Source organism: Streptomyces sp. NPDC002176, from assembly GCF_044903645.1.
In the GTDB taxonomy this organism is placed as follows: Bacteria; Actinomycetota; Actinomycetes; order Streptomycetales; family Streptomycetaceae; genus Streptomyces.
In genome coordinates, this window is the sequence record NZ_JBJDQW010000004.1 from 1 (window position 1) to 452,469 (window position 452,469).

The following is a 452,469-nucleotide window of genomic DNA, read 5'->3' on the forward strand; positions in this document are numbered from 1 at the left end:
GCAGACCGGAGTATTCGATCAGCTGCTCGACCGCCCGGTGACACCGGCCCACCGGGTGCGGCTGCTGGCCGTGAGTGAGCCCGTCCCGGACAGCTGTGTCTGGGAAGAGTGGATCAGCTGCCGTAGGGAGTCTTCTCCCGGGCGTCCCGCAGCGCGTTACCCCACCAGACGAGCTGGTTGAACAGGGCCTTCGCGGCGACTGAAGCACCTTCGTTCGTCATCTGTCCGTCCTCGTCGAACTGCTCCCACGCCATGTTGAGACCGACGACGTCGCGCACGGTCACCGCGTGCAGCTCGGCGAAGACCGGACGAAGGTGCTCCACCGCACGGGACCCGCCCGCCTGACCGCCATAGGACACGAATCCGACCGGCTTCGCCTGCCACTGCGTGTAGTGCCAGTCGATCAGCGTCTTGAGAGAGGCGGGGTAGCTGTGGTTGTACTCCGGCGTGACCACCACGAACGCGTCGGCCTCATCGAGGCGGGGGGTCACCTCGGACAGCGCCTTCAGCACGTCCTGCGACGGCGTCGCGGTGAGCCTGGAGGGCAGGTCGTGGTCCGCAAGGTCGATCACGTCCACGGACAGGTCGTCGCGCTCTTCGGCGAGCCCGGCGATCCAAGAGGCGACGGTGCCGCCGAAGCGGCCTTCGCGCGTGCTGCCGACGATCACGGCGAGACGGAGGGGGGCAGGAAAAGACATCTCGTACTCCTGGAAACAGAGGGAAACGGGAAGGGGGAAGAGCGGAGGAGAAGGGAACTGGCGGGCTGGAAGCGCTGGTTCAGTCGGCGACCGGCGACACGATCTGTCCGAGCGCTTCCAAGAACGCGTCGGTCGACCGGGCCCCCGAAAGCGCGGCGCCACCGTCGAAGATGAACAGCGGAACGGAGGTGACACCGGCCTCGTGAACCCGATCGAGGCGCTCACGCAGCACTTCGGCGCTCACACCGCCGGGGCGGACGCCGACCTCCTCGGACAGTGTCCGCAACGTCTCGGCGTCGGCGATGTTCAGACCGTCCGAGAAGTAGGCACGGAACAGGCGCTCGGCCATGCGCTCACCCTTGCCCTGTTCCGCCGCTGCGGCCACCAGCCGGTGCGCATCGAACGTATTGGTGAACACGGCACGGTCGAAGGACACGTCGAGTCCGTCTTGCGCACCGAAGGACCGGTCCTGGGAAATGGTCCTCGCCATTTCCTCCCCGAAGCCCTCCCGGTGCACCTCGAACAGTGGGCGGCCGGTGGCCGGCTCATTCGGGACGAGTTGGAAGGGACGGAAGACCACGTCGACCTCTGCGCCCGTCTTCCGGTACTGCTCCAGGGCCCGCGAGAGCCGGGTGAACCCGAGATAGGAATGGACGCAGACGAGGTCGTAGAAGAACTCGACACGGTGCTTTGCTGTTCTGTTCGTCTCCATGCGTCCACGATCCAACTTAAACCATGGTTCAAGTCAAGCTATCCTCGACAGCATGTCTGCACTCCCCGCACAGCCGCCCCAACTCACCATCGGAGAGCTCTCGGCACGCAGCGGTGTTCCCACGTCGGCACTGCGCTTCTACGAGCGCCAGGGCCTGATCCACAGCGGCCGCACGACCGGCAACCAGCGCCGCTACAGCCGCAACGTCCTGCGGAGAGTCGCCTTCATCCGGGTGTCGCAGCGCGTGGGCATCTCCTTGGCCGCCATCCGTTACGCCCTGGAGCTGCTCCCCAACGACCATGCTCCGACCGCCACGGACTGGGCCTGCATCTCCCAGTACTGGCAGGCGGATCTCAACGACCGCATCCAGAAGCTGGAGAACCTCCGGGACCGGCTCAGTGAGTGCATCGGGTGCGGATGCATGTCCCTCAGCAAGTGCGCCCTGGCAAATCCGGACGATATTCTCGCTCAGGAGGGTCCCGGGGCGCCTCGGCTTTGAGAGACCGCGCCGGTCAGCCTGCGACGGTCCAGGTGTCGCCGCCGGTGAGGAGTGCGACGAGGTCGCCCTTGCCGTTGTGTTCGATGGCGGTGTCGAGTTGGTCGGACATCAAGGTGTCGTAGACGGGGCGCTGGATGTCGCGCAGGACGCCGATGGGGGTGTGGTGCAGGGTGTCGGGGTCGGCGAGGCGGGAGAGGGCGAAGGCCAGGTTCGGTGAGGCCGCGTGGGCGTCGTGGAACAGGATCTGGGACTCATTCTCCGGCGTGACCGGGACGACTTTGAGGTCCCCGCTCTGTGCGTCGCGGATGACGCCCTTGGTGCCATCAGCGCCGAAGCGGATGGGCTGTCCGTGCTCCAGGCGGATCACCGCCTCCTCGGCCCGCCGCTTGTCCTTGAGGACCTCGAAGGCACCGTCGTTGAAGATATTGCAGTTCTGGTAGATCTCCACCAGCGCCGTGCCGGGGTGCTCGGCGGCCTGGCGCAGCACAGAGGTGAGGTGCTTGCGGTCGGAGTCCACTGTCCGTGCCACGAAGGAGGCTTCGGCGCCGATGGCGAGGGAGACCGGGTTGAAGGGTGCGTCCAGGGAGCCCATCGACGTCGACTTGGTGATCTTGCCGAGTTCGGAGGTCGGAGAATACTGGCCCTTGGTCAGGCCGTATATGCGGTTGCTGAAGAGCAGGATCTTCAGGTTCACGTTGCGGCGCAGGGCGTGGATGAGGTGGTTGCCGCCGATCGACAGGGCGTCCCTGTCACCGGTGACCACCCACACCGACAGGTCCCGCCGCGAGGACGCGAGCCCGGTGGCGATCGCCGGGGCGCGGCCGTGGATGGAGTGCATCCCGTAGGTGTTCATGTAGTACGGGAAACGGGACGAGCAGCCGATGCCCGAGACGAAGACGATGTTCTCCCGCGCCAGCCCCAGCTCCGGCATGAACCCCTGCACGGCCGCGAGGATCGCGTAGTCCCCGCAGCCCGGGCACCAGCGGACCTCCTGGTCGGACTTGAAGTCCTTCATCGACTGCTTGCCCTCGGCCTTGGGCACCAGCTGGAGCAGCTCGCGTGCCGAGTCAGTCATCGATGGCCTCCTTGAGCGCGGTGGCCAGCTGCTCTGCCTTGAACGGCATGCCGTTGACCTGGGTGTACAAGACCGCGTCCGCGAGGTATCTGGCCCTGATGAGGGTGGCAAGCTGACCCAGGTTCATCTCTGGGATCACCACCCGCTCGTACGAACGCAGCACCTCGCCCAGATTGGAGGGGAAGGGGTTGAGGTGGCGCGGCCGCGTCGTCGACCTCCAGGTCGGGGACCTCGATGCCGTCGATCTTGGCCTGGCGGGTGCGGACCATGAAGTCGTGGTTGGCCGGGTCGTAGGAGATGTTGCCCGTGCCGTCCTGCTTCTCGATCCCGCCGATACGGTGCTCAAGGCCAGGTGTGCTGGGGATCGCCCACGGCCGCGCCAACGTCTGCGGGTCGCGCTTGTAGGGCCAGAACACCTCGGTGCCGTCGTCCTGGGTGTGATTGAAACCGGAGGCGAACTGCACCCGCAGATCGGGAAGTTCATCGACCTCGGGGATGCGCCACGGTTCGGAGCCGTTGGCCAGATAGCCGTCGCTCAGCAGGAACACCGGCGTGCGGTAGGTGACCGCGATCCGCGTCGCCTCGATCGCCGCGTCGAAGCAGTCCGCCGGCGTCCTCGGCGCCACGATCGCCACCGGCGCCTCACCGTTACGCCCGTACATCGCCTGGAGCAGGTCCGCCTGCTCGGTCTTGGTCGGCAAGCCCGTCGAGGGCCCGCCGCGCTGGATGTCCACCACCAGCAGCGGCAGCTCCAGCGACACCGCGAGCCCGATCGTCTCCGACTTCAGCGCCACCCCCGGCCCCGAGGTCGTCGTCACCGCCAGCGAGCCGCCGAACGCCGCGCCCAGCGCCGCACCGATCCCCGCGATCTCGTCCTCGGCCTGGAAGGTCCGCACCCCGAAGTTCTTGTGCTTCGACAGCTCGTGCAGGATGTCCGAGGCCGGGGTAATGGGATACGAGCCCAGATACAGCGGCAGATCCGCCTGCCGGCCCGCCGCGATCAGCCCGTACGACAGGGCCAGGTTGCCGGAGATGCTGCGGTAGGTGCCTGTCGGGAAGGCCTGCGCGGCCGGAGCCACCTCATAGGAGACCGCGAAATCCTCCGTCGTCTCCCCGAAATTCCAGCCCGCGTGGAAGGCCGCGATGTTCGCCTCGGCGATGTCCGGCTTCTTCGCGAACTTCGCCCGCAGGAACCTCTCCGTGCCCTCGGTGGGCCGGTGATACATCCAGGAGAGCAGCCCCAGGGCGAACATGTTCTTGCTGCGCCCGGCGTCCTTGCGCGAGAGGTCGAACTCCGTCAGCGCCTCCACCGTCAGCGTCGTCAGCGGCACCGGATGCACGCTGTAGCCGTCCAGCGAACCGTCCTCCAGCGGCGACACCTCGTAGCCGACCTTCTGCATCGCCCGCTTGGAGAACTCATCCGTGTTCACGATGATCTCCGCACCCCGCGGCACATCGGCGATGTTCGCCTTCAGCGCGGCCGGGTTCATCGCGACCAGCACGTTCGGCGCGTCCCCCGGCGTGAGGATGTCGTGGTCGGCGAAGTGCAGCTGAAAGGAGGAGACGCCCGGCAGGGTCCCGGCGGGAGCACGGATCTCGGCGGGGAAGTTCGGCAGCGTCGACAGGTCGTTCCCGAACGACGCCGTCTCCGAAGTGAACCGGTCACCGGTGAGCTGCATGCCGTCACCCGAGTCACCCGCGAAGCGAATGATCACCCGGTCCAGACGACGAATCTCGTTCTGCTGCACGTCGGTCGCCCTTTCCGAGGCGCTATGGATGTGACTCGATACCCCGGACGGCGGCCCGGGGCGTGCGAAGGGTCAGGCGGGCCCGACCGTGGCCGGGGCCGGCTCCTGCTCCTCGTCCGAGCCGGCGCTCAACGGGATCTCCTTGAGCAGGCAGGCGGCGAGAAACGTGAGCAGAGCAAGACCCGCGGTGACGAGAAATACGAGGCCGGTGCCATCCGCGACCGCGTCCTGATACCCCTGGGTGCCCTTGCCGCCGGCGGGAAGACGACTGGCGTAGAGCACGCCCATCACGGAGATTCCGACGGAACCCCCGATCGTGCGGGCGAGGGTGGACGTGGCGGAGCCGACACCGAGGTCCTTCTGCTCGACGCTCTGCATGGTGACCAGAATGGCCGTCTGCATCAGGCAGGACGTGCCGACGCCGAGAATGACCGTGGCGCTCCACAGGTAGGCCAGGGACGAGCCCGGGGTCAACTGGCTGAGCATGGCGACGCCAACGGTGCACAGGGCGGCGCCCCCGGTGATGAAGATCTTGTAGCGGCCGGTCTTGGTGATGATGCGGCCGACGGTCATGTTGGTGAGCAGCGAGGCCGCCGAGTTCGGCAGGAGCAGCACCGAGGCGCGGCTCGCGCTGAAGCCCTGGCCGTCCTGCATGAAGATCGGCAGGAAGGTCATCACCGTGAACAGGACGGCGCCGAGCACGACACCGATGCCGGTGATCAGGGAGAAGTTGAGGTTGCGGAAGAGCCAGGGCGGAAGCACCGGCGCCGCGACGCGGTGCTCGACGAAGTAGAAGCCGACGCCGGCGGCCACGCCCAGGGCGCTGAGCCCGAGGATGGTGCCCGACGTCCAGTCGTATTCGGTGCCGCCCCATGCGGTGACCAGGACCACCGAGGTGATGGCGAGGGCCAGGAGCGCCACGCCCGCGTAGTCGATGCGGGCCTCGGACCGCTGCCTGGGGAGCTTCAGGCCGAAGGCGATCGCGACCAGCGCGAGCAGGCCGAGCGGCATGTTGACGTAGAAGCACCAGCGCCAGCCGAGGTTGTCGGTGATGAAACCGCCGACCAACGGTCCCGCGACCATCGTCACGCCCATGACGGCGGCGATGAAGCCCTGGTAGCGGCCCTGCTCACGCAGCGGGACCGCGGTGCCGATGACGGAGAGGGCGCCCACCATGAGCCCGCCGCCGCCCAGGCCCTGGAGGGCCCGGAACGCGATCAGCTGATCCATCGACTGGGCCATACCGGCGAACATCGATCCGGCCAGGAAGATCACGATGGCCGTCATGAAGGTGCCCTTGCGGCCGTACATGTCGCCGATCTTGCCCCAGACCGGGGTGGAGACGGCGGTGGCAAGGGCGTAGGCGGTGATCACCCAGGAAAGGTGGTCCACTCCGCCGATGTCGGCGACGATGGTGGGCATCGCCGTGCCGAGGACCAAGGTGTCCAGGGTGCCCAGCACCATCGCGAGCACGACCGCGAGAACAACGACGTACACACTGCGGCTGGTGTGCTCTTCGGAAGGTGTTGCCTCGGGCGCGACGGCGGCGGGGTCCGTCATGGGTGTCACTGATCCCTTCGGGGGCTGGGAAGCGGCTGTCGTGCGCTGCCTGTTCATACGACAAGGCAACAACTTGAACAGCGGTTCAGGTCAAGCCGTGAGCTGCGCGACGTACGCCGTGCAGCAGTTCCGCCTGGCGCAGGCACACGGTGTCGGGCGCGGCGCGGGCCCGGACGCCGTCGACGAACGCGGCGACCGTACGGGCGACCTGATCAGCGGGCTCGGTCTTGATCACCTCGGTGCCACCGCGCCGCTCGAGGAGGATCTCCGGCACGAGATCCGCGGGCGGGGTGAAGGCGCGCTCCACGGTGATAAGGCCTTCACTGCCCCACAGTTCGTAGGACGACCGGTAGGCATGGTCCAGTCCGAAGACGAGCCGGGCACCGACTCCGCCAGACGTGCTCAACAGGGCTTGTCCCGCGGTGTCCACTTCCCGTCCGGGGCCGTTGTCGAGCAGGGCGCCGCGCACGGCGAGCGAATCGTCCAGGAAGTGCAAGGCGGCGCGGACGGGGTACACACCGGTGTCCCACAGGGCACCGCCGCCCAGGTCCGCCCGGTGCCTGATGTCGTCGTCCGGTTGGCGGGGAATGGCGAACACGGCCTGAAAAGCGCGAAGTTCCCCGATGGCACCATCAGCGACGAGCTTGCGCACCGCCTCGTGCCGCGGGTGCTGACGGAGGGGCGGCCGGGTGTGGCGGGGTGCTGCTTTGGAGGGTCGACGGGGTGAAGGCGGGGGCGTGGTCGAGGAGGTCTGGGGGGAACATGGGGACGGTCGTAGTTCGACGAGGAATGCGGTCAGGGAGCCGTTGTAGGTGAACCAGGGTGCGCGCACGGCCTCGTTGACGGCGACGGTCCACTGGTCGGGGGTTTCGGCGGGCTGGGTGACCCAGAAGAGGTAGCCCCCGTTGCCAGTGACTCCCATGGCGAACAGGTTTCGGGAGGGTGCGGCAGTGGCCAGGGGTGTCGGGCGGCCCGCCGGACTTCCTCGTTCTGCGCGCGCAGACGCGCCGGCACGGGGCCGGTGAGATCGGCCCATTCGCTGGGGGCGTGTGGCTGGTAGTGGGTGATGAATTCGCAGAACTGGCCTGGTCCGTAGGTGGTGATGAGGTCCTTGTAGTCCTGGGGCAGGGGCAGGCCCGTGCCCAGTGTGTCCTGGACCTGTGACCAGTCGGGGGCGGACGGCGGCAGGGGGTGGGCACAGTGCGGTCAGCGTGGTGAGGGGGGCATCGGTTTCCTCGGTGGTCAGAGGCGGTGTGGTGGGCGGGGCTCGAGGAGGGGGCGGAATTGTCGAAGAAGGTTCCCTCGTCGAACAGAAGGTCTCCATTACGTCCTCTGCACGAGGCTGGCCGCAGGTTCACGCTCTGGCGCAAGGAATTACCGGCGCTGGTGGAGACGGTGTCGGTAGGTTGGGATATTCGGGCGTGCGGAACAGGGCAACGCTGTCCGTGTCTTCGGCTCGACCGAGACGCGGTACGGCGGGATGCACGGGACCGGGGTCTGCCGTCCCTGGGGCTCCTGGGTAGCGTCCCTCTGGTGAATTTGAACCTCTTCGACGATGTGCCCGACGGCCTGACGTGCCGAGCTCGATCGTTTGTCCAAGCGCACGGTGTCAGAGTCGATGTCAGGCACGTCGAAGAGCACAGGCAGTGGTGGCTTGAGCGAGACATCCCGGCGGCGGTCATCGACAGGATGGCGGCTTACGAGAAGCGCTGGGGCGGTCTGGTTCTACCGCCCGCCTCTCAGTACGACGGCGGTCCGAGGTATCTCGAAGCGGACTCCCCTGAAGGCTCCGCATCCGAAGGTTGGTGGTTCGAGGCTGGGATGCAGCGGGCCGCGGTCCCATACGCGTTCGCGATCGGTCCGTCTGGCGAGTTCGACATTCACTCAGGTCAATGGGTGCCTCTCCATGCCACCATCGAAGGCTGGGTGGAGTCGCTCGCGCTGACCCACCACGCGTCCATGTGGGCGAAGCAGATCACCAAGGTCACCGGCAACGATGTCGATGGCATCGTGCTGGACGAGTTCGAGCCGGTGCGCGAAGTCATGGGTCTGGCCGACACCTGGTGGCGAGGAGCCGACTCACTGGTGGCGATCTATAAAGGTGAGGCCGAGGACCTCTCTTCGCTGGGCCGCACTGCGTTGATCTACTCCGGCTTGGATGAGTGGGGCCTGCGGGGAGGCGTCAAGGACAGGGCCAGTTGACGACATTGTGAGTGATCCAGAGTCTCGCTGACGTGCGGCGCCGCGCACGCAGTGCAGCCCTCGGGGTGGGCCCGGGCCTGCTCGAGGGCTTCATCGACGCGGCCGCAGACGGCCATCAACCGCAGCCGTACCCAGAACAGGTCCCACTCCTCCTCCCCGCCCCGGCGGGCGGCCAGGGCATCGAGGTGGGCCAGGCCGTCCTCGGGGCGGTTCTGGTCCAGGCACAGGGTGCTCCACGTATGAAGGATCCAGTCGTCGCCGCTGTGGGCTTCGGACAGCGCGCGCATGACACCGACCGCCTCGCCGCCCCGGCCCTGCCGCGCCAGCAACTGGGCGACGAGCACCATCGTGCCGGGCCGGTGCGCAGCAGCCGCTTCGCCGCTCTGCCGGTACACCGCGACCGCGCCGTCCACGTCACCGCGCTCCTCCAGCAGCTCCGCGAGTCTCCGCGCGGCGTGCCCGAAGTCGTCGACCGCAGCGTAGGCACGCAGTTCGGCGATCCGCCCGTGCCGGGCGAGGAGGTCGGCGAGCTGGTCACGGTCATTGAGCGGGCTGCTGCCACGGGTGGCCAGCAGGGCGATCGCCTCATCGACGTGACCTTGGCGCTCGCGGACCGTGGCGAGCAGGCCGGTCGCCAGGTCAGGGTCCAGGGCGCGGCAGCACCACGGGGAATCGCACCGGTGTCCGGCCGGGACCCGGGCGGCGAGCAGGGCGTGGGCCTCTTCGTCGCGGCCCGCGGCTGCGGACACATCGACCAGGGCCCTGGCGAGCGACCAGTCGTCGATGTGTGGCCGCAGCAGGGTGAACGCCTCGTCGGCGCGGCCGTGGCGGGCGAGCAGCCGGGCATAGAACTCCAGCGCCGCCGGATGCCCCGCCTCCATTCGGACGCCGCTCAGCGCGATCGCCTCCCCGGCCCGGCCCCACTCCTCCAACAGCTCGACGGTGGCCTCGACCGCCGGCCACCAGCCGGTCGTGAGATACGGGCCGAGCAGCGCCAGCGCCTCGGACCGCCGGCCGCGCTCCCCGAGCAGCCGCGCCCACTCCCGCGCACAGAACCACTCACCACGCCCCGCCCAGCACTCCACCACCCCGGCATGACCGAGCTCGAGCAACCGGATCACCAGGTGCGGAGGAATACAGTCTGTCTGCGTCCGGACCCGGTAATCAAGATCAGCGACATCCACGGGAACGCACCCTAACCCCGAACACGCGACATGCAGCAACGACCACAAATGCGATGCCCGCCGAACGCAGCCGCGCAGCATGGTGCCAGGGCGCACCGGCGTAGCGGGCGTGCCAGAGTGTGCGGGGGTGCAGCGGGTGCACGTCAGAGAGCCGTTTGACGGCATGCCAGGCCGTACCGAGCTGACACCCTGCCACGCGGCACCCGTCTCGGGCGGATGAAGCCGGGCGCGCAGACGCAGCAGGTGCGCGTCAGCGCAGCGGGTGCACCGGGGCGCGGCAGGTGAAGCTGGGGCGCATAGACGTTCAAGGGGCCGCGCCTAGCTGGCGGACGCCGTGGCCGGGACGTCGCTGCGACTGGTTGGCGAGGACGGGCAGAGCACCTCGGTACTCGCCTCCCTCCTGTTCGCCGACCCGACGTTCGCGGGTGTGCACTCCCCTGCCACCGCCGTACCGGCATGGAGGGGACGTCGGCGTAGCGGGTGTACCGGGGCGGGCGTTCAGGGCTGCGGGGTCCAGGCTGCCACCAGGGACAGCAGGCCGGGGAAGCGGGTGTTGAGGTCGTCGACGCGTACGTGGCTGCGGCGTTCCAGGCCGTACTGGCGCTGGCGTGTGATGCCCGCTTCGCGCAGTGCCTTGAAGTGGTGGGTGAGTGAGGACTTGGGCCGGTCCAGGCCGAACCAGCCGCAGGTGTGGTCGAACTCCTCCGACTCCAGGAGGAGTTTACGGACGATCGTCAGGCGCAGCGGGTCACTCAGCGCGCCGAGCACGGTCTCCAGGCGGAGGTCGTCCAGGGCCGGTTCCGGCAGCGGGTCGGGCAGTCCGGGCGGTTCGGGGCATGCGATGAAGGCGGGCACGGGGGGTGGCGTGGCGGGCATGGACGGCTCCTCATCACACGAGTCTCTTGTACGACTTCAATCGTACTGCATGCTAAGTTCGAATCGACTCGTACTAATGGAGTTCCCGAAAACCAGACCGGGAGGAACCGTCATGCCCCAGACCAGGACCGCCGCCAAACAGCGGCAATCGGCAGATGCCGGGAGGGGCGCCGCTCCCCTGTGGCGGGTGTGGCTCGCCGCGTGGCCGGTCATGGCCGTCTTCATGCTCTCCAACGCCGCGACACCGCTGTATGCGCTGTGGCAGCACGACATCGACTTCTCCGCCGGCACCCTGACCGTGGTGTTCGCGTTCTACATTGTCGGTCTGACCGGCTCGCTGCTCGTGTGCGGCGTGGCCTCCGACCGGCTCGGCCGCAAACCCGTCCTGCTGCCCGCCCTGGCGCTCGCGCTGGCCGCCTGCCTGGTCTTCGCGACCGCCACCACCGTGGCCGCGCTCATCGTGGCCCGTCTGTGCACCGGCATCGCGGTCGGCGCCGCCGTCTCGGCCGGGATGGCCGCCGTCACCGACATCGCCGGGTCCGGGCGCAGGCGGACCGCCGCCCTGCTCGCCTCCTGCGCGATGGTCTTCGGCGCCGGACTCGGCCCGCTCCTGGCCGGGGTGCTCTCCCAAACGGCACCCGCGCCGACCGGCACCGTCTTCGTCGTCGAGGCCGTGCTGCTGGCCACCGCCGTGCTCGCTGTGTTGCGCATGCCGCTGCGCCGTCCCGAGGCGCCCGCCGGGGGCGCCTGGGTCCGGGTGCCGGGCGTCCCGCGCGGAAACAGCCGTCAACTCGTGCTGGGCATAGCGGTGTTCGCCCCCGGCATCACCGCCACGTCCTTCGTGCTCTCCCTCGGCCCCTCGCTGCTGTCCGGTCTGCTCCACACCACCAGCCGCACCCTCGCCGGAGCCATCGCCTTCGCGATGTTCCTCACCGCCACCGGCGTGCAGTTCGCGGTCCAGCGACTTCCCCGGCGCACCATCCTCACGGCCGGAGCAGCCGCCACCACCCTGAGCATGATCACGCTGATCGTCGCCCTGCACACCTCCTCCGCCCCGTCGCTGGCCATCTCCGCACTACTGGCCGGTGCGGGCCAGGGCATGGGTCAGCTCGGCGGCCTGTCACTGCTCAACTCCAGCGTTCCGCCGCGGCGCCTCGCCGAGGCCAATGCCGCGCTCAACGTGGGCGGTTACCTCCCGGCCGGCATCCTGCCCGTCTGTGCGGGCTATCTCAGCGACATGGTCGGTCTGACCAGCGGCGCCACCGTCTTCGCCACCGCTCTGGCGGCCCTCGCACTCGCCGGTGGCCTCACCATCCACGCCAGCAAGCGCCAGACGACCGACCCCGCCTGAGGAGGCCGCGGAAACTCCGACCGGGCTCACCGTTCCTGGACGACCGCCTTGCGCTCGCCCTCGGTGAGTGGAGCACCGGTCAGGAAAGGCCGCCCCGGGCCGAAGAGCATCGGGAGGAGCATGGCGGGAGAGAACAGACGGGTGGCGGGCCGGGACAGGCTCATCACGTCCAGGAGCGCGGCCAAGGCGCGGGGGTTCCGGGCGCCGGTGGCGACGGCGCGGTCGACGAACGCGGCCAGTGCGCGTTCGACACGGGTGGGGGGCTGGTCGCTGGCGCCGGGGTAGAAGATGTCCTGGCCGATGGCCAGGTCCCAGGCCGCCGCGACCGGGCGGGTCACCGCCTTCTGGAGGCGGCGTGCGCTGCCCGGCCGGGTGACACCGGTGGTGGCGGCGTGCTCGCGCAGGGCGAGGGCGCTCTGCGCGGCAACGGTGATGCCGTGGCCGTAGACGGGGTTGTACCCGGCGACGGCGTCACCGATGACGGTGAAGCCGTCCGGCCAGTGGCGCAGCTTCTCGAAGTGGCGGCGGCGGTTGGCGGTGCTTCGGGTGGTGACGACCTCGGTGAGGGGTTCGGCGTCCCGTATCAGCTCGCCGATGACCGGGTCGCCCAGACCGAGTGCGAAGTCGGTGAACGCGTCCGGATCGTCGGTGGGTTCGCCGCCCCGGGTGCCGGAGAGGGTGACGATCCAGCGGCCGTTCTCGACGGGCAGGATGATGCCGCCCCGGCCGGGCGGCACGGCGGGGTTGGCCTGCACGTTGACCAGGGGGAAGTCCTCGGCCGGGGCCCGGTAGACACGGGTGGCGTAGGCGACGCCCGCGTCCACCTCACGCTCGGACACGGCGGGGAGACCGAGCGCCTTCAGCCAGGCCGGTGCGCGGGAGCCCCGGCCCGTGGCGTCGATGACGAGGTCGGCGGCGAGGTGTTCGTCCGCCGTGTCCGGGGTGCGGATGTGGAGGCCGGTGACGCGTGCGGCGTCTCCCGCGAGGCGGTCGGCGGTCGTGTTCTGGCGGAGGGTGATGCGGGGGTCGGCGAGGACGCGTGCCCGGGTCACGGCGTCGAGCAGGTCGCGGGAGCACACCAGATTGCGGTGCGGGGTAGATGTGAAGCGGCGGAACCAGATCTCGTTCGGGGCCCGCGAAACCATGTCACCCATGATGTGCACGAGACGCGCCCCACGAGAGACAAGATCCTCGATCAGCCCCGGCAACAACACACCCAGCGCCGTCACACCCCCCGTCCACACCAAGTGGGCATGACGGGCCTGAGGAACACCACGGCGCGGCTCCGGACCGGCGGGAAGGGTGTCGCGCTCGATCAGCGTGACGTCGGCGTGATCGACGAGAGCCGCCGCGGCGAGCAGGCCGCTCATACCGGCGCCGATCACGATCACGGTGGGACGGGCAACGTCGTCAGACATGAGCTCGCGTTTCTGGAGGAGCCACCCGTACACGGATGGACTCGACAACCCGCGCCCGGTGCAGTGCGCGGGAAATGGCTTCGATATCGCCCTCGTCGGAGCCGATGCGCCGAAGAGCGTCCGCCCCGGTCGAGACGGCCTGACCCCCGTGAGAGGGCCATGCCGCGAGCGCGGCCCGTACAGTGACCGCACCCGCGATCCCACGGGCCGTGAGCTCCGCGTACCCGGCCGCACGGGCAGCGTCGAACGCACGCAGCCACACGGCGGCATCCAGCACCGGCGCAAGACGCAGCAGGCCGTCGTGGATGCGCTGCTGACGCTGAAGCAGCCGCAGATCCAGCGGCGCGAAGACACCGACACGGGCATCCGCCACGGAAGGACCCACCCCCCGCAGCACCTGCTCCAAACGGCGCAAACGCCGGAAGCTGATCTGGTCGCCAACCCACTTCTGCAGGAAAGGCCCGCCCTGGGGAAGGATGAAGCCGACGGCCACGAGGCTGGCGTCGAGGATCGCGAAGGGCGGGGCCACGGTGGTGGACAGCCAATCGAGGTTCCGGCCGCTCCAGCGGGCGCCGATGGCGGTGAACTTGGCGATGTCGAAGACGAGTCCGAAGGCGTATCCGGCCTGGAGGAAGACCAGTCCCGCCTTCAGCCAGGCGCTGCGGACCTTCGAGATCCAGGTCCAGATCAGGTAGGCAGCGACGAGGGCGGAGACCATGTGCGCGGTGAGGTAGAGCAGGATGTGCTCGCGCATCCAGGGCTCGGTGGCGTAGTAGGTGTCCAGGTCGTAGATGCGCTCGTCGGGGACGTCGGCGAGGAGGAACGTGGCCCACAGGGCGGCGATGATGCCGCTGTAGAGCAGCCAGATGCGGCGGATCACGCGGGAACGCCGAGGTGAGGGCCTCTCCCGCCAGGTGACGACCATCGCCAGGCAGGAACCGCAGAACGCGGTGAGCAGGGAGTACACCCAGGCCCCCGCCAGGTTGGGCACCCCGGTCACCGTGTTGACGCGGTGGATGACGGCAGGCGGGACCGACACGAACACGGCGGCCGCGAGGAGCAGCAGCAGGGTCGTCGCCCGTACGTCGCTGTCCTGCCATGCCCGCAGGAACGTCGGGGCCTTCAGTGCGAGCGCCACCGTCAGGAGCAGGGCGGGCAAGAGGTAGGGGATGTGCAGGCTGGTCAGGTTCATCGGGCCGGTCCCCCGCCCCGGTTGAGCAGGGAGAGCTGGATGCGGCCTTCCAGTGTCGCGGGGTCGACGGGGCCCTGGGCGTGCCGCCCGGGAATCCATCGGCGGGCCTCGCGGCCGAAGAGCAGGCCGAACGTCTCGGCGTCCTGCTCATGCTGGTCCGGGGAGTCGGCCCGCGCGGCGACGGCGAGCAGCGTCTCGCGGGGGACGTCACGCCGGGTGAGGATCTCCTCGGCCGCCCGCCGTACGGCGTCGGCCGGGTGCGTCGGGCCGAGGGCACGGGCGGCGGCCGCGGGGAGGCCGGGAACGTGGTGGCCGCACTCCCCCTGCTCCTCGTGCCAGAGCTCGTGGCCCAGGATGACCAACTGCGACTCGGGCGGCGTGCGTTCCTCGACCACGATGATCGAGCGGTCCCCGCAGTCCAGCCGCATGCCGGAGACCGGGATGTCTTCGGGGAAGGCGCGGAGGACGAGGTCGATCCGGCGGCCGCGGTGCTCGCTCATCGCGTGGCAGAACGCGTCCATGACCACGCGCGGTGCGGCCGGAGGTTCCAGGTGCCGCGCCACGGAGGCCCCTAATCTCCCCAGCAGCGACTTCATGGCCCTGCTCACCGCTTCTCGCTCCTGTCCTCGGTTTCGGGCACGACCGACCGGAAGACGCCCTCGAGTAGGCGCTCCAGCTGGCGGCGCGGCACTGAGCCGTGCATCCGCAGGTCAGTGGACCGGACGCCGTACTGGTCCATCAGCGCGACCACCGGGTCGTTCTCGATGTCGCCGAGGATCTTCCGCAGTTCCCGGCTGAGCGTTTCGTCGGCCGGGAGGGTGAAGAACGCCTCCCCGTCCACGCCGAAGAACCGCACGAGGGCGTGCAGCAGTTCGACGTTCGGCACCTTCTTGCCGTCACACACCGAGCGTGCCCACATCTCCGACACGCCGAGTTCGTCGTGCAGTTCGGCGGCGAGGTCCGCCATGCGCCGCTTCGTGGCTGCCAGGCGGGCCGCGGCGAGAGTGCTGACACGGGCCCGCACCCGATCGTTGACGGTCTCGTCCGCGGGCTTCCCGCCCGCGAGGAGGGACCGGACCGTCTCCGCCGGGAGAGCCGTTCTGCGCGCGAGCTCCTCAGGATCGAGGAGCTCGTCCCGGTCGAGCCCGTGCTTGCCGATCAGCGCGTCGAGCCGGGCGAGCGACTCGGCCAGTGGGACTGGTTCCACCGATGTGCTCCAGGGGTGTGTGATCCACATGTCTGTGGTGCACATGCCACCCTACTCGGCACCCACCCACCACTCAACGATCGTTTATTAACTCCAACTCTTCGTTGACACGCGGTGGTTGCCCGTAGCACCATCAGGAACAGCGGGAGCGGTCGGTTTTGCCAGAGGCGATCGCCACCAGTCCGTTCGGCGCGCAGTGGCGCTGTGTCCGCGGCTGTCGTCGCGGCCGGACCGGACCCGGAGACCGCCTCCGCCGCGCCCGGACCACGGTCCACGGGCCCGGCCGGAGGCACAGGCGGAGGTCGGCCGCGCGCCCCGAACGCGCGGTCGGCCTCCGCTGATGACTGGCGGGCCGAGCCCGCCCGGGCCGCCGTCTGAAGGAACCTTCTCGCCCCTACGAATCCCCCGGGACGGAACCATGTTCACGAGCGAAGACGCACTGCGCACTGTCGCGCGGCCGACGCGGGGGCTGGTCACGTGAACGCACCCTCGACCATGGCGCACCATGTTCTGGCGGGCGACTGGGACCGGTGGTTCACCGCAGGCAGCCAGCCCGTCGTCGGTCAGGACGAAGCCGACTGCTTCTTAAAGGCGGTCGGTTCGACGGACGGCATGAGGGGTGCCGATCTGGCCTGCGGGACGGGACAGTGGACGCGACAGCTCGCGGCCTGGGGAATCCGGGTCACGGGCTACGACTTCAGCGCCGAGGCCCTGAGACAGGCCAAGGCCGCGGGCACGCGGGACGGCCTCTCGTACCGCCGGTGCGACTTGGTCGCCGACGCGATTCCGTATGAACTCGCCCCGCACAGCCTCGACATCGTGACGTGCCGACACGCTCTCGCCTATCTGGAGCCGGCCCGGCTGCTCACCGACGTCGGCCGGTGGCTCAAGCCCAGCGGCGTCTTCTTCGGCGTCCTCTGCGTGAGTGAGCGGGAAAAACGACCGGACGGTTTCGACCGGGCCCTCACGGAGCAGCAGTTCGCCGGTCTCGGCACCGGCTGGCAGCGGCGCGAGGTCCGTCAACTCGACCGCGAGCACCGAGCGATCGTGCTGAGCGGATACGGCCAGGCGGCGACCGCACGGGTGGCCTGGGCAACGGCCCCCTGACCGAGGCCCGCGACCGGCTGCCCAGTCCCGGCCTGGGCGGTACGGCGGCCCTCGGTAGGCTGGGGGCATGGACACGTGGGGGCGCAAAGTCAGATTCACAGCGGTGTCGGCGGTGGTCGTGTTGACCCTGACCGGGTTCACGTCGGGCCGTCATGGGAGCGGCGGCCATCACGGTGGCGGCGGGGGCGGGTGCAGCAACTCCAGCCAGGATCACGACAGTTCGTCGGGGTCGGACTCATCGGTGTCCGACATCGACGGCTCGTCCGGCGACGACTCGTACGACGATGCGTACGGCGGCGGTCCGTACGGTGATTCGCCCAGCAGCGCCTACAGCCTCGGGGCCAGCACCGACGGCAGCGACAGCGGTACGTACCGCTCGCGGCCCGGTCGGCGTTCCACCCCCACGGCGTCCCCCGGCGGGACCAGCCGGTCCCTGAAGGACGGCGCCGCCGTGCTCGTGCGGTGCGCGACCACGGACGTTCCGTACGCGACCGTCGAGGTCAGTAATCCGAACGGACGCGAGGGCGTGTTCACCGTGCGGATGAAGTTCCAGGACGACCATGGCCGCACCGTGAGCGACGGCTCCGACGAGGTGTCGGTGCCCGCGCAGGACAAGGTGACGGCCATGGTGCTCGTCAACCATATGGACCGCGTGCGCGAGATCGATCACTGCGAGGTGGACCCGAAGGCCACACCCGACCGGTGACCGACTGCGCGGCCGTCATGGCAGCGGCGCGGCTCAGGCGGCCGGGTGGACCGGGGGGCCGTCCGCCGGACGGGCGGCGGTGGGTGCCGGGTCGCCGCCTTGAAGGGCGTCCCGCATGGTGCGGAGGCGGTGGGTCTGGCGGTTGCTGTTCCAGATCATCCACCCCAGGAAGACCACGCCGAACACGGCCAGGCCGACGGTCCGCCAGGGACTGGCCGTGAACCCGGTCAGCACGGTGATCCCGGCGAAGAGGAGCGCGAGGAAGACGAGCGCCGGAACGCGGTTGCGGGTCTGGTGCAGACGACGTTCGACGATCTCCCGCATGATCCGGCGGTCCTCGGGGTCGGAGGGCGTCTCGCCCGCGCGCAGCCGCTGTTCCACGCGGACCAGCCGGTCCATCGACCCGCCGGCGGCCCTCTTCTCCTTGCGACGCCTGGCCAGCATGAAGCCGAGACCGGCCACGGAGTACAGACAGACCCGCACCACGGTCGCCACGGGATTCCCCCCGAATAGCACCCACGTCACCACGCTCGCCACGACCACACCCAGGACGATCGGCGCCCACACGTGTCTGATGAAGAAGTCGTTGATCCGCCCCATGCCCAGCCTCCTTGGCCCCTTCCCCTCCGCAGCCCGGCGCTTCCCGTCTCCGGCCGCTGCGGCTGAGCCTCCCCCATACCCCCGCGATGCGGAAACAGACAGCAACTTCCTTTTCGGCAGCGGGAATTCAGCCCATCAGGCGTCCGAGTGGGGTCGAGAAGCGGTCCGGCATGGCAGTATGCGCTGGCATGTCACCGTCAGGCGCATCGCTGCTCGTATCGCTGTCATGCTCCGGCCGTCGTCTGTTCGTCGTGCTGATGGTGCTGCTCGCGACGGTCGGCACTGGGGAGCGACGTGCCGACGCGTCGGCCGGGCCGGGGACGTCCCGTGCCGCCGCGACACCCGATCGCGCTCGCTACGACGTGAGCCTGCGCTCCGACGCCGACGGCAGCCACTGGAGCGGACGGCAGCGGGTGTCGTTCCGGAACGCGTCCGGTCAGCCCCTGCGCGAGGTGTACCTGCGGCTGTGGGGCAATGGCGAGGACAAGTGCGGCACGCCTGGCACCCCCTCCCCCGTCGTCGTGTCGCACGTGCGCGGTGGCACACCGGATGGTCCGACCGTCGACTGCACGGCTCTGCGCATCGCCCTGCCCAAACCGCTCGGGCGGGGTGAGCGGACGTCCGTCTCCTTCGACGTCTCCCTCGCCGTGCCCGGCCGCAACGCCCGCTTCGGCCGCGAGAACGCGTACCGCTTCCTCGGCAACGCGTTGCCGGTGCTGGCCGTGCTCGACGCCAAGGGGTGGCACCTCGACCCGTACGTGGCGCTCGGCGAGAGCTTCTACTCACTGGCGGGTGACTTCCGCGTACGTCTCGACCACCCCTCCGCGCTGCGCGTCCCCGCCACAGGTCACACCCGGACTCACCCCGGCGGCCCCCACCGTACGGTCACGGTCAGCGTCGCGGAGCAGGTGCGGGACTTCGCCTGGGCGGCGGGCCCGTTCCGGACGGCCACGGACACCACACCCGAGGGTGTTCGGGTGAGGTCGTACTGGTCGGCGGACACCCCGGCCGCGGGCGTGCGCCTCAACCGTACGGACGCCGTCGCCGCGATCGAGCGGTTCGGCCGGGAGTTCGGCCGCTACCCGTACGGCGAGATCGACCTCGTGATGACCAGCGGGTTCGGCGGCGGCATGGAGTACCCCGGCCTCGTCCTCCTCGGCACCACGGAGGAGGGCGGCGCCGCCGTCCATGAGGTGGCGCACCAGTGGTGGTACGGCATCGTCGGCAACGACGAGTACGCCTCACCGTGGCTGGACGAGAGCTTCGCCCAGTACGCCAACGCCCGCTTCTACGGCTGGGACACCCGCGACTGCTGGTCCGACGTGTACTGGCCGGACGACAGCGCCGCGCTCACCGGCTCGATGGCCTACTGGTCGCAGCACCCCGGTCAGTACCACCTCGTCTACACGGCCGGACCCTGCGCCCTCGCCGACCTGCAGCGCAGCCTCGGCGACGACACCATGGCCCGGCTCCTCAAGCGCTATGCCCGCGACCATTGGTACGGCGTGTCCACCACCGACGACTTCAAGAGGCTCGCCCAATCCATGACGGACGACGACCTCGGGGTTTTCTGGGAGAGCCATCGCATCAGCTGACCGGTCAGCCGGAGCTGTCGTGACCGTCGGACGGCAGCCACGTTCTCAGCGTGGTGAGGAGACCGTCGAGGTCGACGGGCTTGGTGAGGTAGGCAGAGGCACCCGCCGCGTGAGCCCGTGCCCGGTCCTGGTCCATCGCACGCGCGGTCAGCATGATCACGGGGATGTCGGCCAGTGCCGGGGAGGCCCGGATCGCCGCGGTGGCCGCGTAGCCGTCCATCTCAGGCATCATGATGTCCATCAGCACTGCGGCCACGTCGTCGTGCTCCTCCAGGACCTGAAGGCCCTCGCGGCCATTCTCCGCATACAGCACCGCCAGGCCGTACTGTTCGAGGATGCTGGTCAGCGCGAAGCCACTGCTGACGTCGTCGTCGACGACCAGTACCTTCTCGCCGTCGAATCGGATATCGGGTCGTTCCGGCGGTTCGTGCGGCTCCTCCGGCGTCCACACCTCCGGGTTGCCGTTCGTCGCGGACCGGGTCGAACTGATCGGCCGTTCAGCGGCTTTCGCCGACAGCCCGAAGTCGGGCACCGCCAGGTCGCCGCGGTGTAGTGGCAGGTAGAGGGTGAAGGTAGAGCCGACCCCCGGCCTGCTCCGTGCGTGGATCTCGCCGCCGAGCAGCTGCGCGATCTCCCGCGAGATGGACAGGCCCAGGCCGGTCCCCCCGTACTTGCGGCTGGTCGTGCCGTCGGCCTGCTTGAACGCCTCGAAGATGACCCTCATGTTGCCGGCCGAGATACCGATGCCGGTGTCGGTCACCGAAAAGGCGATCAAGTCGGTGCCCGCATCGCGCAGCGTTCCGTGCTCCCCGAGCCGCGCCGGCACGTCCGGGGCGGCGGGGTGGATGGCCAGTTCGACAGACCCGGCGTCAGTGAACTTCACAGCGTTCGACAACAGGTTGCGCAGAACCTGGAGAAGCCGCTGATCGTCGGTGACGATCACCTTCGGCAGCGCGGGTGAGACACGCACCGTCAGCTGCAGGCCCTTCTCATCGGTCAGGGGCCGGAAAGTCGCCACCACGTAGTCAACGAGAAAGGCGAGTTCGATACGGTCCGGTGACACCTCCATCCTGCCCGCCTCGACCTTCGTCAGGTCGAGGATGTCATTGATCAGCTGGAGCAGATCGGAGCCCGCTCCATGGATCGTCTCGGCGAACTCGACCTGCCTGGGCGTCAGATTCGCTTCCGGGTTGTCGGCGAGGAGCTTGGCAAGGATCAGCGAGACGTTGAGCGGCGTTCGCAGCTCGTGCGACACGTTGGCGAGGAACTCGTTCTTGTAGCGCATGGAGACGGCGAGTTGCTCGGCACGTTCTTCCAGGACTTGCCGAGCGTCCTCGATCTCGATGTTCCTCGCCTCGAGGTCACGACTCTGCTGGGCCAACAGCGCCGCCTGCGCTTCCAGTTCCTCGGTCCGCAGGCGCAACTGCCGCGTCAGCTCCTGCGACTGGGCGAGGAGCTCCTTCGTATGCTGCTGTTGCCGGAGCAGCACCTCGCTGCTGTGTTCGATGAAGGTCGTGACGTCCGAAGGGATGTCGGCCCTCCGTTCGCCCAGCCAGCTCTGTGCTTCTGCCACGCGGGGCGCGGAGAGCAGGTCCTTCTCCCGGGCGCGTTCCTCCATGACGCTCAGCCACTGCTGGAAGGCGGCGTCCTCCTGGACCCAGTCGGAGAGCCGGTCCCATTCCCGGATCAGGGCCTCGTGAGCGATTTCCGCCGTGCCGGGTCCCGCGGGCCCCAGAACCACGATGCGGTGCTCCGGTTCGGCGAGGAGTCGGGCCACATTCCAGTCGTCCCCCAAATGTGCGCGATGTGCCGTGACGCGTACGGCGTTGGCGCTTCCGTCCCTTGCCCGCACCATGGCCAGCAGGACGCGGCGGATCCGGTGTTCCCCGAGACCCATGTGCTCGCGCAGCCAGTGGTACACGTTCTCCGCATGTCGGTTGAGCGCTCCCGACACACCACCCAGGCCGTGGTAGCTGTCGAAGTTGATCTGCCGCTCCTGCTGCAACGGCCACAGTTCCGTGAGCGTGAATTCCAGCAGGGGCAGGCTTCCCGGCGCTCTGCTCGCCTCAGCCGCGATCCGCTCAGGCAGCCCGGGGCTGAAGGTGACTTCGGAGAAGCGGGCGGGCTCGACGATGACGCGCGTCAGCGCCGACTCGTCCATGGGCGAAACATTCAGTTGTCTGTCCTGGATACGGCTACCGATGTCGGGTAGGGCCAGCAGATCGGGGAGGAAGTCCGCGCGCAGCGTGCAGACCAGTCGCACCCGCGCATCGGGAGCGCTGTCCGCGGAGGGAAGCAGGCTGTGTAGGAAGGTGAGGGGATCGGCGCCGGTGCCGCTCCCGAACGTCTCCTCGAACTGATCTCCCACGAGCGCCAGCCGCTGTCCGGTAAGAATCGCGATCTTCGATGCCACGGGCCAGAACCCGTTCAGCCGCAGGACGTCGGCCCGGTGTTCCAGCTCCTCGAGCGAGTGCTGTGCCCCCGGCCGTTCGGCGTCGAGCAGGGCCCGGGCGACCGCCTCGAACGGTGACGTGCCCGGGCGGAAGGTGGCTACCCGCCACCCCTCGCTCTCAAGCTCAGGCCGCAGTCCGGCGGCGACCAGCGAGGACTTGCCCACTCCTGACGGGCCGGTGACCATGACGAGCGGCTTGGCTCTCACCATGTTCCTCAGCAGCTCGACCTCCGCTTCACGGCCGACGAACACGCCGCTCTTGCCGTCCTGGGCGGTGAACGCATCCAGGCCGCGGTAGGGGCAGGGAGGGAGCAGGGAGCGCCCCAGCAGGTCGGGCCAGGCGGCCGCCACCTCTGACAGGGGGATGGCGTAGGCGTCCTGGGCGAGACCGTCCCGACCGGCGATCGCGAGCATCCCGACCACGAAATCGCCCCAGCGGTCCGTGGCGATGACCGGGGCGCCGCTGTAGCCCGGCTGGGCGCGCAGAGCGGCCTCCGCGCGCACGTCGAGTTGGATGAGACCTCCGCCGACAGATCCCCTCAGGGCACAGGTGCTCCAGGCCCCGTTGGCCTTGCGCGGTGGTGTGCCCGCGAAGCCGAACACGGCCACGGGTGAATCCTTGGCCAGCCCTGGTGACGCGTCCAGCAGTCGCGCGGCACCAGCGTGCGCGGGCAGGGTGTCACCGACGATGATCAACCCGGCGACGTCCCGCCCTGAGCCATGGGAACCCGGTGGCGGGTCCCAGGCGACGACACGACACACCCGCAGCGGCGCGCCTTCCCCGTCGCCGAGCAGAACGAACTCGACCTGGATCCGGGCGTCGACCGGTGGACGTTCCTGATGGCGCTTGTCCAGGCCCAGGGCCGCGTTGACGACGTGCGCACAGGTGACAATGTGGCGTCCGCCGACCACGAATCCGACACCCACGGGAGTGTCCGAAGACCGCGATCGGATCTTGACGACGAAGCCCTCCCGCTGCGTCTGCACGACCGTCAGTCCCGCTTCCACAGCACACGGACGGCGAAGTTCACCTCGGCCGTGCCCTTGGCGACGACAACCCCGCTCTCGCCTCCGATCTTGAGACCGAACTGGATCTCCGCCTCGTCCGGTCGCATGGCTCTCACGGTCTCCGACACCTGCACCAGAGCGGGCCGCACCCGCGCGAGAGCGTCGCGCAGTGAGGTCTCGGCACGCCTCACCACACCGTCATCGGCCGCAAGTTCGAGATCCGGGGCGGCAAGGTCGGTCTCGGCCTCAAAGACAACGCTGCCTTCGTCGTCCGTGACAGTCATCATGACCAGGTCCGCCATGGCAATCCCCCGCGTGTTCAGCCGTGAAAAGGCAGTCACCATCCTGGGGCATCAGGGGATGTTCGGGTGGCGAGTTGATTCAGTTTCCGTTCCGGTAGCGGTGAACGACTTCTCCGGCCCCAGCTGAACACCCCTGCGGGCCACAGAGATTGATCACCGCAGGGCGAACGACGCCCGCTGCTGCCACCTGGTGCCGTCGTGGACCAGCAGCTCGACCGACGACACCCGGGCAGTGACGGGAAGCCGGGCGCGGAGGTCGGCCTCGGCTTCCTTCAGCACGGCATCGTCCTGTCCCTGGGCGATGGTCAGGTGGGGGACGACCTCGTCGAACTGGCCGCCGAAGGGTGGGGTCTCCTGCCAGCGTTTGGCGATTGCCTCGGTCAGCCGACGGAAGGGGGCGTCCGGGTCGGGCGCTAGGTACAAGATCCCCGGGAATCGCCCGCAGCGCTCGAACCGGGCCTCGAAGGGGTGGTGACGTCCAATCACTTCTCGGATGGCCGCGTGGGTGCCGTCGTCGATGCGGCTCTCGTGGAGGAACGGGAAGAGGATGGTGACATGAGCCGGAACACCCGCACGGGCTGAGGGGTCCAGACGGTCACGCCATGCTCGGACGGCGGGTTCTGCCTCGGGGACCCTGACGACGAGCCCCGACTGCCCTGCCTGAAACTCACCGGAGCCGTTGCCTGCCATCGCGCATATGTATCACCGGGCCCGGAGCGGCAGCCACCCGGTACTCGCAGCCGAGCTGTGGATTACGCCGATCGGGCTTTCTTCGAAGAACGGTGCAACCATCCGGATGCGTCGCTAGTCACACCAGACAGGAGCAACGAGCTTCTACCGCCACAAGGGGGAAATATGCGATCAAACCGTACTGCCCTCACCGTCGGTGCGCTGGCCGCGCTCGCGCTCGGGGCCACCACCGCGATGGCCGCGCCCGCGTCCGCCGCGCCCAACACCACCCCGCAGAAGGTCTGCGGGAGCAGCTACCGCACCGTCAACTCCGCGGCCGTCGGCTCGCTCGGGACCGTCTACCTGACCTACAACGCGTCCAACGGCAAGAACTGTGTGACCACCATCCGCAACAGCCCCGGCACCGCGGTCGCCATGTCGGCGTGGCTCTACGTCGCCGACACCGACCAGGGCGACGACGACTACGGCAACTTCACCTCGTACGCCGGTCCGACCTACGTCTACGGCAAGGGGCACTGCGTCGACTGGGGTGGCCAGATCAAGAACGTGTACGTGCAGATCTCCGGCTCCAACTGCGCGTCCCTGAAGGAGAAGCGGGTCACCTACACCCGCTGATCCCGGCAACGCACGACGACGACTCGCTCTGGCGGAGGCTCCACGCTCCCGCCAGAGCGAGTCGTCATGTGGTCGCCGTCAGCACTTCTCGCGCAGGGAGTGCAGGTACGCGCTCGATCGGCGGGCGAAGCTCAGGGAGTCCGGGGGGCTGTCGTGCTCGGTCTGCCAGTGGTGGGCCAGGCGTTGGCCGCGTAGGTGGGTGACGGTGGAGATGAAGCGCTGGTAGTCGATGTCACCGTCGCCGACGTCCGTCATTCGGTAGCCGAACTCGTTCGTGGGGTCGCTCACGCCGTCCTTGACGTGGAAGAGGGGGTAGCGGTGGGGGTGGGCGAGGACGTAGTCCAGCGGGTCGAAGGGGGCCGGGGTGCCGTCGGGGCGCTTGGAGAAGCGGAACTGACCCGCGTAGGCCCAGTAGATGTCCATTTCGAGGTGGACGAGGTCGGGGTCGGTCTCCGCCAGGAGGACGTCGTAGAGGCGGACCTTGGGGTCGTCGGCGGCGAAGGCGAACTCGTCGGAGTGGTTGTGCTGGTAGAACTTCATGCCGCGCGCCTTGGCCGCCGCGCCGTAGGTGTTGAACTCCTGCGCGGCGCGCTTCCAGGCGTCGACGGTCGAGCCGTAGCGGAACGGGCCGGAGGCGGTGCCGATGTGCTTGAGGCCGAGGGCCTGGGCGTCGTCGAGGACCTTCTCGAGGTTCTGGGCGAAGGTGTAGGCGTTCGGGTTGTCGGAGTAGTAGCCGACGTGGCTGCCGATCGGGGTCAGGCCGTGGTCCCTGGCGAGGCGCCGGAGGGCGGCGAGGGTGATGGGTCCCGCGGAGCCCTGGGTGTATCCGGCGAACTCGATCTCGTCGTAGCCGTACTTCTCCAGCTCGGCGAAGACGGGGGCGAAGCCGAGGGTGCCGACCTTGTCGCGCAGGCTGTAGAGCTGGATGCCCAGGCGGCCGGGGGGCAGGACGGGACGGCCCCGGCCGACGGCGGGCGCGGGGGCGGTGGTCGCGGCCGAGGCGGGGCCTGCCGCGCCCAGCAGGGCGGCGGCCGTGGCGCCCGCGGCGACGCCCAGCATGCCCCTTCTGGTCAGTCGATGGGTCAGTTCGGGGTGATTGCGCGAAATGCGGCTCATGCGGGAACTCCGGGGTGTGGGAGGGCGTTGTCAGTGGTGAGTGCTTCACTGGGGACCAGGCACACGAGACGGGTGTCATGAGGGCTCGTCAGGTGAGTCCGGCGAGTCGGAGCAGGAGTGATTTCACATCGGTGGCCTGGACACGGTCGCCGACGGCACGGGGGGTGGAGCAGATGAGGAGCGGACCTTCGTCGTCGCTCGCGGGAAGGCGGCCGTGGCTGCCCCGAATAGGTGACGGGTCCAGGGGTACGACCGCCATGCGGTAGCGCAGGCCGAGCTTCTTGCGGGCCAGCGCGGCCGCCGCCTTGACCTTGACGTAGGGGTCGAGGGGGTCCATGAAGAGTTCGACCGGGTCGTAGCCGGGTTTGCGGTGGATCTCCACGAGCCGGGCGAAGTCCGGCGCGCGGGCATCGTCGAGCCAGTAGTAGTACGTGAACCAGGCGTCCGGTTCCGCCACGGCGACCAGTTCGCCCGAGCGCGGGTGGTCGAGGTGGTGGTGCTTCTTGCCCTCGTCGTCCAGGAGTTGGGCGATGCCGGGCAGGCAGGTGAGGGCGGCGCGGGTGGCGTCGAGGTCTTCGGGGCGGCGCACGTAGACATGGGCGATCTGGTGGTCGGCTACCGCGAAGGCCCGTGAGGCCATCGGGTCGAGGTACTCCATGCCGTCCTGCTCGTGCACCTCCAGCAGCCCGGCTCGGCGCAGGGCGCGGTTGATGTCGACGGGACGGTCCGCGCGGGTGATGCCGTACTCGGACAGGGCGACGACGGTGCGGCCTTCGGCGTGGGCGTCGTCCAGGAGCGGTGCGATCGCGGCGTCCAGGTCGGCGGCCGCGGTGAGGGAGCGTGGGTCGTCGGGGCCGTAGCGCTGGAGGTCGTAGTCGAGGTGGGGGAGGTAGCAGAGGGTCAGGTCGGGGCGGCGGGTGCGCTGGATGTGGCGGGTGGCGTCGATGATCCAGCGGCTGGAGGCGAGACCGGCGCCCGGTCCCCAGAACTGGAAGAGGGGGAACGTGCCGAATTTCGCCGTGAGTTCGTCGTGCAGGTCGGAAGGGCGGGTGTAGCAGTCGGGTTCCTTGCGGCCGTCGGCGTAGTAGACGGGACGGGGGGTGACGGTGAAGTCGGTGTCGGCGCCCATGGCGTACCACCAGCAGATGTTGGCCACGGTGTAGCCGGGGTGGGCGCGACGGGCGGCGTCCCAGAGCTTGTCTCCGGCGACGAGGCCGTTGTGCTGGCGCCACAGCAGGACGTCGCCGAGTTCGCGGAAGTACCAGCCGTTGCCGACGATGCCGTGCTCGGCGGGCGTGGTGCCGGTCAGGAAAGTGGACTGGGCGGCGCAGGTGACGGCGGGCAGGACGGTGCCGAGATGGGCGCGGGAGCCCTGGTCCGCGAGGGCGCGCAGGTGGGGCATGTGAGCGAGGAGGCGGGGGGTGAGGCCGACGACGTCCAAGACGAGTAGCGGGGTGGGGCGGCCGGGTGCGGCCGCGGGTCGGCCGGTCATGGCAGCTCCTTCAGGCCGAGGTCGGTGAGGAGGTCGCGGGCGAGGGCGAGTTCGGCGGCGATGCCGTCGGTGAGCTGGGCGCGGGTGCGGGGCCTCAGCTCGGCGGGGAGGGCGTGCCAGGTGTAGGTCTCGACCTCGAGGTGGCGGGTGAGGGGGTGCGGTCCACCGACGAGACGGGTCAGGGCGGTGGCGAGAACGGGGAGGGTGGAGGTGAGGGGCGCGGCGGGGGCCGCGTGCAGGGGGACGTGGACGTGGGTGCGCCAGGGCGCGCTGTCGGGCAGGGCGCCGTCCTGGAGGGCCTCGTCGAGGTCGTCGGTGCCGTGTCGTCCGGTGGCGGTGAGGGTGCGGGTCTGGTGCAGGAACCGGGGCTCGGCGAACGCGGCGAGGGCCTGGCGGACGTCGGGGCGGTGGGGGTGTTCGGCGTGGAGGGCCGCGGAGAGCTGGGACTTGACGATGGGGACGCCGGATCGGACAAGGGCGTCCAGGGCGGTGTGCGGATCTTCGAAGGAGGTGGCGAGATGGCAGGTGTCGACGCAGATGCCGATGCGGGGATGGGCGATGTCGGTGAGGGGGGTGAGGGCGTCGGCGGTGGTCTCGATGACGCAGCCGGGTTCGGGTTCCAGGCCGACGCGCAGGGAGCGGCCGGTGAGTTCCGCGAGGGCGTCGAGGCGTTCGCCGAGGGTGCGCAGGGCGGTGCGGGCCGTCTCCAGGCGGTCGGGGGTGGCGGCGGTGCGCCAGGCGAGCGGCAGGGTGGAGATGCTGCCCTCGAGGATGTCGTCGGGGAGGAGGCCGGCCAGAATGCGGGCGAGCGCGGTGGTGTGGCGCAGCCGTTCGGGATCGGCCCAGTCCGGCTTGTAGACGCGGTACTTGACCTGCTGCGAGCCGAAGCCCTCATAGGGGAAGCCGTTGAGGGTGACGACCTCCAGGCCGCGCCGGTCGAGTTCGGCGCGGAGGGCGGCGAGGGCGCAGGGGTCGTTCTCCAGGGCGAGGGCGGCATCCTTGGCGAGCCAGAGGCCGATGCCGAGGCGGTCACGGCCCAGGCGACGCCGGACGGGTTCACAGTGGTCGCGGAGCTGGGCGACGACTGCGTCGAGGGTTTCGGCGGGGTGGACGTTGGTGCAGTAGGCGAGGTGGACGAGGGAGCCGTCGGGGTGGCGGAAGCGCACGGGTCACTCCCCTCCGGCGGGCACGGCGGCGGGGGTGTCGTCGGGCGCCGTGTCCTTGGGGGCGCCGCGGAGGATGGTGTTGCCCTCGTGGGTGGCGTCGGTCGCGGCGACGTCCAGGTCGAGCCGTCCGCTGAGCCCGTAGAAGGCGACGGGGTTGCGCCACAGGACGCGGTCGACGTCGTCCTCGGTGAAGCCTTCCGCCAGCATCAGGTCGGCCACCTTGCGGGTCTTGAGCGGGTCGCTTCTCCCCCAGTCGGCGGCGGAGTTGACCAGGACCTGTTCGGGGCCGTAGGAGCGCAGGACGGCGACCATGCGTGCTTCGTCCATCTTGGTGTCGGGGTAGACGGAGAAGCCGAGCCAGCAGCCGCTGTCCTTGGCCTCCTTAACGGTGGTCTCGTTGAGGTGGTCGAGCAGGACGCGTTCCGGGGCGAGCGCGGACTCCCGTACGGCGTCCAGGGTGCGGCGCAGGCCGGTGGCCTTGTCCCGGTGGGGGGTGTGGACGAGGGCGGGCAGTCCGTGGTCGGCGGCGAGCTGGAGCTGGGCGGCGAGCGCGGCGTCCTCGGCCGGGGTCATCGAGTCGTAGCCGATCTCCCCGACGGCGACGACGCGGTCCTTGACGAGATAGCGGGGCAGTTCGTCGAGGACGGGGGTGCAGCGGGGGTCGTTGGCCTCTTTGGGGTTGAGGGCGATCGTGCAGTGGTGGGCGATGCCGTACTGGGCGGCGCGGAACGGCTCCCAGCCCAGGAGGGAGTCGAAGTAGTCGAGGAAGGAGGCGGTGGAGGTGCGGGGCTGGCCGAGCCAGAAGGCGGGTTCCACCACGGCGCGGACACCTGCGTCACGCATGGCCTCGTAGTCGTCGGTGGTGCGCGAGGTCATGTGGATGTGGGGGTCGAAGATGCGCATCAGGACTCCTTGCCGTGGGGGGTGCCACCGTGGGTGGCGTGCGGCGGGGCTGCGGGGTCGGTCAGGGCCAGGACGTGGCGCAGGTCCTCGGGGACGGGGCGGCCCGCGGCGGTGCGTTCGGCGGCGAAGTCGGCCAGCATGCGGACGAGTTCGGCGTCGCCGTGGGCGCGGGTGGCGAGCTGGGCGACCCGGGCGACGGGCACTCCGGTGAACAGGCACTTCAGGACCGCGTGGCGCCACGGGTGCGGCGTCAGATGGCGGGCGGCGTAGGGGCCGACGGCGGCCTCGAGGAGCCGGGTGTCGTTGGTGCGCAGGGCGTCCTCGACGAGAGGGAGGGATTCGGGGCCCGGTACGAGGTGGGGCAGGGCGTGCAGCACGGCGCGGCGTTCGTCGGCGGTGCCCTGCTGGTAGACGCGGGCGAGGTCGGCCGGGGCGGGGCGGGCGGCGCGCAGGATGAGGACGCGGGCGGCGTCGGCGTGCGCGGGGCCGCAGCGGCGGCGGGCCTCGGCCAGACGTAGCTCCCAGGCGGGGGCGGGGCGGGTGGCGGCTTCGGTGAGGGCGAGGTCCAGCCAGTCTCGGGCTGGGGGTGTGAGGTGGGCGCGTAGGTCGTCCGGGAGGGATGAGGGGCTTGCTGCTTCGGAGGAGATGCGGGTGCGGTCGGGGGTGGGGTGGGGGTGCGTCATGCGGGGGTCCCTTCCGTGGGGGCGGAGGTCCCGGTGCTGAGCACGGGGTGGAGAGAGGCCGCGGGGGTGACCGCCGGGCTGCGTGGGGGTCGGGCGTCGTCCTGGTTCGCGATCGGCGGCGAGGCGGGACGGGGAGCGACGGCCGACGGGCTGACGGGGCTGACCCCCGAGGTGAGCGGCAGTCGGGCGGCGGCCTTGAGGAAGGGCAGGGAGGTTTCGGCGAAGTGGGGGCCCGCGTGGGAATGGCGGGGCAGTTCGACCACGGTGAGGCCCTGGTAGCCGGTGGCGGCCAGGGCCGCGAGGACGGCGGGGAAGTCGATCTCGCCGTCTCCGAACGGCAGGTGCTCGTGTCGGCCGCGGCGCATGTCCTCGATCTGGACGTGCCGCAGCCAGGGTGCGGCGGCGCTGACGCAGTCGGCGGGAGGGAGCGGTTCGAGGCACTGGCAGTGGCCGATGTCAAGGGTGAGCCCGAGGTGGGCGGGGTCGCCGAGGGCGTGACGGAGGTGGTGGAAGTCCGCGAGGGTGGCGAGGAGATGGCCCGGCTCGGGTTCGACGGCGAGGGGGATGTCGGCGGCGGTGGCGGCTGCCAGGACCGGGGTGAGGGTGTCGGCCAGCCGGTCCCACGCCGTCTTCTCGTCCGTGCCGGGCGGGAGGGTGCCGCTGAAGCAGTGCACGGCGTGGGCGCCGAGTTCGGCCGCGATCCGCACGGCCCGGATCAGCAGATCGGCGCGGCGGGCCCGGTCGGCGGGGTCAGGGTCGAGGAGGGAGGGTCCGTGTTTGCGGCGCGGGTCGAGGACGTAGCGGGCGCCGGTCTCCACGGTGACCTCCAGGCCGAGCGCGGCCAGACGGCGGGCCACCTGCCGGGTGCGGGCGGCGACGTCGGGGGCCAACGGGTCGAGGTGCATGTGGTCGAGGGTGAGGCCCACACCGTCGTAGCCGAGGTCGGCGAGCAGGGCGAGGGCGTCGTCGAGGCGGAGGTCGGCCAGGCCGTTGGTGCCGTAGCCGAAGCGGAGGGCGGTCGGGGCGGCAGGCACCTGGGGGGTGGAGGGCTCGGGCGTCATGTCACGCTCACCTTCTTGGCGAACCGGGCGGCCAACGGGGCCAGCGCCGCGGTGATCAGCGCGCTGACCGGGGCGGCGGAGCGGGCCGAGAGCGCGGCCTGGAGCGGGATGGTGGCGCGGATGCCGCCGCCGACGGCCTTCTGGGTGAGCGGGGGCGACGGGTTGAGGGCGGCGTGGAAGTAGGGGCGGGCGGCGGTGGCGGCGTAGGCGAGGGCGCAGGCCACGCGGAGGGCGTGCGTGCCGGGGGTAGCTGAAGGGGTGTCCGATCCGGCGGGGCTCGTCCGGGCCGTGTGCAGCGGGGTTCGCGGGGGGCGTCGGGTCAGGAGGTGCGTCAGGGCGCCGGTGGTGGCGAGTGCGGTCAGGGGGGTGAGGGGGGAGCCGCCCTGGGTCTCGTTGCGGGAGACCGTGGTGAGGGCGAGGGTGTGGGTGCCGAGCAGGGCGGCGGAGGGGAGCGCGGGGCCGACGCGTCCCGAGGTGGCGGCGGCGCCGAGCAGGAGGTCGAGTGCGCGGGCCGCCGCCATCGCGAGGGGGCCCGCCGGGGTCCGTTTGAGGCCCAGGTCGTACGCCCACACGGTCGCGGCCAGGGGCGCGGCGACGGCGAGCGCGGGTCGGCCAGCGCGTGCGGCGAATGCCAGGCCGGTGGCGGTCAGGGCGCAGGCCGCGGTGAGCGCGGCGGCGGGGCGGACGCGGCCCGAGGGCAGCGGGCGGTGGGGGCGTTCGGCGGCGTCCTCTGCGCGGTCGGCCCAGTCGTTGAGCGCCATGCCCGCCTCGTACAGGCAGAGGGAGGAGCCGATGGCCCACGCGGTACGACGGTCTGGGCGGCCGGAGACCGTGGCCGCCCCGGCCAGGACGTCACCGGGGACGGTGAACAGGGCCGGTAGTCGCAGGAGTTCGGCCCAGGCGGCCGATCGGCTGGGCCTGCCCCGGTCAGGGACAGCGGGACGCCCCTCCCCCGTCACCGGGCCTCCCCCGCGCGAAGCCGGGCCGCGAGCCGGGTGAGGGCCGTGTACTGGTCGCTCAGGGCCGACGGGCCGTCGCCCACCGGGTCCTTGAAGTAGAAGCCCAGGTCGGTCAGCGGTCCGGACAGGCCCGCCTCTCGGGCGCGGAGGGTGAGGCGGGCCAGGTCGAGGACCAGCGGGGCGGCCAGGGAGGAGTCGCAGCCCTGCCAGATGGTCTGCAGGATCATGCGGGTGCCGAGGAAGCCGTCGAAAGCGATGTGGTCCCAGGCGGTCTTCCAGTCGCCGAGGGCGGGCACGTCGTCGATGTGCACCTCGCCCTGTACCGGGGTGCCGAGGGTGTCGGTCAGGACCCGTTCCTTGCCCGCGTTCTTCGCCGCCGCGGCCGCCGGGTCGGCCAGGGCGGCGCCGTCGCCGCCGCCGAGCAGGTTGGTGCCGGACCAGGCCCGTACCGCGAGGGCGCGTTGGGCGAACATGGGGCCCAGCACCGAGCGCAGGAGGGTCTGGCCGGTCTTGCCGTCCCGCCCCGCGTACGGCAGGCCGCTGTCGGCCGAGGCGGCGGCCAGGGACGGGTGGTGCAGGCCGGTGGACGGGGTGAAGTTGACGTAGGGGCAGCCCGCGCGCAGGGCCGCCGCAGCGTAGAGCGAGCTGGGTGGGAGGGTGTCGCCGTCGGGGGCGGGCTCGGTGGAGGCCACGTTGACGACCACCGTCCCGGCCGGGGCGCGGCGGGCGGTGAAGTCGCGGATGTCGGCGGCGAACGCCTCGATCAGCGCCTGCTCGTCACGGTCGTCGTCGGGGAGCGGGCCCCCGGGGGCGATCTCGTCGTCGGCGGCGGTGAGTTCGGCCGCGACGGCCGCGGGCAGGCCGGGTGGCAGGACGCCTCCGGCGGCGAGTTCCTCGGCGCGTTTGGGCAGGGGGCAGTCCAGCGTGTCGTGGCCGCCGAAGACCAGGGAGGACAGTCCGGGCAGGCCGCAGTCGGCGAACAGGGCGGTCTCCGTGAGCATGCCGGTGGGCGGGTGCAGACCGGCGGACATCGCGGCGCAGCCCGCGACGACGGTGGTCGCCACCGAGCCTCGGGTGCCGATGAGCCACACGCCGGCGGGACGGGACACGGACATGATCGGCCTCCTGGTGGACGGGCTCGGCACGGACGGGACACGGCGGACAGGAGACGGCGGGCGGGAGTACGGCGTCTCCCGCCCGCCGCCGCTTCAGCGGCCCCCTGCGGGCAGTTCCTTGATCCGGATGTCGCGGAACGCCACCTGGTCGTCGGCCCCGTGGTTCTGGATGCCGAGGTGGCCGTCGCGCAGGCTGCGGGCCGGGTCGGTGTTGGTGAAGTCGTTGATCGGGGTGCCGTTGAGCCAGATGCGGAGGTGTTCGCCCTCCACCCGGATCTCGTAGGTGTTCCACTCCCCCGGCGGGTTCAGCGCGCGGTCCCGCGCGGCGAGGTCGGCGGACTGGAAGCCGTACACCGAGCCGGTGGTCTTCTCGGGGACGTCGGTGGCGTCGATCTGGACCTCGTAGCCGTTGTCGACGGCGGACCAGGGGTCGTCCGAGGGCGGGAAGCCCACGAACACGCCCGAGTTGCCGTCCCCGGTGATCTTCCAGTCGAGCTTGAGGGAGTACGAGGAGAAGCCCGAGGCGGCGTACCAGAGCAGGCCCATGCCGCCGGACGAGGTGAGCGTGCCGTCGTCGGCCAGGGTGAAGGAGCCGGGCCCCGCCTGCCGCCAGTCCTCCAGCGAGGCGGCGGTGCCGTCGAAGAGGGGGTGGTAGCCGTTCTCCGGGCGGCAGTCGGCCTGGGCCGCGCCGGTCGCCCAGCGCAGGCCGCCGAGCAGGTGGGCGCGGAAGGCGGGGTCGGCGTAGGACTCGCGGGTGTGGCCGCCGCCGGTGTAGAAGGCGCGGCCGCCCTGGTAGGTCTGGCACCAGGCGATCGGATGGTCGCCGTTCATGGTGCCGCCGCTGTAGGAGGACTCGTCGAGCGAGGCGAGGACGTGGGCGCGTTCGCGGGGGTTGGAGCGGTAGTTGTACCACTCGTCGGTGCGTTCCCACCGGCCGGGCAGCTGGGCGGTGGCGGGGTGGGCGTGGTCCTCGACCACGACGGTGGCGGGCTGGATCGCCGGGTGCGAGTCGAACCAGGCCCCGGCGAGGCCGCCGTAGAACGGCCAGTCGTACTCGGTGTCGGCGGCCGCGTGGACGCCGACGTAGCCGCCGCCCTGGCGGATGTAGCCCTCGAAGGCCCGCTGCTGGGCGGCGTTGAGGACGTCGCCGGTAGTGGAAAGGAAGACGACGGCGTCGTAGCGGCGCAGGTTGCGGGCGGTGAAGGCGGTGGCGTCCTCGGTGGCGTCGACCGTGAGGCCGTCCGTGGCGCCGAGCTGCTGTACGGCGGCCACGCCGTCCAGGATGGAGTCGTGGCGGAAGCCGGTGGTCTTGGAGAAGACCAGGACCCGGCCGGTCTCGGTGGGCCGCGCGGCGGCCGGGCCGGTGACGCAGCCGAGCAGCAGTGCGGCTCCGAGGGCGGTGGTGGTGAGCAGGCGTGTGGTGCGCATGGGGGTGACCTCCGTTCAGCCGGTGGTGAAGGTGAAGTCGTCCACGTCGAAGAGGGCGCCGGTGCCGCCCTTGAAGACCAGGAAGAGCGTGGTCGTGGCCTTCGGGGCGCGGGTCAGGTCGGCGCTCACGTCCTGGAAGGTCTCCCAGCCGCCGGTCACCGGCACGGTTGCCTTGCCCAGCAGGGTGCCCGTGGCCGATCCGGCGCGGATCTCCAGGGTGCCGCCGACGCCTCCGGAGGAGATCCGGGCGGTGATCTTCTTGGCGTTGCCGAGCGCGTAGGGGCTGAAGGAGATCCAGTCGCCGTCGTGGATGTCGCCTACGGTCTTGCCGCCGTGGGCGGTGTCCTTGGACTGGAGGGTGACGCCGGAGGAGCCGGTGTAGTGCTCGGCCTGGCGGTGGCGGGGCTGGGTGACGTTCTGGTCGTGGGAGGTGAGCGGGGCCTGGCCGCCGCCTCCGGTGTCGGTGTACTCGGCGTCGAACACGCCGAAGATGTCCTCGTTCTCGTCGTGTCCGCCGTCGGCGCTGGTCCGGATGGTGCCGGAGCAGCCCTTGGCGGAGGTCAGCGGGTGGCCGTGGGTGTCGTGGCCGAGGATGAAGTTGACGGTGACCTTGGAGCAGTCGACGCCCGTACCGTCCTCGGGGTCGGTGACCTTGACCGTGAAGGGGACGGCGTCACCGAAGCTGAACAGCTGCCCGTCCTGCGGGAGTTGGAGGGTCACGGTGGGTGCGGTGTTGCCGACGACGATCCGTACGGCGGCGCTGCCGGTGCGGCCGGAGGGGTCCTTGGCGGTCAGGGTGGCGGTGTAGGTGCCGTTCTGGCGGTAGGTGTGGGTGGGGTTGGCGGCGGTGGAGCTGGTGCCGTCGCCGAAGTCCCAGTGGCGGGTGAGGGTGTCGCCGTCCTGGTCGGTGGTGCCCGCGGAGGAGAAGCGGACCTTCAGCGCGGCCTGCCCGGAGGTCTTGTCGGCGGCGGCCTTGGCGACCGGTGAGTGGCCGCCGGTGGCGTTCTCGATCCGGTACAGGGCGGAGTTGTCGTCGCCGCCGAACCAGGCGGTGCCGTAGTCCAGGACGTACAGCGCGCCGTCGGGGCCGAAGGCCATGTCCATCACCTGGGTGCCGGTCCAGGGGAAGGCGTTGATCGACTGCACCGCGCCGTCCGCGCCGGTCTCGATGCGCTTGATCCAGCGGCGGCCGAACTCACCGGCGAAGAAGTCGCCGTCGTACGCCTCGGGGAACTTCACCGGGGAGTCCAGGGCGGGGTCGTAGTGGTAGACGGGGCCGCCCATCGGGGACTCGGAGCCGTCGCCGAACTCCGGTACGGACGCGCCGTCGTAGGGCAGCCAGGCCGTCTGGGCCGGGGGCAGGTCGGTGAGGCCGGTGTTGTGCGGGGAGGTGTTCTTCGGGGCGGCGCAGTCGAAGGCGGCGCCGGAGGTCTTGGTGGCGAAGTCGTAGTCGACGTAGGCGTCGTTCTTGCCGGTGCAGTAGGGCCAGCCGAAGTTGCCGGGGCCGGTGACGCGGGCGAACTCGACCTGGCCGCCGGGGCCTCGGGCCGGGTCGGCGGCTCCGGCGTCGGGGCCGTAGTCGCCGACGTAGAGGACGCCGGTCTCCTTGTCGACGCTGAAGCGGAAGGGGTTGCGGAAGCCCATGGCGTAGATCTCGGGGCGGGTCTTCGCGGTGCCGGGGGCGAAGAGGTTGCCGTCGGGGACGGTGTAGGTGCCGTCGGCGCCGACCTTGATCCGCAGGATCTTGCCGCGCAGGTCGTTGGTGTTGCCCGCGGTGCGCTGGGCGTCGAAGGCCGGGTTGCGGTCGGCGCGTTCGTCGATGGGGGTGAAGCCGTCGGACTGGAAGGGGTTGGAGTCGTCGCCGGTCGACAGGTAGAGGTTGCCGTCCCTGTCGAAGTCGATGTCCCCGCCGACGTGGCAGCAGATGCCGCGCGAGGTCGGCACTTCCAGGATCTTCTTCTCGCTGGCGGTGTCCAGGGTGCCGTCGGTCTTCAGGACGAACCGGGAGAGCCGGTTGACGCCGTCGAAGGGGGCGAAGTCGGCGGCGGTGCCGGTCTCGGGGGCGTCGCCGGGCGGGGTGTCCAGCGGGGGCGCGTAGTAGAGGTAGACGAAGCGGTTGTCGGTGAAGTGCGGGTCGACGCCGACGCCCTGGAGGCCCTCCTCGTCGTGGGAGTAGACGGCGAGCTTGCCCGCGGTGCGGGTGGTGCCCGCGGCGTCGGTGAGGCGGAGTTCGCCGTCGCGGGAGGTGTGGAGGACGGAGCGGTCGGGCAGCACGGCGAGGCTCATGGGCTCGCCGACCTCCGCCTCGCCTCGGGCGAGGGTGACCTGCTGGACGTCCTCGGCGGCGGCGCCGCCCCGGTCGGCGGCGGACGCGCCGGGCGCGGTGAGGGCGGGGGTGGCGCCGATGAGGAGCGCACCGCAGGCGAGGGCGAGGGCGGTGCGCAGACGTGGGCGGCGGCTTGGGGTACCGGTGGGGCGGGCGTTCCCGTGCACGGATGCCTCCAGAAGAAGCGGATGGTACGGGCGGGTGGGGGTGCGCCGGGATGCGCCGTCATCCCGGTGGGGGTGAGTCGGGGCCGATGAGGAGCGTCAGTGGCCGAACGCCGCGTCGAACGAGGCCGACGGCGGGTCGAAGTCGTACGCCTTGAGGCGGGCCAGGGCTTCGGGGGCACCCTGGAGCCGGTCCATGCCCGCGTCCTCCCACTCGACGGAGACGGGGCCCTGGTAGCCGATGGAGGCCAGCATCCGGAACACGTCCTCCCAGGGGACGTCACCGTGCCCGGCCGAGACGAAGTCCCAGCCGCGACGCGGGTCGCCCCAGGGCAGGTGGGAGCCGAGGCGGCCGTTGCGGCCGTCCAGGCGCTTGCGGGCCTCCTTGCAGTCCACGTGGTAGATCCGGTCCCGGAAGTCCCACAGGAAGCCGACCGGGTCCAGGTCCTGCCACACGAAGTGGGAGGGGTCGAAGTTCAGGCCGAAGGCGGGCCGGTGTCCGACGGCCTCCAGGGCACGCTGGGTCGTCCAGTAGTCGTAGGCGATCTCGCTCGGGTGGACCTCGTGCGCGAACCGCACGCCCTCGGCGTCGAAGACGTCCAGGATCGGGTTCCAGCGCTCGGCGAAGTCCTGGTAGCCCCGCTCGATCATCGTCTCGGGGGCGGGCGGGAACATGGCGACGAGGTGCCAGATGGCGGAGCCGGTGAAGCCGACGACCGTGTCCACGCCGAAGGCCGCCGCCGCGCGGGCGGTGTCCGCGATCTCGGCCGCCGCCCGCTGCCGTACGCCCTCCCCGTCGCCGTCGCCCCAGATCCGGGCGGGCAGGATCGCCTGGTGGCGTTCGTCGATGATGGCGTCGCAGACGGCCTGGCCGACCAGATGGTTGGAGATGGCCCAGCACTTCAGGCCGTACTTGTCGAGGAGTTGATGGCGCGAGGCGAGATACGCCGGGTCGGCGAGCGCCTTGTCCACCTCGAAGTGGTCTCCCCAGCAGGCGAGTTCGAGTCCGTCGTAGCCGAAGTCGCGCGCGAGGCGGCAGACCTCCTCCAGTGGCAGGTCGGCCCACTGGCCGGTGAACAGGGTGAATGTACGCGGCATCGGCCGGCCCTCCTCGGACGTCAGAACACGATCGGGGTGTACACGGAGTTCTTCGCGGCGCTCTCCTCCACGGCGGCCAGCACCCGCTGGACCTCCAGGCCGTCGGCGAACGACGGGACGGGCTTGCGGCCCTCCGCGATGGCGTGCACGAGGTCGCGGGCCTGGTGGACGAAGGTGTGCTCGTAGCCGAGGCCGTGTCCCGGCGGCCACCAGGCGTCCAGGTAGGGGTGGTCGGGCTCGGTCACCAGGATGCGGCGGAATCCCGCGTGTGTGCCGGGCTCGGTGCCGTCGTGGAAGGACAGCTCGTTGAGCCGCTCCAAGTCGAAGGCGAGGGAACCCCGTTCACCATTCAGCTCGATGCGGAGCGCGTTCTTGCGTCCGGTGGCGTATCGCGTCGCCTCGAAGGAGCCCAGGGCGCCGGAGGCGAACCGGCCCGTGAACACGGCGGCGTCGTCCACCGTGACGGGCCCCGACCCGCCTTCCGCCAGCGGCCGTTGGCGTACGAAGGTCTCGGTGAGCGCGGACACCCCGGCGAGCTTCTCCCCCGCCAGGTACTGGGCGACGTCGATGACATGCGCCCCCAGGTCCCCGAGCGCGCCCGAACCGGCCGTCTCCTTGCGCAGCCGCCAGGTCAGCGGGAACTCCGGGTCGACCAGCCAGTCCTGGAGATAGCTCACCCGGACATGCCGGACGGTCCCGAGCCGCCCCTCGGTGATCATCCGCCGGGCGAGAGCGACGGCGGGCACCCGACGGTAGTTGAAGCCGACCATCGCCAACTGGCCGCGCTCATATGCCGTTTCCGCCGCTGCCGCCATCGCCTCCGCTTCCTCGACGGTGTTGGCGAGCGGCTTCTCGCACAGCACGTGCTTGCCCACGGCGAGCGCGGCGAGCGCGATCTCGGCGTGGCTGTCGCCGGGGGTGCAGATGTCGACGAGGTCGACGTCGTCGCGGGCGATCAGCGCACGCCAGTCGGTCTCGGTGGCCGCCCAGCCGTGCCGGTCGGCGGCGGCCCGTACCGCCGTGCCGTCCCGGCCGCACAGCACGGACAGGACCGGTTCGCGGGGCAGGTCGAAGACGCGGCCCGCCGTGCGCCAGCCCTGGGAGTGGGCGGCGCCCATGAAGGCGTACCCGACCATCCCGATGCGCAGCGGCGGCTTGCCCTGAGGACCGGACCCGGTCCCCTCCTGTGCTGAACTCTGCGGCTGTGCCATGCGGTGGGTCCTCTCCTCGTCCTCGTACGGGGTGACGCCGTGCGGGTGGGGCAGAGGTCCGGTCACCGGAAGCCGGTGGGCATGTACCGGTCGACGTTGTCCTTGTCGACGACGGCGGAGTAGAGCGTGACCGACGCGGGGATCTCGTACTCGGCCATGCCGCCCACGCCCTTGCCCTGGCCGAGGGCGCGGGCGAGGTCGATCGCGGAGGCGGACATGGTCGGCGGGTAGAGGACGGTCGCCTTCAGCACACCGTCGTCCCGCTCGATGGCCTGGAACGCGGAGAGCGCACCGGCGCCGCCGACCATGAGGAAGCCGTCCCGGCCCGCCTGCTCCACGGCGCGCAGCGCACCTACGCCCTGATCGTCGTCGTGGTTCCACAGGGCGTCGAACTTGCGCTGTGCCTGGAGGAGTTGGGCCATCTTGGCCTGGCCGGACTCGACGGTGAAGTCGGCCGCCTGGCGGGCCACCTTGCGGATGTTGGGGTAGTTCTTCAGGGCGTCGTCGAAACCCTTGGTGCGCTGCTTGGTCAGTTCCAGGTTGTCCAGCCCGGCCAGTTCCACGACGCGGGCGTCCGGGGTGTCCTTCAGCTTCTCGCCGATGTAGTGCCCGGCGTTGAGGCCCATGCCGTAGTTGTCGCCGCCGATCCAGCAGCGGTACGCCTGCGGGGTGTTGAAGACCCGGTCCAGGTTGACGACCGGAATCCCGGCGCGCATCGCCTTCAGGCCGACCTGGGTGAGGGCCTTGCCGTCGGCGGGCAGGACGACCAGGACGTCGACCTTCTTGTTGATGAGGGTCTCGATCTGGCCGATCTGGGCGGCGGTGTCGTTGGAGCCCTCGGTGATCTCCAGGGTGACGTCGGAGTAGGTGCGGGCGCGCCGCTTGGCGTTGTCGTTGATGGCGTTGAGCCAGCCGTGGTCGGCCTGCGGGCCCGCGAAGCCGATGGTGACGTGCTTGCCGGGCTGGTCGTCGGCGGGCTTGTCCTCGGCGGCGGTCTTCTCGTCCTTGGGCTCGTTGCTGGTGCATCCGGCGAGGAAGGCGCCGGCGCCGACGGCGGCGGTCCCGAAGAGCAGTCCTCTGCGGCTGGTGAGGGGTGTCGGTGCGGTCGGTCGCATGGCGGTGAACCCTTTCCTCAGGTGGTGCTCGCGGTGCGGCGCTGGACCAGTACGGCGGCGACGATGATCGCGCCCTTGGCGATCTGCTGGACGTCGCTCTGCAGGTTGTTCAGGGCGAAGATGTCGGTGATCGTGGTGAAGATCAGTACGCCCAGCACGGAGCCGGTGATGGTGCCCCGGCCGCCGCTGAGCAGGGTGCCGCCGATGATGGCGGCGGCGATGGCGTCGAGTTCGTAGAGGTTGCCGTTGGTGTTCTGGCCCGACCCGGCCAGGACGATCAGCAGGAACGCCGCGATGCCGCAGCACAGTCCGGACAGCAGGTAGAGGTAGAGGCGCTGGCGGCGTACGTCGATCCCGGCGAGGCGGGCCGCCTCCGCGTTGCCGCCGACCGCGACGGTGCGGCGGCCGAAGGTGGTGCGGTTCAGGACGAGCCAGCCGATGACGGTGACGAGGGCGAAGACCAGGACCAGCGGCGGGATGCCCAGGACGTAGGAGTCACGTTCGCCGAGGCTCAGCACGGAGTCGATGGTGACGATCTGCGTGCGTCCGTCGGTGATCTGGAGCGCGAGCCCGCGCGCCGAGGCGAGCATGGCCAGCGTGGCGATGAACGGGACCATGCCCCCGTAGGCGACGAGCAGGCCGTTGACGAGGCCGCAGCCCACGCCGACGGCGACCGCCGCGAAGAGGATGCCGGTGAACCCGTACTCCTGGGTCGCCACCGTGGTCGCCCAGACCGAGGCGAGGGCGACGATCGCGCCGACGGAGAGGTCGATGCCGCCGGAGGTGATGACGAAGGTCATGCCGACGGTGACGACACCGATCACGGACGCCTGGGTGAGGACGAGTTGGAGGTTGCGGGTGTCGAGGAACTCGTCCGGCTTGGTGATCCCGCCGATCAGGATCAGGACGGCGAGGACGCCGAGCAGGGAGAGGGTGCGGACGTCGGCGCGGCCCGCGAGCGCGCGCCAGGCGTGGGGCGGGGCGGCCGCGGGTGCCTTGCCGCTGTCGTACCGGGGCGGGGAGACGGGCTGCGTCATGACGCCGGGCTTCCTTCCATGACGAGGTCGAGTACGCGGTGCTCGTCGAGTTCGCGGGCGGGTGCCTCGTGCACGACGTGGCCCTCCCGGAGCACCAGGACACGGTCGGCGAGGCCGAGGACCTCGGGCACCTCGCTGGAGACCAGCAGCACGGCGAGGCCCTCGTCGGCGAGGCGGCGGACCACGGCGTACAGCTCGGCGCGGGCGCCGACGTCGACGCCCCGGGTGGGTTCGTCGAGCAGCAGCACCCGGCAGCCGCGCAGCAGCCAGCGGGCCAGGACGGCCTTCTGCTGGTTGCCGCCGGAGAGGGTGCGGACGGGGACGGCCGGGTTGTCGGGGCGCAGCGACAGCTCGCGGGTCGCGGCGCGGGCGGCGCCCAGCTCGGCGCCCCGGTCGATCCAGCCGCCGCGCGAGAACCGCGACAGGGTGGACACCGATACGTTGCGGGTGACGGACTCCAGCATGAGCAGGGCCTGCGCCTTGCGCTCCTCGGGTGCCAGCCCGATCCCGGCGCGCACGGCGGCCCGTACGCTGCCGGTCCGGATCGGCCGACCGCCGACGAGCACCTGCCCGGCGTCGGGCTTGCGGGCGCCGTAGACCGTCTCCAGGATCTCGGAGCGGCCGGAGCCCACGAGCCCGGCGATGCCGACGATCTCGCCCGGCCGCACCACGAGGTCGAGCGGGTCGAACTCACCGCTCCGAGCCAGGCCCCTTACCTCCAACACTGGTTCCTGCAGCGGGGGTTCGGCCGGGCGCGGCGGGAAGACGTACTCGACGTCGCGGCCCGTCATCAGGGTGACGACCTCGCGGGTCGGGGTGGTCTTCGCGGGCAGGCCGCGGGCCACCGCCCGGCCGTCCTTCAGTACGGTCACGCGGTCGCCGATGCGGCGGATCTCGTCCAGCCGGTGCGAGATGTAGACGACGGCGACGCCCTCGGCGGTGAGTCCGGTGACCACGCGGAAGAGGTTGTCGACCTCGTCGGGGTCGAGCGCGGCGGACGGCTCGTCCATCACGATGAGCCGTACGTCGTGCGACAACGCCCGCGCCATGGAGACGATCTGCTGCTGCGCGGCGGACAAGTCCCCTACCAGGCGCCCCGGTTCGATCTCGGAGTGTCCGAGTCGGCGCAGCAGGGCGGCCGTCGTGGTGCGTGCCGTGCGCCGTCGTACGACGAATCCGGCCCTGGTGGGCTCATGGCCCAGGTGGATGTTCTCGGCGACCGACAGGTGCTCCACCAGGTCGAGTTCCTGGTAGATGGTGGCGATGCCGAGACGCATCGCGGCCATGGGCGAGCGGAGGGTGACGGGTTCGCCGCGCCAGTGGATGGTCCCGGTGTCGGGCTGGTGGGCACCGGCCAGGACCTTGATGAGGGTGGACTTGCCCGCGCCGTTCTGGCCGAGCAGGCAGTGGACCTCGCCCTCCTGCACGTCGAGGTCGACACCGTCGAGGGCCCGGACGCCGGGGAACGCCTTGGTGATGCCGGTCATGCTGAGCAGTGGTGGTTCTGGTGCCATGTGTTCCCCCTCGGCGGGCGTGCGGGCCTGTTTCAGGGCGGTACGCCGACGGGTCGGGCGGACCGGGGCGGAGCAGAGGTGCGGGCGGTGCTGTTTCCGTCGCGCTGTTCCTACGGGCCGTCCGGCGGGATGGTGCCGGGCGGCACGGTCACGCCGGGGAGAACAGGTGGTCGCTGATGAGGCGGGCGCCGCCGATGACTCCGGCGTTCTGGCCCAGCTCGCCGAGCACGATGGGCAGGTTGCCGGTCGCGAGCGGCAGCGACTGGCGGTAGACCTGGGTGCGGATCGCGGCGAGCAGGGTGTGGCCGAGGCCGGTCACCCCGCCGCCGATCACCACGAGTCCGGGGTTGAAGAAGCTGACCAGGCCCGCGATGACCTGGCCGGTGCGGGTGCCGCCCTCCCGGATGAGGTCGAGCGCGACGGTGTCGCCCGCGGCGGCCGCGGCGGCGATGTCGACGGCGCTCAGGGTGCCGTGCGTCTCCAGCCGGGAGGCGAGTTCGGCCGAGAGTCCCTGGGTGGCCGCCTCCAGGGCGTCGCGGGCGAGCGCCGCGCCGCTGAAGTGGGCCTCCAGGCAGCCGCGGTTGCCGCAGGCGCAGGCACGGCCGTCGGGTACGGCCTGGATGTGCCCGATGTCGCCCGCGCTGCCCGTGGCCCCCCGGTACACCTCGCCGCCCACGACGATGCCGCAGCCGATGCCGGTGCCGATCTTGACGCAGAGGAAGTCGCCGACGGAGCGGGCTACCCCGGCGTGCTGCTCCCCCATCGCCATCAGGTTGACGTCGTTGTCCGCCATGACGGGGCAGCCGAGTTCCTGGCTGAGCGCCTCCCGCACGGGGAAGCCGTCCCAGCCCGGCATGATCGGCGGTGCGACCGGTACCCCCTCCGGGAAGCGGACGGGGCCCGGTACGCCGATCCCGGCGCCGTCGAACCCCTCCGCGAGCCCGGAGGACCGGAGCTTGGCCGCCATGGCGAGGACGTGCTCGAAGACCGCGACCGGGCCCTCGCGTACATCCAGGGGCTGGTTGAGGTGGCCCAGCACTTCGAGTTCGGCGTTGGTGACGGCGACGTCGACCGAGGTCGCGCCGATGTCGATGCCGAGGAAGCGCAGGTTGGGGGCGAGCCGGAGGTTGTGGGAGCGGCGCCCGCCGCGCGAGGCGGCGAGTCCGTCGGCCACGATCAGCCCGGTCTGGAGGAGCCGGTCCACCTCCACGGCCAGCTTGGACCGGGACAGTTCGACCTGGTCGCCCAGCTGGGCGCGGGAGTTGGGGCCCTCGTCGCGCAACAGGCGGAGCAGCCGGGCCTGGTGGGCGTTGGCGGGTCGTGCCGTCATGCGTCTCACGAATCCCTCCCCGCCTCGGTACCGGACGTCCGTCGCGTTCTTTCGGGGGGAACGTAGCAGCGGCTGCCGGGGCTGGGAAGAAGTAGCGCGGGAATTCGTACCCACTTTCTCCACTCACAGGACAAAGACCCGGGCCTCAGTGGGCGTGGTGCGCGGCGGTGTGGTGGCCCGTGTGGCCGGGGACGGTGCCGTCGGGCTTGGCCACCAGGAACAGTCCGGCCATCCCCATGTCGGAGTGGCTCTGGACATGGCAGTGGTACATCCAGGCGCCCGCGCCGACGTGTTCGCCCGCGATGACCTGGAAGCCGAAGGAGTCGGCCGGGCCGGTGATCTTGTTGTCGACGACGCGGCTGGGGTCGTCGGGGCCGGTCAGCAGGCCCGTGCGGTTGTCGGCCCAGCGGTGACCGTGCATGTGGAAGGTGTGGTAGTACTCGCCGTGCGTGATCATGATGATCTCGACGCGGTCGCCCACCGTGGCCTCGAAGTCGGGGGTCTCCCCCGCCGTCCTGTTGTTGATCGTCATGTCGTTGAAGACGATCGTGAACTGCTTGTCCGGCAGTATGTCGCCCTTCCGGCGCACGACGACCGGGCCGTACAGGCCCTTGCGGATGCCGCCGGTTCCGTGGTCGGTGCCCACGACGTGGTCGTGGTAGTGCCAGTAACCGGCGCTGCCCGCCTGCCAGGTGCCGTCCTTGCGGCGGCCCGGCGCGTGGGTGCGCCAGGTGTAGGTGCGGGTGCCGCCCGGCTCCACGTGGCTGTTCGTCATCCGGGTGCCGTCGTTGGCGATGTCGTAGTCGACGCCGTGGACGTGGAGGCTGGCGTCGGCGTCGGTGAGGTTCTCGAACTCGATGTGCAGGGTGTCGCCCTCGACCAGCTCGATGAGGGGGCCCGGCACGGTGGCCTTGCCCTTCTCCAGGCCGTAGCCGAGCTGGCCGCCCGGCAGTTTCTCGGCGTAGAGCTTGAGATGGCGCACCTGGCCACCGGCCGGAGCCGTGGGCGGGGAGGGGTCCGCCGCGGAGGGGGCGGAGGCGACGGACAACGTCGCCGTACCGGTCGCGGCGACCACACCACCGGCCAGCAGCCGTCGTCCGAAAGTCCTTCTGTCCAGAACCATACCGGTCTCTCCAGTGCTGTGAGGAGTGCTGTGAGGAGACGGGCGGGGAGCGGGAGTCCCCGTGGGGACGGCCACGGTAGAGCCGCGATCCCCGTTTATCCACACCCAGGACAAAGTTGGTGAGATTCCGTCCGTTGCTATTGGCGGGTCGTTGAAAGGCGTCTAGCTTCTGGCGCTGTTGCTGAGACCACGGAGGGTGGGTGACCCATGCAGAGCGCACCACATCACCGGTCGAGATCCCGGCGGGCGGCGGCGTCGGCCCTGGCGGCCGGAGCCCTGGCGGCATCCCTGCTGAGCGGCGGCACCGCCGCCACGGCCAGTCCGTACCCGGAGCCGAAGGCGTCGGCGCTGCCGTCGCCGCCGGGTGGCAAGAACGTGAAAGTGCTCGTCTTCCACGCCTCGGCCACCGAGGAGTCACCGACCGTCGACGCGGGCATCGAGGCCGTCGAGTCCATCGGTCTGACCGGTCCGGCCGATCAGCGCTTCAAGACCGTGGCGACGGACGACGCCTCGGTCTTCACCGACGACAAGCGGCTGGGCACCTTCAACGCCGTGGTGTTCCTGACCGGCGGCGGGGACGTCCTCGATCCCGAGCAGGAGGCCGGGCTCGAGGCGTATCTGAAGGCGGGCGGCGGCTTCCTCGGTATCCATGACGCGGCCCGGACGGAGCCGTACTCCGACTGGTTCACCGGCCTGATCGGCGCCCGTCCGGCGGGTTCCAGCCCGGCCGCCGTGCAGCGGGCCACCGTCGAGATCCCCGACCGGAGTCATCCGGCCACGAAGGACCTGCCGCTGGAGTGGAAGCGGCCCGACAAGTGGTTCAACTGGGCGAGCAACCCGACCGGCAAGGTGCACACGGTCGCCAAGGTCCGGGAGAGCAGCTACCGGCCGGGCACCGGCGCCAACGGCGTGGACCACCCGGTGTCCTGGTGCCGGGACTACTCCGGCGGCCGGTCGTTCTACACCGGGATGGGCGGCACGGTCGAGTCGTTCGCGGAGACCGACTTCCGCGACCATCTGCGGGGCGCCCTGCTGTGGACCACCCGGCTGTCGCGCGCCGACTGCAAGGCGACCATCGACGCCAACTACTCGGCGGTGCGCGTCACCCAGCCGAACCAGCCCGGTCAGCAGGACCAGATCGGCGAGCCGCACGGCATGGTCGTGGCGCCCGACGGACGGGTGCTGTACATCGGCCGGGGCGGCGGGGTGAACGGCGCCCCGGTCGTCACCGACTGGAACAACCCCGACATCGGCAAGGGTGTCGGCCAGATCCACATCTACGACCCCGCGACGAAGAAGGTGACCCTCGCGGGCGCCCTGACCGTCTTCGGCAACAAGGGCGGCGGCGACGAACTCATCAAGGTCGAGGAGGGGTTGCTCGGCATCGAGCTGGACCCCGGCTTCGAGTCCAACGGCTGGGTGTACCTCCACTACACCCCGCACTCCGGCCTGGACCGGGACAAGCAGGTGGCCGAACGCCGCGTCTCCCGCTTCACGTTGGACCGCGCCACGAACAAGCTCGACCTGGCCTCGGAGAAGGTCCTGCTGAAGTGGCCCGTCCAGGTGCACAGTTGCTGCCACGCGGGCGGCGGGATGGCCTGGGACTCCAAGGGCAACCTGTACATCGCCACCGGTGACAACAACTCCTCCGGCTTCAGCGACGGTTACTCGGGCAACAACCCGCAGCCCAACTACAAGGGCCTGTCCTTCGCCGACGCCCGCCGCACCGCGGGCAACACCCACAACCTCAACGGCAAGATCCTGCGCATCCACCCGGAGCCGGACGGCACGTACACGCTGCCCGAGGGCAACCTCTTCACCGGCAAGGAGCAGGACGAGGGCGGCGGCAAGACGCGTGGCGAGATCTATGTGATGGGCGTACGCAACCCGGCGCGGATCTCCGTCGACCAGCAGACCGACATCCTCTACGCGGGCTGGGTCGGCCCCGACGCGGGCGCGCCGAGCACCACCTGGGGACCGGCGAAGTACGACACGTTCGCCGCGATCACCAAGGCGGGCAACCACGGCTGGCCGTTCTGCATGGGCAACAAGCAGCCCTACCGCGACCGCAATCTGCCGGACCCGACGAAACCGCTGGGCTGGTACGACTGCAACGCGCCGAAGAACGAGTCCCCGAACAACGACGGCCTGGTGAACCTGCCGCCCGTCACCGGCAACACCATCTGGTACTCCCCACAAGGCGGCGCCCCGGACTTCCCGCGCGACGCGGCGGGCGTGCCCAGCTACAAGAACGAGGAGGCCACCTATCTGCTGCCGTGGCTCAAGGGCGGCGGCCAGGCCACCATGGACGGCCCGGTCTACCGCTACGACGCGGCGACGGCGGGCGCGAATGCGTGGCCGCGGTACTGGGACGGCAAGTGGTTCGTCGGTGACTTCTATGACGCGGACAACCCGCGCCACGCGGTGCTCACCGACCCGAAGACGGTCGGCAAGGGCGGCCTGCCGGTCACGGCGGAGTCGCTGAAGAAGATCATCCCGGTCGGGCAGGGCGGTATCCGCAACCTGATGGACTGGAAGTTCGCGCCGGACGGCTCGCTCTACGTCCTCGACTACGGCCGCGGCTTCTTCACCTCCGACTCCCAGTCCGCGCTGTGGCGCGTGACGTACACCGGCGGCGAGGCGACCCCCGCCGCGAAGGATCTGGCCAGGAAGGCGGCACAGTGAGACATCGACCTCTCCGCCTGTACACCGCGCTGCTGGGCGCGCTGCTGCTGATGCTGGGGCTCACCTCGACGGCCGCGTACGGACGGGACGGCGACCGCGCGGCGGCGGCCCAGGTGCTGACGTGGACGACGAGTTCGCGCACCGACCAGTACACGAGTTTCCCGACGACGGCGGTGGCCGGTGCCACGACCCTCGTCTTCGAGAACAGCACCGCGACCGGCAATGACATCGGCATGCCGCACACGCTGACCTTCGACGTGTCGGACCCCGAGTACAACCACGACGTACCGGTGAACATCCTGGCCAACCCCGGCGACGACAGCGGCGGCAAACACACCGTCGACGTGACGCTGACGCCCGGCCGGTACCGCTACTTCTGCAGCATTCCCGGTCACAGCCAGATGCAGGGCATCCTGACGGTGACCGAGCCCGGCGGCGAGGACACCACGGCGCCGACGGCCTCGGCGAAGGTCGAGGGGCAGCGGAACGCCGACGGCGCCTATGTCGGCTCGGCCAAGGTCACGGTGTCCGCGTCGGACGACGCGTCCGGGGTGAAGTCGATCGAGTACGCGGTCGGCGCCGACGGTCCGTGGCAGGCGTACACCGCGCCGGTGGTCGTCGACCAGGTCGGCTCGCACACCGTGCGCTACCGCGCGACCGACCAGGCGGGCAACGTGGCCGCCGAGAAGTCCGTGACCTTCGGCGTGGTCGCCCCGCCGACGGACGACACCACCGCCCCGGAGACCTCCGCGACGGTGAGCGGCACGAAGGACGCGAACGGCGACTATCTGACGATGGCCACGGTCACCGTCACCGCGTCGGACACCGGGTCGGGCGTCAACACCATCGAGTACGCGGTCGGCGCGGACGGCGCCTGGCAGCCGTACACCGCGCCGGTGATGGTGCACGAGGTCGGCTCGCACACCGTGCGCTACCGGGCCACCGACAAGGCGGGGAACGCGGCCACCGAGAAGTCCGTGGCGTTCAAGGTCGTCGCGCCGCCCGCCGAGGACACGACCGCGCCGGAGACCTCGGCGACCCTCGACGGCACCAGGAACGCGAACGGCGCGTACGTCACCAGCGCCAAGGTCACCGTCAACGCCTCGGACTCCGCGTCCGGGGTGGCCCGGGTCGAGTACTCCCTCGACGGAGGCCCGTACCTGGCGTACTCGGCGCCCGTGGTCGTGGACCGGCTCGGCTTCCACACGGTGGAGTACCGGGCGACGGACAAGGCGGGGAACACCTCCGCGGCCAAGAGCGTCACCTTCACCGTCGCGCAGGGCGGCGGCGTCCCGGCACCGAACTGCCCCGAGTACGACGAGCGGCTCACCGTCATCGTGGGCACCGTCGACACCGGTGTGCCGAACCGGCTGACCCGTAGCCGGTGCACGATCAACGAGCTGATCGAGGACGAGAAGGACTGGTCGTCGCAGGCGCTGTTCCTCAAGCACGTCGACGGCGTGCTGGACCGGCTCCTCGCGGACGCGGTCATCGACCAGCGCGAGTTCAACAAGATCACCAAGGCGGCCAAGCAGTCGAAGATCGGCAAGCCCGGCCAGACGACCGGGTACCGCGACCTGTTCGACGGCACCCAGGCGTCCCTGGCCAAGTGGGAGCAGGTCGGTGGCGGGAAGTTCGCGCTGACCGGCGACGGCGCGATCACCAGCAGTACGACCGTGGCGGGCATGGGCATGCTGTGGTTCCCGGAGCGGAAGTACGGCGACTTCTCGCTGAAGCTCCGGTTCCGCGACGACGCGCCGGGCACGGGCAACGCCAACGGCGGTGTCTTCATCCGGTTCCCGAACGTCCACGACCACCCCGAGGAGTCCCGGCCCGAGTGGGTCGCCATCAACTACGGGCACGAGATCCAGATCCTCGACAGCCCCACCGGCGACATGTACAAGACGGGCTCGGTCTACGGCTTCGACCGGGTGGGTCTGGGCGGTGCGGGGGTCACCCCGAAGGGCACCTGGAACGACTACGAGATCCGCGCGCAGGGCCAGCACTTCACGATCCTGCGCAACGGTGTCGTCATCAACGAGTTCGACAACATCGGCGGCCAGGTCTTCACCCCGCCCCGCGCGGGTGACCCCGGCACCGACGGCCGACGCTACGCGACGGGTTACATCGGGCTCCAGGTGCACAGCACGTCGGACGTGATCTCGTACCGCGACATCCGGATCAAGGAGTTGTAGGCGACGGGACCGTGGGGCTCTCACCGCTGCGGCGGTGGGGGCCCTTCCCTCGCCCCGACCCTCTCCGCTGAACGTGCGGCAACTCCCGTGCAAAGTACAGGCATTGACGGTAACGGGCTGTTCAAGCCGTTCCCGCGCGTTGGCCACTTGTTCACCGCCTTCCCCTGACGCGTCCCGCCGGGAGGGGCGGAGAGTGAGCGGCGGCCCGGCTTCCGCCGGGTGGAACCGACACTCCGCCGGAGCGCGTTCCGCGCGCTCGAGAAGGGACCACCATGGCCGAGTTGACCCGTCGTAGAGTCCTGGGATCGACCGCGGGCGTACTGGGTGGCGCCGCGGCCCTGTCCCTGCTTCCACCGAGCGTCCAGAAGGCCGTCGCCGCCGAGCCGCCCAAGGGCGGGTCGCTGCGCGACATCGAGCATGTCGTCCTGCTGATGCAGGAGAACCGGTCGTTCGACCACTACTTCGGCACCCTGTCCGGGGTACGCGGCTTCGCCGACCCGCACGCGCTGAAGCTGGACACCGGACGCAGCGTCTTCTACCAGCCCGACGCGGTGAACCCCAAGGGCTATCTGCTGCCCTTCCACCTCGACACCCACTCCTCCAGCGCGCAGGCGATCCCCTCCACCAGCCACGCCTGGTCGGTGCAGCACCAGGCGTGGAACAACGGCAGGATGGACCAGTGGCTGCCCGCCCACCGCGCGGCCGACGGCGTCAACGGCCCTTACGTGATGGGCTATTACACGCGCGAGGACATCCCGTTCCAGTTCGCGCTCGCCGAGACGTTCACGATCTGCGACAACTACTTCTGCTCGGTGTTCGGGCCGACCTGGCCCAACCGGCTGATGTGGATGACCGGTTCGATCGACCCCGGCGGCACGAAGGGCGGCCCGGTCATCAAGAACTCGGCGCCCAAGCCGTACCAGTGGACCACCTACGCCGAGCGGCTCCAGGCGGCCGGGGTCAGCTGGAAGGTGTACCAGCAGGACGACGACTACGGCTGCAACATGCTGGAGCAGTTCGCCGCGTTCAAGAACGCCGCCCCCGGCTCCGAGCTGTACGAGCGCGGGGTGCGTCCGCAGCCCGAGGGCACCTTCGAGGACGACGCCCGCAACGACCGGCTCCCGGCGGTGTCCTGGATCATGCCGACCAGTTTCCAGTCGGAGCATCCGGACTATCTCCCGGCGGCGGGCGCGGACTTCGTCGCGTCGAAGATCGAGGCGATCGCGTCCAACCCGAAGGTGTGGCGCAAGACCGCGTTCATCCTCAACTACGACGAGAACGACGGCCTGTTCGACCATGTGCCGCCGCCGGTGCCGCCCGCGGGGACGCCGGACGAGTTCGTGCAGGGGTTGCCCATCGGGGGTGGCTTCCGGGTTCCGGCGATCGTCATCTCGCCCTGGACCGTAGGTGGTTGGGTCGCTTCGGAAGCCTTCGACCACACCTCGGCGCTGCGGTTCCTGGAGCAGTTCACCGGGGTGGCGGAGCCCAACATCAGCGACTGGCGCCGCGACACCTTCGGTGACCTCACCAGCGCCTTCCGCTTCCGCTCCGGCCGCCCGCGCCCGCCGCGCCTGCCGGACGACACGGCGGAGCAGCTGGAGAAGGCGAAGGAGGAGGTGGCCACGCTGCCGAAGCCGACCCTGCCCGGAGCGGACCAGACCTTCCCGCGCCAGGAACACGGACGCCGACCGCACGTATGACCCGTCCGGGCCGGTGCCGTTCCCGGCACCGGCCCCTTCAGTACACCGGGTCGGCGGGCTCCACTCGCTGCGTCTCCAGCCCGCCGTCGGCCAGCAACTCCTCGATCAGCGCCTCGCCGCCGCCCACATAGGTGCTGACCAGGTCCACGTCCCCGCCCAGGCACCAGGCCCGGTCCCGCGGCCACCACAGGTCGGGCAGCTCTGTGAACTCGTCCCACGCCACCGGCGACACGGCGTCCGAGAGGGTCCCTTCGAGGAGCACCTCGTCCCGGTACGGGGTCTCGAAGGTGGGGAAGCGGGAGAAGTCCCACCGCCCGTACCCGTCCCACAGGCCGAACCAGCACTGGTCGGCGGTACGGGTGTGCCGGGCCAGGACGGGAATCAGCGCCTCGGCGACAGCGGGCGGGGTCGGGCCTTCCGTCGGATGCTCGTCCCAGACACCGGGCAACCCGTACTCCGAGGCGTACCGGTCCCTCCCGGTCACCTCACGCCAGTCGGCGTTCGGCATCATCGTCCGCCCATGAGCGGCGGCCACGTCGCGCCACCGCACCGGCCGCTCCCCCAACCACGCCGGATGCAGAACCCTGACGTACGCGTCGAACCCCGGCACCACGACACCGGCCACCGTGCAGGAGTGGTCACGGCCCTCGAAGCGCTCACCGAGCCACCGGGCGGCCACCAGGTCGGCGGCCCGCACCCGCAGGCGTCCGTAGAGGTCGGGGGCGGGGGTCTGGTGCATCGTGGGGTGGTCGTCCATCGTCGGCAGTCTGCCGCACCGGGGCGCTCAGTGCTCGACCGCCAGGGACAGCAGGGCCGCTGTCGCGCACGCCGCCGCGAGGGCGAGCCACACCGGGTCGTACGTGCCGAACGCGTCGCGGGCCGCTCCGGCGAGGAGGGCGGTCAGGGCGGCGCCGAGTTGGTGGGCGGCGTTGGTCCAGCCGAAGACGATGGCGCTGTCGTCGCCCCAGTGCAGGCGGCACAGGGCGATGGCCGGGGGGACGGTGGCCAGGTCCAGGAGGCCGAAAAGGACCACGAAGGCCAGCATCGGCGCCCGCACGGTCGCTGTCATGATCAGGGGGAGGACGAGCAGCAGCAGCCCGCGCAGGGTGAAGAAGACGGCGAGGAGCCTGCGGGCGTCCGCGCGGTCGGTGAGCCAGCCGGAGGCGACCGTCCCGGCCACGTTGAACACCCCGATGCCCGCGAGCAGCGTGGACGCGGTGGTCACGGGCATGCCGTGGTCGTGGGCGGCCGGGGCGAAGTGGCTCCACATGATGCCGTTGGTGGACGCCCCGCATACGGCGAACGCCCCCGCGAGCAGCCAGAACGGTGCCGTGCGCGCGGCCTCCCTCAGTACCGTCAGCGTGCGCCGGGCCGCACCGGGCACCGGCGCGGGACGGGCAGCGAACACCCGACTTCCATAGGGGCGTTGGCCGAGGTCGGCGGGGTGGTCGCGCAGCACGAGCGCCACGAGCGGGACCACCGCGAGCGCGGCGAGCGTGACGGTGCCCAGCGCGGGGCGCCAGTTGTGGTGGTCGACGATCCAGGACAGCGCGGGCAGGAACACCATCTGGCCCAGCACGCTCGCCGAGGACAGCACGCCCGGCACCAGGCCCTGGTGCCGGGCGAACCAGCGGTCGGTCACCGCCGCCCCGAGCGTCATCGACAGCGCACCCGTTCCCGCGCCGACCAGGAGCCCCCAGAGCAGGGTGAACTGCCACGCTGCCGTCATCATGGTCGTCAGCCCCGCCCCCGCCGCGACCGTCAGCAGGGCGGCCGCCACCACGCGCCGTATCCCGAACCGGTCCGCCAGCGCTGCCGCGTAAGGGGCGGTGAGGCCGTAGAGGACCATGTTCACCGACACAGCCAGGCCGACGGAGCCGCGTGACCAGCCGAAGTCGTGGTGCAGCGGGCCCTGGAGGATGCCGGGCAGCGTGGAACAGGCGCCCGCGACGACGATCGCGGTGCCGGTGACGGCCGCGACCCACCAGGCGCGGTGACCGGTGACGGACTTACGGGGGACTCGGATCGCCTCGCTCATGGTGATCCATGCTTCGTCGTGCCCGACCGCCCTCACCACTGGCCGTCCGGACAGCGAGTGAAAGAATCCGGTCATGGAGGGTGCGAAGCGACACCAGGTGGTCGTTCTGGTGCGTGCCGGACTGATTCCGATGGAACTCGGCATCGTGCACCGGCTGTTCACCACCGCCACCGATCCTGACGGGCGGCCGCTGTACACGGTGCGTACGTGTGCGACCGTGCCGGGCGTGGTAACGACCGACACCGACATCGGCATCGACGTCCCCCACGGCCCGGAGATCCTCCGGGACGCGGACACCGTCGTCGTCCCGGCCGCCGTGGAGGACTACCGGCCGCAGCAGCGGGGGCGGCTCGACCCCGAGGTACGGCGGGCGCTCGCCCTCGTGCCCGCCGGGGCGCGGCTCGCGTCGATCTGCACCGGGGCGTTCGTGCTGGCCGCCACCGGGCATCTCGACGGTCGGCGGGCCACCACGCACTGGAAGTCCTGCGCCGAACTGGCCGCCCTGTACCCGGACACCGAGGTCGACCCCGACGTGCTGTACACCGACGACGGCGGGGTGCTGACCTCCGCCGGGGTGGCCGCCGGGGTCGACCTGTGTCTGCACATGATCCGCGCCGATCACGGGGCGGAGGTCGCCAACGCGGTCGCCCGCGACACCGTCGTCCCGCCGCACCGGGAGGGCGGGCAGGCGCAGTACATCGAACGGCCGATCCCCCAGGAGTCCGGCCCCTCCCCCACCGCGGCCGCCCGCGCCTACGCCCTGGAGCACCTCGGCGAGCCGCTCACCCTGGACGACCTCGCCCGGCGGGCCGGTGTCAGCGTGCGCACGCTCAGCCGCCGCTTCCGGCAGGAGACCGGTGCGACACCGATGCGCTGGCTGGCCGAGCGACGTCTCGACCACGCGCGGCGCCTCCTCGAACGCACCGACCATCCCGTGGACCGGGTCGCGGCCGACGCGGGGTACGGCACCGGTACCGCGATGCGGCTGCGCTTCCGGGAGGCGCTCGGCGTGTCACCCCGCGCCTACCGGAACACCTTCCGCGTCAGGACCGGACCGACGCCGTGAGCCGCCGCAGTGCCGCCTGCCCCGGTGGCCCCCACGTCGGCTTGCCGCCGGGGCGGCCCTGGTCGCCCGCGTGGCCGATATGGATGCCGGCGAGGGCGCGGAGGACCGCCCAGCCGCGGGCGCGGCGGAGGGTCGCGGGGTCCGGGGCCGGGTGGTAGGCGGCGTGGAAGCGGTCGATGGCGCCGTCCGGGAGGAGGAGCCAGGCGCAGGCCAGGTCGAAGGCGGGGTCTCCGGCGAAGAGGTCGCCGAAGTCGATGACGCCGGAGAAGGTGCCGTCGGTGGTGAGGATGTTGGCGGGGTGCAGGTCGCCGTGGAGCCAGAGGCGGGGGCCGGTCCAGGCGGGCGCGGCCGCCGCGTCCTCCCAGACCGCGCGGACGGCGTCCGGGTCGTGGACGAGGCCCAGTTCGGCGGCCCGGGCGAGCGCGCCGGTGAAGCCTTCGGCGGTGTCGGCCAGGCGGCCCCCTCGGTCCCGGCCCATCGGTGCCTCCTCGGGGGCGCGGCGGTGAAAGGCGGTCAGGAAGGCGGCCAGGGTGTCGGCCGCCTCCTCGGGGCGGGTCGCGGGGGCGCGGTCGGCGGGCTCGCCCGGTACCCAGGTGGTGACGAGCCAGGGGCGCGGGAAGCGTGCGGAGGGTTCACCGAGGCGCTGCGGGACAGGGACCGGGAGGGGCAGCCCCTGTGCGAGGAGCGGCAGCCAGGTGTGCTCCTTGCGCAGCAGCGCGTCCGCCGACTCCGTCGCCCAGGGCATGCGGACGGCGAGGTCGTCGCCGAGCCGCCACACCTGGTTGTCCCAGCCGAGGGCGCCCAGCTTCAGGGGGCGGTCCGCCAGGTCGGGGTGCTGCTCGCGCAGCAGGTCCCGGATCAGGTCCGCCGTGATGTCCGTCCCGGTGACTGTCATGGGGAGCAACGGTAGCGGTCCCGCTTAGGCCGGATGCCGGTCCGGGATGCGTGCCCGGCCGGTCCCGCCGGAGGATTCTGATCATGCGGAACTCCTCTGACACCCCGTCCTGTCCCCGATACGCGCGGCGCGGTGGCGCCCGGCACGCCATATCCGCGGCGGTCGTCTGCGGTGCCCTGCTGGCGGTGACCACGGCCTGCGCGGACACCGGCGACAGGGCCCGCTCCGGTGGCGCGGCGGGCAACGGCAACCCGGCCGTGTCCGGCTCCTCCCGCCCGGCGACCGGGACCGGCGTCCCCGGCGTCGGAAAGCGGATGGGCAAGCAGATCCCGGCCGACACCCGGCAGCTGGTGGTCGTCTACGGCGACGACCGGGACTCCGCCGAGGGCCTGGCCGTGCTGTACGAGAAGCAGGGCGCCCAGTGGAAGCAGTCCGCGAGCTGGCCCTCGCACAACGGCCGCCGGGGCTGGACGACGGACCATCAGCTCGACGACGAGCGCAGCCCGGTGGGCGTCTTCTCCCTCACCGACGCCGGAGGCACCCTGCGCAGCCCCGGCACCAAGCTGCCGTACTGGTACGACGACAACGCCTACGCGGCCTCGGTGGCGGACCCGGACGACGAGGCGCACGCGCACGACTTCGACTACGTCATCGCCATCGACTACAACCGGCTCAAGGGCGCCCCGCCCTACGACTGGAGCCGGCCCGAGGGCGTGGAGAAGGGCGGCGGCATCTGGCTGCACCTGGACCACGGTGACGGCACGTCGGCCTGTGTGACCGTCCCGGAGGCAGGCATCAAGACCCTCCTCGGCACGCTCGACCCCGCCGACCACCCCATGGTGGTGATGGGCGACCGCGAACGCCTCAAGGGCTGAGCGGAACCCATCCGTCACACGCGTATCGGCCGTGGCGATTCGGCCAGGGTCGCGCCGAGGTCCGGCGCGGTGAGTCCTACGACGTGTTTCCGGGGCTCCCGGAACGACGCCGTTCGATGCGGACTCCGCTGCGGCCGAAACACGTGTGTTCGATAAAGGTCTCCCTCTCGTTGACTCCGGTGCCGCACCTTCACCGGCTTCCACGACCTGAGGAGACGCGCAGTTGAGCACCTCCACCCGCACCGTCCCACCGCCCGCACCGGCGGAGATCAACTACTCCGGGCACTACTCCGTCAACCCGCTGGGCGAGGCCAGCTTCCGCGGCCTGTGCGCCCAACTCCCGCGTGTGCTGGGCCGGATCACGGCCATGGCCTGGGCGATCGACCGCCGTGCCGTCCTGCTGCTGCTCGCCTGCCAGGTGGCGACCGGGGTGTCGGCCGCCGTCCTGCTCACCGCCACGGCACGGGCGATGACCCCGCTGCTCGGCGCGGGCGCGATGGCGGACCGGCTGCGCGCGGCCCTCCCCGCGCTGGTCGTCGTCGCCTGTGCGAGCGCCGTCGCCCGGACCGCGCTGGCCGTCGCCCGCTATGCCGAGCGCCGGATCACTCCCCGGCTGACGACCGCCACGGACACCACCCTGGTCGAGGCCGTCTGCCGGGTGGAGGCGGCCGCCTGCGCGGTGGACGGCTTCTCGGACCGGCAGGAAGCCGCCGAGATGGGCGTGACGCGTACGCAGGTCATGGTGATGGACGCCCAGCGGTTCACCTCGGCCCTGATCAGGATGGTCACCGCGGGCACGGTCGTCACCGTGCTCAACCCGCTGGTGCTGCCGCTGCTCCTGCTGGCCGTCGCCCCGGCCGCCGTCGGCGCGATCCTCACCGCACGGGTGGACTACGACATCCACTACGCCAACATCGCGGACCGCAACGTCCGGGGCATGACCCGCTGGTGGGCGACGACCCCGAAGTACGGCGACGAGGTCCGCGCCAACGGCATGACCGACTACCTCCTGTACTGGTACCGGGCCCTGTCCGAGCGGGTCGACCGGCGCACGCTGGCCGCCGCTCCGAGGACGCTGCGGATCGCGCTGTCCTCCTCCTTCGCCGGGGGTGTGTTCCTCACCGCGACCTGGGGGATGCTCGCCTGGCTGGCCGTCACCGGCCGGGTCGCACCGGCCGTCGCCGCCACCGCCGTGGTCGCGGTGCAGACCACGCTCTCCGCGCTGTCCCAGCTGGTCATGGAGGGCGCGGCCGTCTTCCACACCAGCCTCTACCTCGGTGACATGCAGGCGTTCTTCGACCACGCCGCCGAGCGGGCCCCTAGGCGCGGGGGCGCGGTCGTCGCGGCGCCGGTGGAGGAGATCCGGCTGGAGGAGGTCGGCTACCGGTACCCGGGCAAGGACCGGCCCGCCGTGGACGGGGTGTCGCTGGCGCTGCGGCGCGGCGAGATCCTGGCGGTCGTGGGGGTGAACGGCTCCGGCAAGAGCACCCTGACCCGGCTGATCACCGGCATCTACCTGGCGGACAAGGGCCGGGTGGTCTGGAACGGCACCGATCTCGCCAGCGCCGATCCGGCGACCGTCTGGGACAACACCGGTCTGGTGCCGCAGATCTTCGCGCAGTGGCCGCTCCGGGTCCGGGAGAACGTCACCCTCGGCCAGCCCCGCAGCCATGACGACGGCCCGGTGTGGGACGCGGTGGAGGCCGTCGGCATGCGGGATGCGGTGGCGGAACTGCCCGCCGGGCTGGACACGCTGCTCGCCCGCGAGATCTTCGGCGGCACCGAGCTGTCCGGGGGCCAGTGGCAGCGGCTCGCGTGTTCCCGCGCGCTGTACCGCCGTCCGCCGCTGCTGATCCTGGACGAGCCCACCTCCCAGATGGACCCGCACGGCGAGCACGCCATCTTCGAGCACATCAAGGCGATCTCCGCCGACCGGATCACCATCGTCATCACCCACCGCCTGGAGAACACCCGGATCGCGGACCGCATCGTCGTCATGGACCAGGGCCGGATCACCGAGCAGGGCACGTACGACGATCTGGTGCACGCGGGCGGCACCTTCGCCGACCTGCTGCGGCTGTCCCAGGACCGCTGAGCGCTCCGGCGCGGGTCCCCGGCCGAAAAGGGGGAACGCGTCAGGCGGAACGGAACGGGCCCGTCGCGCCGGAGCGGGCGGCGGGCCCGGCAGGGACAGCGCGCGGACCAGAGCCGTGCGGCGAGGAGGCGACATGGGTGGCGACGGCAACAGTGCCTTGGGCCACAAGAAGTTCAAGCGGTCCAGGAGTCATTTCGCGGACCGGATCACCGCCGACGGGCGGGACGGCTGGCCGGTGGAGTCCGGGCGGTACCGGCTGGTGGTCTCGCGGGCCTGTCCGTGGGCCAGCCGGGCGGTGATCTCGCGCCGTCTGCTCGGGCTGGAGCGGGCGCTGCCCATGGCGGTCACCGACCCCGTCCAGGACGACCGGAGCTGGCGATTCACCCTGGACCCCGGCGGCCGGGACCCGGTGCTCGGCATCCGGTACCTCGCCGAGGCGTACGAGAAGCGGGAGCCGGGGGCGCCCGGCGGGGTGAGCGTGCCCGCGATCGTGGACGTACCGAGCGGCGAGCTGGTCACCAACGACTACCAGCAGCTCACCCTCGACCTCGCGACGCAGTGGACCGACCTGCACCGCGAGGGCGCCCCGGACCTGTACCCGGAGCACCTGCGGGACGAGATCGACGAGGTGATGGCGGAGGTCTACGAGGACGTCAACAACGGGGTGTACCGGGCCGGGTTCGCCCCGGACCAGGAGGAGTACGAGCGGGCGTGCGCCGGGGTGTTCCGGCGGCTGGAGGCGCTGGCCGAGCGGCTGGCGGGGCAGCGTTATCTGGTCGGGGACACGATCACCGAGGCGGACATCCGGCTGTTCACCACGCTGGTCCGCTTCGACCCGGTCTACCACGGGCACTTCAAGTGCAATCTGTGGAAGCTGACGGAGAACCCGGTGCTGTGGGCGTACGCGCGGGATCTGTTCCAGACGCCGGGGTTCGGGGACACGGTCGACTTCGACCACATCAAGCGGCACTACTACCAGGTCCACTCCGGCATCAATCCGACCGGGATCGTGCCGCTCGGCCCCGACCTCTCCGGCTGGCTGAGCCCGCACCACCGTGAGGAGTTGGGCGGCCGTCCGTTCGGCGAGGGGACGCCGCCGGGGCCCGTGGCACCGCACGAGCGGGTGGGACCACGAGGTCTGCCTGCATGAGGACGGCCTGACGAGGAAGAAGCGTGACATGGCGAAGAACAAGACCAAGAAGAAACTCTCGCTCACCTACAAGCCGGTCGGCTTCGTGATGAGCTGGGCCGGTGGCGCGCTGGCCGGGCTGGCCTTCCGCAAGGCGTGGATGGCCATACGGCACGAGGAGGACGCCCCCGACGCCCTGGACCGCGACCGCGGCTGGGGCGAGGTGCTGCTCGCGGCGGCCGTGCAGGGCGCGATCTTCGCGGTCGTGCGCAGCGCCGTGGACCGTACCGGGGCCAAGGCCATCGAGCGGTCGACGGGTGTGTGGCCGGTGGCCGACAAGGGCGGCCGGGACTGAGCACACGAGGACCGGGGGTGGCGGGCCGATCCGATGCCCGCCACCCCCGGTCTTCGTCCGTGCTCAGCCCTGCTTGGGCGCCGTCGGCGGGGCCAGCCGCACGGTGAAGGAGTGGCCCGCCGGATCGGAGTAGCCGCGCTCCTCGTGCGGGCCCACCGCGTCCCGGGTCTCGATGGGACGGCCCCCGAGCGAGACGATGCGCCGCTCGACCGCGTCCAGGTCGTCCACCATGAACTCGACATGCGCCTGAAGGGAGTTCTCCGGGCGCGGCCAGCTCGGGGGCGTGGCGTTCACATCCCGGCGGAAGGCGATGCGGAAGCCGTCCGCACCCCGTATCTGCACCAGGTTGGCGGAGGCGACGGTCTGTTCGCCGTCCAGCAACTCCTCGTAGAACGCGGCCAGTTTCTCCGGCTCGGCACAGTCGAGCACCACCACGCCCGCTTTGACCAGCGTCATGCTTCCTCCCAGAAAGTCGCCTCACCCCTGCGACTGTCCAGGCCCACCCGATTCAGTCCGTGGACCTCGCGCGGCTCAGTCCGCGAGGTCGACGAGGAACTTCCGGGCGGGGCAGAAGAAGGTGACTCCGGTGACCGCCCGTGAGTAGTCGAGGATGCGGTCGTGCAGGGGCGGCGGGTCGCCGATGAACATGCGTTCCAGCATCTTCTCGGTGACCCACAGGTGCCGGGAGTAGCCGATGAAGTAGGTGCCGTACTCGCCCTTTCCGGGGGTGGCGAAGGGCATGTTGTCGCGGAGGATGTCGTGCTCGCCCTCGGCGTCCTGGATGGTGCACAGGGTCTTGTGGGACTTCTGGCCCTCGGTCGCGTCGGGGAGTTCGATGTTGTCGAACTTGGTGCGTCCGATGACCTGTTCCTGGGTCTCGGTGGTCTGGGCGCGCCAGTCCTTGAGGTCGTGCAGGTACTTCTGGATGACGACATAGCTGCCGCCCGCGTACGCCGGGTCCTCCTCGCCGACCAGGGTGGCCGCGGGCAGGGAGAGGCCGATCGGGTTGGCGGTGCCGTCCACGAATTCCAGGAGGTCGCGGCCGTTGTAGTAACGGAATCCGGTGACATCGTCCACGGCGGTCACGGAATCACCGAATGCCTCGAGGAGGATCTTCTCGAATTCGACGACCAGGTCCACCGAATCGGCGCGAATGTGGTAAAGGAGATCGCCTTCGGTCGCGACGGCGGTGTGCTGGGCGCCGCGGATCTCCTGGAAGGGCTTGAGTTCCTTCGGCATCGGTTTCCGGGTCAGCGGTTCCCAGGCGTGGTGCGAGATTCCGAGATTGCAGGTGAAGACGCCGGTGTTCACCTGGATCTTGATGTCCTTGACCAGGTCCTCGATGCTCGCCACCACCGACCGCGCCTTGTCCATGGCCGCTTCGCCGTCATTGATGGTCAGCACCAGGAACGCGGCCGCGGCGGTCATCGGCGCGTCGATGTACTGCGGCTCGGTCTTGAGATCGTGCTTGGCGACGGCGGTGTAATCCATGGCCTCTCCCGGTGAGCGGCCTGCGGCGTACGCAGGCAGGGCAGTGCGTGACGGCTGGAATCCGGCCAGTCCAGCATCCGACACCGCGGGGCGCTGCGCCACCGGCGCCGGGGACGGAGAGGTCCGCCAAACAGGTGATCCCGGATGTGCCCCTCACCTGCGGCTGCCCAGAAACCACGGGCCTGCCGGGGTCTTTCCGGCTCGCGGGTTGATCGATTCGAAGTGGCAGCCTGGCGGCGGCGGGCCGAAACTGAAGCGGCAGTTCGTGATCAAAGAAGAGCACGTGGCCGAAAAGCGATCCAGACGTTCTCAGCGATCCAGACGTTCTCCAGGAGATCACATGGTGGAACAGTCCTCGGACGTCCATATAGAAGGAACGGACGAGCACACCCTCGTCGAGCCGCGCGGTACCGGCCCGGCGGTGGAGCGGACCGAAGCGCGGCTGGCGGATGCGCTGGCCGATGTCATGGGTGTGGAGAACGTTCCGGCCGACGCTCATTTCTTCGACGGCCTCGGTGCCAATTCCCTGGTCATGGCGCAGTTCTGCGCACGGGTCCGGAAGCGGGAGGATCTGCCGTCCCCGTCCATGAAGGACATCTACCGGTATCCCACGATCAGTGCCCTGGCGGCCGCTCTCGCGGAATCCGCCCCGGCCGATTCCCCGGCTTCTCTCTCCCCCGCCGCGCTCGTGCTGCCGCCGGAACCGGTGAGACGCGCGAGCACGCTTTCCCACACGCTGTGCGGCACGGCCCAGTTGCTGATCTTCCTGGGATATTCACTGGTCGCCGGTTTCGCGACGGCGGGCGGATACGAATGGGTCGCCGACGGTTCCGGTGTGGTGGACGTCTATCTGCGGTCCCTGCTGTTCGGCGGCATCGGATTCGTGGCCCTGTGCGCTTTTCCCGTCGTCGCCAAATGGCTGCTCGTCGGGCGCTGGAAACCCGGTGAATTCCCTGTGTGGGGCCTCTCGTACCTGCGTTTCTGGGTCGTCAAGGCGCTGCTGCACGCGAACCCGATGATCCTCTTCATCGGCAACCCCCTGTACGTGTTCTATCTGCGGGCGCTGGGCGCGCGGATCGGCAAGGGGGTGACGATCCTCTCCCACTCCGTACCGGTCTGCACGGACCTGCTGACGATCGGTTCCGGGACGGTCATCCGCAAGGACACGTTCTTCCTCGGCTACCGGGCGCACGCCGGGCTCATCCAGACCGGCCGGATCAGCATCGGCCGGGACGTGTACATCGGGGAGAAGACCGTCCTGGACATCGACACCTCGATGGGTGACGGCGCCCAGCTCGGGCACTCCTCGTCGCTGCACACCGGCCAGGCCGTCCCGGACGGCGAGCACCGGCACGGCTCCCCCGCGCAGGCGACCGACGTGGACTATCTGCGGGTCGCGCCCGCCCGCTGCGGCACCGCCCGCCGGGCCTGGTTCGGACTCGGCTCGCTGCTCCAGCTGTTCCTGCTGTACATCCCGCTGGGCGTGGGCGGCCTGTACATGCTGTTCAACGCGGTGCCCGCGGTCCGCAGACGGCTCGACCCCGAGACGGCGCTGCCCCTGGCGGAGCTGGTGACCGACGCGGTCGTCCTCTCCCTGAGCCTGTTCGTCGGCTTCGTGGTCCTGGGCCTGGTCCTGCTGTGCACCCTGCCCCGGCTGCTGAACCTGGTGGTCCCGGCGGACCGGGTGTTCCCGCTCTACGGGTTCCGGTACGCGGTGCACCGGGCGACGGCGCGGATGACGAACATCAAGTTCTTCGCCTGGCTCTTCGGGGACAGCTCGTACATCGTCAACTATCTGCGCGGCATCGGGTACGACCTCTCCCACGTCGAGCAGACCGGGTCGAACTTCGGCACCGAGCTGCAGCACGAGAGCCCGCTGCACGTCACCGTGGGCAGCGGCACGATGGTGGCCGACGGGCTCTCCGTGATCAACGCGGACTACTCGGCCACGTCGTTCCGGGTGTCGCGGGCGACGATCGGGGCGCGCAATTTCCTGGGCAACAACATCGCCTATCCCATCGGCGGCCGGACCGGCGAGAACTGTCTGCTGGCGACGAAGGTGATGGTGCCGCTCGACGGGGAGATCCGCGAGGGCGTCGGGCTGCTCGGCTCGCCGTGCTTCGAGATCCCCAGGTCGGTGGAGCGCGACGCCCGGTTCGACGACCTCAGGACCGGGGAGACGCTGAGCCGGAGACTCTCCGCGAAGAATCGTTTCAACCTGCGCTCGATGGCCTTCATGCTCTTCGTGCGCTGGCTGCACGTCCTCGGGCTCACGATGCTGGCACTGGCTACGGTGGAGCTGTACGGCGTGCTCGGGCACGTGGTGATCGCGACCTACATGGCGCTGACGCTGGCCCTGTCCACGCTCTACTACGTGCTGCTGGAGCGCTGCCTGACCCGCTTCCGCCGCCTGCGCCCCATGCTGTGCTCCATCTACGACCCGGCCTTCTGGGCGCAGGAGCGCCTGTGGAAGGTGCCGGACCGACACCTGAACATCTACAACGGCACCCCCTTCAAGGCCCTCGTCTGGCGCCTGATGGGTGTCCGCGTCGGCCGCCGGGTGTTCGACGACGGCTGCTACATGACGGACCGCACGCTCGCCGTCATCGGCGACGACTGCACCCTGAACGCAGGGAGCAAGGTCCAGTGCCACTCGCAGGAGGACGGCACCTTCAAGTCCGACATCAGCACGCTCGGCGCGGGCTGCACCCTGGGCGTCGCCTCGCATGTGCACTACGGCGTGACGATGGGCGACGGCGCGCGGCTGGCGCCGGACTCCTTCCTCATGAAGGGCGAGGAGGTCCCCGCGCACGCGCGCTGGGGCGGCAACCCCGCCGTGGAGATGCCGGAGGCCGCGGTCCTGCCCGCCGGTACCGGCCGCAGGACCCCACCGTCCGTCGACAGCGCCGCCACGGCGTCCGTGAATTGAGGGAGCATCCGATGGGAACGCGTGTGCAGGCGGACCGGGAGTTCTGGAGCGGCGTGCTGACCGCCGGCGGATTCACCGCGGTACCGCGCTGGGCCGAGGTGCCGGTCGCCGGTACGGCCGAGCACGAGGTGCCGGTGCCGGGGTCCGTGGGCTTGTCGGCGCGACGGCTCGGGGTTCCGGTGGAGGCGCTGCTGCTGGCCGCGCACGCCAAGGTGCTGTCCGCCCTCTCCGGCGAGCAGGACGTGGTGACGGGGTACGCGGCGGACGCGGACGGCGAGCCCCTGCCCTGCCGACTCACCGTCTCCCCCGGCACCTGGCGCGAGCTGCTCTCGGAGGCCCGGCGCGCGCACGAACAGGTGCTCGCGCACCGGGACTTCCCCCTGACGGACCTGCGGCGCGAACTGGGCGTGACCGAACCTTCGTACGAGGTGGTGTTCGGTCCTCTGGAGCCGCTGACAGGTGACCGCGTCCTCCATGTGCACTGGTCCGAGGCCGAGGGGCGCCTGGTCCTGCGGTACCGGACGGACGTCCTGGACACCGGGAGCGCGGACCGGATCGCCGGGTACCACCTGCGGGCGCTGGAGCTGATGGCGGCCGACCTCGACGCGGAGCACACGGCTCAGAACCTGCTGTCGGACCAGGAGCGGCACGAGCAGCTGGAGGGCCTGGCCGGACCCGTGCGGGAGTTGCCGGACGCGAGGGCGCACGAACTGTTCGAGCGGCGCGCACGGCAGCACCCGGACGCGGTGGCGGCGGTGCACGGCGGCCGGGAGTGGACGTACGGCGAGCTGAACCGCCGGGCCAACCGGCTGGCGCGGGCGCTGGTGGCGCGCGGGGTGGGCCGGGAGGACGTGGTGGCCGTGGTCACCGAGCGGAATCTCGACTGGCCCGCCGCGACGCTGGCCGTGTTCAAGGCGGGCGGCGTCTACCTGCCGATCGAGCCGCACTTCCCGCCCGGCCGTATCGCGGCGACCCTCTCCCGGGCCGGGTGCCGACTGGTGCTGACCGAGTCGGGCAGCACCGCCACGCTCGACCGGGCGCTGGCCGATGTCCCCGGCACCGAGCGGCTGCTCATCGAGGACGCGTACGCGGAAGGCCACGCCGACGACGACCTCGGTGTCACGGTGGACCCCGGGCAGCTGGCCTACATCTACTTCACCTCCGGCTCCACGGGCGAGCCGAAGGGCGCGATGTGCGAGCACGCGGGGATGCTCAACCACCTCTTCGCCAAGATCGACGACCTGGGGGTCGGCGAGGGCGGGGTGGTGGCGCAGACGGCACCGCAGTGCTTCGACATCTCGCTGTGGCAGCTGATCTCCGGGCTGCTGGTGGGCGGGCGGACGCTGCTGGTGGAGCAGGACGTGCTGATGGACGTGGAGCGGTTCGCCGACACCCTCGTGGACGGCCGGGTCGGCGTCGCCCAGCTCGTGCCCTCCTATCTGGAGGTCCTGGTCTCCTACCTGGAGCGGCACCCGCGTGACTTCCCGGACCTGCGCTTCGTGTCCGTGACCGGTGAGGCGCTCAAACCGGAACTGACGCAGCGCTGGTTCGCAGTGCAGCCCGGCATCAGGCTGGTCAACGCCTATGGCCTGACCGAGACGTCGGACGACACCAACCACGAGATCATCGACAGGGCGTGCGAACGCGTCCTGCTGGGGCGTGCGGTGAACAACGTGCGCGTCCTGGTCGTCGACGAGCGCCTCGAACTGGTGCCGCTGGGCGCGCCGGGGCTGATCGCCTTCTCCGGGGTCTGTGTGGGCCGGGGGTACGTCAATGATCCGGAGCGGACCCGTGAGGCGTACCGGGAGGACCCGTTCCGGCCGGGTGAGCGGCTCTACCTGGGCGGCGACTGGGGGCGCTGGCATCCCGGCGGCAAGCTGGAGTTCCTGGGGCGCCGGGACAACCAGGTCAAGATCCGGGGCTTCCGCATCGAGATCGGCGAGATCGAGAACACCCTGCTGCGGGTTCCCGGGGTGCGGGACGGCGCGGTCGTCGTGGCCGAACGGGCCGGGCAGGGGCAGCAGTTGGCCGCCTTCTACGCGGGGCGCGAGCTGCCCGTGGAGGTGCTGCGCGAGGCGCTCGGTGCCGGACTGCCGGAGTACATGGTGCCCGCCCACTTCCACTGGCGGTCGGCGCTGCCGCTGACGGCCAACGGCAAGATCGACCGGAAGGCGCTCACCGCGCTGGCCGAACGGGCCGCCCCCGCGGCGGTGGACGGCACCGGGGGCCGGGAGCCGCGTACCCCGGCCGAGCGGAGGCTCGCGGCCGCCTGGGCGGTGCTGCTCGGCGTGCCCGAGGAGCGGATCGGCCGCGAGGACCACTTCTTCGACTCCGGCGGCACCTCCCTGACGGCGGTGAAGCTGACCATCGCGCTGGACCGCGCGGTGTCGCTGAAGGACATCACCCGCAACCCGGTCCTCGCCGATCTGGCCGCCCTCCTGGACGGCGCGGCCCGGCAGAGCGGGGAGCTGCTCCAGCCGTTGGCGGAGGCGGACGGGACGCCGGAGTGCGCGCTCGTGTGCTTCCCGTACGCGGGCGGCAACGCGGTCAACTTCCAGCCGATGGCCAGTGCGCTGGCGGGCGGCGGGATGTCGGTGCTCGCGGTGGACCTGCCGGGGCACGACCTGGCCGGGCGGCAGGAGCCGTTCGGTTCGATCACCGAGGTGGCCGAGCGGGTCGCGGCGGAGATCACGGCGCGTGGTCTGACGCGGGTCATGCTGTGGGGCCACTCGTCCGGCGCAGCGCCGGCCGTGGAGACGGCCCGCAGGCTCCAGGAGCGCGGGGTGGAGGTGGCGCGGCTGTTCCTCGGCGCGCAGTTGCTCGGCACCGCCGCCGAGCGGCACGCCGCCGTGGAGGCGCTGTCGGTCCGCAGCGACGCCGAGATCGCCGCGCGGCTGGCCGACGAAGGTGGTTATGTCGAGCTGGCGGAGCTGACCGCGCGGCACGCCGAGCGAGTCGGCGCCGCGTACCGGCACGACTGCCTCTCCGCACACCGGTACTTCTGCGAGGCCCTGAAGAACCCACCGGCGGTGCGGCTGTCGGCCCCGGTGTCGGTGGTGGTGGCCGCCGACGACCCGTACACGGCCGGGTACACCGGGGCCCACCGGGACTGGCTGCTGCTGGCCGACCGGGTGGACCTGCACGAACTCCCCGACGGCGGGCACTACTTCCCGCGCCTGCGCCCCACCGAGGCGGCGAAGGCCGTACTGGCCGCCGCCGAACCGCTGGCCTCCTCCTGACCCCTCCCCCAGCCCAGTGACGGGCGACCGAAAGGACAACCGAGATGTCGACCTCATCCCTGTCGGCCCGGCTCGATGTGGAGCTGCGGCCGGGCAGACCGCCGGTGGCCCGCATCGACACCCCGGCCGATGTGCCCGCATGGGCGGCGCGGTACCGCGACACGCTGCGCGCCCAGGTCGCCGAGCACGGGTCGCTGCTGGTCCGGGGCCTGGGGCTGCGGGACCCGGAGCAGGTCGGTGCCGTGTTCGCGCAGCTGACCGGCGGTCTGATGACCGAGCGGGAGTCCTTCGCACCGCGCGAGACCTACGGCTCCGGTGTGTACGAGTCCACGACCTGGCCCGCCAACCAGCCCATGTGCATGCACCACGAGCTGAGTTACACCCAGGAGCCCCCCGGTCTGATGCTGTTCGCCTGCCTGACCGCGCCCGAGGACGGCGGGGCGACGGCGGTCGCGGACGCGACGGAGGTGCTGCGGGAGCTGCCCCCCGAGGTGCGAGAGCGCTTCGAGCGGACGGGCTGGCTGCTCACCCGGTCGTACAACGACGAGATCGGGGCGTCCCTGGAGGAGTCGTTCGGGACCGCCGACCGCGCCGGGGTGGAGAGCTACTGCCGGGCGCACGGCATCGACTTCACCTGGCAGCCGGACGGTTCCCTGCGGACCGCGCAGCGGCGTCCGGCCGTGGTCCGGCACCCCGTGACGGGTGAGGCGTGCTGGTTCAACCAGATCGCCTTCCTCAACGAGTGGACGCTCGCCCCCGAGGTGCGCGAGTACCTGGTGGACATCTACGGCGCGGACGGCCTGCCGTTCAACACCCGTTTCGGGGACGGCACGCCGATCGGCGAGGACGTCGTCGAGCTGCTCAACGCGACGTACGAGAAGCACACCCGGCGCGAGCCGTGGCAGGCCGGTGACCTGCTGCTGGTCGACAACGTGCGCACCGCGCACAGCAGGGAGCCCTACACCGGGGACAGGCAGGTGCTGGTCGGCATGGCCGAGCCGCGCCGACTGGACGCCGGTGCCACGAACCCGGAGGCGAGGACGCGATGACCGACCTGTTGCCCACCCCCGCGCGGCCCGCCGCACCCGATCCGGCCTCGCCGACGTTCGCGGTGATCTCCGGTGAGCAGGTGCAGAAGGCCCTCACCGGGCGCGAGAAGGAGATCACGGACCTGGTCGAGGCGACCTACCGGTTGCACGGCGCCGGGGACTCGGTGAACCCGCCGTCCTACTTCCTGCGGTTCCCCGACCGGCCCAGCTCGCGGATCATCGCGCTGCCCGCCTCGGTCGGCGGGTCCGTGGGGGTCGACGGCATGAAGTGGATCTCCAGCTTCCCGGACAACGTCCGGTCGGGGCTCCCCCGCGCGTCGGCGGTGCTGATCCTCAACGACCCTACGACGGGCTACCCGTTCGCCTGTCTGGAGAGCTCCATCATCAGCGCGACCCGGACGGCCGCGTCGGCCGCGCTGGCCGCCGACTGGTTCAGCCGCAACCGGCCCCGCCCGACCCGCGTCGGGTTCTTCGGCACCGGTCTGATCGCCCGCTACATCCACACCTTCCTCGCGGGCACCGGCTGGGAGTTCGAGACGGTCGGGGTGCACGACCTGGCCGCCGACAGCGCCGCCGGGTTCTGCGACTACCTGCGGCAGAGCGGGACGGGCGCCGAGGTCACCGTCCACGACAGCGCGGCGGACCTGATCCGCTCCAGCGACCTGGTCGTCTTCGCCACGGTCGCGGGCCAGCCGCACGTCACCGACGCCTCGCTGTTCGCCCACAACCCCCTGGTCCTGCACGTCTCGTTGCGCGACCTCGCCCCGGAAGTCCTGCTGGCGTCGGCGAACTTCGTCGACGACGTCGAGCACTGCCTGAAGGCCGACACCTCCCCGCACCTGGTCGAACAGCGCACCGGGAACCGGGACTTCCTCAACGGCACGCTCAACGACGTGATGCTCGGCCGGGCCGCCCCGCCGCCCGACCGGCCGATCGTCTTCTCGCCGTTCGGCCTCGGCGTCCTCGACCTCGCCGTCGGCAAGTACGTCTACGACGAGACGGCCGCCGCGGGAAACCTCGGCCTCATCGACAACTTCTTCCACGACCTGCGCCGGTACGGCTGAGAGCGCTGCCCTTCCCCGGTACCAGGAGGCCCACCGTGCCCGTCATATCCGCTCCCCATGACTTCAACGAAGGCCATCTCTTCGTCGACCTCAAGTCGATCTTCGGATGTCCCCTCTACCTGAAGTGCGAGGGCTTCAACTTCGCCGGCTCCATCAAGCTGAAGGCCGCGAACGAGATGGTGGAGAGCGCCGAGCGGGAGGGCATTCTCAAGCCGGACTCCGTCATCGTCGAGTCCTCGTCCGGGAACCTCGGCGTGGCGCTCAGCATGATCGCCGCGAGCAAGGGCTACAAGTTCCTGTGCGTGACCGACTCGCGCTGCAACCTGTCGACCCGGCTGCTGATGGAGGCCCTCGGCAGCAAGGTGCACATCGTCGCCGACCTGGACGAGAACGGCGGGTTCCTCGGCACCCGGATCGAGTACGTCCGCTCGCTGTGCGCCTCCGACGACCGGTACGTGTGGCTCAGCCAGTACACCAACCCCGGAAACTGGCAGGCGCACTACCGCACGACGGCGCGGCAGATCGCCCGTCAGTTCCCGGGCCTGGACGTGCTGTTCGTCGGCACGGGCACCGCCGGGACGCTGATGGGGTGCGCCCGCTACTTCCGGCAGTGGCACCGGCCGGTGCGCATCATCGCGGTGGACAGCGTGGGCTCGGTCGCGTTCGGCGGGGAGCCCGGCCGCCGGATGATCCCCGGCCTCGGGATGAGCATGCGGCCGCCGCTGCTGGACGAGTCCTACGTCAACGAGGTGATCCGGGTGGAGGAGGCGGACACCATCCGGGCCTGCCACCAGATGGCCCGGCGCGGCTTCCTCTTCGGCGGGTCGACCGGCACGGTGGTCAGCGGCGCGACCGAGTGGCTGGCCCGCCACGACACCCGCGACATGACGGCGGTGGCCATCGCGCCGGACCTCGGCGAGCGCTACCTCGACACCGTCTACCAGACCAACTGGCTGCAGGACCTGTTCGGCGACGAGATCCTCGCCCCGAGCGGCCCGGCCACCACCACCTTCCCGACGGACGAACCGACGCCCCGCGAAGCGGACCGCTGGCCACAGCCGTAACACGTCACCCACCTGCCTCGTCCATACCGGTGCCTTCGGTGTGAGGGCCCTGTGGATCAAGGTCCGGACAGGCGTCCTCACGCGTATGCGGGGCATCCGGTTCTCCGGATACGCAGGAGGGGTGATGGTCATGTTCGAGCCCGACCGTGAGCAAGCGGTGGCCCGGGACGAGCCGGTCGGCGAACTGGTGCAACGCGCCTCGCAGCAGCTCACCGAGCTGGTGCGCGGCGAACTCCGCCTCGCGCAGGCGGAGATGAAGGAGAAGGGCAAGCGGTACGGCAAGGGCGGCGGGCTCTTCGGAGGCGCCGGCCTGGTCGGTTTCCTCACGCTCCAGGCCCTGGTGGCCACAGCGATCGCCGGTCTTGCCGTGGCGCTGCCGGTGTGGGCCGCGGCGCTCATCGTCACCGGTGTCCTCGGCGTGGTCACGGCGGTGCTCGCCCTGACCGGCAAGAAGGAGGTCGGCATGGCCGCCCCGCCCGCGCCGGAGCAGACCATCGACAGTGTGAAGGCCGATGTGGCCGAGATCAAGGAGAGTGCCAAGCGATGACACAGCAGCCGTTCGAGGAGTCCTCCTCCGCGAGCCCGCAGGAGCTGCGTGAGCAGGTCGAGCGGACCCGCCACGAGCTCGGGGAGACCGTGGAGGCGCTCACCGACAAGGCCGACGTCAAGGCCCGCGCCCAGGAGAAGGCGGCCGCGCTCAAGGTGCAGACCGCCGAGACCGCGCAGAAGCTGGCGGAGAAGGTGCCGGACCCGGTCAAGGAGAAGGCGGCCACGGCGGCCACCCAGGTCCGGGCCAAGGCCGTGCAGGCCGAGCAGCTCTGGCAGGACCGGGCTCCCGAGCAGGTCCGCGACAAGCGCAAGCTGATCGCCGCCGGTGCGGTCGCGGTCGTCGCACTGACGCTCCTGGCCCGCCGGAAGCGCCGCTGACGCGCCCCCGCGGCCTCGAACGGGCCCCGGCCGAGCGGACTTCCGCCTCGGCCGGGGCCCGTTCCGTCGTCCGGACCCGCTCGCCCGTCGTCACGCGGACGTTGGTCACGAAGTCAAGGATTCCGTCGGGGTGCGGGGGCGATCGCGGGGAAGGCGGGTGTCATGAGCGTGGACGAATCTTCTGTGAGCGCGTCTTCCCTGCGGGCCGTGGGATGGGCGCGATCGTTGCCCGTCAGCAGCGGGGTGAAGGTGGCGCGGGACTGGACCAGAGAACATCTGGAGACCCTGGAGTGGGCGCGGAGCGCGCCGGAGACGGTGGACGCGGTGCTGCTGACCGTGTCCGAGCTGGTCACCAACGCGCATGTGCACGCCCAGGCGACCGCGCAGCTCGTGCTGACCTGGGACAGCGAGTGCCTGCACGTCACCGTGCACGACGCCTCGCCGCAGTTGCCCGAGCAGCGCAGTCCGAGCAGCGTGGCGACCGGCGGCCGGGGCATGCTGCTGGTGGACGCTCTGGCCGACAGCTGGGGTGCGTACGCGTGCCCGCGCGGCAAGGAGGTCACGGCCTGCTTCCGTCCCTCGCGCTGAGGGCCGTTCAGGAGCGGGCGAAGTCGTCGGGCTGGAACTCGTGGTTCTTCAGGTGCCGTTCGATGTCCTCGAGGCTGTGCCCGGTGAGTTCCGGCATCTTCCACCACACGAACAGCCACGCGGCGACGTTGAAGAAGGCGTAGATCCAGAACACCTGGCCCACACCGAAGGCGCTGATCATGGTGAGCAGGGTCAGAGTGATCAGCAGGTTGGTGCTCCACAGGGTGGCCGACTGGACGCTGGTGGCGGCGGCCCGCACGGAGAGCGGGTAGATCTCGGAGCCGGTGAGCCAGCCCATCAGCTGGAGGCCGCCCGCGTTGAAGAACATGAACGCCAGCAGGCAGGCCACGATGGCCGGGACGTAGGCGCGGCCATCATGGCCGGTGATGTAGAAGCCGCCCAGGACGAAAAGGCTGAGCGCGGCGCCGGGCACCATGACGAGGGTGAGCCTGCGGCGGCCGACTTTGTCCACGATCCACAGGCCCACGATCATCATCACCAGGTAGACCACGCCCAGGGCCACGCTGACCCGGAGTGCGTCGGCGCGGGGGAAGCCGTTGTCGGTGAGGATGGTCGGCGCGTAGTAGATGATCATCTCAATGCCGGACAGCTGGGTGAAGACGGCGATGCCGCAGCCCACGACCAGCGCCGGACGCACCCACGCCTGCCGCAGCCCGCGCCAGCCCTGATGGCTCCGGTCGGTGCGCTGCTGACGGCGGGCCAGGGCGGTGATCTCGTCCAGCTCGGTGCGGATGTCGTACCCCTTCGGGCGTACCTCCTTCAGCACCTCCTCCGCGCCTTCCACGTCGCCCTTGCGCAGGATGAGCCACCGGGGGCTCTCGGGCAGTCGCAGCTGGCCGAGCAGCATCAGCAGCGCCGGTGCGGCGGCCGCGCCGATCGACACCCGCCAGGACACGGCCTCGCTGGCGCCGACGATGGTGGCGATGACGATGCCGACGCCGATCGCGAGCTGGAAGCAGAGCACCAGCCGCCCGCGGATCGACTTGGGGGCCAGCTCGGCGACATACATCGGCACGGTCTGGGTGGCGCCGCCGACCGCGAAGCCCAGCAGCACGCGGGCGAGGGCCAGGCCGACCGCGTTGGGGGCGACCGCGCAGGTCAGGCTGCCCGCGATGAACACACAGCAGATCAGCAGGATCGTGCGGTGCCGCCCGAAGCGCTCGCACAGCAGGCTGCAGCTCAGGGAGCCGATGACCGCGCCCAGCAGGATTCCGGCGGCGATGGTCTCCTTTATGGTGTTCCCGATGTGGAACTCCTCGGAGATCTGGAGCAGCGCGCCGGAGATGATGCCCGTGTCGTAGCCGTACAGCAGACCGCTGATCGCGGACACCACGGCCGCCATCAGCATGTGCCCGTTCAGCCCGTTGGTGCGGGGCGCCTGGCCCGCGGCTTGCGTCATGGTTCCTCCGAGGCGACGTCGACCATTCCCGCCGCTCGAAACCGTACGTCGCGGGGCGCCCGGCGCCCGGACGGCTCGCTTCAGGACGATCCGGTCAGCCGCACACCAGCCTTTCGGCCTCGGCACTCGCCGGGGACAGCTTCTCGTCGATCCCGCACCTGACGAGATCTCCGTACGTCACGGGCGACCAGGTGGCCAGGGTGCCGCGTATCGGAGCCGTACCCGGAGCATCGCAGTGGTACGCGAAGGACGCCTCGTAGGTGGTGACACCGACGTCGTAGAACAGGACGCCCGAGGACTTTCCGAAGGAGGTCTCCTGCACTCGGTCCGCGCCGAGGGTGAAGTCCGTTCCCGCGTCGGCCAGTTCCGCACCGGTCTTCTTCTCGAGCGCCGCCACGGCGGCCTGCGGGCTCAGGGCCCCCTCGGGCGGTGCGGGTGTCACCCCCGCGTGGAGCGAGCGAACGGGCACCGCCTCGAAGGACACGCGCACGCGCGCACCGTCCCGTACGTCGAAGCGCCGGGCGTCCGACACCCCGGCCAGCACCTGCCTCTTCACCACGGTCCCCCAGTGGAACGTTCCGTGCGGGCAGGCCCGGCCGGACGGTGCGGCCACGGCGCTCGAGGAACGCTCCGGCGCGGTATCGGCCGCACAGCCGCCCCCGGCCAGCACGACGGCGACCGCGACCACCCCTCGAAACCCACGCTTCATCCTCGACAGCCCCTCCCCTTGATCCAGAAGCGACAGTCTTCACGCCCCTCTCCCCCGCCCTCGCACCGGGCTGCCCGACAGCGTCAACTGGTCACCTGGGTGGGGTGGTTGTGGGGCACGGGAGGTGCCGGGGGTGCGGGAGTCGTTCAGTCGGGTTTGCGGAGCGGATTTCTGGTGGTGTCTGCTGAAACGGTTCTTGGTGCGAAGACCCGTTCGGCGCTGTACAGGTACGCCCCCGGTGCGCCCCGCGCGGGGCCGAATGACCGGATTCGCCCTTCAGGCGCAGCTCATCCCCTCGGCACGATGGATCAAGCCTCCGGGACTGCCGCCGTCCAGGCGACAGCCGGAGTGCGGGACCAGGGGGAATTCCAGCATGAGCATGCGCAAAGTCCTCGCCGTGGCGGCGGCCGCCGTGGCGCTGGCGGGAAGCCAGTTACTGACCGGCAGCGCGTCGGCGGCGGGCGGTGCCCAGGGGCAGATCGACAGCTACCTGGCCGCCCACCCCGGCGAGAAGCAGCTCGCGGCGGACCAGGCGACGATGCCCGGCGGCACGGTGACCTTCGCCGCGTCCGGCACGGCCGCCATCAGCTGTAGCTCCGGCCACCTGTGCATCCAGGACGGGAACGGCAAGCGCTACGACTACTACTACTGCGGCTACTACGACTTCTACGGGATCGGGGACGGCTACTTCAACAACAGCCAGACGAGCGGCACCGTCGCCCGGTTCTACAACGAGAACGGCACCGAGCGCTGGAGCAGCCGCGCGCCGCAGAGCGGTACGGCGTCCTGGACGCCGGTCTGGCACATCCGTCCCTGCTGACCGACCGGGACCAAGCACACCGCTCCCCGCCTTGAGCCGAGGCGGGGAGCAGTGCTGTCACGGGGTGGATCAGAACGCCGTCAGCGTGAGCGTGAACCCGGAGGGCGCCGTGTCCTGGATGAAGGACGCGAAGTCGGCGACGTCGTCGAAGGCGAAGCCGTACGCCTTGCCGTCCTTGGTGGCCGCGTGGATGGCCTTGGAGTAGTGGTTGGTCAGCTCGCCCTGGTAGAAGGCGGCCGGGTCGGTGCTGGGCTGCGCGGTGTCGGTGAGCAGCGTCGAGCGGTTGAAGCCCGCGCCGAGGACGGCCGCGACGGGGCCGGTGGTGCCGTCGTTCGGGGCGGCGAGGTTGCCGTCGCAGAAGAGGACGTCACGGGTGGAGGGCTTGGCGAAGGACACCGAGGCCGGGCCGTCGAAGGTGAAGCGGTCGCCGCGGACCCGGCCGGTGAAGGTGCCCGCGTTCGTGGTGATCTTCAGGTCCTTGCCGGTGAAGGTGGACCACACCTCGTCGATGTACGGCGCGAAGTAGTCCTTGGCGAACAGCCCGGCGTCCAGGCCGTGGCCCGGCGCGATGATGCGCTTGTCGTCCACGACCAGCTTGGAGAACTCCGCGACCTCCTTGACCGCGGCGAACGCGGCGGCGCGGCCCCCGTCCCGGATGCTGCCGGTCGTCTGGTCCTTCTCGCCGGTGAGGCGGATGCTCATCGGCACGCTGAACATGTCGACCATCGTGGTGTTGCAGAACATGCCGGCGGCGTTGTACGTGAACTCCGCACAGTCGTGCAGCACACCGAAGTTGGGGTCGGACTCCACCCAGCCCGCCGGGAACTGCAGCGCCGCGTTGCCGTTGCCGTCGGTGACGGCCTTCATCTTCAGCTTGTCGCCGAGCGAGACGTAGATCCGGCCCGACATGAAGGGCAGGGACAGCTTGGTCTCGCCGCTGCCCGCGAGCGGTATCGCGTAGTCGGTGAAGCCGTCGGCGCCGTTGTCGGAGACGGCGATGGGCGCGAGGGTGCCGTCCTGCTTGAGGCGGACCTGCTTGCCGTCGACGTTGCCGACCACGTAGACGTTCACGGACCCGTTGCCGAACGAACCGCTGTTGTTGACGACGGTCACCGGCAGCGAACCCGACGCCGCGCGGGTCTTGTTGCCGCCGCTGTCACCCGGCTGGTCGGCGAGCGCGAAGGGCGCGATGGCGGCGGCCGCGGGGATGGCCACGGCCGCCCCACCCAGGGCGAACATCAGCTTGCGGCGGGTCAGGTTGCGCTGGTGACGAGGCGACATGCGGGTAACTCCTTGCAGTGGGGGACGCACCCGGCCGGAGCCGGGACAACACGGGGACGGTCAGGGGGCCGGGGACGACAACTCCCGGCCCTGGGACCTCAGTTCTGGGCGGAGACGTGGACGTAGTCCACGGTCATCGTCTGCGGGAAGGACGTACCGGCGTCCGGGCTGCCGGGCCAGTCACCGCCGACCGCGAGGTTGAGGATGACGAAGAAGGGGTGGTCGTAGACCCACTTGTTGCCGTTCACGTCGGCCGGGGTGCGGGTCTGGTAGTTCTGGCCGTCCACGGACCAGGTGATGCCGGACGGGCTCCAGTCGACCGCGAAGGTGTGGAAGTCGTCGGCGAACGGCTTGCCGTCGGGCAGGTTGTACGCGGCGCCGATACCGCCCGCGCCGGAGTAGCCGGGCCCGTGGATGGTGCCGTGGACCGTGCCGGGCTCCTTGCCGACGTTCTCCATGATGTCGATCTCGCCGCTGTTCGGCCAGCCCGCGCTGCCGAGGTCGTCGCCCAGCATCCAGAAGGCCGGCCAGATGCCCTGGCCGCGCGGGATCTTGATCCGGGCCTCGAAGTGGCCGTACTTCTGCGTGAACGTCTGCGCTGTGTTCAGCCGGGCGGAGGTGAACTGACAGGGCCCGTTCCAGCAGTTCAGGTTGGGGTCGGTGTTCTTGCGGGCGGTGATGACCAGGTTGCCGTTGCCGTCGAGGGCGGCGTTGTCGGTGCTGTTCGTGTAGTACTGCAGCTCGTGGTTGCCGTTGCCGCCGCCGCCCGTCTCCAGGGTCCAGCGGGAGCTGTCCGGCGCGCTGCCCGCGGCGCCGTCGAAGTCGTCGGACCAGCTGAAGGCCGCCGGGGCCGCGTCGGCGCGGTGCGCGCCGGGGCCCGTGGTGTTGAGGAGCACACCGGCGGCGAGCGCGGCGGCACTTCCGCAGATCAGACCGCGGTAGGACCAGCGGCGTAAACGATGACCAGCCATGAGAGGAACACACCCTGTTCTCTGTGGGGGGGGACGTACAGGCACGCCCGCGACCGTGGGGGACGGGACGAACGCCGGAAGAGCACACCGCACACACCGGACCCTGGGTCTGAGAGCGCTCTCACGTAACCGGCGAGCACCTCCGGCAGGCCCCGACCATACGCCTCGGTCCCACCGGCTCCAACCACCCCGGCGACCTCTCAAATCGCCCATGAGCAACGGGTATCTGAACAAACGACAGCCTCACCGGGCGGTGTTTAAGCCTCGATTAACCTCCTCTTAAGTCCCGGCCGAGGAACCGGAGCCGACGTCCTGACATGCGAAGACCCCCCGTCGCCACAGGGGCGACGAGGGGTCTCGCGTGGGTCTCGGGAAGCTAGCCCCGGTCCCCCGCCGAGGGTTCCTTCGCGAGGGCGTACAGCTCCTTGGACGTCGTGATCAGCTCATGCCGCTCCTCGTTGGAGCCGACCATCGGCTGGGAGCCGCGCAGCGGGACCTGGGCGCTCTCGGGGAGGAACTTCACCGTGATCAGTCCGATGACACCGGCCAGCATCAGGTAGTACGCGGGCATCAGGTCGTCGCCGGTGACGTCGACCAGCGCGGCGGTCACCAGCGGGGTCGTACCGCCGAAGGCGGCGACGGCGAAGTTGAAGCCGATGCCCATGGCCGCGTAGCGGACGGCGGTCGGGAACAGGGCGGGCAGCGTGGCCGCGCTCGGCGCGGCGAAGAAGGCCAGCAGGGTGGCCAGGATCAGCACGCCGAGGATCGGCGCCCAGGTGCCCTCCGCCTTGATCAGCAGGAACGCCGGGATCGCCAGCACGATCATCGCGGCGGCGGCCCAGCCGTACAGCGGGCGCCTGCCGACCCGGTCGCTGAGCCGTCCCAGGAAGGTGATCAGGATGACGATCCACACCATGCCCATGAGCACCAGCAGATCGGCCGAACTGCTGGACCGGTGCAATGTCTCGGTCTGGTACGTCGGCAGATAGCCGGTGACCATGTAATTGGTGACGTTGTACAGCAGCACCAGGCCCATACAGATGAGCAGCGCGGGCCAGTGGTTCTTGATGATGTCCTTGAACTCACTGCCCGCCGACTCCTGGGCGAGGCTCTTCTCGTGCTCGTCCATCTGCTGCTGGAACGCCGGGGACTCCTCCAGCTTCAGCCGCATGTAGAGGCCGATCACGCCGAGCGGGCCCGCGACCAGGAACGGGATGCGCCAGCCCCAGGAGAGCATCTCGGCATCCGACAGCAGCAGGTTCAGCACGGTGACCAGGGCGGAGCCCAGCGCGTAGCCGACGAAGGTGCCGAAGTCGAGCCAGCTGGAGAGGAAGCCGCGCCGCCGGTCGGGTGAGTACTCGGCGACGAAGGTGGTCGCGCCGCCGTACTCGCCGCCGGTGGAGAAGCCCTGCACCATGCGGGCGACGAGCAGCAGGATGGGTGCCGCGATGCCGATGGTGGCGTAACTGGGGATGACGCCGATGGCGAAGGTACCGATGGCCATCATGATCATCGTGGTGGCCAGTACCTTCTGCCGCCCGAGCCGGTCGCCGAGCGGTCCGAAGACCAGTCCGCCGAGCGGGCGTACCACGAAGGCGGCGGCGAAGGTGGCGAAGGAGGACACCACCTGGGCGGCCGGGGAGGCGCCGGGGAAGAACACCTTGCCGAGGGTGGCGGCGAGATAGCTGTAGACGCCGAAGTCGAACCACTCCATGCAGTTGCCGAGCGCCGAGGCGCCGACGGCCCGCTTGAGCAGTGGGGATTCGACGACCTGGACGTCGTCCTTGCGGAAGGCGCCCCGATTACGCCTCAGTCTGCGGGTCAGCTCCTCGCGGACCTGGTGAGGAAGGTCCGTCACGGCCTTGGAGGTCTTCCTCTTTATGCCTGAGGGCCGCTCTCCGTCGGACAGAGCATCGCTCACTGCCGCTCCCTTCGCCGTCGGTGTCACCGGATGGGTTCTTATCCGGCCGCACCGGGCATCAGCCCCGTGTCCCATCCTGCTGCCCAACGCCGCACACGTCACACCGGCCACGTGCACATGGGCGAATGCCGAGGTCAGCGGCGGGTGGATTAAGAAACAAGGCAGCTCAATCCGATGCCGTACGACGGTTGGACTTCGCGGGGCCGAGAGCGCAGGGTGGATCAGCCCCGCTTGAAGGGGGCACCCCTACGGCATCACCCGGAGATCACCCGATGAACCACGTCGCGGACCCCGCTCGTTACGACGGCACCATGCGCTACCGGCGCACCGGCCGCTCGGGGCTCGACCTGCCCCTGCTGTCGCTGGGCTACTGGCACAACTTCGGCGACGACCGGCCCTTCGAGACCCAGCGCGAGATCGCGCTGCGCGCCTTCGACCTGGGGATCACGCACCACGACCTGGCGAACAACTACGGCCCGCCCTACGGCTCGGCGGAGATCAACTTCGGCCGGCTGATGAAGCAGGACCTCGCGCCCTACCGGGACGAGCTGGTGGTCTCCACCAAGGCGGGCTGGGACATGTGGCCCGGCCCCTACGGTCAGGGGGGTGGCTCGCGCAAATATGTGCTGGCATCCCTGGACCAGTCGCTGAAGCGTATGGGCCTGGACTATGTGGACATCTTCTACTCCCACCGGCTGGACGCGAGCACGCCGCTGGAGGAGACGATGGGCGCGCTCGACACCGCCGTACGCCAGGGCAAGGCGCTCTATGTCGGCATCTCCTCCTACGACGCCGAGCGCACCCGGCAGGCCGCGGCCATCCTGCGCGAGCTGGGCACGCCAATGCTGATCCACCAGCCGTCGTACAACATGCTCAACCGCTGGATCGAGACCGAGGGCCTGCTGGACGCGGCCGAGGAGGAGGGCTTCGGCGTCATCGGCTTCACCGCGCTGGCCCAGGGCCTGCTGACGGGCCGCTACCTGGACGGCGTGCCCGAGGACTCGCGGGCGGCGGCTGGTACGTCCTTCGACCAGTCCTGGCTGACCGAGGACATGCGCGGGCGGCTGCGCGCCCTGAACGACATCGCGGCCCGGCGCGGGCAGTCCCTGGCCCAGATGGCGCTGGCCTGGGCGCTGCGCGACGAGCGGGTGACCTCGCTGGTGATCGGCGCCTCGCGCACCGAGCAGCTGGAGCAGAACGTGGCGGCCCTTACGAACCTGGAGTTCAGCGTCGAAGAGCTGGCCGAGATCGACAAGTACGCCACGGACGGCGGGGTCGACCTGTGGGCCGACGCCCGGCAGGGCAACCTCGGCGGCTGAGCGGCGTACCGAGCATGACGTGACCCCCCTGAACGACCGCTTTCCGTGTGGCCATGCACCGTCAAGCTAGGGTGTAGGTAATGGTTGCACCAAGAAACAGTCAAAAGAGTCAGGGGGGTTGCCATGGGCACCGCACGCACGAGTAGGACGCCGTTGCCGGGCATCGGCGTCCGGTACGACCTCACCACCCGCGAACACCGCCTTCTCTCGGTGGTGGCCCACCGCGACGGGTCACGGACGCTGAGCGCCTACCGCGAGGACGATCCCGACGCGTGCGCGTCGTCGGTGCAGTTGACCGGCGGGGAGGCGGAGGCGGTCGCCGGGGCGCTCATGCCGACGCACCAGAGCCCCAGCCTGCTCTGGACGACCGAGCTGGGCCTGGTGGCCGAACGCATCTCGTTGTCCTCCACCTCGCACTGGAACGGACGGCTGCTCGGCGACACCCGGATGCGCACCGAGACCGGCGTGTCGATCGTGGCGGTGCTCCGCCGCGCCGACGCCATCCCCTCCCCCGGTCCGGGCTTCCGGCTCGCGGGCGGTGACACGCTCATCGTGATCGGCACCCGCGAGGGCGTCGACGCGGCCGCCGCGATCCTCGGCCGGGAGTGATCCGGATGCATTCCTCCGCGGTCTTCCTCATCGAGTTCGGCGCCATCATCCTGGCCCTCGGCCTGCTCGGCAGGCTCGCCGCCCGGCTCAGGTTCTCCCCCATCCCGCTGTATCTGCTCGCCGGTCTGGCCTTCGGCGAGGGCGGGCTGCTCCCGCTGGGCGCCAGCGAGGAGTTCGTGGCGATCGGCGCCGAGATCGGCGTGATCCTGCTGCTGCTCATGCTGGGCCTGGAGTACACCGCCGGTGACCTGGTCTCCAACCTGAAGACGCAGTACCCGGCCGGTCTGGTCGACTTCGCGCTCAACGCGGTGCCGGGCGCCGTGATGGCGCTGCTGCTGGGCTGGGGTCCCATCGCCGCCGTGGTCCTGGCGGGCATCACCTGGATCTCGTCCTCCGGCGTGATCGCCAAGGTCCTGGGCGACCTGGGCCGGATCGGCAACCGGGAGACCCCGGTGATCCTCAGCATCCTGGTGCTGGAGGACCTGTCGATGGCGGTCTACCTCCCGCTGGTCACCGCGCTGCTGGCCGGTACGGGGTTCGTGGCGGGCGGCATCACGCTCGCCATCGCGCTCGGCGTGGCCGGTCTGGTGCTGCTGCTGGCGGTGCGCTTCGGCCGGGTCATCTCCCGCTTCGTCTCCAGCGACGACCCGGAGAAGCTGCTGCTGGTCGTGCTGGGCCTCACCCTGCTGGTGGCCGGGCTCGCCCAGCAGCTGCAGGTCTCGGCGGCGGTCGGCGCCTTCCTGGTGGGCATCGCGCTGTCCGGCGAGGTCGCCGAGGGCGCGCACAATCTGCTGGCGCCGCTGCGGGACCTGTTCGCGGCCGTGTTCTTCGTGTTCTTCGGGCTGCACACCGACCCGGCGAGCATCCCGCCGGTGCTGCTGCCCGCGCTCGCCCTGGCGGTCGTCACCGCGCTCACCAAGATCGCCACGGGTTACTGGGCGGCACGGCGCGCCGGGGTCTCGGTGCGGGGCCGCTGGCGGGCGGGCGGCACGCTGGTGGCTCGCGGTGAGTTCTCGGTGGTCATCGCCGGTCTCGCGGTCACCTCCGGCATCGACTCCCGCCTCGGCCCGCTGGCCACGGCGTACGTGCTGATCCTGGTGGTCGTCGGCCCGCTGACCGCGCGCTACACCGACCAGATCGCGATGGGGATCGCCAAGTGGCGCCGGGCCCGTACGACGCCCGTCGAGGAGCCGGTCACGGCCCCGGCGGTGCGCGACCAGGACGCGGTCGGCCGCCCCTGAGACGGTCCTTCCCGCAGGTCACGACGGGGTGGGGAGTGCGGCGCGGCGTACCGTGATGCCATGCCGCCTCCCCTGCCCGGCCCGCTGGCGCCGCTGGCCCCGCTGCTCGGCCAGTACGGCTACTGGGCCGTCGGCGCGATCATCTTCCTGGAGGACTTCGGGGTGCCCGCGCCGGGCGAGACGATCCTGCTGGCCGCGGGGGTCTACGCGGGCGCGGGCCAGCTGAACATCGTCGCCGTGGCGGGCATCGCCTTCGCGGCCGCGGTGATCGGGGACAACGTCGGCTACGTGATCGGCCGTACCGGTGGCCGGGCGTTCGTGGAGCGCTGGGGCAAGTACGTCCTGTTGACACCGAAGCGCTTCGAGGTCGCGGAGGCGTTCTTCCAGCGCCACGGCGGCAAGATCGTCACGGTGGCCCGGTTCGTGGAGGGTCTCCGCCAGGCCAACGGGATCATCGCGGGCACCACCGGGATGGCCTGGCACCGTTTCCTGGCCTTCAACGCGCTCGGCGCGGTCCTCTGGGTGGGCCTCTGGTCCACGCTGGCCTATGTGGCGGGCAACCACATCACGACCGTGTACGACGAGATCGTCCGCTACCAGCGTTATGTGCTCGTCGGCGCCGGAATTCTGGTGGCGGCCCTGGTGGTACGGCATCTTGTGCGGCGCAGACGAGTGAACCGGACCGGCGAGGGGCCATAAATTCAGGCTTTTCTGGTTTGGGTGACGGCGGTGGGGATATCCGGATGTCGACCACGCACCGAAAACGTTGGGATGTGAATACCCCATGGCTGGTGACCAGAAGGGCAAGGCCAAGGCGGAGCAGCTCAAGGGCAAGGTCAAGGAGACCATGGGCAAGGCCGTCGGGAACGAGCGCATGGAAGCCGAAGGCCGCGTCGAAGGCGCGAAGGGCGACGCCCGCCAGGCCAAGGAAAAGGCGAAGGACACGTTCAAACACTGAGTCGGTGCGAAGCCGTACCCAGGGCGGGCCCGGAAATCCCATGGTGGATTTCCGGGCCCGCCGTTCTGTGCGCGGCCCCTCGCGCATCCGTCCTCCCGCATCGGCCCTCACACATCCGTCTCACACATCCGGGGGATTCACGGATCAGCGCCCCTTGATCGGCGATACAGGGGGTAGCCGGGTCAGAGAAGGGACGATCCTCCGTGATCGCACGAAGGGGCCCTGAACCGGCCACCACGGGAGAAGGGCGATTCCGCATGGACCTCCCCCTCATGGCAGACACGATGACCCGGACCGCGCCGGACGTGCCGCGCTACTGCCGCGACTGGGACGCCGACACCGCGTCCCTCCCGGAGGCCAGGAACGCGGTCGCCGACCTGCTGGCGCGGGTCCGCCCCACGCCGTCGGCGCGTACGGTGCAGGACGCGCAGCTGGTCGCCAGTGAGCTGGTCACCAATGCCCTCAAGCACGCGCCGGGACCGTTCACGCTGCGGCTGGAGGTGGTGCCGGACCCGGCCGCGCTGCGGATCAGCGTCACGGACGCCTCGCCCGAACCGCCCCGGCACCGGCCGCCGGACCCGGAGCGGGTGGGCGGGCACGGGCTGCGGCTGGTGGGCCTGCTCTGCGGCGCCCTGGAGGTCGTCCCGCTGGGCCGCGGCAAGCGGGTCACCGCCACCGTCGCCCTCCCCTGAGTTCCATCAGCTCAGCGGCCGGGCGGGGGACGCGCGTCGTCGCCGGGCCCCAGCAGGGGTTCGTCGGTCTCGGGGGCCGGGCGGGGCGGCGGGGCTTCACCAGCGGTGAGGTGTTCCAGCACCTCGACCAGTTCCTCGCACGCCCGCTTCACGGACCGCCGGGTGTGCCGCTGCTCGCTGATCACCGCGGACAGCAGCAGCGCGGTCAGCGCCATGGTGCCGTTGAATCCTTGGAGCTTGGCCATGATCTCGACGCGGCTCAGCCCCTGGAAGGCACCGGCCCCGTCGTTCGCGGCGACGGCGGCCAGCACCGAGGTGGCCAGCGCGCAGAGCATGGAGCCGACCAGCTCGAAGCGCAGCGCACCCCAGATGATCAGCGGGTAGACCAGGAACAGCAGGCTGAAGTGGCTGAACACGGCGGGCGGTACGACGCAGGCGGCCACCACGGCCAGCGCGGCGGCCTCCCGCCAGCGGGCCCGGGGCAGCGGCCCCTCGGCATGGCTCAGCAGCAGCAGGAACGGGGTGACGAGCAGGACGCCCATGGCGTCGCCCACCCACCAGGCGAGCCACACCGTCCAGAAGGTGTGCGCGGGCATCCGGTCGGTGACGACCAGCAGGACGACCCCCAGCGTCGAGCTGATCAGCATGGCGCCCAGCGCGCCCAGGAACACCAGGGCGAGCCCGTCGCGCAGCCGTCGCAGATCGGTGCGGAACCCGGCCCGGCGCAGCAGCACCACCGCCACCAGCGGGGCCAGGGTGTTGCCGACGAGGTAGCCGAGCGAGTACAGCACCGGCGTGTCCAGCGACAGGACGATGAAGTACGCGCCGAGGGTGACGCCCGGCCAGTACCGCACCCCGAGGATGAGCAGGGCGGCGACGGCCACGCCGGTCGGCGGCCAGATGGGGGTGACGACGGCGCCGTCGACGGTGAGCTTGCAGAGCAGGCCGAGCCGGCCGGCCGCGAAGTAGCAGACCGCGACGGCCAGGACCAGGGCGGCATGGCCGCCCGGCCGACGCGCTTCTGGGAAGGCCACCACCCGGCAACTCTCACACCGGTGCGGCGGCCGGGGCGAGGCGAGCGGCGCCTATGGCCTAACGCGCGGCTGGGCGGGCGGGGGCGGGGTGCTCGGGCCGTCGTGTCCGACGACGAGGACGGCCGCGTCGTCGTCGTGGCCCACGCTTTCGGCGCCCTTGATCACGGCCGCGGCGAGCGCGTGCACCTTCAGACCGGCGACGGCGGCGATGCCCGCGAGGCGGACCACCTGGGCGAGGCCGTCCTCGACATGCAGCGAGGGGCCTTCCACCACGCCGTCGGTGAGCAGCACGAAGACACCGCCGGTCGAGAGCCGGTGCCGGGTGACGCGGTAGTCCATGCCGGGCTGGATGCCCAGCGGCGGGCCGCCCATGTCGTGGACGACGCCGGACTTGCCGTCGGCCGTGGCCCAGACGAAGGGGATGTGACCGGCCCGCGCGCTCTCCAGGACGCCCGTGACGGGGTCCAGCCGGAGGAAGGTGCAGGTGGCGAAAAGGTCGCTGCCGAGGGTGAGCAGCAGGTCGTTGGTGCGGGCGAGGAGTTCGCCGGGTTCGCTGGTGACGGAGGCGAGCGCGCGCAGCGCGGCCCGGACCTGGCCCATGAAGGCGGCGGCCTCGATGTTGTGGCCCTGGACGTCGCCGATGGTGAGGCCGATCCTGCCGTCCGGCATGGCGAAGGCGTCGTACCAGTCGCCGCCCACGTTGAGGCCCTGGTTGGCGGGGGCGTAGCGCACCGCGAGGTGGAGTCCGGGCCTGCTGGGCAGGTCGCGCGGGAGCATGCCGCGCTGGAGGGCGATGGCCAGTTCGACCTGGCTGCGCTGCTGTTCCGCGCGCTCACGCGCCTGGGCGGTGAGCGAGCCGAGTCTGGCGAGCAGCTCGTCGCTTTCGTCCGTGGAGCGCTTGCGGAACATCGTTCACTTCCGGTGGGCGGTGATCCTGGCGGGCCGTTGTCTGGATTTTACCCATTCGGACGCTTTCGGCGTCCGGGGCGGCCCGCCAGGAGCCGTCAGCAGCCGTCAGTGGACCTGGGAGTCGATGCCGGTGATCACGGCGGGCCCGAGCGGTGCGGAGTTCTCGTCCAGCCCTACGGTCCGCAGGGCCTCGTCCGCTAGGCGGCGGGCCTCCTGCTCGGCGTGCTTGTTGTTGTCGGCCTCGACGGTGAGGTGCAGGGTGAAGGTGCCGTCCTCGTTGACGTTGAGGGCGTCGAGGTCCTCCGCGCTGCCCAGGTCGGTGCCGTGCGGGTCGACGGGCCGCAGCGCTCGCCCGAGCCGTGCGCGGGTGTCGGCCTCGATGTCCGCGGTGAAGGTGCCGGGCACGGTGATCACGTAGGTCGTCATGGTCGTCCTTTCCTCGAAGCCCCCGCCTACCCGCTTTCCCGGCCTTCGCACCGGGGTGTGTCACAGGGGCGAGTGGACGAGCACCGTCACGTAGGCGCCGTACAGCACGGAGACGGTGGCGAGGGCACCGCCGATCAGGTAGGCGGCGGCGGGGCGGTCGCGCCAGGTGCGGGCGAGGGCGCGGGCGGCCGGGACGAGCAGCGGGAAGGCGGGCAGCAGGAAGCGGGGCTTGGAGGAGAACGAGCCGGAGCCGAAGACAACCAGCAGCACCAGGACGCCCGCGAAGACCACCAGGGCCAGCGGGGCGCGCTCCAGGCAGAGTAGTGCGAACAGGACGAGGCTGATCAGGACGAGGGCGAGGGCGACGGGATAGATGACCTGGCCGCCGTGCGCGAGCAGCGCGCCGACGAAGCGGGCGGCCCCGGCGCCGAAGTCGATACGGGAGCCCCAGGCGCCCTGTACGGCGAAGTAGCCGCCCGTGATGTCGCCGGTGCACCGGCCGACCCAGAGGACGTAGCCGAGCCAGCCGAGCGGGGCGAGCAGGGCGCCCGCCCACAGGCGGGGGGTGACCTGCCCGCGCCGTAGCCAGAGCTGCCGCGCGGCGGCGGCGATGACGGCGACCGCCACGGCGAAGCCGGTGGGCCGGGCGAGGCCCGCCGCCAGGGCGAGCGTGCCCGCCCAGAGCCAGCGGCCCCTGAGCACGCAGTACAGGGACCAGGCGGCCAGGGCGGCGAAGAGGGACTCGGTGTAGGCGATGGTCAGTTCCACCGCGTGCGGCAGCACGGCCCACAGGGCGACGAGGGCGGTGGCGGTGGCCCGCCCGTACAGCCGGTGTCCGATGAGGTAGACGCCGTACGCCGCGACGACGGCCGCGGTCCAGGCGATCAGCAGGGCCGCGGCCGCGGGGGCGAGCGGGAGGACGGCGGTGGTGGCCCGGATCAGGGCGGGGTAGAGCGGGAAGAACGCCCAGTCGCTCTGCACTCCCCCGGTGGGCGTGATCCAGATGAGGCGGCCGTAGCCGTGGGCGGCGATGTGGAGGTACCAGCGCGAGTCCCAGGAGTGGCCGAGGTTGCGCACCAGCGGGCGGTCGGCGAGCGCGTTGGTGGCGATCACGGCGGCGATCCCCGCCGTCCGGACCGCGGCGAACAGCGCGAGGGCGAGGAGGGCGCCGGACGGTGCGCGGTGGCGGACGATCCGGGGCAGCGCGCGGCGGCGCGGCGGGCCGAGGGCGGTGGCCGCTCCGGGCCGGGGTGCGGAAGACGTGATCACGCTCCGACCATGGTCACGGGGTGCGGGCGGTGCAATGCGGGGCCAGGGTGTCGCGCGCTCTTCCACCCTGATTCAGGAACGGCGGCTTCGGTGGACCCCCTGACAGGGGGCTCTGGTGATCAAAGTAGGGTGTGCCTACCATATGAGCGCCGCCTAGCTCGAAAGATAGATCTGTGACTGTCAATGACGACTCGTTCACGAACTGGATGCACCGCGAGGAGATCGCGGAGTCGATGATCCCGCTCATCGGGAAGCTGCACCGCGAGCGGGACGTGACCGTCCTGCTGCACAGCCGCTCCCTGGTGAACAAGTCGGTGGTCAGCATTCTCAAGACCCACCGCTTCGCCCGGCAGATCGCGGGCGCGGAGCTGTCGGTCACCGAGACGATGCCGTTCCTCCAGGCGCTGACCGCCCTCGATCTCGGCCCTTCCCAGATCGACCTCGGCATGCTGGCCGCCACCTACAAGGCGGACGACCGGGGACTGAGCGTCGCGGAGTTCACCGCGGAGGCGGTCGCCGGGGCCACGGGCGCCGAGAAGATCGAGCGCCGCGCGCCGCGCGACGTCGTGCTGTACGGCTTCGGCCGCATCGGGCGGCTGGTCGCCCGGCTGCTGATCGAGAAGGCCGGTTCGGGCAACGGCCTGCGACTGCGCGCCGTCGTCGTCCGGGGCGGTGGCCCCAAGGCCGCCGGGGACCTGGTCAAGCGGGCCTCGCTGCTGCGCCGCGACTCGATCCACGGCCAGTTCCAGGGCACCATCACGGTGGACGAGGACGCCAGCACGATCATCGCCAACGGCAATGAGATCAAGGTGATCTACGCCGCCGACCCGTCGTCCGTGGACTACACCGAGTACGGCATCCGCGACGCCATTCTGATCGACAACACCGGCAACTGGCGTGACCGCGCGGGCCTGTCGAAGCACCTCCGGCCCGGCATCGACAAGGTCGTGCTGACCGCGCCCGGCAAGGGCGATGTGCCGAACATCGTGCACGGCGTCAACCACGACACGATCAAGCCGGACGAGCGCATCCTGTCCTGCGCGTCCTGCACCACCAACGCGATCGCCCCGCCGCTGAAGGCGATGGACGAGGAGTACGGGGTGCTCCGCGGCCATGTGGAGACGGTCCACTCCTTCACCAACGATCAGAACCTGCTGGACAATTACCACAAGGCCGAGCGCCGGGGCCGGTCCGCGCCGCTCAACATGGTGATCACCGAGACCGGTGCCGCCTCCGCCGTCGCCAAGGCGCTGCCGCACCTCAAGGCGCCGATCACCGGCAGCTCGATCCGGGTGCCGGTGCCGGACGTGTCGATCGCCATCCTCAACCTGCGGCTCGGCCGCGAGACCACCCGCGAGGAGGTCCACGACTACCTCCGCGAGGTGTCGCTGACCTCCCCGCTGAAGCGCCAGATCGACTTCACCACGGCGCCCGACGCGGTCTCCAGCGACTTCATCGGCTCCCGCAACGCCTCCATCGTCGACGGCGGCGCCCTGAAGGTCGACGGCGACAACGCGATCCTCTACCTCTGGTACGACAACGAGTTCGGCTACTCCTGCCAGGTCGTCCGGGTCGTGCAGCACGTGTCGGGGGTGGAGTACCCGACGTACCCGGCGCCGGAGGTCTGAGCGATCCCGTAGCCGCATCGAGGGCCGCCTTCCAGCATTCGGATGGCGGCCCTCGGGGAGTTCTCAGGGCGGGAGTTCGAGTCGGATCAGTCCGTGGCGGGCAGGCACTCGGCCAGCAGGGCGATGACGTCACGCCAGGCTCGCCGTGCGTGACGGGGGTGGTGGCCGACGCCGGGACGTACGGTGTGGCCGACCGGTGGATGGTGGAAGGCGTGCAGCGCTCCCCCGTAGACCACGAGGCGCCAGTCGACGCCCGCGGCCTGCATCTCGGCGGCGAACGCGTCCCGTTGTGCGGGCGCCATGATCGGGTCCTCCGACCCGACCCCGGCCCATACCGGGCAGCGGATGCGCGCCGCCTCGCCCGGTCGGCCCGTGATCAGCCCGTTGACCGTCGCGATCCCGCGCAGGTCGACGCCGTCGCGCCCGAGTTCCAGCGCGATGGCTCCCCCGGTGCCATAGCCGACGGCGGCGATCCGGTCGGGGTCGGTTCGCGGTTCGGTGCGCAACACGTCGAGCGCCGCATGGCCGATGCCCCGCATCCGGTCGGGGTCGGCGAGCAGCGGCAGGCAGCGGGCCAGCATCTCCTCGGGGTCCCCCAAGTAGCGCCCACCGTGCAGGTCGAAGGCCAGCGCCACATATCCCAGCTCGGCGAGAGCATCGGCCCTGCGGCGCTCGACGTCGCTGAGCCCCGTGCCCTCCGGTCCGAGCAGCACCGCGGGCCGACGGTCGACACCGGCCGGGAGCGCGAGATGCCCGATCATCGTCAAACCGTCGGCCGGATACTCGACCGTACGCGTCGTGATCGTCGTCATGAGCCTGGACGGTACTGACCGTCGCGCCCGCCCAGGGTGGTGTTCACCGATGGCAGACAGCGGGCGGTCCCTTCCAAGAGACCCAGTGGCCGTGGCTGCCTACACCTGAACCTCATTTGCCTAAACCCTTTAGGCAAATACATAATCGGTCAGGTTCCTAAGGAGGCGGGTCCATGGTGCGTGCGGGGCTGAGTACCGAGCGGCTGGTCCGAGCCGGGGCGGAGTTGGCCGATGAGGCCGGGTTCGCGCAGGTGACGGTGTCGGCGCTGGCCCGGCGGTTCGGCGTGAAGACGGCGAGCCTGTACTCGCATCTGCGCAACTCCCATGATCTGCGCACCCGGATCGCGCTGCTCGCCTTGGAAGAGCTGGCCGACCGCGCCGCCGAGGCCCTCGCGGGCCGGGCCGGGAAGGACGCCCTGACCGCGTTCGCCGACGCCTACCGCGACTACGCCCGCGCGCACCCCGGCCGCTTCGAGGCGGCCCGGTACCGGCTGGACCCGGAGACCGCCGCCGCGAGCGCGGGCGTCCGGCACGCCCAGATGACGCGGGCGATCCTGCGCGGCTACGACCTCGACGAACCGGACCAGACCCATGCCGTACGCCTGCTGGGCAGTGTGTTCAGCGGCTATGTGGGCCTGGAGTCGGCGGGTGGCTTCGACCACAGCGCCCCCGACTCGCAGGAGTCCTGGGAACGCGTGCTCGACGCCCTGGACGCCCTCCTGCGCAACTGGCCCACCACTCCCCCGCCCACCCCTGACCCGACAGGCCCCTGATGACCACCGCCTGGACCACCACGCCCCTCACCGCCGACCTCGTCCGGGGCGCCCTCGAACTGGAGCGCACCGAACGCGGTCTGCTCCCGCACCGGCTGCCCGCCCGGGCCCGCGCCCAGTGCGCCGACCCGCAGCTGCACCTGGTCGAGTCCCAGCCCTCCGGCGTACGGCTGGTGTTCCGCACCCGCGCCACCGCGATCGAGCTGGACACCCTGCCGACCAAGCGGGCCTACCTCGGCGTCCCGCCCCGGCCGGACGGCGTCTACGACCTGCTGGTCGACGGGCAGTTGGCGGGCAGCGCCACGGTCACCGGTGGCGACACGCTGACGATCGACATGGCCACCGGAGCCGCCGAGCGCACCCCCGGCCCGGTGGGCACCGCCCGCTTCACCGGGCTGTCCGCCGAGGACAAGACCGTGGAGATCTGGCTGCCGCACAACGAGACCACCGAGCTGGTCGCCCTGCGCACCGACGCCCCCGTGGAGCCCGTAGCCGCCTCGGGCCGTCCGGTGTGGCTGCACCACGGCAGCTCCATCAGCCATGGCTCGGACGCCGCGAGCCCGACCGGTGTCTGGCCCGCCGTCGCCGCCTCGCTGGGCGGTGTCGAGCTGGTCAACCTGGGGCTGGGCGGCAGCGCGCTGCTGGACCCGTTCACCGCCCGCGCGCTGCGCGACACCCCGGCCGACGTGATCAGCGTCAAGCTGGGCATCAACCTGGTCAACACCGACCTGATGCGGCTGCGCGCGTTCGGGCCCGCCGTGCACGGGTTCCTCGACACCGTCCGCGAGGGCCACCCGGACGCGCCGCTGCTCGTGGTGTCCCCCATTCTGTGCCCGATGCACGAGGACACCCCCGGCCCCACGATGCCGGACCTCTCCGCCCTGAGCGAGGGCCGCCTCGCGTTCCGGGCGGCCGGGGACCCGGCGGAGACCGCCCAGGGCAAGCTGACGCTCACCGCGATACGGGAGGAGCTGGCCCGGATCGTCGCGCAGCGCTCCGCCGAGGACCCGCACCTGCACCTGCTCGACGGGCGCGAGCTGTACGGGGAAGCCGACTTCGCGGAGCTGCCGCTGCCGGACGGGCTGCACCCGGACGGCGCCGCGCACCGGCGGATCGGCGAGCGGTTCGCCACGCTCGCCTTCGCCCCGGACGGCCCGCTGGCACCCCGCACCCGATGAGCCCGGCACCTCAGACGAGGTGGCCGAAGACGACCAGGTTCTCCGTGTAGTCCTTGGCCGAGTGGTCGTAGTCCCCGGCGCACGTGATCAGCCGGACCTCGGGGCGCTTCGCGTTCGCGTACACCCGCTCGCTGGGGAAGTCGTCCTTGGCGAAGGTGTCGGCGCTGTCCACGACGAAGTTCGCGGTGTTGCCGTCGGCGCGCTCCACGGAGAAGCGGTCGCCGGGCGCCAGGTCGTCGAGGTTGGCGAAGACGGCCGCCGAGGTCGTCGTGTCCACATGCCCGGCGATGACCGAGGTGCCCTTCTCGCCGGGCGAGGCGCCCTTGCTGTACCAGCCGACGAGGTTGGTGTTGCCCGCGGGCGGCGGCTCCAACTGGCCGGTGGAGGCGAGCACCAGGGCGGTGAAGGGCGCGTCCACGCCGATCTTGGGGATGCGCAGCCGGGTGGGCGCCGAGCGGGGCAGCGGCGCTCCCGCCTTGACCGCGCCCGCCGTCGCGGTCTTGGTACGGGCCGCGTCGGTGCCGGTGCCGGTGCCGTGCTGGCCGCCGAAGACACTGAGGGCGAGGATGGCGATGGCCACCCCCCACAGCGTCAGTCGGCCGCCCCGGCCCGCGTGCTCACCGGAAGGGTCTGCTGCCATCGGACACCACCTCGCTCGGGCACGGCAGCACAGGGATCGGGGTCGGGGGGCGCGGGCCGCCGACGCGACCAGGCGTCGACGGCGGCCACGGCCCCTGATGCGCCGGGACGGTCAGGACGCGGACCCGGCGGACTTCTTGCGGCGCAGCGCGTAGGCGCCGAGCGCACCGGCGGCGAGCACGGCGGCGCCGCCCATGGTCACACCGCCGGAGTCGGCGAGGGCTCCGCCACCGGTGTGCATGCCACCGCGCGGCTCGTCGCCGCCGGAGTCACCCTTGCCGCCGCCGCTGTCCTTACCGCCGCCGCCGCCACCGCCGTCGCCCTTGTCCTTGTAGCTCTCCGGGTCGAAGCGGCTGTCGTCACCGGAGTCGGAGCTCCAGTCGTCGCTGTTGACGGCGGCCAGGGCGCCGCCGCCCGTGTGCATGCCGCCGCGCGGCCCGTCGTCGTCGGAGTCGTAGGAATCGCGGCCGGAGTCCTTGCCACCGGAGTCCTTGCCACCGGAGTCCCGTCCGCCGGACTCCTTGTCACCAGAGCCGCTGTCGTGCTCCTTGTTGTAGGAGGAGTCGTCCCGGCCTCCGTCGTCCGCGGCGAGCGCGGCGCCGGGGGCCAGGGCGAGGGCGGCGGACGCGGCCGCCGTGGCGAGAAGAATGCGGGCAGAGCGCATGTCTGTGTCCTTCCGCCGTGGCCGGGCAGCTGATTCCTCATCGGCTGACATGACCCGGCCTCGACATGATCCACCGTCGGACAGGCCGTCGCCGCGCACCATCCAGGCCGTCCAGCCGGGTCAGCTCTCCACCCGTCTGTCCCAGCGACACGCCGGTACGACCCCCGAACGGGTCAGCCGACGACCCGTCCGGCGCTCGGTACGACGGCTCGGCGCGGCCTCCGCCCGGCCCTCGGAGGCGGCCGGGCGCCACCACCCGGCATTCCGGGCAAACTTGGCCGAAAACCGTCGTAGCAATGCTCGAAGTTCTCGACGTGGCGGGGGTTTTGCGGGTCGTACCCTGGGGCCGTGATCGAGCGAGTCGAAGATCCAGGGCTGACGGCGTCCCGGCTCACCGGGCGCCGGGTCACGGGCGGCCCGGTGGCGCCGGGGTCGCCCGCCGAGGTGACCCTTGAGGACGGCACGACGGTAATGGTCAAGCGCGGGGACGGCCCCGGCGCCGTCCGCGCCGAGGCGGCCGGGCTGCGCTGGCTCGCCGCCGCGGGCGCGGTGCGCGTCCCGGCGGTGCTCGGATTCGACGAGTGGTCCCTGGTCAGCGAGCGGGTGCCGACCGGCAGCCCGGACCCCGGGGCGGCGACCCGCTTCGGCCGCGCCCTGGCCGCCCTGCACTCCTCCGGCGCCCCCGCGTTCGGCGCCGCCCCGCCGGACGGGCCCGAGGAGGCGTACATCGGACGCGCGCCGATGCGCAACGCGCGGGGCGACGACTGGCCTTCCTGGTACGCCGAGCACCGGGTGCTGCCGTATCTGCGTACCGCGGTCGACGCGGGGACGGTCCGGCCGGGCGAGGCCGGGGTGATCGAGGCGGTGTGCGAGCGGCTGCCCGCGCTCGCGGGGCCCGTCGAGCCGCCCGCGCGGCTGCACGGCGACCTGTGGCAGGGCAACGTCCTGTGGGGCGCCGACGGCGAGGTCCACGTCATCGACCCGGCCGCGCACGGCGGTCACCGGGAGACCGACCTGGCGATGCTGAGCCTCTTCGGCTGCCCCCACCTGGAACAGGTGCTGACCGGGTACGAGGAGACGAGCCCGCTCGCCGCGGGCTGGCGTGACCGGGTCGGGGCGCATCAGCTCTTCCCGCTGCTGGTGCACGCGGTGCTGTTCGGCCGGGGGTACGCCGAACAGGCCCTGGCCGCCGCCCGCGCCACCTTGGCCGGGTGAACCGGGGTCCGGGAGAGAGTATTCGGGGCAGACGAATGTGCGGTGGAGCGCAGCCACCGCGCCCCGACCGGCGTCCTTCCAGCTGACCCACCGACTCACGGTGCCTCCCTCCGGGCCGCTGTCACGGAGTGTGAGGAAACCAACCAATCGTTCGATTCGTATAAGGACGTGAAGGACGAAACAGGGGAGAGACCATGCAACCGTTCACGCTCAACTACGCGCGGCCTGCTGGCCAGTTGGATGTCACCGCAGCGTATTCGTACGACTCCGCACTGCAGTTGAACGTCCTGCCGGACGGGCGGATCGCCGCGACCGACCACGCGGTCCTGCTCGCCCTGGGGACGACCACCTCCACGGCGGGCTCCAAGACGCACTTCGACGACTGATCGCGGGCCCCGGACGATGACCGTGCTCATCCTGACCAGTGACGAGGACGTCACGGCGGACATGGTGGTCCTGCGGCTGGCCGAGGCGGGCGTGCCCGTCGTCCGGTTCGACCCCGCCGACCTCACCAACGGGGTGTCGCTCACCGGCGAGTACGCGGGGGACGCCCTGGGCGGACAGCTGTCCGTCGGCGGGCGCCTGGTCGGGATGAGCGGTCTGCGCTCCATCTGGGTGCGCAGGCCGGGCGACGCGGCCGCCCGCGCCGCCCGGCCGTCCTCCTGGCTGACCCAGGAGTCGACGCAGGCGCTGTACGGCATGCTGCGGTGCGGCGACGCCCGCTGGATGAACCATCCGGACGCGGCCCGCCGGGCCCGGCACAAGCCGTGGCAGCTGCGGCTCGCCCAGCGCAGCGGGCTGCCGGTCCCGGCCACGCTGATCACCACGTTCCCCGAGACGGCACGGGAGTTCGCCGAGCGGCACCGGGACGTGGTGGTCAAGCCGGTCTCCGGCGCGCATCCGCAGGAACCGCCACGCGCGGTGCCGACCAGCCGGGTCGCGCCGGGCACCGACTTCAGCGCCGTGGCCTTCGGGCCGACGCTGCTCCAGCGGCGGGTGGACAAGCGGGCCGACATCCGGCTCACGGCGGTAGGGGACCGGCTGCTGGCGGCCCGCAAACCGGCCGATCCGGACGCCCACCCCGACCACGTGGACGTCCGTTTCGCCCCGTCCGTCTCCCCCTGGCTCGCCACCGAGGTGCCGCCGGGCGTGGCCCAGTCGGTCCGCCGCTATCTGAAGGCCGCCGAACTGGCTTACGGCGCTTTCGACTTCGCGGAGGACGCGGACGGGACCTGGTGGTTCCTGGAGTGCAATCAGTCGGGGCAGTTCGGTTTCATCGAGCTGGACACCGGTCAGCCGATCGCGGAGACGATCGCCCACTGGCTCGCCGGAGACGACGGGCCCGTGGAGCCGTATACCCACGAGAACAGGGGCAGAGTGCCCTGATGCCGTGGAGAGCGGCCGGGAGAAGGGAGCGCTCGATGCGCATCGGACTGCTGGGAACGGGCCCGTGGGCACGCACCGCGTACGCACCGGCGCTGTCCGGCCACCCCGGCGTGGACTTCGCCGGGGTGTGGGGGCGCCACCCGGAGGCGGCGGCCGCGCTGGCCGGGGAGTACGGGGTGCGGGCGTACCCGGACGTGGACGCGCTGCTGGCCGATGTGGAGGCGGTGGCGGTGGCCCTCCCGCCGTCCGTGCAGGCGGAGTTGGCGGTGCGCGCGGCTCGGGCGGGGCGGCATCTGCTGCTGGACAAGCCGCTGGCGCTGAGCGTGGACGACGCGCGGGCGGTGGCCGAGGCGGCCCGGCGGGCCCAGGTGGCGTCGGTGGTGTTCTTCACCACCCGGTTCCAGAAGGAGCCGGAGGCGTGGATCGAGGAACAGGCCGCCGAGGCGGGGTGGTTCACGGCGCGGGCGCAGTGGCTGGGCTCGGTGTTCACCAGCGACAGCCCGTTCGCGGCTTCGGCGTGGCGGCGGGAGAAGGGCGCGCTGTGGGACGTGGGTCCGCACGCGCTGTCGGTCCTGCTGCCGGTGCTGGGTGATGTACGGCAGGTGCTGGCGGCGGCGCACGGTCCCGCGGACACCGTCCATCTGGTGCTCGACCATGCCACCGGCGCGTCGAGCACGCTGACGCTGAGCCTGTCGGCGCCGCCCTCGGCGGCCGGGGCCGATGTGGAGCTGCGGGGCGAGTCGGGGGTGACGCTGCTGCCGAGGAGTTCGGAGGGCGCGGTGCCCGCGCTGGCCCGCGCGGTGGACGCGCTGGCCACTGCGGCGCGTACCGGCCGCCGACACGCCTGCGACGCCGCGTTCGGACTCCGGGTGACGGAGATCCTCGCGGCGGCACAGGCGCGGCTCGGCGCCGAACCGGTCGACTAGACGGTCTGGCTGGGAGGGGTGCCGAACATGCGGCGGTACTCGCGACTGAATTGCGACGGGCTGGCGTAGCCGACGGAGAAGCCGACCGAGGCGACATCGTGTCTGCCGGTGAGCAGGCGCATACGGGCTTCGTTGAGGCGCAGCTGCTTCTGGTATTCCAGCGGGGTCATGGAGGTGAGGGCGAGGAAGTGGCGGTGGAAGGAGGACGGGCTCATCGCGGCGATCGCGGCGAGATCGGCGACACGCAGCGGCTGGTCGTAGTGGTCCCGGACCCAGCGGATCGCACGGGTGAGATGGGCGAGCCTGCTGTCGGCGAGGCCGATCTGGCGGATGGTGGCTCCCTGCGGGCCGTTGAGCAGCCGCCAGAGGATCTCCCGCTCGATACCGGCGCCGAGCGCGGCGACGTCGGCGGGGTGGTCGAGCAGGGCGAGCAGCCGGGCGAGCGCGTCCAGCAGCTGCGGCGATGCGTGACCGACACCGAAGGCCGACGGTGAGTGCGCGCCGGAGGGGCCGCCGGGGCCTCCGGTGTCGAGCAGCAGCGAGGCGATCCGGCCGGGGTTCAGCGCCAGCGCGACGGCCATGAACGGCTCGTTCTCGTCCGCGGCGACGATGCTGCCCACCACGGGCAGGTCGACGGTCGCGACGAGGTACTCGCCGGTGCCGTACCGGTGGACCTCACCGTTCAGGACGGTGTGTTTGACGCCGCCTGCGACCAGGGCGAACGCGGGCTCCAGCACGTCGCCGGTCGGCTGGGTGGTGCGTGTCGTGCGCAGGACCGACAGGCCGGGCAGCGCGGTGGCCGTGAGGCCGTCACGCGCGTGACGGGTGATGGCCTGCCTGATGTCGAGGAGCCGGTGGTCCATGACGTCAGTCAAACACGAGGACGTGCGATCACCGCGATGTCGGCAGGATCAGGCAAGGAACGGACAGGATCGTTCTCACGCCTCGGCGCCGAGTGGGTTTCCATGGAATTCATGAACGCCGGATTCCGGCACCACGCGAGAAAGAAGCACGACATGCAGAAGCGTCTGCTCGGAAACAGCGGTCTCGAGGTTTCCGCACTCGGGCTCGGCACCATGAACATGACCGGTCCCTATGGCCCGCCTCAGGACCCGCGGGAGATGATCACTCTGCTGCGGTCGGCCGTCGAGCGCGGCGTCACCTTCTTCGACACCGCCGAGGCGTACGGTCCGCTGGAGAACGAGAGGCTGCTCGGCGAAGCCTTCGAAGGCATGCGTGACGACGTGGTGATCGCCACGAAGTTCGGCCTCGACATCGATGTGGAGACCGGCGAGCAGGTCGGCGGTCTGAACAGCCGTCCCGAGCACATCCGCACGGCCACCGAGGCCATGCTGAAGCGGTTGAGGACGGATCACATCGACCTGCTGTTCCAGCACCGGGTCGATCCCGACGTGCCGATCGAGGAGGTCGCGGGAACCGTCAAGGAGCTGATCGCCGAGGGCAAGGTCGGGCACTTCGGTCTCTCGGAAGCGGGCGTGGGGACCATCCGCCGTGCGCACGCGGTGCAGCCGGTCACCGCGCTGCAGAGCGAGTACTCGCTGTGGTACCGCGGGCCGGAGGCCGAGATCATCCCCACGCTCGAAGAGCTGGGTATCGGGTTCGTCCCGTTCTCGCCGCTCGGTGCGGGCTTCCTGACCGGCAAGATCGACCTGACGACGGAGCTGGACCCGACCGACTTCCGCAGCGGCGTCCCGCGCTTCGCCGCCGAGGCGCGGGAGGCGAACCTGGCCCTTGTCGATCTCATCCGCGAGGTGGCGACGCGCAAGGCCGCGACGCCCGCGCAGATCGCGCTGGGGTGGCTGCTGGCCCAGAAGCCCTGGATCGTGCCGATCCCCGGCACGACGAAGCCGCACCGCCTGGAGGAGAACCTCGGCGGCGCGGACATCACCTTCTCCGCGGACGAACTCGCGGAGATCGACGCGGCGGCCTCGAAGCTGCGGCTGGCGGGCGACCGCCTGCCGAAGTCCATGCTCGACCTCACCGGCCAGTGAGGGCTGCCGAGCTGGAGAGGGTGCGCGAGCCCCCACGGCGACGCCGAGACGCCGCCTCATGTGTAGAGCCATCAGCAGAAGAAAGCCGTAATGAAGCACATCAACCTGCGTGACCTGGAAGTCTCCCGCATCGGCCTGGGCGTGATGGGCATGTCCGCCGCGTACACCGGTGCCAACACCGACGACGCGGAGTCCATCCGTACCATTCACCGCGCACTGGACCTGGGTGTCACCCTGATCGACACCGCCGAGGCGTACGGCCCCTACACCAATGAGGAACTCCTCGGTGAGGCGGTCAAGGGCCGACGTGATCAGGTGGTACTGGCCACCAAGTTCGGCCTGGTCTCGCACGCCGGGGCCGGTCTGGGGAGCCTGGACTCCAGCCCGGCCAACATCCGCACCGCCCTCGAAGGCTCTCTGAAGCGCCTGGGCACCGATCACATCGACCTGTACTACCAGCACCGCCTCGACCCCGGCACGCCCATCGAGGAAACCGTCGGCGCACTCGGAGAACTGGTCGCCGAGGGAAAGATCCGGCACATCGGCCTGTGCGAGGTCGGGCCGGAGACCATCCGCCGCGCCCACGCCGAACACCCCCTCACCGCCGTGCAGTCCGAGTACTCGCTGTGGACACGCGGAGTCGAGGACAAGGTCCTGCCGACTCTCCGCGAACTCGGCATCGGGCTCGTCCCCTTCTCACCGCTGGGGCGCGGTTTCCTCACCGGCGCCATCAGCGGCGACACCGAGTTCGACGAGACCGACTTCAGGCGCGGCAACCCGCGCTTCACCGGCGAGAACTTCCAGCGCAACCTGCGCCTGGCCGACGAGGTCAAGGCCATCGCCGCGGGCATCGGCGCCACCCCCGCACAGGTCGCCCTCGCCTGGCTCCTCGCGCAGAACGGCGACATCGCCCCCATCCCCGGCACCAAGCGCGTCACCCGTGTCGAGGAGAACACCGCGGCCGACCAACTCCGGCTCACCCCCGAGCAGGTCGCCACGCTCACCGCTCTGCCGACCGCCGCGGGCGACACGCACGACGAAGCGAGCCTGCGCCTGATGGAACGCTGACCCGGACTAGACGGCCTAAGGCACCTGCTCCCGGTCGGCCCAGAAGCTGACGCGCTCGCGTACGACCGGGTAGCCGACCGCGGTGAAGTGGGCGGCCATCGGGAAGTTGCCCTGGTCGGTGGCGGCCGCGATGAAGTCGGCGCCCTGGTCGGCGAGGAGGCGGGTGCAGTCGGCGAGGAGGTCGTAGGCGTAGCCGTGCCCGCGCTGCTCGGGGACGACGCCGATGAAGCCGACGCAGGGTCCGGAGGGGTTGTGGGCCGGGATGTGGATGCCGACGGTCTCGCCCTCGGGGGTGCGGGCGACGCGCCACCACTCCCGGGGCGAGGGGCACCAGTGGAAGAAGTCCAGTTCCTCCTGGGCGGCCAGTTCGACGCCGCCCTTCTCGATGGCGCGGAGGGCGTGGGCGTCCAGGGTGACGGAGTGGACGCGGCGCAGGGCGTCGAGGAAGACGGCGTCGTCCGGTTCCGGGGTGAACTCCAGCCGGGCGGGCTGTTCGGGCAGGCCCAGGTCGGGGGTCCAGCGGTAGAGGAAGCGCTCGACCAGGGGCTCGTACCCGGCGAGGCGGGCGGCGGCGGTGCGGGTGGCGACGGCGGCGGACAGCGCCGGGTCGTCGCGCCAGCCGGGCGGCAGGTCCAGCTCGAGTTCCGAGGTGGCCCACGGCGCGGTGCGCAGCAGTTCGGCGCCCGCCGCCTCCTCGCCCTCGGCCACGTCGAACCAGTTGATCAGCAGGGGGCTGGGGTCCTCGGCGCGGGCCCACCAGGCGGCGCGGGCGACGGGGCGTCCGTCGCGCAGGGCGACGCGCTGCCAGTCGGGGCGGTACCGGGTGGTGCGGTGCCGCTCGCTCAGGCCGAGCGGGTCGGGCAGGTCGTGGAACAGGTGGGCACTGCTCGGGTCGAGCGTGCGGATGACCGGTGCGGTCAAGGTGTCCTCCGGGAGATGCGGCTGCGGTGAGGCGCTCCCGGTCCGGTCAGGGGCACACCCGGATGACGGAGTGGAGGGAGCGCGCGTGCGGGGTGATGTACATGACGCTCGCCTCCTTCCCGGTCCGTCTCGGGGCGTGCTCGCGCCACATTAGGGGGACGCCCACGCGCGCGTCCAGGGGTTTTCCGGGGCGGGCGGCGGGGGCGGGCGCGGCGTAGCGTGGGCGTGTGAGATCGCCGCGTGGCTGGTCGCCGGGCCGAACGCGGGAGCGGCGCGGCTGGCTGCGGGGTGCTCCCCCGCCGCCGTGGGTGCGGGTGCTCCCGGTGCTGCTGCTGATCGCGGTCACCCTGGCCACGCTCGTCACCCCGCACGCGAGCGATCTGGGTTTCCTGCTCGGCGCGATCCCGCCGCTCGCGGTGCTGTCGTACGGGCCGCTGGCGACGGCGGTGCTGGGCGCGCTGGTGATCGTGTCGCTGGTCGTACCGGTGACCCATCTGAACCGGCCGGGCGACACCGACCTGCTAACCATCGCGTTCGTGTCCCTGTTGAGCGTGTTCGTGTCCTACGTACGCAGTCACCGGGACGCCCAGCTGGACACGGAGCGGGAGATCGGCGAGGCGGTGCAGCGCGCGGTGATGCCGCCGCTGCCGGAGCGGGTCGGTGGCGTCCGGTGCGCGGGGTTCAGCCGGGCCGCACAGGACGGGACGCTGCTGGGCGGGGACTTCTTCGACGTACGGGACGGCCCCTACGGGGTGCGGGCGGTCATGGGGGACGTCCAGGGGCACGGGCTGTCGGCGGTGCGGACGGTGGTGGCGCTGCTGGGCGCGTTCCGGGAGGCGGCGCTGGACCAGCGGGCGCTGGAGACGGTGGCCGCCCGGATGGACCGCAGGCTGGTGGTGGACTCCTCCGGGGTGCGGCACGCGGAGCTGTTCGCGACGGCGGTGCTGCTGGAGTTCTCCGCCGACAACCGGACGGTGCGGGTGGTGGCCTGCGGGCATCCGCCGCCGGTGCTGCTGCGCGCGGGGCGGGCGCGGGAACTGACGGTCACACCGGGTCCGCCGCTCGGCATCGGTCTCCTCGGTGTCGATCCGCCGAAGGAGGTCACGGTGACCCTGGACGCGCGCGACCGGCTGCTGATCGCCTCGGACGGGCTGTGGGAGGCGCGGGATGCCTCCGGCCGCTTCTATCCGCTGCCCGAACGGCTGGCGGCCCTCGCGGGCACCGGCACGGCCGGGCTGCCGGACGCCCTGTGGGAGGACGTACGCCGCCAGGGGCACCGGGTGGACGACGACGCCAGCGTGCTGGTCCTGGCCCCGGAGCCGTCGGCCCGCTGACCCGGCGCTCACCCGAACGGCCGACGGGCGGGGCGGAAGAAGCGCTCCTATGCTGAGAGCCCAGGGCGTCAGCCCCGCCGCAGCTCCGGCTCTCACGTGCTTGGAGTCAGCCATGCCCCGTTCCCCAGCACGCCTGCGCCGGAGGCTCGCCACCGCGGCCGCGCTCGGCGCACTCGTCGTCCCGCTCACCGCGGCCCCCTCCCTGGCGGCGCCGCCCGCCGCGCCTTCCCCGAGCCCCTCCCCCACGGGCCCCGACGTGAAGGCCCTCACCCCCGAGGTCACCCGGCAGATCGACGACGCCGTACGACGGGTGATGCGCGAGGCCGACGTCCCCGGTGTCACGGTCGGGATCTGGACCCCCGACAAGGGAAACCACGTCCGCTCCTTCGGTGTCGCCGACAAGAGCAGCGAGCGCCCGATGTCCCCGGATCTGTACATGCGGATCGGCAGCGAGACCAAGACGTTCACCGTCACCGCGCTGCTCCAACTGGTCGACCAGGGCAAGGTCGACCTGGACGACCCGATCGGCCGGTACATCGACGGCGTGCCGAACGGCGACAAGATCTCGCTGCGCCAGCTCGCCGACATGCGCAGCGGGCTGTTCAACTACTCGCAGGACCCGGACTTCTTCAAGGCGCTCACCTCGGACCCGCAACGCTCCTTCACCCCGCAGGAGTTGCTGGACTACGCCTTCAAGCACCCGGTCCAGTTCAAGCCGGGCGCGAAGTTCGACTACTGCAACACCAATCTGATCCTGCTCGGTCTGGTCGTGGAGCAGCGCAGCGGGCAGGGGCTCGGGGACTACATCCAGCGGCATGTGCTGGACCCGGCCGGGATGAAGCACACCTCGTTCCCCGAGGGCACCGAGTTCCCGAAACCGCACGCGCAGGGGTACACCGACCAGACGGCGGACGGGAAGGTCGCGGAGACGGCCGGCTGGAACCCGTCCTGGGGCTGGGCGGCCGGGGCGATGGTCTCGAACCTGGAGGACATGCGGGTGTGGTCCCGCACGGTGGCCACCGGGCGGTTCCCGGACGGCGGGACGATGGTCTCCCCCGCCACCCAGCGCCAGCGCCTGCTCACCCCGCCGACCGGCTACCCCGACGCGGGCTACGGCCTCGGCATCTTCGACGTGCACGGCTGGATCGGCCACAACGGCTCACTGCCGGGGTACGAGTCGCTGACGGTGTATCTGCCGTCGGCGCGGACCTCGCTGGTGGTGCTGCTGAACACCGACATCACGCACGACGGCCAGGAGCCGAGCACCCTGTTCGGGCAGGCCGTCACGGAGATCGTCTCTCCGGACCACGTCTTCGAGCTGCCCGCGCAGAACGCCCAGCACTGAGCCGGAGGCCGGACGGACGTAAGGGGTACGACCGGTCCCCCGCGCCGGTCGTACCCCCGTTGGACTGCCGAACCTAACCGCGGGGCACGATGGTGGCCATCGCAGCGGTGCCCGGTTCGCGCCGGTGGGCACTCACCCGTGCACAGGTGCGTCCGCTTGGTCCCCGTTCGCTCCGGCCCCGGGGGCGGCGAGGGTGCCGTCCGCGAGCAGGGCGAGGACCACCTCGTACAGATCGCTGCCGCCCGCGAGGAGTTGCCGCTCCAGTACGGGCTCGGCGGCACGGACGTGCTCGCGGACCGTCTGGGCGTGCACTCCGCGCTGTCGGGCGGCGCGTTCGGCGTTGGCGTCGGCCGCGATCCAGGCGCACAGGGTGCCGCGCAGGTCGCGGCCGTCGTCGTCCAGCCTGCCGAGCAGGTCCCCGGCCCAGTCGCGCAGCGCGGCCGAGTCGAGCAGGTCGGTGAAGCGGACCCCGGTGGGCGGCTGGGGGGAGGTGCCGGGGTCGTACGGGCCGTGCGCCGCCTCGGTGAGCAGGGCTAGGCGGACGGCGGTGCGGGTGGTGAGGCAGGACAGGTCGGTGTCCAGCAGGGTCTGCAGCCGGTCCATGCGGGCGCGGACGGTGTTGCGGCTGACGCCGAGCACCTTGGCGGCGCTGACGGCGGTGAACTCCAGGCCCAGCCGGGTGGTGGCCAGCAGTTCGGCGCGGGTGTGGTGGGGCAGCGTGTCCAGCGGGCGCAGGGTCCGGGCGGACCAGGTGCGCAGCGCGGCCGGGTCCAGCAGGCGTTCGGGGTGGGTGCGTTCGGCGTAGACGGCGCTGCGGCCGGGGCTGAACCGGGCGACGGCGAGGGCGCTGACGGCCTGTCCGTAGGCGGTGGCGGTGCGCGCGAGGCGCTGGTGGAGGCTGCCGCCGAGGTAGGTGTCCGGGCGGTCGGCGACGAGGGCGCGCAGCCGGTCCCCCGGCGCCGAGGCGGAGCTGACGACGATGACGTGGGCGTCCATGGCGGGGCAGCGCACGACGAGCGCGCGGCCCTCGGTGGCGTCGCGGCACTCCTCGGCGAGGGCGTCCCGTCCGGCGGGCGTGCCCTCGAGGACGTAGACGCGGGCGGTGTCCTGTTCGAGCAGGCCGGGCCAGAGTCCGGCGGCGACCCGGCGGGCGGAGACCACGTCCTCCACCATGAGCAGTTGCAGGATGGCCAGCCGCAGGTCGGCGGAAGCCCGGCGCAACCGCCGCGCGGACCGGGCGAGTTCGGCCTCCCTGAGCAGCAGGCCGAGAACTCCGGCGGTGCGGTGGACGATCTCGGCGGCGCGCCGGTCGAAGGGTTCGGGCCGGGCCACGGTGAGCACGGCACCCGCCGCGCGTCCCGGTCCGGGGTGCCGGATGCCGACCAGGTGGACATGGCGTCCGCCGTCCTCCAGGGCGGCGGCGGAGATCCGGCCGGTGGCCACGTCGGCCCGGACGGCGGGGTCGACGGGGAGGTGCTCACCGGCGAGGAGCCGGCCGTCGGCGCCCTCGAGGCCGACCGTGGCGTGCACGGTGCGGGCGAGCCAGGTGACGGCCCGGCGCGGATGCCGGACGGCGGGGCGCAGTTGGTCGAGCAGCTGTTCCGCCCAGGTGGCGGCAGTGTCGTGCGGCGTTGGGGCGTGGGTGCCCTCGCCGGTTCGGGCGGCCACGTCGCGCCTCTCCTCGTCCCGTCTCGGCGTCGGCGTTCGACGCCCGACGTTACCCGACACCCCCTCCGCGCGTCGCCGGGCGGACGCGGACATGACTCCGCCGGTGGCCTGGGGGGCGTTGGCCACCGGCGGAGACGGGCGGGGCCCGGAGCTGGGGGGGGAGTGCTCCGGGTGCCTCGATGTGCGGATGCCCCGGTCCCCGCGTCCTACGCCTGGACGGGTGGGGGTGCGCGAGTGATGGAAGGGGACGGCTTAAGCTCGGCGGATGGCCAAGTACTTCGACGTGCACCCCGAGAACCCGCAGCCCCGTGCGGTGTCGCAGATCGCGGACGCGGTCCGGTCGGGGTCGCTGATCGCTTATCCCACGGACTCGTGTTACGCGCTGGGCTGCAAGCTGGGCAGCAAGGACGGCATGGAGCGCATCCGGTCCATCCGCCGCCTGGACGACCGGCACCACTTCACGCTGATGTGCCAGAACTTCGCGCAGCTCGGGCAGTTCGTCCGCATCGACAACGACGTCTTCCGCGCGGTGAAGGCGGCGACGCCGGGCAGTTACACCTTCATCCTGCCCGCCACCCGCGAGGTGCCGCGCATGCTGCTGCACCCGAAGAAGAAGACGGTGGGCGTGCGCATCCCCGACCATGTGGCGACCCAGGCGCTGCTGGCCGAGCTGGGCGAGCCGCTGGTGTCCAGCACGCTGCTGCTCCCCGACGAGGAGGAGCCGCTGACCCAGGGCTGGGAGATCAAGGACCGGCTCGACCACGTCGTCGACGCGGTGGTGGACTCCGGCGAGTGCGGCACCGAGCCGACCACGGTGGTGGACTTCTCCAGCGGCGAGGCGGAGATCGTACGGGTGGGCGCGGGCGACCCCGCGCGGTTCGAGTAGACCAGCAGCGGACCGGCAGCAGACCGGCTAGGGAGCGTGCGCATCATGACCGACGTCCAGGGAACGACCGTCACCATCCCGACGGGTGACGGTGTCGCCGACGCCTATCTGACCCACCCCGCCGACGGACGGCCGCATCCCGGCGTCCTCTTCTACCAGGACGCCTACGGGCTGCGGCCCTGGCTGAAGGGGATGGCCGACCGGCTGGCCGCCGAGGGGTACACGGTGCTGGTGCCCAATGTGTTCTACCGGCAGGGGACGGCCCCGGTGGTGGAGCTGCCCGAGTTCATCGACCCGGGGTCCGACCCGACGATCTGGGAGCGGCTCGGCCCGTTGGTGCACTCGCTGACGCCTCGGCAGGCGGAGGTGGACGCGGACGCGTTCCTGGGCTGGCTGGCGGACTCCCCGCTGGTCGCGGCCGGACCGGTGGCGGTGACCGGGTACTGCATGGGCGCCCGGCTCGCGCTGCGCGCGGCGGCCACGCATCCGGACCGGGTGGCGGCGGCCGCCGGATTCCACGGCGGCAACCTGGCCACCGAGGACCCGGACAGCCCGCACCTGGGCGCCGACCGCATCACGGCCGAGCTGTACTTCGGCCACGCCGACCAGGACTCCTCGATGCCCGAGGAGCAGATGCGCCGTCTGGACGACGCGCTCACGGCGGCCGGGGTGCGCCACACCAGCGAGGTCTACGAGGGCGCGCCGCACGGCTACACCCAGAAGGACACCTCGTCCTACGACCAGGCGGCCGAGGAGCGGCACTGGGAGGCACTCAACTCCCTTCTGCGGCGCGCTTTCTGACGCTTCCTCATGTCACGGAACGTGTTCGGTCCAACCGATTGACACGTCCGTGACCCGCCCGCACTCTGAGAGCGCTCTCAAAAAGGTACGGACCAGCATCCGTACCGCCCCGAACCCCCACACGGAGGTGGAGAGTTGACTCGAAGAATCGCTCGTTCCGCACTGTCGGCCACGGCCACGGCCGCCCTGGTCGGCTCGGTCCTCACCCTCGGCGCCGCCGGTCAGGCCAGTGCCGCGGTGCCGGACACGATCCCGCTCCAGATCACCAACAACTCGGGCCGCTCCGAGCCGGTGTACATCTACGACCTCGGCACCCAGCTGTCCTCCGGGCGGCAGGGCTGGGCCGACGCGGGCGGCACCTTCCACGCCTGGCCCGCGGGCGGCAATCCGCCGACCCCCGCGCCGGACGCGGCCATCGCCGGGCCCGGTCCGGGCCAGTCGACGACCATCCGGATACCGAAGTTCTCAGGCCGGATCTACTTCTCCTACGGCCGCAAGCTGGACTTCCGGCTGACCACCGGCGGCCTGGTGCAGCCTGCCGTGCAGAACCCGTCGGACCCGAACCGGGACATCCTGTTCAGCTGGTCCGAGTACACGCTGAACGACGCCGGGCTCTGGCTCAACAGCAGCCAGGTGGACATGTTCTCGGCGCCCCACGCGGTCGGCGTGAAGCGGGGCAACGGCCAGGTCGCCACCACCGGGCACCTGAAAGCGGGCGGCTACTCGGCCGTCATCAACTCGCTCAAGAGCAAGTCGGGTTGGTCCGGCCTCGTCCAGACCCGCTCGGACGGCACCGTGCTGCGCGCCCTCTCCCCGCTGTACGGCGTGGAGACCGGGGCACTGCCCGCCAACGTGATGGACGACTACGTCAACCGGGTCTGGTCGAAGTACTCCTCGCAGACCCTGACCGTGACGCCGTTCACCGACCAGCCGAACACCAAGTACTTCGGCCGGGTCTCGGGCAACGTCATGAACTTCACCAACTCCTCCGGCGCGGTCGTCACCAGCTTCCAGAAGCCGGACGCGTCCAGCATCTTCGGCTGCCACAAGCTGCTGGACGCGCCCAACGACCAGGTGCGCGGCCCCATCTCCCGCACCCTGTGCGCCGGTTACAACCGCTCCACGCTGCTGAGCAACCCCAACCAGCCGGACAGCTCGGACGCCGGTTTCTACCAGGACGGGGTCACCAACCAGTACGCGAAGGCCATCCACGCGCAGATGGCCGACGGAAAGGCGTACGCCTTCGCCTTCGACGACGTCGGCAACCACGAGTCGCTGGTCAACGACGGCAACCCGCAGCAGGCGTATCTCACGCTGGACCCGCTGAACTGACGGGAATGCGAAGGGTCCCGCACACACCCGTGTGCGGGACCCTTGTCGTGCGGGGAGGTGCGGATCAGCCGGTCGTCAGCGCGGTGTCGTCGATGACGAAGCTGGTCTGGAGCGAGGAGTCCTCGACCCCGGTGAACTTCAGGCTGACCGTCGAGCCCGCCAGCGAGGACAGGTCGATGGTCTTCTGGACGTACCCCGTGGCCTTGTTGAGGTTGGAGTAGGTCGCCATGGTGGTCGAACCGGCGGTGAGCGTCAGCTTGTCGTACTGGGTGCTGGTGGTGGTCTCCGCCGAGTCCACGTGCAGCCAGAACGTCAGGGTCGCCTTGCAGCCCGCGGGGATCGCGACCGACTGGGCCAGGGTGTCGGTGTGCGCGGAGCCGTAGCCGTTCAGCCATGCCTTGTACGAGCCGCCGTGGCTGGCCTGGCCGCTGTCGGTGGTGATGACGCCGCTGCTCGCGGTCCAGCCGGTGTTGCCGGACTCGAAGCCGGGGTTGGCGAGCAGCTGGGTCGCCGAGCAGCCGCCGCCGGTGGCGCTGACCGTCCAGGTGAAGGCGGCCGTGCCGGTCTTGCCCGCGGAGTCGGTGACGGTGACCGTGGTGCTGGAGGAGCCCGCACCGGTCGGGGTGCCGGATATCAGGCCGGTGGAGGCGTTGATCGACAGCCCGGCCGGGAGCCCGGTGGCGCTGTAGCTCAGGGCGCCGCTGTTGGTGCTGCTGGCCTGGATCTGGAGGCTGACCGCCTTGCCCACGGTGGCGGACTGGTTGCCGGGGTTGGTGACGGTCACCCCGCTGGCGGGCGGGTTGATGTGGCTGCCGACGTTGATCCCGGCGAAGGCGTTGCCGACGCCCGCGTATTCGGCGGAGTTGGCGCCGTAGAGCGCGGTGGCCGCGTTGAGGGCGGCGGTGCGGGCGGCGGCGTAGTTGGTGGTCGACGTCATGTACGTCGTCAGCGCCTTGTACCAGATCTGGAGGGCCTTGGCCCGGCCGATGCCGGTGACCGCGACGCCGTCCGAGGTCGGGCTGTTGTAGGTGACGCCGTTGATGACCTTGGTGCCGCTGCCCTCGGAGAGCAGATAGAACATGTGGTTCGCCGGGCCCGAGGAGTAGTGCACGTCCAGGCCGCCGAGGCTGGAGGACCAACTGTCCTTGGACGCGCCGTCCTTGCTCGGCTTGTCCATGTAGCGCAGCGGGGTGCCGTCGCCGTTGATGTCGATCTTCTCGCCGATGAGGTAGTCACCGGGGTCGGTGGTGTTGTTCGCGTAGAACTCCACACCGGTGCCGAAGATGTCGGAGGTCGCCTCGTTCAACCCACCGGATTCCCCGGTGTAGTTGAGCCCGGCGGTGTTGGAGGTGACGCCGTGGCTCATCTCGTGGCCGGCGACGTCCAGCGAGGTCAGCGGGTCGTTGTTGCCCGTGCCGTCGCCGTAGGTCATGCAGAAGCAGGAGTCGTCCCAGAACGCGTTCACGTACGCGTTGCCGTAGTGCGCGCGGGAGTACGCGCCGACGCCGTCGTTCTTGATGCCGCTGCGGCCGAACGTGTTCTTGTAGAAGTCCCAGGTCTCCTGGGCTCCGTAGGCGGCGTCCGCGCCCGCCGTGGCGGCGTTGGACGTGGTGCCGTTGCCCCAGGTGTCGTTGGTCTGGGAGAACAGCGTGCCGGTGCCGGAGGTGCCGCGGTTCAGGTTGTACGTCTTGTGGCCGCCGCGCGTGCTGTCGGTGAGGGTGTAGTTGGAGCCCGACTGCGCGGTGGTCAGCGTGACCTGGCCGCTGTACTGGGTGTTGCCGACGCCGGTCTGGATCGCCTGGAAGCGGTACAGCTCCTTGCCGGTGTTCGCGTCGGTGATGACGTGCAGCTTGCTCGGCGTGCCGTCGTCCTGGAAGCCGCCGATGACGGATTCCCAGGCGAGGGTCGGCGTGCCGGAACCGGCCCAGATCACCTTGCGCGCGCTGTCGGCGGCGGGCTTCTCCGCCTTCAGGGCCTTGGCGGCCTTGAGCGCCGTGGCCTGCGCGGCGGACTTGGTGACGGCCGGGGCGGTGGAGGCGACCTTGATGGCCCGCTTGGTGGCGAAGGTGGTGCTGACCGTGCCCTTGGCCAGGGAGGCGGGCGGGGTGTGCACCACGAGGTCGCCGCCGAGGACCGGCAGCCCTTCGTAGGTGCGCTCGTACCGGGTGTGCACGGTGCCGTCGTTGTCCTTGACGACGTCCCGGACGACCAGCTTCTCCTTGGCGCCGAGGCCGAGGGAGCGGGCGGTGTCGCCGGTGTGCTGCTTGGCGGTGTCGAGCAGCGCGCCGCGCTGGGCGGGGCTGAGCTTGGCCTCCAGGCCGCCGGTGCGCAGCGAGGCGTGGGGGGCCGCGGGCCGGGCTGCCGCGGGGGTCGCCTGGACGGCCACGGCGAGGAGTGCCGCCGTGGAGAGCAGGGCGGCTCCGACCGTGGCTCCCGTGCGGGAACCCTTGGAAGAAACCTTGAAAGAAAGGGGTCTGTGGGGAAGGCGTCTCACTCGTACTCCTCCTGTGAAGGGAGTGGGGAGGATGCGCGTACGGGGCGAGAATGGCACCTTGACTAGGTCATGTCACCAAGCGCCGGGGCAAGCGAGGGTTTTCCCTAAGGGGCACTGCGGTTCCGGAAGAGGGAAAGGGATCTCAAACCTCGCTGTGTAAAACCTTTTTGACAGCTGGACAAAGAAATTCCCATGACGTCCGCATTCCGGATGAGCGGATTTCCTGAAACCCGTTCGGCCGCCGGAGTTCCGCACGCGCCGCCGGTCCGTGTGACCCTCGGAACTGGACGCCTGCCGGGCGCCGGGCGCCTCGGGGCGTCCGAGGAAACCGCACATCTCCGGAGTGGATGACCATGGAGTTCACGCAGCCCGTCCCCACCGCCAAGGGGCCCGCCGAGTGGTTCACCGGAGACGTGTGGTTCGACGTGATCTGCGCGGGCGAGGAGCCCTCCCGCATGCGGGCCAACCTGGTGCGGTTCGCGCCCGGCGCCCGTACCCACTGGCACTCCCACGTCCTCGGCCAGACCCTGCGCGTCGTCTCCGGCACCGCCCTGGTCGGCACCCGCGACGGAGTGGTCCTCGCGGCCCGGCCGGGCGAGACGGTCACCTGCCCGCCGGGCGAGGAGCACTGGCACGGCGCCGCGCCGGACACCTTCATGGAGCACCTCGCCCTGTGGGAGGGCGCCGGGAACGGCACCCCGGAGACCGTCTGGCGCGAGGCCGTCACCGAGGAGCAGTACGGCCGCCCGCGCAGCTCCAACGACTGAGCCTCCTCCCTGAGACGGACCCCCGAGAACCCCCCTGTGAGGGGACGACCGCACCCCCGCCCTCCGCCTACCGTCTCTTCCGTGACCGATACGACGCACACCCAGCCGATACCGCCGGGCGGCTCCGCGCGGCAGCGCAGCCCCGAGGTCCGGTTCGCCGCGGACGCCCTGCGCGGGCTGCGGCAGGACCTGTTCCACGACGCCTTCGCCTACCGCCCGCTGCCGCCCACGGAACCGGGCGGCCGCTTCACCCGCCGCGGTTCCGAGCGCATGCGGGAGTACGGAGCCTGGGTGCCGCACGCGGTGGTCGTCGCGCTCACCGGGATGGCGATGTTCCTCGCCGTGGCGAGCACGCACGGCGGCGGTCTGAGCGCCCTGCTGTGCGCGCTGCTGGCCGGGGTGCCGGTGCTGCTGACCCTGGTGCGTCCGGTGGGGGCGTTCTGGGTCTCCCTGGCGGCGAACACGGTCGCCCTCGTCCTCACCGGCGCCTCCGAGTCCCCCTGGCCGCCCGGCTCTTTCCTCGCGCAGCTGGCCGTGCTCACGATCGTCGCGGCCCGCACCCGTCCCCGTACGGCCGCCTGGATGTGGGGGCTGACCGCGGTCTACGGCTTCTTCACCGACGGCCTGTTCGGCTGGGGCGACGACATCGGCTACGGGTCCGACCTGGGGATGATGCTGTTCTTCTCCGGCGTGGCCCTGCTGGTCGTCACGGTCCGGCAGACCCTGCGGCAGGCCCGGCGGGAGGTGAGCGTCCACCAGACGGTCACCGCGCACGAGCGTTCGCGGCGCACCCTGCTGGAGGAACGTACGACCATCGCCCGCGAGCTGCACGACGTGGTCGCCCACCACATGTCGGTGGTCGCCATCCAGGCGGAGGCCGCGCCCTACCGGGTGGAGAACCCGCCGCCGGAGCTGGAGCAGGCGTTCGCCACCATCCGGGAGAACGCGGTCGCCGCCCTGACCGAGCTGCGCCGGGTCCTGGGTGTGGTCCGCGCCCAGGACTACGCGGCGCCGGACGCCCCGCAGCCCACCCTCGCGGAGCTGGACGGCCTGCTCGCCAATGTGCGGGACGCGGGCCTCGACGTGACCAAGCTGGTGACGGGCGCGGTGCGCGAACTCCCGCAGGGCGTGGAGCTGTCCGCGTACCGGATCGTGCAGGAGGCGCTGAGCAACACGCTGCGGCACGCACCCGGAGCGGGTGCGAAGGTCGAGATCGGGTACGTACTCGGCGGCCTGGGCCTGCGCGTGCTCAACGCGGCACCGCCCGCGCCGAGCCTCATCAAGCCCTCCCCCGGCGCCGGACACGGCATCACGGGCATGCGGGAGCGGGTCACCATGCTGAACGGCGAGATGACCGCGGGCCCGACGGCCGAGGGCGGCTACGAGGTGACGGTGTTCCTGCCGGTCCCGGCCGCCCCGATCGAGGGTGACGCATGACGATCCGCGTGGTGATCGCCGACGACCAGATGATGGTCCGCGAGGGCTTCTCGGTGCTGCTGAACGCGATGCCGGACATCGAGGTCGTCGGCGAGGCGGTCAACGGCCGGGAGGCGGTCGGGCGGGTGCGTGAACTGGCGCCGGACGTCGTGCTGATGGACATCCGGATGCCGGAGATGAACGGCATCGAGGCGACGCGGGAGATCATCGCGGCGGACGCGGCGGCGAAGGTACTGGTGCTGACCACCTTCGACCTGGACGAGTACGTGTACCAGGCGCTGCGGGCCGGTGCCTCCGGCTTCCTCCTGAAGGACGCCTCCGCACGCCAACTCGCGGACGGGGTGCGGGTGGTGGCCTCGGGAGAGGCGCTGCTCGCGCCGACGGTCACCAAGCGGCTGATCCACGAGTTCTCCCGGCTGGCCGAGGCCCCGCGCCTGATGCCCGCCGCGCACGCGGCCTACGGCGAGCTGACCGAGCGGGAGACGGAGGTGCTGGTGCTGATCGCGCAGGGCCTGTCGAACGCGGAGATCGCCGAGCGGCTGGTGGTGGCCGACTCCACCGTCAAGACGCACGTCAGCCGCATCCTGGTGAAGCTGGGGCTGAGGGACCGCACGCAGGCGGCGGTGTTCGCGTACGAGGCCAGGCTGGTCACGCCGGGCTGAACCGGCGTGACCCGCCGGGGCTCACCAGCGTCCGGGCTCCGTGCCCACCAGCGGCTCGGAGGCGATGCCGTCCACGCCCACCGGGACATCGCCGTGGAGCATCACCCGGTGCATGATCCGAGGATGGTCGACGTGGGCGGTGTCGCTCGGGGCGAGATGGACGGTGGCCCGGTTGTCCCAGAAGGCGACGCTGCCGGGCTCCCAGCGGAAGCGGACGGTGTACTCCGGCCGCACCACCTGCTCCAGCAGCATCTCCAGCAGGGCCGCGCTCTCCGGGCGGGAGACCCCGGAGATCTGCTCCAGGTAGTAGCCGTTGACGAACAGCACCCGCTCCCCCGTCTCCGGGTGCACCCGCACCAGGGGGTGCTCGGAGGCCACCTGGTGGTCCAGCAGATGCCGCAGGTACGCGTCGTCGCCGGGCCGGGGCTGGTAGCCGACCCCGAGCCGGTGCTCGGCGCGCAGCCCGTCGACGAACGCCCGCACCGGCGCGGAGAGCCCGGCGTAGGCGGCGGCCAGGTTGGCCCAGGTGGTGTCGCCGCCGTAGGGGGGTACGGTCTCGGCGCGCAGGATGGTCGCGGCGGGCGGGTCGACGCGGGCGCCGTGGTCGCAGTGCCAGCCGCGCAGCAGGGTGTGCCGTCGGCGGCGCAGCCACTCCTCGTGCTCCATGCCGAACCGGCCGCCCAGCTCCAGCCGGTCGGCGGTGGTCTCCACCTCCGGGAACCCCTCCGGCGAGGCACTGCCCCGCTTACGCAGCACGACGGGCTCGCCGAAGCGGCGGGCGAAGGCGACATGCCCGGCGTGGTCGAGCCGCTGGCCGCGGAAGAACACCACCTTCCAGCGCAGCATCGTCTCCCTGATCAGCGCCACCAGGGAGTCGTCGAGCGGTGCGGCGAGGTCGACGCCGGTGATCTCGGCGCCGATGTGCCCGGCGACCGGTCTCACCGCCACGCCCGCGACCGGCTCCGCCGAGGTGCTGTCCGTGGTCATGTTCGCGCTCCGATGCTCGTCGTACGGGCTCCCCTTGATCGTGTCAGCCGGGAGGCGGCCTTGGCGAGGATGGCCCCGGCCACCTCCCGCACGGGACTCAGCCCTTCGCGGCCCGCAGCGCCTCCAGCGCCCGGTCGGCGTGGGTGTTCATCCGCAGTTCGCTGCGGACGATCTCCAGCACGGTGCGGTCCTGCCCGATGACGAAGGTGACCCGCTTGGTGGGGGCGAGGGTGAAGCCGCGCTTGACGCCGAAGCGTTCACGGATCGTGCCGTCGGTGTCGGAGAGCAGGGGCATGCCGAGGGTGTGCCGCCCGGCGAACTCCTGCTGTTTCTCGACGGTGTCGCCGCTGATGCCGACGGGCTGGGCCCCGGCGGCGGCGAACTCGCCCGCCAGGTCACGGAAGTGGCACGCCTCGGCGGTGCAGCCGGAGGTGAGGGCGGCCGGGTAGAAGAACAGCACCACCGGGCCGTCGGCCAGCAGGTCGGTCAGCCGCCGTTCGGCGCCGGTCTCGTCCGGCAGCGCGAAGTCCTCGACGGTGTCGCCCACTGCAAGGCGCTCGCTCATGACTGTCCCTTCGGGTTACGGGCGACGCCACGGGCCCACAGCACCAGCGGTACCTGGAGGGGCAGCCGGGCGAAGGCGGCGGTGCGCCGCCGGGAGGGGCTGTGCCGGGAGTCGACGGCCATCTTCACATTGGCGGGGAAGACCGCGACGAAGAAGGCGGCGGCGGCCTTGGCGGCCAGCGGACGGGTGGCGGGCGCGGCGACCCCGGCGGCGAGGGCGAGTTCCGCGACACCGCTGGCGTAGGTCCAGGTGCGGGGCGAGCCGGGCAGGGTGCGGGGGACGGTCTCGTCGAACTTCTTCGGGACGGCGAAGTGGGCGATCCCGGCCGAGGCCAGCAGACCGGCGAGCAGCAGGGGCGAGCGTGGGGGCACGATGTCTCCTTCGATGGCCTGCCGCCGGATATTACTTGACGGTAGGGGCTGGTCGGCGGCTCGGGTACGGCCGAGTCCCGGCATCGTTCAGGGGAACCGGTGGCGTGCGGCGCGTGACCGCGTCCGGCGCGGTCGACATGTTCTGCCGTGACCGTCGCCCCGCTGCCGTTCGTCCGCCCCATGCTCGCCACCCCCGGCGTCCTGCCGCCGCCCGCCCAGGACGCGCGCTGGGCGTACGAGACCAAGCAGGACGGTCAGCGGGTGATGGTGTACCTGCCCGGCGACGGCAGCCTGCTGCTGCGCGCCCGCTCCGGCGAGGACATCACGGCCGCCTACCCCGAACTCGGCCCGCTGGCCGCCGCCTTGGGTGACACGCCCGCGATCCTGGACGGCGAGGTGCTGGCGCTGGACGCGGCCGGCCGGGCCGACTTCCAGGCCCTGCAGAACCGGATGGGCCTCGCGCACACCCCGGCGCTCGCGGCACACCGGGCCGCCCGGGCGCCGGTCCACCTGGTGCTGTTCGACGTGCCCTACCTCGCCGGACCCCAGCTGGCGACCCCGTACGCGCGGCGGCGGGAGCTGCTGGCGGGGCTCGGTCTGCACGGTCCGCGCTGGTCGGTGCCGGGCGCGGTGGTCGGACACGGCGCCGAGGCGCTGCGGGTCACGCGGGAGCACGGTCTCGAGGGGGTGGTGTGCAAGCGGCTGGACTCGGTGTACGAGCCGGGGACGCGCTCCCGGCACTGGATCAAGATCCGGAACACCCGGAGCGCGGATGTGATCGTCGGCGGCTGGCTGCCCGGCAAGGGCCGTCTGTCCGGGCTGCCGGGCGCGGTGCTGGTCGGCCAGCGGGCCGGGGGGCGGCTGGTGTACGCGGGCCGGGTGGGGACGGGCTGGAGCGAGGGCGAGCGCACGGAGCTGGCCGCGCTGCTGGCGGCGGCCGCGAGCGAGCGGTGCCCGTTCGACCCGGTGCCCCGGATTCCGGGGGCGCGCTGGGTGCTGCCCCGGCTGGTCGGCGAGGTCGGCTTCAGCACCCGGACCCGGGCGGGGCTGCTGCGCCAGCCGAGCTGGCTCCGGCTGCGCCCGGACCTCTCCCCGGAGGAGTCGGCGGCGGACCTGCCCGACGAGCCGTGAGGGCTCGGCTGACAGGATTTCATCTGTGGGACAGGTGGGACGGCTTGGCAGCGGGCCGTCCGGCCGGGATGCTGAACTGCCCTGTCCCTCAACCCAGTTGGAGACTGCAGTGGGTTCGTCCACGTCCCGCCGACGGCGCGGCAGATGGCTCGCCACCCTCACCGGTGCCGCCACGCTCGTGATCGCCTTCCCGGCCGCGGCTTTCGCCGCTCCCCCGCTCGCCCTCTCGGTCAACGCCACGGCCGAGGAGCTGAAGTACGAGCCCGCGTTCGACTACGACACGGACGGCTGCTACTCGACGCCCGCGATCGGCCCCGACGGCACGGTCAACCCCGGCCTGAACCCGACCGGCGCGCTCAACGGCAACTGCCGTGACGCCTCGGACCTGGACAACACCAACGGCTACTCGCGCGCCAAGTGCAACAACGGCTGGTGCGGCTACCTCTACGGCCTGTACTTCGAGAAGGACCAGGCGCTGCCCGGCAGCAGCCTCGGCGGGCACCGCAACGACTGGGAGCACGTGGTGGTGTGGGTGCAGGACGGGCAGACACGGTACGTGTCGACGTCGAACCACGGCTCCTTCACCGTGCACCCGGCCTCCGAGGTCCGCTTCGAGGGCACGCACGCCAAGGTCGTCTACCACAAGGACGGCATCGGCACGCACTGCTTCCGGCTGGCCAACAGCAACGACGAGCCGCCGGAGAACCACAAGCACACCTGGCAGTACCCGGCACTGGTCGGCTGGGACGGCTACCCGCCCGGGCTGCGCGACAAGTTGAGCGGCTATGACTTCGGCAGCGCCAACTTCGGCCTGAAGGACGCGAGTTTCGCCTCGCACCTGGCGTCGGCGAAGCCGTCCGGCATCCCCTTCGACCCGAACGCCTGACCCTCGGGGCCGGTCCCGGCGGCGCCTGTCAGGCGGCGCCGGGCTCGGTCCGCTCCTGCAGGAACGCGGCCAGCTGGTGCGCCAGGCTGTCCGGCCCGGTGGCCGCGGCGGTGGCCACCTGCGCCGTCTCGGTGAGGCCGATGCCACCGGCCCACAGCCTGCGGTCGGTCCACTCCTCGTCGACCCGCAGATGGACCTGGACGTCGACATGGGTGAGCGCGTCCTCGGCGGCGGCCGCGTGCACGACGGCGGTGGCGCGGCGCAGCGGATGCACGTCGAAGCCCTCGATGAACTGGGAGTTGCGCCAGTCGATGAAGGCGCCCTCGCCGTCCGGGCCGACCCGGATGTCGATCTGACCGTCCTCCAGCTGGACACTGGCCAGGCGGGTGCCGCGGTTCTCGATCGTCACCCGGACGCTGAAGTACGTCAGCCCGGCCGCGGCGTCGTCGCGCCCCCGGGGCGGTTCGGCCGTCTCCAGACGGTGGACGCGGACCCGCAGACCGGCGTGTTCGCCGTACTCCTGCCAGTCGCCGACCACGTTCGGCTCGTACACAGTGCCCCTCTCGACCATCCGCGAGCTGCTGTCTATCCGTGCGCTCAGCACACTGTCAAATGAGCGGAATGCCACATGGCCAGGCGGTTCGCCCGCTTCGCTCGGTGATCAAGCCGTGCCCAGGAGAAACCGTCCGGGCGGGTGCGCGGGCGCCGCTCGCGCGCGTGCCGCACATCACTCCGGGCGACCGCCTCTCACGGCCCGCGTCCATGGAGCCACCCAGTCCAAAACCGGGTCAAGACCGACACGGGTTTCGTCCCTTATTGGCATGTTTGTTTGTTTTTGCCGCACACTGGGGATGAGGGACTGCAGTGCCGAATGTGCCTGTCGCCCCAGCCCGCGAGAGAAGTGCACGCGATGTCTGTAACTGGCAGCACGAAAACCCACCCTCACGATGACGCCCCCGACACGGCCCACGCCTTCGAGCGGCTGGCCGGGCTGCCCGAGGGTCCCGAGCGCACGGCGCTGCGGGACGAGCTGGTGCGGCTGTGGCTGCCCATGGCCGAGCGCATCGCCGTCCGGTTCCGCGGCCGCGGCGAGTCCCTGGAGGACCTGTACCAGGTGGCGGCCCTGGGCCTGGTCAAGGCCGTGGACCACTACGACCCCGAGCGCGGCCGGGCCTTCGAGGCGTACGCGGTGCCGACGATCACCGGCGAGATCAAACGTCACTTCCGGGACCACATGTGGACCCTGCATGTGCCGCGCCGGGTGCAGGACCTGCGCAACCGGGTCCGCGGCGCGGGCAAGGAACTGGCGCAGACCATTCCGGGCCGTCCGCCCACCGTCGCCGAGCTGGCGGCGCACACCCGGCTCACCGAGGACGAGGTGCGTACCGGCATGGAGGCCCTGGAGTGCTTCTCGGCGCTCTCCCTGGACGCCGATGTGGCGGGCACCGACGGGTACGCGCTGGGTGACTCCCTGGGCGAGCCGGACCCCGGCTTCGATCTCGTGGTGGACCGGGCGGCCGTGAAGCCCTGCCTCGCGGCGCTGCCCGAGCGCGAGCGCACCATCCTTTACCTGCGGTTCTTCCGCGGTATGACGCAGAGCGGGATCGCGGAGCAGCTCGGGATATCCCAGATGCACGTCTCCCGACTGCTGAGCGGCTGCTTCGACCGGCTGCGCGAGGAACTGCGCACCGAGACCGGCTGAGCCGCCGCCATCCCGCCGGATGTTCACTCCTTCGGGCGAGAGCCGCCCGCCTTCGTGACGACGCGGACGCGCTGGGTGGCCGCGCGATGTCACCGCACATCAGGGCCCACCTCGGGGGTAGTCGACAGGCAGCCGACCCCCTTCCGGCCGGACACTGGTCGAGACCGGTGGCCGCCGGGCCCCGAGAGCAGGACGCGACCGTCATGAATCACGACACATCCGTCAGCGGTGGATCGAGGAAGAAGAGGAAAGCCGTCTCGACGCACTCCGTCTTCGGCGCTCCCTGCTGGGTGAGCCTGACCAGCCGCGACCTCGACGCCACCGAGGAGTTCTACAGCGCCGTGCTGGGTTGGCGCTGGCGCGACGCCAGGCTGGGTGACCACTTCCGGATCGCGCTGGCGGACGGGGTGCCGATCGCGGGCATCGCCGCGGTGGCGGGCATGTGGCAGACGGCGGTGGCCTGGACCCCCTATTTCGCCGTCCCCGACGCCGACATCGCGGTGTCGCGGGTGCGGGAGCGGGGCGGCACGGCCGCGGTGGGGCCGTTGTCCTTCCCGCCCGGCCGGGGTGCGCTGCTCGCCGACCGCGACGGCGCGACCTTCGGCGTCTGGCAGGGCGAGCTGTTCTCCGACTGGGAGTCCTGGCAGCGCACCGCCCCCGCCTTCATCCGTCTGCACACCCGCAACGCCTTCGACGCCGCGATCTTCTACGGCGAGGTGCTGGACTGGGCCACCGGGAAACCGGGCTGCTGCGAGGTCCAGTACGAGGGCGGCGAGGTGGTGCTGCGCAGCCAGGGCACCGTGGTGGCGCGGATCGACTCCGGCGCGGTGGAGGCGGCACCCGACCCGTCGGTGCGGCCGCACTGGCAGATCCATTTCTCGGTCGACGACGTGGCGCGCTGCGCCCGCAGCGCCGAGAAGCACGGCGGCAGCGTGCTGAGCGAGACCGATCGGGAGGCGGTCCTGCGGGACCAGGACGGGGCCCAGTTCACGGTGACCGCGCGCGACCCGCGCTGACACCGGGGCACGAGGAGAGGGCGCCCACCGGGATTCCGGTGGGCGCCCTCTCGTGTGCCCCGCTCAGCCGTCGCGGGACGGTCGGGACAGCAGGACCAGGCTCCGCGACTCGACCCGGAGCCGGGTGCCCGCCTTGCGCTCGCGCTCGTCGGGGACGCCCTCGGGGTCGGCGGTGTCGATCAGGGTCGTCCAGCGCTCGCCGTAGGACGCGGCGGGCAGACGGAAGTCGACGGGCTCCCAGAAGCCGTTCAGGAGCAGCAGGAAGGAGTCGTCGACGACCCTGCGGCCGTAGGCGTCGCGCTCGGCGATGGCGTCGCCGTTGAGGAAGACGCCCACCGAGTGGGCGTCGCCGCGCCGCCAGTCCTGGTCGGCCATCTCGCGCGCGTCGGGCCGCAGCCAGATCAGGTCGGGCAGCGGCTGCTTGCGCCGGGTCTCGGTCTCGCCCCGGAAGAACCGGCGCCGCCGCAGCACGGGGTGCTCGGCGCGCAGCCCGATCAGGCGCCGGGTGAAGTCGGCCAGGGCGCGCTGCTCAGGGTCGAGGTCCCAGTCGATCCAGGAGACCTCGTTGTCCTGGCAGTAGGCGTTGTTGTTGCCGCCCTGGCTGCGGCCGAGTTCGTCGCCGTGGCCGAGCATCGGGATGCCCTGGCTGAGCAGCAGGGTGGCCAGCAGGTTGCGCTGCTGGCGGGCCCGCAGTTCGAGCACGGCCGGGACGTCGGTGTCGCCCTCGACCCCGCAGTTCCAGGACCGGTTGTCGCTCTCCCCGTCCCGGTTGCCCTCGCCGTTGGCCTCGTTGTGCTTGTCGTTGTACGACACGAGGTCGCGCATGGTGAAACCGTCGTGCGCGGTGACGAAGTTGACGCTCGCCCGAGGTCTGCGCCTGCTGGCCTGGTAGAGGTCGGAGGAGCCGGTGAGCCGGGAGGCGAACTCGCCGAGCGAGCCGGGTTCGGCCCGCCAGAAGTCCCGTACGGCGTCCCGGTACTTGCCGTTCCACTCCGACCACAGCTGGGGAAAGTTGCCGACCTGGTAGCCGCCCTCGCCCAGGTCCCACGGCTCGGCGATGAGCTTGACGCGGCTGATCACCGGGTCCTGCTGGATCAGGTCGAAGAACGCCGAGAGCCGGTCCACCTCGTGGAACTGCCGGGCCAGGGTCGCCGCGAGGTCGAAGCGGAAGCCGTCGACATGCATCTCGGTGACCCAGTACCGCAGCGAGTCCATGATGAGCTGCAGCACGTAGGGGTGCCGCATCAGCAGGCTGTTGCCGGTGCCGGTGGTGTCGTAGTAGTGCGCCCAGTCGCCGTCGACCAGGCGGTAGTACGAGGCGTTGTCGATGCCCCGGAAGGAGAGGGTGGGGCCCATCTCGTTGCCCTCGGCGGTGTGGTTGTAGACCACGTCGAGGATGACCTCGAGCCCGGCCGCGTGCAGCGCCTTCACCATGGCCTTGAACTCGTTGACCTGCTGGCCGCGCGAGCCGAGGGCGGCGTAGGCGTTGTGCGGGGCGAAGAAGCCGATGGTGTTGTAGCCCCAGTAGTTGGACAGCCCCCGGTCGCGCAGCACACCGTCCTGCGCGAACTGGTGGACCGGCATCAGCTCGACCGCGGTGACACCGAGCGAGGTCAGATGCTCGGTGACCGCGGGGTGCGCCAGCCCGGCGTAGGTGCCGCGCAGCCGCTCCGGCACGTCCGGGTGGGTCGCGGTCAGGCCGCGCACATGGGTCTCGTAGATGACGGACTCGGAGTACGGGCGGCCCGGCGGGCGGTCGTCGCCCCAGTCGAAGTAGGGGTCGGTGACGACGCCCAGCATGGAGTGCCCGGCGCTGTCGGCGGGCGCCGGGCCGTGCGGGTCGCGTTCGTAGAGCGAGGGGTCGTTGTCCGTCTGGCCGTCCACGGCCCGCGCGTACGGGTCGAGCAGCAGCTTGGCCGGGTTGCAGCGGTGGCCGAGGGAGGGCTGCCAGGGGCCGTGCACCCGGTAGCCGTAGCGCTGCCCGGGCCCGACGTCCGGCAGGTACCCGTGCCAGACGGAGCCGTCGACCTCGTGGAGGGGTACGGGCGTCTCGGCGCCCGCGTCGTCGACGAGGACCACTTCCACGCGTTCCGCGACCTCGCTGAACAGCGCGAAGTTGGTGCCCTGGCCGTCGAAGGAGGCGCCCAACGGATAGGGGTGCCCGCTCCACACGGGCACCCCTTTCCGGGACTTCCTGGCCGTCACCGGGCGCCCACCAGGACACCGGCGGGCACCTCGGCCACCCGTACGGGCACCGGGGCCGCGCGGGGCACGCGCAGCATCCGGCGGATGTGCGGCGAGGGAGCGACCGGGACCAGCGGGACCCGCTGGCCGGCCCGGGCACGCTGCGAGAACCAGATGATCCTGGCTCCGGTCTCGGTGGCGCAGCAGCCCCAGCCGTCGCTCATGGCGGCGATGTCGGCGAGGCAGCCGCGCAGGCCCTCGTCCGGGCCCAGGTCGTGGTCGCCGCCGCCGATGGCGGTGATGAGGTGCTGGCCGTTCCACCACATCTCGATGGATGTGGTGGAGTCCGGGGCGTGCTGGTCGATGGCGCGCAGCAGTAGCTCGGTGCCGCGGCGGACGGGCTCCACGAGATTGTCGAGGTCCCAGTGACTGAGGTGGGCGGCCAGGATGCGGCTGACCTGTCCCACCCGTTCCGGGCCGACTTCCACGTCGAGGTGGTAGTAGCGGGGCACTGCGGTCTCCATTGTCGCTTGCTCCTCACCGGCGAAGCTCCTGCTCCACGGCCGTCCGGCGGGATCGCCGGACACTCAGCGTGAACACCAGTCGCTTCTTAGTCACCATCCACACTGCGGCTGCTACGCCATTCGTGCAACACGAGCATCACGAACGGCGGGGTCGTTGAAGCTCCAACAGGACGGAGTGTGTTTACACGTGCACCATGAGTGAAAGCCTCGATCGCCGTAACGGTGCCGCGCCCTCCCATGCGCGGTCATCACCCGACCGTCGGGAACGCGAGGGTCGAGCCGTGGAAGGTGAAGGGGACCATGCTGCTACCCGCCAAGGCCGAAGTGGCCCGGCAGTTGCGGCGTTACCGGGCCTGGGAGCGCGTGATGCTCGCCTCGCCCCACGACCGCACGGTCCGGAGCACCTTCGAGGATTCGGGCTACACGTTGTGCGTGTTGATGGGAAAACGCTGCGCCAGGGAGGCGGCGGACGCCGCCGAGCGGTATCTGCGCTCCACCCCGGCCGGTTATCTGAGCGAGCAGGACGGGCGGCCGCAGCCCGGCCGGAGGGCGCGACGCGCGCAGTCACCGGAGCGGCGATCCACGGCGCCAAGCCCCTGACCTGGCACCGTACATGGCGTTCCCCTACGGGACGGCACCTGCCGACCCCGTATCCAGGACCGCGAAGCCGGGCCCCGTGTGCCCGGCTTCGCGCACGGCGGAGGTGAGATCCATGCGCAGGACCCCGGCCATCGGCCGCGTACCGGTACGTGATGTCCGGCCGGCCGTGGAGTGCGGCAGGCGCCCGGCGAAGGCGGTGGCCGGGGAGACGTTCCAGGTGACCGCGACCGTGTTCCGTGAGGGACATGACGCGGTGGGCGCCAATGTGGTCCTGCGCGGCCCCAAGGGTCGGCGCGGCCCGTGGACCCCGATGCGCGAGCTGTCCCCCGGCAGCGACGTGTGGGGCGCGGACATCACCCCGGACGCCACCGGTCGCTGGACCTACCGCGTGGAGGCGTGGTCCGATCCGGTCGCCACCTGGCGGCACCAGGCGGGCATCAAGATCCCGGCCGGGATCGACACCGGCCTGGTCCTGGAGGAGGGCGCGGAGCTCTACGAGCGCGCGGCCGCCGGAGCGCCCAAGGGCCCCGAGCGCGACCTCGTCCTGGCCGCCGCGCACGCCCTCGGCGACGACACCCTCTCGGTGAACCACCGCCTGAAGGACGCCCTGGGCCCGGAGGTGGCGGCGGTCCTCGCCCGGTACCCCCTGCGCGACCTGGTGACCGCCTCGGACCCGCTGCCGCTGCTGGTGGAGCGCGAGCGCGCCCTCTACGGCTCCTGGTACGAGTTCTTCCCCCGCTCCGAGGGCACGGTCGACCAGCCGCACGGCACCTTCCGCACGGCGGCGAAGCGGCTCGACGCCATCGCGGAGATGGGCTTCGACGTGGTCTACCTGCCCCCGATCCACCCCATCGGGACGGCCCATCGCAAGGGCCGCAACAACACCCTGACCGCGACCCCCGACGATGTCGGCGTCCCGTGGGCGATCGGCTCCCCCGAGGGCGGCCACGACGCCGTCCACCCCGACCTCGGCACGCTCGAGGACTTCGACCACTTCGTCGGCCGGGCAAGCGAGTTGGGGCTCGAAGTGGCGCTGGACTTCGCTCTCCAGTGCTCCCCGGACCACCCGTGGGTGGAGAAGCACCCGCAGTGGTTCCACCACCGTGCCGACGGCACGATCGCGTACGCGGAGAACCCGCCGAAGAAGTACCAGGACATCTACCCCGTCGCCTTCGACGCGGACATGGACGGCCTGGTGACGGAGACCGTGCGGGTGCTGCGGCACTGGATGGAGCACGGGGTGCGGATCTTCCGGGTCGACAACCCGCACACCAAGCCCGTGGTGTTCTGGGAACGCGTCATCGGCGAGATCAACAGCGCCGACCACGACGTCATCTTCCTGGCGGAGGCGTTCACCCGTCCCGCGATGATGCACACCCTCGCCCAGGTCGGCTTCCAGCAGTCGTACACCTACTTCACCTGGCGCAACAGCAAGCAGGAACTGACCGAGTACCTCACGGAGTTGTCGGGGGACGCTGCCGCTTACATGCGGCCCAACTTCTTCGCCAACACCCCGGACATCCTGCCCGGCTACCTTCAGCAGGGCGGCCGCGCGGCCTTCGAGGTGCGGGCGGTGCTCGCGGCCACGCTCTCCCCCGCCTGGGGCATCTACAGCGGCTATGAACTCTGCGAGAACCAGGCGCTCAAGCCGGGCAGCGAGGAGTACCTGAACTCCGAGAAGTACCAGCTCGAACGCCGGGACTGGGAAGCCGCCGCCCGTGAGGGACGCACCATCGCCCCCCTCATCACCCGCCTCAACGAGATCCGCCGCAGGCACCCCGCGCTGCACCACCTGCGCAATCTCAGCTTCCACCACACCGACAACGACTCGGTGCTCGCGTTCAGCAAGAGCACCGGTGACGACACGGTCATCGTGGTCGTCAATCTCGACCCGCACCACACCCAGGAGGCCACGGTCTCGTTGGACCTGCCGCGACTCGGCCTGGACTGGAACGACGCCCTGTCCGTGCACGACGAACTGACGGGCGAGACCTATCACTGGGGCCGCGACAACTACGTGTGCCTCAGCCCCGGCCGCACCCCCGCGCACGTCCTGCGTGCCGAGTCGGCGACGTCACCGATCGGAGGGCCCGCAGCGTCATGACCGTCAACGAACCCGTGCCGGACACGTTCGAGGACACACCGGCCAAGGACCGGGACCCCGAGTGGTTCAAGCGTGCCGTCTTCTATGAAGTGCTGGTCCGCTCCTTCCACGACAGCGACGGCGACGGCGTCGGCGATCTGCAGGGTCTGACCGCCAAGCTCGACTATCTCCAGTGGCTCGGCGTGGACTGCCTGTGGCTCCCGCCGTTCTTCAAGTCGCCTTTGCGCGACGGCGGTTACGACGTCTCGGACTACACCTCCGTCCTTCCGGAGTTCGGTGACCTGGCCGACTTCGTGGAGTTCGTGGACGCGGCCCATCAGCGGGGCATGCGGGTCATCATCGACTTCGTCATGAACCACACCAGTGACCAGCACCCGTGGTTCCAGGAGTCCCGCGCCAACCCCGAGGGCCCCTACGGCGACTACTACATGTGGGCCGACGACGACAAGCAGTACCAGGACGCCCGGATCATCTTCGTCGACACCGAGGTCTCCAACTGGACCTTCGACCCGGTGCGCGGACAGTACTTCTTCCACCGCTTCTTCTCGCACCAGCCGGACCTGAACTACGAGAACCCGGCCGTGCAGGAGGAGATCCTGGCCGCCCTGCGGTTCTGGCTGGACCTCGGCATCGACGGCTTCCGGCTCGACGCGGTGCCGTACCTGTACGCGGAGGAGGGCACCAACTGCGAGAACCTGCCCGCCTCGCACGCCTTCCTCAAGCGGGTCCGGAGCGAGATCGACGCCCAGTACCCGGACACCGTGCTGCTGGCGGAGGCCAACCAGTGGCCCGAGGACGTGGTCGACTACTTCGGCGACTACTCCACCGGCGGCGACGAATGCCACATGGCGTTCCACTTCCCCGTCATGCCCCGCATCTTCATGGCCGTACGGCGTGAATCCCGCTACCCGGTCTCGGAAATCCTCGCCAAGACCCCGGCAATCCCGACGAATTGCCAGTGGGGCATCTTCCTGCGCAACCACGACGAGCTGACCCTCGAAATGGTCACCGACGAGGAACGCGACTACATGTGGGCCGAGTACGCGAAAGACCCGCGTATGCGCGCCAACATCGGCATCCGCCGCCGCCTCGCCCCCCTCCTCGACAACGACCGCAACCAGATCGAGCTGTTCACCGCTCTCCTGCTCTCCCTGCCGGGCTCGCCGATCCTGTACTACGGCGACGAGATCGGCATGGGCGACAACATCTGGCTCGGCGACCGCGACGCGGTGCGTACGCCGATGCAGTGGACGCCCGACCGCAACGCGGGCTTCTCCTCCTGCGACCCCGGCCGCCTGTTCCTGCCCACGATCATGGACCCGGTCCACGGCTTCCAGGTCACCAACGTCGAAGCCTCCATGTCGTCCCCGTCCAGCCTCCTGCACTGGACCCGCCGCATGATCGAGATCCGCAAGCAGAACCCCGCCTTCGGACTGGGCTCGTTCACGGAACTCCCCTCGTCCAACCCGGCGGTGCTGGCCTTCCTGCGCGAGTACGGCGACGACCTGGTGCTGTGCGTGCACAATTTCTCCCGGTTCGCGCAACCCACCGAGCTGGATCTGCGGACGTTCGACGGGCGGCACCCGGTGGAGCTGATCGGCGGGGTCAAGTTCCCGGCGATCGGTGAACTGCCGTATCTGCTGACCCTCGCGGGGCACGGCTTCTACTGGTTCCGGCTCACCCGACCCGCATCCCGCATCGGCCGCCGCCGCTGAGCGCCCGGCGCCGAGGAAAGGACGCGTCACCATGCCGAAGACCATCACCCTCAGCCCCCCGGCGGCGACCGGTGCCGACGGGCTCCTGGCCTCGCTGGGCGGCCTGCTGCGCGAGTGGCTGCCCCGGCAGCGCTGGTTCGCGGGCAAGGACCGGCCCGCCACCGATCTGTCGGTGCTGTCCGTCACCGAACTGTTCCCGGGCTGCCTGCACCTGCTGGTGAACGCCTCGCACGCGCCGGTGCCCACGCCCGGCGGCACTCCCCCGCCCGGCGACTGCTACCAGCTGCTGCTGGGCCTGCGCGAGCGGCCCGCGCCGAGCCTGGCGCGGGCGCTCATCGGACGCGCCGAGCACGGCCCGCTGGCCGGACTCGACGTGTACGACGCGCTGCACGACCCGCGCTGCGCGCATCTGCTGCTGGAGCGGCTGCGCCAGCCCGGCACGGCGGGCCCGCTGCGTTTCGAGGCGGACCGCAGCGCCGATGTGCCCGGCGGACTGGCTCCCCGGCTGCTGACCAGCGAGCAGTCCAACTCCTCGATCGTGTACGGGGATTCGTACATCCTGAAGGTGTTCCGCCGTATCCAGCCGGGCGTCAACCCGGATCTGGAGGTGCCGCAGGCGCTGGCCGAGCAGGGCTGTGCGCGGGTGCCCGCGCCGGTCGCGTGGTTCTGCACCACGGCGCCGCGTCCGGCCACGCTAGGCGTGCTCCAGCCGTTCCTGCCGGACGCGGTCGACGGCTGGGAGCTGGCGCTGCGGGCGCTGGCCCGGGGCGAGGACTTCACCGCCGAGGCCAGTGAGCTGGGCGGTGCCATGGCGGAGGTGCACCTCGCGCTGGCCGGGGCGTTCCCGGCGGCCGGTGGGGAGGAGAACGGCGTCACGGCCGAGGCGATGTGCGCGCGGGTCGACGCGGCGGCGCGGGCGGTGCCGGGGCTCAGGCCCTATGTGCCGGGCCTCCGAGCCGCGTTCGGGGCGCTGGCCGCCCATGACTCCGGTCCGGCCGCCCAGCGGGTCCACGGCGACCTGCACCTGGGGCAGGTGCTGCGCGCCGGGGCCGACTGGTTCGTCATCGACTTCGAGGGCGAGCCCTCCCGTCCGCTCGCCGAGCGGCGGACCGCGCAGTCCCCGGTGCGTGACATCGCCGGGATGCTGCGCTCCTTCGACTACGCGGCCCGGCAGCGCCGCCCTTGGCGGCCCGAGTGGGCGAGCCGCTGCCGGGAGGCGTTCTGCGCGGGCTACGCGGCCCGCGCGGGCTGGGACCCGCGCAAGGAGCACGCGCTGCTGCGCGCGCACGAGACGGACAGGGCGGTGTACGAGGTCCTGTACGAGGCGAGACACCGGCCGGACTGGCTTCCGGTCCCGATGGCGGCCATCGAGCGGCTCGCCGAGTGGAGAGGCTGAACCATGGCACTGCGCGACACCTCACTGCCCGAGACCTCGGGCCCCGTCCGCACCTCGGGCATCGCCCTCGTGGGCGAGGAGCGCGACCGCCTGCTGGGCGGCGCGCATCACGACCCGCACGCCCTGCTGGGCGCCCACCCGGTACCGGGCGGCGTGCTGTTCCGCGCCCTGCGCCCGAACGCGCGGGAGGTGAGCGTCCTGGCCGACGGGGTGCGCTCGCCGCTCGCCTCGGAGGGCGGCGGTCTGTTCTCGGCCGTGCTGCCGTACCGGGAGATCCCCCCGTACGAGCTGGTGGTGACGTACGACGACGGCGAGCGGACGGTGCACGACCCGTACCGTTTCGCGCCCGCGCTCGGTGAGCTGGATCTGCATCTGATCCGCGAGGGTCGGCACGAGGAGCTGTGGAAGGCGCTGGGCGCCGAGCCGATGACCCACGAGGGGGTCGCGGGCACCCGGTTCACCGTGTGGGCGCCGAATGCCCAGGGGGTGCGGCTGGCCGGGGACTTCACGTTCTGGGACGGCACGCAGTACCCGATGCGCTCGCTGGGCGCGGCCGGGGTGTGGGAGGTGTTCCTGCCGGGGATCGGCGAGGGCGCCCGGTACAAGTTCGAGATCACCTCCCGGTACGGGCACCGGTTCCTGAAGGCGGACCCGATGGCCCGGCTCACGGAGGTCCCGCCGGACACCGCCTCCGTCGTCACCTCCTCCACGTACGCGTGGAACGACGGTCAGTGGATGGCGCACCGGGGCGACACGCCCGTGCACCAGGCGCCGATGTCGGTGTACGAGGTGCATCTGCCGTCCTGGCGGCCGGGGCTGACCTACCGCGAGCTGGCCGAGGAACTGCCCGCGTACGTACGGGACCTGGGCTTCACGCATGTGGAGCTGATGCCGGTCGCCGGGCACCCCTTCAGCGGTTCCTGGGGCTACCAGGTCACCTCGTACTACGCGCCCACGCCGCGGCTCGGTTCGCCGGACGACTTCAAGTTCCTGGTGGACGCCCTGCACCGGGCGGGCATCGGCGTGATCATGGACTGGGTCCCGGCCCACTTCCCCAAGGACGACTGGGCGCTGGCCCGGTTCGACGGGGACCCTCTGTACGAGCCCGGGGACTCCCGGCGGGCCGAGCACCCGGACTGGGGGACGTACGAGTTCGACTTCGGCCGGACCGAGGTGCGCAACTTCCTGGTCGCCAACGCGGTGTACTGGTGCGAGGAGTTCCACATCGACGGGCTCCGCGTGGACGCCGTCGCCTCGATGCTCTACCTCGACTACTCGCGGGACTCCGGGCAGTGGGCGCCGAACGTCTTCGGCGGGCGCGAGGACCTGGACGCGGTGGCGTTCCTCCAGGAGATGAACGCGACCGTGTACCGGCGCTGCCCCGGCGTGGTGACCATCGCCGAGGAGTCGACGGCGTGGGAGGGCGTGACCCGGCCGACCGACAGCGGCGGTCTCGGGTTCGGGCTGAAGTGGAACATGGGCTGGATGCACGACTCGCTGGAGTACGTGCAGAAGGAGCCGGTGCACCGCAAGTACCACCACCACGACATGACGTTCTCGATGGTGTACGCGTACAGCGAGAACTACGTGCTGCCCATCTCGCACGACGAGGTGGTGCACGGCAAGCAGGCGCTGGTGTCGAAGATGCCGGGCGACTGGTGGCAGCGGCGGGCGAACCACCGGGCGTACCTGGGCTTCATGTGGGCCCACCCCGGCAAGCAACTGCTGTTCATGGGGCAGGAGTTCGCGCAGGGCGCGGAGTGGTCGGAGAAGCACGGGCCGGAGTGGTGGCTGCTGGCCGACGACTACCACTCGGCGGCCGACCACCGGGGCATGCGGGACCTGGTGCGGGAGCTGAACACGGTGTACCGGGACGCCCCGGCGCTGTGGGAGCGCGACACCGATCCGGGCGGCTTTCAGTGGTCGATGTGCGACGCGGCCGACGACAACGTCTTCGCGTTCGTGCGGTACGCCGAGGACGGCACTCCCCTGCTGGCGGTGTCGAACTTCTCGCCCGTGGTCCGGGAGGACTACCGGCTCTGGGCGCCCGAACAGGTGCCCGCCTGGCAGGAGGCGCTGAACACCGACGCGGTCCGGTACGGCGGCAGCGGCGTCCAGGTCGGTGACGCGGGCAAGCTCTGCCCCGAGGACGGCCGACTGCGCCTGACGCTCCCCCCGCTCTCCACGGTCTGGCTCACGCCCGCCCGCTGAGCACCAGTGTCCGCCGAGGGGCGGCCGGGGTCGTACGGACCCCCGGCCGCCCCTCTCGGCGTGCCTGGGCACCCGCTCCGATACCCGCACGAACGGGGGCACCAGGGACCCACCGGACACTCGCAGGTCATCAGCGGATCACGAGTTTCCCCTTCCCCGCACCGAAACCGCTTCTCCGCGCTACATTCGTGCACCGCCGACACAGAGCCGATCGGCGGGGTCACCCTCCGTACTCCCAGGAGCAGCGCATGCGCGACGTCGCCTCCGCTCCGGCAGCGTTCCCGCCGCCCACCGGCGGGCTCGCCGACACCGTCTTCGAGAAGGCCGAGAACAGTCCCGGACTGCCGCTGCTCGCCCGGCACGCGGGGTCCGCCGCGGGCGAGTGGGAGACGGTCACGGCCGCCGAGCTGCGGGACGAGGTGCTGGGGCTGGCCAAGGGGCTGGTGGCCGCCGGGATCTCGCCGGGCCACCGGGTGGCCGTGATGGCCCGCAACCGGTACGAGTGGACGGTGCTGGCGCACGCCCTGTGGACCGTGGGCGCGGAGATCGTCCCGATCCATCCGACCTCCTCGCGGGACCAGGTCGAGTGGATCCTGCGGGACGCGGGCTGTGTGGCCGTGGCGGTCGAGGACGAGCTGGGCGTGATGACCGTCGGCACGGTGTGCGCGGTGCTGCCCCGGCTCCGGCACGTCTGGCAGCTGGACGCGGGCGCGCTCACCGAACTCACCGAGCGGGGCGTGGACATCCCGCTGACCACCGTGGAGTCGCTGCGCCGGATCGTGCTGCCGGACTCCACGGCGGCGGTCACCTACACCTCCGGCGCCACCGGGCGTCCGATGGGCTGCGCGCTGAGCCACCGGGGGCTGGCGTACTCCTGCGACGTGCTGCTGGCGGGCTGGGGCCACACGGCCGCCCAGCCGGGCGAACAGCCCTCGGTGCTGGCGTTCCTGCCGTTCTCGCACGTGTACGGGATCATGGTCCAGACGCTGTGTCTGCGCGGCGGCATCCTGATGGCGCACGAGCCGGAGATGTCCGAGGAGGCGCTCGCCACGGCGCTGCGCACCTTCCGGCCGACGTATCTCTACGGTGTCCCCTCGGTGTTCGAGAAGCTGTACAAGACGTTCCTGAGGACGGCTCAGCAGGCGGGCCGGGGCGCGCTGTTCGAGCGGGCGGCGCAGACCGCGCGGGACTTCGCGGAGTCCGAGGAGCGCGGCCGCCTCGGCATCGGGACCGGCCCCGGCCTGGATCTGCGGCTGCAGCACGCCCTGTACGAGCGGACGGTGTACCGCAAGCTGCGCTCCGCGCTCGGCGGCCGGGCCCGGCGCGGCACCTCGGGCGGGTCTTCGCTGAGCCGCGAACTGTCGCTGTTCTTCGAGGGCATCGGCCTGTACATCCACGACGGCTACGGGCTGACGGAGACCTCCGGCGGGATCACCATGCAGCCGCTGGGCCGGGAGAAGTCGGGGACGGTGGGCGTGCCGCTGCCCGGCACCGAGGTCCGGGTGGCCGAGGACGGGGAGATCCTGGTGCACGGCCCGTCGGTGTTCCAGGGCTACATCGGGGACGAGGCCCGCACCCGGAGCGTGCTGCGCGGCGGCTGGCTGGCGACCGGGGACATCGGGCGGCTGGACCGGGAGGGGTATCTGACCATCACCGGCCGCAAGAAGGACGTCATCATCACCTCCAGCGGCAAGAGCGTGGCGCCCGCGCCGCTGGAGCAGCGGCTGCGCATGCACCCGCTGATCCACCAGGCGGTGGTCGTCGGCGAGGACCGGCCGTGCATGGGCGCGCTGATCACCCTGGACCCGGAGTTCCTCGCGCACTGGCGGGCCGCGCTGGCGCTCCAGGGCGACTTCGAGGGGCGGGAGAGCCGGGAGGAGAACGCGCTGCGCGAGGAGCTGGCCCGCGCGATCGCCTCGGCCAACAGCGCGGTGTCCCGCGCCGAGTCCATCCGGGTCTACCGGGTCGTGCAGGAGCCGTTCGCCCCGGACAACGGGCTGCTGACGCCGTCGCTGAAGCTGCGCCGGGACGCGATAGCGCGGCACTACGCGGCCGAGATCGACGCGATGTACAAGGCGCGTTCGCGGGCCGCGCGGTCCGGACGGGGCCCGGAACCGGCGGACTGGGACGAGCCGGACGACGTGTTCCGGTGAGCCGGTGCACGTCCGGTGGCGCGTCCACGCGTAATCCGCGTGGCGCTGGGAACCCGCCCTGGTGAACTGACCAGCGACGATGACCGCCCCGGAGCGCGGGGGCCGTACACGGGCCCACTCCGGGAGACCGGGCCGGGGAATGCGAGATGGCGACAGAGCGGCGTTGGGACGGAACCCCTCCCTCCGAGAGGGCGCACGAGCGTGCGTACTCCTTTCCCGGCGAGCTGCCGAACGTGACGGGCGCACGGCTGGCCGCGGAGGAGTACCTGCGCAAGCTGGCCCGTGACGCGCCGCCCGCGGCGCCGGAGTACTGGGACGACATCCTGCTGGTGGTCACGGAGCTGGCGGCCAACGCGATCCAGTTCGCGCCGGGGCCGTTCGGGATGCGGATGCGGCGCACCTTCGACGGGGTGCATGTGACCATGCACGACACCAGCACGGTGGTGCCCGAGCCGCGTCCCTTCAGGCCGAGTTCGGGCGGCGGGGGCATCGGCTGGCATCTGGTGCACACCCTGTGCGACCAGGTGAGCGTGGTCGTGGTGGCGGACGGCAAGGACATCCACGTCTTCCTGCCCTGGTGAGAGCGCCGGAAGGTGTACCGGCGCGGAATCGGGTTACTCCGGTGCGTGGAGGGGCAGGCTGCTGCCCACGCGTCCGCCGCCGGGCCGCTGCCGACTGGCGGAACGGCCCGGGGCGCGGTGGGATCGGGTGTGGTGACAGTGGTCCAGGGCATGCGAACGGCGTCCATCCGGACCGACGGGAGCCGCAGAAGGGAACAACACCGTGACACGACGACCCAGGATTCTGGTGATCGGCGCAGGCTTCGCCGGAGTCGAGTGCGTCCGCCGACTGGAGCGCAAACTCGGCCCCGACGAGGCGGATGTCGCCCTGGTGACGCCGTTCTCCTACCAGCTCTACCTTCCGCTGCTGCCCCAGGTCGCCTCCGGCGTGCTGACGCCGCAGTCGATCGCCGTCTCGCTGCGCCGCAGCAAGAAGTACCGCACCCGGATCATTCCGGGCGGGGCGATCGGGGTGGATCTGGCGGCGAAGGTGTGCGTCATCCGCACCATCACCGACGAGATCGTCAACGAGCCCTACGACTATCTGGTGCTGGCGCCGGGCAGTGTGACCCGCACCTTCGACATCCCGGGCCTGGCCGAGCACGCCTTCGGGATGAAGACGCTCGCGGAGGCGGCGTACATCCGTGACCACGTCATCTCGCAGCTGGACCTGGCGGACGCCAGCGACGACCCGGAGGAGCGGGCGGCGCGGCTGCAGTTCGTGGTGGTCGGCGGCGGTTACGCGGGTACGGAGACGGCGGCCTGCCTGCAGCGCCTCACCCACGCGGCGGTCCGGCGCTACCCGCGGCTGGACCCGAGTCTGATCCGCTGGCATCTGATCGACATCGCGCCGAAGCTGATGCCGGAGCTGGGCGACCGGCTCGGCAAGCAGGCGCTGAAGATCCTGCGCGACCGGGGCATCGACGTGTCGCTCGGGGTGTCGGTGGCCAAGGTGACCGACAACGAGGTCACCTTCACCGACGGCCGGGTGATCCCGACGAACACCCTGATCTGGACGGCCGGTGTGGTCGCCAGTCCGCTGATCGGCACGATGGACGCGGAGACGGTGCGCGGACGGCTCGCGGTGACCCCGGAGATGACGGTGCCGGGGCACGACGGGGTGTTCGCGCTCGGCGACGCGGCGGCGGTGCCCGATCTGGCCAAGGGCGAGAAGGACGCGATCTGCCCGCCCACCGCGCAGCACGCGATGCGGCAGGGCCCGAAGGTCGCGGACAACATCATCCACTCGCTGCGCGGCGAGCCGCTGGAGCCGTACGTCCACAAGGACCTGGGTCTCGTCGTCGACCTCGGCGGCAAGGACGCGGTGTCCCGGCCGCTCGGGATCGAGCTGCGCGGCATCCTCGCCCAGATCGTGGCGCGCGGCTACCACTGGTCGGCGCTGCGCACCGGCGTCGCCAAGGCGCGGGTGCTGGTGAACTGGGTGCTGAACGCCGTCGCCGGGGACGATTTCGTCCGTACCGGCTTCCAGGCCCGCAAGCCCGCCCAGCTGAAGGACTTCGAGTACACGGACTCCTATCTGACGCCGGAGCAGGTGCGCGGCGAGGTGCGGACGGCCGAGGCGGAGGGCAAGGTGCGGGGAAAAGTAACCGGAGGCTGAGCGAGTGAGCCGGGCCACCGGAGGCCGCCGTCCCGTGGTGGGGGCGGCGGCCTCCGGCGGCCCCGGGCGCGGCCCCGCCCGGCCAGGAGCCGGGCGGGGCGGCGTGACATCCTGGGTCGTAGATCATGGTCCGGCACGGGAGAGAGAGCGCGGCGGCGTGAAGGCAAGGGGACGGGCGCTTCTGGTACGGCTGTGGGACCGGCTCGCCGCGTCCGATCCGGGACTGCTGCGGCTGATCGCGGGGCTGCGCACGGTGGCCGCGATCGCCCTCACCCTGTTCGTGCTGGGCGTGCTGCGCTTCCCGGTGCCGGAGCTGGTCGCGGGCGCGATGGCGGCGATGTCGTCGACGTTCGCCGTCCGGGAGACCGACCGCGCCAAGCAGGGGGTCACGCTGGCGCTGTGTCTTCCGGTGGCGCTGGCGGCGGTGTCGCTGGGCGCGGTGCTGAACCGGTGGCCGCTGGTCAGCGACATCTCGTTCCTGCTGCTCATCTTCGCGGCCGTCTACGGGCGTCGGTTCGGCGAGCGGGCCACCGGGCTCGGGCTGATCGGCTTCCAGGTCTACTTCCTGTCGCTGTTCGTCCGGGCGACGGTTCCGGCGCTGCCCTCGCTGTACATGGTGATCACGGTGGCGGTCGGGTGCAGCGCCTTCGCGCGGTTCGTGCTGATGCCGCAGACGGAGGCGGGCACGCTGGACCGGCTGCGGCGGGCCTTCCGGGCCCGGCTGGGCCAGTTGCTGGGCACCCAGATCGAGCTGCTGGACGCGGGTCCCGAGGACGTCGACAAAGTCGTGGAGGACCTGCGCACCGGGACCGCGCGGCTGCACGAGACGGCGCTGATGATCCAGGGCCGTCTGGAGCGCGGTACCTCGGACGAGGCGGTGGCCCGACTGCTGCAGCGCCGGATCGCGGACGCCGAGATCGCCGCCGAGCGGCTGGGGCTGATGCTGCTCACCGCGCGCAGCGCCGAGCGGACCAACACCCTCACCCTGCATCTGCCGGGCGCGCCGCTGCCGTCGATCGGGGTGCTGCCGGTGCGGGACGCGTCGACGGAGCTGATGCGGCGGGACCTCGGGGCGCTGCGGCTGCTGGTGCTGCGTCCGGTGGGCGAGACCTCGGGGACGGCGCTGGCGCAGGTCCGCAACCGGCTGCTCGGCTACCGCGAGGAGGACAACCTGCCCGAGGCGTCCCCGGCCGTGCAGGACGTGTTCCGCGGCATCGGTGAGGCGGCGCGCGCGGTGCTGGGTCTGCGGACCGCGCTGGACGGGCCGCAGGACGAGTCCGACGACAGTCCGGCGACGGCCAGGTCCCGTGAGGAGCTGGAGGCCGAGGACGCGGCGATCGAGATCAGCGAGGAACCCGACGCGGAGAAGGGCGAGCCGACGGGGCTGCGGCGGCCCACGACGCGGGCGGCCGTGCAGGTGGCTGTGGGGTCGACGCTGGCCATCGCGGGCGGTGAGCTGCTGTCCCAGCAGCGGTGGTACTGGGCGGTGCTGACCTGCTGGATCGTGTTCATCAACACCACCTCCACCGGGGAGATCCTGGTGAAGGGCGGCCGACGGCTGCTCGGTACGGTCCTCGGTGTGGTGGCCGGTATCGGGCTCGCCGGTGCGGTGGGGCACCACACGTGGACGGCGTTCGCGCTGGTGCTGGTGTGTGTGTTCGCCATGTTCTACACCGCTCCCCTGTCGTACACGCTGATGTCGTTCTTCGTGACGGCGGCGCTGGGGCTGCTGTACACCCTGCTGAACACGTACAGCATGTCGGTGCTGCTGCTGCGGGTGGAGGAGACGGCGCTGGGCGCGGCGTGCGGGGTGATCGCGGCGGCGGTGGTGCTGCCGGTGCGCACCGACCGGCGGACCAATGAGCTACTGGTGGACGTGCTCGACAAGCTGGCGGAGTTGACGCGGGCGGCCGTGGACCAGCTCAGTGGGCGGCCGCACGTGGATCTGGTGGACCAGGCACGCGAGCTGGACCAGGCGCTGGCCGACCTGCACGCCGCGATCCAGCCGCTGACGCACCCCATCACCCCGCTGCGTACCCGCCGGGACACCGCCCGGTACGTGGTGGCGCTGCTGGAGACCTGTGCCTACCACGGGCGGGCGCTGGCGGCCACGGCCGAGCTGCTGCCCAGCAACCCGTCGATCGCGGCCGACCCGAGGCTGAGCGGTGTGTGCAGCCGGATCGTGCACAACATCGAGGCGATCGCCGACCACGTCCGCGACCCGCACTCCTCGGCCGAGATCGAGACGGGCCCGAGCATCGCCTCCATGCTGGAGCCCGGCACCCTGGCCACCCCCCGCTGGGGCCGGGTCACCGACCGGGTCCTGCGCCATCTCCAGCGCCTGGACGAAGCGGTCTCGGGCCTGGCCCGTCCACTGGGCGTCCCGGTCGAGGTGGAGAAGGCCACCGCGAAGAACTGACAGGGCGTCGTGTTCGGGGCCGTGTTCAGCGCAGGGGTACGACGGCGGTGACGCACTTGCCGCCACGGGGGAGCCCCGCCACCCGTACGTCGCGGGCGAGCAGGCTGACGATGGGCCAGCCGCGGCCGCCGGTGCGGCTGCGGTCGGCCTCGGTGCCCATGGAGGCGGTGGTGTCGGGGAGTTCGTCGCTGCGGTCGCTCACCGAGAGCCGTACGCCGCGGGTGTCGACGTCGACCTCGAAGCAGGTGATGCCGCCGCCGTGCAGGATGGCGTTGGTGGTCAGTTCGGAGGCGACGAGCAGGGCGTCCTCGAGGGTCTCGTCGGCGCAGTCCAGCGCGCGGTCGCGGCAGCGCTCGGTCACCACCCGGCGTACGGTTCTGCGGGCGTCGGCCGGCCGGTACGCCATGGTCCTGCGGCTCTGCCGGGGCACGGTCGGGGTGCTGGTCGCGTACTGCTCGCACATGGTGTCGTCGTCCCTCCCTAGCGGTGCCCGGTCTCCGCTCGGGCCGTGCCCGGACGGCCGGGGTCTCTTCCTTGCGGCTGACCCCTCGCGGCGATGTCAAACACCGTCCGCCGTCGTGCCTTCACCGGGCGCCGAGCGGGTAGGAGCCCGGCATGAGTGATGTCGTGGACGCGGATGAACTGTTGCGGCGTATCCGGCGGGGCCGGGATCTGGCCGCCGAGGAGGAGCGGGCGTGGCTGGAGCGGGCGCAGAGCCTGACGGCCACCGATCCGGACCGGGCGCGGGAGGCTACCGAGCGCGCGCTGACGTACCAGGTGGTGGCCGGGGTGCTGACGGAAATCGTCTCGCCGGGCAGCCACACCGCGGAGGCGGGCGCGGCGGGCGCGGCGGGAGTGAGGCACGTCACGTGATTCCGCCGCTATTACCGGTCACGCGCCCTGTGGTTTATCGTTCACCCATATCGGGGCGCGCGCCGGACCGGTACCCGTGTGTTCCGCGCGCTTCCGCACTGACCGCCCTGGCTGGTTACCCCCGTCCAGCCAGGGCTTTTTCCTGCCCTCGGCACGGCGGGCCCGCGCGCGGCCGGTGCTTCGAGGTGCCTCTCGCGGCGGCAGCGGCTCAAATGGGCTTAGGGAACCACCCGAACGGCCGCCGGTGAGGAGCCCCGCGTATGACCAAAGCGATCAAATTGCTGACCGCCCTGCCACAGGCACAGCGGGAACGGCTGATGGAGCTGGCCAAGGAGGTGTCCTTCCCGGAGGACACGCGGGTGTTCGGGGCGGGCGGCGTCGCCGACCGGTTCTGGGTGATCCGGTCGGGCGCGGTCTCCCTGGACCAGCAGGTGACCTCGCGCCAGTACGTCACCGTGGCCACGCTCGGCGCGGGTGACCTGCTCGGCTGGTCCTGGCTCTTCCCGCCGTACGAGTGGGACTTCGGGGCGGTGGCGTTCAGCAACGTCCGCGCCTACGAGTTCGAGGGGCCCGCGGTGCTCGCGCTGTGCGTGGAGGACCCGCTGCTGGGGCTGTCGCTGGTGCGCACGGTGGCCGAGATCCTGGCCCACCGGCTGGAGACGACCCGCGGCAAGCTGATGGACCAGTACGCGATCCGGCGCAGCACTCCCCTGTAGCGCCCCGCGGTCAGATCCGGTAGCGGCGCAGCGCGGGCATCACGGCGGCCAGCGCCAGCATCACGACGACGACCAGCGCGCCACCGCCCGCGACGGCGGCGCGGGGGCCGAAGGCGGAACCGGCGGTGCCGTGCAGCACGTCGGCGAGGCGTGGTCCGCCCGCGACGACCACGGTGAAGACGCCCTGCATCCGACCGCGCATCTCGTCGGTCGCGGCGGACAGCAGGATGGCGCCCCGGAAGACCATGGAGACCATGTCGGCCACGCCTCCGGCGGCGAGGAAGGCGACGGCCACCCACAGGTTGCCGCTCAGCCCGAACCCGACGACGGCGAGCCCCCAGCCGACGACCGAGCCGATGACCATCCAGCCGTGCCTGCGGGCCCGCGAGAAGGCGCCGGAGAACAGGCCGCCGAGCACCGAGCCGACCGGGATCGCGGCGAAGAGCAGACCGAGCGCGAACCCCGAGCCCCAGGCGCCGTAGGTCTGCGCGGCCAGCTCCGGGAAGAGGGCGCGGGGCATGCCAAAGACCATGGCGACGATGTCGGCGAGGAAGGACAGCAGCAGCACCTTGTGCCCGGCGATGTAGCGGAACCCGGCCGCGATCTCCCGTACCCCGGCCCGGCGGGCGGCGGGTCCGCCGAGCGGCGGGAGGGCGGGCAGCCGGAAGACCGCCCACACGGTGAAGGTCAGCGCGATCGCGTCGATGAGGTACAGCTCGGGCAGGCCGATGACCGGGATCAGCACCCCGGCGAGCAGCGGCCCGGCGACCAGGCCGGTCTGCATGACGGTGGTGCCGAGCGCGTTGGCGGCGGGCAGTTCCTCGGCAGGGACCAGCCGGGCCACGGAGGCGCTGCGGGCGGGCTGGTTGAGGCCGAAGAACGCCTGCTGGGCGGCGAGCAGGATCATCAGCACCGGCACCGAGTCGAGGCCGGTGACGGCCTGGGCCCAGAACAGCAGCGAGGTCACCGCGATGCCGATATTGGTGATCAGCAGCAGCTTGCGCCGGTCCACGGTGTCCGCGACGGCCCCGCCCCAGAGCGCGAAGACGACCATGGGGACGAGCCCGGCGAGGCTGGCGTAGCCGACCCAGGCCGAGGACTGGGTGATGTCGTAGATCTGCTTGGGTACGGCGACCGCGGTGAGCTGGCTGCCGACGGCGGTGACGATGGTCGACGACCACAGGCGCCGGTAGGCCGGGATGCGCAGGGGGCGGGTGTCCATCGCCCAGCGGCGCCAGCCGCGTGCGGGCGGGTCCCCGCCGGGCGCCTCGGTCTTGCCCGCGTCGGTGGTGCTGCTGCTCTCGCTCGTGTCCACGGAGGTCCTGGTTGCTCGATACATCTTTCGATTCGGGCCTCACTATCGCAGCAACGCCGGGCAAAGCCGAACCCTTTGCCCGCTCAGGCGCCGATGAGCAGCATCGCGCCCAGGCCCAGCATGGTGACGGCGACCAGCCCGTCCAGCACCCGCCAGGCGGCCGGCCGGGCCAGGACCCGGCCGAGCAGCCGGGCGCCGAGGCCGAGGGCGGCGAACCAGCACAGGCTGGCCAGGGCCGCGCCCAGCCCGAAGGTCCAGCGCAGCGGGCCCCGGTCGGCGGCGAGCGAGCCGACCAGGAAGACGGTGTCCAGGTAGACGTGCGGGTTGAGCCAGGTCATCGCCAGGCAGGTGAGCACCGCGCGCCGGATCGACCCGGCCGCCTCGCCGTCGGTGCTCAGTCCGCCGGTGCCGGGGCGCAGGACGCGCCGGGCGGCGAGGGCGCCGTAGCAGAGCAGGAAGACGCCGCCGACGATGCCGACCGCCCGTACCGCGTCCGGCCAGGCGACCACGATCGCGCCGACCCCGGCGACACCGAGGGCGATGAGCAGGGCGTCCGAGAGCGCGCAGATGCCCACCACGGCGAGGACGGCGTGCCGACGGACCCCTTGGCGCAGGACGAAGGCGTTCTGGGCGCCGATGGCGACGATGAGGGAGAGGCCGGTGCCGAAGCCCGCGGCCGCGGCGGTGAGCGCGTGGTTCATGCCTCCGACGTTAAGGACCGGATCACCGCGCGTACAGCTAAAGATTCTTACGTAACATTAGTGCTCGTGATGAACGAGCTTCCCCTGGACCAGGTGCGGACCCTGCTGGCCGTGGTGGACGAGGGCACCTTCGACGCGGCCGCCGCCGCGCTGCATGTGACGCCGTCGGCGGTGAGCCAGCGGGTGAAGGCGCTGGAGCAGCGGACGGGCCGGGTGCTCCTCCAGCGCACCAAGCCGGTCCGGCCGACCGACTCCGGCGCGGTCCTGGTGCGGTACGCCCGCCAGCTGGCCCGGCTGGAGCGGGACGCCCGCGACGAGCTGGGGATGAGCGGGGCCGGGGAGCCGACGCGGGTGTCGGTCGCGGTGAACGCGGACTCGCTGTCGACCTGGTTCCTGGACGCGCTCACCGAGGTGCCGGGGCTCGGTTTCGAGCTGCGCCGGGAGGACGAGGACCACACGGCGGCGCTGCTGCGCGAGGGGCTGGTGATGGCGGCCGTGACGGGGTCGGCGGAGCCGGTGCCCGGCTGCTCGGTGCGCCCGCTGGGCAAAATGCGCTATCTGCCGGTGGCGGCGCCGGAGCTGGCCGCGCGGCTGCCCTCGGGGCCGCTCGCCGAGGCGCTGGGCGCGCTGCCGGTGATGGTCTTCGACGACAAGGACGACCTCCAGGACGCCTTCGTCCGGGGGCTCGGCGGCCCGGGCGCGGGCCCGGTGCGGCACTACGTGCCGACCTCGGAGGGGTTCGCGGAGTCGGTGGCGCGCGGGCTCGGCTGGGGCATGGTCCCGGAGTGCCAGGCGGAGCCGCTGCTCGCGGCGGGCCGGGTCGTGCCGCTGGCGCCGGGCCGGTGGCTGGACGTGGCGCTGTACTGGCAGCAGTGGCGGCTGGACTCCCCCGCGCTGGCGGCGCTGGCCGAGGCGGTCAGCGCGACGGCGGCGCGGGCGCTGCGCCGCTGAGCCGGGCGGCCGCGCTGTCCAGCAGCATCTCCAGGGCGGTCGGGTAGGCGCTGTGCACCATCTGCCGGGCGAGCAGCGGGGCGGCCTCGGCGATGCGCGGGTGGGTGGAGCGGGGCAGCCGGGCGTAGGTGGAGTGCCACTGGTCCTCGTCGGCGCGCTGGGAGGCGCTGGGCAGGGCCAGGGTGGCCGCGTCCAGGGCGGCGAAGGCGAGGGTCTGGTCGATGAAGGCGTGGTAGACCCGTACCGCCTCGGGCAGCGGGAACCCGGCGCGGGCGAGGACGTCGAGGACGGCCTCGTCGACGGCGAGTTCGTGGGCGCGGCCGGTGACCCGGCTGACCGTGAGCAGCGCGGCCTGGGGGTGGGCGACGTAGGCGGCGTGGATGCGGGTGCCGATGGCGCGCAGGTCGGCGCGCCAGCGGCCGGTGCGACGCCAGCCTTCGAGGGCCTGGCCGATGAGGGCGTCGCCGATGGCCAGGGTGAGGTCGTCCATGCCGCGGAAGTACCGGTAGAGGGTGCTGGGGTCGCAGTCCAGGGCGAGGCCGAGGCGGCGCGCGGTGAGTCCGGCGCTGCCGTGCTCGCGAAGCAGGCGCAGCGCGGTGGTGACGATCAGTTCCTCGGAGAGCACGGTGCCGCCGCGGGTGGGCCGACGCCTGCGGCGCTTCTCCTCGGGCACGACGGGTTTGGGCACGGCGAGGCCCCTCTCTGCGGTCCTTATGCCAACGCCATTGACCTTAACGCGGGGCGGGGCGTTGGATGCGGGGCAAGGCGCGCCTGTCCCGTTCTCGTTTCCCGTCCGTGTCAGGCAGGGAGTTTCCGTCATGCGTGTACTGCTCGTGGGCGCCGGTGGTGTGGGCACCGCCGTCACCCGGATCGCGGCCCGCCGTCCGTTCTTCGACCTGATGGTGGTGGCCGACTACGACCCCGCCCGCGCGGAGGCGGCCGTGGCCGCGCTCGGCGCGGACGCGGGCCGGTTCCGGGCCGAGCGGGTCGACGCGGCCGACGAGGCGGCGGTCGCCGCGCTGCTCGAACGGCACGGCTGCGACGTGCTGCTCAACGCGACCGACCCCAGATTCGTGATGCCGCTGTTCCGGGCCGCCCGTACGGCCGGGGCCACCTATGTCGACATGGCGATGTCGCTGTCCCGGCCGCATCCGGAGCGCCCGTACGAGGAGTGCGGGGTGAAGCTCGGCGACGAGCAGTTCGCGGCCGCCGCCGACTGGGAGCGCGCGGGCGCGCTGGCGCTGGTGGGCATGGGCGTCGAGCCGGGCCTGTCGGACGTGTTCGCCCGGTACGCGGCGGACGAACTCTTCGACACGATCGAGGAGATCGGCGTCCGCGACGGCGCGAACCTCACCGTGGACGGCTACGACTTCGCGCCCTCCTTCAGCATCTGGACCACGATCGAGGAGTGCCTGAACCCGCCGGTGGTCTATGAGGAGGGGCGCGGCTGGTTCACCACCGAGCCGTTCAGCGAGCCGGAGGTGTTCGACTTCCCCGAGGGCATCGGCCCGGTGGAGTGCGTGAACGTCGAGCACGAGGAGGTGCTGCTGATGCCGCGCTGGACGGACGCGCGGCGGGTCACCTTCAAGTACGGGCTGGGCCGGGAGTTCACCGACACGCTGCGCACGCTGCACCAGCTGGGCCTGGACCGCACCGCGCCGGTGACCGTGCCGGGCCCGGACGGTCCGGTCGAGGTCTCCCCGCGTGACGTGGTGGCCGCCGGGCTGCCCGACCCGGCGACGCTGGGCGACCGGATGCGCGGCAAGACCTGCGCGGGCACCTGGGTGCGGGGCACCAAGGACGGGTCACCGCGCGAGGTGTACCTCTACCACGTGGTCGACAACGAGTGGTCGATGGCCGAGTACGGCTCCCAGGCCGTGGTCTGGCAGACGGCCGTGAACCCGGTGGTCGCGCTGGAACTCCTCGCCACCGGCGCCTGGTCGGGCGCGGGCGTGCTGGGCCCGGAAGCCTTCCCCGCCCGCCCGTTCCTCGACCTGCTGACCGCGTACGGCTCCCCGTGGGGGCTGCGCGAGCAGTGACCGTCAGGCGGTCTTCGGCTTGCCCTTGGTGTAGAGCCAGGTGTGCAGCACCGGGGCGACCTTCTTCCCGGACTCCTTCTCGGCGAGCCGGGTGAACTGCTCGGTCGTGCCGTGGCCGTCGCGGTGCTGGGCGGCCCAGGCGCGCAGGATGCGGAGGAAGGCGCGGTCACCGACGGTCTTGCGCACCTCGTGCAGGGCCATCGCGCCCCGGTCGTAGACGGGGTTGCCGAAGATCTTGCCGCCGTCGCCGGGGTTGCCGGGCGGGTAGGCCCACAGCTTGTCCTTGGCGGGGCGGGCGTAGAGGCCGTCGAAGGTCTTCTGCGCGCTGGCGCCGCCGTGCTGCTCCTCGTAGAGCCATTCGGTGTAGCTGGCGAAGCCCTCGTTGAGCCAGATGTCCTGCCACTTGGTCAGCGAGACCGAGTCGCCGAACCACTGGTGGGCGGTCTCGTGGACGAGGGTGTCCAGGTCGGGCGCCGAGTCGTACACCGGCCGGGTCTGGGTCTCCAGGGCGTACCCGACGTCCGGGGCGTGGTCGACGATGGAGCCCGCGGCGCGGTACGGGTAGGGGCCGAACAGTCCGGCCTCCCACTTCAGCACCGAGGGCAGCTTCTTCATCACCGGGTCGGCCTTGCGGGCCTCACGGGGGTCGACGGCGTCGTAGAGCTGGACCCCGCCGGGCAGGGTGCTGCGCCGGACCGTGAAGGTGCCGATGGTGGCGGTGGCGAGGTAGGCGGCCATCGGCTCGGCCTGGTGCCAGCGGAAGGTGGTGCGGCCGTGCTCGGTGCGCTGCCCGCGCAGCACGCCGTTGGCGACGGCGGTACGGCCCTTCGGCACGGTGATCGTGAAGTCGTAGGACGCCTTGTCCAGCGGGTGGTTGTTGGCCGGGTACCAGGTCATGGCGCCCTGCGGCTGGCCCGCGACGAAGGCGCCGTCGTCGGTGGGAATCCAGCCGTCGGTCGAGCCGTCGGGGTCGGTGACCGGCTTCGGCTTGCCCTGGTAGCGGACGGTGACCTTGAACTCCTGGCCCTCGCGCAGGGTGTTCTTCGGGGTGACGACGAGTTCTTGACCCTTACGGGTGAACCGGGCGTCGGTGCGGTCGACGCGGACCGAGGTGACGGTGAGGCCGCTCAGGTCGAGGTCGAAGCGGCTGAGGCGCTGGGTGGCGCGGGCGGTGAGGACGGCGGTGCCGTCGAGGTGCCGGGAGCCGGTGTCGTAGCCGAGGGTGAGGTCGTAGTGGCGTACGTCGTAGCCGCCGTTGCCGCTGAGCGGGAAGTACGGGTCGCCCGCCCCGGCCGCGCCGGTGGTGCCCGACCCGACGGGTGCGGCGGCGCCGAGGAGGGCGGCCACGGCGAGGGGAACCGTGGCGAGGACCGTCTCGCGGCGGAGGAGGGCGATGCGGCGTCGGGCGGCCGGGCGGCGGGAGGACGTCACGTGCGCTCCTTCGGGGACGGCGGCGATCGCTCCGCCATACCTTAGGGCGCCGGGCCCCCGCTTGTCCTGCGCTCCGGCGCACCGTCCCTCCATGGTGGGACGGTGCGCCGGAGGGCCCGGTCGTGCCGCCTCAGCCGGTCTGCCGGGCCGCCGCCCGGCCCGCGGCACGGCCGGAGAAGAGGCAGCCGCCGAGGAAGGTGCCCTCCAGCGCGTTGTAGCCGTGCACCCCTCCCCCGCCGAACCCGGCCACCTCACCGGCCGCGTACAGCCCGTCGACCGGGCTGCCGTCGAGGCCGAGGGCGCGGGAGTCGAGGTCGGTCTGGATGCCGCCCAGGGTCTTGCGGGTCAGCACGCGCAGCCGGACCCCGATCAGCGGGCCCGCGGCGGGGTCGAGGAGGCGGTGCGGGGCGGCGACCCTGCCGAGCCGGTCGCCGATGTAGCGGCGGGCGTTGCGGATGCCCTGGACCTGGGAGTCCTTGCTGTAGGGGTTGGCCAGCTGGAGATCGCGGGCCTCGATCTGGCGGCGCACCTCGGCCGGGTCGAGCAGGGCTTCCCCGGTGAGACCGTTCATCTTGCCGACCAGTTCCTCCAGCGTCCCGGCGGTGACGAAGTCCGCGCCCTTGTCGAGGAACGCCTGCACGGGGGCCGGGGCGCCCTTGCCCAGCACCCGGTCGCGGAGCACGGCCCCCCGGTCCTTGGCGGTGATGTCGGGGTTCTGCTCGGAGCCGGAGAGCGCGAACTCCTTCTCGATGATCTTCCGGGTGAGGACGAACCAGGAGTGGTCGTATCCCGCGATGTCCTCGGTGGTGCGCAGATGACGCAGGGTGCCGAGGGTGTCGTAGCCGGGCAGGCAGGGGTCGGGCAGGCGGCGGCCGCGGGCGTCGAGCCAGATCGAGGACGGGCCGGGGAGGATGCGGATGCCGTGGCCGGGCCAGATGGGGTCCCAGTTGGCGAGGCCCTCGGTGTAGTGCCACATGCGGTCCCGGTTGACCAGGCGTACCCCGGCCTCGGCGCTGATGTCGAGCATGCGGCCGTCGACGTAGGCGGGGACGCCGGTGACCATGTCGGCCGGGGGTGTGCCGAGCCGTTCGGGCCAGTACCGGCGGACGATGTCGTGGTCGGCGCCGATGCCGCCGGTGGTGAGGACGACGGCCCGCGCGGTCAGCTCGAACTCGCCCACCGCGTCCCGGTTGGAGGCGACACCGCGCGGCGAGTCGTCGGGGGCGAGCAGCGTGCCGCGTACCCCGCGCGCGGTGTTGCCGTCGATCAGCAGCTCGTCGACGCGGTGCCGGTGGTGGAAGGTCAGCAGCCCGTCCCGCGCGGCCTGCCGGGCGTACCGCACGAAGGGCTCGACCACGCCGGTGCCGGTGCCCCAGGCGATGTGGAAGCGGGGTACGGAGTTGCCGTGGCCGTCGGCGCGCAGGTCGCCGCGCTCGGCCCAGCCGACGGTGGGCAGCAGCTCGATGCCGTGGCCGCGCAGCCAGGACCGCTTCTCCCCGGCCGCGAACTCGACGTAGGCGCGGGCCCAGCGCACCGCCCAGGAGTCCTCGTCCTCGGTCCGGTCGAAGCCCGCGCTGCCCTGCCAGTCGTTCCAGGCGAGGTCCAGGGAGTCCTTGACGCCGAGGCGGCGCTGCTCGGGCGAGTCGACCAGGAAGAGGCCGCCGAGGGACCAGAATGCCTGGCCGCCCAGGTTGGCGGCGTTCTCCTGGTCCAGCAGGGCCACCTTCCGGCCCCGGCTGGTGAGTTCGTGCGCCGCGACCAGGCCGGCCAGGCCCGCTCCCACGACTATGACGTCCGCGTCCATGGAGTCCTCGTCCTTCCTTCCAGGGGTGGTCATTCCGGGTCGCCGCCGCCGGACAGCAGGGGCGTGAGCAGGTGCTTCAGCCAGTCGCGGGCGGCGTCCACGTCCTTGTCCAGCAGGAGCTGGACGGTGACCCCGTCGTAGGCGGCGACGACCGCGCGGGCGGCGGCGTCCACCCCGCCGGGCGGGGTGGCGGTGGCCTCGGCGCGGCGCAGCCGGTCGGCGACGGCCTCGCGCAGCCGGGCCCGGTGGTCGAGCAGCGCCTCGGCGACAACCGGGTCGCGGGCGGCGTGCACCAGGAAGTCGGTCTTCACCAGGAGCCAGTCCACGTCGAGCAGCAGCACCTCGGCGACCCGGTCCACGGAGGCGGCCACGTCCAGCGCGGGGCCGTCCTGGGCGAGGGCGTCGGCGACCTGGGCGGCGATGAGGTCGGCACGCTCCTGGTAGAGCGCGAAGAACAGCTCGTCGAGGGTGGCGAAGTTGGAGTAGAAGGCGCCCCGGCTGTATCCGGCGGCCTCGCAGACCTCCTCGATGGAGACCCGCCCGAACCCCTTGGCCGCGAACACCGCGAAGGCGGCGGCGAGCAGCTCGGCCCGCGTCCGCGCCCGCCGCTTGGTGACTCTCGGCGCCTTGTCCTGGGCCGTCATCGCCCTCACCTCCGTTCGATACGGGAATGTATCCGATACATCGATGTATCGAAAGGGCTCGTGCGCGACGATCGACCTATAGAACATCTTTTCGATTCAGGAGTACGCTGGCCCCATGTCCACGCATCTCCAGAGTTCGCTGTTCGACCAGGCCGACGAGCTGCGCCTCGGCCCGCTCGACGGGCTGCGCCGGACCGTCCTGGGCTCCGGGGCCTGGATCGACGTGCTGCCGGGCTGGCTGAGCGGCGCCGACGCGCTGTTCGAACAGCTGGCCGCCGAGGTCCCCTGGCGGGCCGAGCAGCGCCGGATGTACGACAACGTGGTGTCCGTACCGCGCCTGCTGGCCTTCTACCGCGAGCGGGAACCGCTCCCCCACCCGGTGCTGGACGAGGCCCGCGAGGCGCTCTCGGTGCACTACGCGCCGGAGCTGGGCGAGCCCTTCGCCACCGCCGGGCTCTGCCACTACCGCGACGGGCGGGACAGCGTGGCCTGGCACGGTGACCGGAGCGGGCGGGGCAGCCGCGAGGACACGATGGTCGCCATCCTCTCGGTCGGCGCGCCCCGCGATCTGCTGCTGCGCCCGGCGGGCGGTGGCCCGGTGGCGGTCCGCAGACCCCTCGGGCACGGCGATCTGATCGTGATGGGCGGCTCCTGCCAGCGCACCTGGGAGCACTGCGTCCCCAAGTCGGCGCGCGCCGCCGGGCCCCGGATCAGCGTCCAGTTCCGGCCGCGCGGGGTGCGCTGACCCCGGCGTCTGATTGGCTGGCGCGGTACACAACCGGCCGGAATCCGAGGGAACATGCGGGCACAGGTACAGCAAGTCGCGGACGGCGTCCATCTGGTGCGCGGGCACCACGTCAACTGGGTGATCCTGAAGGACGGCGACGCCGTCACGCTCATCGACACCGGCTATCCGGGAGACCGGCAGGGACTGCTCGAATCCCTTGCCGCCGTGGGCAGTTCACCCGAGGCGGTGACGGCGGTCCTGATCACCCACGCGCACAACGACCACCTCGGCTCGGCCGAGTACCTGCGCGCGGCCCACGGCACGCCGGTGCTGCTGCATCCGGCCGAAGTCCCGCACGCCCGGCGGGACTTCCTCCAGCAGTGCTCGATCGGTGACGTGGTGCGCAACGCCTGGCGGCCCGGTGTGGTGCCGTGGGCGGTGCATGTGATCAAGGTGGGCGGCATCGAGCAGCACCCGGTGGTGAAGCCCGAGCCGTTCGCCGCCGGAGGCGCCCTCGACCTGCCGGGGCGCCCGGTGCCCGTGCACACCCCCGGCCACACCGACGGGCACTGCGTCTACCACCTGCCCGAGGCGGGCGTCGTGATCTCCGGCGACGCCCTGATCACCGGGCACGCGACCTCCCGCGTCCAGGGTCCGCAGATGCTGCACGGCTTCTTCCACCACGAGACGGAGCGGGCCGTGACCTCGCTGGACCTCGTCGCCGCGCTGGAGGGCGACCTCCTGCTGCCCGGCCACGGCCCGCTGTACGAGGGCCCGGTACGGGCCGCCGTCGAGCGGGCCCGCGACCGGGCGTCCTGAGCGTCAGGCCGGTTCGGCGCCGGGCCGGTCCTGCGGGACCACGGCGACCGGGCTGCCCGCGTGGTGCAGCACCCCGTGCGCGACCGAGCCGATCCGGGCGCCGACCGCCGTACGGCGTGCCCGGCGGCCCACCACGAGGAGCTGGGCCCGCGCGGCCTGGGAGACCAGCACCTGTCCGGCGCTGCCCATCTCGACGTGCTCGACGACGGGCACGCCGGGGAACCGCTCCCGCCAGGGCGCGAGCGCGTCGGCCAGGGCCCGCTTCTCGTACGGTTCGAGGCCGCCCGCGTCGTCCAGCAGCTTCAGCGAGCCGGGGCTGTAGGCGAAGACGGGCGGCAGGGTCCAGGCGCGTACCGCGCGGACGGTGGCGCCGCGGGCGGCCGCCGTCTCGAAGGCGAAGCGCAGCGCGGCGGCGCTGTCCTCCGGGGTGCCGTGCTGGCCGACGACGATCTCGCGTCCGGCGGCCTCGGCCTCGGCCCGGTCCCCGGCGCGCACCAGGATCACCGGCCGCGTGGTCTCGGCGACGACCCGGAGGCCGACCGAGCCGAGCAGGAAGCCGACCACCGCGCCGTGCCCGCGGGTGCCGAGGACCAGCGCCTCGGCGTCCGCCCCGGCCGCGAGGAGGGCGTCCACGGCGTCGCCCTCGTTCAGCTCGGTCAGCTCGGTGCGCACGTCCAGTCCGGGGTGCCGTCCGGCGAGGGCGCGGACCGTGCCGCCGATGCCCTCCTCGACCCAGCCGAGCTGGGTGTCCCGGTCTACGGGCAGTGCCCCGACCTGCTCCCAGGCGTGCACCACGCGCAGCGGCAGTCCCCGGCGCACGGCCTCGCGGGCCGCCCAGTCCAGCGCCGCCAGGCTCTCCTCGGTACCGTCCACCCCTGCCGTGATCGGGCGTGTCATGCGTGCGGTCTCCTCGTCGTCCGGCGTGATCCGTCGTCGCCATGACCCTGCCACAGCGGGCGGGTGCGTCCGCCACCCGGCGGCCGGAGCACACCGGGGCGAAGCGGGAGAAACGCACATACGATGGGCGGGAACCGGCGCGAGGGACCAGCGACACCGTCCCGTGCACCCGACCGCTCGGGGTGAGAACGCATGGCACAGCCGACCGACGCAGCGCGGACCGTCCTGATGACCGTGGACGACGATCCCGGCGTGTCCCGCGCCGTCGCCCGCGATCTGCGGCGGCGCTACGGCGCGTCGTACCGCGTGGTGCGCGCGGAGTCCGGCGAGTCGGCGCTTGAGGCGCTGCGCGAGCTGAAGCTGCGCGGTGATCCGGTGGCGGTGATCCTGGCGGACTACCGGATGCCGGTGATGAACGGCATCGAGTTCCTGGAGCGCGCGATGGACGTGCATCCGGGGGCGCGGCGGGTGCTGCTGACGGCGTACGCGGACACCGGGGCGGCGATCGACGCGATCAACGTGGTGGACCTGGACCACTATCTGCTCAAGCCCTGGGACCCGCCGGAGGAGAAGCTGTACCCGGTGGTGGACGACCTGCTGGCGGCCTGGCGGGCCGGGGACCACCGGCCGGTGCCGTTCATGAAGGTGGTGGGCCACCGCTGGTCGGCGCGGTCGTCGGACGTGCGCGAGTTCCTGGCCCGCAACCAGGTGCCGTACCGCTGGTACTCGGTGGAGGAGCCGGAGGGGCGGCGGCTGCTGGCGGCGGCCGGGCAGGACGGGCAGCGGCTGCCGCTGGTGATCACTCCGGACGGCGGGGTGCTGGTCGAGCCCGAGGCTCCCGAACTGGCCGCGCGGGTGGGGCTGGCGACGACGCCGACGGCCGACTTCTACGACCTGGTGGTGATCGGCGGCGGCCCGGCCGGGCTCGGCTCGGCGGTGTACGGGGCGTCGGAGGGGTTGCGCACGGTCCTGCTGGAGCGTTCGGCTACGGGCGGGCAGGCCGGGCAGAGCTCCCGGATCGAGAACTACCTCGGCTTCCCCGACGGTGTCTCCGGCGCCCAGCTCACCGACCGGGCCCGCAGACAGGCGACCCGGTTCGGGGCGGAGATCCTCACCGCGCGGGAGGTGACGGGGCTCGAGGTCAACGGCGCGGCGCGGATCGTCCGGTTCGCGGACGGTTCCGCGATCGGCGCGCACAGCGTGATCCTGGCGACGGGGGTGCAGTACCGGCGGCTGACCGCCGAGGGCTGTGCCGGGCTGACCGGCTGCGGGGTGTTCTACGGCTCGGCGCTGACCGAGGCGCCGTCCTGCCAGGGGCACGACGTGTTCGTGGTGGGCGGTGCCAACTCGGCGGGTCAGGCGGCGATGTACCTGTCCCGGTTCGCCAAGTCGGTGACGCTGCTGGTGCGCGGGCCGGACGTGTCGGCGTCGATGTCGCAGTACCTGGTCCAGCAGATCGCCGAGGCCCCGAACATCTCGGTGCGCGCCCGCACGGAGGTGGAGGCGGCGCACGGCTCGGACCGGCTGGAGCGGTTGACGCTACGTCAGGTGGACACAGGTGAGGCCGAACAGGTCGACGCGCAGTGGGTGTTCGTGTTCATCGGCGCCGCCCCGCTGACCGGCTGGCTGGACGGGACCGTACGCCGGGACGGGCGCGGGTTCATCCTGGCCGGGCCGGATCTGACCGTGGACGGGGAGATGCCGGAGGGCTGGGAGCTGAACCGGCCGCCGTACCACCTGGAGACCAGTGTGCCCGGCGTGTTCGTGGCGGGCGACGCGCGCGCGGAGTCGGCCAAGCGGGTCGCGTCCGCCGTAGGAGAGGGAGCCATGGCCGTGATGCTCGTCCACCGGTATCTGGAGCAGTCGTGAGCGGGCGGCCGATGCCGTGCAGCCCCGGCGAGATCGGCGGTCTGTTCCTCTTCGAGCGGCTGTCGCCCGAGCAGTTGGGGCGGCTGTGCCGGGAGGGCCGGGTGGAGCTGTTCGAGCCGGGCCCGGTGTACACCGAGGGCGATCCGGCGACCTGTTTCTATGTGCTGATCGAGGGCGCGGTCGTGCTCTCGCGGCGGATCGGCGCCGAGGACGTGGAGGTGTCCCGGACCGCGCAGCGCGGGGTGTACGGCGGCGCGATGCAGGCGTATCTCGGGGACCGGGTGCGGCAGGCGTACAACAACTCGATGCGGGTGACCGAGCCGACGCGGTTCTTCGTGCTGCCCGCTCCGGTGTTCGCGGAGGTCATGCGGGCCTGGTTCCCGATGGCGGTGCATCTGCTGGAGGGGCTGTTCTTCGGCACCAAGAGCGCGCAGGCGGCCATCGGGCAGCGCGAACGCCTGCTGGCGCTGGGCTCGTTGTCGGCGGGGCTCACCCATGAGCTGAACAATCCGGCGGCGGCAGCGGTGCGGGCCACCTCCACCCTGCGGGAGCGGGTGGCGCGGATGCGGCACAAGCTGGCGCTGATCGCCGAGGGGCCGTTCTCCCGGGACGCGCTGGCGAGCCTGATCGAGATCCAGGAGCGCACCGCCGAGCGGGTCGCCAAGGCGCCGGTGCTCGGTCCGCTGGAGGCGGCCGACCGGGAGGACGCGCTCGCCGACTGGCTGACCGACCACGGCATCGCGGACGGCTGGCGGCTCGCGCCGGTGTTCGTGCAGGCCGGGCTGGACGCCGACTGGCTGGAGCGGGTGGCCTCGACGGTGGACCAGGAGATCCTGGGCGGCGCGGTGGGCTGGCTCAACTACACCATCGAGACCGAGCTGTTGATGAACGAGATCGAGGACGCCACCACCCGCGTCTCCCAGCTGGTCGACGCCGCCAAGCAGTACACCCAGCTGGACCGGGCGCCGTTCCGGGTGGTGGACGTGCACGAACTCCTCGACAGCACCCTGCTGATGCTGTCCGGGAAGCTCGGCCCGCACATCGAGGTGGTGCGCGCCTACGACCGTACGCTGCCCTCGCTGCCGGGGTATCCGGCGGAGCTGAACCAGGTGTGGACCAACCTGATCGACAACGCGGTGGCCGCGATGACCCAGGACGGCGGCGGGGGCACGCTGACCGTGCGGACGGCTCGGGACGGGGAGGTGGCGCTGGTGGAGTTCGGGGACACCGGGCCGGGGGTCCCACCGGAGATCCGGGACCGGATCTTCGACCCGTTCTTCACCACCAAGCCGGTCGGCGCGGGCACCGGTCTGGGGCTGGACATCTCGCGGCGGATCGTCGTCGACAAGCACCACGGCACCCTGCTGCTGGAGTCGGCCCCCGGCGACACCCGCTTCCAGGTCCGCCTTCCGCTGGCCACCGGTACGGAATCCGAGAGAACCCAGGAGGGCGCATGAGTGAGGACACCGCGATCGACCCGTCCGTGCCGCCGAGCGGTACGGGGTGCGTGGAGTGCGAGAAGACGGACAGCTGGTGGTTCCATCTGCGCCGCTGCGCGCGGTGCGGGCACATCGGGTGCTGTGACGACTCGCTGGGCAAGCACGCCACCGCGCACTACCGGGCCACCGGCCATCCGGTGCTCCGCAGCTTCGAGCCGGGCGAGGACTGGTTCTGGAATTACGCCACGCAGGAGGTGTACGAGTCCGGTCCCACGCTGGCGCCCCCGGAGAGCCACCCGGCCGACCAGCCGGTGCCGGGCCCGGCCGGACGGGTTCCGGCGGGCTGGGAGCGGTTGCTGAGCTGAGCCTCAGCGGCGGCAGTCGAGGCTCGCGGGGTCGACCGCCCCGGCGATGGCCCGCATGCCCTCGTCGTCGGGGTGGAGGTGGTCGCCCGCGTCGAGGTCCGGGCGCAGCCGCTCGGGGTCGTCGGGGTCGCGCAGGGCGCGGTCGACGTCGGCCACGGCGTCGAAGTGGGCGTCGGCGCGCATCCGCTGGTTGACCTCCCGGCGTACCGTCTCCGCGTCCGGGTCCCACTGGAGCCAGCCCTTGAAGGGGGCGACGGTGGCGCCGATCACGCAGAGGCCCGCCGCGTGGGCCCGCTTGGTGATCTCCCGGTAGCCCGCGACGATCTCGGCCGCGCTCGCCCCGTCCTTCGCCTTGAGGTCGTTGACGCCCTCGTACAGGATCACCGCGCGCACGCCGGGCTGGGAGAGCACGTCCCGTTCCAGTCGGCGGACGGCGCTCGGGCCACCGTGGTTGTCGCTGAGGACCCGGTTGCCGGATATCCCCGCGTTGGCGACGCCCGTGCCGTCCGCGCGCAGCCGCCGGGCGAGGTCGTCGGGCCAGCGCCGGTCGCGTCCGGGCGTGGACCCCCAGCCGTCGGTGATGGAGTCCCCGAGCGCGACGACCGCGCCGGTACGGGGGTGTGCGGGGCGTACGGAGACGGCATCGAGGTACCACCAGGAGCCGGTGGTGAGGGTCCAGCCGGTGTCGCCGTCGCCGCCGGGGTCGGCGTCCTCGCCGAGGTAGGACGTGGTCAGGGCCATCTCGTGGCCGGTGGCGGGCCCGTGGGCGTCGGGGGTGCGCAGGCTGACGGCGAGGCGGGCCCCGGCCGGGACACGGCCGGGCAGGGGGTCGCTCCAGGCGGTGCCGCCCGCCGGGACGGTGACGGTGGGGTCGCCGTCGAAGGTGAGGGCCCGGTTGCTGCGAGGCTTCAGGGACGCCCCCTCGGCCTGGAGGCCCGCGTGGGCGGCGTCGACGGTGAGCGGACGGTCCCCGTAGGCGTTGGAGAGCCGGACGCGCAGGTCGCTCCCGCCCGCGCTGACCCTCACGATCAGCCGGTAGGACCGGTCGGCGCCCTGCCCGAGGCGCTGTGCGCTCGCCGCCCAGGTGACGACGCCGGAACCGCGCACGGTGGCCCCGGCGGGCGGCGCGGCCACGAGGGCGGGCGGCGCCTGACCGGCGAGGGTGAGCAGCAGGACGGCCGCCGCCCGGCAGGCTCTCCCCCGGCCGCTCACCTGGCCGGTTCCTTCGTCTGGCCCATGCCTGCGATGGTCCCGCCGACACCCGCGCCCCGCACCTCGGTACGGTGCGTGTCCGCTCAACGACGAGGGCCCCGCCCCGCGCGGAAGCGGGACGGGGCCTGGTCGGAGCCGGTGTGCGTCAGCGGTTCGCCGGGGTGTTGGCGGCCTTGACGTTGACCGCGGCCCAGGCCCGGTCGACGGTCCGGTACTCGGTGCTGCTCGCGCCGTACAGGTCCCTGGCCGCGTTCAGCGTCGCCACGCGGGCGTCGTGGAAGTCGGTGGTGGAAACCATGTAGCGGGTCAGGGCGCGGTAGAAGATCGCCGTGGCCTTGGTGCGGCCGATGCCCTTGACGGCGCCGCCGTCGTAGGTCGGGGAGTCGTAGGAGACCCCGCCGATCCTCTTCTTGCCGCTGCCCTCGGCGAGGAGGTAGTACGCGTGCGAGGAGACGCCGGAACCGGCGTGCACCTCGGTGTCGTACGTGGCCGTCGACCAGTAGTCGACGGTGCCCTCCAGCTTGTCCAGGGAGGGGCGGTCGAGGCGGCGCAGGAACTTCTGGCTCAGGCCCAGCTTCTCGCCCACCAGGTAGTTCGGCGGGTTCTTCGCGTTGTCGGCGTAGAACTCCACGTTGGAGCCGAAGATGTCGGCGAGGGACTCGTTGAGCGAGCCGGGTTCGCCGTACTGGTTGCCCCTCGCGTCGACGTAGGTCGGCTCCAGCTTGGCGGTGGCGTCGACCACGCCGTGGGTCAGCTCGTGGCCGGTGACGTCGAGGACCACCAGCGGCTTCTTGATCATGTTGTCGCCGTCGCCGTACAGCATGCAGCCGCAGGCCGGGTCCCAGAAGGCGTTGCCGACCTTGCGGCCCCAGTGGACCATCGCGCGGGCGGCGGTGCCCCTGTTGGTGATGCCCGCGCGGTTGAAGGTCGACTTGTAGAAGTCCAGCGTCTTGGTGATGCCGAACTGGGCGTCCGCGGCCGCGCTGTCGCGGTTGCCGGTGGTGCCGTTGCCCCAGGTGTTGGTGGTGCCGGTGATGGCGCTGCCGCTGCCGAAGGTCTCGGTGTACGTGCCCTTGGCGTCCCGCGTCTCGGTGTTGTGCCGGGTCGGGTCCTTGAGCTGGAAGTGGCCGCGCGAGGTCTGCGTGGTGGTCAGCGGGACGCTGCCCACGAACAGGGTCCTGCCGGTGCCGCGCGCGGTGGCCGGGTAGCCCGAGGCGCCCGAGGTGATGCCCGCGAGGAGGCTCGGCGCGGACTGGGCGGAGGTGGACGGGGTGACCGTCTCGCCGCGCGCCCGCAGCGCCGTGCGGAGCTTGGGCGAGAGGAACTCGTCCGCGTCCGGGGTGTTGCTGCGGACCTCGCCGGTGACGGCGTCCACGACGACCGTGCGGGAGCCGCTCGCGCCGCCCAGGGTGCTGCCGGTGACGGTGACCTGGTAGGCGAGGGCGGTCTCTCCGTCGCGCGCGTCGACGACGAGTTCGGCTCTTCCGGCGTCACCCTCGGCGGCGTCGGCCGCCGTGGCGGCTGCCTGCCTGGGGGTGATCCGGGCCTCGGAGGCGCTGGCCCGCACGGCCTGGCCGGCCGCGGTGGTCACGCCGGTGTAGGCGAGCTGCCGGTCGAGGTGGACGACGAGGTCGCCGCCGAGCACCGGCATGCCGCCGTGGGCACGCTGGAAGCGGACATGGCGCCCGCCCTCGGGGTCGAACATGACGTCCTGCGTGCGGAGTTCGTCACCCGTGCCGACCCCGGAGGCGTCGGCGTGGGCGAAGGCGGCCGCGCGGGCGGCGTTCACCACGGGGGCGGTCCGTGCGGCGGTCCGGACGCCTTCGGCGCCCGTGCGGGCCGTCGAAGGCGCGGGGCGGGCGAAGGCCGTACCGGCCAGGCCCGTGGCCGCCGTCGCCACCGCGACGGCGACGGCCACACTGCGTATGTGCGGTCTGCGCACCAGGGGTTGTTCCTTCGTTCGACGGCGGCCGGACGCACCGGCCGCCGTGACACATGGCGCCGTGGGGCGGCCATCGGGGCAGGCGGGTCGCGCCCCGAAGGTTCACCCTTTCGGATGAGTCATGGCCACGTAAAGAAGGAATGATCCATTTCGCTGTTCTCCAGGACAATCCTTTGCCCAAAGGACACCCCGGAGTGATCGCCACCTGGCCGACTGTGTGTCGACTGGGGAGACGGGCCGTCAATCCCCTAGGTTCCAGGCCGGAATGTGACGCATGTCGCAGCAACGGCGGTGTGGACGGGAGTGGTGACCTGATGGTCTCGGCAACGGTGGGCAGGAGCGCGGTGCTCGGGGCGGTGGCGCTGTCGCTCCTCGTCGTCCCGGCACAGGCGGCGACCGGGGAGAAGGGCTCGGCGGCCGCACTCCCCGCGCCCGACACGGCGGGCGTGGACGGGGTGCTGCGCACGGTCCGCACCCAGGGCGCCCCGGCCGCGCTGGCCCGGATCGACGACCAGGGCCGCAGCCATCTGATCAGCCGGGGCGTCGCCGACCGGGGCACCGGCCGCGCGGCGAGCACGGCCGACCGGTTCCGCATCGGCAGCGTGACCAAGACGTTCTCCTCGGTCGTCCTCCTCCAACTGGCCGACGAGGGCAAGCTGGACCTGGACGCCCCGGTGAACCGGTATCTGCCGAAGCTGCTGCCGAGCGACGCCATCACGGTGCGGCACGTACTGAGCCACCGCAGCGGTCTGTACGACTACACCAACGACATGTTCGCCGAGAGCGTCTCGGGCTTCGAGAGCGTGCGCAAGAAGGTGTTCACCTACCCCCAGTTGGTCGCGCTCTCCCTGAAGAAGCCGCGCGTCAACGCGCCCGGCGCGGCCTACTCGTACTCCAACACCAACTTCGTGGTCGCGGGCATGCTCATCGAGAAGATCACCGGACGCCCCGTCAAGGAGGCGTACCAGAACCGGATCACGGGGCCGCTGAAGCTGCGGGACACCTTCTACGTCCACCCCGCCACCACGATCCCCGGCCGGTTCGCCCGCGGCTATCTCACCCCGGACCGGGCCGGTGACCCGCTGGTCGACGCGACCGAGCAGACCGTGTCCTGGGCGCAGAGCGCGGGCGCCGTCATCTCCACCGCCAAGGACCTCAACACCTTCCTCGGAGCACTGCTCGGCGGCAGGCTGCTCTCCCCCGCCGGACTCGCGCAGATGGAGCGCTTCACCAAGGTCGACACCACCACCGCGTACGGCCTCGGGCTGCGCCGCCGGGACCTGTCCTGCGGGATCTCGGTGTACGGGCACACGGGCGCGGTGCAGGGCTACTACACCTACGCGTTCGCCACGAAGGACGGCAAGCGGGCGCTGACGGCGGTGGCCACCACCTCCAACAACGGCAAGGTCCTCAACGCGCTCGCGGGCGCCCTGGAACCGGCGTTCTGCGGGAAGACCGCCAAGCAGCGGCGTGGTCCGGCGCTGGTGGAGCGCAACGCCGACATGGCTCCTGCCTCGGAGCGCTGAACTCCCTCTCCCGGACGACCCGTCCGCTCCGCGATCTTGGCGGAACGGGTCCGTCCGGGACACCATGCGCTCATGAAGGGTGATCTCTTTTCCAGTGAGCACATGGTCCGTCCGGCCGTCGAGCCGGGAATGGCGTTGGAGAACGGCAAGTGCGTCAGGTACGCGGTGGACGGTGAGATGCTCGCCCGGCAGGGCGCGATGATCGCCCACCGGGGCAGCCTCCAGTTCGAGCGCAAGGGCCAGGGCGTGGGCGGCATGCTCAAGCGCGCGATGACCGGCGAGGGGCTGCCGCTGATGGCGGTGCGCGGGCGGGGTGAGGCGTGGTTCGCGCACGAGGCGCAGAACTGTTTCATCGTCGAGGTGGAGCCCGGTGACCAGTTCACCGTCAACGGCCGCAACGTGCTGTGTTTCGACGCCTCGTTGTCGTACGAGATCAAGACGGTGAAGGGCTCCGGCATCGCGGGCGGCGGCCTGTTCAACAGCGTGTTCAGCGGACACGGCCGACTGGGCCTGATGTGCGAGGGCAACCCGCTGGTGATCCCGGTCTCCGAGCAGGCGCCGGTGTACGTCGACACGGACGCGGTGGTCGGCTGGACCGCGAACCTGCGGACCTCGCTGCACCGTTCGCAGTCCATAGGGTCGATGCTGCGCGGCGGTTCGGGCGAGGCGGTGCAGCTGATGCTCCAGGGTGAGGGCGTCGTGGTGGTCCGGCCGAGCGAGGCCACCCCGCAGAAGCCCCAACAGCACTGATTCCGTACGGGGGTTCCCGCGCGGCTCGGAGTGATCCGCGTCGCACGGGCAACCCCCGTCGCCGTACCCGCGTCTTGCCCCACGACCGACCACGCCCCGGCCCCCCGGTGGACCGGGGCGATTCGCCCGCGTGCTATACGCGACGCGTATACACGTGGTGTATAGAAGGGTTCACATGTACGGCAAGGCTTTCGCCCCGGAGTACCAGGGCGCCCTGACCACCCTGTCCGTCAACTCCTCGCTCACCGATGTGCTGGCCGAGGGGCTGGAGCGGCTGCGGGAGGCCGAGCGGGCGGGGCACCCCGCCGAGGTGGCCCGCTGCGGTCTCGCGGTGGCCGAGGCGCACCGGCGGCTCGGCAGCACGGCGGAGGCGGACCGCGCGTGGAAGGCGAGTTACCGGGCGGCCCGCACGGCCGGGGACACCGCGGCGATGGCGTGGGCGCTGTGGAGCGGGGGCACGCTGGCCCGGCAGCGCGGGGCATTCCCGCTGGCCTGGCGGCTGCTGGGACTGGCGGCCGAACTCGGCGAGCGCGGCGGGGACGTCGTGGTCCGGGGCTACTCGCTGGCCGGGCTCGCGGAGACCGGGCGCATCCAGGGCGACTACGCGGCGGTCGGCCGCCTGCACGAACAGCTGCTGGCCGAGGCCCGCAGGCGCGGGGAGGCCCGGCACACGGTGTGGGCGCTGGAGGGCATCGCGCAGATGCACCGCAACACCGGCGACTTCGACCGGGCGTACGCGCTGTTCGAGGAGGCGGCGGAGATAGCCGGGCGCGCCGACGACCGGCGCGGGCACGCCTGGGCGCTGCGCGGTCTCGCGGACATCCTCTCGGCGCGCGACGGGGACACCGGCCGGGCGCTGGAGCTGCTGTCGCGGGCGGAGGAGACGTGCCGGACGATGAAGCTGTCCAGCGCGCTCGCCTACAACCACAAGATGCGCGGCAACGTCTTCTACCGCGCCGGGCGTTACCAGGAGGCGCGGGACCTGTACGGCCTGGCGCTGTCCGAGTTCCGCACGATGGACGAGCCCCGGGGCGAGGCGCTGTCCCGTCTCGGTCTGGCCAAGTCCCTGGCCCGCCTGGGCCGTGACCCGGAGGAGACGGCGGCCGAACTGGCCGACCTGGCGGTGGTGTTGGAGCGGTCGGGGCTGCGGCACGCGCGGGAGATGGTGGCGCGGGCGCAGGCCGAGTTCGTGCCCGAGACGGAGGGCGCCCGGTGACGGCGGTGTTCCGCGCGGAGCGGATCTCGGGGACCGAAGCGCTGGGCGAGGCACGTGAGTTGGTGCGGCCCGCGCTGCGGGAGGCGGTCGCCGGGCTGCACCCGTGGCTGGCCGAGCTGGCCGCGTACTCCTTCGGCTGGTGCGACGGCGCGGAGGCGGGCGGCAAGGGGGTGCGGCAGGCGCTGGCGGTGCTCGGGGCGCGGGCGGTCGGCGCGGACGCCGGGGCGGGGGTGCCGGGCGCTGTCGCGGTGGAGCTGGTGCACGTCTTCTCGCTGCTGCACGACGACATCATGGACGGCGACACCACCCGGCGCGGCCGACCCGCGCTGTGGAAGGCGTACGGCACGGGCCCCGCGGTGCTGGCCGGGGACGCCCTGTTCGCGCTGGCGGTCGGCACCCTGGCGGACGTGCCCGGCGGGGTACGGCTGCTCTCCGGCGCGCTGGCCGACCTGATGCGGGGGCAGGCCGACGACCTGCTGTTCGCCGCCCGCCCCTGGACCGGCCCGGAGGCGGTGACGCCGGAGGAGTACCGGGTGATGGCGGAGGGCAAGACGGGGGCGCTGCTGGGCTGTTCGCTCGCGCTCGGCGCGCTGCTGGGCGGGGCTCCGCGCCCGGTCGTCGCCGCGCTGGACCGGGCCGGGCGGCACGCGGGGGTCGCCTTCCAGCTCGCCGACGACGTGCTGGGCGTCTGGGGGCGCAGCGAGGTCACCGGCAAGCCGGTGGGCGGGGACCTGCGCGAGGGCAAGAAGACGTACCCGGTACTGACGGCGCTCGCCTCGCCCGAGGGTGACCGCCTGCACGACCTGCTGCGGGCGCCGGGCCGTACGGCGGAGGCGGCGGCGCTCATCGAGGCGGCGGGCGGCCGGGCCGCGGCCCTGTCGGAGGCTCGCGCGCACCTGACCGCCGCCCGTACGCTGCTCGACGGGCTGCCGCTGGAGCCGGGCGCGGCGGCCGAGCTGGGCGCCCTGCTGGACGCGCTCGCGGACCGCGAACGCTGAGACGGCCGGTACCGGCGGCGGCGAAACATCGCCTATCGGGCCATATAGGCTGCCTCCGGTGCCCGGCCGCCCGGGCGAGCGCACCATCGAGCCCCCGTACGCAGGAGAGCCATCCGTGACCCTGGCCATCGACCCCGCCGAGACGACCGCCGACGCCCCGGCGCCCCTGTCCGACCTCGTGGCGCGGGACGCCCGCGAGTTCGGGGTGTACGCGCGCACCGGCGGCTGGGCCTTCGCGCTGATGGTGGCGCGCAGTGTGCGGCCGGGCGGGCAGGCGGCCGGGGAGACCCCGAAGGTGTCCGCGAAGGAGTTCGCGGAGCTGGCGGAGTGCTCCCCCGAGCGGGTCATGCGCTACTACCGGGCCTGGGACCGGGCCGCCGACGACGGCCTGGTCCCGCAGTTCGAGACGCTTCAGCCGGGCCAGGAAATCCAACTCCCGGACTCCGACGTCTGGTTGAGCTACTACTCGTCCCGCAGCAGCGCCACCTCCGAGCGCGGCACCGCCATCGCGGAGGCCGCCGAGGCCGAGGGCATCCGCCCGACCAAGGCGCTGGAGGTGGCCGAGAACCCGACCGCGCTGCGCGCCGCCATCCTGGCCGACCCCTCCACCGCCCGCGCGGCCCGCTCCGCCCTGCTGGACCGGATCAAGGAGGACCCCGAGCTGCAGGCCGAGCTGGCCCGGGACGTGGTGCGCACCGACGACCTGAAGAAGGCCGTCGCCACAGAGAGCCGCGCCGCCGACAAGATCGGCTACGTCCGGCAGATCGCGGAGTCCGGACAGATCAGGACCCCGGCCGGGCAGACCGTCGACGCCCCCGCCGAACTGCGCGAGGAGGCCGAGCGGCACCTCTCGCTGATCGACGAGCTGGAGGACGAGGACACCGGCGAGTGGGCAGTCGAGGCGTACGACACGCTGAAGACGCTGGTCGCCGACACCGTCGAGGCCGACCCCGAACTCCGCGTGCAGGAGCGGCGCACCAAGTTCTACGGCAGCCTCCAGAAGGCGACGCGGGCCTTCGAGGAGCTGACCTTCGACGACGCCCAGGACTTCTACGAGGACGACATGGTCCGGCGTCTGGAGGAGCTGCAGCAGGCGATCGGCTCCTGCCTCACCGCGCTGCGCGGCGCCGTCGGGGACAAGCCCTAGGGATGCGAGGCGGGGGGCATGAGTACCGGTACTCATGCCCCGCGCGCCGGGCGGCCGGACGATGGGGCGACCGACACCGCCCAGCCTCTGGAGCCCGCCATGACCGCAGTCCACCCCGACCGGCCGTCCGTCCGCCGCCCGGTGCCGCCCGCCGTGTTCGCCGGGGTGGCCGCCGTGGGCCTGGCCGTGTCCGCCTGGGGCGCGCGGGACCGTGCGACCTGGTTCCTGGAGACCTTCTGGGTCATGATCGGGCTGCCCCTCGTGGTGCTCCTGTGGCGGCGCTTTCCGCTCACCGGGCTGCTGTGCGGTCTGCTCGCCGCGCACGCCCTGGTGCTGGCGGTCGGCGGCCACTACACCTACGCGCAGGTACCGGCGGGCGACTGGGTGCGGGACACCTTCCACCTGGCCCGCAACCCGTACGACCGGTTCGGGCATCTGACGCAGGGGTTCGTCCCGGCGATCCTGGTGCGCGAGCTGCTCACCCGTACCTCGCCGCTGCGCGGCAGCCGCTGGCTGGCCCCGCTGACGGTCTGCGCCTGCCTGGCCTTCAGCGCCTGCTTCGAGCTGCTGGAGTGGGTGGCCGCCGTGATCGGCGGGCACGGCGCGGACGCCTTCCTCGCCACCCAGGGCGATGTCTGGGACACCCAGTGGGACATGTTCTGCGCCCTGATCGGCGCCGTGCTGTCGCTGCTGCTGCTCAGCCGGGTCCACGACCGCGCACTGGCGGCGCTGCGGGCCCGGACCGGGCGTTAGTCGGAGTCGGGCTTGGTGCGCCGCAGCCGGGCCCAGATGGGCAGGCCGTACCAGCAGATCAGGTACCAGCAGACGACGGCCGTCACCAGCCACGGCACATAGCCGTCGTGGGTGGCCACCCGCAGGATCAGCAGCAGCGAGCAGGCCATGGTGGCCAGCAGCAGCACCAGGCCGATGAAGGTGAGCGCCCCGGCCAGCCGCACCGCCTGCGGCTTCACCTGGTGCCCGGAGACCAGGCGGTGCAGCGACACCGGTCCGATGAGGGCGCCGGTCGCGCAGGCTCCCAGGACGACGGTGACGATGTAGATGAACTGGTCGGTGCTGGACAGCTGGACGTACTTGGGCTGGAACACCACGGTGAGCAGGAAGCCGAACAGGATCTGCACGCCGGTCTGGGCGACGCGCACCTCCTGGATCAGCTCTCCCCACTTGCGGTCGGCCCGCTCTTCCGCTGTCTCGTCCCGCCCCCGGCGCGGTGCCTGCTCGGTCATGCGATCCAATTAACCGCGCAAACGTTCCTTCAAACCGGTCACCTGTCCGGACGTACCGTGCTGGTTCACTCGAAGTAGTGGCCCTCGTCCAGATCGGCGAGGAGACCGGGCCCTTCCGGCCGCCAGCCGAGCCGTTCGCGGGTCACGGCGCTGGAAGTGGGGTTGTCCACCCCGGCGAACCGGCCGAGGAACCCGAAGTGCTCCCCCGCCCGCTCCGGTGCCACGCTCACCACGGGCACGTCCAGGTGCCGTCCGATGACCTCCGCGAGGTCCCGGAACGGCACGCCCTCGTCGGCGGCCGCGTGCCAGCGGGTACCGGCCGGGGCCTGCTCCAGCACGAGCCGGAACAGCCGGGCGGCGTCGAGCCGGTGGACGCCGGGCCAGCGGTTGGCGCCGTCCCCGACGTAGCCCGCCGTCCCCTTCTCCCGGGCGATCCGGATGAGATGCGGTACGAAGCCGTGGTCGCCGCGCCCGTGCACGGACGGCGCGAGCCGCACCACGGAGCCTCGTACCCCCTGCTCGGCGAGCGCGACGGCGGCCTCCTCGGACGGTGTGCGGTGGGTGCCCGGCGCGGGCGCGTCGGTCTCGACGGCGAGGCGGCCCGCCGGGGCGATCGCGGTGCCGGAGGTGACCACGAGCGGGCGGTCGGAGCCCGCCAGGGCGGCACCCATCGCCTCGATGGCCCGCAGGTCGGTGGCTCCGGCCGCGTCGAAGTCGGCGAAGTCGTGGACGAAGGCCAGGTGGATCACCCCGTCGGCGCCGTCCGCCGCACGGGCCAGGCCCTCGGGGTCGTCGAGGCTGCCCCGGAACACCTCGGCGCCCGCCTCCTTCAGCGCGGCCGCGCCGTCGTCCGACCGGGCGAGGCCGACGACCTCGTGCCCGGCGCCGATCAGTTCGGGCACCACGGCGGAGCCGATGAACCCGGTGGCCCCGGTGACGAAAACACGCATGTGAAGCTCTCCTCGGATGGTCGGTGGGAGTGCCTCCATCGTCGGCCGGTCACCGCGCACGCGTCCAAGGCTTCTTTCGCATGGCGCAATACGTTCCGGGCATCACCGCTGGTGTGCCGGGCGGCCGTAGGCTGGAAGGCATGTCCGACTTCGCGGATCTCGATCTCCGGCTGGTCCGGTACTTCACGGTCGTCGCCGAGCACCGGCACTTCGGCCGCGCGGCCACCGCCCTGCACATCACCCAGCCCTCGCTGAGCCGCCAGGTACGGCGGCTGGAGCGGGAGCTGGGTGTCGAGCTGCTGGACCGCACCCCGCAGGGCACCCGGCTCACCGAGGCGGGCGAGGTCTTCCTGCCGCACGCCGAGGCGCTCCTGCGGGCCGCCCGGCAGGCGGCGACCGAGGCACGGGCGGCCGCCGAGCCCAGCCGGATCACCATCGGCTACACCACGGGCGTGCTGGTCACCCCGGCCGTGCGGGAGCTGCGGCGCAAGTTCCCGGACGCGGACGTGCGGGCCACGCATCTGCGCTGGCACGAGGCGCGGGAGGCGCTGCTCGGCCATCGGGTGGACGCGCTGGTGGCCCGGCTGCCGTTCGCCACCGACGGGCTGCGGGTGAGCGTGCTCTACGACGAGCCGCGCGTGGTGGTGGTCCCGCTGGACCACCGGCTCGCGGGCAAGGAGTCGGTCACCCTGGACGACATCGCCGACGAGCCCCTCCCCCGCGTCCCGGACCCGCTGTGGGACGCGTTCTGGCGGATCGACCCGCGCCCGGACGGACGGCCCGCGCCGGACGGGCCGTTCATCGGGGACATCGAGGACAAGTTCGAACTGGTCGCGTCGGGGCAGGCGTTGGCCATCGCCGCGGCCGCACCGGGCATGCCCGCGCGGCCCGATCTGACCGCGATCCCGCTGCACGGCGTGGAACCGTGCCATGTCGCGCTGGCCACCCGCGCGGGCGACGGCGGACGGCTGCTCGCCGCGTTCCGGCGCTGCGCGGAGTCGCTGCTGACCGGCCACCAGGTATGAGTCAGGGCGTCAACTGGGCCTGGACGAGCGGGCCGTAGCGGTCGGCCACCTCGTCCGGGCCGCTCTCGCGCAGGTGCGGGCCGCGGGCGATGCCGTACATGACGCCGACGCCGATGAGCGCGGCGACGGCCAGTTCGGCGCGCAGGCCCGCGTCGGGGCCGGTGAGCCGGGTGGCGAGGCGGTCGGTGACCTGGGTGCGGAAGTTGGCGCGCAGGATGTCGCCGTGGTCGCCGTGCAGCGGGGCGAAGGCGATGCGCAGCAGCGGGTCGGCACCCCGGTCGCGCTGGCTGGCCAGGACGTGCCGGACCATGTGCCGTCCGAGGTCGGCGAGGGGCGCGTCGAGGAGGTCGTCCGCGTCGGTGTCGAAGGACATCACGCGGGCGAACAGGGCGTCCTTGTTGCCGAAGTACTTCAGCACCAGCGGCGGGCTGACCCCGGCCCGGTCGGCGACGGCCTTGAGGGTGATGTCGGCGTGCGCGTGCCGGGCCAGGAGGTGGCGGGCGGCCTTGAGGATGGCCGCCTTGGTGGCCTCGGCGTCGCGGCGGGCGGGGGTGGGGGCGGTGGTCATGCCTCCTCCAGGGCGCGAGCCCCCGTCGTGGCGCCCTCGGCGCGGCGGGTGCCGTCGGGGCCGCTGTCGCCGGGGATGGTGAGCGCGGCCGCGCAGGCGGCGAGCGCGACGGCAGCGGCCATGGCGAAGGCCAGCAGATAGCCGTGCAGGGTGGGCACCGGCAGGCCGCCGACGAGGCTGGTGTGGTGGACCAGTACGGCGGCGACGGCGGCGCTGGAGACGGCCTGGCCGATGGTCCGCATCAGGACGTTGACGCCGTTGGCGGAGGCGGTCTGGGCGGCCGGTACGGCACGCAGGATCAGGGTGGGCAGCGCGGAGTAGGCGAGGGTGGTGCCGGTGGCCACCACGGTCGCCCCGAGGATGATCATCCACAGGTCGCGGCTGTCGGCGATGCGCAGCGCGTAGCCGCAGGCGATGACGGCGGCGCCGAGCGCGAGGGTGATCCTGGGCCCGCGCCGGGCGGAGATCCGGGCGGACAGCGGGGAGAAGAGCAGCATGGTGACGCCGCCGGGCAGCAGGCACAGTCCGGTGGCGACGATGGACAGCCCGAGCCCGTATCCGCTGGCCTTGGGCGCCTGGACGAGCTGGGCGGTGACGAGCGAGTTGGCGTAGAACGCGAAGCCGGTGAGCAGGGCCGCAACATGGGACAGGCCCACCCTCGGCCGGGTCACCAGCCGCAGGTCGACCAGGGGCCGGGCGGTCCGGAACTGCTGGTACCACCACAGGGCGAGCACCACGGCGGACGTGATGAACAGGCCGAGGACGGCGGGGCTGGTCCAGCCCCACTGGCCGCCCTGGGAGACGGCGAGCAGCAGGGACACCAGCGCGACGGCCAGGCCCAGCGCGCCGACCACGTCGAACCGGCCGGGCTCGCGTACGGGCGACTCCCTGACCGCCCACCAGGTGGCCGCGACCCCGAGCGCGCCGAGAGCGCTGGTCAGCCAGAACATGGTGTGCCAGTCGGCGTACTGCACGACGAGCGCGGCCAGCGGCAGGCCGAGGGCGGCGCCGATGCCGACGGTGGAGCTCATCAGCGCGACCGCCGACCCCCGCCGCTGGGGCGGGAGTTCGTCGCGCAGGATGCTGATGGACAGCGGGACGACGGAGGCGGCGGCGCCCTGGAGGGCGCGGGCGGTGATGAGCACGGTGATGTCGGAGGAGAGCGCGCACAGCACCGAGCCGACGGTCATCAGGGCGAGCGCGGAGGTCAGTACCCGGCGCTTGCCGTACATGTCACCGGCGCGGCCGAGGACCGGGGTGAGCACGGCGCCGGAGAGCAGGGTGGCGGTGACCATCCAGGAGACGGCGGCCGGTGACGATCCGGTGAGCCGGGGCAGGTCGGGCAGGAGCGGGACGACCACGGTCTGCATGACGGCCATGAGGATGCCGCCCGACGCCAGCACGGGGATGGTGAGGCGCTCCCGCAGCCGGGGCGGCGCCGCGAGGGTGCCGGGCGGCTCGGGTATGGGGGCGGAGGGGCCCATCGACGCTCCTGCGGGTGAATGTGCATGGCTGGTGAATAGCCATTCACTCTATCCAGTGAATTGCTATTCACCAACCTTTACCCGTGCCCTGAGCTGGGGTGTGGGGGTCAGCGGGGGCGGGCGGCGTGCAGGGCGCGGGCCGCGCGGGGGCCGAGCCAGCGCTTGAGGCGGCGTAGGGGTTCGAGCTGTCCCGCGGCCTTGTCGAGGCCGTAGTAGAGCTGGGGCGGGACATAGGGCAGCAGCGGGGAGTGGCGCTGGCCGAGCAGGGCGAACATGCGGTGCGGGGGCAGGTCGATGTAGCGGGGCAGGCTCTCGTACCAGCGGGCGCTGTAGCGGGCGGCGCTCTGCGCGGACAGCAGCTCGGTGCGGCGCCGCTTCTCGTAGGCGGCGAGGGCGTCGGGCGGGGCGGGGTGGTCGCGCAGGGCGGTGGCGAGGCACATGGCGTCCTCCAGGGCGAGGGTGGTGCCCGCGCCGATGGAGTAGTGGGTGGTGTGGGCGGCGTCGCCGAGCAGGACCAGGCCGCCCGTGTGCCAGGTGCGGTTGGTGAGGGTGCGGAAGTTCAGCCAGGGGACGGTCGTACCGTCGTTGGCGCGGCCGATGAGGGGGTGGCCGTCGAGGAGGTCGGCGAAGAGCCCCTCCAACAGCGCGAGTCCCTCGCCCTCGTCGGCGCGGTGCAGGCCGAGGCCGGTGAGGGTCTCGGGCGAGCACTCGATGACACAGGTGCTGTGCCCGCTGTCGTACGGGTAGCCGTACGCCCAGATCCAGCCGTGCCCGGTCTCGACGAAGGCGAACGTGAAGGCGTCGAAGACCTTGGTGGTGCCGAGCCAGAGGAAGTGGTTGCGGCCGTGGGTGACATGCGTGCCGAACTCGTCCGCGTACCGCGTGCGCAGGGCGCTGCCGATGCCGTCGGCGGCCACCACCAGGTCCGCTTCCGCCGGGAGTTCGGTGATCTCGCTCTTGAACTCCAGCCGTACGTCCAGGGATCGGGCACGCTCGGCGAGCAGTTCGAGGAGGCGGTGGCGGCCGATGCCGAAGCCCCGGTCCCCGGGCTGCCGGGTGCTCGAGTCCCGTACGTGGGCGACGCCTTCGTTCCAGTGGACCGAGTTCGCCGCGATGGCGTCCGCCGACTCGGGGTCGTGGGCGCGGAGCCGGTCCAGCAGGCCCTGCCAGTAGGTGACGCCCCAGCCGTAGGTGGAGCCCTCGGGGGCGCGTTCGTGGACGGTGATGTCGTGGGACGGGTTCTGCCGCTTGAGCAGGATGGCGAGGTACAGGCCCGCGGGCCCGCCCCCGACACAGACGACCTTCACGCGCACACCCCTGGAAGTCACCGGACGTAGTCGATCGGCCTCGCAGGGTAGCAGCGATGGCGTACGACCGGGCCCGGAAGGCCCCGGCGGAGCGGGTCAGCCGGTGGCGGTGCGGCACTCCGGGTGGCCCCAGCCCTGCGCGTTCTTGGCGATGGACTCGCCCGCGGCGTAGGAGCGGCCACAGAGGCAGCGACCGGCGAACTTGGCCTTGATGGTCCGCGAGGAGGCGGACCCGGAGGAGCCGGTGGCACGGCGGGGCGTCTTGCGGCGGGCGGCCGGGGCCGGGGTGTCGGGCGAGGGCGGCGGCTCGGGCGAGCCGTGGGCGCTGCCCGCGGCCTCCTGGACGACGGCGGCCTGGCTGGCGGCGCGGTCGGCGAAGTCGTTCAGCGGGTCGCCGTCGACCTGGTGGGCGGGGACGTACCGGAACTCGACCGAGCGCCCGTCGAGCAACTCGTCGATGCGGACGACGAGTTCCTGGTTGGCGACCGGCTTGCCCGCGGAGGTCTTCCAGCCGTTGCGCTTCCAGCCGGGCAGCCAGGTGGTGACGGCCTTCATCGCGTACTGGGAGTCCATCCGGACCTCCAGCGGCACATCGGGGTCGACGGCGGCCAGCAGCCGTTCCAGGGCGGTGAGTTCGGCGACGTTGTTGGTGGCCCGGCCGAGCGGGCCCGACTCCCAGCGGGCCGGGGTCCGCTCGTCGTCGTCGGAGACCACCCACGCCCATCCGGCCGGTCCGGGGTTTCCCTTCGAAGCCCCGTCGCACGCGGCCACCACACGTTCACGCATGTGCACGATCATGCCATGGCCGCGCCGGGGCCCGGACCGGCCGGGTCAGGCGTCCTTGAAGTCGGGCATGTCGCCCTCGGTGGTGGTGACATCGATCACCGAGAAGTGGGCGCCCTGCGGGTCGGTGAGGGCGGCGAACCGGCCGAAGGGGCTGGTCATCGGGCCGAAGCGGAGTACGGCACCCTGCTCGGTGGCGCGGGCCACGGCCGCGTCGCAGTCCTCGACGGTGAAGTAGACGTTGACGTAGGAGGGGACCTCGGGCGGGAACTCCTCCCCCATCCGCATCCGGCCGAGCACCGGGTCGGCGCCCAGGTCGAACAGCCGGAAGTCGACGTGTTCGTCCGCCATCTCCTTCATCCGGTATGGGAAGACGGCCGACAAGAACGGGTCCGCCTTCTCCGGCTCGCGGGTGAACACCTCCGACCAGCAGTAGGCGCCGGGGGTGGCCACCGCCTCGAAGCCCTCGTGGGCGTCGCCCTGCCAGACGCCGAAGACCGCGCCGCTGGGCTCGCGGGCGATCACCATCGTGCCGAAGTCGCCCACCCGCATCGGCTCCATCAGCACCTCGCCGCCGCTCTCCCGGATCTTCGCGGCGGTCGCGGCGGCGTCCGGCGAGGCGAAGTAGAGACACCACTGCGAGGCGCCCTCCTGGCCGGACATGGGCGGGACGATGGCGGCGACGGCCTTGTCGTCCACGAACGCCTGGGTGTAGTTGCCGTACTCCGACGACGAGTCGCCGAAGGTCCAGCCGAGGACCTCGCCGTAGAACCGCTTGGCGCCCTCGAGGTCGGTGAACATCGCGTCGGCCCAGCAGGGCGTTCCTTCGGATTGCACGGCCATGGTCGGCCCTCTCGTGTTGATGGTTCGTCCCGAATTGTCACGCTAGCCACTCGGCGAGCGGGGCGCTCGGGGACGGGGTGATCCGGTCTTTCAGTCGACGGCGGGGACACGTCGGCCCTTGGATGGGGCAGGTGAGCAGTCAGAAGATGCGTGACTGGCTGGACGGCGCCAACCCGGTCGCGGGCGGTGTGGCGGAGCCGGAGCAACTGGCCCTACTACAGGCGCACCAACCCGGTGCTGGCCGAGAACGCCCGGCACACGATCGGCGAGGTGCTCGCCGAGCCCGTGTGACCGGGCGCCGGGGCCGGTCATTCGCCCGCGTACGCCTTCTCGAGGGCGGCGAGGTCGAGCTTGCCCATCTTCATCATGGCGCCGAAGGCGCGGGCGGCCTTCCGCGGGTCGGGGTCCCTGGTCATGTCGAGCAGCCGCTCGGGGCAGACCTGCCAGGAGACGCCGTACTTGTCCTTGAGCCAGCCGCAGGGGCCGCCCTCGCCGCCGTCCTCGATGAGCCGGTTCCAGTAGTGGTCGATCTCCCGCTGGTCGGCGCAGAGGATCTGGAACGAGATCGCCTCGCTGAACGTGAACTCGGGGCCGCCGTTGAGGGCGACGAACTTCTGGCCGTTGGCGGTGAACTCGACGGTGAGCACGGTCCCGGCCTCACCGGGGCCCGCCTCGCTCCAGTGGGTGACGCGGCCGACGCCGGAGTCCTTGAAGACGGACACGTAGTAGTGCGCCGCCTCCTCGGCCTGGCCGTCGAACCAGAGACATGTGGTGAAACCACCGTGGGACATGGGGCCTCCTGTGCGAATCGCCGCGCCGGTCGCGCGCTCACCAGTACCGACCGCCACCCGCCTCAGGACTCATCGGTCGCAGGCCGATAAGATCAAGCCACTGCGTCGATTTCAAGCCAGGTCGAAATCCATCTGCATGCGTCGCGTGACCGGGGGTACCCGGCCCGTGAAAGAAGACGTGCATGGGGCGGGGATCTCCGGGTAGCCGGGGACCACGCGGCATCCGCGGCCCGGGGGAACCGGACCGAAGGAGCAGTCGTAGCACCGTGACTTACTTGGGAGAGGTAATGGACACCGCCGTCGGCATCCGGTCACAGGCAGAGGTCGCGGAGAGGACCGCGCAGGACAGGACGGACGAGGAGATCCTTCCTGGTATCGCGGACCCCGCAGCCGTGGCCCCGCGCGACGCGCGGGCGCTGTCGAAGCAGTTCTTCCGCCGTCTGGCGGAGCTGGAAGAGGGCACGCACGAATACCAGTACGCGCGCAACACCCTCATCGAGATGAACATGTCGCTCGTGCGCTTCGCCGCCGGACGCTTCCGCGGCCGCGGCGACGACATGGAGGACATCGTCCAGACCGGCATGATCGGCCTGATCAAGGCGATCGACCGGTTCGAGGTCTCGCGCGAGGTGGAGTTCACCTCCTTCGCCCTGCCGTACATCGTGGGCGAGATCAAGCGGTTCTTCCGCGACACCACCTGGGCGGTGCACGTCCCGCGCCGTCTCCAGGAGCTGCGCGTGGAGCTGGCCAAGGCCCGTGAGGAGCTGTCGAGCCGACTCGACCGCGACCCCTCCGTGGCGGAGCTGGCCACGCTCATGAACATCACCGTGGAGCAGGTCGTCGAGGGCCAGCTGGCCTCCAACGGCTACAACTCCAGCTCGCTGGACGCCGCCCTCACCGGCGACGGCCGCGAGGACGGCGAGGCGGTCCTCGCGGACTTCATCGGCGTCGAGGAGGAGGGCCTGCGACTGGTGGAGGACTTCCACGCGCTGGCCCCGCTGATGGCCGAACTGAGCGACCGCGACCGGCAGATCATCCACATGCGGTTCGTGGAGGAGGCCACCCAGGCGGAGATCGGCGAGAAGCTCGGCTGCTCGCAGATGCACGTCTCCCGTCTGATCAAGCGCATCATCTCGCGCCTGCGTCAGGGCATGCTCGGCGAGCTGGGCTGCGCCTGAGCGGCACGTTCTGACACCTTGAGGTGAGAAGGGCGGTCCGGTTCGGCCGGGCCGCCCTTTGTCATGCCTGCTCAAGCCCGAAGCCCTGGCACCGCTCAGGCTCGGTGAGAACCGGACACACGAAGACGCCGACCGGATCGCGGTCGGCGTTCATTGGTTCAGTTCATCGGTTCAGTTCATCGGTTCAGGAGGCCGGGAAGCGGTCCGCTCAGCCGTCCAGCCGGATCAGGGCGCGCACGCGCTTGCCCACCGGGACGCGGTCCACGATGATCTCCGAGGCCACCGCGCGCACGATCTCCAGGCCGTGGTGGCCGACGCGCTCAGGGTTCTTGGGGAAACAGCGGGGCAGCGCCACACTGCTGTCGTACACCGACACGGTGATCGCACTGTCGGTGCCCTCGAGTTCCAGGATGTACGGGCCCCCGCTGTGCCGGTCGGCGTTGGTGACCAGCTCGCTGACGACGAGGAGGAGGTCCCCGCCCGTCCGGCTGTCGACGGTGGCGCACCACTCGGTCCGCAGCTGCTCCAGGAAGCGCTTGGCGAAGGCCCGCGCGTCGGCGATGCACCCTGGCTCTCCGGTGTAGTGCGCCGTACGCCGAAGGGGTTCCACGGGTACGTCGAAACCAGTCGGTATCACTGCCACTGCCACGCCCAGGTGTTCGGTCATGGTGTCTCTCTCGAAATGCCCGGTCCGGCCGGTCGCCTGTTGCCTGTGTTGCACGTACCCCGATTCGGGCCGCGCATTCCCCCCGATGTGCTCGCCCTTCACATATCTCCGCCGGGTCCGCCACGACCGGGCCGGACCTGGGGTTTCGCGGTCAGGCGACGGGGACGACGAAGGCGGGGACGGTGCGCTGCATGCGCAGGGCGTCGACCGACTCGGCCAGGAGTTCGTACTCGGTGGTGTCGTCGCTCGCGGCGATCCGCACCAGGCGTCCGCCGGCCAGTTCGTCCGCGACCAGTTCCTGCCGGGTGTCGTCGGAGCACCAGGCGCGCAGCAGGGTGGGGACGTCGGCCACGGTGTCCGCGACGGGGACGAGGGCGCCCGCCGGGATCTTCTCGCCCTCGGGGCTGGGGTCCAGGCGTTCGGCGATCCAGGAGGCCCGGTCCCGCAGCCACCACAGGGCGAGCGCGAGGGTGGGCGCGCGGTAGGTGCCGAGCGGTACGCCTACCCGCTGACCGCCGCAGATCCCGTACGCGGTGACATGGCACAGGAATTCATCGTGCACGATCACTCCCCCGTTGCCTCGCCGGTGTGCCGACCGGTCCCTCTCTTTTCCGTGCGGCTCCTGTGCGGTGAAGTGCCCTTGGCAATTCGAGTATCGCCACATTGGAAACACTGTCACCATGTCTTTCCGGCCACTCTCCTGGCATATGCGATGCCCCGATTCTGGCCGAATCATGTGACGTGCGGGAGCGCCCCGCATTAGTTGGCGGATTATCGACCGTGGGCGGCGCGTCGAGCCCCTGCACGCCAGCCCGCGCAAGGCGAGAGCCCAGGGGTGAGGCTCCCCTGGGCTCTGCTCCGAACCGCTTCCACGGCGTGGCAGGAATTCAGTGCCACCCGCATCGACGCCGGAATACGCGAAGAAATTGTGAAGGCGGAAAAAACCTCCGCCGTCCGCCGCTAGCGTTCCGGCGAGTTCATGTCTTCACGATGGCGTCGATACGGGCCAGTTCCTCCGCGTCGAATTCCAGATTCCGGATGGCGCCGACGCTGTCCGTCAGTTGCTGGGTGCTGCTCGCCCCGACCAGAGCGGACGTCACCCGTCCGCCCCTCAGCACCCAGGCGAGGGCCATCTGGGCCAGGGTCTGGCCACGGGAGGCGGCGATCTCGTTCAGCGCGCGCAGCCGGGCGACCAGGTCCTCGGTGACGGCGTCGGACTTCAGGAACGGGCTGTCGCTCGCGGCGCGGGAGCCCTCCGGGATGCCGTCGAGGTACCGGCCGGTCAGCAGGCCCTGCTCCAGCGGGGAGTAGACGATGGAGCCGACCTGGAGTTCGTCCAGGGTGTCCAGCAGCCCCTGGTCCTCCGGGCGCCGGTCGAGGATGGAGTAGCGCGGCTGGTGGATGAGGAGCGGGGTGCCCAGCTCGCCCAGGATGCGTTCCGCGTCCCGGGTCTGCTCCGCCGAGTAGTTGGAGACGCCGACGTAGAGCGCCTTGCCCTGCTGGACCGCCGAGTGCAGCGCGCCCATGGTCTCCTCGAGCGGGGTCTCGGGGTCGAAGCGGTGCGAGTAGAAGATGTCGACGTGGTCCAGGCCCATCCGCGTCAGGCTCTGGTCGAGCGAAGACAGCACGGACTTGCGCGAGCCCCACTCCCCGTACGGGCCGGGCCACATCAGATAGCCGGCCTTGGTGGAGATGACCAGTTCGTCGCGGTACGGCGTGAAGTCGGCCTTCAGCGCCTCGCCCAGCGCGGACTCGGCGGCACCGGGCGGCGGGCCGTAATTGTTCGCCAGGTCGAAGTGGGTGATCCCGAGGTCGAAGGCGCGGCGCAGGATCGCGCGCTGGGTCTCCACCGGCCGGTCGGGGCCGAAGTTGTGCCACAGGCCAAGCGACAGGGCGGGGAGCTTCAGTCCGCTGCGTCCGGAGCGCCGGTAGGGCAGGTCGGCGTAGCGGTCGGGGTGGGCGGTGTACAACGCGACTCCATAAGGGGTTGGCACACGGTCTTCCCGGCGCCGGACCCATACGCGTCCGGCAGCCTCCCCCACTCTTCACCGGAGCGCGGTCAGCGGTCCAACAGGAGAATCCGATGGATTTCAGCGGCTAGGCTTCTCAATCATGGAACTGCGTCATCTCCAGCACTTCGTCGCGGTCGCCGAGGACCAGCACTTCACCCGGGCCGCCGAGCGGCTGATGGTGTCCCAGTCGGGGCTTTCCGCGTCGATCCGCGCCCTGGAGCGGGAGCTGCGGGCGCCGCTGTTCGTGCGCACCACCCGCCGGGTGACGCTGACGGAGGCCGGGCGGGCGCTGCTGGCGGAGGCCGAGCGCATCCTCGCCCAGGTGCGTTCCGCGCACGAGGCGGTGGCGGCGGTGCAGGGCGTGCTGCGCGGCACGCTGGCGCTGGGCGCCGAGCAGTGCATCGCCGGGGTGCATGTGGCGGGGCTGCTGGCCGCCTTCCGCCGGGAGCACCCGGACGTGGAGATCCGGCTGCGGCAGAGCGGTTCGGGCGCGCTGGCCGAGGGGGTATCGGCGGGCCGCCTCGACCTCGCCTTCGCCTACCGCGTCCCGGCCGATGGCGACCAGCTGCGCTCGGTGCCGCTGACCAGCGAACCGATGACCGTGCTGTGCCATCCGGAGCACCGGCTCGCCGCACTCGGCGCGGTGCCGGACCCCGGCGCCCTGGCCGGTGAGGTGTTCGTGGACTTCCACCCCGACTGGGGTCCGCGCCGGGCCACGGACGCCGCCTTCGCCGCGGCCGGGGTGCGCCGTACGGTCGCCCTGGAGGTCAACGACGTGCACAGCCTGCTGGACCTGGTGGACGAGAACCTCGGGATCGCGGTCGTCCCCCGGCACTTCCGGCACAAGCGGACCTCGCTCACCGCGCTCCCGCTCAAGGGCGTCGACGAGGCCGCGTACGAGACGGTGGCCCTGCTGCCCCCGGAACGGGCCACCAGCCCGGCCGCCCGCGCGCTGATCGCCCTGCTCGGCACCCCGGACGCGGAGCAGCGCGAACCGGAGTGACGCCTACGCCCTCGCGCCCGGGGCGGGGATGCGCGAGGGTGGGAACATGTACGCGAAGGAGATCCTCATCGAGGGCTACGACCGTATCCGGGAAGAAGTCCACACCGTGCTCGACGGCCTCGGCGCGGACGACCTGGACCACTCCCCCGCGCCCGGCGCGAACTCCATCGCCTGGCTGCTGTGGCATCTCAGCCGGGTGCAGGACGACCACATCGCCGACGCCTTCGGTCTGGACCAGGTGTGGCTGTCGCTGGACTGGGCCGACCGCTTCGACCTGGACCTGCCGCACCACGACACCGGTTACGGCCACACCCCCGAGCAGGCCGCGAAGGTGCGGGTCCCCTCGACCGTCCTGCTGGCCGGGTACTACGACGCCGTGCACGACCAGACCCTCGGCGTGCTGCGGGCGCTGGCCGCCAAGGATCTGGAGCGGGTCGTCGACGAGCGGTGGGAGCCGCCGGTCACGCTGGGCGTGCGTCTGGTGAGCGTCCTGTCCGACGATCTCCAGCACGTCGGACAGGCCGCCTACGTCAAGGGACTGCTTCAGAGCGCCGCGGCGTAACCCGGCAGGACGACGTCCTCGAGGAGCGCCTTGCGCTCGTCGAACGGGATGAACGCGCTCTTGACGGCGTTCACGGTGACCGTGCGCAGGTCCTCCACCGTCCAGCCCGCCTCCTCGACCAGCAGCGCCATCTCGCGGGTCATGGTGGTGCCGGAGACCAGGCGGTTGTCGGTGTTGAGGGTGACGCGGAAGCCGAGGTCCTTCAGGGCGGTGATGGGGTGCTCGGCGATGGAGGTGGCGCAGCCGGTCTGGAGGTTGGAGGTGGGGCACATCTCCAGCGCGATCCGGCGGTCGCGGACCCAGCCCGCCAGGCGGCCGAGCTTGCCGTCGACGATGTCCTCGGTGATGCGGACGCCGTGGCCGAGGCGCTGGGCGCCGCAGACCTGGACGGCCTGGTGGATGCTGGGCAGGCCGTACGCCTCGCCCGCGTGGATGGTGAACGGCACGCTCTCGGCGCGCAGCCGCTCGAAGGCGGCCAGGTGGTCGGCGGGCGGGAAGCCGTCCTCGGCGCCCGCGATGTCGAAGCCGAGGACCCCGGCGTCCCGGTAGGTGACGGCCAGCTCGGCGGCCTCGCCGACCCGGTCGAACATCCGCATGCCGCACAGCAGGGTGCCGACGCGTACCGGCGTCCCGGCGGCGGCCGCCTTGGCCATACCGGCGGCGAGACCCTCCTGCACGGTCTCCACGACCTCGGGCAGCGTCAGGCCGCCGCGCGTGTTCAGCTCGGGGGCGTAGCGCACCTCGGCGTAGACGACGCCGTCGGCGGCGAGGTCGAGGACGTACTCCTCGGCGACGCGGAGCAGGCCCTCGCGGTTCTGCATCACGGCGAGGGTGTGCTCGAAGGTGGCTATGTAGCGGACCAGGTCACCGGAGTTCGCGGCCTCCACGTACCAGGCCGCCAGCTCGTCGGGGTCGGTGGTGGGCAGGGTGTGGCCGACCGCGGCCGCGAGTTCGATGACGGTGGCGGGGCGCAGGCCGCCGTCGAGGTGGTCGTGCAGGACGGCCTTGGGGAGCCGGCGGAGGGTCTCGGTGTCGATGCGGGGCGCGGTCATGGCGTGCTTCCTCGGCGGGTCGTGCGGATGGGGTTCGTGCGGCGTTCAGGCGGCGGGCTGGAGCAGGTCCCAGCGGTTGCCGTAGAGGTCCTGGAAGACGGCGACCGTGCCGTACGGCTCGTGCCGGGGGTCCTCCAGGAAGGTCACCCCGTGGGCGGTCATACGGGCGTGGTCGCGGGCGAAGTCGTCGGTGTGCAGGAAGAAGCCGACGCGGCCGCCGGTCTGGTCGCCGACGCGGGCGCGCTGGTCGTCGTTCTTCCCGCGGGCGAGCAGCAGGCCGGTCCCGGCGCCCGCTTCGGTGCCGGGCTCCACGACGACCCAGCGTGAGCCGTCCGGGCGGGGCTCGTCCTCCGCCAGCCGGAAACCGAGGGCCTCGGTGTAGAAGCGGATGGCGTCGTCGTAGTCGTCCACGACGAGGGTGACCAGGGCAACGCGGCGCATCGGGGCCTTCCGGTGGGGGTGGTTAGCGGGAGAGGTTATACGTAAAACTACCGGGACGCCAGTCATCTCCCGCAGGGGGTCCGACGGGTGCCCGGCTACGCGTGGAAGGCGTTCAGGCGGCCCAGTTCGTCCTCGGTGAGGTGCAGGGTGCCCGCCGCGATGTTCTCCGTCAGATGGGCGGGGTCGCCGGTGCCGGGGATGGCGAGGACGTGCGGGCCCTGGCGGAGGGTCCAGGCGATCCGGACCTGGGTGGGGCTCGCCCCGTGCGCGCGGGCGATCTCCGCGACCACGGCGTCCGCGTCGGCCACGAGCCGCTCGTGCGCGCCCCGTTCGCCGGTCTCCCCGGCGACGGAGTAGTACGGGACGAAGGCGATGCCGCGCTCCCCGCACAGCCTGAGCAGTTCCGTCCCCTCAGGTCCGGGGGTGTCGAGCCCGTACCGGTTCTGCACGGCGACCACGGGCGCGATGGCCAGGGCCTCGGTGAGGTGCCGGGGTGCGATCGCCGAGATGCCGAGATGCCGGATCAGGCCCGCCTCCCGCAACTCCGCGAGAGCGCCGAAGTGTTCGGCGACGGAGTCCTGGCCCATCCGGCGCAGGTAGACGAGATCGAGGTGGTCGCGGCCGAGCTGGCGGAGGTTCTCCTCCACGTGGCCGCGCAGCTGGTCGGGGCGGGCGGACGTGCCCCAGGAGCCGTCCTGCTCGCGGAAGGGGCCGACCTTGGTGGCGATGACCAGGTCGTCGGCGTAGGGGGCGAGGGCGGTGTTGATCAGTTCGTTGGCCGAGCGGAGGGCGGAGAAGTAGAAGGCGGCGGTGTCGATGTGGTTCACCCCGAGTTCCACGGCCCGGCGCAGGACGGCCAGCGAGCGGGCCCGGTCGCTGGGGGTGCCCAGGTGGAAGGCGGCGTTGCCGGTGAGCCGCATCGCGCCGAGGCCGACGCGGTGGACGGGGAGGTCGCCGAGGGTGTGGGTGCCGGAGTCCGCCGCGGTGATCGTTTCGTTGGTCATCGGCGGAGTGTGCCACAGGTGCCGGGCGGGGTGGCCGGGGTAGGAAGGGACGCATGACGATCACCGATCACCCGCTCGTCGCCCGCGCCCGCGAACTGGCCTCGGAGTTGCTGGTGCCCGAGGCGGAACGGGTGGACCAGGAGGGCGTACCCGCGAGCCACATCGAGACCGTGAGGCGGTCCGGGCTGCTGGGCCTGACCGCCCCGGTCGCATACGGCGGCTCGGCGGCGCCGCCCGCCGTGGTGCGCGAGGTCGCGGAGATCCTGGCGGGCGCGTGCGGCTCGACCTGGTTCGTCCAGTCGCAGCACCACACCCCGGTCCAGGTCCTCGCCCGGGGTGAACCGGCCGCCCGCGAGCGCCTGTTGGGCCCGCTGGCGCGCGGCGAGCTGCTGTCCGGCGTGGCGTACGCCCAGCTCCGCGCCCACCCGGACGCTCCGGTCAGGGCCCACCACGACGGCAGCGGGTGGCGCTTCGACGGAAGGGTGCCGTGGTGCACCGGCTGGGGGCTGAACGACGTCCTCCTGCTGGCCGGTCTGACCGACGACGACGAGGCGGTCTTCGTCTTCGTGGCAGCCCGCGAGCAACCGGGCCTGCGTCCCTCCGCCCCGCTCCGCCTGGCCGCCCTGACCGCCGCCCGGACGGTGTCCCTGGAGCTGGACGGCCTGCGCGTACCCGACGACTCGCTGGCCCTGCGCGTCCCGTACGCGGAGTGGGCCCCCACCGACCGGGCGAAGACCCTGACCACCCACCCGGCGGTGTTCGGCATCGCCACGGCGGCCCTGTCCCTGCTGGACGACGACACGGCGTCCCCGCTGCGGACCCGCCTCGCGGACATCCGCACCCGCGCCTACGCCCTCGCCGACCACCCGTCCCCGCTGGACCGGGTGGACGAACGCCTGGCGGTACGGGCGGAGGCGTACGCGGCCCTGAACACCGCCACCACGGCGGCGGTCCTGGCGGGAGGCGGCCGCGCGATGTCCCTCACCTCCCGAGCCCAACGCCTCGCCCGCGAGGGGATGTTCCTCCTGATCCAGGGTCAGACGGCGGAGACCCGGAGGGCACATCTGGAGGCGCTCACCCGGTGACGCGGTCCCGCGAGTGCGGCGTTCGCCCCTGAGGGTGAACCGGGACCACCCGCTCGACCGGCGGAGCCCTAGTCGTCCGCGCGGCCCTCGACCACGACCAGGAACGCGTCCGACTTGAGGTCCATGATCACCGTCGCGGCTTCGCCCTCGGCGCGGCGGGCGGCGGCGTACTCCTCCGCGGGCCAGGAGCCGCGCGGTGAGCCTGCGGGGAAACGCTCCAGCACTGTCGAGTTCATGGCGGCGGACACCTCCGGCGGAAGCTTCGGGTGGGACACAGAACCTGTACCTCACCGGCTGCCCGGCTATCACTCGGACATGCCGTTGTACGCCGTCCGGCACAACCGCATCCGCGTACGGCCCGGAGCGGGAAGGGATCACAGGGAGCCGTGACCGACCACGGGCGAACGACCGATGCCAAGGAGCCGGAAACGATGAACGACGACGACTCCGGGGGCGGCCTGCGCTGCCTGGTGACCGGTGCCACCGGCTACATCGGGGGCAGGCTCGTGCCGGAGCTGCTCGACGCCGGACACCAGGTGCGCTGTCTGGCCCGCACCCCGCGCAAGCTGCGCGACCACCCGTGGGCCGGGGACGTGGAGGTGGTCCAGGGCGATGTCACGGACCCCGACTCGCTGGCCGAGGCGATGCGGGACGTCGACGTGGCGTACTACCTGGTGCACGCGCTGGGCAGCGGCGACGACTTCGAGGAGACGGACCGCCGGGCGGCCCGGTACTTCGGTGAGCAGGCCAAGGCGGCCGGGGTCCGCCGGATCGTGTACCTCGGCGGTCTCACCCCTGCCGGGGTGCCGGAGCAGCAGCTCTCCCCGCACCTGCGCTCACGGGCGGAGGTCGGGCACATCCTGCTGGCGTCCGGTGTGCCGACGGCCGTACTGCGCGCGGCGGTGATCATCGGCTCCGGCTCGGCCTCGTTCGAGATGCTGCGCTACCTCACCGAGCGGCTGCCGGTGATGGTGACCCCGAGCTGGGTGCACACCCGTATCCAGCCGATCGGCGTCCGGGACGTGCTGCGGCTCCTGGTGGGCTCCGCGACGCTGCCGGAGGACGTGAACCGGGGCTTCGACATCGGCGGCCCGGACATACTGACGTACCGGCAGATGATGCTCCGTTATGCCCAGCTCGCCCATCTGCCGCGTCGGCTGATCTTGTCCGTACCGATGCTCACGCCGGGCCTGTCCAGCCACTGGGTGGGGGTGGTCACCCCGGTGCCCGCGTCCATCGCCCGGCCGCTGACCGAGTCGCTGCGGTACGAGGTGGTGTGCCGCGAGCACGACATCCGGCGGTATCTGCCCGACCCGCCGGGGCACCCCTTCACCTTCGACGAGGCGGTACGGCTGGCGCTGCGCCGGGTGCGGGAGGCGAAGGTGGTCACCCGCTGGTCGTCGGCGTCGGTGCCCGGCGCGCCGAGCGATCCGCTGCCCACCGACCCGGACTGGGCGGGCGGCAGCCTGTACACCGACGAGCGCGAGATCCTGGTGGACGCGCCGCTGGACCGGCTGTGGCGGGTGATCGAGGGCGTCGGCGGCGACAACGGCTGGTACTCCTTCCCGCTCGCCTGGAGCCTGCGCGGCTGGATGGACCGGGCGATGGGCGGGGTGGGCCTGCGCCGGGGCCGCCGGGACGCGGAGCGGCTGCGGGTCGGCGACTCGCTGGACTTCTGGCGGGTCGAGGAGATCGAGCCGGGCCATCTGCTGCGGCTGCGGGCCGAGATGCGGCTGCCGGGGCTCGCCTGGCTGGAGATGTACGCGGAGCCCTACGGCGAGGGCCGCAGCCGGTACCGGCAGCGGGCGCTGTTCCACCCGCACGGGCTGGCCGGCCAGGCGTACTGGTGGTCGGTGTCGCCGTTCCACGCGATCGTGTTCGGGGGGATGGCCCGCAACATCTCGCGCGCCGCCGTGCACGGTCCCATGCCCACCATGAAGAACCGGAGCCTCGCGAAACGGGGGCTGAAGGACCTGGGGCTGCGGAACCGGAGGCTGAAAAAGCGGGCGCGGCGTTGACGTCCGCGTCCGCCAGGCGCTCTCGCCCGGAAGAGTCCACCGTCCGCATCCCCTGCTCCGGAGCCGTTCGATGAACACCTCGGTCGTCCTCTTCACCGCCGATCTGCGTCTGCACGACCATCCGCCGCTGCGCGCGGCCCTCGACGGGGCCCGCGAGGTGGTGCCGCTGTTCGTGCGCGACGACGGCATCGACGGCGCCGGTTTCGCCGCGCCCAACCGGCTGGCGTTCCTCGCCGACTGCCTGCGGGACCTGGACGCCGGGCTGCGCGAGCGCGGCGGACGGCTCGTGGTGCGCTCCGGGAACGTGGTGGACGAGGTGTGCCAGGTGGTCGCCGAGGCGGACGCCGACGAGGTGCACATGGCCGCCGACGCCAGCGGCTACGCGCACCGCCGCGAGCACGCGCTGCGCCGTGCGCTGGAGGCGGACGGGCGCAGGCTGCACGTCCACGACACGGTGACCGGTGCCGTCGAGCCCGGCGTGGTGACCCCGACGGCCTCGGACCACTTCGCCGTGTTCACCCCGTACTTCCGGCACTGGTCGGGGCAGTCGCTGCGGGACCCGCTCGGCGCGCCCCGCAAGGTGCGCGTTCCCGAGGGCATCAAGTCCGAGGAACTCCCGTCCCGCGACGCGGTGTCGGGCACGTCGCCGGGGCTCGCCGAGGGCGGGGAGGCGCAGGCGCGCCGGATGGTGACCGCCTGGCTGCGGTCGGGGATCGGCGCCTACGAGGACCAGCACGACGACCTGGCCGGAGACGGCACCTCCCGGCTCTCCCCCCACCTCCACTTCGGCACGGTCTCCCCGGTGGAACTCGTGCACCGGTCCCGCCTCGAGGGCGGCGCGGGCGCGGAGGCGTTCGTACGGCAGGTCGCCTGGCGGGACTTCAACCGGCAGGTGCTGGCGGTGCGTCCGGAGGTGTCGCACGCCGACTACCGCACCCGGCGCGACCGTTGGCGCACCGGGAAGAAGGCCGAGGCGGACATCGAGGCGTGGCGGGAAGGCCGTACCGGCTATCCGATCGTGGACGCGGCGATGCGGCAGCTGCGGCACGAGGGCTGGATGCACAACCGGGGCCGACTGCTGACCGCGAGCTTCCTGACCAAGACGCTGTACGTGGACTGGCGGGTGGGCGCCCGGCACTTCCTGGACCTGCTGGTCGACGGGGACGTGGCCAACAACCAGCTCAACTGGCAGTGGACGGCCGGAACGGGCACCGACACCCGCCCCAACCGTGTGCTGAACCCGACGACCCAGGCCAAGCGGTACGACCCGGACGGCGCCTATGTCCGGCGCTGGGTCGAGGAGTTGGCGGACGTGGAGGGCTCGGCGGTGCACGAGCCGTGGAAGCTGAGCGGCACCGAGCGGGCGAGGACCGGGGACTACCCGGACCCGATCGTCGACCTCAAGGACGGGCTGGAGCGCTTCAAGCACGCACGCGGGCTGGAGTGAGGTCGCGGGCGGTCTCGGTGCCGTAGGCGGCGGTGAGGGTGTCGACGGCGTCGGCGAGGCCGGTCGGGCGGACCATGCCCGGGCAGGAGCGGCCCGCCCAGCCGGGGCCGCCGAGCAGCATCAGGGCCTGCCCGCGGGCGCCGCGCACCCCCCATTCGATGCCCGCGACATGCCGGGCCAGTGGCAGGCTCGCGGTGGGGCGGGCCTGGGACCACAGCACGACGGCGGCCGGGCCGAGGCGCCGTACGGCGGCGGCGAGGGCGTCGGCGGGTACGGCACTGCCGAACATCCGGGTGGGGACGCCGTGTTGGACCAGCGCGGCGTTGAGCGCCTCCAGCGGGAGGGTGTGCTGTTCGTCGGGGGCGCAGGCGAGCAGCACGGGTCCGGCGACGGGGGTGCCGGGCGGGCCGAGCCGGGGTGTGTGGCGGCGCAGGGCGGTGGAGACGTGCCAGGACAGCAGGTGCTCCACCTCGATGTAACGGTCCCCGGAGGAGACCCACTTGCGGCCCACGGCGTGCAGGGCGGGCGCCATCACGTCCTGCCAGGCGACGGTGATGCCGTACTCCGCGACGACACCGTCCAGTTGCTCCTCCACGGCCGGGGCGTCGAGGCGGACGGCGGCGCGGGCCAGTCCCCGGCACTCCTGGCGCACGTCTCCCAGCGGCAGGGCGCCGGGGGCGCGGGAGCGGGGCGCGGGCGCCGGGGGCCGGTCGGCAGGCGGGTGGGTGGCGTCGCGCGCGGCACGGGCGGCCTCGGCGGGCGGTACGCCCGAGGAGGTCAGGCGGCACATCGCCTCCAGCACGGCCACGTCGTCGGGCGTCCAGCGGCGGTGTCTGCCGTCGGCGCGGGTGGCGGGGCCGAGGCCGTAGCGGCGGTCCCAGGAGCGCAGGGTGGTGGGCGAGACCCCGAGCCTGCGGGCGAGCGCGCCCGTGGTCAGCCCGGCTCCGGGTACCGGAATGTCGGCTTCGTCGTCCATACGACGACTGTACGCCGGGAACGACGCAGAAACGATGCGAGTTGTCGCACACCCCGGCCGCCTCACACGATGACCTGACGCCCCACCCGAGGAGCCAGGTCATGAGCTCGCACCCGTCCCCGTCCGCCACCGCCGCGCCGCCAGTGGCCCCGGCCGGGGACGGGTGTGACGACGAGGAGCTGGCGCGGGGCTTGGTCGCGGGGGACGAGGACTGTCTCGCGGCCGTGTACCGGCGCTGGTCCTCCCTGGTGTACGCGCTCGCCCGGCGCGCGCTGGGGAACGCGGGTGAGGCGGAGGACGTGACCCAGCAGGTGTTCCTCGGGGTGTGGCGCGGCCGTTCGGGGTACCGCCCCGAGCGTGGGCCGCTGGGCGGCTGGATCGTCGGCATCACCCGGCGCAAGATCTTCGACGCGCTGGCGGCCCGCGCCCGCCGGGGCGAGCTGGTCGCGGCGGCGGCCGCGTCCCTGTCCCGTACCGCGCTCACCGCCGAGACCTCCGCCGACCCGGAGACGGTGCTCGACCGCCTGCTGGTCCGGCGCGAGCTGGGGCGGCTCCCGGCGGCCCAGCGGCGGGTGCTGTACCTGGCCTTCTACGAGGACCTCACCCAGCCGCAGATCGCCGCCCGCACGGGCTGGCCGCTGGGCACGGTGAAGAGCCACGCACGCCGGGGCCTGCACCGGCTGCGCCGCGGCATCGAGCGGCCGGAGCCGGTGGAGGCGGCCGTCTGAGCGGGGCGGGACCGGGGCTCAGGCGGGGTGGAAGCGGGGCTCGGATTCCCTCCCAAGTAATGTCCGAACCCCCTATCCATATGGGAATAAAAGGCGCAGAATGGACGGATACGCGATACGCGGCACTCCACCGCTGGCCCACCGGACGCGGTCGAGTCCGCTCGGTTCGACGGAAGGAGGACCGTACGGAGCCCCCCATCGACAACGAAGGACGCGAGGCCGGTCCGCCGGAGCGGACCGGCCTCCTCGTGCGTGGGGGCGGCGCGTCCCGGCCGGGGGTCTTTGACACGGTTCGCGGCGCTTTCTAGCTTGAGCCGGGCCACTGCGTTCCGTGACCTCTCGAGGCTGGAGTCCGCCCTGTCCGCTCCCCCCGCCCCCGGCCGCCGCCTCGCCACGGCCGCCGCGCTCCTCGGCCTGATCGGCACCCTCACCACCACCGCCTGGGCGGGCCCGAAGGACCGCGCCCCGGCCCCGCGCCCGGCCGCCGGGGGGACCCGCGTCCCGGACACGGCGGGCTCGGCCACCCCGCTCGCCTCCTTCGCGCTCCAGTCCACGGCGAAGGTCCGCGAGTCGGCGGCCGCCGTCTCCTCCCCCGGCTACCCGGCGCGCGGCTGGCACCGGGCGGGCCCCCGCTCCACCGTCCTCGCCGCGCTGCTGGCCGAGGGCCGCTACCCGGACCCCTTCCGCTCGACCAACCTGAGCAGAATCCCGAAGGCCGACTTCAAGGTGCCCTGGTGGTACCGCTCCGACTTCACGGTCTCCGACACCTCACGGCGCACCCGTCTCGACTTCAGCGGGGTCGTCCCGGCCGCCGAGGTCCATGTCAACGGCCACCGGGTGGCGACGGACGCGCAGGTGAAGGGCGCGTACACCCGGCACGAGCTGGACATCACCTCGCTGGTGCGGCCCGGCCGGAACACGGTCGCGTTCCGGGTGCGGCCCAATGACCCGAATCGCGACCTCAGCATGGGCTGGCTGGACTGGCTCCAGCCGCCGCCGGACCAGAACATGGGCCTGGTCCGTGATGTCCTGGTCCGGCGCGGCGGGCCGGTCGCGCTGGGCGACGCGCACGTGGTGACGAAGCTGGCCGTGCCGTCGCTGGCCACCGCCGACCTGACCGTGCGGGCGCGCCTCCGCAACGACAGCGGCCGGGCCGTGACCGCGCTGGTCTCCGGCAGCGTCGCCGGGGCCACGCTCACCCGCCGGGTCCCGCTGGCCGCGCACGAATCGCGGACGGTCGCCTTCTCCCCCGCCGACGTCCCGGGCCTGCGCCTGAGGTCCCCGAGGGTGTGGTGGCCCGCCGGGATGGGCGGCCGGCCGCTGTACGGCCTGAGGCTCACCGCCTCCGTCGCCGGTGCCGTCTCCGACACCGCGCACCAGACCTTCGGCATCCGTGACGTCCGGGCGCCCCTGGACAAGCACGGCGCCCGCCAGTACCGGATCAACGGGCGCCCGCTGCAGATCCGGGGCGGCGGCTGGTCACCGGACCAGTTCCTGCGCTGGGACCGGGGCTATGTGGAGGACCGGCTGCGGTACGTCCTCGACCTCGGGCTGAACACGGTCCGGCTGGAGGGGCACATCGAGCCCGACGAGTTCTTCGACCTGGCCGACCGGCTCGGCGTGCTCACGCTGCCGGGCTGGGAGTGCTGCGACAAGTGGGAGGGCCAGGTCAACGAGGACGGGTCCGGGGAGAAGTGGGACGTGGACGACCACGTGGTGGCGAAGGCGTCCATGGCCGCCGAGGCGGCCCGGCTGCGCTCCCACCCGAGCGTCATCTCCTTCCTGATCGGCAGTGACGCGGCACCGAACGCAAGGATCGAGAAGAACTACCTGGACGCGCTGACGGCCGCCGACTGGCCCACCCCCGTGATCCCGGCCGCCTCCGACAACTCCGCGCCCAAGCTGGGCAGTTCGGGCATGAAGATGAGCGGCCCCTACGACTGGGTACCGCCCGCCTACTGGTACGCCAAGCGCGAGGGCGGCGCCACCGGCTTCAACTCCGAGACCAGCGCCGGGCCCAGCATCCCCACCCTGGACACCCTGCGCCGGATGATGACCCCGGCCGAGCTGGACACCCTGTGGAAGACCCCGGCCGCCAAGCAGTACCACCGCTCCCCCTCGGCGGTCTTCTCCACCCTCAAGCTCTACAATGCCGCCCTCACCGGCCGCTACGGCGCCCCGACCGGCCTCACCGACTATGTGCGCAAGGCGCAGCTGGCCCAGTACGAGAACGTCCGCGCCGAGTTCGAGGCGTACCGGCGCAACGCGCACGACGCCGACAAGCCCGCCACCGGGATCGTGCACTGGATGCTCAACAGCGGCTGGACCTCGCTGCACTGGCAGCTGATGGACCGCTATCTCGACCAGAACGGCGCCTACTTCGGCGCCAAGAAGGCGGGCGAACCGCTGCACGTCCAGTACTCCTACGACGATCGCTCGGTGGTCGTCGTCAACGACCGGCACACCCCCGCCACCGGCCTCACCGCCCGGGCCACCCTGTCCGACCCGGACGGCACCCCGCGCTACGACCGCACCCTGACCGGGATGCGCGTACCCGGCGACGGCGCGCACGGCACCGCGTTCACCCTGCCGAAGGACATCGGCGGCACCTCGCGGACCCATCTGCTGCGCCTGGTGCTCACCGGCCCTGACGGCAGGGAGGTGAGCCGGAACGTGTACTGGCTCTCCACCCGGCCCGACACCCTCGACTGGGCGCACACCGACTGGTACTACACCCCGACGACCGCCTACGCCGACCTCAAGGGCCTCTCCGCCATGGCACGGGTCCCGGTGTCGGCCACCGCGGCCACCCGCTCCTCGGGCGCACTGTCCACCACGACGGTGACCCTGCGCCGGACCGGCGGCGGCCGGACGCCCTCACTGCTGACGGACGTCCATCTGGTCGACGGCAAGGGGCGGCCGGTACTGCCGGTGCGCTGGTCGGACAATCAGGTCGGGCTCTGGCCCGGCGAGTCGGTGACGCTCACCGCCACCTACCGCACGGCCGACCTGCGCGGTTCGGCACCCCGGGTGCGCGTCTCCGGCTGGAACACCCCCGAGCGGACGGTCCCCGCCTCCTGATTCCCGCCCGCTCCGCCGCGTCGGCGGCCGCCGCCACGGGCACGCTCCCGGTGGGAGTTCCCGGGCGGCGGCGCCGGAGTGGACTGGGTCCGTCCGCAGCGGGCACTTGCCACATCAGCAGGGGCCGAGACCACTAGGGGTGGACATGGAGATTTCAGGACTCATCAGCGCCATCATCATCGGCATCGTGATCGGTGTGCTGGGGCGGCTGGTCGTGCCGGGACGCCAGCACATCGGTGTGCTCGTCACCATCCTCGTCGGCATCGTGGCGGCCCTGCTGGGCACGGCCATCGCCGCGGGCCTGGGGGTCGCGGACACCGACGGGCCGGACTGGATCGAGTGGCTGATCCAGATCGCGCTGGCCGCGGTCGGTATCGCCGCGCTGGACCGGACGGTGGGCCGCCGCCGCTGACCCTCGGGTCACCTCTTGTACAGATACGGTGTCGTGGTGGTCAGGGCGTGCAGCCCGAGGCGTTCCAGGACGGGGCGGCTCATGGCGGAGGCGTCCACCTGGACATGACGGCAGCCGTGGGCGGCGGCGACGCGGGTGCGGTGGGCGACCAGGGCGCGGTACAGGCCCCGGCCCCGCCACTCCTCGACGGTGCCGCCGCCCCAGAGTCCGGCGAAGTCCCCGCCCGGCACCAGCTCCAGCCGGGCGGAGGCCACCGGCTCGTCCCCGGCCAGCGCGACCACGGCGAGCACCGTGCCGGGGTCGGCGGCGAGGCGGGCCAGCAGATGGTCGCGCAGGGCGGTGCCGTCGGTACCGAAGACCCGCTCGTGCACGTCCACCACGAGATCGACCCCCGCCGCGTCGGCGGCACGGACCAGGCGGACGCCGTCCGGGAGCCGTTCCTCCAGCGTGAGTTCCGCGATCTCGCCGACCATCAGCGTCTCCGGCTCCTCGGCCCGGAACCCCGCGGCGGTGAGGCGCTCGCCCAGATCCGCCGGGCCGTCGTGGCCGTAGAGCTTCCACTCGAAGTCCCGGCCCAACTCCTCGAAGCGGGCGATCTGTTCCTCGATGGCGCGGTCGGCCCCGGCCGCGTCCAGGCCGGACCAGACGACGCCGTTCCAGTCCCGCTCCCCCGCGACCTGGCGCACCACGGCACCCGCCCGTTCGATCCGGGCGCCGGGCGCGTCGGGGCGGGCGTTCCGCCGCATCCGGAGGTCGTAGCGGGCGAGTACCGCGGAGTGGTCCATGCGGTCACTCCAGCACCGGGGCCGGGACCCGGCAACGGGATTTCTCCGAACGGCGCCCGCGATCAGCCGAGTTCGAGCGTGGCGATGCCGAACACGCGCTCGGCGGCGTGGTCGCGGACCGGCCCGGTGTACATGCGGGCCGTCTCGAAGGAGGGAGTGAGTCCGGCCCAGAGGGCCATGTCGACCGCGGCCTTGTTCGGCTCGGGTACGTCGATGGCGATCTGGCGGCCGGTGTGGTCGGCGGTGAGCGCGGCGAACAGGGCGCGGGCGTCCTCGGGGGTGTCGGCGAAGAGGGGGCCGATGCGCAGGCAGTCCGCGCCGGGGCGGATCACCCCGTAGCCGGTGAGGTGCTCGCCCTCGTGGCGGACGTAGGTGTGGTGGCCGGGGGCGGTGAGCCACTCGGCGAGGAAGCGGGGGCGGTCGGCCGGGGTGCAGGCGCTGTCGTAGCGGGTGATCGCGTCGAGGTCGCCGGGCTGGGCGTGGCGCACTCCGACGGTCGGCTCGGCCGCCGGGGCGAGGCCGGTGTAGCGGGCGGTGCGGTGGGCGAGTGCGAAGCCGGAGCGACGGTAGTTGTCCTGCTGGTCGACGACGCCGTCCAGGCCGACGACGCGCTCCCCGGCGTGGGCGAGCGCGGTCTTCCAGGTGGTGAGGCCGTAGCCGTGGCCGCGCAGGTCGGGGCGGACGAGGTAGCAGCCGAGGAAGGCGTAGTCCGTGCCGTAGTTGACGACGGAGATCGCGGACACCGGCTCGCCGTCGATGCGGCCGAGGAAGAAGCCCTCGGGGTCCTGGGCGAAGAAGGCGGGGCCGTCGGAGAGTCCCGGATTCCAGCCTTCGGCCGCCGCCCAGCCGCTGATCACCGGCCAGTCGTCCAGGGTGGCCTGGGTGACGGTGAACTCCTGGGGGGCCGGTGACGTCATCGCCGCGCTCCGTTTCCGTGGGGTCGGGGGCGTGGCCGGGCCGCTATCGAGCCGGTGAGGGCGTACGGCACGGTCGCACGCGCCGCATCCTTCCCGATCGGACGGCCCCGCGTCACGCCGGGACCGTGCGGGCGGTGCGCGTACCGGGCGCAGGCACGACAAAGGCCCCACCGAGTGGTGCTGGTTCCGGTGGGGCCGTGCGATGGAGCGGGATCAGCGCGGGCTGCCCGGGCGGAAGCGCCGGTACAGAGCCGCGCCCGCGACGATGAAGGCCGCGCTTCCGGCCAGCGCCGGGGCGGCGAGGTCCGATCCGGTGTGCGCCAGGCTGGGCGGCGTCTCGTGGGTGGGCGGCACCACGGTCTTCGGCGGCGCCGGGGGCTGGTGCTTCGGCGGGGCCGGAGGCTGGTGCTTGGGCGGGGTGGGCGGGGCCACCGGCGGCGGGGTGGGCGCCTCGGAGTGGTTCTCGCAGTGGTTGCCGAAGGCCGGGTTGAGGGCGCCGACGACGTCCACGCTGTTGCCGCAGGCGTTCACCGGGATGTCGACCGGCAGCTGGAGGCCGTTGCCGGAGAGTACGCCGGGCGAGCCCTGGGTGACGCTGTGCGCCGTGGCGCCACCGCCCCCGTTGCCGCCGACGGCCCTGCCGCCACCGGACTTGCTCCCACCGGTACTGCTGCCACCGGCCTTGCTGCCGGAGCCGCCGTTGCTCACCGCGCCGCCGCCGTTGTCGGAGCCGGTGTTCGCGCAGGCGTTGCCGAAGGCCGGATTGAGCAGCCCGACCACGTCGACACTGTTGCCGCACGCGTTCAGCGGGACGCTGACCGGGGCCTGGACGGTGTTGCCGGAGAGCACACCGGGCGAGCCGACAGCGGCGCCGTCGGCGCTGGCACCACCGGCCGCGAAAGCGGCGGACACGGGCATGGCCATGGCCATCGCACCGGAGGCGGCGGCGACGCCGATCACACCGTTTCGGGTAGCCCGTTTCATAGGTTCCCTGCCTTCCAGAAAGTCGTAGCGGGCAGTCACCCGCACCACATAGAACGCCGCCGAACCATTCGGGTTATGGCCTGTGCGGCTTTCACCCGTTCGGGGGGCACGATCGTTCGAATCACGCGTCAAGTCGAAGGCGCTCAGTTCACACGGATAGGTGGAACCTTCATCCGTCCGGTGGAGGTCGCCCCGCGCGGCCAGGAGCGCGGTTCACCACCCGGACGGCCGGGAGGCGACCCGCGCGGGGCCCGCTTATGGTGAGGACGGCGCCGCCCCTGTTCAGGGCGGTGGCGCCCTGGGAGGCGTTCGATGCCGGCCAAGGTCAAGCAGTCCAGACGGTCCGCCGTACGGCGCGGCGCGGGTGCGGGAGTGCTCGCCCTGGCGCTGCTCGGCGCGAGCCTGCCCGCGGCGGTAGCCGCCGATTCCGGGTCCGATCAGGCCGATCGGCCGGGCATGGCCCGCTTCTACGACCAGAAGATCACCTGGGGCCGGTGCACGGGTCCGGACATGCCCAGGGACCTCCAGTGCGGCAAGGTGACCGTCCCGCTCGACTACGCCCACCCCGGCGCGGCCACGCTCGATCTCGCGCTGGCCCGCTACCGGGCGACCGGCTCCGGGCACCGCGCGGTGCTGCTGAACTTCGGCGGGCCCGGCGCCTCCGGGGTGACCCAGCTGGCGGCCGGCGGCAAGGAGTTCATGGACCTCACCAACGGCTCCGACGTGGTCGCCTTCGATCCGCGCGGGGTCGGCCGCTCCTCCCCCGTCAGCTGCGGCGCCGGTGAGGAGCCCCCGTCGGACTCCGCCGGGTCGGACGTGAGCGCCGACATCAGCCGCCCGCAGCAGCTGATGACCCTGCTGGGGCAGGCCGCGGAGCTGTGCGCCAAGTATTCCGGGCCGGTGCTCAAGCACATAGGCACGGTGAACGCGGCCCGCGACATGGACGTCATCCGCCAGGCCCTCGGCCAGAAGAAGCTGGACTACCTGGGCTTCTCCTACGGCACCCGGCTGGGCGCGGTGTACGCGGCGCAGTTCCCGCGCAAGGTCGGCCGGATGGCCCTGGACGGGGTGGACACGCTGACCGAGCCGCTGTCCGAGCAGGGGGTGGCGGGCGCCCAGGGACAGCAGACGGCGCTGGAGGGGTTCCTCGACTGGTGCGTGACGGACATGGGCTGCCCGTTCGGCCAGGACCGGCGGGCGGCGGACGAGCAGGTGCTCCAGCTGGTGCGCTCACTGGACGAGAACCCGGTGCCCACGGACTTCGGCGGCACCTTTTCCGGCCAGGACCTGGTGGGCGCCATCGGGACGGGTCTGTACAGCAAGGACCTGTGGCCGTCCCTGGAGCGGGCGCTCGCCGCGCTGGTGGAGGACGGGGACGCGCGCCGGGTGCTCAGTTTCGCCGCGGGCGGCTCCGGACTGCCGATGCGGGCGAACGGGTCCGGCAAGAACAACGGCGGGCTGACCGATCCGCAGCAGGTGCCGATCGACAACCTCACGGCCGCGCTGATGGCGATCAACTGCGCGGACGACCCCGACCGGCCCTCCGCCGCCCGCCTCACCAAGGACCTCGGCGAGCTGCGTGCCTCCTACGAGGCGGCGTCGGCGGTCTTCGGCCGCTACCGGCTCACCCAGCTGCTGATGTGCTACGGCCGCCCCAAGGGCACCGACTACATACGGGACGCGGTGAAGGACGTGCCGTCCTCCCGGATTCTGCTGGTCGGCACGCGCGGCGACCCGGCGACGCCGTACCGCTGGACCGAGGAGACGGCTCGTCGCTTGGGTTCCTCGGCCGTGGTGCTCGACAACAAGGGCGACGGCCACACCGGCTACACCTCGTCCAAGTGTGTGCACCGCAAGGTCGACGACTTCCTGATGTACGGCACGCTGCCGCCCAGTGGCAGCTCGTGTCCGGCGGACGGCAAGGCGTGGAGCTCCACCGTGTCGACGGACCCCTGAGCGAAGGGTGACGCCGCAACTGCGGGGCCATGTCCGGCGTCACACTGGGTAGGCGCGGCCCCAGCCCGCCGACCGGACCCGATCGTGACAGGGGGACATCCCTCATGCGTTTCCGTACCGTCCACACCGTTCCCGTCCTCGCCGCCTCCGCCGCGCTGCTACTGGCCGCCACGCCCGGCCAGGCCGCCCCGCGGCACCAGAGCGCGCCCGCCCGGTGCGCCGAGAAGGCGCTCACCCTGCACGCCAAGGCGGTGTGGGGGAAGACGACCGTGGTCCGCTTCTCGGTGACCAACTCCGGCTCCCGCGCCTGTCTCGTGGACCGGGTGCCGACGATCACCTTCGGTGATCTGGACGGGGCCGCGCTGCCGACGCCCGAGGGCGGCCGGGGCACCTACCGGCTGGACGCCGGGAAGACGGCCTACGGGGCGGTGCGCACCATCAAGAACCCGTCCGACCCGGAGGCGCGACGGTCCCCGTCGATCGGGGTGTCGGCCTCCGCGTCCCAGTGGGGCCGCTCCTTCTCGGCCGCGCAGCTGGGCACCGGGCGGGACGTCCGGGTCTGGGAGCCCGTGACGACGTGGTGGCAGCCGACACGCGCGAAGGCCGACAAGGCCCTCGGTCTCGGCTGACACCGACGACGGGAAGCCGGGGACGGAGCACTCCGGGAAGACTCTGGCATATGCCTGAAGCATCCCCTTGTCGTGTGTTGCCAAATCCCTTACGGGGCATCGCGGGCTGTGCCACAGTCGTAGCGGTCCCTCCGTTCCCCCTGGCCCTACCGTCCCCTCGGAGTGCGTCATGCCGCCCCCAGTCTCCGCGGACCACCCGCCCGCCCAGCCGCCAGGACGCGGCCCGGTCGAGGCGCTGCTCTCGCAGACGCGGCGACTGAAGGGCGACGTGGACGCCGTACGGCGGGACGTACGCGGCAACGGAACGGACCAGGACCCCGAGGGACGCTGGCAGCGCGCCCTGTACGACCTCGCCCTGCATCAACTGGACGATCTCGACGCCCACTTGGAGCAGTTACGGGGCGGTCCGACACCCGCCGTGTCCCCCGAGGGCGCCCCGTTCGGCCTGGTGGGCCGGGCGGAGTGGGGCCTCCTCACGGACGAGGCCGAGTGGTCGGCCGAGCTGTACCGCATCCTCGGCCTGGACCCGTCCGTGCCCGCGCTCACCCTCGACGAACTCCCGGCGCTGGTGCACGAGGAGGACCGGCCACGGCTCACCGCGATGGTGACGGGCTGCCTGGTGGACGCCCGGCCGATCGACGGCGAGTTCCGCGTCCTGCGGCCCGACGACTCGGTACGCACCGTGCACATGATGGGCGAACCCGTGCTCGGCGCGGACGGCGGCACCGTCTCCATGTGGGCCGTGGTCCGGGACGTGAGCGAACTACGGCTCCACGGGCGGTCGGTGGGCGAGGCCCCGCATCCGGCCCCCGCCCGGAAGCCCCTCGTCCACGGGCCGCCCACGCTCGACCTCGCGGCACACCACCTGCCCGGCTCACCTCCCCTCGACGCGGCGGGTGACTGGTGCGATGTGCTCGAACTTCCGGGTGGAGCAGCCCTGTTGAGCGTCGGGGACCTCACCGGCCCGGACTCCGCCACGCTACTCGGCGCCGTGCACGGCATGGCCCTGGCGGGCACCCGTCCCGGCCGACTGCTGGCCATACTCGATGAGTTGGGACCGGCCACCTCGCCGCGCGGCGCCGTCTGCTGCCGTTACGAGCCGCAGAACCGTACCTTCACCTGGGCCCGGTCCGGCCGCCCCGTCCCGCTGCTGTTCCGCGACGGGACGGGCCGCCGACTGACCGCGCCGGACGACCCGCCGCCCAGCGCGCACGCGCCCTACGGGCAGGGCGAACTCACCCTGCGAAAAGGCGACTTGCTCGTACTGCACACCGACCGGCTGAGCGACACGGACGTGGCACGTCTGCTCGGTCTCGGCCCACGCCTGTGCGCGGCCCGTACCGCGCGGGAGTGCGTGCGGTCGCTGGCCGGGGAGTTGGGCGCGGGGCAGCACGGCGACGCCTGTGTGCTCGTCGTCAGGGTCTCCGGGTAGCGCGTACCTCCGGCTACGCCGGTGCCGCGCCTCCGTCCCGGCTCCTGGGCTTGGGCAGGGCCTGCCTGATCTCCTCCCGCAGTTCGCCGACCTTCGGATAGCTGGCGTACTCGGCGGTGAGCCGGTACATCTCGCGCAGCCGGTCCCAGGTGCGGCGGGAGGAGTTGGCTCCCATCGCCATCAGTGCCAACCGGGCGTACCGGTCGGCCTGTTCGGGGTCGTCCGCGATGAAGCAGGCCGAGGCCATGGAGAGATGGTCGAAGATCTTCGACCGCTCCCGCCCGTCGATCCTGAGCGCCAGCGCCTTCTGCGCGTAGTGCTGGGCGTGCGCGGCCGCGCTCGGGTCGTGCTCGGCGAGCGTGCGGTAGGCGAGGGCCTGCATGCCGTACAGATCCTCGTCCTTGAAGGTCTGCATCCAGTCCGGCTGCCGGGTGTCCTGGCGGTCGGAGACGAACAGGTCCTCGGCCTGGCCGAGGGTGCGGCGCATCGCCTGGCCCTTGCCCATCGCCGCCTGCGCCCACGCCTCGATGGTGTGGAACATGGCCTTCGTTCTGGGCTGCAGATCCTCCCCCGAGCCGGACTGGGCCAGCTTCATCAGGTCCATGGCGTCGTCCGGGCGGCCCAGATGCACCATCTGGCGGGCCGCCCGGGACAGCGCCTCCCCGGCGCGGGGGCGGTCGCCGCCCTCGTGCGCGGCGTGCGTGGCGATGACGAAGTACTTCTGCGCCGTGGGCTCCAGACCCACGTCGTGGGACATCCAGCCCGCCAGGACCGCGAGGTTGGCGGCGACGCCCCACAGGCGCCGCTGGAGCTGGGGTGGATGGTGGTAGGCGAGCATGCCGCCCACCTCGTTGAGCTGGCCTACTACCGCCTTGCGCTGGAGGCCGCCGCCGCGGGCGGCGTCCCAGGCGCGGAACACCTCCACCGAGCGTTCCAGTTCCTCGACCTCCTGGGACCCGATGGGGGCGGCCTCGTAGCGGTCGAATCCGGCGGGTTCCGCGTGCAGGGGGTTGTCGAGGACGGGGGCGTCGGCCCGGAGCGTGGGGTCGGTGTGCAGCCAGTCGTGCATGGCGCTGCTGAGTGTGGCTCCCGCGGCGAGCGCGGCACCCGCGCCCACCAAGCCGCGTCGGTTGAGCATGAGGTCCATTCCCGTGAATTCGGTGAGGACCGCGGCGGTTCGTTCGGGCGCCCACAGCACGCCGTCGGGATCATCGCTCTTCCCGTCGCCCTGCCGTTTCCCCGCACGCCCGTGCCGTACCAGACCGAGGTCCTCCATGGTCACGACACGGCCGAGACGCTCGGTGAACAGAGCCGCCAGCACCCGCGGCACCGGATCGCGCGGGATCTCTCCCGTGTCGATCCAGCGCCGCACCCGCGAGGTGTCGGTCGACAGCTGGGGGTGGCCCATGGCCGCCGCCTGCCGATTGACCAGCCGCGCGAGTTCGCCCTTGGACCAGCCGGCCAGGCCGAACAGGTCCGCAAACCGGGTATTGGGTTGTCCGCTCACGTCAAGCCCCCAGGTTCTCGGCTGAGTTGACAGTAGCCCCGTGCAGGTTGCCGGGCGACTATTCGCCAGGGTTCGCCAGGGTGCGCCAGATGGTGTGCCAGTGGACGTCGGGTGTCAGGTAGGAAAGCGCCACCCCGGCCCGGCCGCCCAGGGACATTCCCCAGGGTGCGCCAGGGAGGACCGGGAGGGGTGGGCGCGAGAGCCGTCGGAGGGCTTCCTCCCCGGAAACCCGCACGACGGCGTCGGCGCAAGCGACGCACAGGCAGGCACAGCAGGCACACGAAGGGATCTGTATCTCCCATGTACGCAGCATCGTCCTCCGTGTCCGCCCCGCCCCGGCCACCACGTCCCCGCCCCGTGGGCGGCGGACCGTATCTGGACCCGGCGGCGCGACCCGGAGCACCCCTCCTGGGCGTGGGCCGGGCACCACGCGTTCCCGGGCAGCCCGGCTCCCAGCCGCTCAGCGGCAGGCTGGACCTGTCCGGCCCACAAGGAGCCCAGCTCCGCACCGCCATCGCCTCGGTCCAGCGGATCTGCCCGGAGTTCGCCCCGGTGCAGGTGCTGCGCCGCAGCGGACGGTCCGTCACCTTCGTCGGCACGACCGGCCGCAGCACGGCGGTCGCCAAGTGCCTGCTGGACCACGCGCCCGCGGCGGCCGAGCGTGTCCGGCACGAAATAGCCGCCTACCGCTCCTTCGTCCGGCACCGTCCGCCGGTGCGGGTGCCGAGGCTGATCGCGGCCGACCCGGACAACTGCACGCTGGTGATCGAGCGGATGCCCGGCCGCGTCGCCTCACACCGCCGCCACCCGCTGGAGTCTCCGCCGCGTGCGGACATCCGGGCCGCGCTCGGCGCGATCTGCAGGCTGAACGCCTGGCGGCCCCCGGCGGGCACCTTCGCCGCCCCGCTGGACTACGCGGCCCGCATCTCCCGCTATCACGAGCTGGGGCTGCTCACCGACCGCGACCTGGGCGACCTCCAGAAGCTGCTGCACGGCATCGCGCACACGGCGGGCCGCCAGGGCATGGGCCAGTTCTGCCACGGCGACGCGCTGCTCTCCAACATCCTGATGTCCCCGGCCGGTCCGGTACTGGTCGACTGGGAGCACGCGGGCTGGTACCTGCCGGGATACGACCTGGCCACCCTGTGGCTGGTCCTCGGTGACGCCCCGGACGCGCGCCGTCAGATCAGCCAGCTCGCCCAGTCCGGCGGCCCCGCCTCGCGCGACGCCTTCCTGGTGAACCTGATGCTGGTGCTGACCCGCGAGATCCGCACCTACGAGACGGCCGTGCAACGTTCGATGCACGGCGCTCCCCCGGCCCCGGTCCCGTCGGGCGTGACGCCCTCCGGTGAGGAGCAGCGGCTGCTGCTACGGAGGCTGCACGACGACTGCCACATGGCCCGCCGGGCGGTGCGCGCGGCGGTCGGCACGCGCTGAGAGACACACCAGAACACCGCGGTGCGCCCGAGCGGCGGCGTACCGCGGTTCCGGGCCTGCGAGGCGGGGGGTCACTGGTATACGCCACTGACGCCTCGCAGGCCCGCGCGCCATCAGCGCGAAACTCGCCCGAAACCCTTTGTGACATGGGAAATCACCTTCCCGAGGGCATCATTGACGGATCGTCGGCAAGCCGGTACCACTGACCCAGCTCGGCGCCGCCCGCCCCGCCACGCCCCGCCCGTCACAGGAGGCCGCATTGCGAGGATTCGCCCCCGACCCGTCGTCCGCGTCCGGCGCCAGACGCCTGAAGCGGACCGCAGGCACGCTCGCCTCGGCCGCCCTGGTGCTGCCGCTGCTCGGCGCCGCCCCGGCCGCGCCCAGCACTCCCCCGGCCGACCAGCTCCAGCGTGCCTTCGGCAGCGCGGCCACCGAGTACCAGGTACCCCGGAGTGTGCTGCTGGCCGTCTCCTACCTCCAGTCCCGTTGGGACGCGCACGCCGGGGCGCCCAGCGTGAGCGGCGGCTACGGCCCGATGCACCTCACCGACGCGCGTACCGCGCTGGCCGCGACCGAGCATCACGCGGAGGGCACGGAGGACCCGCGAGGCGACGACGCCCGCCCCGCGCTGCACCCCGAGGCCGACGCACCCGCCCTGGCGAAACTGCCCGCCCGGCTGCGGACGCTGCGCCGCGCGGCGCAGCTGACCGGTCTCCCGGCGGCCGAGCTGCGCACCGACCCGGCCGCCAACATCGCGGGCGGCGCCGCACTCCTCGCGGCCGCGCAACGCGAGCTGGGCGAGCCGCTCAGCGCCGACCCGGCCGCCTGGTACGGCGCGGTCGCCCGCTTCTCCACCGCCGACGACCAGGCGACGGCCGCCGCGTACGCGAACGACGTGTACGACGTGCTGCGCACCGGCGAGCAGCGCACCACCGACGCGGGCCAGCGGGTCGAGCTGGCGGCGAGCCCACAACTGCGTGCCGATACGGTCCAGTTGAAGCGGACCGGGCTGCGTGCCGCTCGCGCGGGTGATGTCGAGTGTCCGAGGTCGGTGTCCTGTGTGTCGGTCCCGGCGCCGTACGAGGAGTTCGGGGACAACGACTACGGCAACCACGACCTCGGCGTCCGCCCGGCCGCCCAGCGCGTCAAGTACATCGTCATCCATGACACCGAGGGCGGCTGGGACGGGGTCATGAACCTGATCCAGGACCCCACCTATGTGTCCTGGAACTACACGATCCGCTCGACCGATGGACTGATCGCCCAGCATGTGAAGGCGAAGGACGTCGCCTGGCACGCGGGGAACTGGGATGTGAACTCCCGCTCCGTGGGCATCGAGCACGAGGGTTTCCTCACCGCGCCGGACACCTGGTACACGGAGGCCATGTACCGGTCCTCGGCCCGGCTGGTGAAGTACCTGTCCCGTGCCTACGGGGTGCCGCTGGACCGGCAGCACATCCTGGGCCATGAGAACGTGCCCGGTCCGACCGCTTCCACCATTCCCGGTATGCACACCGATCCGGGCCCGTACTGGGACTGGCGGCACTACTTCCAGCTGCTGGGCCACCCGTTCGAGCGCACCGGCACCAGCCGTTCCGGCCTGGTGACGATCCTGCCCGACTACGCCGCCAACCAGCCGGTGTACACGGGCTGCGCGACGAAGGGCGAGCCGTGCCCGGCGCACGGTTCCGGTGAGGTGCGGCTGTACTCCGACCACGACGAGCACGCGCCGCTGATCAAGGACATCGGCCTCGGCACCGAGCCGACGGACGGGGTCAACGACCTGTCCTCGCGGGTCTCCACCGGTCAGCAGTACGCGGTCGCGGACCGCTGGGGCGACTGGACGGCGATCTGGTATCTGGGGCAGAAGGCATGGTTCAGGAACCCGCACCGCGAGCCCACGGCGGTCTCCGCGTCCGGGTTCACGATCTCCCCGAAGGCGGGTCTGGCGAGCGTCCCGGTGTACGGGCGCGCCTACCCGGAGAAGGAGGCGTACCCGGCGGGCGTCCCGGCGCAGTCGGTGGTACCGCTGCCGTACACGATCCCGGCCGGGCAGAAGTACGTGGTCGGTGACCGGATGCCGGGCGAGTACTACTACGCGGTCACCTTCACCGAGGACTCGCACCAGGTGATCACCGGCAAGGACCGGTACTACGAGATCCAGTACGGCCACCGGGTCGGGTTCGTCCGCGCGGCGGACGTGGACCTGGCGGCCGCCCGCCGTTAGGCCGACAGGTATCTAGGGGGCCTCAGCCCTGCTGGAAAAGCTCCGCCGGGAGCGGCTTCAGCAGGGCGTACAGGTCGTCGGTGATGGGGCGGTCCCAGGCGGCGATGGTCACGAGGACGCCGTCGCTGCGGTCGAACTGCACGCAGGAGATCCGGCCCTCGGAGAGCTTGAGGCGGCGGACGATCAGCAGGTTGTCGCCCTGGAGGACGGGGGTGTCCTCGGAGCCGACGACGGTGACCTCCTCCTCGTTGTCCAGCGCCAGCAGCAGCTGGGCGACCTCGAAGGGGATCTCGTCCTCGGTGGTCTCCCGGGCCGGGGAGCCCTCGGGGAGATTGCCAATGATCATGGCGGGGCCACGGCCGCCGAACAGGTCGTAGCGCAGGAAGACGCCCTGGCAGCTTCCGTCGGGGGCGGGCAGCAGGCCAGCGCCGAGGTTGCCGGGCCAGTCGCCGGGGTCCATGGCCAGCACGTCGAAGTCTGGTCCGGCGGGAGTGGCGCTGCGGCGGCGGAGGAACGACATGCGGCCAATGGTACGTGCCCGGAGGGGCCCGGCGGCGTGCGGGAGCCCTCCCGGCATGGCCCGGTGCGGGGTCACTCCTCGGCGGCACTCGAGGGGACGACGGCGACGGGACTGGCCGCGTGCAGCAGGACGGCCTGGGTGACCGAGCCCAGCATCCGGGTGGGCACACGCAGCCTGCGCCGGTGGCGGCCGACGACGACGAGATCGGCGCCCGCCGAGAGGGCGACCAGATGTCCGGCGGCGTCGCCCGGCAGCGCCTCGGCCTCCGCCTCGACACCGGGGTACTGGGCGCGCAGCGGGTCGAGGAAGCCTTCGGCGAGGACGCGGGTCTCGCTCTCCACGGCGACCTGGTCGATGGGCGGGGGCACCAGTTGGCCGGGGGCCGACCAGGTCTGGACGGGCCAGGGGTAGACGGAGATCACCTGGAGGCGGGCGCCGAGCAGGGACGCCTCGGCGAAGGCGAAGCCGAGGACGCCGTCGTCGGGGCTGTCGACGTGCAGTCCGACGACGACCCGGGGGCCGGGCTCGGCCGGGGGTTCGGCGTGCACCTCGCGGCCGGGCCGGGGGACGACGACCACGGGGCAGACGGCGTCGCGGGCGGTGGCGACGGAGTTGGAGCCGAGGAGCAGGCTGGCGAAGCCGCCCCGGCCGCGTGAGCCGAGGACCAGCAGCTGGGCGTCGGCGCCGAGTTCGGGCAGCACCGCGCCGGGTACGCCCTCGACGGCGACGTATTCCACGGTGGGCAGGTCCGGGCGGTCGGCGAGCCGTTCGCGGACCTCGTCGAGGACCGGGTCGCCGCGCTCGTCGGGCGGGTCGGCGACGAGGATGTCGGCCTCGCCCCAGGCCGCGTACTGGCGGACATGGATGACGCGCAGCGGTGCGACGCGGCGGCGGGCGGCCTCCAGGGCCCAGTCCAGGGCGCGCAGGCTGTCGTCGGAACCGTCGACCGCGGCGATGACCGGCACAGCGCTCATCGTTCCTCACCTCCCGGGACGCGGCCTTCCCCGTGCCGGGGCGGGCCTGTTGTCGGGGCCAGCCTGGCTCAGACGGTGCTCCCGAGGGGCCCGCGCGGGGCGCGTGTTGGGCAATCGCGGCCGGAACACCCCCGGTCGGCTCCGGTGCGGGCCCCGCCCGGTGACTCAGGTGAGGTCGAACTCGCCCTCGCGGGCCCCGGAGACGAAGGCGCCCCATTCGGCGGGGGTGAAGATCAGCGAGGGGCTCTCGGGGCGGCGGCTGTTGCGCATCGCGATGAAGCCCTCGACGAAGGCGATCTGGACATCGCCCAGACCCCGGCTGCCGGGCTGCCACTGGGCTCCGCTGAGGTCCAGGTCCGGCTTGTCCCAGCCCGTGAGCGACTGCTGCTGGATGGTGCTCTCGGCCACGTCCGTGCTCCTCCCATTACGTCGTCCGCGGCTCAGCCTAGCGACCGGCCCTGACGGCGCACAGGCCACGTGAGGGGGACCTTGGGGCGGGTGGGTGTACGCGGCCGCCGGGCCGCGCGCGGAAAAATCCCGGCCGGCCTCTTGCCCGCGGCGCGATGGGCTGAATTACTGGCCTCGGCAAGATCGACCGAATGATCGGTCGTCCGTATTGCGTGTCGTGCTGCGTGTCGCGTGCGAAGGGATGCCCCGATGGCGGATGAGACGAACCTGCTGGACGCGGGCGAGCGGCTCGGCCCCGAGGAGCTGCGGGAGCTGCAGCTGGAGCGGCTGCGCGCCTCGCTGCGGCACGCCTACGCCCAGGTGCCGTTCTACCGGGAGTCCTTCGACAAGGCGGGGGTGCGCCCCGAGGACTGCCGGTCGCTCGCCGACCTCGCGCACTTCCCCTTCACCACCAAGGCGGACCTGCGGGCGAACTACCCGTACGGGATGTTCGCGGTGCCCCGGGACCGGGTGCGGCGGCTGCACGCGTCCAGTGGGACGACGGGGCTGCCCACGGTGGTCGGCTACACCGACAACGACCTTTCGGTGTGGGCGGACATGGTGGCCCGCTCGATCCGGGCGGCGGGCGGGCGCCCTGGGGACATCGTCCATGTGGCGTACGGCTATGGATTGTTCACCGGAGGACTGGGCGCGCACTATGGGGCCGAGCGGCTGGGCTGCACGGTGGTGCCCGCCTCCGGGGGCATGACGTCCCGGCAGGTGCGGCTGATCCAGGATCTCGGTCCGGGCGTCATCATGGTCACCCCCTCCTACATGCTGACGCTGCTCGACGAGTTCGAGCGGCAGGGTGTGGACCCGCGCTCCACCTCGCTGCGAGTGGGGGTGTTCGGGGCGGAGCCGTGGACGGAGAGCATGCGGCGGGAGATCGAGGAGCGGTTCGCCATCGACGCCGTGGACATCTACGGTCTTTCGGAGGTGATCGGTCCGGGCGTGGCGCAGGAGTGCGTGGAGACCAAGGACGGTCTGCATGTGTGGGAGGACCACTTCTATCCGGAAGTCGTGGACCCGATCACCGGTGAGGTGCTGCCGGAGGGCGAGCGGGGCGAGCTGGTGTTCACCTCGCTGACCAAGGAGGCCATGCCGATCGTCCGCTATCGGACGCGGGACCTGACCCGGCTGCTGCCGGGGACTGCGCGGGTGTTCCGGCGGATGGAGAAGATCACCGGGCGCAGCGACGACATGGTGATCCTGCGCGGGGTCAATCTGTTTCCCACCCAGATCGAGGAGATCGTGCTGCGCACCCCCGGTGTGGCGCCGCACTTCCAGCTCCGGCTGACGCGGGAGGGGCGGATGGACGCGCTCACCGTACGGGCGGAGGCGCGTGCCGGTGCCACGCCGGAGGTGCGGGAGGCGGCGGCCCGGTCGATCGCGGCGGCGGCGAAGGACGGCATCGGGGTGTCGGTGTCCGTGGAGATCGTGGAGCCGGAGTCGCTGGAGCGCTCGGTGGGCAAGATCCGCCGCATCGTGGATCTCCGCCCCCGCTAACCGAGTTGGTCGCGCAGCTCCCGCTTGAGGATCTTGCCGCTGGCGTTGCGCGGGAGGCCGGGCACGAAGTGCACGCGCTTGGGGGCCTTGAAGGCCGGGAGTTGCTCGCGGACGTGGGCGATCAGCGCGTCCTCGGTGACCTCGCCCCGGGTCACGACGACGGCGGTGACGGCTTCGATCCAGCGCTCGTCGGGCAGCCCGATCACGGCGGCCTCGGCGACCGCGTCGTGGGTGTAGAGGGCGTCCTCGACCTGGCGGGAGGCGACCAGGACGCCGCCGGAGTTGATGACGTCCTTCACCCGGTCGACGATCGTGAAGTAGCCGTCGGCGTCCCGGACCGCGAGGTCGCCGGAGTGGAACCAGCCGTCGCGGAAGGCGTCGGCGCTCTCCTCGGGCTTGTCCCAGTAGCCCTCGCAGAGCTGGGGCGAGCGGTAGACGATCTCGCCGGGGGTGCCGTCGGGCACCTCCGCGCCCTCCTCGTCCACCACGCGGGCGTCGACGAACAGCACGGTACGGCCGCAGGAGTCGAGGCGGCCCTTGTGCTCGTTCGGGGCGAGGACGGTGGCGAGCGGGCCGATCTCGCTCTGTCCGAAGCAGTTGTAGAAGGCGAGCTTGGGCAGGCGTTCGCGCAGCCGCTCCAGGACGGGCACCGGCATGATCGAGGCGCCGTAGTACGCCTTGCGCAGGCCGCTCAGGTCGCGGTCGGCGAAGTCGGGGCGGGCCGCGAGCGCGATCCAGACGGTGGGCGGGGCGAACAGGCTGTCGCAGCGGCCCGCTTCGACCAGGTCGAGGAGGCGGTCGCCGTCGGGGGCGTCGAGGATCGTGTTGGTGGCGCCGACCGCGAGGTAGGGCAGCAGGAAGACGTGCAGCTGCGCCGAGTGGTAGAGCGGCAGCGCGTGCACGGGGAGGTCACCGGCGCTCAGGTCGAGGGCGGTGATGGCGCTGAGGTACTCGTGGACGAGCGCCCGGTGGGTCATCATCGCGCCCTTGGGCAGCGCGGTGGTGCCGGAGGTGTAGAGCAGTTGGACGAGGTCCTCGGTACGCGGCTCGGGCCCGTCGTACGGCTCGGTGTCGGCCAGCCGGGCGAGGAGGGAGTCGTCGGCGTCGCGCAGCGGGAGGGTGCGGGTCTCTGCCGGGAGCCGGTCGGCGAGGGCGGGGTCGGTGAGGGTGAGGGCGCTGCCGGACTGGTCGAGCAGGTAGCCGAGGTCGGCTCCGGTCAGGTTCTGGTTGACGGGGACGTGGACGAGGCCCGCGCGGGCGCAGCCGAGGAAGGCGAGGAGGTAGGCGTCGGAGTTGTGCCCGTAGGCGGCGACCCGGTCGCCCTTCTCCAGTCCCTCGGCCAGCAGCAGAGCGGCGGCTCGGGAGACGGCGTCGTCCAGTTCCGCGTAGGTCCAGGTGCGTTCGGCGTACTTGAGCGCCACGCGGGCCGGGGTGCGGCGGGCGCTGCGGCGCAGCACCCCGTCGACGGTGCTGCCGTGTCCCTGTGTCATGAGAGCCGATCCTCGGGCCGGGCCGTCCCGAGGTCAAGATCTTCGGCGGTGGCCGTCACTCCTCCAGCACGGCCATCGCCGCGTTGTGTCCCGGTACTCCGCTGACCCCGCCGCCGCGCACCGCGCCCGCGCCGCACAGCAGGACGTTGGCGTGCCGGGTCTCCACGCCCCAGCGGCCGGTGCCGTCCTGGGCGTAGGGCCAGGTGAGGGCACGGTGGAAGATGTTGCCGCCGGGCAGGCCGAGGTCGCGTTCCAGGTCGAGCGGGGTCTTGGCCTCGATGCAGGGGCGGCCGTCGGCGTCGGTGGCCAGGCAGTCCGCGAGGGGTTCGGCGAGGTGGGCGTCGAGCTGGGCGAGGGTGGACTTCAGGAGTTCCTCGCGCACGGCGTCGTTGTCGTGGGCGAAGAGGCGGGCGGGGGTGTGCAGGCCGAAGAGGGTGAGGGTCTGGTAGCCGCGTTCGGCGAGGTCGGGGCCGAGGATGGTGGGGTCGGTCAGGGAGTGGCAGTAGATCTCCGAGGGCGGGGCGCTGGGGAGTCGGCCCGCGGCGGCCTCGGTGTGGGCGGTGGCGAGCTGCTGGTAGCCCTCGGCGATGTGGAAGGTCCCGGCGAACGCCTCGCGCGGGTCGACGGAGCTGTCCTTGAGCCGGGGCAGCCGCTTCAGCAGCATGTTCACCTTGAGCTGCGCGCCCTCGGCGGGCTCGGGTGCCAAGTCGCCGGTGAGGGCGGCAAGTTCGCGCGGGGAGGCGTTGACGAGGACGTGCCGGGCGGCGGCGACGCCCTCGCCGTCGGCGGTGCGGTAGGTGACCTCGGCGGTGCGGCCGTCGGTGTCGATCCGGATCGCCTCGTGCCCGGTGGCGATCTCGGCCCCGGCCGCGCGGGCCGCCCCGGCGAGCGCGTCGGTGAGGGCACCCATGCCGCCGACGGGGACGTCCCAGGCGCCGGTGCCGCCGCCGATGACGTGGTAGAGGAAGCAGCGGTTCTGGGCCAGGGAAGGGTCGTGGGCGTCGGCGAAGGTGCCGATCAGCGCGTCGGTGAGGACGACGCCCCGGACCAGGTCGTCGTGGAAGTTCTCCTCGACGGCGACCCCGATCGGCTCCTCGAACAGGGCCCGCCAGGCTGCCTCGTCGGCGACGCGGGTGCGCAACTCGGCCCGGCTGGGCAGCGGTTCGGTGAGGGTGGGGAAGACCCGCCGGGCGACCTCGCCGGTCATGCCGTAGAAGCGCTGCCAGGCGGTGAACTCACGCTCATCCCCAGTCAGTTCGGCGAAGGCCCGCCGGGTGCGCTCCTCGCCGCCCCCGACGAGCAGCCCGGTGGCGCGGCCGCCGCGCTCGACGGGGGTGTACGAGGAGATGGTGCGGCCCTGGACCCGGAAGTCCAGCCCGAGGTCCCGGACGATCTTGTCCGGCAGCAGGCTGACGAGGTACGAGTACCGCGACAGCCGGGCATCGACCCCGGCGAACGGCCTGCTGGACACCGCCGCGCCCCCGGTGTTGCCGAGGCGCTCCAGCAACAGGACCGAGCGCCCGGCACGGGCCAGATAGGCGGCCGCGACCAGGCCGTTGTGTCCCCCGCCGACGATCACGGCGTCGTACGTCCGGGTTCCCTCGTGTGCAGGCATGGTTCTTGGTAGCACGGTTGATCTTCGTGGGGTAGGGGTGTGCGGCGGCTGGTGTCCTGGCCGGGAACGTTCACCGGGTTGGCGATGGTGAGTGCCCACACCCGGCGCTCCACCTGATCATCGCTGCCGACTATTCTGTGCGCAGGGGCTGATCAGGCACCGGGGAGTGGGGGCCATGCCTGGGGCTGAGGACCATCTGGTCGGGGCGGTGCGCGCAGGCCGCGCGCACCGCGTGCGGGAGCTTCTGTGGGCGGGCGCCGACCCGGAGACCGCGGACGCCGACGGCACTCCTGTGCTGTGCCTCTCCGTCGCCGCGTTCGACAGATACGTCACGGAAGCTCTGCTGGACGCAGGCGCCGATCCGCTCCGGCCGCTGCCCGACGGGACCACACCGCTGCTGCGGGCCGTCACCTCCGGCAACGCCGGCGTCACCGCCGCCATGCTCGTACGAGCCGCGGACCGGCTCGCGAAGGAGGACCGGGAGGGCCTCCTGGCCTGCGCGCGCCGCTGGGCCGACACCGGTGCGGAGGCCGGACTCGGCCACACGACCGGCTCCACCGGCCCGGCCAGTCGCCGCAGGATCATGGATTGGTACCACCCCGCCGAGTACGACGTGATCACGCTCGGTGGGGAGAGCGTGTACGACGGTCAGTCCGCCGTGCTCACCTGTCTCGAGGCGCGGTTCGGGGTGCGCCGGTCGTTCGAGGAGCTACTTGCCCGGGCACTGGCCCGCGCCGATGGAAGCCACGCCGACTGGTCGGAGGCCACAGCCGTGCTGGGCGGTCGGCTGGACGACGAGACCTGGGAAGCGGCCCTGGTCCTGCGTGCGGACCCCGACCCGCTGCGTCGGCTGTTCGCCGCGGATGTCGTCTGGCATTTCGTCCTCACCGACAGTCCGCCCCAGTCAGGGGAATACCCGTTCGAGCGGCGGGCGCTGGACGTCCTCCTGCCGTGGGCCGTCGGGGAGACGGACCCGGCGGTGCTCGCATCAGTACTGAACGGGCTGAGCGAACTCGAGGACCCGAGGACCGAAGAGGTCGCGCTGGCCCACCGCACGCACCCCGACCCCCGGGTGCGCACGAAGGTGCCGGGGGCGCTGCGCAGGACGCGCCACGCCTTCACCCACCCCAAGGCGTGGGAGGTGCTCGCCGCGCTCGCCCGCGACCCCGACGCCCGCGTCCGGGCGACCGTGTGCGAGCACCTCTACGAATTCGAAGGCCGCGGCCTCGCCGCCGCCGACATCCTGGCCGGGTTCCTCCACGAGGACGACCAGCTGGTCCGCATCAAGGCCGTCAGCGGCCTCGCCAACGCCGATGACCCCCGCTGCGTGGAGGGTGCCCGTCTGATCGGTCCGGTCGATCGGACGGAGTGGCCGGACACCTGGCTGCTGGACGCTGTATGGCGCTACGAGCAGCGCCGCGGCGGCTAGGGCATGTCTTCGAGCGGCGGGGTGCCGGGTGAGTGCGCACCCAGGCTCCGGCGGATCGGCCGGACAGGTCCTAGTCGGCGCAGCCCGCGCCGTCGTCGCTGCCGTCGGCGTTGGAGCCGACGGTCACCTCGTAGCCGATGCCCTTGCCGGGGTCGGGGGCGGGTGTCCAGGCGCCGAGTTGGAAGTCGACGGCGAGCAGTAGGTGACGGCCGTCGGTGGTGCGGGTCCAGCAGGCGGCGTCGGCGCGGGAGTCGGTCTCGCGGCGCCAGCCCTGGGCGGCGACGGTGCGGGCGTAGTGCTCGACGACCGCCTGGCGGGTGCCGGTGAAGGTGTAGACGCGGTCCGCGTGCACCCAGGCCGGGCCCGGGCTGTCGTCGTCGCAGCCGGTGGAGACGCCCTCGGGGTCGGTGGCACCGTCAGGGGGCGAGGACAGCACCGGCTGGGCCGCGAGGTCCTTGCGCACGGCGTCGGAACCGTCGCAGCTCCCGCCGCTCTGGACGAGGGAGCACCCGCTGAGCAGGGCGGCGGGCAGCACGAGAGCCGCGGCGAGGGCGGTGCGGTGGAGGGTGGGGAACAACTCTGCTCCTGGGCTGGAAGGGTGACTGCCGACGGAGTAGAGATCTTGGAGCAGCGGGCCTCGGTTGGGCCAGTCCCTCGGGGCTGCCGCAACGGGCGCTGTTCTCAACGGCCTTGGGATCTAGTGGGGCACGCGGGACGGATGGGGGCGGGCGGACGGGCCCAGGTCGGCGACCGCGTGCAGGAGGTGGCGGGGTGGGGTCTGGTGGCGTAGGGGGCCGGGGATGGCGCGGAGGAGGGTGGCCGTGGTGCGGAGGTGGCGGGTGACGGTGGCGGGTGGGGGTGCGGGGCGGGCGTACAGGGTGTGGGCCCAGGTGGGGAGGGAGGCGTAGGCGAGGTCGGCGACGTGGCGCCAGAGGAGGGCGCAGGCCGGGAGCAGGAGGGGGTGGATCGGTGGGCGGCGCAGGAAGTCGTCGACCTCGCGGGCCTCGGGTCCGGCGGACAGTTCGGGGCGGACCTTGTCGAAGTAGGCGTCGAGGGCGGCGCGGTCGGCGGGGACGTCGGCCGGGTCGAGGCCGACCAGGCGGGCGCTGACGCGGTGCTCGGCGAGGTAGCGGTCGGCCTGTGCGCCGGTGAGGGGGAATCCGGAGCGGCGCAGGACGTACAGATAGGAGCTGATCTCGGCGCAGTGCACCCAGAGCAGCAGTTCCGGTTCGCCGATCCCGTAGCGCTCGCCGGTGGCGGGGTCGGTGGCGGTGAGCATGCCGTGGATCTTGCGTACGCGCTCTCCGGCGCGTTCGGCGTCCGCGGTGGTGCCGTAGGTCGTGACGCCGACGAAATCGGCGGTGCGCAGCAGTCGACCCCAGGCGTCGCGCCGGAAGTCGGAGTTCTGCAGGACGCCGCGTACCGCGCGCGGGTGCAGGGCCTGGAGGTAGAGGGCGCGGATTCCGGCGATCCACATCATCGGGTCGCCGTGCAGCTGCCAGGTCACCGAGGCGGGGGTGAACAGGCCGGGATCGCGTGCCCGCGCGTCGTCCATGCCCGCAGGCTACGCCGTGCGCCGCACGCGGAGACAGGGTCAGGCGAGGGCCGCCATGAAGTCCACGCACGCCTGGGCGCAGGCGCGGCAGGCGGTGGCGGCGTTCTCGGCGCCGGGCTGGCCGTCGAACGCCTCGGCGGCCTCGACGCACAGCGAGCGGCACCATTCCAGCTGGAGTCGGATCTCGTCCTCGGTGCCCTCGCCGTCCGCGCGGCCCTCCTCGGACAGCGCGCGGCACGTGGTGTCGCACACCTCGGCGCACATGATGCCGAGGCGCCGGGCGCGCTCCTGTCCGGCGGTGCCGTACGAGCCGACGAGGCTGGCGCGCACCGCGCAGGCCCGCGCGCAGTCGGAGCACGCCTGGGCGCAGGCGAACCGGTCTTCGAGGAACTGGTAGAGCTGCTCTCGTGAGGGGGGCGGAGGTGTCACACGGGGCGGGTAGCCGGGGGCGCGGCGGCGTAAACGCGTGGGCAACGGCCCGGTGGGCGCCGGAGGTTCCAGGGCACGGCCGGTACGCGAACGGCCACACAAAGTGTCCGATTCGTACTGTTTGTACGGGGTACACAGCTGTTATGGACACCGCAATGACACAGTTGGCGGCACCGAGCGGGCTGATCAGCCTGGTGCTCTTCGTCGTGGCCGTTGGCGTGCTGGCGTTGCTCGCGGGCGGCTTCTGGATCAACAGCCGGATCAAGGACAGGGAGCCGCTTCGCCCCAGCGCCGAGGAGCAGCCGCATCTTCCCCCGGAGGGGCGGACCCGGGAGGTCCAGGAGAATCGCGAGCCGGACGAGATCCCGCGCACCCCCAAGGGCGGGCGCGCACTCACCCCGTACGAACTCACCAACATGGGGACGAAGACCAGCGAGAACAAGGACCGTCCGCGCTGGAGCAAGGGGTCGAGCGGCTCCTTCGGCGGGGGTGGCCTGGGCGCCCACTGACCAGCCCGGACACCCTCCGAGCGGAGGGCCCCGGCACCATGGACCGTCTCAGCGTGGCCGTGCGTCGAGCGAGTCGACGTGGGCCACGTTGCGGCGGTCCTCCTCGTCCTGGCTCGGCGCGGCCGCGAACCAGGCGTCGAGGATCTCCTTCAGCAGCGGCTCCGAAGTGAGCCGCAGGCTGAGCGCCAGGACGTTGGCGTCGTTCCAGCGGCGCGCGCCGTCCGCCGTGGCGGCGTCCGCGCAGAGCGCCGCGCGCACCCCCGGCACCTTGTTCGCGGCGATCGAGGCGCCGGTGCCGGTCCAGCAGCAGACGACCGCCTGCTCGGCCGACCCCTCGGCCACCTCCCGCGCGGCGGCCGCCGAGCACACCGCCCACTGAGGGTCGGCCCCGGCCCGCAGCGCGCCGTGCTCGCGCACCTCGTGGCCCCGGCCGCGCAGCTCCGCCACGAGGAGACGGGCCACGGGTTCGTCCATGTCGGAGGAGACGGAGATCCGCACGGGTCACTCCCTTTTTCGTTTCACCTGTTCAGGCCCCCACGCTACCCAACTCGGCCCCTCAGGCCGACAGATGGGATTGACGCCACCTCTTTTACTTAGAGTAGCCTTGCCTAAGTTGACCGGTTTCCGGAGGGTGGCTGGTGGGATCAGGGGAACCGTCGGGGCGCGATGTCCTGACACGCTCGGTCAGGGGGCAGGCGCGGCGCGTCGCGCTCGGCGCGGGGTTCGGCTGTGTGCACCAGCTGGGGGAAGCCCTGGTCCCGGTGCTCATCGGCGTCGTCATCGACCAGGCCGTGGCCGGGCAGGACGCCGGGCGGCTGCTCGGGTGGCTGGGGGCGCTCGCGGTCATGTACGTGGTCCTGTCCTGGAGCTTCCGGCTGGGCGCGCGCTCGGGTGAGCGCGCCGCCGAGGAGGCCGCGCACACGCTGCGGCTCGCGGTGGTGCGCCGGGTACTGGACCCGCGCGGCGGCGCGGAGGCGGGGCTGCTCCCCGGCGAGCTGGCGAACGTGGCCACCGAGGACGCCAAGCGGGTCGGCGCGGTCAACATGGCGCTGATGAGCGGCATATGGGCCGTCGCCGGTATCGCGGTGAGCGCGGTCGCGCTGCTGGTCACGTCCGTGCCGCTGGGGCTGATCGTGCTGGTCGGCACCCCGGTGCTGCTGTGGCTGGGGCATCTGCTCAGCAAGCCGCTGGAGCGGCGCAGCGAGGCCGAGCAGGACCGGGCCGCGCACGCCTCGGGGGTGGCCGCCGACCTGGTGGCCGGGCTACGGGTGCTGAAGGGGCTGGGCGCCGAGCGGGCCGCCGTGGAGCGGTACCGCCGCACCAGCCGGGTGTCGCTGGCGGCGACGCTGCGCGCGGCCCGCGCCGAATCCTGGCAGACCGGGCTCGTGCTGGCCCTGACCGGCGGCTTCATCGCGCTCATCGCCCTGGTGGGCGGGCGGCTGGCCCTCGAAGGGTCGCTGTCGCTGGGCCAGTTGGTGTCGGCGGTGGGACTGGCGCTGTTCCTGCTGGGCCCGTTGGAGACCTTCGCCTGGGTGAACGCCGAGCTGGCACAGGGACGCGCCTCCGCCGCCCGGATCGCCGGGGTGCTGTCCGCCGCGCCGGGTGTGAGCGGCGGTGACGACGCGGTGCCGGAGCCGGTCCGCGGCGCGCTGCGGCTGCGCGGGGTCCGGCTCGGTGGCCCGGAGAGCGTCGACCTCGATCTGCCGGCCGGGCTCCTGACCGGGATCGCGGTGACCGACCCGGCCGGTGCCGAGGCCCTGCTGCGGCTCCTGGGCCGGGAGGCGGACCCGGAGACGGGTTCCGTCGAGCTGGACGGCGTACCCCTGACCCGGCTGGACCCGGCCGCGCTGCGGGCGTCTGTGCTGGTTGCCGCCCACGATGCGGCCCTGTTCGGCGGGTCGCTTGCGGCGAACGTGACACCGGGTGGAGAAACGGAGGGGCCGGACCCGCTCACCGAGCGCGTGCTCGCCGCCGCCCGCGTGGACGAGGTGGCCCGCTCCCTGCCGCACGGCACCGCCACCGAAGTCGGCGAGGGCGGCCGCTCCCTCTCCGGCGGCCAGCGCCAACGCGTGCTGCTGGCAAGGGCGTTGCGCGCCGAGCCGCCCGTACTGGTGCTGCACGATCCGACCACCGCCGTAGACGCGGTGACCGAGGCGCGGATCGCGAAGGGGCTGCGGGAGCTACGGCGGGGCCGCACCACGGTCGTGGTGACCAACAGCCCCGCGCTGCTCGCCGTCACCGACCGCGTCGTCCTCATCGACGGCGGCCGGATCGGCGCCGAGGGCACCCATGAACAGCTCGTCCGGGCGGACGCCGACTACCGGACGGCGGTGCTCGCGTGACCACGAAGCCGACCATCAAGCCGACCATGGACGGGGCCGACGACTCGGCGCTCCTCCCCACCGCCACCCCCGCCCGCACCCGTGCCGTGGTGCGTGAACTGCTGCGCCCTCACCGGAGGTTGGCGTTCGCCGGGTTCGGGCTGCTGGTGCTGGCCACCTCCGTGGGGCTGATCACCCAGCCGCTGCTGGGGTACATCGTGGACCTGGTCACCGAACACCGCGCGCCGGGCTCGCTGACCTGGCCGGTGGCCGCGCTGACCGGGGTGGCGGTGGCGCAGGGCGTACTGACCGCGCTCGGCATGTCGCTGGTGTCCCGGCTCGGCGAGACCGTGCTCGCCCGGCTGCGCGAACTCTTCGTGGAGCGGGCCCTCGCGCTGCCGCTGGAGCGGGTGGAGCGGGCGGGCTCCGGCGACCTGAACGCCCGTGTCACCCGCGACGTCTCCCGGGTCGCGGACGCGGTGCGCGGGGCGCTGCCCGAGCTGGCCCGCTCGGCGCTGTCGATCGTGCTGACCCTGGGCGCGCTGGCCCTGCTGGACTGGCGGTTCCTGCTGGCCGCGCTGCTCGCCGTACCGGTGCAGGCGCACACCGCTCGCTGGTACGTGCGCAACGCGGTCCCGCTGTACGGCCGCGAGCGGATCGCGGCCGGGGCACAGCAGCAGCAGTTGCTGGACACCATCGGCGGCGCCCGGACGGTACGCGCGCACCGGCTCCAGGACGGCCACACCGAGCGGGTGACCGTCCGTTCGCGGGCCGCGGTCGAGCTGACGATGCGCGGGGTGAGGCTGGTGCTGCGCTTCTACTCCCGGCTGCACGTCGCGGAGTACCTGGGCCTGGCCGCCGTGCTGGTCACCGGGTTCCTGCTGGTGCGCTCCGGTTCGGCATCGGTGGGAACGGCCACGGCGGCCGCCCTGTACTTCCACAGCCTCTTCGGCCCGGTCAACACCGCGCTGGTGCTGCTGGATGACGCCCAGTCCGCGACGGCCGGACTGGCCCGCCTGGTCGGCGTGGTGGACGAGCCCGCGACGGAGGAGGCCGGAGCAGCTGAGCTTGCGGCACCCGTCCCGTCGGTGACGCTCACCGGGGTCTCGCACGCCTACGTGCCGGGCCGTCCGGTGCTGCACGGGGTGGACCTCGAGGTGCGGCCCAAGGAGCGGGTCGCGCTGGTGGGCACCACGGGCGCGGGCAAGACGACGCTGGCCAAGCTGGTGGCCGGGCTGCACTCCCCCACGGCGGGCCGTGTCGACATCGGCGGCGCCGGACCGGACGTCTCCGGCCGTCTGGTGGGGCTGGTGACCCAGGAGGTCCATGTCTTCGCCGGGCCCCTCGCCGACGATCTGCGGCTGGCCCGCCCGGACGCGAGCGACGAGGAGTTGCGCGAGGCGCTGACGGCGGTGGGCGCCCTGGGCTGGGCCGAGGCGCTGCCCGAGGGGCTGGACACGGTCGTCGGCGACGGCGGGCACCGGCTCACCGCCGACCGCGCCCAGCAGCTCGCGCTGGCCCGGCTACTGCTCGCCGACCGGCCCGTGGTCGTCCTGGACGAGGCGACGGCGGAGGCGGGCAGTTCGGGCGCCCGGCTGCTGGACGAGGCCGCCGAGCGCGCGCTGCGCGGCCGTACCGCGCTCGTCGTCGCCCACCGGCTCAGCCAGGCGGCCGCCGCCGACCGGATCGTCGTCCTGAGCGACGGCCGGGTGGCGGAGAGCGGCACGCACGCCGAACTCCTCGCCGCCGACGGCGCGTACGCCGCCCTGTGGCACGCCTGGTCCGGCAGCCGCTCCCCCGCCGAGGCGGGCCCCTGACCCCGCAACCCCCACGCGCAGGACCTTTCGACCCCGAAGAGAAGGATCACCGATGCCCCGCGCCACCAGAGCCTCCCGGCTGACCGGCCTGCTCACCTCCGTACTCCTGCTCGCGGTGACCGCGGTCGCCTGCGGCTCCTCCGACTCCGGCTCGGACGCGTCCGGCTCCGGCGCCAAGGGCTCCGCGAGCACCGCGTTCCCGGTGACGATCGCCCACAAGTACGGCAGTACGACGATCAAGTCCGAGCCGAAGCGGATCGTCACCGTCGGCCTGACCGACCAGGACGCCGTGCTCGCGCTGGGCAAGGTGCCGGTGGGCACGACCGAGTGGCTGGGCGGCTACCAGGGCGCCATCGGGCCCTGGGCGAAGGACAAGCTGGGCTCCTCCCCCGCGCCGACCGTCCTGAAGGACACCGGTACCGGCCCCCAGGTGGAGAAGATCGCCGCGCTGCGCCCCGATCTGATCCTGGCCGTCTACTCGGGGCTGACCAAGTCGCAGTACACGAACCTGTCGAAGTTCGCGCCGGTGGTGGCTCAGCCGAAGGAGTTCAACGACTTCGGGGTGCCGTGGCAGCGGCAGACCGAGGTGATCGGCCAGGCGCTCGGCACGGAGACCGAGGCGAAGAAGCTGGTGGCGGGCGTGCAGGGCAAGTTCGCCGCGGCCCTTGAGGCCAACCCGGGCTTCGCGAAGTCGGCGGCGGTGGTGGCCACTCCGTACGAGGGCACGTTCGTGTTCGGCAGCCAGGACCCGCGCTCCCGGCTGCTGTCCGACCTCGGGTTCGCGCTGCCGAAGGACCTGGACAAGGTGATCGGGGACAAGTTCGGCGCCAACATCAGCAAGGAGCGTCTCGACCTGCTCGACCAGGGCGTGGCCCTCTGGATCGTGCCGGACCTCACCACCGCCGTCACCAAGCTGCACCGTGACCCGGTGTACGGCGATCTCGACGTGGTGAAGCAGGGCCGCGAGGTGTTCGTGAAGGAGACCAGCGACTACGGCAACGCGGTCTCGCTGTCCACGGTGCTGAGCATTCCCTACGTCCTGGACCGCCTGGTCCCGCAGCTCGCGGCCGCGTCGGACGGCAAGCCCGCGACGAAGGTGGGGCAGCCCGCGTCCTGACGCGCTCGGCATGCGGAAGGGGGCGGACCCGGGCCGGGTCCGCCCCCCTTTCGCGTGTCAGGCTCCGTCGGCCATGGCCTGGATCAGGCTCTTGGGGCGCATGTCCGTCCAGTGGGTCTCGATGTGGTCGAGGCAGTCCTGGCGGGGCGCGGGGCCGTGGACGACGGTCCAGCCGGGCGGGACGGCGACGAAGTCGGGCCACAGGCTGTGCTGGCCCTCGTCGTTGACGAGGACGGTGTAGACGCCGTCGGGGTTCTCGAACGGGTTGCTCATGGCGGGCTCCTTGCCTTCCGGTCGGGGTGGGACGGTCAGGGGCGGTGCTGGGCGGCCCGGCGTACCAGTGCCTCCAGCGCCCGGAACCAGGTGTGGGCCAGGTCCCGGACCTGCTCCTCGGTGAGGAGGTCGGCCGCGTAGGCCCAGTGGGCGCTGAGTTCGGGCCCTTCCGGGCGGTCCTCGGTGAGGGCGTTGAGGGTCAGGGCGTGCGACATCGGCATACCGGGGTCGGCGTCGAGGTCGGCGGCGGACTCCTCGGCCGCGTAGGACCAGTCGGCGGCCTCGGGGCGGTCGAAGCGGCCCATGTAGTTGAACTCGATCTGCGGGTCGTCGAGTTGGGCGAGCCTCGGCGCGGTCTCCGGGTTGAGGTGGCGCAGCAGGCCGTGGCCGATACCGGCCGCGGGGAGGGCGGCGAGCTGCTCCCGGACGCGGGCCAGGGCGGCGTCCAGCGCGGGGCCGTCCTCGAGGGTGGCGTCCGGGCCGGGGTCGAGCCGTACCGGTACGACGCTGGTGAACCAGCCGACGGTGCGGGACAGGTCGGCGTCGCCCGCGATCTCCTCCTCGCGGCCGTGCCCCTCCAGATCGACCAGCACCGGCCCGCCGGGACGGTCGGCGCCCAGGACGCGGGCCCGCCAGTCGCCCACGGCGAGGGCGAACGCGGTGAGCAGCACGTCGTTGACTCCGGCGCCGAACGCGGCCGGGGCGCGGCTGAGCAGGGGTTCGGTGATCTCGGGGGGCAGGGTCAGGGAGAGGTAGCGGGTGGCGGCGACGGTGTCGCGGGCGGGGTCCAGCGGGCGGGCCAGCGGCAGCCCCGCGCCCTCGGCCAGGGTGCCGGTCCACCAGGGCAGCTCGTCCGCGGTGGCGGGGTCGGCGGCCCGGCGTTCCAGTAGCCGCGCCCAGCGGGCGAACGACAGCTCCACAGGGGCGAGTTCGGGGGTGCGGCCGTCCCGGACGGCGGTCCACGCGGTGGCGAGGTCGGGCAGCAGGGTGCGCCAGGAGACGCCGTCGATCACCAGGTGGTGGACGAGGAGCAGCAGCCGTCCGGGGTGGCCGGGCCCGGCGTCGAACCAGACGGCCCGCACCATCGCCCCGTCGTCGGGGTCGAGTCCGTCGCGGGCTGTCGCGGCGTACCGGGCGATGGCGGCCCGCAGCGCGGTCTCGTCCGCGCCGCGCACGTCGGCGCGGGTGAGCCAGTCGCGGGTGTCGGCGGTGGGCGGCACGTGGAGAGCGGGGCTCGGTGTGCGGACGAGCCGGGCCCGGAGCATGTCGTGTCGCCGGGCCAGCGCCTCCAGCACGGCCAGCAGTCCGGGTTCGGTGAGGTCGGCGGGGGTGTGGAGCAGCGCGGCCTGGTGGTAGGCGGTGAAGGGGCCGCCGCGTGCCAGGAGGGCTCGCATGATGGGGGTGAGCGGGACGGTTCCGGTGCCGTCGTCGTGGGTGGCGTGCCGCCGGCCGGGGTCGAGCGGTACGGCGGCGGGCGCCAGGGCGGCGACGGTGCGGTGCCGGAAGACCTGGCGCGGGCTGATCCGCAGTCCGCCGGTCCGGGCGCGGGCGACGAGCTGCATGGCGACGATGCTGTCCCCGCCGAAGGCGAAGAAGTCGTCGTCCGTACCGACGGCCTCGGCGGGCAGCCCGAGGGTCTCGGCGAACAGGTCGCGCAGGGTGCGCTCGGTGTCGTTCTCCGGGACACGCCCTCCTCCGGTGAAGGTCGGCGCGGGCAGGGCGGCGCGGTCGAGCTTGCCGTTGGACAGCGACGGCAGCCGATCCAGCACGACGACGGCGGCCGGGACCATGTAGTCGGGCAGCGTGGCGGCGGTGTGGGCGCGCAGGTCGCCCGGCTCCGCCGTCGTTCCGTCGCGGGGGACGGCGTAGGCGATCAACTGCCGGATACCGGGCCGGTGTTCGCGGGCCACGACGACCGAGTGCGCTACGGCCGGGTGGCTGTCCAGCGCGGCTTCGATCTCGGCGAGTTCGACGCGGTAGCCCCGGATCTTGACCTGGTCGTCGGAGCGGCCGGCGAACTCCAGCAGGCCGTCCTCGGTCCAGCGGGCCAGGTCTCCGGTGCGGTACATGCGGGCGCCGGGTGTGCCGAAGGGGTCGGCGACGAAGCGTTCGGCGGTGAGTTCCGGGCGGCCGAGGTAGCCGCGAGCGAGGCCGGGTCCGGACAGGTACAGCTCGCCGGTGACACCGGGCGGGACGGGGCGCAGGGCGGTGTCGAGGACGTAGGCGCGGGTGTGGTGGACGGGCCGTCCGACGACCGGGCGGGCGCTGTCACGGACGTGGCCGACGAGCGCGTCCACGGTGGCCTCGGTCGGGCCGTACAGGTTGACGGCCTCGGTGTGCGGCAGCGCGGCGAGCCGCGTCCACAGCGACTCGGGCACGGCCTCGCCGCCGAAGCCGACCAGGGCGAGCGGGCAGTCGCCCTCGGGGCCGATCAGGCCGCTGTCGGCCATGCGGACCAGCAGGGACGGGGTGACCTCGATGAAGTCGATGCCGTGTGCGCGGATGAAGGTGGCGAGGAGTTCGGGGTCACGGCGGGTCTCGTCGTCGGCGATGTGCAGGGCGTGTCCGTCGAGCAGCCAGAGCTGGGGCTGCCAGGAGGCGTCGAAGGAGAACGACCAGGCGTGGCCGACGCGCAGCTGATCGCGTCCGGTGCTGCGGCGGGCGGCCGCGTGCAGGTCGTGGCGGTGGCTGTGGAAGAGGTTGGCCAGGCCGCGCTGGGTGACGACGACGCCCTTGGGGCGGCCGGTGGAGCCGGAGGTGTGGATGACGTAGGCGGGGTGGTCGGGGCCGGGTGGGGTGGGCTCGGCCTGGGGGAGGCCGTCCGTGGGGGCGTCGAGGAGGAGGACGGGGATGTCGGTGGCGGGGAGGGCGGTGTCCTCGGTGGTGAGGATGAGGACCGGGCGGGTGTCGGTGAGCATGCCGGTGAGCCGGGTGCCGGGGAGGTCGGGGTCGAGGGGCAGATAGGCGGCGCCCGCCTTCTGTACGGCCAGGATGGCGGCGATGTGGTCGGCGGTGCGGGGCAGCGCGAGGGCGACGATGCGCTCGGGTCCGGCCCCTTGTCCGGCGAGGGTGCGCGCCAACGCGTCGGTACGGGCGTCGAGTTCGGCGAAGGTCCAGGTGGTGCGGCCGTCCGTGACGGCGACCGCCTCCGGGCTGGCGGCGACCTGTGCCGCGAACAACTCGGGCACGGTGCCGAGGCGTTCGGCCGGGGGCAGGGTGTTGTCGTTCCACCGCTCCAGGACGGTGTGCCGGTCGTCCGGGCCGAGCAGGTCGAGCCTGCCGATGGGGCTGTGGGGGTCGGCGGCCATGCCGGTGAGGAGGTGGAGGAGGGCGTCGGTGATGCGGCGCACGGTGGCCGGGTCGAAGAGGTCGGGGCGGAACTCGGCGGTGAGACGCAGCCGTTCGGCGGGCTCGATGGCCCAGGCGAACGGGTAGTGCGTGGAGTCCTGGTGTTCGCGGACGGTGGCGCGGGGCGCCTCGCCGTCCTCGGTGCTGTCGGCCACGGGGTAGGACTCGAACACCACCAGGGTGTCGAAGAGTTCACCGAGTCCGGTGGCGCGCTGGATGTCGGCGAGACCGAGGTGCTGGTGGCGGATGAGCCCGGACTGTTCGTCCTGCAGCCGGTGCAGCAGTTCGGCGGTGCTCTCCTGGGCGCTCAGCCGGACCCGTACGGGCACGGTGTTGATGAACAGGCCGATCATCGCCTCGGACCCGGCGAGTTCGGGTGAGCGTCCGGCGACGGTGGCGCCGAACACCACGTCGTCGCGTCCGGTGAGCCTGCCCAGCAGTACGCCCCAGGCGGCCTGCACCAGGGTGTTGAGGGTGACGCCCTGGTTCCGGGCGAACGCCTCCAGCCCGGCGGTGCGGTCCGCGTCCAGTTCGACGGTGTGGGTGTGCGGGACCGCGGCTGCCCGGTCGGGGTCGGCGGGCGCGATCCGGGTGGGCTCGGCGAGCCCGGCGAGGGCGTCGGCCCACGCGGCAGTGGAGGCGGCCTGGTCCTGGGCGGCCAACAGCCGCAGATGCGCCCGGTACGGGGCGGGCGGGGCCGGGGTGCGGCCCTCGTAGCGCGCCCACAGCTCGGCGGTGAGCAGCGGCAGCGACCAGCCGTCGAGCAACAGGTGCTGGTGGGAGAGGACGAGCCGGTGCCGGTCCGGCCCGGTCCGGGCAATCAACATCCGCAGCAGCGGCGGCTGTTCGGGGTCGAACCGGCGCCGCTCCTGCCCGAGCAGCCGCTCCCAGTCGCCGTCGGCCGCATCGGTGAGGTCGAGCTGCCGCCAGGGCAGTACGGCGGTGCGCGGGACGACGGCGACGGGCCGCCCGGAGGACAGGTGCCTAAAACCGCTGCGCAGGTTCTCGTGGGCGTCGAGCACACCTTGTGCGGCGGCGCGCAGCCGGTCGGCGTCGAGGGGGCCGTCGAGGTCGTAGGAGACCTGGACGGTGTACACGTCGGGTCCCTGGTCGCCGGAGTCGAGGGCGGCGTGGAAGAGCAGCCCGGCCTGGAGCGGGGAGACGGGGAGGACCTCGGTGCCGGGCGGGAGGGCGGCCAGTTCGGCGCGTTCGGTGTCGGTGAGGTCGGGCAGCAGCGGGGTGTCGTCCGGCCGGTGCTCGATGGCAGTGGCGGTGGCTACGGTGGCGAGTCCGGCGGCCGACTTGTGCCGGAACACGTCGCGCGGGCTGAACGCAAGCCCTGCGGCGCGGGCCCGCGCGACGAGCTGCATGGCGACGATGCTGTCCCCGCCGAGGGAGAAGAAGTCGTCCTCGACGCCCACGCGTTCGAGCCCGAGCACCTTGGCGACGAGGGCGCACAGCGTCTCCTCCCGCTCGGTGCGCGGCCGGACGCCGCCGACCTCGGCGGCGAAGTCCGGCGCGGGCAGCGCACGGCGGTCGAGCTTGCCGTTGGGGGTGAGCGGGAGTGTGTCGAGCAGGACGACGGCGGCCGGGACCATGTGGCGGGGCAGGGTGGCGGCGGTGTGCGCGCGCAGCTCGGCGGGGTCCGGGTGCGGGCCCTCGGCGGGGACGGCGTAGGCCACGAGCCGGTCCTCGCGCAGCACGACGACCGCCTGGGCGACCCCCGCGTGCCCGGTGAGCGCGGCCTCGATCTCGCCCGGCTCGATACGGAAGCCGCGCAGCTTGACCTGGTCGTCGACCCGGCCGAGGTACTCCAGCTCCCCGGCCGGCGTCCAGCGGGCGAGGTCCCCGGTGCGGTACATCCGGGCACCGGGCGCCCCGAAGGGGTCGGTGACGAACCGCTCGGCGGTCAGCCCGGGCCGGTCCAGGTAGCCACGGGCCAACTGGGCGCCCGCCAAGTACAGTTCACCGGCCACGCCTGGCGGCACCGGGCCGAGGCCCGCGTCGAGCACGTAGGCGCGGGTGTTCCACACCGGGCGGCCGATGGGCACGGTGGTCGCGCCGGGGCCGATCTCGGTCGCCGTGACGTCGACGGACGCCTCGGTGGGACCGTAGAGGTTGTGCAGGCGACTGCCGGGCAGGGCGAGGTGGAAGCGGGCGGCGAGGGGTGCGGGGAGGGCCTCGCCGCTGGACATGACCTGGCGCAGTCCGGTGCAGCGCGCGGCGGCGGGCTCGTCCAGGAAGGCACGCAGCATGGACGGCACGAAGTGGGCCGTACTGATGGCCTGTTCGCGGATCAGCGCGGCCAGGTAGGCGGGGTCCTGGTGCCCCTCGGGGCGGGCCACGACCAGGGTCGCGCCGGTGATCAGCGGCCAGAAGAACTCCCACACCGACACGTCGAACCCGGCCGGGGTCTTCTGCAACACCCGGTCGTCCGGCGTCAGTTCGTAGGCGTCCTGCATCCACAGCAGCCGGTTGACGATGCCCGCCTGCGGGACGACGACACCCTTGGGGCGACCGGTGGAGCCGGAGGTGTAGATGACGTAGGCGGCGTGGCGGGGGTCGTACGAGGTGGGGAGCGGGGCGTCGGCCGGGTTCTTCGGCGTGCCGTCCGCGTCCACGTGCAGGCGGGGGGTGCCGGTGTCGGGGAGGTCGATGCCGTCGCCGGTGACCAGGCAGGCCGCGTCGGCGTCGGTGAGCATGTGGGCGAGCCGGTCGGCGGGGTGGGCGGGGTCCAGGGGCAGGTAGGCGGCGCCCGCGCGGTGCACCGCGAGCAGGGTGACGACGAGGGCCACGGATCGGGGCAGGGCGACGGCCACGGTGGTCTCGGGGCGGGCGCCGTGCGCGGCCAGCGTGCGGGCGAGGCGTGCCACGCGCTGGTCGAGTTCGGCGTAGGTGAGGGCGGTGCCCTCGAAGACGACGGCGGTGGCCTCCGGGGTACGGGCCGCCTGGGCACGGAACAGCTCGGGCAGGGTGTCGTCGGGGACGGTCCGGGCGGTGTCGTTCCAGCCGGTGAGGACCAGGGCGCGTTCGTCGTCGCGGAGGACGTCGAGCGTGCCGACGCGGCGGCCGGGGTCGGCGGCGGCCTGGGCGAGGACGGACTCCAGTCGACAGGCGAGCAACTGGACGGTCGGCTCGTCGAACAGGTCGGCGCTGTACTCGATCCAGCCCTGGATGCCGTCCTCCTGCTCGACGAAGTCGAAGCTGAGGTCGAACTTGGCACTGTCCTGGCCCACGGTCTCGCGGTGGGCGGTGAGACCGGGCAGTACGGGTGCGTCGGTCCGGCCCGCGAGGTGGACGACCATCACCTGGAACAACGGGTGCCGGGCCAGGGAGCGTTCGGGGTTGAGCGCCTCCACCAGCCGCTCGAAGGGCAGGTCCTGGTGTTCATAGGCGGCGAGGCCGGTCTCCCGGACGCGGGCGAGGAGTTCGGCGAAGGTCGGGTCGCCGGACAGATCGGTGCGCAGGACGAGGGAGTTGACGAAGAACCCGACCAGGTCCTCCAGCGACTCGTCCGCGCGGCCGGACACCGGGGCGCCGAGCGGGATGTCATCGCCAGCGCCGAGCCGGTGCAGCAGGGCGGCCACGGCGGCCTGGGCCACCATGAACATGCTGACCCCGTGGTCGCGGGCGAGGGCACGGAGGGCGCGCTCCAGCGCGGGCGGCACGGTGAAGCCGACGGTGCCGCCGCGCCCGCTGGACTCGGCCGGGCGGGGGTGGTCGGCGGGCAGGTTCAGCTCGGCCGGGATTCCGGCGAGCGTGTCCGTCCAGTGGGCCAGCAGGTCGGCTTCGGCGGCCGCCAGCAGATCGCGCTGCCAGAGGGTGAAGTCGGCGTAACTCACCGGCTGCGGAGCCCAGTCGGGGACGCGCCCCTCGGTGCGGGCCGCGTAGGCGGTGCCGAGGTCGGTGAGCAGCGGGCGTTCGGACCACTCGTCGGTGGCGATGTGGTGGAGCAGGAGCAGCAGGACGTGGTCGTGTGGACCATCCTCGAACAGCACCGCGCGCAGCGGGAGTTCCGCTGTCAGATCGAAGGGATGCGCGGCCTCCACCGCCAGGTCGTCACCGTCGACGAGCGGCACCCGGACCTCGTCCAGCACCTGCTGGTACGGAACCCCATCCACGGCCGGGAACACGGTCCGCAGCGGGGCGTGCCGTGCGGCCAGGTCGTTCAGGGCGGCTTGCAGGGCGTCCCGGTCGAGGGTGCCGGTGAGGCGCCAGACGGCCGGGATGTTGTAGGCGGGGGCGGGGCCGTTGACCTGGTGCAGCAGCCAGAGCCGCCGCTGGGCGGAGGACAGGGGCAGCCGTTCCGGATGCGGGCGCCCGGCGGTGAGCGCGGGCCGACCGGGGGTACGAGACGTGTCCAGGCGGGCGGCGAGCCGGGCCGGGGTGGGGGCGTCGAAGACCGTGCGCAGCGAGAGGTCGGTGCCGAGGAGGGCGCGGACGCGGCTGACCAGGCGCATGGCGGCCAGGGAGTGACCGCCGAGGGCGAAGAAGTCGTCGTGGACGCCGACCCGCTCCAGACCGAGCACGTCGGCGTAGAGGCCGCAGAGGATCTCCTCGCGCGGGGTGCGCGGCCGGGCGCCGTCGGTACGGAAGTCGGGGTCGGGGTCGGGCAGCGCGCGGCGGTCGAGCTTGCCGTTCGGGGTGAGCGGCAGTGCGTCGAGCGTGACGTAGGCGGCCGGGACCATGTGGGCCGGGAGGGTGGCGGACACATGGGCGCGCAGCACATTCGTGTCCAGCGTCTGGCGGTCCGGGACCACATAGGCGACGAGTGCCTGGTCGCGGACGACGACCGCCGCACCCGTGACGGACGGGTGGGCGGTGAGCACGGCCTCGATCTCGCCGGGCTCGACCCGGAAGCCGCGCACCTTGGCCTGGTCGTCGGTGCGGCCCAGGTACTCGAGGGCGCCATCCGCCGTCCAGCGGGCCAGGTCCCCGGTGCGGTACATCCGGGCACCGGGCGCCCCGAAGGGGTCGGCCACGAACCGCTCGGCGGTCAGCGCGGGCCGGTCCAGATAGCCACGGGCCAACTGCAGGCCCGCCAAGTACAGTTCACCAGCCACACCGGGCGGCACCGGCTTGAGCCCGGCGTCCAGGACATAGGTGCGGGTGTTCCACACCGGGCGGCCGATCGGCACGGTGGTCGCGCCGGGGCCGATCTCGGTCGCCGTGACGTCGACGGACGCCTCGGTGGGGCCGTAGAGGTTGTGGAGTCCGGCGGTCAGCGTCTCGTGGAAGCGGCGGGTGAGGCCCGCGGGCAGCGCCTCCCCGCTGCACAGCACCCGGCGCAGCCCGGTGCACTCGGCGGCGGACGGCTCCTCGAGGAACAGCTGGAGCATGGACGGCACGAAGTGGACGGTGGTGACGTCCTGTTTCCGGATGAGCCGGGCCAGGTAGGCGGGGTCGCGGTGCCCCTCGGGCCGGGCGACCACCAGCGTGGCGCCGGTGATCAGCGGCCAGAAGAACTCCCACACCGACACGTCGAAACTGGACGGCGTCTTCTGGAGCACCCGGTCCTCGGCGGTCAGTCCATAGGTGCCCTGCATCCAAACCAGCCGGTTGACGATGCCCGCCTGCGGGACGACGACCCCCTTGGGGCGGCCGGTGGAGCCGGAGGTGTAGATGACGTACGCGGGGCTGCGGGGGTCGTACGAGGTGGGTGGCTCGGCCTCGGGGCCGGTGGGCAGGGCGTCGCGGATCACGCAGACCGGGCGGGCGTCCTCGACCATGAGGGCGAGGCGGTCCGCCGGATAGTCGGGGTCCAGCGGGAGGTAGGCGGCTCCGGCACGGTGGGTGGCGAGCAGAGCGACGACGAGGTCCACCGAGCGCGGCAGGGCGACGGCGACGGTCTTCTCCGGCCCGGCACCGAGACCGGCCAGGACGCGGGCCGTGTGCTCCACGCGGGCGTCCAGCTCGCCGTACGTCAGCCGCTCCCCCTCGAAGACGAGGGCGGTGGCGTCCGGGGTGCGGGCGGCCTGGGCGCGGAACAGCTCGGGCAAGGTGGCATCGGGGACGGCCGTGGCGGTGTCGTTCCAGTCGGTGAGGACGCGCGTCCGTTCGGCGTCTTCCAGAACCTCCAACTCCCGCACCGGAAGTGTGGGTTCGACAGCCGTCTGCTCCAGTACGCGCAGCATCCGCCCCGCCAGCCGCTCGACCGTGCCGTGGTCGAACAGGTCGGTCGCGTACTCCAGCAGGAGCACGATCCCGTCGGCCTCATCCACGAAGGTGAAGTGCAGGTCGAACTTGGCGGCGCCGGTGTCCATGTCGTACCACTCGGCGGGCAGTCCGAGGAGGGTACTGGGATCGCCGTCGGGGCGGTGGTGGTAGCCCATCATCACCTGGAACAGCGGGTTGCGCCCGGCCACGCGCGGCGGGTTGACGGCCTCCACGACCCGGTCGAAGGGGAGGTCCTGATGCTCGAAGGCCGCGAGCGACGACTCCCTTACCCGGCCCAGGAGTTCGGCGAAGGTGGGGTCCCCGGACAGGTCGGTGCGCAGCACGAGGGTGTTGACGAAGAAGCCGACGATATCGTCCAGTCCGCTGTCGGTGCGGCCCGCGATGGGGGCGCCGAGGGGGATGTCGTCGCCCGCGCCGAGCCGGTGCAACAGCGCGGCGGTGGCGGCCTGGAGCAGCATGAACATGCTGGTGCCGGTGGTGGCGGACAGCTCGCGCAGCGCCCGCCCGGTCTCCTCGGGCACCGCCCGCCGTACGACGGCTCCCCGCCCGCTGGGCTCGGCGGGGCGCGGCCGGTCGAGGGGCAGCGGCAGCTCCTCCGGTAGGCCGCTCAACACCTCGGTCCAGTAGGCGGTCTGCTGCTCACCGAGGTGCCCGAGGAGCTGCTCCTGCCAGAGGGTGTAGTCGGCGTACTGGACCGGCAGCGGAGCCCAGTCGGGCGCGGTACTGGCCGCGCGGGCCGCGTACGCGGTGTCCAGGTCGGCCAGGAAGGACGGGTCGGACCACTCGTCGGTGGTGATGTGGTGCAGGACGACCGCGACCAAATGATCCTCGGCGCCGATCCGGAACACGTCGGCGCGCAGCGGGAGTTCACGGGTCAGGTCGAAGGGGCGGCGCTGCGCAGCGGCGATCAGCGCGGGCAGCGCGGCCTCCGTGGCGTCGGCCACCGTGCACGGCACCTCCGCCTCCTCGGCACCTAGGACGCGCTGGTACGGCTCACCCTCGTGCTCACCGACAAGGGTCCGCAGCGACTCGTGCCGGGCGGCGACATCACGCAGCGCCTCTCGCAGTGCGGGCAGGTCCAGCGGGCCGCGCAGCCTTAGGACGAGCGGGAAGTTGTAGGCCACTCCCCCGGCCCGCTCGGCGAGGCGGTCCACCAGCCAGAGCCGCCGTTGCGCGGCCGACAGCGGAACCCGCTCGGGGCGCTGCACGGCCGCCGCGAGCCGGGGCCTGGCGGGCTTGCCGTTGTCGGCGCGGCCCGCGAGCAGGGCCGGGGTGGGGGCCTCGAACAGGTCGCGGATGGCGAGTTCGGCGTCCAGCTCGGTGCGGGCGCGGCTGACCAGCCGGGTGGCGAGGAGTGAGTGGCCGCCCAGGTCGAAGAAGTTGTCCTCGGCGCCGACCTCGGGCAGTCCCAGCACCTCGGCGAAGAGTCGGCACAGGACTTCCTCGCGCCGGGTACGCGGCCCGCGGCCGCCGCCGAGGGCGACGGCGGGTTCGGCGTCGGGCAGGGCGCGCACGTCGAGCTTCCCGTTGGCGTTCATCGGCAGGGTGTCGACGGTGACGAAGGCCGCCGGGACCATGTAGTCGGGCAGTTCGCGGCCCAACTCCTCGCGCAGCCTGCGCACCAGGGCGCTGGTCTCGCGGGCGGCGGTGGGATCGTTGGCGTGGGGATGGGTGCCCTCGGGCCGGAACAGCCCTGCGGTGAGGCGGGGTTCGGCGGGCAGGAACACCGCATCGTAGGTGCCGGTCGCCGCCGACCAGGTGGTGAGCACCCGCTGTCCGGACTCGGCCGCGAGGTGGTGCAGGTCCTCGGGGTCGACGCCGCCTTCGACGGTGCGTCCGTCGGGGATGCCGGTCACCCGGAGGCCCTCGGGTCGGGTGCCGCGCGGGCGGTCCCCGAAGCGTCCGGTGGTCGCGAGGATGCCGGTGAGCAGCTCGCCGATGTCCTCCGTCGTACGGTCGCCGCGCACGAGGTCGCCGACGGCGTGGGCGGTGCTCCAGTCGACGGTCGGCAAGTCCCCCAGGTCGACGTCGGGTTCACCGGCGTACAGGACGACGTCGTAGCGGTGCCGGGTGAGTTCGTTGTGGTGGTGGCCGCGCTTGGTGCGGAGGTCGACGCCGTGGCCGAGGGTGGTGAAGTAGTCCGGGTCGACCAGGAGTTCCTTCTCCAGGCGCAGCCCGCGTTCCACCGCCCGCTCCAGGTCCTCGTCGGTGGTGCCCCGCGCGCGCTGGATCTCGGTGTGGAAGACGCGGGCGTGCCGCAGGTTGCGTACGTCTCCGACGAAGAGGGCGCCGCCGGGCGCGAGCAGGTCCAGTGCGCCGCGCAGCACGCCGGTCAGGTGGTCGATGCTGGGGAAGTACTGGATGACGGAGTTGATGACGATGGTGTCGAAGTAGCCGGTCGGTAGCCCGCTCAGGTCCTCGGCGGGCTGGCAGCGCAGTTCCACCTTGGCGGCCAACTCGGGCTCGCGGCGCAGCTCTTGGCCGATCTTGCGGATGACGGGGGCGGCGAAGTCGGTCGCCCAGTACGCCTCGGCCTCCGGGGCGAGCCGGGAGAGCAGCAGGCCGGAGCCGACGCCGATCTCCAGGACTCGGCGGGGGTTCAGGGCGCGGATGCGGGCGAGGGTGGCCTCGCGCCACTCGTGCATCTCCTCGAAGGGGATGGGCTGTCCGTCGTAGGAGCTGTCCCAGCCCGCGTACTCCTCGGTGAAGACGGCGGTGCCGATCTCCTCGTACTCGTCGGAGTAGATCTCCTGCCACTCCCCCACCTGCGCGGCCTCGGTGGCGGTGCGGTCGGCGGCTTCGGCGGGGGCGGGGACGACGTAGCCGACGAGGCGTTCGTCGCGGACCACGACGGCGGCCTGGGCGACCTGGGGGTGGCGGCTGAGGGCGGCCTCGATCTCGCCGGGCTCAATGCGGTAGCCGCGGATCTTGACCTGGTCGTCGGTGCGGCCGAGGAAGTCGAGGTTGCCGTCGGGGCCCTGGCGCACCAGGTCGCCGGTGCGGTACATGCGCTCGCCGGGCGCGCCGAAGGGGTCGGCGACGAAGCGTTCGGCGCTGAGCGCGGGCCGGTCGAGGTAGCCGCGGGCCAGCCCGATCCCGGCGATGTACAGCTCACCGGGCACGCCGTCGGGTACGGGGCGCAGCCAGGCGTCGAGGATGTGGGCGCGGGTGCCGCGGATGGGGCGGCCGACGGTGGGGGTGGCGCTGTCGAGGGTGCCGCCGCCGAGGGTGTTGATCGTGTACTCGGTGGGGCCGTACAGGTTGTAGCCGTACGTCCCCTCGGTGTCCCGCAGCGCCGTCCACACGGTCTCGGGGACGGCCTCGCCGCCGAGCAGCACCAGCGGGGGTACGTGGCCTTCGAGGAGGCCCTGTTCGATCAGCAGGCGGGCGTAGGTGGGGGTGACGTTGACGACGTCGACCCGGTGCCGTTCGCAGTAGGCGACCAGGGCCTCGGCGTCTCGGCGCAACTCCTCGTCGCAGACGTGTACTTCGTGGCCCTCGACCAGCCAGAGCAGCTCTTCCCAGGACATGTCGAAGGCGAAGGACACGGTGTGCGCGATGCGCAGCCGCCGTCCGCCCGCCGAGGCGATGGCCGGGGCGAAGATCTCCTTCTGGTGGTTGAGCTGCATGTTGGTCAGGCCCCGGTACGGCGTGACGACACCCTTGGGGCGGCCGGTGGAGCCGGAGGTGTAGATGACGTACGCGGGGTGTTCGAGGCTGAACCGGCGGCGTACCGGGGTGTCCGGCAGTGCGGCCAGGTCGGCGCGCGTGTCGGGGGTGTCGAGCAGGACGCGGGGTGTGTCGGCGTCGAGGGTGGCGGAGACGGCACGGGTGGTGAGCAGGAGCAGCGGGCGGGCGTCCGCGAGCATCCCGGACAGCCGGTCGGCGGGGTGGTCCAGCTCCAGCGGCAGATAGGCGGCGCCGGTCCGCAGTACGGCGAAGAGGGCGACGACGGTGTCCAGTGAGCGCGGCAGGCCGAGCGCGACGATCCGCTCCGGCCCGGCACCGCGCTGGATGAGCAGCCGCGCCAACTGGTTGACGGAGGAGTCCAGTTCGGCGTACGTCAGCGTCCGCTCGCCGCACACCAGGGCGCGGGCGTCCGGGGTGCGGGCGGCCTGGGTGGCGAGGAGGTCGGCGATGGTGTCCTCGGGGTCGGGGACCCGGCTCGCCTCCTGCTCGCGGCGCAGGGCGGTGTGCTCGGCGGGCAGCAGCGGGTCGAGCGAGCCCACCGGGGCGTCGAGGTCGGTGGTGAGCCGGTCCAGGAGCAGCGTGAACCGGTCGAGGAGGGCGCGGGCCCGGTCGGCCGGGACCAGGTCGGGCCGGTGGGTGAGGGTGACGGTGATGCGGTGACCCGGGGTGACGACGAGGTTGGCCGGGTAGTGGGTGGCGTCCACGTTGGCGACGGCGGTGGCGCCGTGCCGGGTGCGCAGTCCGTCGAGACGTTCCTCGGTGTCGTTGTTGCGCAGCACGAACAGCGTGTCGAACAGCTTGCGGTGCCCGGTCTCGGCCTGGAGCACGCCGAGGCTGAGGTGCTCGTACGGCATGAGGTCGAGGCGCTCGCCCTGGATGCGCTGGAGCAGGCCGAGGACCGGCTCGGCGGGGTCGAGCGCGATGCGGGTGGGGACGGTGTTGAGGAAGAGGCCGATGATGTCGCCGACGTGCGGGACCTCGCTGGGCCGTCCGGCGACCGTGGTGCCGAAGACGACGTCCGCGCGGCCGGTCGCGGTGGCGAGGGTGAGCCCCCAGGCCGCGTTGAGCAGCGTGTTCAGGGTGAGGCCGTGCGCGCGGCCGGTGTCCCGCAGCCGCTCACCCAGCTCGGCGCTCAGCCGGGTGTCGAGCTGGTCGGGGATGACCGGTTCGAGCCCGTCGGGGGCGGTCGGGGCGAGGAGGGTGGGCTCGTCGAGTCCGGCGAGCGCGGTGCGCCAGGCGGCGGTGGCCTCGGTGTCGTCCTGCGCGGCGAGCCAGGTGAGGTAGTCGCGGTAACTGCCGGGCGCGGCAAGGGAACCGGCATCGCCGCCGGTCTCGTACAGCCCGAACAGCTCGTCCAGGAAGAGCCAGGCGGACCAGCCGTCCCAGAGGATCAGGTGGCGGCCGATGACGAGCCGGTCGCCGCGCCCGTCACCGAGCCGGAGCAGGAGCAGCCGGAACAGCGGCGGCTTGGACAGGTCGAACTTGCGGGTCCGCTCGGCGCCGGTCAACTCCACGATTTGGGCGTCCTGTTCGGCGGCCGTGAGGTGGGAGAGGTCGACCGTCTCCAGCGGTATCTCCGGGTCCGCGACGATGAACTGCACCGGCTGGTCGAGACCGTCGCTGGTGAAGCCCGCGCGCAGGCCGGGGTTGCGGTCGAGCAGGGTGCGGACGGCGGCGCGCAGCCGGGTGGTGTCCAGCGGGGTGGCGAAGTCGAAGGTCTCGTGGACGGTGTAGACGTCGAGGGCGCCCTCGTCATACGCCGAGTGGAAGAACAGGCCCTCCTGGAGCGGGGCCAGCGGCCAGATGTCGGCAACCTCGGCCGGGGCGGCCAGGGTGCGGACGCGGGCGTGTTCGGCGTCGGTGAGGGTGAAGGCGGCGGTCTCACGGGCCGGGGTGGGGCTGGTGGCCCGGGTCCCGGCGGCGAGGGCGGCCGGGGTCCGGTGGGTGAAGACGTCGCGCGGGCTGACGTCGAGACCGGCCGCGCGGGCGCGGGCCGCGACGCCGATGGAGCTGATGCTGTCGCCGCCGAGCCGGAAGAAGTCGTCGTCCGGGCCGACGTCCGGGATGCCGAGCACGGCCGCGAAGATCCCGGCCAGCTCGCGTTCCACCGGCCCGGAGGGTTCGCGGCGGACGGCGCGCTCGGCCTCGGGGGCGGGCAACGCGGCCTGGTCCAGCTTGCCGCTGGGGGTGAGCGGGAGGTCGTCGAGGAGGACATACGCGTCGGGGACCAGGGGCGCGGGCAGCGCCTCCGCGAGGGTGGCGCGCAGCTCGGTGGGGTCGACGGTGGCGCCGGGTGCGGGGACGGCGTAGGCGACGAGGCGGTGGTCCCGGACGACGACCGCGCCCCGGGCGATGTCCGGGTGCCGGGTCAGGGCGGCCTCGATCTCGCCGGGCTCGATCCGGTTGCCGCGCAGCTTGACCTGGCGGTCGGTGCGGCCGAGGTAGTCGAGGGTGCTGTCGGCACGGCGGCTCACCAGGTCACCGGTGCGGTACATCCGGGTGCCGGGCGCGCCGTAGGGGTCCGCGACGAAGCGGTCCGCGGTCAGCGCGGGGCGCCGGTGGTAGCCGCGGGCCAGCTGGACGCCGGTGAGGTACAGCTCGCCGGGCACGCCGTCGGGTACGGGGCGCAGGCAGGAGTCCAGCACGCGCAGGCCGGTGTTCCACACGGGTCGGCCGATGGGCACGACGGTGTCGGGGGCGTCGTCGCAGGCGTGGTGGGTGACGTCGACGGCGGCCTCGGTGGGCCCGTACAGGTTGTGCAGCGGGACCCCGGTCAGCTCGCGCCAGCGGCGGGCGGCCGCCCCGGACAGGGCCTCGCCGCTGCTGAAGACGCGGCGCAGACCGGTCGCCCAGGCGGGGTCGGCGGTGACCTCCTCGGAGGCGAGGAACGCCTCCAGCATCGAGGGCACGAAGTGCAGAGTGGTCACGCCCGCGTCCCGGATCAGCCGGGCCAGGTAGACGGGGTCGCGGTGGCCGTCCGGCGCGGCGAGGACCACGGTGGCGCCCTCGCACAGCGCCCAGAAGAACTCCCACACCGACACGTCGAACCCGGCCGGGGTCTTCTGCAGCACCCGGTCGTCGGGGGTGAGCCCGTACGCGCCCTGCATCCACGCCAACCGGTTGACGATGGCCCGGTGGGTGACGACAACGCCCTTGGGGCGGCCGGTGGAGCCGGAGGTGTAGATGAGGTAGGCGGGGTCGTCGGGGCGGGCGGGGTCCGACAGCGGGAGGTCCGGCAGGGGCGCCTCGGTACGGTCGTCCACCATGAGCACGTCGAGTCCGTCGGCCGCGGGCAGCCGTCCGGCGTCCCGAGCCGTGGTGAGGACGGTGGTCGTGCCCGAGTCGGCCAGCGTGTACGCCAGCCGGTCAGCGGGATAGTCCAGATCGAGCGGCAGATACGCGGCCCCCGCCTTCAGCACGGCCAGCAGCGCCACCATCAGCTCGGCCGACCGGGGTACGGCGACGGCGACGAACCGCTCCCGGCCGATGCCCCGCGCCCGCAGCCGGACCGCCAAGTGCTCGGCACGGGAGTCGAGTTCGGCGTAGGTCAGCGTGGTGCCCTCGTACACGACGGCGGTGGCGTCCGGGGTACGGGCGGCCTGTGCGGTGAAGGCGGCGGCGAGCGTGGTGTCCGGAACCGTACGGGTCTCCCCCGCCGGGTGGGCCTGGGCCAGCTCGCGCGGGGTGAGCAGGGAGAGGTCCGCGACGCGGGCGCCGGGGTCGTCGGCAAGGGTGTGCAGCAGCAGGCTGAGCCGGTCGGCGAGGGCCTGCACCGCGTCGGCGTCCAGACGCCGGGCGTGGTGCTTGAGCCGCAGGTCGAGCCGACGGCCGGGCTTGACGATGAGGGCCAGCGGATAGTGCACGGCGTCATGGAACGCGTGCCCGGAGACGGCGATCGCGCCACTCGGGTCGGTGATGCCTGAAGTGCCCTCGCCACCGGGGTAGTTCTCGAACACCACCAGGGTGTCGAAGAGTTCACCACCGCCCGCGTGCCCCGCGGCCCGCTGGATGTCGGCGAGACCGAGGTGCTGGTGGTCCAGGAGGGCGCTCTGCTCCTCCTGAAGCCGGTCCAGCACCGCGCCCAGGGTGTCGCCGGGCGCCCAGCGCAGCCGGGTCGGCAGGGTGTTGATGAACAGTCCGATCATCGACTCGATACCGTCCACTGCGGCATCGCGCCCGGCGACGGTCGTACCGAAGACCACATCCTGATGATCCGTCAGGCGTCCGAGCAACAGCCCCCAAGCCCCCTGGACGAGCGTGCCCAGCGTGACCCCGCGCTCGCGGGCACGGGCGGTGAGCCGGGCGGTGACGCGCTCGGTCAACTCCACCCGGATCTGTGCCGGTTCGACGGGTCCAGGGCTGGCCGGGGTGCGCACCAGCAGGGTGGGTTCCTCGACCCCGGCGAGCGCGTCGCCCCAGGCCGCACGGGCGGCTTCGCGGTCGGCGCCCGCGATCCGGCGGAGGTAGGCGCGATAGGGGGTGACCTCGGGCAGCGGCTCGGGGTGTTCGCCGTACAGGGCGAGCAGTTCGCGGTGGAGGACGGGCAGCGACCAGCCATCCGCCACGATGTGATGGAACGTCAGGATCAGTCGGCTGCGCTCGTCCGTGAGCCGGATCAGTGCGCAGCGCGTCAGCGGTGGCCGGGCCAGGTCGAAGCGCCGGGCCCGCTCCTCGGCGGCCACGGCGTCGGCGCGGGACTGCCGGGTGGCGGGGTCGGGCTCGGTGGTGAGGTCGGTCTCGTGCCAGGGCAGTGCGAGCCCGGACGCGACGAGCTGGACCGGGCGGCCGTCCGGCGTCTGGCGGAAGCAGGCGCGCAGCGGGGCGTGTCGGTCCAGTAGCCGTTCGGCGGCGGTGCGCAGCAGAGTGCCGTCGACGGGTCCGGTCAGCTCGATGACCTGCTGTACCACGTAGGCGTCGTGTTCGGCGCCGTCGACCAGGGCGTGGAAGAAGAATCCCTCCTGGAGCGGGCCGAGCGGGAGGACCTCCTCCACGGTGAGATCGGCCGCGATCTCTCCGGGTGCCGGGACCTCCCAGGGCACCGTCTCGCCGTCCGCCTCGGCCGTGCCGGTGCGGGCGACGGTGGCGAGTTCGGCGGCGGTGCGGTGGCGGAACACGTCGCGTGGGGTCAGCTCCAGTCCGGCGCGGCGGGCGAGGACGAGGAGGCGGACGGCCACGATGCTGTCGCCGCCGAGCGCGAAGAAGTCGTCGTCGGCGCCGACCGAGGGCACGTCCAGGGCGCGGGCGTACAGCTCGCACAGCAGCCGTTCGCGGGCGGTGGCGGGCGGGCGGCCGCCGGTGGGGAGGGTGCGGTCCGGGACGGGCAGCGCGGCGGCGTCGAGCTTGCCGCTAGGGGTGACGGGCAGCCGGTCTAGTGGGACGAAGGCGGCCGGGACCATGTAGTCGGGCAGCGCGGCGGCGGCGTGGGTGCGCAGGGCGGCCATGAGCGCGGTGATGTTGCGGAAGGGTGCCGGGCGGTTGGTGAGGGGGTGGCCGGTGCCCCCGCGGTACGGGGCCGCTGCGTCCTCGGAGCTGAAGAGGGCGTCTACGGCGCCGTCCTCGGCGTCGCCGTCCCAGGTGAGGTGAGCGCGGCGGCCGTGCCGGGCGGCGATCTCGTGCAGGGTCTCGGGGTCGATGCCGTAGGGGCCGGTGGCGGGCCTGCTGCTGTCGTCCAGGGCGGCGAGGGCGCTCAGGTCGTCGGCGAGGCGGGCGTTGGGGAAGCCGGTGACGCGCAGCGGGCGGTCGGTGGCGGCCAGCAGGTCGGAGAGGGCTTGGGGGGAGCCGACCTCGGGCCAGGGCTGTGCGGGCACGTGCGAGATGGTGTGCGTTCCCGGCCGCAGGACCACGTCGTACCGGTAGCGGGTGAGTTCGTTGTGATGGGTGCCGCGCTTGATCCGGATGTCGGCGGTGAAGCCGTCCAGGGCGGCGAAGTAGTCCGGGTCGACGAGGAGTTCGCCCTCCCAGGCGACGGCCCGGTCCACGGCGGCCCGCAGCGCCTCCTTGTCGTCGCCCTCGGCCCGCTGCCCTTCGACGGCGGCGCTCAGGGTGCGCAGCAACCGCAGATTGCGCACGTCCCCGATGAACAGGGAACCCCCGGGCGCGAGTAGCGCGGCCGCGTCCCGGAGCACACCAGTCAAGTAGTCGCCGCCGGGGAAGTACTGCACGACGGAGTTGACGACGACGGTGTCGAAATACCCCTCCGGCAGCCCCGCGAGGTCGTGCGCGGGCCGGGCCAACAAGGTTACCCGGTCAGCGAGTTCGGGGATCTCGGCCACCTGGGCGGTGAGCGCGCGTACGGCTTCCTCGGAGAGGTCGGTGCCCCAGTACGCGTCGCACTCCGGGGCGAGCCGGGACAGCAGCAGGCCGGAGCCGACGCCGATCTCCAGCACCCGGCGGGGCCGCAGTTCACTGATGCGGGCGACGGTCGCCTCCCGCCACTCGCGCATGTCGGCGAGCGGGATGGGCTGGCCGTCGTACATGCTGTTCCAGCCCGCGAAGTTCTCCGAAAAGTCCTCGGCACCGGCCGCCGAGTACAGCAGTTCGTGCAGGTCCTTCCAGTCCGCGACCCCGTCCTCCGAGGTGTTGTCCAGGGCGGGGACGACGTAGGCGGCGAGGCGGCGTTCGCCGGGCCGGTCCTCGCGGACGACGACGGCGGCCTGGTCCACGGCCGGGTGGGCGCGCAGCACGGACTCGATCTCGCCGGGCTCGATACGGAAGCCGCGGACCTTGACCTGACTGTCGGCGCGGCCGTGGAACTCCAGCCGCCCGTCGGTCTTCCAGCGGACGAGGTCGCCGGTGCGGTAGAGCCGTTCGCCGGGGGCGCCGAAGGGGTCGGCGACGAAGCGTTCGGCGGTCAGGCCGGGGCGGCCGAGGTAGCCGCGGGCGAGTCCGGCGCCGCCGAGGTACAGCTCGCCGGTGACCCCGGCGGGGACGGGCCGCAGCCGGTCGTCGAGGACGTAGGCGCGGGTGCCGGGGTCGGGAATGCCGATGGGCACGATGGTGCCGGGCGGGGTGTGCGGATCGCAGCGGCCGAGCGTGGAGTTGGTGGTGGCCTCGGTGGGGCCGTAGGCGTTGAACATCATCCGGCCACCCGCGTACCGGCCGACCAGCTCCGGCGAGACGCGTTCGGTGCCCGCCAGCAGGGTTGCCTCTGGCGGGAGTTGGACGTCCTCGGGCATCGCCGCCAGCAGGGCGGGCGGCAGGATCATGAAGGTGATGCCGTGCTCGCGGGCGTACGCGGCGAGGGGTTCGCCCGGCAGTCGGCGGTCGGTGGGGACGACGACGAGGCGGCCGCCGGAGAGCAGGCCGAGGCACAGGTCCCAGAAGGCCACGTCGAAGCTGGGTGAGGCGAACTGGAGGACCCGGCTGTGCGGGCCGATCCCGAACCGCTCGCGCTGGGTGGCGACGAGCTTGGCGACGCCCGCGTGCGAGAGGACTACGCCCTTGGGGCGGCCGGTGGAGCCGGAGGTGTAGATGACGTAGGCGGCGTGAGCAGCCGTCAACTCGGCTGTCGCAGAGGGGTCGTGGGTTGGTTGGGCGGCCAGCTCGGCCAGGGTCGCGGGGGCGTCGAGGACGAGCGGGTCGGTGCCGGGCGGCAGGTCGGGCAGTACCTCGGCGGTGGTGACGAGGCAGACCGGGCGGGCGTCGTCGAGCATGTAGGCGATGCGGTCGGCCGGATAGTCGGTGTCGACGGGCAGATAGGCGGCGCCCGCCTTCAGGACGGCGACCTGCGCCACGATCATGTCGGCGGAGCGGGGCACGGCCAGCGCCACGACCTGCTCGGGACCGGCACCCCGGGCGACCAGGACGTGCGCCAACCGGGCTGCTCGGGCGTCGAGTTCGGCGTAGGTGAGGCGGACGTCCTCGTGGATGAGGGCGACTTCCCGGGCACGGGCGGCGACTTGGTCGGCGAACATGCGTGGCCAGGTGTGCGCGGGCACGTCGTGCGCGGTGTCGTTCCAGCCGGTCAGAATCCGGTGCCGCTCGTCGTCGGTGAGGAGGTCGAGGTCGGCCACGGCGGTGTCCGGGCGGGCCACGGCGTCGGCGAGCAGGGTGCGGTAGTGGCCGAGGACGCGGTCGGCCGTGGCCGTGTCGAACAGGTCGGCGCGGTGGTCGATCCGTACCGTGCCGTCGGCGACGGACAGCGCGAGGTCCAGCGGGCCACCCTCGGCCCAGGGCGCGAAACCGAAGCCGGTGGCGCACAACACCCCTCCCCCTCGGGTGGGTTCGGGGGTGAGCAGCCGGAGCAGTTCGGCGGTGGGCAGCCGGTGGGCCTCGGCCTCGGCCCGCGCTGCGGCGACGCGTGCGCACAGCTCGGAGAAGGGGGTGCCGCCGTCCACGGTGATGCGTAGCGGGAGCCCGTCATGGGCGAGGGTCACCTCGGTGGCCGGGGCGGCCGCGTACCGGTGCAGCAGGACCACGAAGGCGGCGAAGAGGGTGTTCTCATCGGCACCGACGCCGAGTTGAGCCGTGCTCCGTGCGCGCGGTGCCGGGGCGTCCGGGTGGCTGGGGTAGGGCCGGTCGAGCGGCAACGGGGTCTCGGCGGCCGGTGCGGCGAACCTCCCCCGCCAGTACGCCTCCCGAGCCGGAGCCGGTACCGAGGAAGGTGTGCGAGAACGAGATGAGTTGTCCGACACAGCTGCCCGTGCCTCCCCATAGGTGTGGAACGGCTCAGCGGAGCCGCGACCGCTCGCATAGTAAGGTGAGGTTTGCCTAACTCAACAGTCCCCTTGCGGATTCGGCGGCCCACGTCACAGCGGCTGAGGTTATGCTCACCTAAGTCGCCGTCAGGGCTGTCTGCGCGCTCCCCAACTGGGCTTTCCGGTACGGGAGATGGCTCGTAGCCCCCTGTTCGGCGCCACCCCGGACCGACGGCATGGAGACCGGTACGTGACCCAAGAAAGACGGCAAGGAACACGGCAGGGCAGAACGCTCCGCACCACCGGGCTGGTGACCCTGGTCGTCGCGCTGCTCCTGCTGCTGTCCGTGCTGTCGGTGGCGCTGGGCGCGCTCAATGTGCCGCTCGACCAGGTCGTCCGCTCGGTCCTCGGCCATCCGCCGAGCAGGCTGGTGGACAACGTCGTCTGGTCGGTGCGCGTGCCCCGTACGCTGCTCGGCCTGACCACGGGCGCGGCGCTCGGCATGTCGGGTGCGCTGATGCAGGCCCTGACCCGTAATCCGCTGGCCGACCCCGGCATCCTCGGGGTCAGCGCGGGCGCGTCGTTCGCCATCGTCGTCGCCGTCGCGGTGTTCGGGGTGGGCTCGCTGTACGGCTATGTGTGGTTCGCGTTCGCGGGGGCGTTCGCCGCGAGTGTGCTGGTGTTCTTCCTGGGGCGGCTGGGCCGGTCCGGTGCGACGCCGGTGAAGCTGGCGCTGGCCGGGGTGGCCGTCACCTCGCTGCTGACCTCGCTGACCAGCGCCGTGGTGCTCACCGACCAGGACGCGCTGGACCGGTACCGCTTCTGGTCGGCGGGGTCGCTGGCCGACAAGGACTCCGGCGAGCTGCTGCGCATCCTGCCCTTCCTCGCGATCGGCGCCGTCCTCGCGCTGGCCTGCGCGCCCGCGCTCAACAGCATGGCGCTGGGCGACGACGTGGCCGCCTCCCTGGGGCGGCGGCTCGGCCTGGTCCGGCTCCAGGGGGTCGCGGCGGTGGTGCTGCTGACCGGCGCGTCGGTGGCGGTCATCGGCCCGGTGGTCTTCCTCGGGCTGGTCGTCCCGCACATCGCCCGGCTGCTCGCCCAGTTCGCCGGGATCGGCCCGGACCACCGCTGGCTGCTGCCGCTGTCCGCCGCGATCGCGCCCGCGCTGCTGCTCGCCGCCGACATCCTGGGCCGGACGGTGGCCCGCCCCACCGAGATCCAGGCCGGTGTGCTGGTCGCCTTCCTCGGCGGCCCGTTCTTCATCGCCCTGGTCCGGCGCCGCAAGCTCGCGGAGGTGTGAGCATGTCCGTCCCCACGAAGCTCACGGCGCCCCCCGTCCTGCGCGACCGGCCCTTCCGGCTCGCCGTCCCCCCGGTCTCCGGGATGCTGCGCCCCCGGCTGCTGCTGACCGGAACAGGGGTCGCCGTCGGCGCGTTCCTGCTGTTCTGCTGGGGCCTCACCCTCGGCGACTACCCGATGACCCTGTCCGACGTGATGCGGGCGCTCGTCGGCGCGGGCGAGCCCGGCACGGTCACCGTCGTCCAGGACCTCCGGCTGCCGCGCGCCCTGACCGGACTGCTGGTCGGCGTGACCTTCGGGGTGTCCGGCGCGGTGTTCCAGACGATGACCCGCAACCCGCTGGCCAGCCCCGACATGATCGGGCTCACCGAGGGCGCGGGCACCGCGGTGGTGGCCGCCGTGGTCCTCGGCTGGACCGGCGGCCTCGGCCTGTCCGCGCTGGGCCTGCTGGGCGCGCTGGCGACCGCGCTGCTGGTGTACGCGCTGGCCTGGAAGGGCGGGGCCACCGGGTACCGGATCATCCTCGTCGGCATCGGCGTCTCCTGGATCTGCACCAGCGCCACCGACTTCCTGGTGGCGCGCGGCGACCGGTTCCAGGCGCAGGAGGCCGTGGGCTGGCTGGTCGGCAACCTCAACGGGCGCACCTGGGACCAGGTGGACACCCTCGCCCTGGCCACGCTCGTCCTGCTGCCGCCCACGCTGGCGCTGGGCCGCATGATGCGCACCCTCCAGCTCGGCGACGACGTGGCGGCCGGGCTCGGCACGCCCGTCCAGGCGGTCCGGCTGGCGCTGCTGCTGACCGGGGTCGGCCTGGTCGCCTTCGGTACGGCGGCGGCGGGGCCGGTGGCGTTCGTCGCCCTGGCCTGTCCGCAGATCGCCCAGCGGGTGGCGGGCACCTCGTCGCCGCCCCCTCTCGTCTCCGGTCTCACCGGCGCGTTCACCGTGCTCGGCGCCGACCTCCTCGCCCGCGAGGCGGTGCCGGGTACGGAACTGCCGGTCGGGATCGTCACCGGCGCCCTCGGCGCGCCGGTCCTGCTGTGGCTGCTCATCCGCGCCAACCGCGCGGGCTCTGGAGGCTGATGCCCATGTCGACCACCGAACCGCGCACCAAGTCCTCCGTCTCCGGGCCGGAGTTGGGTGCCCGTGGACTGCGGCTCGCCTATGACGGGCGGACGGTCGTGGAGAACCTGGACCTCACCGTGCCGACCGGCCGCATCACGGCCATCGTCGGCGCCAACGCCTGTGGGAAGTCGACCCTGTTGCGGGCGCTCGCCCGGCTGCTGACACCACGTCAGGGTGTGGTGGAGCTGGACGGGGTGGCCCTGCGCGAGGTGCCGACGCGGGAGCTGGCGCGCAAGCTGGGCATCCTGCCGCAGACGCCGGTGGCGCCGGAGGGGCTGACCGTGTCCGACCTGGTGGGGCGGGGGCGGTCACCGCACCAGACGTGGTGGCGGCAGTGGTCGGCGGCGGACGAGGAGGCGGTGCGCGGGGCGCTCACCGCGACCGGGCTCACCGATCTCGCGGACCGTCCGGTGGACGAGCTGTCCGGCGGGCAGCGGCAGCGGGCCTGGATCGCCATGGCCGTGGCCCAGGGCACGCCCGTACTGCTGCTGGACGAGCCGACCACCTATCTCGACCTCGCCCACCAGATCGACGTCCTGGACCTGATCACCGACCTCAACCGGCGCGAGGGCCGGACCGTGGTGATGGTGCTGCACGACCTCAACCAGGCGTGCCGGTACGCCGATCACGTCATCGCCATGAAGGCCGGCCGGATCGTCGCCGAGGGCGCGCCCGCCGAGGTGGTGACGGAGGCGACCGTGGCGGACGTGTTCGGGCTGCGCTGCCGGATCGCCCCGGACCCGGTCAGCGGCACCCCGCTGGTCATCCCGCTGGGCCGCCACCACGACGACGGCGCCGGACTGGCGGAAGCCGTCCCGGCGGCGGCCGTCGACTGACCGGCCGCCGCCGCGCGGCTCAGGGGCGCGAGGTGAGGTAACCGCCCATGGTGCGGAAGTAGTCGGCGGCCGCGTACTCGGTGCCGTCGTCCGTGCGCACCCGCTTCACCAGCAGCCCCCGGCAGCGCCCGGTGTGCGCGTCGGCGCCCGCCACCACGACCACGCCATCACCCTCGCGGATGAAGATCCGCCCCGGCGTGCCGCCGTACCGCCCCTCGGAGACGGCGGCGGAGACGATCCGCAGCCGCTGCCCGCGGTGGTAGGCGTACGCGTTCGGGTACGGGTCCGACTGGGCGCGTACGAGGCGTTCCAGGCGGTCGGCGGGCCAGCCGAAGTCGATGCGGCTGTCCTCGGCGGAGCGCTTGTGGAAGAAGCTGGCGCGGGAGCGGTCCTGCGGTATCCACTGCCCGGCGTCCCGGCCGGAGGCGATGAGGTCCAGCGACTCGCGGACGAGCGGTGCGATGAGGTCGACGGTGCGGTGGAACAGGTCGGTCGCGGTGTCGGTGGGGCCGACCGGCACCGAGCGCTGCACCAGGACGTCCCCGGCGTCGAGTTCGCCGTTCATCCGGTGCGCGGTCACCCCGACGCGCTCCTCCCCGTTGAGCAGCGCCCAGATGATCGGGGAGAACCCGGCGTAGGAGGGCAGCAGCGAGTCGTGGATGTTGAGGGTGCCGTGCTCGGGCAGATCGAACAGCTCCGGGGGCAGCCAGGTGCGCCAGTTGTTGGCGACGATGATGTCCGGGCGTGACTCCCGTACGGCTGTGAGGAGTTCGGCGTCGTCGGGGCGGTTGCGCAGCAGTACGGGGACGCCGTGCTTCTCGGCGAGTTCGGCGACGTTGTCGTCCCAGATCTTCTCGTAGGCGTGTTCGCTCTTGGGGTGGGTGAGGACGAGGACGACCTCGTGCTCGGAGTCGAGCAGCGCCTGCAGCGTGCGGTGACCCCAGGTCTGGTAGCCGAGCATGACGACCCGCATACAGCCCTTCCCTTCACAGACTCCATTGCTAGGTAAGCCTTACCTTATCTAGCATGGGCCTGCCTGAGGGAGGCGATGCCAAGGTGAAGTCACCGCGCATGGGTTCCGACGTCGTCCACGACGTGCTCGGTATCGGATTCGGACCGTCAAATCTCGCTCTGTCCATAGCGGTTGAGGAACACAACGCGGGCCTTGCGGCAGGCCACCGTCTCAACGCGCTGTTCCTGGAACGCCAGTCGGGTTTCGGCTGGCACCGGGGCATGCTGATCGACGACGCCACGATGCAGGTGTCCTTCCTGAAGGACCTCGTCACGCTGCGCAACCCGACCAGCGACTACAGCTTCCTGTGCTTCCTGCGCGAACGAGGCAGGCTGATCGACTTCCTGAACCAGAAGACGCTGTTCCCGCTGCGCGTGGAGTTCCACGAATACTTCGAGTGGGCGGCCGAGCGGGTGTCCCACCTGGTCGCCTACGGCAGCGAGGCCGTCGCCGTCGACCCGGTCCGCGACGACGACGGACAGGTGGCGTACTTCGACGTCACCTCCCGCGACATCGCCGGTTCCGGCGGGACGATGACCCACCGGGCCCGCAACATCAGCCTGGCGATGGGACTGGAACCGCATGTGCCGCCCGGTCTGGAGCTGGGCGAACACGTCTGGCACAACAGCCAGTTGATTCCGCGCTCGGTCCAACTCGCCGCCTCCGGGGCCCCGGTACGGCGCGTGGTCGTGCTCGGCGCCGGACAGAGCGGGGCCGAGGCGGTGGACTACATGCACCGCACCTTCCCGGAGGCGGAGGTGTGCTCGGTCTTCGCCAAGTACGGCTACACCCCGGCCGACGACAGCCCGTTCGCCAACCGCATCTTCGACCCCGAGGCGGTCGACGTCTACTTCTCGGCCCCCTCGGAGGTGAAGCAGTCCCTGTTCGACTACCACCGCTCGACCAACTACTCCGTGGTCGACATGGAGTTGATCGAGGCGCTGTACGCCACCGCATACCGGGAGAAGGTATCCGGACGGGAGCGGCTGCGCTTCCTCAACGTCTCCCGCGTCCGCTCGGTCGATCCGGGCGCGGGCGGCGCGCTGGACGTCACCGTGGAGTTCCTGCCCACCGGCGAGCGGCAGGTGCTCCCCACCGACGTGCTGGTCCTCGCCACCGGCTACCGCCCCCGCGATCTGACCCCGCTGCTCGGCGAGGCGGCCAAGCTGTGCCTGCGGGACGACGAGGACGAGATCCGGGTGGGCCGCGATCACCGCGTCGAGACGGCGCCGGAGGTCACGGCGGGCATCTACCTCCAGGGCGGCACCGAGCACACCCACGGCCTGACCAGCACCCTGCTGTCGACGGTCGCGGTCCGCGCGGAGGAGATCCACCGCTCGGTCCTGTCAGGCCGAGTCCCCGCCTGACTCCCCCGCAAGACTCCCGGAGCCCCGGCGGACGGTCCCGCCGGGGCTCCGGGGCGCGGCGAGAACACCGACCGCATCGGAGAGAACCCGCCTCAATGCGTCTTCCTCGGACCGAAAAGCTGCCACTCTTCCACGGGATGCCCGGTAAGCGTCGATGAACGAGGTCCACGCCTCATAGACCCGGTGGTGCTGTTCGTTCGCCTTCAGCGACAAGATCGCCAGCTGCTCGGGGGATGAGATCCGCTTGGCCTCCGAGCCGAACCAGATGCTGAAGCGAGCACCCTCGCTGAGCAGTCGGCCCACCAGGTCGATGAGGTCATTACCCAACGTGTTGCTCGACAGCATCCTGATCGGCAGGTCGACTCCGACCACCCCTGTCGGCCTTCGCAGCTCTTCGGGTGGAGACCATCCGGACGGGATCTCATCCACCCACTCCCAACCCTCCGGCAAGGTCATGGCTCTCCTCCATCGGCGCCTTCGTCACGGGCACCCGCATCCTGCCCGGATTCCCGGGCGACCGCACCATTGCTTTCAGGCCGCCCCCGCCCCGCCGAAGACATCCACCACACCCCGCACGCTCCGCACCGCCCCGCAGGTCGCGGCGATCCAGTCGAGGGCCATCCGGTGCTGGTCGGGTGCCCGGTCGGCGACCGCGTCCGCGACGACGAAGGGTTCCATGTCCTGCATCGCGGCGTCCGCCGCGGTGAGCAGCACCTGGGTTCGCGCGAAGACACCGGCGATCACCGGCTGGTCCCGGCCCAGTTCGGCGAGGCGGTGACGGAGCCGGGTGCCTGCGAACGCGCTGAACCGCTTGGCGGTCAGGAGGCTGTCCCCCACCTGTGGCCGGATCTCTTCCGGCACCTCACGCGAGTCCCCGCCCCGGAGCAGCGCGGGATGCCCGAAGGCGGTCCCGCGCCCGGCCGCCCGCCCGTCGGCGCAGGCCAGGGTGTAGAGGACGGGGATACCCGCCGCTCGCGCCGACTCGCACAACAGGGCGATGCCGGAGACGAGTTGGGGCACTGGCGCTGACCGCTCCCGCAGCACGCGCAGGAAGTGGTTCTGCGGGTTGAGGATCAGCAGCGCCGCGCGGGCCGGTTCGACGACCCAGCCGGACCGGTCGGGCGGCAGCGCGGCCGGGCCCGGCATCGCATACGGGGCGAGTTGTGGGGCTTCGCTGGTCTCGGGGGACGGCATGCGCATCGGCCTCTCACTCGTCCTCGGACGTCGTCAGGACAGCGGCGGATGTCCTGGTGCGGCCCCCTGCTCAGCGGGGCCCATGCGTCCAGCGGCCGTCCGTCATGGTGGCGTGCACGGGCATCGCGCGCAGCGTGTCCGCGTCCGCCTCCAGCGGGTCCACGTCCACGACCACCAGGTCGGCCGGGTCCCCGACCCGGATGCCGCGCCGCCCCCGCGCGGCCGCGACCAGCGCGTCCGGCACGGAGAGGCGCTGCTCGGGATGCCAGGCGGGACGCGCGTCGTCGGTGCGCGTGACGGCGGAGGCGATGGCCAGCCAAGGGTCCAGCGGAGACACCGGGGCGTCCGACCCGAACTCCAGCCGGGCCCCGGCGGCGAGGAGGTCGGCGTAGGCGAAGGCGCGGCCGGTGCGCCCGGCCCAGTGGTGGTCGGCCACATCGCGGTCGTCGGTGGCATGCCGGGGCTGTACGCCGACCGTGACGCCCAACTCGGCGAAACGGGGCAGGTCCTCGGGGTCGAGCAGCTGAGCGTGCTCGATCCGGCCCCGGCAGCGGACGGCGGCGAAGGCGTCCAGGGCCACGGTGTTGGCGCGGTCCCCGATGGCGTGCACGGCGGGCTCGATGCCGTGGGCGGCGGCGCGGCGCATCAGCCGTATCAGCTCGTCGGGCGCGGTCTCCTCGATGCCATGGGCGCCGTCCGTGCCCTCCAGCCCCGGATAGGGGTCGTGGCACAGGGCGGTACGGGTGTTGAGGGAGCCGTCGGTGAACAGCTTGAGCGGGCCGACGCGCACCAGTCCCCCGCCCGCGCCGATCTCGCTCCCGGTGCGCAGCCCCCGCGCCAAGGCCGCGTCCAGCCGACTCGGATAGACGGCGGCCGCGACACGTACCGCGGGCGGGCCGTCGGCGGACCGGCGCTCCCAGTCCGTGACCGTGTCGCCGTACTGGAAGTCGATGACGCCGGTGACACCGCGCGCGGCGGCGGCCCGGCAGGCGTCGGCGATCCAGCGGTCCACCGTGGCGGCGGGGGCGGTGGGCAGCGCGGACAGCGCCTCGTGGGCCTCGTGCTCCCGGATCAGTCCGGTGGGGTGGCCGGGCCGACCGGCGAGGGCGAGGCAGGCGGAGTTCAGCCAGACGGCGTGCAGGTCGGCGCTGACGAGGGCGACCGGCCGGTCGGGCAGCACCGCGTCGAGGAGGCTCTTGTGCGGGGCGTCGGGCCAGAGTCCGTCGCGGTAGCCGTAACCGTAGAGCACCGTACGGTCGTTGGCCCCGCCGCGTGACTTCAAGAGGTCGGCCACGGCCTGCGCGGAAGCGGTCCCGGCCAGGTCGAGCCGGTGCCGGGCGGCGGCCCACTCCGCGAGGTGGACGTGGGCGTCCCAGAGGCCGGGCAGGAGCACGCGGCCGTCCAGACCGAGCACCCGGTCGCCGTTCTCGACGGGGGTCGTGTGCGTGTCCAGGTGGATGTGCGTCACCCGGCCGTCGGCGACCCGGACACGGGCGAGCGGCCCACCCGCACCAAGCTTTACCTGATGGAGCGTCAACGCACTTCGGTCATCGTCCACTTGATCGACACGCTCCCGCTCGACGCTCACGAAGTCCGTCATCAAGCCTCCATCCGTACCGAGGTTCACCCTTCACGAACTAAAGTTAGCCTTACCTTATCCCTCCGTCACCACCCCGCCATGTGCGCGCCGAATTAGCCGAGTTGGGCCTGATTCAGGCTGACAGTTTGTTGAAATTCCGCGAGGAATTCTTTGACATGGACTGTTCATGCGGTGGAGCGGTGGTCCAAGCTGACCCCGCCTCGCAAACCCCGCGAGGCTTGCTGGGCCCCACACTCCGGAGGTCTTCCATGCGCCGTCCCCACGCCGTCTCCCTCGCCGCCGCCGGTGCCGCACTGGCGCTCCCCGCGGTGCTGGTACTCGCCAGTGACGCCTCGGCGGCGCCCGCCGACAAGCCGCAGGTGCTCAGCTCCTGGACCCAGACCAGCGCCGCCAGCTACAACTCCTGGGTGTCCGCGCGGGGCAACCAGGGCGCCTGGGCCGCCTACGGCTTCGACTGGTCGACGGACTACTGCAGTTCCTCGCCCGACAACCCCTTCGGCTTCCCCTTCCAGACCGCTTGCGCCCGGCACGACTTCGGTTACCGCAACTACAAGGCCGCGGGCACCTTCTCCGCGAACAAGTCCCGTATCGACTCGGCCTTCTACGAGGACCTCAAGCGCGTCTGCAACAACTACTCCGGCGCCACCAAGACCTCCTGCAACTCGACGGCGTGGACCTACTACCACGCGGTCGACATCTTCGGCCTGAAGGGCGCGGACACCGCCCGCTCCTGAACCAACTCCGCCGGGTACGCCGTCCGTTGGCGTGCCCGGCAGCCGTATCCGGCTCTACGCCCCGCCGAACCGCGCCAGCAGCAGCGCCACATCGTCGGCCGAGGAGTGGTCGACCGTGTCGAGGAGCATGTCGCAGGTCTGCTCGAGAGAACCGGTCGCGCTCTCCAACGCCCGGCAGAGGGAGTGCAGTCCCACGTCGATGGCGTCGTACCTGGTCTCGACCAGACCATCGGTGTACAGGGCCAGCAGAGAGCCATCGGGCAGTTCGACCTCCAGCGTGCCGAAGGGCACTCCGCCGACACCCAGCGGGGCGGCGGTGGGGAGGGCGAGGAGCGTCGCCTCGTGGCCCGGCTGGACGAGGACCGGCGGGAGATGGCCCGCGCAGGAGAAGGTGCAGGTGCCGCGCTTGGGGTCGCAGACCGCGTACACGCAGGTGGCGAAGGACTCGCTGAGCGTGGCGGCGGTCTCGTCCAGATGGCCGAGCAGTTCGGCGGGCGGCAGATCGAGTCGGGCCAACGCCCTTGTGGTGGTGCGCAGTTGGCCCATGATGGCGGCGGCCCGGACACCGCTGCCCATCACGTCGCCGACCACCAGACCCACCTTGCCGTCGCTGAGCGGCAGTACGTCGTACCAGTCGCCGCCGACCTCGGTGCCGCTGCCCGCGGGACGGTAGCCCACGGCGATCTCCAGGCCGTCCGGCTGGTCGGGCGGGGTCTGCGGGAGCAGGCTGCGCTGGAGGGTGAGGGCGGTGTCCCGCTCCCGGCCGTACAGCAGGGCGTTGTCCACACTGATGGCCGCACGGCCGACGATCTCGCACACCATCTGGAGGTCGCGGCTGTCGAAGGGGCGGGTGTTGCCGGTGCGGTACAGGCTGAGCACGCCGAGCACGGTGCCGCGCGCGACCAGCGGCGCCACGAGGTAACTGCGCACGCCCGCCTTGCGGAGCGCCGCGACGGCCTGTTCGTCGCCGGAGATCCGGCGCAGCGCGGCGCCGTCCACGCGGGAGATCATGGCCGGGGTCCCGGCACGGACACTGCCGCGCATCATCGGGGCCGGTTCCTCCGTCGCGAGGTCGTCCCAGAGCGCTGCGCCCCCCATGTCGTCGTCCGGTTCGGCCGGGGCGACGGCGACGGCGACGAACCGCGCCTGGTCGCCCGCGGCGGTCCGTCGGCCGGTGGCGACGGACTCCAGCAGGTCGACGGTGGCCAGGTCGGCGAACCGGGGCACCACGGCCTCGGCCAGCTCCCGCGCGGTCTGCCGCAGGTCGAGCGTGCTGCCGATGTCGGCGCTGGCCTCGGACAGGGTGGCCAGGTGCCGGTGCGCGGCCGCGACCTCCGCGGCGGCGAGGTGGCGGGCGGTGACGTCCACGACGGACACCGCGACCCCCAGCACCTTCCCGTGCCGGTCCTCGATCCGGTAGTACGACTCCGACCAGGCGTGATCGTGGTCCGGGTCGGCCGGGACGCGGCCGATGGTGCGGTGGTCGAGGATCGGCTCGCCGGTGCGCAGCACCTGCCGCATGGCGGTCTCGATGGCCTCGGTGTCCACCCCCGGCAGCGTGTCCCCCAGCCGTCGGCCGACCACCTCCTCCTCGGTGACCCCGTTGGCGGTGGTCAGGGCGTCGTTGATCCGCATCCAGCGCAGCTCGGTGTCGAACACGGCGAGCCCGACGGGCGACTGGTTGATCAGCAGCTCGGACAGGGCGAGATCGCTCTCCACCCGGCGCACGGTGTCCACGTCGGCGGCGAGCGCCAGCCCGAGCACGTTCCCGTCGGGGTCGTGCAGACGACCCTTGCGGTATTCGACCGAACGGGTCGAACCGTCCTTGCACCGGGCGCGGAAGACCCCCGCGAAACTGGTGCCGACCTGCGCCTGCTGGAACAGTTCGTGGATGTGCCGCGCGTCCTCCGGCAGCGCCAGCAGCTCGTCGACCGACCGGCCGAGCGCCTCGGCCGCGTCGTAGCCGAACAGCTGCTCGGCCTCGGGGCTCCACAGGACGATGCGGCCTTCGGCGTCCATGACCACGGCGGAGGCGTGCAGCAGGTCGAGCAGGCCGCCGGGCACCCTGACCGCCCGGTCCTCGGCCGGGCCGGGCCCGTGGTCCCACAGGTCCTTGGCACCCATACCTGTCGCCTTCCCGTCGACCGGCCCGGTACCAGTACACGGGCCGCGTCTTTTGCATCAGCTCATACCACTATGCCGTGCGCCCCCGAACCGCTCCTGCCCGAGCGGATCGGGGTACCAGGCCGGACGAACCCGGGTACCAGGCCGACCGGACCCTGGTACGCCCCTTGTGTTAGCGTGAAACTTTTGCACGGTAGTGACGGTCGGTGACCCCGCCCGTCCGGTCGCCGTACCTCGTCCTACCGGGCCTTCCTCGGTACGTCCCCTCTTGCGGAAGGCTTGTCATGAACCACCCGGACCCCGCCGAGTCGCAGCCGCCGGTCACCTCCTTCGCCGACCTGGACCTGCCCCCCGCGGTGCAGCGCAAGCTCGCCGAGCTGGAGGTGCGCGAGCCCTTCCCGATCCAGGCGGCCACGATCCCCGACGCCCTCGCGGGACGCGACGTCCTCGGGCGCGCCCGCACCGGCTCCGGCAAGACCCTCGCCTTCGGCCTCCCGCTGCTCGCGCGTACGGCGGGCCGCCGGGCCGAATCCAAGCAGCCGCTGGCCCTGATCCTGGTACCCACCCGCGAACTGGCCCAGCAGGTGTGCGAGGCGCTCACCCCGTACGCCGACGCGCTGGGGCTGCGGATGGCCGCGGTGGTCGGCGGCATGTCGATCGGCCGCCAGATCGCCGCGCTGCGCGACGGCGCCGAGGTCGTCGTCGCCACCCCCGGCCGCCTGCACGACCTCATCGAGCGCAAGGCGTGCCGTCTGGGCCGGGTCCGGATCACCGTCCTCGACGAGGCCGACCAGATGTGCGACATGGGCTTCCTGCCGCAGGTCACCGAGGCGCTGGAGCAGGTACGGCCGGACGGTCAGCGGATGCTGTTCTCCGCGACCCTGGAGCACGACGTCGCCGACCTGGTCCGCGACCACCTCAAGGACCCGGCCTCGCACTCGGTCGACCCGTCGGCGGGCGCGGTCACGACGATGGACCACCATGTCCTGGTCGTGCACGGTCCCGACCGGTACGCCGTGACGACGGAGATCGCCGCCCGCGACGGCCGTGTCCTGCTCTTCCTGGACACCAAGCACGGGGTGGACCAGCTCACCCGGCATCTGCGGGCCAGCGGGGTGCACGCGGCGGCCCTGCACAGCGGCAAGTCCCAGCCACAGCGCACCCGGACCCTCGCGCAGTTCAAGGACGGGCAGATCACCGCACTGGTGGCGACCAACGTCGCGGCGCGCGGCCTGCACATCGACGACCTCGACCTCGTGGTGAACGTCGACCCGCCCGCCGACGCCAAGGACTACCTGCACCGCGCGGGCCGCACCGCGCGCGGCGGCGGCTCGGGCAGTGTGGTCACCCTGGCGCTGTCGGGTCAGCGGCGCGAGCTGAGCAAGGTGACGGCCGAGGCCGGTGTCGAGCCGACGGTCACCAAGGTGCGCTCGGGCGAGGCCGCGCTGTCCCGGATCACCGGCGCCCGCAAGCCGTCCGGCACCCCGCTCGACGGCGGCCCGTCGTCACGCCCCAAGAACACCAACGCGCCGTTCCGCGGCATGGGCTCCAGCAAGGACACGTCGGGCGGCGCCCGTCCGTCCCGCAAGACGAGCGAGGCCCGCAAGCTCGCCGAGGCCCGGCGGGCGGCGCAGGTCCGGCGCGGCGGCCGCTGAGGTCAGACGCGGGTGAGCCGGTGCAGCGCCCAGTCGACCATGGGCGCGTAGACCAGGGGCACCGGAGCGGGCGCCGTCAGGTGGACGGCGACCCGGGTACCCGTACCCTCGGGGGCCATGGTGTGGCCCACCTCCACGGGGATGCCGAGGAACTTCACCTTCCAGGTCCAGGCGCCCTTCGGCCGGTCGACCTCGGTGACCTCGAAGCTCCCGCGCAGGAACCCCGCGACCTCCACCTCACCCCGGGCGCCCGGCCGGATGACGTCGCCCTCCGTCCGGACGGCCCGTAGGTGCGGCGCCCAGTGGGCCCACTCCTCGTACCGCGCGTACCGCTCCCAGACCACATCGGGCGCTGCGGGGCCCGCGACCGTGACGGTGTGCCGCATGACTGTCCTCCCGGCGGTGTCCGGCCCAATGTACGGCGGTTCGCCAAGGGGTGCGCGGCGAGCGACACGTGGTCTAGCTGTCGCTGCCCGACTTGCGGGCATGCTCCGGCGTGGGCGAGTCGATGCGGCCGGAGCGGCCCTGGAGGCGGGGGTCGCTCGCGTCCACGACGCCCACCGGTGTGCCGCTCTCGATGACGGCGACCTGCCGGACCGAGTTCTCCTCCATCAGCCGGGCGACGGAGTCGAGACCGTCGTCGATGTCCACGGTGACGAACCCTCCGTGCACCACCTCGGCCACGGTCATCTCGTCGGCGTCGGCGGCGTCCGCGAGCGCCCGTACGACGAGGTCGTGGTCGCTGACCAGCCCCCGCAGACTCCCGCCCTCCACCACGAGCACGACATCGACCCCGTCGTCACGCATCGTCCGCGCCACGGACGTCACCGACTCCCGGCCGTCCACCGTCGTGGGGTTCCCCGTCATGATCTCGCGCACGCTGTCCATCGCCACGTCCTCCTTGATCGGCCACGATCCTTCGCCCCACCGTGTACCCCCGGAACCGCCCCCGACCCCGCGCCCAGGTGCGAACGGGCTGGCGCCCGGCCAGGGTGGGAGGAAATCTCCGTCACCCAGGAGCCCCACATGAGCGCCTCCGACAAGAACCGCCCGGCCAAGGGCGACAAGGTCGCCTGGAGCACCCACGGCACCGAGACCACCGGCAAGGTCGAGAAGAAGATCACCGGCCGCACCGAGGCCGCCGGCCGCACGGTCGACGCCTCCCCGGAGGACCCCCAGTACGAGGTCCGCAGCGACAAGTCAGGCAAGACCGCGGTGCACAAGCCTTCGGCGTTGAAGAGGAAGGGGAAGTCCTGACGCCCGCCAACTCCCGCCAGGGCGCGCTAGGTTGACGCAATCCGGCCTGCGGCCCGACTCTCGGTGGAGGTCGGTGGTGACCGGCTTCCGGTCGGGGGCGCGAGCAGTTATTGGACATTTTTACGATTCTCACTCCGTCACGGGCATCGGCGGGCACTATGTGTGCCTGGAGCAACACGTTTCGTGTAGGGAATCAAGGAGCACAAGTGTCCAAGCAGTTGCCCATGCCGGTGGAGCCTGAAGACGCCTCCGGCCAAAGGGCGGGGCGCCGGACAACGGTGCGCTACCTCCAGAACGAGGCAGTGCCACGCGCGGTACGGAAGGTGCTGGGCAACGCCTTGCGCCTGAGCCGGGAGAGCGCCCGCCTGAGTCTGGGTGAGTCGGCCGGTCGCCTCGGAGTCTCCTCCTCGAAGCTGAGCCGGATCGAATCCGGCACCAACTCGCCCAAGGAGCGGGACCTACCGAGGTTCTTCGAGACGTACGGGATCACGACTCCGCAGGAACAGGACAATCTGCGCGAGCTCGCTGCGGCCGCCCACCGGCCCAACTGGTGGCAGCCGTGGTCGGCGGTCACGCCGAAGTACCTCCAGGCCGTGGTCAGCTTCGAGGACATGGCGTGCAGGGTCAGGTCGTTCGAACCCACCTATCTGCACGGCTTGTTGCAGACTCCTGAATACGCTCGCGCACTGATCGAGCGAGGTCGCGGTCCCGCGAACACGTACGACGAGTTGGTCAGGTTCCGCACCGCACGGCAGAAGCAATTCACCTCTGCGGACAAGAAGTTGTTCTGCATCGTCGACGAGACCACTCTCGCTCGCCCCGTCGGATCATCGGCCATCATGCGCGGGCAGTTGCAGCACCTGATCGACCTGACGTCCCACTCTCGGATCCAGCTTCGACTCGCCCCGCTATACGACTTCGACGTGCACGTCGAACTCGGTCCCACGACCATCTTCGACTTCGCGGGCCGCCTCCTCCCCACGATCGTCTTCACCGAGGCATACGACGGTGGCCTGGTCATCGAGGACGAGGAGATGGTGGACCGCCGAGTGAAGGCGTTCGACGAACTCGCCGCCCGCTCCCTCGACTCCCACGCCATGCGGCGACGGTTGCAGCACCTGATGACCCGCTACAGGTGATCTCGGTCGCCACCGTCAGACCTTCCGCCCGACCCCCGCGTACAACGACACCAGCCGATCACTGAGCACCCCCGGCCCGCTGCCCACCCGCGGATGCCACTGGTGGGCCAACACCACCTCGGGGGAGACGAGTTCAAGGCCCTCGAAGAAGCGCTCGACCTCCGCTCGGCTGCGTACCTGGGCGGGGGTTCCGCGCTGTACGTAGGTGTCGATGATGGCTTGCCACGCCTCCGGGGCGAAGTCACCCGTGCAGTGGGTCAGGCTCAGGTAGGAGCCGGGGGCGAGCCGGTCCATGAAGCCGCCGACGATGCCGTAGGGGTCTCTGTCGTCGGGGATGAAGTGAAGCAGCGCGTGGAGGCTGAGGGCCACCGGTCGGCCGAGATCCACCACGCCCTCGGCGTCGACCGCGGCAAGCACCGCGTCCGGGTCGGTGGCGTCCGCCTGGACATAGCCCGTCAGTCCCTCGGGAGTTCCGGCGAGCAGCTCGTCCGCGTAGACGAGCACGATGGGGTCGTTGTCGATGTACATGACCCGGCATTCCGGCGCGACGCCCTGGACCACTTCATGCAGGTTGGGCGCCGTCGGGATACCGGTACCCACGTCGATGAACTGGCGGACTCCCCGCTGTGCCAGATACCGCGCGGCGCGATGCATATAGGCGCGGTTCACCCGGGCCACGGTCTCGATCGCCGGGAACAACCGGATCACCGCCTGGGCCGCTTCCCGGTCCACGCGGTAATTGGTCTTGCCGCCCAGGTAGTAGTCGTACATTCGCGCACTGTGTGGCTGGTCCTGCCCTAAGAACACATCACCGTTGCCCTGTTCGTGCCCTTGTGCGGCCCGCTCCCCCACAGTGCTCCCTCCCGGGCATCCCGCCCGACCGGCCTCGCCAGGGGCGGAATGCACTTGCATTGTCCCTATCCATACCGACCGTTCAGCAGCGATGTCCAGAGCTGAACGATATTCATGACTTCGCGAGCGCGCCCTTGCCGAATTGACGCACCCGGGGCACCTGGCCCCCTCTTCGCAAGGGGGCCGTCGAAAGGCACGGCCGCGGTGGCGACCGATGTCTCCCGACGGCTCCCGTGGGCGAATCAGAGGTCGCCGCGGTCGACGGCGGCGGCGAACGCGGCCGCGGTCCCCCTCGAGACGGCCATGACCGGACCGTTCCGGGTCTTGGAGTCACGGAAGAGCACCTGGTCACCGGACGGGTGTGCGATCTCCACGCACGATCCCTCCGGAAGGCTGTACGAACTCTTCCGCCACGCGACACCGGCCCGATCCGAGCCGTGCCGCTCCACAAGTGTCGGTTTCCGCACCGGACGACCTCCTGCGGTGAATGAACTCCCCGTTGCCGGGATGCAATTGCATCCCCGCCAGACCATGAGAGGCTCACCGCTCGCCGTGCCATGTATGCACGCTGCAATCAACAATGTCTCGATTCAACTGTCTGCCGCTCACATGCAAGTGCGTCGCGCGAGCGGCTGCGTTCATCTCACTTTAGGACGAGAAGAAGAGGACATTGGAATATGCACCAGGCATGGAGTATGCATGTGGCATTCGTACAGCCGCTATAGGGATGGCGAGCCTGGTCGTGATATCGGGGCTCCCAACTGGAACAGTCGGGGCGCACAACGAGGGCGCACTCTCGCCGCAATTCGAACGTGGCAGCAGAATCCGGGACGCTTCCCCCTGGCAATACGGCGCCGACGGCACAGAAATCCCTGCGTTCCGCTTCTCAAGTGGATTCCGCACGGGCGTGGTTCGACCTAGCGTCCGTCCTGCTCGGCGACACGTCGAGCGGCATCGGGGCCCCGTACGTGATCTGGCGGTCAACAGCCGGGGCCCCGTGTCCACGACTCCTCCTAGGAGACCGCTATGTCCCCCTCCCCTTGGCGTCGGCGCCGTAAACCGCGCCATGCCCGCCCGCGCCCGCCGCGTCGGGTCCGGTGGTGCCCGCTCTGCGTGATCGACGCGCTGGAAGCCGCCGTCGGTCCCGCCGGGCAGTTGCTCCTCTCGCACCAGACCGAGCACTGGATCACCGCCGGGAGTGCCTGTCTGGTCCTGCTGCGCATGGCCGGACAGCGATGCCCGCACGCCCCCGACGCGCTCGACCGGCCCACTCCTGGGACGGATCGGCACGACGGCTCCGGCGCCGGGGAGGCCCACGATGTCACCTGAATCCAGCCACGCCGCGAGCAGCGCCGCCCACATCGGGCACGTCATGGAACGCGTCCGGAGGCAGGCCCACATCAGCCCGGAGACCCTGGCGCGGAAGATGGGCGCTGGCGTCGACCACGTCGCCGACATCCTGGCCGGACAGCGTTTCCCCAGTCGCCGCTTCACCGTCGTCTACGCCAGGGCGTGCGGCGCCGATCCGCAGGTGCTTCTCATGGTCTGGGAGGACGAGCACGACCGCCGAAGGACGCCGCCCCGCCAAAGGCCCTCCCCGTAAAGGTGATTCATCAGGTTTCCTCACCCCTCGTCCGGTCGGCGGTCTACCGTGAGTGCGTGCCGCGCGGACCGGCGCGGCCCCGTGAGAGGAGTTCCGTGTCATCACCCTGCGATCCCTCGGAAGCGCCCGTCGGCGATGTGGGTGCAGCGCTCCTGATGATCGACTCTCGGCTCCAGGCCATCTACGACGACAAGTCCGAGGTCGACCCCGAATACCAGCGCCTGCTCGACCAGTTCGCCGCGTCCCTGGGCCCGACCGGACTCGACGCGCTGCTGGACGGCACCTGCACGCTGATCTACCTCTTCATGAAGTGGCTCCGGCTGGCCTGTGAGGCGCACGACGAGGACGTCATCGAGTCGGTGGTGCCCGCCGTCGTCACCACGATGCGCAAGATGCCCAAGACCTTCCGTCCCGAGGTCATCCCCATCATGGCCGGCCTGCTCATCTCCTCGGGCCTCGGCCTGAGCCCCAGCCTGTGGCGTGCGCAGTACGGGCGTTGGACCGACGCCGAGATGAACCCGCTGGAAGGGACGGCCGTGCTGCTCGCGGAGCACATCAACCGGATGTGCGACGACCGCGACTTCGCCACCCGCATGGTCACCGAGGCCCTGACCGGCGCGGACAAGGACTAGGGCGGCCAGAGACTGGTACCAGGGCGGACATGTCCTGGTACCCGCCTCGGGGCAGTCCCGGCATCGTTCCCGCTACAGCACCGCCAGCCGGTCCAGCAGCCGTTCGGCCTGCTGGATCTCCGCGCTCAGTGGATGATCCTCGGTCACGTGTGGAAGTCCCGCCGAGGCCATGGCGAATGCCTGGCGGAGCGGGGTGTCGGGGAGCACCGCGTCGGACATCCGCAACGCCCTTACCGCGCCCAGGAGTTCACAGGCCAGCACGGTACGGTACGCCGCCGTCGCCGTGACCGTGCTGCGTACCGCGTGGGTGGAGAAGCTGGCGTGGTCCTCCAGGCCGCGGGAGATGACCGCGGTGCCCAGGGTGACCGGGGAGGCCGCGTGGCGCAGGGTGCCGAGGGCGTCGTGGGCGACGTACTCGAGGATCATGACGCCGGAGCTGCCCGCGGGGCCCTCGGCCAGGAACGGCGGGAGGCCGCTGAGGTCGGGCTCGACGAGGTCGCTGAGGCGCGCGGCGGATAGTTCCGCGGTGTGGTGCAGCGCGGCCCGTAGATAGTCGAAGGCCAGCGCGACCGGCGCGGTGGAGAACTGGCCGTGGTGGTAAGCCTGTTCGGTCTCGGTGTCGATGAGCGGGTTCTCCGCCGCCGCGTTGATGTCGACCTCCAGTACCTGTTCCACATGGGCGGCGGCCTCCAGCGCGGGCCCCTGCACCTGGGGGAAGGCCCGCAGGCCGAACGGGTCCTGGAGGCGTCGGCCGGGCGGCAGGTCCCCGCCCGCGGTGAGCAAGCGGCGCAGCTCGGCGGCACACCGTACGGCGCCGGGGTGCGGCCGGGAGGCGTGCACGCGCTCGTCGTACGCCTCGGCGGAGCCGCCCAGCGCGCAGAAGGTCAGCGCGGTCACCACATGGCTCGCCGCCAGCAGCCGGGACAGGTCGTGCCAGGCGAGCACGGCCTCGGCGAGGGTGGCGGCGTTGCTGGAGATGAACGCGAGCGCGTCGCCGGGGCTGATCGCGACCGGGTCGATGCCTCCGGACTCCCAGGGCAGTTCACCGGCGAGGGTCAGCGCGATCTCGGCGAGCGCGGTCAGGTCGCCGGTGCCGATCGCGCCCCGGGTGTGCACGAGGGGCAGCGCTCCGACGCGCAGGGCCTGCTCCAGTGCCCGCAGCAGCCGCGGGTGCACCCCGCTGCCCGCGGCGGCGAGCTGGTTGAGGCGGACGGCCATGACGGCACGTACCGCGTCGTCGGGCAGCGGGGTGCCGGTGCCACCGGCGTGGCTGCGCAGCAGGCGCAGCCCGTGCAGGTCGGCGCCGTCGGGGTCCACGACGATGTGGCGGTTGGCGCCGACGCCGGTCGTCCTGCCGTAGACCGCGCCCTTGGCGCCCAGTTCGACGGCGAGTTCGTAACTCTGTCCCGCCCTGGTCAGCGCGTCGGGTGCCAGCTTCGGCCAGGCGCTGCGGCGCGCCACGCGGACCACGTCGGCGCACTTCAGTCCGGCGCCGCTGATCAGGATGCGGCTGGAGTCCGTCATCGCCACCTCTCTTGACAATCATTCATTCATTCCTGCGAATAGCATGTAACTCTTGATTCAGCACGCTGGCAAGAACCGAGTCGGCGAGAAGTCGGCGAGAAGGAGAACATGGTGACCCGGTCGCTGCACGAGCTGCTCACGGCGCACCGCCTCACGCCCGCGCAGCGGCGCATCGCCAGCTACCTGGCCGAGCGCCCACGCGACGCCGCCTCGCTGACCAGTGCCGAGCTGGCGGAGCACGCCCAGGTGAGCCAGCCGTCGGTGACCCGGTTCGTCGCGCTGCTCGGCTTCGACGGGTACGGGGAGTTCCGGCGCTATCTGCGGACCGCGACGACCGAGCCGGTGATCGAGCGCGGTGGCAACAAGTTCCAGGCCGCCGTCGACGCCGATCTGCGCAACCTCGCCGCGCTGCGCGCCCAGCTCGCCGACGACACCCGGCTGCGCGCCATCGCCGGGCGGCTGATGGCGTCCGTTCCGCTGGTCGTCGTCGGGTACCGCGTGTCGGCCGCGCAGGCCGCGTCGTTCGCCTACCTTGCCACCAAGATCCATCCGGATGTCCGGCTGCTGACCGACTCGGGCAGTGTGTTAGGCGACCACCTGCGGCACGCCCACCGGTGTGGCGCCCGCACGCTGGTGATGGTCGCGCTTCCCCGTTACCCGCGGGAGAGCGAGGCCGCCCTCATACAGGCCAGGTCCCTGGGCCTGCGCACGCTTCTGATCACGGACCGGCTCGTCTCGGCGCTCACCCCGCTCGCCGACGACGTGCTGAGCGCGGGGGTCGCCTCCGAGTTCGTGTTCGACTCGCACGCCGCGGTCGTCTCGCTGTCCGTGGCACTGGTGGAGGCGATGGCCGACGCGGCCGGCGCCTCGGCCCGGCAACGACTGGAAGGTTTCGAAGACTATGCCGCAGAGCAGGACCTCTTCCTCCGGGAGTGAGAACCCCGGCCCCTCCGGGAGCGACGAGGCGGCCACCGCGTTCGACGACGCCCCGCTCAACCGCTTCCATCTACGGATCACGGCGCTGACGTTCTGCGCCAACTACTCCGACGGCTATGAACTCGGCATCATCAGCATCGCCCTGCCGGTGATCGCGAGCCAGCTGGGATTCGGCTCCGTGTGGGAGGGACTGCTCGGCGCGGCGGCGCTGATCGGCATCTTCCTGGGCAGCGTCGTCATCGGCTGGGCCGCCGACCGGATCGGCCGCCAGCGCCTCTACACGTACAACTTCCTGCTCATCGCGGTCGCGTCGGCGGCCGAGTTCTTCGTGACCGGCCCCGCCGAGCTGTTCGTACTGCGGCTGCTGATCGGTATCGGTATCGGGGCCGACTACGCGCTGGGCCCGACCCTGGTCGCCGAGTTCGTGCCCCGCCGCTACCGGGGCGGACTGCTCGCCTCCCTGACCGTCATGTGGACGGTCGGCTACGTCGTGGCGTTCTTCCTCGGCAACTGGGTGGTCGGTCTCGGCGGCGAGGCGTGGCGCTGGCTGCTCGCCTCCAGCAGTCTGCCCGCTCTGGCGGTGGTGCTGCTGCGGCTCGGTGTGCCCGAGTCGCCGCGCTGGCTGCTCGCCCGCGGGCGCGTCGACCAGGCGCGGGCCGTGGTGCGCCGTCTCGGCGGCGACGAGGGCGCGCTCGCGTCGCTGGCGAAGATCACGCACGCCGACGCCGGGAAGCCCCGGGCGCGCTACCGCGATCTGTTCGGCCGCGAGTACTGGCGGCGCACCGCGTTCGGCATCGTCTTCTACAACGCCCAGGTGGTGCCGTACTTCGCCATCTATACGTTCCTGCCGCTGGTGCTGTCCAAGATCGGGGTGGGCGAGGAGGACACCACCAGCGACGGCATCCTGAACCTGTTCCTGCTGGGCGGCAGCGTGGCGGGCCTGTGGTTCGTGGCGAAGATGAGTCGGCGCGGGCTGACGATCTGGTCGTTCGTCGTGCTGATCGCGGCGCTCGCCCCCATGGCGGTCTGGCCCGACGCGCCCAAGGGCCTGCTCTTCCCACTGTTCCTGGTGTTCACGTTCACCATGTCGGCGGCGGTCAACCTCGACCAGGTCTACCCGGCCGAGCTGTTCCCGACCGATCTGCGCAGCTCCGGTGTCGGCCTGCTCAACGGCATGAGCCGCATCGGCTCCGCGATCGGCACGTTCCTGCTGCCGCTCGGCCTCGAACACGTAGGGTTCTCCCCCACCATGCTGGCGCTAACCGTCGTCCTCGCCTGCGGCCTGGCCGCGTCAGTGGCGTGGGCCCCGGAGACGAAGAACGTGGCCCTGGACTGACCACCCGGCCCGCGGACGGGCCGGGAACCGGTGATCCGGAGGCCGCCTCGGCCGGGCGGCGGGTGAGGGGGGTGCGCCTGCCCGACCGGTTCAGGCGCGGGGCGGCCGGGTGGCGGTCTCCAGGTAGAAGGCGTCGATGCTCTGGACGGCCTGCTCGAACTCCGCGAGGTTGACCGGCTTGGTCACATAGGCGTTGGCGTGGCCCTGGTAGGCGCCGGCGACGTCGTCGGGGGCGGAGGACGTGGTGAGGACGACGACGGGGATGGTCTGCAGCTCCTCGTCCGCCTTGAGGATCTGGAGCAGTTCGCGGCCGTTCATGCGCGGCATGTTGAGGTCGAGCACGATGAGGTCGGGACGCACGCTGTCCGGGGAGCGCAGGTGCTCCAGCGCGGCGACTCCGTCGGTGACCTGGACCAGGTTGCGGGCGCCGCGCTCGGAGAGGGCTTCCTCGATGAGGAGGGCGTCGGCGACGTCGTCTTCGACGAGCAGGACGTCGAAGGGGCGGGTGGGGGTGGTCATCATCGGATGCTCCGTGGGTGCTTCATTGGAGTGGGTGAAGAGTCCCGGCCAGCGGCGTCGGGCGCCCTGGCGCGTCATGTCGCTGGCCTCGCCGAGCTGGGGATAACCGGCGCCTGCGCGGGCGGCGTCGACCGCCGCCGCGCGCTGGAGGCGCTCGGCGGCCCGCTGAAGGTGCGTCAGCACGTGCAGCCGGGTCAGCGCGTGCGAGGGATCGTCCGGCAGCGGAATCCGGGAACCGGCGTCCGCCACCGCATGGACGACGCGTCGCGCGACCTCGTCGACCGCGGCGTCCGCGAGCGCGGCCATCTCCTGCGGGGCGGTCGGCGCGACGAAGTTCTTGCCAGGCATGACCAGCAGGGTAAGCCCTCGGCATCACCCGCGACAACAACAGTTGTCGTCGTCCCTTAAGGTAAGCCTGCGCCGCTTTGATCGCGGCCGTCACCGCGGAGGAGAACTCAGGATGACCGTCGTCGAGAAGCCGCCGCACACGCGGGAGCCGTACGGGTGGACGACTCGGCGCTGGCTTCGCCTCGGAGTCACCGTGGCGATGTCCGTCCTGGTACTCCTGGGCGCGACCGGCGCCTGGGCCCTGGGCCGGACCGCTTCGATCAGCGACAACCTCGTGGACGTGAAGTCCCCCGCGCTGACGACCTCGATCCGGCTGGAGTCCGCGCTGCTCAACCAGGAGACGGGCATCCGCGGCTACGGACTCACCGGGACCGCCGACTTCCTCGACCCGTACCGGCAGGGGCTCGGCCAGCAGAAGACCTACACGAAGACCCTGTCGGACCTCCTGCGGGGCAACTCCGCGCGCCTGCGTGACCTGAAGACCGTCGAGGACCGGATCGAGACGTGGCAGACGCAGATCGCACGGCCGATCGCGGCCTCACCGGCAGGCAAGCCCTCGCCGCTGGCCACCGAGAACGCCACCCGGGGCAAGACGGCCTTCGACGCCATGCGCGCGGCCATGGCCACCCAGCAGGACCGGCTGCGCGCCGACCGCATGGCGGCCAGGGCGGATCTGGCCGCCACGATGCGCCTGCGCAACTGGATCTTCACCACCATCGCGGCCGTCATCGTGGCCCTCGCCGTGATCGTCTCCGAGGCGCTGCGCCGGGGCATCACCGGGCCGCTGGAGCGGATCGGCGCGGATGCCCGGACCATCGCGGAGGGCGACTTCGGGCACCCGATCACCCCGACCGGCCCCGCCGACCTGCGGCAGTTGAGCGCCGAGATCGAGTCCATGCGCAGGCGGCTGGTGCGCGCACTGGACTTCAGCGAGGAGGCGCGGTTGCGTCTGGACGAGCAGTCCGCCGACCTCAAGCGGTCCAACGCGGAGCTGGAGCAGTTCGCGTACGTCGCCTCGCACGACCTCCAGGAGCCGCTGCGGAAGGTGTCCAGCTTCACCCAGCTGCTCCAGCGGCGGTACGGCGGTCAGCTCGACGAACGGGCGGACCAGTACATCGACTTCGCCGTCGACGGCGCGAACCGCATGCAGACCCTCATCAACGACCTGCTCGACTTCTCGCGCGTGGGCCGCGTCCACAACACCCATCAGACCATCGACCTCAACACGGTGATGAAGCGGACCCTCACCGCGATCAGCGTCAGCGTCGAGGAGTCGGGAGCGGTGATCACCCGTGACGAACTCCCCACCCTAATCGCCGACTCCACGCAGATGGGCATGCTGTGGCAGAACCTGATCGGCAACGCCATCAAGTTCCGCCGCCCCGGCGAGACCCCGGCCGTCCACATCTCCGCCGAGCAGGACGGTGACTTCTGGCGCTTCGCCGTCACCGACAACGGCATCGGCATCGCCGCCGAGTACGCCGAGAAGGTGTTCGTCATCTTCCAGCGACTGCACACCAAGGACCGGTACCAGGGCAGCGGCATCGGCCTCGCGATGTGCAAGAAGATCGTCGAGTTCCACGGCGGCACCATCTCCGTCGACCTCGACCACACCGGCGGCACCCGCATCGTCTTCACCTTGGCGAGCAGGCCCATGGCGCCGATCGAGTCCGAGGACCTGAACTCGGAGACAGTGGCGCTCTAGGGCCTGTCGCGCCGGAGGGGGGCGCGTGTCGGGTGGCTGCCCAGCCCCGCGTGCGCGCGTAGGGCGCGGGGGCCGCCCGGCGGTTCCGTAGGTGCCTCAGGACATGTTGCCCCGGCACACCGTTCCCGGAGCCGGGGTGTGGCCTGTGCGGAGGTATCGGTCGACCGTCTCCGTGACGCAGCGGTTCTGCGGGTATGTGCCGTGGCCCTCCTCCTCGGCCGTCAGGAGTACGCCGACACCGTCGCCCAGGGCGCTGGCCATGTGGCGGGCGCCGGGGTACGGGGTGATCGGGTCGCCGGTGCCGCCGACCACCAGGACGGGGGCCGCGCCATCGGCGTTCACCTGGGGCGTGACGCGCTCGCCGTCGAACGGCCAGCCGTAACAGAGGTAGATGATGGTGGACCAGGCAGCGCCGAAGACGGGTGAGGCGGCTTTGATGCGGGCCTCGTCCCTGTCGAGGCGTTCAACGCTGGGGCGCAGGCTGGAGTCCGCGCAGGTGATCGCGGTCTGGGCGGCGCGGTTGTTGTCGCGTGGGGTCGCCGCGCGGTCGGCGGAGCCGAGGTCGTCCGCGCCCTTGCTCAGCAGACGGCCGTCGTTGTGGTCGATCAGCGCCGTGAGGGCCTTGGCGAGCGGCGACCAGCCGTCCGTGCCGAGGCGGAGATGGTCGCTGATGGCATGTGCGACGGCGTCGGCATCGAGGTTCCTTCCGCCGCCGACCGGGGCGGGCTTCTTCTCCAAGCGGTCGGCCAGGCGCACCATGCGTCGCGCGGCCTCCTCGGGCCCGTCGCCGGTCGGGCAGTGGCGGATACGGGCCGCGCAGTGCGCGGCGAACCGGTCGAACGCCGCCTGGACCGCCTTGACCTGCGACACCTCTTCCTCCACCAGGTCCTCGGTCGGATCTACGGACGCTTCGAGGACGAGCCGCCCTACGTGCGACGGGTACAGGTGGGCGTAGACCGCGCCGAGCGCCGTTCCGTACGAGACGCCGAAGTAGTGCAGCCGCTCGTCGCCGAGGAGGTAGCGCATGAGGTCGAGGTCGCGCGCGGTGCGCGAGGTGCCGATGTACGGGAGGAGCGCCCCGGAGTGCTGGGCGCAGGCGTCGGCCCCGTCGTAGCCGGTGTCGTCCGCAGTCTTCCCACAGCGCACGGGGATGGTAGCGCCGACGCCGCGCGGGTCGAAGGAGACCAGGTCGTAGCGGTCGAGCAACGGCATGTACCCGTTGAGGAATTCGGGCAGCCCGCTCACGCCGGACACACCGGGACCGCCGAAGTTGAAGACGAGCGAGCCGATGCGCCGAGCGTTCGGTCCGGTGGCCTTGCGGCGGATCAGGGCCACGTCGATCGTCCTGCCGTCCGGTTTCCGGTAGTCGAGGGGGGCCTTCATGGCGGCGCAGTCGTAACCCGTGTGCGCGGTGCAGTGGGACCAGCGGAGGTGCTGGCCGGTGGTGAGCGCGGCAGACAGACCGGCGGGCGGGTTGCTCGCGGTGAACTCCGTACGCGGCTCCGCACTCCGACCGGGAGCATCGTGCTGGAACCAGGCGGCCACGGCCCCGATCACGACGAGGACGACCACGGCGATGATGCGCGCACCGACCGAGAGACCCGGTCCGTGGCTTCGTATCCGGTGTGCGTCACTCATCGAAATCCCCGCGCTCCCGCCCCTGGACACCCGTAACTGTGATCGTCCGATCGTCGGATGAGTGCAGGTTACAAGCCGCCTACGACAATCCGAGGTGGCCCGCGTGGTCAGCCGGCCAGCATTAGCAACTCGGGTTCGGCCACGCGGCGGTGGCTGTTCAGGTAGTGGATCAGCTGTGCCGGCCCGGTGTCGATGTCCTGCGTACGGCGCTCGATATGCCCTGGGCGTCTCTGTGTCCGGAACGCCTGGGGTGTCGGCAGCCGTGGGGAGGTGGGTCCACAGACCGGTGCAGGCACGGCTGCTGAGCGGTAAAGGTCTCCGGGCGGACTCAGAGCACGACGCGGTAATGGGTGGTCAGGCGCCGTTCGTCGTCCAGAACATGGAAGGCGATGCCCGGCGGCTGGTCCCGGTCCGCGAGGTCGTCGCCTTCCCACTCCATTCTCAGGGTCCAGGTGACAGCCGGGCCGACGATCAGGGGACGGCCCGCGAAGGTCGAGGCGGCTGCCGTGTGGGCGTGTCCGGTCAGGACGGCGACGACCTGGGGGTGCGACTCCAGCAGGGTGGCCAGTTGGCCGGGCTGTTCCAGCATGATGGAGTCGAGCAGCGAATGGTGGAGTTCGACCGGCGGGTGATGGAAGGCGACCAGGGCCGGGGTGTCCCGGGGCAGGCCGGTGAGGGTGGTGTCCAGCCAGTCGAGCGTCGCCGCGTCGAGGCGTCCCTCGTCACGGCCGGGGATGGTGGAGTCGCACATCAGCACGGCGGTCCCGGAGATGTCGTGCAGCCGGTTCACGGGCGCGTCGTCGGGCGCCTCTCCGAGGAGAGCCTTGCGGTAGGCCGCGCGTGCGTCATGGTTCCCGGGAAGGGTGAGCACCGGGAAGGGCGCCGTCCGAATCCGGGCTGCCTCCTCGTACTCGGCCTCCTCGCCGTGATCGGCTACGTCTCCGGTGACCAGGACCGCGTCGACCGGGCGAGGCAAGGCCCGCAGGTGGTCCATGACGCGCTCGGCGCGCCGGGTGGCCCTCTCACTGCCATCCAGGTGCAGGTCACTGATCTGGGCGAGTAGCAACGTCATCCTTGTCCTCTCATGGTGTAAGTGGTCGGTCCCGTCCCGAAGTTCACAAGGATTGCCCGTCCGCATCGACGACGGGAAGGCGAACCGCTACCCGGGGAAGGAAGAGGCCGACGAGGGGCCCCATGCACAAGGCGACCAGCACGGTCCCGGCCCCCAGGGTTCCGCCCATGAGCCAGCCCGCGCCGGCGACAGTGACGTCGATGCCGGTGCGCACCACGGCGATGGGAAGGCGGGTGAGCCGGACGAGTCCGGTCATGATGCCGTCGCGGGGGCCGGAGCCGAACTGGGCACCGAGGTAGAGCGCGTCGAAGAAGGCCAGAGCGACGAGGCCGAGTACGAGGTACGCGATCTCGGTGAGCGTCCCCTGCGGGCGTGGGAGGACGGCGGCGGTGGCATCCGCGGCGAAGCCGACGATGGCGACGTTGAGAAGGGTGCCGAGGCCGGGCAGTTCGCGCAGCGGAATCCACGCCAGGAGTACCGACAGGGAGATGAGGTTCGTCGCCCACCCGAACGAGATACCGAGGGTCGTGGCGGTGCCCTCGGTGAGCACGTTCCAACTGGCGGCTCCCAGCCCGGACTGGACGAGCGTCATCACGGCGGCCCCGTATCCCACCAGCCCGACCAGGAGTTGGAGTACGCGACGTGTCGTGCGGCCCGCTCTGAATTGAGCGAGCGCGTTCAACCGGGCCAGCACAGGCGGGCCTTGGCGCGTCTGGACAGGGACGTGTGCAGCGGAAGCAGGAGGTGCCATGCGGCAAGCCTGCGAGCACCTGGACCTCGATTCCATAGCCAGATTGCCTATGCTGGCGGGGTGAAAGTAAGTGCGCACGCGGTGGCACGCATGCTCGGGACCTGGCAGGAGGGGCCGGGGCCGACGCATCAGCGCCTCTCCGACAGGCTGCGGCTCCTCGTCCTGGACGGACGTCTCACCCTCGGGTCGGTCCTGCCGAGCGAGCGTGACCTGGCCACCGCGCTCTCCACCAGCAGGACCACTGTCGGCGCCGCCTACCGCACTCTGGTCGATCAGAGATACGTCGCCACCCGGGCACGAGCCAGGGCGACAGTGCGGCTACCCGACGACCCACCGCCCGAGCGCGGCGGCACCGCGGGCTCGGCGGCCATCGACCTGTCCTTCGCCGCTCCGCCCGCGCCCGTCGAGATCCTCCACACCGCGTTCGCGACCGCGCTCGAACAACTGCCGCGGCACTTCGAGCGGCACGGCTACGACCGGTACGACATCGCGGAGCTGCGTGAAGCGGTGGCCGACTGGTATCGACGGCGCAACCTACCCACAGCCCCCGATCACATCCTGATCACCAATGGCGCGCAGCACGCGCTCGCCCTCCTCGCGCGTACCCTCCTGTCCCCGCGCGACAGGGTCCTGATCGACCATCCGACCTATCCGCACGCGATCAGCACGTTCACCGAGGCACGGGCCCGACTGCTGGCGGTCGCCCTGGCGCCCTCGGGCTGGGACACGGCACAGCTCCAGGAAGCGGCCCGCAGCGCGAATCTGGCCTACCTGATACCCGACTTCCACAATCCGACAGGGCTGTGCATGCCCGCGAGCGTCCGCGCCAGGCTCAGGCTCGCCTGCCCCACGGTCATCGACGAGACCATGACCGACCTGGCCCTGGGCGGAGCGAGCCCGGAACCCTTCGCGCTGCACATGCCGACCGCGATCAGCATCGGCTCGGTCTCCAAGAGCATCTGGGGCGGCCTACGCATCGGCTGGATTCGGGCGACGCCGTCTCTCCTGGAACGCGTCCAGCAGACCCGGCATGCGACGGACCTCGGCACCCCTGTCGTCGAGCAACTCGCCACGGCCGTACTCCTGAACGAGCACCAGACCCGACGCCCGGGCATACTCCGCCAACTACGTTCGCAGCGCGACGCATTGTGCGCAGCGCTCACCGACAACCTGCCGGAGGTCCAGGCCCCTCGACCCGTCGGCGGCGTCACGCTGTGGGCGACCTTCCCCGAGCCCATCAGCTCACGGTTGGCAGCGATCGCGCCGGACCACGGAGTGACCATCGCAGCCGGACCACGCTTCGGAATCGGCGGCGCGTTCGAACGCAACATCCGACTGCCCTACACCCTCCCGCCCGCCCAACTGACCCAGGCCATCGACAGACTCGCGCGGGCACAGCGAGCACTCGCTCGAGGCGTCACCGGAACGCACACCCCCGCACCGGTCGCGTGACCCTGCGATCGATGGGAGACACGAGATGAAACCGCACATGGCGAAAGGCAGTCGGCCTCGGTCGGCGGTCCCGAGCCGTCTGTCCGGCTGGGCTCCGGCCACAGCACTCCTCCTGGCCATGACGACATCCTGCACCGGCTCCGCTCCGGGAGACGGTGCCCTCGCGGTCGGCAAGCCCGGCACGGCCGGAGTGGGAGATCGGCTGTTCCCAGGGCTCGGCAATGGCGGCTATGACGTGACGCACTACGGGCTGACGCTGGATTACGTGCCCGAGACCAACCACCTGAAGGGCACGGCGATCATCACAGCGCGCGCCACCCAGGACCTGAGCCGCTTCGACCTCGACCTGTCAGGGCTGCGGGTACGCGCCACCACGGTGCAGGGAGCCACGGCCCAAGTCGCGCGCTCGGGCGACGAGTTGATCGTGACACCGGCGAAGACGGTGCGGAACCGCGAAGTCTTCAAGACGGTCGTCACCTACGACGGCACACCGCGCACGCTCAAGGACGACGACGGAAGCCTGGAAGGCTGGATGGAGACCGACGACGGCTCGACGGCCCTGGGCCAGCCGTCCGGCTCCATCACCTGGTTCCCGGGCAACCACCACCCGTCGGACAAGGCCACGTACGACGCCACGGTCACCGTGCCCAAGGACGAGGACGGCGACCCCTACGACGTGATCAGCAACGGTGAGCTGATCGCGGAGGAGGACAAGGGCACAACGGTGACCCGCCACTGGCGCACCGAGGAGCCCATGGCCAGCTACCTCGCACACGTCTCGGTCGGATACTTCGAGATGCACAAGGGCTGGACGGGCGATGACGTGCCCGTTCACGTCGCCATCGACCCCGACGAGGCCGAAAAGTCCGCCGATGTCGCAGACCTGGTGCCCGAGATCGTCGACTGGGCCGGTCAGCGCTTCGGTCCCTACCCCTTCTCCTCCACCGGTGCCATCGTCGACCACCTGCCCGGGCTCGATTACGCCCTGGAGACCCAGACCAAGCCCTATTTCGCCGAGGCGCCCGACGAGGCACTGCTCGTGCACGAACTGGCCCACCAGTGGTTCGGCGACTCCGTCACCCCGCGCGAGTGGAAGGACATGTGGCTCAGCGAGGGTCTGGCCACCTACGCGGAGTGGCTTTGGGAGGAGGACCGGGGCAACAGGAGCACCACAGAGATCTTCAAGGACTTCTACGACGGCACGGACACCGAGAGCGAGGGCATCTGGGCGTTCCCACCGGCGGACCCGCCCAGTGCGGGGCACGTCTCCGACCCGCCCGTCTACGGACGCGGTGCCATGGTCGTGCACAAGGTGCGCGAAGCCGTCGGCGACGAGACCTTCTTCGACATCCTTCGTACCTGGACCCGACAGCACCGGCACGGCAACGCCGACACCCGGCAGTTCATCGCCCTGTGCGAGAGCAAGTCCGGGAAGGACTTGACCGCGCTCTTCAACACCTGGCTCTTCGACAAGAAGAAGCCCTCCCGGATGTGAGGGGAGGGCGATCCGACGAGAGAAAGGCCCTCCTCGAAGGCAAAGCCCTCACGAACCCTCCGTGAACGCGATGGCGTGCTCAACGGCCCACTGGCGAAACGTTCGCGGCGCCGTCCCGAGGATGTCGGCCACCGCAGTGGTGATGTACGCGGGCTGTCCGACCGCCGCACTCCACGCGGCGAGCAGCATCTCGACGGCCGAACTGGGCACCGTACCCTCCCACAGACTTCGGAACTCGTCCGGCGTCATCTCCTCGAATGCGATCCGGCGCCCCAGGACGTCACCGATGACCTCCACCTGTGCGGCGTGGGTCAACGATTCGGGGCCGGTGAGGACGTAGTCGCCTCCGACGTGCCCGCTCTGACAGAGCGTCCGCGCCGCGACGGCCGCGATGTCGCGCTCGTCGACCGGTGCCGACTCGGCCGCACCGTAAGGCCACCGGACGACTTCACCGACCCGGATCGCGGGCGCCCACCAGGCCAGCGAGTTCGACGCGAACATCCCCGGCCGGATGATCGTCGACTCGAGTCCGGCGGCCGCGATGCGCCGCTCGATGTCGGCGTGCAGCGCCGCCATGGGATTGGGCTTCTGGAAGAAGGGATGCGGCGTCCGATGCGGGGAGGAGAGGAAGACGACCCGCCGCACGTGGGCTGCCAACCGCTCGACCACTGCCGCGGCGGTCCGAGGCGGGGCGGTCAAGACGAGGAAGACCGCACTGGCGCCACTCAACGCCGGGTCGATCGACGCCCCCATGCGTTTCGCCTTCCGTGACTCCCCCTCACGGCGAGAGGTACCAGGTGAAAGGCAGCTTCGACGAACTCGCCGATCCGATCCGCCGGATCGTCGCTCAGTCGCGCGAGTGGGCCCGCGCGACTGAGCCCGCCCGGCTCTCAGCCCGGCGCGTCCCCGGTGCCCCCGGGATGCACGGGCAGCCGCCTCGACCTTCGCCGGACGTCCCCTTAACCTGGGCCCTGAGAATGCGGCGGGAAGGCGACAACCTCTCAGACCGGGACCAGCCCCCGGCATCGCCTTCCACGTCCTGGACGGCGACCGCCGCCTGACCAGCTGCGCTTCGACCGGCGGGTCGGCGAACGCCTGCGTGCCCTGGTCCACGACGCGCAGCTCGGCTACCCACCACCTGGATCACCCAAGCGCGTCGGCCGTCTCGTCTGGACGCCTTCGGACGCTACTTTCCGTCCCCAGGAAGCGCTGGCACTCCACCAGATCGGCCCCGGCTGACCACCCGGCGGTCACGGAGCGTCGCGGCTGCTTGTGAGCGCTTGCTCGTACGCCGCCTGGAGGAGTTCGGAGGCCCGAGGCTGGTCGGGGTTGGGGCGGGGGGTGTCGAGGTGGGCCTCTCGGAGTTCGTCCATGAGGTTCTCCCAGAGGTCCGAGCCGCCTTCCTCCAAGAGGCGGGCGCGGACGGTGAGTTCAGGTGTGGTCGGGCGGTGCCGCATTCCCCAGGAGCCGAGCGCGACCATGACGGGTACGGTCTGGATGCCCGCCTCGGTGAGGCTGTAGGTCGACCGGCGTCCTCGTTCGGCCTTCTCCTGGGTAAGGAGACCACCGGCGACGAGGGACTTGAGGCGGCTGCTGAGGATGTTCGACGCGATGCCCTCTTCCGAGTGGCTGAGCAGCTCACGGAAGTGTCGGCGTCCGCCGAACATGATGTCGCGCAGCACGATGAGGCTCCACTGGTCCCCGAGCGCTTCCACCGCCGCGTTGATCGCGCACCCGGACCGCGGTTCGTCTCGCATGCCCACCTCCAGTGATTGCATTCTGCCACCACCAAGCCTAGGCTCGGCGGCGGCCAGTGATTGCAGTTCGCAATCACATCGCTTCGAGGGTGGGGGTCCGTGCAATGTCCCGCGTGAGAGTCCACAACTTCTCTGTCTCCGTCGACGGATACGCCACTGGTGAAGGGCAGAGTCTCGACGCCCCGTTCGGCCACGCCGGCTCGCGGCTCCATGAGTGGTTCTTCCCGACCAGGACCTTCCGGCAGATGCTCGGCAAGCCGGACGGGAGCACCGGGGTCGACGACTCCATCGCCGGTACCTGGGATGCAGGCATCGGGGCGGAGATCATGGGCCGCAACAAGTTCGGCCCCCAGCGCGGGCCGTGGGAGAACGAGGAGTGGAACGGCTGGTGGGGGTCCAACCCACCTTTCCACACACCGGTGTTCGTGCTGACGCACCACCCGCGCCCCTCGGTGAAGATGGAGGGCGGCACCACGTTCCACTTCATCGACGCCACGCCGCAGGAGGCACTCCGTCAGGCACGCGAGGCCGCGGGCGACCTCGACGTGAGGATCGGCGGCGGCCCCACCACGGTCCGCGAGTTCCTCGCCGCAGACCTCGTCGACCACCTGCACGTCGCCGTGGTCCCGATCGTCCTGGGCCGTGGTGAGCGCCTGTGGGACGGAATCGAGGGGCTGGAAGAGCGCTTCCAGGTCGAGTCGGTGACCACGCCCAGCGGTGTCACGCACATGACCTTCACGCGGCCGTAGCGGCCGCCCATCCCCCGCGCCCCGCAGGCCGATCAGGTCAGTTCGTGGGCGAGACCCGCGTAGACGTACTCGCTGCTCCACTCCGTCCTGTCGAGGTCGTTCTCAACGAGGTGCGCCTCGCGGCACATGCCTGGTCGCTCGCACACCGGATCGAGGCGTCGAGGCGGGCGACGAGACGGTGCGCACCGAGCGCGCGGAAGGCGGCCGCTGCCACCGCTCCCGCCGCCTCGGTGGCGTAGCCCCTGCCGCCGTGCGCGGGGTGGAAGACCCAGCCAATATCGACGTGCTGGGCGCGGGCGTCGGCGAGCTTGAGAACGATCTCGCCGATGGGCTCGGGGACTCGGCGCGCCGTACGACGAGCAACAGGGAGTCGCCGGTGTCCGCCCAGGGGCTGCCCTGCAAGATGATCACGCCGTACCCGCCGGGCATCCCGGCCGTACTGCTCACCGAGCCCGTACTCCGCTATCTCGGCATAAGCGTCCGGGCGGGCATGAACCTCCCGGACACGGCCGACACCGACCTGAAGACCGTACGGGTGTGCGCGCAACACGGCAGGTAAAGCAGAGTCGTACCAGCCCTCGATCCTCGCCGAACTGGCAGGCGGAGCCTTTTCGTCACCACTGCGCCGTTCCGTCATGAACTGCCATGCAGTGCACCATGCCGCTGGCGGTCACCGAGAGCCAGTCGCGGGGAGTCAGGCCGTCTCGGCCATGCCATGCCTCGTGGGCGACGGTCGCCAGGAGGGCACAGATCCAGCAGCCCGGCACGGGAACGAAAGCATTGACGGGTGGAATGGTCGAGAAGGGCTCGTCATGCATGGGGCTGCCGTTCTGCGGCGTGTGTGAGGGGGAGCCTGCGCCGGGTCCGGTCAATACCCGATCAGACGTGTGACCTACCGGCAGGGCGATGCGTCGGCGCACGCCCCGCCAGCGGGTGACCATCCCCGGTTCAGCTCTTGGGCATCAGGACGGTGTCGACGATGTACACGTTGGCGTTGGCGGTCTTCACGTTGCCGCAGACGACCTTCGAAGAGCCGTTCACGGTGTACGACTCGCCCATGCCGGAGGTCATGACCTTCGACTTCTCCAGCGTGTCGAAGGAGCCCTTCTCCAGGTCCTTCGGCGCGAGCTTCTGACCGACGACGTGGTAGGTCAGGATCTTCGTCAGCTGGGCCTTGTCGCTGAGGACCTTGTCCAAGGTCGCCTTCGGAATCTTGTTGAAGGCGTCGTTCGTCGGTGCGAACACCGTGATGTTCTGCGCGTTGTTCAGCGTGTCGACCAGACCGGCCTTCTTCACCGCCGTGACCAGCGTCGACAGCGCCGGGTTGTTCGACGCGGCGGTGGCCACCGGGTCCTTCGCCATGCCGTCGAAGGAACCGGCACCGTCCTTCGGCACCGACGAACAGGCGGCACCGAACGGCTGGTCCATCGTGCTCGCGCTGCTGTCCGAGGAGCCGTCCATGCCCTTGCCCGCGGAGGCCGACGCCGACGCTTTGGACTCGGACTTGTCGGAGCCGCTGCCGGAGCAGGCGGTCAGGGCCAGCGGAAGTACAGCGGCGGCGGCGAGCAGGCCCACGGTGCGACGGGTACGGGTGTTCATCAAAGTCTCCAGTTCAACGCTGCAGCGCCATGCTGCCGTTCAGAAGCGACGCGGAGGGAAGACTGGACAAGTGGACCCAGTGAGCAGCACGGCCCGACAGGGCTGCGGAACCGGCCTGATCTTCCTTCACGCTGGGAATCCGTATCCACGGCCCGCACGGATTGGTCCGATTCCCTGCCGACTGAAGAATCACCCGGGCCCGGCAGCGCGCCACAGGGCGTTGCGTGAGAACCCCTTCACGCAACACCCTGCCGCCAACTCCCGCGCCGCCTAGTGCTGGTGCGCGATCAGAAGTTCGCGCAGGTGTTGCCGAAGGCGGGGTTCAGGGCACCGATCACATTCACGGTGTTGCCGCAGAGATTGATCGGCACGTGGACCGGGATCTGGAGCACATTGCCCGACAGCACGCCCGGCGAGCCGATCGCGGCACCCTGGGCACCGCTGTCGGCCGCAGCTACTGCCGTACCGGCGGCCACGATTGCCCCGGCCGCAGCCAGCGTCGCCGCTCCTCGGACCCTGCGGGATGTCAGGTGACCCATGTTCGTCTTCCTCTCGTCGCAACTCCCGGCGGAGTCCTCCGCCGCCCCGCCTCGTCGTGGCCAGGTGTTGGTAATCCGCCGCGGCACCACCCATGGACTGCCCACCGCGCCCGGATTCGCTCGAACGGCCTACCCGGTGACATCGGCGCGCGCTCTGGGTCGTTAGCGAGACGTTCACGAGGAAGAGGTCAGGCAACCAAGGCCGATACGACTCGAACGGCGCCGAGCACCGGCAAGATCGCTTCCCCGAGTGCAACCGAGCGGCGGCGATCCTAGTGTCAGGGCTTCGTGAAAGGCGGCCATCAGACGAAGAGGCGTAGCGCCTCAGATGCAGGTCAACTTGTAACTACAGCAACCAGGCTCGCGTCGGCCCTCCTCATTGGTGAAGGCGATCAGCGCGCACACGAGAAACAGGAAGGGCTGGGACAGCCCGGACGAGCGGGCCGAGGAGCATCCCAATGCGGCGGGGAACAGTCAGCTTGTTCTTTATGGTCTGAGTCGGTTTCGTTCAGTGATGCTCTCGGGTCGTTTCACGGTCTTGCCCACGTCGTAGCGGGTGGGCGGGCCGTTGGTTCTTCAATCCAAGCGGCCTGCCAGGTCGGAGAGTTAAGGGTTTCGGTGCACGGGACGGACAGTGCAGGTACGAGCGGAGGTTCCGAAACCCACGGCGGACTCGGGCCGGGGTGAGCCGGCCAGGCTCGGCGGGCTTCTCCCACGGCCGCCGCAAGTCGGCGGCGGGGTCACGCAGGAGGCGGATCTGGGTATGTGCGGCGAAGATCAGCCAGGTCCACCGCTCACCAGCGTCTGGGGTTCGCAGCTTCGGGACGGGTCCACCCGAGGGTCTGTTTCATCAGCCTGAAGAGGTGTTCGATGTCGAAGCGCCTCAGGAACGTCTGCCAGCGCACGTCGACGTCCTCGTTGCTGAGGCGGTGGCGGACGACCAGAGCCAGAGCGGGTCTCCGCCGCCAGGCAGGCGGTCGCGCGGGCCGTGCCGTATCGGTCGGTGACCTGCACTGTTGTCGCGTCCGGCTCACCCCAGGTCTCCGGCCTGGCGAAGCGGAACTCCTTGCCGTGCTTCGGCGGGCGCCCGCCCTGGGGATAGGCCAGAGCGTACTCCCTGAGCGTGGGGGTCGGCCGGCGCATGACGCGGTCGGAACGCATCCGCCCCAGCACCTCGACCGGAAGGCCGGTACGGAGGTGGGCCATGCGCGGGGCATCGTAGCCGACGTCGAAGACGATGAGGATGTCGCAGTCGCCGATGTGCCAGCGGCCCATCTCGATGAGGTCTGTGACCACTGGGCGAAGCTGGGCGGCGGTGACCTCGGCGACATCGTCCTCGGGCCCGAGACGGACGTTCCAGGGCGGCGACGAAGGAGTACGGCCAGCCGGGAATGAACTGGTCCGAGGACCGTCCGCTGCGGCCGTAGACATGGCAGAAAAGACGCTCCGCGCTGGTCGGCGCGTCGGGGCGGAGCCAGTTGCTGACGTCGATCGCGAGGACCAGGCGCCCGTCGGCGGCCCGCAGCATCGGCAGACCGGCCAGCACCTGCCGCAGCCGGGGCACGTCCACGTTCCCGCTGTTCAGCGCCTCGTACATCGCGCCGCGCCCACGCCGGCTCGGCCACCAGCGTCAGGTCCACCGGCGAGGTCACCGGCCGTCCGCACACAGCAACGCGTCGACGATGTCGAACAGTTCGTCCCCGCGCGGTCAGGCAGTCCAATAGGTCCTCCGGGAAGCGTGACGCTCGCGCGAACGCTTCCCCGGGACCGGCGTCAGGCAGCAGACTCACCTTCACGGCCTTCGTCTCGATCAGTGCACCTCGGTCGGAGCACATGATCAGACGAAGGCCGCTCCAGCGTCCGGGAAAACCTCGTACGGGCGATCATGTTCGGCGTATCGTTCGAGGCTCGCCCGCGCCGGGCGGTATCAGGGCAGAATGACGTCGTCATGGACACGCATCCCCTCCAGCTCACCGCCCATGGCCTCGTGCTTCGTGAATGGACGAGTGCCGACCTCGCCGCCATGCAAAAGCTGTTCGACGACCCCGACGTCGCCTACCGCACGCCGTTGGAATCACCGTTCGGCCAGGCCGCCGCACAGCGATACCTGCACAGCACGGAGCGAGCCCGACGGAACAACGACCGGATCCACCTGGCCATCACCACCGACGGGCACCAGGCGCTGGGAGAAGTCCTGCTCAACCGCGCCACTGGCAGCATCGGCTACATCGTCGGCGCCGCCCACCGCGGGCAACGATTGGCAGTGCGCGCTCTTCGAACGATGACCGAGTTCGCGCACACCACCCTCGCCCTACCGACGGCGATCCTTGAGATCGAAGCTGACAACCAGCCCAGTATCGCCGTCGCACGTTCGGTCGGCTTCTACCCGTCCAACTCGGCCCCTGAGACCGTCACCGACAAGGGCCGGATCTACGACCTACACACCTGGGAACACACCCTGACCAGCCCTGCCCGAGGTTAAAGAACAAGGTCAGTGCCTGTTCCTGACGCAGCCATGACATGGTGACAGCCGTGATGCGTTGGCGAACGGTTGGTTGTTGACGCGTGCGGTCAGCACCTTGGGAAGGACATGATGAAGCTTCTCCTCACCGACTCCGGCATCAAGAACGCCAGCATCCAGAATGCGCTGGTCAACCTCCTGGGTAAGCCGATCAGCGAGTCCAACGCTCTCTGCATTCCCACCGCGGGATATGGGGGCCCCGGCGCCGATCCGGGTGGGCCGTGGCGGTTCATCAGCGGCCGTTCTCCCAATCCCATGACTGAGCTGGGGTGGAAGTCAGTGGGCGTGCTGGAGCTCACCGCGCTGCCCAGCATCGACGAAGCCCTCTGGGTCTCCTGGGTCCGGCAAGCCGACGCTCTGCTGGTCAATGGGGGTGACGCGCTATATCTGTGCCACTGGATGCGCAAGTCAGGCCTGGCTGGACTCCTGCCATCGCTGCCCGACATGGTCTACGTGGGTCTCAGCGCCGGGAGCATGGTGATGACCCCCCGCGTCGGCGAGGACTTCGTGGGCTGGAAACCGCCCACCGGCGGCGACAGCACGCTGGGCGTGGTCGATTTCTCGATCTTCCCGCACCTGGATCATCCGGCTTGCCCGGAGAACACCATGGCCGCCGCCGAACGATGGGCGGCCGGGATCAGGGGTCCGGCGTATGCGATTGACGAGCAGACGGCCATCAAGGTGGCCGACGGCGCCGTGGAAGTGATCTCCGAGGGCCACTGGAAGTTGTTTTAGTGCTTCCTCCTATGTGGACAGCGCGGTGCCATGGGAAAGTGGGTTCCGGCCGGGAGCCCGCGGGCTGGTGCGGGTGTAGTTGCTTGGGCGATCACGGCCGACTCCGCAGAAGGTCGCCGGTCACCGTGGCTAGGACCTCCTCGTCCTTCGCGAGCGTGTGGATCGCGCTGACTTTGTCCTGCGGAGTGATGGGCCTGACGACCTGGCGGCCCGCCCGCCGGTTCGCCTCCTCCGGCATCCACTGCGGCTTCCCCTCGGGCGGGGTTCCGATCGCCTCGAACCGTTCCACCTCGCCCGCGATCCCCGCCCAGATCCGGTGGACCGTGTAGGAGACGCCGGTGACCCGGTGCTCCTCGGGCCACCGAGACGCCGTCCACCTCACCTGGCCACCATCGAGTACGACACCCCGATGTCCTCGGTCAGCCGGAACAGCGACTCCTTCACTGTGAGCGGCGCCTCGCTCTTCTCCTGGCTGCCTTACTCGCGACTCTCGCATCGGCTCGGCCTCCAGCGCGTAGTCGCCGATCGCGAACTGGATCCGGCTGGCCGTCTCCACCAGCATCCTCAGCGCGGCCACGATCTGCGCGTACCGGCTCGCGCTGACACTGCCGACCTTGTCGCCGTCTTCGTCGGCCCTCACCGTCAAGATCACCCCAATGGCCGATAAGGACTTTCCTGGGTCACGGAGCGATTCCGCTGGATCGTCCCGCAATCACTGTGCGACCCGCGCTCACCAGGCCCCTACAGGCCAAGCGCAGCCGCAGACATCCCGCGATGCTTGAGCTGACCCCGACCCACGCGCGCAACCGAGGCGCGCGAAGCGAGTACAAACGCCTGCCTCCCTCCACGTGACCTTCCCCGCCGCAAGGTCGATACTGCCGACAGTAGTACTGCCATCTCAACGCCACAGACCGCCCACCCACACCTGGCAGCTCACCAGCGATAACACAGCCCATAGGTCCGTACAGGTCCGTACGCTCGCCTCATCAGGAGATACCGATGAAGATGCTGATCAATGTCCCGGAGACCGTGGTGGCCGATGCGCTGCGGGGGATGGCGGCCGCGTATCCGGATCTGAACGTGGATGTGGAGAACCGGGTGATCGTCCGGAGGGACGCGCCGGTGGCCGGGCAAGTGGGGCTCATCTCGGGTGGCGGGTCGGGGCACGAGCCGCTGCACGGCGGGTTCGTCGGACCGGGCATGCTGGCCGCGGCCTGTCCGGGCGAGGTGTTCACCTCGCCGGTGCCGGACCAGATGGCGCGGGCCGCGGCGGCCGTGGACAGCGGGGCCGGGGTGCTGTTCGTGGTGAAGAACTACACCGGCGACGTGCTCAACTTCGACATGGCCGCCGAACTCGCCGAGGACGAGGGCATCCAGGTCGGCAAGGTCCTCGTCAACGACGACGTCGCGGTCACCGACAGCCTCTACACGGCGGGCCGACGCGGCACCGGGGCGACCCTCTTCGTGGAGAAGATCGCGGGCGCGGCCGCGGCCGAGGGGCAGCCGTTGGAGCGGGTGGAGGCCCTCGGCCGCCAGGTCAACGACAGTTCGCGCAGCTTCGGCGTGGCCCTCAGCTCCGTCACCACCCCGGCCAAGGGCTCCCCCACCTTCGATCTGCCGCCGGGTGAACTGGAGTTGGGCATCGGCATCCACGGTGAGCCGGGGCGGGAGCGGCGCCCGATGATGACCTCCGGGGAGATCGCCGACTTCGCGGTGAACGCCATCCTGGACGACATGACGCCGCGCGGCCCGGTGCTGGTCCTGGTCAACGGCATGGGCGGAACGCCGCTGCTGGAGCTGTACGGCTTCAACGCCGAGGTGCAGCGGGTGCTGGCGGAGCGGGGTGTGGCCGTCGCACGCACGCTTGTCGGTAACTATGTGACCTCGCTCGATATGGCGGGCGCCTCCGTCACCCTGTGCCAGGTCGACGAGGAACTGCTGCGGTTGTGGGACGCGCCGGTCAGGACACCGGCGCTGCGCTGGGGGATGTGATACGGCGGAGTCAGTGGTCAACATCCCTACCAGCCAAGGAGATCCAGTGCTCGACGCCGACTTCTTCCGCCGTTGGATCACGGCGACCGCCGCGTCCGTGGACCGGGAGGCGCAGCGGCTCACCGCTCTCGACTCGGCCATCGGCGACGCCGACCACGGCAGCAATCTCCAGCGCGGCTTCACGGCCGTACTGGCCACCTTGGAGAAGGAGGCCCCGGACTCGCCGGGTGCCGTGCTGACGCTGGCCGGACGCCAGTTGATCTCCACGGTCGGCGGGGCGTCCGGGCCGCTGTACGGCACGTTGCTGCGCCGGGCCGGGAAGATGCTCGGGGACACGCCCCAGGTGAGCGAGGGGCAGCTGGCCGAGGCGCTGCGGGCCGGGGTGGACGGCGTACGGGCGCTCGGCGGGGCGTCCGCCGGGGACAAGACGATGCTGGACGCGCTGATCCCGGCCGTGGACGCGCTCGGCGACGGGTTCGACGCCGCACGCCGGGCCGCCGAGTCCGGTGCCGTGGAGACGACCCCGATGCAGGCCCGTAAGGGACGGGCGAGCTACCTCGGGGAACGCAGCATCGGCCATCAGGACCCCGGCGCCACCTCGTCGGCCCTGCTGATCGCGGCGCTGGTGACGGCCGAGGGAGGCTCCGATGAGTGACGAGCGGCATGTCGGGATCGTGCTGGTGTCGCACAGCGCGGAGGTCGCCGAGTCGGTGGCCGGGCTGGCGAAGGCCCTGGCGGGCGGTGCCACGGCGGTACCGGTCGCCGCGGCGGGCGGTACGGACGGCGGCGGCTTCGGCACCAGCGCGGAGCTGATATCCGCCGCGTCGGCCGCCGTGGACCAGGGCGCGGGGGTCGCGGTCCTCACCGACCTGGGCAGCGCCGTGCTCACGGTGAAGGCGCTGCTCGCCGAGGGCGACGAACTCCCGGCCGACACGCGCCTGGTGGACGCCCCGTTCGTGGAGGGCGCGGTGGCCGCCGTGGTGACGGCGGCGACGGGCGCCGATCTGGACGCGGTGGTCGCCGCCGCGACGGAGGCGTACGCCTACCGCAAGGTATGAGCGCCGGGCCGGTCCCCACCACCGGGGACCGGCCCGCACACCGTCAGTCCGTGCGGCCGACGAACTTCCGGGCCAGCTCCTCCCCCTTGGCCACCGCGTCGTCGTGGTCCTCGATGGGCCGTGCCCGCGTGTCGCGGAAGACGATGTACGTGACGCCGGAGTGGGCTCCGCCGTCGCGCGGGTCGGGGTCGATGCCCAGGGCGCGGGCGGTGGCGTAGGACGCCTCGCCGATGAGATCGCGGGGGCCGGTGTCCCCGACGACGGCGTACCGCACCCGGTCGCGGTAGAGCACGGCGGCCACGGAGCCGCCCCGGACGCCGTGGGCGCGGTGGTCCCAGATGGCGCTGGTGGGCGGGATCACAATGCAGGGCAGCCGTTCGGCGTCGAGCGGGCGGCCGTTGGGGGACATTCCGGACACCATCACCCAAGGGCGCGGCGAGACATGCGTACGGCTGCCGCTCTACGGCCGGACAGGGCACGTTCTGCGGCCGGATGGAGCAGCTCACGGGGTCCGAAGGGTCGGACCGGCGAGGGTCCGACCCCCCGGCCGCCCGCGTCGGCGCGGGTTCGGCGACGACAGCGTTTCCGCGCCACGGGCATGAACTCGACCCCGCATGGGGGCAGTTCACGCCTCAGGGAGATCACAGCATACGTAATGCCCGGACTCCCCCACCAGCGAGGCCCCCTTGCCGGGGTGACCCCGTGGGCGCCATATTGGTCCGGACCTTTGCCGTGATGCGGGCCTCCGGGAGGCAGCGCCGTGCGACGTGTTCCCCTCCGCCCCGGCCGCCGGGTGCCGGTCTGCGCGGCCCTTCTGCTGGCCGTCTCCTGCGGTACGCCCGACGGCGGGTCCGACGACGGCCCGACCCCCGGCGCCCCGACCGGTGTCACCGCCGACGCGGGGAGCGCCACCAGCGTCCATGTGATGTGGAACGCGGCCGGGTCCGGCGTCCATATCTACGAGGTATATCGCGGCACCACAAAAGTCGGTGAAGTACCGGCCACTCAACACATGGTGGATGTCACCAGGCTCAAGCCGTCCACCATGTACGTCTTCACCGTGCGGGCCCGGAGCGCGGACGGCCGTCTCGGGCCGCCGAGCCGGGAGGTACGGGCCCAGACGCCCGCTTATGTGGCCGCGGACCATGTGGCGCCGAGCCGTCCCGGGCGCGTCACCGGCAAGGTGGTGGACGGGCGGGCGGTCCAGCTGTCGTGGGCGGCCGCGCACGACGACCGGGGCGTGCGGTCGTACGCGATCCAGCAGGGCGGGGTGAAGATCCACGCCGTGGGCGGCGGCCAGACCGCGACCGTGGTCACCGGACTGCGCCCCGGCACCCGCTACACGTTCACCGTCCAGGCCCAGGACGCGGCGGGCAACCTCTCCCCCGCGAGCACCCCGGTCCGGCTCACCACCCCGGGCACGGACGACCGCCGAGGCACCGCGCCGACCGGCTTCGACGTGACCTCGCGCCGTTCCGCCGGGTCGTACTACCTCGATCTCTCCTGGGACCCGCCACGGGTGGACGGGGTGATCACCGAGTACCAGATCCGGCTGGACGGGGGCACGGACAGCTCGCTGGTGTGGGGCGGCATCCCGCCGCGCGGCCGTGCGCACCACAGCCTGTATGCCGGGCGCGAGGCCGGGGAGGTCCACCGGGTGCGGCTGCGGGCCCGGCTGCCGGACGGCACGTGGGGCGGCTTCTCGGTGGAACGGACCGTCACGACGGGCCGCTGACCGGCGGACGCCCGGACGGCGGAGTGCGTCACCTGTGCGGACGCCCTGCGCATGCGGCGCCGTACGGGGCCGCGTTGGCTGCTTCTGGGGCAGCACGGATGTTTCCCGACCCCAGGCGGCGCACGGGACGTACCGCCACCGTGCCGCCGGAGGCAGGCCCATGCGCTACTCCCGAGTTCTCACCCGTTCCGCCGCTCCCCTGGCCGCCGTCGCGCTGCCACTCGCGCTCGCCGGGCCGTCCGCGGCCGTGGCGGGGATCTCCGTCAGCACCACGGGCACCAATGTGTCGGTGGTGACCAGCGCCTGCGCCCAGAACAACGGCAGTTGGGGCACCGCCTCCCTGCTGGCCAGCGGGCAGACTAGCTTCGCCCAGGGGCGCCAGGTGGCGCTGTCCGGTACGACGGTCAGTCAGTCGGCCGCCTGGTCGGCGGTGGCGCCGGGGACGTACACGGTGGCGGTGCGGTGCTCCAACGGCGTCTCGGCGGGTACCCAGTCCGTCATCGTGTCCGCGGCCGCCACCCCGACCCGCGCGGCCACTCCGTCACCGTCGCGGGGCGTGGCGGGCGGCCTGGGCGGCTCGGCCCGTGACTACGGCACGCTCACCCTGGGGGCGGGCGCGGCGCTGGTGGGGTCGGCGGTCATCGCGGGCGCCTGGTTCCTGCGCCGCCGCCCGAAGCCGCACCGGCGGTACTGACGGATCACCGCTCGGGGCCGTCCGGTTCCAGTTCGGGGAAGTCCTTCAGCGCCTCGGTCAGCCACTGGGCCCAGAAGGTCTCCAGGTCGATCCCGGCCCGCAGGACCAGATGGCGCAGCCGGTCCTGCGGGGAGTCCCGGCCGGGCGGGAAGTCGCGCTGCTCGATCTCCTGATAGACGGCCAACTGGCTCTCGTGCAGCTCCAGATGGCGCCGCATGTCGGCCGCGAGGCCCGCCGTGCCGACCACCGCCGCCGCCCGCATCCGCAGCAGCATCGCGTCCCGCAACGGCCTGGGGTCCTGGGGCGCGGCGGTCCAGCGGGCCAGCTCCTCGCGGCCCGCGGGCAGAACCTCGTAGCTCTTCTTCTGCCCACGGGCGGGCTGCGCGGACGGCAGGGCGCGGATGAACCCCTCGGCCTCCAGTTTCCCCAGCTCGCGGTAGATCTGCTGGTGGGTCGACGGCCAGAAGTAGGCGATCGACTTGTCGAACCGCCGGGTCAGTTCCAGACCCGAGGACGGCTTCTCCAGCAGGGCGGTGAGGATGGCGTGCGGGAGTGACATGGGCTCATCCTAGGGACGCGGTCACCATGTGGTGTCCCCCTACAACGCCGCCGCCAGCTCGGTGCCCTGCTTGATGGCCCGCTTGGCGTCGAGTTCGGCCGCGACGTCGGCGCCGCCGATCAGGTGGGCGTTGACTCCGGACGCGATGAGCTCCTCGTACAGGTCGCGGCGCGGGTCCTGGCCGGTGCAGAGGACGACGGTGTCGACCTCCAGGACGTGGCTCTCCTCGCCGACGGTGATGTGCAGCCCGGCGTCGTCGATCCGGTCGTAGCGCACGCCGGGGACCATGGTGACGCCCCGCAGCTTCAGCTCGGTACGGTGGATCCAGCCCGTGGTCTTGCCCAGTCCGGCGCCGACCTTGGTGGCCTTGCGCTGGAGCAGGTGGACGGTGCGCGGGGACGCGGGACGGCTGGGGGCGGCGAGGCCGCCAGGGGCCGCGTAGTCCATGTCGACGCCCCAGGTGCGGAAGTACGTCTCGGGGTCCTCGTGCGCCTTGTCGCCCGCGTCGGTGAGGAACTCGGCCACGTCGAAGCCGATGCCGCCCGCGCCGAGCACGGCGACCCGCTCGCCGACGGGGGCGTTGTCGCGCAGCACGTCGAGGTAGCCGACGACGCGCGGGTGGTCGATGCCGGGGATGTCGGGGGTGCGCGGGGTGACGCCGGTGGCGACGACGACCTCGTCGTACCCGGTGAGGTCACCGGGGGTGATCCAGGTGCCGAGGCGTACGTCGACGCCGTGGGTGTCGAGCTGGTGGCGGAAGTAGCGCAGGGTCTCGTCGAACTCCTGCTTGCCGGGGACCTTGCGGGCCACGTTGAGCTGGCCGCCGATCTCGTGCGCGGCGTCGAACAGGGTGACCTGGTAGCCGCGTTCGGCGGCGGAGACCGCGCAGGCCAGGCCCGCGGGCCCGGCGCCGACGACGGCGACGCGCTTGCGCAGCCGGGTCGGGGTGAGCACGAGTTCCGTCTCGTGGCAGGCGCGGGGGTTGACCAGGCAGGAGGTGATCTTGCCGCTGAAGGTGTGGTCCAGGCACGCCTGGTTGCAGCCGATGCAGGTGTTGATGGCCTCCGGGGTGCCCGCGGCGGCCTTCGCGACGAAGTCGGGGTCGGCGAGCATCGGGCGGGCCACGGACACCATGTCGGCCCGGCCGTCCGCGAGCAACTCCTCGGCGAGGTCCGGGGTGTTGATGCGGTTGGTGGTGACCAGGGGCACGGACACCTCGCCCATGAGCTTCTTGGTGACCCAGGAGTAGGCGCCGCGCGGCACGGAGGTGGCGATGGTGGGGATACGGGCCTCGTGCCAGCCGATACCGGTGTTGATGATGGTCGCGCCGGCCGCCTCGACGGCCTTGGCGAGGGTGACGACCTCGGGCAGGGAGGAACCGCCGGGCACGAGGTCCAGCATCGAGAGGCGGTAGATGATGATGAAGTCGGTGCCGACGGCCTCGCGTACCCGGCGGACGATCTCGACGGGGAAGCGCATCCGGTTCTCGTACGAGCCGCCCCAGCGGTCGGTGCGGCGGTTGGTGCCCGCGGCGATGAACTCGTTGATGAGGTAGCCCTCGGAACCCATGATCTCGACGCCGTCGTACCCGGCCTGCCGGGCCAGGCGGGCGGTACGGACGTAGTCCTCGATGGTCCGCTCGATGTCGGCGTCGGTCAGCTCACGGGGGACGTGGGGGCTGATCGGGGCCTGGAGCGGGCTCGGGGCGACCAGGTCGGCGTGGTAGGCGTACCGGCCGAAGTGCAGGATCTGGAGGGCGATGCGGCCGCCCTCCCGGTGGACGGCGTCGGTGACGACGCGGTGCTCCTCCGCCTCGGCGTCGGTGGTGAGCTTGGCGCCGCCCTCGTAGGGGCGCCCCTCCTCGTTGGGGGCGATGCCACCGGTGACGATGAGGCCGACTCCGCCGCGCGCGCGGGCCGCGTAGAAGGCCGCCATCCGCTCGGAGCCGCGCTCGGCCTCCTCCAGGCCCACGTGCATGGAGCCCATGAGGACGCGGTTGGGCAGGGTGGTGAATCCCAGGTCGAGCGGGGACATCAGGTGCGGGTAACGGCTCATCGGGCCCTCCGTGGGGGTGCGGTCGCTTCTTGTTGTAGAGCAACCGCTCACCTTTTTGCAACTAGTTGCATAAGGGTGCGACGGAGGGCACATGGGTGTGGGGCACATGGGAGGAGGCCACATAGGTGTGGCGCACATGTGTGGGGCACACGCTGGCGAGGGGGGCACACGGGCGGGAGCCACACAGGCGGGGCCCACACAGGCCACGCCCACACAGCAGAGTGCCCCGGCCGACAAGAATCGGCCGGGGCACCTCGCACGAGGGGATCGGTCAGCGGCTTTCCAGCAGCAGGTGGAGTTCCCGCTCCTGGTCGCCGGAGGCCGCCGCGGTCTCCTGGACGGTGAACATCTCGCCCAGCGCCTCCCGGAACCGGTCCACCGCCCAGTACCCGCCCTGCACGTCCGCCTGGACGGACGAGCTGAGCTTGGCGGGCGGACAGTTCCCGGTGTGGGAGTCCGCTATGTCGTACGTACCGAGCCACACCATGGGGCGTGACGTGTCCTGCTGCTGCGGGGTGTCGCCCGCGTCACGGTCCGACGCGAAGCAGGCGCTCAGCACATCGAAGACCACGCGCGCGTCGTCCGGCGAGCACCCGCTGATCTCCACCGAGACGGTTTCCGGGTGCGATGCCTCCGTGTTCGTCATGTCCGCTCCTTTCCTGGCCGTCCGCGCTGGTCGGGTACCCAGGCAGGCGCCGACCATCCCCCCGGAGATCGACGGACCCCGGCCGATCAGCTCCGGGTGAACTTGTACGTCTTGCTGTCCGTGATCACACAGAACCCCGGCGAGACGACGATCACCCGCAGGATGCCGCTGCGCCGGTCGTAGTCGATGCCCTCGGTCTCGAAGCTGCCCGAGCAGGAGCTGCGCAGCGGGAGCTGGCGCAGGGCCGTCACATGGCCGGACACGTTGGAGGTGCCGTTCGGCGCCGCCGACAGGTCGATCTGGAGGAGCGGCTTGGTCATGCCGAACAGCGTGCCCTCCGGGTCGTCGGAGGAGCAGAGCAGCGTGGTGGGCCCGGAGAAGTCGCAGCCCTGCACATCACGTACGGGGCGGTCCAGGGCGACGTTGGAGGCCAGCTTCAGGTCGGCCGACGGCGAGGTGGCCGCGTTGACGCCGGGGGTGGGGAAGACCAGCAGGCGGTTCATGGTGCCCCACTCGCCGGAGAGCATCCACTGCCCGTCGGGCGAGATCGCGGACCAGGAGTTGTTCATGGCCTCACCGGGGGCGAGCGTGTGCACGTACTCCGACCAGGCACCCCCGGGCGCCTGCACCCGGTACATCTTGGAGTTGCCCGAGTCCCGCTGGTAGGGCTCGATGTAGTAGCCGTTGTACGAGGCGTCGGGGTCGCCGACGTGGTTCCAGCCCCGGCTGGAGACGCCGACCGGGATGGTGCCGATACCGGTATAGCGGTTCGGGCTGTTCGCCGGGACCTCCACGGAGGTCAGGCCCTGGCTCTCGGTCAGCGGGTCGGCGCGGTCGGAACCGGTCTCGGTCCAGGTGTCCGCCGCCGAGGCGGGGGCTGCGGCGCCCAGGGACACGGCGGCGGCGGTGGCCAGCGTGACGAGTCCGGCGGATAACGCGTGGCGGCGCTTTCGGGCAGGGGCGGGCATGGGCCGACTCCTCGGTGAGGGGGGTGGGGACACTCGGTCGGCGCACAGTCTGGCCCGCCCAGGTAGGCATGTACAGACCAATCAAGGAAGATGACGGTGAACTCTCCCGGCCCGTTGGACGACGTCCGCCACATGTGTCACGTGGCCACAGGGGACGGGGAGTACGCCGGAGGCCGGAGTGAGAGATGGTGGACGCACACGGTTCCTGGCACCACGGCCTCGGCGAGCCGGGTGTGGGCGCGGTACAACAAGGGGAGTCGGCACGGGGGACGGCGTGCCGTGCGGACGGGCGAAGGCGGTGCGTGGCATGAGTGCAGCCGAGACTCAGGCGGCCGGGAACGGCGAGCCCGAGCGCGGCCCCGTACGGCCCGGCGGGCTGCTCGACATGCTGGGCGTGGCCTCCGTGGTGCTGGACGCCCGGGGCCGCATCGTGCTGTGGAGCCCGCAGGCCGAGGAGCTGTTCGGCTACCCCGCCGACGAGGCGCTCGGCCGGTACGCGGCCCGGCTGATGGTGCACGAACGGCACATCGAGCTGGTCGGTGAACTGTTCGAGGACGTGATGCGCACCGGACAGAGCTGGGCGGGCGGCTTCCCCATCCGCCGCAAGGACGGCACCACCCGACTGGTGGAGTTCCGCAACATGCGTCTGCTGGACGACCGGGGTGACGTATACGCGCTGGGTCTGGCCGCCGACCAGTCGACGGTACGGCGGCTGGAGCACGACGTGGCGTTGTCCGAGCGGATGGTGCACCAGTCCCCGACCGGGCTGGCCGTCCTGGACACCGCGCTGCGGTTCGTCTCGGTCAACCCGGCGCTGGAGCGGCTCAGCGGGGTCCCGGCCGAGCGGCACGAGGGCCGGACCATGCGCGAGGTGCTGCCGCTGCTGGACGCCGACGCGGTGGAGGCGGCACTGCGCGAGGTGCTGACGAGCGGGGACCCGGTGATCGACCGGACCGTGGTGGGCCGTACCCCGGCCGACCCGGACGCCGAGCACACCTGGTCGCTGTCGCTGTACCGCCTGGATGACGCGCTGAGCAATGTCCTCGGAGTCGCCCTGTCCCTGGTCGACATCACCGAGCAGCACCGGGCGGCGGTGGAGGCGGAGAACGCGCGGCGCAGGCTCGCTCTGATCGCGGACGCCTCCGCCCGCATCGGGACGACGCTGGAGCTGGAGCGCACCGCCTGCGAGCTGGCCGAGGTCGCGGTGCCTGCGCTGGCCGACGTGGCCGCCGTCGACCTGCTGGACGCGGTCGTGGAGGGCAGACGCAGCGCGCTCGGCCCGTCCGAACCGGCCGTGATCCGGGCGCTCGCGGTGCGCCCGGACGACGGCGGCGACGCCGTACGGGCGGCCGACCGGCCCGGCGGGATCGCCTGGTACGGCCCGGACCGCCTGGTCACCGAGTGCGTGCGTACGGGCGAGGCGGTGCATGTGCCCCGGGTCAAGGACGACGACCTGCCGCGCATCGCCCGCTCCCCCGAGGCCGCCGTCATGCTGAGCCGGGCCGGGCTGCACTCGTACCTGGCCGTCCCGTTGATCGCGCGCGGCGAGGTGCTGGGCGCGCTGGACCTCAAGCGCACCCGCAACCCGGCGCCCTTCGACGAGGACGACGTGCTGCTGGCGCGGGAGCTGGCGGCGCGCGCCGCCGTGCAGATCGACAACGCGCGCTGGTACCAGAACGCCCGCAGCACCGCGCTGACCCTCCAGCGCAGCCTGCTGCCGAGCCATCCGCCGGTGACGGCGGGGCTGGAGGTGGCGTCCCGCTACCAGCCCGCGGGGTCCACCAGCGAGGTCGGCGGCGACTGGTTCGACGTCATTCCACTGGACGGCGACAAGACGGCGCTGGTCGTCGGCGACGTGATGGGCAGCGGCATCAGCGCGGCGGCCACGATGGGCCTGCTGCGCACCGCCACCACCACCCTCGCCTCGCTCGACCTCGACCCGTCACTGCTGCTGGAACAGCTGGACAAGGCCACGGCGGCGACGGAGCACTCCATCGCCACGTGTGTGTACGCCGTCCACGACCCTCGGCAGCGCCGCTGTCTGATCGCCAACGCCGGGCACCTGCCGCCGGTACGGGTCCGTCCGGGTCGGCCGCCGGAGCTGCTGGACCTGCCCACGGGTGTGCCGCTGGGCGTGGGCGGGGTGGAGTTCGCGACCGTGACCGTCGACTTCGAGCCCGGCGACGAGCTGGTGCTGTACACCGACGGCCTGGTGGAGACCCGCAGCCACTCGCTGGACGAGCGCCTGGACCGGCTGTTGTCCCTGCTGGCCGACGGCGCGGACCGTCCGCTGGAGGAGGTCTGCGAGCACCTCCTGGACACGCTGTACGAGCCGGACAACCACGACGACGTGGCCGTACTCATCGCGCGGGCCCGCGACTTGTCGTAGCGCGCGGCTTGTCGTGGGCTCGGGATCGGGAGTCGTGGGCCGGGCCGGGTCACCGTACGCCGATCACCACATGTGCGTCCCACTCATGTGAGACGGCCACATGTGCGGCCAGCCCAGCGCGGGCGAACACCTCCTGGGCGGCGGACGCCTGGCGTGCGCTGGTCTCGGAGAGCAGGCAGCCGCCGGGGGCCAGCCATTCGGCCGCTCCGGCGGCCACCCGGCGCAGTACGTCGAGTCCGTCGGGGCCGCCGTCGAGCGCGGTCGCGGGCTCGTGGTCGCGGGCCTCGGCGGGGAGCAGGGGGACCTCCGCGGAGGGCACATAGGGGACGTTGGCGGTCAGGATGGCGACGCGGCCGCGCAGTTCGGCGGGGAGCGCCGCGTAGAGGTCGCCGGTGTGGGCGCGACCCATGTGGGGGGCGAGGTTGCGGCGGGCGCAGCGTACGGCGACCGGGTCGATGTCGGCGGCGTGCACCTCGGCGCCGTCGAGCGCGACGGCGAGGGCCGCGCCGAGTGCGCCGGAGCCGCAGCACAGGTCCACGACCACGCGTGCGTGCGGGGCGCGGGCCAGGGCCTGGTCGACGAGGAACTCGGTGCGGCGGCGGGGTACGAATACGCCGGGCTCCACGCTGATGCGCAGTCCGTGGAACTCGGCCCAGCCGAGGACGTGTTCGAGCGGGAGCCCGGAGGCGCGGCGCTCTGCCATCGCGGTGGCCTCGTCGGCGGTGCGGGCGGTGGCGAGGATCAGCCGGGCCTCGTCCTCGGCGAAGACACAGCCGGCGGCACGCAGTGCGGCCACGAGGGGGGACGGGTCGGCGAGCGGAGAAGGTGATGCGGGCACGGCGGCCATAAGAGCCTGGAGCCTTTCGGGGACCTGGGGCCTCAAGGCGCTCTCGCGGTCACCGTCGCGTGGTTCCGTACCGTCACATGGCACGGGTACGAGGGGAGAGCACCCTTGCTGACACAGCGTTGATGGGTCTCACCTCCTCGTTCGCACCGGGCGCGCACTCCGCGCGACCGGACGGCCACCATACCGTGCCGGGGTCTCCGGGCGGGACCCGGTTCCTGGCGCGGTCGGTGGCCGCGTGTCCACGGTGGCTCAGACGGCCACGCTCTCCTCGGTCTCCTCCTCCGCCTCGCGCTCAGCCTCTCGTTCGGCCTCGGCGGCCGGGGTGTCCTGGGCGGTCGGCACCTCGGCCGGGGTCCGGCGGGCCGGGCGCTCCCACAGGGCGGCGATCCCGGTGACGGCGATGCCGACGACCAGCCAGGCCACGAGGGTCCACACGTTGCGGGCGATGCCGTCGTCGCCGAAGTACAGCAGCGAGCGGATGCCCTCGACGAACCCGGCGCCGTTCCAGAAGGCGTGCAGGGTGCCGAAGAAGCCGTTCTGCAGCTCGGGCCGGAACAAACCGCCCGAGCTGGTGAAGTTCAGCATCACGAACAGCACCATCATGGCGAGCGTGGTCCAGCGCTTGAGGAAGGTGTGCAGGCCGACGCCGATGAGGAGGATGCCCGCCGAGTACAGCCACGCCATGGCCCACAGGGTGCCCAGGTCGTGGTGGGCCAGGTGGAAGACCGGCCCGGCGAGCAGGGCGCCGATGCCGCCGACCACGGCGGCCGTGCCGACCGCGATGAGCGCGCGCACCCGCACGGCGAGCGCGGCACCGGCCGCGCCGATGGCGGCGACGGAGGCGTAGGAGCCGATGCTGACGGCGATCAGCAGGAAGAACAGGCCCTGTCCGGTGGGGTCGTCGGACACCGGCTTCGCGATGTCGGTGACCTTCAGCGGGGCGCCCTGGTGTGCGGCGACCGGCGTGAAGACCTTCTCCACGGCGGTGGCACCCATGTCGGAGGCGGCACTCGCCACGATCAGCTCGGGTTCATGTGCGCTGGGCACATATGCGCCGGTGACATGTCGGTCCTTCAGCAGTTCGACGGCTGCGGCCCGGGTGGAGACGGTACGGACGTCGAGCTTGTCCCCCGCGGTGTCCTTCACCGTCTGTGCGAACACCTTCGCCTCGGGTCCGGCACCGACCACGGCCACGGGCATGTGGTGGGGCTCCGGGGTGACGAAGGCTCCCATATAGGCGAGCCCCATACCTATGCACATCAGCAGCGGGGTGATCAGGTGCGTGAGCACATGACGCAGTGCCGGGGACTTCATCGACCGGAACCTCCATTGGTTGTCTTATACAACTCACGTTCAAGTTGTACTATACAACCAGAATCGTTCGGACGGCACGGAGGAGTTCCGTGAAGGGGTTCTCATGACGAAGGTGATCTCATGACGGCGGCGGAATCGGCCGTCGAGACGATCCAGCGCGAGATGACGGCGTTCGCGCGCCGGGCCCGCGCCTCGGCGGGGCGGATGCACCCCGAGTTGTCGCTGGTGTCGTACACGCTGCTCGGGCATCTGGAGGAGCGCGGCGGCTGCCGGGCGACCGATCTGGCCTCGCACTACGCGCTGGACAAGTCGACGGTGAGCCGTCAGGTGGGCGCGCTGGAGCGGGCCGGGCTGATCGAGCGGCGGCTCGCTCCGGACGACCACCGTGTGCAGGTGCTGCATCTCACCCAGGCGGGCGAGGAGATCCTGGCCCAGGTCACCGAGCGGCGCCGGGGCGCCTTCCAGGAACGGCTCGCCGACTGGCCGGAGGACGACCTGGTCCGCTTCGCCGCCTATCTGGAGCGGTACAACGCGGGGTCCGCCGACTGACCGGCCGGGCTACGACCCGAGTGGTACGCGGACACCGAAGAACCGCGTGTCCAGCCGGTTCCGGAAGCCGAGGGACTCGTAGAGACGGATGGCGCCGGTGTTGCCCGCGCCGGTGTGCAGGAACGGGCGCTCGCCGCGCTCGCGGATGCCGTGCGCGACGGCGAGGATCAGCCGGGTGGCCAGCCCCTCGCCCCGGAAGGCCGGGTCGGTGCAGACCGCGCTGATCTCGGTCCAGCCCGGCGGCCGCAGCCGCTCCCCCGCCATGGCGATCAGCGCGCCGTCGCGCCGGATGCCGAGGTAGGTGCCCATCTCGATGGTGCGCGGCTCGAACGGGCCGGGCTGGGTGCGCGCGACGAGGTCCAGCATCTCGGGGACGTCGGCCGGGCCGAGCGGCACCGCCTCCGGGTCCGGGGCACCGGGCACGCCGTCGTCCGCCAACTGCACCCCGGCCACGTCGAAGGTGATCTCCCAGCCCTCCGGCACCCGGCCCCGGTAGCCGAGCAGGGGGACCTCGGCGCCGGGTCCGGCGAGTGCGGCGAGTTCGGCCCAGTCGGCGGCCTCGGGTTCGTCGGGCAGGGCCAGCCAGGGCGACACCTCGACCGGGTACCGGAGCACCCGGCCGTACCGCTCGGCGAAGTGGGCGTGCGGGCCGGTGAGGGAGGCGCGGGCGGCGTTGTCCAGCGGGTGCGGGACGGCTGTCCCGGCGGGGCCGGGGTCCGCGCCGGTGAGGGGGTCGGCCTCCCGGCCGTCGTACCGCGTGGAGACGTACGCCTCGGGCATCCTGGTGTCCTCGTTTCCCTCGTCCTCCATCGGCGCGGCGGCGCCTCGGCATTTCCCCCAATCACGGCGGAGGAACGGCTATTCCCGGTGCGGTCCGGAGTGTGGCCGACATCGCCCGAGTGGTCACTGATCAGGGCGGGGACGGGTGTGGCGGGAGCGTACGGTTGCAGCATGAACGTCACCCGAGGCTTCACGGGCCGTCGGCGCGTCTCCCGTCCCGGGCTGCCTCCCGGGCAGTACGACGCGGGCGACGACTGGCCCGTCCTGTCCGCCGAGGTCACCCCCGACCTCGCGCCCGCCGACTGGTCCCTCCGCGTCGACGGGCTGGTGGACCGGCCGCACACCTGGAACTGGGACGAGGCGCACGCGCTGCCCGACTCGGTGTACGAGGGTGACATCCACTGTGTGACCGGCTGGTCCAAGTTCGGGGTGCGCTTCGGCGGGGTCTCGCTGGACGCGTTCCTTGCCGTGGCGCGGCCACATGTGTCCGCCACACATGTGCTCGCCCGCTCCCACACCGGGTACACGGCGAACCTGCCGCTCGCCGATCTCACCGGCGGCCGGGCCTGGCTCGCCTGGGACCAGGGCGGCGTGCCGCTCGCCCCGGAGCACGGCGGTCCGGCCCGGCTGGTCGTGCCGCACCTGTACTTCTGGAAGAGCGTGAAGTGGATCGCGGGGCTCACCCTCCTCGACCACGACGAGCCCGGCTTCTGGGAGGGCAACGGCTACCACGAGCGGGGCAACCCGTGGGAGGAACAGCGGTACCGAGGTGACTGAGCTGACATACGAGACGCTGACGTTCGAGACCTCCGAGCCCCTGGGGGCGCCCGGGTCCGCGCCCGCCGCTCCCCCGGCCCGTTTCGCGGTGCCCGGTCGGATCGCGGTGAGCGAGCAGGTGGCGGCGGCCTGGCAGACGGCCACCCTGACCGAGATCCGGCGGGAGACGCCGTACGCGTCGACGTTCCGGCTCGCGGTGCCACAGTGGGCGGGGCATCTGCCCGGCCAGCATCTGATGCTGCGGCTGACCGCCGAGGACGGATATGTGGCCCAGCGCCACTACTCCATCGCCTCCGCGCCGGACGACTCCGGGCACATCGAGCTGACCTTGGACCGCGTCCCGGACGGTGAGGTCTCGGGCTGGTTCCACACGGTGGCCCGGCCCGGTGACCGGATCGACGTGCGCGGCCCGCTGAGCGGCTTCTTCGCCTGGCCGGGTGACCGTCCGGCGCTGCTGCTCGGGGCCGGTTCCGGGATCGTCCCGCTGATGTCGATGGTCCGGCACCACCGTGCCCAGGGTCTGTCGGTGCCGCTGCGGATGCTGGTGTCGGCGCGCGGCCCGGAGGAGTTGATCTACGCCGACGAGCTGGGCGCGGAGACGACGGCCGTGTTCACCCGTAGCGCCCCGGCGGGTGTGCCGGTGGGCCGTATGTCGGCCGCACATGTGGCGCCGCTCCTGGCCGAGCAGCCGTCCAGTGGGTGGGAAGCCTATGTGTGCGGCTCCAATGGCTTCGCCGAACATGCCTCCCGCCTCCTCGTCGCGGCCGGTCAGCCGGTGGACCGCATCCGCATCGAACGCTTCGGCTGAGCTGCCGGGCTGCTGAGCAGCTCGGCTGCCGAGTCGTGGGGCCGAACGGCAGCTCGTGGCGCGCCGGGTGCGCGAGGTCGGGTCGTGCTGGGTACCTGACGGGTGTGGACATCCGTACGCGGTCACACGGCCGCCGACGTCGGCCCAATCCGCTGCGGCGGCGGTCGGACGTGGTGGAGGCGTGGGTGGTGGTGCTCGTCGCCGTCCTGCTGTGCGTGGTCGCGCCCCTGGTGGGGACGGCGGCCGGGCTCCACACCTACGACCGGGCGCGGGCGCACGCCGAGGAGCAGCGGGCCGAACGGCACGCGGTACGGGCCGTGGTGCTCGGCCGTCCGACGGCCCGGCCCACGGTGCATGGCGACCGCGGGCACGGCTACCGCGCCGAGGTCCGCTGGACGGAGGCGGGGCCGGAGTCGGAGCCGGGGCAGCAGAAACGTACCGCCGTCGCCCATGTACCGGCCGGGACACGCGCCGGTGACACGGTCACCGTCTGGTTCGACGGCCGGGGGCGCACGGTGGCGCCGCCGCCGAACGACGTGGCCGTCTGGCAGCACACGGTCGCGGTCGGCCTGGGCATGGCGGGCGGCACGGCCGCGATCGTGCTGCTGGCCCGCGCGATGGAGCGCCGCGTCGCGCTGCGGCACCGGCTGGACGAGTGGGAACGTGCCTGGGCCCGCACCGGCCCGAGGTGGACACGACGGCGCGCGTGAGGAACCCGCGACGCCGCACCCCGCCTACGAGTTCACCGGTCCCCGCAGCGCCGTCACCAGCCGGGCACGGGGGCTGCCGTCGGCACGCGTACCGAACTCGGACAGCGGCTGGAGCTCCACGGTGAACCCGGCCAGCTCCAGTTCCCGGCGGACGTCACCGAGGCGGAACGCGCGGTAGTACATGACGAACGGTGGCCGCCACACGGCGTTGCGCACCCGCATCACCGTGTCGAAGGCGAGCAGCATCCAGTACGCGGGGCTCGACGGCCGGGGCGGCGCGAGCACCGGGAAGGCGAACCGGCCGCCCGGCAGTAGGGCCGAGTGGACCTGGGTGAAGAGGCCGGGCAGTTCCCGTGGCAGGAAGTGCCCGAAGGCACCGAAGCTGACGACGAGGTCGAAGGCGGCGGTGAAGGGCAGCGCGCGGGCGTCCGCCCGGACCAGCGTGACGTCGGCACCTTGTCCGCGCCGGGCCACGTCGAGCATGCCCGCGCTGAAGTCGACCCCGGTGACGCTCCGGCGGCACAGTCCGTCCAGCACGGGCAGCCCGGCGCCGGTGCCGCAGCACAGGTCGAGCCCGTCATCGAAGGGGCCGAGCGGTGCGAGTGCCTTCGCCACGGCGTCCAGCACGGAGGCGGGCGTCCGGAACGGCGTGTGGTCGAACTTGGGTGCGAGCAGGTCGTAGCCCCGCTCGACGGACGACAGCGCCTGCACGGCCAGTTCGCGCGTGGTGGGACCCTCGGGGCTGAACATGGCTCCAGCGTAGGGCGTACGGGCGCCGGGTCAGGGCTGGGCGAGGAAGTCGGCGGCGACCGTCACGAACCGCTCCGGGTCGTCGAGCCAGGGGTAGTGCCCCGCCTCGGGCTGGACGACGAGCCTGGCGTCGGGGAAGAGTTCCGCGCACTCGGCGGTGACCTCGGGCGGGCTGTTCAGGTCGAACTCGCCGGTGAGCAGCAGGACGGGCACGGTGACGTCGGTGAGCGCCTTGCGAGTAGCGGGCGGGTCGAAGGCGCCCTCCTCGCCGAAGCGGGTGACGGCCTCCATGTTGGTCGGTCGGCTCGCGGTGTGGTACTGCTGGGCGGCGGCGTCCCAACGGCCGTAAAAGAAGGGGCTGATGGCGTCCCAGTCCGTGCCGGTGCCCTCGGTGATCGCCTCCAGCGCGGCGAAGGCCGCGGGGAACCAGGGTTCGTTCTTGCGGAGCCCGGCGACCTGGCGTCGGGTCTCGCCCGTGATGTCCAGGCCGACCGCCCGGGTGCCGGGTCCGATCAGGGCGAGGCGGTGCAGCCGGTGCGCGTGGCGGGCCGCGTATTGCGTGACGATGTTGGCTCCCGCGGAGTGGCCGAGCAGGTCGATCCGGTCCAGGCCGAGGTGGACGCGGAGGGACTCGATGTCGTCGACGAGCCGGTCGCAGCGGTAGGAGGCGGGGTCCTCAGGGGTCGCGGACCGGCCGGTGCCGCGCAGGTCGGGGACGGCCAGCCGCCGGTGCCTGGAGAGGCCGCCGAGGTCGCCCAGATAACGGGAGTCCGTGGGGCCGCCGGGCACGCAGACGACCGGGTCGCCGTCCCCTTCGCCGAGGACGCGATAGGCCAGCGGGGTGCCGTCGGGTGCGGAGTAGGTGGGCATGGCAGGAAGTCTGCTCCCGGTATCCGGTACGCCGGAAGCCTCTTCAGTCTTTCAGCCGGTCTAGTGTGTTCCGGGTGTCCGTCTTCAGCCAGTCCGAGATCTCGTCGATCTTCGGCGGGTCCTTGTCGGGGTCGTACGAGGAGAGGTAGGCGCTGTAGCTCATCGTGTAGGTGACCCAGCCGTCGCGGACGGCCAGGGTGGCGTAGCGGGAGCCGCTGGAGGTACCGCTGGTGGTGTCACGGGTCACGAGGTACGCCTCGTCGCCAATGTCCTCGACCGGGCCGACGTCGTAACCGGTGTGGCTGTCCTCGTAGTTCTTCCAGGTGGCGGTGAATTCGGGCCCCGGGTCGGTCTTCTTGTGCAGGTCCAGCTGGATGGAGAGGTAGGCGTCGGCGTAGGAGGAGCCGGGCTTCTTCAGGCTCGCGCTGCAGTAACTCTCGTCCAGCGCCGGGTCCTTGAGGGAGCTGTGGGTGGGCGCGGAGTCGGCTGCGGTGTACTCGTCCTTGAACGAGGTGTAGTCCGCTCGGGAGCAGAGGTCGGACGGGGCGGCGTAGCCGCGCAGGTCGGCCGCGCTCGCCGTGGCACCGATCAGGAAGACGCCGGCCGCCCAGGCGGCGGAGGCCACGATCGCGCCGACGACGGCCCACAGCACCGCCCGTCCGGCGGCACCGCTCCCACCGGCCGTGGGCGGCATCGGCGGCGGCCCGTACTGCGGGGGCTGGGCGTAGGGATTGCCCGGCTGGGGGCCGCTCGGTGTCGTGGGCGGCTGGAAGGGGCCCGGAGGTGGGGACTGCGGGACCGGCGGCGGGGACTGCGGGTTCGGATAGGGGTACGCGGTCGGCTGGGGCGGGACCGAGGGCGGCTGCGCGGGCGGTCCGGGCTGCGGCGGCCGGTCGGCGGGCTGCGCGGGCTGCTGCGGTGGCGTGGACATGTCGTGACGATAGGGCACAGTTGGCGCCCAAGTACCCCGGTCGACCGGGATCGTTACGGCATCCGGACACGGGTGGTGGGGGCGGGGCACATGTGGCGGGGCCACATGTGGCGCCACACCATGTCGCCCCGTCATACGTCAGAGCGGCAGGGATGTGTTCACAGCCCACCCACAGCTGCCACCTATAGAGCACCGCCACATGGGCCCTCAGTGCGGCATCCGGGTTGCTCCCCTCAGCCGTCCGGCGCGGACAGCTCGCCGCACCACGTCGACCTTCCTACGTTGATCATATGAGCACCGGATTCTCACGTCGGGCGACCCTTTCCGTCTGTTCCCTGTGCATGGCGGGAGCGCTGGCCCTCGCGCCCGCGGCCGCCGCCACCGGAGGCGGCGGGGAACCAGCACCGCCCGCACCACGGGCGGCCGTCCCGCAGCCGTCCCTGCTCTACGGTTCCGGCGTCCAGGTACGCCCGCGCGCCGGTGCCCCCGAGACACCACAGGTCTCGGCGCTGTCCTGGCTGGTGGCCGACGCCGACAGCGGTGATGTGCTCGCCGCCGACGGGGCGCACCGCAAGCTGCCGCCCGCGAGCACCCTGAAGACCCTGTTCGCGCTGACCGTCCTGCCGACGCTGCCCGCGACCCAGCAGCACAAGGTGAGTTACCAGGAGCTGGCGGACGTCGGCGAGGGCAGCAGCCTGGTCGGGGTGGAGGAGGGCCACACCTATCAGGTGGCGGACCTGTGGCGCGGCGTGTTCCTCAGCTCGGGCAACGACGCCGTACACGTACTGGCGGCCCTGGACGGCGGTGTGGACACCACCGTCGCCAAGATGCAGACCAAGGCCCGCACGCTGGGCGCGATGGACACCCATGTCATCTCACCCGACGGCTACGACGCCCCCGGCCAGGTGTCCTCCGCGTTCGACCTGGCGGTGTTCGGCCGGGCCGGGCTGCACAACCCCGACTTCGCCCGGTACTGCTCCACCGCACAGGCCCAGTTCCCCGGTGACGGCTGGCCGTTCGCCATCGAGAACACCAACCGGCTGCTGAGCGGCGAGGACGGCGTGGCCCCGTATCCGGGGATCATCGGTATCAAGAACGGCTACACCAGCAACGCGGGCAACACGCTCGTCGCCGCCGCCCGCAGGGGAGGTCGCACCCTGGTGGTCACGGTGATGAACCCTCAGGAGGGTGGCGGGCTCGCCGTGTACGAGGAGGCGCGCCAGCTGCTGGACTGGGGCTTCGCCGCCGCCGGACGGGTGGACCCGGTGGGCTCGCTGGACGGACTGCGCACCACACCGGAGCCCACGCACTCCGCCGTCCCCGTCGCGGCGGCCACCTCTCCGGCGCCGGACGACGACACCGACTGGACCCGGACCGCGACCATCGCCGGGATCATGATCCTCGGCGCGGCGGGCGTGACCCTGGCGCTACGGAGCAAGGGCGGCAGGAACACCGGGACCCGAGCCTGACCGCAGCCACCGCGGTCGACCAGATCAGGCGCAGGGCACCAGCGGAGCCGGATCCAGCTCTCGTACCGTGCGCACCGCTCCCACCGGCCTGCCGCCGCCCAGCAGGGGGGCGCCCGCGAAGTCGGTGAGGAGGGCCGGGTCGATCCCGGCGTGGGCGAGGGCGGCCGCGGCGACGGGGATTCGGGCCCGGTCGGCGCCGTCCGCGATCTTCACGGCGATGGCGCGGCCGTCGGGCAGCGCGGCCACCTGGACGCCTTCGAAGCCGTCCTTGGCGAGCAGGCCGGGCACGGCCCGCATCAGCGCGGCCACGTCGCGGCGGACACCGGAGGCCATCTCGGCGTGCTCGCGCATCGCGTCCGCCACGCGCGCCTCGGGCGTGCCGGGGGCGGCGGTGGTGATGCGGGCGAGGGCGCGGGCGAGTCCGTGCAGGGAGACGGCGAACAGGGGCGCGCCGCAGCCGTCGACGGTGACATGGGCGACGCGCTGGCCGGTGAGGTCCTCGACGGTCTCCGCGATGTGCTGCTGGAGGGGGTGGGCGGGGTCGAGGTAGTCGGCCAGGGACCAGCCGTTGAGCCTCGCGGTCCAGAGCATGGCGGCGTGCTTGCCGGAGCAGTTCTGGGCGAGCCGGGAGGGGCCGCGGCCGTCCCGGACCCAGGCGTCGCGGACGACGGGGTCGTACGGCATGTCGGGGGTGTTGCGCAGGTCGGCCTCGGTGAGTCCGGCGCGGTCGAGGATGCGGCGGGTGCCCGCGAGGTGGCGTTCCTCGCCGGAGTGGCTGGCGGCGGCCAGGGAGAGCAGGTCGCCGTCGAGGGGCAGCCCGGCGCGCAGCATGGCGACGGCCTGGACGGGCTTGAGCGCGGAGCGCGGGTAGAAGGCGGCCTCGGTGTCGCCGAGCTGGAGCCGCGTCCGGCCGTCGGTGTCGAGGACGACGACCGAACCGTGGTGGACGCCCTCGACGACTCCACCGCGCACCAGGTGGGCGACGGGGGTGTGGCGGGGTGCGCGGACGACGGGGGCGTCGAGGGGGGAGCTGGTGTGCATCATTGCCTGCGTCACGGGGTCGGGGGTGGCCTGGGCGCGGGTCACGCGTCGGCTCCGGTGGTCTGCGGTCCGCCCTGTACGGGTAGCGCCGGGGGTGTGGCGGCGCCCGCGGTGCGGACGATACGGGTGAGGGTCGTGGCGACCCGGTCGAGATGGTGGGTCATGGCCGCGACGGCGTCGTGTTCGGAGCCCGCGGCGAGCGCGTCGACGATGGCGCGGTGCTCGCGGTCGGACTGCTCGCGGCGGCCGCCCAGCTCGGTGAGGAAGGCCGACTGGCGGGCCAGGGCGTCGCGGATCTCCTCTATCACCTTGCGGAAGACCGGGTTCCGGGCGGCTTCCGCGACGGCGAGGTGGAAGAGGGTGTCCATGGCGACCCACGCGGTGGTGTCCGTCTCCCGCTCCATGCGGTCCAGGAGGCGGGTCAGCCGGTCCAGGTCCTCGGGGGTGTGCCGTCGGGCGGCGTACCCCGCGACCGGGACCTCTATGTGGCGCCGCACCTCCAGCAGGTCGCTGGCAGCGTAGTCGCCGAACGTGGGGTCCTCGACGGTGTCGGCGACGACGAACGTGCCCTTGCCGGTGCGGGAGACCGTGAGCCCCATGGTGTGCAGGGCGCGCAGTGCCTCACGCACGACCGGCCGGGACACCTCGAGGGTGCGGCACAGCTCGGCCTCGGAGGGCAGCTTGTCGCCGATCGCGTAGTCGCCGCGCTCGATGGCGCCGCGAAGGTGGCCGAGGACCGCTTCCATGGCGCTGACGCGTCGGAGGGCCGGACCACCTGTCTGGCTGTCTGACAGGTTCACGGAGCGATCGTGCGGTCTGAGGGCAGAACCTGTCAAGGCGTGACGAGCCGGTACGCGCACGGGGTGCGGACGCCCATGTGGTCCGGGCGTCCGCACCCCGTGCGGTGGGCGCGCTCGCTCAGTTGCTGAGCGTGCCGGTGGCGAGGAGGCCGATCAGGGCCACACCGACGACGATCCGGTAGATCACGAAGGCGTTGAACGAGTGCTTGGCGACGAACTTCAGCAGCCAGGCGATGGAGGCGTAGGCGACGACGAAGGAGACGACGGTGCCGACCACCAGCGGGGCGGCGCTGACGCCTGCGCCCAGGGCGTCCTTCAGCTCGTAGACACCGGCGCCGGTGAGGGCCGGGATGCCGAGGAAGAAGGAGAGGCGGGTGGCGGCGACGCGGTCGAGGTCGAGGATGAGCGCCGTGGACATGGTGGCGCCGGAGCGGGAGAAGCCGGGGAAGAGCAGCGCGAGGATCTGCGAGCAGCCGACCAGCATCGCGTCCTTGAACGACGTGTCGTCCTCACCGCGCTTGTGGCGGCCCATCTGGTCGGCGGCCCACATGACGCCGGAGCCCACGATCAGGGAGCCCGCGACCACCCAGAGGGAGGCGAGGGGGCCGTCGATCAGCGGCTTGGCGGCCAGCCCGACGACGACGATCGGGATCGTGGCCGCGATCACCCACCAGGCGAACTTGTAGTCGTGCCGGTAGCGCTGCTCGGGGTTGAACAGCCCCTGGAACCAGGCGGTGACGATCCGCTTGATGTCCTTGAAGAAGTACACGAGCACGGCCGCGATGGCGCCGACCTGGATGACCGCGGAGAACCCGACGACGGACTTGTCGTCCACGGGGATGCCCATGAGCCCCTCGGTGATCTTCAGGTGACCGGTGGAGGACACCGGGAGGAACTCGGTCACCCCCTCCACTACTCCGAGGACGACGGCCTGACCGACAGAGATGGCGCTCATGGATTCCAGTTCTGGGGAGAGGGGGTCGACGGCGGTGCGGACACGTCTTGGCGCGCCCGTACGGCACCGGCGCGGACCGCTCCGGAGCGCCGCCCGCGCGTACGGCAGCGTAGAGGCACCCGGGGTGTGGGACGGAACGCGGCCACGCGCGCTCCGGGCGGAACCTGGCTCGCTCACAACGACTTCTTACCGTCGGTGCCCGTATTGCCCGGTAAGCGAGGATCACCAGTTCTTCTCGAAAAGCTGGGCCACCTCGGCGATGCGGGCCTCGTCGCGGCGGTAATAGGTGCGCAGCAGCCGACGGCGGGGGCGCAGCAGACCGAGGCGGGTGAGGAAGTCGAGGTGGGCGGCGGCGGTCCGGCGGGGTACGCCGAGCTTGGCGGCGACGGCGCGCGGGGTGACGCCGGTTCCGAGGGGGTCGAGGCTCGCCGGGGGGAAGTGGGCCGCCGGGTCCTTGAGCCACTCCAGGACGGTCTGGCGTACGCGACCCGAGGGCGTGCCCATCATGTGTCCGCCGCCTCCCCTCCCTCGGGTCCCCCGTGTGCCGTGGTCCCACTGTGACGCAGGCGGCAGGGGTGCGTCCGGCTCTCGGTGCGGGTTGTCCGGTACCGAACTGCTGGCGGGGCGGGGGCCGTGGCGAGGTGGGGTGAGGCGGGCGGGCGGGTTCGCCCGTACGGCGGCTTGCGCCCGCACTAGTTGCACAGTCAACGATTGGCTGGATCGGTGCTACGGTGCGGGTATGGCAGTCAAGACGGGCGAGGGTGCCCGGCTCGAAGAACGTTGGCGGGACATCCTCGCGGTGCACGCGCGCACGATGTGCGAGATAGACCGTGCCCTCCATCCGCATGGACTGGGCGCCAGCGACTTCGAGGTGCTGGACATCCTGGCCGCGGAGACCCCCGTCGAGGGAGACCACTGCCGGGTGCAGAACCTGGTCGGCCGGGTCCACCTCAGCCAGTCCGCGCTCTCGCGGCTCATCGGGCGGCTGGAGAAGGAGGGCCTGGTCGAGCGCTCGGTGTGCGCGGAGGACCGGCGCGGGGTGTGGGTGAGCCTCACCCGCAAGGGCCGCGACCTGCACGCGGAGGTACTGCCCCTTCAGCGGGGGGTGCTGGGGCGGATGCTGGCGGAGTCGACGGACTGAGGTCCGAACGCACATGAGCGCGTCCTACATAGGCGCGACGTACATGGGTGCCGTCCACCTAGGCGCGACACACATGGGTGCTCCGCACACAGGCGCAACGCACATGGATGCGGCCCACATGGGTGCGGCCTACATGGGCGCGCCACACATAGGCCCGGCCCACACGCCAGACACACCGTATGGCGAAGCCGCCCATGTGCGACTCCGCCATACGTGAGGCGGTTCAGCGCGCCAGCAGTGTCCGCACGCCCTGCGAGGTGAGCGTCAGCCCGTGCTCCGAGCTGCCGTCGATCGTGAGCGAGAGTTCCTCCTCGGGCCACTGGGCGGCGAGGGCGCCGAGCTGGATCAGCCGGTAGCGGGACACGGAGGGCAGCAGCCCGGCCATCTCCAGCTCCGAGGTGAACACCGGAACCACCTGCTCGCCGCCGGGCTGCTCGAGTACCGGCAGGGCGACCATCGTGGAGTCGGCGCCCTCGGCGTCCACGGCCTCGTCGGGCATCGGGACGAGCACGTCACTGTGCGCGAGGGTCTCAAGGGCGGCCTGGTCGTCGGTGTTGACGGTCAGCACGTCCAGCGCCTGCTGGGCGGGCGTCGGCGTCGGAAGGTCGTCGTGTGCGGGTGTCTCCATGGCACATCCCCAGGTAGTGCGGTCGTACGGGCTCACGCTGGGCCGGGGCCCGAGCGCGCTCCCGGCCGCGTACCCATCCGTGCCCGGAGCATGCGCGCGGGTTTCCCGCAGGTCCCAGCCCCGGCCAGGCCCCGGTCCCCGGCGCCCCCTAGGGCCGAGCGATGCGCGGGGCCACCCCAAGCCGATGAACGGTTCACCCGATCAGACGGCAGGCACACCATCACGGCAGACAGATCCCGCACCTCCCAGCACCCGGCCCAGGCCCCCACCCCCCGATCCCCGGCCTCAGCCCCCGGCCAGCACCGCATCAACGGTGGTGACGCGGACGAGAGGCCGATACAAGTCCAGTACATGCAGCGCCTCGGCATGCGCCTCGTCGTCCACGCCCGCGCACGCGTCCGCCACGACCAGCACCTCGGTGCCCGCGTCGGCGGCGGCCAGCGCGGTGGCGAGGACGCAGCACTCGGTGCTGACCCCGGCCAGAACGAGACGCGAGCCGGGGGCCAGACAAGAGGCAAGTCCCGGCGTCCACTTGCCGAAGGTCTCCGCGTCCAGCACAGGAGCGCCCAGACCGGCGAACTCCCCCGTCAGCCGCCACAGTTCCGCGTCCGGAGGCTGGAGAGCGAAGGGCCACTGTTCGTAATAGGCGCGCCAGACCCCACTGGGCCGGGCGGGAGCGAGGAAGCGGGTGAACACGACCCGGCCCCCGAACGCGGGCAGCAGCCGCACCACCCCCGCCGCGGCCTCGGCGTAGCGCGGGGTGGCCCAAGGGCTGCCCGGGTCGGCGAAGACGCGCTGCATGTCGATGACGGCGAGCAGCCCCGCTACGGGCGTCACGCGCCGTACATCCCGTGGGCCGGGGCGGGGCTCGGCGGGAGGGCCTCCTGTGCGCGTACCCGGCGCCGGCCCAGCAGCAGGGTGCCGAGGAGGGTGAGGGCCAGGGCGACCAGGACGCCGAGGTTGGCGTGGGCCCACTCGCCGGACCGGCCGCCGAGGCCGAGTGGGCCGAGGAGGTAGCCCTGCCAACTGAGCCAGGCCGCGGCGGTGTTGGTGACCAGGCCCCAGCCGATCGCGGTGGCGCCGAGGGTGAGGACGAGAGGCAGGACGGGGGCGTCGCCGTAGCGGCCGTCGGGGCGGTAGAGGTCGCCTTCGTCGTAGTCGCGGTGGCGCAGGGCGAGGTCGGCGAGCATCACGCCGCACCAGGCGCCGATGGGGACGCCGAGGGTGGTGAGGAAGCCCATGAACTCGCCGAGGAAGGCGCCGCCGTAGAACACGATGTAGAGGGAACCGGCGATCATCAGGACGCCGTCGAGGAGGGCGGCCAGATAGCGGGGCACGCGCAGTCCGGCGGAGAGCAGGGCGAGTCCGGAGGAGTAGATGTCCAGCACCGCGCCGCCGACCAGGCCGAGTACGGCCACCAGGGCGAAGGGGACGAGGAACCAGGTCGGCAGGATGGTGGTCAGCGCGCCGATGGGGTCGGCGGCGATGGCCCGGCTCAGCCGGTCGGAGGACCCGGCGAGCAGCAGGCCGAAGGCGAGCAGGAGCAGCGGGGCGGCGGAGGCGCCGAGGGTGGTCCAGCCGATGACGCCACGGCTGGAGGAGGAGCGCGGGAGGTAACGGGAGTAGTCGGCGGCGGCGTTGACCCAGCCGAGTCCGAAGCCGGTCATCATGAAGACCAGCGCGCCGATGAACTGCTGGGCCGAGCCGGCCGGGATGGCGCTGACGACGGCCCAGTGGACGTGGTCGGCGACGAGGGCGACGTAGACCAGGGTGAGCACGCCGGTGATGATGGTGATCATGGTTTGCAGGCGCATGATCAGGTCGAAGCCCATGACGCCGCCGACCACGGTGAGCGCGGCGACGACGAGGAGGGCGACGGCCTTGGTCTCGGTGCCGCCGCCCCAGCCGAGGCGGCTGAAGACGGTGGCGGTGGCGAGGGTGGCGAGCGAGGCGAGTACGGTTTCCCAGCCGACCGTGAGTATCCAGGAGATGACGGACGGCAGGCGGTTGCCGCGTACTCCGTAGGCGGCGCGGCTGAGGACCATGGTGGGCGCGGAGCCGCGTTTTCCGGCGACGGCGATGAGGCCGCAGAGCAGGAACGAGGCGACGATGCCGAGGACTCCGGCGGCGAGGGACTGCCAGAAGGAGATGCCGAAGCCGAGGGCGAAGGCGCCGTAGCTGAGGCCGAGGACGCTGACGTTGGCGCCGAACCAGGGCCAGAAGAGGGTGCTCGGGGTGCCTTTGCGGTCCGCGTCCCCGATGACGTCGAGGCCGTGGGTCTCCAGTTGGATCTGGCGGCCGTCGGCTCCGCTGTCGTGGGGGTGCTGCGGCTGCGTCATCGGCGACCTACCTGTCCTGACGTGTCGCGTCCAAGCTAGGCGGGCAGGTTGAGGGGCGCAAGGAACGACCCGGCGTCAGCCGCTGGGCCGGACCGGGGCGTTCGTACGGGAGGTGGTTGGCACCCCTCCCCAATGACATTAGGTTAGGCTAACCTAAGCATGTTGCCGACACCCGGTCGGCAACGCGGCGGCCTCCGGTCCTCCGCGTGACCGCGGGCCCTGCCAGGGAGGCAGCGTTGTCGACACCCCTCTTCTCCTCGGTCATCCGCACCGCGAGCCAGGACCGGCACACCGAGGCCGAGCAGGCGCCGTTCATGGGCGCGCTGCTGAGCGGCCGGTTCGGCGTGGACGCCTTCGCCAGGTACACCGAGCAACTCCTCTTCGTCTACCGCGCGTTGGAGGAATCCGCCACCTCCCTGGAGGGCGATCCGGTCGCGGGCCCGTTCCTCCGCCCGGAGCTGCGCCGGGTGGCCGAGCTGGAGCGCGACCTGCGGTACCTCCTGGGCGAGGACTGGCGTGACCGGGTGGCCCCTCTGCCCGCCACGGAGCGGTACGTCGCCCGCATACGTGCGGTCGCCGCGAGCTGGCCGGCCGGATACGTGGCCCACCACTACACCCGCTACCTGGGCGACCTGTCGGGCGGTCAGGTGATCCGGCGGATCGCGGAGCGGACCTGGGGGCTGGAGAGCAAGGGCGACGGAGTCCGCTTCTACGTCTTCGAGGGCATCGACAACCCGGCCGCCTTCAAGCGCGAGTACCGCGAGCGGCTCGACGCGCTGCCGGTGGACGAACTGGAGAAACGACGCGTGGTGGAGGAGTGCCGGTCGGCGTTCGCGCTGAACAACGCGGTCTTCACCGACCTCGGCACCGTCTTCCCGGCCACCGCCTGATCTCCCCCGGCCCGGTGCGGTCCCGTTCAGCGGGCTCGCACCGGGCTTTCTCGTCCCCGAAGACTTGATTCACCGTACACGCATCTGCATAATGGAGTTATGCATAAGCGGGTTATGGACACCGGCCTCACCGAGACCTCCCCGGAGACCTCCGTCGAGGATCTGATGCTCGCCGTGGAGCAGTTGGTGCGCCATGTGCGGCGCAGCGCCACGGCCGGGGGCCTCAGTACCGCCGCGTCCTCGGCGCTCGGCAGGCTGGGCCGTGAGGGGCCGCAGCGGCTGACCGAGCTGGCGCGGGCGGAGAACGCCACCCAGCCGAACATGACCCAGCTCGTCACCCGCATGGAGCGCGCGGGTCTGGTACGGCGCGCCGCCGACCGCACGGACGGGCGGGGTGTGCTGGTGGAGGTCACCGAGCGGGGCGAGGAGGTGTTCCGGGAGCGCCGGGCCGAGCGTGCCGAGGCGCTGGGGCAGCTCGTCGGCGAGCTGTCCGAGCCGGAGCGGCAGGCCGTACGGGTCGCGCTGCCCGCCCTGGCCCGCGCGATACAGGAGCGTTCCTGAGCCATCCGTCGGAGCTCTCCGGCGCCGCCACGGCAGTGCCGGGGAGCGCGACCTGACTGGAGAGAAGCGGTAATGAGTGCACCGCGTGGAAGGGCCGCGAGCCCGTTCCGGCAGCCGAAGGCCGTCTGGGCCGTGGCGTTCGCCTGCGTGATCTCGTTCATGGGCATCGGGCTGGTCGACCCGATCCTGCCCGCCCTGGCCGACAGTCTGCACGCCACACCGAGCCAGGTGTCCCTGCTGTTCAGCAGCTATCTGATCGTGACGGCCGTCGCGATGCTGTTCGTCGGCTGGTTCTCCAGCCGCTTCGGCGCCAAGCGCACCCTGGTCGTCGGCCTGGCGGTCATCGTGGTCTTCGCGGCCCTGGCCGGGACCACCGACTCGATCGACGGCATCGTCGGCTTCCGGGCGGGCTGGGGACTGGGCAACGCCCTGTTCATCGCCACCTCCCTCGCCGTGATCGTCGCCTCGGCCAGCGGCGGCTTCGGCGGCGCGATCATCCTGTACGAGACCGCGCTCGGCCTCGGTATCGCCGTCGGGCCTTTGCTGGGCGGGGAGTTGGGGGCGATCAGCTGGCGCGGGCCGTTCTTCGGGGTGGCCGCGCTGATGGCCGTGGCGCTGGTCGCCACGCTGGCCTTCGTCCCCTCGATGCCGAAACCCGCGCGCCCCACCTCCCCCCTCGCCCCGCTGAAGGCGCTCCGGCACCGGGGCCTGCTCACCATGGGCATCATGGCCCTGCTCTACAACTGGGGCTTCTTCACCATGCTGGGCTATGCGCCCTACCCGATGCGCCTGGACGCCCATGAGCTGGGCCTGGTCTTCACCGGCTGGGGTCTGCTGGTGGCCGCGTTCAGCGTGTTCTTCGCCCCGCGCCTCCAGGCCCGCTTCGGCACGGCACCGGTGCTGTACGCCAACCTGCTGGGCCTCGGCATCGTGATGGCGGTCATCGCGGCGGGGGTGGGCAGTCCGACGACGGTCATTGCGGCGGTCATTATTTCGGGCTGTTTTATTGGAATTAATAACACTTTGACCACGCAGGCCGTCATGCTCGTCTCCCCCGTCGAGCGTCCGGTGGCGTCCTCCGCGTACGGCTTCCTGCGGTTCATCGGCGGTGGTCTCGCGCCGTTCGTCGCGGGCAAGTTGGCGGATGCCACGGATCTGAGTGTGCCGTTCTACCTGGGTGCGGCGACCTTCGTGCTGGCCATCCCGGTGCTGGCCAGCGGGCACGGGCTGCTGCGGAAGGCGGAGGAGCAGCCGGAGGAGGAAGTGGCCGTCGCGCCCTCGCTCACCGCGGTCGGCGCGCTCATGGAGGCGGGCGTGCCTCGGGTCATCGTGGCGGTGGGCGCGCACGGCGGGGCACCGGCCATCGTGGACGCGGCGGCGCGGCTCGCGCGGGAGACCGGCAGCCCGCTGGAGGTGGTGCATGTCCGGGAGACGGTCGTGGTGGAGGAGCAGGCCGTGGAGCCGGAGGGTGCCGAGGATGCGCAGGCCGCGGTCTCGGCCCATCTCGCCCGGCTGGCCGCGCACGGGGTGACCGCGTCGGGGCAGGTCCTCACCAGCGTCGGCGACCATGCCGCCGCCGGACGGGTGCTGGCCGAGCACGCGGCGCGGGTCGGTGCGCGGGCGGTGGCGGTGGGCCGTTCGCCGCGCGGGCCGCTGACCCAGTTCACGGACGGCAGCCTCACCTCCGCCCTCACCCACGGCGCGTCCTGCGACGTGCTGTTGGTGGACGCGGAGGCGGTGCCCCGGCAGTTGACCAGGGGCGCACTGGCGGAGCTGCGCGACAGCGCGGTCTGAGCGCGGTACGACGATGGGGGGCCACGGCGTGCGGCCGTGGCCCCCCTTTTTCTAAGACTTCAGCGGGACAGCAGCCCGTTGACCTGGTCGTGGACCGCCGTCCGGGCGGCCGGGATGTCGCTCAGGAGCGTCGGCCCGAGTGCTGCCAGCGGCTCCTCGGGGTCGGTGCCGCACTCGGTGGTCTCGCTGATGACCTCGTAGCCGTCGCGGACGGCGATGTTGAGGCGGTGGCGGCCGTCGCCGAGGGCGTGCAGGGCGGAGGCGACGACGAGGGGCGGTGGTCCGCCCGGCTCGCCCTCGTGCTTGCGGTAGGCGCTGGCCACGGGGGTGCGCCAGCGCAGGCTGAGCAGGACGGGGCTCTTGGCGACGACCTCGGCCAGGTCGGTGTCGTACACGCCGGTGGAGGTCAGGACCGAGGCGCGGGTGTCCAGGACGAGGGCGGCCGGGAGCAGGCAGCGCAGGGTGCTGCCCGCCAGGTTGCCGCCAACGGTGGCCGCGCGGCGTACGGCGCCGGTGCCGACCGCGCCCGCCGCGCGGCGCAGGACCTCGGGGACGCGGTCGTCGACGCGGTTGAGGACGACGGCGCCGCCCAGTTCCTCGGGGCCGAGGACGTTGGCCTCGGGCAGTTCGCGCAGCGACATGGCCTGGGCCGGGAACCCGTCGCGCTGCCAGGTGGCCCAGACCAGGGTGGCGCCGCCTATCGGGACGGCTCCCTCGGCCAAGTAGTCCCGCGCTTCGGTAACGGACGTGGGCAGACGCAGCAGCACAGTGGCCAACCTGCTTTCCTCGGAGGGGAGTTCGGCGAGCGGCCGCCTCCGTCGCCAGGGGCATTCTCGCCGTACGCCGAGGGGCGCGTACAGGGCTCATGGATGCGCGCCCCGTGCGCCCCTCAGCGCTCCCCGCAACTCGTTCAGCGCCGGGTGCGGATCAGCAGGTACAGGAAGTACGGCGTGCCGATGACCGCGGTCATCAGACCGGCGCCGAGTTGGGCGGGGGCGATCACGGTGCGGCCGATCAGGTCGGCAACGCAGACTAGGACGGCGCCCAGCATGACGGCCACCGGGACCACCCGGGTGTGGCGGCGGCCGACGAGGGCGCGTGCCGCGTGCGGGGCGATCAGGCCGACGAAGCCGATGGAACCCGCGGCGGCGACGGCCGTGGCGCTGAGCAGGACGCTGACCACGAGCAGCCCGAACCGGGCGGGTGCCGTGCGCAGTCCGAGCAGCCTCGGCGTGTCCTCGTCCAGGGAGACCAGGTCGAGTTCGGTGCGCCGGGTGACCGCGATGACCAGCCACACGGTGAGCGCGCCCGCCACGGGCAGGGTGTCCGTCAGGGTCCGCCCGTAGGTGGAGCCGGACAGCCAGGTGAGGGCCTTGGTCGCGTTGAACGGGTCGGTGAGCACGATGAGCAGCCCGATGAGCGCCGTCGTCGCGTACTGCGTGCCGACGCCCACCAGGACCAGCCGGTGCTGCCCGAACCCGCCCCGGGCGGTGAGCCCGAAGACGACGACGGCGGCCACCGCCGCCCCGGCGAACGCGGCCCCGGCGATGCCCCAGGACCCGGCCATCGGGGCCGTCGTCACGAAGAGGACCGCGCCGAGCGCGCCGCCGCCGGAGACGCCGAGGATGCCGGGTTCGGCGAGCGGGTTGCGGGTGACGGCCTGCACGAGGGTGCCGGAGAGGGCCAGCGCCGCGCCCGCGAGGAGCGCCGCGAGGACCCTCGGTATCCGGGTGTCCAGGACGAAGGTGACGGAGTGTCCGGCGAGGCCGCCCGCCCAGTTGACGACGTCGCCGAGCAGGAGCTTGGTGTCGCCCAGCAGCACCCCGGCGACGACGGCTCCGGCCAGGACGAGGGCGAGCACGGCCACCGTGACCAGGAACGTGGTCCGGCCGACCAGGCGTCCCCGCTCGGGGGTGCCCGCGGCGCCGGTCTCGCGGGCGCGCACGGCCATCCCGACGAGGAACAGCGCGCCGAGCAGGCTGGTGACGACGCCGGTGGGCACGGCCACGGCGGACTGGGCCGACACCAGCAGGCGCAGCAGCACGTCGGCGCCGAGGACCAGTGCGGCGCCGGTGAGTCCGGCGACGGGCAGGGCGGCCCGTACCCGGACGAAGGGCCGGATGTGCCGGGCGAGGGGGCGTACCAGCGCCGGGGCGCAGAGGCCGACGAAGCCGACGGGTCCGGCGAGGGTGACCGCGGCCGCGGCGAGCAGCGAGGCGCACACCACCACGGTGATCCGGGTGTTCCGGACCGGTACGCCGAGTCCGCGCGCGGTCTCGTCGCCGAGGGCGAGGGCGTCCATCCGGCGGGCCGTCAGGAGCAGTCCGGCGAGGCCCGCGAGGGCGACCGGGGTCATCTGGAGGACGCCGTCGAAGCCGTTCTGGGCGATGCTGCCCTGGTTCCACTGGTAGAGGCCGTTGGTCCGCTCGGGGAAGAGCAGCAGCAGGGCGTCGGTGACGGAGGACAGGCCGAGGGTGACGGCGCTGCCCGCGAGGACGAGCCGTACGGTGCCCGCGGCGAGGCCGGACAGGGACAGCACGACGGCGGCGGCGGCGAGCGCCCCGGCGAAGGCCACGCCGGAGGAGGCGAGCAGGGGCAGCGAGACCCCGGTGACGCCGAGCAGGCCGAGGCCCAGGTAGGAACCGGCGTTCACGGCCAGGGTGTCGGGTGCGGCGAGCACATTGCGGCTGACGGCCTGGAGGGCGGCGCCCGCGATGCCGAGGGCGGCGCCGACGAGGAGCCCGGCGGCCGCGCGGGGCAGCCGGGAGGCGACGACGACGGAGGCGTCGCCGGGGTCGGCGCGTCCGGTGAGCGCCTTCCACACCTCGGGGGCGCCGACGGCGGCGGTGCCCTGGGCGATGTCGACGACCGCGAGGGCGGCGACCAGCAGGACGAGCAGGGCCGTCACCGCGACCGCGCCCGTCCGGGTGGTCACGGCTGCTCGGCCGGGGGCGGGGACTGTCGCGGTGACGGCCATGGTGCTACTTCGTCAGGACGCCGGTGACGGCGTCGATGTACGCCTGCATGGACCGGGGGCCGCCGAACATCCAGATGCCGTCGGGCAGCCGCTGCACGGCGCCCTTCTTGACGAAGGGCAGCGCCTTCCAGGCGGCGTTCTTGGCGAGTTCCTTCTTGAACGGGTCGCCCTCGCTGTCGCTGCCGATGTACGCGAACTGCGTGTCGCCGCCGAGCGAGGACAGGCCCTCGACGTCGGTGGCGGCGAGGCCGTAGGCGGGGTCGCCCTTGAGCTTCCAGGCGTTCTTCAGGCCGAGGGCCTTGTTGACGGAGCCGAGCTGGGAGCCGTCGGTGTAGGCGCGCAGGGACACCTGGTTGGCGGCCACGTAGCCGTCGGCGAAGGCGATCTCGTCACCGGCGTGGCCCGCGCCGGTGAGCTTCTTCTTGGCCTCGGCGACCTTGGCGTCGAAAGTCTTGGTCGCCTCGGCGGCCTGGGCGGTGGTGCCGGTGGCCTGGGCGATCAGGTCGAGGTTCTTCTTCATCCGCCCGATCTGGTCGGTGGCGTCCGCCGACTTGACCTCCAATACCGGGGCTATCCTGCGCAGTTGCTTGACGGCGGCGGCGGGCAGGTCGGTGGTGGCCACGATGAGATCAGGGCTGAGCGAGGCGATGGTGTCCATGCTGGGCTCGCCGCGCGTGCCGATGTCCTTGGGGGTGCCGCGCAGCGGGGCGGCCGTGTCCCATGTCTGGTAGCCCTTGACGTCCGCGACGCCGACCGGGTCCACGCCGAGCGTGACGAGGCTCTCCACGACGTTCCACTCGGTGCCGACGACGTTCTTGGCGGGGCCGTCGAGCTTGATCTTCGCGCCGGTGTCGTCGGTCAGGGTGATGCTCTTGGCGGCAGCCTTGTCCGTGCCGGAGGGGGCGGGTTCGGTGGTGCCGCAGGCCGTGAGGGCGAGCGTGCCGGCGGACAGGGCGGCGAGGGCGATGAGGTGGCGTCTCATGAGGTGGTGCTGAGCCTTCCGGTGCGTGCGTGGTGGCGGCCGAGGGCACGGGTGCGCGGTCGGCCGGTCAGGGGGTCGGTGTCGACGTCGACGCGGATGCCGTAGGTGGCGGTGAGGCGTTCGGCGGTGAGGACGTCCTCGGGGGCGCCGTCGGCGATGATCCGGCCCGCGCGGAGCAGGGTGATCCGGTCGGCGACGGCTGCCGCCTGGTCCAGGTCGTGCAGGACGACGCCGACCGCGATGCCGTGGTCGTCCGCCAGGTCCCGTATCAGGTCGAGGAGTTCGACCTGGTAGCGCAGATCGAGGTAGGTGGTGGGTTCGTCCAGGAGGAGGACTCCGGTGTCCTGGGCGAGGCAACTGGCGAGCCAGACCCGCTGGAGTTGGCCGCCGGAGAGGTGTTCGGCTCCCCGGTCGGCGAGTTCCGTCAGGTCGGTCAGCGCGAGGGCGCGCCGTACGGCGTCGGCGCCGCCCGCGTCCGCGCGGGTCCAGCGGGTGCGGTACGGGTAGCGGCCGAACTCGACCACGTCGCGCACGGTCAGTCCGCCCGGGGTGGGGCGGCCTTGAGTCAGCAGGGCGACGCGGCGGGCGAACTCGCGGGCGGTCAGGGCCAGTCCGTCGACCGTCTCCTCTCCCGGTTCCGCCAGCGTGAGCTGGGCGGTGCGGGGGCGCTGGAGGCGGGCGACGGTGCGCAGCAGGGTGGACTTGCCGCTGCCGTTGGGGCCGACGAGTGCCGTGACCTGGCCGGGCCGGAGCGTGAGGGCCACTTGGTGCACCACGTCCGTTCCGTCGTACGCCACGGTCACGTCACGGGCGGTCAGTTCGTGACCGCGCGTACGGATTGTCTCTTCACCGGAACTCACGAGGGAAGGTTAGCCTATCCTTACCTCGACTGATCACCCCCTGACCGGGACACTCTCCACAGAGGTCAGCTCTCGGGCCAACCGGACGACTCCCACAGGCCCGAGCGGCGCAGCGAGGCCGGGCAGTGGAGGTAGATCTCGTCGATGTCGAGCACGAGCGCGAGCAGGGGGCGTCGGCCGCCCTGGGCCATCGCGGCGAAGAAGGGGGCGTCGGTGAGGAGGCGGGCCCGGCCGTTGACCCGGAGCACCTGGGTGCCGCCCGGGATCAGGTAGAGCAGTCCGGCGTGCGGGTTGTCCAGGATGTTGTGGAAGCTGTCGGCCCGCCGGTTGCCGGGGCGGTCCGGGATGGCCAGCATGGACGGGCCCAGGACGTGGGTGAAGCCGGGGCCGTCGCCGCGCGGCGAGATGTCGCAGTTGCCCTGGCATGCGCGCCGGAACGCCCGGCCCGCAGCCGTGTCACACGGACCCATGCTGCGGGCCCGGCTGATTGCCCGGCACACATTATCGGACGTTAGGTTCGGCTTACCTAAGTGGTGGTCAGGGGAGGCGCGCCACCCCGGCGTAGATCCCGCTCTTCTCGGCCGCCGGGGCGTCGCCGTCCCTGAACCACTCCGTGGCCGTGACGAGGCCGGGGTCGACCAGCTCCAGGCCCCCGAAGAAGCGCCGGACGCCCGCGCGGTCGCGGAAGCCGAGCCGGATGCCGCCCTTGGCGTACTCGGCCGTGACCTGCGCGGACAGCTCCGGGAAGATGTCGGAGGAGGCGTGGGAGAGGACCAGGTAGCTGCCCCGCGGGAGGGTGGCGAGCAGGTTGGAGACGAGCCCGTAGGGGTCCTGGTCGTCGTTGATGAAGTGCATCAGGGCGATCAGGGACAGGGCGATGGGCCGGTCGAAGTCGAGCGTCTGCCGGGCGTTCTCGATGATCGCGGCCGGGTCGCGGACATCGGCCTCCACATACTGAGTGGCGCCCTCGGGGCGGCCGACGAGCAGCGCCTCGGCGTGCCGCAGCACGATCGGGTCGTTGTCGGTGTATACGATCCGGGCCGTCGGCACGACCCGCTGGACGATCTGGTGCAGGTTCGGCTCGGTCGGGATGCCGGTGCCGATGTCGAGGAACTGGTCGACGCCCTGCGCGGCGAGCCAGGCGACCGCGCGGTTCATGAAGGCGCGGTTCTGCCGGGCGCCGTCCCGCGCCTCGGGAGGCAGCCGCTCCCCCACGGCCTCGTCCACGGGGTAGTTGTCCTTGCCGCCGAGCAGCCAGTCGTACACCCGAGCCGGGTGAGCCGTGCTGGTGTCGATCTGCCGGGGGCCGGGTGTGCCGGTGGTCATGGGCGGACTCCGTCATGATTCTGGCCGGTGCGAACACAGACGATCATCGAGTGATGGACGTCATTCTGCATGCGTGGCACGGGAGTTGACCAGGCCGGGGTGCCTGCGGACCGCGCCGGGGGCCAGGTGTGCGAGGCGTCCGCGCACGCCGTCGGGGCGGGGCGGGTGACCGGGTCCGATCACCCGGGGGCCGGGGTGTGACCCATGACCGACCCTGGTCTCCAGGTTTCGAAAGTATTAGCTGATAATTTGTGAAGCTCGCGGGCAGACACGGGGCCAGGGGGAAACAAAACGGCCGTCGGTGCCACCGTGGTGGTCGCCGATTCCGGCCGGTCCGTCCGCCCACGCGAGCAAGGCCGAGTGGGGAGGGAGACCTGTCGTGACCGAGGCAGGGCGGGGGACGGACGCCAACGACGGCGGCCGTCGCGGGAGAGGCAGGCGCGCGGCGCCGAAACGGGCCTGGGGACGCCGTACGCAGGAGCCGGACCAGGCGGCCCGGCACGAGCCCGAACAGACCCCGGACGGCCCCGCTTTCGAGCCCGAGGCCACCATGCAGCTCCGGGTCGGCACGATCCGCCCGGACGAGACGATGCAGCTCAAGATCGTCGCCCTGGACGGCACCCGTCCCGCACCGAAGCCCGAGCCCGCCGCCACCGAGCAGCCGAGCAGCACCTCGAAGTTCCTGGCCCCGCTGCTGACCGTGCTCGCCGTACTGCGCCGCCTCCTCGCACCGGTCACCGCCAAGCTCGCCCCCTACGCCGCACTCGCCGCCCCCCACGTGCGCAAGCTGCGGCCTCAGTACCCGCGTCCGGGCCGGGACGGCTGGCGGCGCTGGATACCGTCCTGGCGGCAGTGGCTCGCGGGCTGGCTCGCCACGGCCGGGATCACCGGTCTCCTCCTGACCGTGGCGTACGCGGCGACCGACGTGCCGACCAACCTCAACTCGTACGCCACCCAGCAGGACAACGTCTACTTCTGGTCCGACGGCACCCCGATGGCTCGCACCGGCTGGGTGCGCCGCCAGGCGATGCCGCTCAAGGACATCCCCGAGGGCGTGCGCTGGGCGGTGCTCGCGGCGGAGAACGAGAGCTTCTACTCCGACCCCGGCATCTCCGGCAAGGGCATCACCCGCGCCCTGTGGCGCACGATCGGCCAGGGCACCACCGAGGGCGGGTCCACGATCACCCAGCAGTACGTCAAGAACGTCTACCTGAACCAGGACCAGAACCTCGGCCGCAAGCTCACCGAGGCGATGATCGCCCTCAAGCTCGACAACCGGATGAGCAAGGACAAGATCCTCGAGGGCTACCTCAACACCAGCTGGTTCGGCCGCGGCACCTACGGCATCCAGCGTGCCTCCCAGGCGTACTACGGCAAGGACGTCAGCAGGCTGAACCCCAGCGAGGCCGCCATGCTCGCCTCGCTGCTCAAGGGCGCCGGACTGTACGACCCCACGCTCAGCGCGGCCAACCACCGCCGGGCGGTGGAGCGGTGGTCGTGGATTCTCGACCGCATGGTCAAGATCGGCAAGCTGTCGCCGGCCGAGCGGGCCACGTACACCACGTTCCCCGAGCCGCTGAAGACGCTCCAGATCTACGACACCGGCAAGCAGAGCGACTACCTGGTGGAGCTGGCGTCGAGTTACGCCAAGAAGAACGCCCATCTGTCGGACAAGGAGTTCGACCTCGGCGGCTACCAGATCTACACCACCTTCGACCGCAAGCGGGAGACCGAGCTGACCGACGCGGTCACCAAGGCCCGCGACGCGGCGCTGAAGAAGGACCCCAAGGACGCCCGCACCGCCCACTACGGGGCCGCGTCGGTCGCCACCGACGGCCGGATCGTGGCCGTCTACGGCGGCCCCGACCACCGCAGGCAGGGTTACAACGAGTCCAACGCGACCACCGTGCCCGCCGGTTCGGCCTTCACCCCGTTCGTCTACGCGGCCGGACTGGAGCACGGTGTGCACAAGACCCGTGAGGGCCCGGCCACCCCGGTCACCCCGGACTCGGTGTACGACGGCAACGACGCGGTGCCCGTCACCACCCCCGAGGGCCCCTACTGGGACCGCAGCGGCAAGAAGGTCGCCGCGCACAACGACGGCAAGCGCTCCTACGGGCCGATCAGTCTGCGCAAAGCGCTCGCCCGCTCGGTGAACACGCCGTTCATGCAGCTCGGCATGGACACCGGGCTGGAGCAGGTGAAGTCCACCGCACAGGCGGCCGGGCTGCTCTCCTCCAGCTTCGGCCCGGCGACGCCCGCGCTGTCGCTCGGCACCTCCACGCCCAGCACCATCCGCATGGCCAGCGGCTACGCCACCTTCGCCGCGGAGGGCAGGCACACCGAGCCCTACTCGGTGCGCCGCGTCACCCGCAACGGCGCCGGTGTCCGGCTGGACGCCCCCGACCGGCGCCGGGCGGTCAGCCCGGAGGTCGCCGAGCAGGTCAGCGACGCGCTCGCGGACAACTTCCGCCTCTCCCACCCCACCACCGCCGCGACCGTCACGGCCGCCGGAAAGGACGGGACCACCGACAAGGACACCGCGCTCTGGTACACGGGCACCCTCAAGTCGGTGTCGACCGCGATCGTCGTCTACCGCATCGACCTGGGCAAGAGCCTGGAACCGCTGCCGCTGGACGGGCTGGCCGGCACCCGCGAGAACAGCGTGCCGTTCGGAATCTGGTCGCGGGCCGTGGGCATCGGCTGACCCCCGCCGCCGCCCCGGCCCACCCCTTCCCGGCTCCTCAACCCGCAACCCGCCCCGGAGATCGATCCGTATGAAGTCGTCGAGCACAGGCCGCCGTCGCAAGGCACGCACCAACGAGGGCGGCCGCGTCACGCGCCCCGCCGTCCTCGCGCTGGCCGTGCTGCTCGTGCTCGTCTCCTCGGTCACGGGGTATCTGCTGCTCAACCACGACGACGGCCTGGCGTCGGCGGTCTCCCCCGCCAAGGAGCCCGGCGCGACCGCCGAGCCGAAGTGGGACGGGAAGACCAAGGTGCTCGGGGACGGCTCCACGTCCTACACCGGGCCGCAGAAGGGCACGTTGAAGCCCGTACGGCTCAAGCCCGGTGAGAAACCGCCCCAGTTCGTCGTCTTCTCCTGGGACGGCGGTCTGGAGGGCAGTGACCATCTCTTCTCGCACTACCGCGAACTGGCCAAGCGGTACGACGCCCACATGACGTTCTTCCTCACCGGCATCTACCTGCTGCCGAAGGCCAAGAAGGACCTCTACCACCCGCCTCAGCACTCCCCCGGCGCCGCCGCCATCGACTACGCCACCGACGACCACATCGTCGAGACCATCGAGCAGCTGCGCGCGGCGTACGAGGACGGCAACGAGATCGGCACCCACTTCAACGGGCACTTCTGCGGCGCCAAGGGCGGCGGCGACTGGAGCGTCACGGAGTGGAAGAGCGAGATCGACCAGTTCTACTCGTTCGTGGAGCGCTGGAAGACCAACACCGGCCACCAGGACATCGAACCGCTGCCCTTCGACTTCAAGAAGGAGGTCACCGGCGGCCGGGCGCCCTGCCTGGAGGGCCAGAAGAACCTGCTGAAGGCGATCAAGAGCTACGGCTGGCGCTACGACGCGTCTTCCGCGGGCGACTTCCAGATCTGGCCCGCGAAGAAGGACGGCGTCTGGGACTTCCCGCTCCAGATGCTGCCGTACGAGTCGGGCAAGTACCAGGGCCTGTCGATGGACTTCAACTTCCTGTACAACCAGTCGGACGGCGAGACGCACGGCAACCCGGCCGAGTTCCCCAAGTGGGAGCAGCAGACGGTCGATTCGTACATGGCCGGTTTCAACCGGGTCTACTACGGCAGCCGCGCGCCGCTGTTCATCGGCAACCACTTCGAGGACTGGAACGGCGGCATCTACATGCGGGCCATCGACCAGGTGGTCAAGAACGTGTGCACCAAGAAGGGCGTGAAGTGCGTGTCCTTCAAGGAACTGGCCGACTGGATGGACGTCCAGACACCGCAGACGCTGGCGCGGCTGCGCACCCTGGACCCCGCCCAGTCGCCTGACTGGTCGTCGGTCGTCAAGTGACCTGTGAAACAGTCTGGTTCCACTTGTACATCCCGTCTTCACAACCATCACACGCGGCATGCGAAGATGCGTTCGCCCGGTCTCTGTCACCGGAGTCCCGGTCTCTGTACCGGCGTAGAGGGGAACATCATTGAAGTCCAGAAAATTGAGCCGTAAGCGGAGCCGCGCCACCATAATCTCGGCGGCGGCCGCCTCCGTGGTGGCGGGCGTCGCCCTGCTGCCGAACTGGAGCGCGGGCGCGGCGGTCACCGACGACCCGACCGTCGACACGGCGACCAAGGCGACCTTCCAGCGGCTGGCGGACGCGGTCTTCACCGACCGCACCCAGGCCCTGGTGGGCGGTGGTACGGAGGGCCGCACGCAGCGGACCTCCGGTTTCTCCGGCGATGTGCGCCTGTCCGGCACGCAGTCGCGCCAGGAGGACTCCGCGCTCAGCCAGCTGCGCGGCCGCAAGGACCGCCTGGCGAAGCTGGGTGAGCAGTACAGCGCGGGCAGCACCAGCGTGAAGCTGGACGCCACGCAGGTCAAGGGACGGCAGGCCAAGGTGGCCGTCACCGAGACGACGTCGCTCACGTACAAGAAGGTCACGGGCTCCCAGCCCGCGACCACGGGTTTCCAGGCCCACCACGAGCTGACGTTCCAGGCGGACCGTAGCGGTGACTGGCAGCTGACCCGCATCAAGGACACCGACGAGGGCTACCTCGCGGTGAACCAGGTGGCGAAGCCCGAGGTCGCCAAGGTCTCGGTCAAGGCGGACGACGGCCCGCCGGAGGCGCCTCGCGCGGCCACCACGCGGCCCGCTCCGGCGAAGCCGAAGAACCTCACCGCGTCCGGCTATGACTACAAGGCCATGGTCGCGTACGCGACGAAGTACTGGAGCAAGTACAACACCGCCTACCCCGACTTCAACGGGGCGGGCGCGGGTGGTGACTGCACCAACTTCGTCAGCCAGTCGCTGAAGGCGGGTGGCTGGAAGCACGTTCCCGGTTACACGAACGACTTCCACAAGTGGTTCGGCACCGCCGACATCCAGTCGGACTCCTTCGTCGGCGTGAACGAGTTCTCCTGGTTCGCGCTGTCCTCGAAGCGGGTCACGAGCCTTGCCAACGTCTACCAGGCCGACATCGGCGATGTCGTCCAGATGGACTTCAACAAGGACGGGTCCAAGGACCACACGATGATCGTCACCAAGCGCGACGCCCAGGGCGTGCCCTACGTGACGTACCACTCCACCAACACCTACAACCGGTCGGTGGCGAGCCTCGTCGCGTCCTACCCGACGGCGGCGTTCTTCGCCTACCGCACCTGAGGTGAGCGAGAGCCCCCGTACGGCGCGCCGGTTCCGGCGCCGTACGGGGGCTTTCGCGCGTTCGAGGGCGGCTGGCCATAACTAAAAGTTCGGCATTCCAGAAAAACCAGGTCTTGGACTTCTGGCCGCAGCGCCGGAACCATGATGCGTGGCCGACCGCTCCCGACAGCAGAAGGACGATCACGATCATGGAAAAGAAGTGGTGGACCCTGTTGGGGGTGTGCGGCGGGACGTTCATGCTCCTGCTGGACACCACCATCGTGTACGTCGTCATGCCGGATGTGCAGCGGGACCTGGGAGCCAGCTTCGCCGACCTCCAGTGGGTGATCGACGGGTACGCGCTGGCGCTGGCCTCCTTCCTGCTGACGAGCGGCACGCTGGCCGACCGGTTCGGGCGCAAGCGGCTCTACGCGATCGGCGTGGTCCTGTTCACGTTCGCCTCGCTGCTGTGCGGTCTGGCGCAGTCCCCGCTGGCGCTGGTCCTGTCCCGGGTACTCCAGGGCGTCGGCGGCTCGGTCATGTTCGCCACCGGTCTGGCGCTGCTCGCGGGCGGCTTCCAGGGCAAGGAGCGCGGCATGGCGTTCGGGGTGTGGGGCATGGTGACGGGTCTGGCCTCCGCGGTCGGCCCGGTGGTCGGCGGGCTGATCTCCAGCGGCATCAGCTGGCGCGGCATCTTCCTGGTCAACGTGCCCATCGGCGTCGTCGTGGCGCTGATCATCGCGCTGCGCGTGGACGAGTCGAAGTCGCTGTTCCCCCGCAAGCTGGACCGGCCCGGCTTCGTCCTGCTCACCGGCGGCCTCGCCACCCTGGTCTACGGTCTGATCCGCGCCGGTGAGACCGAGTGGAGCGACGGCCGCGCGGTCACCGGCCTGACGGTGGGCGCGGTGCTGCTGCTCGCCTTCCTGCTGGTGGAGGCGAGGTCCGACCACCCCATGTTCGATCTGCGGCTGTTCCGCATCCCTACGTTCGTCGGCGGCTCCATCGCGGCCTTCGCCATGAACGGCTCGCTGTTCGCCATGTTCCTGTTTCTGGCCATCTACTTCCAGGAGGCGCTGGGGTACTCCTCGCTGGAGACCGGTCTGCGGCTGCTGGCCGCGTCCTTGTCGATGCTGGCCGCCTCCCTGCTCGCCGGGCGGCTCAGCGCCAAGGTCCAGCCGCGCTATCTGATCGGGGGCGGGCTGCTGCTGGTCGGTGCCGCGCTGCTGCTGATGAGCGGGATCACCGAGTCCAGCGGCTGGGAGCACTTCCTCCCCGGTCTGGTGCTGGGCGGCATCGGCGCCGGTCTGGTGAACCCGCCGCTGGCCTCCACGGCCGTGGGCGTCGTGGACTTCTCCCGCTCCGGGATGGCGTCGGGCGTGAGCGGCACGTTCCGTCAGCTCGGGGTGAGCGCGGGTGTCGCGGTGCTCGGCTCGACCTTCGCCGGGGTCATCGGCGAGCGGTTCCGGGACGGGCTGCGGGGGGTGCCGGAACTGGCGGGCCGCAGTGACCAGTTGGCCGCGCTGGTGCGGGGCGGTGAGACCGAACGGGCGGTGGGGCTGGTGCCCGGGCCGTACGGGGAGAAGGTGCGGGAGATCGCCACGACCGGGTTCGTGGACGGCCTCAACACCCTGCTCGCCGTGTCGGCCGGGCTGGCGCTGCTCGGCGGTGTGCTGGCGCTGGTGCTGATCCGGCCCGCCGACTTCCAGGCGGCCCAGCAGCCGACGCCCGAGGCGAAGGACGCCCCCGGCCAGTCGCCGGTGGCCGCGGAGAGCTGAGCCCGGTGCACGCGAGCGGGCCCGTCGGTCGCCGACGGGCCCGCTTTCGTGGGGTCAGGTCAGGCGCCGCTCATCGAGGCCACGGCCCGGGCCGGGGTGGGCTCACCGAAGGACTGGCGGCAGTGCAGCAGCAGTTCGCGCAGGGCGGGGCTCTTGGTGGGCGCGGAGATCAGGGCGAGCACCGCGGGAACGTCGGCGTCGGTGAGGGCGACCGTCGCGAGCCCCTTCTGGTGGACGGTCATGGACGCGGAGAGCACCGCGACACCGAGGCCCCGCTCGGCCAGGTGCATCACCGCGCCGGGCGCGCTGGCCTCGAGGGCGATGGTGGGGGTGAGACCGAGCGCGGCGGACGCCTCGTCCAGGGTCGCCCGGATGCCGGTCCCCTCGGGCAGGCAGACGAGCGGGAAGGCGCTGAGTTCGGCGAGGGTGACCCCGTCCCGCTCGGCCAGCGGGTGTCCGTGCGGCACGGCGGCGACGATCGGCTCGCTGATCACCTGCCAGCCGTCCAGGTCCTCCGGGGCGCGCTGGGCGGCGCCGATCAGCGCCAGGTCGACGGTGCCCTCACGCACGTACTCGACCAGCTTGGCGGAATCGTCCTCGCGCAGGCTGATCTCGACGCCGGGGTGGGCGAGATGGAAGCCGGACAGGGCGTCGAAGAGCGGCTGGACGGTGCAGGCGGTGACCATGCCGACCACCAGCTTGCCGCGGACCAGACCGTTCATCTCGTCCACGGCCTGCCGCAGCGAGTCCATCGAGGACAGTACGGACTTGGCATGGGCCAGCACCACCTCGCCGACGGCGGTGAGCTGGGCGCTGCGCCCGGAGCGGTCGATCAGGGTGGCCCCGAGGTCGTTCTCCAGCTGGCGGATCTGCGCGCTGATGCCGGGTTGGCTGATGTGCACCAGCTCAGCGGCCCTGGTGAAACTGGCTTCCTGCGCCACGGCGATGAAGTACTTCAGCTGCCTGATCTCCATAAGTTCAAATTATCACGCCGATCCGAAGGATTGATTGGACTTATTCTTGGTCAGGGACGGAAAATTGCCGCTCCGGTACCCGACCTGAGGAAAGGACGATCGTGTCCGAGAACGAGAAGGCCCTGAAGCCTGAAGACCTCACCCGCCTCTTCGTGGAGCGCGCCAACGCGGGTGACGCCGCGGGCCTCGCCGCGCTGTACGACGAGGAGGCCGTGATGGCCTACCCGCCGGGCAGTACCACGGTGGGCCGGGAGGCGATCCGCGCGCTCTGGGAGAAGGTGCTGTCGGGCGGACCGCACTTCGAGCTCGAAGAGCCCCTGCCCACGCTGGTGTTCGGTGACATCGCGCTCACCTCCACGCCGCCCAAGGACGGTTCGGGCGCCCGCGCGCAGGTGGTCAGGCGCCAGGCGGACGGCAGCTGGCTGCGCGTCATCGACCAGCCGGAGTTCCGCCCGCCGACCAGCTGACGGCCGGGGGCGTGTACGGGGCCGGGTCGAGCGGTTCCGCCGACTCGGGCCCGTCCAGCGCCCCCGAGGTTCAGTCCCGTACCGGCTCCGACTCCCGCAGCTCCGCCGGGCGTCGCGCCTCCGCCCAGCGCACCGCGGGTTCCATGGCGACGCCCGCCCCCAGGAACAGCGCACCCACGACCAGCCAGCCGCCGGTGCCCCAGGACAGGATGAGCGTGGTCAGCAGCAGCGGGCCGATGAGCCGCGCGACGGCGGTCCCGGCGCCGTAGAAGCCCTGGTACTGACCCTGCTTGTCGGCCGGGGCGAGCGCGAAGCCGATCTCCCAGGACCCGGAGCCGAGCAGCATCTCGCCGAAGACCTGCACCCCGGCGGCGACCAGCAGCACCAGTACCGGCAGCCAGGGCGAGGTGCCCACCGCCGACACCGCGAAGCAGACGCAGGCCAGCAGCAGCACCAGCCCCGCCTGCCGTACGGCGCGCGCGGCGGAGCGCAGCCCGGTCACCCGCGCGGCCATCCGCACCTGGAACAGGACCACGGTGAGCGTGTTGAGCACCAGCAGCGCGGACACCGTCCAGCCCGGAGCACCGGTCCGCCGCACGATCCACAGCGGCAGCACCACGCTGAGCAGCGGCATGTACAGCAGCATGACCATGTTCAGCAGCGAGACCAGCGCGTACGGGCGGTCCCGGAGCACGGTGAGGGAGCGTCCGGCGGGCCGGTCGGCGTCGGGGAGCCGTCGGGCGGGCGCGGGCAACCGGCCGAGGACCCAGGCGGCGAGGACGAAGGTGACCGCGTCCATCGCCAGCGCCGTGAGGTAGGACGCCTCGTTGTCGAGCTGGAGGGCGATGCCGCCGAGCGCGGCGCCGAGGGCCAGGCCCGCGTTGACCGTGGACTGGAGGTAGGCGCGCGTCTCGGTGCGCCGAGCGGGCTCCACCAGCCCGGCCAGCAGGGCCTGCCGGGCCGCCGCCAGCCCGCACTGGCAGCAGGTGTACAGGCACACCGCGGCCAGGAACGCCGGGTAGGTCCGCACGAAGAGCAGGGAGGCGATGGCGGCGCCGGTGGCGAGCGACATCAGGACGGCGATCCCGCGCGGGCCGCGCCGGTCGGCGAGGTGGCCGAGCGGCACTCCGACGACGGCGCCGAGCGCCCAGCCGATGGTGAGCGCGGCACCGATCTGGGTCGGGGACAGCCCGATGACCCGGCTGAAGTACAGCACCGAGCACACGTAATAGGCGCCGTCACCCACGGAGTTGGTGAGCTGCGCCAGCGCCAGGGTCCGTGGCGGACCCGGCGGCGGGACAATTCGGCTGACGCGCATTCAGTTCCTCCCGTGCGGGCCCCTGTTGGGAGGATCTTCCCGGCTCTCCGTGGGGCGCGCCACTGGAAAAGGCCGTTCCGCTTGAGGGGCGTCTCAGTCGAAGCGGAGAGTGCCCGTCCGGGTCCTCTTCAGCTCGAAGAAGTCCGGGTAGTTGGCCAGCGCGCGGGCTCCGTCGAAGATCCGGGCAGCTTCCTCGCCGCGCGGGATGGAGTTGAGCACCGGGCCGAAGAAGGCGACGCCGTCGATGTGGAGGGTGGGCGTGCCCACGTCCTCGCCGACCGGGTCCATGCCGTCGTGGTGGCTCTTGCGCAGCTCCTCGTCGTAGCTGTCGCTGTCGGCGGCGGCCAGCAGCGCGTCGGGCAGACCGCGGGCGGCGAGGGCCTCGGCGGCGACCGCGCGGTAGTCCTTGTCGCCGCCGTTGTGGATGCGGGTGCCCAACTCCTCGTACAGGCCCGGCAGTACCGCGTCGCCGTGGTGGTGCGCGGCGGCGGTGCAGATCCGGATCAGCGCGAGGGAGTTGTCGACCATCTCGCGGTACCAGTCGGGCAGTTCACGGCCCTCGTTGAGGAGGTACAGGCTCATCAGCCGGAAGTTCAGGTCCAGTTGCCGATGCTTGCCCACCTCGAGTATCCAGCGGGAGGTGATCCAGGCGAAGGGGCAGGCCGGGTCGAAGTAGAAGTCGACCTTGGCGGTGTCCGTACCGGCGCCGGAGGCCGGCGCGGTGGCGGGCGTGTCTGCGGTCATGCGGTGGGCTCCTCGTGGACGGCGATGAGCGCGCCGTCGCGGTCGCGGACGAAGGCGGTCAGCTCGGCGCACCGCTCGCGCGGGCGCCGCTCGAGGACCCTACCGGTGACCCCCGCGGGCGCACCCGCCCTTTTCCGGGGGGCCGGTCAGACGCGTAGATACGCCGGGGCGCCGGGCGCGGTGGCCTCGGCGACCGTGCCGTCCTTCGCGGGGTGGTCGCGCAGCAGGTCGGCCACGATCTCGGTGGCGAGCCGGTGCCAGGTGGTCAGGCGGCGCAGCATGGCGTGTTCCGCCCCGCTGATCATGATCATCCCGGCGTGGGCCCCGGCCGTGCGGGCGCGCAGCACGAAGTTCACGGAGTCGTCGGCGCCGGTGATCCGGTCGGCGTCGCCGTGTATCACCACGAGCCGCTGTCCGTGCAGGTGGACGGCGGGTTCGGCGGCGGGCAGCCAAGGCGCGAGCGCCAGCACTCCGCGCACGGCGGGGTGGGCGGCCGCGTGGAGGGCGGCCCGGCCGCCCATGGAGTGGCCGACCAGCACGACCGGCAACGGGCCGAACTGCTCTTGCAGTTCACCGAGGGCGCGCAGCACGTCGTCGGCGGCGGCCCCGCCGTTCCAGCCCCGGTGCCGGTAGCGCACCTCGCCGAGCACGATGCCGTCCGACGGCAGCCCGGAGGCGACGGCGCGCAGCACGGGGCGCATGCGCAGCGCCGCGAGATGCCAGGGCCGGCTGACGGAGACGTCCTCGGCCCGGCCGCCGTGCAGGGTGAGCACCGCGGCCTTCGGGGACTTCGGTGCGTACCGGACCACCAGCGCGCTCTCGGGGCCTGCCATGCCCTCGCCGCCCTGCTGGTGCGTCGTCTCGTCCGGGCCGTCGCTGTGGACTCTCAACGGGGGCGCCTTCCCTTCGGGCGGTCGTACGGGATCGTCATCTGGAATCCGTAGCCGCTCGGCACGCGGCTTGGTCGGAGGGTCCCGTTCCGCCTACTGCGACGGGCGGGCCACAAGGACGTCTGAGAGGGTCGGACCGGGGCACATGTGCTCAGGCAAGGACTTATCACCGCCATGACAGAGGTGAATCATGACCAGCCAGACCAAGGATCTGACCCCGAAGTACACCGTTCCGGGCCTCGAACGTGAGGCGGCGGGCAAGCTCATCGGTCTGCTCCGCCTCCGTCTGCACGCGCTCAACGACCTGCACCTCACGCTGAAGCACGTGCACTGGAACGTGGTCGGACCGCACTTCATCGCGGTGCACGAGATGATCGATCCGCAGGTCGACCGGGTCCGTGACATGGCCGACGACGTGGCCGAGCGGACCGCGGCCCTCGGCGGCGTCGCCCAGGGCACGCCGGGCGCGCTGGTGTCCGAGCGCACCTGGGACGACTACTCCATCGGCCGGGGCGACGCCATCGCGCACCTCGCCGCGCTCGACGTGGTCTACACCGGTGTGATCGAGGGCGTACGGGCCGCGGTCAAGGAGGCGGGCGAGATCGACCCCGCGACCGAGGACCTGCTGATCGAGCAGCTGCGCGACCTGGAGCAGTTCCAGTGGTTCGTGCGGGCGCACCTGGAGAGCACGCGGGGCACGCTCGCCACCGATGACGTGCACTCCGAGAAGGAGGCGGCCGCCAAGGGCGCCAAGGTCAGCTGAACCCTGTGACGACGCCGCGCGCCGCTGCCCTCCACGGGCGGCGGCGCGCGGCGTTTCCCGTGTCCGGTCAGGGTGGCGCGTCGCGCCGGTCCCGGTCGGTGCGCAGGACCTCCTCGAGGTCGCCGAGCCGGTCCAGGCCCTGTACGGCGCGGGAGGTGCGGTTGTTGGCGGCGAGCAGGTCGCGGTGGCGGTGGGTGAAGGCCCAGTACCCGGTGGTGTACGGGCAGGCCCGGTCGCCGGTGCGCTCACTGGGCTTGTAGGCGCAGCCACCACAGAAGTCGCTCATGCGGTGGATGTAGGCCCCACCCGAGGTGTACGGCTTGGTGGTCATCCGGCCGCCGTCGACGTACTGGGACATGCCGACGACGTTGGGCAGCATCACCCAGTCGTACCCGTCGACGAAGCAGCGGTGGAACCAGTCGGTGACCGCGCGCGGCTCCCAGCCCCGCTGGAGGGCGTGGCTGCCGAGCAGCATCAGGCGCGGGATGTGGTGGGTCCAGCCGGTGTCGCGCACCGCCGCGAGCGCGGTGGAAAGACAGCGGGCGGTGACGGCGTCGGCGTCGAGTTCGAGGAACCAGTCGGGCAGCGGGGCGTGGGCGCCGAGGGCGTTGCGGTTCCGGTAGTCCTCCCCGAAGTACCAGTACAGCTGCCACACGTACTCGCGCCAGCCCGCGACCTGCCGTACGAACCCCTCGGTGCTGGAGATGGGCGCGTCACCGGCGCGCCAGGCGTCCTCGGCGGCGTGGACCACCTCGGCCGGGTCGAGGAGGCCGAGGTTGAGGGAGGAGGAGAGGAGGCTGTGGCTCAGCACCGGGTCGGCGGCGAGCATGGCGTCCTCGTGCGGGCCGAACCCGGCGAGCCGGTGCCCGGTGAAGCGGCGCAGCGCGGCGAGCGCCTCGCGGCGGGTGGCGGGGAAGCGGCGCGGGCCGTCGCGGCCGACGAAGGTGATGCCGTCGTCGCGCTCCCAGCGGTCGAGGTCGGCGCGGACCTCGGCGTCGATGTCGTCCTCGCGGGGCCGGTAGGGCTTCGGCGCGTCGAGGGTGCGGGCGCCCTTGGGCGGGGGTTCGCGGTTGTCGTGGTCGTGGTTCCAGCGGCCCCCGGCGGGTTCGCCGCCGTCCATGAGGAGGTCCAGCTCACGGCGTACCCAGTGGTAGAAGTCCTCCTGGCGCAGCCGTCGGCCGTCGCGTCCGTCGGCCCAGGCGCGGAAGGCGTCCTGCGGGAACAGGAAGCCCCTGGCGGGCAGCACCCGCACCTGGTCCAGTGCGCGGACCAGGCCGAGGGCGGCCCGCGAGGTGGGGTGGTGGACGGTGACCGGGGCGTCGCCGACCGCCTCGCGCAGGCCCGCGCGGTAGGTCTCGGCGCGGACGTAACGGGCGCGGTCGCCGAGTTCGGCGGCCCGGTGGCGCATCGCGGAGAGGATCAGGTGGGCCTTGGCCCGGTGGAAGCGGCGGCGGCGGAACACCGAGCGCGCCTCGATCAGCACCACGGGGGCGTTCCGGTCGGGTCCGTCCGGTCCGGGGGTGAGGAAGTGGGGGCCGAGCTGGTCTCCGAACAGCCAGTGCCGGTCGGTCATCGCGGCCACTCCTCGATCGGGGCTAGGTGCGGCGCACCGCGCAGGTGGGGACGTATCCATGTGGCGTGGATCTCATGGCCGTCCGGTGAAACACTTGCCGTTTGACAACTATGACCATGAAGCAAGAAAGTATCGGGTGTCATCGCAGGAGGGGAAGGATCTGGGATGTTCCGGTCGGCGGAGGCCGCTCCGTTCGCCGCTCACCGGCCACGATCCACGGCAGCCCTGGCGGCTGCGGACCGGCTCGCTCAGGCGGTCCGGGTGCCGGAGGACTCGTCGTACCCGTGTATCTGCTCCGACGCGACCGCGCAGAACGCCTCGAGCCCGGTGAGCAGGGCGCTGCGGTCCCCGGACGACATCCGCTCCAGTACCGAACGCAGCGTCTCCTCGCGCCGGGCGCGCAGGTCCGTCAGGAAGGCCCGGCCCCGGTTGCTGAGGTACAGGCGCACCTCGCGCCGGTCGGTGCGGCTCAGTTCGCGCTCGACGAATCCCGCGGCCTGGAGCCGGTCGCACAGACGGCTGGTCGAGGGCGGGGTGGAGGCGAGATGGTCCGCGAGAGTCCGCAGGTTGATGCCCTCCTGGTGCTCCAGGATGAGCAGCACGCGCAGCTGGGACGCGGAGGCGGGTGCTGTCGAGGCGCGGCCCCACAGGACTTCCAGCAGTTCCGCGGCCGTCGAGGTCACACGCGCGACTTCGACGGGCTCTGGGCGGGGGTGGAAGTTCGTCACAGTCACACTCTCGCAGGTACGGGGACGACCCACAGCCTACTAGCAGGCAAGACGGTCCGGAATATCCAAGAAGACGGCACGATACGTCCACCACTCGGCCCATCGCGGGGCGGGCGTAGCGTTCTCACGGGTGAGAGATTGGCATACCTACGATCGTGAACAGATTCATGGCTGTCGAGCGGGCGCTGCGCACGGCGCCCCCCTACGCCCTGGCCGACGCCGTCCGCCGGGAGCTGGCCGGGCAGTACGCGGCCGAGGCCGTGGAGTTCCTCCTGGCCGATTACAGCCTCACCGTGCTCCAGCCGGTCACCACACCGGCCCACGCGCTGCCCCCGGTCTCCCTGCGCAACAGCGCGGCGGGCCGTGCCTTCGGCGCGCAGGAACCCTTCCTTGAGGGCGTCGCCGACGGCAGGGTGCGGGTCCAGTTGCCCGTGACCGTGCACGGGGACCGGCTGGGGGTGCTCACGGTGACGCTGCCCGACACCGAGGAGACCCGCGCGGCGCTGCCCGAGCTGGCCGCGATCGCCCAGGTGCTGGGGCACGAGGTGCTGGTCGCCGACCGCGAGACCGACCTGTACCTCCAGGCCCGGCGGCAGGACCGGCTCACCCTGGCCGCCGAGATGCAGTGGCAGCTGCTGCCCGGCCGCTCCTGCTCGCTGCCCGAGTTCGACCTCGGCGCCCAGCTGGAGCCCGCGTACGCCATACACGGCGACAACTACGACTGGTCGTCCACCGCGGACCAGCTCACCCTGTACGTCTCCAACGGCATGGGCGAGGGCATAGAGGCCGCGCTGCTCACCAACCTCGCGGTGAACGCCCTGCGCAACGCCCGCCGGGCGGGCATCCCGCTCGCCGACCAGGCGGCCCTGGCCGACCAGGCGGTGTACGCCCAGTACCAGGGGCACCGCCATCTGTCGGTGCTGATGCTCGACTTCGACCTCGCCACCGGGCGCACCCGGGTGGTGGACGCGGGCTGCCCGCAGATGCTGCGCCTGCGTGACGGGGCCGTGCAGCGCATCGGCTTCGACGCCCAGCTGCCGCTCGGCATGTTCGAGGAGACCGACTACGTCACCCAGCAGTTCCAGGTCGAGCCGGGCGACCGGCTGGTGTTCGTCAGCGACGGCGTGTACGCGGTCGCGTCGCCCAAGGGCGAGGCGTACGGGGATTCCGCACTGACGCGGGCCATCCAGTCCACCCGGCTGCTCCCGGCCTCGGAGGTGCCCGGAGCGGTGCTGCGCGAGCTGGCCGACCACCGCGGCACCCCGGCCCCGGACGACGACGCGCTGGTGGTCTGCCTGGACTGGCACGGCCGCTGACGGCCCCGCTCATCAGGCACCGGCCCGGTGTGACCGCCGAACCCACCCGGCGGCCGCACCGGGCCGGTGCTGTCAGTCGACCAGCCGCAGCGAGCGGCGGGCCGGGGCCGCGTGCGGTTCCCCGGCGGTCACCGGGGCCCCCGTGTCCGCGTCGACATAGCTGACGCGGATCACCGGGTCGCCGGGCGTGTCACGGCCGACGGTGGCGTCCAGGGCGAACAGGACCGCCACCGGGCGGGCCGCGTCACCCTCGCCGTGGACGCCGGAGTAGTGCAGGATGCGCCAGCCGTCGCTCTCCCAGTGATCCAGCAGCGCCGACCGCACCACGGGTGAAGTGGTCTGCCAGGCGAGGGAGTTCTCCAGCAGTTCGACGCTGGCGGCCACCGGCACCCGCTGGGCGCCGCCCCCGCCGGTCAGCGGGTGACCGAACACGCGCAGCCGGGTGCGGCGCAGCGGCAGCAGCCACCACCGGTCCAGGTCCGCCGAGAGCGCGAACAGCACCAGGGCGCCCACGGCCAGCAGCACGGCCGAGGCCACCGGCCGGTCCCCCGGCACGTCCCACCAGGTGCGACGCGCCACCGCGGCCGTGACTCCGCCCGCCAGGACGAGCGCGGCGCGGGCGAAGGCACGCCAGGTGACCGGTGTGTCCTCGCTCGCGGAGCAGCCGCAGGACGACTCCGGGGCGCGAGCGCGCCCGTAGCCGAGATAGCCGAGGAACCCCGCCCCGAGGACCGCGGTGGCCGCTCCTGGCAGCGCGCTGCCGGGTACCGCCAACAGGGCCCCGGCCAGGAGCAGTTCGGCCCACCCCGTGGCACGGAGCACCAGGACGGCCCGCTCGCTGCTGCTCAGCAGGCGGGCCAGCGCGGTCTTCGGCGCCGTACGGGCGACGTTCCCGCCGAGGGCCTTCACCGCGCCGGTCCAGCCGAGCAGCCCGGCGAGGAGGAGCGGGACGAGTCCCGTGATCAGTGACAGCATGTGCGCCTCTCCCGATGTCCGGTCTCAGTGCCCGACGGAGATACGGACGACGTCCACGGAGTCGTCCGACGGCCGCCAGGCGCCCAGCACTTGGGCGCTCTGCCCGATGCGCAGCCGGGACAGGTCCGAGGTCAGTCCGCGTCCGGCGTAGGAGGCGCCGGTATCGGTGAGGATGTTGCCGACGACCTCGTGCTGTCCGTGCGCGAGGTGGACGCGGTTCTTCGCGATGCCCCGGATCCGGGTGTCGAGGTTGACGATGTTCACCCAGACCGCGTCGGCGGCCACCGTGCCGTCGGGCATGGGGACTCCGCGCGCGTAGAGTCCGTCGCCGACCTCGATGACCTCGGCGGTGGTGGGCCGTACCTTCCACACGCTGGTGACGTTGGTCATCCGTACGCGCGCGTGGCCGCCGGTGGAGCCCGCCACCTCCAGCACGCTGCCGGTGATGCCGACGATTCTCCCTTCCACGAAGGAGGACTTGGCGATGGCGGGGTCGAGGGACGGCTCGGCGGCGAAGGCCGCGTCGGCGTCCAGCCCGCCGAGCGCGCTGGCGCCGACGATGGTCGCGCCGCCGAGGGCGGCGGTGGTGAGGAAGCGGCGGCGGCGCAGCCCCTCGGACGGCATACCCGGGTTGTTCCTCGCGCTCATGTCGGGCCTCCTCACTCGTAGATGTAGACGGGGAGCTTGCCGGAGCTGAGGTTGCCGATCGCCGAGAAGGCGGCCGGGGTCAGGTCGAGCACGCGGTTGGTGCGGCAGGCACCGTTGCAGCAGGTGGCCTCGCCGCACCAGTCCTTGGTCCGGGGGCCGCAGTCGGTGATGGTGATGCACACCGTGGCGCCGGAGCACTGGTGGCGGACGTTCATCACCGAACCGCAGCCGCGCCGGGGGATGTTCTCGCCGCAGAGGTCGGGGCGGGTGATGTTGAAACAGTTCGCCGAGGCGTTCGGCCAGGCGCCGTGATGCGCGCTGGACTGGCAGTTGCCGCAGGCGCCGCCACCGGCGCTGCCGCAGGGCCCCCATGAGTTGCCGCAGCAGAACCAACTGGTCTCACCGGCCCAGAGGCTGGTCGATCCACAAGCCATCGTGCGGTCCTCCCTTATTGCAGGTACATGACAAACCTGGGATGGGGCGGAGCGATGGAGCGATGGAGCGCTCCCATGATGCGCGCGTCTACGCGGGTTGCATAGAGCACGTGCGCGGTGCCTGACGGTGATCTTCCGGGGGTGGGGAAGGTCACCGCTCGCCCCTGGGCTGGGATTCGACGGACCCCGTACGGCACCATTGCCTCATGGTGAACCGCAGTCAGATGTTTGAGGAAGCGATCCCCCCGGCGGTGGCGTACTCGCGGGCCGACGGAGAGCTGTGGGTCATCGGACTGCGCGGGCACCTGGACCCCGAGGAGCTCGAGACGGTGGAGGACGCCACCGAGGACGCCCTGGTCCGCTGGACGGGGCCGCTCGTGTTCGACCTGCGGGAGGTCGGCTTCTGCGACTCCTCCCTGCTGAACCATCTGCTGCGTACGGCGCGGCGCCGGAGCGTCGGCGTCTTCGGCGGTGACGGAACCGTGCGGCGCCTGCTGGAACTCACGGGAGCGGAGCGTGTGCTGCCCTCGCATCCCGATCTGGAGTCGGTCCGTGCCACCCTGTCCTCGCTGCCGCGGCAGGCACGGCCGTGAGCGGTTCTGTCCCTCTTGTCGGCGTGTACCGTCCGGGCGGGGGCACGTGCAGGGAAAGCACGCCCGCACGAAAGGGGCTCATGTTCACCGCACACTCCCAGGCATCGTCACCGGCCGACGCACGTCGGCTCGCGGCGGCGTACCTGGACGCGCACTGTCCGGGCGCGGACACGGAGGCGGTGCAGATCGTCGTGAGCGAGCTGGTCACCAACGCCGTCCGGCACACCCCCGACGGCACCTGGTCGCTCGTCCTCAGACATGAGGAGGGGCAGCTCGTCCTGGAGATCTCCGACGACAGCCCCGAGCTGCCCACTCCGCGCCCGAACCCGCCCCTGGACGGCAGGGGTGGCCTCGGTCTCGGGCTGGTGGAGAGGCTCAGCGACCACACCGCCGTGGCCCCCACCTCACGGGGCAAGACGATCACCGCGTGGTGGAAGCTGCCCGCCGGTGACCTCGCGGAGCGGTCGGCCACGGAGCACTGAGGCTCGGGCTCAGGACGAGGTGGACTCGGCCTCGTCGGCGAGTTCCCCGCCGGGCCCGACGGTCTCGGCGGTGCCGTCCGCGGCGGCGGTGAGGTATTCGGCGGTCCCGGTGAGCGCCAGCATCCGGATCAGCTGCACCGGCCGGTGCCGCAGATGCAGGGTGATGCCCGCCGGATGGGTCCGGCGCCGCAGGGTGAGCAGGGCGGACAGCCCGCTGGAGTCGAGCAGGCGCAGGCCCGCGCAGTTCATGTGCAGCTCCCGCAGGACCGGGCCATGGGCCAGGGCGTGCGCGTCCAGCGCCTCGCCCACGACCTCGAGGAACTCGTCCCCGGTCTCGAAGTCGAGGACTCCCTGGAGCGTCAGCCGTATCGTGCGCGGGTCGACGGCTTCGACGGTGACGGAGAAGCCGACGGGCTGGTGGAAGGTCATGCGGTCTTTCCTGGGCCGGTGCTGGTTCGGGTGGTGGGCGTCGCGGGCAGGGCCGCCCCGGCCGCCTCGAGGAAGCCGAGGGCGCGGGGGAAGTCGTGCAGCTCCTCCCCCAGGATGTCCAGCCCCGTCCGCAGACTGTGCGGGGGCACACGACGGGCCTGGAGGATCTCCGCGCTCCACAGGATGAACCCGGTGAAAAGCTCCGTGTCGTCCACGTAGAGGGCGGTGGCCAGGAAGTCCACGATGTGCGCGAGGTCCTCGGCGGTGCGCTCGCGCTGCGCCTCGGTGTACGCGCGCATGCCGGGCCAGCGTTCGTCCAGCCTCGCGAGGGACTGCCGGACGAGGGCGGAACGGTTCCCCTTGATCAGGGTGTACTCCTGGTCCGCCAGGTGGGGCAGGTCGTCGACCTGCTGGCGCGTGACGGGCTCGGGGCTGATGAGCCCGTCCGCCAGCAGCCCGGCGGCCGCGCGGGCGTCGGGGGCCCAGGCGTCGGCGCCGATCAGACGGGCGTAGCGGCCGTCCTCGCCGAAGGCCGCGCCGCCGACCATCACGGGGATGCCGATGGACTGCACGGCCGTCACCGCGGTGTGCGCGCTCGGCAGGTGCAGGGGCAGCGAGGCCGAGAGCAGCGTGGCCACCGGGTTGGTCGCGTGCAGGTGCGTGATCAGATGGGGGGTGGTGGTGTGCGCGCCCAGGAAGTCCACCTGCCAGCCGCGCCCGGTGAGCACCTCGGCGAGCAGCCGGGCGGGCAGCACATGCCATTCGCCGTCCACGCAGGCGACCGTGATCCGGGGCCGGGACGCCGAGCCGACGGGTGCCGGGACGCGGTGGGCGAGGGCGGCGATGACCCGGTCGATGATCGCGGTGGCCGCGTGCTCCTCGGCGACGCTGATCCGGTCGGCGGCCCATTCCATGCCGACCCGGCGCTGGACCCCGCCGAGCACGTCCAGCAGCAGGCTCTCCCGGCCCGCTCCCTCGTCGGCCGCCGCGAACACCTCGCGTACGGCGGCCGACTCGTCCTTGGCGATCACCGCGGCCCACAGCCGCTCCGACAGCTCCGCGCGGTCCTCCACCGCCGCGCCGACACCGTTCACCGACGGCCCGCCCCGTGGCCGATCACCGCGTCGTGGTGACCGTTGACGGCGTGCAGGGCGCCGTGGCCGCCCGCCGGGTTGGTGATGGCGAGGCTGGCCATGTCGTCGTGCCGACCGCCGTCCAGCCACTGGGCCGCCAGCATCTGCACCCGTTCCACCACCGCTTCCGCGGGCATCCGGGCACACGGGCCGAGGGCCGCGCGCAGCCGCTCCTCGCCGAAGAACTGGTCGCCCAGCGGGCCGCCGGAGGCTTCGGTGATCCCGTCCGTGTAGAGCAGGCAGGTCTCCCCCGGTGCCAGCGACACATGGGCGCTGCGGGCGGTGACCTCGGGCATCGCGCCGACCAGCTGCCCCTGCGTGGGCGCCTCCTCCACCCGGCCGTCGCTCCTGATGATCAGCGGCGGCAGGTGTCCGGCGCTGGTCAGCCGCAGCCGGACCTGGCCGGAGCGGCGGGTGACGGAGGCCAGCACCAGCGTGGCGAACCGGGTGTGGTGGCCGTTGAGCAGGGCGCCGTTGAGCAGCGACAGCACCTGCTGGTGGTCGGCGGACAGCGGCAGCAGCGCGTGCAGGACGCTGCGGATCTTGCCGGTGAGCACGGCGGCCTCCAGCCCCTTGCCCGCCACGTCACCGAGGACGACGAAGGTCTCCTTGCCCGCGTCCGCGCCCGGATGGACGTCGTAGAAGTCGCCGCCCACCCGCTCGTGGTCGCGTGCCGCCCGGTAGGCACCCGCGTATTCGACGCCGTGGACGCGCTCCAGGCGCGGCGGCAGGAGTTCCCGCATGAGGGTGGTGGTGATGGAACGTTGTTCGGCGTAGAGGCGTGCGGCCGAGAGCGCCACCCCGGCCCGTGCCGCGAACAGGCGCGCGAAGACCTCCTCGCCCTCCGTGAACGCCTGGTGGGTGCTGGAGCGCAGCAGGATCAGTACACCGGCGGGCACGCCGTGGCCCGGCAGCGGGGTGACTATGACCGATCCGATCGGGCCGTCGAAGTCCTCGGGCACGGCCCAGTCGGGCAGCTCGGCGGGGTCGATCCAGCGGGCGGGGACCGGCGGGAAGCCCTGGAGGGCCTCCGCGAGCCCGGCGACCGAGCGCGGGTCGATCTGCAGCATGGTCTGGGTGACCTCGCCGCCCGGCCGGGCGTAGGTCAGCGGGTGACGGCGGCCCTGGGCGGGGGCGACGATGATCGCCGCGTCCGCGAGATGGCCCGCAGCCATCCGCGCGGTGACCGTCATGCACCGCTCGACGTTCAGCGAGGACAGCAGGGCGCTGGAGACCTCGGCGAGCAGGGCGGCCCGCTCGCGTTCACCGCGCAGCGCCTGCTCGGCGAGGCGGCGGTCGGTGTCCTCCAGCAGCCACCACACCACGGTGTCGTCGCCGCAGGCGGTGGGGTACGCCTCGAAGGTGCGTCCGGCGATCTCGCCCGACGCACGATCCATCGGGGCCCCCGCGGCGCGCAGCGCACGGTCGGCCGAGGCCAGCCAGGCCGGCATGGCCGCCGCCGCGATGGAGTCCCCTGCCACAAGCGGTATCAGGCGGCGTGCCGCCTCGTTCGTCTCGACCACGGTCCCGTCGGTGTCGACCACCAGCACGGGACAGGGGGCGTTGTTCCACGCCGTGTCGACGCCGACACCGGCGGCCTGCGGACTATCGGGTGTACCCGGGGAAGAAATCACAGTCGGGGAGCGCGAGCGTGCGCTCCACCACCTCTCTGTCGATCGGAAACGTTTACCTATGACAACGGTCTCGCATCCACCGTCCACATGCAACGCCCGACAGATTTCCCCACATATTCACCACACCTGACGCAAATCGCCCCCTTGACCGGTGGACGGCCTTGTGTGCGGGGGCAGTTCAGGCGGGCACCAGGGAGTCGTCCTCGGGGCGCGCGCCGGGCAGCCGGTGCCGGGCCGCGATGAGCGCCGCGTCTATGTCGCGGGTGCCGGTGGCCACGCAGAGGGTGTAGGCGATGTCGTCCATACGCCGCCTGACCTCGGCGCCACCCTCCTGCGCTGCCAGGACGCGCAGGGCGTCGTACTGCTCGATCAGGTTCTGCAGGACGGCGGGGTGGGCCATCAGCATCTGGAGTCTCCCTCTGATCCACGGTCACATGGGTGCTGCGTCCATCCGATTACCCTGGGTGCGTTCCGTCATGCCTGTCTTTCTTCACCCCGTCGCCCCCCGATCTACCGGAGATCTCCCCGTGTCCGTTCCTCTCGGCGAGGAGTTGGTGGCGCTGTTGCGCCGCGCCAGCACCTGCTACATCGCCACCACGATGCCCGACGGCTCGCCCCAGCTCACCCAGACGTGGGTCGACACCGACGGCGAGCATGTACTGATCAACAGCGTGGAGGCCCATCAGAAGACGCGGAACATCGCGCGGGACCCGCGGGTGGCCGTCGCGGTCTCCGACCCCGCCGACCCCTCGTCGTACGTGCAGATCCGCGGCCGGGTGGTGCGGGTGACCACCGAGGGCGCGGTCGATCACATCGAAGCGCTCGCGCAGCGGTACCTGGGCGGCCCCTATCCGTGGTTCGGCGGGCGGGACCAGGTGCGCGTCATCTACGTCATCGAGCCGGAGCGGATCAGCAGCCCGCGCGGCTGACGAGGGTTTACGCGGCCTCGGTCCCGGCCTCGGGTGCCTCCTGGCCGACCGGGGCCGCCTCGCGCCTGCCGCCATGGATCAGCCGCAGATGGCGGGACCGCGCGTGGCGGGGCGGCTTGGGCGCCCGGCTCAGCCAGTCCTCGGTACGGTCCATGCCGTACAGCAGCATGGTCACGACCGGCAGCAACAGAAACGCGACGATGGCCACGATGGGGGCTCCTCCCCGGCAGACAGCTCTGTACGGATGCCCGCCGCGCCTCCGGCCAGCGAGCGGCCGCTGTGAAGGTGCGGTGCGTTTCCGGTGCCCCCGTCACGGCATCGCACGCCCCCGCTCGTTCCTCCGTACGTGAGCGCGGGGCGGGACACGCGCCGTGTAACGGGCCGTTCACGGGAGGCGGGACCTCGGGAAACAAGGGCTCCGTAGCCTGCCGGTCCCGCCGACCCTGGTACGAGGGCTCGGACCCGGCACCCGCACCGAGGGAGACGTGACATGAGCGCGACGGAGTCACGACCGACGGCAGAAGCAGAGGCAGAGACAGAAACTCAGGCCGACAGCCCGGTGACATCCGCCGCGAGCCAGGCGACCACGGAGACGCTGGAGGACTACACCCTCCGCTACGCGCCCCGGAGTTACCGCCGCTGGACCCCGATGGTGGTGGCCACCACGGCGCTCGGCGGCATCGCGTACATGGCCGACTTCTCGATCGGCGCGGGCATCGGCCTGGCGCACGGCACCGGCAACGCGCTGGTGGCGATCGCCGTGGCCGCCGTCGTCATCTTCGTCACCGGCTTCCCGCTCGCCTACTACGGCGCCCGCTACAACATCGACCTCGACCTGATCACGCGCGGCTCGGGCTTCGGCTACTACGGCTCGGTCCTGACCAGTGTCATCTTCGCCAGCTTCACCTTCATCTTCTTCGCGCTAGAGGGCTCGATCATGGCCCAGGGGCTACGCCTCGGCCTCGGACTCCCGTTGTGGCTGGGCTACTTGGTGTCCACGCTGATGGTGATCCCGCTGGTGATCTACGGCATGAAGGCGCTGAGCAAGCTCCAGGTGTGGACCACACCGGTGTGGCTGGTGCTGATGGTCGGGCCGCTGGTGTACCTGGTCGGCACCGATCCGGGCACGGTCGACCGCTTCCTCGCCTACCCGGGCACCGACGGCGACGGCGGCGTGAACACCGCCTCCGTGCTCCTCGGCGCGGGCGTCTGCCTCTCCCTCATCGCGCAGATCGGCGAGCAGATCGACTACTTGCGCTTCATGCCGCCCAAGACCGAGGCGAACAAGCGCCGTTGGTGGACGGCCGTGGTGATGGCCGGGCCCGGCTGGGTGGTGCTCGGCGCGCTGAAGCAGGCGATCGGCGTCTTCCTCGCCGTCTACATCCTGGCCTCGGTCGGCTCGTCGGTCGCGCCCGAGCCCATCCAGCAGTTCAAGGGCGCCTTCGACGCGATGCTGCCGTCCTGGCTGGTGGTGCCGCTGGCCGTGGTCCTGGTGGTGATCAGCCAGATCAAGATCAACGTGACGAACGCCTACTCCGGCTCGCTCGCCTGGACCAACTCCTTCACCCGCGTCACCGGGCGCTATCCCGGCCGCATGGTGTTCGTGCTGGTCAACCTGGGCTTCGCGCTCGCCCTGATGGAGGCCGACATGTTCAGCTTCCTCAACGGCATCCTGGGTTTCTACTCCAACTGCGCGATCGCCTGGGTGGTCACCGTCGCCACCGACATCGGCGTCAACAAGTACCTGCTCAAACTGTCCCCGCTGGTACCGGAGTTCCGCCGCGGCATGCTCCACCCGGTCAACCCCGTGGGCGTGGTGTCCTTCGTCGCCGCCTCCGGGCTGTCCATCGCCATGTACTTCCACGCCTTCGGCGACACCCTCCAGCCGTACTCCCCCGTCGCCGCCGCGGTGATCGCCTTCGCCCTCACGCCGCTGATGGCCGTGGCCACCAAGGGCGCGTACTACCTGCGGCGCGCGGACGACGGCATCGCGGAACCTCTCCTGGACGCGGACGGCAACCCGAGCGGCACGACGTACGACTGCCATGTCTGCCACCAGCCGTACGAGCGGCCCGACGTGACGGCGTGCGCCACGCACGACGCGGTGGTCTGCTCCTTGTGCCTGAGCACGGACCGGGTCGGCGACCATGTGCTGCCCGCGTCGGGCCAGTTGCTCGCGTAGCACGGTGTGACGGTCAGAACGCCCACCGGGTGTGGGTGAAGAGCCCGCCCTCCCGTCCGAATCCGTACGCCGTGTCGGGCTCCACCGCGAACACCACGGCCCGCCCGGTCCGGAACGCGTCCCCGATCCCGAAGAAGGTGCCCTCGGGCGAGGTGATGTGCGCCCCGTACTTCGCCTCGTAGGCCGCGATCACCTCTTCCACCTTCGCCGGGTCGGTGACCTGTTCCGCCCGTCCCTCCACGATCAGGTCGAGCCCCTCAGTGAGGGAGTTCCGCCCGGTGGTCAGCGCGCAGTGCGCGTCCCGCGCGAGGTTCTTCGCCTTCTGCTCCTCCGGCCCGGTGGAGAAGTACAGCACCCCGTCACGCCAGGCGGCCAGCACGGGGGTGACGTGCAGCCTGCCGTCGGGGCGCACGGTGGACACCCAGAAGATCTCGGCGTCCGCCAGGTGGCGCTCGGCCTCGGGCCAGGGGGTGGGGGTGGCGTTCTCGGCGCCGGGGCGGGGGTGGAGGGCGGAGCTGTAGCGGGCGTCGAGTTCGGGGGTGGGGTCGGGGGTGGGCATGGGGGTCTCCTTCCGTCTGCCAGGAGTAACGACGCTCACCCCCGGTCGGTCGCCGCTTCACACGCACGGACGTACGCAACCTTGCTCTACCGAGACTCGCCGTTCGCGTTGTCCTCGAAGAGTTCCTGGGTACGGCGTAGCAGCGCCTGCCGGACAGTGTCCGGTGAGAGGACTCGCAGGGGTGTGCCCAGGCTGAGGAGGTACCTGGCGAGGCCGTCCGCGTCGGGACCGCCGACGTCGACGATCGTGCTGTCGGGGCCTTCGGCACGGTGGGTGCCGACCGTCGCGGGGATCAGCCGCAGGGCTTGGTTCATCGACATTGGGAGACGGATCGTGGCAGAGAGCGCGTAGGGGCCGGTGGCGACGGAGCGGGAGACGAGCAGCGCCGGGTCGGGTGGGTCGATGAGTTCCACCGCGTGCCCGGTCGGCCGCAGTCGGTCGACCCGGTCGGCCCGGAAGGTGCGCCATTGGTCCCGCGTCACGTCCCGCGCGACCACGTACCAGCGGCGTCCGGTGTGAACGAGGCGGTACGGGTCGATGTCCCGGACCGTGGCTCTTCCTTGCCAGTCGCGGTACGACAGTTGGGCACGCTCGCCTCGGCGACACGCGGCGGCCAGTTCCAGCAGCATGCCGGGCGTGATCTGCGGCTCGTCGGATCTGGGGGTGTGTACGAAGGCGTCGTCCATCCCGGTCAGCCGGTCCGCGATGCGCCGGGGCAGCACCTGCCGCAGTTTCAGCAGAGCCGACAGCGCGGCCTGGTCGCCGCCGAGCGCACCGCTGAGCGCGGCCTCGCGCAGTCCGACCGCGACGGCGAGTGCTTCTTCGTCATCGAGGATCAGCGGCGGCGTCCGGGCTCCGGCGCGCAGACGGTAGCCACCCCATGGCCCCGGGTCGGACTCGATGGCGTAGCCGAGTTCCCGGAGCTTGGCGATGTCCCGCCGCACCGTGCGGTCGGTGACCGCCATCCGCCCGGCCAGCTCGCGGCAGGTCCACGACGGCTTGGCGGCAAGCAGGGAGACCAGTCGCAGCAGGCGGGCGGACGCGCTGATCACGTTCCCGAGTGTTCCACATGACCAGGACCGGATCTGTCCTGGTCCGGGCCTAGGGTCCCCGTCATGACCACGGAAAGCACCTCCGCCCCCACGTTCCGCTACTCGGCCGTCACCTTCGACTGTCCAGACCCCGCCGAACTGGCCCGCTTCTACGGCGAGGCCCTCGGTCTGCCCGTCGTCTTCTCCACCGACGACTTCGTCCTCCTCGGCCAGGAGGGCGCGGCCGGACTCGGGTTCAACCGGCTGGCCGACTACCGCCGTCCCACCTGGCCGACCGCGTCCCAGGAGAAGCAGGCCCACATCGAAGTGGGCGTCGATGACTTGGACGCCGCGCAGGCCCGGCTGCTGGCCCTGGGAGCCGTCAAGCCCGAGTTCCAGCCGGACCCCGACCGGTGGCGGGTCCTGCTGGACCCCGCAGGCCACCCGTTCTGCGTATCCACTCTGGTCTGATCGGAGAAGACACGGTGCGCACCTGGGTCTGCGACACCGGCAAGATCCGCCGGACAGGCTCTAGGGCCTGTTGCGAAAGTCCCGTCGTCCGCCCGGAGGGCGGGCTCCGCGGCGTCCGGTGCGTGCGATCGCAAGGCGGAGGGTCGCCCTCGTACTGGGCGTACGAGGGCGATCCGACAACGCGGCGAGCGTGCGTGCCGGGCGTCGCGGGGCAGGCGGGACTTTCGCAACAGGCCCTAGTGCGCCGCCACCCGCTCCACCAACCCGATGGCCCGCGCCAGCAACTCCCGCTCCTCCCCCGTCAGTTCCGCCTCGATGGCCCGCGCGAGCCAGTCCGCTCGGCGTTCCCGCTCCTCCTCCAGCAGCGAACGCCCCGAGGGGGAGAGTTCGACCAGGCTCTTGCGGCCGTCGGTGGGGTGGGCTCGGCGGGTGATGAGGCCCTGGTCCATCAGGAGTCCGACGGCCCGTGCCATGGACTGCGGGCGTACCCGCTGATCGGCGGCCAGTTCGCTGGTCGTCATCGCACCGCTGCGGTCCAGTGAGCCGAGGACGGCCACCTGGCCGAGCGGCATCTGGTCCTCGAGCTTCACGCGCCGCGTGAGCTTTCCCATCGCGGTACGCAGTTCGGCGGCGACGGCGGCGGATTCCGGAAGGTGCATACCGAATTTTATCCCAGCACGACTGCACAGGTGATCTGCGCAGCAGAACTGAACAGCCAAACTCAGCAGCACAACTGCACAGCATGACTGCGCAGATTCGCTGTAGAGTTTCCCGCGTCGGGTCCTGCGCCACCGTCGCCGCAGCCGGACCCGGCACACATGCGACAACGGGAGGACTCCCATGACCGCCATCACCTCCGTAACCGGCCGCCGCATCCTGGACAGCCGGGGCAACCCCACCGTCGAGGTGGACGTGACCCTGGCGGACGGCTCGCTCGGCCGGGCAGCGGTCCCCTCCGGCGCCTCCACCGGAGCCCGCGAGGCCGTCGAACTCCGTGACGGCGACCCGGCCCGCTGGCACGGCAAGGGCGTCGACCAGGCGGTACGCCACGTCGATACGGAGCTGGCGGCCGCCGCCGTCGGCCGGGAGGCCGAGGATCAGGCCGGACTCGACGCCGCCCTCATCGCCACGGACGGCACCCCCACCAAGTCCAGGCTCGGCGCGAACGCGATCCTCGGCGTCTCCCTGGCCACCGCCAGGGCCGCGGCCGCCGCCCACCGCCTGCCGCTCTACCGCTACCTCGGCGGCTCCGACGCCCGGCTGCTGCCGGTACCGATGATGAACATCGTCAACGGGGGCGCGCACGCCGACAATCCGCTGGACTTCCAGGAGTTCATGGTCGCCCCGATCGGCGCGGACACCTTCGCCGAGGCCGTGCGGATGGGGTCCGAGATCTTCCACACGCTGCGCCGGGACCTCCTCGCCGCCGGGCACTCCACGGGCGTGGGCGACGAGGGCGGCTTCGCGCCCGCCCTGCGCACCGCCGAGGAGGCGCTCGAGTTCGTCGTGGCGGCCGTCGAGCGCGCGGGATACCGGCCCGGGACCGACATCGGCCTGGTCATGGACCCGGCGTCGTCCGAGTTCTTCCGCGACGGCGTCTACGACTACACCGGGGAGGGCGTGCGACGTACGCCCGCCGAACACGCCGACTACCTGGTCAAGTTGATCGACTCCTACCCCGTCGTGTCCATCGAGGACCCGATGGCCGAGGACGACCTGACAGGCTGGCGGGACCTGACCGCACGGGTCGGCGGGCGCTGCCAGCTCACCGGCGATGACGTCTTCTGCACGAACGAGACCCTGCTGCGCGAGGGCATCGCGTCCGGTGTCGCCAACTCGGTTCTGGTGAAGGTCAATCAGATCGGCACGCTGACGGAGGCCCTGGCCACGGTCGACGCCGCCCACCGGGCGGGCTACACCGTCGTCATGTCCCACCGCTCCGGGGAGACCGAGGACACCACGATCGCGGACCTGGCGGTCGCCACAGGCTGCGGCCAGATCAAGACCGGCTCCCTCTCCCGCTCGGACCGCACCGCCAAGTACAACCAACTCATCCGCATCGAGGATGAGTTGGGCGACAGCGCCCGGTACGCGGGTGCGGAGGCGCTGCGGCGATAGGGATCACGCCCGGTGCGGTGTGCGGTCCGGGACCCGGCACACCGCACCCGAGGCTCCCTCAGCTCTCCTCCAACCGCCCCAGATGCGCGGTGACATCGTCCACCAGCCGCCCCAACAGCCGTCCCAGGTCCGCGCGTTCCTCGTCCGACCATCCCGCGATGGCCTCCGAGAACCATCCGACGAGCGAGGTCGCGTAGCGGTTCGCCGCCTGGGCGCCCTCGGGGGTCGGCTCGATGAGGCTGGCGCGGCGGTCGTGGGGGTCGGCCACCCGGTGCACCAGGCCGCGCCGCTCCAACCCCTGCACCTGCCGCGTCACATGCGGACCCACGACCTGCATCCGCTCCGCGATCTCACCGATCCGCAGCGGCCGGTCCGCCATGTGCAGGGTCATCAGCACCCCGACCGCCGGACGGTCCAGCGCCAGCCCGGCCGCCTCGGCGGCGCGCTCGGTGAGTCGGCCGCGGTTGACGGCGTTGCCCAGCTGCGCCAGGCGCGGCACCACGGCGAGGACGTCGGCCGACGGGGCGTCGGGCGGCTCTGCGTTCACATCGACTCCATTTGAATACCTGAGTTAGGTATCTATATGCTCCAGGCGGGGAGGACTTCGGGAGTCTCCCATGCCCTCCAAAAGGATACCTAAGGTACGCATCTTTGCCTGGAAGGAACCCCGCTGTGAACCACTCCGCGCCCCGCACCGTCCTCGTCTCCGGCGCCAGCATCGCCGGTCCCGCCCTCGCCTACTGGCTCGACCGCTACGGCTTCGAGGTCACCGTGGTCGAGAAGGCCCCCGCCGTCCGGGGCGGCGGCTACGCCATCGACATCCGGGGCACGGCCCGCGAGGTCGTCGACCGCATGGGCCTGCTGCCGCGCCTGCGCGAGGCGCACGTGGACTCGCAGCGGCTCTCTTTCGTGGACACCGAGGGCGCCCTGATCGCCGCGATCCGCCCCGAGTCCGTCACCGGCGGCACCGAGGGCCAGGACTTGGAGGTGCGCCGGGGTGATCTGGCCGACGCCCTCCAGACCCCGATCCGCGACCGGGTCGAGTTCCTGTTCAACGACTCCATCGCCACCCTGGACGACCGCGAGGACCGGGTGGACGTCGTCTTCGTCAGCGGCATCCGCCGCTCCTTCGACCTGGTCATAGGCGCGGACGGACTGCACTCCCACACCCGTGGCCTGGTCTTCGGCCCCGAGGAGAAGTTCCACCGCTACCTGGGCCACACCTTCGCGGGCTTCACCCTGGCCAACGACTTCGGCCTGGAGCGCGAGGGCGTCATCTGGAACGCGCCGGGCCGGGCCGCCGTCCTGTACGCCCATGAGCCGAGCGACCGTATGCACGGCTTCCTCACCTTCACCCAGGAGGTGCCGCCGTACGACGCCTTCCGCGATCCCGAGGCGCAGCGCGCGCTCGTCGCCTCCCGGTTCCCCGAGCGGAGCTGGCACGTCCCCCGGCTGGTGGAGGCCATGCGGGAGGCGGACGACCTGTTCTTCGACGTGGTCAGCCAGATCCACATGCCCGCCTGGTCGTCGGGGCGCGTGGCGCTGGCGGGCGACGCGGCCCACGCCACCTCGTTCCTGTCGGGCCAGGGCTCCAGCGTCTCCCTGGTCGGCGCCTATGTCCTGGCCGGTGAACTGGCCGCACGGGCCGACCACACCGAGGCATTCACCGCGTACGAGCGGATCACACGGGACTTCGTGGAGACCAACCAGGCCCTCGCCACGAATGGCGGCACGTTCGTGACCCCCACCACCCAGGAGATGCTGGACGCCCGCAACGCGGCCCTGCGCGACGCCGTCGCGCTGACCGGGGACGAAGGCCGCGCGGCCCACACCGGTCTGGTCCTGCCCGATTACAGCCACCTGGGCTGAAGCGCCCGGCCCCCCGCTGTCACCCGATCAGCAGGCCCTCGCGGCACGGATGGGCCGGTCAGGCTAGGTTTCACCCATGGCCCCACCCCCACGACAGACGCCCCCGCCGTCATCCAGCGCAACACCGGACGCCGGTCAGGACGGACTGATCCGGGTCCGTGGTGCCGACGAACACAATCTGCGGCATGTCGATGTGGACGTACCCCGCGACCAGGTCGTGGCCTTCACCGGGGTGTCGGGGTCCGGCAAGTCCTCGCTCGCGTTCGCCACCATCTACGCCGAGGCCCAGCAGCGGTACCTGGAGTCCGTCGCGCCGTACGCCAGAAGGCTGATCGACCAGGGCGCGGCCCCCAGGGTGGGTTCGATCACCGGTCTGCCGCCCGCCGTGGCGCTGCGCCAGCAGCACAGCGGCGGCAGCACCCGCTCCACAGTGGGCACCGTCAGCCGGGTCTCCAACGTGCTGCGCATGCTGTACTCCCGCGCCGGTACGTATCCGGCGGGCCGGACCCCGGAGGACCTCGCCGGAACGTTTCCGCGCGATGCCGCGCCGCTGGACTCCGACAGCTTCTCCCCGAACACCGCGGTGGGCGCGTGCCCGACCTGCTCCGGCCTGGGCCGCCTGCACAGCGTCGACGAGGGCAAGCTCGTCGGTGACGACTCGCTGAGCATCCGGGAGGGCGCGATCGCCGCCTGGCCGGGGGCCTGGCAGGGCAAGAACTACCGGGACATCCTCGCCGAGCTGGGCGTGGACATCGACGTACCCTTCCGTGAGCTGCCCGCCGCCCGCCGGGAGTGGCTGCTGACCACCGACGAGCAGCCGACGGTGACGGTGCATCCGATCCGTGACGCGCACCGGGTCGCGCGCTCCTACCAGGGCACATACATGAGCCCCCGCAAGTGGGTGATGCACACATTCGCCACCTCGAAGGCGGCCCATCTGCGAGCGAAAGCCGCCTCTTTCATGGCCGAGGAGGTCTGTCCGACCTGCCACGGCAAGCGGCTCAATCCGGAGGCGCTGGCGGTGACCATCGCCGGGCAGGACATCTCGGTCGCCACCTCGATGCCCCTGAACCAGCTCTCGGCCTTCCTGGAGACGGCGCGCGACCACCCCGACACCCTGGCGCTGCCGGCCGAGCGCAGGCAGGCGGCGCACGCGCTGATCGGCGGCCTCCAGGACCAGCTGGGCACACTGACCGACCTGGGCCTCGGCTACCTCGCCACCGGCCGCGCCACCTCCACCCTCTCCAGCGGCGAGCTGCAACGGCTGCACATGGCCACCCAGCTCCGCAGCGGTCTGTTCGGGGTGCTGTACGTGCTGGACGAGCCCTCGGCCGGGCTGCACGCCGCCGACACGGAGCTGCTGCTCAGCGCCCTGCGACGGCTCCGGGGCGCCGGGAACAGCGTGTTCGTGGTGGAGCACAACGCGCAGGTGCTCGGTTCGGCCGACTGGATCGTCGACATGGGACCGGGCGCCGGACGGCACGGCGGGCAGGTTCTCTACAACGGGCCCGCCGACGGGCTGCACGCGGCACCGGAATCGGTGACCGCCCGGTACCTCCCGCTGGACGCGCCCGCCGTCCCCGGTCCGAAGGAGCCGCGCGGGCCCGAGGGATGGCTGCGCCTGGACGGTGTCACCGGACACAACCTCCATGACCTGGACGCGAGTTTCCCGCTCGGCACGCTCACCGCCGTCACCGGCGTCTCCGGGTCCGGCAAGTCGACCCTGGTCCGGCGCGCCCTCGCGGAGACGGTCCGCGACCATCTGCACGCCGACGAGACCGCGGAGGACATCGCCCGCGACCCCGCCTCGGTGGAGACCGCGGACGAGGAGGAGGCCGGGGTACCGGTCTGGGACCTGGCGGAGGACCGGGTAACGGTACGGTCCAGCACGGGACTTGAGCACATCGACCGGCTGGTCGTCGTGGACCAGAAGCCCATCGGGCGCACCCCGCGCTCGAACCTCGCCACCTACACCGGCCTGTTCGACAGCGTCCGCAAACTGTTCGCGGCCCAGCCGACCGCGCGCGAACTCGGTTACACCGCAAGCCGGTTCTCGTTCAACGTGACCCAGGGACGCTGCCCGCACTGCCTGGGCGACGGAGTCGTCAGCATCGAACTCCTCTTCCTGCCCACGGAGACCTCCCCCTGCCCGGTCTGCGCGGGCGCCCGCTACAACCCCGGCACGCTGATGGTGCGTTACCGCGAGAAGACCATCGCGGACGTGCTGGCGATGAGCGTGGAGGAGGCGCGCGAGTTCCTCGCCGACGTACGGCCCGCCGCCCGTATCCTCAAGCTGCTCTCCGACATCGGCCTCGGCTATCTGACGCTGGGTCAGAGCGCCACGACGCTCTCCGGCGGCGAGGCCCAGCGCATCAAGTTGGTCAGCGAACTCCATCGGGCGCCGCGCGGTCACAGCCTCTACCTGCTGGACGAGCCGACCACGGGACTGCACCCGGCGGACGTGGACCTGCTGATCGGCCAGCTCCAGCGCCTCGTCGACGCCGGGAACACGGTCGTCGTGGTGGAGCACGACCTGCGCACGGTCGCCGCCGCGGACTGGGTCATCGACCTCGGTCCGGGCGCGGGCGACGACGGTGGCCGGATCGTCGCCGAGGGCCGCCCGCAGGACATCGCCTCGGCGGGCGGCACCCCGACCGCCGACCACCTGGCCCGCCGCCTCTGACCTCGATGAACTGCAAGGTCGCGGTCTGTCCCTATTTTTCGGCATATCCGATGATTCTCGGTAGCATGGATACGGCCGTAGCCGCGCGAGCGCCGACACGTGCCCGTGGGGCTGCGTACCGAGGGGTGCGGGCAGGACGCTCCCCGACACGGAAGGTGAGCGATCATGACGGGCAAGATGGACGCATCAGAGGCCGCGCGCATCATGAGCGACCCGAACGCCACACCGGAAGAGCGCTCGGTCGCAGCCAGCGCCCTGTCCGACGTCGAACGAGGCCACCACACGAGCAAGCGTGTCGGCTCCGAGGCGGGCCAGCTGCTGGACGACAAGAACATCTCCGAGGACGACCGGTCCGTGGCCGGCAGCGACCTGGAGCAGGACCGCAGGCGCGGGAAGGGCAACTCCTGAGGAGCCACGCCCCATTGAGATGACGAGGTGGACGCCGCACCGCACGCGGCGTCCACCTCGCCCTGCGGCCGCAGGAGTCCCGCAACCGGAAGAGTCCTGCTGGCCGGAGGAGTCCCGCGACCGAAGGAGTTAAGCGCCGTCCTCGTCGGCCGCGGCCTGCGCGGTCGCCGCGAGATCGATGAACCGGCGGATGGTCTCCACGGGCATGTCGAGCCCCTGGGAGGCGGCGTCCTCGTCGCCGAACACCTCCACCGCCTCCACCACGGCCACGGCCAGCTCGGCCTCCGCCTTGCGCACCTTCACCTCGGCCTTGTCGACGGTGTCGACGACGGCCAGCTGACGACGCTGCTTCTCCTGGAGTCGCTGCTTACGGGACGGCGTCTTGCCGGGGCTCTGCACAGTCACAACCAAGATCATAAACAGACCCGCGGCCGGACATGAAATCGGCAACTGTGCTGCGGCACACCCTCGTTCGAGGCCCCGCGCCATCCGCTCCCGTCAGGCCGACAGCTCCCACGCGTACGGCGGCTCGGCGCCGGACCGGGAACAGGTGAAGGCCGCCGCACGGGCCGCGAACCCGAGCACGTCACGCCAGACCTCGGCGTCGAGACCCGCGACGGCCGCGTGGCTCAGCGCGTCGATCTCCCGCAGCCGGTGCAGCAGGGCCGCGTTGACCGTGTCGCCCGCCCCGATCGTGTCGACCACCGTGACCGCCGTACCCGGCACGCTCACCCGTCCGGCGCCCCGGCTCCACACGCTCAGCCCGTCGCCGCCCCGGGTCAGGACGATCGCCGCCGGACCCTGCTCCAGCCAGGCGGCGAGGTGGCCGTCGAGATCCTCGTCGGAGTCGGTGTCCGCGAGCCACCGGGCGTCCTCCACCGACAGTTTCAGCAGGGCGACGTACGGCAGCCAGGACAGGAACCGCTTGCGGTAGGCGTCGGCGTCCGCGATCAGTCCGGCCCGGATGTTGGGGTCGAGGGCGGTGAAGACCCCGCGCGCCGACTCCCGCCGCAGCAGCGCCTCGTACGCGCTCGCGCCCGGCTCCAGCACCAGCGAACAGGTGCCGACGGAGAGGGCGGTGACGCCGTCCGGCAGCGCGGGCGGGAGGGCGAACAGCCGGTCGGCCGTGCCCTCGGTGTAGAAGCCGTAACCGGCCGACCCGTCGCTGCCCACGTCGGCGACGGCCAGCGTGGTGGGCTCGGGGCCCCGCTGCACCAGTTCCGTGTCGGCGCCCGCGTCCCGCAGCCCCGCCAGCAGGGCGGTACCGAAGGCGTCCGTGGACACGCGCGAGCAGAAGGACGTCGGGGAACCGAGGCGTCCCAGCGCGACGGCGACGTTGTACGGGCCGCCGCCGCGCTGCGGGAGGAGCGGCGGCAGGGCGGGCGCCGGGTCGAAGGTGACGGGGGCGGGCACGAGGTCGATGAGTGCCTCGCCGGCGACGACGATCACTGTGCTGTTTCCTTTCGGTGCGCCGTGGTGCGGCGGGGCGAAGTGGGGTTGCGTACGTCAGCCGGGAAGGGCGACGGCGCCCGGCGGGCAGCCGCAGGACGTGCGGTGGACGAGGGTGCAGGGCAGCCGGACGGTCCGCGTGGGGCGGTCCGGCGCGTCCAGCCGGTCCAGGAGGAGGCGCAGCGCCAGCTTGCCGAGGTCACGGCTCGGCTGGCGGACGGCGGTGAGGCTGGGCGAGAAGAGGTCGGCCCACTCGAAGTCGTCGAAGCTGGCGAGCGCGACGTCCTCCGGGATGCGCAGGCGCGCCTCGCGGAGCGCCTGGAGCGCGCCGATGGTCATCGCGTTGTTCGCCGCGATCACGGCGGTGGGGCGTTCGGGTGCGGCCAGCAGGCGCCGGGTCGCGTCGCGGGCGCCCTCGGAGGCGGAGTTGCCGTGTGCGAGGAGGTCGGGGTCGAACGGGACACCGGCCGCGTCGAGCCCCTGCCGGTACCCCTCGATGCGCTCGGTCGTGGTGCTCAGCCCGGCGAGCCCCGCGACCATCGCGATCCGGCGGTGTCCGAGCGCGGCGAGGTGTCCGACCAGCTCCCGCACGGGCGCGGTGCCCTCGGCGCAGACCTGGTCGTACGCCGGTTCCTCGGCCTCGTCGACGAGCCGGTCGAGGAAGACGGCCGGGATGTCGGCCCGGTCCAGGTACGCGAGCAGGGCCGAGGGTTCGGCCGAGGGCGCGATGATCACACCGTCCACCCGGCGTTCGTGGAGCATGCGGACCACGCTCAGCTCGTGGGCGGGGTCGTCGTGCGGGTCGGCGATGAGCAGGCCGTAGCCGGAGGCGAGTGCCTCGGCCTCGACCCCCTGGAGGATCTCGGTGAAGTACGGGTTGCTGATCGCCGAGACGGCCAGGCCGACGGAGCGGGTGCGGGACGTGACCAGGGAGCGCGCCAGGGTGTTGTGGATGTAGCCCAGCTCGTCGATGGCGCGCAGCACCGCGTCACGGGTCTCCGGCCGGACCGGACGGGTGGCGTTCAGCACATGGGAGACCGTGGCCACGGAGACACCCGCGTGTCTCGCCACGTCCGCCATCGTCCGCATCGTTCTCTCCTCCGTGTGCCCCACGCCGCGTTGGCCGCGTGTCCGGTCGCCTGTCCGGCGCGTCCGTCCGGCTCGTCCGTCCATGAGACGTCAGCGTCCTATCAAAAGTCACACGTAAGCGTTTGCGCAAACGCTTACGCGGCGATTAGGTTTCGCGGCGTCTTCGGACATCCGTCCGCACACCGTTGTGAGGAGGCGCCATGCGCGCTGTCGTGGTCACCCAGCCGGGAAGCGCCGAGCTGGCCGTCATACCCGATCCGAGTCCCGGCTCCTCGGAGGTGGTCGTCCGCGTCAGCTCGTGCGGCCTCTGCGGGACGGACATGCACATCCTGGGCGGCGAGCTGCCGTCCGTGCCCTACCCGCTGATCCCCGGCCACGAGCTGACCGGTGTCGTGGTGGAGGTCGGCAAGGACGTGCTGTTCCCGGCCGTCGGCCAGCGGGTCGCCGTCGACCCCAACACCCCGTGCGGCGCCTGCCACTACTGCCGGATCGGCCGCGGCAACCTCTGCGAGCACTACACGGCCGTCGGCGTGACCCGCAACGGCGGTTTCGCCGAGTACGTGGCCGTCCCCGCGGCCCGCTGCCACGTCCTGCCCGAGGGACTGTCCGAGGCGGCGGCCGGGCTGGTCGAGCCGCTCTCCTGCGCCGTGCACGGCCTGAGCCGACTCCCCCGTCGCCCCGGTGAGCACTACCTCGTCTACGGCGCCGGGACCATGGGCCTGATGATGGCCGCCCTGGTGGGCAACGCGGGCGCGGCGTCCGTGTCCGTGGTCGACCCCAATGTCCGCCGCCTGGAGTTGGCCCGGCACATGGGCGCCGACGCCACTGCCACCAGCGCCGACGAGCTGGGCCGGGAGCACGGGTTCGAGGTCGTCATCGACGCGACCGGCGTCATCGCGGCCATCGAGGACGGTCTCGGCCGGGTCCGCAAGGGCGGCACGTTCCTGCAGTTCGGTGTCGCCGACCCGGCACGGCGGGCCACCTTCTCGCCCTTCATGGTCTACAACCGCGAGATCGACATCATCGGTTCCATGGCGGTGCACAACGGCTTCCAGCCCGCCGTGGAGATCCTCGCGGGCGGCCTGGACCTGGACCCGCTGGTCAGCGACGTGCTGCCGCTGGAGGACTTCGACGAGGCCGTCAGCCTGTTCCGCGCGGGCACCGGGCAGAAGATCCACCTCGCCCCGCAGCCGGAGGACCCGCGCATCGCGGCGACCCCGTCGGCCACCGCCGCGGACGCGGCGTCATGAGCGCCCTGCCCGAGCCCGAGGCGGCGCCGAAGCGGCGGCCACGGCTGCGGAACGCCCTGATCTGGGTGTTCGGCGCCCTCGGCGGCATCCTGTGGGGCTACGACACGGGGGTGATCTCCGGCGCGATGCTCTTCATCCGCCAGGACATCGCCCTGAGCCCGCTGCTGGAGGGCCTGGTCGTGTCGGGCCTGCTGGTGGGCGCGATGGCGGGCGCCGCGCTGGCCGGAAAGCTCTCCGACGCCTGGGGCAGGCGCCGCCTCATCCTGGGCGCCGCGCTCGTCTTCATCGTGGGCACGGTCGGCGCGGCGCTCGCCTCCGAGGCGTCGCTGCTCATCGCCGCGCGGGTGTTCATCGGGGTCGGCGTCGGCATCGCCTCGGTCGTCGTCCCGCTCTATCTGACCGAGCTGGCGCCCGTGGAGGTGCGCGGCGGTCTCGCGTCCCTCATGCAGCTCCTGGTGACCGTGGGCATCTTCCTCGCCTACCTCACCGACTACGCCCTGGCTCCCGCGCACGCGTGGCGCTGGATGATCGGGCTCGGGGTGCTGCCCGCGGCCGTCCTCGCCCTCGGCATCCTCACGCAGCCGGAGAGTCCGCGCTGGCTGGTGGGACGGGGCCGCCGGGACGACGCCCGCGAGGTGCTGACCCGGCTGCGCGGCGACGACGAGGCCGCGCGCGGTGAGCTGCTCGACATCGAGAAGACGCTGGCGGAGGAGCGCGCCGAGACGCGCCGCCTGACCCTGCGCGACCTGCTCTCCCCCCGGCTGCGTCCCATGCTGGTCGTCGGTCTGCTGCTGGTGTTCTTCCAGAACTTCGGCGGCATCAACACGATCATCTACTACGCTCCGACGCTGCTCACCAGCATCGGGTTCGGCGACGACGGCGCGATCCTCGCCAACGTCGGCATCGGCGTGGTCAACATGCTGATGACCCTCCCGGCGATGCGCCTGATCGACCGCCGCGGGCGTCGACCCCTGCTGCTGTGGGGCTCGGTAGGCATGTGCGCGGGCATGGTCGTCTTGGCCGCGGTGAACCTCACGCCGCTGGGCCACGGCTCGCTGCTCGCCCCGCTCACGCTCTTCGGTGTCGCCCTCTATGTGGCCGCGTTCGCCACCTCCTGGGGTCCGGTGCAGTGGGTGATGCTGCCCGAGCTGTTCCCCACCCGCATCCGCGCGGGGGCGGTCGGGGTGTGCGTGGTGTTCAACTGGCTGTTCAACATGACCGTGGCGCTGGTCTTCCCGTCCCTCCTCCATGCCTGGGGAGCGGGTGCCAACTTCGTGATCTTCGCCGTCACGACCCTCGCCTCCGGCATCTTCGTCAAGAAGCTGCTGCCGGAGACGCGGGGGCGGACGCTGGAGCAGATCGAGCGGGACCTGCTGCACCGCGGGGACACAGCCGAGGCCACCGAGCGGGAGACCGCTTCGGTGAGCTGAACGGGTCCGGGGCCCGGCATGGTGCCGGGCCCCGGATGCTCCTCACTCGAAGAACTTCAGGCCCCACCCTGTGTCCGCGGTGGGGCCGGGAACGTTGGCGCGCCGATATGTGGTGTCGCCCCACCAGGCGAACGACCCGGTGTACCAGTACCGGTTGTCCCAGGAGTACGGCGTGCCCTTGGGCACCGCGTGGAACATCGACGGGAAGCGCGGCCCGGCGGGCGGGCTGGTGCCGATGTCCCCGTTCAGCAGTACGAAGGTGTGGTGGCCGGGACCGTTGACGTACAGTGTCGGGTCCCACCCGGCCATCATCGTCGAACGGTTGGAGCCGAAGAGGCAGCCGTTGGACTTGTACCAGTCCCACACATAGGTCGGGTCGCCACCCGCCCGCAGGCGCAGGTCGGCCAGGCAGTACTGGTCGCTCCAGCTACCGTTCGCCGAGTAGACGATGTGGAGTTGGCCATTGGGGTCCCGGATCGCCTCCGGGGCCTCGTTGATGTACGGGTTGCCGACCACCCGCTCCCAGCTCTCCCGCGGCTGGGAGATGATGGAGCGGGCCCCGGTCGGGGTGGTGGGGCTGCTCATCCGGGCGATGTAGAGGTTCTGCTCGACGTTGGTGTCACCGGCCCAGCCCGACCAGACGAACCAGCGCTGCCCGTTGAAGGTGAACATGGTGCCGTCGATGGCCCACTTGTCGTCCGGAAGCGCCAGCCGGGTCTCGCCGCCGTAGCCGCTGTCCGGGCTCGCGGAGCTGATGACGAACATCCGGTGGGCGGCGCCCCGTCCGGCGGTGAAGTAGATGTAGTAGCGCCCGCCATCGGTGGTCAGCTCCGGCGCCCACACCTCTCCGCGCCCTATGGTGTCCGACCACACCTGCCGGGCGGGCGCGGAGGCGAGCCCGGCGGTGGAGGACGCCTGCCGCACCGCGATCCCGCCGCCGGTGGACTGCACCGAGATGTAGGTGCCGCCGACCCGGATGACACTCGGATCGGCCGCCCGCATCGAGGTCTGCTCCGCCCTGGCCTGCCCGGCGGAGGAGAACGACAGCAGCGAGGCGAGCACGCCCAGCACCGTGAGCACGAGGGCGGCATGGATGCCGCGAAATGGTTTCATGCCGGTCTTCTACAACGATGCACGGACCCTGCCCACCCCTCTTGCGGACCCAAGTCCTCCGCGTCGGGGCGGGGTTGCTCGTCGCCGGGCCGGGGTTGTACGTCGCCGGGCCGAGGTTGTACGTCGCCGGTGTCACCAAGCCACGGGCAGCTTCAGGGGGAACCGGCGGATCGTCTCGGTGTCCCAGCGCACCTCCTCCGGCGGGACGGCCAGCCGCAGTCCAGGGAAACGCTCCAGGAGCCGCCCGACGGCGACTTCGAGTTCCGTCATGGCCAGCGGCACCGCGATGCACCGGTGCCCGCCCCAGCCGAACGTCATGTGGGGACGGCTCGGCCGGTCGATGTCGATGACGTCCGGGTCGGGGTAGCGCTCCGGGTCGCGGTTGGCCGCCAGGTACGACACATGGACGAAGTCCCCCGCCTTGATGTGGGCGCCGTCCAGCTCGACGTCCTCCAGCGCGAGGCGGGGGATTCCGACCCCGTTGCGGAACGGGATGTAGCGCAGCATCTCGTTCAGCACACCGGTCAGGTCCGCGGGATGGTCCCTGAGGTGGTCCGCCAGCTCGGGACGGGTGAGGAGGAGATAGATGATGTCGCTGATCTGGCAGGTCGCCGTGTCCTGACCGCTGAGTGCCAGCGTCAGGGCGGTGACCGCCAGTTCCCTGTCGCTGAGACAGTCATCGCCGTTCCGGGCCTCGGCCATCAGGCTGATGAGGTCCTCGCCCGGCGACTTCCGGCGCAGTTCGACGAGTTCGCCGAAGTACTCCGTGAGGTCCGCCTTCGCCTCCGCGGCGGCCTCCTTGTTGCCCGCGCCGACGACCAGCAGCCGGAGCACGGACTCCTGCAGCCGCGGCCAGTCCTCGCACGGGACCCCGAGAAGGTCCATGACAGTGTGCTGGGGCAGCGGATCGGCCAGCAGCTCCACCGCGTCGGCCGGCGGCCCCTGTTCCTCCATCCGGTCCAGCAGACGGTCCGCGAGCCGGACGATACGGGGCCGCATCTCATCGGCCCGCTGCTGGGTGAACGCCTGCGAGGCGAGCTGGCGGACGCGGCTGCTGTGCGGCGGGTCCATGACGTTGATCGACTCGGGCGAGACGATGGGCTCCGCCGTCAGCCGGGGGTAGTCGTGGTCGATGATCGCGGCCCGGCTCAGCCGGGGATCGGTGGTCACCCGTTTGACGGCGTCGAAGCCGGTGACGATCCACGCCTCGGCATCGCCATAGGGAAGCCTGACGCGGACAGGGGCATCCCGTCCCATCAGGTCGGCGAGCGCGGGATCGAACTCCAGGGCGTCACTGAAATCAAATGGGCACGCGGGTGTCTCTTTGTCGATCTCTTTGTCGATGAACACTGGGCGGCTCCTCCGAGCGCGGGCGAGTACGGGGCGAGTGCGGGATGGACGGCGCCCACGCGCGGCGAGCCCGTCGGCGACACGCGGTGTGCGCCGGGACCGTGATGGTGACGCAGAGTAGGCGCGATCAGAGTGTGGCCCGGCACCACGGCACTTCGAAGCCGCCACGCCATGCCGATGAACAATGGCTTGAGGCACCATGCGGTCCTGCCGGATTCCCCGGCAGGACCACATGGGTGCAGGGCAGGACCCTGTCCTGGACGAGCGGCTTGCCGACTCGCCTCGGCTACCGTCCGCCGTCGCCCTGACGGCCCGGCCTCACTTCAGATGCCGGGTGAAGAACTGCGCGGCCGCGTCCCCCGCGAATCCGGGGACTCCGGTGTGCCCGCCCATGTTGGCGTGCAGCGTCTTCTCCTTGGAGCCGAAGGCGTCGAAGAGGTCCAGGGCCGCCTGCCGTTCGTTCCCCTCGTCGTCCCACTGCAGCAGGACGTGCAGGGGGACGGTGAGCTGCCGGGCCTCTTCGAACATGGCGCGAGGCACCAGACTCCCGGCGAACAGGACGGCGGCCGCGATACGGGGCTCGACCCGCGCCAGCCGGATGCCGATGGACATCACTCCCCCCGAGTAGCCGACCGGGCCGCCGATCTCGGGCAGCGACAGCAGGGAGTCCAGGGCGGCCCGCCATTCCGGGACCGCCTTGTCGACCAGCGGGAGGACGAGCGCGTGGACGATGTCGTCACCGACCGCCTCCCCGGCCTCCATGGCACGGCGCAGGTCGGCGCGGGCCTGCTCGAGGGCGGGCCAACGGGGCCGTTCGCCGCTTCCGGGAAGCTCGATGGTGGCCGTGGCGAAGCCCTCCGCCGCGGCGCTCCGGGCCCGGTCCACCAGCCGGGGGTACATCTTGCGGAGCCCGAGGGGAGGGTGGCCGAGGAGGATGAGCGGCGCCGGTGCGGACGCGGATGCCGGTGCCGGTGTCCACAGGATGCCGGGGATGTCACCGAGGGTGAACTCGCGTTCGAGGAGGTTGTCGTCGAGACGCTGCTCTGCAGTGAAATGCATGGTCGTGCCTTTCGGGAGTGCACTGAGACGGCGCTCCCGGACGACCTGCCTATCGCCCGACCGTGACCCCGGAGGGGAGCACCCATGTCGATACTGCGTTCACGGGTACCACCTCCTCGATCTCTCGCACGGCCTCCGGAAACCTAGCAGGGGTCACCCTCGCGGGCCAACGGGTTTTCACGTGGTCTCCCTGGGCGGCCACCACGCCCGTCCCGCCGACCCCGCTCAGGCTCGACGCGCCCGCCCCACGGACTCCAACACCGAGGCCAGAAAGTGACGCACCGTCTCCAACTCAGCCGCCTCGAACCCTTCCGCCGCTGCCATCACCTCACCGATCACCGGCCCGAAGAAGGTCCAGCCGAGTTCCGTGGCCTTCTCCTCCGCCTCCAGCAGCACGCGTCGCCGATCGGCCGTGTCCCTGCTCCGCCGGACCAGTCCGAGCCGCTCCAGCCGGTCCACCAGGGCGGTGGTCCCGGCCGAGTTCAGGCGCAGTCGCTCGCCAAGCCAGCCGGGTGTGGCAGGAGTACCGGCCCGTGCCGCGTCCAGTAGTTGGATCAACGCACGCACATCGGTGGGATGCAGTCCGTGGCGCGCGGCGAACTCGGTGCCGAGCAGGTCGAACTCCACGGTCACCGCGCGCAGCAAGTGCACCAGTCCCATCGCCGGGCTCTGATCGTCCATGCACACTCCCTCGACCTCTGGTTAATATCTCGCTCAACGAGATTATCGCTGAGCGAGAGGAATATCTGTGTCCCCGTCCGCTTTCGATCTTGTCTACGACGAACTCCGTGCCCGCTGGCCCGAGTCCACCGAGGACCGCGACATCGCGACCCCGTACGGGCGCACCCGGGTCCATGTGTACGGCCGAGAGGACGGCAGCCCGCTCGTGCTGCTGCCCGGCGGCTCCGCCACCGGCTTGGTCTGGTTCGCCAACGCACCGGCTCTCGGGGAGCGTTACCGGGTCCATGCGGTTGATCTGCTGGGCGACGCCGGCCGCACCGAACGCCGGGGCACACCCTTGCGAGGCGCCGACGACCTGACAGCCTGGCTGGACGCTCTACTGGACGGGCTCGGGTTGGCCCGCGCACATCTGTGCGGTCACTCGTACGGCGCCTGGCTGGCCGTCAAGTACGCGCTTCACGCACCGCGGCGGGTCGACCGCCTCGCCCTCGTCGACCCGACCCAGGTCTTCGGCGGATTCCGCCCCGGCTATCTGCTGCGCGCGCTGCCCACCCTGATCGGCCCGAGCGAGGCCCGTGCCCGCGCCTTCCTGTCCTGGGAGACCGCGGGCGTCGACCCGGACGAGACCTGGCAGCGTCTCTACGCGCTGGCCACCACCGTTCCCGGCCGCAAGCTCGTCGCCGGCCGCCGCCCTCGGGCCGCCGACCTGCGCATGCCGGTGCTTGTCCTGCTCGGGGAGCGCAGCCGCTCCCACCACGCCGTCAAGGTCGCCGAAACAGCCGGCCGAACGCTGTCACGGGGCGAGGTGGTACTGCTCCCCGGCGCCACCCACCACTCCCTGCCCCTCACCGCGCCGGAGCAGTTGAACGAGCGGTTGTTGGATTTCCTGGACTGCAACGCCTAGCGCCCCGCGGAATGGTGGCCGCACGCACACCTTTGTGCGTCGAACTATGTAGCCCCACCACATGTGCCCCTGACCTGCCCCTTCCTACGGTGTGCCGACACCCACCCGTCCCCACCGCACACAAGGAAGTGGCGCACATGGCACCCGAGTCCACCGCTCCCCCACCCCCGGCGAAGCTCCCCCGCATCGTCGCCGCCAGCCTCATCGGCACCACCATCGAGTGGTACGACTTCTTCCTGTACGGGTCGGCGGCGGCCCTGGTGTTCAACAAGCTGTTCTTTCCGGACTCCGATCCACTGGTGGGGACACTGCTGGCGTTCGTGACGTACGCGGCGGGGTTCGCGGCAAGGCCGCTCGGGGCGCTGGTGTTCGGGCACTTCGGCGACCGGCTGGGGCGCAAGAAGCTGCTGGTGCTGAGCCTGCTGCTGATGGGGAGCGCGACCTTCGCCATCGGCCTGCTGCCCACCCACGCCACCATCGGCACCGCCGCGCCGGTGCTGCTGACCGTGCTGCGGCTGGTGCAGGGGTTCGCCCTGGGCGGTGAGTGGGGCGGCGCCGTGCTGCTGGTGTCCGAGCACGGGGACGCGCGCAGGCGAGGGTTCTGGGCCTCGTGGCCGCAGACCGGCGCGCCCGCCGGGCAGTTGCTCGCCACGGGAGTGCTGTCCCTGCTCACCGCCACCCTGTCGGACGACGCGTTCGTCGCCTGGGGCTGGCGCATCCCCTTCCTGCTCTCCGGGGTGCTGGTCGTCATCGGGCTGTGGATACGTCTCTCCGTCGATGAATCGCCCGTGTTCCAGCAGGCGTTGGCGCGGGCCGAGGCCCGGCAGGGCGACGCGGCGGAGAAGCTGCCGCTGGTGTCCGTGCTGCGCCACCACTGGCGTGAGGTGCTCATCGCCATGGGCGCCCGGATGGCGGAGAACATCAGTTACTACGTCATCACCGCCTTCATCCTCGTCTACGCCACCACCGCCGCCGACGTCTCCAAGCAGACCGCGCTCAACGCCGTGCTCATCGGTTCCGCCGTCCACTTCGCGGTGATCCCGGCCTGGGGCGCGCTGTCGGACCGGGTGGGGCGACGGCCGGTGTACCTGTTCGGCGCGGCCGGGATGGGCCTGTGGATCTTCCCCTTCTTCGCGCTGGTGGACTCCGGCTCCTTCGGCGGCCTGGTGCTGGCCGTCAGCGTCGGGCTGATCCTCAACGGCGCCATGTACGCACCCCAGGCGGCGTTCTTCGCGGAGATGTTCGCGACCCGGGTGCGCTACTCGGGTGCCTCGATCGGCGCCCAGTTCTCCTCCGTGGCGGCCGGTGCGCCCGCGCCGCTGATCGCCACCGCCCTGCTAGCGAAGTACGACAGCGCGACGCCGATCGCCCTGTACGTCATCGCCGCCGTCCTGCTGACCCTGGTCGCCGTGGGCGCCGCCCGCGAGACCCGGAACCGGGATCTCGCCGACGTGACGGCGGACGGCGCCCCGTCCGGCCGGGTGGACACGGCGACCAAGACCCCGACCGCCTGACCGGCTCCGTGCGCTGACCAACTCCGTGCGCTGACCGGCACCCGCGCGGGTGCCGGTCAGCGGCGTCCCGGTGCCGCCAGCCCGTGCAGGCGCAGGGCGAGTTGGATCTCCAGCACGCGGGACGGTGTCTGCCAGTCCGCGCCCAGCAGGCGCGCCACCCGCTCCAGCCGCTGGGCGACGGTGTTCACATGGACATGGAGCGCGTCCTTGGTGCGGGCCGGGCTCATCGCGGCCGCGAAGTAGGCGTCCAGGGTGCGCAGCAGGTCGGTGCCGCGCTGCGCGTCGTACGCCACGACGGGCCCGATGGTGCGTTCCACGAAGCCGCCGATGTCCCGGTCACCGGCGAGCAGCAGTCCGAGGAAGCCGAAGTCCTCGGCGGCCCCGCCGTCCCCGGCCCGGCCGAGCAGGTGCAGCGCGTCCAGGCAGCGGCGGCCCTCGGTGTAGGCGGCGGCCACCTTGTCGGGGCGGGCGGCCAGGCCGGTGACGGGGGCGGAGGCGCCGACGGTGACCGGCTGGCGGACGGCGATGCCGAGTTCGCGGGCGGTGCGGCGGGCCAGTTCCGTGGCGGTGTCACCGGGGTCGAGCGGGAGCAGCAGGACGGTGCCGCCGTCGCGGGTGGCGGCCAGGCCGTGCCGGGTCGCGGCCAGGTGGGACGCGGCGGACCAGAGGCGGCGCCGGGCGGCGGCCTCCTCGTCGGCGTCGGCGGAGGTCGCGTCGAGGCGGGTGGCGAGGACGGTGTGGGTGGCGTCCAGGTCGGCGTCCAGCCGGGCGGCCCGTTCGCGGAGCAGGCGTGGGTCGCGGTCGTGGGCGTCGAGGAGGTCGTCCAGCAGCTCGCCGCGCACGCGGCGTTCGGCCTCGGCGGCGGAGCGGCGGGCGAGCAGGAGCAGGGAGGTGACCATCGCGGCGCGTTCCAGGGTGCGCTGGTCGACCGGGTCGAGGCCGGGGTGGCCGTGCAGGACCAGCGCGCCGAACACCTCCTCCCCCGCGGCCACGGCCGCGATCCAGTCGGGTCCGTGGCGCACGGCGTGCCCCTCGGCGCGGGACGCCTCCAGCGCCTCGGCCGGGGTGGCGCCGGTCTCGGTGAACTGGACCGCGCCGTCGAGCACTTCGGAGACGGCGTCGGCCACGTCGTGCACTCCGCCGCCGCGCAGGACGAGTTCGGCGAGCCGGTCGTGCACCTCGGAGGCGCGCTCGATGACGGCGCTGCGGTCCTGGATGACCTCGTTGGCGTGCTCGAGTCCGGCGAGGGCCGACTGGGTCTCGGTGAGCAGGTTGGTGGTGTCGATGGCGGCCGCGGCGAGGGCGGCGAAGGAGCCGAGCAGGGCGATCTGTTCGCGTTCGAAGACCCGTGCGCGCCGGTCGGCGGCGAACAGTACGCCGATGACGTGCGGGCCGAGCGTCAGCGGGACGCCGACGATGGCGAACAGGCCCTCGTCGCGCACCGCGATGTCGATGGTGTCGGTGTGCTGGAAGCGGGCGTCCTGGAAGTAGTCGTCGGTGACGTACGGCCGGGCGGTCTGGGCGACGAGTCCGCCGAGCCCCTCGCCCATGCCGAGGCGCAGTTGCTGGAAGCGGGCGGAGACGGAGCCCTCGGTGACGAGCATGTAGGTGTCGCCGCGCTCCGGGTCGTTGAGGCTGAGGTAGGCGATGTCGGTGGCGAGCAGGGAGCGGGCGCGCTGCACGATGGCCCTCAGGACCGCGTCCACGTCCCGGAGCCCGGCCAGGTCGTGGGCGGTCTCGAAGAGGGCGGACAGCTCGGCCTCCCTTCGGCGCCGCCCCTCCAGCTCCGCGCGGACGCGCAGCGCGAGGAACTTGGCGTGTTCGAGCGCGGCGACGCGTTCGACGGATTCCCGCTCGGCGCGGGCGAGGAGGACGGGACGTTCGTACGCCTCCGGGGAGGCGTCGCGGGCGAGCAGTTCGAGGTAGGGGGCCTCCGCACAGGCGACGGCCCCCGCCGCGGCGGCCCCGGTGGCGGGGCGCGCGGCCGACTGGAGTTGATCGGGAGACATGGCCACAGGATCGCTCATCGTGGGCCCGGCCCGTCAGCCCTGTGGATAACTCCACGGGGCCCGGGTGGACGCCGGTTCAGTGGGCCGTCCAGCCGCCGTCCAGCACCAGCGAGGTGCCGGTGACGAAGGACGCCTGCGGTCCGCACAGATAGGCGACGGCCTCGGCGACCTCTTCGGGTTCGATGAGCCGACGCAGGGCGCTGTCCTTGAGCAGGATCTCGGAGAGGACGCGTTCCTCGGGGATGCCGTGCGCCTCGGCCTGGTCGGCGAGCTGCTTCTCGACCAGTGGGGTGCGCACATAGGCCGGGTTCACACAGTTGGACGTCACACCGTGTGGGGCGCCCTCGAGCGCGGCCGTCTTGGACAGGCCCTCCAACCCATGTTTGGCGGCCACATAGGCCGACTTATAAGCCGAGGCGCGCAGACCATGGACGGAGGACACATTGACGATGCGCCCCCAGCCCTGCGCGTACATATGGGGTAGCGCCCCACGGATGAGCCGGAAGGGCGCCTCCAGCATCACGGTCAGCACGGTGTGGAAGACCTCGGGCGGGAACTCCTCCAGCGGCCGCACCAGTTGCAGCCCGGCGTTGTTCACCAGTACGTCGGTCCCGGCGGCGGCGCGCTCGGCGGCGTCGAGGTCGGTGAGGTCCAGCTCATGCGGTACGACACTGCCCGCGAGCCCCTCGGCCCGCCCGGCCAGCTCGGCCAGGCCCGCCCCGTCCAGGTCGACGGCACGCACCTCGGCCCCCGCCGCGGCCAGCCGGAGCGCGCAGGCGCTGCCGATGCCTCCGGCGGCCCCGGTGACGAGGGCGACCCGGCCGACGAGGTCCAGGGTCGACGGGGTGCTGGGCTGAGGGCTGGGCGGCGAGATCATGTCCCGACCCTAGTGACGCGCCCCCAGCTCACCACATAGGGCGAGCACCCATACTTCAGCCGCGAGTCATAGGGTCGAACCATGTGGGTGTCTCGGACAGTGCCTGCTTGATCCGGAACAGCGAGAACTCGTTCAGCTCCGGCAGCGCGTCCACCGCGAACCAGTCCACGTCCAGCGACTCGTCGTCGTTCACCCGCGCCTCGCCGCCCACGGCCCGGCAGCGGAAGGTGATGTCCATGTACTGGCACTCGTCGCCGTTGCCGTAGGTGACGGGCTGCAGAGCCTGGACCAGGACGACCCGCTCGGGCACGCAGTGCACGGCCGTCTCCTCGAAGACCTCCCGCACCGCGCACGCGGCCGGCTGCTCCCCCGGCTCCGGGATGCCGCCGACCACCGACCACTTGCGGGTGTCGGTGCGGCGGCCCAGCAGCACCCGGCCCTCGTCGTCGAAGACGATCGCGGTGACGCCGGGGAGCCAGAGCAGCTGGGTCCCCGCCGAAGCCCGGAGCTCGGTGATGAATTCAGGTGTAGCCATGGCCCCGACCCTAAGGGGCCGCGCAGGGCCCGTTCGCCCGGGTCAGGGGCGTACGACCGGTCGTACGGCCACGCGCCACCGGAGCACCGTCGTACGGCTACGCACCACCGGCGCGCCGACCGCGCACCGCGGCGGTACCGGCCCAGCCGAGGCCGCCCGCCGCGACCAGCAGCAGCGCGATCTCGGGCAGGATGCCGAGCCGGGTGGCGGGGGTCTCGGAGGTGCGCAGGGGCACCTTCATGTCGATGTGGGCGGGGACGAACATGCCGGTGTGCCGCGCGACCCGCCCGTCCGGCATGATCACCGCGCTGACGCCGCTGGTCACGGGCACGGTCACGGTCCGGCTGTGCTCGACGGCGCGGACCCGGGACATGGCGAGCTGCTGGTAGGTCATCTCGCTGCGGTCGAAGGTGGCGTTGTTGCTCGGCACGGAGATCATCTGGGCGCCGTGGGTGACGGTGTCCCGTACGGCCCAGTCGAACGCGGCCTCGTAGCAGGTGGCGAGGCCGACCTTGGCGCGGCCGAAGTCGAAGACGCCCGGCTTGTCGCCCCGGCTGAAGTCCTGGCGGACCATGCCGGTCCACTCGCTGTTGATCGCTCCGACGAGCGAGCGCAGGGGGAGGTACTCGCCGAAGGGCTGCACCTGGCGCTTGTCGTAGGTCTGGGTGGGGCCCTTGGCCGGGTCCCAGAGGATCTGCTCGTTGAGCAGCTTGCCGTCGCGCTCGACGACCGACCCGACCGAGATGGGCGCGCCGATCGCCTCGGCGGCGCCCTGGATGACGGCGGCCGCGTCGGGTTCGGCGAGGGGGTCGATGTCGGAGGAGTTCTCCGGCCAGAGGACGAAGTCGGGGCGCGGCGCCCTGCCCGCCGCCACGTCGGCGGCGAGCTTCAGGGTCTCGCGGGCGTGGTAGTCGAGCACGGCGCGCCGCTGGGCGTTGAACTCGAGCCCGGAGCGGGGCACGTTGCCCTGGATCACGGCGACCGTCGCGGTCCCGGCCTCGGCCTGGTCGCTGACCAGCGTACGCGCGCCGATCGCGCCCACCACCGGCACCGCGACGCTGAGCAGGGCCACGGCGGCGGCGGACCGCCGTACCTCGCCGTCACGGCGGCGCAGGAGCAGCCGGACGGCCTCGTAGAGGCCGAAGCCGCACAGGACGACGCCGAAGCCGAGCACGGGGGTGCCGCCCAGCGCGGCGAGCGGCAAGAAGACACCGTCCGCCTGTCCGAAGGCGACCTTGCCCCAGGGGAAGCCGCCGAAGGGCATGCGCGCGCGTACCGCCTCTCCGGCGATCCACACGGCCGCGGCCCACACCGGCCAGGCGGGCAGCCGTGACACGGCGTTGACGCCCACGCCGACCAGGGCGACGTAGACCGCCTCGATGACGACCAGGGCGAGCCAGGGGCCGGGGCCCACCTCCACGCCGGTCCACACCAGCAGCGGCAGCAGGAAGCCGAGGCCGAAGAGGTAGCCGAGGCCGAGCGCCGCCTTCCAGGTCCGGCCGCGCAGCGCCCAGGCGAAGCCCGCGAAGGCGGGCAGGGCCAGCCACCACAGGGTGCGGGGCGGGAAGCTGACGTAGAGGAGCACGCCGCTCAGCGCGGACACGAGGGCCGGGACCAGACGGGTCAGGCGGGCGCGGGCGCCCTTCGCCGGAGGCTGCTGGAGCCGGTCCGGCTGGTCCACGGAAGTTGCGGTGACGGTCACCCTGGGGAGTGTACGGCGGCCCGCGCGCCCCCTGACATGCCGGTCATCACGGCATTCCCGCTCAACTCGTCCACAAATCGGCCGGCAGCCGTTAGCGTGTGCCGAGCCTCGGCGGTGCGGCCGGTCCCGGCCGGACGCCGTCGTGAGGTGCGGCCACAGGTCGGGGGACCGGGTGCGAGGGGCTACGGGTGGCGTCTAGGGGGATGGAACGCGCGTCCGATACGGGCGCGGACCGTGCGGGGCGGAACGTCTCCGACGGGACCGGGATGATCCTGCTCGGCCTGTGCGCGGTCTGGGCGCTGATCTCGGCGGCGGCCCACGACGGGCGGCCGGAGGGGATGCTGCTGGCCGTGCTCGCCACGGCGGCGGGCTGCGCGGCCGGGCGGATATCGGGGGCGTTGCTGCCGGTGGCGGCGCCGTGTGCCGGGGCGGCGGCGGCGCTGGTGGTGGTCGTGGCGATGCCCGGCCCGATGCCCGGTCCCGCCTACCCGGCTCCGCTGGGGCAGGCCGGTGCCGTCGCCGCGCTGCTGGCACTGGCCACCGGGGCGCTGTGCTGTGCCGCCTGGTCGACGCCCGTATCGGGACTGCGCCCGCCGCTGTGGCTGCTGGCGGCCGCGGTGGTCTCGGCCGGGGCGCTGCTGGGGTCGCCGGGCGGCTGCGCCGCCGGGGGTGCCGTGCTGCTGTGCTCGGTGGCCGCGCGTTCGATGCCGCACCGGGGTGCCGGGCTCGCGGGTCTGGCGGTCGCGGCCGGGGCGGCGGTGGGCGCGGTGTGGGGGCTGGCGTCGGGGGTGCTGCCGGGCGGGTTCGCCGAGGAGTTCACGGAGCGGATCGGGCCGTACCGGGTGGGGCTGTGGGGCCGGGCGGTGCGGCTGGCCCGTGAGGCGCCGGTGTGGGGTGTCGGGCCGGGGCGGTTCGGCACGCCGGGTGATCCGGCGGGGCGGCCGCACTCGGCGCCGCTCCAGCTGCTGGCGGAGCAGGGTGTCGTGGGGGTGCTGCTGCTGGCGGGCGTGTTCGCCTGGGTGCTGCACGCCCTGTGGCGGGCCGCCCGGCCGACGCCGGTGGTGCTGACGGCCGGGGCGGCGCTCGCGGCACTGGCGGTGATCGCGTCGGTGGGCGACGCGTTGAGTTTCACCACGGTGACGGCGGGCGCGGGCCTGCTGGCCGGGTGGGCGACGGCGCGGCCGTGGGGCGAGGAGGAGCGGGTGCCCCGCGCGGAGCCGTCGGCCCGGCAGGAGCGGGTGGGCTGAGCGGGCTCAGCGCGCGGTGTCCGGGGTGATGGCGCGCAGCCGGGCCCGGATGACGCGGACCGCGGACTCGGCGTCGTCCACGGTGATGGTGAAGGTGTGGCCGTCCCACAGGCTCAGCGCGATGCCCTCGCCCCGGCGGACGACGACGGCGGTGCCCTTCTCGGGGCGCCAGCGGTAGCCCCAGCCGCCCCAGTGGCGGGGGGTGACGAGAGGGATGTAGTCGGCGCCGGTGACCTCGGAGAGCGGGATGCGGCGGCGCGGCAGCCCGACGTGGCCGCAGCGGACCTCCAGGGTGTCCTGTTCGAGCTTGAGGTCGACGTGCACGAAGGCGAGGGTTCCGAACAGGACGAGCAGCCCGACCGCGATGCAGCCCACGACGGACATGACCAGGGCGATGACGCCGGAGGTCCACGCGGACTGCACGGCCAGCTCGATGCCGAGCGCCATGCAGGCGGCGCCGGCCAGCGCCAGCACCCACTGCACACGGTTGGTGGCGCGTCCGGTCCAGACGTCGGGGTGCGGGGCGTCGTCGGGGTCGCGGTGCTCCCTCATGTCTATGAGGTTACCCAGGTTTCGCCGTGCTGGTACGTGCTCACGGAGAGGTACTGCTCCGTGCGGGCGGCCCCCGGCGGGGGCCGTGCCCGGTGTCACATCCGGTCGGCGAGCGGGCCCGCGGCGGGCAGCAGGCGGCCCTCGGCGTAGTGCAGCGCGGTCGCGGGCAGCGCGCCCTCGCGGCCGCTCAGCAGCACGGTGAGGGCGCCCACGGCGGGGGCGTCGGGCGCGGGGCTCTCGCCGATCCGGCGCAGCGCCTGGGCGGCGACGGCACCGGCGGAGCCGTGCAGGACGAGGGGGGCGGCGCCGGGCTGCTGTACGGCGGTGCGGATACGTTCCGCCACGAGTTCGTAGTGGGTGCAGCCGAGGACGACGGTCGTCACGTCGGGCGGGGTGAGTTCGGCGGCGGCGGAGACGGCGGCGGCGATGGCCCGCTCGTCCGCGTGCTCGACGGCCTCGGCCAGGCCCCAGCAGGGCACCTCGGTGACCTGGACGCCGTCCGCGAAGTCCGCGATCAGTCCGCGCTGGTAGGGGCTGCCGGTGGTGGCGGGGGTCGCCCAGATCGCCACATGTCCGCCCCCGGCCGCGGCGGGCTTGATCGCGGGGACGGTGCCGATCACCGGGATGCCGGGCTCGCAGCGGGCGCGCAGCGCGGGCAGGGCGTGCACGGTGGCCGTGTTGCAGCCGACGATGAGGACGTCGGGCCGGTGTGCGGCGGCGGCCTCGGCGACGGCGACGGCACGTCGGCTCAGGTCCTCGGGGGTGCGCGGCCCCCAGGGCATGCCGTCGGGGTCCAGGGAGAGGACGAGATCCGCGTCGGGCCGAAGGCGGCGTACGGCCGCGGTGGCTGCGAGGAGGCCGATTCCGGAGTCCATGAGCGCGATCTTCACCCGGTCACGATAGTCGATGGCCGCCGGTGAGCCGTTCCGGTGGGGCAGACTGCGGCCGTGAGCGCCATCGTGTGGACCGCCGCCGTCTCCCTCGCCGTCTGGTGCTGGCTGCTGCTGGGGCAGGGTTTCTTCTGGCGCACCGATGTACGGCTGCCGCCGCGCCGCGAGCCCGAGGTCTGGCCGCCGGTCTGCGTGGTGGTCCCGGCCCGTGACGAGGCGGCCGTGCTGCCCGCGAGCCTGCCCTCGCTGCTCGCCCAGGACTATCCGGGACGGGCGGAGGTCTTCCTGGTGGACGACGGGAGCCGCGACGGTACCGGGGAGCTGGCCCGCGACCTGTCCCGGCGGCTGGGCGGCCTGCCGCTCACGGTGGACTCCCCAGGCGAGCCTCCCGAGGGCTGGACGGGCAAGCTGTGGGCGGTGCGGCACGGGATCGCCCTGGCACGCGCGCGTGACCCCGAGTATCTACTGCTGACGGACGCGGACATCGCGCACGCCCCGGACAGTCTGCGCTCCCTGGTCGCGGCGGCCCGTACGGGTGACTTCGACCTGGTGTCGCAGATGGCCCGGCTGCGCGCGGAGAGTCCCTGGGAGCGGCTGGTGGTACCGGCCTTCGTCTACTTCTTCGCACAGCTCTACCCGTTCCGGTGGATCGGTCGCCGGGGCGCGCGTACGACGGCGGCGGCCGGGGGCTGTGTGCTGCTGCGGACGGACATGGCCGCGCGGGCGCGGATTCCGGACGCCGTCCGGCACGCGGTCATCGACGACGTGGCCGTCGCGCGCGCGGTGCGGGCGAGCGGCGGCCATCTGTGGCTGGGGCTGGCCGACCGGGTGGACAGCGTCCGCCCCTATCCGGGGCTGGGCGAGCTGTGGCGCATGGTCTCGCGGAGCGCGTACGCCCAGCTCCGGCACAGTCCGCCGCTGCTGCTCGGCACGGTGGTGGGGCTCGCGCTGGTGTATCTGGTGCCGCCCGCGGCGGTGGTGGTGGGGACGGCCATGGGTGACACGCCCACATGGGTGCTCGGTTCGGTGGCGTGGGCGGTGATGGTGGTGACATATATGCCGATGCTGCGCTACTACCGGCAACCGCTGTGGCTCGCTCCCCTGCTGCCGTTCACGGCGTTCCTCTATCTCCTGATGACGCTCGACTCGGCCGTCCAGCACTACCGGGGCCGGGGCGCGGCCTGGAAGGGCCGTACCTACGCGCGTCCCGACGCCGTGCCGGACGAGGGCTGAACGCGGTTCACTTGCGGCCGGGGGTCCAGTTCATGCCCCAGCCGTAGGCCCGGTCGACGGTGCGCTGCGGGCTCACCCCGCGCTCCGGGACCAGGTAGCGGGCCTCGCGCCGGACGACGAGGTCGCCGCCGGTGTCGGTGATCAGCGCGAGCGCGCACACCGTGGAGGGCACCGTGCACTCGTCCAGCGAGAAGTCGATGGGGGCGCCGTGCTGGGGCCGGAGGGTGACGGTGGCGTGCAGGTCGGCGAAGGAGCTGGCGCCCTCGTAGATGGTGACGAAGACCAGGACCCGTCTGAGGTGCTCCTTGTGGTCGAGGCTGATGGTGAGGTTCTCGCCGTTCGCGGCGGCGCCGGTGCGGTCGTCGCCGTCGAGGTGGATGAAGGGCGGCCGGTCCAGCGCCCCGAAGGCGTTGCCGAGGGCCTGTACGACGCCTTTGCGGCCGTCGCCGAGTTCGTACAGGGCGCACAGGTCCAGGTCGAGGTCGCCGGGTCCGGCGCCCCGGTGGCGGCCCGTGACGCGCTTGCGGGTCTGCCAGTTGAGGTTGACACGCATCACGCCGGAGGTGCCGCCCTGCTTGGCCAGCGACACCGAGGGGGCCGCCTTGGTGAGCGTGACCTTGGAGGGCTGGAGCGGGGGCGCGGGCGGAGCGGGGGGCGCTGCCGGGTGCTGGGGTACGTCGACGGTGATGCCGAAGTCCGTCGCAAGGCCCGCCAGGCCGCTGTCGTAGCCCTGGCCCACGGCGCGGAACTTCCAGGAGCCCTGGCGGCGGTAGAACTCACCGAGGACGAACGCGGTCTCCACGGTGGCGCCGGTGCTGTCGAACCGGGCGGCGCCGTCTCCCGTGACGGCGTCCGAGATCTGGACGGCGAGGCCGGGGACCTGGCCGAAGGTGCCGCCGTCGGCCGAGGCGGCGAGGACGATCCGCTCGATGCCCGGCTCCACGCGCGCGAGGTCGACGAGCAGGGTGTCGGTGACCTGCGCCCCGGTGCTCTCCTTGCCCTGGTGGCGGACCGCGCCGGAGGGGTGCGCGGGCTGGTTGTAGAAGACGAAGTCGCCGTCCGCGCGGACCCGGCCGTTCGCGAGCAGCAGCGCCGAGGCGTCCACGTCGGGGACGCCGGGTCCTGCCCGGCGGGTCACCTCGACGCGGAGCGCGGTGGTGGGCACCGGCGTGTTCGACCCCTTCAACATGGACATGACCGCCCCCATCTGCAGATCTTCCGACGCTCCGTCAACCGCCGGTAACCCGGCAGGAACTCGGCTTTACACGATCCAAACGCCGGATGGAGTCCATTTTTGACAAGTTCGCTCGGATTAGCGATCCCAGATCGCCGTCGACACGGAAAACAACCCTCTTATCGGTCTCCCCAACCAGCACATCGTGGGCTTAACTTATGTGCCATGACCTCCCCCCGCTCCACCTATGGCGGCGGCTACTACTCCGCCTCCTTCCCGGACACCCCGATCTACGACTCCCTCGTGGCCGAGCGGGGCACCCCGCAGATCGCCCCGATCAGGGTCCCGGCCGCGTACGACACCGGTCTCGGCATGCCGTCCTCCCCCGGTATGCCCGCACCCGGCAGCAACCTCCCCGCGCTGCCCTCCGCTCTCCCCGCCCTTCCCGCGGCCCCCTCGCCGCAGCCCCCCGCGTACGGCTACCCGCAGGCGGCGCAGGCCGCCCCGATGCAGCCGACGCCCACCGCGTACATCCCGCAGCAGGCCGGCGCCCCGCGCGGCTACCCCGGCGCGCAGCCCCAGCAGCCGCGCCCGGCGGCACCCTCGGGGTACGAGGCGATGCGCCCGGCCGCGCCCCGGCCGCCGCAGCAGCCGTACCAGGAGCAGCCGTACAACAACCAGCAGTACCGCGGATACTGATCCCGCTCCGCGCTCCGTGAGGCACCTTCTGGCAAGGTGGCCGCATGGGGAACGCGGTACTGCGATCGATCCACATCCACCCGGTCAAGGCGTTCCGGCGCCTGACGCTCCCGGAGGCCGAGGTGGAGCCCTGGGGGCTGGCCGGTGACCGGCGATGGGCGCTGATCGACGACGGGGGGAAGGTCGTCACCCAGCGCGAGCAGCCCCTTCTCGCGTGCGCCGTCGCCGAGCTGTCGCCCGGCGGCGGCATCCGTCTGTCGGCCTCCGGTCATCCGCCGCTGGCGGTCCCCGTACCCCGTCCCGGCGGGACCATGCCGATCGATCTGTTCGGCCGCAAGGTGGAGGCCGTCCTCGCCTCCGACGCCGCCCACCGCTGGTGCTCCGCGTACCTGGGGAAGCCCGTCCGCCTGATCCATCTCGACGATCCGGCCACCCGCCGTCCGGTGGACCCCGACTACGCCCTGCCCGGCGAGACGGTGAGCCTCGCCGACGGCTACCCCCTGCTGGTCACCACGCTCGCCTCGCTCGACGCCCTCAACTCGGCGCTGGCCGAGGGCCGTCACGCGGACGAGGGGCCCCTGCCGATGAACCGCTTCCGGCCCAACGTGGTCGTCGCGGGCACCGAGGCGTGGGACGAGGACCACTGGACCCGGATCTCCATCGGCGCCGTCGACTTCCGGGTCGCCCGGCCCAGTGGGCGCTGCGTCGTCACCACCGTCGACCAGGGGACCGGCGTACGCGGCCGCGAGCCCCTGCGCACCCTGGCGCGGCTCCGCAGACGCGACGGGCGGCTGCTCTTCGGCCAGAACCTGGTACCCCTCACGACCGGCACGATCCGGGTCGGCGACCCCGTGCGCGTCCACACCTGACGCCCTCTCACCTCCGGTCGGCTGTTCGGGCGCGCGGAGCGGGAACTCAGGGCCCGCCCGCGTCGTTGGAAGGAAGATGAGAAATCCGTGAGAGAAACCTCGTCGACGTGATGTCCCTCTCCCGTGCCCTCTTCACCGGGCCGGGGGATGAGCGGGGCCGACACGGGGCAGGACGGGGGCGTCGGAGCGAAGGGGGGTGGGGTCGTGCGCACCATCAGCGGTCTGTGGCGCTGGCGCGGCAATCCGCTGCGCCGCCCGACCGATGTCGCGGAGGCGTGGGTGTGCCTCCTGGCACTGCTGCTGACCGTCGTGGCGATGCCCGTCGTCGGTACGGTGACCGGGTCCGCCGCGCAGGACTCGCTGCGCAGGTCGGTGCGCGAGCAGCGGCACACCCGCCATCTCGTCACCGCCACCGTGCTGCGCCCCCTCGCCCAGGCTCCCCCGGAGTCCGATCCCGACACCGGCGCGGCCCGCACCTCGCGCAGCCGGGTCCTGGCCGGGTGGACCGCACCGGACGGCACCCGTCGGCAGGGCGCGGTGCTGGCGGAGGTGAAGTCCCCCCGCACGGGTGAGCACTTCAGGCTCTGGACCGACCCGAGCGGGCGAATAACGACCCGGCCCCTGGACTCCGCCACCGCGCGGGCGCACGCGGCGCTGGCCGGTTTCGGCGCCGCCGTGGTGGCGGCCGGACTCATCGAGACCGTGCGGCGCCTCGCCGTCTGGCGCATGGTCCGCCGCCGGTACGCGAGTTGGGACCGGGCGTGGGACCGCGCGGGCCCGGACTGGGGCAAGGCCGGTACGGGCAGCTAAGGCCGGGGTTCCGGCTCTGGTCGGTCCGCCACCCGCGCGCACGCTACGGTGGACCGGCCGACTCGCTTTCGGCATCGACCCGCGCGCGAGCGAGCCGAAGGCCGCGCCGGAGTCCGGAACACGCGCGTACGCGAACGCCCTGACGGCGCCTCGCGGTCGCCGTCCCGGCACCCGGCTGCGGAGCCCCTGAGGCGGACGAGCACAAGTACCACGAGGTGGGGGCACGGCAACGCCATGGCACAGGGCACGGTCCAGGTGACGCACACCGGCACATCGCGGTGGCGGCGCCGCACGGGTGAGTACGCGTCGCTCGCGGCCGCCCTGGAGGCCGCCTCCGACGGCGACGTCCTCACCATCGCCCCCGGCACCTACCGGGAGAACCTCGTCGTACGGCGGGAGGTGACACTGCGCGGCCCCGACAACGCGCCGGGCTCGGTGCGGATCGCGCCCGTGGACGGCGTACCGCTGACCGTGCGAGCCTCCGCCATCGTGCAGGGCCTGCACGTGGAGGGCCAGGACGGCGCCGCCCCGGCGCTGCTGGTCGAGGAGGGCACGCCGGAGCTGCTGGACGTGCGGATCGTGACCCGGTCCGCCTCCGGCATCGAGGTGCGCGGCGGGGCCCGGCCGACCGTGCGCCGCTGCACGGTGGACAACCCGGCGGGCATCGGCGTCCTCGTCCTGGACGGCGGCGCGGGGGTGTTCGAGGAGTGCGAGGTCGTCTCGGCCGGGCAGGCGGGCGTGGCCGTGCGCGGCGGCGGGCATCCGCGGCTGGACCGCTGCCGGGTGCACCACGCGTCCGGCACCGGGTTGAGCGCGACCGGGGAGAACTCCGCGCTGGAGGCGTTCGGTTGCGAGGTGTACGAGGTGCGCGGGGCCGGGGTGCAGATCACCCAGCGGGCCACCGCCCAGCTCACCGACTGCGAGGTGCACCGCACGTCGGCGGACGGCGTCACCCTCGACACGGACGCGGTGCTGACGCTGGCCGACTGCCGTATCCACGACATCCCGGAGAACGCGGTCGACCTGCGCTCCCGTTCGGTGCTGACGCTGACCCGGACCACGGTGCGCCAGTTCGGGCGCAACGGCCTGTCGGTGTGGGACCCGGGCACCCGCGTGGACGCCAACCAGTGCGAGATCTTCGACAGCACCGGCGACTATCCGGCGGTGTGGGTGAGCGACGGTGCGACGGCGGTGCTGGACTCCTGCCGGGTGCACGACGTGCCGGACGCGCTGTTCGTGCTGGACCGGGGCTCCCGCGCGGACGTGGTGGACAGCGATCTCTCCCAGGTGCGCAACACGGCGGTCTCGGTGAGCGACGGGGCGACCGCGCAGCTCGACGACTGCCGTATCCGGGACGCGGCCACCGGCGCCTGGTTCCGGGACCACGGCAGCGGCGGCACGCTCAGCAACTGCACGGTGGACGGCACCCAGACCGGGGTGATCGTCACCAAGGGCGCCGACCCGACGATCGAGCGCTGCACGGTGCAGGACCCGGCCGAAGCGGGGTTCTACGTCTCCGCGGGCGGCCGGGGCAGCTTCGTCGGCTGCCAGGTCACCGGCAGCGGCGGCTACGGCTTCCATGTCCTCGACGGCTGCCGTACGACGCTGCGCAAGTGCCGTACGGAGCGGTGCGCGCGCGGCGGTTACGAGTTCGCCGAGGGCGGCCCGGACGCGGGCTCGGGCGCGGGGCCGGTGGTGGAGGAGTGCAGCAGCGACGAGAGCGGCGGGCTGCCGCGGTCCCCGGCGTCGTCGCCGGACACGGCGGTGCAGACGGTACCGGCGTCCACGGGCGGGCTGCTCGGCGCGATCCCGGGACAGCGTGCCGTCGGCCCGGAGCCGTCCGCCGCGCCGCCGGGGTCGGAGCGGGAGACCCGTACGTCGAAGGCGGTGATGGGTGAACTCGACGCGCTGGTGGGCCTGGAGAGCGTCAAGCGCGAGGTGCGAGCGCTGACCGACATGATCGAGGTGGGCAGGCGCCGCCAGAAAGCGGGTCTCAAGGCGGCCTCGGTGAAGCGGCATCTGGTCTTCACCGGCTCCCCCGGCACCGGCAAGACGACGGTGGCCCGGCTGTACGGCGAGATCCTGGCCTCGCTCGGCGTGCTGGAGATAGGGCATCTGGTGGAGGTGTCGCGGGTCGACCTGGTGGGCGAGCACATCGGTTCCACCGCGATCCGCACTCAGGAGGCGTTCGAACGGGCGCGAGGCGGTGTGCTGTTCATCGACGAGGCGTACGCGCTGTCGCCGGAGGACGCCGGGCGTGACTTCGGCAAGGAGGCCATCGACACGCTGGTGAAGCTGATGGAGGACCACCGGGACGCGGTGGTGGTGATCGTGGCGGGCTACACGGCGGAGATGGAGCGTTTCCTGTCGGTCAACCCCGGTGTGGCGTCCCGTTTCTCGCGGACGATCACCTTCGGTGACTACGGCCCCGAGGAGCTGCTGCGGATCGTGGAGCAGCAGTCCGACGAGCACGAGTACCGGCTGGCACCGGCCACCGGGGAGGCGCTGCTGAAGTACTTCACGGCGCTGCCGAAGGGCCCGGCGTTCGGCAACGGCCGTACCGCGCGGCAGACGTTCGAGGCGATGGTGGAGCGGCACGCGAGCCGGGTCGCGCAGTTCGCCGACCCGAGCACCGACGACCTGACCCTGCTGTACCCGGAGGATCTGCCGGAGCTGCCCTGAGGTTCATCCCTGGCCGGGTTCCGGGCGGGGCGCGGGGAGGTCGGGGTGCGGGTCGGCCAGCAGGCGGTCGCGTTCGCGGGTGAAGACCGGGTCCTCCTGGTAGTCGGAGTGGCCGAGGATCGGTGCGGGCAGCGGGTGTTCGGGGGTGCGGCCGTAGGCCCGCGGGTCCGGCAGCGGCTCGTGGTCGACCTCGGGTCCGTGCCCGGCGGTCAGCCGGACGGGGCCGCCGATGGGGTCGGTGCGGCGGTGGAGGTTGCGCCAGCCGCGGACGTCCCGGTGCAGGGCGGCGAGGGCGGCCGGGCCGAAGTGGGCGGGGAACCAGCGGCCGTAGAGCCGCTCCAGCGGTGAGCCGTAGGTGAGCAGGGCGACGCGTTCGCGGACGGCGGGCGTCAGCTGCCAGGCCGCGGCGGCGACCAGGACGCTGCCCTGGGAGTGGCCGGAGAGGACGAGACGGCCGCCGGTGCGCTCGGTCCAGGTCGCGGTGCGCCAGGTCAGGTCGGGTACGGCGCGCTCGGCGTAGCAGGGGGGCGCGAAGGGGTGGGCGGCGCGCGGCCAGAAGGTGCCGACGTCCCACAGGATTCCTATGGTCCGCCTGGCGGAGGCGTCCTTGTAGGCGCGGCGTCCCCAGGCGACGAAGAGCAGGAAGCCGACGCCGATCAGCCAGGAGCCGAGCATCTGGCAGACCCCGGCGGTGATCCGGACGGTGTCGCCCGCGTTCCGGGCTGCGTGGGCGGGGGCGAGCCCGGTGGCGAGGGCGCCGGTGAGGGCCCCCGCACCGGCGATCAGGGTGGCGACGGAGCCCACGGCGAGGATCAGCGGCGCGCGGTCGGTGAGGGTGGCCATGGCGCGGACGTGGGCGATGCGCTTGGTGCGGTGGGGGTCCTCGGGCTCGCCGGGGTGCTCGGCGCGCACCCGTCGGCGTTCGGCGCGGGCGAGGCGGGCGGTTTGCCGGGCCAGGACGGCGATGAGGACGAGGAGCACGGCGAGCACGGGCGGGATCGCGGACGCCTGCCAGGTGAGGGTGACGGGCGGCCCGGTGAGCGAGGCGCGGGTGCCGTCCAGCCAGTCGGCGACGCGCTGGGCGACCCCGCCGGAGGCGACTCCGCCGAGCGCGCAGGCGAGCAGGGCGACGGCCGGTCCGCCGAGGCCGCGCATCGCGGCGCGCGGGTCGGGCAGGCGTCGGTGCAGCCGACGGGCGACGACCGCGAGGGCGACGACGAGGATGCCCTGAGCGAGCATGATCGCGCCGAACGCCGGGTCGCCGGGCAGCCGTCCGGCGGACCGCCAGTCCGGCCGGGACCAGCCCGCGTAGGTGACGGCGAGCAGCAGCAGACCGAGGGCGCCGAGCGGGAGGGCGCGCAGCAGGTGGCGGTCGAGCGCCTGGTCGAGTCGGCGTTCGCTACGGCCCCGGCGGCACACGACCGCGACGACCGCGCAGGCCCAGGCGAGGATTCCGGTGCCGAGCAGGACGCCGAGGAGGTGGAGGGGCGCGGGTCCGGCGGGGCGGTGGTCGAAGCGTGCGGTGGGCAGCGTGACGGCGGCGGCGACGGTGAGCAGACCGGCCGCGGTGTGCGCGGCGCGGAGCCGGGCGCCGAGGCGGCGGCCGTACCAGAAGCCGGGGCGGGCCAGCGCGCTCTCGTCGGGCCCCGGTTCGGCGGTGGCGGTCAGCGGGCGGTGGGACTCGTAGGCGCTCCAGGTGCGGTGGGAGAGGTACCAGAGCAGCGCGGTGAGCAGGGTGGGGGCCAGGGCGGCGAGGGCGAGGCGGCGGCCGGGTTCGCTCCACCAGCCGCCGTCGGAGAGGGCGGGCGAGAGGAAGGCGAGCCAGGTGTGGCGTCCGGCGCAGGCGGGGGCACCGGCGCACTGCCAGGCCACCAGGTCCAGCGCGACCTCGCAGGCGGCCGCGACCAGCAGCACGGTCAGGGTGAGCGCGGCCAGCCGGACGAGGAGGCCGTAGAGGCGGACCGGGGGGCCGGGGCGCTCGGCCGTGGGGCGCATCCAGTGGGCGAGGTTGACCACCATGAAGGGCAGCAGCAACAGCCACAGGGCGCGGGTGCCGTTGCCCGAGGTGAGGTTGCACCAGACGTACGCCTCGCGCACCGGGCCGTCGCCGGGGCGTTCGTCCAGTGCGGGGCCCGCTCCCCCGGCGGGCTCCGGGACGTCCTCGGCGCGGCGGTAGATGGCGGCCGTGTCGTCGCCGGTGACGCGGATTGTGCGCGGGTCGCCGAGCATCTTCTCTGGTGTGGTGCCGCCGACGCCGTGCACCAGCAGTTCCAGGCCGCGTTCCGTCGGCGTGGCGGCCGGGGTCGGCAGGTCCGGAGGGCCCGGCCGGGGATCGGTGATGCGTTCCCGCGCGTGTTCCACTTGTCGTCCGCACTTCCGTTGTCACCTGAGGGGTCTCAAGTCCGTGCGGGCTTCAGGTTCTCCGTTTCGGGTGTGGCGTACACCTGGCGGATCGGCTTGTCACGGAATCCCCCCGATCCGAGTGACGACGGTCGCCATAGGGTCCGCACACATGTGCGCGCACCCTATGTGTGCGTGGTGACAGGCAGTGGCGCGCCCTATGGCGGCCCGTGACAAGATGAGAAGCCAGCGCATGGGGTGGACCTATCGAACGGGCAGGTCACCGCAGGTGTGTCAGGCGGCTCGGACAGGTGTGGCGAAAGGACCGGAGCGTACGTGAGCGAGAATCAGAACCTCCTCGCGGAGCAGCGGCGCGCCCTGATCGTGGACGAGGTCCGGCGCCGGGGCGGTGTCCGGGTCAATGAACTGACCCGTCAGCTGGGCGTGTCGGACATGACCGTGCGCCGGGATCTGGACGCGCTGGCCCGGCAGGGTGTGCTGGAGAAGGTGCACGGCGGTGCGGTGCCGGTGGTCGAGGCGAGCACGCACGAGCCGGGTTTCGAGGCCAAGTCGGGCCTGGAGCCGACCGCCAAGGAGGACATCGCGCGGGCGGCCGCACGCCTGGTGGCGCCGGGTTCGGCGATCGCGCTGTCCGGCGGTACGACCACCTACACGCTGGCCCGGCAGCTCCTCGATGTGCCCGATCTGACTGTGGTGACGAACTCGGTGCGGGTCGCGGACGTCTTCCACACCGCGCAGCGCACCTCGGGCCGCCGTCAGGGCGCGGCCACGGTGGTGCTGACCGGCGGGGTGCGTACGCCGTCCGACTCGCTGGTGGGTCCGGTCGCGGACCGGGCCATCGCCGCGCTCCACTTCGATCTGCTGTTCCTCGGGGTGCACGGGATATCGGCGGAGGCCGGGCTGTCCACGCCGAACCTCGCCGAGGCGGAGACCAACCGGCAGCTGGTGCGCTCGGCGCGCCGGGTCGTGGTGGTCGCCGACCACACCAAGTGGGGCACGGTGGGCCTCAGTTCGTTCGCCGCGCTGGACGAGGTGGACACGCTGGTCACGGACGCCGGGCTGCCCGCCGAGGCCCGTGCGGAGATCTCCGAGCGGCTGCGGCGCCTGGTGGTGGCGGGCGAGCCGGAGGACGACGAGGAGCTGGAGGCTCCCGAGGAGGACTGACGGCGCGCCCCTGGGAAGCCTCGGGCCTCTGCCCGGGAACGCCACCGTCCAGGACGTGCTCAGTCCGGCCACACACCCGTAGCGAGCAGCGAGTCGATCGCGGCCGTGTACGGCCCGATGTCGAGGTTCTGCTCCTCCAGCCAGCTGTCCGAGTAGTACTTGTCGAGATAGCGGTCGCCGGGGTCGCAGAGCAGGGTGACCACGCTGCCGGTACGGCCCTCGGCCACCATCTCGGAGACGATCTTCAGCGCGCTCCACAGGCCGGTGCCCGTCGAACCGCCCGCCTTGCGGCCGAGCGCCCGCTCCAGCGCGCGTACCGCGGCCACGCTGGCGGCGTCCGGAACCTTCATCATGCGGTCGATCGCGCCCGGCACGAAGCTGGGTTCCATGCGCGGCCGTCCGATCCCCTCGATCCGGGAGCCGCAGTCGCAGGTGACATCGGAGTCGCCGGTGGTCCAGCCCTCGAAGAAACAGGAGTTCTCGGGGTCCGCCACACAGACGCGGGTGTCGTGCTGGAGGTAGTGCACATAGCGGGCGAGGGTGGCCGAGGTCCCGCCGGTCCCGGCCGTGGCGACGATCCAGGCGGGCACCGGGAACCGCTCCAGCGCGAGCTGGCGGAAGATGGACTCGGCGATGTTGTTGTTGCCGCGCCAGTCGGTGGCGCGCTCGGCGTAGGTGAACTGGTCCATGAAGTGGCCGCCGGTCTCCGCCGCGAGCCGCGCGGACTCCGCGTACATGGTGCGCGGGTCGTCCACGAAGTGGCAGCTGCCGCCGTGGAACTCGATCAAGCGGCACTTCTCGGCGCTGGTGGTGCGCGGCATGACGGCGATGAACGGCACGCCGATCAGGGACGCGAAGTACGCCTCCGAGACGGCGGTCGAGCCGCTGGACGCCTCGATCACCGGGCGGTCGGGACGGACCCAGCCGTTGCACAGGCCGTAGAGGAAGAGGGAGCGGGCGAGGCGGTGCTTGAGGCTGCCGGTGGGGTGGGTCGACTCGTCCTTGAGATACAGGTCGATGCCCCACTCCTCGGGCAGCGGGAAGCGCAGCAGATGCGTGTCCGCCGAGCGGTTGGCGTCGGCCTGGACCTTGCGTACGGCCTCTTTCAGCCAGTCCCGGTACGCCGCGTCGCTGCGGTCGACATCGAGGGTGGCGCCGGTCCGGGCCGGTGGGGTGGGGTGCACGGCGGGGCTCCTTACGCTGGGCGCCGACCACGCCCAGCGCGGCCCGCAGCCCGATCATAGGCATCAGTCACACCGCTTCTCACCTGCATCAACGTATCTTTGAGCCACCCAAAGGCAGCCTGGGGCACACCCGAACGAGGGGCGCGGGGGCGCATTGGCGCGAGTACTCCAGCGCCACGCGCGCCCCGTCCGCGCGCACTGGTGCTCCCGCCCGCGCCGGGGCAGACTGCACCGCGTGGACCGGCCGCCGTACGGGGGCCGGTGGGCCGGGGCGCGCGAGGGGGCGGTGCGGGATGGCGGAGCCGGAGTTCACGGCGAGAGGCGTGCGCATCGGCAAGGGAATGCGCTCGCTCACGCGGGCGGGCCGTGTCCGGATCAGCGACGGCAGGCTGGAGCTGCTCACCAGCGAGGGCAGCGAGATCGACAGCGCGCCGGTGGGGACCGTACGGGCCTCCAAGCCGTGGTTCGCGCCGGACGATAGGGCGCGGGCCGATCTGAACGGCCACCGCTACCAACTGACGCTCACCGAACGTGACACCGCGCCGGACGAGCCGGGCCCGGCCGCCGCGCACAGGTTCATCGAGGCGGTGCGCCGCGCCGCCGGACGGGGTGGCTGACCTGCGGGCCACCATGGCGAGTTGCGGGAGGACGGGCACTGCGGCACGCTGATCTCACGTCACTCTGGGTTTACCGGAGGTAACGCTGCGGACCGGCCCGTCGGCCTCGACGGCAGGCGGCCACAGGGACGCCAGCAGCCTCCCGGATTTCCGTTGTTCTCCGTGTTCCTCCGGTTCGTCCGGACCTCACATCGGGGAGTCGCAGCCGTGATCAGTCACCCGAACAGGCACTGCACGGTGGAGCTCCAAGCCCTGCCGTCGCGGATCGGCCAGGTCCGCAGAATCGTATCTGCGCAACTGCGCTACTGGCATCTGGACCCGTTGATAGACCGGGCCACGCTCGGTGTGACCGAGCTGCTGAGCAACGTCCACCGACATGCCCGGCCCGACAAGTCGTGCACCGTAGAACTGGAGTTCCGGTCCGACCGGCTCACCGTCTCGGTCCGTGACCGCGATCCACGCCTTCCCGTGGTGGCCGACGCCGCCGAGGCTCCGGACGGCACCGCCGAGGAGCCGGACGCCGGACCGCTCGCCACCTGCGGGCGTGGCCTGGTGATGGTGGCCGCCGTCAGCGAGAGCTGGGGGTGCCGACCGGACGGCGAGGACGGCAAGGTGGTGTGGTTCGCGCTGTCCGCGACCGCCTCCCCCGCCCCGCGTCCACCGGCGCCGAAGCCGCCCCGCGCGACGGAACGGCGCCCCGCGCCCCCGCCGCTCACCGTCCAGCCGCCCGCCCGCGCGCCCGAGCCGGTGGTGGTCCGCGCGCCGCTGTCCGAGCCCGCCGTGGCGCACACCTCACCGGCGACCGCCGTGCCGGAGCCGGTCGTGGTGCGCGGTCCGGCCCGCACGCCCGAGCCCGCCGTGGCCCATGCCTCGGCCGGGGCACCGGCACCGGAACCCGCGCTGGCGCACACGGCGCCCGAGCCGGTCGTACCCGTCGCCCCCGAACCCGCCGTGGCGCACGCCCCGTCGGTGTCAGCCGTGGCGGCGGCGACTCCGGCGCCGTCGGCCATCCCCGGCTGACCGAGCGGCCCTGACGTACCCGGTACGGTTCCGTTGCCGCACCGGGTCACGTCGTACTACGCCCCGAGGAACCGCTCCGTCGCGAGTGGCAGATATGAGGCCAACGGCCCCGGCAGCGCCCGGAGTTCATCCAGCGAGCCGATCAGCTCCACCCGGTCGAACTCGGGCTCCGCCCCCGCCTCGGTCTCGGCGCGCGCCAACTCCTCGTATCGCTCGTACAGTTCGCGTGCGGGGCGTGGTGGGGCGGTGAACAGGAAGCCCAGGCTGCCCTGGGTGTCGCGGACGACGGGTCCCGGCAGGAGGGCGTCGGCGGGGGTGTCGGAGCCGGTCTCCTCCGCCAGTTCGCGGGCCGCGTGGCGCCGGAGTACGTCGAGGTCCAACGCGGCGCCGTCTTCGGGGGGTTCGAGCGTGCCGCCCGGTACCTGCCATCGGCCGGGGGCCGAGGTGGTGGGTGACATCCGGCCCACCAGCAGGCGCCCCTCGTCGCAGGGCTGGAGCACCGCGGCGAACAGCCCCGCCAGGGCAGGTGCGTCCGGGAGGCCGCGCAGGACCCGGAAGCGGTACGTGAGCGGCGCCCAGGACACCAACAGGCCGTCCGGACCGTCACGTTCGAGCCGGATGAGCGCCGCCACCGGGCCGTCGAACAGGGTCGGGTTGGCGCGTACGGCTTCCGCCCAGCGGCGGTCCCTCTCGGTGCGCAGGGAGACGGTGAGGGCGGGCGGGGCCGTCTCCTCGAAACGCAGGTGGGAGACGTCCCACAACTCCGCTGTCACCGCAGGGCCGCGAGGGGGTCGTCGAGGACCGGTTGCCAGGCGAGTTCGGCGGCGCCGACGAGGCTGTCGTGGTCCAGGGTGCACGGCAGGATGGGGACGCTGCCGCTCTGTCCCCACAGGCTCCGTTCGGCGACGACCGCGCGCAGCCGTTCGGGGTCGGCGTTGAGCAGCCCCCGGTGCAGTCCGCCCAGGATGATCCGGTCGGGGTTGAGGATGTTGACCAGCCCGGCCAGCCCCAGACCGAGCCGGTCGATCAGGGTCTCGGCGGCGGCGCGTACGGCGGGCTCGGCGTACCGGGTGCGCAGCAGGGCGTCGGCCTGGTCGAGGAGGGAGACCTCGGGGCCGGGTTCGAGACCGGCCTCCATGAGGAGGGCCAGCGGGTCGGCTTCGACGTCGAGACAGCCCCGGCTGCCGCAGTGGCAGACGCGGCCCTCGGGGTTGACGGTAAGGTGGCCGACCTCCAGGGCGAGACCCGAACTCCCGGTGTGCAGGCGGCCGTCGAGAACGAGGGCGCCGCCGACGCCCCGGTGGCCGGTGGCCACGCACAGCAGGTGCCGGGCGCCCCGGCCCGCGCCGTGCCGGTGTTCGGCGAGGGCGGCGAGGTTGACGTCGTTGCCCGCGAAGGCGGGGCCGGTGATGCCGGCGGCGCGCACGAGGTCGGCGAAGATCCGGCGGACCGGTTCCCCGGCGGGCCAGGCCAGGTGGAGGGGGTTGAGGGCGAGCCCGTCGGGTTCGGCGACGGCGGACGGGACGGCGAGTCCGGCGCCCACGCAGCGGCGGCCCGTGGCGCGCAGCAGTTCGGCGCCCGCCTCGATCACCGCGCCGAGCACCTTGGCCGGGTCGGCGTCGACGGTCTCGCAGCCGGGCGCGGTCGCCACGATCCGGCCGCCGAGGCCGACCAGTGCGGCCCGGAAGCCGTCCGTGTGGATCTGCGCGGCGAGCGCGACGGGGCCGTTCTCGGCGACCTCCAGGCGGTGCGAGGGGCGGCCCTGGGAACCGGCGGGGGCGCTGGGGCGGGCGTCGACCCGGATCAGGCCGAGCGCCTCCAGTTCGGCGGCGACGGCACCGGCGGTGGCGCGGGTGACGCCGAGTTCGGCGGTGAGCACGGCGCGGGTCGGGGCGCGTCCGGTGTGCACCAGCTCCAGCGCGGGGCCGAGGGCGCCGCGCCCCCGGTCCAGCCGCGCCCGTGAGATGGGTCCTGCCCCCGCCTTCCGGGGGTCCGCCGTGCCGCTCATGGGGGCGAGTCTCGCATGATCCGCCCCGGTCGTGGCCCGTCTCGTGACCGATTTGACATGCTCAGCGGGGCGGGGGCCCTCCGGCCGCTCATGTTTGACGTGCTCAGCGGACGGGGGCCGTCAGGCCGCTCACGCGCAGCGTGATGTTGAGCCGTCCGGTCAGGCCCAGTTCGGGCGGCGCGGTGCCGGGCAGCACGCGGGGGACGCCGTGGAAGGCGAGGCGGGAGGGGCCGCCGAAGACGAAGAGGTCGCCGCTGCGCAGATCCACGTCCGTGTAGGGGCGGGTGCGCGTCTCGGGGTTGCCGAAGCGGAAGACGCAGCTGTCGCCCAGGCTGAGGGAGACCACCGGGGCGTCGGAGCGTTCGTCGCCGTCGCGGTGCATGCCCATGCGGGCGTCGCCGTCGTAGAAGTTGATCAGGGCGATGTCGTAGGGGTCGTCGGGGACCGACTCGGGGCCGAGGGCGTGGGCGACCGCGCGGCGGGCCAGGGTGTCCAGCCAGGCCGGGAAGGGTTTCACGGGCGCGTGGTCGCCGTCGACGACGGTGCGGGCGTAGGCGTACGGGTACCAGTGCCAGCCGAGGCAGACCTGCCGGGCGGTCATGGTGCCGCCGCCCGGGGTCTGGACGGTGCGCAGCCCGGCCGGGGGGCGGGCCCACTCGCGGCAGGCGGTGAGCAGCGCGCGCTGCCGTTCGGCGTCGAGCCAGTGCGGGACGTGCACGGCGCCCGGAGCGGCTTCGGCCCGCTCCCGCGGGAAGAGTTCCACGTCCATGCGCCCTATCCTCCCCCAGAAGCGGTGGACCGGTTCTGAGCTGGGGCTCGGCTAGCCTGGGGGGCGATGAACGACCGCATGACGACTCCGTGGGGCGAGACCGAGCTGTCCCGCTTCCCCGACGATCCCCGCGACCGGCTGCGTGCCTGGGACGCCTCCGACGCGTATCTGCTGCGGCATCTGGCCGAGGAAGGGGTGGAGCTGTCGGGCGATGTGGTGGTGCTCGGCGACCGCTGGGGCGCGCTGGCGACGGCGCTGGCCGCGCACCGGCCGACGCAGATCACCGACTCCTTCCTGAGCCAGGAGGCCACGCGGGCGAACCTGGCGCGGGCCGGGGTCGGGCCCGGCACGGTACGGCTGCTGACCACGCAGGACCCGGTGCCCGAGCGGGTGGACGTGCTGCTGGTGCGCGTGCCCAAGAGCCTGGCGCTGCTGGAAGACCAGCTGCTGCGGCTGGCGCCCGCCGTGCACGCGGGGACGGTGGTGATCGGCACCGGCATGGTGAAGGAGATCCACACCTCCACGCTCAAGCTGTTCGAGCGCATTCTCGGGCCGACCCGCACCTCGCTGGCGAAGCAGAAGGCCCGGCTGATCTTCTGCACCCCGGACCCGTCGCTCATCCGCCCGGACAATCCCTGGCCGTACGGGTACGCCCTGCCGGACGGGCTCGGGGTGGCGTCGGGGCGGCCTGTGGTCAACCACGCGGGCGTGTTCTGCGCCGACCGGCTGGACATCGGCACCCGGTTCTTCCTGGGGCACCTGCCGGAGACGCGCGGGCGCCGGGTGGTGGACCTCGGCTGCGGCAACGGCGTGGTGGGCACGGCGGTGGCGCTGGCCGACCCGGAGGCCGAAGTGCTGTTCGTGGACGAGTCGTTCCAGGCCGTCGCCTCGGCGGAGGCCACCTACAAGGCGAACGGGGTGCCGGGGCACGCGGAGTTCCGGGTCGGGGACGGGCTGGCCGGGGTGGCGTCCGGCAGCGTCGACCTGGTGCTGAACAACCCGCCGTTCCACTCGCACCAGGCCACCAGTGACGCCACGTCCTGGCGGATGTTCACCGGTGCCGAGCGGGCGCTGCGGCCGGGCGGCGAGCTGTGGGTGATCGGCAACCGGCATCTGGGCTACCACGTGAAGCTGAAGCGGCTGTTCGGCAACTGTGAACTGGTGGCGAGCGACCCGAAGTTCGTGGTGCTGAAGGCGGTCAAGAAGAGCTAGCACCCGCGCAGCCGAGTACGCGGATGATCCGCGCCACCTCCTCCGCCATGGCCGTGCGGCCGTCGGCGAGGTAGGTGCGGGGGTCGACGGTCTCGGGGTGCCGGCCGAGGTGGTCGCGTACGGCTCGGGTGAGGGCCGTGTTGAGGGCGGTGCCCACATTGACCTTGCCGATGCCGCCCTCGACCGCCTTGACCAGCTCGCCGTCCGGGACGCCCGAGGAGCCGTGCAGCACCAGGGGTACGGTCAGTTCGGCGGAGAGCCGCTCGAGCAGGGCGTGGTCCAGGACCGCGGTACGGGTGGTCATGGCGTGGGTGCTGCCGATGGCCACGGCGAGCACGTCGACACCGGTCCGCGCGACGAAGTCCCGTGCCTCGGCGGGGTCGGTACGGGCGCCGGGGGCGTGGGCGTCCAGCGGGGGCCTGCCGTCCTTGCCGCCTATCTGGCCCAACTCGGCCTCGATCCACAGCCCTTGGGAATGCGCCCAGTCGGCGGCCGCCTGAGTGGCGGTGAGGTTCTCGGCGTAGGGCAGGCGGGCGGCGTCGTACATCACGGAGCTGAACCCGGCGTCGCGGGCCTGGCGGAGGAGTTCGTCGCTCTGGACGTGGTCGAGGTGCAACGCCACGGGCACGCCTGCCCGTTCGGCTGCGGAGACGGCCGCGCGGGCGAGGGGGCGGAGGTGGCCGCCTCTGAACTTGACCGCGTTCTGGCTCACTTGGAGCACGACGGGCGCTCCGGCCGCCTCCGCACCCGCCACGACGGCCTCGATGTGTTCGAGCGTGATGATGTTGAACGCGGCCACGGCGGTGCGGAGTCGGGCTGCTCGGGTGGTGAGTGCACCGGTGGTGGTGAGGGGCACGGCGGCTGGTCCCTTCCGCGTTCAGGGGGTGAGGATCACCGAGCGGGTGAGGTGGCGGGGCCGGTCGGGGTCGAGTCCTCGGGCGGCGGCCACGGCGACGGCGAGACGCTGGACGCGGATCAGTTCGGCGAGCGGGTCGAGTGCGCCCTCGATCCACAGGGCGCCGGTGCCACGCACCTGTTCGGCGAGCCCTTCGGGGGCCGGGCCGAGCATCCAGGTCGCGGTGTCCTCGGTACTGATGCTGATCGGGCCGTGCCGGTACTCCATCGCCGGGTACGCCTCGGTCCAGGACAGCGACGCCTCCCGCATCTTCAGCGCCGCCTCGTTCGCCAGCCCTACGGTCCAGCCCCGGCCGAGGAAGGTGAACTCACGCCGCTGGACGAGGCTTTCGGGCAGTACGTCCGTGAGGGCGGTGCGGGCGTCGGTGACGGCGGCCGGGGTGTGCAGTCCGAGGTGGGCGCGCAGCAGGGTGAAGGCGGTGGTGGCGAACCGGGTCTGAACGACGGAGCGTTCGTCGGCGTGGTCGAGGACCACCAGATCGTCGGCGGCCTGCCGGATGGGTGTCTCGGGATCGGCGGTGATCGCGGTGGTCCGGGTCGAACCCCTCAACTCGGCCAGGAGATCCAGCACTTCGGTAGTGGTGCCGGAACGGGTGAGGGCTATGACCTGGTCGTAGGCGCGGCCGCGCGGGAACTCCGAGGCGGCGAAGGCGTCCGTCTCGCCCTGTCCCGCGTGCTCGCGGAGCGCGGCCACGGCCTGGGCCATGAAGTACGAGGTGCCGCAGCCGACGATCGCGACCCGCTCCCCCGGCACCGGCAGGGCCGCGCGGTGGGCGCCCGCCTCCTTCGCCGCCCGCTCCCAGCACTCGGGCTGGCTCCTCAGCTCGTCCTCGACATGGCTCATGCCACACCCTCCCCAGGCTGATCGTTCGTGCAAGATACCGCCGACTTTCGAGCATCATCAAGCATCGGGACGGGAATCGTCGGTGCGTTAGGGTCGCCGGGAGAGCACAGGGACGGAGATCCGATGGCGCGGGACACCCGCTGGCAGGCACTGCTCGAACTCCTGGCGGAGCGGGGCCGGTTGGAGGTCGAGGAGGCGGCGGCCGAGCTGGCGGTGTCGGCGGCGACCATCCGCCGTGACCTCGACGGGCTCGCCGAGCAGCGGATGCTGGTGCGCACGCGGGGCGGGGCGGTCGCGCACGGGGTGTCGTACGAGCTGCCGCTCCGCTACAAGACGGCCCGGCACGCCACCGAGAAGCAGCGGATCGCGGCGGCGGTGGCGGATCTGGTGGCGCCGGGCGAGGCAGTGGGGCTGACCGGCGGCACGACGACCACGGAGGTGGCCCGCGCGCTGGCCGTCCGCGCCGACCTGGCCACCGGCTCGCCCGCGCTGACCGTGGTCACCAACGCGCTCAACATCGCGGGGGAACTCGCCGTACGGCCGCAGTTCAAGATCGTGGTGACCGGCGGGGTCGCCCGCACGCAGTCGTTCGAGCTGGTCGGACCGCTTGCGGACGGGGTGCTTGGCGCGGTCACGCTGGACGTGGCGGTGCTCGGGGTGGGCGCCTTCGACCCGGTGCACGGCGCTGCGGCGCACGACGAGTCGGAGGCGGCGGTCAACCGGCTGCTGTGCGAGCGGGCGGAGCGCGTGGTGGTCGCGGCCGACTCCAGCAAGCTTCAGCGGCGGGCGTTCGCCCGGATCTGCGGTCCGGAGCCGGTGGACACGCTGGTGACGGACACCGCGGTGACCCCGGAGACGGTACGCCGGTTCGAGGAGGCGGGCGTCCGGGTGCTCACCGTCTGAGCCCGCCCGGTCAGGCGGCGGGCAGGCCCACGCTCTCGCCGAGCCGGACTGCGGCGTGCCGGAAGAAGCGTTCGCGGTCCTCCACGACCCGGGTGAACTGCCCGAACACCTCGAAGCCGATGAGCCCGAACAGCTCCGCCCAGACGGCGACCATGGCGGGCGCCGCCGCCACCGGCAGCTCGGGCGCGATGTCGGCCGCCATGCGCTCGGCCTCGGGGCGCAGCTCGGCGGGGAGCGACAGCCCGGTGAGGCCGGGGCCCCGGTCGGCGTCGCGGACGACACCGATCAGCACCATGGCCACCCGCCCGGCGGACGGGATGGTGGTGGCGGGGGCGGCGTATCCGGGTACCGGCGAGCCGTAGATCAGGGCGTACTCGTGCGGATGAGCGAGTGCCCATACCCGTACCGCCTCGCACACGACCGTCCAGCGGCGCATGAACTCCCCCTCGGGGACGCCCGCGTGGGCGGTCTCGGCCGCTTCGCCGAGGGAGTCGTAGGCGTCGATGATGAGCGCGGTCAGCAGGTCGTCGCGGCTCGGGAAGTACCGGTAGAGCGCCGACGACACCATGCCCAGCTCGCGGGCCACGGCGCGCAGCGAGAGCTTCGCCGCGCCCTCGGCGGCGAGCTGTCTGCGGGCCTCGTCCTTGATGGCCGCGGTGACCTCGGTCCTGGCCCGTGCGCGGGCGCCCTCTGTGGTGCTCATGCGGGCCAGTCTGCCACGCGTCGGATCAGTGCACACGAAATAGAGCACTGCTCTTGCGCGAGAGCAGTGCTCTCGGCACACTGGAGACCGAAGCGAGAGCACCGCTCTCCCGAACCCCTGGGGGTTGCCATGTCGTCCGCGCCGTACTACCTGAAGGCAAGCCCGCTCGGTACCTGGTTCAACGGGCTGGTCGGCAAGCTCGCCCGCCTCGGGGTCAGCCTCGCGGGCAGCGCGGAGCTGTCGGTGCGTGGCCGCAAGAGCGGCGAGATGCAGCGCGTCCCGGTCAACCCGCACACCTACGAGGGCGGGCAGTACCTGGTCTCGGCGCGCGGCCACTCCCAGTGGGTGCGCAACATGCGTGCGGCCGAGGGGGGCGAGCTGCGGGTCGGCCGGAAGGTGCGCCCGTTCAGCGCGGTGGAGCTGCCCGACGCAGAGAAGCTCCCCATCCTGCGGACCTACCTGGAGCGGTGGGGCTGGCAGGTCGACAAGTTCTTCGCCGGGGTGACCGCGAGCAGCTCCGACGCGGAGATCCTCGCGGCCGCCTCCGACCACCCGGTGTTCCGGATCACCGTCAGGGACTGACGGTGTCCCCCTGCTCAGGCTGCTCCGGCCGCTCCCCCTGCTCCTCCTGCTGCGTCTCCGGCGCGGTCCGCCCCCGGTCCAGCGCGGCCAGCGCGCGCTGGACGAGCGGACGGGACCTGACCATCTCCCCCAGCGTCGTCGCGCCGGTGGTGATGTCGCGGAACGCCCTCCACGCGGGCCGGAACCCGGTGATCCCGGCGTGGAAGACACCGGGGCGGCGCTCGAAAGCGGCCAGCAGCCGCTTGCCGACGCTCATCTCCACGCCGAGCCCCGCCTTGATGGCGAAAGCGTAGTTCAGGGCCTGCCGACGGGTGTCGACGGCGTCGTGGGCCTCGGCGATCCGCACCGCCCACTCCCCCGCGAGGCGCCCGGAGCGCAGCGCGAAGGAGATGCCCTCACGAGTCCACGGCTCCAGCAGCCCGGCCGCGTCGCCGCATACCAGCACCCGGCCGCGGGAGAGCGGGGAGTCCTCGGCCCGGCAGCGGGTCAAGTGCCCGGAGGAGATGCTCGGTTCGAACCCGGCGAGGCCGAGACGGGCGACGAAGTCCTCCAAGTACCGCTTGGTGGCCGCTCCTTCGCCGCGCGCGGAGATCACGCCGACGGTGAGCGTGTCGCCCTTGGGGAAGACCCAGCCGTAACTGCCGGGCAGCGGGCCCCAGTCGATGAGGACGCGGCCCTTCCAGTCCTCGGCGACGGTGTCCGGGACCGGGATCTCGGCCTCCAGACCGAGGTCGACCTGGTCCAGCTTGACCCCGACATGCGCTCCTATCCGGCTGGCGCTGCCGTCCGCGCCGACGACCGCGTGGGCCAGTACCGTCTCGCCGCCCTGGAGGACCACGGCGACGGTGCGCCGGTCGGGGACGGCCGAGCCGTGCTGTTCCACGCGCTGCACGGTCACGCCGGTGCGCAGCTCGGCGCCCGCCTTCTGCGCGTGCTCCACCAGCCGCTGGTCGAACTCGGCCCGGTTGATCAGCCCGAACAGCGTCTGCCGGGAGCGCCGGGTCCGGGTGAAGCGGCCGTTGTGGGAGAAGGTGACCGCGTGCACGCGGTCCCGGAAGGGGAGTTCGAAGCCGGGCGGGAGCGCGTCGCGGGAGGGGCCGATGATGCCGCCGCCGCACGTCTTGTAGCGGGGCAGTTCCGCCTTCTCCAGCATCAGCACCCGGCGGCCCGCGACGGCCGCCGCGTAGGCCGCCGAGGCGCCCGCGGGTCCCGCGCCGACCACGACGACGTCCCAGACCCGCCGCTCATCCTCCGCCGAAGTGTTCTCGCCGCTCACGATGGTCCATCGCTCCGATCAAGCCGCTGCCGCTCCCCCGGTGCACCGGTGACATGGGGCGGGGGACCCCCATGTCACACGCATCCTACGGCTGGTCCCCGGCTCGGGCCGCTGTGGGAGGATCGGTGCATTCCAGCAGTTCAACGTCGTACCCCACGAGGAGCCGTACCCATGTCGTCGAATCCGGTCGCCGAGACCGTCGCCTCGCTGATGCCCCGCGCCAAGGCGGAGCTGACCGAGCTGGTCGCCTTCAAGTCGGTGGCGGACTTCGGCCAGTTCCCGAGGAGCGAGAGCGAGGGCGCCGCGAACTGGATCGTGGACGCGCTCAGCGCCGAGGGCTTCACCGACGTGGCGCTCCTGGACACGCCCGACGGCACCCAGTCGGTGTACGGGTACCTGCCCGGCCCCGAGGGCGCGAAGACCGTCCTGCTCTACGCCCACTACGACGTGCAGCCGCCCCTGGACGAGGCCGCCTGGGCCACTCCGCCGTTCGAGCTGACGGAGCGGGACGGCCGCTGGTACGGGCGTGGCGCGGCCGACTGCAAGGGCGGCCTGATCATGCACCTGCTGGCGCTGCGCGCGCTGAAGGCGAACGGCGGGGTGCCGGTGCACGTCAAGGTGATCGCGGAGGGTTCCGAGGAGCAGGGCACGGGCGGTCTGGAGCGGTACGCGGAGGCGCACCCGGAGCTGCTGACGGCGGACACCGTCGTGATCGGCGACACGGGCAACTTCCGCGTGGGTCTGCCCACGGCGACCACCACCCTGCGCGGTATGACGATGCTCCGGGTCCAGGTCGACACCCTGGCCGGGAACCTGCACTCGGGCCAGTTCGGCGGTGCCGCCCCGGACGCGCTCGCCGCGCTGATCCGCGTCCTGGACTCGCTGCGCGCCGAGGACGGTTCGACCACGGTGGACGGCCTGACGGCCGACGCCCGCTGGGAGGGGCTGGAGTACGGCGAGGAGCAGTTCCGTGCCGACGCCAAGGTGCTGGACGGCGTGGAGCTGATCGGTGAGGGCTCGATCGCCGACCGGCTGTGGGCGCGTCCCGCGGTGACGGTCATCGGCATCGACTGCCCGCCGGTCGTCGGCGCCACCCCGTCCGTGCAGGCGAGCGCCCGCGCGCAGATCAGCCTGCGGGTGCCGCCGGGCGTGGACGCCGCCGAGGCGACCAAGCTGCTCACCACCCACCTGGAGGCCCACACGCCGTGGGGCGCCCGGGTGAGCGTCGAACAGGTCGGCCAGGGCCAGCCGTTCCGCGCCGACACCACGAGCCCCGCCTACCAGGCGATGGCCGACGCGATGGCGGTGGCGTACCCCGGCGAGACCATGCAGTACGCGGGCCAGGGCGGCTCGATCCCGCTCTGCAACACCCTCGCGAGCCTCTACCCGGAGGCCGAGATCCTCCTCATCGGCCTGAGCGAGCCGGAGGCCCAGATCCACGCGGTCAACGAGAGCGTCTCCCCCGAGGAACTGGAGCGCCTCTCGGTCGCGGAGGCCCTGTTCCTGAACAACTACGCGGCGAACTGACCGAGTTCGAGTTGACGAGAGTGCGCCCGCACGGGGCAGCGGGCGCATACCGTCAGCCGACCGGCACCCCCGCCTCCAGATACAGCGCCGCGCCGCGTTCGCGGGCCCTGAGAGCCCAGTGGAGGCGTTCGTAGCGGACCGGGGGGAGCATGGTGGCGGCCTCGCGTTCGGTGGCGAAGCGCCAGGCGCGGAGTTCGGGGCCGGGCAGCAGGACCTGGGCGGCCTCGTCGGGGGTGAGGCGGCCGCCGTCGAAGAGGAGGCGCAGTCCGCCGTGGCCGGGCGGGGCGGGACGCTCCCAGTCGACCACCAGCAGGCGGGGCACCTCCCGCAGCCGGATGCCGACCTCCTCGGCGACCTCCCGCATCCCGGCGCGGGCCGGGGCCTCCCCCCGCTCGACCACCCCGCCGGGGAACTCCCAGCCCGGCTTGTAGGTGGGGTCGACCAACAGCACCCGGTCCTCCGCGTCGAAGAGCAGCACCCCGGCGGCCAGCGTCTCCCCGGCAGGCTCCGGGGTCTGCACGATCTCGCACGGCCGGGCCGCGCCGCTCCCCACGGCCTCGGTGATCCGGACGGCGCTCTGGTACGGGGTGAGCCCGCTGGTGTCGATGGGGTGGGCGTCGGCGGTGAGCCAGGAGGCGAGGGCGGCGCGGTAGGGCTCGATGTGGTCGTACGCCCACTGCCGCTCGCGTATCTCGGCGTCGGGCAGGTCCGGCGGTGGCTGCCGCTCGGCGATGCGCTGGCGCAAAATCGTTTCGGCCGGGGCGAGCAGCAGATGGCGCACGGAGATCCGGCGGGCGGCGAGGCCGCCGAAGATCTCGTCGCGGTACTCCTGGCGCAGCAGGGTCATGGGGACCACCAGGGTCCCGCCCAGCTCGGCGAGGGTCGCGGCGGCGGTGTCGATCACCAGGCGGCGCCAGATCGGCAGGTCCTGGATGTCGTCGACCTCGGCGAGGAGCTTGGCCGGAAGCAGACGCGAGAGCGTCGCGCCGATCAGCTCGGGGTCGAGGAGCGTGCTGTTCGGGATCAGTTCGATCAGTTCCCGTGCGGTGGTGGTCTTGCCCGCACCGAACGCGCCGTTGATCCAGACGACGGTCACGGTTCCCCCTCTTCTGTTGGCCCCCTGGGGCTTGCCCGTTCCACCCTGTCACGGAAACCACGCCCAGTTGAGGGCGCACAGCACAGCGCCGGGACCCCTGCGGCAAGGGTCCCGGCACTATGTTCGCGGTCTATTCCGGCCCTTACTGGCCGAGCGCGTCCTCGTCCACGTCGAAGCTGTCCTGGCTCACGATGTGGTCGACGGTGCTCAGGGTGTCGTCCACCTTGAGGTCGCTCAGGCCGGTGTTCTCCGCGGCGTGGGACGGGGTGAGGGCGGCCACCACGAAACCGGTGGCGAGGCTGGCGATGGCGAGCATGCTGCGCTTCTTCATGCCGTGATCAACTGCCGGACGGCCCGGAGGGTCACGCAGTACGGGTTTCGGCCAGCCGAACCAACAGGACCGAACGTGTCCGGCGCACCCCTTCCAACAGACTCGGACACGTCCTACCGTGATCGCCGCACCGGTGCCCGTCCCTGTCCGCCGCGAGCCGGAGGAACGTCGACGATGCGTCACCCCCACCCCCGCACGCACCGCATCCGAGCAGCCGCAGTACTCCTGATGGCGCTGCTGAGCGCGGGCGGTCTCGCCGCCCCGGCCACCGCCGCGCCCCCTCCCCCGGCCCCCGCCGAGGGGTTGGCCCTCACCCCGCCTATGGGCTTCAACAACTGGAACTCCACCCACTGCCGGGCCGAGTTCGACGAGGACATGGTCAAGGGCATCGTCGACCTCTTCGTGACCGAGGGCCTCAAGGACGCCGGGTACCAGTACGTCAACCTCGACGACTGCTGGGCGCTCCCCCAGCGGGACGCCGACGGCAAGCTGGTGCCGGACCCCGCCCGCTTCCCGCACGGCATCTCGGCGGTCGCGGACTACGTCCACGCCAAGGGTCTCAAGCTCGGCATCTACACCAGCGCGGGCACCAAGACCTGCGACGGCGCGGGCTTCCCCGGCGCGCTCGGCCATGAGGAGAGCGACGCCCGGCAGTTCGCCGAGTGGGGCGTGGACTATCTGAAGTACGACAACTGCAACAACCAGGGCGTGGACGCCCGGCAGCGCTACCGCACCATGCGCGACGCACTCAAGGCCACGGGACGCCCCATCGTCTACAGCATCTGCGAGTGGGGCGAGAACAAGCCCTGGGAGTGGGCCTCCGACGTGGGCCAACTCTGGCGCACCACGGGGGACATCAGCGACAGCTGGGGCTCCATGCTCTCCATCCTCAAGCAGAACCTGCCGCTGGCCCCGTACGCCGGACCCGGTCACTGGAACGACCCCGACATGCTGGAGGTCGGCAACGGCGGCATGACGGACACCGAGTACCGCTCCCACTTCTCGCTCTGGTCGGTCATGGCCGCCCCGCTGCTCATCGGCACCGACCTGCGCACCGCCTCCCCCGCCACCCTGGACATCCTCGGCAACAAGGAGGTCATCGCGGTCGACCAAGACCCGCTGGGCAGGCAGGGCACGGTGGTGTCGAGCGAGGGCGGCCGCTGGGTGGTCGCCAAGGAGATGGCGGACGGCAGCCGCGCGGTCGCCCTGTTCAACGAGTCCGGGACCGCGCAGCGCGTCGCCACCAGCGCCGCCGCCGTGGGCCTGCCCCGCGCCCCCGGCTACACCCTGCGCGACCTGTGGCAGCACCGGGACACCAACACGGCGGGCACCCTCGCGGCCACCGTCCCGGCGCACGGCACGGTCCTGCTCCGGGTCTCGGCCGACGGCCGCTGGGCGGAGCACCCGCCCGCCGTCGAACTCGGCCTGGACGAAGCCCCGTTCATCGAGCGGGACACCCCGGCCACGCTCAGCACGACCGTCACCGACCTGGGCCGCACCCCCGCCCGCCAGGTCTCGGCCGCGCTGACCGGCCCGGACGGCTGGACCGTACGCGCCCTCTCCCCGGCCACGGCGGCCGCGTTGCCCAACGGCACATCTCTGCGCACCCGTTGGCGGGTGACGGCACCAGCGGGGACGCCCCTCGGGTCGTACGCCCTCGATCTGCGGGTCCGGTACCGCTCGCCCGCCGGAGAGCCTGTCACGGACGAGCTGCCGGTGACCGCGTCCGTGGTGGCGCCGCCACCGGCCGGGACCTCGTACCTGAGCGATCTGCCCTGGCTGTCGGCGGTCAGCGGCTGGGGGCCGGTGGAGCGTGACACCAGCAACGGGGAGCAGGCCGCGGGCGACGGCTCCCCGCTCACCATCGGCTCCGCGGTGTACGCCAAGGGGCTCGGGGTGCATGCCGCCAGCGAGGTCGCGTACTACGCCGGGCGGCGCTGCGAGGAGGTCACCGCCGAGGTGGGCGTCGACGACGAGAAGGGCACGAAGGGCAGTGTGGCCTTCGAGATCTGGGCGGACGGCGTGCGGGCCGCGTCGTCGGGCGTGCTGACCAACGCGCAGGCCGCGCGGCCGCTGACCGCCGATGTGACCGGCGCGCGGGTGGTCCGGCTGATCGTCACCGACGGGGGCGACGGCGGCGACTCCGATCACGCGGACTGGGCGGACGCCCGGCTGAGCTGCTGAACCCGGCCGTGGCCACGGGGGCGTCCCCGTGGCCACGCGGCGCTCAGACCCCGGCAGTGGTCGTGTCCGGCCGGAGGGCCAGCGCGGCTGCCGCGGCGCCGACCAGACCGGCGTCGGTGCCCATCTGCGCGGGCACGACGGTGAGCCGCTGGACGAAGGAGAGGGTGGCGTAGTCGGTGAGGGCCTTGCGCAGCGGGGCGAAGAGCACGTCGCCCGCCTTGCCGACGCCGCCGCCGATCACCGCGATGTCGATCTCGACCAGGGTCGCGGTCGCCGCGATCCCGGCCGCGAGGGCCTGCGCGGCCCGCTCGAAGGAGGCCACGGCGACCGGGTCGCCCCGACGGGCCGCGTCCGCCACGGCGGCGGCGGAGGTGTCGCCGTCCGGGCCGGGCCGCCAGCCGTCCGCCAGGGCGCGGCGGGCGATGTTGGGGCCACTGGCCAGGCCCTCCACACAGCCGCGCGCGCCGCACGGGCAGGGTTCGCCGTCCAGGTCGACGCTGATGTGGCCGATGTGACCGGCGTTGCCGGTGGGACCGGGGTGCAGTCGGCCGCCGAGGACCAGTCCGCCGCCGACGCCGGTGGAGACCACCATGCAGAGGGCGTTGTCGTGGCCGCGCGCGGCGCCCTGCCAGTGTTCGGCGGCGGTGATGGCGACCCCGTCGCCGATCAGCTCGACCGGCAGGCCGCCGGTCGCCGCGCGTACCCGCTCGACCAGCGGGAAGCCGCGCCAGCCCGGCACGTTCACCGGGCTCACGGTGCCCGCCGAGGCGTCCACCGGACCGGCGCTGCCGATGCCGATCACGGAGGCGCGTCCCCACAGCGGCGAGGCGGCGAGGTCGCCGAGCACCTGCTCGACGGCCCGCATGACCGTTTCGCCATCCTGTCGCGCGGGCGTCGCGCGCTGGGTGCGCGCCTGGATCCGGCCATGGCCGTCCACCAGGGCACCGGCGATCTTTGTGCCGCCGATGTCCAGGGCCGCCACGAGGTCGGTGTGCATCAGAGTCTGGTCTCCCCGTCGAGCCGTAGGTGGCGATGTGGTGGTGGGCGTCCCGGGCCGGTCGCGGTGGGGGCGCGGGCCGGGACGGCGGTGGACAGTCTCTCTCGCACCTGACAACGTTGTCCAGGCTCTATGCTCGACGCCACATGCTGGTACCGGCCCCCGATTCCCCGCACCGCCCCGCGACACCCCCGGACAACAGGACAGGACACCGCACCGTGCCCGAGACCACCCGCCGAGCCGAGAGCGCCAACGGGAGCCGTTACGGCAACCGGCCCACCATGAAGGACGTGGCCGCGCGGGCCGGGGTCGGCCTGAAGACGGTGTCCCGCGTGGTGAACGGCGAGCCGGGTGTCACCCCCGACACCGAGCGGCGGGTGCGGGAGGCGATCGAGGCGCTGGGCTTCCGGCGCAACGACAGCGCGCGGGTGCTGCGCAAGGGCCGTACCGCGAGCATCGGTCTGGTGCTGGAGGATCTGGCGGACCCGTTCTACGGGCCGCTGAGCCGCGCCGTCGAGGAGGTGGCGCGCTCGCACGGCGCGCTGCTGATCAACGGCTCCAGCGCCGAGGACCCGGACCGGGAGCAGGAGTTGGCGCTGGCGCTGTGCGCGCGGCGGGTGGACGGACTGCTGGTGATCCCGGCCGGGGACGACCACCGCTATCTGGAGCCGGAGATCCGGGCGGGCGTGGCGACGGTGTTCGTGGACCGTCCGGCCGGGCGGATCGACGCGGACGTGGTCCTGTCGGACAACTTCGGGGGCGCCCGTGACGGCGTGGCCCATCTGATCGCCCACGGGCACCGCCGGATCGGCTTCATCGGTGACATGCCCCGCATCCACACGGCCGCCGAGCGGCTGCGCGGCTACCGGGCGGCGATGGAGGACGCGGGGATACCGGTCGCGGAGCAGTGGATCTCCCTGGGGGCGACCGATCCCGAGCGGGTGCGGCGGGCCATGGAGGAGATGCTCACCGGGCCCGACCCGGTCACCGCCGTCTTCACGGGCAACAACCGGGTGACGGTCACGGTGATCCGGGTGCTGGCCGAGCGGGCCCGGCCGGTCGCCCTGGTCGGGTTCGATGACTTCGAGCTGGCCGATCTGCTCCAGCCGGGCGTGACGGTGGTCGCGCAGGACGCGGCGGCCCTCGGCCGTACCGCCGCCGACCGCCTCTTCCAGCGCCTCGACGGCGCCCCCGGCACCCCGGAACGCCTGGAGATCCCGACCCGCCTGATCACCCGCGGCTCGGGGGAACTGCCCCCGGCGGACTGAAGATCGCTACCGGGGCCGGACGCCCGCCAGGTTCTCCAGCTCGGCCCGGCTGAGCCCGCTCGCCGCCGTCACCTCCGCGCTGTCCAGGGCGCCGCAGTGCAGACCCCGGAGCAGATAGCCGCTCAACGCCCTTGCGGTGGCGGGCTCGTCCAGTACGTCGCCCTGGGTGCGGGCGGTGTAGGCCGCGAGCCGGGCCGCCGCACGCGCGTAACCCTCGCGGTAGAAGGCGAAGACGGCCGCGTACCGGGTCGGGAGATGACCGGGGTGCATGTCCCAGCCCTGGTGGTAGGCGCGGGCCAGGGCGCGGCGGGTGAGGCGGTGGTGCAGTCGCCAGGCGTCGTGGACCTGTGCGGTGGGGCCGACCGGCAGCACGTTGGTGGAGCCGTCCGAGACGCGTACGCCGGTCCCGGCGGCCGCCACCTGCATCACCGCCTTGGCGTGGTCGGCGGCGGGGTGGTCGGGGGCCTGATGGGCGGCGGAGACACCGAGGGCGGCGCTGTAGTCGAAGGTGCCGTAGTGCAGTCCGGTGGCCCGGCCCCCGGCGGCCTGGATCATCCGGGCGACGGTGGCGGTGCCGTCGGCGGCGAGGATCGCCTGGCTGGTCTCGATCTGGATCTCGAAGCCGAGCCGCCCGGACGCCAGCCCGTGCGCCCGCTCGAAGGCGTCCAGCACCCGGGCGAAGGCCGCGACCTGCTCGGCGTACGTCACCTTCGGCAGCGTGAGGTTCAGTCCCTCGGGCAGCCCGCCGGAGGCCATCAGTCCGGTGAGAAAGATGTCGAGGGTACGGATGCCCCGCTCGCGTACGCCCGCCTCCATGCACTTCACCCGGACACCCAGGTACGGGGGCGCGTCCTCCGCGAGCAGCCGGGCTGCGCGGGCGGCGTCCTCGTCCTCCTCGGCGTCCGGCCGGTGCCCGTAGCCGTCCTCGAAGTCGACGCGCAGGTCTTCCACAGGTTCGCGCTCCAGCTTGGCGCGGACGCGGGTGTACACCGGCTCGGCGAGTTCCCCGGACAGCCCGAGGACGGCGGCGAACGAGGCCGCGTCGGGGGCGTGTTCGTCGAGCGCGGCGAGCGCCCGGTCGCCCCAGTCGCGCACGGTGCCCTCGCCGAACACGTCGCCGGGCACGTACACGGTGTGGACGGGCTGGCGGGTGCCGGGGTCGCCGGGGTAACGCAGCGTCAGCTCCGCGTCGACCGGCGCGAGCAGCCCGTCGACCTCCTTGCCGACCTCTCCGCCGAGGCTCGTCCTCACATGCTCCTGCCGACTCATCCCACACCCTCCGGCGTCCGCGGTACGGCCTCGACGAGCCGTTGACGGACGGTATCCACGGCGATTCCCACAGGTCAACACGTCCTGCCACCCCTAGGGACCACCCTCAGCCCCGAGTCAGTGCCCGACTCGTACGAAGGGACGACGCGGGGGTACGGCTCCCTACCTAGCGTCGGGGCATGACCTACATCAAGCCGATCGCCGCGGACATGCTCCGCGGCGCGTTACTGCTCCCCACCAGCGTGGCCCGCTCCGGCGCGGCCCTGACCGGTCGCCCTCCGGGGCGGTCGCGCAGGCTGCTGCACGCCCTACTGGGCATCCCGCTCGGCGCGCTCGCTCTCGTCGCCGTCGGTGTGGAGTTGCTGTTCGTCGCCCGTGGCGTGCTGTACGGGCTGGTGGACCGTGGACCCTACGACCATTCCTGGGGCGGGCCGACGCGAGGCGGCGCGTGGCTGGCGCATTTCGCGGTCGGGCTGCCCGTCGCGGCGGGCGGTCTCGCCCTGCTGTGGTGCGTGGCGTTCCTGCACGACCGGCTCGGGGCGCGGTTCGTGCGCGGTGAGCGGACCGGCGCCTGGGTGCTGCCCGTCGCCCTGCTCGCGTGCGCCGCAGGTGCGGTGTTCGTGGTGGCGTGGGTCCATCAGCTCTGACCCCGGACGTGACGAGGCCCCCGGAACCGGTGCGGTTCCGGGGGCCTCGTCCAGCGTGCCGGGATCAGCCCTTGCGGGTCTTGATCTCGTCGGTGAGCTGGGGGACGACCTCGAAGAGGTCGCCGACGACGCCGTAGTCGACCAGGTCGAAGATCGGGGCCTCGGGGTCCTTGTTGACCGCGACGATCGTCTTCGACGTCTGCATACCCGCGCGGTGCTGGATCGCGCCGGAGATGCCGTTGGCGATGTACAGCTGCGGCGAGACCGACTTGCCGGTCTGGCCGACCTGGTTGGTGTGCGGGTACCAGCCCGCGTCCACCGCGGCACGCGAGGCGCCGACAGCGGCACCGAGCGAGTCGGCGAGGGCCTCGATCAGCGCGAAGTTGTCCGCGCCGTTGACGCCACGGCCACCGGAGACCACGATCGCGGCCTCGGTCAGCTCCGGGCGGCCCGTGGACTCGCGCGGGGTGCGGCTGGTGACCTTGGTGCCGGTCGCCTTGTCCGAGAAGGTCACGGACAGGGCCTCGGCGGCACCGGCGGCCGGGGCGGCCTCCACGGCGGCCGAGTTCGGCTTGACCGTGATGACCGGGATGCCCTTGGTGACCTGGGACTTGGTGGTGTAGGACGCGGCGAACACCGACTGCGTGGCGACGGGACCCTCGGCCCCGGCCTCCAGGTCGATGGCGTCGGTGATCAGACCGGAGCCGATGCGCAGCGCCAGACGGGCGGCGATCTCCTTGCCCTCAGCGGAGGACGGGACCAGCACGGCGGCCGGGGAGACGGCCTCGACGGCGGCCTGGAGGGCGTCGACCTTGGGGACGACCAGGTAGTCGGCGTACTCGGACGCGTCGTCGGTGAGGACCTTCACCGCGCCGTGCTCGGCGAGGGTGGCGGCGGTGTCGGCGGCGCCGTTGCCCAGGGCGACGGCGACGGGCTCGCCGATGCGGCGGGCCAGCGTCAGCAGCTCCAGGGTGGGCTTGCGGACGGCACCGTCCACGTGGTCGACGTAGACGAGGACTTCAGCCATGGGATTGCTCTCCTGCGTAACGAAGTTGAGGGGCGGTCGGCGGGGTGCGGGGCCTTAGATGAACTTCTGGCCCGCGAGGTACTCGGCGAGCTGCTTGCCGCCCTCGCCCTCGTCCTTGACGATCGTGCCCGCGGTGCGCGCCGGACGCTCGTTCGCGGCGTCGACCTTGGTCCACGCGCCCTCGAGACCGACCTCCTCCGCCTCGATGTCGAGGTCGGACAGGTCCCAGGACTCCACCGGCTTCTTCTTGGCCGCCATGATGCCCTTGAACGACGGGTAACGCGCCTCACCGGACTGGTCCGTCACGGAGACCACGGCCGGGAGGGAAGCCTCGAGCTGCTCGGAGGCGGCGTCGCCGTCGCGGCGGCCCTTGACGGTGCCGTCCTCGACCGAGACCTCGGAGAGCAGCGTCACCTGCGGCACGCCGAGGCGCTCGGCGACCAGCGCCGGAACGACACCCATGGTGCCGTCGGTGGAGGCCATGCCGGAGATCACCAGGTCGTAACCGGCCTTCTCGATCGCCTTGGCCAGCACCAGCGAGGTGCCCAGGGCGTCGGTGCCGTGCAGGTCGTCGTCCTCGACGTGGATCGCCTTGTCGGCGCCCATCGAGAGGGCCTTGCGCAGCGCGTCCTTGGCGTCCTCGGGGCCGACGGTCAGCACGGTGACCTCGGCGTCGTCCGCCTCGTCCGCGATCTGGAGGGCCTGCTCGACCGCGTACTCGTCCAGTTCGGAGAGCAGACCGTCCACGTCGTCGCGGTCGACGGTCAGGTCATCGGCGAAGTGCCGGTCGCCAGTGGCGTCGGGCACGTACTTCACAGTGACAACGATCCTCAAGCTCACGCCGGCTCTCCTACTGCATCGTCTTTTCCGGGCTGCCTCTTGAAGTGCAGCATAGGCGCCTCAAGCGGCTGATCCCGCTCGGGGCGTCGGTGCGCTCCGACCGAAATATTACTCACCAGTACATCCAGTTCATGCCCGCTAAGCAAGCGCTTTGAACTGTGACCTTCGCAACGCAGCGTAACCGGCACCCGACGGCTCCGCGGACCCGGGGCCCAACCCGCTCAGTCCCGCAGGGCGTTGAAGCGTCCCTGGTGATAGAGCAGCGGACGGCCGTCGCCGGAGGGGTCGCCGAGCAGCACCTCGGCGAGCACGATCCGGTGGTCCCCGGCTGGTACCCGGCCCACGATCCGGCACACCAGCCAGGCGAGCACGTCGTCCAGCACGGGCACGCCCTCGGGCCCCTCGCTCCAGCCGGTGGACGCCCCGAAGCGGTCGGCGCCGCTGCGCGCGAAGGTGGCGGCGAGGTCGCTCTGGTGCTCGCCGAGCACATGGACGCCGACATGGTCGGTCCGCGCGATCGCGGGCCAGCTGGACCCGCCGGTGCCTATACCGAAGGAGATCATCGGGGGTTCGGCGGAGACGGAGCTGAGCGAGGTGGCGGTGAAGCCGACCGGGCCGTGCTCGCCGCGCGCGGTGATCACCGCGACCCCGGCCGCGTGCCGACGGAAGACGGAGCGCAGCAGGTCCGGCGAGGCGGGGTGGCGGGAGCCGAGGCCGGGAGTGGCCGTCATGGGGTCGTCCTTCTGCCGACGGGGGCGAACTGATCCGGTCCGGGGTTGTTCAGCGGCCGGGACAGCGGGCACGCCCGACGCGGGCCGGGCCGCTGGGGGCCGGTCCGGCGAGAAGGTGTTCGATCAGCACCGGGCCAGGCTGACGACCGACGGCGGGTGCCGTCAAGTCGCCGCCGGGGCGCCGTCCGGTGGTCAGCCATCGCGCCGCCCGTCCACGGCCTCGCCCAGCGCGGCGATGACATCGGCCCTGCGGGGCTGCCCCTGGGCGCGCCGCACGACCTCGCCGTCCGGGCCGAGGACCAGCACGGTGGGCGTCTTCAGGACGTCCAGTTCGCGGACGAGGCCGAGGCGGTCCTCCGCGTCGATCTCGACGTGGGCGACACCGGGAACCATCCGGGCGACCTCGGCCAGGGTGCGGCGGGTGGCCCGGCAGGGCGCGCAGAAGGCGCTGGAGAACTGCACGAGGGTGGCCCGCTCCCCCAAGTCGCCGCCGAGGTCGGCCGCCGTGAGCCGCCGTTCGTCGTCCCGCCCGCGCACCCGTATCCTCCGCTCCGCCGCTCGCGCGGCGCTGGTCGTCCGATCCGTCCTCAACACCAGCACATCGAGGGCCGAATGGATTCCCGGCCTCCGAAAGAGGGGGGTACGGGCGGACGTGACGAGGATCTCGCCGCCACGGGGCACCAAGACTGGTCACCCGCCCGTTCTTGGGGCACGATCTGCGAGAGCCGTAAACCTACGGCTCCGTAACTTACCGCCGGGAGCCCCCTTTCCCGAGCAGAGCAGAAAGGGACCACCCCGCTTATGGCAGAGCTGGTCTACCGCCCCGTCGTCGGTTTCGCCCGGACGTTGTTCAAGGTGTGGGACCTCAAGATCGACTGCCAGGGGTCGGAGAACATCCCGCGTACCGGCGGCGCCGTGCTGGTGAGCAATCACATCAGTTATCTGGACTTCATCTTCAACGGTCTGGCCGCGCTGCCGCAGAAGCGCCTGGTGCGGTTCATGGCCAAGGAGTCGGTCTTCCGGCACAAGGTGTCGGGTCCGCTGATGCGCGGCATGAAGCACATCCCGGTCGACCGCGCCCAGGGCGAGACGGCGTACGCGCACGCGCTGGCGTCGCTGCGTGCCGGGGAGATCATCGGGGTGTTCCCGGAGGCGACGATCTCGGAGTCCTTCACCCTGAAGAGCTTCAAGTCCGGTGCCGCGCGCCTGGCCCAGGAGGCGGGCGTCCCGCTGGTCCCGATGGCGCTGTGGGGCACCCAGCGGCTGTGGACCAAGGGCCAGCCGCGCAACTTCAAGCGCAGCCACACCCCGATCACCATCCGGGTCGGCGAGGCGCTGGAGGCGTCGCGCGAGCAGTACGCGGGCGCGATCACCCGTCGGCTGCGCGAGGGGGTCCAGGAGCTGCTGGACGCCGCCCAGCGCGCCTACCCGGCCCGCCCCAAGGGCGCCGAGGACTCCTGGTGGCTCCCGGCCCACCTGGGCGGTTCGGCGCCGACGAACGAGCAGCTGCGGGCGGCCGAGGCCCACTGAGACGACGACGGCCCGGCCGGACGTTCACCGTCCGGCCGGGCCGTTCTCGTGTCTCGGGAAGGCCCTCAGCGGGCCATCTCCTCCTTGAGCGCCGCCACGAAGGTGTCGACGTCCTCCTCCGTGGTGTCGAAGGCGCACATCCAGCGGACGTCACCGGCCGCCTCGTCCCAGAAGTAGAAGCGGAACCGCTTCTGCAGCCGGACGCTCACGTCGTGCGGGAGCCGGGCGAAGACGCCGTTGGCCTGCACCGGGTGCAGGATCTCCACGCCGTGCACCGCGCGGACGCCCTCGGCGAGCCGCTGGGCCATCTCGTTGGCGTGCCGGGCGTTGCGCAGCCAGAGGTCCTTGGCGAACAGGGCCTCCAACTGCACCGACACGAAGCGCATCTTGGACGCGAGCTGCATGGACAGCTTGCGCAGATGCTTCATGTGCGAGACGGCGTCCTGGTTGATGACGACGACCGCCTCGCCGAACAGGGCGCCGTTCTTCGTGCCGCCCAGCGAGAGGATGTCGACGCCGACCGCGTTGGTGAACGCCCGCATGGGGACGTTCAGGGAGGCGGCGGCGTTGGATATCCGGGAGCCGTCCAGGTGCACCTTCATGCCGTGCGCGTGGGCGTGCTCGCAGATCGCGCGGATCTCGTCGGGCGTGTAGAGCGTGCCCAGCTCGGTGGACTGGGTGATCGAGACGACCTGGGGCATCGCCCGGTGCTCGTCGTCCCAGCCGAACGCCTGCCGGTCGATCAGCTCGGGGGTGAGCTTGCCGTCCGGGGTGGGCACGGTGAGCAGCTTCAGGCCGCCCATCCGCTCGGGGGCGCCGCCCTCGTCCACGTTGATGTGCGCGCTCTCGGCGCAGATCACCGCGCCCCAGCGGTCGGTGACCGCCTGGAGCGCGACGACGTTGGCCCCGGTGCCGTTGAACACCGGGAACGCCTCGGCGGTGGCGCCGAAGTGGCTGCGGATGATCCGCTGGAGATTCTCGGTGTACTCGTCCTCGCCGTACGCCACTTGGTGGCCGCCGTTGGCCAGGGCCACGGCGGCGAGCACCTCGGGGTGCGCCCCGGCGTAGTTGTCGCTGGCGAAACCGCGGACCTGCGGGTCGTGGTGGCGACGGGCATCGGTCCTGGCAGGGTTCACGGCTTCTCGGTCAGCCACAGACGGTTTCCGTTCACTTCGGCGGCGGGCCTGCCCCAGACGCCCTCGATGGCCTCGGCCAGCTCCTTGACGTCCGTGAAGCCCGCGAACTTCGCGTTGGGCCGCTCCGCGCGCATCGCGTCGTGCACCAGCGCCTTCACCACCAGGATGGCAGCAGCGGCCGCCGACCCCTCCTCGCCCCCCGCCTTGCGGAAGCCGTCGGCCATGGCCAGCGTCCACGCCTCGGCGGCCGCCTTGGCGGCGGAGTAGGCGGCGTTGCCCGCGGTGGGCTTGGACGCGCCCGCGGCGCTGATCAGCAGATAGCGGCCGTCACCGGCCCGCTGGAGGGCGTCGTAGAAGGCCAGCGAGGTGTGCTGGACGGTGCGGACGAGCAGCTTCTCCAGCAGGTCCCAGTCGGCGAGGTCGGTGCCGTCGAACTTGGCGCCGCCGCGCCAGCCGCCGACCAGGTGGACCAGGCCGTCCACGCGGCCGAACTCCTTCTCGATGCCCGAGGCCCAGGCGCGGGTGGAGTCGAGGTCGAGCAGGTCGACGGTCTCACCGGTGACGGTGGCGCCGCCGTTGGCGTAGCGGGCCGCGTCGACGGCCTCCGCCAGGCGGGCCGGGTCGTTGTCCGCGCCGACCACGGTCGCGCCCGCCTCGGCGAGCCTGATCAGGGTGGCCCGTCCCGCCGGTCCGCCCGCTCCGGCGACCGCGATCACCGCGCCCCGAAGAGCCCCGTTCTGCATCGTCTTCCCTTCTGCTGCTGCCGTGTCGTCCCGGCGGTCGTCGCTCACGCGGCGATCCGCTCGGCGCCGTCCGCGGTGATGCCCTTGGTCTCGGCGATCACATTCTTCAGCTTCTTGGCCAGCGCCTCATAGAACATGCTCAGCGGAAACTCGTCCGGGAGCACGTCGTCCACCAGCTTGCGCGGCGGCAGGCCGAGGTCGAGGGCGTCGGGGCCCTTGGCCCACTTGGAGCCGGGGTGCGGGGAGAGGTAGGAGGCGACCAGCTCGTACCCGGCGAACCAGTGGACCAGCTTGGGGCGGTCGATGCCGTCGCGGTAGAGCTGCTCGATGTCGGCGCAGAGCTGGTTGGTGACCTGCGGGGCGCGCTCCCAGTCGATGGCGAGCTTGTTGTCGGTCCAGCGGACCACGTCGTGCTTGTGCAGGTAGGCGAAGAGGAGCTGGCCGCCGAGCCCGTCGTAGTTGCGGACGCGGTCGCCGGTGACGGGGAAGCGGAACATGCGGTCGAAGAGCACCGCGTACTGCACGTCACGGGCCTGCGGGACGCCGTCCGTCTCCAGCTTCACGGCCTCCTTGAAGGCGGTGAGGTCGCAGCGCAGCTCCTCCAGGCCGTACATCCAGAACGGCTGGCGCTGCTTGATCATGAACGGGTCGAACGGCAGGTCGCCGTGGCTGTGGGTGCGGTCGTGGACCATGTCCCAGAGCACGAACGCCTCTTCGCAGCGCTTCTGGTCGTGCACCATCGCGGCGATGTCCTCGGGCAGCTCCAGGCCCAGGATGCCGACGGCGGCGTCGGTGACGCGGCGGAAGCGGGCGGCCTCGCGGTCGCAGAAGATGCCGCCCCAGGAGAAACGTTCCGGCGCCTCACGGACGGCGATGGTCTCCGGGAAGAGGACGGCGGAGTTGGTGTCGTACCCGGCCGTGAAGTCCTCGAAGGTGATGCCGCAGAACAGCGGGTTGTCGTACCGGGTGCGCTCCAGCTCGGCCAGCCAGTCCGGCCAGACCATGCGCAGCACGACCGCCTCGAGATTGCGGTCGGGGTTGCCGTTCTGCGTGTACATCGGGAAGACGACGAGGTGCTGGAGGCCGTCGGCGCGGTTGGCCGCGGGCTGGAACGCCAGCAGCGAGTCCAGGAAGTCCGGCACCTCGAAACCGCCCTCGGCCCAGCGGCCCAGGTCGCTGACCAGCGCGCGGTGGTACGCGGCGTCGTGCGGGAGCAGCGGGGAGAGCTCCTCCACCGCGGCCGCGACCCGGCTCACCGCCGCCTCCGCCTCGGCCCGCTCGGGGGCGCCCTCGGCGGCGAAGTCGATCGAGCCGTCCTTCGACTGCCATGGCCGGATCTGCTCCACCGCACCCTTGAGGACGGGCCACGCCGCGTGCTCGACCACCCTGGTCAGCGAAGGAACCTGTCCCTCCGTACCGGGCTGCACAAGAATTTCCGTCATGTCCCATCCTCCACGGGAGAACCTCGCGTATGGACACCGTATGCATACCCAGTTTCGCCGAACAAGAGGGGGATCGGGAAATTATTCTGCGCGGCCGCATGGTCACCGCTGTTTTTCCCGCCGCAAACCGTGACCGCGCTCACTTTCGCTGCGGGTGTCGGGGCGGTACGGGTGGGTGACCGACCGCCCCGTTTTCGGCCACAGTGAGTCGTTCGCCGCGCCGGGAACTCCGCGATCGCACCGGTGCGGGCACGGCCGTTAGGCTGCGAGCCAGGCGTGCGGACGACGACACTCCGTCGGGTCCGCGAAAGCCGATCCGCCGTCGACGGAAGCGAGTTGAACCTTGAACTTCCTTACCATCGGGCACCGTGGGGTCATGGGTGTCGAGCCCGAGAACACGCTCCGTTCCTTCGCCGCCGCCGAGCAGGCCGGGCTGGACCTGATCGAACTCGATCTGCACCTGAGCAAGGACGGTGCGCTGATCGTCATGCACGACGCCGCGGTGGACCGCACCACCGACGGCACCGGGCAGATCGCCGAGAAGACCCTCGAGGAGCTGCGCACTCTGGACGCGGGGCGCGGCGAGCGGGTGCCGGTGTTCGAAGAGGTGCTGGACGCGGTCAAGGCACCGATCCAGGCCGAGATCAAGGACGTGGCGGCCGCGAAGGCGCTGGCGGAGGTGATGCTCCGGCGGGACCTGGTCTCACGGGTGGAGGTCATCTCCTTCCACGACGAGGCGCTCGCCGAGATCACCCGGCTGGTGCCGGGGGTGCGCACCGCGCTGGTCGCCGAGCACTACGGCCCGGAGGTGGTGGACCGCGCGGTGGCGGTCGGCGCGGCGACGCTCTGTCTCGACGTCCGGCGGCTGACGCTGGAGGTCGTGGAGAAGGCGCGGGCTGCGGGCCTGAGGGTCTTCGCCTGGGTGGTGAACACCCAGGACGAGCTGCGGCTGGTGCGCGCCCTCCAGCTGGACGGCGCGACCACCGACCTGCCGGACATCAAGCGCACCGGCCGCTTCACGGCGTAGGCGCTCAGACCAGCGGCTTGACCAGCAGCTCGAAGCGGAGGTCGGGGCGGCGCGGGATGCCGAAGCGCTCATCGCCGTACGGGAACGGGGTCGTCTCGCCCGTACGGCGGTAGCCGCGGCGCTCGTACCAGCCGATCAGGTCGTCGCGGACGGAGATCACCGTCATGTGCATCTCGGTGGCGCCCCAGGTGGTCCGTGCCAGCCGCTCCGCCTCCGTCATGACCGCCTTGCCGAGGCCCGCGCCCTGGAGGGTGGGGCTGACCGCGAACATGCCGAAGTAGGCGTGAGTGCCCCGGTGTTCGAGCTGGCAGCAGGCGACGATCGCGCCCTCCCGCTCCACCACGAGCAGCCTGCTGTCGGGCGCCTTGATGACCTGGAGCACGCCCTCGGGGTCGGTGCGCTGCCCGTCCAGGATGTCCGCCTCGGTGGTCCACCCGGCCCGGCTGGCGTCACCCCGGTACGCCGACTCGACCAGCGCGACGAGCGCGTCCACGTCGGCGTCGGTGGCGTCGCGGAACGTCGGTCCGGTGGCGGTGTCCATGGGGTGTACTCCGATCTGGGGCGCGGCTGAACAGGGACGAGCCTAGTCGGCGGCTAGGCTCCGCTCGCATGGTGCATGTACTCAGCGGCCGGACCCTCATCCGCCCCACGGACCCCGAACGCTCCCGTGCTTTCTATGGCGGTCAGCTCGGGCTCGCCGTCCACCGTGAGTTCGGGGAGGGGCCCGAGCGCGGGACCGTCTACTTCCTGGGCGGCGGCTTCCTGGAGCTGTCCGGCCGGGCCGAGGCGCCGCTCGTGCCGTCGGTCCGGCTGTGGCTCCAGGTCGCGGACGCGGCCGCGGCGCGGGACGAGCTGCGGGCGGCGGGGGTGGAGATCGTCCGGGAGCCGGTCCGGGAGCCGTGGGGGCTGATCGAGATGTGGATCGCCGACCCGGACGGCATTCCGATCGTGCTGGTGGAGATCCCGGCGGACCATCCGCTGCGGTACCGGCCGGGTATCTGACACACCGCTTCAGCCGCGCAGGGCGCCGAGCCGGCCCTCCAGTCCGTCGAGGAGCCCGGCGAGGAGGGAGGACAGCTCGTCCTGCCGCTCGGGGGTCAGCACCGACAACACGGCTTCCTCGTAGGCGAGTTGCTCGGGGAGGATGCCGTCCACGAGGTCACGTCCGGCGTCGGTGAGGCGGAGGTGGGAGACGCGGCGGTCCCGGGTGTCGCCGCGCCGCTCGACCAGTCCGCGCTCGGTGAGCTGCTTGACCCGCTTGGTCACGGCCGCCCCGGAGGAGAAGGTCTCCCGCGCCAGCTCCCCCGGCGTCAGCTCGTGGCCGGTACGGCGGAGCGCGCCGAGCAGGTCGAACTCCGCCCGGCTGAGTCCGGCGCGGCGCAGCGGGGCGTCCTCGGCCTGCTGGAGGAGCGCGGCACAGCGGTTGATCCGCCCGATGACCTCCATGGGCCCGGTGTCCAGCGCGGGGTGCACGGCACGCCACTGCCGGACGACCGAGGCGACGGTGTCGGCCCGCGCGGTGCCCTCGTGCGCCGCTCCCGGGTGCTGGCTTCCCGTGTCCGTCATGGCCGTGTGTCCTCCGTGGTCCCGCTGTCGTGCCGTGTCAGTCCTGCTTCAAGGGTGCGACTCCTCGGTGTCGTACCGCCGCCGCGAGCGTACGGTGTCCGGTCCGCTCGGCGAGCGCGAGGCGTTCCGCGGGGAGGGGCCGCTGCCACCACTCCCCCTGGGCGGTGTCGGCCGTGGCGCGCAGGTCGGTCAGCGCGGCGGCGAGGGCGCGGCGGGCCGTCGGCAGGGCGTGGGGTGCGGGGTGGGCCAGCAGGCGTGCGGTGTGCGCGCCCGCCTCTTCGACGGCGGTCAGGGCGTCGTGCACACGGTCACCGGCCCGCCGGTTGGTGACGATCACGGCGGCGGCGAACCCGGCCAGGGCGCCGACCAGGGTGTCCAGCACCCGCTGAGTGATGAGCACGCCGGGGTCCTGGAGGTGGGTGAACTCGGTGATGAGCAGCGCCATGGGGGTCACGCAGACGGTGCCGAGCCAGTAGTTGCGGGCGATGAGCGCCTCCGCGCCGAAGCTGCACGCCAGGCAGCACAGGACGAGCGTGACGGGGTGGAGGTGGGTCAGCGGGGTGAGCGCGGCGAAGAGGAGCACGCCGAGGAGGTTGCCGACGACGCGCTGGACGCCCCGGCTCCAAGTGAGGGTGACGTTGGCCTGGTAGAGGGAGGCGGCGGTGACCAGGGCCCAGTAGGGGCGGCCCACACCGAGGGAGAGGGCGGCCAGACCGGCCAGGGCGCAGCCTAGGGCGGTGCGGGTGGCTATGGGGGCCAGGTGTGTGAAGGGGACGCGGGCGGGGCGGGGGTGTGCGTCGGCCGCGTGGGTGGCCTTCGTCCGCGGTACCGGGCCGGTGCCGCGCAGGGCTCGGGCCCAGGCGCGTAGTTGGCCGGGGTCGGCGTGGGCGGTCTCGGCGCGGAGCAGCAGGTTCTCCAGGGCGCGCCGGGTAGGGTCGGGGCGGGTACCGGGGGAACGGAGTGTCTGCCAGGCGGTGTGCAGGGCGGCGTGGGCAGGAGCGTGACCCTGGTCAGCCGACTCGGCAGCGGCGTGGAGTGCGGCCGCGACGGCGCGGCGCTCGGGGCCGTGCGGGCGGAACACTCCGGGAGCCATGCAGACGAGCCATGCCCAGGCTCCGGCGGCGAGGGCGAGCCCGAGGTGGGCGGGGACCTGGCCGGGGGTCTGCGGGACGAACAGGGCGGCGGAGCTGATGAAGGTGACGACGACATTGCCGGGCGGTCCGACGCGGGTGGCCTCGCAGACCGTCTTCTGCGCGGCGGCCAGCAGGGCGCCGACGAGCACCAGGACGACGGGGCCGGGGGTGAGCGCCGAGGTGAGCAGGGCGACGCCGAGTCCGGCCGTCATGCCGAGCACCACCCCGGCGAGCACGCGGGCGCGGGCCGCGTAGGGGCGCTGGTGGGCGTAGAGCGCGCAGAGAGATCCGGCCATCGTGTAGAGGGCCAGGTCGAGGCGGCCGAACGCCAGCAGGAGGAGGTTGGGCGGGGCCGCCGACACGACCACGCTGAGCGCGCGCTTGAACCAGATGGCGGAGGGCCCCTGGAGGCGGAGCGCCTGGACGAGGGGGAGGCGGCGACTGCTCATACAAATAACTTAACAGGTGTTTCACCAGTAAAAGACTTATCGCGGCTTCGCAACCGCCCTGGTCACACGTCGTGCTCCGGTGAACGCTCCCCGTACACCCCCCTGCGCTCGCGTGCGCCGCGCCTGTCGTGGGCATCGCATCCCTCGACCGAGCGTCGAACGGGGGTGGTGCGCGTGCACGGTCCGGTGTCACCGGCCTGGTTGCTGGTCGCGCTGTGCGCGGCGACCGGCGCCTACTGTCTGCTGCGGATGCGCAGCGGTGTCGAGGAGCAGCGCCGTGCGGCGGGCGGCGAGGCGCTGATGGGCTTCGGGATGGCGGCGATGGCGATACCGGCCGCGGTGTTCGCCCCGCCGCGCTGGGTGTGGCCGCTGTACGCGGCGGTGTTCGGGCTGGCCGCGCTGCGCGCGTTGTGGTCGGCGCGGCGGAGCGCCCACCATCTGCACCATCTGCTGGGCAGTACGGCGATGGTGTACATGGCCGTGCTCATGGCCGCGGCCCCGACTCCCCACCACCACACGGGCGGTTCGGGCCCGGCCTGGCTGACGGGCGCGCTGCTCCTCTACTTCACCGGTTACGTCCTGCTGACCGGCGCCCGCCTGGTACCCGTCACCGTGCGGGGCGGGCCGGGTGCGGTGCGGTGGGGTGACCGGCCCGAGCTGTCCCGAGTGTGCCGGTTGTCGATGGGGATAGGCATGCTGGCGATGCTGCTGACGATGTGACACGTCAAGCGGTGGGCGGGGCGCGGGAGTTGTCTGCGTCACTTCGGCAGCGGCGGGCGGTCCGCTGCTCATAGGGTGCTGCCCATGACCGTCCCCGTGGCACTGCTGCTGCTCGGCATCCTGACCTCCGTCGCCGCCCCGCGTCTGCTGGCCCGGGCCGACTGGCCGGACCGGGAGCCGGTGGTGGCGTTGTGGGCCTGGCAGTGCGTGGTGGCCGCCGTACTGCTGTGCTGCGCCCTGTCGATGACGCTGAGCGCGGCGGCGGCCTGGCAGGCGGTGCGCGGGCAGTTGTTCAGCGGGGCTCCGCACGGGGTCGTCGAGGCGTACGCCCTCGGCGCGGCCGGGCCGTGGGCCGCGCCGACCGCCGTGGCGCTCGCCTGCGCGGGGCTGTGGAGCCTGACGATGCTGGTCGGCGAGGTGCTGCGCGCGCGGCGCGGGCGGCGGGTGCGGCGGGCCGAACTCCTGGAGCGGGTACCCCTGTTGCCGGGCGAGGAGGCGGGCGGACGGCTGGTGGTCCTGGAAGGCGACCGCCCCGACGCGTACTGGCTCCCCGGCGCCACACCCCGACTCGTCGTCACCACGGCCGCCCTCCGCCGTCTCAAGGGCAGCCGCCTCGACGCCCTCCTGGCCCACGAACAGGACCACGCCCGCTTCCGCCACGACTGGCTGCTGCACTGCTCGGCCGCGCTGGCGGGCGGCTTCCCTCAGGTCCCGGTCTTCGCCGCCTTCCGCGACGAGATGCACCGGCTGGTCGAACTGGCCGCCGACGACACCGCGTCCCGCCGCTTCGGCCGCGTCACCACCGCCCTCGCTTTGGTCGACCTCAACGAGGACCGGGGTGTGTTCGGCCCTTCCCCCACCCCGCACTCCCAACTCCCCCACCGTGTGAACCGCCTCCTCACCGCGCCGCCCCGCCTCCCGGCCCCCCACCGCCTGCGCCTGACGGCCACGGCCGCGCTGGTACCGGTGCTCCCTGTGCTGGTCGCCTTCGTGCCGGGGCTGCGGGCGTTGCACTGAGGTCGGCCGTCCCGCGCGGGCGACGCGTCGGATGACGGCCCCCGCGGCCCTCATCGACGAGGATCGCCCCATGCACCACCAGATCCCCCGTACCGCAATCCTCACCGCCACCGTCCTCACCCTGTCCTCCGCCCTGCTGCTCACCCTGGTCGCCGTCGAGTGGGGGCCCCTCCTCGCCCTGGACGACGACATCGCCCGCACCAGCCACCGCTGGGCCGTGCGGGAGCGGGGCCTCACGCAGGTCTTCCGGGTGCTGACCGACTGGGTGTGGGACCCGGTGACGATGCGGCTGCTGTGCGCGGGGGTCGCGCTGTGGCTGTTGTGGCGTACGGCCGCGTGGTGGACGGCGCTGTGGCTGGTGCTCACCTGCGCGGTGGCGGCGGTGGTGCAGCAGGCGGTGAAGGCGGGCGTCGCGCGGCCGCGCCCGGTGTGGCCGGACCCCGTGGACAGCGCGCGGTACGCCGCGTTCCCGTCGGGGCATGTCATGACGGCCACCGTGGTGTGCGGGCTGTTGCTGTGGCTGATCCACCGTCACGGGGTGCGCGGGGCGCGATGGTACGGCGCGGTCGTGGTGGCCGTCGTCTCGGTGGTGGGCGTCGGTGTCACACGGGTGTGGCTGGGGGTGCACTGGTTCTCGGACGTGCTGGGCGGCTGGCTGTTCGGGGCCTCGCTGGTGGCCGGTGCGGTACTGGTCCACGAACGATGCCGAGGGCCCCAGGAGTAGGGTCCCGCGCATGACCGCTGTGCTGTTCGACTTCTCGGGCACGCTGTGCCGTGCCGAGTCCACCGAGTCCTGGCTCCGGGCCGCCCTCACGGCGACGGGCACCACGCTGAGCGAGCCGCGATTCAGCGATATGGCAGACGCGTTGGAGGTGGTGGGCGCGCTGCCCGGTGGCGCTGAGCCGAAGGTCGTACCGGAGGAGTTGGCCGAGGCGTGGGCCGAGCGGGACATCGACGCCGCGGCGCACCGGGCCGCGTACACCGGGCTCTCCCGGCAAGTGCCGTTGCCCGTGGACGACCTGCACGACGCGCTGTACGAACGGCACATGGCCCCCGCCGCGTGGGCCCCGTACCCCGACGCGGCCCAGGTCCTCAAGGAGCTGCGGCAACGCGGAATCACCGTCGGCATCGTCAGCAACATCGGCTGGGACCTGCGGCCGGTCTTCCGGGAGCACGGGCTCGACCCCTACGTGGACGCGTACGTGCTGTCGTACGAGCACAGGGTGCGGAAGCCGGACCCCCGGCTGTTCGCCGTCGCCTGTGCGGAGTTGGGGGTCGAGCCGGGGCGCACGCTGATGGTCGGGGACAACCGGACGGCGGACGGTGGCGCCGCCGCGATCGGCTGCCGGGTGCACTTCGTGGACCATCTGCCGGTGGACGCACGCCCGGACGCCCTGCTGCCCGTACTGGACCTGCTGCCGGAAGCGGAACTGCCGTCCGCCTGAGGCGCTCCCCCGCGGCGCTCAGACGGACGGCAGCCCTGAAGAGGCCCCGCGCGATGCGGCGCCTCACGCCTTGAGTATAGTTGGCTGACAGCCAGTCAACGCAGGAGTTCCGTAATGTCCCCGCGCAGCGCCTCGGTCAATGAAGAGCTGCGGCGGCGTTCGCGCGAGCGGCTCCTCCAGGCCGCGGTGGAGCTGGTGGACGAGCGCGGGTTCGAGGCGACCACCCTGGGCGACATCGCGGACCGCGCCGGATCGGCGCGCGGACTGGTCTCGTACTACTTCCCCGGCAAGCGCCAGCTGGTCCAGTCCGCCGTGCACCGGCTGATGCACCGCACGCTGGAGGAGGCGCTGGAGCGGGAGCCGCGTACCGAGGACGGCCGGGAGCGGCTGGCCCGTGCCATCGACGCGATCCTGGGACTGGCGCGGGAGCGGCCGGTGCTCATGCGCCAGCACATGGCGGGGCTGCTGCACGAGGAGGGCTTCGTGCAGTGCCCGGAGCAGCGGCGCCTGTCCGAACTCCTCGGCGACACGGTCGCCCGCTGCGGCGCGACCGACGGCACGACCGGCTACCCGATGCTCCGGGCGCTGCTGATGGGCGCGGTGTACGCGGCACTGGTGCCGGGCGTGCCGATGCCGATCCCCGTCCTGCGCGCGGAACTGTTCGAGCGGTACGGGCTCGACGGGGCGCTCGGCGTACCGCCGGGGAGCGGCACGGACGACGACGGGTGCGGCCGGGGGGACCTGTCCCGGTTCTTCGCCACGGACGAGCAGCGGACAGACCAGCAGACGGGCGAGCGGACTGACGAGCGGCCGGACGAGCGGGGCGATTAGCCCGACGGCCCGCCAGGCCCTGCCGACACCGCCGCGCGGTGCCATGCTGGAGCCGTCAGGGCTGTCTCCCGTTGCCCACGGGGTGAGGAGTACGCCGTGCTGCGGGTCGCCGTCGTCGGCTCCGGACCGAGCGGGTGCTACACCGCGCAGAACCTGGTGGAGCGCCACCCCGACGTGCACGTGGACGTGCTGGACCGGCTGCCCGCCCCGTTCGGGCTGGTGCGCTACGGCGTCGCCCCGGACCACGAGAAGATCAAGTCGCTCCAGGGCAGCCTGCGGACGGTGCTGGAGCACGACCGGGTCCGGTTCCTGGGCGGCGTCGGGGTGGGCGGCCCGGACGGGGTGCCGGTGGAGCGGCTGCGGGAGCTGTACCACGCGGTGGTGTACTGCGTGGGCGCGGCGGCGGGCCGTCCGCTGGGCATTCCCGGCGAGGAGCTGCCGGGCAGCTGGTCGGCGTCGGAGTTCGTGTCCTGGTACAGCGCGCATCCGGACGCGGCCGACGAGGGTTTTCTGCGCGATGTGCGCTCCGCCGTGGTCATCGGGGTCGGCAATGTGGCCGTCGACGTCACGCGGATGCTGATGCGCGGCGCGGCCGAGCTGCACGGGACGGACATGCCGCAGGCGGCGCTGGAGCTGCTGACCGGGGGCGGGGTCGACGAGGTGCTGATGGCCGGGCGGCGCGGTCCCACGCAGGCCAGGTTCACCACCAAGGAGCTACGTGAACTGGGCGGTCTGCCTGGGGTCGGAGTCTCCGTCGACCCGGCGGAACTGGCGCTCGATCCGGCGTTCGCGGACCTGTCGGCGCTGCCCGGCGCCCAGCGGCGCAACGCGGAGGTGCTGCGCGACTGGGCCGCCGTCTCGCCCCCGGACACCGACCGGACGATCCGGCTGCGGTTCTTCCTGCGCCCGGTGGAGGTGCTGGAGTCGGACGGCCGGGTGGGCGGGGTGCGCTTCGAGCGGACCGAGCCGGACGGGCAGGGCGGGGTGCGGGGCACGGGTGTGTACGAGGACGTTCCGGCGCAGTTGGTGCTGCGCTCGGTGGGGTACCGGGGGATGCCGCCGGAGGGGCTGCCGTCCGACCCGGTGACCGGGATGGTGCCGCATCTGGCGGGGCGGGTGCTGAGCGACGGCGTCCCCGTGCCGGGCGCGTACGTGGCCGGGTGGATCAAGCGCGGCCCGACCGGCGTCATCGGCAGCAATCGCTCCTGCGCCAAGGAGACGGTGACCTCGCTGCTGGAGGACGCCCCGGCGCTGGAGTCCCGCGAGGTCCCGGAGGACCCGCTTCCGGGGCTGCGGGCGGCGGGCGCCGACCCGGTGGCGTGGCCGGGGTGGCTGGCGATCGAGCGCGCCGAGGCGGAGCTGGGCGCGAGTCTGGGCCGGAACCCGGTCAAGCTGTCCGACTGGGACGCGCTGTGGGCGGCGGCTCGGCCCGAGTAGCACGGCGTAGCACGGCGGGCGGTGTCCCGATCCACTTGCGTGGGCATGACACGCGGCGGCAACGCACCGGAAATCAACAAACTGTTCAAGGCCCCTACGGTCTCGTGCAGTCCGGTTACCGCTCCCCGCCCGCCCGCCGCAGGAGGCCCCATGGCCACGACCGCCGCAACGCACCCCGTCGACGAGATACCCCCGGTACGGCAGCTCGCGGCCTTCGGGCTCCAGCATGTGCTGGCCATGTACGCGGGCGCCGTGGCGGTCCCGCTGATCGTGGGCGGCGCGCTGCGCCTCTCCCCCGCCGACCTGGCGTATCTGATCACCGCCGACCTGCTGGTGTGCGGGGTGGCGACGCTGATCCAGTGCGTCGGCTTCTGGCGGTTCGGCGTACGGCTGCCGATCATGCAGGGGTGCACCTTCGCGGCCGTGTCCCCGATGGTGCTGATCGGTACGACGGGCGGCGGGCTGCCCGCGATCTACGGCTCGGTGATCGTCGCGGGGCTGGCGATCGTGCTGCTCGCGCCGGTCTTCGGTCGGCTGCTGCGGTTCTTCCCGCCGCTGGTCACCGGCACCGTGATCCTGATCATCGGCGTCTCCCTGCTGCCGGTCGCGGGCAACTGGGCGGCGGGCGGGGTGGGCGCGAAGGACTTCGGGGCGCCCCGGAACCTGGCGCTGGCCGCGTTCGTGCTGGCGGTGGTGCTGGGCGTGCAGCGCTTCGCCCCTGCCTTCCTCGCCCGCGTGGCCGTGCTGACCGGCATCGTGGTGGGCCTGGCCGTGGCGGTGCCGTTCGGCTTCACGGACTTCGGCGGGGTCGCGGACGCGGACTGGGTGGGGATCAGCACCCCGTTCCACTTCGGGGCACCGGAGTTCCGGGTGTCCGCGATCGTGTCCATGCTGGTGGTGGCGCTGGTGACGATGACGGAGACCACCGGTGACCTGATCGCGGTGGGCGAGATGACCGGCCGGGAGGTCGAGCCGCGTTCCCTGGCGGACGGGCTCCGCGCCGACGGCCTGTCGACCGTGCTGGGCGGCGTCTTCAACACCTTCCCGTACACGGCGTACGCCCAGAACGTCGGCCTGGTCGGCATGACGCGGGTCCGCAGCCGCTGGGTGGTCGCCGCCGCGGGCGCCCTGCTCGTCCTCCTTGGCCTGCTGCCCAAGCTGGGCGCCATGGTGGCCGCCGTCCCCGCGCCGGTGCTCGGCGGGGCGGGCCTGGTGATGTTCGGAACGGTCGCGGCCAGCGGTCTGCGCACCCTGGCCGCCGTCGACTTCCGGGACAACCACAACCTCACCGTCGTGGCCGTCTCGGTCGCGGTCGGCATGCTCCCGGTGGGCGTGCCCACGGTGTACGCGAAGTTCCCCGACTGGTTCCAGACCGTCATGAACAGCGGCATCAGCGCGGGCTGCCTGACGGCGATCGCGCTGAACCTGCTGTTCAACCACCGGCCCGGCCGCGAGCCCCGGGAGGCGCCCGCCCTCGCCGAGAGCGCCTAGACCCGGTCCTCCGTAGGCACCAGTCCCGCGACAAGTTCCTCCAGCCGGGGCAGGGTCCGCTGGCCGGCCAGGGCGAGTGCGATGGCCAGGGCGACTCCGGCCCAGGCCATCGGGCCGAGCGGGGTGCAGTCGACCAGGCGGCTGATGCCGGGGGTCTGGATGACGGCCACGAGGGCCGCGGCGGAGCCGAGGGCGGTGACCCGGACCAGGTTGCTGTCGCGGCGGTCCAGGAGGGTCTGGACGAGCTGGGTGCCGACCACGCCGCACAGGGCCATGGTGCTGGCGCGGCGGGCGGTGCCGGGGGTGAAGCGGCCGATGAGCCAGGCGGTGATGGCGCCGAGCGCGGTGGTGAGGGCGCGGTGCCGGATCTGCCGGATCAGCGGGGCGCCGAGGACGCCGCCCGCCGCGTCCTCGGGGGACGCGGTCCGGCCGCGTACCTCGTCATCGTCGCCGTCCTTCGGGGTCACGGCCACCGCCATGGCCGGGAACAGGTCGGTGAAGAGGTTCACCAGCAGCATCTGCCGGGTGGACAGCGGGGCGGTGCCGGAGAGCAGGGTGCCGAGGATGCCGAAGCCGACCTCGCCCGCGTTGCCGCCGATGAGGATGGCGATGGCGTCGGCGACGCTGTGCCACAGCGAACGTCCTTCGCCGATGGCGTCGATGAGGACGGTCAGATCGTCGTCGGTGAGGACGATGTCGGCGGCGTTGCGCGCGGCGGCCGAGCCCCGTGCGCTGATGCCGACGCCGATGTCGGCGGCGCGGATCGCGGCGGCGTCGTTGGCGCCGTCGCCGACCATGCCGACCACCCGGCCCGCGTCCCGGAGTGCCTCCACGACCTGGAGTTTCTGCTCGGGCGCGACGCGGGCCACGACCCCGGCGTCCCGGAGCATCCGGGCGCGGGTGCGCCGGTCGGCGGCGGCCAGTTCGTCGCCGGTGACCACCTCGGTGTCCTCGGGCCAGCCGAGTTCGCGGGCGATGGCGCGGGCGGTCTGCGGGTGGTCGCCGGTGAGCATGACCGGGCGTACGCCCTCCTCCAGGAGGCCGCGCACCAGCGCCTCGGAGGTCTCGCGGGGTACGTCGGAGAGGGCCAGCAGTCCGGTGAACCGCAGGTCGTGCAGGGGTTCTTGGAGGGCGTCGGACTCCCTCTCGCCCTCGTCGAGGCGCCGCATGGCCACCGCGAGGACGCGCAGTCCGGCTCCGGCGAGGGAGTGGGCGGAGTCGTGGGCGCGGTCGGACAGGTCGGCGCAGCCGGGCAGCACGGTCTCGGGGGCGCCCTTGACGACCAGGGTGCGGGGGCCGTCGCCCTCCCGGCCCACGGCGGCCGCGTAGCCCCGGGCGGCCTCGAAGGAGAGGCCGCCGAGCTGGGTCCAGCCGGGGTCGGGTGCGGCGGCGTGGATGACGGCCTCGTCGGTGGCGTGCACCGGGCGTCCGGAGCCGTTCACGCGGGGGCAGGCCCGCGCGGCGCGGCGCAGGGTCGCGGCGGGGCCCGCCTCGCCCGCGTCACCGGCCGCCCACTCGATGCCCTCGGCGTCGGTCACCCGGACGACGCGGAGCCGGTTCTCGGTGAGGGTGCCGGTCTTGTCGAAGCAGATGGTGTCGACGCGGCCGAGCGCCTCCAGGGTGCGCGGGGTGCGGACCAGGACGCCGTCGCGGCTCAGTCGGCGGGCGGCGGCGAGCTGGGCGACGGTGGCGACCAGCGGCAGCCCCTCGGGCACGGCGGCGACCGCGACGGCCACGCCACCGCTGACCGCCTCACGCACCGGCGTGCCGCGCAGCAGGGCCAGCCCGGTCACGGCGGCGCCGCCCCCCAGGGTCAGGGGCAGTGTCTTACGGGTGAGTTCCTGGAGCCGGGCCTGTACCCCGGCCGCCGGGGGCGTACGGGCGGCGAGGTGGACGGCTCGGGCTGCCTCGGTGCGCTCGCCGGTGTCGACGACGACGGCGTGCGCGGTGCCCGCGACGACGGTGGTGCCCTCGAAGACCATGCAGCGCCGGTCGGCGACGGCCGCGTGCGGGGTGGCCCCGATGTGCTTGTGCACCGGCAGGGACTCGCCGGTCAGCGCGGACTCGTCCACCTCCAGGCCGTCCTGCCACAGCAGCCGGGCGTCGGCGGGGACCACGTCGTCGCCCTTCAGCTCGATCACGTCGCCGGGCAGCAGTTGTCCGGCGTCCACGGTGCGGGTGCCGCCCGCGGGCGCCTCCTCCGGCGGGGGCGCGACCCGCGCCTTGCGCTGCTGCTCGGTGTGCAGCCCGGACAGCGCCCGCTCGGCGCGCAGCCGCTGGACACCGCCGACCAGGGCGTTCAGGTCGAGGGCGCCGACGACGAGGAGGGCGTCCACGACCGAGCCGAGGATCGCGGAGGCGGCGGAGCCGACCGCCAGTACGGGGGTGAGCGGGTCGTCGAGTTCGCCGCGTACGGCCTGGCCGAGCTGCCAGGTGAGGCGGGCCGGGGCGAACGCGGGCACCCGGGCGATCCGGTCGGCCGTCTCGCGGGCCCGGGTGGCGGCGCGTTCCACCGGGCCGGGTCCGGGGCCCGCCTCGCGGTCGAGCCGTTCCACCGCCTCGTCGGGGTCGAGTTCGTGCCAGCGCACGCGGGCGTGGGGGTGCGGGGCGCGGGCGGCGGCCACGCCGAGGGCGGCCCAGACGCCGTACGCCAGGGCGGTGAGCGCGCCGGTGTCGACGGGGGCGTGCCGCAGCCCGGGCAGCACGGAGCGGCGTCCGCGGCCGCGCCGGGCCTCGCCGATGGCCACTAGGAGGCCGGAGAGCGCGGCGCCGGAGCGGGCCAGGACCTGGCCCCGGCTGCCGACGGCGCGGGCGGCGGGGATCGCGGTGAGCAGCCGCCACACGTCGGGCAGTCCGTGCGGGGCGAGGATGTCGGCGCCCCAGATGACGGCGCCTTCCTGGTCGGTGAGCGCGATGGCGATGTCGGTGGCCTCGAGTCCGGCCAGTACGTCGCTCTCCTCGAGGGCGCGGGGTCGGGCGACGGTGATGACGACGCGTTCGTCGGCGTCCTCCTCGTCCTCCGTGCGGGCGTCCAGTTCACCGCGCAGGGCGTGCACGACGTCGTCCAACGGGCGTCTCGCGTCGACCACTTGATCGGCGAGCGCGACGAAGTCCTCCAGGGCGGGGTCGTCGACGAGGACGACGCGCAGCCGGGCGCGGCGGGCCGCGTCGAGCACGGCCTCGGTCCACGGGTCGGGCAGCCCCTCGTCGGTGCGCAGCGCGCTCGGGTGCAGCAGGAGGGTCCCGGCCATCTCCAGCTGTCTGAGCCGTTCCGGGTCGCGGACCAGCACGTCGGCGCGGGCCAGCGCGGTGCCGAGTACGGCGTGGAAAGCGGCGGGGGCGTACCGGGCGGCCTTGGGCGAGCCGGAGAGGGCGGCCTCGGCGGCGGAGTTCAGGTTCCGCTTGACCAGCAGCGCGGCCACCGCGCCGAGCACGCTGCCCGCGGAGGCGTGGGCGGCGTACACCTGGGCCGGGGACTCGCGCAGCGGGGGGCGCGGGGCGCCGTCGGGGGCGACGCTGACGCGTTCGGGTCCGCACAGTTCGTCGTGGAGGGAGTCGAAGGCGGCGGCGCGGGCCATGGTCTCGGCGAGCTGGAGGGAGCGCAGGGCGCCGTCGAGCACGAGCGAGGTGGGGGTCTGCCCGGCGGCGTGCACGATCGCGTTGGCGCTGGCCAGCAGGAGATCCATGCGGTCGGCACCGAGGCGGGCGCGCAGCAGGGCGCGGACGCGGGGGTTCTCCCGCAGCAGGGTGACGCAGGCGGTGACCGCGCGGGGCGTGGGGGGCAGCCGCAGGAGGTAGCCGGTGAGGGCGCCGCCGATGCCGATCAGGTCGACGCCGAGGGTGACGGCGGCGGCCCGTACGCCCGCCGGGTCGGCGGGGTGGACGTGTTCCTCGGGGTCACCGCCGCGCACGAGCAGCCCGTCGTGTACGGCGAGTTCGGCCGCCCGGTCCACCACCCGGTCGCTGACGGCGTCCTCGGTCATGGTCACGACCAAGCGGGCGAGGCCCTCGTCCCAGTAGGCGAGGAGCACGTCGGGCCGGTCGGCGAGCGTCGCCGCGATCCGGCGGGCCAGGTGGGCGCGGCCGCCCGCGCCCCGTACCCGGTCCGGTTCGGCGGTGCGCAGCGGGAGGTGGACGCGGGCACCGGCCCGCCAGTGGGCGGGGCCGCCGGGCAGCGCGGTGCGGGCGACCCGGGTCACGCGTACGGCCGCGTCCGCGCCGCGTACGCCCGCCCGTGCGGTGCCCGCGGCGGCGCCCGCCGCCGCTCCGATCAGGGGTGCGGCGGCCGCCGCGAGGAGCCGGGGGAGGCGGGCGGCGGCCGTGGGCGTGGTGAGGAGGTGGAGGACCATTCCGGCCGTCAGAGGCTGGTGCGTTCGGGGCGGGCGGTGGGCCCGAGCTGCCCGGTGGCGCCCTTGGGCTGCTTCCCGGACTTCTTGCCGTGCTTCTTGGGCGCGGGCTCCGGGTGCGCGGCCTCGGTGTCGGTGGCCTTCACGGGGCCGGGGGCATCGTGGTGCCCGGTGCGCAGGGCCGCCTCGCCCACCTCGGCCTCGCTGGCGGGGGCGGGCTCGTCGATCTTGTCGTCGGCGGGCTTGACCGTCGGGGTCACGAGGGCCGGGCTGGGCTGGGTCAGCCACGCGATGGCGGCTCCGGCGAGCGCCACGGGCCACTCCACCACCCCGGCGACGCCGAGCACGCCCGCCCCGGTGTACACCGCGAGCCGCCGCCCTCGGGGGGAGATCACGCCGACGATGTCCAGCGTGTCCTGGGCCGCCCGGGAGACGACCGACGCGCCCGGCACCTTGCTCAGGACGGAGGCGACGCCGCGCATGGGCGCGGTGAGGACCGACGACGACGTGTGCTCAGCCATGACTCTCCTCGGGCGAGATCGCCTGCCGTGCCCCACCCGGTGCCCGGAAGCACGCGCACGCTGGTCACCCCCTCCACTCCCAGGAGACGCCAAGCGCCCGGCCCTCGCCACTCGGCCGGGCCGCCCCTAGGACGCGGCCAGCTCCCGCTGATATCCGGCGTAGGCCGTCCGGAGCGCCTCGCCGGGCCAGTCGGCGGGGAGCAGGGGATCAGGGAGGACCGGGTCGGTGAGCAGGTGGCGTACGACGGCCGCGTAGGCGGTGAGGCGGTCGGCCGGGTGGCGGGCAGCGGTGGCCCGGGCGAGGAGGGTGCGCGCCTCGGCCGCCCACGTGTCTAGGGGCCACAGCCGGGCCACGAGGGCGGCGGCGGGCTCGTCGGGGCGGGCGGTGTAGGTCAGGGCGACCTCGCCCAGTTCGCCGGGCAGCGGCCGGGCGAGGTTGGCGGGACGCACCCAGACGCCCTCGCGGAGTTCGGCCAGGCGCAGCGCGGTCAGCCGGGCCCGCAGGTCGGCGCGCTCGGCGGGACCGCGTCCGGTCGCCGTGATCACGACCATCTCCCAGTCGCCGTCCCACGCGCGCGCGTGCGGCCGTACGGCCTCGTCCTGACGGCGCTGCCGGGCCAGCAGGCGGTCGCTGAGCCCGTACACGGCGTCGGTGCGCTTCAGGTCGCCCGCGGCCACCATCCGGCTGAGCGCGGCCCGCAGGGTGGAGCCGCCGACGCCGAACGGTTCGACCAGCCGCACCAGTTCCCGCACCGGCAGCCGGGGCGGATGCGCGCCGAGCAGCAGGCTCAGCACGACCGACCGCGCGGACAACGGCCTGGTCACGGGCTCGGCCGACGGGTTCATGCGCATGGGCACGTACTGTACGTGCGGCGATCGGTATTGCGTCATTGCTGCAATCGTACGGAGAGTGCAACATGGCTGTATGGTCCCGATGCCCGAGCAGTCGCCGCTGTACGCCACCCATGACGTCACCAACCAGCCCCCGCCGCTGGCTCCCTACGACGCGTCCGCCGACGTCGCCCTGCTGGAGGGGCTGCGCCGGGAGGGCGCCGGGTGGGCCGAGGAGGACGTCCGGGCGCTGGGGCTGCGCGCGGGCGGCGCCGAGGCGCAGGAGTGGGGCGAGCTGGCCAACCGGCACGAGCCGGAGCTGCGGACGCACGACCGCTACGGCAACCGGGTCGACGAGGTCGACTTCCACCCCAGCTGGCACCACCTGATGCGCACCGCCGTCGCCGAGGGCCTGGCAGGCACCCCGTGGGCGGACGACCGGCCCGGCGCGCACGTGGCCCGTACGGCGGGCGGCCTGGTCTGGGGGCACACCGAGGCGGGACACGGCTGCCCGACGTCGATGACGTACGCCGCCGTCCCCGCCCTGCGCGCCCAGCCGGACCTGGCGAAGGTGTACGAACCACTGCTCACCAGCCGGGATTACGATCCGGGGCTGCGCGTGCCCACCGAGAAGCGGGGTCTGCTCGCCGGGATGGGCATGACCGAGAAGCAGGGCGGCTCCGACGTCCGCACCAACACCACGGTGGCCACGCCGACGGACGAGCCCGGCGTGTACACGCTGCGCGGACACAAGTGGTTCACCTCGGCGCCGATGTGCGACGTGTTCCTGGTGCTGGCGCAGGCGCCGGGCGGGCTCTCCTGCTTCCTGGTGCCGCGGGTGCTGCCGGACGGCAGCCGCAACACCTTCCGCATCCAGCGCCTGAAGGACAAGCTCGGCAACCGCTCCAACGCGTCCTCCGAGCCGGAGTTCGACCGTACGGTGGCGTGGCTGGTCGGGCCGGAGGGGCGCGGGGTGAAGACCATCATCGAGATGGTCAACTGCACCCGGCTGGACTGCGTGATGTCGTCGGCGACCCTGATGCGCAAGACGCTGGTCGAGGCAGGCCATCACGCCCGGCACCGCAGCGCGTTCGGCGCCCGGCTGTTCGACCAGCCGCTGATGCGCAACGTCCTCGCCGACCTGGCGCTGGAGTCGGAGGCGGCGACGACGCTCACCCTGCGGCTCGCCGGGGCGGCGGACCGGGCGGTGCGCGGGGACGAGGAGGAGCGGGCGTTCCGCCGGATCGCCACGGCCGTGGGCAAGTACTGGGTCACCAAGCGGGGCCCGGCGTTCACCGCCGAGGCGCTGGAGTGCCTGGGCGGCAACGGGTACGTCGAGGACTCCGGCATGCCCCGGCACTACCGGGAGGCGCCGCTGCTGTCCATCTGGGAGGGCTCGGGGAACGTCAACGCCCTCGATGTGCTGCGCGCGCTGGGCCGGGAGCCGGGGAGCGCGGAGTCGCTGTTCGGGGAACTCGCCCTCGCGCGCGGGGCCGACGCCCGCCTGGACGCGACCGTGACCTCGCTGAAGCGGGAGCTGGCCGCGGCGGACCAGTTGAGCGCGCGCCGGGTGGTCGAGCGGATGGCGCTGGCCCTCCAGGCGTCCCTCCTGGTCCGCCACGCCCCGCCCGAGGTGGCCGACGCGTTCTGCGCGACCCGGCTGGGCGGCGACTGGGGCCACGCCTTCGGCACGCTGCCCCCGGGCACGGACCTGGACACGATCCTCGACCGGGCGCTGCCCGCCTGAATCAGGGGGCCGCTTATCCCGTCGTACGGCCCCACTGCGGGCCCAGCCGGGCCCACTCGGCGTCCCAGAGGGCCAGGCGGCGGCGCTCCAGCACGGCGAGCAGGAAGCGGCCCCCGGCGCAGGGCACGGCGGCCGCGCCCGCGCCGAACAGGGTGCCGACGAAGGCGGCGCGGACGGCGGCCTCGGTCGCGGTGGCGGGCCGACCGGCGAGCCGTCCGCGCCCGTCGGTCCAGATGGCGACCGGCGCGCCGGTCGCCGTGCCCGGCGCGACCCGGACCTGGCCGGTGCGGGGCGTCCCATCGCCCGCGGTCCAGCGGACCTCCGTCCAGACCCGTTCCCGGCTGGAACCACGGGCCCCGGACCGGCCGGGGGCGTGCCCGACGACGTAGGCGACCATCGGATGCCAGGTGGCGCGCTCGTGGGCGAGGCCGCGCTCGACCGACCGCGCGGCCGCGAGTCCGACCCCGATCCCGGCCACCAGGGTCAGCAGCCAGACGCCCAGCAGCACCCATCCCTCCACCACGTCCGCACGGCGCCGCAGCGGACCGCGCCGCCACCGCCACAGCCACACACGCGGACCACGGAACGCCTTCAAGGGCCATCCTCCTCACGAGCGCGCCGACAGACCGGACCGCCTTCCGATACGGACGCCCGCCGCCCGTTGCTCACACCCCGCCCCGACCTGCGGCGACACCCGCCTTGAGGGTCACTGTCAGTGGCGGGGTGCAGACTGGGCGAAATCGGAGGATGCCGTATCCGAGGGCGGTGCGGCGCAGTGGACGACGAAGTCCCGGAGGTGGTCGGCATGACCGAGGTACTGCTCGCCGTGGGTACCCGCAAGGGCCTGTTCATCGGCAGGCGGCGCGGAGGAGCCTGGGAGTTCGACGACGGCCCCCGGTTCAACGCCCAGGCCATCTACGCGGTCGCGATCGACACCCGCGGCGACACGCCCCGACTGCTCGCCAGCGGTGACAGCGCGCACTGGGGTCCCTCGGTGTTCCACTCCGACGACCTGGGCCGCACCTGGTCCGAGCCCGCGCGCCCGGCCGTCAGGTTCCCCAAGGACACGGGCGCCTCGCTAGAGCGGGTCTGGCAGCTGCACCCGGCCGCCGCCGAGCCGGACGTGGTGTACGCGGGCACGGAACCCGCCGCGCTGTACCGCTCCGAGGACCGTGGGGAGAGCTTCGAGCTGGTGCGTCCGCTCTGGGAGCATCCGACCCGCTCCCAGTGGGTGCCGGGCGGTGGCGGGGAGGGGCTGCACACGGTGCTGACCGACGCCCGCGATCCGCGCGCGGTGACGGTGGCGGTGTCCACGGCCGGGGTGTTCCGCACGGAGGACGGCGGTGCGAGCTGGGCTCCGTCGAACTCCGGGGTCGCCGCCGTCTTCCTGCCCGATCCCGACCCGGAGTTCGGCCAGTGCGTGCACAAGGTCGCCCGGGACGCGGACGACCCGGACCGCCTATACCTCCAGAACCACTGGGGCGTCTACCGCAGCGACGACGCGGGCGCGCACTGGACCGACATCGGCGAGGGCCTCCCCTCCACCTTCGGCTTCGCGGTCGCCGCGCATCCGCACCGGGGCGGCACGGCGTACGTCTTCCCCATCAACGCCGACGCCGACCGGGTCCCCGCCGACCACCGCTGCCGGGTGTTCCGTACCCCTGACGCCGGGAAGAGCTGGGAGCCGCTCTCGGCGGGCCTGCCGCAGGAGGACCACTACGGCACCGTGCTGCGCGACGCCCTGTGCACCGACGACGCGGACCCGGCGGGCGTCTACTTCGGCAACCGCAACGGCGAGGTGTTCGCCTCCGCCGACGACGGGGACACCTGGCGGCAGCTGGCCTCCCACCTGCCGGACGTGCTGTGTGTGCGGGCGGCGGTGGTCGGCTGAGGGGCGGTGCGGGCCGGGCGGTGCGGGCCGGGCGGTGCGGGCCGACTCCGGTACGGAGGGCCGACGTCGGTGCGCCGGGATGCTCGGCATCGGCCCCGCTGGGCGAGACACGCCCTAGGGCAGGCGCCAGTCCACCGGCTCGGCGCCCTGGCCGGTCAGCAGCTCGTTGGCCCGGCTGAACGGACGGGAGCCGAAGAAGCCTCGGTCCGCGGACATGGGCGACGGGTGCGCGGACTCGATCGCCGGGTAGTCCCCGAGCAGGGGCCGGAGGTTGCGGGCGTCGCGGCCCCACAGGATGGACACCAGCGGCTTGCCGCGTGCGGCGAGCGCGCGGATGGCCTGTTCGGTGACCTCCTCCCAGCCCTTGCCGCGATGGGCGCCGGGCTTGCGCGGCGCCGTGGTGAGGGCCCGGTTCAGCAGCAGGACGCCCTGGGAGGTCCACGGGGTCAGATCACCGTTGGAGGGCCGGGACAGGCCCAGGTCGGTGTTCAACTCCCGGTAGATGTTCTCCAGGCTGCCCGGCAGGGACCGCACCTCCGGCGCCACCGCGAAGCTCAGCCCGATCGCCATGCCCGGTGTCGGATAGGGGTCCTGACCCACGATCAGGACCCGCACATCGTCGAAGGGCTGCTGGAAGGCCCGCAGGACGTTCGCCCCGGACGGGAGGTAGGTGCGGCCCTCCGCCACCTCGGCACGGAGGAAGTCCCCCATGGCCGTGATGCGCTCGGCCACCGGGTCCAGGGCCTTCGCCCAGCCGGCCTCTACAAGTTCGTTCAACGGTCGTCGTGCCACGTCAAGTCACTCTACTGGCCCCCACCGACATCACCCGAACGGCTGTGGATCGACCCACGCGCACTCCCCCGGCCCCGCTACCCTGCCTCCGTCGTACGCGCGCTCCGGCGATGGAGAGGGGAATCCGTTGTTCCCAGTGGGCAGGGAGTTGCCGGATGGCGGCACGGTGCGCCCGGCGGTCCCCGGTTTCCTCGCGGTCGACTCCGGGGGCTCCGGCCTGCGGGTGGCTGTGGGGGCGTTCGACGGGGCGCCGCCCGCCGAGGGCAAGGCCGGGCAGCCGGTACGGACCGGGGAGCACGGCATCGACCCGGCCCATCTGCTGGAACTCGTCCTCCCGTTGGCGCGGGCCCTCGCGGCGGAGGCGGGGGTGGACGAGCTGACCACCGCCGTGATCGGCGCCGCGGGCTTCGCCACCCTGGGCGCGGCCCTGCGCGCCGAACTGCCGGACGCGCTCGCCGAAGCGCTGGGCGTGCGCACCGTGGGCCTCGCCGCCGACGCGGTCACGGCGTACATCGGCGCCCTCGGCCCGCGTCCGGGCGCCGTGCTCGCGGCGGGCACGGGTCTGATCGCCATCGGCACGGACCTGACCGGCTGGCGGCGGGCGGACGGCTGGGGCCATCTGCTGGGCGACTGCGGCGGCGGGGCCTGGATCGGGCGGGCCGGACTGGAGGCGGCGCTGCGCGCGTACGACGGTCGCGGGGGCGGCTCCGCGCCGCTGCTGGAGCGGTCGCGGGAGCGGTTCGGACCCCCACCGGAGCTGCCCGGCCTGGTCTATCCCCGGCCCGACCGTGCCGCCGTACTCGCCTCCTTCGCCCCGGAGGTCGCCGCCTGCGCACCGAGCGACCCCGTGTCCACCGACATCCTGCGCACGGCCGCCCGGCACATGGCCGAGGCCGTCACCGCCGTGTGCCCGGAATCCGGGGAGCCGGAAGTGGCTTGTACCGGTGGCCTGTTGAAGCTGGGCGAACCCCTCCTCACCTTCCTGCACGAGGAGTTGGCGCGACAGCTGCCGCATGCCCGTCCCATAGCGGCCCAGGGCGATCCGCTGCACGGCTGCGCCAGGCTCGCGTCGGCGCTGGCGGCGGGAGACGGCGTCTGGCCCGAGGACCCGCGCCTGCTCTGCGTGACCGGCGCGCAAAAGAGAGCGACATAAAGGGAAATCGACCCCACGAGGCCCTCAACTACCCAATACAGGAACGGATCAGCCGCCCCATCTCCGCAACTCATCCGACAAAACCGGACGGATACCGCTCACCCGCACCCTCCCCGAACAGGGCAGCTCCGGAAACCAGTAACATGCGGCGCCATGAGCTCCCCCACTGGACCCGAGTCCGGCCTGCCAGTACGAATGCCGCGACCCCGCCAGCCCGGACGGCACCGCCGTCCGGAGCCGCTGGTGGCTCCCGAGGACGCGCCCGCGTTCGTCCTCGCGGTGCCCGGTGCGCCCAGCGCCGCCACGCGCAGCCTCGCCGAGGAGGTCGTGAGCATCGCCCGCTCCGAGCTGCCCGGCCTCGACGCGCGGATCGGTTACCTGGACGGGGACGACGCCGAATTCCCGACCCTGAGCGCCGTCCTGGCGCGTGCCGCCGAGGAGCGCACGGCCCGCCACGAGCAGGCCGTCGCCGCCGGTTCCGACGCGAAGGCGCCGGACGGGCCGGTGGCCGTGGTCGTGCCGCTGCTGGCCGGTCCCGACAACGCCCTGCTGCGGCAGACCCGCCAGGCCGTGATGGACAGCCGGGTCGCCGCCGAGCTGACCGACGTCCTCGGCCCGCACCCGCTGCTCGCCGAGGGTCTGCACGTGCGGCTGTCGGAGGCGGGCCTCGCCCGCGCCGACCGCGCCCGCCTGTTCACGGTGGCGACCGCGGCCGATGGCATCATCCTGGCGTCCGTGGGCGGCGAGGAGGCCGTGCAGGCCGCCGGTATCACCGGCATGCTGCTCGCCGCGCGGCTGGCCGTGCCGGTGATGGCCGCCGCGCTGGACCAGGACGGCTCGATCGCCTCCATCGCCGAGCAGCTCCGCGCCTCGGGCTCGCAGCAGCTCGCGCTCGCCCCGTACCTCATCGGTCCGGAGATCGACACGGCGCTGCTGACGGCCGCCGCCGAGGAGATCGGCTGCGCCACCTCCGAGGCCCTCGGCGCCTACCCGGCGATCGGCAAGCTCGCCCTCGCCAAGTACACAGCTTCCCTGGGCATCGCCCAGCAGCCCCAGGGCGCCCCGGCGTTCTGACGGCCCCCCGCACACCCGAAGGGCCCGCCCCGGTAGTACGGGAGCGGGCCCTTCGCGCTGCTCAGCGAACTTCCGCTGGACCCACTTAGGGGCGCGGGGAACTGCGCGACCAGCCACGACGCACGAGCACATCCCAGCGAGCCCAGCCCACACCCCCCAGGGGCGCGGGGAACTGCGCGACCAGCCCCCACGCACCCGCACCTTCAGACCCACCCCCAGCCGGGACGGCTCAAGCCCCCACCAACCGCCGGGACGGCCCCCGCAGGGGCTCCGCCAGATCGGCAAGCGCGTGCTCCAGCCCATGGAGATGAACCAGCGCCGGTTCCACAGGCATCTCACCGGGCCGGTGCAGAGGATCACCACCCCCGTCGAACAGCGCCTCCACCGCAGCCTCCACCCGCCAACACGCGGCGGCCAGCCGAGCGTCATGGGACGCCTCGGGATCGGCCGCGACGGCCACCAGCCCCCGCACCTCCCGCGCACACTCGTCCAGCAGCATGAGCACCCGCCGAGCACGCCCCTTACGCCCCAGCAGCGGATTCAGCGGATGCACCAGCGGCGCGACCGACATCCGGACCCGCCCGAGCAACTGCTCCAGCTCGGCCACCCGCGGCGCCGGGTCGGCCGCGGCGGAACCCGCGAGCCGAGCAGCGGCCTCGGCCGTGCAGGCATGGACGCAGCGCAAGGCACGCTGTATCCACGCGTCGGTGGTGGTGTGCGTCGTCACGGGCAGCACGACCAGCACGGCGAGCATCGCCCCCGCCGCGCCGACCGCCGTCTCGGCCACGCGCAGCGCGAGCAGCGACGGGGTGAGGACGCCGAGCAGTCCGTAGAGGACCTCGGCCAGCAGGGTCACGCAGAGCATCATCCAGGTGTAGGAGACGGCGGCCGAGTAGAAGATACCGAAGACGGCGACCGCGACGAGCACCAGCGACGGGACGACGGCCCCGTGCACCGGCAGCGCCACGAGGAAGCCGAGTCCGATGCCGAGGACCGTCCCGAGGACGCGCCGGAAGCCCCGTACCAGCGTCTCCCCGCGCGAGGCGGTGTTCACGAAGACCCACCAGGTCGCGCCGACGGCCCAGTACCAGCGCTGCCCGGACAGCAGTTGCCCGAGGACCAGGGCGAAGCCCGCGCCCGCGACCGCCTGGACGGCCTGCCGGGTGGTCACACGGGCGAGCCCGGCGCCGCTCGGCGGGGCGGGTGCCGTCGGCGCCGGGCGCCCACGCTCGTAGCACCAGAGGCCGAAGCGCACCGCGGCCGCGGTGAGCACGGACAGCAGGACGGCGGCGTACAGCTCGGGCAACTGCACGGGGGTGACGTGCAGGAACTGGCCGACGAAGAACATCATGAACGCGAACACGCCGAGGCTGTGACCGCGCGGACCCCAGCGGCGGGCGTACACACCCGCGCCGACGACCGCGAGGAAGGCCAGGTCACGCGCGACCGGGTAGGCGTGCAGCTCGGCCGCGACGGCGAGCACCAGCACCCCCGTACCGGGCAGCAGGGCGGTGGTGACGGCCTGTCCGCGCACGGTGGCGTCGGCGACGGTGAACAGGGCGAGCAGCGCGGCGAGCCCGCCCGCGACCATGCCGGTCAGGGACTGCCCCGTGAGCCCGCACACGACGACCGCCAGGCCGATGCCGAGCACGGCCCGCGCGGCGAAGCGCAGCCGGACCCGACCCGGGTCCGGCGCCATGAACACCTTCTTCAGCACTACTCGTCGCCCCCTGGTGGCCGTTCGCACGAAAAAGGCGCCGCGGAATCCGCAGCGCCATCGACACCCCTATGACAGCACCTCAGAGCCGATTGGCTCAACAGGCTCCTATTCCACTGAGCCATTGGACCAGCAGCACAGAACGACCGTGAGCCGTCGGCGGACCAACGGCCCAGGTCGCACAGCATGAACGCCCGGAGCGACACTGGGCCATTGGTACAGTCACCGCTGGTCGACGAGGCACGAGGAGGCCGGAACGCGATGGCCGTGGACGAGCTGGACACCCGCATCCTGCGGCTACTGCTGGAGCAGCCGCGCACCAGCGTGCGCGAGTACGCCCGCCTCCTCGGCATCGCACGCGGCACCCTCCAGGCCCGGCTGGACCGGATGGAGCGGGACGGCGTGATCACGGGCACGGGTCCCTCCCTGTCCCCGGCCGCGCTCGGCCACCCCGTGCTGGCGTTCGTGCACATCGAGGTCACACAGGGCCACATGGACGATGTCGGGGAGGCACTGGCGGCCGTTCCGGAGATCGTCGAGGCGTTCTCCACCACCGGCGGCGGGGACCTGCTGGCGCGGGTGGTGGGGCGGGACAACGCCCATCTGGAGGATGTGATCCAGAAGCTGATCAGCGTGCCCGGCGTGGTGCGCACCCGTACCGAGGTGGCCCTGCGGGAGCGGGTGCCGTACCGGCTGCTGCCGCTGGTGGAGTCGGTCGGCCGGTCGGCGGCGAAGCCCTAACGGCTCGGTCTCTCGTAGTGCGGAGGTAAAGGTCACTGCATAGCGTGACCTCATGACTACAGCCCAGACCGGACCTGCCGCCGTCGACCGACGGCGCTGGCAGGCGCTCGCGGTCTGTCTCGTGGCGGGCTTCATGACGCTGCTCGACAGCTCGATCGTGAATGTCGCGCTGCCCTCCATGGAACGCGGGCTCGGTGCCGACGCGGCCGACGTGTCCTGGGTGGTGTCGGGCTACGCGCTCACCTTCGGCCTGGCCCTCGTCCCGGCCGGCCGTCTCGGCGACGTGCGCGGGCGCCGGGCGGCGTTCCTGTTCGGGCTCGCGCTGTTCACGGTGGCCTCGGTGGCGTGTGGGCTGGCGCCCAGCTCCGGCTGGCTGGTGGTGTTCCGGCTGGTGCAGGGCGCGGCCTCGGGCATCGTCGCGCCGCAGACGACGGGGCTGATCCAGCAGATGTTCCAGGGCGCCGAGCGGGCGCGCGCGTTCGGCATGCTGGGCAGCGTGGTCGGCATCTCCACGGCGGTCGGACCGCCCGCGGGCGGCCTGCTGATCCAGGCGTTCGGCGTCGAGGACGGCTGGCGCTGGGTGTTCTACGTCAACCTGCCCATCGGCGTGGCCGCGTTCTGGGCGGCGCTGCGGCTGCTGCCCCGTACGCCGGTGGCGGAGCGGAAGCGCGAGGGCGCGGACCTGGTGGGTGTGCTGCTGCTCGGCGCGGGCGTGCTGGCGCTGATGCTGCCGCTGGTGCAGGAGCAGCAGTGGACGGGCCGCCTGAAGTGGGCCCTGATGCCGGTGGCGGCGCTGCTGCTGGCGGCGTTCTGGCGGTGGGAGCGGCGTCAGGGCCGGTACGGACGCGATCCGCTGATCGACCTGGAGCTGTTCTCCCTGCGGTCCTTCACCCTGGGCGTGCTGCTGAACCTGGTGTACTTCGGCGGCTTCACCACGGTGTTCTTCGTGTACACGCTGTACTTGCAGAACGGCCTGGACTACGGCCCGCTCGCGGCCGGAATGGCCTCGCTGCCGTTCGCCATCGGTTCGGCGGCCGGGGCGGCGCTGGGCGGCAGGCTGGTGGTGCGGTACGGCCGCAAGCTGGTCGTCGTCGGGCTGACCGGGGTGGCGGTGGGCCTGGTCGGCGTCATCGGCGCCGTGCAGTTGGTCCAGGGGCCCGGCGCGGCGTGGGCGGCGGCGCTGCCGCTACTGCTCGCGGGGGTCGGCTCGGGTGTGACCATCTCCCCCAACACCACGCTGACCCTCACCCGTGTGCCCGTACGGCGGGCCGGTGCCGCGGGCGGCATCCTGGTGACGGCCCAGCGGATCGGTTCGGCGGCCGGGATCGCGGCCGTGGGCGCGGTGTACTTCGCCCACCTGGCCAACCACGGCACCTCCACCCGGGCGCTGCAACTGGGCCTGCTCACGGCGGTGGGGATCATCCTGGTCGCACTGGTCCTGGCCATCGCGGACCTGCGGGAGCGGCAGGCGCACCCGGAGCCACCCATGGGCGGGGGCCCGGCGCCGGAGCGGGTGGAGAGCACGGCCTCGAAGGCGTGAGCACCGGGCCGGGCGGCGCCGTTCCAAGTCCGGCGGCCCCCGCTCAGGACTTGCGGCGCGGCTTCCCCGTACGGCCGCCGGAGCGTCCGCGCGCCGGGCGGCCGGAGGACTTGCCGCCGCCGCTCTGCTGCCGGGCAGCGCCCTGGTCGGGCCGCTTCTTCTGCTGCTTGGGCTGCGGGGGCGTCGCGCCGGAGCGGCCTCGGGTGCTGTTGGCGGTGCGGCCCCGCACGATGCCGATGAAGTCCTCCACCTGGTCGGTGGTGGCCTCCTCCGGCCAGGAGAGCGCGATCTGGGACTGCGGGGCGTCGACGACCGTGCGGCAGGTGAGGTCCTTGCGGTGGTAGAGGCGTGCCAGGGACTGCGGGACGATGAGCAGACCCACGTTGGCCGCGACGAGTTCCAGCGCGTCCGGGGTGGTAGCGGGCCGCTCGAAGGCGGGTTCACCGGGCGGGGCGTCCCAGTCGAAGACGTCGTCGAGCGGGTGGAAGAGCACCTCGTCGGCGAGGTCGGCGAGGGTGACCTCCTCGGCCGCGGTGATCACGTGGTCCTTGGGGACGACGACCACGGTGTCCTCGGTGTACAGCGGGATCGCGCTGAAGAAGTCGCGGTCGACGGGCAGCCGTACGAAGCCCGCGTCGGCCTCCCCCGCGCGCAGCAGGGCGTCCGCCTCGGCGGCGGGTACCTGGGTGAGGGTGAGCGGAGTGCCGGGCAGGCGCTCGTTCCAGATCCGCACCCATTTGGCGGGCGTCACTCCGGGGACGTACGCGAGCCGGAACGACGGTGATTCTTCCGAGCCTGTCACCAGGCCAGGGTATCGGCCGTGGTCGGCTCCCACGCACACGGCCGATACCCTTGACCTCATGAGTTCGCAGCAGAGCACCCAGACGATGAAGCCCGCCACCGCGGCGAAGAAGCTGGGTGTGTACCTCCCCGCCACCCCCGCCGCCTTCCAGGAGGGTGTGGTCTCGCGCGCCGAGCTGAACGAGCTGCAGACCAACCCGCCCGAGTGGCTGCGCGAGCTGCGGCAGAACGGCCCGCATCCGCGTCCGGTGGTCGCGGCCCGGCTGGGCGTGTCCATCGCCGGTCTGGCGCGCGGCGGTGTCACGGAGCCGCTGACCACCGAGCAGATCGAGGCCCTGCGCGAAGAGGGCCCGGAGTGGCTGGAGAAGGAGCGCGCGACCCAGGCGGAGGTCCGCAAGGAGGCCGCCCGCGTCAAGAAGCTGCACGCGGAGCAGGACGCCAAGAAGAGCTGACGCTCCGTAGTACCTCCTGACCAGCGCCCCCGGCCCGTCCGGGGGCGTTGTCAGTGGTGCCCCCTACAGTTCGTGTCACTTGATCTTTCGGGGTGCGGGGAGGCACGTATGGGGTGGGTTCCGGCGGGCGGCTACGAGGTCGCCCTCGAGGGCGGGAAAGTGGTGTGCCGCAACGCGGCCGGACGGCTGCTGAAGACGGTGCCTCCGAAGATCGCCGATGATCCGGCGGTGGTGGGGCTGCGGCAGCTCACCGAGTGGCTGGAGCGGCACGAGCGGGAGTCGCTCGCCGCCGTGGAGCGGTGGATGGTCCGCTCCCTGCCGGTGCCGCTCGCGGTCGTCACGCGGGTGTGGCCCGACCCGGCCTGGCGGGCCGCGCTCAGCGACCTGGTGGTCACGGGTGAGGACGGCCGCGTCGCCGGTTTCCTGCGGGACGCCGACCCCGAGCGCGGGCTCGGCCTGGTCGACCTGGACGGCGACACGATACGTATCGCCCCGGAGCGGGTCCGCATCCCGCATCCGGTCCTGCTCGCGGATCTCGAGGAGCTGCGGGAGTTCGCCGTCGAGCTGGGCGTGGAGCAGCGCGCCCAGCAGCTCTTCCGCGAGGTGTTCCACCGCCCGGCCGCCCTGTCCGCCGAGGCGACCGAGGTGGAGGAGTACGCGGGCGGCTCGTTCAAGGAGCTGCGTTTCCTGCACGGCCGCGCCACCCAGCTCGGCTACCGCGTGCGCGGCGGCAACGCCGTCTGCTCCGTCCTGGAGAACGGCCGGGGCGTCGAGGCCCGCGTCTGGATCGGCGACTACGACGGCTACGAGGAGACCGAGACCGGCCCGCTGACCTGGACCGATCCCGCCGGACGGGTCCTGAGGCTTGGCCAGGTCGGACCGGTCGCCTGGTCGGAGGGCATCCGCATGGCAGCCGCGCTGTACGCCGGCCGCGACATCGAGGACGAGGAGCGGGCGGCATGACGGACCACGCCGAGTACGACGAGAGCACCCTGACCGCCCTGCTGGAGGCGGGCGCCGTCCTGCCCGTGGGCAGCACCGCGCGCGAGGACGCCGACAGCCTGACCGTCCGCTCCTACGCCCACCCCGCGCTGGCCGACCGCCGGATCGTACGGCTGGTCCCGGGCACCCTGGGCGAGGCCGAGGACCTGGCGCTGGAGTTCCTCGGGCTGACCCGGACGGCGGAGCCGTTCGAGGGCGGGCAGGTGCGCCGGGAGACGCTGGGCTTCCCGGCCTGGGCGCTGGTGCACGACCCGGCCAACGGCCACCACGCGCTCGCCCTGGTCAAGGACGTGGAGCGGCTCGCCCGGCAGGCCAAGTCCCGCCCCGGCAACGCCAAGGAGGGCTTCGAGGCCCTCGGCACCCGGCTCGGCCGTGCCGTGCCGCACTTCCTGCCGACCTTCTACGAGCAGGCGGCGCGGGTCTTCCTCCAGCACGAGAACACCACGTACGCCGCCGCGTTCTTCGGCAAGGCCCGCGAGGCCGAGCGGGTGCACGCCCTCGCGGTGGACGAGGAGCGGCAGCGGGCGGTGTTCCTGGAGTTCGCCTTCGCCGGGGCGCTGACCGTGAAGGCGCTCAAGGAGCATGTGCGGGACCTCGGCCGTCGGCTCGACCCGGCGGCCGCCTGGGCGCAGTTCCGGCAGCTCACGGTGGAGCGGTGCGCGGCCGGGATGCCGCCGTACGCCTCGCTGCCGCAGGACGCGCGCGGGCTGATCAACTCGGCGGGACTGGACCGGGACGCCGAGGAGCGTGCGCTCGTCGCCGATCTGGTCGCCTCCCCGGCCGCCGTCCGGGCGCCCGCGTCGTTCTGGACCGCCTACCGCCCGGTGCTGCGCGCGCTCGCCGAGGAGCGGCCCGCGATCAGGGCGCGACTGCTGGAGATCATGCCGAGCGGGCTGGGGCGGAAGGTCGACGACGACGAGTCCTGGCTGGCCCTGCTCGCGGAGACCGGCGCCGACCGGCTGCTGACCGACGCGGCGGCCGCGAAGGAGCACGGCGTCGACCCCGCCGAGTGGCTGACCCGCTGGGCGCTGTTCCGCAAGCACGGCGGTTCGCTCTCCGGGCGCTCACCGGCCACGTTGGCGCTGGTCGCGCGAATGGCCGCGCCGCTGCGCGCGGCCGGGCGTCCGGTGGACCTGTTCACCGGACGCTGGCACGCGGGCGCCGATCTCGACCTGCTCGACCTGTGCGCGGCCGAGGGCATCGCGCTGACCCTCCCGGCCGCCGACGTCACCGTCCACCTGCCGCTGCACCCGTGGCTGACCGGCACCCGGCCCGGTCGGCGCGACCTGGCGGCCATGGCCGCCGACCCCCGGCTGCGGCGGCTGCTGCACCGCGCGGTGGGCCAGGTCGGTGAGGGCCGCCTCACCGGTGAGGTGCTGGAGTCGGTGGCCACGCACCCGGTGCTGTCCGGCGTGCTGCGGGAGTGGCTGGACGAGGCCGCCGCCGAGTTCACCGGCGCGGCCGGGCTGCCCGGTGCCCGCGCGGCGCTCGACCGGCTGCGGCCCTTCCGCCCGGTGGCCGCGGGGACGGGCCCGGACGCGGTGGCGCGGGTCGCCGCGCACCCGGTGCGGACGGTGCTCGGCCGGACGCTGCGCGCGGGCGTCCTCGACGAGCTGGGCTGGCCCGCGCTGGAAGAGGCGCTGGACGTGCTGGACGCCCAGCCGCAGCGCAAGAACGCGGACAACTCGCTGTCCGTCCAGGAGGCTTGGCCCGCGCTGATCCTGTCCCGGGGCGCGAAGGCGGTCGTGGTCGGCCCGGAGCGGGTGCTCCTCGACCACGATCTGCGTCTGCCCGACGACCTGGACCGCTGGCAGCGCCCCCGGTTCCGTTACGTGGACGGGGAGTTGCTGGTCATCTGGTGGCACAAGAGCAAGCAATACGGCTACTGGTCGGCCCGGCCGACCGAGGTGTTCCCGCTCGGCGGTGAGCGGACGCCGTCCTGGTGGTCCGGCAACGACACGAGCGTCCCCTCCCTGCCGCTGCCCGGCGGCGGCCGCGCCACCGGAGGCCGCACCCTGCACGCGGGCGACACCGAACTGCCCGCCGCCCGGCCCGTCCTGGGCGACGGCACCGCGTACTGGTGGCAGGGCAGGCACGGCAAGCGGACCGTGTGGCTGGAGTACGACCCGGCCACGGGGACCCACGGCCGCGCCTCGCTGCCCGCGCTGCTGGCGTCGGGCGTCCGCGAGGGCACGGAGCTGCTGGCGGGCCGGTGCGAGGTGCTGCCGCTCCAACCGGGCCTGGAGAACAGCCCGTTCGGCACCGACGGCACGGTGCTGGGCCGCTGGGTGCGCACCGGGCGCGAGGGCGCCGAGGAACTGCGGACCGCCGGGACGCCGGACGGCCGTACGGTGTCGGTCCCGGTGGTGCCCGGTCACGACGAGGACGGGGTGCCGGTGGGCGCGCTGCGGCTGCCCGGCGGTGCGAAGCCGGTCGTCGTCCAACTGTCGCGCTCTGTCGGCCTGTTCGACCTCTCCGGCACCGGCAGGCTCGGCCAGGTCACGCCGGACGACCGGGGCGGCGAGTTCGCCGCGGGCACCCGCCTCGTCCCCTCGCTGCCCTTCTGGCACGCCCTGCGCCCCCGTGACGAGGCGGGGTCGGCCGTCCTGCGCGAAGTCACCGACGCGCAGGCGGCGGAGCTGATGCACGGTGTGGCCCAGGCGCTCGGTGAGCGGCAGCGGGAACTGGCCCGCGCCGGGGAGGACGAGGCGGCGAGGGCCGCGGTCCGGTCCGTCGACGAGGTCACGGTGGACGCCGTACGCCGGGGGCTGCCGGGGATCACCGATGCCCGGCTGCTGCTCGGTGTGGCGTCACTGGTGCGCTCGGCCGTGCGGCTGGCCGACTCCGCCACCGCCTTCACCGCGCCGCCGAAGGAGCCCGAGGCCCGGCCGCGTGCCCGGACCGAGGGCATGTTCGCCGACTTCAGCCCCGAGTACGGCGACGACAGCACCCTGCGCGAGGCGCTGTCCGGGTTCGGCGGCATCCACGGCTGGTGGCGTTCGCCGCAGTGGACCGCTCTCCGGCAGATACGCGCGGTGAACCATGTGCTGTCGGGCAAGCCCGCCGACGGCAGGCCGCTCCCCGACCCGAAGCGTCTCAACGCCCTCCGGGACGGCTGGCGGGGCGAGGAGTTCACCGTCCCGGACAGCTCCACCCGGTGGCCGGGGGTGCTGCCCCAGCTGCGGGCGCTGGCGCTGCGGGCCGTGTCCCCGGTTCTGCCGGACGGGCGACGCGAACCGCTGCTGCTGCTGTTCGAGGCACTGACGGAGGGACAGCTGCTGACGGCCGAGGGCACGCTGCGGACGGTCGTGCTCGGTGAACCGCGCGGCATCGACGCGCGGGCCGGGCAGGTGCTGCGACGCGACGGCCGCACGGTGGTGATCCTCGGCGCGCAGAGCGTCGACCACCGCCGCGACCAGATCGACTGGCTGGCCCTGGACCACGATCCGAGCGGGAGGTTCGGCGCGGTCGCCCACTTCACGTTGACACGGGAGGACCGGTACGCCCCGGTGATCTCCGCGCGGGACCTGGCCGCCGTCGCACGGCTGGCACGGGACAAGGGCGCCGCTCCCTGGCGGCCCGAGGCCCCCGCGGAGCTGGAGACGGCCACAGGTGGCGGGCTCGGCCCGGCGCAGGCGGCCGCGCTGCTCGCCGGTCTGCCGCGCGAGCCGGGTGCGGAGGGGCTGGCGGTGACGGGGCTGAAGGCCCGTCAGTACGCCTTCGGTGTCGCCCGGGTCGAGGAGCTCGGCTCCGCGGAGCGGACGGCGCTCCTGGGCGCGCTGCTGCCGGAGGACCCCGCCGATCTGTGGCTCTCGGGTCCGGACACGGGCGCGGTCGGCCGCACGTGGGCCGACCGGATCGGCTCGCTGGTGCGGGTACCCGAGGACCTGGCCGCCGAGCTGGCCGGGGTGGGCGCCACGTACGCCGAGGACGTGCTGAACCCGGACCGCACCCCGTGGCTGAGCCGCACCACGCGCCTCGTCCTCGACAAGGAGGGCGAACTGGTCCCGGAGGACCCGGCGGCGCTCCCGTCGGCCCATGCCGTGCCGGGGGCTGTCACCACGCTCGCCGCGCTCGCCTACGTCCTCCCCCACGGTCACCCGCTGCGCGCCGCCCTCCCGGCGGGCCTCGCCGCCGTGCGCCGTCGGCTGGCCGACCCGGAGCTGATGCTCGACCTGGGGTTGCAGTGGAGCGAGCGGAACACCCACACCGCCGCCGAGCTGCGCAAGACGTACGGGCTGCCCGCGACCGGCGGGCAGGACGCACGGGGTCTGACCCGGATCGGCGAGGCGCTGGTGCTGCGGCCGTGGTACCAGGACGCGGAGACCGTCCTGGTGCGTCCGGCCGGGCTGTCCGGCCCGGGCGACCCGGTGTTCGGAGTGCTGGAGGGACTGGTCGGAGCGGCCCGCACCGGTGCGCTGCGGGCGCTGGCGCTGGTCCTCGGCCCGGAGCTGGACGGCGTGGTGGCGCCCGGTGCGGACACCTTCGAGGGGTACGCGCAGAACCCGGCCCTCAGCGTGCCGGAACTGGTCGCGGAGGTCGCCCGGACGCACGGTCTCGGTGAGGACGCCGCCGCTCTCTACCTCCAGTTGCTGGCGCTGCCCGACCCGACGGACCGCGACACCGTCCGCTGGAACGGCTGGAAGCCCGCCCGCACGAAGAAGGCCCGCGCGGAGCTGGCCGCGACGGCACTGGTCGTCGAGGCCAAGCGGCCGCGTGCCGGACGCACCCTCTTCCTGCCGTGCGGCTGGCGCGATCTGAAGTCGCCCGCGCTGCCGCTGGAGACCTGGAAGGAGGGGCTGTACCCGGTGGCCGCCCACCGCAGGTCGATGCCCCTGCTCCCGGTGCCGGAGCTGTTCGTCCGCGCCTGGGACCGCGTCCGCGCGGGCGACGCCCCGGCGTACGAGGAGCTGACCACCCGCGCGGTCCGCAAGGGACGCCGCCGATGACCACCGCCCGTACCCGTGTGAAGGAAGCCGTCCCGATGAGCACCGCGCCCGCCCGTCAGATCGTCCCGCCGGAGGATCTCTTCGCCGCCGAACTGGCCTTCCTCGCCGCGTACGACACCGGCCCGCGCCCGCCCGCGTGGCGGCTGACTCCGCGTGCCGTGGTCACGTTCGTCATGGGCAGCGAGGGCCGGGCGCTGGCGCTGCCGGAGGACGCGGAGGTGCCGGAGGGGGTGCCGCGCAGGCTGGAGATGGTCGGCAAGTTCGTCGGGGACCGCGCGCTGGTGGAGCGGTGCGTGGTCACGCTGGCGGGTGAGCGGGGGCTGCTGCTGGTCGGGGAGCCGGGTACCGCCAAGTCGATGCTGTCCGAGCTGCTGTCGGCCGCCGTGTGCGGCACCAGCGGCCTGGTGGTGCAGGGCACGGCGGGCACGACCGAGGACCAGCTCAAGTACGGCTGGAACTACGCCCTGCTGCTCGCGCAGGGGCCCAGCAGGCAGGCGCTGGTGCCGTCGCCGGTGCTCACCGCCATGTCGCGGGGCGGGATCGCGCGGGTCGAGGAGGTCACCCGCTGTCTCCCCGAGGTGCAGGACGCGCTGGTGTCGCTGCTGTCCGAGCGGCGGATCGCGATTCCCGAACTGGCGGGCGGAGCGGACGCGTTGGCGCACTCGGCGCCGGGTTTCAACCTCATCGCGACCGCCAACCTGCGGGACCGGGGTGTGTCGGAGATGTCGGCCGCGCTGAAGCGCCGTTTCAACTTCGAGACGGTCGGCCCCATCACGGACATCGAGGCCGAGACCGCTCTGGTGCGCGGCCAGGCGAGGGCGTCGGTGGAGCGGGCCGGGGCGGCCTTCCAGGTCGACGACGCGGTGCTGGAGGCGCTGGTGACGGCGTTCCGGGATCTGCGCGAGGGGCGGTCGGCGGAGGGCTGGGAGGTGGAGCGGCCGTCCACGGTGATGAGCACGGCGGAGGCCGTGTCCGTCGCGGGCGCGCTGGGCCTGGCCTCGGCGTACTTCCCCGGCGACCGTGATGTGCTCGGGCTGCTGCCGGGCCATCTGCTGGGCGTGGTCCGCAAGGACGACCCGGCCGACGCGGCCCGGCTGCGCGGCTACTGGGACGGCCCGGTGCGGCGCCGGGCCGAACAGGGCTCCGCCACCTGGCGCACCCTGTGGGACCTGCGCACGGTGCTGGAGGGCTGAGGACCGTGTCCCACGCATCCCCCGAGGCCGCGATGGCGGCCCTGACCGACCCGGCGGCACCCTTCCTGATCGGCGTACGGCATCACGCGCCCTCCCTGGCGTGGGCGGTACCGGCACTGCTGGACGCCGCGCAGCCGGACGTGCTGCTGGTGGAGCTGCCCGCCGAGTTCCAGGAGTGGCTGCCGTGGCTCGCCCATGAGGACACGGTCGCGCCGGTGGCGCTGGCGGCGGCGCCCGAGGGCGGGGGCGTAGGACCGGCGTTCTATCCCTTCGCGGACTTCTCCCCGGAGCTGGCCGCGGTCCGGTGGGCGGCCCGGCACTCGGTTCCGGTGGTCGCCTGCGATCTGCCGCTGGCGGACCGGGGCTGGGGGGAATCGTCCGGGACGTCGGAGCCCGTGGTCCCCGGTGTCGCCGCCGCGTTGCGGGCCCGGCTCACCGGTCGCCGTGACGACGACCTGTGGGACCGGCTCGTCGAGGCCACCGCCCCCGGTTCCACGCCGGAGGCGCTGCGGCGGGCCGCGCTGCTGACGGGCTGGGCGCTGCGGGAGGACGCGGCGGCCGCGGGCGGGGTGCCGGAGGTGGACCTGCGGCGCGAGCACCGGATGCGGTCGTGCCTGGCCGCCGCCACGGCGGACGGCGGACGCGCGGCCCTGGTGGTGGGCGCCTTCCACGCGCCCGCCCTGCTCACCCCGTGCGACGCACCCGCCGAAGCCGTGCCCGCCACCACCTGGACGACCTCGCTCATCCCGTACACCTACGCCCTGTTGGACGCGCGGTCCGGTTATCCGGCGGGCATCCGCGATCCCGAGTGGCAGCACCTGGTGCTCGACGCGGCGGGTGATCCCGGCGCGCTGGAGGAGGCGCTGACCGGGGCGGCGGTACGGGTGTGTGCCGGGCTGCGGGCGCTCGGCCACCCCTCGGGACCAGCCGACGCGCGGGAGATCGCCCGGCTGGCCGGTGATCTGGCCCGGCTGCGCGGGCTGCCCGCGGCGGGCCGGGGTGAGCTGGTGGAGGCCGTGCAGACGGTGCTGGCGCAGGGCGAGCCGTACGGGCGCGGGCGGGCCGTGGCGCGGGCGATGGAGGCGGTGCTCGTCGGCACGCGTACCGGTCGGCCCGCGCCGGGCGCGCCGCGCAGCGGGCTGGCTCCGGCGGTCGAGGCCGAGCTGACGGAGCTGGGGCTGCCCGGCTCCGCGGAGTCGGGCCGGGGCCCGGCGCGCGATCTGCGGCTGAACCCGCTCCGCTCCGAGCTGGACCGGCGCAGGGAACTGCTGCTGCGCCGTCTGTCGGTGTGCGGGGTGCCGTACGCGGAGTCCAAGGACGTCGTCGGGGCGGGCGGCGCCGAGGCGCTGACCTCGCGCTGGGAGGCCCGCTGGACACCGGCGACGGCCGCGCTGCTGACCGCGGCCGGTGTCCGGGGCGTCACCCCGGCCCAGGCCGCCGAGGGGGTGCTGCGCGAACGGCTGCGTGCGGAGCGGGCCGAGGGCGGTCCCACGGCCGCGCAGACGCTGCGGGGGCTGGAGGAGGCGGCGGAGTGCGGCCTGCCCGAGCTGGCCGACGAGCGGCTGACAGAGACGGGGGCCGTCCTCCCGGACGCGGGCACGCTGCCCGAACTCCTCGCCGGTCTGGCCCTGTTGGACCGGCTGCGGGCCGGGCACGTGGCGGGTCTGGACGCGTCGGAGGATCGTACGGCCCGTGCGGGGGCCGTGGCCGAGCTGCTGACGACGGCCGCCGTGCGCCAGGTCGACGGTCTCACCGGTTCGGAGGACCCGGCCGACGCCCACGCCCTGCTCGAACTCGCCCACCGCGCCGATGTGTTCGGCGGTATCCGGCTCACCGACGCGCTCGCCCGGCTGGCGGCCGGGGGTTCTCCACTGATGCGCGGTGCGGCCGGGGCCGTCCGGGTGCTGCTGGGGCACGAGGAGCCGGAGCTGCTCGGGGACCGGGTGGCGTCCTGGGTGGACGGCGCCGTGGACGCCGGGTCCCGGTCGGCGCTGACCGCGCGGCTGGCCGGACTGCTCACCGCGGCCGGGCAGTTGCTGGAGTCGGCGGCGCCCGCGCTGGACCCGCTCCTGGGCCGGGTCGCGGAGCTGCCCGACCCGGAGTTCGTGGCGCGGCTGCCCGCCCTGCGCGGCGGGTTCGACACGCTGAGCCCTGCCGCCCGCGAGCGTCTGCTGTCGATCGTGGAGGAGCGCCTGAACGAGCGTCACCTCGCGGACACGGGCAACATCGACCCGGTGGCGCTGGCCACCTGGACCGGCGCCGACCTCGCGGCCCGCGACACCCTCGCGGCGCTGGGCCTGCTGCCCCCGCCGCATTCCGCCGGGGCCGCACCCGAAACCGCCGGGCCCGCGCCCGCGAACGGGAACCGGCTCACCCCGGCCGACCGCTGGCGCCTGGTCCTGGGCCGCCGCACCGACCGCCTCCCCGCGTCCGCCCGCCCACTGGCCACCGCGCTGGACGAGCTGTACGGCAGTGGGCGCGGCGAGGGCAGCCGGGGCGATCTCACCGGGCCGACGGGCCGGGGCGGCCGCGAGCCGTCGTACCCCGGGGTCCGGGAGTGGTCCGAGGAGCTGGCGGCGCTGTTCGGGCCGGGTGTCCGCGAAGAGGTGCTGGCGGCGGCCGCCGACGCGGGCCGGACGGACGTGCTCACGGAACTGGACGCGGACGCCGTACGCCCCTCCGTCGACCTGCTCCGCTCGGTGCTGCGGCACGCGGGCGGGCTGCCGGAGGCCCGGCTCGCGGCGCTGCGGCCCCTGGTCCGGCGCCTGGTGGACGCCCTGACCCGGCAGTTGGCGACGCGGCTACGGCCCGCGCTGCACGGCGCGGCGCTCCCGCGTCCGAGCCGTCGGCCGGGTGGCGGACTCGACCTGCCGCGCACGCTGCGGGCCAACCTGGCCACCGCGCGCCGGGCCCCGGACGGCACGGTGCGGGTCGTCCCGGAGCGTCCGGTGTTCCGTACGCGGGCCAGGCGGTCGGCCGACTGGCGGCTGATCCTGGTCACCGACGTGTCGGGCTCGATGGAGGCGTCCACCGTCTGGGCGGCGCTCACCGCCTCGGTGCTGGCCGGGGTGCCGACGCTGTCGACGCACTTCCTGGCGTTCTCCACGGAGGTGATCGATCTGACCGAGCACGTCGAGGACCCGCTGTCGCTGCTGCTGGAGGTCAGCGTCGGCGGCGGCACGCACATCGCGGCCGGGCTGCGCCACGCGCGCGAGCTGGTCACCGTGCCCTCACGGACTCTCGTCGTGGTGATCAGCGACTTCGAGGAGGGCTATCCGCTCGGCGGTCTGCTGGCCGAGGTCCGCGCGCTGGTGGGGGCGGGCTGCCACGTACTGGGCTGCGCGAGCCTGGACGACGCGGGCCGCCCGCGCTACGCCACCGGGGTGGCCGGCCGTCTGGTCGCTGCCGGGATGCCGGTCGCCGCCCTCAGCCCGCTCGAACTCGCCCGCTGGATTGGGGAGAAGATCGCATGAGCCCGCAACTCCCGCCGGTCGCACCGGCCGTCGTGGCCGAACTCGTCGCCGCGCTCTCGCCCCGGCTGCGCAAACGGCTGGACGCGGGCATCGCCAAGCTCGCGGACCGCCCGGTGAGCCGCGATGGCACGACCGTACGCGTCGCCGTGGACGACACCGCGCACGTCGAACTCCGCGCCCCCGAGGGCACGGTGACCCGCGCGGACGACATCCACTGCGGCTGCCTGCTGGCCCCGGCCTGCCTGCACCGGGCGGCCGTCGCCTCGGCGGCGCCGCTCGCGGAGGCGGTCCCCGCCGAGACACCCGCGGCCGATGCCGAGACACCCACGCGGACGGACCGCGCCACCGCCGAGCAGACCACCGCCGCGCACGCCGTGCGAACCGCCGCGGCGGCCGTGCTCGACGCCGGTACGGACGGCTGCGGGGCGGTGCTCCAGGCGGAGTTGCTGCGCGCGGCGCACACCGCGCGGCTCGCAGGTCTCCCCCGGCTCGCGACCTCGGCCGTCTCGGTGGTCACCGCGCTGCGCGCGGCCCGCTCCGCCGACCCCGCGTACCGGCTGGCCGACCTCGCGGCCACCCTCGGCGACACCCTGGCGGTGGCCCACCGGCTGCCGGACGCCGAGGACACGGAACTGGCCGAGCTGCGCGGCACCGCCCGCCAGCCGTACCGCCCGGACGGCTCGCTGCGCCTGTACGGCCTCTTCTCCGAGCCGGTGCTGACGGCCAGCGGCTACGCGGGCGCCGTCACCTGGACCGCCGACGCCGAGGGCAGGCTGTACCAGGTGTCGGACGTGGCACCCGGCGGCCCCGGCCGGGCGGTGGGCGCGGCGGACCGTACCGTACGCGTCGGAGACACGGCGCTGACGCACCGCGAGCTGTCGCGGGCGGGGCTGGCGATGTCCGGGGCCACGGTCTCGCCGTCGGGCCGACTGGGGGCGGGGGCGGGCGTACGGGCGGTCCGCGCACCCGGGGTGGAGTGGCGCGCGGAGCCCGTGGACCGGCTCTGGGCGGTACCCGAGGCCGACCAGGTGGCGCGTGCTCTGGCGGGCGGCTCCGACCTGCTCTTCCTCGAAGTGACGCTGAGCGGCACGGCCCGCGAGGCGGCGGGCGACTGTCTGCTGGCGGAGTACGAGGGCGGCACCGTGCGCCTGACCTCCGCCCATGACGACCCGGCACTCCCCCACCGCGACAACCTGCGCCTGCTGGCGGCGGCCCGGGGCACCCGGCTCCGGATCGTGGCCCGCCTGATCCCGGCCCCGCACGCGCGAGCCGCCCTGTTGGCGACCGAGCACCCGACCATCACGGGCACGCGTGTCGATGTCGGCCTGGACCGGCTCCAGCGCGCCGATCTGCCAACCAGCGGGCACGCGGCGGGGCTTGACGTGCCGCCTATGGAGGAGGCGCCCGTGCACCTGCTGCGGCGCCGCGTGCATCAGGCAGTGGGGGGCGGCCGTCGCACCCTC

The 452,469-nt window shown here is 72.2% G+C and carries 389 protein-coding genes and 11 pseudogenes (1 of these 400 only partly in view); 191 read left to right on the top strand and 209 right to left on the bottom strand.

The window, feature by feature from the left end; genetic code table 11:
• Positions 1–113: 113 nt before the first annotated feature.
• Complete coding sequence (locus ACI2LY_RS19170) at positions 114–698, bottom strand: NADPH-dependent FMN reductase (protein WP_404708183.1); 585 nt, start codon at positions 696–698, stop codon at positions 114–116.
• A 79-nt stretch (positions 699–777) separates the two neighbouring features.
• Positions 778–1,410: a DsbA family protein gene (locus tag ACI2LY_RS19175; protein WP_404708184.1), complete on the bottom strand. Its 633-nt coding sequence runs from the start codon at positions 1,408–1,410 to the stop codon at positions 778–780.
• Between the two features lie 52 nt (positions 1,411–1,462).
• Between ACI2LY_RS19175 and soxR the strand changes: the two genes are divergently transcribed.
• Positions 1,463–1,909 (top strand): redox-sensitive transcriptional activator SoxR, encoded by a 447-nt coding sequence (soxR, locus tag ACI2LY_RS19180; protein ID WP_404708185.1) that lies wholly within the window; start codon positions 1,463–1,465, stop codon positions 1,907–1,909.
• 13 nt (positions 1,910–1,922) lie between these two features.
• Here soxR and ACI2LY_RS19185 read toward each other — a convergent pair whose 3' ends face one another.
• The 4 genes and pseudogenes from ACI2LY_RS19185 to ACI2LY_RS19200 form a co-directional block, all read right to left on the bottom strand.
• The gene (locus tag ACI2LY_RS19185; RefSeq protein ID WP_404708186.1) at positions 1,923–2,984 is read right to left on the bottom strand and encodes a 2-oxoacid:ferredoxin oxidoreductase subunit beta; all 1,062 of its coding nucleotides are present in this window, start codon (positions 2,982–2,984) and stop codon (positions 1,923–1,925) included.
• Positions 2,977–4,762: pseudogene (locus tag ACI2LY_RS19190) on the bottom strand (2-oxoacid:acceptor oxidoreductase subunit alpha). The gene ACI2LY_RS19185 and the pseudogene ACI2LY_RS19190 overlap by 8 nt, the downstream one beginning before the upstream one ends.
• Before the next feature lie 42 nt (positions 4,763–4,804).
• A complete protein-coding gene (locus ACI2LY_RS19195) occupies positions 4,805–6,292 on the bottom strand; it encodes an MDR family MFS transporter (RefSeq protein WP_404708187.1) in 1,488 nt (495 codons plus the stop codon).
• A gap of 85 nt (positions 6,293–6,377) precedes the next feature.
• On the bottom strand, positions 6,378–6,944 hold the full coding sequence (locus tag ACI2LY_RS19200; RefSeq protein ID WP_404708188.1) for a hypothetical protein: 567 nt from the start codon (positions 6,942–6,944) through the stop codon (positions 6,378–6,380).
• Positions 6,945–7,825: 881 nt separating this feature from the next.
• Here ACI2LY_RS19200 and ACI2LY_RS19205 point away from each other — a divergent pair.
• Positions 7,826–8,494, top strand: a complete 669-nt coding sequence (locus tag ACI2LY_RS19205) for a hypothetical protein (protein ID WP_404708189.1) — start codon at positions 7,826–7,828, stop codon at positions 8,492–8,494.
• Here the strand turns inward: ACI2LY_RS19205 and ACI2LY_RS19210 are convergent.
• Together ACI2LY_RS19210 and ACI2LY_RS19215 are read right to left on the bottom strand one after the other, a co-directional pair.
• A complete protein-coding gene (locus ACI2LY_RS19210; protein ID WP_404708190.1) occupies positions 8,437–9,615 on the bottom strand; it encodes a tetratricopeptide repeat protein in 1,179 nt (392 codons plus the stop codon). The genes ACI2LY_RS19205 and ACI2LY_RS19210 overlap by 58 nt on opposite strands.
• 561 nt (positions 9,616–10,176) lie before the next feature.
• Positions 10,177–10,554: an ArsR/SmtB family transcription factor gene (locus ACI2LY_RS19215; RefSeq protein WP_404708191.1), complete on the bottom strand. Its 378-nt coding sequence runs from the start codon at positions 10,552–10,554 to the stop codon at positions 10,177–10,179.
• Between the two features lie 112 nt (positions 10,555–10,666).
• Here ACI2LY_RS19215 and ACI2LY_RS19220 point away from each other — a divergent pair, with 112 nt between their 5' ends.
• On the top strand, positions 10,667–11,905 hold the full coding sequence (locus ACI2LY_RS19220; protein ID WP_404708192.1) for an MFS transporter: 1,239 nt from the start codon (positions 10,667–10,669) through the stop codon (positions 11,903–11,905).
• A gap of 26 nt (positions 11,906–11,931) precedes the next feature.
• On the opposite strand, the gene ACI2LY_RS19225 is transcribed toward ACI2LY_RS19220, so the two are convergent.
• The 4 genes from ACI2LY_RS19225 to ACI2LY_RS19240 are packed head-to-tail and all read right to left on the bottom strand — an operon-like array spanning position 11,932 to position 15,722.
• The gene (locus ACI2LY_RS19225) at positions 11,932–13,323 is read right to left on the bottom strand and encodes an NAD(P)/FAD-dependent oxidoreductase (protein WP_404708193.1); all 1,392 of its coding nucleotides are present in this window, start codon (positions 13,321–13,323) and stop codon (positions 11,932–11,934) included.
• Positions 13,316–14,515 carry a DUF6545 domain-containing protein gene (locus ACI2LY_RS19230; protein WP_404708194.1) on the bottom strand — a complete coding sequence of 400 codons (1,200 nt, stop codon included), beginning with the start codon at positions 14,513–14,515 and terminating at the stop codon, positions 13,316–13,318. The genes ACI2LY_RS19225 and ACI2LY_RS19230 overlap by 8 nt, the downstream gene beginning before the upstream one ends.
• Positions 14,512–15,123: a toxin gene (locus tag ACI2LY_RS19235; protein WP_404708195.1), complete on the bottom strand. Its 612-nt coding sequence runs from the start codon at positions 15,121–15,123 to the stop codon at positions 14,512–14,514. The genes ACI2LY_RS19230 and ACI2LY_RS19235 overlap by 4 nt, the downstream gene beginning before the upstream one ends.
• Positions 15,120–15,722, bottom strand: coding sequence for a hypothetical protein (locus tag ACI2LY_RS19240; RefSeq protein WP_404708196.1), 603 nt, complete (start codon positions 15,720–15,722; stop codon positions 15,120–15,122). The genes ACI2LY_RS19235 and ACI2LY_RS19240 overlap by 4 nt, the downstream gene beginning before the upstream one ends.
• Before the next feature lie 477 nt (positions 15,723–16,199).
• Between ACI2LY_RS19240 and ACI2LY_RS19245 the strand changes: the two genes are divergently transcribed.
• Positions 16,200–16,829, top strand: coding sequence for a class I SAM-dependent methyltransferase (locus ACI2LY_RS19245; RefSeq protein WP_404708197.1), 630 nt, complete (start codon positions 16,200–16,202; stop codon positions 16,827–16,829).
• A gap of 241 nt (positions 16,830–17,070) precedes the next feature.
• On the top strand, positions 17,071–17,535 hold the full coding sequence (locus ACI2LY_RS19250; RefSeq protein ID WP_404708198.1) for a hypothetical protein: 465 nt from the start codon (positions 17,071–17,073) through the stop codon (positions 17,533–17,535).
• 33 nt (positions 17,536–17,568) lie between these two features.
• Here the strand turns inward: ACI2LY_RS19250 and ACI2LY_RS19255 are convergent, their stop codons facing one another.
• Positions 17,569–18,135: a hypothetical protein gene (locus tag ACI2LY_RS19255; RefSeq protein ID WP_404708199.1), complete on the bottom strand. Its 567-nt coding sequence runs from the start codon at positions 18,133–18,135 to the stop codon at positions 17,569–17,571.
• 188 nt (positions 18,136–18,323) lie between these two features.
• Here ACI2LY_RS19255 and ACI2LY_RS19260 point away from each other — a divergent pair, with 188 nt between their 5' ends.
• A complete protein-coding gene (locus ACI2LY_RS19260; protein ID WP_404708200.1) occupies positions 18,324–19,730 on the top strand; it encodes a M1 family metallopeptidase in 1,407 nt (468 codons plus the stop codon).
• A gap of 4 nt (positions 19,731–19,734) precedes the next feature.
• Here ACI2LY_RS19260 and ACI2LY_RS19265 read toward each other — a convergent pair.
• The 4 genes and pseudogenes from ACI2LY_RS19265 to ACI2LY_RS19280 form a co-directional block, all read right to left on the bottom strand.
• Positions 19,735–21,195, bottom strand: a pseudogene (locus ACI2LY_RS19265) (hybrid sensor histidine kinase/response regulator); the annotation flags it as partial.
• A 192-nt stretch (positions 21,196–21,387) separates the two neighbouring features.
• Positions 21,388–23,190: pseudogene (locus ACI2LY_RS19270) on the bottom strand (AAA family ATPase); the annotation flags it as partial.
• Complete coding sequence (locus tag ACI2LY_RS19275; protein WP_404708201.1) at positions 23,175–23,492, bottom strand: CU044_2847 family protein; 318 nt, start codon at positions 23,490–23,492, stop codon at positions 23,175–23,177. The pseudogene ACI2LY_RS19270 and the gene ACI2LY_RS19275, both read right to left, overlap by 16 nt.
• Before the next feature lie 153 nt (positions 23,493–23,645).
• A complete protein-coding gene (locus tag ACI2LY_RS19280) occupies positions 23,646–24,182 on the bottom strand; it encodes a 2'-5' RNA ligase family protein (RefSeq protein ID WP_404708202.1) in 537 nt (178 codons plus the stop codon).
• Positions 24,183–24,347: 165 nt separating this feature from the next.
• Between ACI2LY_RS19280 and ACI2LY_RS19285 the strand changes: the two genes are divergently transcribed.
• Positions 24,348–24,797 carry a spore-associated protein gene (locus ACI2LY_RS19285; protein WP_388997622.1) on the top strand — a complete coding sequence of 150 codons (450 nt, stop codon included), beginning with the start codon at positions 24,348–24,350 and terminating at the stop codon, positions 24,795–24,797.
• A gap of 78 nt (positions 24,798–24,875) precedes the next feature.
• On the opposite strand, the gene ACI2LY_RS19290 is transcribed toward ACI2LY_RS19285, so the two are convergent.
• From ACI2LY_RS19290 to ACI2LY_RS19370, 17 genes are all read right to left on the bottom strand, one after another.
• Positions 24,876–25,913 carry a sugar phosphate isomerase/epimerase family protein gene (locus ACI2LY_RS19290; RefSeq protein ID WP_404708203.1) on the bottom strand — a complete coding sequence of 346 codons (1,038 nt, stop codon included), beginning with the start codon at positions 25,911–25,913 and terminating at the stop codon, positions 24,876–24,878.
• A gap of 88 nt (positions 25,914–26,001) precedes the next feature.
• Positions 26,002–27,405, bottom strand: coding sequence for a nucleotide pyrophosphatase/phosphodiesterase family protein (locus tag ACI2LY_RS19295; RefSeq protein ID WP_404708204.1), 1,404 nt, complete (start codon positions 27,403–27,405; stop codon positions 26,002–26,004).
• Entirely contained in the window at positions 27,402–28,571 is a 1,170-nt protein-coding gene (gene eboE, locus ACI2LY_RS19300) for a metabolite traffic protein EboE (protein WP_404708205.1), read from the bottom strand. The genes ACI2LY_RS19295 and eboE overlap by 4 nt, the downstream gene beginning before the upstream one ends.
• Before the next feature lie 3 nt (positions 28,572–28,574).
• Positions 28,575–29,474 carry a TatD family hydrolase gene (locus tag ACI2LY_RS19305; RefSeq protein ID WP_404708206.1) on the bottom strand — a complete coding sequence of 300 codons (900 nt, stop codon included), beginning with the start codon at positions 29,472–29,474 and terminating at the stop codon, positions 28,575–28,577.
• The gene (locus ACI2LY_RS19310) at positions 29,474–30,157 is read right to left on the bottom strand and encodes an EboA domain-containing protein (RefSeq protein ID WP_404708207.1); all 684 of its coding nucleotides are present in this window, start codon (positions 30,155–30,157) and stop codon (positions 29,474–29,476) included. The genes ACI2LY_RS19305 and ACI2LY_RS19310 overlap by 1 nt, the downstream gene beginning before the upstream one ends.
• Positions 30,154–31,218 carry a sugar phosphate isomerase/epimerase family protein gene (locus tag ACI2LY_RS19315; RefSeq protein ID WP_404708208.1) on the bottom strand — a complete coding sequence of 355 codons (1,065 nt, stop codon included), beginning with the start codon at positions 31,216–31,218 and terminating at the stop codon, positions 30,154–30,156. Before ACI2LY_RS19315 ends, ACI2LY_RS19310 begins: the two co-directional genes overlap by 4 nt.
• Entirely contained in the window at positions 31,215–32,177 is a 963-nt protein-coding gene (locus ACI2LY_RS19320) for an SCO3242 family prenyltransferase (RefSeq protein ID WP_404708209.1), read from the bottom strand. Before ACI2LY_RS19320 ends, ACI2LY_RS19315 begins: the two co-directional genes overlap by 4 nt.
• The gene (locus tag ACI2LY_RS19325; RefSeq protein WP_404708210.1) at positions 32,174–33,292 is read right to left on the bottom strand and encodes an inositol-3-phosphate synthase; all 1,119 of its coding nucleotides are present in this window, start codon (positions 33,290–33,292) and stop codon (positions 32,174–32,176) included. The genes ACI2LY_RS19320 and ACI2LY_RS19325 overlap by 4 nt, the downstream gene beginning before the upstream one ends.
• 93 nt (positions 33,293–33,385) lie before the next feature.
• Positions 33,386–34,720: a ThuA domain-containing protein gene (locus tag ACI2LY_RS19330; RefSeq protein WP_404708211.1), complete on the bottom strand. Its 1,335-nt coding sequence runs from the start codon at positions 34,718–34,720 to the stop codon at positions 33,386–33,388.
• A gap of 15 nt (positions 34,721–34,735) precedes the next feature.
• Positions 34,736–37,213 carry a PQQ-dependent sugar dehydrogenase gene (locus tag ACI2LY_RS19335; RefSeq protein WP_404708212.1) on the bottom strand — a complete coding sequence of 826 codons (2,478 nt, stop codon included), beginning with the start codon at positions 37,211–37,213 and terminating at the stop codon, positions 34,736–34,738.
• A gap of 96 nt (positions 37,214–37,309) precedes the next feature.
• The gene (locus tag ACI2LY_RS19340; protein ID WP_404708213.1) at positions 37,310–38,308 is read right to left on the bottom strand and encodes a sugar phosphate isomerase/epimerase family protein; all 999 of its coding nucleotides are present in this window, start codon (positions 38,306–38,308) and stop codon (positions 37,310–37,312) included.
• Positions 38,309–38,328: 20 nt separating this feature from the next.
• A complete protein-coding gene (locus ACI2LY_RS19345) occupies positions 38,329–39,519 on the bottom strand; it encodes a Gfo/Idh/MocA family protein (RefSeq protein ID WP_404708749.1) in 1,191 nt (396 codons plus the stop codon).
• A gap of 62 nt (positions 39,520–39,581) precedes the next feature.
• Positions 39,582–40,634, bottom strand: coding sequence for a substrate-binding domain-containing protein (locus ACI2LY_RS19350; RefSeq protein ID WP_404708214.1), 1,053 nt, complete (start codon positions 40,632–40,634; stop codon positions 39,582–39,584).
• A 17-nt stretch (positions 40,635–40,651) separates the two neighbouring features.
• Positions 40,652–41,671 (bottom strand): ABC transporter permease, encoded by a 1,020-nt coding sequence (locus ACI2LY_RS19355; RefSeq protein ID WP_404708215.1) that lies wholly within the window; start codon positions 41,669–41,671, stop codon positions 40,652–40,654.
• Positions 41,668–43,185 (bottom strand): sugar ABC transporter ATP-binding protein, encoded by a 1,518-nt coding sequence (locus ACI2LY_RS19360; protein WP_404708216.1) that lies wholly within the window; start codon positions 43,183–43,185, stop codon positions 41,668–41,670. Before ACI2LY_RS19360 ends, ACI2LY_RS19355 begins: the two co-directional genes overlap by 4 nt.
• A gap of 148 nt (positions 43,186–43,333) precedes the next feature.
• Entirely contained in the window at positions 43,334–44,515 is a 1,182-nt protein-coding gene (locus tag ACI2LY_RS19365; protein WP_404708217.1) for an ROK family transcriptional regulator, read from the bottom strand.
• A gap of 145 nt (positions 44,516–44,660) precedes the next feature.
• On the bottom strand, positions 44,661–45,632 hold the full coding sequence (locus tag ACI2LY_RS19370) for a multicopper oxidase domain-containing protein (protein WP_401450160.1): 972 nt from the start codon (positions 45,630–45,632) through the stop codon (positions 44,661–44,663).
• A 213-nt stretch (positions 45,633–45,845) separates the two neighbouring features.
• Here ACI2LY_RS19370 and ACI2LY_RS19375 point away from each other — a divergent pair, with 213 nt between their 5' ends.
• From ACI2LY_RS19375 to ACI2LY_RS19385, 3 genes are all read left to right on the top strand, one after another.
• Positions 45,846–48,323, top strand: coding sequence for a ThuA domain-containing protein (locus ACI2LY_RS19375; RefSeq protein ID WP_404708218.1), 2,478 nt, complete (start codon positions 45,846–45,848; stop codon positions 48,321–48,323).
• Between the two features lie 50 nt (positions 48,324–48,373).
• The gene (locus ACI2LY_RS19380) at positions 48,374–50,518 is read left to right on the top strand and encodes an OmpL47-type beta-barrel domain-containing protein (RefSeq protein ID WP_404708750.1); all 2,145 of its coding nucleotides are present in this window, start codon (positions 48,374–48,376) and stop codon (positions 50,516–50,518) included.
• Between the two features lie 272 nt (positions 50,519–50,790).
• On the top strand, positions 50,791–52,218 hold the full coding sequence (locus ACI2LY_RS19385) for an alkaline phosphatase family protein (protein ID WP_393601835.1): 1,428 nt from the start codon (positions 50,791–50,793) through the stop codon (positions 52,216–52,218).
• Positions 52,219–52,255: 37 nt separating this feature from the next.
• On the opposite strand, the gene ACI2LY_RS19390 is transcribed toward ACI2LY_RS19385, so the two are convergent.
• Positions 52,256–52,975, bottom strand: a complete 720-nt coding sequence (locus ACI2LY_RS19390; protein ID WP_404708219.1) for a hypothetical protein — start codon at positions 52,973–52,975, stop codon at positions 52,256–52,258.
• Positions 52,976–53,002: 27 nt separating this feature from the next.
• Positions 53,003–54,256, bottom strand: coding sequence for an MFS transporter (locus tag ACI2LY_RS19395; protein ID WP_404708220.1), 1,254 nt, complete (start codon positions 54,254–54,256; stop codon positions 53,003–53,005).
• A 73-nt stretch (positions 54,257–54,329) separates the two neighbouring features.
• Between ACI2LY_RS19395 and ACI2LY_RS19400 the strand changes: the two genes are divergently transcribed.
• Positions 54,330–55,322 (top strand): GlxA family transcriptional regulator, encoded by a 993-nt coding sequence (locus ACI2LY_RS19400; RefSeq protein ID WP_404708221.1) that lies wholly within the window; start codon positions 54,330–54,332, stop codon positions 55,320–55,322.
• On the opposite strand, the gene ACI2LY_RS19405 is transcribed toward ACI2LY_RS19400, so the two are convergent.
• Positions 55,300–56,217: an aminoglycoside phosphotransferase family protein gene (locus ACI2LY_RS19405; protein WP_404708222.1), complete on the bottom strand. Its 918-nt coding sequence runs from the start codon at positions 56,215–56,217 to the stop codon at positions 55,300–55,302. The genes ACI2LY_RS19400 and ACI2LY_RS19405 overlap by 23 nt on opposite strands.
• An 83-nt stretch (positions 56,218–56,300) precedes the next feature.
• Between ACI2LY_RS19405 and ACI2LY_RS19410 the strand changes: the two genes are divergently transcribed.
• The 4 genes from ACI2LY_RS19410 to ACI2LY_RS19425 all read left to right on the top strand — a co-directional run bounded on the left by ACI2LY_RS19410 (position 56,301) and on the right by ACI2LY_RS19425 (position 60,671).
• Positions 56,301–57,092: a hypothetical protein gene (locus ACI2LY_RS19410; RefSeq protein WP_404708223.1), complete on the top strand. Its 792-nt coding sequence runs from the start codon at positions 56,301–56,303 to the stop codon at positions 57,090–57,092.
• A gap of 367 nt (positions 57,093–57,459) precedes the next feature.
• On the top strand, positions 57,460–59,187 hold the full coding sequence (locus ACI2LY_RS19415; protein WP_404708751.1) for an ATP-binding cassette domain-containing protein: 1,728 nt from the start codon (positions 57,460–57,462) through the stop codon (positions 59,185–59,187).
• A gap of 133 nt (positions 59,188–59,320) precedes the next feature.
• A complete protein-coding gene (locus ACI2LY_RS19420) occupies positions 59,321–60,337 on the top strand; it encodes a glutathione S-transferase family protein (protein WP_404708224.1) in 1,017 nt (338 codons plus the stop codon).
• Between the two features lie 28 nt (positions 60,338–60,365).
• Positions 60,366–60,671 carry a DUF4235 domain-containing protein gene (locus ACI2LY_RS19425; RefSeq protein ID WP_161149839.1) on the top strand — a complete coding sequence of 102 codons (306 nt, stop codon included), beginning with the start codon at positions 60,366–60,368 and terminating at the stop codon, positions 60,669–60,671.
• A 63-nt stretch (positions 60,672–60,734) separates the two neighbouring features.
• On the opposite strand, the gene ACI2LY_RS19430 is transcribed toward ACI2LY_RS19425, so the two are convergent.
• Both ACI2LY_RS19430 and ACI2LY_RS19435 read right to left on the bottom strand, forming a co-directional pair.
• Positions 60,735–61,127 (bottom strand): VOC family protein, encoded by a 393-nt coding sequence (locus ACI2LY_RS19430; protein ID WP_399721270.1) that lies wholly within the window; start codon positions 61,125–61,127, stop codon positions 60,735–60,737.
• 75 nt (positions 61,128–61,202) lie between these two features.
• Entirely contained in the window at positions 61,203–62,162 is a 960-nt protein-coding gene (locus ACI2LY_RS19435; protein WP_388997700.1) for a Dyp-type peroxidase, read from the bottom strand.
• 340 nt (positions 62,163–62,502) lie between these two features.
• Here ACI2LY_RS19435 and ACI2LY_RS19440 point away from each other — a divergent pair, with 340 nt between their 5' ends.
• The 8 genes and pseudogenes from ACI2LY_RS19440 (at position 62,503) to ACI2LY_RS19475 (ending at position 73,022) form a co-directional block, all read left to right on the top strand.
• On the top strand, positions 62,503–65,091 hold the full coding sequence (locus ACI2LY_RS19440; protein WP_404708225.1) for a Pls/PosA family non-ribosomal peptide synthetase: 2,589 nt from the start codon (positions 62,503–62,505) through the stop codon (positions 65,089–65,091).
• 11 nt (positions 65,092–65,102) lie between these two features.
• A pseudogene (locus tag ACI2LY_RS19445) lies at positions 65,103–68,330 on the top strand (amino acid adenylation domain-containing protein); the annotation flags it as partial.
• A 44-nt stretch (positions 68,331–68,374) separates the two neighbouring features.
• The gene (locus ACI2LY_RS19450; RefSeq protein WP_404708226.1) at positions 68,375–69,379 is read left to right on the top strand and encodes a TauD/TfdA family dioxygenase; all 1,005 of its coding nucleotides are present in this window, start codon (positions 68,375–68,377) and stop codon (positions 69,377–69,379) included.
• Positions 69,376–70,443 (top strand): 2,3-diaminopropionate biosynthesis protein SbnB, encoded by a 1,068-nt coding sequence (sbnB, locus tag ACI2LY_RS19455; RefSeq protein ID WP_393915090.1) that lies wholly within the window; start codon positions 69,376–69,378, stop codon positions 70,441–70,443. Before ACI2LY_RS19450 ends, sbnB begins: the two co-directional genes overlap by 4 nt.
• A 35-nt stretch (positions 70,444–70,478) precedes the next feature.
• On the top strand, positions 70,479–71,507 hold the full coding sequence (gene sbnA / locus ACI2LY_RS19460) for a 2,3-diaminopropionate biosynthesis protein SbnA (RefSeq protein WP_404708227.1): 1,029 nt from the start codon (positions 70,479–70,481) through the stop codon (positions 71,505–71,507).
• A gap of 130 nt (positions 71,508–71,637) precedes the next feature.
• The gene (locus tag ACI2LY_RS19465; protein ID WP_404708228.1) at positions 71,638–72,054 is read left to right on the top strand and encodes a phage holin family protein; all 417 of its coding nucleotides are present in this window, start codon (positions 71,638–71,640) and stop codon (positions 72,052–72,054) included.
• Entirely contained in the window at positions 72,051–72,434 is a 384-nt protein-coding gene (locus ACI2LY_RS19470; protein ID WP_404708229.1) for a DUF3618 domain-containing protein, read from the top strand. The genes ACI2LY_RS19465 and ACI2LY_RS19470 overlap by 4 nt, the downstream gene beginning before the upstream one ends.
• Positions 72,435–72,617: 183 nt before the next feature.
• Positions 72,618–73,022, top strand: coding sequence for an ATP-binding protein (locus tag ACI2LY_RS19475; RefSeq protein ID WP_388997727.1), 405 nt, complete (start codon positions 72,618–72,620; stop codon positions 73,020–73,022).
• Positions 73,023–73,029: 7 nt separating this feature from the next.
• On the opposite strand, the gene ACI2LY_RS19480 is transcribed toward ACI2LY_RS19475, so the two are convergent.
• Both ACI2LY_RS19480 and ACI2LY_RS19485 read right to left on the bottom strand, forming a co-directional pair.
• Positions 73,030–74,442 (bottom strand): sugar porter family MFS transporter, encoded by a 1,413-nt coding sequence (locus ACI2LY_RS19480; protein ID WP_404708230.1) that lies wholly within the window; start codon positions 74,440–74,442, stop codon positions 73,030–73,032.
• Between the two features lie 94 nt (positions 74,443–74,536).
• Complete coding sequence (locus ACI2LY_RS19485; RefSeq protein ID WP_404708231.1) at positions 74,537–75,151, bottom strand: hypothetical protein; 615 nt, start codon at positions 75,149–75,151, stop codon at positions 74,537–74,539.
• Between the two features lie 373 nt (positions 75,152–75,524).
• Here ACI2LY_RS19485 and ACI2LY_RS19490 point away from each other — a divergent pair, with 373 nt between their 5' ends.
• The gene (locus tag ACI2LY_RS19490; protein WP_404708232.1) at positions 75,525–75,971 is read left to right on the top strand and encodes a hypothetical protein; all 447 of its coding nucleotides are present in this window, start codon (positions 75,525–75,527) and stop codon (positions 75,969–75,971) included.
• 69 nt (positions 75,972–76,040) lie between these two features.
• Here ACI2LY_RS19490 and ACI2LY_RS19495 read toward each other — a convergent pair whose 3' ends face one another.
• From ACI2LY_RS19495 to proP, 3 genes and pseudogenes are all read right to left on the bottom strand, one after another.
• Positions 76,041–77,252 (bottom strand): beta-1,3-glucanase family protein, encoded by a 1,212-nt coding sequence (locus ACI2LY_RS19495; protein ID WP_404708233.1) that lies wholly within the window; start codon positions 77,250–77,252, stop codon positions 76,041–76,043.
• Positions 77,253–77,353: 101 nt separating this feature from the next.
• Positions 77,354–78,223: pseudogene (locus ACI2LY_RS19500) on the bottom strand (family 16 glycosylhydrolase); the annotation flags it as partial.
• A gap of 376 nt (positions 78,224–78,599) precedes the next feature.
• Complete coding sequence (proP, locus tag ACI2LY_RS19505) at positions 78,600–80,081, bottom strand: glycine betaine/L-proline transporter ProP (protein ID WP_404708234.1); 1,482 nt, start codon at positions 80,079–80,081, stop codon at positions 78,600–78,602.
• Positions 80,082–80,416: 335 nt separating this feature from the next.
• Here proP and mgrA (ACI2LY_RS19510) point away from each other — a divergent pair, with 335 nt between their 5' ends.
• The 6 genes from mgrA (ACI2LY_RS19510) (at position 80,417) to ACI2LY_RS19535 (ending at position 84,963) form a co-directional block, all read left to right on the top strand.
• Complete coding sequence (gene mgrA, locus ACI2LY_RS19510) at positions 80,417–81,463, top strand: L-glyceraldehyde 3-phosphate reductase (RefSeq protein WP_404708235.1); 1,047 nt, start codon at positions 80,417–80,419, stop codon at positions 81,461–81,463.
• Positions 81,464–81,586: 123 nt separating this feature from the next.
• Positions 81,587–82,072 carry a cation:proton antiporter regulatory subunit gene (locus ACI2LY_RS19515; protein WP_404708236.1) on the top strand — a complete coding sequence of 162 codons (486 nt, stop codon included), beginning with the start codon at positions 81,587–81,589 and terminating at the stop codon, positions 82,070–82,072.
• 5 nt (positions 82,073–82,077) lie between these two features.
• Complete coding sequence (locus ACI2LY_RS19520) at positions 82,078–83,313, top strand: cation:proton antiporter (protein ID WP_393915100.1); 1,236 nt, start codon at positions 82,078–82,080, stop codon at positions 83,311–83,313.
• Between the two features lie 60 nt (positions 83,314–83,373).
• Positions 83,374–84,012 (top strand): DedA family protein, encoded by a 639-nt coding sequence (locus ACI2LY_RS19525; RefSeq protein WP_404708237.1) that lies wholly within the window; start codon positions 83,374–83,376, stop codon positions 84,010–84,012.
• Positions 84,013–84,097: 85 nt separating this feature from the next.
• Positions 84,098–84,271, top strand: a complete 174-nt coding sequence (locus tag ACI2LY_RS19530; RefSeq protein ID WP_388997755.1) for a CsbD family protein — start codon at positions 84,098–84,100, stop codon at positions 84,269–84,271.
• Positions 84,272–84,543: 272 nt separating this feature from the next.
• A complete protein-coding gene (locus tag ACI2LY_RS19535; protein WP_404708238.1) occupies positions 84,544–84,963 on the top strand; it encodes an ATP-binding protein in 420 nt (139 codons plus the stop codon).
• A gap of 11 nt (positions 84,964–84,974) precedes the next feature.
• Here ACI2LY_RS19535 and ACI2LY_RS19540 read toward each other — a convergent pair whose 3' ends face one another.
• From ACI2LY_RS19540 to ACI2LY_RS19555, 4 genes are all read right to left on the bottom strand, one after another.
• Entirely contained in the window at positions 84,975–86,000 is a 1,026-nt protein-coding gene (locus ACI2LY_RS19540; protein WP_404708239.1) for an MASE1 domain-containing protein, read from the bottom strand.
• Between the two features lie 48 nt (positions 86,001–86,048).
• Positions 86,049–86,906 carry a PP2C family protein-serine/threonine phosphatase gene (locus ACI2LY_RS19545; RefSeq protein WP_404708240.1) on the bottom strand — a complete coding sequence of 286 codons (858 nt, stop codon included), beginning with the start codon at positions 86,904–86,906 and terminating at the stop codon, positions 86,049–86,051.
• A 105-nt stretch (positions 86,907–87,011) separates the two neighbouring features.
• Complete coding sequence (locus ACI2LY_RS19550; protein WP_404708241.1) at positions 87,012–87,332, bottom strand: hypothetical protein; 321 nt, start codon at positions 87,330–87,332, stop codon at positions 87,012–87,014.
• A 60-nt stretch (positions 87,333–87,392) separates the two neighbouring features.
• Positions 87,393–88,601 carry a hypothetical protein gene (locus tag ACI2LY_RS19555; protein WP_404708242.1) on the bottom strand — a complete coding sequence of 403 codons (1,209 nt, stop codon included), beginning with the start codon at positions 88,599–88,601 and terminating at the stop codon, positions 87,393–87,395.
• Positions 88,602–88,774: 173 nt separating this feature from the next.
• Between ACI2LY_RS19555 and ACI2LY_RS19560 the strand changes: the two genes are divergently transcribed.
• Complete coding sequence (locus ACI2LY_RS19560; protein WP_388997772.1) at positions 88,775–90,229, top strand: glyceraldehyde-3-phosphate dehydrogenase; 1,455 nt, start codon at positions 88,775–88,777, stop codon at positions 90,227–90,229.
• An 86-nt stretch (positions 90,230–90,315) separates the two neighbouring features.
• Here ACI2LY_RS19560 and ACI2LY_RS19565 read toward each other — a convergent pair whose 3' ends face one another.
• Positions 90,316–91,041, bottom strand: coding sequence for a dienelactone hydrolase family protein (locus ACI2LY_RS19565; protein ID WP_404708243.1), 726 nt, complete (start codon positions 91,039–91,041; stop codon positions 90,316–90,318).
• Between the two features lie 173 nt (positions 91,042–91,214).
• On the opposite strand from ACI2LY_RS19565, the gene ACI2LY_RS19570 reads away from it, so the two are divergent.
• A complete protein-coding gene (locus ACI2LY_RS19570) occupies positions 91,215–91,814 on the top strand; it encodes a TetR/AcrR family transcriptional regulator (RefSeq protein ID WP_404708244.1) in 600 nt (199 codons plus the stop codon).
• Positions 91,814–92,992, top strand: coding sequence for a GDSL-type esterase/lipase family protein (locus tag ACI2LY_RS19575; protein WP_404708245.1), 1,179 nt, complete (start codon positions 91,814–91,816; stop codon positions 92,990–92,992). Before ACI2LY_RS19570 ends, ACI2LY_RS19575 begins: the two co-directional genes overlap by 1 nt.
• Before the next feature lie 10 nt (positions 92,993–93,002).
• Here the strand turns inward: ACI2LY_RS19575 and ACI2LY_RS19580 are convergent, their stop codons facing one another.
• Both ACI2LY_RS19580 and ACI2LY_RS19585 read right to left on the bottom strand, forming a co-directional pair.
• Positions 93,003–93,632 carry a class F sortase gene (locus ACI2LY_RS19580; protein ID WP_404708246.1) on the bottom strand — a complete coding sequence of 210 codons (630 nt, stop codon included), beginning with the start codon at positions 93,630–93,632 and terminating at the stop codon, positions 93,003–93,005.
• 111 nt (positions 93,633–93,743) lie between these two features.
• A complete protein-coding gene (locus ACI2LY_RS19585) occupies positions 93,744–94,295 on the bottom strand; it encodes a hypothetical protein (protein WP_404708247.1) in 552 nt (183 codons plus the stop codon).
• A 348-nt stretch (positions 94,296–94,643) separates the two neighbouring features.
• On the opposite strand from ACI2LY_RS19585, the gene ACI2LY_RS19590 reads away from it, so the two are divergent.
• The 4 genes from ACI2LY_RS19590 (at position 94,644) to ACI2LY_RS19605 (ending at position 97,822) form a co-directional block, all read left to right on the top strand.
• Positions 94,644–95,510, top strand: a complete 867-nt coding sequence (locus tag ACI2LY_RS19590) for a fructosamine kinase family protein (protein ID WP_404708248.1) — start codon at positions 94,644–94,646, stop codon at positions 95,508–95,510.
• Between the two features lie 194 nt (positions 95,511–95,704).
• Positions 95,705–95,896 (top strand): putative ATP-grasp-modified RiPP, encoded by a 192-nt coding sequence (tgmA, locus tag ACI2LY_RS19595; protein WP_388997793.1) that lies wholly within the window; start codon positions 95,705–95,707, stop codon positions 95,894–95,896.
• A 16-nt stretch (positions 95,897–95,912) separates the two neighbouring features.
• Positions 95,913–96,896, top strand: coding sequence for an ATP-grasp ribosomal peptide maturase (gene tgmB, locus ACI2LY_RS19600; protein WP_404708249.1), 984 nt, complete (start codon positions 95,913–95,915; stop codon positions 96,894–96,896).
• A 35-nt stretch (positions 96,897–96,931) separates the two neighbouring features.
• Complete coding sequence (locus ACI2LY_RS19605; RefSeq protein WP_404708250.1) at positions 96,932–97,822, top strand: Gfo/Idh/MocA family protein; 891 nt, start codon at positions 96,932–96,934, stop codon at positions 97,820–97,822.
• Here the strand turns inward: ACI2LY_RS19605 and ACI2LY_RS19610 are convergent.
• A complete protein-coding gene (locus tag ACI2LY_RS19610; RefSeq protein ID WP_404708251.1) occupies positions 97,819–98,685 on the bottom strand; it encodes an AraC family transcriptional regulator N-terminal domain-containing protein in 867 nt (288 codons plus the stop codon). The two genes, ACI2LY_RS19605 and ACI2LY_RS19610, sit on opposite strands and share 4 nt — an antisense overlap.
• Before the next feature lie 153 nt (positions 98,686–98,838).
• On the opposite strand from ACI2LY_RS19610, the gene ACI2LY_RS19615 reads away from it, so the two are divergent.
• Both ACI2LY_RS19615 and ACI2LY_RS19620 read left to right on the top strand, forming a co-directional pair.
• Positions 98,839–99,834, top strand: a complete 996-nt coding sequence (locus ACI2LY_RS19615; RefSeq protein ID WP_404708752.1) for an aldo/keto reductase — start codon at positions 98,839–98,841, stop codon at positions 99,832–99,834.
• Positions 99,835–99,924: 90 nt separating this feature from the next.
• Positions 99,925–100,902, top strand: a complete 978-nt coding sequence (locus ACI2LY_RS19620) for an aldo/keto reductase (RefSeq protein ID WP_404708252.1) — start codon at positions 99,925–99,927, stop codon at positions 100,900–100,902.
• Between the two features lie 15 nt (positions 100,903–100,917).
• Here ACI2LY_RS19620 and ACI2LY_RS19625 read toward each other — a convergent pair whose 3' ends face one another.
• Entirely contained in the window at positions 100,918–101,823 is a 906-nt protein-coding gene (locus tag ACI2LY_RS19625; RefSeq protein WP_404708253.1) for a GNAT family N-acetyltransferase, read from the bottom strand.
• Positions 101,824–102,050: 227 nt separating this feature from the next.
• Here ACI2LY_RS19625 and ACI2LY_RS19630 point away from each other — a divergent pair, with 227 nt between their 5' ends.
• Both ACI2LY_RS19630 and ACI2LY_RS19635 read left to right on the top strand, forming a co-directional pair.
• On the top strand, positions 102,051–103,157 hold the full coding sequence (locus ACI2LY_RS19630) for a PP2C family protein-serine/threonine phosphatase (protein WP_404708254.1): 1,107 nt from the start codon (positions 102,051–102,053) through the stop codon (positions 103,155–103,157).
• Positions 103,158–103,269: 112 nt separating this feature from the next.
• Entirely contained in the window at positions 103,270–104,502 is a 1,233-nt protein-coding gene (locus tag ACI2LY_RS19635) for a serine hydrolase domain-containing protein (RefSeq protein ID WP_404708255.1), read from the top strand.
• Positions 104,503–104,634: 132 nt separating this feature from the next.
• Here ACI2LY_RS19635 and ACI2LY_RS19640 read toward each other — a convergent pair whose 3' ends face one another.
• The gene (locus ACI2LY_RS19640) at positions 104,635–106,170 is read right to left on the bottom strand and encodes a helix-turn-helix domain-containing protein (protein ID WP_404708256.1); all 1,536 of its coding nucleotides are present in this window, start codon (positions 106,168–106,170) and stop codon (positions 104,635–104,637) included.
• A 265-nt stretch (positions 106,171–106,435) separates the two neighbouring features.
• On the opposite strand from ACI2LY_RS19640, the gene ACI2LY_RS19645 reads away from it, so the two are divergent.
• From ACI2LY_RS19645 to ACI2LY_RS19655, 3 genes are all read left to right on the top strand, one after another.
• On the top strand, positions 106,436–107,056 hold the full coding sequence (locus ACI2LY_RS19645; protein WP_404708257.1) for an L-threonylcarbamoyladenylate synthase: 621 nt from the start codon (positions 106,436–106,438) through the stop codon (positions 107,054–107,056).
• A 45-nt stretch (positions 107,057–107,101) separates the two neighbouring features.
• Positions 107,102–107,857, top strand: coding sequence for a dienelactone hydrolase family protein (locus tag ACI2LY_RS19650; RefSeq protein ID WP_404708258.1), 756 nt, complete (start codon positions 107,102–107,104; stop codon positions 107,855–107,857).
• A 135-nt stretch (positions 107,858–107,992) separates the two neighbouring features.
• Positions 107,993–109,189 (top strand): glycoside hydrolase family 64 protein, encoded by a 1,197-nt coding sequence (locus ACI2LY_RS19655; RefSeq protein WP_404708259.1) that lies wholly within the window; start codon positions 107,993–107,995, stop codon positions 109,187–109,189.
• A 64-nt stretch (positions 109,190–109,253) separates the two neighbouring features.
• On the opposite strand, the gene ACI2LY_RS19660 is transcribed toward ACI2LY_RS19655, so the two are convergent.
• On the bottom strand, positions 109,254–111,683 hold the full coding sequence (locus ACI2LY_RS19660) for a M4 family metallopeptidase (RefSeq protein WP_404708260.1): 2,430 nt from the start codon (positions 111,681–111,683) through the stop codon (positions 109,254–109,256).
• A gap of 353 nt (positions 111,684–112,036) precedes the next feature.
• On the opposite strand from ACI2LY_RS19660, the gene ACI2LY_RS19665 reads away from it, so the two are divergent.
• The 3 genes from ACI2LY_RS19665 to ACI2LY_RS19675 all read left to right on the top strand — a co-directional run bounded on the left by ACI2LY_RS19665 (position 112,037) and on the right by ACI2LY_RS19675 (position 114,549).
• On the top strand, positions 112,037–112,450 hold the full coding sequence (locus ACI2LY_RS19665; protein WP_404708261.1) for a cupin domain-containing protein: 414 nt from the start codon (positions 112,037–112,039) through the stop codon (positions 112,448–112,450).
• Between the two features lie 81 nt (positions 112,451–112,531).
• Complete coding sequence (locus tag ACI2LY_RS19670) at positions 112,532–113,887, top strand: sensor histidine kinase (protein ID WP_404708262.1); 1,356 nt, start codon at positions 112,532–112,534, stop codon at positions 113,885–113,887.
• Complete coding sequence (locus tag ACI2LY_RS19675; protein WP_393592811.1) at positions 113,884–114,549, top strand: response regulator; 666 nt, start codon at positions 113,884–113,886, stop codon at positions 114,547–114,549. The genes ACI2LY_RS19670 and ACI2LY_RS19675 overlap by 4 nt, the downstream gene beginning before the upstream one ends.
• A 21-nt stretch (positions 114,550–114,570) precedes the next feature.
• On the opposite strand, the gene ACI2LY_RS19680 is transcribed toward ACI2LY_RS19675, so the two are convergent.
• The 3 genes from ACI2LY_RS19680 to ACI2LY_RS19690 form a co-directional block, all read right to left on the bottom strand.
• A complete protein-coding gene (locus ACI2LY_RS19680; RefSeq protein WP_404708263.1) occupies positions 114,571–115,536 on the bottom strand; it encodes a TauD/TfdA dioxygenase family protein in 966 nt (321 codons plus the stop codon).
• Positions 115,537–115,633: 97 nt separating this feature from the next.
• Positions 115,634–116,101, bottom strand: coding sequence for a peroxiredoxin (locus tag ACI2LY_RS19685; protein WP_404708264.1), 468 nt, complete (start codon positions 116,099–116,101; stop codon positions 115,634–115,636).
• Positions 116,098–116,472, bottom strand: a complete 375-nt coding sequence (locus ACI2LY_RS19690; RefSeq protein WP_404708265.1) for a DoxX family protein — start codon at positions 116,470–116,472, stop codon at positions 116,098–116,100. The genes ACI2LY_RS19685 and ACI2LY_RS19690 overlap by 4 nt, the downstream gene beginning before the upstream one ends.
• 180 nt (positions 116,473–116,652) lie before the next feature.
• Between ACI2LY_RS19690 and ACI2LY_RS19695 the strand changes: the two genes are divergently transcribed.
• Together ACI2LY_RS19695 and ACI2LY_RS19700 are read left to right on the top strand one after the other, a co-directional pair.
• Positions 116,653–117,603 carry an ATP-dependent DNA ligase gene (locus ACI2LY_RS19695; RefSeq protein WP_404708753.1) on the top strand — a complete coding sequence of 317 codons (951 nt, stop codon included), beginning with the start codon at positions 116,653–116,655 and terminating at the stop codon, positions 117,601–117,603.
• 109 nt (positions 117,604–117,712) lie between these two features.
• Positions 117,713–118,489, top strand: coding sequence for an NPP1 family protein (locus tag ACI2LY_RS19700; protein ID WP_404708266.1), 777 nt, complete (start codon positions 117,713–117,715; stop codon positions 118,487–118,489).
• A gap of 28 nt (positions 118,490–118,517) precedes the next feature.
• Here ACI2LY_RS19700 and ACI2LY_RS19705 read toward each other — a convergent pair whose 3' ends face one another.
• A complete protein-coding gene (locus tag ACI2LY_RS19705; RefSeq protein ID WP_388997846.1) occupies positions 118,518–119,042 on the bottom strand; it encodes a hypothetical protein in 525 nt (174 codons plus the stop codon).
• A 357-nt stretch (positions 119,043–119,399) separates the two neighbouring features.
• Between ACI2LY_RS19705 and ACI2LY_RS19710 the strand changes: the two genes are divergently transcribed.
• On the top strand, positions 119,400–120,191 hold the full coding sequence (locus ACI2LY_RS19710; RefSeq protein WP_404708267.1) for an RNA polymerase sigma factor SigF: 792 nt from the start codon (positions 119,400–119,402) through the stop codon (positions 120,189–120,191).
• 203 nt (positions 120,192–120,394) lie between these two features.
• Complete coding sequence (locus tag ACI2LY_RS19715) at positions 120,395–121,207, top strand: VOC family protein (RefSeq protein WP_404708268.1); 813 nt, start codon at positions 120,395–120,397, stop codon at positions 121,205–121,207.
• 63 nt (positions 121,208–121,270) lie between these two features.
• Here ACI2LY_RS19715 and glgX read toward each other — a convergent pair whose 3' ends face one another.
• The gene (glgX, locus tag ACI2LY_RS19720; protein WP_404708269.1) at positions 121,271–123,385 is read right to left on the bottom strand and encodes a glycogen debranching protein GlgX; all 2,115 of its coding nucleotides are present in this window, start codon (positions 123,383–123,385) and stop codon (positions 121,271–121,273) included.
• A gap of 23 nt (positions 123,386–123,408) precedes the next feature.
• Positions 123,409–123,915, bottom strand: coding sequence for a pep a2 (locus tag ACI2LY_RS19725; protein WP_404708270.1), 507 nt, complete (start codon positions 123,913–123,915; stop codon positions 123,409–123,411).
• Between the two features lie 300 nt (positions 123,916–124,215).
• Between ACI2LY_RS19725 and ACI2LY_RS19730 the strand changes: the two genes are divergently transcribed.
• The 9 genes from ACI2LY_RS19730 to ACI2LY_RS19770 all read left to right on the top strand — a co-directional run bounded on the left by ACI2LY_RS19730 (position 124,216) and on the right by ACI2LY_RS19770 (position 138,691).
• Positions 124,216–124,515 carry a DUF5133 domain-containing protein gene (locus ACI2LY_RS19730; RefSeq protein WP_384370106.1) on the top strand — a complete coding sequence of 100 codons (300 nt, stop codon included), beginning with the start codon at positions 124,216–124,218 and terminating at the stop codon, positions 124,513–124,515.
• Positions 124,516–124,627: 112 nt separating this feature from the next.
• Complete coding sequence (locus tag ACI2LY_RS19735) at positions 124,628–126,619, top strand: alpha-1,4-glucan--maltose-1-phosphate maltosyltransferase (RefSeq protein WP_404708271.1); 1,992 nt, start codon at positions 124,628–124,630, stop codon at positions 126,617–126,619.
• Entirely contained in the window at positions 126,616–128,334 is a 1,719-nt protein-coding gene (treS, locus tag ACI2LY_RS19740) for a maltose alpha-D-glucosyltransferase (protein ID WP_404708272.1), read from the top strand. The genes ACI2LY_RS19735 and treS overlap by 4 nt, the downstream gene beginning before the upstream one ends.
• Positions 128,335–128,365: 31 nt before the next feature.
• The gene (locus ACI2LY_RS19745; RefSeq protein WP_404708273.1) at positions 128,366–129,730 is read left to right on the top strand and encodes a maltokinase; all 1,365 of its coding nucleotides are present in this window, start codon (positions 128,366–128,368) and stop codon (positions 129,728–129,730) included.
• 3 nt (positions 129,731–129,733) lie between these two features.
• On the top strand, positions 129,734–131,941 hold the full coding sequence (glgB, locus tag ACI2LY_RS19750; RefSeq protein ID WP_404708274.1) for a 1,4-alpha-glucan branching enzyme: 2,208 nt from the start codon (positions 129,734–129,736) through the stop codon (positions 131,939–131,941).
• 248 nt (positions 131,942–132,189) lie between these two features.
• Complete coding sequence (locus ACI2LY_RS19755; RefSeq protein WP_404708275.1) at positions 132,190–134,094, top strand: AMP-dependent synthetase/ligase; 1,905 nt, start codon at positions 132,190–132,192, stop codon at positions 134,092–134,094.
• A gap of 146 nt (positions 134,095–134,240) precedes the next feature.
• A complete protein-coding gene (locus ACI2LY_RS19760) occupies positions 134,241–134,675 on the top strand; it encodes an ATP-binding protein (RefSeq protein ID WP_388997876.1) in 435 nt (144 codons plus the stop codon).
• A gap of 202 nt (positions 134,676–134,877) precedes the next feature.
• Positions 134,878–136,272: an NAD(P)/FAD-dependent oxidoreductase gene (locus ACI2LY_RS19765; RefSeq protein ID WP_404708276.1), complete on the top strand. Its 1,395-nt coding sequence runs from the start codon at positions 134,878–134,880 to the stop codon at positions 136,270–136,272.
• Positions 136,273–136,429: 157 nt separating this feature from the next.
• Positions 136,430–138,691 (top strand): FUSC family protein, encoded by a 2,262-nt coding sequence (locus ACI2LY_RS19770; protein WP_404708277.1) that lies wholly within the window; start codon positions 136,430–136,432, stop codon positions 138,689–138,691.
• Positions 138,692–138,716: 25 nt separating this feature from the next.
• Here the strand turns inward: ACI2LY_RS19770 and ACI2LY_RS19775 are convergent, their stop codons facing one another.
• Positions 138,717–139,154 carry an ATP-binding protein gene (locus ACI2LY_RS19775; RefSeq protein WP_404708278.1) on the bottom strand — a complete coding sequence of 146 codons (438 nt, stop codon included), beginning with the start codon at positions 139,152–139,154 and terminating at the stop codon, positions 138,717–138,719.
• Positions 139,155–139,306: 152 nt separating this feature from the next.
• Between ACI2LY_RS19775 and ACI2LY_RS19780 the strand changes: the two genes are divergently transcribed.
• On the top strand, positions 139,307–139,564 hold the full coding sequence (locus tag ACI2LY_RS19780; protein WP_404708279.1) for a hypothetical protein: 258 nt from the start codon (positions 139,307–139,309) through the stop codon (positions 139,562–139,564).
• 260 nt (positions 139,565–139,824) lie between these two features.
• Positions 139,825–140,280: a cyclic nucleotide-binding domain-containing protein gene (locus ACI2LY_RS19785; protein ID WP_388997890.1), complete on the top strand. Its 456-nt coding sequence runs from the start codon at positions 139,825–139,827 to the stop codon at positions 140,278–140,280.
• 10 nt (positions 140,281–140,290) lie between these two features.
• On the opposite strand, the gene ACI2LY_RS19790 is transcribed toward ACI2LY_RS19785, so the two are convergent.
• Both ACI2LY_RS19790 and ACI2LY_RS19795 read right to left on the bottom strand, forming a co-directional pair.
• Positions 140,291–141,595, bottom strand: coding sequence for an MFS transporter (locus ACI2LY_RS19790; protein ID WP_404708280.1), 1,305 nt, complete (start codon positions 141,593–141,595; stop codon positions 140,291–140,293).
• Positions 141,596–141,678: 83 nt separating this feature from the next.
• Positions 141,679–142,296 (bottom strand): LysE/ArgO family amino acid transporter, encoded by a 618-nt coding sequence (locus ACI2LY_RS19795; protein WP_388997896.1) that lies wholly within the window; start codon positions 142,294–142,296, stop codon positions 141,679–141,681.
• A gap of 66 nt (positions 142,297–142,362) precedes the next feature.
• On the opposite strand from ACI2LY_RS19795, the gene ACI2LY_RS19800 reads away from it, so the two are divergent.
• Complete coding sequence (locus ACI2LY_RS19800; protein WP_404708281.1) at positions 142,363–143,247, top strand: LysR family transcriptional regulator ArgP; 885 nt, start codon at positions 142,363–142,365, stop codon at positions 143,245–143,247.
• On the opposite strand, the gene ACI2LY_RS19805 is transcribed toward ACI2LY_RS19800, so the two are convergent.
• Entirely contained in the window at positions 143,213–143,935 is a 723-nt protein-coding gene (locus ACI2LY_RS19805) for a TetR/AcrR family transcriptional regulator (protein WP_404708282.1), read from the bottom strand. The genes ACI2LY_RS19800 and ACI2LY_RS19805 overlap by 35 nt on opposite strands.
• A 130-nt stretch (positions 143,936–144,065) precedes the next feature.
• Between ACI2LY_RS19805 and ACI2LY_RS19810 the strand changes: the two genes are divergently transcribed.
• Positions 144,066–145,286, top strand: a complete 1,221-nt coding sequence (locus tag ACI2LY_RS19810; RefSeq protein ID WP_404708283.1) for a saccharopine dehydrogenase family protein — start codon at positions 144,066–144,068, stop codon at positions 145,284–145,286.
• Between the two features lie 3 nt (positions 145,287–145,289).
• On the opposite strand, the gene ACI2LY_RS19815 is transcribed toward ACI2LY_RS19810, so the two are convergent.
• The 3 genes from ACI2LY_RS19815 to ACI2LY_RS19825 form a co-directional block, all read right to left on the bottom strand.
• A complete protein-coding gene (locus ACI2LY_RS19815) occupies positions 145,290–146,717 on the bottom strand; it encodes a M1 family metallopeptidase (RefSeq protein WP_404708284.1) in 1,428 nt (475 codons plus the stop codon).
• A gap of 130 nt (positions 146,718–146,847) precedes the next feature.
• Positions 146,848–148,521 carry an FAD-binding dehydrogenase gene (locus tag ACI2LY_RS19820; protein ID WP_404708754.1) on the bottom strand — a complete coding sequence of 558 codons (1,674 nt, stop codon included), beginning with the start codon at positions 148,519–148,521 and terminating at the stop codon, positions 146,848–146,850.
• A 29-nt stretch (positions 148,522–148,550) separates the two neighbouring features.
• Positions 148,551–149,165: a TetR/AcrR family transcriptional regulator gene (locus ACI2LY_RS19825; RefSeq protein WP_404708285.1), complete on the bottom strand. Its 615-nt coding sequence runs from the start codon at positions 149,163–149,165 to the stop codon at positions 148,551–148,553.
• Positions 149,166–149,280: 115 nt separating this feature from the next.
• On the opposite strand from ACI2LY_RS19825, the gene ACI2LY_RS19830 reads away from it, so the two are divergent.
• On the top strand, positions 149,281–149,910 hold the full coding sequence (locus ACI2LY_RS19830; RefSeq protein WP_404708286.1) for an alpha-ketoglutarate-dependent dioxygenase AlkB: 630 nt from the start codon (positions 149,281–149,283) through the stop codon (positions 149,908–149,910).
• A 54-nt stretch (positions 149,911–149,964) separates the two neighbouring features.
• Entirely contained in the window at positions 149,965–150,711 is a 747-nt protein-coding gene (locus ACI2LY_RS19835; RefSeq protein WP_404708287.1) for an MBL fold metallo-hydrolase, read from the top strand.
• Between the two features lie 3 nt (positions 150,712–150,714).
• On the opposite strand, the gene ACI2LY_RS19840 is transcribed toward ACI2LY_RS19835, so the two are convergent.
• Entirely contained in the window at positions 150,715–151,608 is an 894-nt protein-coding gene (locus tag ACI2LY_RS19840) for a universal stress protein (RefSeq protein ID WP_404708288.1), read from the bottom strand.
• A gap of 192 nt (positions 151,609–151,800) precedes the next feature.
• On the opposite strand from ACI2LY_RS19840, the gene ACI2LY_RS19845 reads away from it, so the two are divergent.
• Genes ACI2LY_RS19845 through ACI2LY_RS19855 form a run of 3 tightly spaced genes read left to right on the top strand, consistent with a single transcriptional unit; the run spans position 151,801 to position 155,281 of the window.
• Entirely contained in the window at positions 151,801–153,477 is a 1,677-nt protein-coding gene (locus tag ACI2LY_RS19845; RefSeq protein WP_404708289.1) for an FAD-dependent oxidoreductase, read from the top strand.
• Positions 153,474–154,934, top strand: coding sequence for an ATP-binding protein (locus ACI2LY_RS19850; RefSeq protein WP_404708290.1), 1,461 nt, complete (start codon positions 153,474–153,476; stop codon positions 154,932–154,934). The genes ACI2LY_RS19845 and ACI2LY_RS19850 overlap by 4 nt, the downstream gene beginning before the upstream one ends.
• Positions 154,931–155,281: a UBP-type zinc finger domain-containing protein gene (locus tag ACI2LY_RS19855; protein ID WP_404708291.1), complete on the top strand. Its 351-nt coding sequence runs from the start codon at positions 154,931–154,933 to the stop codon at positions 155,279–155,281. The genes ACI2LY_RS19850 and ACI2LY_RS19855 overlap by 4 nt, the downstream gene beginning before the upstream one ends.
• Before the next feature lie 3 nt (positions 155,282–155,284).
• Here ACI2LY_RS19855 and ACI2LY_RS19860 read toward each other — a convergent pair whose 3' ends face one another.
• A complete protein-coding gene (locus ACI2LY_RS19860; protein ID WP_404708292.1) occupies positions 155,285–156,493 on the bottom strand; it encodes an SGNH/GDSL hydrolase family protein in 1,209 nt (402 codons plus the stop codon).
• A gap of 145 nt (positions 156,494–156,638) precedes the next feature.
• On the bottom strand, positions 156,639–158,435 hold the full coding sequence (locus tag ACI2LY_RS19865) for a M4 family metallopeptidase (RefSeq protein WP_404708293.1): 1,797 nt from the start codon (positions 158,433–158,435) through the stop codon (positions 156,639–156,641).
• Positions 158,436–158,749: 314 nt separating this feature from the next.
• Here ACI2LY_RS19865 and ACI2LY_RS19870 point away from each other — a divergent pair, with 314 nt between their 5' ends.
• The 6 genes from ACI2LY_RS19870 (at position 158,750) to ACI2LY_RS19895 (ending at position 164,825) form a co-directional block, all read left to right on the top strand.
• A complete protein-coding gene (locus tag ACI2LY_RS19870; protein ID WP_404708294.1) occupies positions 158,750–159,961 on the top strand; it encodes a serine hydrolase domain-containing protein in 1,212 nt (403 codons plus the stop codon).
• Between the two features lie 72 nt (positions 159,962–160,033).
• Positions 160,034–160,711 (top strand): AIM24 family protein, encoded by a 678-nt coding sequence (locus tag ACI2LY_RS19875; protein WP_404708295.1) that lies wholly within the window; start codon positions 160,034–160,036, stop codon positions 160,709–160,711.
• A 175-nt stretch (positions 160,712–160,886) separates the two neighbouring features.
• Complete coding sequence (locus ACI2LY_RS19880) at positions 160,887–161,927, top strand: tetratricopeptide repeat protein (protein WP_404708296.1); 1,041 nt, start codon at positions 160,887–160,889, stop codon at positions 161,925–161,927.
• Entirely contained in the window at positions 161,924–162,925 is a 1,002-nt protein-coding gene (locus ACI2LY_RS19885) for a polyprenyl synthetase family protein (RefSeq protein ID WP_404708297.1), read from the top strand. The genes ACI2LY_RS19880 and ACI2LY_RS19885 overlap by 4 nt, the downstream gene beginning before the upstream one ends.
• Before the next feature lie 115 nt (positions 162,926–163,040).
• A complete protein-coding gene (locus tag ACI2LY_RS19890; protein ID WP_404708298.1) occupies positions 163,041–164,072 on the top strand; it encodes a hypothetical protein in 1,032 nt (343 codons plus the stop codon).
• A 99-nt stretch (positions 164,073–164,171) separates the two neighbouring features.
• The gene (locus ACI2LY_RS19895; RefSeq protein ID WP_404708299.1) at positions 164,172–164,825 is read left to right on the top strand and encodes a DUF2238 domain-containing protein; all 654 of its coding nucleotides are present in this window, start codon (positions 164,172–164,174) and stop codon (positions 164,823–164,825) included.
• Here the strand turns inward: ACI2LY_RS19895 and ACI2LY_RS19900 are convergent.
• Entirely contained in the window at positions 164,822–165,316 is a 495-nt protein-coding gene (locus tag ACI2LY_RS19900; RefSeq protein ID WP_404708300.1) for a DUF6328 family protein, read from the bottom strand. The genes ACI2LY_RS19895 and ACI2LY_RS19900 overlap by 4 nt on opposite strands.
• Positions 165,317–165,381: 65 nt before the next feature.
• Entirely contained in the window at positions 165,382–166,266 is an 885-nt protein-coding gene (locus ACI2LY_RS19905) for an SDR family oxidoreductase (RefSeq protein ID WP_404708301.1), read from the bottom strand.
• Positions 166,267–166,406: 140 nt separating this feature from the next.
• Between ACI2LY_RS19905 and ACI2LY_RS19910 the strand changes: the two genes are divergently transcribed.
• Positions 166,407–167,291: a LysR family transcriptional regulator gene (locus tag ACI2LY_RS19910; protein WP_404708302.1), complete on the top strand. Its 885-nt coding sequence runs from the start codon at positions 166,407–166,409 to the stop codon at positions 167,289–167,291.
• A gap of 1 nt (position 167,292) precedes the next feature.
• Here the strand turns inward: ACI2LY_RS19910 and ACI2LY_RS19915 are convergent, their stop codons facing one another.
• The 5 genes from ACI2LY_RS19915 to ACI2LY_RS19935 all read right to left on the bottom strand — a co-directional run bounded on the left by ACI2LY_RS19915 (position 167,293) and on the right by ACI2LY_RS19935 (position 172,276).
• The gene (locus ACI2LY_RS19915) at positions 167,293–167,859 is read right to left on the bottom strand and encodes a TetR family transcriptional regulator (protein ID WP_404708303.1); all 567 of its coding nucleotides are present in this window, start codon (positions 167,857–167,859) and stop codon (positions 167,293–167,295) included.
• The gene (locus tag ACI2LY_RS19920) at positions 167,856–169,343 is read right to left on the bottom strand and encodes an MFS transporter (protein WP_404708304.1); all 1,488 of its coding nucleotides are present in this window, start codon (positions 169,341–169,343) and stop codon (positions 167,856–167,858) included. The genes ACI2LY_RS19915 and ACI2LY_RS19920 overlap by 4 nt, the downstream gene beginning before the upstream one ends.
• A gap of 107 nt (positions 169,344–169,450) precedes the next feature.
• Positions 169,451–170,656 carry an FAD-dependent monooxygenase gene (locus tag ACI2LY_RS19925; RefSeq protein ID WP_404708755.1) on the bottom strand — a complete coding sequence of 402 codons (1,206 nt, stop codon included), beginning with the start codon at positions 170,654–170,656 and terminating at the stop codon, positions 169,451–169,453.
• Between the two features lie 90 nt (positions 170,657–170,746).
• Positions 170,747–171,448, bottom strand: a complete 702-nt coding sequence (locus tag ACI2LY_RS19930) for a ribonuclease H (protein ID WP_404708305.1) — start codon at positions 171,446–171,448, stop codon at positions 170,747–170,749.
• Positions 171,449–171,481: 33 nt separating this feature from the next.
• Positions 171,482–172,276: a VOC family protein gene (locus tag ACI2LY_RS19935; protein WP_404708306.1), complete on the bottom strand. Its 795-nt coding sequence runs from the start codon at positions 172,274–172,276 to the stop codon at positions 171,482–171,484.
• A gap of 150 nt (positions 172,277–172,426) precedes the next feature.
• On the opposite strand from ACI2LY_RS19935, the gene ACI2LY_RS19940 reads away from it, so the two are divergent.
• A complete protein-coding gene (locus ACI2LY_RS19940; RefSeq protein ID WP_404708307.1) occupies positions 172,427–172,567 on the top strand; it encodes a hypothetical protein in 141 nt (46 codons plus the stop codon).
• Between the two features lie 17 nt (positions 172,568–172,584).
• Here the strand turns inward: ACI2LY_RS19940 and ACI2LY_RS19945 are convergent, their stop codons facing one another.
• Positions 172,585–173,067 (bottom strand): VOC family protein, encoded by a 483-nt coding sequence (locus ACI2LY_RS19945; RefSeq protein ID WP_404708308.1) that lies wholly within the window; start codon positions 173,065–173,067, stop codon positions 172,585–172,587.
• A gap of 287 nt (positions 173,068–173,354) precedes the next feature.
• On the opposite strand from ACI2LY_RS19945, the gene ACI2LY_RS19950 reads away from it, so the two are divergent.
• On the top strand, positions 173,355–174,245 hold the full coding sequence (locus tag ACI2LY_RS19950; RefSeq protein ID WP_393915169.1) for a SigB/SigF/SigG family RNA polymerase sigma factor: 891 nt from the start codon (positions 173,355–173,357) through the stop codon (positions 174,243–174,245).
• A gap of 208 nt (positions 174,246–174,453) precedes the next feature.
• Here ACI2LY_RS19950 and ACI2LY_RS19955 read toward each other — a convergent pair whose 3' ends face one another.
• The 3 genes from ACI2LY_RS19955 to mgrA (ACI2LY_RS19965) all read right to left on the bottom strand — a co-directional run bounded on the left by ACI2LY_RS19955 (position 174,454) and on the right by mgrA (ACI2LY_RS19965) (position 176,882).
• On the bottom strand, positions 174,454–174,912 hold the full coding sequence (locus ACI2LY_RS19955; protein ID WP_404708309.1) for an ATP-binding protein: 459 nt from the start codon (positions 174,910–174,912) through the stop codon (positions 174,454–174,456).
• 151 nt (positions 174,913–175,063) lie between these two features.
• A complete protein-coding gene (locus ACI2LY_RS19960) occupies positions 175,064–175,474 on the bottom strand; it encodes a hypothetical protein (protein ID WP_393592897.1) in 411 nt (136 codons plus the stop codon).
• 415 nt (positions 175,475–175,889) lie between these two features.
• Positions 175,890–176,882, bottom strand: coding sequence for an L-glyceraldehyde 3-phosphate reductase (mgrA, locus tag ACI2LY_RS19965; RefSeq protein WP_404708310.1), 993 nt, complete (start codon positions 176,880–176,882; stop codon positions 175,890–175,892).
• Between the two features lie 142 nt (positions 176,883–177,024).
• Between mgrA (ACI2LY_RS19965) and ACI2LY_RS19970 the strand changes: the two genes are divergently transcribed.
• Both ACI2LY_RS19970 and ACI2LY_RS19975 read left to right on the top strand, forming a co-directional pair.
• Positions 177,025–177,927, top strand: coding sequence for a LysR family transcriptional regulator (locus ACI2LY_RS19970; RefSeq protein ID WP_404708311.1), 903 nt, complete (start codon positions 177,025–177,027; stop codon positions 177,925–177,927).
• Positions 177,928–177,973: 46 nt separating this feature from the next.
• Complete coding sequence (locus ACI2LY_RS19975) at positions 177,974–178,489, top strand: DinB family protein (protein ID WP_404708312.1); 516 nt, start codon at positions 177,974–177,976, stop codon at positions 178,487–178,489.
• Here ACI2LY_RS19975 and ACI2LY_RS19980 read toward each other — a convergent pair.
• From ACI2LY_RS19980 to ACI2LY_RS19990, 3 genes are all read right to left on the bottom strand, one after another.
• Positions 178,471–179,541, bottom strand: a complete 1,071-nt coding sequence (locus ACI2LY_RS19980) for an adenosine deaminase (protein ID WP_404708313.1) — start codon at positions 179,539–179,541, stop codon at positions 178,471–178,473. The two genes, ACI2LY_RS19975 and ACI2LY_RS19980, sit on opposite strands and share 19 nt — an antisense overlap.
• A gap of 45 nt (positions 179,542–179,586) precedes the next feature.
• Positions 179,587–179,982 carry a VOC family protein gene (locus ACI2LY_RS19985; RefSeq protein ID WP_401449747.1) on the bottom strand — a complete coding sequence of 132 codons (396 nt, stop codon included), beginning with the start codon at positions 179,980–179,982 and terminating at the stop codon, positions 179,587–179,589.
• Between the two features lie 95 nt (positions 179,983–180,077).
• A complete protein-coding gene (locus ACI2LY_RS19990; RefSeq protein WP_404708314.1) occupies positions 180,078–180,986 on the bottom strand; it encodes an aldo/keto reductase in 909 nt (302 codons plus the stop codon).
• 53 nt (positions 180,987–181,039) lie between these two features.
• Between ACI2LY_RS19990 and ACI2LY_RS19995 the strand changes: the two genes are divergently transcribed.
• On the top strand, positions 181,040–182,071 hold the full coding sequence (locus ACI2LY_RS19995; protein ID WP_404708315.1) for an acyl-CoA dehydrogenase family protein: 1,032 nt from the start codon (positions 181,040–181,042) through the stop codon (positions 182,069–182,071).
• Between the two features lie 68 nt (positions 182,072–182,139).
• On the opposite strand, the gene ACI2LY_RS20000 is transcribed toward ACI2LY_RS19995, so the two are convergent.
• Positions 182,140–182,307 carry a hypothetical protein gene (locus ACI2LY_RS20000; RefSeq protein WP_404708316.1) on the bottom strand — a complete coding sequence of 56 codons (168 nt, stop codon included), beginning with the start codon at positions 182,305–182,307 and terminating at the stop codon, positions 182,140–182,142.
• Between the two features lie 195 nt (positions 182,308–182,502).
• Here ACI2LY_RS20000 and ACI2LY_RS20005 point away from each other — a divergent pair, with 195 nt between their 5' ends.
• Entirely contained in the window at positions 182,503–184,089 is a 1,587-nt protein-coding gene (locus ACI2LY_RS20005) for an SDR family oxidoreductase (RefSeq protein WP_404708317.1), read from the top strand.
• A gap of 70 nt (positions 184,090–184,159) precedes the next feature.
• Positions 184,160–185,536 carry a cryptochrome/photolyase family protein gene (locus ACI2LY_RS20010; RefSeq protein WP_404708318.1) on the top strand — a complete coding sequence of 459 codons (1,377 nt, stop codon included), beginning with the start codon at positions 184,160–184,162 and terminating at the stop codon, positions 185,534–185,536.
• On the opposite strand, the gene ACI2LY_RS20015 is transcribed toward ACI2LY_RS20010, so the two are convergent.
• A complete protein-coding gene (locus ACI2LY_RS20015) occupies positions 185,511–186,512 on the bottom strand; it encodes a MerR family transcriptional regulator (protein ID WP_404708319.1) in 1,002 nt (333 codons plus the stop codon). The two genes, ACI2LY_RS20010 and ACI2LY_RS20015, sit on opposite strands and share 26 nt — an antisense overlap.
• A 101-nt stretch (positions 186,513–186,613) precedes the next feature.
• Here ACI2LY_RS20015 and ACI2LY_RS20020 point away from each other — a divergent pair, with 101 nt between their 5' ends.
• The 3 genes from ACI2LY_RS20020 (at position 186,614) to ACI2LY_RS20030 (ending at position 190,733) form a co-directional block, all read left to right on the top strand.
• Positions 186,614–187,240, top strand: coding sequence for a sigma-70 family RNA polymerase sigma factor (locus tag ACI2LY_RS20020; protein ID WP_388998025.1), 627 nt, complete (start codon positions 186,614–186,616; stop codon positions 187,238–187,240).
• A gap of 309 nt (positions 187,241–187,549) precedes the next feature.
• Positions 187,550–190,321 carry a glycosyl hydrolase 2 galactose-binding domain-containing protein gene (locus ACI2LY_RS20025; RefSeq protein WP_404708320.1) on the top strand — a complete coding sequence of 924 codons (2,772 nt, stop codon included), beginning with the start codon at positions 187,550–187,552 and terminating at the stop codon, positions 190,319–190,321.
• Between the two features lie 145 nt (positions 190,322–190,466).
• Positions 190,467–190,733 carry a GlsB/YeaQ/YmgE family stress response membrane protein gene (locus ACI2LY_RS20030; protein ID WP_393592916.1) on the top strand — a complete coding sequence of 89 codons (267 nt, stop codon included), beginning with the start codon at positions 190,467–190,469 and terminating at the stop codon, positions 190,731–190,733.
• Between the two features lie 8 nt (positions 190,734–190,741).
• Here ACI2LY_RS20030 and ACI2LY_RS20035 read toward each other — a convergent pair whose 3' ends face one another.
• From ACI2LY_RS20035 to ACI2LY_RS20045, 3 genes are all read right to left on the bottom strand, one after another.
• Positions 190,742–191,518 carry a GNAT family N-acetyltransferase gene (locus ACI2LY_RS20035; protein ID WP_404708321.1) on the bottom strand — a complete coding sequence of 259 codons (777 nt, stop codon included), beginning with the start codon at positions 191,516–191,518 and terminating at the stop codon, positions 190,742–190,744.
• Between the two features lie 62 nt (positions 191,519–191,580).
• The gene (locus ACI2LY_RS20040; RefSeq protein ID WP_404708322.1) at positions 191,581–192,435 is read right to left on the bottom strand and encodes a GNAT family N-acetyltransferase; all 855 of its coding nucleotides are present in this window, start codon (positions 192,433–192,435) and stop codon (positions 191,581–191,583) included.
• A 213-nt stretch (positions 192,436–192,648) separates the two neighbouring features.
• Complete coding sequence (locus tag ACI2LY_RS20045; RefSeq protein ID WP_404708323.1) at positions 192,649–193,419, bottom strand: chaplin; 771 nt, start codon at positions 193,417–193,419, stop codon at positions 192,649–192,651.
• Positions 193,420–193,731: 312 nt separating this feature from the next.
• Here ACI2LY_RS20045 and ACI2LY_RS20050 point away from each other — a divergent pair, with 312 nt between their 5' ends.
• The 3 genes from ACI2LY_RS20050 to ACI2LY_RS20060 all read left to right on the top strand — a co-directional run bounded on the left by ACI2LY_RS20050 (position 193,732) and on the right by ACI2LY_RS20060 (position 197,436).
• Positions 193,732–195,375 carry an alpha/beta hydrolase gene (locus tag ACI2LY_RS20050; RefSeq protein WP_404708324.1) on the top strand — a complete coding sequence of 548 codons (1,644 nt, stop codon included), beginning with the start codon at positions 193,732–193,734 and terminating at the stop codon, positions 195,373–195,375.
• 104 nt (positions 195,376–195,479) lie between these two features.
• A complete protein-coding gene (locus ACI2LY_RS20055; RefSeq protein WP_404708325.1) occupies positions 195,480–196,004 on the top strand; it encodes a DUF4232 domain-containing protein in 525 nt (174 codons plus the stop codon).
• Between the two features lie 169 nt (positions 196,005–196,173).
• Positions 196,174–197,436: a PP2C family protein-serine/threonine phosphatase gene (locus tag ACI2LY_RS20060; protein ID WP_404708326.1), complete on the top strand. Its 1,263-nt coding sequence runs from the start codon at positions 196,174–196,176 to the stop codon at positions 197,434–197,436.
• 13 nt (positions 197,437–197,449) lie between these two features.
• Here the strand turns inward: ACI2LY_RS20060 and ACI2LY_RS20065 are convergent, their stop codons facing one another.
• Positions 197,450–198,943, bottom strand: a complete 1,494-nt coding sequence (locus ACI2LY_RS20065) for a hypothetical protein (protein WP_404708327.1) — start codon at positions 198,941–198,943, stop codon at positions 197,450–197,452.
• Positions 198,944–199,243: 300 nt separating this feature from the next.
• On the opposite strand from ACI2LY_RS20065, the gene ACI2LY_RS20070 reads away from it, so the two are divergent.
• A complete protein-coding gene (locus ACI2LY_RS20070; protein ID WP_404708328.1) occupies positions 199,244–200,380 on the top strand; it encodes an aminoglycoside phosphotransferase family protein in 1,137 nt (378 codons plus the stop codon).
• 259 nt (positions 200,381–200,639) lie between these two features.
• The gene (locus tag ACI2LY_RS20075) at positions 200,640–202,607 is read left to right on the top strand and encodes an N-acetylmuramoyl-L-alanine amidase (RefSeq protein ID WP_404708329.1); all 1,968 of its coding nucleotides are present in this window, start codon (positions 200,640–200,642) and stop codon (positions 202,605–202,607) included.
• A gap of 22 nt (positions 202,608–202,629) precedes the next feature.
• Here the strand turns inward: ACI2LY_RS20075 and ACI2LY_RS20080 are convergent, their stop codons facing one another.
• The 3 genes from ACI2LY_RS20080 to ACI2LY_RS20090 all read right to left on the bottom strand — a co-directional run bounded on the left by ACI2LY_RS20080 (position 202,630) and on the right by ACI2LY_RS20090 (position 204,509).
• The gene (locus ACI2LY_RS20080; protein WP_388998057.1) at positions 202,630–203,127 is read right to left on the bottom strand and encodes a hypothetical protein; all 498 of its coding nucleotides are present in this window, start codon (positions 203,125–203,127) and stop codon (positions 202,630–202,632) included.
• Positions 203,128–203,198: 71 nt separating this feature from the next.
• Positions 203,199–204,101: a universal stress protein gene (locus ACI2LY_RS20085; protein WP_404708330.1), complete on the bottom strand. Its 903-nt coding sequence runs from the start codon at positions 204,099–204,101 to the stop codon at positions 203,199–203,201.
• A 165-nt stretch (positions 204,102–204,266) separates the two neighbouring features.
• Positions 204,267–204,509 carry a DUF397 domain-containing protein gene (locus tag ACI2LY_RS20090; RefSeq protein WP_388998063.1) on the bottom strand — a complete coding sequence of 81 codons (243 nt, stop codon included), beginning with the start codon at positions 204,507–204,509 and terminating at the stop codon, positions 204,267–204,269.
• Between the two features lie 249 nt (positions 204,510–204,758).
• Here ACI2LY_RS20090 and paaK point away from each other — a divergent pair, with 249 nt between their 5' ends.
• Positions 204,759–206,054: a phenylacetate--CoA ligase PaaK gene (gene paaK / locus ACI2LY_RS20095; protein ID WP_404708331.1), complete on the top strand. Its 1,296-nt coding sequence runs from the start codon at positions 204,759–204,761 to the stop codon at positions 206,052–206,054.
• On the opposite strand, the gene ACI2LY_RS20100 is transcribed toward paaK, so the two are convergent.
• Together ACI2LY_RS20100 and ACI2LY_RS20105 are read right to left on the bottom strand one after the other, a co-directional pair.
• Positions 206,051–207,544 (bottom strand): fatty acyl-CoA synthetase, encoded by a 1,494-nt coding sequence (locus ACI2LY_RS20100; protein ID WP_404708332.1) that lies wholly within the window; start codon positions 207,542–207,544, stop codon positions 206,051–206,053. The genes paaK and ACI2LY_RS20100 overlap by 4 nt on opposite strands.
• A 55-nt stretch (positions 207,545–207,599) precedes the next feature.
• Positions 207,600–209,159, bottom strand: coding sequence for a phytoene desaturase family protein (locus tag ACI2LY_RS20105; RefSeq protein WP_404708333.1), 1,560 nt, complete (start codon positions 209,157–209,159; stop codon positions 207,600–207,602).
• Between the two features lie 175 nt (positions 209,160–209,334).
• Between ACI2LY_RS20105 and ACI2LY_RS20110 the strand changes: the two genes are divergently transcribed.
• Positions 209,335–210,588, top strand: a complete 1,254-nt coding sequence (locus ACI2LY_RS20110) for a HEAT repeat domain-containing protein (protein WP_404708334.1) — start codon at positions 209,335–209,337, stop codon at positions 210,586–210,588.
• 70 nt (positions 210,589–210,658) lie between these two features.
• Here ACI2LY_RS20110 and ACI2LY_RS20115 read toward each other — a convergent pair whose 3' ends face one another.
• The 3 genes from ACI2LY_RS20115 to ACI2LY_RS20125 all read right to left on the bottom strand — a co-directional run bounded on the left by ACI2LY_RS20115 (position 210,659) and on the right by ACI2LY_RS20125 (position 212,572).
• The gene (locus ACI2LY_RS20115) at positions 210,659–211,165 is read right to left on the bottom strand and encodes a hypothetical protein (RefSeq protein ID WP_404708335.1); all 507 of its coding nucleotides are present in this window, start codon (positions 211,163–211,165) and stop codon (positions 210,659–210,661) included.
• 120 nt (positions 211,166–211,285) lie between these two features.
• The gene (locus ACI2LY_RS20120) at positions 211,286–212,143 is read right to left on the bottom strand and encodes an oxygenase MpaB family protein (RefSeq protein ID WP_404708336.1); all 858 of its coding nucleotides are present in this window, start codon (positions 212,141–212,143) and stop codon (positions 211,286–211,288) included.
• Between the two features lie 39 nt (positions 212,144–212,182).
• Positions 212,183–212,572 (bottom strand): ferredoxin, encoded by a 390-nt coding sequence (locus ACI2LY_RS20125; RefSeq protein WP_404708337.1) that lies wholly within the window; start codon positions 212,570–212,572, stop codon positions 212,183–212,185.
• A 143-nt stretch (positions 212,573–212,715) separates the two neighbouring features.
• Here ACI2LY_RS20125 and ACI2LY_RS20130 point away from each other — a divergent pair, with 143 nt between their 5' ends.
• Positions 212,716–213,081: a DUF6479 family protein gene (locus tag ACI2LY_RS20130; RefSeq protein WP_388998084.1), complete on the top strand. Its 366-nt coding sequence runs from the start codon at positions 212,716–212,718 to the stop codon at positions 213,079–213,081.
• A 48-nt stretch (positions 213,082–213,129) separates the two neighbouring features.
• Here ACI2LY_RS20130 and ACI2LY_RS20135 read toward each other — a convergent pair whose 3' ends face one another.
• Positions 213,130–213,579 (bottom strand): RpiB/LacA/LacB family sugar-phosphate isomerase, encoded by a 450-nt coding sequence (locus ACI2LY_RS20135; protein ID WP_404708338.1) that lies wholly within the window; start codon positions 213,577–213,579, stop codon positions 213,130–213,132.
• Between the two features lie 140 nt (positions 213,580–213,719).
• On the opposite strand from ACI2LY_RS20135, the gene ACI2LY_RS20140 reads away from it, so the two are divergent.
• The 3 genes from ACI2LY_RS20140 to ACI2LY_RS20150 are packed head-to-tail and all read left to right on the top strand — an operon-like array spanning position 213,720 to position 218,336.
• Positions 213,720–215,423: an ABC transporter ATP-binding protein gene (locus tag ACI2LY_RS20140; RefSeq protein WP_404708339.1), complete on the top strand. Its 1,704-nt coding sequence runs from the start codon at positions 213,720–213,722 to the stop codon at positions 215,421–215,423.
• Positions 215,424–215,449: 26 nt separating this feature from the next.
• Positions 215,450–217,219, top strand: a complete 1,770-nt coding sequence (locus ACI2LY_RS20145; protein ID WP_404708756.1) for an ABC transporter ATP-binding protein — start codon at positions 215,450–215,452, stop codon at positions 217,217–217,219.
• 52 nt (positions 217,220–217,271) lie between these two features.
• Positions 217,272–218,336 (top strand): iron-siderophore ABC transporter substrate-binding protein, encoded by a 1,065-nt coding sequence (locus ACI2LY_RS20150; protein ID WP_404708340.1) that lies wholly within the window; start codon positions 217,272–217,274, stop codon positions 218,334–218,336.
• Between the two features lie 57 nt (positions 218,337–218,393).
• Here ACI2LY_RS20150 and ACI2LY_RS20155 read toward each other — a convergent pair whose 3' ends face one another.
• Both ACI2LY_RS20155 and ACI2LY_RS20160 read right to left on the bottom strand, forming a co-directional pair.
• The gene (locus ACI2LY_RS20155) at positions 218,394–218,609 is read right to left on the bottom strand and encodes an MbtH family protein (RefSeq protein WP_393915204.1); all 216 of its coding nucleotides are present in this window, start codon (positions 218,607–218,609) and stop codon (positions 218,394–218,396) included.
• A gap of 35 nt (positions 218,610–218,644) precedes the next feature.
• The gene (locus ACI2LY_RS20160; protein WP_404708341.1) at positions 218,645–240,457 is read right to left on the bottom strand and encodes a non-ribosomal peptide synthase/polyketide synthase; all 21,813 of its coding nucleotides are present in this window, start codon (positions 240,455–240,457) and stop codon (positions 218,645–218,647) included.
• Positions 240,458–240,770: 313 nt separating this feature from the next.
• On the opposite strand from ACI2LY_RS20160, the gene ACI2LY_RS20165 reads away from it, so the two are divergent.
• Genes ACI2LY_RS20165 through ACI2LY_RS20175 form a run of 3 tightly spaced genes read left to right on the top strand, consistent with a single transcriptional unit; the run spans position 240,771 to position 243,717 of the window.
• Positions 240,771–241,760, top strand: a complete 990-nt coding sequence (locus tag ACI2LY_RS20165; protein WP_404708757.1) for a FecCD family ABC transporter permease — start codon at positions 240,771–240,773, stop codon at positions 241,758–241,760.
• A 2-nt stretch (positions 241,761–241,762) separates the two neighbouring features.
• Complete coding sequence (locus ACI2LY_RS20170; protein ID WP_404708342.1) at positions 241,763–242,839, top strand: FecCD family ABC transporter permease; 1,077 nt, start codon at positions 241,763–241,765, stop codon at positions 242,837–242,839.
• 5 nt (positions 242,840–242,844) lie between these two features.
• Positions 242,845–243,717, top strand: coding sequence for an ABC transporter ATP-binding protein (locus ACI2LY_RS20175; RefSeq protein ID WP_404708343.1), 873 nt, complete (start codon positions 242,845–242,847; stop codon positions 243,715–243,717).
• 19 nt (positions 243,718–243,736) lie between these two features.
• Here the strand turns inward: ACI2LY_RS20175 and ACI2LY_RS20180 are convergent, their stop codons facing one another.
• A complete protein-coding gene (locus tag ACI2LY_RS20180) occupies positions 243,737–244,690 on the bottom strand; it encodes a methionyl-tRNA formyltransferase (protein WP_404708344.1) in 954 nt (317 codons plus the stop codon).
• A gap of 98 nt (positions 244,691–244,788) precedes the next feature.
• Between ACI2LY_RS20180 and ACI2LY_RS20185 the strand changes: the two genes are divergently transcribed.
• Positions 244,789–246,096, top strand: a complete 1,308-nt coding sequence (locus ACI2LY_RS20185) for a lysine N(6)-hydroxylase/L-ornithine N(5)-oxygenase family protein (protein WP_404708345.1) — start codon at positions 244,789–244,791, stop codon at positions 246,094–246,096.
• On the opposite strand, the gene ACI2LY_RS20190 is transcribed toward ACI2LY_RS20185, so the two are convergent.
• The 3 genes from ACI2LY_RS20190 to ACI2LY_RS20200 all read right to left on the bottom strand — a co-directional run bounded on the left by ACI2LY_RS20190 (position 246,076) and on the right by ACI2LY_RS20200 (position 248,890).
• Complete coding sequence (locus tag ACI2LY_RS20190; RefSeq protein WP_404708346.1) at positions 246,076–246,552, bottom strand: hypothetical protein; 477 nt, start codon at positions 246,550–246,552, stop codon at positions 246,076–246,078. The genes ACI2LY_RS20185 and ACI2LY_RS20190 overlap by 21 nt on opposite strands.
• 75 nt (positions 246,553–246,627) lie before the next feature.
• Positions 246,628–247,296 (bottom strand): isochorismatase family protein, encoded by a 669-nt coding sequence (locus ACI2LY_RS20195; RefSeq protein WP_404708347.1) that lies wholly within the window; start codon positions 247,294–247,296, stop codon positions 246,628–246,630.
• A gap of 64 nt (positions 247,297–247,360) precedes the next feature.
• Positions 247,361–248,890: an amidohydrolase family protein gene (locus ACI2LY_RS20200; protein ID WP_404708348.1), complete on the bottom strand. Its 1,530-nt coding sequence runs from the start codon at positions 248,888–248,890 to the stop codon at positions 247,361–247,363.
• Between the two features lie 248 nt (positions 248,891–249,138).
• Here ACI2LY_RS20200 and ACI2LY_RS20205 point away from each other — a divergent pair, with 248 nt between their 5' ends.
• Complete coding sequence (locus tag ACI2LY_RS20205) at positions 249,139–249,624, top strand: phospholipase (RefSeq protein WP_135786709.1); 486 nt, start codon at positions 249,139–249,141, stop codon at positions 249,622–249,624.
• A gap of 54 nt (positions 249,625–249,678) precedes the next feature.
• On the opposite strand, the gene ACI2LY_RS20210 is transcribed toward ACI2LY_RS20205, so the two are convergent.
• On the bottom strand, positions 249,679–251,748 hold the full coding sequence (locus ACI2LY_RS20210; RefSeq protein ID WP_404708349.1) for a SpoIIE family protein phosphatase: 2,070 nt from the start codon (positions 251,746–251,748) through the stop codon (positions 249,679–249,681).
• Between the two features lie 284 nt (positions 251,749–252,032).
• Between ACI2LY_RS20210 and ACI2LY_RS20215 the strand changes: the two genes are divergently transcribed.
• The gene (locus ACI2LY_RS20215) at positions 252,033–253,403 is read left to right on the top strand and encodes a DEAD/DEAH box helicase (protein ID WP_404708350.1); all 1,371 of its coding nucleotides are present in this window, start codon (positions 252,033–252,035) and stop codon (positions 253,401–253,403) included.
• A gap of 2 nt (positions 253,404–253,405) precedes the next feature.
• Here the strand turns inward: ACI2LY_RS20215 and ACI2LY_RS20220 are convergent, their stop codons facing one another.
• Both ACI2LY_RS20220 and ACI2LY_RS20225 read right to left on the bottom strand, forming a co-directional pair.
• The gene (locus tag ACI2LY_RS20220) at positions 253,406–253,789 is read right to left on the bottom strand and encodes an SRPBCC family protein (RefSeq protein ID WP_404708351.1); all 384 of its coding nucleotides are present in this window, start codon (positions 253,787–253,789) and stop codon (positions 253,406–253,408) included.
• A 73-nt stretch (positions 253,790–253,862) separates the two neighbouring features.
• On the bottom strand, positions 253,863–254,291 hold the full coding sequence (locus ACI2LY_RS20225) for a cyclic nucleotide-binding/CBS domain-containing protein (RefSeq protein ID WP_388999617.1): 429 nt from the start codon (positions 254,289–254,291) through the stop codon (positions 253,863–253,865).
• Between the two features lie 138 nt (positions 254,292–254,429).
• On the opposite strand from ACI2LY_RS20225, the gene ACI2LY_RS20230 reads away from it, so the two are divergent.
• Together ACI2LY_RS20230 and ACI2LY_RS20235 are read left to right on the top strand one after the other, a co-directional pair.
• Positions 254,430–254,660, top strand: coding sequence for a DUF2945 domain-containing protein (locus ACI2LY_RS20230; RefSeq protein WP_404708352.1), 231 nt, complete (start codon positions 254,430–254,432; stop codon positions 254,658–254,660).
• Positions 254,661–254,866: 206 nt separating this feature from the next.
• Positions 254,867–255,799 (top strand): helix-turn-helix domain-containing protein, encoded by a 933-nt coding sequence (locus ACI2LY_RS20235; RefSeq protein WP_404708353.1) that lies wholly within the window; start codon positions 254,867–254,869, stop codon positions 255,797–255,799.
• Positions 255,800–255,814: 15 nt separating this feature from the next.
• Here ACI2LY_RS20235 and ACI2LY_RS20240 read toward each other — a convergent pair whose 3' ends face one another.
• Positions 255,815–256,711, bottom strand: coding sequence for an SAM-dependent methyltransferase (locus ACI2LY_RS20240; protein WP_404708354.1), 897 nt, complete (start codon positions 256,709–256,711; stop codon positions 255,815–255,817).
• Positions 256,712–256,893: 182 nt separating this feature from the next.
• Positions 256,894–257,184, bottom strand: coding sequence for a DUF397 domain-containing protein (locus ACI2LY_RS20245; RefSeq protein ID WP_404708758.1), 291 nt, complete (start codon positions 257,182–257,184; stop codon positions 256,894–256,896).
• 580 nt (positions 257,185–257,764) lie between these two features.
• On the opposite strand from ACI2LY_RS20245, the gene ACI2LY_RS20250 reads away from it, so the two are divergent.
• The 3 genes from ACI2LY_RS20250 (at position 257,765) to ACI2LY_RS20260 (ending at position 258,886) form a co-directional block, all read left to right on the top strand.
• The gene (locus tag ACI2LY_RS20250; protein ID WP_404708355.1) at positions 257,765–257,980 is read left to right on the top strand and encodes a hypothetical protein; all 216 of its coding nucleotides are present in this window, start codon (positions 257,765–257,767) and stop codon (positions 257,978–257,980) included.
• Positions 257,970–258,254 carry a helix-turn-helix domain-containing protein gene (locus ACI2LY_RS20255; RefSeq protein ID WP_404708356.1) on the top strand — a complete coding sequence of 95 codons (285 nt, stop codon included), beginning with the start codon at positions 257,970–257,972 and terminating at the stop codon, positions 258,252–258,254. Before ACI2LY_RS20250 ends, ACI2LY_RS20255 begins: the two co-directional genes overlap by 11 nt.
• 95 nt (positions 258,255–258,349) lie before the next feature.
• Entirely contained in the window at positions 258,350–258,886 is a 537-nt protein-coding gene (locus ACI2LY_RS20260) for a hypothetical protein (RefSeq protein WP_388998153.1), read from the top strand.
• 72 nt (positions 258,887–258,958) lie between these two features.
• Here ACI2LY_RS20260 and ACI2LY_RS20265 read toward each other — a convergent pair whose 3' ends face one another.
• Complete coding sequence (locus tag ACI2LY_RS20265; RefSeq protein WP_404708357.1) at positions 258,959–260,410, bottom strand: aromatic amino acid ammonia-lyase; 1,452 nt, start codon at positions 260,408–260,410, stop codon at positions 258,959–258,961.
• 108 nt (positions 260,411–260,518) lie between these two features.
• On the opposite strand from ACI2LY_RS20265, the gene ACI2LY_RS20270 reads away from it, so the two are divergent.
• Both ACI2LY_RS20270 and ACI2LY_RS20275 read left to right on the top strand, forming a co-directional pair.
• Complete coding sequence (locus ACI2LY_RS20270; RefSeq protein WP_388998158.1) at positions 260,519–261,346, top strand: MurR/RpiR family transcriptional regulator; 828 nt, start codon at positions 260,519–260,521, stop codon at positions 261,344–261,346.
• Complete coding sequence (locus ACI2LY_RS20275; protein ID WP_404708358.1) at positions 261,312–262,682, top strand: MFS transporter; 1,371 nt, start codon at positions 261,312–261,314, stop codon at positions 262,680–262,682. The genes ACI2LY_RS20270 and ACI2LY_RS20275 overlap by 35 nt, the downstream gene beginning before the upstream one ends.
• A 90-nt stretch (positions 262,683–262,772) precedes the next feature.
• Here ACI2LY_RS20275 and ACI2LY_RS20280 read toward each other — a convergent pair whose 3' ends face one another.
• On the bottom strand, positions 262,773–263,549 hold the full coding sequence (locus ACI2LY_RS20280; protein WP_404708359.1) for a response regulator: 777 nt from the start codon (positions 263,547–263,549) through the stop codon (positions 262,773–262,775).
• 112 nt (positions 263,550–263,661) lie between these two features.
• Here ACI2LY_RS20280 and ACI2LY_RS20285 point away from each other — a divergent pair, with 112 nt between their 5' ends.
• A complete protein-coding gene (locus tag ACI2LY_RS20285) occupies positions 263,662–265,254 on the top strand; it encodes an ATP-binding protein (protein ID WP_404708360.1) in 1,593 nt (530 codons plus the stop codon).
• Positions 265,255–265,350: 96 nt separating this feature from the next.
• Here the strand turns inward: ACI2LY_RS20285 and ACI2LY_RS20290 are convergent, their stop codons facing one another.
• From ACI2LY_RS20290 to ACI2LY_RS20300, 3 genes are all read right to left on the bottom strand, one after another.
• Positions 265,351–266,892: an alpha/beta hydrolase gene (locus ACI2LY_RS20290; protein ID WP_404708361.1), complete on the bottom strand. Its 1,542-nt coding sequence runs from the start codon at positions 266,890–266,892 to the stop codon at positions 265,351–265,353.
• A 328-nt stretch (positions 266,893–267,220) separates the two neighbouring features.
• Complete coding sequence (locus ACI2LY_RS20295) at positions 267,221–267,964, bottom strand: metallophosphoesterase (protein ID WP_404708362.1); 744 nt, start codon at positions 267,962–267,964, stop codon at positions 267,221–267,223.
• Positions 267,965–268,007: 43 nt separating this feature from the next.
• Positions 268,008–268,556, bottom strand: a complete 549-nt coding sequence (locus ACI2LY_RS20300) for a YitT family protein (protein ID WP_404708363.1) — start codon at positions 268,554–268,556, stop codon at positions 268,008–268,010.
• Between the two features lie 249 nt (positions 268,557–268,805).
• Here ACI2LY_RS20300 and ACI2LY_RS20305 point away from each other — a divergent pair, with 249 nt between their 5' ends.
• Both ACI2LY_RS20305 and ACI2LY_RS20310 read left to right on the top strand, forming a co-directional pair.
• Positions 268,806–270,167, top strand: coding sequence for a PLP-dependent aminotransferase family protein (locus ACI2LY_RS20305; RefSeq protein WP_404708364.1), 1,362 nt, complete (start codon positions 268,806–268,808; stop codon positions 270,165–270,167).
• Positions 270,168–270,285: 118 nt separating this feature from the next.
• Positions 270,286–271,662, top strand: coding sequence for a M1 family metallopeptidase (locus tag ACI2LY_RS20310; protein ID WP_404708365.1), 1,377 nt, complete (start codon positions 270,286–270,288; stop codon positions 271,660–271,662).
• Positions 271,663–271,710: 48 nt separating this feature from the next.
• On the opposite strand, the gene ACI2LY_RS20315 is transcribed toward ACI2LY_RS20310, so the two are convergent.
• Entirely contained in the window at positions 271,711–272,415 is a 705-nt protein-coding gene (locus ACI2LY_RS20315) for an NmrA family NAD(P)-binding protein (protein ID WP_404708366.1), read from the bottom strand.
• A 175-nt stretch (positions 272,416–272,590) separates the two neighbouring features.
• On the opposite strand from ACI2LY_RS20315, the pseudogene ACI2LY_RS20320 reads away from it, so the two are divergent.
• A pseudogene (locus ACI2LY_RS20320) lies at positions 272,591–272,728 on the top strand (phosphodiesterase); the annotation flags it as partial.
• 184 nt (positions 272,729–272,912) lie between these two features.
• Here ACI2LY_RS20320 and ACI2LY_RS20325 read toward each other — a convergent pair.
• On the bottom strand, positions 272,913–273,419 hold the full coding sequence (locus tag ACI2LY_RS20325; RefSeq protein ID WP_404708367.1) for a winged helix-turn-helix transcriptional regulator: 507 nt from the start codon (positions 273,417–273,419) through the stop codon (positions 272,913–272,915).
• A 104-nt stretch (positions 273,420–273,523) separates the two neighbouring features.
• Between ACI2LY_RS20325 and ACI2LY_RS20330 the strand changes: the two genes are divergently transcribed.
• Positions 273,524–274,168, top strand: a complete 645-nt coding sequence (locus ACI2LY_RS20330) for a dihydrofolate reductase family protein (RefSeq protein ID WP_404708368.1) — start codon at positions 273,524–273,526, stop codon at positions 274,166–274,168.
• A gap of 214 nt (positions 274,169–274,382) precedes the next feature.
• On the opposite strand, the pseudogene ACI2LY_RS20335 reads toward ACI2LY_RS20330, so the two are convergent.
• A pseudogene (locus ACI2LY_RS20335) lies at positions 274,383–274,634 on the bottom strand (GNAT family N-acetyltransferase); the annotation flags it as partial.
• On the opposite strand from ACI2LY_RS20335, the pseudogene ACI2LY_RS20340 reads away from it, so the two are divergent.
• Positions 274,569–274,727 (top strand): annotated as a pseudogene (locus tag ACI2LY_RS20340) (ornithine decarboxylase); the annotation flags it as partial. The pseudogenes ACI2LY_RS20335 and ACI2LY_RS20340 sit on opposite strands and share 66 nt — an antisense overlap.
• Before the next feature lie 389 nt (positions 274,728–275,116).
• On the opposite strand, the gene ACI2LY_RS20345 reads toward ACI2LY_RS20340, so the two are convergent.
• The 3 genes and pseudogenes from ACI2LY_RS20345 to ACI2LY_RS20355 all read right to left on the bottom strand — a co-directional run bounded on the left by ACI2LY_RS20345 (position 275,117) and on the right by ACI2LY_RS20355 (position 278,096).
• Entirely contained in the window at positions 275,117–275,767 is a 651-nt protein-coding gene (locus tag ACI2LY_RS20345; RefSeq protein WP_404708369.1) for a fasciclin domain-containing protein, read from the bottom strand.
• A 287-nt stretch (positions 275,768–276,054) separates the two neighbouring features.
• Entirely contained in the window at positions 276,055–276,306 is a 252-nt protein-coding gene (locus tag ACI2LY_RS20350) for a chaplin (protein WP_404708370.1), read from the bottom strand.
• Between the two features lie 486 nt (positions 276,307–276,792).
• Positions 276,793–278,096 (bottom strand): annotated as a pseudogene (locus ACI2LY_RS20355) (transposase).
• A gap of 158 nt (positions 278,097–278,254) precedes the next feature.
• Between ACI2LY_RS20355 and ACI2LY_RS20360 the strand changes: the two are divergent.
• Positions 278,255–278,788 carry a GNAT family N-acetyltransferase gene (locus ACI2LY_RS20360; RefSeq protein WP_404708371.1) on the top strand — a complete coding sequence of 178 codons (534 nt, stop codon included), beginning with the start codon at positions 278,255–278,257 and terminating at the stop codon, positions 278,786–278,788.
• Between the two features lie 111 nt (positions 278,789–278,899).
• Positions 278,900–279,562, top strand: a complete 663-nt coding sequence (locus tag ACI2LY_RS20365; RefSeq protein ID WP_404708759.1) for a Type 1 glutamine amidotransferase-like domain-containing protein — start codon at positions 278,900–278,902, stop codon at positions 279,560–279,562.
• Between the two features lie 91 nt (positions 279,563–279,653).
• On the opposite strand, the gene ACI2LY_RS20370 is transcribed toward ACI2LY_RS20365, so the two are convergent.
• On the bottom strand, positions 279,654–280,202 hold the full coding sequence (locus ACI2LY_RS20370; RefSeq protein WP_404708372.1) for a DUF6192 family protein: 549 nt from the start codon (positions 280,200–280,202) through the stop codon (positions 279,654–279,656).
• Positions 280,203–280,561: 359 nt separating this feature from the next.
• On the opposite strand from ACI2LY_RS20370, the gene dhaK reads away from it, so the two are divergent.
• The 3 genes from dhaK to ACI2LY_RS20385 are packed head-to-tail and all read left to right on the top strand — an operon-like array spanning position 280,562 to position 282,612.
• Positions 280,562–281,554, top strand: a complete 993-nt coding sequence (gene dhaK / locus ACI2LY_RS20375; protein ID WP_404708373.1) for a dihydroxyacetone kinase subunit DhaK — start codon at positions 280,562–280,564, stop codon at positions 281,552–281,554.
• Positions 281,555–281,600: 46 nt separating this feature from the next.
• Positions 281,601–282,209 carry a dihydroxyacetone kinase subunit DhaL gene (dhaL, locus tag ACI2LY_RS20380; protein ID WP_404708374.1) on the top strand — a complete coding sequence of 203 codons (609 nt, stop codon included), beginning with the start codon at positions 281,601–281,603 and terminating at the stop codon, positions 282,207–282,209.
• On the top strand, positions 282,202–282,612 hold the full coding sequence (locus tag ACI2LY_RS20385; RefSeq protein ID WP_404708375.1) for a PTS-dependent dihydroxyacetone kinase phosphotransferase subunit DhaM: 411 nt from the start codon (positions 282,202–282,204) through the stop codon (positions 282,610–282,612). The genes dhaL and ACI2LY_RS20385 overlap by 8 nt, the downstream gene beginning before the upstream one ends.
• Before the next feature lie 43 nt (positions 282,613–282,655).
• Here the strand turns inward: ACI2LY_RS20385 and ACI2LY_RS20390 are convergent, their stop codons facing one another.
• The gene (locus ACI2LY_RS20390) at positions 282,656–283,021 is read right to left on the bottom strand and encodes a glycoside hydrolase family 75 protein (protein ID WP_404708376.1); all 366 of its coding nucleotides are present in this window, start codon (positions 283,019–283,021) and stop codon (positions 282,656–282,658) included.
• A gap of 351 nt (positions 283,022–283,372) precedes the next feature.
• Between ACI2LY_RS20390 and ACI2LY_RS20395 the strand changes: the two genes are divergently transcribed.
• Both ACI2LY_RS20395 and ACI2LY_RS20400 read left to right on the top strand, forming a co-directional pair.
• Complete coding sequence (locus ACI2LY_RS20395) at positions 283,373–284,347, top strand: fibronectin type III domain-containing protein (protein ID WP_404708377.1); 975 nt, start codon at positions 283,373–283,375, stop codon at positions 284,345–284,347.
• Positions 284,348–284,507: 160 nt separating this feature from the next.
• Positions 284,508–285,041: a hypothetical protein gene (locus ACI2LY_RS20400; protein WP_404708378.1), complete on the top strand. Its 534-nt coding sequence runs from the start codon at positions 284,508–284,510 to the stop codon at positions 285,039–285,041.
• 4 nt (positions 285,042–285,045) lie between these two features.
• Here ACI2LY_RS20400 and ACI2LY_RS20405 read toward each other — a convergent pair whose 3' ends face one another.
• From ACI2LY_RS20405 to ACI2LY_RS20420, 4 genes are all read right to left on the bottom strand, one after another.
• Positions 285,046–285,600, bottom strand: coding sequence for a PadR family transcriptional regulator (locus ACI2LY_RS20405; protein WP_393915286.1), 555 nt, complete (start codon positions 285,598–285,600; stop codon positions 285,046–285,048).
• Positions 285,601–285,639: 39 nt separating this feature from the next.
• The gene (locus tag ACI2LY_RS20410; RefSeq protein ID WP_404708379.1) at positions 285,640–287,655 is read right to left on the bottom strand and encodes an FAD-dependent oxidoreductase; all 2,016 of its coding nucleotides are present in this window, start codon (positions 287,653–287,655) and stop codon (positions 285,640–285,642) included.
• A gap of 271 nt (positions 287,656–287,926) precedes the next feature.
• The gene (locus ACI2LY_RS20415) at positions 287,927–288,301 is read right to left on the bottom strand and encodes a hypothetical protein (RefSeq protein ID WP_404708380.1); all 375 of its coding nucleotides are present in this window, start codon (positions 288,299–288,301) and stop codon (positions 287,927–287,929) included.
• An 86-nt stretch (positions 288,302–288,387) separates the two neighbouring features.
• Complete coding sequence (locus ACI2LY_RS20420) at positions 288,388–289,269, bottom strand: hypothetical protein (protein WP_404708381.1); 882 nt, start codon at positions 289,267–289,269, stop codon at positions 288,388–288,390.
• Positions 289,270–289,576: 307 nt separating this feature from the next.
• On the opposite strand from ACI2LY_RS20420, the gene ACI2LY_RS20425 reads away from it, so the two are divergent.
• Entirely contained in the window at positions 289,577–291,658 is a 2,082-nt protein-coding gene (locus ACI2LY_RS20425; RefSeq protein ID WP_404708382.1) for a SpoIIE family protein phosphatase, read from the top strand.
• A 49-nt stretch (positions 291,659–291,707) separates the two neighbouring features.
• Here the strand turns inward: ACI2LY_RS20425 and ACI2LY_RS20430 are convergent, their stop codons facing one another.
• Entirely contained in the window at positions 291,708–292,505 is a 798-nt protein-coding gene (locus ACI2LY_RS20430) for a putative protein N(5)-glutamine methyltransferase (protein ID WP_404708383.1), read from the bottom strand.
• Positions 292,506–292,754: 249 nt separating this feature from the next.
• Complete coding sequence (locus ACI2LY_RS20435; protein WP_404708384.1) at positions 292,755–293,819, bottom strand: hypothetical protein; 1,065 nt, start codon at positions 293,817–293,819, stop codon at positions 292,755–292,757.
• 120 nt (positions 293,820–293,939) lie between these two features.
• Between ACI2LY_RS20435 and ACI2LY_RS20440 the strand changes: the two genes are divergently transcribed.
• Positions 293,940–294,368, top strand: a complete 429-nt coding sequence (locus tag ACI2LY_RS20440; protein ID WP_404708385.1) for a MarR family winged helix-turn-helix transcriptional regulator — start codon at positions 293,940–293,942, stop codon at positions 294,366–294,368.
• A gap of 9 nt (positions 294,369–294,377) precedes the next feature.
• Here ACI2LY_RS20440 and ACI2LY_RS20445 read toward each other — a convergent pair whose 3' ends face one another.
• The gene (locus ACI2LY_RS20445; protein ID WP_404708760.1) at positions 294,378–295,148 is read right to left on the bottom strand and encodes a GNAT family N-acetyltransferase; all 771 of its coding nucleotides are present in this window, start codon (positions 295,146–295,148) and stop codon (positions 294,378–294,380) included.
• 171 nt (positions 295,149–295,319) lie between these two features.
• Between ACI2LY_RS20445 and ACI2LY_RS20450 the strand changes: the two genes are divergently transcribed.
• From ACI2LY_RS20450 to ACI2LY_RS20460, 3 genes are all read left to right on the top strand, one after another.
• Positions 295,320–295,925 carry a sulfite oxidase-like oxidoreductase gene (locus ACI2LY_RS20450; RefSeq protein ID WP_404708386.1) on the top strand — a complete coding sequence of 202 codons (606 nt, stop codon included), beginning with the start codon at positions 295,320–295,322 and terminating at the stop codon, positions 295,923–295,925.
• Positions 295,926–296,013: 88 nt separating this feature from the next.
• Positions 296,014–296,733: a ferredoxin reductase gene (locus tag ACI2LY_RS20455; protein ID WP_404708761.1), complete on the top strand. Its 720-nt coding sequence runs from the start codon at positions 296,014–296,016 to the stop codon at positions 296,731–296,733.
• Positions 296,734–296,837: 104 nt separating this feature from the next.
• Positions 296,838–297,443: a DUF3592 domain-containing protein gene (locus ACI2LY_RS20460; protein ID WP_404708387.1), complete on the top strand. Its 606-nt coding sequence runs from the start codon at positions 296,838–296,840 to the stop codon at positions 297,441–297,443.
• 24 nt (positions 297,444–297,467) lie between these two features.
• Here the strand turns inward: ACI2LY_RS20460 and ACI2LY_RS20465 are convergent, their stop codons facing one another.
• The 3 genes from ACI2LY_RS20465 to ACI2LY_RS20475 are packed head-to-tail and all read right to left on the bottom strand — an operon-like array spanning position 297,468 to position 299,994.
• Entirely contained in the window at positions 297,468–298,193 is a 726-nt protein-coding gene (locus ACI2LY_RS20465; protein ID WP_404708388.1) for a class I SAM-dependent DNA methyltransferase, read from the bottom strand.
• A gap of 30 nt (positions 298,194–298,223) precedes the next feature.
• Positions 298,224–299,063, bottom strand: coding sequence for an alpha/beta fold hydrolase (locus ACI2LY_RS20470; protein WP_404708389.1), 840 nt, complete (start codon positions 299,061–299,063; stop codon positions 298,224–298,226).
• Positions 299,064–299,106: 43 nt separating this feature from the next.
• Positions 299,107–299,994 (bottom strand): hypothetical protein, encoded by an 888-nt coding sequence (locus tag ACI2LY_RS20475; RefSeq protein WP_404708390.1) that lies wholly within the window; start codon positions 299,992–299,994, stop codon positions 299,107–299,109.
• A gap of 290 nt (positions 299,995–300,284) precedes the next feature.
• Between ACI2LY_RS20475 and ACI2LY_RS20480 the strand changes: the two genes are divergently transcribed.
• Positions 300,285–301,463, top strand: coding sequence for a D-alanyl-D-alanine carboxypeptidase family protein (locus ACI2LY_RS20480; RefSeq protein ID WP_404708391.1), 1,179 nt, complete (start codon positions 300,285–300,287; stop codon positions 301,461–301,463).
• A gap of 24 nt (positions 301,464–301,487) precedes the next feature.
• On the opposite strand, the gene ACI2LY_RS20485 is transcribed toward ACI2LY_RS20480, so the two are convergent.
• From ACI2LY_RS20485 to ACI2LY_RS20500, 4 genes are all read right to left on the bottom strand, one after another.
• Positions 301,488–302,504, bottom strand: a complete 1,017-nt coding sequence (locus tag ACI2LY_RS20485) for an asparaginase (RefSeq protein ID WP_404708762.1) — start codon at positions 302,502–302,504, stop codon at positions 301,488–301,490.
• Positions 302,505–302,545: 41 nt separating this feature from the next.
• Positions 302,546–303,304: a FadR/GntR family transcriptional regulator gene (locus ACI2LY_RS20490; RefSeq protein WP_393602091.1), complete on the bottom strand. Its 759-nt coding sequence runs from the start codon at positions 303,302–303,304 to the stop codon at positions 302,546–302,548.
• A gap of 118 nt (positions 303,305–303,422) precedes the next feature.
• A complete protein-coding gene (locus tag ACI2LY_RS20495) occupies positions 303,423–304,259 on the bottom strand; it encodes an undecaprenyl-diphosphate phosphatase (RefSeq protein WP_388998396.1) in 837 nt (278 codons plus the stop codon).
• A gap of 222 nt (positions 304,260–304,481) precedes the next feature.
• On the bottom strand, positions 304,482–304,766 hold the full coding sequence (locus tag ACI2LY_RS20500) for an ArsR family transcriptional regulator (protein ID WP_404708392.1): 285 nt from the start codon (positions 304,764–304,766) through the stop codon (positions 304,482–304,484).
• A gap of 232 nt (positions 304,767–304,998) precedes the next feature.
• On the opposite strand from ACI2LY_RS20500, the gene ACI2LY_RS20505 reads away from it, so the two are divergent.
• Positions 304,999–305,400, top strand: coding sequence for a MarR family winged helix-turn-helix transcriptional regulator (locus tag ACI2LY_RS20505; protein ID WP_393593035.1), 402 nt, complete (start codon positions 304,999–305,001; stop codon positions 305,398–305,400).
• 223 nt (positions 305,401–305,623) lie between these two features.
• On the opposite strand, the gene ACI2LY_RS20510 is transcribed toward ACI2LY_RS20505, so the two are convergent.
• The 3 genes from ACI2LY_RS20510 to ACI2LY_RS20520 all read right to left on the bottom strand — a co-directional run bounded on the left by ACI2LY_RS20510 (position 305,624) and on the right by ACI2LY_RS20520 (position 308,367).
• Positions 305,624–306,028, bottom strand: a complete 405-nt coding sequence (locus ACI2LY_RS20510) for an SseB family protein (protein WP_388998405.1) — start codon at positions 306,026–306,028, stop codon at positions 305,624–305,626.
• 285 nt (positions 306,029–306,313) lie between these two features.
• The gene (locus ACI2LY_RS20515) at positions 306,314–306,865 is read right to left on the bottom strand and encodes a cysteine hydrolase family protein (protein ID WP_404708393.1); all 552 of its coding nucleotides are present in this window, start codon (positions 306,863–306,865) and stop codon (positions 306,314–306,316) included.
• The gene (locus ACI2LY_RS20520; RefSeq protein ID WP_404708394.1) at positions 306,862–308,367 is read right to left on the bottom strand and encodes a purine-cytosine permease family protein; all 1,506 of its coding nucleotides are present in this window, start codon (positions 308,365–308,367) and stop codon (positions 306,862–306,864) included. Before ACI2LY_RS20520 ends, ACI2LY_RS20515 begins: the two co-directional genes overlap by 4 nt.
• A 236-nt stretch (positions 308,368–308,603) precedes the next feature.
• On the opposite strand from ACI2LY_RS20520, the gene ACI2LY_RS20525 reads away from it, so the two are divergent.
• From ACI2LY_RS20525 to ACI2LY_RS20535, 3 genes are all read left to right on the top strand, one after another.
• Entirely contained in the window at positions 308,604–309,257 is a 654-nt protein-coding gene (locus tag ACI2LY_RS20525; RefSeq protein ID WP_404708395.1) for a heme oxygenase (biliverdin-producing), read from the top strand.
• Between the two features lie 99 nt (positions 309,258–309,356).
• A complete protein-coding gene (locus ACI2LY_RS20530; RefSeq protein ID WP_404708396.1) occupies positions 309,357–309,818 on the top strand; it encodes a MarR family winged helix-turn-helix transcriptional regulator in 462 nt (153 codons plus the stop codon).
• A 72-nt stretch (positions 309,819–309,890) separates the two neighbouring features.
• On the top strand, positions 309,891–311,612 hold the full coding sequence (locus ACI2LY_RS20535; RefSeq protein ID WP_404708397.1) for an MFS transporter: 1,722 nt from the start codon (positions 309,891–309,893) through the stop codon (positions 311,610–311,612).
• A gap of 59 nt (positions 311,613–311,671) precedes the next feature.
• Here ACI2LY_RS20535 and ACI2LY_RS20540 read toward each other — a convergent pair whose 3' ends face one another.
• The 6 genes and pseudogenes from ACI2LY_RS20540 to ACI2LY_RS20565 all read right to left on the bottom strand — a co-directional run bounded on the left by ACI2LY_RS20540 (position 311,672) and on the right by ACI2LY_RS20565 (position 317,757).
• Entirely contained in the window at positions 311,672–312,379 is a 708-nt protein-coding gene (locus ACI2LY_RS20540) for an FAD binding domain-containing protein (RefSeq protein WP_404708763.1), read from the bottom strand.
• A gap of 143 nt (positions 312,380–312,522) precedes the next feature.
• A complete protein-coding gene (locus tag ACI2LY_RS20545; protein ID WP_404708398.1) occupies positions 312,523–314,589 on the bottom strand; it encodes an iron ABC transporter permease in 2,067 nt (688 codons plus the stop codon).
• A gap of 4 nt (positions 314,590–314,593) precedes the next feature.
• Positions 314,594–315,571 (bottom strand): ABC transporter substrate-binding protein, encoded by a 978-nt coding sequence (locus ACI2LY_RS20550; protein ID WP_404708399.1) that lies wholly within the window; start codon positions 315,569–315,571, stop codon positions 314,594–314,596.
• Positions 315,568–316,431 (bottom strand): ABC transporter ATP-binding protein, encoded by an 864-nt coding sequence (locus ACI2LY_RS20555; protein WP_404708400.1) that lies wholly within the window; start codon positions 316,429–316,431, stop codon positions 315,568–315,570. Before ACI2LY_RS20555 ends, ACI2LY_RS20550 begins: the two co-directional genes overlap by 4 nt.
• Before the next feature lie 65 nt (positions 316,432–316,496).
• Positions 316,497–316,850: pseudogene (locus ACI2LY_RS20560) on the bottom strand (pyridoxamine 5'-phosphate oxidase family protein); the annotation flags it as partial.
• Positions 316,851–316,968: 118 nt separating this feature from the next.
• Positions 316,969–317,757 carry an SAM-dependent methyltransferase gene (locus tag ACI2LY_RS20565; RefSeq protein WP_404708401.1) on the bottom strand — a complete coding sequence of 263 codons (789 nt, stop codon included), beginning with the start codon at positions 317,755–317,757 and terminating at the stop codon, positions 316,969–316,971.
• 550 nt (positions 317,758–318,307) lie between these two features.
• On the opposite strand from ACI2LY_RS20565, the gene ACI2LY_RS20570 reads away from it, so the two are divergent.
• The 4 genes from ACI2LY_RS20570 to ACI2LY_RS20585 all read left to right on the top strand — a co-directional run bounded on the left by ACI2LY_RS20570 (position 318,308) and on the right by ACI2LY_RS20585 (position 324,872).
• Positions 318,308–320,464, top strand: coding sequence for a transglycosylase domain-containing protein (locus tag ACI2LY_RS20570; RefSeq protein ID WP_404708764.1), 2,157 nt, complete (start codon positions 318,308–318,310; stop codon positions 320,462–320,464).
• 70 nt (positions 320,465–320,534) lie between these two features.
• Positions 320,535–321,809 carry a hypothetical protein gene (locus tag ACI2LY_RS20575; protein WP_404708402.1) on the top strand — a complete coding sequence of 425 codons (1,275 nt, stop codon included), beginning with the start codon at positions 320,535–320,537 and terminating at the stop codon, positions 321,807–321,809.
• Between the two features lie 196 nt (positions 321,810–322,005).
• Entirely contained in the window at positions 322,006–323,118 is a 1,113-nt protein-coding gene (locus ACI2LY_RS20580) for an amidase domain-containing protein (RefSeq protein ID WP_404708765.1), read from the top strand.
• Positions 323,119–323,306: 188 nt separating this feature from the next.
• Complete coding sequence (locus tag ACI2LY_RS20585) at positions 323,307–324,872, top strand: MFS transporter (RefSeq protein WP_404708403.1); 1,566 nt, start codon at positions 323,307–323,309, stop codon at positions 324,870–324,872.
• A 59-nt stretch (positions 324,873–324,931) separates the two neighbouring features.
• On the opposite strand, the gene ACI2LY_RS20590 is transcribed toward ACI2LY_RS20585, so the two are convergent.
• Positions 324,932–325,846, bottom strand: a complete 915-nt coding sequence (locus ACI2LY_RS20590) for a LysR family transcriptional regulator (protein WP_404708404.1) — start codon at positions 325,844–325,846, stop codon at positions 324,932–324,934.
• A 101-nt stretch (positions 325,847–325,947) separates the two neighbouring features.
• Between ACI2LY_RS20590 and ACI2LY_RS20595 the strand changes: the two genes are divergently transcribed.
• Entirely contained in the window at positions 325,948–326,313 is a 366-nt protein-coding gene (locus ACI2LY_RS20595; RefSeq protein WP_404708405.1) for a YybH family protein, read from the top strand.
• Between the two features lie 70 nt (positions 326,314–326,383).
• On the opposite strand, the gene ACI2LY_RS20600 is transcribed toward ACI2LY_RS20595, so the two are convergent.
• From ACI2LY_RS20600 to ACI2LY_RS20610, 3 genes are all read right to left on the bottom strand, one after another.
• Positions 326,384–327,631, bottom strand: coding sequence for an MFS transporter (locus ACI2LY_RS20600; protein WP_404708406.1), 1,248 nt, complete (start codon positions 327,629–327,631; stop codon positions 326,384–326,386).
• Between the two features lie 93 nt (positions 327,632–327,724).
• Complete coding sequence (locus ACI2LY_RS20605) at positions 327,725–328,375, bottom strand: DsbA family protein (protein ID WP_404708407.1); 651 nt, start codon at positions 328,373–328,375, stop codon at positions 327,725–327,727.
• A gap of 146 nt (positions 328,376–328,521) precedes the next feature.
• A complete protein-coding gene (locus ACI2LY_RS20610) occupies positions 328,522–329,265 on the bottom strand; it encodes an alpha/beta fold hydrolase (protein ID WP_404708408.1) in 744 nt (247 codons plus the stop codon).
• Positions 329,266–329,455: 190 nt separating this feature from the next.
• Here ACI2LY_RS20610 and ACI2LY_RS20615 point away from each other — a divergent pair, with 190 nt between their 5' ends.
• A complete protein-coding gene (locus tag ACI2LY_RS20615) occupies positions 329,456–330,028 on the top strand; it encodes a Dps family protein (RefSeq protein ID WP_404708409.1) in 573 nt (190 codons plus the stop codon).
• Between the two features lie 67 nt (positions 330,029–330,095).
• Here the strand turns inward: ACI2LY_RS20615 and ACI2LY_RS20620 are convergent, their stop codons facing one another.
• Together ACI2LY_RS20620 and ACI2LY_RS20625 are read right to left on the bottom strand one after the other, a co-directional pair.
• On the bottom strand, positions 330,096–331,601 hold the full coding sequence (locus ACI2LY_RS20620; RefSeq protein ID WP_404708410.1) for a cryptochrome/photolyase family protein: 1,506 nt from the start codon (positions 331,599–331,601) through the stop codon (positions 330,096–330,098).
• Between the two features lie 248 nt (positions 331,602–331,849).
• Positions 331,850–332,335, bottom strand: a complete 486-nt coding sequence (locus ACI2LY_RS20625; protein WP_388998459.1) for a MarR family winged helix-turn-helix transcriptional regulator — start codon at positions 332,333–332,335, stop codon at positions 331,850–331,852.
• 161 nt (positions 332,336–332,496) lie between these two features.
• On the opposite strand from ACI2LY_RS20625, the gene ACI2LY_RS20630 reads away from it, so the two are divergent.
• The gene (locus ACI2LY_RS20630; protein WP_404708411.1) at positions 332,497–333,645 is read left to right on the top strand and encodes a PP2C family protein-serine/threonine phosphatase; all 1,149 of its coding nucleotides are present in this window, start codon (positions 332,497–332,499) and stop codon (positions 333,643–333,645) included.
• Between the two features lie 72 nt (positions 333,646–333,717).
• Here ACI2LY_RS20630 and ACI2LY_RS20635 read toward each other — a convergent pair whose 3' ends face one another.
• The 3 genes from ACI2LY_RS20635 to ACI2LY_RS20645 are packed head-to-tail and all read right to left on the bottom strand — an operon-like array spanning position 333,718 to position 335,702.
• A complete protein-coding gene (locus ACI2LY_RS20635) occupies positions 333,718–334,620 on the bottom strand; it encodes a MauE/DoxX family redox-associated membrane protein (protein WP_404708412.1) in 903 nt (300 codons plus the stop codon).
• Between the two features lie 24 nt (positions 334,621–334,644).
• On the bottom strand, positions 334,645–335,268 hold the full coding sequence (locus ACI2LY_RS20640; RefSeq protein WP_404708413.1) for a cell wall protein: 624 nt from the start codon (positions 335,266–335,268) through the stop codon (positions 334,645–334,647).
• Between the two features lie 11 nt (positions 335,269–335,279).
• The gene (locus ACI2LY_RS20645) at positions 335,280–335,702 is read right to left on the bottom strand and encodes an RlpA-like double-psi beta-barrel domain-containing protein (protein WP_135786845.1); all 423 of its coding nucleotides are present in this window, start codon (positions 335,700–335,702) and stop codon (positions 335,280–335,282) included.
• A 206-nt stretch (positions 335,703–335,908) separates the two neighbouring features.
• Here ACI2LY_RS20645 and ACI2LY_RS20650 point away from each other — a divergent pair, with 206 nt between their 5' ends.
• Together ACI2LY_RS20650 and ACI2LY_RS20655 are read left to right on the top strand one after the other, a co-directional pair.
• Positions 335,909–336,295, top strand: coding sequence for an STAS domain-containing protein (locus ACI2LY_RS20650; protein WP_404708414.1), 387 nt, complete (start codon positions 335,909–335,911; stop codon positions 336,293–336,295).
• Between the two features lie 80 nt (positions 336,296–336,375).
• Positions 336,376–336,777 carry an ATP-binding protein gene (locus tag ACI2LY_RS20655; protein ID WP_388998476.1) on the top strand — a complete coding sequence of 134 codons (402 nt, stop codon included), beginning with the start codon at positions 336,376–336,378 and terminating at the stop codon, positions 336,775–336,777.
• Positions 336,778–336,786: 9 nt separating this feature from the next.
• Here the strand turns inward: ACI2LY_RS20655 and ACI2LY_RS20660 are convergent, their stop codons facing one another.
• The 4 genes from ACI2LY_RS20660 to ACI2LY_RS20675 all read right to left on the bottom strand — a co-directional run bounded on the left by ACI2LY_RS20660 (position 336,787) and on the right by ACI2LY_RS20675 (position 340,379).
• Positions 336,787–337,206 carry an STAS domain-containing protein gene (locus ACI2LY_RS20660; protein WP_404708415.1) on the bottom strand — a complete coding sequence of 140 codons (420 nt, stop codon included), beginning with the start codon at positions 337,204–337,206 and terminating at the stop codon, positions 336,787–336,789.
• Positions 337,203–338,300, bottom strand: a complete 1,098-nt coding sequence (locus ACI2LY_RS20665; protein ID WP_404708416.1) for a B12-binding domain-containing protein — start codon at positions 338,298–338,300, stop codon at positions 337,203–337,205. Before ACI2LY_RS20665 ends, ACI2LY_RS20660 begins: the two co-directional genes overlap by 4 nt.
• Positions 338,297–339,973 carry a SpoIIE family protein phosphatase gene (locus ACI2LY_RS20670; RefSeq protein WP_404708417.1) on the bottom strand — a complete coding sequence of 559 codons (1,677 nt, stop codon included), beginning with the start codon at positions 339,971–339,973 and terminating at the stop codon, positions 338,297–338,299. Before ACI2LY_RS20670 ends, ACI2LY_RS20665 begins: the two co-directional genes overlap by 4 nt.
• 178 nt (positions 339,974–340,151) lie before the next feature.
• Positions 340,152–340,379 (bottom strand): DUF5133 domain-containing protein, encoded by a 228-nt coding sequence (locus ACI2LY_RS20675; protein ID WP_404708418.1) that lies wholly within the window; start codon positions 340,377–340,379, stop codon positions 340,152–340,154.
• A 121-nt stretch (positions 340,380–340,500) separates the two neighbouring features.
• Here ACI2LY_RS20675 and ACI2LY_RS20680 point away from each other — a divergent pair, with 121 nt between their 5' ends.
• Entirely contained in the window at positions 340,501–340,902 is a 402-nt protein-coding gene (locus ACI2LY_RS20680; protein ID WP_404708419.1) for a PPOX class F420-dependent oxidoreductase, read from the top strand.
• A 7-nt stretch (positions 340,903–340,909) separates the two neighbouring features.
• Here the strand turns inward: ACI2LY_RS20680 and ACI2LY_RS20685 are convergent, their stop codons facing one another.
• Positions 340,910–341,110, bottom strand: coding sequence for a hypothetical protein (locus tag ACI2LY_RS20685; protein ID WP_404708420.1), 201 nt, complete (start codon positions 341,108–341,110; stop codon positions 340,910–340,912).
• Positions 341,111–341,392: 282 nt separating this feature from the next.
• Between ACI2LY_RS20685 and ACI2LY_RS20690 the strand changes: the two genes are divergently transcribed.
• Positions 341,393–343,084 carry a purine-cytosine permease family protein gene (locus tag ACI2LY_RS20690; RefSeq protein WP_404708421.1) on the top strand — a complete coding sequence of 564 codons (1,692 nt, stop codon included), beginning with the start codon at positions 341,393–341,395 and terminating at the stop codon, positions 343,082–343,084.
• Positions 343,085–343,097: 13 nt separating this feature from the next.
• On the opposite strand, the gene ACI2LY_RS20695 is transcribed toward ACI2LY_RS20690, so the two are convergent.
• Positions 343,098–343,643, bottom strand: a complete 546-nt coding sequence (locus ACI2LY_RS20695) for a pyridoxamine 5'-phosphate oxidase family protein (RefSeq protein ID WP_404708422.1) — start codon at positions 343,641–343,643, stop codon at positions 343,098–343,100.
• 86 nt (positions 343,644–343,729) lie between these two features.
• Positions 343,730–344,695, bottom strand: a complete 966-nt coding sequence (locus ACI2LY_RS20700) for a helix-turn-helix transcriptional regulator (protein WP_404708423.1) — start codon at positions 344,693–344,695, stop codon at positions 343,730–343,732.
• A 63-nt stretch (positions 344,696–344,758) separates the two neighbouring features.
• Between ACI2LY_RS20700 and ACI2LY_RS20705 the strand changes: the two genes are divergently transcribed.
• The gene (locus ACI2LY_RS20705) at positions 344,759–345,145 is read left to right on the top strand and encodes a VOC family protein (RefSeq protein ID WP_404708424.1); all 387 of its coding nucleotides are present in this window, start codon (positions 344,759–344,761) and stop codon (positions 345,143–345,145) included.
• A 236-nt stretch (positions 345,146–345,381) separates the two neighbouring features.
• On the opposite strand, the gene ACI2LY_RS20710 is transcribed toward ACI2LY_RS20705, so the two are convergent.
• On the bottom strand, positions 345,382–345,804 hold the full coding sequence (locus ACI2LY_RS20710; protein WP_404708425.1) for a MarR family winged helix-turn-helix transcriptional regulator: 423 nt from the start codon (positions 345,802–345,804) through the stop codon (positions 345,382–345,384).
• Between the two features lie 181 nt (positions 345,805–345,985).
• Here ACI2LY_RS20710 and eno point away from each other — a divergent pair, with 181 nt between their 5' ends.
• Entirely contained in the window at positions 345,986–347,263 is a 1,278-nt protein-coding gene (eno, locus tag ACI2LY_RS20715) for a phosphopyruvate hydratase (RefSeq protein ID WP_404708426.1), read from the top strand.
• A gap of 58 nt (positions 347,264–347,321) precedes the next feature.
• Here the strand turns inward: eno and ACI2LY_RS20720 are convergent, their stop codons facing one another.
• Positions 347,322–347,810, bottom strand: a complete 489-nt coding sequence (locus ACI2LY_RS20720) for a MarR family winged helix-turn-helix transcriptional regulator (RefSeq protein ID WP_404708427.1) — start codon at positions 347,808–347,810, stop codon at positions 347,322–347,324.
• Between the two features lie 125 nt (positions 347,811–347,935).
• Here ACI2LY_RS20720 and ACI2LY_RS20725 point away from each other — a divergent pair, with 125 nt between their 5' ends.
• The 3 genes from ACI2LY_RS20725 to ACI2LY_RS20735 all read left to right on the top strand — a co-directional run bounded on the left by ACI2LY_RS20725 (position 347,936) and on the right by ACI2LY_RS20735 (position 352,223).
• The gene (locus ACI2LY_RS20725) at positions 347,936–349,132 is read left to right on the top strand and encodes an FAD-dependent monooxygenase (RefSeq protein ID WP_404708428.1); all 1,197 of its coding nucleotides are present in this window, start codon (positions 347,936–347,938) and stop codon (positions 349,130–349,132) included.
• Positions 349,133–349,208: 76 nt separating this feature from the next.
• Positions 349,209–351,815: an ABC transporter gene (locus tag ACI2LY_RS20730; RefSeq protein ID WP_404708429.1), complete on the top strand. Its 2,607-nt coding sequence runs from the start codon at positions 349,209–349,211 to the stop codon at positions 351,813–351,815.
• 165 nt (positions 351,816–351,980) lie between these two features.
• Positions 351,981–352,223, top strand: coding sequence for a hypothetical protein (locus ACI2LY_RS20735; protein WP_404708430.1), 243 nt, complete (start codon positions 351,981–351,983; stop codon positions 352,221–352,223).
• 129 nt (positions 352,224–352,352) lie between these two features.
• On the opposite strand, the gene ACI2LY_RS20740 is transcribed toward ACI2LY_RS20735, so the two are convergent.
• The 3 genes from ACI2LY_RS20740 to ACI2LY_RS20750 all read right to left on the bottom strand — a co-directional run bounded on the left by ACI2LY_RS20740 (position 352,353) and on the right by ACI2LY_RS20750 (position 354,761).
• The gene (locus ACI2LY_RS20740) at positions 352,353–352,628 is read right to left on the bottom strand and encodes a hypothetical protein (protein WP_404708431.1); all 276 of its coding nucleotides are present in this window, start codon (positions 352,626–352,628) and stop codon (positions 352,353–352,355) included.
• A 93-nt stretch (positions 352,629–352,721) separates the two neighbouring features.
• A complete protein-coding gene (locus ACI2LY_RS20745) occupies positions 352,722–353,672 on the bottom strand; it encodes a carbohydrate kinase (RefSeq protein ID WP_404708432.1) in 951 nt (316 codons plus the stop codon).
• A 57-nt stretch (positions 353,673–353,729) separates the two neighbouring features.
• Complete coding sequence (locus ACI2LY_RS20750) at positions 353,730–354,761, bottom strand: LacI family DNA-binding transcriptional regulator (RefSeq protein ID WP_404708433.1); 1,032 nt, start codon at positions 354,759–354,761, stop codon at positions 353,730–353,732.
• Between the two features lie 200 nt (positions 354,762–354,961).
• On the opposite strand from ACI2LY_RS20750, the gene ACI2LY_RS20755 reads away from it, so the two are divergent.
• The gene (locus tag ACI2LY_RS20755) at positions 354,962–356,011 is read left to right on the top strand and encodes a zinc-dependent alcohol dehydrogenase family protein (RefSeq protein ID WP_404708434.1); all 1,050 of its coding nucleotides are present in this window, start codon (positions 354,962–354,964) and stop codon (positions 356,009–356,011) included.
• Entirely contained in the window at positions 356,008–357,441 is a 1,434-nt protein-coding gene (locus ACI2LY_RS20760; RefSeq protein ID WP_404708435.1) for a sugar porter family MFS transporter, read from the top strand. Before ACI2LY_RS20755 ends, ACI2LY_RS20760 begins: the two co-directional genes overlap by 4 nt.
• Before the next feature lie 42 nt (positions 357,442–357,483).
• On the opposite strand, the gene ACI2LY_RS20765 is transcribed toward ACI2LY_RS20760, so the two are convergent.
• The 4 genes from ACI2LY_RS20765 to ACI2LY_RS20780 all read right to left on the bottom strand — a co-directional run bounded on the left by ACI2LY_RS20765 (position 357,484) and on the right by ACI2LY_RS20780 (position 361,644).
• On the bottom strand, positions 357,484–358,554 hold the full coding sequence (locus ACI2LY_RS20765; RefSeq protein WP_404708436.1) for a glycoside hydrolase family 43 protein: 1,071 nt from the start codon (positions 358,552–358,554) through the stop codon (positions 357,484–357,486).
• A 132-nt stretch (positions 358,555–358,686) separates the two neighbouring features.
• On the bottom strand, positions 358,687–359,904 hold the full coding sequence (locus tag ACI2LY_RS20770) for a cytochrome P450 (protein ID WP_404708437.1): 1,218 nt from the start codon (positions 359,902–359,904) through the stop codon (positions 358,687–358,689).
• Between the two features lie 318 nt (positions 359,905–360,222).
• Positions 360,223–360,963 (bottom strand): alpha/beta hydrolase, encoded by a 741-nt coding sequence (locus tag ACI2LY_RS20775; RefSeq protein ID WP_404708438.1) that lies wholly within the window; start codon positions 360,961–360,963, stop codon positions 360,223–360,225.
• Between the two features lie 225 nt (positions 360,964–361,188).
• A complete protein-coding gene (locus ACI2LY_RS20780) occupies positions 361,189–361,644 on the bottom strand; it encodes a MarR family winged helix-turn-helix transcriptional regulator (protein ID WP_404708439.1) in 456 nt (151 codons plus the stop codon).
• A 61-nt stretch (positions 361,645–361,705) separates the two neighbouring features.
• Here ACI2LY_RS20780 and ACI2LY_RS20785 point away from each other — a divergent pair, with 61 nt between their 5' ends.
• Positions 361,706–362,548, top strand: coding sequence for an alpha/beta fold hydrolase (locus ACI2LY_RS20785; protein WP_404708766.1), 843 nt, complete (start codon positions 361,706–361,708; stop codon positions 362,546–362,548).
• Between the two features lie 137 nt (positions 362,549–362,685).
• Positions 362,686–364,062: an MFS transporter gene (locus ACI2LY_RS20790; RefSeq protein ID WP_404708440.1), complete on the top strand. Its 1,377-nt coding sequence runs from the start codon at positions 362,686–362,688 to the stop codon at positions 364,060–364,062.
• A gap of 56 nt (positions 364,063–364,118) precedes the next feature.
• Here ACI2LY_RS20790 and ACI2LY_RS20795 read toward each other — a convergent pair whose 3' ends face one another.
• From ACI2LY_RS20795 to lnt, 4 genes are all read right to left on the bottom strand, one after another.
• Entirely contained in the window at positions 364,119–366,071 is a 1,953-nt protein-coding gene (locus ACI2LY_RS20795) for a helix-turn-helix domain-containing protein (protein WP_404708441.1), read from the bottom strand.
• 76 nt (positions 366,072–366,147) lie between these two features.
• Positions 366,148–366,948 carry a 3-hydroxybutyrate dehydrogenase gene (locus ACI2LY_RS20800; RefSeq protein WP_404708442.1) on the bottom strand — a complete coding sequence of 267 codons (801 nt, stop codon included), beginning with the start codon at positions 366,946–366,948 and terminating at the stop codon, positions 366,148–366,150.
• Positions 366,949–367,003: 55 nt separating this feature from the next.
• Positions 367,004–367,483, bottom strand: coding sequence for an NUDIX hydrolase (locus tag ACI2LY_RS20805; RefSeq protein ID WP_401633903.1), 480 nt, complete (start codon positions 367,481–367,483; stop codon positions 367,004–367,006).
• 97 nt (positions 367,484–367,580) lie between these two features.
• Entirely contained in the window at positions 367,581–369,185 is a 1,605-nt protein-coding gene (gene lnt, locus ACI2LY_RS20810; protein ID WP_404708443.1) for an apolipoprotein N-acyltransferase, read from the bottom strand.
• Between the two features lie 203 nt (positions 369,186–369,388).
• On the opposite strand from lnt, the gene ACI2LY_RS20815 reads away from it, so the two are divergent.
• Complete coding sequence (locus tag ACI2LY_RS20815) at positions 369,389–370,432, top strand: O-antigen ligase family protein (RefSeq protein ID WP_404708444.1); 1,044 nt, start codon at positions 369,389–369,391, stop codon at positions 370,430–370,432.
• 6 nt (positions 370,433–370,438) lie between these two features.
• Here the strand turns inward: ACI2LY_RS20815 and ACI2LY_RS20820 are convergent, their stop codons facing one another.
• Positions 370,439–370,984 carry a hypothetical protein gene (locus ACI2LY_RS20820; protein WP_404708445.1) on the bottom strand — a complete coding sequence of 182 codons (546 nt, stop codon included), beginning with the start codon at positions 370,982–370,984 and terminating at the stop codon, positions 370,439–370,441.
• A gap of 95 nt (positions 370,985–371,079) precedes the next feature.
• A complete protein-coding gene (locus ACI2LY_RS20825) occupies positions 371,080–371,874 on the bottom strand; it encodes a glutamate racemase (protein WP_404708446.1) in 795 nt (264 codons plus the stop codon).
• Positions 371,875–371,931: 57 nt separating this feature from the next.
• Between ACI2LY_RS20825 and ACI2LY_RS20830 the strand changes: the two genes are divergently transcribed.
• Positions 371,932–373,107 (top strand): glycosyltransferase, encoded by a 1,176-nt coding sequence (locus tag ACI2LY_RS20830; protein ID WP_404708447.1) that lies wholly within the window; start codon positions 371,932–371,934, stop codon positions 373,105–373,107.
• 7 nt (positions 373,108–373,114) lie between these two features.
• Here ACI2LY_RS20830 and ACI2LY_RS20835 read toward each other — a convergent pair whose 3' ends face one another.
• Positions 373,115–374,296, bottom strand: a complete 1,182-nt coding sequence (locus tag ACI2LY_RS20835; RefSeq protein ID WP_404708767.1) for a TerD family protein — start codon at positions 374,294–374,296, stop codon at positions 373,115–373,117.
• Positions 374,297–374,506: 210 nt separating this feature from the next.
• On the opposite strand from ACI2LY_RS20835, the gene ACI2LY_RS20840 reads away from it, so the two are divergent.
• From ACI2LY_RS20840 to ACI2LY_RS20855, 4 genes are all read left to right on the top strand, one after another.
• On the top strand, positions 374,507–374,980 hold the full coding sequence (locus ACI2LY_RS20840; protein WP_393593118.1) for a DUF6643 family protein: 474 nt from the start codon (positions 374,507–374,509) through the stop codon (positions 374,978–374,980).
• Positions 374,981–375,024: 44 nt separating this feature from the next.
• Positions 375,025–375,849: an MOSC domain-containing protein gene (locus ACI2LY_RS20845; protein WP_404708448.1), complete on the top strand. Its 825-nt coding sequence runs from the start codon at positions 375,025–375,027 to the stop codon at positions 375,847–375,849.
• Between the two features lie 204 nt (positions 375,850–376,053).
• Positions 376,054–376,659 carry a hypothetical protein gene (locus ACI2LY_RS20850; protein ID WP_404708449.1) on the top strand — a complete coding sequence of 202 codons (606 nt, stop codon included), beginning with the start codon at positions 376,054–376,056 and terminating at the stop codon, positions 376,657–376,659.
• 234 nt (positions 376,660–376,893) lie between these two features.
• On the top strand, positions 376,894–379,341 hold the full coding sequence (locus ACI2LY_RS20855) for a right-handed parallel beta-helix repeat-containing protein (protein WP_404708450.1): 2,448 nt from the start codon (positions 376,894–376,896) through the stop codon (positions 379,339–379,341).
• Positions 379,342–379,344: 3 nt separating this feature from the next.
• Here the strand turns inward: ACI2LY_RS20855 and ACI2LY_RS20860 are convergent, their stop codons facing one another.
• Positions 379,345–381,702 carry a hypothetical protein gene (locus tag ACI2LY_RS20860; protein WP_404708451.1) on the bottom strand — a complete coding sequence of 786 codons (2,358 nt, stop codon included), beginning with the start codon at positions 381,700–381,702 and terminating at the stop codon, positions 379,345–379,347.
• A gap of 315 nt (positions 381,703–382,017) precedes the next feature.
• Between ACI2LY_RS20860 and ACI2LY_RS20865 the strand changes: the two genes are divergently transcribed.
• On the top strand, positions 382,018–382,866 hold the full coding sequence (locus ACI2LY_RS20865) for a DeoR/GlpR family DNA-binding transcription regulator (protein WP_404708452.1): 849 nt from the start codon (positions 382,018–382,020) through the stop codon (positions 382,864–382,866).
• Positions 382,867–382,925: 59 nt separating this feature from the next.
• Here the strand turns inward: ACI2LY_RS20865 and ACI2LY_RS20870 are convergent, their stop codons facing one another.
• Positions 382,926–384,050, bottom strand: coding sequence for a PLP-dependent cysteine synthase family protein (locus ACI2LY_RS20870; protein ID WP_404708453.1), 1,125 nt, complete (start codon positions 384,048–384,050; stop codon positions 382,926–382,928).
• Positions 384,051–384,343: 293 nt separating this feature from the next.
• Here ACI2LY_RS20870 and ACI2LY_RS20875 point away from each other — a divergent pair, with 293 nt between their 5' ends.
• Together ACI2LY_RS20875 and ACI2LY_RS20880 are read left to right on the top strand one after the other, a co-directional pair.
• Complete coding sequence (locus tag ACI2LY_RS20875; protein WP_404708454.1) at positions 384,344–384,667, top strand: hypothetical protein; 324 nt, start codon at positions 384,344–384,346, stop codon at positions 384,665–384,667.
• Between the two features lie 207 nt (positions 384,668–384,874).
• Positions 384,875–385,402: pseudogene (locus ACI2LY_RS20880) on the top strand (ATP-binding protein); the annotation flags it as partial.
• A gap of 341 nt (positions 385,403–385,743) precedes the next feature.
• On the opposite strand, the gene ACI2LY_RS20885 reads toward ACI2LY_RS20880, so the two are convergent.
• The 3 genes from ACI2LY_RS20885 to ACI2LY_RS20895 form a co-directional block, all read right to left on the bottom strand.
• Positions 385,744–386,460, bottom strand: coding sequence for an NUDIX domain-containing protein (locus ACI2LY_RS20885; protein ID WP_404708455.1), 717 nt, complete (start codon positions 386,458–386,460; stop codon positions 385,744–385,746).
• Complete coding sequence (locus tag ACI2LY_RS20890) at positions 386,457–387,695, bottom strand: ROK family protein (RefSeq protein ID WP_404708456.1); 1,239 nt, start codon at positions 387,693–387,695, stop codon at positions 386,457–386,459. The genes ACI2LY_RS20885 and ACI2LY_RS20890 overlap by 4 nt, the downstream gene beginning before the upstream one ends.
• A 103-nt stretch (positions 387,696–387,798) precedes the next feature.
• Positions 387,799–388,464: an alpha-ketoglutarate-dependent dioxygenase AlkB family protein gene (locus tag ACI2LY_RS20895; protein ID WP_404708457.1), complete on the bottom strand. Its 666-nt coding sequence runs from the start codon at positions 388,462–388,464 to the stop codon at positions 387,799–387,801.
• Between the two features lie 78 nt (positions 388,465–388,542).
• Here ACI2LY_RS20895 and ACI2LY_RS20900 point away from each other — a divergent pair, with 78 nt between their 5' ends.
• The gene (locus tag ACI2LY_RS20900; RefSeq protein ID WP_404708768.1) at positions 388,543–389,676 is read left to right on the top strand and encodes a methyltransferase; all 1,134 of its coding nucleotides are present in this window, start codon (positions 388,543–388,545) and stop codon (positions 389,674–389,676) included.
• Here the strand turns inward: ACI2LY_RS20900 and ACI2LY_RS20905 are convergent.
• Together ACI2LY_RS20905 and ACI2LY_RS20910 are read right to left on the bottom strand one after the other, a co-directional pair.
• A complete protein-coding gene (locus ACI2LY_RS20905; protein WP_404708458.1) occupies positions 389,663–390,532 on the bottom strand; it encodes a ketose-bisphosphate aldolase in 870 nt (289 codons plus the stop codon). The two genes, ACI2LY_RS20900 and ACI2LY_RS20905, sit on opposite strands and share 14 nt — an antisense overlap.
• A gap of 21 nt (positions 390,533–390,553) precedes the next feature.
• A complete protein-coding gene (locus tag ACI2LY_RS20910; protein ID WP_404708459.1) occupies positions 390,554–391,435 on the bottom strand; it encodes an SIS domain-containing protein in 882 nt (293 codons plus the stop codon).
• Positions 391,436–391,558: 123 nt separating this feature from the next.
• Here ACI2LY_RS20910 and ACI2LY_RS20915 point away from each other — a divergent pair, with 123 nt between their 5' ends.
• Complete coding sequence (locus tag ACI2LY_RS20915; protein ID WP_404708460.1) at positions 391,559–392,338, top strand: DeoR/GlpR family DNA-binding transcription regulator; 780 nt, start codon at positions 391,559–391,561, stop codon at positions 392,336–392,338.
• Between the two features lie 10 nt (positions 392,339–392,348).
• On the opposite strand, the gene ACI2LY_RS20920 is transcribed toward ACI2LY_RS20915, so the two are convergent.
• Positions 392,349–393,041 (bottom strand): TetR/AcrR family transcriptional regulator, encoded by a 693-nt coding sequence (locus ACI2LY_RS20920; RefSeq protein ID WP_404708461.1) that lies wholly within the window; start codon positions 393,039–393,041, stop codon positions 392,349–392,351.
• A 129-nt stretch (positions 393,042–393,170) separates the two neighbouring features.
• On the opposite strand from ACI2LY_RS20920, the gene ACI2LY_RS20925 reads away from it, so the two are divergent.
• Entirely contained in the window at positions 393,171–393,623 is a 453-nt protein-coding gene (locus ACI2LY_RS20925; RefSeq protein ID WP_404708462.1) for a nitroreductase family deazaflavin-dependent oxidoreductase, read from the top strand.
• Here ACI2LY_RS20925 and ACI2LY_RS20930 read toward each other — a convergent pair.
• Complete coding sequence (locus tag ACI2LY_RS20930) at positions 393,613–394,899, bottom strand: geranylgeranyl reductase family protein (RefSeq protein WP_404708463.1); 1,287 nt, start codon at positions 394,897–394,899, stop codon at positions 393,613–393,615. The genes ACI2LY_RS20925 and ACI2LY_RS20930 overlap by 11 nt on opposite strands.
• Positions 394,900–395,070: 171 nt before the next feature.
• Here ACI2LY_RS20930 and ACI2LY_RS20935 point away from each other — a divergent pair, with 171 nt between their 5' ends.
• A complete protein-coding gene (locus ACI2LY_RS20935) occupies positions 395,071–396,426 on the top strand; it encodes a dipeptidase (RefSeq protein ID WP_404708464.1) in 1,356 nt (451 codons plus the stop codon).
• Positions 396,427–396,478: 52 nt separating this feature from the next.
• Here ACI2LY_RS20935 and ACI2LY_RS20940 read toward each other — a convergent pair whose 3' ends face one another.
• The gene (locus ACI2LY_RS20940; protein WP_404708465.1) at positions 396,479–397,522 is read right to left on the bottom strand and encodes an NUDIX domain-containing protein; all 1,044 of its coding nucleotides are present in this window, start codon (positions 397,520–397,522) and stop codon (positions 396,479–396,481) included.
• Positions 397,523–397,664: 142 nt separating this feature from the next.
• Positions 397,665–397,853: a hypothetical protein gene (locus ACI2LY_RS20945; protein ID WP_404708466.1), complete on the bottom strand. Its 189-nt coding sequence runs from the start codon at positions 397,851–397,853 to the stop codon at positions 397,665–397,667.
• A 174-nt stretch (positions 397,854–398,027) separates the two neighbouring features.
• On the opposite strand from ACI2LY_RS20945, the gene ACI2LY_RS20950 reads away from it, so the two are divergent.
• Positions 398,028–400,037 carry an NPCBM/NEW2 domain-containing protein gene (locus ACI2LY_RS20950; RefSeq protein ID WP_404708467.1) on the top strand — a complete coding sequence of 670 codons (2,010 nt, stop codon included), beginning with the start codon at positions 398,028–398,030 and terminating at the stop codon, positions 400,035–400,037.
• A gap of 43 nt (positions 400,038–400,080) precedes the next feature.
• Here the strand turns inward: ACI2LY_RS20950 and ACI2LY_RS20955 are convergent, their stop codons facing one another.
• On the bottom strand, positions 400,081–401,034 hold the full coding sequence (locus ACI2LY_RS20955) for an ROK family protein (RefSeq protein WP_404708468.1): 954 nt from the start codon (positions 401,032–401,034) through the stop codon (positions 400,081–400,083).
• 218 nt (positions 401,035–401,252) lie between these two features.
• Here ACI2LY_RS20955 and ACI2LY_RS20960 point away from each other — a divergent pair, with 218 nt between their 5' ends.
• Positions 401,253–402,302 (top strand): LacI family DNA-binding transcriptional regulator, encoded by a 1,050-nt coding sequence (locus ACI2LY_RS20960; RefSeq protein ID WP_404708469.1) that lies wholly within the window; start codon positions 401,253–401,255, stop codon positions 402,300–402,302.
• A 6-nt stretch (positions 402,303–402,308) separates the two neighbouring features.
• Here the strand turns inward: ACI2LY_RS20960 and ACI2LY_RS20965 are convergent, their stop codons facing one another.
• Entirely contained in the window at positions 402,309–403,571 is a 1,263-nt protein-coding gene (locus ACI2LY_RS20965; RefSeq protein ID WP_404708470.1) for a DUF6986 family protein, read from the bottom strand.
• Between the two features lie 179 nt (positions 403,572–403,750).
• Between ACI2LY_RS20965 and ACI2LY_RS20970 the strand changes: the two genes are divergently transcribed.
• Positions 403,751–404,218, top strand: a complete 468-nt coding sequence (locus ACI2LY_RS20970) for a hypothetical protein (RefSeq protein WP_404708471.1) — start codon at positions 403,751–403,753, stop codon at positions 404,216–404,218.
• 64 nt (positions 404,219–404,282) lie between these two features.
• Here ACI2LY_RS20970 and ACI2LY_RS20975 read toward each other — a convergent pair whose 3' ends face one another.
• From ACI2LY_RS20975 to ACI2LY_RS20990, 4 genes are all read right to left on the bottom strand, one after another.
• On the bottom strand, positions 404,283–405,245 hold the full coding sequence (locus ACI2LY_RS20975; RefSeq protein WP_404708472.1) for an electron transfer flavoprotein subunit alpha/FixB family protein: 963 nt from the start codon (positions 405,243–405,245) through the stop codon (positions 404,283–404,285).
• Between the two features lie 54 nt (positions 405,246–405,299).
• Entirely contained in the window at positions 405,300–406,085 is a 786-nt protein-coding gene (locus ACI2LY_RS20980) for an electron transfer flavoprotein subunit beta/FixA family protein (protein ID WP_393593156.1), read from the bottom strand.
• A 221-nt stretch (positions 406,086–406,306) separates the two neighbouring features.
• A complete protein-coding gene (locus tag ACI2LY_RS20985) occupies positions 406,307–406,816 on the bottom strand; it encodes a flavin reductase family protein (RefSeq protein WP_393593157.1) in 510 nt (169 codons plus the stop codon).
• A 192-nt stretch (positions 406,817–407,008) separates the two neighbouring features.
• On the bottom strand, positions 407,009–407,413 hold the full coding sequence (locus tag ACI2LY_RS20990) for a TlpA family protein disulfide reductase (RefSeq protein WP_404708769.1): 405 nt from the start codon (positions 407,411–407,413) through the stop codon (positions 407,009–407,011).
• A gap of 204 nt (positions 407,414–407,617) precedes the next feature.
• Between ACI2LY_RS20990 and ACI2LY_RS20995 the strand changes: the two genes are divergently transcribed.
• Entirely contained in the window at positions 407,618–408,346 is a 729-nt protein-coding gene (locus ACI2LY_RS20995; RefSeq protein WP_404708473.1) for a lysophospholipid acyltransferase family protein, read from the top strand.
• Positions 408,347–408,411: 65 nt separating this feature from the next.
• Here the strand turns inward: ACI2LY_RS20995 and ACI2LY_RS21000 are convergent, their stop codons facing one another.
• Genes ACI2LY_RS21000 through ACI2LY_RS21010 form a run of 3 tightly spaced genes read right to left on the bottom strand, consistent with a single transcriptional unit; the run spans position 408,412 to position 411,667 of the window.
• Positions 408,412–409,482: a threonine aldolase family protein gene (locus ACI2LY_RS21000; RefSeq protein ID WP_388998664.1), complete on the bottom strand. Its 1,071-nt coding sequence runs from the start codon at positions 409,480–409,482 to the stop codon at positions 408,412–408,414.
• Positions 409,479–410,225 (bottom strand): SDR family NAD(P)-dependent oxidoreductase, encoded by a 747-nt coding sequence (locus ACI2LY_RS21005; RefSeq protein WP_404708770.1) that lies wholly within the window; start codon positions 410,223–410,225, stop codon positions 409,479–409,481. The genes ACI2LY_RS21000 and ACI2LY_RS21005 overlap by 4 nt, the downstream gene beginning before the upstream one ends.
• 44 nt (positions 410,226–410,269) lie before the next feature.
• Positions 410,270–411,667 (bottom strand): DUF6421 family protein, encoded by a 1,398-nt coding sequence (locus tag ACI2LY_RS21010; RefSeq protein WP_404708474.1) that lies wholly within the window; start codon positions 411,665–411,667, stop codon positions 410,270–410,272.
• Positions 411,668–412,010: 343 nt separating this feature from the next.
• Between ACI2LY_RS21010 and ACI2LY_RS21015 the strand changes: the two genes are divergently transcribed.
• Positions 412,011–412,694 carry a glycerophosphodiester phosphodiesterase gene (locus tag ACI2LY_RS21015; RefSeq protein ID WP_404708475.1) on the top strand — a complete coding sequence of 228 codons (684 nt, stop codon included), beginning with the start codon at positions 412,011–412,013 and terminating at the stop codon, positions 412,692–412,694.
• Between the two features lie 4 nt (positions 412,695–412,698).
• On the opposite strand, the gene ACI2LY_RS21020 is transcribed toward ACI2LY_RS21015, so the two are convergent.
• Entirely contained in the window at positions 412,699–413,235 is a 537-nt protein-coding gene (locus ACI2LY_RS21020; protein WP_404708476.1) for a GNAT family N-acetyltransferase, read from the bottom strand.
• A 68-nt stretch (positions 413,236–413,303) separates the two neighbouring features.
• Between ACI2LY_RS21020 and ACI2LY_RS21025 the strand changes: the two genes are divergently transcribed.
• A complete protein-coding gene (locus ACI2LY_RS21025) occupies positions 413,304–413,696 on the top strand; it encodes a VOC family protein (protein ID WP_404708477.1) in 393 nt (130 codons plus the stop codon).
• 9 nt (positions 413,697–413,705) lie between these two features.
• Here ACI2LY_RS21025 and ACI2LY_RS21030 read toward each other — a convergent pair whose 3' ends face one another.
• Together ACI2LY_RS21030 and ACI2LY_RS21035 are read right to left on the bottom strand one after the other, a co-directional pair.
• Positions 413,706–414,260, bottom strand: coding sequence for a MarR family winged helix-turn-helix transcriptional regulator (locus tag ACI2LY_RS21030; RefSeq protein ID WP_404708478.1), 555 nt, complete (start codon positions 414,258–414,260; stop codon positions 413,706–413,708).
• Between the two features lie 37 nt (positions 414,261–414,297).
• Positions 414,298–415,842: an FUSC family protein gene (locus ACI2LY_RS21035; protein ID WP_404708479.1), complete on the bottom strand. Its 1,545-nt coding sequence runs from the start codon at positions 415,840–415,842 to the stop codon at positions 414,298–414,300.
• A gap of 174 nt (positions 415,843–416,016) precedes the next feature.
• On the opposite strand from ACI2LY_RS21035, the gene ACI2LY_RS21040 reads away from it, so the two are divergent.
• From ACI2LY_RS21040 to ACI2LY_RS21070, 7 genes are all read left to right on the top strand, one after another.
• Positions 416,017–416,562, top strand: coding sequence for a DUF5134 domain-containing protein (locus tag ACI2LY_RS21040; protein WP_393910932.1), 546 nt, complete (start codon positions 416,017–416,019; stop codon positions 416,560–416,562).
• Between the two features lie 84 nt (positions 416,563–416,646).
• The gene (locus ACI2LY_RS21045) at positions 416,647–417,579 is read left to right on the top strand and encodes a M56 family metallopeptidase (RefSeq protein ID WP_404708480.1); all 933 of its coding nucleotides are present in this window, start codon (positions 416,647–416,649) and stop codon (positions 417,577–417,579) included.
• 70 nt (positions 417,580–417,649) lie between these two features.
• Positions 417,650–418,303, top strand: coding sequence for a phosphatase PAP2 family protein (locus ACI2LY_RS21050; RefSeq protein WP_404708481.1), 654 nt, complete (start codon positions 417,650–417,652; stop codon positions 418,301–418,303).
• A 10-nt stretch (positions 418,304–418,313) separates the two neighbouring features.
• Positions 418,314–419,024 (top strand): HAD family hydrolase, encoded by a 711-nt coding sequence (locus tag ACI2LY_RS21055; protein ID WP_404708482.1) that lies wholly within the window; start codon positions 418,314–418,316, stop codon positions 419,022–419,024.
• 114 nt (positions 419,025–419,138) lie between these two features.
• Complete coding sequence (locus tag ACI2LY_RS21060; protein WP_404708483.1) at positions 419,139–419,855, top strand: TetR/AcrR family transcriptional regulator; 717 nt, start codon at positions 419,139–419,141, stop codon at positions 419,853–419,855.
• A gap of 96 nt (positions 419,856–419,951) precedes the next feature.
• Positions 419,952–421,292, top strand: a complete 1,341-nt coding sequence (locus ACI2LY_RS21065) for an NAD(P)-binding protein (RefSeq protein WP_404708484.1) — start codon at positions 419,952–419,954, stop codon at positions 421,290–421,292.
• Between the two features lie 150 nt (positions 421,293–421,442).
• Positions 421,443–422,783 (top strand): nucleobase:cation symporter-2 family protein, encoded by a 1,341-nt coding sequence (locus ACI2LY_RS21070; RefSeq protein WP_404708485.1) that lies wholly within the window; start codon positions 421,443–421,445, stop codon positions 422,781–422,783.
• On the opposite strand, the gene ACI2LY_RS21075 is transcribed toward ACI2LY_RS21070, so the two are convergent.
• The 3 genes from ACI2LY_RS21075 to ACI2LY_RS21085 form a co-directional block, all read right to left on the bottom strand.
• Positions 422,780–427,132, bottom strand: a complete 4,353-nt coding sequence (locus ACI2LY_RS21075; protein WP_404708486.1) for an HAD-IC family P-type ATPase — start codon at positions 427,130–427,132, stop codon at positions 422,780–422,782. The two genes, ACI2LY_RS21070 and ACI2LY_RS21075, sit on opposite strands and share 4 nt — an antisense overlap.
• A gap of 8 nt (positions 427,133–427,140) precedes the next feature.
• Positions 427,141–427,650, bottom strand: a complete 510-nt coding sequence (locus tag ACI2LY_RS21080) for a hypothetical protein (RefSeq protein WP_404708487.1) — start codon at positions 427,648–427,650, stop codon at positions 427,141–427,143.
• A 126-nt stretch (positions 427,651–427,776) separates the two neighbouring features.
• A complete protein-coding gene (locus tag ACI2LY_RS21085) occupies positions 427,777–428,502 on the bottom strand; it encodes a PaaX family transcriptional regulator C-terminal domain-containing protein (RefSeq protein ID WP_404708488.1) in 726 nt (241 codons plus the stop codon).
• Positions 428,503–428,575: 73 nt separating this feature from the next.
• On the opposite strand from ACI2LY_RS21085, the gene ACI2LY_RS21090 reads away from it, so the two are divergent.
• Positions 428,576–430,228, top strand: coding sequence for a DNA alkylation response protein (locus ACI2LY_RS21090; RefSeq protein WP_404708489.1), 1,653 nt, complete (start codon positions 428,576–428,578; stop codon positions 430,226–430,228).
• Between the two features lie 13 nt (positions 430,229–430,241).
• Here the strand turns inward: ACI2LY_RS21090 and ACI2LY_RS21095 are convergent, their stop codons facing one another.
• Entirely contained in the window at positions 430,242–430,823 is a 582-nt protein-coding gene (locus tag ACI2LY_RS21095) for a hypothetical protein (RefSeq protein WP_404708490.1), read from the bottom strand.
• 210 nt (positions 430,824–431,033) lie between these two features.
• On the opposite strand from ACI2LY_RS21095, the gene ACI2LY_RS21100 reads away from it, so the two are divergent.
• Entirely contained in the window at positions 431,034–432,119 is a 1,086-nt protein-coding gene (locus tag ACI2LY_RS21100) for a WD40/YVTN/BNR-like repeat-containing protein (protein WP_404708491.1), read from the top strand.
• A 114-nt stretch (positions 432,120–432,233) separates the two neighbouring features.
• On the opposite strand, the gene ACI2LY_RS21105 is transcribed toward ACI2LY_RS21100, so the two are convergent.
• On the bottom strand, positions 432,234–432,911 hold the full coding sequence (locus ACI2LY_RS21105; RefSeq protein WP_404708492.1) for a uracil-DNA glycosylase: 678 nt from the start codon (positions 432,909–432,911) through the stop codon (positions 432,234–432,236).
• A gap of 136 nt (positions 432,912–433,047) precedes the next feature.
• Between ACI2LY_RS21105 and ACI2LY_RS21110 the strand changes: the two genes are divergently transcribed.
• Together ACI2LY_RS21110 and ACI2LY_RS21115 are read left to right on the top strand one after the other, a co-directional pair.
• Entirely contained in the window at positions 433,048–434,064 is a 1,017-nt protein-coding gene (locus ACI2LY_RS21110; RefSeq protein ID WP_404708493.1) for an N-acetylglucosamine kinase, read from the top strand.
• 153 nt (positions 434,065–434,217) lie between these two features.
• The gene (locus ACI2LY_RS21115) at positions 434,218–435,138 is read left to right on the top strand and encodes a sirohydrochlorin chelatase (RefSeq protein ID WP_404708494.1); all 921 of its coding nucleotides are present in this window, start codon (positions 434,218–434,220) and stop codon (positions 435,136–435,138) included.
• A gap of 229 nt (positions 435,139–435,367) precedes the next feature.
• Here the strand turns inward: ACI2LY_RS21115 and ACI2LY_RS21120 are convergent, their stop codons facing one another.
• The gene (locus ACI2LY_RS21120) at positions 435,368–436,855 is read right to left on the bottom strand and encodes an FUSC family protein (RefSeq protein WP_404708495.1); all 1,488 of its coding nucleotides are present in this window, start codon (positions 436,853–436,855) and stop codon (positions 435,368–435,370) included.
• 261 nt (positions 436,856–437,116) lie between these two features.
• On the opposite strand from ACI2LY_RS21120, the gene ACI2LY_RS21125 reads away from it, so the two are divergent.
• Together ACI2LY_RS21125 and ACI2LY_RS21130 are read left to right on the top strand one after the other, a co-directional pair.
• A complete protein-coding gene (locus ACI2LY_RS21125) occupies positions 437,117–437,596 on the top strand; it encodes an Lrp/AsnC family transcriptional regulator (RefSeq protein ID WP_030803612.1) in 480 nt (159 codons plus the stop codon).
• 52 nt (positions 437,597–437,648) lie between these two features.
• Positions 437,649–439,136, top strand: coding sequence for an MFS transporter (locus tag ACI2LY_RS21130; protein ID WP_404708496.1), 1,488 nt, complete (start codon positions 437,649–437,651; stop codon positions 439,134–439,136).
• Positions 439,137–439,179: 43 nt separating this feature from the next.
• Here ACI2LY_RS21130 and ACI2LY_RS21135 read toward each other — a convergent pair whose 3' ends face one another.
• Entirely contained in the window at positions 439,180–439,938 is a 759-nt protein-coding gene (locus tag ACI2LY_RS21135; RefSeq protein WP_404708497.1) for a LysR family substrate-binding domain-containing protein, read from the bottom strand.
• A 58-nt stretch (positions 439,939–439,996) separates the two neighbouring features.
• Between ACI2LY_RS21135 and ACI2LY_RS21140 the strand changes: the two genes are divergently transcribed.
• The 6 genes from ACI2LY_RS21140 to ACI2LY_RS21165 all read left to right on the top strand — a co-directional run.
• Positions 439,997–440,389, top strand: a complete 393-nt coding sequence (locus tag ACI2LY_RS21140) for a DUF5997 family protein (RefSeq protein WP_404708498.1) — start codon at positions 439,997–439,999, stop codon at positions 440,387–440,389.
• Positions 440,390–440,497: 108 nt separating this feature from the next.
• Positions 440,498–441,352, top strand: coding sequence for a DUF4132 domain-containing protein (locus ACI2LY_RS21145; protein ID WP_404708499.1), 855 nt, complete (start codon positions 440,498–440,500; stop codon positions 441,350–441,352).
• A complete protein-coding gene (locus ACI2LY_RS21150) occupies positions 441,349–446,340 on the top strand; it encodes a hypothetical protein (RefSeq protein WP_404708500.1) in 4,992 nt (1,663 codons plus the stop codon). Before ACI2LY_RS21145 ends, ACI2LY_RS21150 begins: the two co-directional genes overlap by 4 nt.
• The gene (locus ACI2LY_RS21155) at positions 446,337–447,533 is read left to right on the top strand and encodes an AAA family ATPase (protein WP_404708501.1); all 1,197 of its coding nucleotides are present in this window, start codon (positions 446,337–446,339) and stop codon (positions 447,531–447,533) included. Before ACI2LY_RS21150 ends, ACI2LY_RS21155 begins: the two co-directional genes overlap by 4 nt.
• A gap of 32 nt (positions 447,534–447,565) precedes the next feature.
• Positions 447,566–451,006, top strand: a complete 3,441-nt coding sequence (locus ACI2LY_RS21160) for a DUF5682 family protein (protein WP_404708771.1) — start codon at positions 447,566–447,568, stop codon at positions 451,004–451,006.
• Positions 451,003–452,469 carry the 5' portion of a hypothetical protein gene (locus ACI2LY_RS21165; protein ID WP_404708502.1) on the top strand. It continues 240 nt past the right edge of the window, so 1,467 of the gene's 1,707 nt are visible here — the first part of the coding sequence; the start codon lies at positions 451,003–451,005; the stop codon falls past the right edge of the window. The genes ACI2LY_RS21160 and ACI2LY_RS21165 overlap by 4 nt, the downstream gene beginning before the upstream one ends.

Bases quoted from the DNA above. Each gene is read 5' to 3' on its own strand.
- ACI2LY_RS20835 (WP_404708767.1), bottom strand. From the start codon at position 374,296: ATGTTGAAGGGGTCGAACACGCCGGTGCCCACCACCGCGCTCCGCGTC.
- ACI2LY_RS20985 (WP_393593157.1), bottom strand. From the start codon at position 406,816: ATGACGGCCACTCCCGGCCTCGGCTCCCGCCACCCCGCCTCGCCGGAC.
- ACI2LY_RS21010 (WP_404708474.1), bottom strand. From the start codon at position 411,667: ATGACGGAAATTCTTGTGCAGCCCGGTACGGAGGGACAGGTTCCTTCG.
- ACI2LY_RS20805 (WP_401633903.1), bottom strand. From the start codon at position 367,483: ATGGCTACACCTGAATTCATCACCGAGCTCCGGGCTTCGGCGGGGACC.
- ACI2LY_RS20030 (WP_393592916.1), top strand. From the start codon at position 190,467: ATGGAGATTTCAGGACTCATCAGCGCCATCATCATCGGCATCGTGATC.
- ACI2LY_RS20415 (WP_404708380.1), bottom strand. From the start codon at position 288,301: ATGACGAACACGGAGGCATCGCACCCGGAAACCGTCTCGGTGGAGATC.
- ACI2LY_RS19845 (WP_404708289.1), top strand. From the start codon at position 151,801: ATGGCACAGCCGACCGACGCAGCGCGGACCGTCCTGATGACCGTGGAC.
- ACI2LY_RS20520 (WP_404708394.1), bottom strand. From the start codon at position 308,367: ATGACGCAGCCGCAGCACCCCCACGACAGCGGAGCCGACGGCCGCCAG.
- ACI2LY_RS19480 (WP_404708230.1), bottom strand. From the start codon at position 74,442: ATGACGCAAGCCGCGGGCCAGGCGCCCCGCACCAACGGGCTGAACGGG.
- ACI2LY_RS21055 (WP_404708482.1), top strand. From the start codon at position 418,314: ATGACCGCTGTGCTGTTCGACTTCTCGGGCACGCTGTGCCGTGCCGAG.
- ACI2LY_RS20070 (WP_404708328.1), top strand. From the start codon at position 199,244: ATGTACGCAGCATCGTCCTCCGTGTCCGCCCCGCCCCGGCCACCACGT.
- ACI2LY_RS20100 (WP_404708332.1), bottom strand. From the start codon at position 207,544: ATGACACAGGGACACGGCAGCACCGTCGACGGGGTGCTGCGCCGCAGC.
- ACI2LY_RS19360 (WP_404708216.1), bottom strand. From the start codon at position 43,185: ATGGCACCAGAACCACCACTGCTCAGCATGACCGGCATCACCAAGGCG.
- ACI2LY_RS20200 (WP_404708348.1), bottom strand. From the start codon at position 248,890: ATGACGGACTTCGTGAGCGTCGAGCGGGAGCGTGTCGATCAAGTGGAC.
- ACI2LY_RS19405 (WP_404708222.1), bottom strand. From the start codon at position 56,217: ATGACAGTCACCGGGACGGACATCACGGCGGACCTGATCCGGGACCTG.
- ACI2LY_RS21160 (WP_404708771.1), top strand. From the start codon at position 447,566: ATGGCGGCCCTGACCGACCCGGCGGCACCCTTCCTGATCGGCGTACGG.
- ACI2LY_RS20615 (WP_404708409.1), top strand. From the start codon at position 329,456: ATGACCAGCCAGACCAAGGATCTGACCCCGAAGTACACCGTTCCGGGC.
- sbnB (WP_393915090.1), top strand. From the start codon at position 69,376: ATGACCGACCTGTTGCCCACCCCCGCGCGGCCCGCCGCACCCGATCCG.
- ACI2LY_RS19680 (WP_404708263.1), bottom strand. From the start codon at position 115,536: ATGACCACGGACAGCACCTCGGCGGAGCCGGTCGCGGGCGTGGCGGTG.
- ACI2LY_RS20775 (WP_404708438.1), bottom strand. From the start codon at position 360,963: ATGCATTTCACTGCAGAGCAGCGTCTCGACGACAACCTCCTCGAACGC.
- ACI2LY_RS19315 (WP_404708208.1), bottom strand. From the start codon at position 31,218: ATGACGCCCGAGCCCTCCACCCCCCAGGTGCCTGCCGCCCCGACCGCC.
- ACI2LY_RS19605 (WP_404708250.1), top strand. From the start codon at position 96,932: ATGCGCATCGGACTGCTGGGAACGGGCCCGTGGGCACGCACCGCGTAC.
- ACI2LY_RS20120 (WP_404708336.1), bottom strand. From the start codon at position 212,143: ATGGACGACGCGCGGGCACGCGATCCCGGCCTGTTCACCCCCGCCTCG.
- ACI2LY_RS21100 (WP_404708491.1), top strand. From the start codon at position 431,034: ATGACCGAGGTACTGCTCGCCGTGGGTACCCGCAAGGGCCTGTTCATC.
- ACI2LY_RS19905 (WP_404708301.1), bottom strand. From the start codon at position 166,266: ATGCGTGTTTTCGTCACCGGGGCCACCGGGTTCATCGGCTCCGCCGTG.
- ACI2LY_RS19325 (WP_404708210.1), bottom strand. From the start codon at position 33,292: ATGTCCGTGTCCCGTCCCGCCGGCGTGTGGCTCATCGGCACCCGAGGC.
- ACI2LY_RS19585 (WP_404708247.1), bottom strand. From the start codon at position 94,295: ATGCGCTCTGCCCGCATTCTTCTCGCCACGGCGGCCGCGTCCGCCGCC.
- ACI2LY_RS21085 (WP_404708488.1), bottom strand. From the start codon at position 428,502: ATGCGCATGAACCCGTCGGCCGAGCCCGTGACCAGGCCGTTGTCCGCG.
- tgmA (WP_388997793.1), top strand. From the start codon at position 95,705: ATGCAACCGTTCACGCTCAACTACGCGCGGCCTGCTGGCCAGTTGGAT.
- ACI2LY_RS19390 (WP_404708219.1), bottom strand. From the start codon at position 52,975: ATGGACGACCACCCCACGATGCACCAGACCCCCGCCCCCGACCTCTAC.
- ACI2LY_RS20385 (WP_404708375.1), top strand. From the start codon at position 282,202: ATGAGTGACGAGCGGCATGTCGGGATCGTGCTGGTGTCGCACAGCGCG.
- ACI2LY_RS20080 (WP_388998057.1), bottom strand. From the start codon at position 203,127: ATGTCGTTCCTCCGCCGCCGCAGCGCCACTCCCGCCGGACCAGACTTC.
- ACI2LY_RS20020 (WP_388998025.1), top strand. From the start codon at position 186,614: ATGAGCTCGCACCCGTCCCCGTCCGCCACCGCCGCGCCGCCAGTGGCC.
- ACI2LY_RS19725 (WP_404708270.1), bottom strand. From the start codon at position 123,915: ATGGAGACCGCAGTGCCCCGCTACTACCACCTCGACGTGGAAGTCGGC.
- ACI2LY_RS19425 (WP_161149839.1), top strand. From the start codon at position 60,366: ATGGCGAAGAACAAGACCAAGAAGAAACTCTCGCTCACCTACAAGCCG.
- ACI2LY_RS20010 (WP_404708318.1), top strand. From the start codon at position 184,160: ATGAACACCTCGGTCGTCCTCTTCACCGCCGATCTGCGTCTGCACGAC.
- ACI2LY_RS19230 (WP_404708194.1), bottom strand. From the start codon at position 14,515: ATGAACCTGACCAGCCTGCACATCCCCTACCTCTTGCCCGCCCTGCTC.
- ACI2LY_RS19825 (WP_404708285.1), bottom strand. From the start codon at position 149,165: ATGACGGCCCAGGACAAGGCGCCGAGAGTCACCAAGCGGCGGGCGCGG.
- ACI2LY_RS20475 (WP_404708390.1), bottom strand. From the start codon at position 299,994: ATGTCCACGCCACCGCAGCAGCCCGCGCAGCCCGCCGACCGGCCGCCG.
- ACI2LY_RS20400 (WP_404708378.1), top strand. From the start codon at position 284,508: ATGCGCTACTCCCGAGTTCTCACCCGTTCCGCCGCTCCCCTGGCCGCC.
- ACI2LY_RS20710 (WP_404708425.1), bottom strand. From the start codon at position 345,804: ATGCACCTTCCGGAATCCGCCGCCGTCGCCGCCGAACTGCGTACCGCG.
- ACI2LY_RS20690 (WP_404708421.1), top strand. From the start codon at position 341,393: ATGAGCGCGACGGAGTCACGACCGACGGCAGAAGCAGAGGCAGAGACA.
- ACI2LY_RS20145 (WP_404708756.1), top strand. From the start codon at position 215,450: ATGGACGGGGCCGACGACTCGGCGCTCCTCCCCACCGCCACCCCCGCC.
- ACI2LY_RS19775 (WP_404708278.1), bottom strand. From the start codon at position 139,154: ATGTGCGAGCAGTACGCGACCAGCACCCCGACCGTGCCCCGGCAGAGC.
- ACI2LY_RS20180 (WP_404708344.1), bottom strand. From the start codon at position 244,690: ATGCGGGTCGTCATGCTCGGCTACCAGACCTGGGGTCACCGCACGCTG.
- ACI2LY_RS19395 (WP_404708220.1), bottom strand. From the start codon at position 54,256: ATGAGCGAGGCGATCCGAGTCCCCCGTAAGTCCGTCACCGGTCACCGC.
- ACI2LY_RS21070 (WP_404708485.1), top strand. From the start codon at position 421,443: ATGGCCACGACCGCCGCAACGCACCCCGTCGACGAGATACCCCCGGTA.
- ACI2LY_RS19895 (WP_404708299.1), top strand. From the start codon at position 164,172: ATGACCGCAGTCCACCCCGACCGGCCGTCCGTCCGCCGCCCGGTGCCG.
- ACI2LY_RS20790 (WP_404708440.1), top strand. From the start codon at position 362,686: ATGGCACCCGAGTCCACCGCTCCCCCACCCCCGGCGAAGCTCCCCCGC.
- ACI2LY_RS19730 (WP_384370106.1), top strand. From the start codon at position 124,216: ATGCTGCTACCCGCCAAGGCCGAAGTGGCCCGGCAGTTGCGGCGTTAC.
- ACI2LY_RS20315 (WP_404708366.1), bottom strand. From the start codon at position 272,415: ATGGGGGCGTCGATCGACCCGGCGTTGAGTGGCGCCAGTGCGGTCTTC.
- ACI2LY_RS19410 (WP_404708223.1), top strand. From the start codon at position 56,301: ATGCGGAACTCCTCTGACACCCCGTCCTGTCCCCGATACGCGCGGCGC.
- ACI2LY_RS20470 (WP_404708389.1), bottom strand. From the start codon at position 299,063: ATGCCCACCTACTCCGCACCCGACGGCACCCCGCTGGCCTATCGCGTC.
- ACI2LY_RS20040 (WP_404708322.1), bottom strand. From the start codon at position 192,435: ATGACGTCACCGGCCCCCCAGGAGTTCACCGTCACCCAGGCCACCCTG.
- ACI2LY_RS19615 (WP_404708752.1), top strand. From the start codon at position 98,839: ATGCAGAAGCGTCTGCTCGGAAACAGCGGTCTCGAGGTTTCCGCACTC.
- ACI2LY_RS19710 (WP_404708267.1), top strand. From the start codon at position 119,400: ATGTCTGTAACTGGCAGCACGAAAACCCACCCTCACGATGACGCCCCC.
- ACI2LY_RS19535 (WP_404708238.1), top strand. From the start codon at position 84,544: ATGGCAGACACGATGACCCGGACCGCGCCGGACGTGCCGCGCTACTGC.
- ACI2LY_RS20290 (WP_404708361.1), bottom strand. From the start codon at position 266,892: ATGAGTGACGCACACCGGATACGAAGCCACGGACCGGGTCTCTCGGTC.
- ACI2LY_RS19175 (WP_404708184.1), bottom strand. From the start codon at position 1,410: ATGGAGACGAACAGAACAGCAAAGCACCGTGTCGAGTTCTTCTACGAC.
- ACI2LY_RS19440 (WP_404708225.1), top strand. From the start codon at position 62,503: ATGGTGGAACAGTCCTCGGACGTCCATATAGAAGGAACGGACGAGCAC.
- ACI2LY_RS19785 (WP_388997890.1), top strand. From the start codon at position 139,825: ATGACCAAAGCGATCAAATTGCTGACCGCCCTGCCACAGGCACAGCGG.
- ACI2LY_RS21155 (WP_404708501.1), top strand. From the start codon at position 446,337: ATGACCACCGCCCGTACCCGTGTGAAGGAAGCCGTCCCGATGAGCACC.
- ACI2LY_RS20215 (WP_404708350.1), top strand. From the start codon at position 252,033: ATGAACCACCCGGACCCCGCCGAGTCGCAGCCGCCGGTCACCTCCTTC.
- ACI2LY_RS20660 (WP_404708415.1), bottom strand. From the start codon at position 337,206: ATGACCTTCCACCAGCCCGTCGGCTTCTCCGTCACCGTCGAAGCCGTC.
- ACI2LY_RS20050 (WP_404708324.1), top strand. From the start codon at position 193,732: ATGCCGGCCAAGGTCAAGCAGTCCAGACGGTCCGCCGTACGGCGCGGC.
- ACI2LY_RS21025 (WP_404708477.1), top strand. From the start codon at position 413,304: ATGGTGCATGTACTCAGCGGCCGGACCCTCATCCGCCCCACGGACCCC.
- ACI2LY_RS19570 (WP_404708244.1), top strand. From the start codon at position 91,215: ATGGTGCGTGCGGGGCTGAGTACCGAGCGGCTGGTCCGAGCCGGGGCG.
- ACI2LY_RS20650 (WP_404708414.1), top strand. From the start codon at position 335,909: ATGGTGAACCGCAGTCAGATGTTTGAGGAAGCGATCCCCCCGGCGGTG.
- ACI2LY_RS21030 (WP_404708478.1), bottom strand. From the start codon at position 414,260: ATGACGGACACGGGAAGCCAGCACCCGGGAGCGGCGCACGAGGGCACC.
- ACI2LY_RS19755 (WP_404708275.1), top strand. From the start codon at position 132,190: ATGCGCGACGTCGCCTCCGCTCCGGCAGCGTTCCCGCCGCCCACCGGC.
- treS (WP_404708272.1), top strand. From the start codon at position 126,616: ATGACCGTCAACGAACCCGTGCCGGACACGTTCGAGGACACACCGGCC.
- ACI2LY_RS19385 (WP_393601835.1), top strand. From the start codon at position 50,791: ATGGCCGAGTTGACCCGTCGTAGAGTCCTGGGATCGACCGCGGGCGTA.
- ACI2LY_RS19430 (WP_399721270.1), bottom strand. From the start codon at position 61,127: ATGACGCTGGTCAAAGCGGGCGTGGTGGTGCTCGACTGTGCCGAGCCG.
- ACI2LY_RS20645 (WP_135786845.1), bottom strand. From the start codon at position 335,702: ATGGCTTGTGGATCGACCAGCCTCTGGGCCGGTGAGACCAGTTGGTTC.
- ACI2LY_RS20440 (WP_404708385.1), top strand. From the start codon at position 293,940: ATGACGGCGGCGGAATCGGCCGTCGAGACGATCCAGCGCGAGATGACG.
- ACI2LY_RS20430 (WP_404708383.1), bottom strand. From the start codon at position 292,505: ATGGCCGCCGTGCCCGCATCACCTTCTCCGCTCGCCGACCCGTCCCCC.
- ACI2LY_RS20240 (WP_404708354.1), bottom strand. From the start codon at position 256,711: ATGCAAGTGCATTCCGCCCCTGGCGAGGCCGGTCGGGCGGGATGCCCG.
- ACI2LY_RS19375 (WP_404708218.1), top strand. From the start codon at position 45,846: ATGCAGAGCGCACCACATCACCGGTCGAGATCCCGGCGGGCGGCGGCG.
- ACI2LY_RS19875 (WP_404708295.1), top strand. From the start codon at position 160,034: ATGAAGGGTGATCTCTTTTCCAGTGAGCACATGGTCCGTCCGGCCGTC.
- ACI2LY_RS19290 (WP_404708203.1), bottom strand. From the start codon at position 25,913: ATGAGCCGCATTTCGCGCAATCACCCCGAACTGACCCATCGACTGACC.
- ACI2LY_RS19715 (WP_404708268.1), top strand. From the start codon at position 120,395: ATGAATCACGACACATCCGTCAGCGGTGGATCGAGGAAGAAGAGGAAA.
- ACI2LY_RS19830 (WP_404708286.1), top strand. From the start codon at position 149,281: ATGTCCACGCATCTCCAGAGTTCGCTGTTCGACCAGGCCGACGAGCTG.
- ACI2LY_RS20055 (WP_404708325.1), top strand. From the start codon at position 195,480: ATGCGTTTCCGTACCGTCCACACCGTTCCCGTCCTCGCCGCCTCCGCC.
- ACI2LY_RS19400 (WP_404708221.1), top strand. From the start codon at position 54,330: ATGGAGGGTGCGAAGCGACACCAGGTGGTCGTTCTGGTGCGTGCCGGA.
- ACI2LY_RS20085 (WP_404708330.1), bottom strand. From the start codon at position 204,101: ATGAGCGCTGTGCCGGTCATCGCCGCGGTCGACGGTTCCGACGACAGC.
- ACI2LY_RS19420 (WP_404708224.1), top strand. From the start codon at position 59,321: ATGGGTGGCGACGGCAACAGTGCCTTGGGCCACAAGAAGTTCAAGCGG.
- ACI2LY_RS19255 (WP_404708199.1), bottom strand. From the start codon at position 18,135: ATGGGGCGGATCAACGACTTCTTCATCAGACACGTGTGGGCGCCGATC.
- ACI2LY_RS20545 (WP_404708398.1), bottom strand. From the start codon at position 314,589: ATGGCCGTCACCGCGACAGTCCCCGCCCCCGGCCGAGCAGCCGTGACC.
- ACI2LY_RS19280 (WP_404708202.1), bottom strand. From the start codon at position 24,182: ATGGCAGGCAACGGCTCCGGTGAGTTTCAGGCAGGGCAGTCGGGGCTC.
- ACI2LY_RS19995 (WP_404708315.1), top strand. From the start codon at position 181,040: ATGACGATCACCGATCACCCGCTCGTCGCCCGCGCCCGCGAACTGGCC.
- ACI2LY_RS20130 (WP_388998084.1), top strand. From the start codon at position 212,716: ATGGACACCGCAATGACACAGTTGGCGGCACCGAGCGGGCTGATCAGC.
- ACI2LY_RS19550 (WP_404708241.1), bottom strand. From the start codon at position 87,332: ATGACGACCTACGTGATCACCGTGCCCGGCACCTTCACCGCGGACATC.
- ACI2LY_RS19975 (WP_404708312.1), top strand. From the start codon at position 177,974: ATGTACGCGAAGGAGATCCTCATCGAGGGCTACGACCGTATCCGGGAA.
- ACI2LY_RS19780 (WP_404708279.1), top strand. From the start codon at position 139,307: ATGAGTGATGTCGTGGACGCGGATGAACTGTTGCGGCGTATCCGGCGG.
- ACI2LY_RS20420 (WP_404708381.1), bottom strand. From the start codon at position 289,269: ATGCCCGCCCCTGCCCGAAAGCGCCGCCACGCGTTATCCGCCGGACTC.
- ACI2LY_RS19945 (WP_404708308.1), bottom strand. From the start codon at position 173,067: ATGTCCCACGGTGGTTTCACCACATGTCTCTGGTTCGACGGCCAGGCC.
- ACI2LY_RS20310 (WP_404708365.1), top strand. From the start codon at position 270,286: ATGACGACATCCTGCACCGGCTCCGCTCCGGGAGACGGTGCCCTCGCG.
- ACI2LY_RS20045 (WP_404708323.1), bottom strand. From the start codon at position 193,419: ATGAAACGGGCTACCCGAAACGGTGTGATCGGCGTCGCCGCCGCCTCC.
- ACI2LY_RS19305 (WP_404708206.1), bottom strand. From the start codon at position 29,474: ATGCGCATCTTCGACCCCCACATCCACATGACCTCGCGCACCACCGAC.
- ACI2LY_RS20500 (WP_404708392.1), bottom strand. From the start codon at position 304,766: ATGATGGGCACGCCCTCGGGTCGCGTACGCCAGACCGTCCTGGAGTGG.
- ACI2LY_RS20390 (WP_404708376.1), bottom strand. From the start codon at position 283,021: ATGTCCCCCAACGGCCGCCCGCTCGACGCCGAACGGCTGCCCTGCATT.
- ACI2LY_RS20925 (WP_404708462.1), top strand. From the start codon at position 393,171: ATGTCGTCCGCGCCGTACTACCTGAAGGCAAGCCCGCTCGGTACCTGG.
- glgB (WP_404708274.1), top strand. From the start codon at position 129,734: ATGGCACTGCGCGACACCTCACTGCCCGAGACCTCGGGCCCCGTCCGC.
- ACI2LY_RS19635 (WP_404708255.1), top strand. From the start codon at position 103,270: ATGCCCCGTTCCCCAGCACGCCTGCGCCGGAGGCTCGCCACCGCGGCC.
- ACI2LY_RS19675 (WP_393592811.1), top strand. From the start codon at position 113,884: ATGACGATCCGCGTGGTGATCGCCGACGACCAGATGATGGTCCGCGAG.
- ACI2LY_RS20225 (WP_388999617.1), bottom strand. From the start codon at position 254,291: ATGGACAGCGTGCGCGAGATCATGACGGGGAACCCCACGACGGTGGAC.
- ACI2LY_RS19580 (WP_404708246.1), bottom strand. From the start codon at position 93,632: ATGGCAGCAGACCCTTCCGGTGAGCACGCGGGCCGGGGCGGCCGACTG.
- ACI2LY_RS20365 (WP_404708759.1), top strand. From the start codon at position 278,900: ATGAAGCTTCTCCTCACCGACTCCGGCATCAAGAACGCCAGCATCCAG.
- ACI2LY_RS19285 (WP_388997622.1), top strand. From the start codon at position 24,348: ATGCGATCAAACCGTACTGCCCTCACCGTCGGTGCGCTGGCCGCGCTC.
- ACI2LY_RS20635 (WP_404708412.1), bottom strand. From the start codon at position 334,620: ATGCTGTCACTGATCACGGGACTCGTCCCGCTCCTCCTCGCCGGGCTG.
- ACI2LY_RS20345 (WP_404708369.1), bottom strand. From the start codon at position 275,767: ATGAACACCCGTACCCGTCGCACCGTGGGCCTGCTCGCCGCCGCCGCT.
- ACI2LY_RS20600 (WP_404708406.1), bottom strand. From the start codon at position 327,631: ATGCGCGTCAGCCGAATTGTCCCGCCGCCGGGTCCGCCACGGACCCTG.
- ACI2LY_RS20765 (WP_404708436.1), bottom strand. From the start codon at position 358,554: ATGAAACCATTTCGCGGCATCCATGCCGCCCTCGTGCTCACGGTGCTG.
- ACI2LY_RS19735 (WP_404708271.1), top strand. From the start codon at position 124,628: ATGCGCAGGACCCCGGCCATCGGCCGCGTACCGGTACGTGATGTCCGG.
- ACI2LY_RS19415 (WP_404708751.1), top strand. From the start codon at position 57,460: ATGGCCTGGGCGATCGACCGCCGTGCCGTCCTGCTGCTGCTCGCCTGC.
- ACI2LY_RS19930 (WP_404708305.1), bottom strand. From the start codon at position 171,448: ATGATCGTGCACATGCGTGAACGTGTGGTGGCCGCGTGCGACGGGGCT.
- ACI2LY_RS20265 (WP_404708357.1), bottom strand. From the start codon at position 260,410: ATGACGGACTCCAGCCGCATCCTGATCAGCGGCGCCGGACTGAAGTGC.
- ACI2LY_RS19435 (WP_388997700.1), bottom strand. From the start codon at position 62,162: ATGGATTACACCGCCGTCGCCAAGCACGATCTCAAGACCGAGCCGCAG.
- ACI2LY_RS20445 (WP_404708760.1), bottom strand. From the start codon at position 295,148: ATGCCCGAGGCGTACGTCTCCACGCGGTACGACGGCCGGGAGGCCGAC.
- ACI2LY_RS19935 (WP_404708306.1), bottom strand. From the start codon at position 172,276: ATGGCCGTGCAATCCGAAGGAACGCCCTGCTGGGCCGACGCGATGTTC.
- ACI2LY_RS20150 (WP_404708340.1), top strand. From the start codon at position 217,272: ATGCCCCGCGCCACCAGAGCCTCCCGGCTGACCGGCCTGCTCACCTCC.
- ACI2LY_RS21035 (WP_404708479.1), bottom strand. From the start codon at position 415,842: ATGAGCAGTCGCCGCCTCCCCCTCGTCCAGGCGCTCCGCCTCCAGGGG.
- mgrA (WP_404708235.1), top strand. From the start codon at position 80,417: ATGAACCACGTCGCGGACCCCGCTCGTTACGACGGCACCATGCGCTAC.
- ACI2LY_RS20245 (WP_404708758.1), bottom strand. From the start codon at position 257,184: ATGGTCTGGCGGGGATGCAATTGCATCCCGGCAACGGGGAGTTCATTC.
- ACI2LY_RS20405 (WP_393915286.1), bottom strand. From the start codon at position 285,600: ATGTCACTCCCGCACGCCATCCTCACCGCCCTGCTGGAGAAGCCGTCC.
- ACI2LY_RS19260 (WP_404708200.1), top strand. From the start codon at position 18,324: ATGTCACCGTCAGGCGCATCGCTGCTCGTATCGCTGTCATGCTCCGGC.
- ACI2LY_RS20915 (WP_404708460.1), top strand. From the start codon at position 391,559: ATGGCGCGGGACACCCGCTGGCAGGCACTGCTCGAACTCCTGGCGGAG.
- ACI2LY_RS19760 (WP_388997876.1), top strand. From the start codon at position 134,241: ATGGCGACAGAGCGGCGTTGGGACGGAACCCCTCCCTCCGAGAGGGCG.
- ACI2LY_RS19820 (WP_404708754.1), bottom strand. From the start codon at position 148,521: ATGGACGCGGACGTCATAGTCGTGGGAGCGGGCCTGGCCGGCCTGGTC.
- ACI2LY_RS20155 (WP_393915204.1), bottom strand. From the start codon at position 218,609: ATGAGCAACCCGTTCGAGAACCCCGACGGCGTCTACACCGTCCTCGTC.
- ACI2LY_RS20585 (WP_404708403.1), top strand. From the start codon at position 323,307: ATGGAAAAGAAGTGGTGGACCCTGTTGGGGGTGTGCGGCGGGACGTTC.
- ACI2LY_RS20920 (WP_404708461.1), bottom strand. From the start codon at position 393,041: ATGAGCACCACAGAGGGCGCCCGCGCACGGGCCAGGACCGAGGTCACC.
- ACI2LY_RS20695 (WP_404708422.1), bottom strand. From the start codon at position 343,643: ATGCCCACCCCCGACCCCACCCCCGAACTCGACGCCCGCTACAGCTCC.
- ACI2LY_RS20285 (WP_404708360.1), top strand. From the start codon at position 263,662: ATGACCGTCGTCGAGAAGCCGCCGCACACGCGGGAGCCGTACGGGTGG.
- ACI2LY_RS21140 (WP_404708498.1), top strand. From the start codon at position 439,997: ATGAGTTCGCAGCAGAGCACCCAGACGATGAAGCCCGCCACCGCGGCG.
- ACI2LY_RS19220 (WP_404708192.1), top strand. From the start codon at position 10,667: ATGCCCCAGACCAGGACCGCCGCCAAACAGCGGCAATCGGCAGATGCC.
- ACI2LY_RS19195 (WP_404708187.1), bottom strand. From the start codon at position 6,292: ATGACGGACCCCGCCGCCGTCGCGCCCGAGGCAACACCTTCCGAAGAG.
- ACI2LY_RS19990 (WP_404708314.1), bottom strand. From the start codon at position 180,986: ATGACCAACGAAACGATCACCGCGGCGGACTCCGGCACCCACACCCTC.
- ACI2LY_RS19170 (WP_404708183.1), bottom strand. From the start codon at position 698: ATGTCTTTTCCTGCCCCCCTCCGTCTCGCCGTGATCGTCGGCAGCACG.
- ACI2LY_RS19350 (WP_404708214.1), bottom strand. From the start codon at position 40,634: ATGCGACCGACCGCACCGACACCCCTCACCAGCCGCAGAGGACTGCTC.
- ACI2LY_RS20935 (WP_404708464.1), top strand. From the start codon at position 395,071: ATGTCGTCGAATCCGGTCGCCGAGACCGTCGCCTCGCTGATGCCCCGC.
- ACI2LY_RS19620 (WP_404708252.1), top strand. From the start codon at position 99,925: ATGAAGCACATCAACCTGCGTGACCTGGAAGTCTCCCGCATCGGCCTG.
- ACI2LY_RS19645 (WP_404708257.1), top strand. From the start codon at position 106,436: ATGGCCAAGTACTTCGACGTGCACCCCGAGAACCCGCAGCCCCGTGCG.
- ACI2LY_RS21050 (WP_404708481.1), top strand. From the start codon at position 417,650: ATGCACCACCAGATCCCCCGTACCGCAATCCTCACCGCCACCGTCCTC.
- ACI2LY_RS21045 (WP_404708480.1), top strand. From the start codon at position 416,647: ATGACCGTCCCCGTGGCACTGCTGCTGCTCGGCATCCTGACCTCCGTC.
- ACI2LY_RS20035 (WP_404708321.1), bottom strand. From the start codon at position 191,518: ATGGACCACTCCGCGGTACTCGCCCGCTACGACCTCCGGATGCGGCGG.
- ACI2LY_RS21075 (WP_404708486.1), bottom strand. From the start codon at position 427,132: ATGGTCCTCCACCTCCTCACCACGCCCACGGCCGCCGCCCGCCTCCCC.
- ACI2LY_RS19450 (WP_404708226.1), top strand. From the start codon at position 68,375: ATGTCGACCTCATCCCTGTCGGCCCGGCTCGATGTGGAGCTGCGGCCG.
- ACI2LY_RS19970 (WP_404708311.1), top strand. From the start codon at position 177,025: ATGGAACTGCGTCATCTCCAGCACTTCGTCGCGGTCGCCGAGGACCAG.
- ACI2LY_RS20450 (WP_404708386.1), top strand. From the start codon at position 295,320: ATGAACGTCACCCGAGGCTTCACGGGCCGTCGGCGCGTCTCCCGTCCC.
- ACI2LY_RS20945 (WP_404708466.1), bottom strand. From the start codon at position 397,853: ATGAAGAAGCGCAGCATGCTCGCCATCGCCAGCCTCGCCACCGGTTTC.
- ACI2LY_RS20295 (WP_404708362.1), bottom strand. From the start codon at position 267,964: ATGACGTTGCTACTCGCCCAGATCAGTGACCTGCACCTGGATGGCAGT.
- ACI2LY_RS20590 (WP_404708404.1), bottom strand. From the start codon at position 325,846: ATGGAGATCAGGCAGCTGAAGTACTTCATCGCCGTGGCGCAGGAAGCC.
- ACI2LY_RS19835 (WP_404708287.1), top strand. From the start codon at position 149,965: ATGCGGGCACAGGTACAGCAAGTCGCGGACGGCGTCCATCTGGTGCGC.
- ACI2LY_RS20975 (WP_404708472.1), bottom strand. From the start codon at position 405,245: ATGGCTGAAGTCCTCGTCTACGTCGACCACGTGGACGGTGCCGTCCGC.
- ACI2LY_RS20510 (WP_388998405.1), bottom strand. From the start codon at position 306,028: ATGGAGACACCCGCACACGACGACCTTCCGACGCCGACGCCCGCCCAG.
- ACI2LY_RS20530 (WP_404708396.1), top strand. From the start codon at position 309,357: ATGCATAAGCGGGTTATGGACACCGGCCTCACCGAGACCTCCCCGGAG.
- ACI2LY_RS20255 (WP_404708356.1), top strand. From the start codon at position 257,970: ATGTCACCTGAATCCAGCCACGCCGCGAGCAGCGCCGCCCACATCGGG.
- paaK (WP_404708331.1), top strand. From the start codon at position 204,759: ATGGCGGATGAGACGAACCTGCTGGACGCGGGCGAGCGGCTCGGCCCC.
- soxR (WP_404708185.1), top strand. From the start codon at position 1,463: ATGTCTGCACTCCCCGCACAGCCGCCCCAACTCACCATCGGAGAGCTC.
- ACI2LY_RS20605 (WP_404708407.1), bottom strand. From the start codon at position 328,375: ATGACCGCAGACACGCCCGCCACCGCGCCGGCCTCCGGCGCCGGTACG.
- ACI2LY_RS19530 (WP_388997755.1), top strand. From the start codon at position 84,098: ATGGCTGGTGACCAGAAGGGCAAGGCCAAGGCGGAGCAGCTCAAGGGC.
- ACI2LY_RS19610 (WP_404708251.1), bottom strand. From the start codon at position 98,685: ATGGACCACCGGCTCCTCGACATCAGGCAGGCCATCACCCGTCACGCG.
- ACI2LY_RS19915 (WP_404708303.1), bottom strand. From the start codon at position 167,859: ATGACCACCGCCCCCACCCCCGCCCGCCGCGACGCCGAGGCCACCAAG.
- ACI2LY_RS20950 (WP_404708467.1), top strand. From the start codon at position 398,028: ATGCGTCACCCCCACCCCCGCACGCACCGCATCCGAGCAGCCGCAGTA.
- ACI2LY_RS20655 (WP_388998476.1), top strand. From the start codon at position 336,376: ATGTTCACCGCACACTCCCAGGCATCGTCACCGGCCGACGCACGTCGG.
- ACI2LY_RS19340 (WP_404708213.1), bottom strand. From the start codon at position 38,308: ATGCCGCGTACATTCACCCTGTTCACCGGCCAGTGGGCCGACCTGCCA.
- ACI2LY_RS20895 (WP_404708457.1), bottom strand. From the start codon at position 388,464: ATGGACGTGGAACTCTTCCCGCGGGAGCGGGCCGAAGCCGCTCCGGGC.
- ACI2LY_RS20305 (WP_404708364.1), top strand. From the start codon at position 268,806: ATGCTCGGGACCTGGCAGGAGGGGCCGGGGCCGACGCATCAGCGCCTC.
- ACI2LY_RS20575 (WP_404708402.1), top strand. From the start codon at position 320,535: ATGAAGTCGTCGAGCACAGGCCGCCGTCGCAAGGCACGCACCAACGAG.
- ACI2LY_RS19515 (WP_404708236.1), top strand. From the start codon at position 81,587: ATGGGCACCGCACGCACGAGTAGGACGCCGTTGCCGGGCATCGGCGTC.
- ACI2LY_RS19695 (WP_404708753.1), top strand. From the start codon at position 116,653: ATGCTCGCCACCCCCGGCGTCCTGCCGCCGCCCGCCCAGGACGCGCGC.
- ACI2LY_RS19330 (WP_404708211.1), bottom strand. From the start codon at position 34,720: ATGCGCACCACACGCCTGCTCACCACCACCGCCCTCGGAGCCGCACTG.
- ACI2LY_RS20570 (WP_404708764.1), top strand. From the start codon at position 318,308: ATGCAGCTCCGGGTCGGCACGATCCGCCCGGACGAGACGATGCAGCTC.
- ACI2LY_RS20890 (WP_404708456.1), bottom strand. From the start codon at position 387,695: ATGAGCGGCACGGCGGACCCCCGGAAGGCGGGGGCAGGACCCATCTCA.
- ACI2LY_RS20175 (WP_404708343.1), top strand. From the start codon at position 242,845: ATGTCGACCACCGAACCGCGCACCAAGTCCTCCGTCTCCGGGCCGGAG.
- ACI2LY_RS20425 (WP_404708382.1), top strand. From the start codon at position 289,577: ATGAGTGCAGCCGAGACTCAGGCGGCCGGGAACGGCGAGCCCGAGCGC.
- ACI2LY_RS20330 (WP_404708368.1), top strand. From the start codon at position 273,524: ATGTCCCGCGTGAGAGTCCACAACTTCTCTGTCTCCGTCGACGGATAC.
- eno (WP_404708426.1), top strand. From the start codon at position 345,986: ATGACCGCCATCACCTCCGTAACCGGCCGCCGCATCCTGGACAGCCGG.
- ACI2LY_RS20185 (WP_404708345.1), top strand. From the start codon at position 244,789: ATGGGTTCCGACGTCGTCCACGACGTGCTCGGTATCGGATTCGGACCG.
- ACI2LY_RS20205 (WP_135786709.1), top strand. From the start codon at position 249,139: ATGCGCCGTCCCCACGCCGTCTCCCTCGCCGCCGCCGGTGCCGCACTG.
- ACI2LY_RS20750 (WP_404708433.1), bottom strand. From the start codon at position 354,761: ATGCGGACGATGGCGGACGTGGCGAGACACGCGGGTGTCTCCGTGGCC.
- ACI2LY_RS20630 (WP_404708411.1), top strand. From the start codon at position 332,497: ATGGCTGTCGAGCGGGCGCTGCGCACGGCGCCCCCCTACGCCCTGGCC.
- ACI2LY_RS19185 (WP_404708186.1), bottom strand. From the start codon at position 2,984: ATGACTGACTCGGCACGCGAGCTGCTCCAGCTGGTGCCCAAGGCCGAG.
- ACI2LY_RS20845 (WP_404708448.1), top strand. From the start codon at position 375,025: ATGGGGAACGCGGTACTGCGATCGATCCACATCCACCCGGTCAAGGCG.
- ACI2LY_RS20110 (WP_404708334.1), top strand. From the start codon at position 209,335: ATGCCTGGGGCTGAGGACCATCTGGTCGGGGCGGTGCGCGCAGGCCGC.
- ACI2LY_RS20875 (WP_404708454.1), top strand. From the start codon at position 384,344: ATGGCGGAGCCGGAGTTCACGGCGAGAGGCGTGCGCATCGGCAAGGGA.
- ACI2LY_RS20910 (WP_404708459.1), bottom strand. From the start codon at position 391,435: ATGAGCCATGTCGAGGACGAGCTGAGGAGCCAGCCCGAGTGCTGGGAG.
- ACI2LY_RS19840 (WP_404708288.1), bottom strand. From the start codon at position 151,608: ATGACACGCCCGATCACGGCAGGGGTGGACGGTACCGAGGAGAGCCTG.
- ACI2LY_RS20780 (WP_404708439.1), bottom strand. From the start codon at position 361,644: ATGGACGATCAGAGCCCGGCGATGGGACTGGTGCACTTGCTGCGCGCG.
- ACI2LY_RS20360 (WP_404708371.1), top strand. From the start codon at position 278,255: ATGGACACGCATCCCCTCCAGCTCACCGCCCATGGCCTCGTGCTTCGT.
- ACI2LY_RS19685 (WP_404708264.1), bottom strand. From the start codon at position 116,101: ATGAGCGAGCGCCTTGCAGTGGGCGACACCGTCGAGGACTTCGCGCTG.
- ACI2LY_RS19225 (WP_404708193.1), bottom strand. From the start codon at position 13,323: ATGTCTGACGACGTTGCCCGTCCCACCGTGATCGTGATCGGCGCCGGT.
- ACI2LY_RS19565 (WP_404708243.1), bottom strand. From the start codon at position 91,041: ATGACGACGATCACGACGCGTACGGTCGAGTATCCGGCCGACGGTTTG.
- ACI2LY_RS19870 (WP_404708294.1), top strand. From the start codon at position 158,750: ATGGTCTCGGCAACGGTGGGCAGGAGCGCGGTGCTCGGGGCGGTGGCG.
- ACI2LY_RS20275 (WP_404708358.1), top strand. From the start codon at position 261,312: ATGCCGCAGAGCAGGACCTCTTCCTCCGGGAGTGAGAACCCCGGCCCC.
- ACI2LY_RS20955 (WP_404708468.1), bottom strand. From the start codon at position 401,034: ATGCACACCGACCTCGTGGCGGCCCTGGACATCGGCGGCACAAAGATC.
- ACI2LY_RS19215 (WP_404708191.1), bottom strand. From the start codon at position 10,554: ATGCCCGCCACGCCACCCCCCGTGCCCGCCTTCATCGCATGCCCCGAA.
- ACI2LY_RS21080 (WP_404708487.1), bottom strand. From the start codon at position 427,650: ATGGCTGAGCACACGTCGTCGTCGGTCCTCACCGCGCCCATGCGCGGC.
- ACI2LY_RS20855 (WP_404708450.1), top strand. From the start codon at position 376,894: ATGGCACAGGGCACGGTCCAGGTGACGCACACCGGCACATCGCGGTGG.
- ACI2LY_RS21115 (WP_404708494.1), top strand. From the start codon at position 434,218: ATGAGCTCCCCCACTGGACCCGAGTCCGGCCTGCCAGTACGAATGCCG.
- ACI2LY_RS19355 (WP_404708215.1), bottom strand. From the start codon at position 41,671: ATGACGCAGCCCGTCTCCCCGCCCCGGTACGACAGCGGCAAGGCACCC.
- ACI2LY_RS20995 (WP_404708473.1), top strand. From the start codon at position 407,618: ATGGCAGAGCTGGTCTACCGCCCCGTCGTCGGTTTCGCCCGGACGTTG.
- ACI2LY_RS21125 (WP_030803612.1), top strand. From the start codon at position 437,117: ATGGCCGTGGACGAGCTGGACACCCGCATCCTGCGGCTACTGCTGGAG.
- ACI2LY_RS20505 (WP_393593035.1), top strand. From the start codon at position 304,999: ATGGCAGTCAAGACGGGCGAGGGTGCCCGGCTCGAAGAACGTTGGCGG.
- ACI2LY_RS21145 (WP_404708499.1), top strand. From the start codon at position 440,498: ATGGGGTGGGTTCCGGCGGGCGGCTACGAGGTCGCCCTCGAGGGCGGG.
- ACI2LY_RS20965 (WP_404708470.1), bottom strand. From the start codon at position 403,571: ATGAGTCGGCAGGAGCATGTGAGGACGAGCCTCGGCGGAGAGGTCGGC.
- ACI2LY_RS19365 (WP_404708217.1), bottom strand. From the start codon at position 44,515: ATGACGGCACGACCCGCCAACGCCCACCAGGCCCGGCTGCTCCGCCTG.
- ACI2LY_RS19485 (WP_404708231.1), bottom strand. From the start codon at position 75,151: ATGAAGCGTGGGTTTCGAGGGGTGGTCGCGGTCGCCGTCGTGCTGGCC.
- ACI2LY_RS20230 (WP_404708352.1), top strand. From the start codon at position 254,430: ATGAGCGCCTCCGACAAGAACCGCCCGGCCAAGGGCGACAAGGTCGCC.
- ACI2LY_RS21060 (WP_404708483.1), top strand. From the start codon at position 419,139: ATGTCCCCGCGCAGCGCCTCGGTCAATGAAGAGCTGCGGCGGCGTTCG.
- ACI2LY_RS19795 (WP_388997896.1), bottom strand. From the start codon at position 142,296: ATGAACCACGCGCTCACCGCCGCGGCCGCGGGCTTCGGCACCGGCCTC.
- ACI2LY_RS20170 (WP_404708342.1), top strand. From the start codon at position 241,763: ATGTCCGTCCCCACGAAGCTCACGGCGCCCCCCGTCCTGCGCGACCGG.
- ACI2LY_RS20640 (WP_404708413.1), bottom strand. From the start codon at position 335,268: ATGAGCGCGAGGAACAACCCGGGTATGCCGTCCGAGGGGCTGCGCCGC.
- ACI2LY_RS20495 (WP_388998396.1), bottom strand. From the start codon at position 304,259: ATGAGCGCCATCTCTGTCGGTCAGGCCGTCGTCCTCGGAGTAGTGGAG.
- ACI2LY_RS20970 (WP_404708471.1), top strand. From the start codon at position 403,751: ATGACCTACATCAAGCCGATCGCCGCGGACATGCTCCGCGGCGCGTTA.
- ACI2LY_RS20410 (WP_404708379.1), bottom strand. From the start codon at position 287,655: ATGAGCCGTTACCCGCACCTGATGTCCCCGCTCGACCTGGGATTCACC.
- ACI2LY_RS21150 (WP_404708500.1), top strand. From the start codon at position 441,349: ATGACGGACCACGCCGAGTACGACGAGAGCACCCTGACCGCCCTGCTG.
- ACI2LY_RS20760 (WP_404708435.1), top strand. From the start codon at position 356,008: ATGAGCGCCCTGCCCGAGCCCGAGGCGGCGCCGAAGCGGCGGCCACGG.
- ACI2LY_RS21020 (WP_404708476.1), bottom strand. From the start codon at position 413,235: ATGGACACCGCCACCGGACCGACGTTCCGCGACGCCACCGACGCCGAC.
- ACI2LY_RS19985 (WP_401449747.1), bottom strand. From the start codon at position 179,982: ATGCGCCGCGTTGCCCTGGTCACCCTCGTCGTGGACGACTACGACGAC.
- ACI2LY_RS20900 (WP_404708768.1), top strand. From the start codon at position 388,543: ATGACGACTCCGTGGGGCGAGACCGAGCTGTCCCGCTTCCCCGACGAT.
- ACI2LY_RS19900 (WP_404708300.1), bottom strand. From the start codon at position 165,316: ATGACCGAGCAGGCACCGCGCCGGGGGCGGGACGAGACAGCGGAAGAG.
- ACI2LY_RS19295 (WP_404708204.1), bottom strand. From the start codon at position 27,405: ATGACCGGCCGACCCGCGGCCGCACCCGGCCGCCCCACCCCGCTACTC.
- ACI2LY_RS19525 (WP_404708237.1), top strand. From the start codon at position 83,374: ATGCCGCCTCCCCTGCCCGGCCCGCTGGCGCCGCTGGCCCCGCTGCTC.
- ACI2LY_RS19980 (WP_404708313.1), bottom strand. From the start codon at position 179,541: ATGACCGCGCCCCGCATCGACACCGAGACCCTCCGCCGGCTCCCCAAG.
- ACI2LY_RS21005 (WP_404708770.1), bottom strand. From the start codon at position 410,225: ATGCAGAACGGGGCTCTTCGGGGCGCGGTGATCGCGGTCGCCGGAGCG.
- ACI2LY_RS20005 (WP_404708317.1), top strand. From the start codon at position 182,503: ATGAACGACGACGACTCCGGGGGCGGCCTGCGCTGCCTGGTGACCGGT.
- dhaK (WP_404708373.1), top strand. From the start codon at position 280,562: ATGAAGATGCTGATCAATGTCCCGGAGACCGTGGTGGCCGATGCGCTG.
- ACI2LY_RS20485 (WP_404708762.1), bottom strand. From the start codon at position 302,504: ATGCACACCAGCTCCCCCCTCGACGCCCCCGTCGTCCGCGCACCCCGC.
- ACI2LY_RS20815 (WP_404708444.1), top strand. From the start codon at position 369,389: ATGGAACGCGCGTCCGATACGGGCGCGGACCGTGCGGGGCGGAACGTC.
- ACI2LY_RS20435 (WP_404708384.1), bottom strand. From the start codon at position 293,819: ATGAAGTCCCCGGCACTGCGTCATGTGCTCACGCACCTGATCACCCCG.
- ACI2LY_RS20755 (WP_404708434.1), top strand. From the start codon at position 354,962: ATGCGCGCTGTCGTGGTCACCCAGCCGGGAAGCGCCGAGCTGGCCGTC.
- ACI2LY_RS20565 (WP_404708401.1), bottom strand. From the start codon at position 317,757: ATGACCACCGGCACACCCGGCCCCCGGCAGATCGACACCAGCACGGCT.
- ACI2LY_RS20735 (WP_404708430.1), top strand. From the start codon at position 351,981: ATGACGGGCAAGATGGACGCATCAGAGGCCGCGCGCATCATGAGCGAC.
- ACI2LY_RS19490 (WP_404708232.1), top strand. From the start codon at position 75,525: ATGAGCATGCGCAAAGTCCTCGCCGTGGCGGCGGCCGCCGTGGCGCTG.
- ACI2LY_RS20300 (WP_404708363.1), bottom strand. From the start codon at position 268,556: ATGACGCTCGTCCAGTCCGGGCTGGGAGCCGCCAGTTGGAACGTGCTC.
- ACI2LY_RS20730 (WP_404708429.1), top strand. From the start codon at position 349,209: ATGGCCCCACCCCCACGACAGACGCCCCCGCCGTCATCCAGCGCAACA.
- ACI2LY_RS20795 (WP_404708441.1), bottom strand. From the start codon at position 366,071: ATGTCTCCCGATCAACTCCAGTCGGCCGCGCGCCCCGCCACCGGGGCC.
- ACI2LY_RS19810 (WP_404708283.1), top strand. From the start codon at position 144,066: ATGCGTGTACTGCTCGTGGGCGCCGGTGGTGTGGGCACCGCCGTCACC.
- ACI2LY_RS19745 (WP_404708273.1), top strand. From the start codon at position 128,366: ATGCCGAAGACCATCACCCTCAGCCCCCCGGCGGCGACCGGTGCCGAC.
- ACI2LY_RS19955 (WP_404708309.1), bottom strand. From the start codon at position 174,912: ATGACCGAACACCTGGGCGTGGCAGTGGCAGTGATACCGACTGGTTTC.
- ACI2LY_RS19380 (WP_404708750.1), top strand. From the start codon at position 48,374: ATGCTGGGGCTCACCTCGACGGCCGCGTACGGACGGGACGGCGACCGC.
- ACI2LY_RS20535 (WP_404708397.1), top strand. From the start codon at position 309,891: ATGAGTGCACCGCGTGGAAGGGCCGCGAGCCCGTTCCGGCAGCCGAAG.
- ACI2LY_RS19465 (WP_404708228.1), top strand. From the start codon at position 71,638: ATGTTCGAGCCCGACCGTGAGCAAGCGGTGGCCCGGGACGAGCCGGTC.
- ACI2LY_RS20550 (WP_404708399.1), bottom strand. From the start codon at position 315,571: ATGAGACGCCACCTCATCGCCCTCGCCGCCCTGTCCGCCGGCACGCTC.
- ACI2LY_RS20195 (WP_404708347.1), bottom strand. From the start codon at position 247,296: ATGCGCATGCCGTCCCCCGAGACCAGCGAAGCCCCACAACTCGCCCCG.
- ACI2LY_RS19470 (WP_404708229.1), top strand. From the start codon at position 72,051: ATGACACAGCAGCCGTTCGAGGAGTCCTCCTCCGCGAGCCCGCAGGAG.
- ACI2LY_RS20000 (WP_404708316.1), bottom strand. From the start codon at position 182,307: ATGAACTCGACAGTGCTGGAGCGTTTCCCCGCAGGCTCACCGCGCGGC.
- ACI2LY_RS20820 (WP_404708445.1), bottom strand. From the start codon at position 370,984: ATGAGGGAGCACCGCGACCCCGACGACGCCCCGCACCCCGACGTCTGG.
- ACI2LY_RS19545 (WP_404708240.1), bottom strand. From the start codon at position 86,906: ATGTTCCGCAAGCGCTCCACGGACGAAAGCGACGAGCTGCTCGCCAGA.
- ACI2LY_RS20270 (WP_388998158.1), top strand. From the start codon at position 260,519: ATGGTGACCCGGTCGCTGCACGAGCTGCTCACGGCGCACCGCCTCACG.
- ACI2LY_RS20350 (WP_404708370.1), bottom strand. From the start codon at position 276,306: ATGGGTCACCTGACATCCCGCAGGGTCCGAGGAGCGGCGACGCTGGCT.
- ACI2LY_RS19950 (WP_393915169.1), top strand. From the start codon at position 173,355: ATGGACACCGCCGTCGGCATCCGGTCACAGGCAGAGGTCGCGGAGAGG.
- ACI2LY_RS19520 (WP_393915100.1), top strand. From the start codon at position 82,078: ATGCATTCCTCCGCGGTCTTCCTCATCGAGTTCGGCGCCATCATCCTG.
- ACI2LY_RS20015 (WP_404708319.1), bottom strand. From the start codon at position 186,512: ATGGACGACGAAGCCGACATTCCGGTACCCGGAGCCGGGCTGACCACG.
- ACI2LY_RS20840 (WP_393593118.1), top strand. From the start codon at position 374,507: ATGACCTCCCCCCGCTCCACCTATGGCGGCGGCTACTACTCCGCCTCC.
- ACI2LY_RS20220 (WP_404708351.1), bottom strand. From the start codon at position 253,789: ATGCGGCACACCGTCACGGTCGCGGGCCCCGCAGCGCCCGATGTGGTC.
- ACI2LY_RS20210 (WP_404708349.1), bottom strand. From the start codon at position 251,748: ATGGGTGCCAAGGACCTGTGGGACCACGGGCCCGGCCCGGCCGAGGAC.
- ACI2LY_RS19880 (WP_404708296.1), top strand. From the start codon at position 160,887: ATGTACGGCAAGGCTTTCGCCCCGGAGTACCAGGGCGCCCTGACCACC.
- ACI2LY_RS19495 (WP_404708233.1), bottom strand. From the start codon at position 77,252: ATGTCGCCTCGTCACCAGCGCAACCTGACCCGCCGCAAGCTGATGTTC.
- tgmB (WP_404708249.1), top strand. From the start codon at position 95,913: ATGACCGTGCTCATCCTGACCAGTGACGAGGACGTCACGGCGGACATG.
- ACI2LY_RS20060 (WP_404708326.1), top strand. From the start codon at position 196,174: ATGCCGCCCCCAGTCTCCGCGGACCACCCGCCCGCCCAGCCGCCAGGA.
- ACI2LY_RS19345 (WP_404708749.1), bottom strand. From the start codon at position 39,519: ATGGCACAGCCGCAGAGTTCAGCACAGGAGGGGACCGGGTCCGGTCCT.
- ACI2LY_RS19310 (WP_404708207.1), bottom strand. From the start codon at position 30,157: ATGACGCACCCCCACCCCACCCCCGACCGCACCCGCATCTCCTCCGAA.
- ACI2LY_RS20800 (WP_404708442.1), bottom strand. From the start codon at position 366,948: ATGATCTCGCCGCCCAGCCCTCAGCCCAGCACCCCGTCGACCCTGGAC.
- ACI2LY_RS19920 (WP_404708304.1), bottom strand. From the start codon at position 169,343: ATGGGCCCCTCCGCCCCCATACCCGAGCCGCCCGGCACCCTCGCGGCG.
- ACI2LY_RS19855 (WP_404708291.1), top strand. From the start codon at position 154,931: ATGAGTGAGGACACCGCGATCGACCCGTCCGTGCCGCCGAGCGGTACG.
- ACI2LY_RS21130 (WP_404708496.1), top strand. From the start codon at position 437,649: ATGACTACAGCCCAGACCGGACCTGCCGCCGTCGACCGACGGCGCTGG.
- ACI2LY_RS20480 (WP_404708391.1), top strand. From the start codon at position 300,285: ATGAGCACCGGATTCTCACGTCGGGCGACCCTTTCCGTCTGTTCCCTG.
- ACI2LY_RS20325 (WP_404708367.1), bottom strand. From the start codon at position 273,419: ATGCGAGACGAACCGCGGTCCGGGTGCGCGATCAACGCGGCGGTGGAA.
- ACI2LY_RS19910 (WP_404708302.1), top strand. From the start codon at position 166,407: ATGTCCGACTTCGCGGATCTCGATCTCCGGCTGGTCCGGTACTTCACG.
- ACI2LY_RS20280 (WP_404708359.1), bottom strand. From the start codon at position 263,549: ATGCCTGGCAAGAACTTCGTCGCGCCGACCGCCCCGCAGGAGATGGCC.
- ACI2LY_RS19275 (WP_404708201.1), bottom strand. From the start codon at position 23,492: ATGGCGGACCTGGTCATGATGACTGTCACGGACGACGAAGGCAGCGTT.
- ACI2LY_RS19650 (WP_404708258.1), top strand. From the start codon at position 107,102: ATGACCGACGTCCAGGGAACGACCGTCACCATCCCGACGGGTGACGGT.
- ACI2LY_RS20465 (WP_404708388.1), bottom strand. From the start codon at position 298,193: ATGTTCAGCCCCGAGGGTCCCACCACGCGCGAACTGGCCGTGCAGGCG.
- ACI2LY_RS20620 (WP_404708410.1), bottom strand. From the start codon at position 331,601: ATGACCGACCGGCACTGGCTGTTCGGAGACCAGCTCGGCCCCCACTTC.
- ACI2LY_RS19575 (WP_404708245.1), top strand. From the start codon at position 91,814: ATGACCACCGCCTGGACCACCACGCCCCTCACCGCCGACCTCGTCCGG.
- ACI2LY_RS20675 (WP_404708418.1), bottom strand. From the start codon at position 340,379: ATGCTGATGGCCCACCCCGCCGTCCTGCAGAACCTGATCGAGCAGTAC.
- ACI2LY_RS20105 (WP_404708333.1), bottom strand. From the start codon at position 209,159: ATGCCTGCACACGAGGGAACCCGGACGTACGACGCCGTGATCGTCGGC.
- ACI2LY_RS19665 (WP_404708261.1), top strand. From the start codon at position 112,037: ATGGAGTTCACGCAGCCCGTCCCCACCGCCAAGGGGCCCGCCGAGTGG.
- ACI2LY_RS20190 (WP_404708346.1), bottom strand. From the start codon at position 246,552: ATGACCTTGCCGGAGGGTTGGGAGTGGGTGGATGAGATCCCGTCCGGA.
- ACI2LY_RS21090 (WP_404708489.1), top strand. From the start codon at position 428,576: ATGGTCCCGATGCCCGAGCAGTCGCCGCTGTACGCCACCCATGACGTC.
- ACI2LY_RS20705 (WP_404708424.1), top strand. From the start codon at position 344,759: ATGACCACGGAAAGCACCTCCGCCCCCACGTTCCGCTACTCGGCCGTC.